Origin of the sequence: Mycobacterium bohemicum DSM 44277, from assembly GCF_001053185.1 — a bacterium.
Taxonomy (GTDB): Bacteria; Actinomycetota; Actinomycetes; order Mycobacteriales; family Mycobacteriaceae; genus Mycobacterium; species Mycobacterium bohemicum.
This window is the reverse complement of the sequence record NZ_CSTD01000001.1, coordinates 1,877,009-2,204,925: the sequence shown is the minus strand read 5'-3', so window position 1 is coordinate 2,204,925 and position 327,917 is coordinate 1,877,009. Positions and strand designations below refer to the sequence as shown.

Annotated in this window: 268 protein-coding genes, 6 tRNA genes, 15 pseudogenes and 1 riboswitch; of the genes and pseudogenes, 122 read left to right on the top strand and 167 right to left on the bottom strand. The window is 67.7% G+C overall.

Translation table 11 applies throughout. The features are described 5' to 3' along the window. On the bottom strand, positions 1–874 hold an 874-nt coding region (locus tag BN971_RS09940), incomplete at its 3' end, for a phosphopantetheine-binding protein (RefSeq protein ID WP_249262712.1). 93 nt (positions 875–967) lie between these two features. Here BN971_RS09940 and BN971_RS09935 point away from each other — a divergent pair. Next, complete coding sequence (locus BN971_RS09935) at positions 968–2,632, top strand: (2,3-dihydroxybenzoyl)adenylate synthase (protein WP_085182939.1); 1,665 nt, start codon at positions 968–970, stop codon at positions 2,630–2,632. On the opposite strand, the gene BN971_RS09930 is transcribed toward BN971_RS09935, so the two are convergent. After that, a complete protein-coding gene (locus BN971_RS09930) occupies positions 2,607–4,040 on the bottom strand; it encodes an FAD-dependent oxidoreductase (RefSeq protein WP_085182940.1) in 1,434 nt (477 codons plus the stop codon). The two genes, BN971_RS09935 and BN971_RS09930, sit on opposite strands and share 26 nt — an antisense overlap. Positions 4,041–4,251: 211 nt before the next feature. Here BN971_RS09930 and BN971_RS09925 point away from each other — a divergent pair, with 211 nt between their 5' ends. From BN971_RS09925 to BN971_RS24600, 3 genes and pseudogenes are all read left to right on the top strand, one after another. Continuing rightward, positions 4,252–5,445: a cytochrome P450 gene (locus tag BN971_RS09925; RefSeq protein WP_085183254.1), complete on the top strand. Its 1,194-nt coding sequence runs from the start codon at positions 4,252–4,254 to the stop codon at positions 5,443–5,445. Positions 5,446–5,541: 96 nt separating this feature from the next. After that, the gene (locus BN971_RS09920; protein WP_085182941.1) at positions 5,542–6,636 is read left to right on the top strand and encodes an NADH:flavin oxidoreductase; all 1,095 of its coding nucleotides are present in this window, start codon (positions 5,542–5,544) and stop codon (positions 6,634–6,636) included. 41 nt (positions 6,637–6,677) lie between these two features. Next, positions 6,678–6,851, top strand: a pseudogene (locus BN971_RS24600) (MerR family transcriptional regulator); the annotation flags it as partial. Positions 6,852–6,854: 3 nt separating this feature from the next. Here the strand turns inward: BN971_RS24600 and BN971_RS09915 are convergent. Together BN971_RS09915 and BN971_RS09910 are read right to left on the bottom strand one after the other, a co-directional pair. Continuing rightward, on the bottom strand, positions 6,855–7,859 hold the full coding sequence (locus BN971_RS09915; protein WP_085182942.1) for an acyl-ACP desaturase: 1,005 nt from the start codon (positions 7,857–7,859) through the stop codon (positions 6,855–6,857). Positions 7,860–8,032: 173 nt separating this feature from the next. After that, a complete protein-coding gene (locus BN971_RS09910; RefSeq protein WP_085182943.1) occupies positions 8,033–9,373 on the bottom strand; it encodes a salicylate synthase in 1,341 nt (446 codons plus the stop codon). Between the two features lie 343 nt (positions 9,374–9,716). On the opposite strand from BN971_RS09910, the gene BN971_RS09905 reads away from it, so the two are divergent. Further along, positions 9,717–10,955 (top strand): sodium-dependent bicarbonate transport family permease, encoded by a 1,239-nt coding sequence (locus BN971_RS09905; RefSeq protein WP_085182944.1) that lies wholly within the window; start codon positions 9,717–9,719, stop codon positions 10,953–10,955. A gap of 201 nt (positions 10,956–11,156) precedes the next feature. Continuing rightward, positions 11,157–12,395, top strand: a complete 1,239-nt coding sequence (locus BN971_RS09900; protein ID WP_085182945.1) for a sodium-dependent bicarbonate transport family permease — start codon at positions 11,157–11,159, stop codon at positions 12,393–12,395. 47 nt (positions 12,396–12,442) lie between these two features. Here the strand turns inward: BN971_RS09900 and hemW are convergent, their stop codons facing one another. Continuing rightward, positions 12,443–13,618: a radical SAM family heme chaperone HemW gene (gene hemW, locus BN971_RS09895; protein WP_085182946.1), complete on the bottom strand. Its 1,176-nt coding sequence runs from the start codon at positions 13,616–13,618 to the stop codon at positions 12,443–12,445. A gap of 141 nt (positions 13,619–13,759) precedes the next feature. Here hemW and BN971_RS26620 point away from each other — a divergent pair, with 141 nt between their 5' ends. The 4 genes from BN971_RS26620 (at position 13,760) to BN971_RS09880 (ending at position 17,086) form a co-directional block, all read left to right on the top strand. Further along, positions 13,760–13,861 carry an Ms4527A family Cys-rich leader peptide gene (locus BN971_RS26620; protein ID WP_372512105.1) on the top strand — a complete coding sequence of 34 codons (102 nt, stop codon included), beginning with the start codon at positions 13,760–13,762 and terminating at the stop codon, positions 13,859–13,861. A 110-nt stretch (positions 13,862–13,971) separates the two neighbouring features. Further along, the gene (locus BN971_RS09890; RefSeq protein WP_085182947.1) at positions 13,972–15,639 is read left to right on the top strand and encodes a nitrite/sulfite reductase; all 1,668 of its coding nucleotides are present in this window, start codon (positions 13,972–13,974) and stop codon (positions 15,637–15,639) included. Then, positions 15,636–16,379 (top strand): phosphoadenylyl-sulfate reductase, encoded by a 744-nt coding sequence (locus BN971_RS09885; RefSeq protein WP_085182948.1) that lies wholly within the window; start codon positions 15,636–15,638, stop codon positions 16,377–16,379. The genes BN971_RS09890 and BN971_RS09885 overlap by 4 nt, the downstream gene beginning before the upstream one ends. Further along, a complete protein-coding gene (locus BN971_RS09880; protein WP_245837055.1) occupies positions 16,358–17,086 on the top strand; it encodes a sirohydrochlorin chelatase in 729 nt (242 codons plus the stop codon). The genes BN971_RS09885 and BN971_RS09880 overlap by 22 nt, the downstream gene beginning before the upstream one ends. A 75-nt stretch (positions 17,087–17,161) precedes the next feature. Here the strand turns inward: BN971_RS09880 and BN971_RS09875 are convergent, their stop codons facing one another. The 8 genes from BN971_RS09875 to BN971_RS09840 all read right to left on the bottom strand — a co-directional run bounded on the left by BN971_RS09875 (position 17,162) and on the right by BN971_RS09840 (position 23,196). After that, positions 17,162–17,494 (bottom strand): DUF4189 domain-containing protein, encoded by a 333-nt coding sequence (locus BN971_RS09875; protein ID WP_245837057.1) that lies wholly within the window; start codon positions 17,492–17,494, stop codon positions 17,162–17,164. Between the two features lie 239 nt (positions 17,495–17,733). Further along, entirely contained in the window at positions 17,734–18,270 is a 537-nt protein-coding gene (locus BN971_RS09870) for a TetR/AcrR family transcriptional regulator (protein WP_249262711.1), read from the bottom strand. 38 nt (positions 18,271–18,308) lie between these two features. Next, positions 18,309–18,743, bottom strand: a complete 435-nt coding sequence (locus BN971_RS09865; RefSeq protein WP_085182950.1) for a nuclear transport factor 2 family protein — start codon at positions 18,741–18,743, stop codon at positions 18,309–18,311. A gap of 66 nt (positions 18,744–18,809) precedes the next feature. Then, the gene (locus tag BN971_RS09860; protein ID WP_085182951.1) at positions 18,810–19,889 is read right to left on the bottom strand and encodes a sulfate/molybdate ABC transporter ATP-binding protein; all 1,080 of its coding nucleotides are present in this window, start codon (positions 19,887–19,889) and stop codon (positions 18,810–18,812) included. Between the two features lie 23 nt (positions 19,890–19,912). Continuing rightward, positions 19,913–20,725: a sulfate ABC transporter permease subunit CysW gene (cysW, locus tag BN971_RS09855; RefSeq protein WP_085182952.1), complete on the bottom strand. Its 813-nt coding sequence runs from the start codon at positions 20,723–20,725 to the stop codon at positions 19,913–19,915. Next, complete coding sequence (cysT, locus tag BN971_RS09850) at positions 20,722–21,585, bottom strand: sulfate ABC transporter permease subunit CysT (RefSeq protein ID WP_085182953.1); 864 nt, start codon at positions 21,583–21,585, stop codon at positions 20,722–20,724. Before cysT ends, cysW begins: the two co-directional genes overlap by 4 nt. Next, positions 21,582–22,625: a sulfate ABC transporter substrate-binding protein gene (locus tag BN971_RS09845; protein ID WP_085182954.1), complete on the bottom strand. Its 1,044-nt coding sequence runs from the start codon at positions 22,623–22,625 to the stop codon at positions 21,582–21,584. The genes cysT and BN971_RS09845 overlap by 4 nt, the downstream gene beginning before the upstream one ends. Positions 22,626–23,001: 376 nt before the next feature. Continuing rightward, entirely contained in the window at positions 23,002–23,196 is a 195-nt protein-coding gene (locus BN971_RS09840; RefSeq protein ID WP_085182956.1) for a hypothetical protein, read from the bottom strand. 55 nt (positions 23,197–23,251) lie between these two features. On the opposite strand from BN971_RS09840, the gene BN971_RS09835 reads away from it, so the two are divergent. Further along, positions 23,252–24,502 carry an FAD-dependent oxidoreductase gene (locus tag BN971_RS09835; RefSeq protein WP_085182957.1) on the top strand — a complete coding sequence of 417 codons (1,251 nt, stop codon included), beginning with the start codon at positions 23,252–23,254 and terminating at the stop codon, positions 24,500–24,502. Between the two features lie 261 nt (positions 24,503–24,763). Beyond that, positions 24,764–26,674, top strand: a pseudogene (locus tag BN971_RS09830) (glycoside hydrolase family 15 protein); the annotation flags it as partial. Between the two features lie 16 nt (positions 26,675–26,690). Here the strand turns inward: BN971_RS09830 and BN971_RS09825 are convergent. From BN971_RS09825 to lepA, 3 genes and pseudogenes are all read right to left on the bottom strand, one after another. Next, on the bottom strand, positions 26,691–27,461 hold the full coding sequence (locus BN971_RS09825; RefSeq protein ID WP_169718658.1) for a sensor domain-containing protein: 771 nt from the start codon (positions 27,459–27,461) through the stop codon (positions 26,691–26,693). A gap of 157 nt (positions 27,462–27,618) precedes the next feature. Next, positions 27,619–28,377 (bottom strand): sensor domain-containing protein, encoded by a 759-nt coding sequence (locus tag BN971_RS09820; protein ID WP_085182960.1) that lies wholly within the window; start codon positions 28,375–28,377, stop codon positions 27,619–27,621. Between the two features lie 2 nt (positions 28,378–28,379). Next, positions 28,380–30,355 (bottom strand): annotated as a pseudogene (lepA, locus tag BN971_RS09815) (translation elongation factor 4). Between lepA and BN971_RS09810 the strand changes: the two are divergent. Beyond that, a complete protein-coding gene (locus BN971_RS09810) occupies positions 30,337–30,939 on the top strand; it encodes a type II toxin-antitoxin system PemK/MazF family toxin (RefSeq protein ID WP_211704190.1) in 603 nt (200 codons plus the stop codon). The pseudogene lepA and the gene BN971_RS09810 sit on opposite strands and share 19 nt — an antisense overlap. Here the strand turns inward: BN971_RS09810 and BN971_RS09805 are convergent, their stop codons facing one another. Then, a complete protein-coding gene (locus BN971_RS09805; protein WP_085182963.1) occupies positions 30,940–31,368 on the bottom strand; it encodes a CBS domain-containing protein in 429 nt (142 codons plus the stop codon). 192 nt (positions 31,369–31,560) lie between these two features. Here BN971_RS09805 and BN971_RS09800 point away from each other — a divergent pair, with 192 nt between their 5' ends. Further along, the gene (locus BN971_RS09800; RefSeq protein ID WP_085182964.1) at positions 31,561–32,403 is read left to right on the top strand and encodes a ribonuclease Z; all 843 of its coding nucleotides are present in this window, start codon (positions 31,561–31,563) and stop codon (positions 32,401–32,403) included. Positions 32,404–32,420: 17 nt separating this feature from the next. Here BN971_RS09800 and BN971_RS09795 read toward each other — a convergent pair. After that, positions 32,421–33,257, bottom strand: a pseudogene (locus BN971_RS09795) (transglutaminase family protein); the annotation flags it as partial. After that, positions 33,257–35,776, bottom strand: a complete 2,520-nt coding sequence (locus BN971_RS09790) for a circularly permuted type 2 ATP-grasp protein (RefSeq protein ID WP_090349954.1) — start codon at positions 35,774–35,776, stop codon at positions 33,257–33,259. The pseudogene BN971_RS09795 and the gene BN971_RS09790, both read right to left, overlap by 1 nt. A gap of 141 nt (positions 35,777–35,917) precedes the next feature. Between BN971_RS09790 and rpsT the strand changes: the two genes are divergently transcribed. Next, a complete protein-coding gene (gene rpsT / locus BN971_RS09785) occupies positions 35,918–36,178 on the top strand; it encodes a 30S ribosomal protein S20 (protein ID WP_085182968.1) in 261 nt (86 codons plus the stop codon). Between the two features lie 12 nt (positions 36,179–36,190). On the opposite strand, the gene holA is transcribed toward rpsT, so the two are convergent. The 4 genes and pseudogenes from holA to BN971_RS09770 all read right to left on the bottom strand — a co-directional run bounded on the left by holA (position 36,191) and on the right by BN971_RS09770 (position 38,733). Next, positions 36,191–37,168, bottom strand: coding sequence for a DNA polymerase III subunit delta (holA, locus tag BN971_RS09780; RefSeq protein WP_085182969.1), 978 nt, complete (start codon positions 37,166–37,168; stop codon positions 36,191–36,193). A 12-nt stretch (positions 37,169–37,180) separates the two neighbouring features. After that, positions 37,181–37,630, bottom strand: a pseudogene (locus BN971_RS25695) (ComEC/Rec2 family competence protein); the annotation flags it as partial. Further along, positions 37,600–37,875, bottom strand: a complete 276-nt coding sequence (locus BN971_RS25690) for a hypothetical protein (RefSeq protein ID WP_249262720.1) — start codon at positions 37,873–37,875, stop codon at positions 37,600–37,602. The gene BN971_RS25690 and the pseudogene BN971_RS25695, both read right to left, overlap by 31 nt. Before the next feature lie 6 nt (positions 37,876–37,881). Continuing rightward, positions 37,882–38,733, bottom strand: coding sequence for a ComEA family DNA-binding protein (locus BN971_RS09770; RefSeq protein ID WP_085182970.1), 852 nt, complete (start codon positions 38,731–38,733; stop codon positions 37,882–37,884). Between the two features lie 201 nt (positions 38,734–38,934). On the opposite strand from BN971_RS09770, the gene BN971_RS09765 reads away from it, so the two are divergent. Genes BN971_RS09765 through BN971_RS09755 form a run of 3 tightly spaced genes read left to right on the top strand, consistent with a single transcriptional unit; the run spans position 38,935 to position 41,671 of the window. Beyond that, on the top strand, positions 38,935–40,101 hold the full coding sequence (locus BN971_RS09765; protein WP_085182971.1) for an acyl-CoA dehydrogenase family protein: 1,167 nt from the start codon (positions 38,935–38,937) through the stop codon (positions 40,099–40,101). Positions 40,102–40,108: 7 nt separating this feature from the next. Next, entirely contained in the window at positions 40,109–41,233 is a 1,125-nt protein-coding gene (locus BN971_RS09760; protein ID WP_085182972.1) for an acyl-CoA dehydrogenase family protein, read from the top strand. A gap of 3 nt (positions 41,234–41,236) precedes the next feature. Further along, the gene (locus tag BN971_RS09755) at positions 41,237–41,671 is read left to right on the top strand and encodes a PPOX class F420-dependent oxidoreductase (protein WP_085182973.1); all 435 of its coding nucleotides are present in this window, start codon (positions 41,237–41,239) and stop codon (positions 41,669–41,671) included. Positions 41,672–41,681: 10 nt separating this feature from the next. Here the strand turns inward: BN971_RS09755 and BN971_RS09750 are convergent, their stop codons facing one another. Beyond that, a complete protein-coding gene (locus tag BN971_RS09750) occupies positions 41,682–49,241 on the bottom strand; it encodes an SDR family NAD(P)-dependent oxidoreductase (RefSeq protein WP_428978049.1) in 7,560 nt (2,519 codons plus the stop codon). Then, positions 49,238–52,792 (bottom strand): type I polyketide synthase, encoded by a 3,555-nt coding sequence (locus BN971_RS26615; protein ID WP_428978048.1) that lies wholly within the window; start codon positions 52,790–52,792, stop codon positions 49,238–49,240. Before BN971_RS26615 ends, BN971_RS09750 begins: the two co-directional genes overlap by 4 nt. 451 nt (positions 52,793–53,243) lie before the next feature. Between BN971_RS26615 and BN971_RS09745 the strand changes: the two genes are divergently transcribed. The 7 genes from BN971_RS09745 (at position 53,244) to BN971_RS09715 (ending at position 65,385) form a co-directional block, all read left to right on the top strand. Next, entirely contained in the window at positions 53,244–54,665 is a 1,422-nt protein-coding gene (locus tag BN971_RS09745) for a condensation domain-containing protein (protein ID WP_085183257.1), read from the top strand. Positions 54,666–54,774: 109 nt separating this feature from the next. Next, positions 54,775–57,807, top strand: coding sequence for an MMPL/RND family transporter (locus tag BN971_RS09740; RefSeq protein WP_090349951.1), 3,033 nt, complete (start codon positions 54,775–54,777; stop codon positions 57,805–57,807). Next, positions 57,804–58,934 carry an acyltransferase PE gene (pe, locus tag BN971_RS09735; protein ID WP_090349950.1) on the top strand — a complete coding sequence of 377 codons (1,131 nt, stop codon included), beginning with the start codon at positions 57,804–57,806 and terminating at the stop codon, positions 58,932–58,934. Before BN971_RS09740 ends, pe begins: the two co-directional genes overlap by 4 nt. A gap of 43 nt (positions 58,935–58,977) precedes the next feature. After that, positions 58,978–60,723 carry an AMP-binding protein gene (locus tag BN971_RS09730; protein WP_085182977.1) on the top strand — a complete coding sequence of 582 codons (1,746 nt, stop codon included), beginning with the start codon at positions 58,978–58,980 and terminating at the stop codon, positions 60,721–60,723. A gap of 100 nt (positions 60,724–60,823) precedes the next feature. Then, the gene (locus BN971_RS09725; protein ID WP_085182978.1) at positions 60,824–61,882 is read left to right on the top strand and encodes an NAD(P)H-dependent amine dehydrogenase family protein; all 1,059 of its coding nucleotides are present in this window, start codon (positions 60,824–60,826) and stop codon (positions 61,880–61,882) included. A 153-nt stretch (positions 61,883–62,035) separates the two neighbouring features. Continuing rightward, the gene (locus tag BN971_RS09720; protein WP_085182979.1) at positions 62,036–62,464 is read left to right on the top strand and encodes an MmpS family transport accessory protein; all 429 of its coding nucleotides are present in this window, start codon (positions 62,036–62,038) and stop codon (positions 62,462–62,464) included. Further along, complete coding sequence (locus BN971_RS09715) at positions 62,461–65,385, top strand: MMPL/RND family transporter (RefSeq protein ID WP_085182980.1); 2,925 nt, start codon at positions 62,461–62,463, stop codon at positions 65,383–65,385. Before BN971_RS09720 ends, BN971_RS09715 begins: the two co-directional genes overlap by 4 nt. Here the strand turns inward: BN971_RS09715 and BN971_RS09710 are convergent. The 10 genes from BN971_RS09710 to BN971_RS09665 form a co-directional block, all read right to left on the bottom strand. After that, entirely contained in the window at positions 65,382–66,215 is an 834-nt protein-coding gene (locus tag BN971_RS09710; RefSeq protein WP_085182981.1) for a DegV family protein, read from the bottom strand. The genes BN971_RS09715 and BN971_RS09710 overlap by 4 nt on opposite strands. Positions 66,216–66,217: 2 nt before the next feature. After that, positions 66,218–66,967: a diglucosylglycerate octanoyltransferase gene (gene octT / locus BN971_RS09705; RefSeq protein WP_085182982.1), complete on the bottom strand. Its 750-nt coding sequence runs from the start codon at positions 66,965–66,967 to the stop codon at positions 66,218–66,220. Beyond that, positions 66,957–67,634 carry a glucosyl-3-phosphoglycerate phosphatase gene (gene gpgP / locus BN971_RS09700; protein ID WP_085182983.1) on the bottom strand — a complete coding sequence of 226 codons (678 nt, stop codon included), beginning with the start codon at positions 67,632–67,634 and terminating at the stop codon, positions 66,957–66,959. Before gpgP ends, octT begins: the two co-directional genes overlap by 11 nt. Continuing rightward, positions 67,631–68,029: a ribosome silencing factor gene (gene rsfS, locus BN971_RS09695; protein ID WP_085182984.1), complete on the bottom strand. Its 399-nt coding sequence runs from the start codon at positions 68,027–68,029 to the stop codon at positions 67,631–67,633. The genes gpgP and rsfS overlap by 4 nt, the downstream gene beginning before the upstream one ends. Further along, complete coding sequence (gene nadD / locus BN971_RS09690; protein WP_085182985.1) at positions 68,026–68,670, bottom strand: nicotinate-nucleotide adenylyltransferase; 645 nt, start codon at positions 68,668–68,670, stop codon at positions 68,026–68,028. The genes rsfS and nadD overlap by 4 nt, the downstream gene beginning before the upstream one ends. Positions 68,671–68,874: 204 nt before the next feature. After that, on the bottom strand, positions 68,875–70,320 hold the full coding sequence (locus BN971_RS09685) for a vWA domain-containing protein (RefSeq protein WP_085182986.1): 1,446 nt from the start codon (positions 70,318–70,320) through the stop codon (positions 68,875–68,877). Between the two features lie 7 nt (positions 70,321–70,327). Further along, a complete protein-coding gene (locus BN971_RS09680; protein ID WP_085182987.1) occupies positions 70,328–71,203 on the bottom strand; it encodes an AAA family ATPase in 876 nt (291 codons plus the stop codon). Between the two features lie 34 nt (positions 71,204–71,237). Continuing rightward, entirely contained in the window at positions 71,238–72,509 is a 1,272-nt protein-coding gene (locus BN971_RS09675) for a glutamate-5-semialdehyde dehydrogenase (protein ID WP_085182988.1), read from the bottom strand. 80 nt (positions 72,510–72,589) lie between these two features. Further along, positions 72,590–73,993 carry a mechanosensitive ion channel family protein gene (locus tag BN971_RS09670; protein WP_085182989.1) on the bottom strand — a complete coding sequence of 468 codons (1,404 nt, stop codon included), beginning with the start codon at positions 73,991–73,993 and terminating at the stop codon, positions 72,590–72,592. Next, positions 73,993–76,053, bottom strand: coding sequence for an adenylate/guanylate cyclase domain-containing protein (locus tag BN971_RS09665; RefSeq protein WP_090350050.1), 2,061 nt, complete (start codon positions 76,051–76,053; stop codon positions 73,993–73,995). Before BN971_RS09665 ends, BN971_RS09670 begins: the two co-directional genes overlap by 1 nt. Before the next feature lie 352 nt (positions 76,054–76,405). Between BN971_RS09665 and BN971_RS09660 the strand changes: the two genes are divergently transcribed. Next, a complete protein-coding gene (locus tag BN971_RS09660) occupies positions 76,406–77,302 on the top strand; it encodes a ribokinase (RefSeq protein ID WP_085182991.1) in 897 nt (298 codons plus the stop codon). Positions 77,303–77,452: 150 nt separating this feature from the next. Here the strand turns inward: BN971_RS09660 and BN971_RS09650 are convergent, their stop codons facing one another. After that, a complete protein-coding gene (locus BN971_RS09650; protein ID WP_085182993.1) occupies positions 77,453–79,513 on the bottom strand; it encodes an NAD(+) synthase in 2,061 nt (686 codons plus the stop codon). 59 nt (positions 79,514–79,572) lie between these two features. On the opposite strand from BN971_RS09650, the gene BN971_RS09645 reads away from it, so the two are divergent. Next, positions 79,573–80,112 carry a cysteine hydrolase family protein gene (locus tag BN971_RS09645; RefSeq protein WP_085182994.1) on the top strand — a complete coding sequence of 180 codons (540 nt, stop codon included), beginning with the start codon at positions 79,573–79,575 and terminating at the stop codon, positions 80,110–80,112. A gap of 17 nt (positions 80,113–80,129) precedes the next feature. After that, positions 80,130–80,990, top strand: coding sequence for a Sir2 family NAD-dependent protein deacetylase (locus BN971_RS09640; protein WP_085182995.1), 861 nt, complete (start codon positions 80,130–80,132; stop codon positions 80,988–80,990). A 3-nt stretch (positions 80,991–80,993) separates the two neighbouring features. Here the strand turns inward: BN971_RS09640 and proB are convergent. The 22 genes and pseudogenes from proB to BN971_RS09530 all read right to left on the bottom strand — a co-directional run bounded on the left by proB (position 80,994) and on the right by BN971_RS09530 (position 106,301). Next, positions 80,994–82,077, bottom strand: a pseudogene (gene proB, locus BN971_RS09635) (glutamate 5-kinase). Positions 82,078–82,125: 48 nt separating this feature from the next. Next, on the bottom strand, positions 82,126–83,391 hold the full coding sequence (obgE, locus tag BN971_RS09630) for a GTPase ObgE (protein WP_090349948.1): 1,266 nt from the start codon (positions 83,389–83,391) through the stop codon (positions 82,126–82,128). Between the two features lie 80 nt (positions 83,392–83,471). Further along, a complete protein-coding gene (rpmA, locus tag BN971_RS09625) occupies positions 83,472–83,726 on the bottom strand; it encodes a 50S ribosomal protein L27 (RefSeq protein ID WP_085182998.1) in 255 nt (84 codons plus the stop codon). A gap of 15 nt (positions 83,727–83,741) precedes the next feature. Continuing rightward, the gene (gene rplU / locus BN971_RS09620) at positions 83,742–84,053 is read right to left on the bottom strand and encodes a 50S ribosomal protein L21 (protein ID WP_085182999.1); all 312 of its coding nucleotides are present in this window, start codon (positions 84,051–84,053) and stop codon (positions 83,742–83,744) included. Between the two features lie 216 nt (positions 84,054–84,269). Further along, entirely contained in the window at positions 84,270–86,693 is a 2,424-nt protein-coding gene (rne, locus tag BN971_RS09615; protein WP_487348992.1) for a ribonuclease E, read from the bottom strand. Positions 86,694–87,288: 595 nt separating this feature from the next. Beyond that, positions 87,289–87,699 (bottom strand): nucleoside-diphosphate kinase, encoded by a 411-nt coding sequence (gene ndk / locus BN971_RS09610; RefSeq protein WP_085183001.1) that lies wholly within the window; start codon positions 87,697–87,699, stop codon positions 87,289–87,291. Positions 87,700–87,804: 105 nt separating this feature from the next. Further along, a complete protein-coding gene (locus tag BN971_RS09605; RefSeq protein WP_085183258.1) occupies positions 87,805–88,116 on the bottom strand; it encodes a DUF4233 domain-containing protein in 312 nt (103 codons plus the stop codon). 50 nt (positions 88,117–88,166) lie between these two features. Beyond that, positions 88,167–89,593 (bottom strand): annotated as a pseudogene (folC, locus tag BN971_RS09600) (bifunctional tetrahydrofolate synthase/dihydrofolate synthase). Then, positions 89,590–92,244: a valine--tRNA ligase gene (locus BN971_RS09595; RefSeq protein WP_085183003.1), complete on the bottom strand. Its 2,655-nt coding sequence runs from the start codon at positions 92,242–92,244 to the stop codon at positions 89,590–89,592. The pseudogene folC and the gene BN971_RS09595 overlap by 4 nt, the downstream one beginning before the upstream one ends. Positions 92,245–92,365: 121 nt before the next feature. Next, positions 92,366–92,986 carry a LysM peptidoglycan-binding domain-containing protein gene (locus BN971_RS09590; RefSeq protein WP_085183004.1) on the bottom strand — a complete coding sequence of 207 codons (621 nt, stop codon included), beginning with the start codon at positions 92,984–92,986 and terminating at the stop codon, positions 92,366–92,368. A gap of 158 nt (positions 92,987–93,144) precedes the next feature. Beyond that, complete coding sequence (locus BN971_RS09585; RefSeq protein WP_085183005.1) at positions 93,145–93,726, bottom strand: DUF937 domain-containing protein; 582 nt, start codon at positions 93,724–93,726, stop codon at positions 93,145–93,147. Between the two features lie 93 nt (positions 93,727–93,819). After that, a complete protein-coding gene (locus BN971_RS09580) occupies positions 93,820–95,076 on the bottom strand; it encodes a saccharopine dehydrogenase family protein (RefSeq protein WP_085183006.1) in 1,257 nt (418 codons plus the stop codon). A gap of 80 nt (positions 95,077–95,156) precedes the next feature. Continuing rightward, positions 95,157–95,717 carry a transglycosylase family protein gene (locus tag BN971_RS09575; RefSeq protein ID WP_085183007.1) on the bottom strand — a complete coding sequence of 187 codons (561 nt, stop codon included), beginning with the start codon at positions 95,715–95,717 and terminating at the stop codon, positions 95,157–95,159. Positions 95,718–96,610: 893 nt separating this feature from the next. Continuing rightward, the gene (gene mobA, locus BN971_RS09570) at positions 96,611–97,237 is read right to left on the bottom strand and encodes a molybdenum cofactor guanylyltransferase (RefSeq protein WP_085183008.1); all 627 of its coding nucleotides are present in this window, start codon (positions 97,235–97,237) and stop codon (positions 96,611–96,613) included. Position 97,238: 1 nt separating this feature from the next. Beyond that, entirely contained in the window at positions 97,239–98,318 is a 1,080-nt protein-coding gene (locus BN971_RS09565) for a 2-oxoacid:ferredoxin oxidoreductase subunit beta (RefSeq protein ID WP_090349947.1), read from the bottom strand. 8 nt (positions 98,319–98,326) lie between these two features. After that, on the bottom strand, positions 98,327–100,291 hold the full coding sequence (locus BN971_RS09560; RefSeq protein WP_085183010.1) for a 2-oxoacid:acceptor oxidoreductase subunit alpha: 1,965 nt from the start codon (positions 100,289–100,291) through the stop codon (positions 98,327–98,329). Positions 100,292–100,520: 229 nt separating this feature from the next. Beyond that, positions 100,521–101,741, bottom strand: coding sequence for an MFS transporter (locus BN971_RS09555; protein ID WP_090350049.1), 1,221 nt, complete (start codon positions 101,739–101,741; stop codon positions 100,521–100,523). Positions 101,742–101,803: 62 nt separating this feature from the next. Beyond that, positions 101,804–103,084 carry an ATP-dependent Clp protease ATP-binding subunit ClpX gene (gene clpX / locus BN971_RS09550; protein ID WP_085183012.1) on the bottom strand — a complete coding sequence of 427 codons (1,281 nt, stop codon included), beginning with the start codon at positions 103,082–103,084 and terminating at the stop codon, positions 101,804–101,806. A gap of 300 nt (positions 103,085–103,384) precedes the next feature. Then, entirely contained in the window at positions 103,385–104,020 is a 636-nt protein-coding gene (clpP2, locus tag BN971_RS09545; protein ID WP_085183013.1) for an ATP-dependent CLP protease proteolytic subunit ClpP2, read from the bottom strand. Continuing rightward, positions 104,017–104,607 (bottom strand): ATP-dependent CLP protease proteolytic subunit ClpP1, encoded by a 591-nt coding sequence (gene clpP1, locus BN971_RS09540; RefSeq protein ID WP_085183014.1) that lies wholly within the window; start codon positions 104,605–104,607, stop codon positions 104,017–104,019. Before clpP1 ends, clpP2 begins: the two co-directional genes overlap by 4 nt. Positions 104,608–104,735: 128 nt before the next feature. Continuing rightward, positions 104,736–106,157, bottom strand: a complete 1,422-nt coding sequence (tig, locus tag BN971_RS09535; RefSeq protein WP_169718659.1) for a trigger factor — start codon at positions 106,155–106,157, stop codon at positions 104,736–104,738. Positions 106,158–106,227: 70 nt separating this feature from the next. Further along, positions 106,228–106,301: transfer RNA gene (locus BN971_RS09530), tRNA-Pro, on the bottom strand. Between the two features lie 134 nt (positions 106,302–106,435). On the opposite strand from BN971_RS09530, the gene BN971_RS09525 reads away from it, so the two are divergent. Together BN971_RS09525 and BN971_RS09520 are read left to right on the top strand one after the other, a co-directional pair. Beyond that, positions 106,436–106,506, top strand: a tRNA-Gly gene (locus BN971_RS09525). A 31-nt stretch (positions 106,507–106,537) separates the two neighbouring features. After that, positions 106,538–107,728 carry a serine hydrolase domain-containing protein gene (locus BN971_RS09520; protein WP_085183016.1) on the top strand — a complete coding sequence of 397 codons (1,191 nt, stop codon included), beginning with the start codon at positions 106,538–106,540 and terminating at the stop codon, positions 107,726–107,728. A gap of 67 nt (positions 107,729–107,795) precedes the next feature. On the opposite strand, the gene BN971_RS09515 is transcribed toward BN971_RS09520, so the two are convergent. The 4 genes from BN971_RS09515 to BN971_RS09500 form a co-directional block, all read right to left on the bottom strand. Continuing rightward, positions 107,796–108,038, bottom strand: coding sequence for an Mtp family mycobacterial-type pilin (locus tag BN971_RS09515; protein WP_090349945.1), 243 nt, complete (start codon positions 108,036–108,038; stop codon positions 107,796–107,798). Positions 108,039–108,123: 85 nt separating this feature from the next. Beyond that, a complete protein-coding gene (locus tag BN971_RS09510) occupies positions 108,124–108,933 on the bottom strand; it encodes an Fpg/Nei family DNA glycosylase (protein WP_085183018.1) in 810 nt (269 codons plus the stop codon). A 3-nt stretch (positions 108,934–108,936) separates the two neighbouring features. Then, positions 108,937–109,416, bottom strand: coding sequence for a ribose-5-phosphate isomerase (locus BN971_RS09505; protein WP_085183259.1), 480 nt, complete (start codon positions 109,414–109,416; stop codon positions 108,937–108,939). Positions 109,417–109,506: 90 nt separating this feature from the next. Continuing rightward, positions 109,507–110,130, bottom strand: coding sequence for a DsbA family oxidoreductase (locus BN971_RS09500; protein WP_085183019.1), 624 nt, complete (start codon positions 110,128–110,130; stop codon positions 109,507–109,509). Positions 110,131–110,222: 92 nt separating this feature from the next. Between BN971_RS09500 and pepN the strand changes: the two genes are divergently transcribed. Further along, a complete protein-coding gene (pepN, locus tag BN971_RS09495; protein WP_085183020.1) occupies positions 110,223–112,817 on the top strand; it encodes an aminopeptidase N in 2,595 nt (864 codons plus the stop codon). A gap of 99 nt (positions 112,818–112,916) precedes the next feature. Here the strand turns inward: pepN and BN971_RS09490 are convergent, their stop codons facing one another. The 3 genes from BN971_RS09490 to BN971_RS09480 all read right to left on the bottom strand — a co-directional run bounded on the left by BN971_RS09490 (position 112,917) and on the right by BN971_RS09480 (position 114,295). Then, positions 112,917–113,372, bottom strand: coding sequence for a DUF5130 family protein (locus tag BN971_RS09490; RefSeq protein WP_090349942.1), 456 nt, complete (start codon positions 113,370–113,372; stop codon positions 112,917–112,919). Next, positions 113,359–113,583, bottom strand: coding sequence for an aa3-type cytochrome oxidase subunit CtaJ (gene ctaJ / locus BN971_RS09485; protein WP_085183260.1), 225 nt, complete (start codon positions 113,581–113,583; stop codon positions 113,359–113,361). Before ctaJ ends, BN971_RS09490 begins: the two co-directional genes overlap by 14 nt. Before the next feature lie 64 nt (positions 113,584–113,647). Next, a complete protein-coding gene (locus BN971_RS09480; protein WP_090349940.1) occupies positions 113,648–114,295 on the bottom strand; it encodes an HNH endonuclease in 648 nt (215 codons plus the stop codon). Between the two features lie 166 nt (positions 114,296–114,461). Between BN971_RS09480 and BN971_RS09475 the strand changes: the two genes are divergently transcribed. The 3 genes from BN971_RS09475 to BN971_RS09465 are packed head-to-tail and all read left to right on the top strand — an operon-like array spanning position 114,462 to position 117,460. Beyond that, positions 114,462–114,851, top strand: coding sequence for a globin (locus tag BN971_RS09475; RefSeq protein WP_085183023.1), 390 nt, complete (start codon positions 114,462–114,464; stop codon positions 114,849–114,851). Next, positions 114,851–116,407, top strand: a complete 1,557-nt coding sequence (locus BN971_RS09470; RefSeq protein WP_085183024.1) for a glycoside hydrolase family 13 protein — start codon at positions 114,851–114,853, stop codon at positions 116,405–116,407. The genes BN971_RS09475 and BN971_RS09470 overlap by 1 nt, the downstream gene beginning before the upstream one ends. A gap of 15 nt (positions 116,408–116,422) precedes the next feature. Beyond that, entirely contained in the window at positions 116,423–117,460 is a 1,038-nt protein-coding gene (locus BN971_RS09465; RefSeq protein WP_085183025.1) for an NAD(P)/FAD-dependent oxidoreductase, read from the top strand. A 9-nt stretch (positions 117,461–117,469) separates the two neighbouring features. Here the strand turns inward: BN971_RS09465 and BN971_RS09460 are convergent, their stop codons facing one another. The 10 genes and pseudogenes from BN971_RS09460 to lipQ all read right to left on the bottom strand — a co-directional run bounded on the left by BN971_RS09460 (position 117,470) and on the right by lipQ (position 134,939). Then, positions 117,470–118,159: a DUF8010 domain-containing protein gene (locus BN971_RS09460; RefSeq protein WP_085183026.1), complete on the bottom strand. Its 690-nt coding sequence runs from the start codon at positions 118,157–118,159 to the stop codon at positions 117,470–117,472. Further along, entirely contained in the window at positions 118,144–118,560 is a 417-nt protein-coding gene (locus BN971_RS09455; RefSeq protein WP_085183027.1) for an acyl-CoA thioesterase, read from the bottom strand. Before BN971_RS09455 ends, BN971_RS09460 begins: the two co-directional genes overlap by 16 nt. Next, positions 118,557–123,437, bottom strand: coding sequence for an NAD-glutamate dehydrogenase (locus BN971_RS09450; protein WP_085183028.1), 4,881 nt, complete (start codon positions 123,435–123,437; stop codon positions 118,557–118,559). The genes BN971_RS09455 and BN971_RS09450 overlap by 4 nt, the downstream gene beginning before the upstream one ends. A 98-nt stretch (positions 123,438–123,535) precedes the next feature. Further along, the gene (ettA, locus tag BN971_RS09445; RefSeq protein WP_085183029.1) at positions 123,536–125,212 is read right to left on the bottom strand and encodes an energy-dependent translational throttle protein EttA; all 1,677 of its coding nucleotides are present in this window, start codon (positions 125,210–125,212) and stop codon (positions 123,536–123,538) included. A gap of 88 nt (positions 125,213–125,300) precedes the next feature. Then, positions 125,301–125,783, bottom strand: a complete 483-nt coding sequence (locus tag BN971_RS09440; protein ID WP_085183030.1) for a single-stranded DNA-binding protein — start codon at positions 125,781–125,783, stop codon at positions 125,301–125,303. A gap of 141 nt (positions 125,784–125,924) precedes the next feature. Further along, positions 125,925–127,998: pseudogene (locus tag BN971_RS09435) on the bottom strand (bifunctional copper resistance protein CopD/cytochrome c oxidase assembly protein). Between the two features lie 29 nt (positions 127,999–128,027). Next, positions 128,028–130,382: a glycerol-3-phosphate 1-O-acyltransferase gene (locus BN971_RS09430; RefSeq protein WP_085183032.1), complete on the bottom strand. Its 2,355-nt coding sequence runs from the start codon at positions 130,380–130,382 to the stop codon at positions 128,028–128,030. Then, positions 130,379–132,091 carry an HAD-IB family hydrolase/lysophospholipid acyltransferase family protein gene (locus BN971_RS09425; protein WP_085183033.1) on the bottom strand — a complete coding sequence of 571 codons (1,713 nt, stop codon included), beginning with the start codon at positions 132,089–132,091 and terminating at the stop codon, positions 130,379–130,381. Before BN971_RS09425 ends, BN971_RS09430 begins: the two co-directional genes overlap by 4 nt. Continuing rightward, positions 132,088–133,557 (bottom strand): WS/DGAT/MGAT family O-acyltransferase, encoded by a 1,470-nt coding sequence (locus BN971_RS09420; protein WP_090350048.1) that lies wholly within the window; start codon positions 133,555–133,557, stop codon positions 132,088–132,090. The genes BN971_RS09425 and BN971_RS09420 overlap by 4 nt, the downstream gene beginning before the upstream one ends. Before the next feature lie 131 nt (positions 133,558–133,688). After that, on the bottom strand, positions 133,689–134,939 hold the full coding sequence (lipQ, locus tag BN971_RS09415; RefSeq protein ID WP_085183035.1) for an esterase LipQ: 1,251 nt from the start codon (positions 134,937–134,939) through the stop codon (positions 133,689–133,691). Between the two features lie 185 nt (positions 134,940–135,124). Here lipQ and BN971_RS09410 point away from each other — a divergent pair. From BN971_RS09410 to BN971_RS09400, 3 genes are all read left to right on the top strand, one after another. After that, positions 135,125–135,198 (top strand) — tRNA-Arg (locus tag BN971_RS09410). Between the two features lie 164 nt (positions 135,199–135,362). Next, positions 135,363–137,096, top strand: a complete 1,734-nt coding sequence (locus tag BN971_RS25685; protein WP_428978047.1) for a C45 family autoproteolytic acyltransferase/hydrolase — start codon at positions 135,363–135,365, stop codon at positions 137,094–137,096. Next, entirely contained in the window at positions 137,021–137,506 is a 486-nt protein-coding gene (locus BN971_RS09400) for a GNAT family N-acetyltransferase (protein WP_372511935.1), read from the top strand. Before BN971_RS25685 ends, BN971_RS09400 begins: the two co-directional genes overlap by 76 nt. 11 nt (positions 137,507–137,517) lie before the next feature. On the opposite strand, the gene BN971_RS09395 is transcribed toward BN971_RS09400, so the two are convergent. Continuing rightward, entirely contained in the window at positions 137,518–137,976 is a 459-nt protein-coding gene (locus tag BN971_RS09395; RefSeq protein ID WP_085183037.1) for an SgcJ/EcaC family oxidoreductase, read from the bottom strand. A 392-nt stretch (positions 137,977–138,368) separates the two neighbouring features. Here BN971_RS09395 and BN971_RS09390 point away from each other — a divergent pair, with 392 nt between their 5' ends. Further along, the gene (locus BN971_RS09390; protein ID WP_245837059.1) at positions 138,369–139,553 is read left to right on the top strand and encodes an FAD-dependent oxidoreductase; all 1,185 of its coding nucleotides are present in this window, start codon (positions 138,369–138,371) and stop codon (positions 139,551–139,553) included. Beyond that, positions 139,546–140,268, top strand: coding sequence for a maleylpyruvate isomerase N-terminal domain-containing protein (locus BN971_RS09385; RefSeq protein ID WP_085183038.1), 723 nt, complete (start codon positions 139,546–139,548; stop codon positions 140,266–140,268). The genes BN971_RS09390 and BN971_RS09385 overlap by 8 nt, the downstream gene beginning before the upstream one ends. A gap of 24 nt (positions 140,269–140,292) precedes the next feature. On the opposite strand, the gene BN971_RS09380 is transcribed toward BN971_RS09385, so the two are convergent. Then, positions 140,293–140,859, bottom strand: a complete 567-nt coding sequence (locus tag BN971_RS09380) for a TetR/AcrR family transcriptional regulator (RefSeq protein ID WP_085183039.1) — start codon at positions 140,857–140,859, stop codon at positions 140,293–140,295. 100 nt (positions 140,860–140,959) lie between these two features. Between BN971_RS09380 and BN971_RS09375 the strand changes: the two genes are divergently transcribed. From BN971_RS09375 to BN971_RS24590, 11 genes are all read left to right on the top strand, one after another. Beyond that, on the top strand, positions 140,960–141,385 hold the full coding sequence (locus BN971_RS09375; protein WP_085183040.1) for a nitroreductase family deazaflavin-dependent oxidoreductase: 426 nt from the start codon (positions 140,960–140,962) through the stop codon (positions 141,383–141,385). A gap of 268 nt (positions 141,386–141,653) precedes the next feature. Then, positions 141,654–142,424 carry an enoyl-CoA hydratase gene (locus BN971_RS09370; RefSeq protein WP_085183041.1) on the top strand — a complete coding sequence of 257 codons (771 nt, stop codon included), beginning with the start codon at positions 141,654–141,656 and terminating at the stop codon, positions 142,422–142,424. A gap of 93 nt (positions 142,425–142,517) precedes the next feature. Continuing rightward, positions 142,518–143,900: an HNH endonuclease signature motif containing protein gene (locus BN971_RS09365; protein ID WP_085183042.1), complete on the top strand. Its 1,383-nt coding sequence runs from the start codon at positions 142,518–142,520 to the stop codon at positions 143,898–143,900. Continuing rightward, positions 143,854–145,239 (top strand): recombinase family protein, encoded by a 1,386-nt coding sequence (locus tag BN971_RS09360; protein WP_085183043.1) that lies wholly within the window; start codon positions 143,854–143,856, stop codon positions 145,237–145,239. Before BN971_RS09365 ends, BN971_RS09360 begins: the two co-directional genes overlap by 47 nt. After that, the gene (locus tag BN971_RS09355) at positions 145,236–145,889 is read left to right on the top strand and encodes a hypothetical protein (RefSeq protein WP_085183044.1); all 654 of its coding nucleotides are present in this window, start codon (positions 145,236–145,238) and stop codon (positions 145,887–145,889) included. The genes BN971_RS09360 and BN971_RS09355 overlap by 4 nt, the downstream gene beginning before the upstream one ends. 105 nt (positions 145,890–145,994) lie before the next feature. Next, positions 145,995–146,222 (top strand): hypothetical protein, encoded by a 228-nt coding sequence (locus BN971_RS09350; RefSeq protein ID WP_085183045.1) that lies wholly within the window; start codon positions 145,995–145,997, stop codon positions 146,220–146,222. 346 nt (positions 146,223–146,568) lie between these two features. Next, positions 146,569–146,733: a hypothetical protein gene (locus BN971_RS25015; protein ID WP_169718660.1), complete on the top strand. Its 165-nt coding sequence runs from the start codon at positions 146,569–146,571 to the stop codon at positions 146,731–146,733. After that, on the top strand, positions 146,730–148,055 hold the full coding sequence (locus tag BN971_RS09345; protein ID WP_085183046.1) for an AAA family ATPase: 1,326 nt from the start codon (positions 146,730–146,732) through the stop codon (positions 148,053–148,055). The genes BN971_RS25015 and BN971_RS09345 overlap by 4 nt, the downstream gene beginning before the upstream one ends. A 666-nt stretch (positions 148,056–148,721) precedes the next feature. Continuing rightward, a complete protein-coding gene (locus BN971_RS09340) occupies positions 148,722–149,438 on the top strand; it encodes a hypothetical protein (RefSeq protein WP_139027079.1) in 717 nt (238 codons plus the stop codon). Continuing rightward, positions 149,435–149,737, top strand: coding sequence for a hypothetical protein (locus BN971_RS24595; protein WP_139027078.1), 303 nt, complete (start codon positions 149,435–149,437; stop codon positions 149,735–149,737). Before BN971_RS09340 ends, BN971_RS24595 begins: the two co-directional genes overlap by 4 nt. Continuing rightward, a complete protein-coding gene (locus BN971_RS24590) occupies positions 149,706–150,200 on the top strand; it encodes a hypothetical protein (protein WP_139027077.1) in 495 nt (164 codons plus the stop codon). The genes BN971_RS24595 and BN971_RS24590 overlap by 32 nt, the downstream gene beginning before the upstream one ends. Before the next feature lie 811 nt (positions 150,201–151,011). Here the strand turns inward: BN971_RS24590 and BN971_RS09325 are convergent. Further along, positions 151,012–151,467, bottom strand: a complete 456-nt coding sequence (locus tag BN971_RS09325) for a pyridoxamine 5'-phosphate oxidase family protein (protein ID WP_245837060.1) — start codon at positions 151,465–151,467, stop codon at positions 151,012–151,014. Positions 151,468–152,205: 738 nt separating this feature from the next. Between BN971_RS09325 and dpdE the strand changes: the two genes are divergently transcribed. From dpdE to dpdD, 8 genes are read left to right on the top strand one after another with little or no spacing between them, the layout of a single operon-like run. Further along, complete coding sequence (gene dpdE / locus BN971_RS09320) at positions 152,206–155,406, top strand: protein DpdE (RefSeq protein ID WP_085183050.1); 3,201 nt, start codon at positions 152,206–152,208, stop codon at positions 155,404–155,406. A 59-nt stretch (positions 155,407–155,465) separates the two neighbouring features. Continuing rightward, positions 155,466–157,955: a protein DpdF gene (dpdF, locus tag BN971_RS09315; RefSeq protein ID WP_139027076.1), complete on the top strand. Its 2,490-nt coding sequence runs from the start codon at positions 155,466–155,468 to the stop codon at positions 157,953–157,955. Positions 157,956–157,970: 15 nt separating this feature from the next. Beyond that, positions 157,971–158,861 (top strand): protein DpdG, encoded by an 891-nt coding sequence (gene dpdG, locus BN971_RS24585; protein ID WP_139027075.1) that lies wholly within the window; start codon positions 157,971–157,973, stop codon positions 158,859–158,861. Further along, positions 158,858–161,878 carry a protein DpdH gene (dpdH, locus tag BN971_RS09310; protein WP_264027669.1) on the top strand — a complete coding sequence of 1,007 codons (3,021 nt, stop codon included), beginning with the start codon at positions 158,858–158,860 and terminating at the stop codon, positions 161,876–161,878. The genes dpdG and dpdH overlap by 4 nt, the downstream gene beginning before the upstream one ends. After that, positions 161,875–162,615, top strand: coding sequence for a hypothetical protein (locus tag BN971_RS09305; RefSeq protein WP_085183053.1), 741 nt, complete (start codon positions 161,875–161,877; stop codon positions 162,613–162,615). The genes dpdH and BN971_RS09305 overlap by 4 nt, the downstream gene beginning before the upstream one ends. Next, positions 162,612–166,952: a protein DpdJ gene (gene dpdJ, locus BN971_RS09300; protein ID WP_085183054.1), complete on the top strand. Its 4,341-nt coding sequence runs from the start codon at positions 162,612–162,614 to the stop codon at positions 166,950–166,952. The genes BN971_RS09305 and dpdJ overlap by 4 nt, the downstream gene beginning before the upstream one ends. Beyond that, complete coding sequence (gene dpdK, locus BN971_RS09295; RefSeq protein WP_085183055.1) at positions 166,949–167,479, top strand: phospholipase D-like domain-containing protein DpdK; 531 nt, start codon at positions 166,949–166,951, stop codon at positions 167,477–167,479. Before dpdJ ends, dpdK begins: the two co-directional genes overlap by 4 nt. Further along, the gene (gene dpdD / locus BN971_RS24580; RefSeq protein ID WP_264027666.1) at positions 167,476–169,611 is read left to right on the top strand and encodes a protein DpdD; all 2,136 of its coding nucleotides are present in this window, start codon (positions 167,476–167,478) and stop codon (positions 169,609–169,611) included. The genes dpdK and dpdD overlap by 4 nt, the downstream gene beginning before the upstream one ends. A 26-nt stretch (positions 169,612–169,637) precedes the next feature. Here dpdD and dbpB (BN971_RS09285) read toward each other — a convergent pair whose 3' ends face one another. Genes dbpB (BN971_RS09285) through BN971_RS09270 form a run of 4 tightly spaced genes read right to left on the bottom strand, consistent with a single transcriptional unit; the run spans position 169,638 to position 173,998 of the window. After that, positions 169,638–170,735 (bottom strand): DGQHR domain-containing protein DpdB, encoded by a 1,098-nt coding sequence (dbpB, locus tag BN971_RS09285; protein ID WP_085183057.1) that lies wholly within the window; start codon positions 170,733–170,735, stop codon positions 169,638–169,640. Then, complete coding sequence (dpdA, locus tag BN971_RS09280; RefSeq protein WP_085183058.1) at positions 170,728–171,972, bottom strand: tRNA-guanine transglycosylase DpdA; 1,245 nt, start codon at positions 171,970–171,972, stop codon at positions 170,728–170,730. Before dpdA ends, dbpB (BN971_RS09285) begins: the two co-directional genes overlap by 8 nt. Next, positions 171,969–173,114 (bottom strand): DGQHR domain-containing protein DpdB, encoded by a 1,146-nt coding sequence (gene dbpB, locus BN971_RS09275; RefSeq protein ID WP_245837061.1) that lies wholly within the window; start codon positions 173,112–173,114, stop codon positions 171,969–171,971. Before dbpB (BN971_RS09275) ends, dpdA begins: the two co-directional genes overlap by 4 nt. Then, positions 173,111–173,998 carry a hypothetical protein gene (locus BN971_RS09270; protein WP_139027072.1) on the bottom strand — a complete coding sequence of 296 codons (888 nt, stop codon included), beginning with the start codon at positions 173,996–173,998 and terminating at the stop codon, positions 173,111–173,113. The genes dbpB (BN971_RS09275) and BN971_RS09270 overlap by 4 nt, the downstream gene beginning before the upstream one ends. Before the next feature lie 107 nt (positions 173,999–174,105). On the opposite strand from BN971_RS09270, the gene queC reads away from it, so the two are divergent. The 6 genes from queC to BN971_RS09240 all read left to right on the top strand — a co-directional run bounded on the left by queC (position 174,106) and on the right by BN971_RS09240 (position 180,337). Continuing rightward, positions 174,106–174,798 (top strand): 7-cyano-7-deazaguanine synthase QueC, encoded by a 693-nt coding sequence (queC, locus tag BN971_RS09265; protein WP_085183061.1) that lies wholly within the window; start codon positions 174,106–174,108, stop codon positions 174,796–174,798. A 1-nt stretch (position 174,799) separates the two neighbouring features. Then, positions 174,800–175,435 carry a 7-carboxy-7-deazaguanine synthase gene (gene queE / locus BN971_RS09260; RefSeq protein ID WP_085183062.1) on the top strand — a complete coding sequence of 212 codons (636 nt, stop codon included), beginning with the start codon at positions 174,800–174,802 and terminating at the stop codon, positions 175,433–175,435. Beyond that, positions 175,432–175,815, top strand: a complete 384-nt coding sequence (gene queD / locus BN971_RS09255; RefSeq protein ID WP_085183063.1) for a 6-carboxytetrahydropterin synthase QueD — start codon at positions 175,432–175,434, stop codon at positions 175,813–175,815. The genes queE and queD overlap by 4 nt, the downstream gene beginning before the upstream one ends. Further along, entirely contained in the window at positions 175,812–176,597 is a 786-nt protein-coding gene (gene folE2 / locus BN971_RS09250; protein ID WP_085183064.1) for a GTP cyclohydrolase FolE2, read from the top strand. Before queD ends, folE2 begins: the two co-directional genes overlap by 4 nt. Positions 176,598–176,849: 252 nt before the next feature. Then, positions 176,850–179,315 (top strand): UvrD-helicase domain-containing protein, encoded by a 2,466-nt coding sequence (locus tag BN971_RS09245; RefSeq protein ID WP_169718662.1) that lies wholly within the window; start codon positions 176,850–176,852, stop codon positions 179,313–179,315. Further along, positions 179,297–180,337 carry a PD-(D/E)XK nuclease family protein gene (locus tag BN971_RS09240; protein WP_085183066.1) on the top strand — a complete coding sequence of 347 codons (1,041 nt, stop codon included), beginning with the start codon at positions 179,297–179,299 and terminating at the stop codon, positions 180,335–180,337. The genes BN971_RS09245 and BN971_RS09240 overlap by 19 nt, the downstream gene beginning before the upstream one ends. A 185-nt stretch (positions 180,338–180,522) precedes the next feature. Here BN971_RS09240 and BN971_RS25010 read toward each other — a convergent pair whose 3' ends face one another. From BN971_RS25010 to BN971_RS24575, 6 genes and pseudogenes are all read right to left on the bottom strand, one after another. After that, complete coding sequence (locus tag BN971_RS25010) at positions 180,523–180,693, bottom strand: hypothetical protein (protein WP_170322121.1); 171 nt, start codon at positions 180,691–180,693, stop codon at positions 180,523–180,525. Between the two features lie 98 nt (positions 180,694–180,791). Next, positions 180,792–181,586, bottom strand: coding sequence for an IS21-like element IS1612/ISMav1 family helper ATPase IstB (istB, locus tag BN971_RS09235; RefSeq protein ID WP_085183067.1), 795 nt, complete (start codon positions 181,584–181,586; stop codon positions 180,792–180,794). Then, positions 181,583–183,082 (bottom strand): annotated as a pseudogene (istA, locus tag BN971_RS09230) (IS21 family transposase). Before istA ends, istB (BN971_RS09235) begins: the two are co-directional and overlap by 4 nt. A gap of 157 nt (positions 183,083–183,239) precedes the next feature. Further along, entirely contained in the window at positions 183,240–184,373 is a 1,134-nt protein-coding gene (locus BN971_RS09225; protein ID WP_139027071.1) for a hypothetical protein, read from the bottom strand. 127 nt (positions 184,374–184,500) lie between these two features. Then, positions 184,501–184,656 (bottom strand): hypothetical protein, encoded by a 156-nt coding sequence (locus BN971_RS25005; RefSeq protein ID WP_169718664.1) that lies wholly within the window; start codon positions 184,654–184,656, stop codon positions 184,501–184,503. 1 nt (position 184,657) lies between these two features. Then, complete coding sequence (locus BN971_RS24575) at positions 184,658–184,954, bottom strand: hypothetical protein (RefSeq protein ID WP_139027070.1); 297 nt, start codon at positions 184,952–184,954, stop codon at positions 184,658–184,660. A 782-nt stretch (positions 184,955–185,736) separates the two neighbouring features. On the opposite strand from BN971_RS24575, the gene BN971_RS09220 reads away from it, so the two are divergent. Then, positions 185,737–186,000: a hypothetical protein gene (locus BN971_RS09220; RefSeq protein ID WP_085183070.1), complete on the top strand. Its 264-nt coding sequence runs from the start codon at positions 185,737–185,739 to the stop codon at positions 185,998–186,000. A gap of 95 nt (positions 186,001–186,095) precedes the next feature. Here the strand turns inward: BN971_RS09220 and BN971_RS09215 are convergent, their stop codons facing one another. The 6 genes and pseudogenes from BN971_RS09215 to BN971_RS09185 form a co-directional block, all read right to left on the bottom strand. Beyond that, on the bottom strand, positions 186,096–186,374 hold the full coding sequence (locus tag BN971_RS09215; RefSeq protein WP_139027069.1) for a hypothetical protein: 279 nt from the start codon (positions 186,372–186,374) through the stop codon (positions 186,096–186,098). An 805-nt stretch (positions 186,375–187,179) separates the two neighbouring features. Continuing rightward, entirely contained in the window at positions 187,180–187,488 is a 309-nt protein-coding gene (locus BN971_RS09205; RefSeq protein WP_085183073.1) for a hypothetical protein, read from the bottom strand. Positions 187,489–187,553: 65 nt separating this feature from the next. Continuing rightward, positions 187,554–187,937, bottom strand: coding sequence for a DUF732 domain-containing protein (locus tag BN971_RS26610; RefSeq protein ID WP_372511934.1), 384 nt, complete (start codon positions 187,935–187,937; stop codon positions 187,554–187,556). Between the two features lie 238 nt (positions 187,938–188,175). Next, on the bottom strand, positions 188,176–189,027 hold the full coding sequence (gene istB / locus BN971_RS09195; RefSeq protein WP_085183075.1) for an IS21-like element helper ATPase IstB: 852 nt from the start codon (positions 189,025–189,027) through the stop codon (positions 188,176–188,178). Further along, positions 189,024–190,364 (bottom strand): annotated as a pseudogene (locus tag BN971_RS25680) (Mu transposase domain-containing protein). The gene istB (BN971_RS09195) and the pseudogene BN971_RS25680 overlap by 4 nt, the downstream one beginning before the upstream one ends. Positions 190,365–190,529: 165 nt before the next feature. Beyond that, positions 190,530–193,307 carry a double-stranded RNA binding motif domain-containing protein gene (locus BN971_RS09185; RefSeq protein ID WP_139027068.1) on the bottom strand — a complete coding sequence of 926 codons (2,778 nt, stop codon included), beginning with the start codon at positions 193,305–193,307 and terminating at the stop codon, positions 190,530–190,532. 309 nt (positions 193,308–193,616) lie between these two features. Here BN971_RS09185 and BN971_RS09180 point away from each other — a divergent pair, with 309 nt between their 5' ends. The 3 genes from BN971_RS09180 (at position 193,617) to BN971_RS09170 (ending at position 196,663) form a co-directional block, all read left to right on the top strand. After that, positions 193,617–194,786: an IS30 family transposase gene (locus tag BN971_RS09180; RefSeq protein WP_085183261.1), complete on the top strand. Its 1,170-nt coding sequence runs from the start codon at positions 193,617–193,619 to the stop codon at positions 194,784–194,786. Positions 194,787–195,459: 673 nt separating this feature from the next. Continuing rightward, positions 195,460–195,570: riboswitch (SAM riboswitch) on the top strand. Between the two features lie 33 nt (positions 195,571–195,603). Then, positions 195,604–196,062, top strand: coding sequence for a hypothetical protein (locus BN971_RS09175; RefSeq protein WP_085183078.1), 459 nt, complete (start codon positions 195,604–195,606; stop codon positions 196,060–196,062). A 406-nt stretch (positions 196,063–196,468) separates the two neighbouring features. After that, positions 196,469–196,663 (top strand): hypothetical protein, encoded by a 195-nt coding sequence (locus BN971_RS09170; RefSeq protein ID WP_139027067.1) that lies wholly within the window; start codon positions 196,469–196,471, stop codon positions 196,661–196,663. Between the two features lie 82 nt (positions 196,664–196,745). Here the strand turns inward: BN971_RS09170 and BN971_RS09165 are convergent, their stop codons facing one another. Next, a complete protein-coding gene (locus tag BN971_RS09165) occupies positions 196,746–197,876 on the bottom strand; it encodes an XRE family transcriptional regulator (RefSeq protein ID WP_085183080.1) in 1,131 nt (376 codons plus the stop codon). Next, positions 197,842–198,516: a hypothetical protein gene (locus tag BN971_RS09160; RefSeq protein WP_085183081.1), complete on the bottom strand. Its 675-nt coding sequence runs from the start codon at positions 198,514–198,516 to the stop codon at positions 197,842–197,844. The genes BN971_RS09165 and BN971_RS09160 overlap by 35 nt, the downstream gene beginning before the upstream one ends. Positions 198,517–198,834: 318 nt before the next feature. Between BN971_RS09160 and BN971_RS09155 the strand changes: the two genes are divergently transcribed. From BN971_RS09155 to BN971_RS09150, 3 genes are all read left to right on the top strand, one after another. After that, positions 198,835–199,809 (top strand): queuosine salvage family protein, encoded by a 975-nt coding sequence (locus BN971_RS09155; protein ID WP_169718667.1) that lies wholly within the window; start codon positions 198,835–198,837, stop codon positions 199,807–199,809. Positions 199,810–199,884: 75 nt separating this feature from the next. Beyond that, entirely contained in the window at positions 199,885–200,775 is an 891-nt protein-coding gene (locus BN971_RS24570; RefSeq protein WP_139027066.1) for a hypothetical protein, read from the top strand. A gap of 331 nt (positions 200,776–201,106) precedes the next feature. Continuing rightward, positions 201,107–201,430 carry a hypothetical protein gene (locus BN971_RS09150; RefSeq protein WP_245837062.1) on the top strand — a complete coding sequence of 108 codons (324 nt, stop codon included), beginning with the start codon at positions 201,107–201,109 and terminating at the stop codon, positions 201,428–201,430. Positions 201,431–201,950: 520 nt separating this feature from the next. On the opposite strand, the gene BN971_RS09145 is transcribed toward BN971_RS09150, so the two are convergent. Genes BN971_RS09145 through BN971_RS09115 form a run of 7 tightly spaced genes read right to left on the bottom strand, consistent with a single transcriptional unit; the run spans position 201,951 to position 209,390 of the window. Beyond that, the gene (locus BN971_RS09145; RefSeq protein WP_085183083.1) at positions 201,951–202,778 is read right to left on the bottom strand and encodes an HpcH/HpaI aldolase/citrate lyase family protein; all 828 of its coding nucleotides are present in this window, start codon (positions 202,776–202,778) and stop codon (positions 201,951–201,953) included. Next, a complete protein-coding gene (locus BN971_RS09140; protein WP_372511933.1) occupies positions 202,775–203,293 on the bottom strand; it encodes a MaoC family dehydratase in 519 nt (172 codons plus the stop codon). The genes BN971_RS09145 and BN971_RS09140 overlap by 4 nt, the downstream gene beginning before the upstream one ends. Then, positions 203,275–204,441 (bottom strand): acyl-CoA dehydrogenase family protein, encoded by a 1,167-nt coding sequence (locus BN971_RS09135; RefSeq protein ID WP_085183085.1) that lies wholly within the window; start codon positions 204,439–204,441, stop codon positions 203,275–203,277. The genes BN971_RS09140 and BN971_RS09135 overlap by 19 nt, the downstream gene beginning before the upstream one ends. Continuing rightward, the gene (locus BN971_RS09130) at positions 204,438–206,426 is read right to left on the bottom strand and encodes an acetyl-CoA carboxylase biotin carboxylase subunit (RefSeq protein WP_085183086.1); all 1,989 of its coding nucleotides are present in this window, start codon (positions 206,424–206,426) and stop codon (positions 204,438–204,440) included. The genes BN971_RS09135 and BN971_RS09130 overlap by 4 nt, the downstream gene beginning before the upstream one ends. A 5-nt stretch (positions 206,427–206,431) precedes the next feature. Further along, the gene (locus BN971_RS09125) at positions 206,432–208,000 is read right to left on the bottom strand and encodes a carboxyl transferase domain-containing protein (RefSeq protein WP_085183087.1); all 1,569 of its coding nucleotides are present in this window, start codon (positions 207,998–208,000) and stop codon (positions 206,432–206,434) included. After that, positions 207,997–208,647, bottom strand: coding sequence for a CoA transferase subunit B (locus BN971_RS09120; protein WP_085183088.1), 651 nt, complete (start codon positions 208,645–208,647; stop codon positions 207,997–207,999). The genes BN971_RS09125 and BN971_RS09120 overlap by 4 nt, the downstream gene beginning before the upstream one ends. Continuing rightward, positions 208,644–209,390 (bottom strand): CoA transferase subunit A, encoded by a 747-nt coding sequence (locus BN971_RS09115; RefSeq protein ID WP_085183089.1) that lies wholly within the window; start codon positions 209,388–209,390, stop codon positions 208,644–208,646. Before BN971_RS09115 ends, BN971_RS09120 begins: the two co-directional genes overlap by 4 nt. 182 nt (positions 209,391–209,572) lie before the next feature. Here BN971_RS09115 and BN971_RS09110 point away from each other — a divergent pair, with 182 nt between their 5' ends. Both BN971_RS09110 and BN971_RS09105 read left to right on the top strand, forming a co-directional pair. After that, a complete protein-coding gene (locus BN971_RS09110) occupies positions 209,573–210,208 on the top strand; it encodes an SACE_7040 family transcriptional regulator (RefSeq protein ID WP_085183090.1) in 636 nt (211 codons plus the stop codon). A gap of 69 nt (positions 210,209–210,277) precedes the next feature. Next, positions 210,278–211,063 carry an MmpS family transport accessory protein gene (locus BN971_RS09105; protein WP_085183262.1) on the top strand — a complete coding sequence of 262 codons (786 nt, stop codon included), beginning with the start codon at positions 210,278–210,280 and terminating at the stop codon, positions 211,061–211,063. A gap of 5 nt (positions 211,064–211,068) precedes the next feature. Here BN971_RS09105 and BN971_RS09100 read toward each other — a convergent pair whose 3' ends face one another. Continuing rightward, positions 211,069–212,397, bottom strand: a complete 1,329-nt coding sequence (locus BN971_RS09100; RefSeq protein WP_085183091.1) for an MFS transporter — start codon at positions 212,395–212,397, stop codon at positions 211,069–211,071. A gap of 101 nt (positions 212,398–212,498) precedes the next feature. Here BN971_RS09100 and cmrA point away from each other — a divergent pair, with 101 nt between their 5' ends. Next, positions 212,499–213,305 carry a mycolate reductase gene (cmrA, locus tag BN971_RS09095; RefSeq protein ID WP_085183092.1) on the top strand — a complete coding sequence of 269 codons (807 nt, stop codon included), beginning with the start codon at positions 212,499–212,501 and terminating at the stop codon, positions 213,303–213,305. A gap of 82 nt (positions 213,306–213,387) precedes the next feature. Here the strand turns inward: cmrA and BN971_RS09090 are convergent, their stop codons facing one another. Next, entirely contained in the window at positions 213,388–214,965 is a 1,578-nt protein-coding gene (locus BN971_RS09090; protein WP_085183093.1) for a helicase HerA-like domain-containing protein, read from the bottom strand. Between the two features lie 108 nt (positions 214,966–215,073). On the opposite strand from BN971_RS09090, the gene orn reads away from it, so the two are divergent. Together orn and BN971_RS09080 are read left to right on the top strand one after the other, a co-directional pair. Then, a complete protein-coding gene (orn, locus tag BN971_RS09085) occupies positions 215,074–215,721 on the top strand; it encodes an oligoribonuclease (protein WP_085183094.1) in 648 nt (215 codons plus the stop codon). 50 nt (positions 215,722–215,771) lie between these two features. Beyond that, a tRNA-His gene (locus BN971_RS09080) sits at positions 215,772–215,847 on the top strand. Positions 215,848–215,904: 57 nt separating this feature from the next. Here BN971_RS09080 and BN971_RS09075 read toward each other — a convergent pair. Continuing rightward, positions 215,905–217,101: a L,D-transpeptidase gene (locus tag BN971_RS09075; RefSeq protein WP_085183095.1), complete on the bottom strand. Its 1,197-nt coding sequence runs from the start codon at positions 217,099–217,101 to the stop codon at positions 215,905–215,907. Between the two features lie 316 nt (positions 217,102–217,417). Between BN971_RS09075 and BN971_RS09070 the strand changes: the two genes are divergently transcribed. The 3 genes from BN971_RS09070 (at position 217,418) to BN971_RS09060 (ending at position 220,758) form a co-directional block, all read left to right on the top strand. After that, positions 217,418–217,493: transfer RNA gene (locus BN971_RS09070), tRNA-Lys, on the top strand. Positions 217,494–217,732: 239 nt separating this feature from the next. Continuing rightward, the gene (locus BN971_RS09065) at positions 217,733–218,833 is read left to right on the top strand and encodes a ferritin-like domain-containing protein (protein ID WP_085183096.1); all 1,101 of its coding nucleotides are present in this window, start codon (positions 217,733–217,735) and stop codon (positions 218,831–218,833) included. Positions 218,834–219,018: 185 nt separating this feature from the next. Further along, the gene (locus tag BN971_RS09060) at positions 219,019–220,758 is read left to right on the top strand and encodes a DUF3556 domain-containing protein (protein ID WP_085183097.1); all 1,740 of its coding nucleotides are present in this window, start codon (positions 219,019–219,021) and stop codon (positions 220,756–220,758) included. Here BN971_RS09060 and BN971_RS09055 read toward each other — a convergent pair. Further along, positions 220,745–220,972: a DUF3618 domain-containing protein gene (locus BN971_RS09055; protein ID WP_085183263.1), complete on the bottom strand. Its 228-nt coding sequence runs from the start codon at positions 220,970–220,972 to the stop codon at positions 220,745–220,747. The genes BN971_RS09060 and BN971_RS09055 overlap by 14 nt on opposite strands. Positions 220,973–221,069: 97 nt before the next feature. Between BN971_RS09055 and bcp the strand changes: the two genes are divergently transcribed. Continuing rightward, positions 221,070–221,546 carry a thioredoxin-dependent thiol peroxidase gene (bcp, locus tag BN971_RS09050; RefSeq protein ID WP_085183098.1) on the top strand — a complete coding sequence of 159 codons (477 nt, stop codon included), beginning with the start codon at positions 221,070–221,072 and terminating at the stop codon, positions 221,544–221,546. Here bcp and BN971_RS24990 read toward each other — a convergent pair. Continuing rightward, positions 221,530–221,697: a hypothetical protein gene (locus BN971_RS24990; RefSeq protein ID WP_169718668.1), complete on the bottom strand. Its 168-nt coding sequence runs from the start codon at positions 221,695–221,697 to the stop codon at positions 221,530–221,532. The genes bcp and BN971_RS24990 overlap by 17 nt on opposite strands. A gap of 22 nt (positions 221,698–221,719) precedes the next feature. Here BN971_RS24990 and BN971_RS09045 point away from each other — a divergent pair, with 22 nt between their 5' ends. Further along, the gene (locus tag BN971_RS09045) at positions 221,720–222,160 is read left to right on the top strand and encodes a nitroreductase family deazaflavin-dependent oxidoreductase (RefSeq protein ID WP_085183099.1); all 441 of its coding nucleotides are present in this window, start codon (positions 221,720–221,722) and stop codon (positions 222,158–222,160) included. Positions 222,161–222,167: 7 nt separating this feature from the next. On the opposite strand, the pseudogene BN971_RS09040 reads toward BN971_RS09045, so the two are convergent. The 5 genes and pseudogenes from BN971_RS09040 to glsA form a co-directional block, all read right to left on the bottom strand. Beyond that, a pseudogene (locus tag BN971_RS09040) lies at positions 222,168–223,576 on the bottom strand (M20/M25/M40 family metallo-hydrolase). Further along, positions 223,573–223,965, bottom strand: a complete 393-nt coding sequence (gene acpS / locus BN971_RS09035; RefSeq protein ID WP_085183101.1) for a holo-ACP synthase AcpS — start codon at positions 223,963–223,965, stop codon at positions 223,573–223,575. The pseudogene BN971_RS09040 and the gene acpS overlap by 4 nt, the downstream one beginning before the upstream one ends. Before the next feature lie 29 nt (positions 223,966–223,994). After that, positions 223,995–233,216, bottom strand: a complete 9,222-nt coding sequence (locus tag BN971_RS09030; protein WP_085183102.1) for a type I polyketide synthase — start codon at positions 233,214–233,216, stop codon at positions 223,995–223,997. Positions 233,217–233,758: 542 nt separating this feature from the next. After that, the gene (locus BN971_RS09020) at positions 233,759–234,478 is read right to left on the bottom strand and encodes a DUF1906 domain-containing protein (protein ID WP_090349931.1); all 720 of its coding nucleotides are present in this window, start codon (positions 234,476–234,478) and stop codon (positions 233,759–233,761) included. 80 nt (positions 234,479–234,558) lie between these two features. Further along, positions 234,559–235,515 (bottom strand): glutaminase A, encoded by a 957-nt coding sequence (gene glsA, locus BN971_RS09015; RefSeq protein ID WP_085183104.1) that lies wholly within the window; start codon positions 235,513–235,515, stop codon positions 234,559–234,561. A 229-nt stretch (positions 235,516–235,744) separates the two neighbouring features. Between glsA and BN971_RS09010 the strand changes: the two genes are divergently transcribed. Then, complete coding sequence (locus BN971_RS09010) at positions 235,745–236,896, top strand: aromatic ring-hydroxylating oxygenase subunit alpha (protein ID WP_085183105.1); 1,152 nt, start codon at positions 235,745–235,747, stop codon at positions 236,894–236,896. Between the two features lie 286 nt (positions 236,897–237,182). Here the strand turns inward: BN971_RS09010 and BN971_RS09000 are convergent, their stop codons facing one another. Beyond that, on the bottom strand, positions 237,183–238,433 hold the full coding sequence (locus BN971_RS09000; protein WP_139027065.1) for a lipocalin-like domain-containing protein: 1,251 nt from the start codon (positions 238,431–238,433) through the stop codon (positions 237,183–237,185). Between the two features lie 99 nt (positions 238,434–238,532). Between BN971_RS09000 and BN971_RS08995 the strand changes: the two genes are divergently transcribed. Beyond that, a complete protein-coding gene (locus BN971_RS08995; protein WP_085183107.1) occupies positions 238,533–240,005 on the top strand; it encodes an aldehyde dehydrogenase in 1,473 nt (490 codons plus the stop codon). 1 nt (position 240,006) lies between these two features. On the opposite strand, the gene BN971_RS08990 is transcribed toward BN971_RS08995, so the two are convergent. The 5 genes from BN971_RS08990 to BN971_RS08970 form a co-directional block, all read right to left on the bottom strand. After that, complete coding sequence (locus tag BN971_RS08990) at positions 240,007–240,456, bottom strand: MaoC family dehydratase (protein ID WP_085183108.1); 450 nt, start codon at positions 240,454–240,456, stop codon at positions 240,007–240,009. After that, positions 240,453–240,926 carry an FAS1-like dehydratase domain-containing protein gene (locus BN971_RS08985; RefSeq protein WP_085183264.1) on the bottom strand — a complete coding sequence of 158 codons (474 nt, stop codon included), beginning with the start codon at positions 240,924–240,926 and terminating at the stop codon, positions 240,453–240,455. The genes BN971_RS08990 and BN971_RS08985 overlap by 4 nt, the downstream gene beginning before the upstream one ends. Positions 240,927–241,008: 82 nt before the next feature. Then, positions 241,009–241,434 carry a nuclear transport factor 2 family protein gene (locus BN971_RS08980; protein WP_085183109.1) on the bottom strand — a complete coding sequence of 142 codons (426 nt, stop codon included), beginning with the start codon at positions 241,432–241,434 and terminating at the stop codon, positions 241,009–241,011. Between the two features lie 93 nt (positions 241,435–241,527). After that, positions 241,528–243,123, bottom strand: coding sequence for an AMP-binding protein (locus BN971_RS08975; RefSeq protein ID WP_085183110.1), 1,596 nt, complete (start codon positions 243,121–243,123; stop codon positions 241,528–241,530). An 11-nt stretch (positions 243,124–243,134) separates the two neighbouring features. Beyond that, the gene (locus BN971_RS08970; protein WP_170322120.1) at positions 243,135–244,262 is read right to left on the bottom strand and encodes a Rieske 2Fe-2S domain-containing protein; all 1,128 of its coding nucleotides are present in this window, start codon (positions 244,260–244,262) and stop codon (positions 243,135–243,137) included. A 94-nt stretch (positions 244,263–244,356) separates the two neighbouring features. On the opposite strand from BN971_RS08970, the gene BN971_RS08965 reads away from it, so the two are divergent. Then, the gene (locus tag BN971_RS08965; RefSeq protein ID WP_085183112.1) at positions 244,357–245,595 is read left to right on the top strand and encodes a cytochrome P450; all 1,239 of its coding nucleotides are present in this window, start codon (positions 244,357–244,359) and stop codon (positions 245,593–245,595) included. Between the two features lies 1 nt (position 245,596). On the opposite strand, the gene BN971_RS08960 is transcribed toward BN971_RS08965, so the two are convergent. Genes BN971_RS08960 through BN971_RS08950 form a run of 3 tightly spaced genes read right to left on the bottom strand, consistent with a single transcriptional unit; the run spans position 245,597 to position 248,518 of the window. Next, positions 245,597–246,022 carry a nuclear transport factor 2 family protein gene (locus BN971_RS08960; RefSeq protein ID WP_245837063.1) on the bottom strand — a complete coding sequence of 142 codons (426 nt, stop codon included), beginning with the start codon at positions 246,020–246,022 and terminating at the stop codon, positions 245,597–245,599. Positions 246,023–246,050: 28 nt separating this feature from the next. After that, on the bottom strand, positions 246,051–246,242 hold the full coding sequence (locus tag BN971_RS08955) for a ferredoxin (protein ID WP_085183114.1): 192 nt from the start codon (positions 246,240–246,242) through the stop codon (positions 246,051–246,053). Positions 246,243–246,271: 29 nt separating this feature from the next. Continuing rightward, entirely contained in the window at positions 246,272–248,518 is a 2,247-nt protein-coding gene (locus BN971_RS08950) for a CaiB/BaiF CoA-transferase family protein (RefSeq protein WP_428978055.1), read from the bottom strand. Between the two features lie 48 nt (positions 248,519–248,566). Here BN971_RS08950 and BN971_RS08945 point away from each other — a divergent pair, with 48 nt between their 5' ends. Both BN971_RS08945 and BN971_RS08940 read left to right on the top strand, forming a co-directional pair. After that, on the top strand, positions 248,567–249,388 hold the full coding sequence (locus BN971_RS08945; protein WP_085183116.1) for a FadR/GntR family transcriptional regulator: 822 nt from the start codon (positions 248,567–248,569) through the stop codon (positions 249,386–249,388). Next, positions 249,385–250,113 carry an SDR family oxidoreductase gene (locus tag BN971_RS08940; protein WP_085183117.1) on the top strand — a complete coding sequence of 243 codons (729 nt, stop codon included), beginning with the start codon at positions 249,385–249,387 and terminating at the stop codon, positions 250,111–250,113. The genes BN971_RS08945 and BN971_RS08940 overlap by 4 nt, the downstream gene beginning before the upstream one ends. Here BN971_RS08940 and BN971_RS08935 read toward each other — a convergent pair. Continuing rightward, on the bottom strand, positions 250,076–250,948 hold the full coding sequence (locus BN971_RS08935) for an LLM class flavin-dependent oxidoreductase (protein WP_085183118.1): 873 nt from the start codon (positions 250,946–250,948) through the stop codon (positions 250,076–250,078). The two genes, BN971_RS08940 and BN971_RS08935, sit on opposite strands and share 38 nt — an antisense overlap. Before the next feature lie 64 nt (positions 250,949–251,012). Between BN971_RS08935 and BN971_RS08930 the strand changes: the two genes are divergently transcribed. The 9 genes and pseudogenes from BN971_RS08930 (at position 251,013) to BN971_RS08895 (ending at position 259,947) form a co-directional block, all read left to right on the top strand. Further along, positions 251,013–252,014: an acyl-CoA dehydrogenase family protein gene (locus tag BN971_RS08930; RefSeq protein ID WP_090349927.1), complete on the top strand. Its 1,002-nt coding sequence runs from the start codon at positions 251,013–251,015 to the stop codon at positions 252,012–252,014. Next, positions 252,011–252,634, top strand: a pseudogene (locus tag BN971_RS26605) (acyl-CoA dehydrogenase family protein); the annotation flags it as partial. The gene BN971_RS08930 and the pseudogene BN971_RS26605, both read left to right, overlap by 4 nt. A gap of 15 nt (positions 252,635–252,649) precedes the next feature. Continuing rightward, positions 252,650–253,108 carry an acyl-CoA dehydrogenase family protein gene (locus BN971_RS26600; protein ID WP_428978054.1) on the top strand — a complete coding sequence of 153 codons (459 nt, stop codon included), beginning with the start codon at positions 252,650–252,652 and terminating at the stop codon, positions 253,106–253,108. Beyond that, positions 253,105–254,262: an acyl-CoA dehydrogenase family protein gene (locus BN971_RS08920; protein ID WP_170322119.1), complete on the top strand. Its 1,158-nt coding sequence runs from the start codon at positions 253,105–253,107 to the stop codon at positions 254,260–254,262. The genes BN971_RS26600 and BN971_RS08920 overlap by 4 nt, the downstream gene beginning before the upstream one ends. Further along, on the top strand, positions 254,259–255,194 hold the full coding sequence (locus BN971_RS08915; protein ID WP_085183122.1) for an acyl-CoA dehydrogenase family protein: 936 nt from the start codon (positions 254,259–254,261) through the stop codon (positions 255,192–255,194). Before BN971_RS08920 ends, BN971_RS08915 begins: the two co-directional genes overlap by 4 nt. Next, the gene (locus BN971_RS08910; RefSeq protein WP_085183123.1) at positions 255,191–256,690 is read left to right on the top strand and encodes a class I adenylate-forming enzyme family protein; all 1,500 of its coding nucleotides are present in this window, start codon (positions 255,191–255,193) and stop codon (positions 256,688–256,690) included. Before BN971_RS08915 ends, BN971_RS08910 begins: the two co-directional genes overlap by 4 nt. A gap of 93 nt (positions 256,691–256,783) precedes the next feature. After that, entirely contained in the window at positions 256,784–257,515 is a 732-nt protein-coding gene (locus BN971_RS08905) for a class I SAM-dependent methyltransferase (RefSeq protein WP_085183124.1), read from the top strand. A 119-nt stretch (positions 257,516–257,634) separates the two neighbouring features. After that, positions 257,635–258,663, top strand: a complete 1,029-nt coding sequence (locus BN971_RS08900; protein ID WP_085183125.1) for a hotdog fold thioesterase — start codon at positions 257,635–257,637, stop codon at positions 258,661–258,663. 78 nt (positions 258,664–258,741) lie between these two features. Continuing rightward, positions 258,742–259,947 carry an amidohydrolase family protein gene (locus BN971_RS08895; RefSeq protein WP_085183126.1) on the top strand — a complete coding sequence of 402 codons (1,206 nt, stop codon included), beginning with the start codon at positions 258,742–258,744 and terminating at the stop codon, positions 259,945–259,947. Between the two features lie 15 nt (positions 259,948–259,962). Here BN971_RS08895 and BN971_RS08890 read toward each other — a convergent pair whose 3' ends face one another. Beyond that, positions 259,963–260,469, bottom strand: coding sequence for a DUF421 domain-containing protein (locus tag BN971_RS08890; RefSeq protein ID WP_085183127.1), 507 nt, complete (start codon positions 260,467–260,469; stop codon positions 259,963–259,965). Positions 260,470–260,503: 34 nt separating this feature from the next. Continuing rightward, a complete protein-coding gene (locus BN971_RS08885; RefSeq protein WP_085183128.1) occupies positions 260,504–261,691 on the bottom strand; it encodes a phosphatidylserine decarboxylase in 1,188 nt (395 codons plus the stop codon). A 174-nt stretch (positions 261,692–261,865) separates the two neighbouring features. On the opposite strand from BN971_RS08885, the gene BN971_RS08880 reads away from it, so the two are divergent. Continuing rightward, positions 261,866–262,219, top strand: a complete 354-nt coding sequence (locus BN971_RS08880; protein ID WP_372511932.1) for a hypothetical protein — start codon at positions 261,866–261,868, stop codon at positions 262,217–262,219. A gap of 3 nt (positions 262,220–262,222) precedes the next feature. On the opposite strand, the gene BN971_RS08875 is transcribed toward BN971_RS08880, so the two are convergent. Genes BN971_RS08875 through BN971_RS08865 form a run of 3 tightly spaced genes read right to left on the bottom strand, consistent with a single transcriptional unit; the run spans position 262,223 to position 264,553 of the window. Next, a complete protein-coding gene (locus BN971_RS08875) occupies positions 262,223–262,546 on the bottom strand; it encodes a hypothetical protein (protein WP_085183130.1) in 324 nt (107 codons plus the stop codon). 1 nt (position 262,547) lies between these two features. Beyond that, positions 262,548–264,038, bottom strand: coding sequence for a molybdopterin-dependent oxidoreductase (locus tag BN971_RS08870; RefSeq protein ID WP_085183131.1), 1,491 nt, complete (start codon positions 264,036–264,038; stop codon positions 262,548–262,550). Positions 264,039–264,052: 14 nt separating this feature from the next. Then, positions 264,053–264,553, bottom strand: coding sequence for an oxidoreductase (locus tag BN971_RS08865; RefSeq protein ID WP_085183132.1), 501 nt, complete (start codon positions 264,551–264,553; stop codon positions 264,053–264,055). 202 nt (positions 264,554–264,755) lie between these two features. Between BN971_RS08865 and BN971_RS08860 the strand changes: the two genes are divergently transcribed. Beyond that, positions 264,756–266,768: a SpoIIE family protein phosphatase gene (locus tag BN971_RS08860; protein ID WP_085183133.1), complete on the top strand. Its 2,013-nt coding sequence runs from the start codon at positions 264,756–264,758 to the stop codon at positions 266,766–266,768. On the opposite strand, the gene BN971_RS08855 is transcribed toward BN971_RS08860, so the two are convergent. Further along, positions 266,756–267,985, bottom strand: a complete 1,230-nt coding sequence (locus BN971_RS08855; RefSeq protein WP_085183134.1) for an acyl-CoA dehydrogenase family protein — start codon at positions 267,983–267,985, stop codon at positions 266,756–266,758. The two genes, BN971_RS08860 and BN971_RS08855, sit on opposite strands and share 13 nt — an antisense overlap. Beyond that, entirely contained in the window at positions 267,982–269,133 is a 1,152-nt protein-coding gene (locus tag BN971_RS08850; protein ID WP_085183135.1) for an acyl-CoA dehydrogenase family protein, read from the bottom strand. Before BN971_RS08850 ends, BN971_RS08855 begins: the two co-directional genes overlap by 4 nt. Positions 269,134–269,326: 193 nt before the next feature. Between BN971_RS08850 and BN971_RS08845 the strand changes: the two are divergent. Both BN971_RS08845 and BN971_RS08840 read left to right on the top strand, forming a co-directional pair. Then, positions 269,327–270,146 (top strand): annotated as a pseudogene (locus tag BN971_RS08845) (hypothetical protein). Beyond that, positions 270,143–270,772, top strand: coding sequence for a hypothetical protein (locus BN971_RS08840; RefSeq protein ID WP_372511957.1), 630 nt, complete (start codon positions 270,143–270,145; stop codon positions 270,770–270,772). Before BN971_RS08845 ends, BN971_RS08840 begins: the two are co-directional and overlap by 4 nt. A gap of 139 nt (positions 270,773–270,911) precedes the next feature. On the opposite strand, the gene BN971_RS08835 is transcribed toward BN971_RS08840, so the two are convergent. The 3 genes from BN971_RS08835 to BN971_RS08825 are packed head-to-tail and all read right to left on the bottom strand — an operon-like array spanning position 270,912 to position 273,513. Next, positions 270,912–272,087, bottom strand: a complete 1,176-nt coding sequence (locus tag BN971_RS08835) for an amidohydrolase family protein (RefSeq protein ID WP_085183136.1) — start codon at positions 272,085–272,087, stop codon at positions 270,912–270,914. After that, complete coding sequence (locus tag BN971_RS08830; RefSeq protein WP_085183137.1) at positions 272,087–273,133, bottom strand: amidohydrolase family protein; 1,047 nt, start codon at positions 273,131–273,133, stop codon at positions 272,087–272,089. Before BN971_RS08830 ends, BN971_RS08835 begins: the two co-directional genes overlap by 1 nt. Next, positions 273,130–273,513: a Rieske (2Fe-2S) protein gene (locus tag BN971_RS08825; protein ID WP_085183138.1), complete on the bottom strand. Its 384-nt coding sequence runs from the start codon at positions 273,511–273,513 to the stop codon at positions 273,130–273,132. Before BN971_RS08825 ends, BN971_RS08830 begins: the two co-directional genes overlap by 4 nt. 131 nt (positions 273,514–273,644) lie before the next feature. Here BN971_RS08825 and BN971_RS08820 point away from each other — a divergent pair, with 131 nt between their 5' ends. After that, positions 273,645–274,880 (top strand): cytochrome P450, encoded by a 1,236-nt coding sequence (locus BN971_RS08820; RefSeq protein WP_085183139.1) that lies wholly within the window; start codon positions 273,645–273,647, stop codon positions 274,878–274,880. 11 nt (positions 274,881–274,891) lie between these two features. Then, a complete protein-coding gene (locus BN971_RS08815; RefSeq protein ID WP_085183140.1) occupies positions 274,892–276,049 on the top strand; it encodes a Zn-dependent alcohol dehydrogenase in 1,158 nt (385 codons plus the stop codon). Here BN971_RS08815 and BN971_RS08810 read toward each other — a convergent pair. The 6 genes from BN971_RS08810 to BN971_RS08785 form a co-directional block, all read right to left on the bottom strand. Further along, positions 276,046–276,828: an SDR family NAD(P)-dependent oxidoreductase gene (locus tag BN971_RS08810; RefSeq protein WP_085183141.1), complete on the bottom strand. Its 783-nt coding sequence runs from the start codon at positions 276,826–276,828 to the stop codon at positions 276,046–276,048. The genes BN971_RS08815 and BN971_RS08810 overlap by 4 nt on opposite strands. After that, positions 276,825–277,265 (bottom strand): VOC family protein, encoded by a 441-nt coding sequence (locus BN971_RS24985; protein ID WP_169718669.1) that lies wholly within the window; start codon positions 277,263–277,265, stop codon positions 276,825–276,827. The genes BN971_RS08810 and BN971_RS24985 overlap by 4 nt, the downstream gene beginning before the upstream one ends. Positions 277,266–277,402: 137 nt before the next feature. Next, on the bottom strand, positions 277,403–277,660 hold the full coding sequence (locus tag BN971_RS08800; protein WP_090349925.1) for a dsRBD fold-containing protein: 258 nt from the start codon (positions 277,658–277,660) through the stop codon (positions 277,403–277,405). A 115-nt stretch (positions 277,661–277,775) separates the two neighbouring features. Beyond that, the gene (locus BN971_RS08795) at positions 277,776–278,618 is read right to left on the bottom strand and encodes an SDR family NAD(P)-dependent oxidoreductase (protein WP_085183143.1); all 843 of its coding nucleotides are present in this window, start codon (positions 278,616–278,618) and stop codon (positions 277,776–277,778) included. 51 nt (positions 278,619–278,669) lie between these two features. Next, entirely contained in the window at positions 278,670–279,890 is a 1,221-nt protein-coding gene (locus BN971_RS08790) for a cytochrome P450 (protein WP_085183267.1), read from the bottom strand. Positions 279,891–279,901: 11 nt separating this feature from the next. Continuing rightward, positions 279,902–280,924, bottom strand: coding sequence for an LLM class F420-dependent oxidoreductase (locus BN971_RS08785; protein ID WP_085183144.1), 1,023 nt, complete (start codon positions 280,922–280,924; stop codon positions 279,902–279,904). A 76-nt stretch (positions 280,925–281,000) separates the two neighbouring features. On the opposite strand from BN971_RS08785, the gene BN971_RS08780 reads away from it, so the two are divergent. Beyond that, positions 281,001–282,500, top strand: a complete 1,500-nt coding sequence (locus tag BN971_RS08780; protein ID WP_085183145.1) for an acyl-CoA carboxylase subunit beta — start codon at positions 281,001–281,003, stop codon at positions 282,498–282,500. On the opposite strand, the gene BN971_RS08775 is transcribed toward BN971_RS08780, so the two are convergent. The 4 genes from BN971_RS08775 to BN971_RS08760 are packed head-to-tail and all read right to left on the bottom strand — an operon-like array spanning position 282,490 to position 286,748. Further along, a complete protein-coding gene (locus tag BN971_RS08775; protein WP_085183146.1) occupies positions 282,490–283,563 on the bottom strand; it encodes a TIGR03857 family LLM class F420-dependent oxidoreductase in 1,074 nt (357 codons plus the stop codon). The genes BN971_RS08780 and BN971_RS08775 overlap by 11 nt on opposite strands. Further along, positions 283,560–283,943, bottom strand: a complete 384-nt coding sequence (locus BN971_RS08770; protein WP_085183147.1) for a nuclear transport factor 2 family protein — start codon at positions 283,941–283,943, stop codon at positions 283,560–283,562. Before BN971_RS08770 ends, BN971_RS08775 begins: the two co-directional genes overlap by 4 nt. Next, the gene (locus BN971_RS08765; protein ID WP_085183148.1) at positions 283,940–285,070 is read right to left on the bottom strand and encodes a PHB depolymerase family esterase; all 1,131 of its coding nucleotides are present in this window, start codon (positions 285,068–285,070) and stop codon (positions 283,940–283,942) included. The genes BN971_RS08770 and BN971_RS08765 overlap by 4 nt, the downstream gene beginning before the upstream one ends. 25 nt (positions 285,071–285,095) lie before the next feature. After that, positions 285,096–286,748, bottom strand: coding sequence for a flavin-containing monooxygenase (locus BN971_RS08760; RefSeq protein WP_085183268.1), 1,653 nt, complete (start codon positions 286,746–286,748; stop codon positions 285,096–285,098). A 92-nt stretch (positions 286,749–286,840) separates the two neighbouring features. Here BN971_RS08760 and BN971_RS08755 point away from each other — a divergent pair, with 92 nt between their 5' ends. The 4 genes from BN971_RS08755 to BN971_RS08740 all read left to right on the top strand — a co-directional run bounded on the left by BN971_RS08755 (position 286,841) and on the right by BN971_RS08740 (position 290,833). Next, positions 286,841–287,833, top strand: a complete 993-nt coding sequence (locus BN971_RS08755) for a Rieske 2Fe-2S domain-containing protein (protein WP_085183149.1) — start codon at positions 286,841–286,843, stop codon at positions 287,831–287,833. Beyond that, complete coding sequence (locus tag BN971_RS08750; RefSeq protein WP_085183150.1) at positions 287,830–288,441, top strand: cysteine hydrolase family protein; 612 nt, start codon at positions 287,830–287,832, stop codon at positions 288,439–288,441. Before BN971_RS08755 ends, BN971_RS08750 begins: the two co-directional genes overlap by 4 nt. Then, positions 288,438–289,058 carry a PaaI family thioesterase gene (locus BN971_RS08745; RefSeq protein ID WP_085183269.1) on the top strand — a complete coding sequence of 207 codons (621 nt, stop codon included), beginning with the start codon at positions 288,438–288,440 and terminating at the stop codon, positions 289,056–289,058. The genes BN971_RS08750 and BN971_RS08745 overlap by 4 nt, the downstream gene beginning before the upstream one ends. A 107-nt stretch (positions 289,059–289,165) precedes the next feature. Continuing rightward, a complete protein-coding gene (locus BN971_RS08740; protein WP_085183151.1) occupies positions 289,166–290,833 on the top strand; it encodes an acyl-CoA synthetase in 1,668 nt (555 codons plus the stop codon). 17 nt (positions 290,834–290,850) lie between these two features. Here the strand turns inward: BN971_RS08740 and BN971_RS08735 are convergent, their stop codons facing one another. Beyond that, entirely contained in the window at positions 290,851–292,791 is a 1,941-nt protein-coding gene (locus BN971_RS08735) for a potassium transporter Kup (RefSeq protein WP_085183152.1), read from the bottom strand. Between the two features lie 183 nt (positions 292,792–292,974). On the opposite strand from BN971_RS08735, the gene BN971_RS08730 reads away from it, so the two are divergent. Then, the gene (locus BN971_RS08730; RefSeq protein ID WP_085183153.1) at positions 292,975–294,189 is read left to right on the top strand and encodes a cytochrome P450; all 1,215 of its coding nucleotides are present in this window, start codon (positions 292,975–292,977) and stop codon (positions 294,187–294,189) included. 27 nt (positions 294,190–294,216) lie between these two features. Further along, positions 294,217–295,428, top strand: coding sequence for a CaiB/BaiF CoA transferase family protein (locus BN971_RS08725; RefSeq protein WP_085183270.1), 1,212 nt, complete (start codon positions 294,217–294,219; stop codon positions 295,426–295,428). Positions 295,429–295,438: 10 nt separating this feature from the next. On the opposite strand, the gene BN971_RS08720 is transcribed toward BN971_RS08725, so the two are convergent. From BN971_RS08720 to BN971_RS08685, 8 genes are all read right to left on the bottom strand, one after another. Further along, the gene (locus BN971_RS08720) at positions 295,439–296,638 is read right to left on the bottom strand and encodes an acyl-CoA dehydrogenase family protein (protein ID WP_085183154.1); all 1,200 of its coding nucleotides are present in this window, start codon (positions 296,636–296,638) and stop codon (positions 295,439–295,441) included. After that, positions 296,639–297,685, bottom strand: a complete 1,047-nt coding sequence (locus tag BN971_RS08715) for an acyl-CoA dehydrogenase family protein (RefSeq protein WP_085183155.1) — start codon at positions 297,683–297,685, stop codon at positions 296,639–296,641. A 2-nt stretch (positions 297,686–297,687) separates the two neighbouring features. Further along, on the bottom strand, positions 297,688–298,518 hold the full coding sequence (locus tag BN971_RS08710) for an amidohydrolase family protein (RefSeq protein WP_085183156.1): 831 nt from the start codon (positions 298,516–298,518) through the stop codon (positions 297,688–297,690). After that, positions 298,515–300,146, bottom strand: coding sequence for an acyl-CoA synthetase (locus BN971_RS08705; protein ID WP_085183157.1), 1,632 nt, complete (start codon positions 300,144–300,146; stop codon positions 298,515–298,517). The genes BN971_RS08710 and BN971_RS08705 overlap by 4 nt, the downstream gene beginning before the upstream one ends. Before the next feature lie 8 nt (positions 300,147–300,154). Beyond that, on the bottom strand, positions 300,155–301,357 hold the full coding sequence (locus tag BN971_RS08700) for an amidohydrolase family protein (protein WP_085183271.1): 1,203 nt from the start codon (positions 301,355–301,357) through the stop codon (positions 300,155–300,157). Between the two features lie 2 nt (positions 301,358–301,359). After that, positions 301,360–302,229, bottom strand: a complete 870-nt coding sequence (locus BN971_RS08695) for an enoyl-CoA hydratase (RefSeq protein WP_085183272.1) — start codon at positions 302,227–302,229, stop codon at positions 301,360–301,362. A gap of 162 nt (positions 302,230–302,391) precedes the next feature. Then, positions 302,392–302,664, bottom strand: coding sequence for a GlsB/YeaQ/YmgE family stress response membrane protein (locus tag BN971_RS08690; protein WP_085183158.1), 273 nt, complete (start codon positions 302,662–302,664; stop codon positions 302,392–302,394). A 46-nt stretch (positions 302,665–302,710) separates the two neighbouring features. After that, entirely contained in the window at positions 302,711–303,724 is a 1,014-nt protein-coding gene (locus BN971_RS08685) for a dihydrodipicolinate synthase family protein (RefSeq protein WP_085183159.1), read from the bottom strand. 217 nt (positions 303,725–303,941) lie between these two features. Between BN971_RS08685 and BN971_RS08680 the strand changes: the two genes are divergently transcribed. After that, a complete protein-coding gene (locus tag BN971_RS08680; protein WP_085183273.1) occupies positions 303,942–304,721 on the top strand; it encodes a TetR/AcrR family transcriptional regulator in 780 nt (259 codons plus the stop codon). Between the two features lie 219 nt (positions 304,722–304,940). Here BN971_RS08680 and BN971_RS08675 read toward each other — a convergent pair whose 3' ends face one another. Continuing rightward, complete coding sequence (locus tag BN971_RS08675) at positions 304,941–305,813, bottom strand: enoyl-CoA hydratase/isomerase family protein (RefSeq protein ID WP_085183160.1); 873 nt, start codon at positions 305,811–305,813, stop codon at positions 304,941–304,943. Then, entirely contained in the window at positions 305,810–306,469 is a 660-nt protein-coding gene (locus BN971_RS08670) for a hotdog family protein (RefSeq protein WP_085183161.1), read from the bottom strand. Before BN971_RS08670 ends, BN971_RS08675 begins: the two co-directional genes overlap by 4 nt. Before the next feature lie 132 nt (positions 306,470–306,601). On the opposite strand from BN971_RS08670, the gene BN971_RS08665 reads away from it, so the two are divergent. From BN971_RS08665 to BN971_RS08640, 6 genes are read left to right on the top strand one after another with little or no spacing between them, the layout of a single operon-like run. Further along, complete coding sequence (locus BN971_RS08665) at positions 306,602–307,423, top strand: enoyl-CoA hydratase/isomerase family protein (RefSeq protein ID WP_085183162.1); 822 nt, start codon at positions 306,602–306,604, stop codon at positions 307,421–307,423. Between the two features lie 24 nt (positions 307,424–307,447). Continuing rightward, complete coding sequence (locus BN971_RS08660; RefSeq protein ID WP_085183163.1) at positions 307,448–308,257, top strand: enoyl-CoA hydratase/isomerase family protein; 810 nt, start codon at positions 307,448–307,450, stop codon at positions 308,255–308,257. Continuing rightward, positions 308,254–309,042 carry an enoyl-CoA hydratase/isomerase family protein gene (locus tag BN971_RS08655; protein ID WP_085183274.1) on the top strand — a complete coding sequence of 263 codons (789 nt, stop codon included), beginning with the start codon at positions 308,254–308,256 and terminating at the stop codon, positions 309,040–309,042. Before BN971_RS08660 ends, BN971_RS08655 begins: the two co-directional genes overlap by 4 nt. Then, positions 309,042–310,526, top strand: a complete 1,485-nt coding sequence (locus tag BN971_RS08650; protein WP_085183164.1) for a class I adenylate-forming enzyme family protein — start codon at positions 309,042–309,044, stop codon at positions 310,524–310,526. Before BN971_RS08655 ends, BN971_RS08650 begins: the two co-directional genes overlap by 1 nt. After that, positions 310,516–312,099 carry a class I adenylate-forming enzyme family protein gene (locus tag BN971_RS08645; RefSeq protein WP_085183165.1) on the top strand — a complete coding sequence of 528 codons (1,584 nt, stop codon included), beginning with the start codon at positions 310,516–310,518 and terminating at the stop codon, positions 312,097–312,099. Before BN971_RS08650 ends, BN971_RS08645 begins: the two co-directional genes overlap by 11 nt. Then, entirely contained in the window at positions 312,092–313,621 is a 1,530-nt protein-coding gene (locus BN971_RS08640) for a class I adenylate-forming enzyme family protein (protein ID WP_085183166.1), read from the top strand. The genes BN971_RS08645 and BN971_RS08640 overlap by 8 nt, the downstream gene beginning before the upstream one ends. Here the strand turns inward: BN971_RS08640 and BN971_RS08635 are convergent. The 6 genes from BN971_RS08635 to fabG are packed head-to-tail and all read right to left on the bottom strand — an operon-like array spanning position 313,618 to position 319,108. After that, a complete protein-coding gene (locus BN971_RS08635; protein ID WP_085183167.1) occupies positions 313,618–313,977 on the bottom strand; it encodes an Rv1352/Rv1906c domain-containing protein in 360 nt (119 codons plus the stop codon). The genes BN971_RS08640 and BN971_RS08635 overlap by 4 nt on opposite strands. 56 nt (positions 313,978–314,033) lie before the next feature. Continuing rightward, positions 314,034–314,717, bottom strand: coding sequence for a GntR family transcriptional regulator (locus tag BN971_RS08630; protein WP_085183168.1), 684 nt, complete (start codon positions 314,715–314,717; stop codon positions 314,034–314,036). Positions 314,718–314,721: 4 nt separating this feature from the next. Further along, positions 314,722–315,915 carry an acyl-CoA dehydrogenase family protein gene (locus tag BN971_RS08625; RefSeq protein WP_085183169.1) on the bottom strand — a complete coding sequence of 398 codons (1,194 nt, stop codon included), beginning with the start codon at positions 315,913–315,915 and terminating at the stop codon, positions 314,722–314,724. 24 nt (positions 315,916–315,939) lie between these two features. Further along, a complete protein-coding gene (locus BN971_RS08620) occupies positions 315,940–317,142 on the bottom strand; it encodes a CoA transferase (protein WP_085183170.1) in 1,203 nt (400 codons plus the stop codon). After that, positions 317,139–318,356 (bottom strand): acetyl-CoA C-acetyltransferase, encoded by a 1,218-nt coding sequence (locus BN971_RS08615; RefSeq protein WP_372511960.1) that lies wholly within the window; start codon positions 318,354–318,356, stop codon positions 317,139–317,141. Before BN971_RS08615 ends, BN971_RS08620 begins: the two co-directional genes overlap by 4 nt. Positions 318,357–318,367: 11 nt before the next feature. Beyond that, positions 318,368–319,108, bottom strand: a complete 741-nt coding sequence (fabG, locus tag BN971_RS08610) for a 3-oxoacyl-ACP reductase FabG (protein ID WP_085183172.1) — start codon at positions 319,106–319,108, stop codon at positions 318,368–318,370. Positions 319,109–319,229: 121 nt separating this feature from the next. Here fabG and BN971_RS08605 point away from each other — a divergent pair, with 121 nt between their 5' ends. From BN971_RS08605 to BN971_RS08595, 3 genes are read left to right on the top strand one after another with little or no spacing between them, the layout of a single operon-like run. Next, entirely contained in the window at positions 319,230–320,402 is a 1,173-nt protein-coding gene (locus BN971_RS08605) for an acyl-CoA dehydrogenase family protein (RefSeq protein WP_085183173.1), read from the top strand. A gap of 14 nt (positions 320,403–320,416) precedes the next feature. Further along, on the top strand, positions 320,417–321,238 hold the full coding sequence (locus BN971_RS08600) for a mycofactocin-coupled SDR family oxidoreductase (RefSeq protein WP_085183275.1): 822 nt from the start codon (positions 320,417–320,419) through the stop codon (positions 321,236–321,238). A gap of 49 nt (positions 321,239–321,287) precedes the next feature. Beyond that, the gene (locus tag BN971_RS08595) at positions 321,288–321,713 is read left to right on the top strand and encodes a pyridoxamine 5'-phosphate oxidase family protein (RefSeq protein ID WP_085183174.1); all 426 of its coding nucleotides are present in this window, start codon (positions 321,288–321,290) and stop codon (positions 321,711–321,713) included. Here BN971_RS08595 and BN971_RS08590 read toward each other — a convergent pair. Further along, positions 321,710–322,321 (bottom strand): annotated as a pseudogene (locus tag BN971_RS08590) (phosphotransferase family protein); the annotation flags it as partial. The gene BN971_RS08595 and the pseudogene BN971_RS08590 sit on opposite strands and share 4 nt — an antisense overlap. Positions 322,322–322,410: 89 nt before the next feature. Then, positions 322,411–322,986 (bottom strand): annotated as a pseudogene (locus BN971_RS08585) (siderophore-interacting protein); the annotation flags it as partial. Between the two features lie 89 nt (positions 322,987–323,075). Here BN971_RS08585 and BN971_RS08580 point away from each other — a divergent pair. Together BN971_RS08580 and BN971_RS24980 are read left to right on the top strand one after the other, a co-directional pair. Further along, entirely contained in the window at positions 323,076–323,492 is a 417-nt protein-coding gene (locus BN971_RS08580; RefSeq protein ID WP_085183176.1) for a thiol-disulfide oxidoreductase DCC family protein, read from the top strand. A 130-nt stretch (positions 323,493–323,622) separates the two neighbouring features. Further along, a complete protein-coding gene (locus BN971_RS24980) occupies positions 323,623–323,793 on the top strand; it encodes a hypothetical protein (RefSeq protein WP_169718670.1) in 171 nt (56 codons plus the stop codon). 8 nt (positions 323,794–323,801) lie between these two features. On the opposite strand, the gene BN971_RS08575 is transcribed toward BN971_RS24980, so the two are convergent. Continuing rightward, a tRNA-Leu gene (locus tag BN971_RS08575) sits at positions 323,802–323,884 on the bottom strand. 61 nt (positions 323,885–323,945) lie between these two features. Between BN971_RS08575 and BN971_RS08570 the strand changes: the two genes are divergently transcribed. Both BN971_RS08570 and BN971_RS08565 read left to right on the top strand, forming a co-directional pair. Continuing rightward, positions 323,946–324,326 carry a hypothetical protein gene (locus BN971_RS08570; protein WP_085183177.1) on the top strand — a complete coding sequence of 127 codons (381 nt, stop codon included), beginning with the start codon at positions 323,946–323,948 and terminating at the stop codon, positions 324,324–324,326. Then, positions 324,323–324,661, top strand: coding sequence for a DUF3817 domain-containing protein (locus BN971_RS08565; RefSeq protein WP_085183178.1), 339 nt, complete (start codon positions 324,323–324,325; stop codon positions 324,659–324,661). The genes BN971_RS08570 and BN971_RS08565 overlap by 4 nt, the downstream gene beginning before the upstream one ends. A gap of 147 nt (positions 324,662–324,808) precedes the next feature. On the opposite strand, the gene rdgB is transcribed toward BN971_RS08565, so the two are convergent. The 4 genes from rdgB to murI form a co-directional block, all read right to left on the bottom strand. Then, entirely contained in the window at positions 324,809–325,432 is a 624-nt protein-coding gene (rdgB, locus tag BN971_RS08560; protein WP_085183276.1) for an RdgB/HAM1 family non-canonical purine NTP pyrophosphatase, read from the bottom strand. Then, a complete protein-coding gene (rph, locus tag BN971_RS08555; RefSeq protein WP_085183179.1) occupies positions 325,429–326,208 on the bottom strand; it encodes a ribonuclease PH in 780 nt (259 codons plus the stop codon). Before rph ends, rdgB begins: the two co-directional genes overlap by 4 nt. A 23-nt stretch (positions 326,209–326,231) precedes the next feature. Then, entirely contained in the window at positions 326,232–327,014 is a 783-nt protein-coding gene (locus tag BN971_RS08550) for a cyclic nucleotide-degrading phosphodiesterase (protein ID WP_085183180.1), read from the bottom strand. Positions 327,015–327,084: 70 nt separating this feature from the next. Then, on the bottom strand, positions 327,085–327,909 hold the full coding sequence (gene murI / locus BN971_RS08545; RefSeq protein WP_085183181.1) for a glutamate racemase: 825 nt from the start codon (positions 327,907–327,909) through the stop codon (positions 327,085–327,087). Positions 327,910–327,917 lie beyond the last annotated feature (8 nt).

Sequence of the window (327,917 nt, the reverse complement as noted above, 5' to 3'; positions counted from 1 at the left end):
GCAGCTCGGGGAGGCGCTTCGCCCACCACTCCCGGTCCGCGTCGCGGGCCGGCTGTCCCCGGCGCTCCCCGGCCTCGACGGCCCGGCGGTATGCCGGGTAGCTGTAACCCAAGCGCGGCAGGTCCCGGCCGCGGTAGAGCGCGGCCAGATCCGCCATCAGCGTGCGGTAGCTCATCGCGTCGGCGGCCTGCATGTCCAGGTCGACGTGCAGGCGGGAGCGTTCGCCGGGCAGCAGCGTCACCGCCAGCTCGAACACCGTCCCGTCGAGCTGCTGGTGCGACTTGGCGTCGCGGATGGCGGCGAGTTGCCCTTCGACCTCCGGGTGCTCGCGCAGGTCGAGCACGCTGACGCCGAACTCGCCGCACTCGTCCGGCGTGGGGATCCGCTGCGTGCCGTCGGGCAGGAACTCGACGCGCAGCATGGGGTGCCGACTCGCCAGCGCCGTGGCCGCCGTCCGCAGGCGGTCGGGATCGATTGAGGCGCCGTCGAATTCGACGTAGAGGTGCCCGGCCACGCCGCCGCAGCGCTGATGGTCCTGGCGGCCGACCCACATCGCGTGCTGCATCGGGGCGAGGGGGAAGGGCTCGTCATCGCCGGACGAGGCGTCATCGATCACCGGGGCGTCGGCGCCCGCGACCGGCTCGCCGCCGGCCACCATCTCGGCCCAGGCCTCGATCGTCGGCGCGGCGGCCAGCGTGGCGAAATCGATGGCGAGCCCCCGTCGCCGCCAGCGACCGGCCAGCGTCATCATGCGGATGGAGTCCAGGCCCTGGCCGATCAGGTTGCCCGCCGGGTCGACGGCGTCGGCGTCGACGCCCAGCAGCTCGGCCACCTCGGCGCGGATATCCTCCGCGCACGCCGGGGCATGCACCACGACCCTCCTTGGATTAGCACAGGCTTCCCTAACTTGGGTTACCCTATCCTCGATCCCCGCCTCCCCGCTACCACACCCCGGCAAAGGAACCCGATGTCGCCCAACCCGCCCCGGCCACCACGGCACGGGATGGAGGGCTTCGTTCCGTTCCCCGCCGACCGGGCCGCCGCCTACCGGGCGGCGGGCTACTGGTCCGGACGGATGCTGGACTCGATCCTGGGCGACGCCGCCCAGTCCTGGCCCCGGCGAACCGCGGTGATCGACGCCCTCGCGGATCGCGGATTGAGCTACGCCGAACTCGACGCACGCGCCGACCGCGCGGCGGCCGGACTCCGCGATCTCGGCATCGAGCCGGGCGACCGCGTGCTGCTGCAGTTGCCGAACGGCTGCGGGTTCGCCGTGGCACTGTTCGGGCTGTTGCGGGCCGGGGCGATCCCGGTGCTGTGCCTCCCGGGCCACCGCTCCGCGGAGCTGGGGCACTTCGCCGCGGTCAGCGGGGCGGCCGCCCTGCTGATCCCGGACGCATCGAGCGGCTTCGACTACCCGGCGATGGCCCGCGACCTGCTCGCGCAGCACCCGTCGCTCCGGCACGTCATCGTCGACGGCGACCCCGGCGCGTTCACCTCGTGGGCGCAGCTGTGCGCCCGGGCCCCGGGCCAAGGACCGGCCCCCGCGGCCGACCCGGGATCGCCCGCGCTGCTGCTGGTTTCCGGCGGCACCACCGGCACCCCGAAGCTGATCCCCCGCACCCAAGACGACTACGTGTTCAACGCGAAGGCCAGCGCCGAGGTGTGCGGGCTGAGCGGCGATGACGTGTACCTGGCGATCCTGCCCGCCGGTCACAACTTCCCGCTCGCCTGTCCGGGGCTGCTCGGCGCGATGACGGTGGGCGCGACCACCGTGTTCGGCCGCGACCCCAGCCCCGAGGCCGCCTTCGCCGCCGTCGCGCGCCACGGCGTCACGGTCACCGCCCTGGTGCCGGCGCTGGCCACGCTGTGGGCGCACGCCTGCGAATGGGAGCCGGTGACACCAAAGTCGTTGCGGCTCTTGCAAGTCGGCGGGGCGCGGCTGGAGCCCCAGGACGCCCGGCTATTGCGCGCCGCGTTGACCCCGGGCGTGCAGCAGGTGTTCGGGATGGCCGAGGGCCTGCTGAACTTCACCCGGCTCGACGATCCGCCGGAAACCGTGGACCACACCCAGGGCCGGCCCCTGTGCGCGGGCGACGAGTTGCGCATCGTCGACGCCGCCGGCGACCCGGTGGCTCCGGGCGAAGAGGGCGAACTGCTGGTGCGCGGGCCCTACACCATCAACGGCTACTTTCGCGCCGGGCCGGACAACGAGCGCTGCTTCGACCCGGACGGCTTCTACCGCAGCGGCGACCTCGTCCGCCGCCGCGCCGACGGCTACCTGGTGGTCACCGGCCGCGTCAAAGACGTGATCTGCCGCGGTGGGGAAACCATCTCCGCGGCCGACCTCGAGGAACAGCTGGCCAGCCACCCGGCGATCGCATCGGCGGCCGCGGTCGCGCTGCCCGATCGGTATCTCGGCGAAAAGATCTGCGCCGCGGTCGTTTTCCGGGGCGAGCCGCTCAGCCTCGATCAGCTGAACGACTATCTCGACGGTCGGGGCGTGGCCGCACACACCCGTCCCGACATGCTGGTCGTCCTGCCCGCCCTGCCGGTCACCCCGATCGGCAAGGTCGACAAGAGGGCGATCGCCGGCGCGGTCTCCGCTAGTAACTCAGCCCGGAGAACATGACCCGGCCCGGGTCGTACTTCTGGCGCGCGGCGCTCAGTTGGGACAGGTTGGCGCCGAAGTACCGCGACGGCGGCTGGTTGGCCTCGATGTAGTTCACGTAGCCGCCGACCGAATACGGTTGCACCGCTTGGTGTGCCGTGCTGAGCCAGGCCGTTGCCGCCGACGGGGGCCCCGACGGTTCAGTGTACCACTGCACCAGGGCGGCGTGGCGCCGCCACGGGAAGGCCGTTGCCCCGGGCGCCACGGTCGCCAGCGCCCCGTCCAGCGCGTGCATGATCGTCAGCATGCGGCCGGCGCCGCGCGGAAAGGCGTCGACCGCCGACGCGATGCCCTGGGCGGCCGCCGGCGTGATGGTCGCGAAAACGTCTGAGCCGCCGACATATCCGAGCGGCGTGGGATTGAGGTTCCCGGCCAGATACCGGACCAGGTCCATGTAGTTGAAGGTGTGGTTCTCGGTTCCGGTCGGCTGGGTGCCGACCGCGGAGATGATGGCCGCGGCCGCCTTGCCGCCCGACCCGGCCGGGCATGTCGCCAGGATGCGGCAGTGCGTCCCCATCGGATCGACCGTGGCATCGGCCAGCGCCCAGCTGTTGCGGTCGGCGGTGCGCAGCCAGTTCTGCCAACCGACGAGGACCTGCGCGAACGACTGCGGCGGGAAGTTGAGGTTCACCACGTCGACGTCTGCTGTAGGGAACGTCGCGAACGTCAGCGAGGTCGTGACGCCGAAGTTGCCGCCCCCGCCGCCGCGCAGCGCCCAGAACAGGTCGGGGTTGTTGGCCGACGACGCGGTGACCGCCTGGCCGCCGGGCAGCACCACCGTCGCCGACGTCAACTGGTCGCACATCAGGCCGGCCTGCCGCGAGTGGGCACCCAACCCGCCGCCCAGGGCGTGGCCGGCGGCGCCGACCGTCGGACAGATCCCGGTCGGAATCCCGCGGCCGGCCGCGGCCAGCGCCTGGTGCAGCGGGTACAAACCGGTCGCCGGCGTCACCGTGACCTGACCGGTCGCCGCGTCGTACTTGATGTCCCCGGGCAGCTGGCGCAGATCGAGCACCATGGTGCCGTTCGCCGTGGACGCCCCCACGTAGGAGTGCCCGCCGCTGCGCGGCGCGACCTTGAGGTTGTTGGCGGAGGCGAAGGCCATCGCCTTCTGCACCTCTGCCGCCGATTTCGGCGCGACCACCGCCGCCGGCGTGGACCCGTTGTAAAGGGTGTTGAAAACCTGCTTGGCCGCGGCGAATTGGCCGTTGTCCGGCAGGATCACCGGACCGGTGATGGCGGTGGACAGGGCGCCCCATCCGGGGGTGTTGGGTACGGCGGCGGCCCGGGCGGGGCCGAACACCGCGCCGGCGGCCAGGGCCCCGGCGGCGCCCCGAAGGAACGTCTGCCGTGAGATTTCACGCGCCAACGGACGGCCCCGCCGATTGGGTCATGCCTGGGATTGTCGACCGTGAAACCGGCCGTTCCGCGCGACGCGGCGCGCGATAACCGAAACGTGCCCGAACCGTTACTCCGCGCCGGGCGCGGCCCGGGGGCGGCTTGACTGAGTGAACACTCGTGTGTGACGATTTCGTCAGTTAGTGTTCCTCGGCGCACCCGGCACGCACAAAGGAGTCGATTTGGTTCACCCGCGTCGCGGCCACGGCGCACCGACCTACGGCTCGAGCGTCTACACCACCGAAGCGATCATCGATCCCTACCCGCACTACCGGCGCCTTCGGGAACTGGGACCGGTGGTGTGGCTGTCACATCACCGGGTGTACGCGCTACCGCGATACCGCGAGTGCAAAGCCGTCCTGCGCGACGACGGCGCGTTCACGTCCACGGGCGGCGTGGCGCTCAATCCGATCAGCAACCGGCTGTCCCGGGGAACCACCCTGGCCAGCGACGGAGCCGAGCACGAGCGGCGCCGCAGACTCGTCGCCCACCGGATGCTCCCACGCGCGCTGCATGCGATCAGCGACCGAGTCGAGCGCCTGGCCGGGGAAGTCGTCGACGCGGCGCTCCGGCGCGGTGAGGTCGACGGTGCGCAACTGGCCGCCGCGCTTCCGCTGGGCGTGGTCCCCGACCTGGTGGGTTGGCCCGCCGATCGGCGTGAGCACCTATTGCATTGGGCCGGTGCGACATTCGACGTGCTGGGGCCGCTCAACGGCCGGACCGTCCACGCGGCGCCGCGCGGCCTGCACATGCTCCGCTTCGCCCGCCAGGTCGTACGGCGCCGCGACGTGATCCCCGGGAGCATGGCCGACGAACTCTTGGCCGCCGCCGACGAGGGAGCGCTCGCCGCGAAAGAATGCCCGAAGCTCATGGTCGACTACCTCGGGCCCGCGCTGGACACCACCATCGGCGCGATCAGCAACGCGCTCTACCTCTTCGCCACCCACCCCGACCAATGGGAGCTGCTCAAGGCCGACCCCGAGCGGATTTCCAACGCCATCAACGAAATCGTGCGGTACGAGTCCCCGCTGCGCGCCTTCGGCCGGCGCGTCGCGGCGGAAACCGAGATCGCCGGCATCACCCTGCCGAAGGGCTCCCAGGTACTGGTCGTCTACTCCTCGGCGAACCGGGACGAAAGCGAATGGGAAAGTCCCGAGGCCTTCGACATCGGCAGGGACGCGGGTCGCCACCTCGGCTTCGGCCAGGGCGCGCACGCGTGCGCCGGCCAGGGACTCGCGCGCCTGGAAACGGGCGCATTCCTGCGGGCCCTGATCGCCCGCGTCGACCGCCTGGAGATCACCGGGAGCCCAAAATGGGCACTCAACAACATCATTCGGCGCCATGAGCGGTTGCCGCTGCGGCTCGTCGCGGCGTAGCCGGGCCGGCTTGGACGCGGCGTAGCCGCTCACCCCGGCGGGACCGCAATCCCGCCGGCCGGAATAGGGGAGAGAAGCGGCGCGTTGGAGCCGTGCGTGGCAATCGACGACCTCTTCCGCCCGCTGACCGTCCGCTCGCTGACCGTGCCGAACCGGTTCGCCATGGCGCCGATGACCCGGCAGGCCTCCCCCGACGGAGTTCCCGGCCCCGACGTCGCCGAGTACTACCGGCGTCGCGCCGCGGGCGGCGTCGGGCTGATCATCACCGAGGGAATCCGGCTGCCCGACCCGGCCGCGGGATACCCCTACGCCATCCCGACCCTCGCCGGTGACGATGTCCTCGCGGGGTGGGCGCGTGTCCTCGACGCCGTCCACGGCGAGGGGGCCACGATCGCCGCGCAGCTGTGGCACCAGGGTGCCCAGCGCGACGATTCCGACGGCGTGGTGCCGGTCAGCCCATCGGGCGTCGACGGGCTCGGAGTCCCGAAAGGCAGAGCGCTCGGGCCCGACGAACTGCCCCGGGTCGCGGAGCTGTACGCACGCAGCGCGGCGACGGCGCGCGACATCGGCTTCGACGCCATCGAACTGCACGGCGCCCACGGCTACCTGTTGGACCAATTCCTTTGGGAGCGAACCAATCTGCGCACCGACGGCTACGGCGGATCACTGGCCGCGCGGACCCGGTTCCCGGCCGAGGTCGTCGCGGCCGTGCGCGCCGCCGTCGGCCCGGACTATCCCGTCATCTTCCGCTTCTCGCAGTGGAAGGGCACCGACTACTCGGCGTCGATCGCCGACGAACCGACTCAGCTGCAGGAAATTCTCGGAGCCTTGACAGAAGCGGGAGTCGACATGCTCCATCCCTCGACGCGTCGGCACTACGTGCCCGCCTTCCCTGACCACGACCGCGAGTTGAGCCTGGCCGGGTGGAGCAAGAAGGTCACCGGGTTGCCGGTCATCGCGGTCGGATCCGTCGGACTGGAGACGCAGTTCCGCAGCGAGAAGCGTGGCCAGGTGATTCAACCCGCACCCGTCGACCGCCTGGTCGAGCAGTTCGAGGCGGGGGAATTCGACATCGCGGCGATCGGGCGCGCTTTGCTCGCCGACCCGGCCTGGGTGAATCGACTGCGCAGCGGCGATCTGAGCGGATTCAGCGGTTACGACCCGGCGACCGCGCTGGCCGCACTCGCCTGACATCGCCCACCGGGACGCGGCGGGCACGCCGCGCCGGCGTAATCGCCGAACTGATCACCATGCTCGTGCGGTTCAGGACTCAGGCAGTGGCGACGGTCACGGCCACGCTCGCGGCGTCGATCGAATCCAACATCGAGTCGCTGGTCGGCCACATCCTCGCCGACTATCTCGAACAGTCGGCTGAACCCCAGGCGCGGCTGCGGCAGGTCACGTGAGCCTCAGCGCCCGCTGAGGGTCAGCGTCCCTTCGGTTTTGAGCACCTTGCGGGCGGTGATCTTCTCGGTTCGGCGAGCCTCGCGCTCGAGGTAGCGCTGCTTGGACTCCTCGAACTTGTCGCACGCCTCCTCGAGCTCCTTGATCAGCACGGCCAGGTCGTCGCGCATCCAGGCGGCCTCGCCGGTGAAGTCCTCGCGTTCGAAGATGCGCCACTTCCGCAGCACCGGCATCACCACCTCGTCGAGGTGGATCCGGGGGTCATAGACGCCGCCGACGGCGATGATCACGGCCTTCCGGCGGAACTCCGGCACGGTGAAGCCGGGCATCTTGAAGTTGCGCAGGATCCTGTGCACCGACTTCATGGCCTGGTTGGGCGCGATGTCCAAACCGGCGGCGCTGACGTCCCGGTAGAAAATCATGTGCAGGTTCTCGTCGTGCGAGACCCTGGCCATCAGCTGTTCGGCGATGCTGTCGTTGCTCAGCTTGCCGGTGTTGCGATGCGAGACGCGGGTGGCCAGCTCCTGGAACGAGACGTACATGACCGAGTCGAAGATGCTCTCAGCAAACATGTCGCCCTGCTGGTTCTGACCAGGGCTGAAGCCCCTCGTCATTTGCTCGAGACGAAACTTCTCCAGCTCGACGGGATCGACGGCGCGGGTGACCACCAGATAGTCCCGCAAGGCCGTGCTGTGCCGGGCCTCCTCGGCGGTCCACCGGTTCACCCACTGACCCCAGGCACCGTCCATGCTGAAGTTCATCGCGATCTCGCGGTGATACGACGGCAGGTTGTCCTCGGTCAGCAGGTTCTGCACCATCGCGACCTGCACCACATCCGGGAGCCGGCTCTGGTCGGGGTCCCAGTCCTGGCCGTCGAGCGCGTAGAAGTTCTTTCCGTCCGACCACGGAACGTAGTCGTGTGGGTTCCACTCCTTGAACATCGAGAGGTGGCGGTTGAGCAGTTGCTCGGCCACCGGCTCCAGTTCATGCAGTAGCTGCATGCTGGTCATATCCTTGGTCGCTGTCGACACGACGCCTCCCAGTTATTGTTCCTGTTAGTAACAGGCAATCTATCTGTGTCATACGGTTACATCAAGATGACACGCGGGCGAGTCACCGAAATAGGGCCGAAAGTCCCACGGCGGCCATCACCCGGAGAAGGGGCGTCTTGACGGGCTCGCGGTTATCCCCGCGCGATCAGGTACGGCGCCAGGGTGGAGAGCTTCTCGCAGGTCTCCTCGAATTCCCGCTCCGGTTGCGACCCCGCGATGATGCCGGCGCCGGCCCGCAGCCACGTCCTGCCGTCGCACTCGTAGGCCGCGCGCAACGTCAGCGCCGCGTCCAGCCCGCCGTCCGCGGAGAACATCGCGACCGCACCGGAGTACAGGCCGCGGGGCGCCTCGTCGAGGCGCAGGATGGCCTCGATGCCCGCCGCTTTCGGGATGCCGGACGCGGTGACGGCAGGGAAAAGCGCCTCCAGCGCGTCCATCCGGTCGCTCGACGCGGCCAGTCGGGCGGTGACCGTCGAGCCGAGGTGCTGCACGCTCCCCCGCTCCCGAACCGTCATGAAGTCGGTGACGGCCGCGCTGCCCGGTGCCGCGATCTCGGTGATCTCCTGCAGCGAGCTGCGCACCGAAATGGCGTGCTCGACAATCTCTTTCGAGTCGGAAAGCAGTTCGTCGCGGGCCCGGCGATCACTGGCGGCGCCGCGACCCAGCGCGCGGGTGCCCGCCAGCGGCTGGGTCACCACGGTACCGTCCGGACGCACGGCGACCACCAACTCGGGGCTGTAACCGACGGCGCGAATCCCGCCCAGCCGCAGCAGAAACGAACGCACCGGGGTGTTGTACCGGCGGCCCACCCGGTACGTGGACGGGAAGTCGAGCTCGAACGGCACGCGTACGCAGCGGGACAAGATCACCTTGTGATAGTCGCCGGCGCCGATCTCGCGGACGGCCGACGCCACCCGATCGCGGTAGCCGGACGGGTCGGCAACTACGTCGATCCCGGTGGCCTCGGGCGCGGGACGCAGGCCGTCGAGCAACGCGAGCAGCGCTTCGTGGTGGCCGCGGGGGGCGTCGATCAGCCGCACCGCCTCGCGGGTCACCACGATGCGGGTCCGCGGCCAGAACACGCGCGCCAGCGGGGTGCGCGGCGCCAACCTGTTCTTCAGCCCGTAACGGTAGAGACCGAATTCGAACGCGACCCATCCGAACACCTGCTCGGCTTCGAGCAGCAGGCGGTCGACGGCATCGCCCAATACCGGCCCCGGCCGGCCGGACCACCGTTGGCGCCGGGTGACGCCGTCGCGGGTCACGCGCAACTCGTCGCTGTCCAGCTCGACCATCGCCCGCACGCCGGTGGCCAGCACCCAATGGCCTCCGTGCTCGTAGAGCAAATACTGGTCCCCGACCCGCTCGGACAGCGCGGCGGCGAGCTCGGCCGCGAGGTCGGCCGGGGGGATACCGGCCGGGAGCGGGACCGACGGTGACGCGGAACTGGTCTCCACCCTGAGTTCGGTCACGGTTAGTAAATGTAGCCTAACCTATCTAATTGCGGTCAACCTTCCCTCCGGTGGGGAACGCCACACAGCGGGTCGCATACACCCAGTGGATTCACAGACAAGTCACAGTGCCTCTCAATCTCCGGCGCGGAGGCGGCGCGACCTGCGGCGCTTTGACCACGGCTTTCGTGAAACGAGTCCGCCGCGGCGGCCGCCCGCCGGATTACCGGGTTTGCGCGCGTTTTCCGAGTGGCGGCCCACGGACGGCGGCGTTAGGTTTCTCCACGATCATCGGGAGGTTCGTGGTAGCCCCGCTCGCGGACGGTGCTTCCCCTGATCACCGGGGTCAAAAGGGAGGCACCACATGCTGCAAGAGTTCTGGCACAACTTCACCCACAACCTCTTCAAACCGCTGCTGCTGTTCTTCTACTTCGGGTTCCTCATCCCGATCCTGAAGGTGCGCTTCGAGTTCCCGTACGTCATCTACCAGGGCCTGACCATGTACCTGCTGCTGGCGATCGGCTGGCACGGGGGTGAGGAACTCGCCAAGATCGGCGCCTCCAGCGTCGGGTCCATCGTCGGTTTCATGGTCTTGGGCTTCGTCCTGAACTTCATCATCGGCGGTATCGCCTACCTGCTGATGAGCGGGCTCACGTCGCTGCGGCGAGTCGATCGTGCGACCGTCGCCGGGTACTACGGGTCGGACTCGGCGGGAACCTTCGCCACCTGCGTGGCCGTCCTCGCCGCGACCAACATCGCGTTCAACGCCTACATGCCGGTGATGCTGGCCGTCATGGAGATCCCCGGATGCCTCGTGGCGCTGTACCTGGTCGCCCGGCTGCGGCACCGCGGGATGGACGCCGCGGGCAACATGGCCGACGAGCCCGGGTACATCGCACCGGTCAAGGCCGGCGTCGGGCCGGGCACGGCGGCGAAGCCACAACGTGGCCAGAGCCTGGAGTCCAACGAGACCGAGCGTGGCGTCGAACAAGAGCTCGAGATGTCGATGGAAAAGCTCGAGCATCCGGACTGGGAGCCGGGTCCCGGCCTGGCCCAAGCGAAGGGCAAGCGACCTCCGCTCTTCTCCCGCGAGCTGCTGCAGGAGGTTTTCCTCAACCCCGGGCTGGTGCTGCTCATCGGCGGCATCATCATCGGCCTGGTCAGCGGCCTGCAGGGGCAGAAGGTGGTCGCCGACGACGACAGATTCTTCGTGCTGGCGTTCCAGGGCGTGCTGTGCCTGTTCCTGCTCGAGATGGGCATGACGGCCTCGCGCAAGTTGAAGGACCTGCGGACCGCCGGGCCGGGATTCATCTTCTTCGGCCTGCTGGCACCCAACCTCTTCGCGCCCCTGGGGATCATCGTCGCCCACATGTACGCCTCGATCACCCACTCCGATTTCAAGCCGGGAACCTACGTGTTGTTCGCGGTCCTGTGTGGTGCGGCGTCCTACATCGCGGTGCCGGCGGTTCAGCGGCTGGCCATTCCCGAGGCGAGCCCCACGCTGCCGCTGGCCGCCTCGCTCGGCTTGACGTTCTCCTACAACGTCACCATCGGAATCCCGCTCTACATCGAGATCAACCGCCTGGTGGCGCACTGGTTCTAGCCGGTCCCCGGCACTGGGCCGGTCGATTTCCCGACCGGTTCGGCGTTGCCCGCGGCGTCATGTCGCGGGCAATCGTCGTTGTTAAGTGTTGGTAAAAGCGTTGACGGCGGCCGCCGGATCCTCAAGGTTTGGTGATGTTCGCGCACCCCGCGTGTCAATCACTCCTGCGCCGCCACCGGACGGAATGGCCGAGAAACGCCGATGATTCACGAGTTCCTGCAGAATTTCACCCACAATCTGTTCAAGCCGCTGCTGCTGTTCTTCTACTTCGGATTTCTGATCCCGATCCTCAAGGTGCGGTTCGAGTTCCCCTACGTGATCTATCAGGGGTTGACCATGTACCTGCTGGTGTCGATCGGTTGGCAGGGCGGTGAGGAGCTCGCCAAGATCAAGCCTGCCGACATCGACAACATCGCAGAGTTCGTCGTTCTCGGCATCGTCCTCAATTTTGTTTTCGGCGCGCTCACCTATGTCTTTCTGAGGTACCTCACCCCGCTGCGGCGAATCGATGGAGCCACGATCGCCGGTTACTACGGGTCTGACTCGGCGGGCACTTTTGCCACCTGTGTGGCGTTGCTGGCGAGCGTCAAGATCGCTTTCGACGCGTGGATGCCGGTCGGCCTGGCCTTCATGCAAATCCCCGGTTGCCTGGTGGCGCTGTACCTGGTCGCGCGCCTGCGGCGCAACGGGATGGACGAGGCGGGATTCATGCCGGACGAGCCCGGCTACACGGCCCCGGCGAGAGTCGGTCCGGGCGCGGCGGCCCGCCGGGCCGGGTCGGAAAGCCTCGACGACGAACACGAACGCGGGATCGAGGAGGAGACCGAGCTATCCCTGGAGAAACTGGAGCGCCCCGACTGGGAGCCCGGCCCGCGGCCGCGCCGCCAGCAGGGAAAGCGGGCATCCATCCTTTCCCGCGAGATCCTGCAGGAGGTGTTCCTCAATCCGGGCCTGGTCCTCCTCGTCGGCGGCATCGCCGTGGGTTTCATCGGCGCCGTGCAGGGACAGAAGGTCGTTCACGACCAGAACGAGCTGTTCGTCTCGGCGTTCCAGGGTGTGCTTTGCCTGTTTCTGCTGGAAATGGGCATGACCGCCTCGCGCAAATTGCGGGACGTGAGGTCCGCGGGCGCGGGGTTCATCCTCTTCGGCTTGCTGGCGCCAATCTTGTTCGGGGCCGTAGGGATTTTGGCCGCCTACTTCTTTGCCGACCTCACAGACACACACTTGCAGTCGGGCACCTACGTCTTGTTCGCCGTGCTGTGCGGGTCCGCGTCCTACATCACCGTGCCGGCCGTGCAGCGTCTGGGCATCCCCGAAGCAAGCCCGACCCTGCCGCTGGCCGCTGCGCTGGGCCTGACCTTCTCGATGATGGTCACCGTCGGGATCCCGATCTTCATCGAGTTCAACCGGGTGGTCTCGCACTGGTTCCCCGGCGTCTGACGGGTCGGTCACCCGAAGGCATCCGGTTCCACGGGTCGCGGACGCGGCTAACCCAGCAGCGTGCGCACCACCGCGTCGGCCAGCAACCGGCCGCGCGGGGTGAGCACCAACCTGTCGCCATCCGAAGCGAGTAAGCCGTCGGCGATCGCGGTCCGTGCCCGCTCGCGTTCGGCGGCATCCAGCACGTTGACCGGAAGCCCTTGGCGCAGCCTGATTTTCAGCAGCACCTCTTCGGTGTGCCGGGCGGCCGGGTCGAGCCCCTCGAAACCTTGCACCGGCAGCGCGTCGGCCGCCAGCGACTCGGCATAGGCGTTGGGGTGCTTGACATTCCACCACCGCGTCACCCCGACGTAGCCGTGCGCCCCGGGCCCGGCGCCCCACCATTGACCGCCGTTCCAGTAGCCCAGGTTGTGCCGGCACTCGCCACCGGGGCGCGACCAGTTGGACACTTCGTACCAGGTCATCCCCGCCTCGGACAGTCGGGCGTCGACCAGCTCGTAGCGGTGGGCGAGCACGTCGTCGTCGGGAGCGGCCAGCTCGCCGCGCCGGACCCGGCGCGCCAGCGCGGTCCCCTCCTCCACGACCAGGGCGTAGGCCGAGACGTGGTCGACCCCCGTCTCCACCGCCGTGTCCACCGAGCGCAGCAGGTCGTCGTCGGACTCGCCCGGCGTTCCGTAGATCAGGTCGAGGCTGACGTGCTCGAAGCCCGCCACCAGCGCCTCGCGGGCGCAGTCCGCGGACCGGTTGGGGGTGTGGATGCGGTCGAGGACGCCCAGCACCCGCGGTGACACCGATTGCATGCCGAGCGAGACTCGCGTGTATCCGGCCGCGCGCGTCGCGTCGAAGAAGTCCGGCCAGGCCGACTCGGGGTTTGCCTCGGTGGTGACCTCGGCGTCCGGCGCCAACACGAAGTGGTCGCGCACCATCTCGAGCAGCGTGACCATCCGCCTGCCGCCCAGCAGCGAGGGCGTTCCCCCGCCCACGAAAACGGTGCTCAGGGTCGGGGCCGGCAGCCGAGCGGCGGCCAGCTCCAACTCCTTCGCCAGCGCCTGCATCCAGGCATCCGGGTTGACCCCGCCCAGCTCAGCGGGGGTGTAGGTGTTGAAGTCGCAGTAGCCGCAGCGCGTGATGCAGAACGGGACGTGCAGGTACAGGCCGAACGGCTGGTCGGGGGTGGGATCGAGGGCCGGCAGCTCAACCGGGGTGGCCTCGCGGAGGGTCATGCCAAATCATCGCACGGTCGAGCAGGCTCTCAGGGCGTTGGCCCGGTTCGTCCACACATTCCGCCAGGCTCGCCGCCCGGTTTTGATCGTCATGAGGAGAACTTTGACCTGGTGGCACGGCCGCCGGCTATCCATGGCACAATGGGCGACGTGATCGCCTCCAACCGCAGTCTGCGTATCGCCCTCGTGGCGCGGCGACACATCGATCTCAAGCGCGTCTGCAGCTGTTGCTGTCTGCCTTGATCCCGTAGACCCGCCGACCTTCATTTCCAGCTGGCGCCGGATCTGCGCCGCCGAAAAAGTTATCGGTGAATTGCGCTTCCTGCCGCCCTTGACGAAAGAGAAATCCGGGAATGACCACAGCACGTCCCGCAAAGTCCCGAAGCGAGGGCCAATGGGCATTGGGGGATCGCGAGCCGCTCAACGCCAACGAAGAGATGAAGCAGGCCGGCGCCCCCCTCGACGTGCGGGAAAGAATCGAAAAGGTTTACGCCAGAGACGGATTCGACAGTATTGACAAGTCTGACCTGCGTGGCCGGTTCCGCTGGTGGGGCCTCTATACCCAGCGCGAACAAGGTTACGACGGCTCGTTCACCGGCGACGAGAACGCCGATCTGCTGGAAGCCAAGTACTTCATGATGCGGGTCCGTTGCGACGGCGGCGCGATGTCGGCCGCCGCGCTGCACGCCCTGGGGCAGATCTCCACGGAGTTCGCCCGTGACACCGCCGACATCTCCGACCGCGAGAACCTGCAGTACCACTGGATCGAGGTGGAGAACGTCCCCGAGATCTGGCGGCGGCTCGACGCGGTGGGATTGCAGACCACCGAGGCGTGTGGCGACTGCCCGCGCGTGATCCTCGGCTCCCCGCTGGCCGGAGAGTCGCTCGACGAGGTGCTGGACCCCACCTGGGCAATCGACGAGATCGTGCGCCGCTACATCGGCAAGCCCGACTTCGCCGACCTGCCCCGGAAATACAAGACCGCCATCTCCGGTTTGCAGGATGTGGTGCACGAGGTCAACGACATCGCCTTCATCGGCGTCAATCATCCCGACCACGGTCCGGGCCTGGACCTGTGGGTGGGCGGTGGTCTGTCGACCAACCCGATGCTGGCCCAGCGCCTGGGCGCCTGGGTTCCGCTGGACGAGGTGCCCGAGGTGTGGGCGGCGGTCACCTCGGTCTTCCGCGACTACGGCTACCGGCGGCTGCGGTCCAAGGCGCGCCTGAAGTTCCTGCTCAAGGACTGGGGCGTCGAGAAGTTCCGCGAGGTGGTCGAACGGGAGTACCTCAAGCGCCCGCTGATCGATGGGCCGGCACCGGAGCCCGTCAAGCACCCGATCGACCATGTCGGGGTGCAGCGGTTGAAGAACGGCCTCAATGCGGTGGGCGCCGCGCCAATCGCCGGGCGGGTGTCCGGCACCATCCTCTCGGCGGTGGCCGAGCTGGCCCAGCGGGCCGGTTCCGACCGGATCCGCTTCACCCCCTACCAGAAGCTGGTCATCCTCGACGTCCCCGATGAGAAGCTCGAGGACGTGGTCGCCGGGCTGGAAGCCGTGGGCCTGCACACCAAGCCGTCACGTTGGCGGCGTAACCTCATGGCGTGCAGCGGGATTGAGTACTGCAAGTTGTCGTTCGCCGAGACCCGGGTCAGGGCGCAGAGCCTGGTTCCCGAGCTGGAACGCCAGCTCGCCGACATCAACTCCGAGCTCGACGTGCCGATCACAGTCAATATCAACGGGTGTCCCAACTCCTGCGCACGAATTCAGATCGCGGACATCGGTTTCAAGGGTCAGATGGTCGACGACGGCCACGGTGGCTCGGTCGAGGGTTTCCAGGTACATCTTGGCGGCAGCCTGGGGCTGGACAGCGGCTTCGGCCGAAAACTGCGCCAGCACAAGGTGACCAGCGAGGAGCTGGGTGTCTACATCGAGCGGCTGGTCCGCAACTTCATCAAACACCGCAGCGAGGGCGAACGCTTCGCGCAGTGGGCTCTTCGGGCCGGGGAGGACGACTTGCGATGACTGACCATGCAACCAGGCCGACGGAGGCCGAACTGCGCGAACTCGCCGCCCGCGGCGCGGCGGAGCTGGAGGGCGCCGGCGCGTCCGACCTGCTGCGCTGGACCGACGAGAACTTCGGCGGATTCAACGGGCCGCGCGGCTGGGCGACGTGTAACTACGTGGTGGCGTCCAGCATGCAGGAGGCCGTGCTGATCGACTTGGCCGCCAAGGTGCGCCCAGGGGTGCCCGTCATGTTCCTGGACACCGGTTACCACTTCGTGGAAACCATCGGCACGCGGGACGCGGTCGAATCCGTCTACGACATCAGAGTGGTCAACATCACACCCGAGCATTCGGTGGCCGAGCAGGACCGGCTCATGGGTAAGGACCTCTTCGCGCGTAACCCGGGCGAGTGCTGCCGGTTGCGCAAGGTTGCCCCGCTGGGCAAGGCGCTGCGCGGCTACTCGGCCTGGGTGACCGGGCTACGCCGCGCCGACGCGCCGACCCGCGCCAACGCGCCTGCGATCAGCTTCGACGAGGGCTACAAGTTGGTGAAGGTCAATCCGCTTGCCTCATGGACCGACGAGGACATGCAGGCCTACATCGAAGAGAACGATGTGCTGGTCAATCCGCTTGTCTACGAAGGCTATCCGTCGATCGGCTGCGCCCCCTGCACGGCCAAGCCCGTCGACGGCGCCGATCCGCGCAGCGGACGCTGGCAGGGGCTGGCGAAAACGGAATGCGGCTTGCACGCGTCGTGACCACGCTGGTGCTGACCGCGCACGGAAGCGCGGACCCGCGATCGGCGGCCAACGCGCGTGCGGTCGCGGGTCGGGTCGCGCGAATGCGACCCGGGCTGGACGTTCGATTGGCCTTCTGCGAGTTGAACACTCCCGGATTGGGCGACGTGCTGTCTGAGGTCCGAACGGCCGTAGTAACCCCGTTGCTGCTGGCGAACGCCTACCACGCGCGCATCGACATCCCCCGCCAGATCGCCGTCGCAGGCGCCTGCCGATACGTCCGGCAGGCGCCGGTGCTCGGCGAAAGCGACCGGCTGGTGGCCGTGCTGCGACAGCGCGTGACGCAACTCGGCGTTTCGCGCGCCGACGATTCGCTCGGCGTGCTCGTGGCGGCGATCGGCTCGTCGGACGCCGCGGCGAATGCCCGCACCGCACGCGTGGCGGCGAAGCTGCTGTCGGGGACCCGATGGGCCGCCGCGACGACCGCGTTCGCCACCCGTCCCGAACCGTCGCTGGCCGAGGCCGTCGAGAATTTGCGGCGCCGAGGCGCACGACGCGTCGTGGTTGCGCCGTGGTTTCTGGCGCCGGGACTGCTGCCGGACCGCGTGCGCCGCTTCGCGGACTCCGCGGGCATCGAGATGGCCGCCCCGTTGGGCGCACACCGGCTCGTCGCCGAGACGGTGCTCAGCCGCTTTGATGAAGTGGCGGTTCAGCGCGTCGCGGCCTGAGCGGCTCACCACTTGTTGTCGTCACCGCGGCACCGAGGGTCCGTGAGGATCGTCGCACCGGGCGGTCTCGCGCCACTATTGAGTGGTCCAAAACGAACTCCCGGGAGGAGGAACCAGCTGCGGGTCGCCGACACAGTAAGCGTTGTCCGCGGATGCCCCCGTCATCCCCACCTTGGCCACCACTGCGGCAATGGCATCCTCGCGGGTGGCTCCCCACGCGCCGAGCAGCTTCGGGCCATCATCGGAGAGGGCCACACAGCCACCCTGCCCCTCGGCAAGGACCCGGCAGTCGGTGGCGCCGGGGCGCGCGGCGCAACGGTTCACCGCAGACGCCTCGACGCGGCTCAGGCTGGCGAGGCCGCCGCCCACGGTGGTTTCGAAGGTGTGGGTGGCGTCGGATCCCGCCATACGATGTAGCTGCCGTCGGCTTGCGCGGGTCCTGCCAGTGCGACGGCACAGGCAGCAGCGATCACCGGGAACGCGACGGCCTTTGAACACGGCACCAGCCTCACCCCAACGAGTCTAGCCCCGGAAGGGGGGCTGGGCTGCGGGCAATTGCACCACGTTGGCCCGCGGGGCTTGCAAAAGATTGTCGCCATCCCGAGCAGCTTCTCCGAGTAGCGACGAAAACCCTTGCTGCACAATCACTATCGACTGCGGGCGGCATTCTGCAAGAGCCATGCGCCCCACGCGGCGTCGGTCCGCTTGCCGGGCAGCGCCAGCGCGGTGGAAATCGTGACCAACAGGCCGGTGGCGAAGAACGTGCGCACCCCCAGCTCGTCGGCGTCAGTCAGGTCGACGACCGCGCGTTGCAGTGCGAGGTGACGGCGGGCGACCGCCTCGCGCACGGCATCGTCTCCCGCGGCGGCGTAACTCTGCAGCATCATCAGCGCGACGGTCCGGTCGCGTTGCAGGAGGCGCCGATAGGCGTCGCCGAGGCCGACGAGCGGTGTGGCGCCGTCGTCGCCGCCCAAGCGGGCGGCCGCCGCGGTGAACGCTGCCTCGATGCGATCGAAGGCCGCGTCGACGACCGCAAGAAAGAGCGCCTGCTTGGAGCCGAACATTTGCACGATGCGCGGGTGCGAGATGTCGGCGCGAGCGGCGATGGCTTCCAATCGCGTTCCGGCCAGCCCGGTTTCGGCGAACTCGATCGTCGCCGCCTGCACAATTTCGGCCCGCCGCACCGACGCCGGCTTCCGCTCACGCGCCGAAGCACCGGCGGTCACCGTGGACGCTTTTTCCCCAGCTGGCGCAGCACCAGGTCGTTGTCGTACAGGCAGCGATAGGCGCCGATCAGCCCGTCCTCGCCCAACTCCAGGCGGTCGTCGCCGTGAAATTCGAGCCTCCGACCGGTCGCCGCGTGCGTGCCACTGAACCTCCAGGCGACCAGCACCGCGGGGCGGGCCACGTCGGCGTAGAGACCTTCCAGGAAGAATCGATGGTCGGGGAAGTCCGCGTCCATGTTCACCACGAAGTCCCGGATCGCGTCGCGGCCGTGAACCGTGTCGCCGAGCGCCGGCTCGTCGTACACCAGATCCTCGGCGCACAACGCGGCGACGGCGTCGCCGTCATGGTCGTTCCACGCCTGCGCCCAGCGTTGACAGAATTCTCGTACCGCGGCGGGTTCGGCGATCGCGGCGCCGGATATCGACATCATGATTTCTAACTTACTAGTTTGTAAGGAAAGATGGCAAGTTGAATCGCGACAACGAAGCGATTTTCCTCAGGCCGGGGTAAGCGTTGTCTGGTCGGCGGCGGCGCCGCCGGATCCGGTGAGCGCGGCGCTGATCGGTGGCACCCGGGTGGCCCGCACGTAGACGGTGTCCCCCTCACGAAGGGCCAGCGCCTCCGCGTCGCCGCGGGTGATCTGCGCGGTGAACGCGCCTTTGGTTGCCGCGCTGGTCAATTCCACCCGCACCTCAAAGCCTAGGGCCACCACGCGATCGACCGTGGCGCGCACCACCCCGATGGACTCCGCGGTGCCATCACCGCCGGCGATCGCCATGTCCGGGTTGCGGCCGACCCGGATGTCGTGCGGGCGCACCAAGGCGCCGTTCAGCGAGGACACCGCACCGAGAAACGACATCACGAACGCGTTGGTCGGGGAATCGTAAACCTCTGCCGGCGAACCGACCTGCTCGATGCGGCCCTTGTTGAGCACCGCGATCCGGTCGGCCACGTCCAGCGCCTCGGCCTGATCGTGGGTGACCAGCACGGTGGTGACGTGAACCTCGTCGTGCAGGCGGCGCAGCCACGCCCGCAAATCCTCACGCACTTTGGCGTCCAGGGCGCCAAAGGGCTCGTCGAGCAATAAGACCTGCGGATCCACCGCAAGCGCGCGCGCCAGCGCCATGCGCTGGCGCTGGCCACCGGAAAGCTGATTGGGGTACCGGGTCTGAAACCCGCTCAGCCCCACCACCTCGAGCAGGTCGTCCACCTTGGCCTTGATCTCGGCCTTGGGGCGCTTGCGGATCTTCAAGCCGTACGCCACATTGTCGCGGACGGTCAGATGCTTGAAGGCCGCGTAATGCTGGAACACGAACCCGATGCCGCGCCGCTGGGGCGGCACCCGCGTGACGTCCTCACCGTTGATGGTGACCGTGCCGCTGTCCGGCTGGTCCAAACCGGCGATCGCCCGCAACAACGTCGACTTGCCCGACCCGCTCGGCCCCAGCAGCGCGGTGAGCGAACCCGTCGGCACCACGAAATCCACGTGATCGAGCGCCACGAAATCGCCATAGTGCTTGTAGGCGTCTCGCACCACGATCGCGGGGTCGGCGGGCCCGGTTCCGTTGTCGGTCATGCGGGATTCTCCTTGTCGGGGGGCTATCGGGCCGCTCGGGCGCGGCGGGCGTCCAGAGCCACTTGGAAGATCAGGACCAGCACGGCGACACCCATCAGCAGCGTGGATAGGGCGTAGGCGCCGTATTCGGCCCCGCGGTTGTAGCGGTCGGCGACGAGCAGTGTCAGCGTCTGCGACTTCCCGGGCAGGTTGGACGACACCATGATCACCGCACCGAATTCACCCAGGGTGCGCGCGATGGTGAGCACGATGCCGTAGGTCAGCCCCCAACGGATGGACGGCAGCGTGATCCGCCAAAACGTCTGCCACCAGCCGGAACCCAGCGTCGCCGCCGCCTCCTCCTGGTCCATACCCAGTTCGTGCAGCACCGGCTCGACCTCGCGGACCACGAACGGCAGGGTCACGAAGATGCTCGCCAGCACGATGCCGGGCAGCCCGAAGATGATCTTGAGGCCGAAGTCCTTTTCGACGAACCCCAACGCACCGGCCGACCCCCACAGCAGGATCAACGCCACGCCCACGATCACGGGAGACACCGCGAACGGCAGGTCGATGATCGCCTGCAGGACGCCCTTGCCCCGGAACCGGTTGCGCGCCAACACCAGCGCGGTCGGGATGCCGAAGATGACGTTGAGCGGCACCACGATCGCGACGACCAGCAACGTGAGGTTCAGCGCCGATATGGCCGCCGGCGTGCTGATCCAATCGACGAACTGGCCCAGCCCTGGTCGCAGGGCCCGCCATAGGATCAGCGTCACGGGAACCACGAGCAACACGAACACGTAGCCGAGCGCGACGATGCGGAGCAGGTAGCGAACGCGTGGCGACGACGTCATGCGGCCAGCTCCTGACGCTTGGCGGCCCGTCCTCCGACGATTCGCAGGACGAACAGCACCACGAACGAAATCGCCAGCAGTACAACGGAGATCGCGGCGGCACCCGTGCGGTCGTCGTTTTCGATCAGGGTCCTTATCCACTGCGACGACACCTCGGTCTTGCCCGGCACCGCACCGCCGATCAGCACCACCGAGCCGAACTCGCCGATGGCTCGCGAAAACGCGAGCCCCGCACCGGACAGCAACGAGGGCAACAGCGACGGCAGAACGACGGAGGTGAAGACCTTGGACGCGCTGGCGCCCAGTGACGCCGCCGCTTCCTCGACTTCCCGGTCGATTTCGAGCAGCACCGGTTGGACCGCGCGCACCACGAACGGGAGCGTGACGAAGGCCAGTGCGACGGCCACGCCCCATGCCGTGTGCTGCAGATGAAGGCCCACCGGACTGTTGTTGCCGTAGAGCGCCAGCATCACCAGGCTGGCGACGATGGTGGGCAACGCGAACGGCAGGTCGATGATGGCGTCGACGATTCGTTTCCCGACGAAGTCGTCGCGCACCAACACCCACGCGACGACCAGACCGAAACCGACGTTGACGATCGTGACGCCGGCGGAGATGGTCAGCGTCACCCGGAACGACTCGATCGCGGCGTTCGAGGTGACCGCCAGCCAGAAGGCGTGCCAGCCGCCGCCCGCGGCCTGCCAGGCGATGGCGGCCAGGGGCAGCAGCACGATCACCGAAAGCCACAGCGTCGCCGCACCGAGCCGAAGTGACGTGGTGGGCCGCCCGCGCCGAGGCGGGGCGGCCCGCCGGAGCTCGGGCCGGACCGCTTGGGGGTCGGGGGTTATTGCGGTGGTCATCCGGTGGCCTGCGTGTAGATCTTGGTGATGCTGCCTGTGCTCTTGTCGAAGAGCTGCGGGTCCACGGTCGCCCAGCCGCCCAGGTCGGCGATCGTCCACAGCTTCACCGGCGCCGGGAACTGGCCGCGGAAGTCGGCGGCCACGGCCGGATCGACCGGCCGGAAACCGGCCTGCGCCCAGACGTTTTGCGCCGCGGCGGTGTACTGGAAGTTCTTGAATGCGACGGCGGCCTGCAGGTGCGGGCTGGTGGTCACCACGGCCACCGGGTTCTCGATCTTGAAGGTCTCCGGCGGGTTGACGTGTTGGACCGGCTTGCCGGCGCGTTCGGTGGCGATGGCCTCGTTCTCGTAACTGATCAGGACGTCCCCGCTGCCCTGGACGAAAACGTCGGTGGCCTCCCGTCCCGAACCGGGCCGCAGCTTGACGTGCTCGCGCACCAGCTTCCCGATGAAGTCCACCCCGGCCTGGCCGTTGCTGCCGCCCTGGCTCTTGACCGCGTACGGGGCGAGCAGGTTCCATTTCGCCGAGCCGGAACTCAGGGGGCTCGGCGTGATGACCTCGACGCCGGGCCGCAGCAGGTCGTCCCAGTCCTTGATGTTCTTCGGGTTGCCCTTGCGCACCACGAAGGTCACCACGGACCCGAACGGGATTCCCTTGGTGGCGTCGGTGTTCCAGTCTTTCGACACCTTCCCGGCCTTGACCAGTCGGGTGATGTCGGGCTCGACGGAAAAGTTCACGACGTCGGCGGGCTTGCCGTCGACGACGCCGCGCGACTGGTCGCCGGAGGCGCCATAGGAGGTGATCACCTGCACGCTCTTGCCTTCGTCGGACGCGTTGAAAGCAGGAATGATCTTGCTCCAGCCCGGTTCTGGGACCGAGTAGGCGACGAGCGTGATGCTGGTGCGCGCGTTGGCCGGTCCGCCGCCGCCGACGACGTCGCTGGGCCCGCCCTGGCAGGCGGCGACGACACCGGTGACCAACGCCAGGGCGCCGGCGTACCGGACGGATCGCCGCGGTGCGCCGGCGATGTCGTTGTGCATGAGGGGCCTTCCAGTGCGGGACGGACGTCGGTCCCGTTGCTGCGGAAGGGCACTGAGAACGTGACGAGAATCGACCGACTCGCTACCAGACCGCGCACGGGTTCGGAAGTCAGCGACAACAGTGCACGACGACACCGCAATCCAGGTACCCGGATGCCACGCGCATGGGGCGAAGCGTAACAGGAGTCGACGGCCCGCGGCGATCGCAAGCGCGGCGCAGCCGGGCGCTGGGGGCACCTCCCGCTTGCGGGGGACGGGTCGCCGCCATTGAGCCCAGCGGCGATCGCAAGCGCGCTAGTGCGTTAGCCACCACGTGACGATCACCAACACCACGAGCGTGACGAGAACCAGCGTCACGTGTGATCGGGGCATCGCGTTACCCGGGCGTCCCGTCGGCGTGGCGGACGCGGCGCATCAAGGCGATGCTCTTGCCCAGCAAGCGGTCCAATACCACCGCCGCGACGTAGGCCACCCCCAGCACCACGGGCATCACGACCATGGCCTGCAGGATGAAGGCGAGCCCGGAGAGCCACAGCTCGTTGCCGTCCCACCAGTTCAGCAGCCCGTCCATTGCGATTGAGCCTATTCGCACCGGCGCGCGAAACAAATTGTGCCAGGATCAGCCCATGTCCCCGGGCAGTTCCGCACCTGAGGCGACCACATGCCTGATCGTCGGCGGCGGACCGGCCGGAGTCATGCTCGGCCTGCTGCTCGCCCGCGCCGGGGTAAAAGTCACGGTGATGGAAAAGCACGCCGACTTCCTGCGTGACTTCCGCGGCGACACCGTGCACGCCAGCACGCTGCGGCTGCTCGACGAGCTGGGCCTCGGAGCCCGCTTCGCCGATCTCCCGCACCGCCTGATCAGCACGATCCGCATGCAGATACAGGACGCGCCGGTGGGCGTCGACCTGAGTCGCCTCCCGGGAAACCACCAGCACATCGCCCTGGTCCCACAGTGGGACTTCCTCGAGATGCTGGCCGACGCCGCCAAGGCCGAGCCGACATTCCGGCTCATGCGCAGCACCGAGGTCGTCGGGGTGATTCGGGAAGGCGACCGCGTCGCCGGGGTCACCTACCGCGACGAGACGGGCGAGACCAAGCGGATGCGGGCCGCGTTGACGGTGGCCTGCGACGGCCGCTCGTCGACGGTGCGCTCGGCCCTCATTTCCACAACGCGCCTGCGGCTTCGCAGCTTCGGCGCCCCGATGGACGTCTGGTGGTTCCGGTTGCCCCGCCGGCCCGACGACCCCACCGGGCTGGCCGGGGTGCTGCGCGCCGGGCACGCGATCATCACGATCGACCGCGGCGACTACTACCAGATCGCTTACATCATCCCCAAGGGCTCCGACGCCCGGCTGCGGACCGAAGGGATCGGGGCGCTGCACCGGGCGCTGACCGGTATGGTCCCGTGGCTCGGCGATCGCGTCGACCAGCTCGCCTCGTTCGACGACGTGAAACTGCTTGACGTGCAACTCAATCGGCTGCGCCGCTGGTATTCCGACGGGGTGCTGTTCATCGGCGACGCGGCGCACGCGATGTCGCCCGTCGCCGGCGTCGGCATCAATCTGGCGGTCGCCGACGCGGTGGCCGCCGCCCGCATACTCGCGGGCCCCTTGCGCTCGGGCCGGGTGTCCACCCGGCAGCTGGCCAGGGTGCAGATACGCCGCTGGCTTCCGACGGTGCTCCTGCAGGCCGTGCAACGCACGATCCACGCCAACGTGATCGCGGCCACGATCACCGGAAGCGAGCTGCCAAGCGCGCCATCGGCGGTGCGGCTGGTGGCCCGCACGCCGGCACTGCGCCGATTCGCCGGCTACCTGGTCGCCATCGGCCCGCTTCCCGAGCACGCGCCCGGGTATGCCAGACGCCCCGGGTGACCCGCGACACCCGTTGCCCGTTGGGGGCGCTCCGAAGCCCGACTCCGCCGCGCCGGCGGTCGCCACACGGCGCGCCGCCGGGCGAAAGCATGGACGAGGGGCAGGTCGACAGTCGATGATGTCGGGATGGTGCTGCACGCCGAACAAGCCGACCAACCCGCCAACGGCGCAACCGAGGAATCGTCGATAACGGCTTCCGAGGTTCCCGAGGCGGTCCTGGCACCCATCGACTTCAGCGCCCCGGCGCCCTTCGCGTCCACCGGATCGTTGCGCAACCCCTTCCCGCCCATCGCGGACTACGCGTTCCTGTCCGACTGGGAGACCACCTGCCTGATCTCACCGGCCGGCTCGGTGGAATGGATGTGCGTCCCCCGCCCCGACTCCCCCAGCGTGTTCGGCTCGATCCTCGACCGCAGCGCCGGCCACTTCCGCCTCGGGCCCTACGGCGTCTCCGTCCCCTCCGCCCGCCGCTACCTGCCCGGCAGCCTCATCATGGAAACCACCTGGCAGACCCACACCGGCTGGCTGATCGTGCGCGACGCGCTGGTGATGGGGCCGTGGCACGACGTCGAGCGCCGGTCACGGACCCATCGCCGCACCCCGATGGACTGGGACGCCGAGCACATCCTGCTGCGCACGGTGCGCTGCGTCAGCGGCACCGTCGAGCTGATGATGAGCTGCGAGCCGGCCTTCGACTACCACCGGGTCGGGTCCACGTGGGAATACTCGGCGAACGCCTACGGCGAGGCCATCGCCCGGGCCTCCAAGAACCCCGACGCGCACCCGACGCTGCGCCTGACCACCAACCTGCGGATCGGGCTCGAGGGCCGCGAGGCGCGGGCGCGCACGCGGATGAAAGAGGGCGACGACGTGTTCGTCGCGCTTAGCTGGACCAAGCACCCGGCGCCGCAGACCTACGAAGAGGCCGCCGACAAGATGTGGCAGACCACCGAGTGCTGGCGGCAGTGGATCAACATCGGCAACTTCCCCGACCACCCGTGGCGGGCCTACCTGCAGCGCAGCGCGCTGACGCTGAAGGGGCTGACGTACTCGCCCACCGGCGCACTGCTGGCGGCCGCGACCACGTCGCTGCCGGAGACCCCCCGGGGGGAACGCAACTGGGACTACCGCTACGCGTGGGTCCGCGACTCCACGTTCGCGCTGTGGGGCCTGTACACGCTGGGGCTGGACCGCGAGGCCGACGACTTCTTTGCGTTCATCGCCGACGTCTCCGGTGCGAACAACAACGAACGCCACCCGCTGCAGGTGATGTACGGCGTCGGGGGCGAGCGCAGCCTGGTCGAGGAGGAGCTGCACCACCTGTCCGGTTACGACTACGCCCGCCCGGTGCGGATCGGCAACGGGGCCTACAACCAGGACCAGCACGACATCTGGGGCTCGATCCTCGACTCGTTCTACCTGCACTGCAAGTCGCGGGAGCAGATCCCGGAGAGCCTGTGGCCCGTGCTGAAGAAGCAGGTGGAAGAGGCGATCAAGCACTGGCGCGAGCCCGACCGGGGCATCTGGGAGGTCCGCGGCGAGCCGCAGCACTTCACCTCGTCGAAGGTGATGTGCTGGGTGGCGCTGGACCGCGGGGCCAAGCTGGCCGAGCGGCAGGGCGAGAAGAGTTACGCCCAGCAGTGGCGGGCCATCGCCGAGGAGATCAAGACCGACATCCTGACCCGCGGTGTGGACTCGCGGGGCGTGTTCACGCAGCGCTACGGCAGCGACGCGCTGGACGCCTCGCTGCTGCTGGTGGTGCTGACGAGGTTCCTGCCGTCGGACGACCCGCGGGTCCGCAACACGGTGCTGGCAATCGCCGACGAGCTCACCCAGGACGGCCTGGTGCTGCGCTACCGCGTCGAGGAAACCGACGACGGGTTGTCCGGGGAGGAAGGCACCTTCACGATCTGCTCCTTCTGGCTGGTGTCGGCGCTGGTCGAGATCGGCGAGGTGGCGCGGGCCAAGCGGCTCTGTGAGCGGCTGTTGTCCTACGCCAGCCCCCTGCACCTCTACGCCGAGGAGATCGAGCCGCGAACCGGCCGGCAGCTGGGCAACTTCCCGCAGGCGTTCACCCACCTGGCCCTGATCAACGCGGTGGTGCACGTGATCCGCGCCGAGGAGGAAGCCGACGGCTCGGGGATGTTCCAACCCGCCAACGCGCCCATGTAGCCGGACCGGCGCGGCGTCAGTTCAGGGCGCTGATCCTGTCCATCATCGCGTGCGCGATGTCCTGCGCGCTGTTGTCGATCGCGATCCGCCCCTGCGGCGACGACATGCCGAAGAAGTCGACCTCGACCTCGACCAGGCAGTTGCGGCTCACGCCGATCACCCGGACGGCCGGGACGAACTGCCCATCCGCGGCGGATGACGCCAGCGCGAACCGGACGGTCGCATCCAGCACGGGGCCGGCGATGTGGACCTTACCGATCGTCGCGTTGATCCGGAACACGCTGTCGGACAATGGCTGCGTCTTGCCGTCGCAGTGCTGCCACTGCCCGGTGAACTCCGCGAACAGCGCGTCGGCGTCTGCGGCCGTGGGCAGGCTGACCACGCCCTCCCTCACCTCGGTGACCGCGGCGGACATGCTCGCGTGCCGCCATCCCTCGACCGCGACGCCTTGGACGCGGCCGGACCGATAGACGGTGCGGTCCAGCATCCCGACGACGCCGAGGCACTCCGGGGATGTGGCCGACGCGCCGGCCTGCAGCGCTTCCGGTCCCCCGGACCGCTGCGGGAAGCGGTGATCAATAATCATGGGCTGCTTGAGGATTCGTGACAGCACGGTGCGGTCCAGCAGCACCGCCTCGACGGAGGGTCCCGCCAGCGGTCGTGGTCGGAGACCCGGCGCCGGCCGCGCGGTGCCGCCGACGGACACGGCGCAGGCCGACACCAGCGTCATGATCGCGAGCATGGTCACCGAAAGACCGCCCAGGCGGCCGAAAACGCTTGCCGCCATGGCCCGCCGATCAGCCGCCCGACGCCCCGCGCGTCGTGCCGAACGTCGAGAACGAGCCATCTCGGTCAGCTCCTCGCTACCTTTTGTTCACCGAGAGTTTACTTCACCGGTGAGGTAACGCCGCACACCAACCGAAAGGCCGCAGGTCACGGGCGTGTCAGCCCAGGGCGCTGACCCTGTCCATCATCGCCCGCGCGATGTCGATCGCGCTGCCGTCCACGGTGCCCGATCCGGGATCGGACGGCCGTCGCTCCCCGAAGAAGACAACGTCGACTTCGACGATGCAGTTCGATCGCACACCCACCGCCCGCGCCTGCGGGGTGGGCCGCAGCGCCGGCATGTTGGGCAGCACGGACGTCGCGGTATTCGTCGCGGCGACGATCGAATCGGTGACGCGGACGTCGCTGATGACGTTCGTGGTGCTGATCGGCCCCGATTGTTCCGTCGTCGTCACGCCCGTGCACTGCTGCCACTGCTGCGAAAATTGCCCGAACAGCGCCTCGGCCTGCGCGGTCGAGGGCAGGGAAACCACCCCTTCCATGACGCTGATCACCTGCGCCGGGTCCCCGTTGTTCCACCACGACTCCGCGCCGACATCTTTGATGTCGGCGGAGCCGTAGACGCTTTTCTGCAGCATCGACGTCACGCCCAGGCAATTCGGCGGAGGCGTCGCGTCGCCGCGCTGCAAGAGTTGGTCGGGACCGCCGAACACGGGCGGCCTCCGCATGACGAACGGCTGGTTGAGCATCCGCGACAGCGCGGAGCCGTCGAGAAGCACCTGCCCGACGGTCTGGCCGGCCAGTGGCCGGGGTTTGAGGTTCGGCGCCGGCTTGGCGGTGCCCTCGACCACTCCCCCACAGCCCGCGGCCACCGCCGCGGCCGCCGTCAGCGCCGCCACCAAACCGGCTGTCCGCATGGCTATTTCTTGTTTCCTTTGTCCCCGGCGGCGTCGGTCGACAGCGCGGCGACGAACGCCTCCTGTGGGACATCCACGCGGCCAATGGTTTTCATCCGCTTCTTGCCTTCCTTCTGCTTTTCCAGGAGTTTGCGTTTGCGGGTGATGTCGCCGCCGTAGCACTTGGAAAGCACGTCCTTGCGGATCGCGCGGATGTTCTCGCGCGCAATGATTTTCGAGCCGATGGCCGCCTGCACCGGCACCTCGAACTGCTGACGCGGGATCAGCTCCTTGAGCTTGGTGGTCATCTTGTTGCCGTAGGCGAACGCCGAATCCTTGTGCACGATGGCGCTGAACGCGTCGACCGCCTCGCCCTGCAGCAGGATGTCGACCTTGACCAGCTGGGCCTCCTGCTCGCCTGCCTCCTCGTAGTCGAGGCTGGCGTAACCGCGGGTGCGCGACTTCAGCGAGTCGAAGAAGTCGAAGATGATCTCCCCCAACGGCATCGTGTAGCGCAGCTCCACGCGTTCGGGTGACAGGTAATCCATCCCGCCGAGTTCGCCGCGCCGCGACTGGCACAACTCCATGATGGTGCCGATGAATTCGCTCGGCGCGATGATCGTGGTCTTCACCACCGGCTCGTAGACCGTGCCGATCTTGCCCTCCGGCCAGTCCGACGGATTCGTCACGACGATCTCGCTGCCGTCCTCCTTGATCACGCGGTAGACGACGTTGGGGGACGTCGAGATGAGGTCCAGGTCGAACTCGCGCTCCAGGCGCTCGCGGGTGATCTCCATGTGCAGCAGGCCCAGGAATCCGCACCGGAAACCGAAGCCCAGCGCCACCGAGGTTTCCGGCTCGTAGGTCAGCGCCGCGTCGTTGAGCTGCAGCTTGTCCAGCGCGTCGCGCAGGTCGGGGTAGTCCGAGCCGTCCACGGGGTACAGGCCCGAGTACACCATCGGCCTGGGCTCGCGGTAGCCGGTCAGCGCTTCGGTGGCGCCGTGGCGGGCCGTCGTCACCGTGTCCCCGACCTTGGATTGGCGGACATCCTTCACGCCGGTGATCAGGTAGCCCACCTCACCCACGCCAAGGCCGTCGCTGGGCTTGGGTTCGGGCGAGACGATGCCGACCTCGAGCAGCTCGTGGGTGGCGCCGGTGGACATCATCGCGATGCGCTCGCGCGGGCTGATCCGGCCGTCGACCACGCGGACGTAGGTGACCACCCCGCGGTAGATGTCGTAGACGGAGTCGAAGATCATCGCGCGCAGCGGCGCGTCGGCGTTGCCCTGCGGGGGCGGCACCTGGCGGACCACCTCGTCGAGCAGCCGGGCCACACCCTCGCCCGTCTTGCCGGAGACCCGCAGCACGTCGTCGGGCTCGCAGCCGATGATGTGGGCGATCTCGCCGGCGTAGCGGTCGGGGTCGGCGGCCGGCAGGTCGATCTTGTTGAGCACCGGGATGATCGTCAGGTCGCGGTCGAGTGCCAGGTAGAGGTTGGCCAGGGTCTGGGCTTCGATGCCCTGGGCGGCGTCGACCAGCAACACCGCGCCCTCGCAGGCCTCCAGGGCGCGCGACACCTCATAGGTGAAGTCCACGTGGCCCGGCGTGTCGATCAGGTGCAGGACGAAATCCTCGCCCGATACCTGCCACGGCAGCCGCACGTTCTGCGCCTTGATCGTGATGCCGCGCTCGCGTTCGATGTCCATGCGGTCCAGGTACTGGGCGCGCATGGACCGCTCGTCGACGACGCCGGTGAGCTGAAGCATCCGGTCGGCCAGCGTGGATTTCCCGTGATCGATGTGGGCGATGATGCAGAAATTCCGAATCTGGGCCGGCGCGGTGAAGGTCTTGTCGGCGAAACTGCTGATGGGAATCTCCTGGTCTCGTGCGCGGGGCGCGCGTGTCCAGGGTATCCAGGCGGCGGTCCGGAGGCCTACTTGGACGCAACCGCCCCCCGCCGCTCGCGTCTATGCTGCGAATATGGCGCCCGGCCGGAGATCGCAGTGGAAGACGTTGCGGCGGTTGGCGGGGAATCTGGTGGGCACCGGGGCTCCGCGGCTGGCCCGGCACCTGGAGACCTCACAGACGGTCCTGCGCGAGCTTCAGCAAGCCGTCAAGATCACCGCGAACGTCATCGCCGCGGCCGCTCCGCAACCGCCGGCCGCCGTCACCGCGGGCCGGCCGGTGACCAGCGTGAGCTTTCCCACCGCGCACCGAGCCCGCAAGGTCGTCTACGCGCCCGACCTCGACGGCCGCGCCGATCCCGGGGAGATCGTGTGGACGTGGGTGGTCTACGAGGACGATCCCACCCGCGGCAAGGACCGCCCCGTGCTCGTGGTGGGCCGCGAGCGCAGCGTCCTGCTCGGGCTGATGGTGTCCAGCCAGGAGCGCCACGCCGCCGACCGGAACTGGGTCGGCATCGGCTCCGGCGACTGGGATTACGAGGGCCGCGAAAGCTGGGTGCGGCTCGACCGCGTGCTCGACGTGCCCGAGGAGGGCATCCGACGCGAGGGCGCGATCCTGGAGCGCGAACTCTTCGACGTCGTGGCCGCCCGGCTGCGCGCCGAGTACGCCTGGCGCTAGCTAGCCCTGCGTGATGTAGGAGTGCAGCTGCCGCTGCTCGGCCTCGAGTTCTTCCATCCGTGTCTTCACGACGTCACCGATGCTGACGATGCCGATCAGCTGCTCCCCGTCGAGCACCGGCACGTGGCGCACCCGGTTCTTGGTCATCAGCACGCTGATGGTGTCGACGGTGTCCGACTTCGTGCAGGTGGCGAGCTCGGTGGTCATGATCTTCGACACCGGCCGCGACAACACGCTGGCGCCGTGGGTGTGCAGCTGACGCACGACGTCGCGCTCGGAGACGATGCCGACGACCCCCTCGGCGCCCATCACCACCATGGCGCCGATGTTCTGCTCGGCGAGTCCGGCGAGCAGCTCCCGGACCGTCGCGTCGGGGTTGATGGTGACCACCGCCGCGCCCTTGTTCCGCAAGACGTCCGCAATCCGCATCAAATGCCTCCGTTGTGATCCGCTTCACACCAGGCTACGGCTAACTCGCGCCGCGGGAAAGGCAACGCCGGAACAGGCGACCCTTCGTGTCCTCATCATCTGTTCTCACCGCAACTTCCCGCCGGCCGAGACACGCCCGGCCGATCCGGCGGATGGCCCGCCACACGCGGGGCCGGCTGCAAGGATGAACCCATGATCGAGATCACGCTGCTGGGCACCGGCAGTCCGGTCCCCGACCCCAACCGGGCCGGACCGTCGACCCTCGTGCGGGCGGGCGGGCAGACGTTCCTCATCGACTGCGGGCGGGGGGTGCTGCAGCGCGCGGCCGCGGTCGGCGTGGGCGCCGCCGGCTTGTCCGCGCTGCTGCTGACCCACCTACACAGCGACCACATCGGCGATCTCGGCGACCTGCTCATCACACGGTGGATCAGCACCTTCGCGCCCGATCCCACGCCCCTGCCGATCATCGGGCCGCCGGGCACCGCGGAAACCGTCGAGGCGACCCTGAAGGCGTTCCGCCACGACATCGGCTACCGGATCGCCCATCACGCGGACATCAATGAACCGCCGGCCGTCGAGGTGCACGAATGCACCGACGGACCGGTGTGGGACCGCGACGGCGTCACGATCCGGGTCGCGCCCACCGATCACCGGCCGGTCGCGCCCACCATCGGTTTTCGCATCGAGTCCGGGTCGGCGTCGGTGGTGCTGGCCGGCGACACGGTGCCCTGCGCCACCCTGGACGAACTCGCTCGCGGGGCAGATGCGTTGGTGCACACCGTGATCCGCAAGGACATCGTCGCCAACATCCCGCAGCAGCGGCTCCAGGACATCTGCGACTACCACTCGTCGGTGCAGGAGGCCGCGGCGACCGCGGCCCGCGCGGGCGTCGGCACCCTGGTCATGACGCACTACGTGCCGGCGCCGGTGCTCGGCCAGGAGGACCAGTGGCGGGCGCTGGCCGCCTCCGAGTTCGGCGGTCGCATCGAGCTCGGCGACGACCTGCACCGGGTCGAGGTCCAGCCGCGGGCCTGACCGGTGCCGGCGGGGCAAGCCAGCCGGGGGACTTCCACGACCACCTCGAGGTCGGTCGCGCCCTGCCCGGAGTAGATCCCTTTCAGCGGCGACACGTCGGTGTAGTCGCGCCCGGCGCCCACGCCGACGTACTGCTCGGTGATCTCGGTGTTGTTGGTCGGGTCGTAGTCCCACCAGCCACCGGTCCACACCTCGATCCACGCGTGGCTGCGCCCGTCGACGGTGTCCCCGACGACGGCGTCACGCTTGGGGTGGAAATAGCCCGACACGTAACGCGCCGGGATTCCCATGCTGCGCAACAACATCAGTGAAAGGTGGACGAAATCCTGGCAGACGCCCTTGCCCTCGTTCAGCGCGTCCAGCCCAGAGGAGTGCACGCTGGTGGTGCCCGGCAGGTAGTCCAATTCGCCGCGCACCCAGTCGGCCGCGGCGACGACGGGTTCGGCGGGCCGGTGCGTCCGGGCGATCCTCTTGCCGACGGCAGCGACCTGCTTGTTCGCCGGGGTGTGCTCGGTGGGGCGCAGCAGTTCGTCGAAGCGATCGATGACGGCCTCGGACCCGAGGTCGTCCCAGCCGGCGTCGGTCACGGCCGGCTCGGGCCGCTCGGTCTCCACCACCGACGACGACGTCACCGTCAGGTCCGTGTGCGGCGCGTGCAGGTCGAACGCGGTGACGGCGGTGCCCCAGTAGTCGATGTAGCGGTAGGAGCGGGTTGCCGGAATGGTCTCGACACGGTTGAGGACCACGTTCTGCCGGGTGTTCGACCGCGGGGTCAGCCGGGCCTCGTTGTAGGAGGCGGTCACCGGCGACTGGTAGGCGTACCCGGTGGAGTGCACGACCCGCAGCCGCCACATCAGTTGTCCCCCTGCCGGGTGACCAGCGCGCCGCGCTGACCGGCATCCGACCAGGCCACCCAGGGCGTGACGTGAAAGTACTGCAGCGACAACGCTTCTCCGACCCGCCGGCACGTCTGCTGCAGGTCGGCCAATCGGGTCTCCAACGACTCCAGCAGCACGCCGGGCTCGACGAACTCTAGCTCGCTGCGGGCCCGGCCCAGCAGCCGCTGCGCCTCGGCTGTCGCCCCGATCCGGCTCTGGGGGCTGTGCAGCAGCTCGTCGAGGTTGTGTTCGGCCAACCTCAGCGAGTAGAACACCGACCGCGGAAAAAGCCGGTCCAACATCATGAACTCGACCACCCGCCCCGCGTCCAGCACGCCCCGGTACGTCCGCAGGTAGGTGTCGTGCGCACCGGCCGAACGCAGCAGCGTCACCCACGCCGGGGAGGACGCGCTGTCGCCGACCCGCGACAGCAGCAGGCGCACCGTCATGTCCACCCGCTCGATCGCGCGGCCCAGCAACATGAATCGGTAACCGTCGTCCCGGGAGAGCGTGGAGTCGGCCAGCCCGGCGAACATCGCCGCCCGGCCCTCGACGAACGACAAAAACTCATGCGGGCCAAGGCGTTTGGCTGCGCGTTCACGTTCGGGCAACGCGTGGTAGGTGGTGTTGAGGCATTCCCAGATCTCGCTGGAGGTCACCTCCCGCGCGGATTTGGCGTTCTCCCTGGCCGCGGTGATCGCGTCGACGATGGAGCAACCGCCCTGGCTGTTGGTGCTGTAGGCCACGAGGTCGGTCACCGACCAGACGTCGAGGTCGTGGTCGGGGGGCTCGATGCCGAGCACCCGCAGCAACAGCCGCGACGCGTGGTCGGGGTCGACGCTGGAATCCTCGAGCAGTTGGTGCAGCGCGACGTCCAGGATCCGCGCGGTGTCGTCGGCCCGCTCGACGTAGCGGCCGATCCAGTACAGCGCCTCGGCGTTACGGGCGAGCATCAGCGATCCGCCTTCTGTTCTGGCGGCCGACGCGCGCGGCGCCAGCACCCAGGTGTCCTTCGAGCCGCCGCCCTGGCTGGAGTTGACCACTCGCGAACCCTCGACCAGCGCCACCCGGGTGAGCCCGCCCGGCAAAACCCAGACCTCGTCGCCGTCGTTGACCGCGAACGGCCGCAGGTCCACGTAGCGCGGCGCCAGCCTGCTGCCCACCCGCGTCGGCACGGTCGAAAGCTCCATCATCGGCTGGGCGATCCAGCTGCGCGGGTCGTCGCGGATCTTCTTGGCGACCGCGGCCAGCTCCTTGGCCGAGGCGTCCGGGCCGAACACGATGCCGTAGCCGCCGGACCCCTCGACGGGCTTGAGGACCAGTTCGTCGATGCGGTCCAGCACCTCTTCGCGTTCGTCGTCGAGCCAGCACCGGTAGGTCTCCACGTTGGCCAGCAGCGGCTTCTCGCCGAGGTAGTACTCGATCATGGTCGGCACGTAGGTGTAGACCAGCTTGTCGTCGCCGACGCCGTTGCCGATGGCGCTGGAGATCACGACGTTGCCGGCGCGGGCCGCGTTGACCAGCCCGGCCACGCCCAGCACGGAATCGGCGCGGAACTGCAGCGGATCCAGGAACGTGTCGTCGATGCGGCGGTAGATGACGTCGACCTGACGTTCGCCCTCGGTGGTGCGCATGTAGACCTGGTTGTCGCGGCAGAACATGTCGCGCCCCTCGACGAGTTCGACGCCCATCTGGCGGGCGAGCAGCGAATGCTCGAAGTACGCCGAGTTGTAGACCCCCGGGGTCAGGACCACCACGGTCGGGTCGGCCTCGTTGGTGGCCGCGGAGTTGCGCAGCGCCCGCAGCAGGTGCGACGAGTAGTCGTCGACCGCCCGCACCCGGTGGGTGGCGAACAGGTTCGGAAAGACCCGCGCCATGGTGCGCCGGTTTTCCATGACGTAGGACACCCCCGACGGCGAGCGCAGGTTGTCCTCCAGGACGCGGAAGTTCCCCTTCTCGTCGCGGATCAGGTCGATGCCGGCGACGTGGATGCGCACGCCGTTGGGCGGCACGATCCCGACGGCCTGGCGGTGGAAGTGCTCGCACGACGTGATCAGCCGGCGGGGAATGACGCCGTCGTTGAGGATCTCCTGGTCGCCGTAGATGTCGTCGAGGTACATCTCGAGGGCTTTGACCCGCTGGATGATGCCGCGCTCGAGCCGGCTCCATTCGGCGCCGGAGATCACGCGCGGGACCAGGTCGAGCGGGAACGGCCGCTCCTGGCCTGACAGCGAGAACGTGATCCCCTGGTCGATGAACGCGCGGGCCAGCGCCTCGGCGCGGGCCTTGAGGTCCGAGGCGTCCGAGGGCGCCAGCTCGGCGTAGATGCCCTTGTACGGTCCGCGCACGTTGCCCTGGCCGTCGAACATCTCGTCGAAGGCCGCCGAATAGACGTCGGCGTAGGAGCCCGACGTGTTGTAGCCGCCGAAAATGCGCTCCGGTCGGGGGGCGCGCGGCCCCGGCAGGGTGCCCTCGAGCTGGTTGGTAACGCTCACGTGTCAGATGCTGCCCCAACTTGATGTTGCGGCAGGCTGAAGGTCGCCATTTTGGGAGAAAACGTAACTCACTGATAACCTGGGCAGTCGCCGCCACTGGGCACCCAAGCAACCAATCGAGCCGAAGAAGGAACTCCGCGCGTGGCCAACATCAAGTCGCAGCAGAAGCGCATTCGCACCAATGAGCGCGCCCGCCTGCGCAACAAGTCGGTCAAGTCCTCGCTGCGCGCCTCGGTCCGCGCGTTCCGCGAGGCCGCTCACGCCGGCGAGAAGGACAAGGCCGCGGAATTGCTGGTGGCGACCAACCGCAAGCTGGACAAGGCGGCCAGCAAGGGCGTCATCCACAAGAACCAGGCGGCCAACAAGAAGTCGGCGCTGGCACGCGCCCTCAACAAGATCTGAGGCCCGCCGGGGCTATCGGCCCCGATGAGCGGCCAGTTCCGCGACCTGCCTGACCGCCGATTCCATGGCGTAGTCGGCATCCGCCACCGCACCCTTGACGTTCGCGTTCAGCGTTGCGACCACTTTCATCGCGGTCGCGACCGAATCGCGTGACCAGCGGCGCGCCTGTTTCTGCGCCTTTTGCACCCGCCAGGGCGGCATGCCCAGCTGCGCCGCCAGCCGGTAGGGGTCGCCCGACAGCGGTGCGACCCTTCCTATGGTGTGGATCGCCTCGGCCAGCGCGTCGGCCAACACCACCAGCGGCTCGCCCCGCATCATCGCCCACCTCAGCGCCTCCGCCGCGCCCTCGATGTCGCCGGCCACGGCCTTGTCGGCGATGTCGAAGCCTTTCACCTCCGCTCGGCCGCTGTGATAGCGGCGCACCGCCGCGGCGTCGACCGCACCGGCGGTGTCGGCGACCAATTGCGAGCACGCGGAGGCCAGCTCGCGCACGTCGGAGCCGACGGCGTCGAGCAGAGCCGTCACCGTATCCTCGTCGACCCTGGCGCCGGCGGCGCGGAACTCCTTGCGGATGAAGTCGATGCGTTCGCTCAGCTTGGCGATCTTCGCGCACGGATGGACGACGGCGCCCAGCGACTGCAGCTGGGTGGCCAGCGCCTTGGCCCGCCCGCCGCCCGAGTGGACCACGACCAGCACCGTGCCCGGCGGCAGGTCGGCGGCGGCCGACGCGATCATCGCGGCGGCCTCCTTGCCCGCCTCCGCGGCCGCTTCGAGCACGACGATGCGCTCGTCGGCGAACAGCGACGGGCTCAGCAGCTCGGCGAGCTCGTAGGTGTCGACGTCGCCGGCCCGCATCCGGTTGATCGGGACGTCGGCGTCGTTGGTGGAACCGGCGCGCTTGCGCGCGGCGCGCAACACGTCGGCCACGGCGCGCTCGACCAGCAGTTCCTCGTCACCCAGGACGAGGTGTAACGGCGAATCCTCGCTCACCCCACGATGGTGTCACGAGGGGCCGACGGCCCCGCGCGACGTACCGAACCGCTCGGCGATCGTCCACGCCAAGGCGCACATGCCGAGCACCGCCAGCACGGGCGTGACCGCGGCGCGAAACCAGCGCCACCGCCACAGCAGGACGACGCCCCCCGCGACCGCCGCCACCACCACCACGCCGCCCACCCCGGCCGGGACCGGCACCGTCGCCGCGGGCACGCCGGCGGCCGACCGCGCCACACGCAACACCCACCACAGCTCCGGCCCGGTGAATCGGATCAGCAATTGCGCGCAGGCCGGCCAGAGCAGGCAGAGCCCGGCCGCCGCGCTGCCCAGCACGGTGATCGGTGCGATCACCGGCGCGACCGCGAGGTTGGCGCCCACCGCGACGAGGCTCACCCGGCCGGATATGCCGGCCACCAGCGGAGCGGTCACCACGTGCGCGGCGCAGGCCACCGCGATGCCGACCAGCGCGGCGAGGGCACCAGCGAGACATCGAGATCGGGGTACACGCGCATGGCGTCGTGCGCCGCGCGCCAGGCGAGCAAACCGGCACCGGCGGCGAGCCCGACGCAGCACAACGCCAGCACCCGCCCGACCGGCCACCGAATTCCCGCCGCCGTCACCGCCCAGCAGGTGAGCGCGGCCGGCACCAGGCGCACGTCCACCGGCGCCGATGCCGCGTCGGCGCAGCCGGGTTGGTGCACCCGGGCTCAGACACGGACCAGCGGGCGCAGCTTGTCCAGCCGGGCCGGGCCGATGCCGTCGACGTCGCCCAGCTGGTCGACGCTGGTGAACCTGCCGTTGGCCTGCCGCCACGCCACGATCGCCGCGGCGGTGACGGGCCCGACCCCGGGCAGGGAGTCCAGCTGCTCCACGGTCGCGGTGTTGAGGTCGAGGGCACCACCGGCCTTGGGCGCCGCGCTCGAACCGGGTGCGGGCGCGGGTGCCTTCGACGGCGGCGCCGAGCCCGGGGCGACCGAACTCCCGAGCGCCGCCGGCCGGCCCGGGGCGGGCGCGAGCCCCACCACGATCTGCTCGCCGTCGCCGAGCGGGCGGGCCATGTTCAGCCCGATGGTGTCCGCGCCGTCGACCGGTCCGCCGGCGGCCTGTAGCGCATCGGCGATCCGCGCGCCGGGGGCCAGGGTGACCAGCCCGGGCGTGTGCACCAGGCCCACGACGCTGACCACCACCGGCCGCTCGGGCGCGCCCGGCTGTCCGGGACCCGGATGGGCCGACGACCTCGGCGAAGCCGTCGACGCCCGCTCCACCGGCGGCAGCTTGGCCGACACCACCGGCGCCGGTCGCTCGCGTAACAGGGTGAACACCGTGATGAGCACGGCCAGGGCGGCCACGATCGCCAGGGCGATCGCCCCGGCCCGGCCCGGGTCGGCGCGCACCCGGGCCACCCAGCCCCGGTCGTCGGGGGCGCCCGGGAGCCAGCGGGGCAGCAGCGAGTTCTGGTCCTCGTCCGGTGCGTCCTGCTCGCGTGCCGCGTCGGTTTCGGTGTCGGGATCGGCGCCGAGCCGCCGGTGCAGTCGCTCGGCGGGAAGTTCTGTTCGCATGCGCCGACGGTAGGCTTGCCGACCGCCACACCGGGGCCGTCCGACGCCGTCGCAGGACCGGCCTGTGCATCAACACCGGGGTGTGCACAAGCACTCCGGGCGATGGGCCAAGATGGAAGCCGGAGCGCGCATGACGTCCGAGCGCGACGCTCCAGGCAGAAGCGGGTCATCACGTGCGACCCGAGACGACAGGAGGCAGCGATGAAGCTGGCGCTCAGCCCGGAGGAAGCCGAATTCCGCGACGAGCTTCGCACGTTCTACACGACCAAGATCCCCCAGGAGCTGCGCGACGCGATGCGCGAGGGCGCGCCGGTGACCAAGGACCTCATCGTCACCAGCCACAAGATCCTGCACGAGCACGGCCTGGCGGTCCCGAACTGGCCGGTCGAGTGGGGCGGCAAGGACTGGACACCGGTGCAGCACCAGCTCTGGGCCGACGAGATGCAGTTGGCCTCCGTGCCCGAGCCACTGAACTTCAACACCAAGATGGTCGGCCCGGTGATCGCCGAGTTCGGCTCTCAGGAAATCAAGGAGCGCTTCCTGCCGCCGACCGCCAACATCGACATCTGGTGGTGCCAGGGATTCTCCGAGCCCGAAGCCGGCTCCGACCTCGCCTCGCTGCGCACCACCGCGGTGCGCGACGGCGAGAGCTACGTCGTCAACGGGCAGAAGACGTGGACGACGCTGGGCCAGTACGCCGACTGGATCTTCTGCCTGGTGCGCACCGATCCACAGGCGCCCAAGCGCCAAGCCGGCATCTCATTCCTGCTCATCGACCTGGACACCCCGGGCATCACCATGCGCCCGATCAGGCTGATCGACGGCAGCGTCGAGGTCAACGAGGTGTTCTTCGAAGACGTCCGCGTCCCCGCGGATCAGCTTGTCGGAGAAGAGAACCAGGGCTGGACGTACGCCAAGTTCCTGCTGGGCAACGAGCGCACCGGCATCGCCGGGGTGGGCCGGACCAAGGTGCGGCTGGCCGAGGTAAAGCGGCACGCCACCGAGACCGGGCTCCTGGACGACCCGCTCTTCGCCGCGCGCCTCGCCGAGGCCGAGAACGAGGTGCTGGCACTGGAACTGACCCAGTCGAGGGTGACGTCGAGTTCGGCGGGCGGTAAACCGAACCCCGCCTCGTCGGTGCTCAAACTGCGCGGGAGCCAACTGCAGCAGCTCGCCACCGAGCTGCTGGTCGAGGTGGCCGGGCCCGACGCGCTGCCGGTGGACGGCCCGGACGTCGGCGACATCGCGTCACCGGAGTGGGCGCAAAGCAGCGCGCCGCACTACCTCAACTACCGCAAGACCTCGATCTACGGCGGCAGCAACGAGGTGCAGCGCAACATCATCGCGTCGACCATTCTGGGATTGTGAGGCAGTCATGGACTTTCAGCTGACCGAAGAACAGGCACTGCTGCGCGACACCACTCGCGACCTGCTGGCGCGCAACTACGACCCGGAAAGCCGCAACAAGGTCCTCGACACCGATCTGGGCTGGAACCGCGACGTGTGGTCGCAGCTGGCCGACACCGGAATCCTCGGCCTGGGTTTCGAGCCGGAAGAGGCCGGCCAGATCGAGATCATGGTCGTCCTCACCGAGGTCGGCCGCCGGTTGGCGCCCGAGCCGATCATGCACGGCGCCTTGGCGCCCGGCGCGCTGATCGCCGAACTCGGCAACGAGGAACAGGTGCCGATGCTCGACGAGGTCGCCGCCGGCCAACGGCTCCTGGCCTTCGCCCACCTCGAACCGGGAAACCGCCGGATGGGCGCGGACATCACGACGGACGTCACGACAACCGCGGTGCCCCAGGGTGATTCGTGGGCGGTGAGCGGCCGGAAGAACCCGGTGCTGGCCGGCGATTGCGCCCAGACCCTGGTGGTCAGCGCGGCGTTGCCCGACGGCGGCACGGGCTTGTTCCTGGTCGACGCGTCGGACGCCGCCGTCACGCGGCACCCCTATCGAACCTTCGACGGGCAGCGCGGCGCGCAGATCGACTTCGAGCGGGCGCCCGCCGAGCCGCTCGGCGACGCGGTCGACGCGTCGGAGGCGATCCGCAAGGCCGTCATCAGGATTCAGTCGGCCATGTGCTCGGAGGCGGTCGGGGCGATGGAGGAGGCGCTGCGGCTGACGACCGATTACCTGAAGACCCGCAAGCAGTTTGGCGTCACGCTCAACAAGTTCCAGGCGTTGACTCAGCGCGCCGCCGACATGTACGTGTCGCTGGAATTGGCCCGCAGCATGAACTTCTACGCAGCGATGTCGATCGCCGACGGCATTTTCGACCCGGTGATCGCGTCGCGGGCCAAGCTGCAGATCGGCCGGTCCGGGCGGCATATCGGGCAGGAGGCCATTCAGCTGCACGGCGGCATCGGCATGACCGCGGAGTATCCCGTCGGCCATTACATGGCCCGCCTCACCGCGATCGAGCACACCCTGGGTTCCACCCAGGAACACCTGCGATTGCTTAGCGAGCGCCTCGGCGACCACGACCTCGCCAGGCTGTAGACGATGGCCGGGCTGTCGGAGCGGGTCGTCGAGTTCCTGTCGGCCGGCACCCGCACCGGAATGCTCGGTTACGTCGCCGCCGACGGGCGCCCCCTCGTCGCGCCGGTGTGGTTCATCGTGGAGACGGGGCGAGACGGCGGCGAGCTGGTGTTCAACACCGGCCGTTTGACGGCGAAAGGCCGTGCCCTGGCCAGGGATCCGCGTGTCGTCATCTGCGTCGACGATCCGCACCCGCCCTACTCGTTTGTCCAGGTGCAGGGGACGGCGTCCGTGCAGGAGGACGCCGAGGACCTGCTCGAGATCGCGACCCGGATCGGTGGGCGCTACATGGGCGCCGACCGGGCCGAGGAGTTCGGCCGGCGCAACGCCGCGCCCGGCGAGCTCGTTGTGCGGGTCCGGCCGACCAAGGTCGTCTCGGCGTTCGACCTCGCCGACTGACCGGCCGGGGTCAGCCCGGCTCCGGCCCCGCAACGGATTCCGGCTCCGGCTCCGGCTCCGCCGCCGACTCCGGCTCCGGCTCCGATTCCGGCTCCGGCTGTGGCTCCGGCTGTGGCTCTGGCTCCGATTCGGGCAGCTGGCCGGCGAGGTACTCCGCGAGCCCACCGATGGTCGGGTAGTCGAACACCGCGGTGGCGTTGATGGTGAACGCGCCACCGAACTGGCTGTGCAACCGGTTGCGGAGTTCGACCGCCATCAGTGAATCCGTGCCCAGGTCCAGGAATCGGCTGGTTGCGGCCGGCGGTTGCGCGAGCCGCAGGAACCCCTGCACCTCGCGTTGCAGGAACTCGGTGATGAAACCGGCCCGTTGGGCGGCGGGCACCTTCTGCAGCTGTCGCAGCAATTCGCTGTCCCCGGTCGCCTCCCCGGCGGCACTCGGCAGCACAAGGTCGAGGATCGGTGGCCGCGAGGCGCCCAGCAGCTTCGCGGCGCGCTGCCAGTTGGCCTTGATGACGGTCGCCTGTGCGGTTCCGTTGGCGACCACCTCGGCGAGCGCGGCGAGGGCGGCCGACGGCTCCAGCGGAACCAGGCCCTGGGCACCGATATTGGTGCGCGCGGCCTCCGAAGAGGCCATGCCGCCCCTGGCCCAGGGACCGAAGTTCACGCCGGTTGCCGGCAGGCCACGCGCCTTCCGCTGCGCGACCAGCCCGTCGAGCAGCGCGTTGGCCGTCGAGTAGTTGGCCTGGCCTGGTGAACCGAGCAAACTGGACACCGACGAGGACACGATGAAGAAGTCCAGACCGTCGTCCTTGGTCAGCCGGTCCAGGTAGCAGGCACCGAACGCCTTGGGCGCCAACGTCCTCCGGAAATGCTCCATGTTCTGCTTGGAAAGCAGCGCATCGTCGAGCACGCCCGCAAGATGCACGATCCCGGCCAGCGGCGGCAACTCCGTGCGGATCGAATTCAGCAGGTTTTCGACCTGTGCCTCGTCGCCGACGTCGGCCGAGAACGTGTGGACACGGCACCGGTAGCGCTCGGCGATGTCGTCGATGGTCCGCTGCGCCTCCGCGTCGGGCGCCCGACGGCTGGTCAAGACGATGTCGCCCGCGCCGAGTTGGGCCAGGTACGCCGCGGTGTGCAGGCCGATCGCGCCGAGCCCCCCGGTGATCAGATAGCTCCGATCGCCGCGCGGCTGCAGCGGGTTCGGCATCTGCAGCACGATCTTCCCGATGTGCCGCGCCTGCTGCATGCGGCGGAACGCCGCCTTGGCCTCCGCCAGCGGGTAGATCTCGGCGGGCAGCGGGGCCCACTCCCCGGCGGCCAACCCGGCGGCCACCTCACCGAGCAGGCCACGGATGCGCTCGGGTTCCTGGAGGGTGACGGTGTCCAGCGCGACGATCTCGTAGGCGATGTCGGGACGGGCCGCCGCCATCTGCTCGGGCGTCCAGATGTCACGCTTGGCGATCTCCGCGAAACGGCCGTTGCGGGCGGTCGCCCGCACGGTGGCCTCGACGAAGCCCTCGTTGGTCAGGCTGTTGAGCACCACGTCGACGCCGGCGCCGTCGGTGTCGGCGAGGATCTGGTCGGCGAAATCCGTTGTGCGCGAGTCGTAGACGTGTTGCACCCCCAGCTTGCGCAGAGTCGCGCGTTTGTAGGTGCTGGCCGTGGCGAAGACGATCGCGCCGTGTTGCTGCGCCATCTGGATGGCCGCGAGGCCCACGCCGCCGCTGGCCGCATGGATGAGCACCCGGTCACCGGGCTGAAGTTGCGCCCAGTCGAACGCGAGCCGGGCGGTCAGCGCCGCGGCGGGAATGGTCGCCGCGTCGACCGCGCCGAACCCGTCGGGAATCGGCGCCAGCAGCTGGGCCGGCACGTTGAACCGGCTGGCGAACGCGCCCTGCATGAAGCCGAAGACGCGCTGGCCCACCTCCAATCCCGTGACGCCGCCGCCCAATTGGGTGACGACGCCGCAGAAGTCACCGCCGATGGGGCCCGGGTCGCCCGGGTACAGGCCCAGCACGTTGAGCACGTCCCGGAAGTTCAACCCGGCGGCCTCGACGCGGACCTGCACGTAGCCGTCGTTGGGCGGCGGGACTTCCGCCTCGGTCAGACGCAGGTTGTCGATGGCGCCGCGTTCGGTGGGGGCTAGGACGTAATCGTTGGCCCGCGGCACCGCGAGATGGCCGCTGCGCGCCCAGGGCAGCAGCCGGGACGCCAAGAACTTGCCTTGGCGCAGCGCCAGTTCGGGTTCCTCGAGGGGTGCGCCGAGAAGGGCGGCCAGCGATTGCACGGCCTCGGGGGATCCGTCGTGGTCGACGAGCCGGCAGTGCAGGGCCGGTTCCTCGTTGGCGATGGTGCGGCCCAGTCCCCACAGCGCGGCCTGCACCGGGTCGACGGGCTCGCCGGATTCGGTCGCGACGGCGCGCTCGGTGATGATCCACAGGCCGCCGGGCAGTCTGACCGCCTCCTCGCCCTGCAGCGTGTGCACGGCACCGAGCAGCTGGGCGATCTCCGCCTCGAGCCGCGCGACGGATCCCGCGGTGGACTCCTGCGCGCTCGGCCCGCTGCTGCGCCAGACGATGCCGGAGAACGGCATCCCGCGCTCTCGCGCCTGTGTCAGCACCTGCCCCACGGGTTGCGCATCCACGGTCCGGTCGAATGGGATGCAGCCGGGCAGTTGGGCCGCGAGCTCGTCGAACCCGGCGATCAGCCAAGTACCGGCGGCCCCGGTATTCTCGCCGGAGTCCAACGGCGGCACCTCGTGCCAGCCCAGGGTGTACAGCAGCCGGCTGGCGTTTCCGCCGAGCCCGCGCAGCAACGCCTCGCGCGGCGCGCGCTTGACCGTGAACTCCCGAATCCCGCCCAGCTCGCGGCCGTCGCGACCGACGAAATCGAGGTCGAAGACCTGCGTTTCGCTGTCCAGCGCGCTGGTGTGCCAGGTCGCGCGGCAGTAGAACCGGCGCGGCATCTTCTCCCGCAGCGTCACCTGCCCATACCGCAACGGCAGGAACAGGTCGTGGACGCCCTGCTCGGCGGCGAGGAGCGCGGGGAACGCGGGGAAGGCGACGCCGGTGCACAGGTCGAGCAGCACCGGGTGCATGGGCTCGGCCCCGAGTTGCTCGGCCAGTTCTTCGCCGACGGTGATGTCGCCGATCGCCTCACCCTCGCCGAGCCACAGCGACGTCAAGGAGCCGGACCAGGTTGGCCCCCAGGCCAACTCCATGTCGGCGAAGGTCTCGAACAGCTGCTGCGGGCGCATGCGGGTCAGGCGCTCGATCACCGCGTCGATCGGCTCCGCGCCCTCGGGCGCCGGCCCGTCGGCGGCCGACCCGGACTCGCCGGCACCGGACAGGACGGTACCGTCGGCGTTCAGCGACCATTCGGCGTCTCGGGCGCCGTAGGGCCGGCTGTGCACCCGGAAGGTCCAGCCGTCCTCGCTCTGCGTGCCGTCCTCCAGTGGGTGCAAGGTCAGCTGCACCTCGCGAGAAGCCTTCTCCTGCAGGATGATCGGCTCGTAGAAGAAGACGTCCTTCACTCGCGCCGGCGCGCCGACGGCGGCCAGGGCCATGGTCGCATACGTCGCCCCGGGCACGACGACGGTGCCGTAGATGACGTGGTCGCAGAGCCATGGCTGAGACTTGACGGACAGCCGGCTGGTGTAGACGAGGTCGCCGGAGGCCAGATCCTTGCCGCTGCCCAGGATTCCGGACACGGCGGCGCCGTGACCGTCCATACCGGGGACACCGGAAGTCTTCGGCCAGAAGCGACGGTGCTGGAACGGATAGGTGGGCAGCTCGAGCCGGCGGCGCGCTGAACGATGCAGCGCGGCGAAGGTGGGCCGGTGGCCGCTGACGTACGCCGTGGCCAGCGCGTCGGCGATCTGGCGCCGGTCCCCCACGCCCTTGCGCATCGACACGATGGCGCGTGGCGCGGCCAGATGTTCCGGCCACACCTGCACCGCCGCCCCGGTCAGCACCGGTTGCGGGCCGATCTCCATGAGGACCGAGCAGCCCAGTGCCGCGACCGTGCGCACGCTCTCGGCGAATTGCACCGGCTGCCGGGAATGCCGCCGCCAATACTGGGCGTCCAGCGGGGTCGCCGCCGTCAGGACGGCTCCGGTGCGGTTGCAGACTAGCGGCAACGTCGGCACACCGAACTGCAGCCGGGCCGCATAGGACTCGAATTCGTCGAGCACCGGCTCCAGCAGCTCCGAGTGGAACGCGTGGCTGGTTTCCAGCCAGCTGCAACGGATCCCGTCACTGCCGCACCGGGCGAAGATCTGCTCCAGATCCTCGCCGGGACCCGACAGTACTGTGTTCGGGCCGTTGTACGCGGCGACCGATACGCGCGGGAATCCGGCCGCGATCTCCTTGACGTACTTGGCGTCGGCGAACACCGCGAACATGCGCCCGCCCTCGGGCAGGCTGCCGAACAGCCGGCCGCGCTCGGCGATCAGCCGGGCGCCGTCCTCGAGGCTGAACACCCCGGCAACGCAGGCAGCCGCGTACTGGCCCACGCTGTGGCCCAGCACCACGTCGGGCTCGACTCCCCACGAGCTCCACAGCCGGGCCAGGCCCATCTCGACGGCGAACAGCGCGGGCTGAGCATAAGACGTGTGTCGCAGCGCCCTTCCGGCTTCGGGGCCGGACTCCCTGTCGCACGCGAAGAGCACCTCGAGCAACGGGCGCGGCAGGATTGCGTCGACCGCTTCCGCGCACCGCGCCACCGTCTCGGCGAAAACCGGCTCGGCGTCGAACAACTCGCGTGCCATGCCCGGGTACTGGCTGCCCTGCCCGGTGAAGAGCCACGCGGTCGTCGGCCGGTCGGTGCACTCGCCGCGGACCACTCCCGGTCGCATCCGGTTCTCGGCCAACTCGGCCAGCGCCTCGCGGGCGCCCTGGACCGAATCCACGACGAGCGCGGCGCGGTGCTCGAAATGGGAACGCCCGACCCCGGCCGTGAAGCACACGTCGGCGATGTCGACCTTCGGGTGGGTGTTCAGCCATTCCTCGTACCGCTGAGCCAACGCCACCAGCGCCTGCGGCGACCGCGCGGACAGCGGCAGCACTTCCACCGGATCGCCCTGGGCTTCCGCCCCCGGGTCCGCGTCGGCGAGGGTGTCGCCCGTCGAGTATTCGTCGGCGGTCGCCGAGTACGCCGGCGCCTCCTCGATCAGCACGTGCGCGTTGGTTCCGGTGAACCCGAACGAACTGATGCCGGCGCGTCGCGTCCTGCCGTTGGCCTGCCACGGGGTGGCCCTGTCCACCACCTTCACCGGCAGCGAGTCCCACGGGATGTGCGGCGAAGGTGTCTCGAAATGCAGGCTCTGCGGCAGCATTTCGTGCTGCAGCGACAACACGACCTTGATCAAGCCGGCGACCCCCGACGCCGACTCCAGGTGGCCGATGTTGCTCTTCACGGATCCCATCAGCAATGGCCGGTCCGCCTCGCGGGCGGCACCGAAGACGGCCCCCGCCGCCTGCACCTCGATCGGATCGCCCAGCGCGGTGCCCGTCCCGTGCGCCTCGAGGTAGTCGACATCCCCGCCGACGAGACCGGCGCGCGCCAGCGCCGCGCCGATAAGGCGTTGCTGGGCACCACCGTTGGGCACCGTCAACCCGCTGGAGGCGCCGTCCTGGTTGACCGCGCTGCTCGGGATGACCGCGCACACCCGGTCGCCGTCGCGCACCGCGTCGCTGAGCCGCTTGAGCACCAGGACCCCGCAGCCCTCGCTGCGCACGTAGCCGTCGGCCGAGGCGTCGAAGGTCTTGCACCGCCCGACGGGCGACAGCATCCTGGCGCGCGAGGCGGCGATGATCGACACCGGGCTCAGCAGCACGTTCACCCCACCGGCGAGCGCCATGTCGCAGTCACCGGAGTGCAGCGCCTGGCAGGCCTGATGTACGGCCACCAGCGACGAGCTGCATGCGGTGTCGACCGCGACGGCCGGTCCTTCGAGCCCGAGCGCGAAGGCGACCCGGCCGGAGATGGCGTTGAGCGCGTTACCGGTGATGAAGTGGGGCTCGATCTTCTCGACCGAGTTGGCGGAGAGCAGGTGCGAATACTCGTTGGCGCCCACGCCCACGAAGATCCCGGTTCGGCTGCCGCGCAACGCGCCCGGGGAGTAGCCCGCGCGTTCCAGGCCCTCCCACGCGGTCTCCAGCATCAGCCGCTGCTGCGGATCGATCCACACGGCCTCGCGCGGCGAGATTCCGAAGAACTCCGGGTCGAACCCGTCGACGCTGTCCAGGAATCCGCCGAAGCGGCTGTAGATCTTGCCCGGAGTGTCCGGATCCGGGTCGTAGAACTCGTCGATGTCGAAGCGATCCTCCGGGACTTCCCGGATCGCGTCCACACCGCCGGACAACACCTCCCAGAAAGCTTCGGGGTCGGGTGCGCCCGGGAAATGGCACGCCACCGCGACGATCGCGATCGGCTCATCGGAGCGGAGGGTGACCCGCTCGGGTTCGGTTGCGGCGGAAGCCTGTTCGCTGAGGCCGAGCACGTCGCTCAGCAGGTAGTCCACCACGTCGGACAGCCGCGGGTGGTCCATCGCCAGGGTGGCGGGCACCTCGGCGCCGACCGCCTGCTCGATGCGGCGCCGCAACTCGATGGCCATCAGCGAATCCATTCCCAGATCGAAAAATCCGGCGTCCTCGCGGATCTCGGCGGCGTCCACCCGGGTCACCTCGGCGACCGCCTCGCGCAGGTGGTCGGTCAGCAGCTTCTTGCGTTGCTGCACGGGCGCGTTGGTGAGCTGCTCGACCAGCCGGGTCTTTCCCGCCAGCGCCGACGGCCCGGCCGCCGGTGCCGAGGCGGCCACCTCTCGCTCCAGCTCCGCCAGCAGTGACCGCCTGCCCGCTTGCTGGTAGAGCGGCAGGAACCGCGACCAGTCGATGCGGGCCACCACACCTTGCGCTGGGCCGTGGTCCCCGGTCGCTGCAGAAGCCGTCATGACGTCGGCCATGCCCGCCAGCGCGTCGGCGGGCGACAGGGTGCGGACGCCGCGCTGGGCCAGCCGGGCCCGCGATTCCTCGTCGGCCATGCCGGCCGACCAGGGACCGAAATTGACGCTGATCCCGCCTTGCCGGCGCAGCCGCCAGGCCAGCCCGTCCAAGAACGCGTTGGCCGCGCCGTAGGCGGTCTGCCCGAACCCGCCCCAGACGGACGCGATCGACGAGATGGTCAGGAAGAAGTCGAGCTGCAGGTCCGCCGCCGCCTCACTCAGATGCCAAGCGCCCCAGACTTTCCCGGCGAAGACCCGGTCAACCTCGGCGTCATCCAGGGTGGCGAGCGGGGTGGTGCCGATCTCCCCGGCGGCGTGGACGATGCCGGCCACCGCCGGCAGCTCCGCCCGGACCGTGGCCAACAGGCGCCCGACGTCGTGGGCGTCGGCGACGTCGGCCGCGACGACCCGGACATCGCAGCCGTGCAGTTCGCGCATCGTGTCGATGCGCCCCCGGGCGGCCTCGCCGGGCGCCCGTCGGCCGGTCAAGACCAGGTGCCGGGCACCGTGCGCGGCCAGGTATCCGGCGATCTCCAGTCCGACCGCGCCCAGGCCCCCGGTCACCAGGTAGGGCGCAGCGCCGGCGGCGCCCCGCTCGGCGGCGCGGTCCGCCGAACCAACCGGGGAACGTACGCGGCGTCATCGCGCAGGGCCAGTTGATCTTCCCGCAGGCCGGACTCGCGCGGTTCGGCCGCCACCTGGGCAAGCAACCGACCCCATTCGTCGGCCGTCCCTTCGGCCAGGTCCGCCAGCCCGCCCCAGACGTGCGGATGCTCGAGCGCGGCCGCCCGGCCGAAGCCCCACAGGCAGCTCTGATCCGGTGACACCGTGTCGGCGTCGGTGACGTGCTGCGCGCCGCGGGTCACCACCCAGATGGGCCTGCGCAGGTCGGCGGCGACGGCCGCGCGGAACAGCCGGCGGGTTCCGCCGAGAACATGGTGCTGCATCCGCAGCAGCGACCGCGTCGACGGTTCGGGGTCGGAACCCAGCGCCGCGACGTGCAGGATACGCAGCGCCGGTTCGTCTTCCACCGCCGCGCGCAGGGCGAGCGCGAGCCGTTCCTCGTCCGCGTCGGACACCGGCAACGCGAGGACCTGGTGCCGGTGGCCGCCCGCGCTCAGCGCGTCGACCAGCGGCGCGAGAGCGGTGGTGTCGTCGCCGACGAGAAGCCACATGGACGCCTCGGCGGCCGCGGGGGTCGTGGACTTCTGCCAGCGAACCTCGTAGCGGTCGTCGGCGATGGACTGGCTCTTGCGCTGCCCGTTGTGTTGGGCGGCAAGCTTCGTCAGCACGTGCAGGGTCTGCCGGTCCCCGCTGCCCCCGTCGAGGAGGGCCGCGAGTTCCTCGATCCGGCCGTCCTCGAGCAGACGCATGGCCTCGGTGCGCGAGGCGGTGTTCTGTTGCCGGTTGGGGGATTCCCGGTTGTCGCGATACCAGTACTGGCGATGCTGGAACGGATAGGTCGGCAGGTCGAGCTTGCCCGCCGGTCCGACGACGGCGGCGAAGTCGGGCAGGTGACCCGAGACGTACGCCTCGGCAAGGGCTTCGGTGATCTGGCGGTGATCGGCGGTGTTTCGGCGCAGCGACGCGATCGCCCGCGGCGAGGTGGCCGGATCGGGCCACGCCCGCAGGGCCGCGGCGGTGAGCACCGGTTGCGGCCCGGTCTCCAGCAACTCTTTGCACCCCAGATCGGCGAGGGTGCGCACGCTCTTGGCGAATTCCACCGGTTGGCGCGCATGGCGGCGCCAGTAGGCGCCGTCGATTCTGGCGTCCGCGTCGAGCGCGGCGCCGGTGCGGTTGCACACCAAAGTCAGTTGCGGCGGCCTGAATTCGAACCTGTTCGCGTACGACTCGAACTCGTCGAGGATCGGGTCCAGCAGCGCCGAGTGAAATGCGTGGCTGGTGTCCAGCCAGTCGCACCGGACACCGTCGGCCGTCAGCCGGGTCACTGCCGCCTCCAGATCCGTTGCCGGCCCTGACAATACGGTGTTGGCGCCGTTGTAGGCGGCCACCGACAGGGCCGGGAACTCGGCGGTCAGGCTCTCGGCTCGTTCGGCCGAGGTGAACACCGCCGCCATCCGGCCGCCCGCGGGCAAGCTGCCGAACAGGCGGCCGCGCTCGGCCATCAGCAGCGCGCCGTCCTCCAGGCTGAACACGCCCGCGACGCACGCCGCCGAGTACTGGCCGACGCTGTGGCCCAGCACCACATCGGGTTGTAAGCCCCACGACTGCCAGAGGCGGGCCAGGCCCATCTCCACCGCGAACAGCGCCGGCTGGGCGTAGGTGGTCTGGCGCAGCGCCGCTTCGGCTTCGGGGGCGTCGGCATCGAAAATGACGTCCAGCAAAGGTTTTTCGAGGACGTCGGCGACCACCGCCGCGCAGCGGTGCAGCGTCTCGGCGAACACCGGCTCGGCGTCGAACAGTTCCCGGGCCATACCGGCGTACTGGCTGCCCTGACCGGTGAACAGCCACGCCGTCTTCGGCCGGTCGTCCGAGACGCCGCGCACCAGGCCGGGGGCCGGGCGGTCGTCGGCGACCGCGCCGAGCAATTCGCGGGCCGATTGCATCGAATCCACCACCAACGCGGCGCGGTGCTCGAAATGTGCCCGTCCCGCCCCGGCGGTGAGGCACACGTCGGCCAGGGTGGCCTCCGGGTGCGCCTCCAACCAGCCGCGGTACTCCTCGGCCAGCCGCCCCAGGGCGGCGGGCGTACGCGCCGACAGCGGAAGCAGGCTGAACCGCCGTCCCCCGGTCCGGTCGACGCCGACGGGCGCCGGCGCGGGCCGGGCGGCCGCGGCGGGCGCCTCCTCGATGATGACGTGCGCATTGGTTCCGGCGAACCCGAACGAGCTCACCCCCGCTATGCGGCGGCCGCCGTCGCGTTCCCAGGCGGTGGCTTCCCTGACCACCTGCACCGGGAGCCGGTCCCAGGGGATGTGCGGCGACGGATTGCGAAAGTGCAGGTGCTGCGGCAACACCTCGTGCTCGAGGGCCAGGATGACCTTGATCACCCCGGCGATTCCCGCGGCCGCTTCCAGGTGCCCGATGTTGGTCTTCACCGAGCCGATCAGCAGCGGCCGGTCCGCCTCGCGCCCGGCGCCGAACGCCGCGCCGGCGGCCTGGACCTCGATGGGGTCGCCCAGCGACGTGCCCGTCCCGTGCGCCTCCAGGTATCCGACGTCGCCGGGCGCGACTCCGGCGCGCTTCAGCGCCGCGGCGATAACACGTTGCTGCGCAACGCCGTTCGGCACCGTCAAGCCGCCCGACGCGCCGTCCTGGTTGACCGCGCTGCCCCGGATCACGGCCCGGATCCGGTCGCCGTCCCGGACCGCGTCGGCGAGCCGCTTGACGACGATGACGCCGCAGCCCTCGCCGCGCACGTAGCCGTCCGCGGCCGCATCGAACGTCTTGCACCGCCCGTCGGGCGCGAGCATGTGCGCGTGGGAGAACGTGATCATGGTCGCCGGGGTGAGCAGCACGTTCGCGCCGCCGGCCAGCGCCAGGTCACACTCCCCCAGGCGCAGCGCCTGGCATGCCTGATGGATGGCCACCAACGACGAGCTGCACGCGGTGTCGACCGCGACCGCCGGCCCCTGCAGCCCCAACCGATAGCTGATCCGGCCCGCCGCCGCGGCGTTCGATGTCCCGATCGCCATGTAGGCCTCGATCTCGGGGTACGCGAGCTCGCCGGATGCCATTCCCAGGTAGTCGTGGGTGGCCAAGCCGACGAACACACCGGTATTGGTGTTCGCCAAAGCCGTTGGCGCGGTGCCCGAATGCTCCACCGCACGCCACGCCGTCTCCAGCAGGAGCCGGTGCTGCGGGTCCAGCAGCCGGACCTCACGCGTCGACATGCCGAAGAACGGCGCGTCGAAACCCGTGACGTCATCGACGAAACCCGCGCGGCGGGTCGCTACCTTGCCGGGCGTGTCGGGGTCCGGGTCGAAGAATTCGTCGACGTCCCAACGGTCGGCGGGCACCTCCGTGACCGCATCCCGGCCCTCCCGCAACACCCGCCAGAATTCCTCCGCGTCCGCCGCCCCCGGAAAACGTGCCGCGTAGCCGACGATCGCAAAACCCGATGCCGAATCCATCGGGTCTCCGGCGGATGTCATGCGGTTGTCCTCCCTGTTCGGATCGAAAGATTCGATGCCGGCGGGCCGTCGCAGCGCCGATACGGCGGTCTCCCCTGACCACCCCGTGAGCCGCTCACTTCACGCACCCAGGACCAGACCTGGCGGAATTCCCCCGGCGTACTGCCCCCAGCGACCGTCGTGGCGAATGTACACATGCCGGACGGTCGCCGCAGCCGAATCACCTCCGCCCGCAAGTATGACAAGGATGGGCGCTTCATCGCGGCGCAACGCGCAAGTATCGTCGGCCTCGCGGCCCGCCGGGTCCTCCGCGCCGGATGGCTCCGGGCCGCTTGCGCCGACCCGCCCCCAACCCGCTGATGTGCGGTTGCAGGCGTATCCGCGCATGTCGGCGCCGGTGACAGCCGGGAAGGTTATCTTGGTGTCGCCACCGGGGGGCCGAACTGCGGCCGCCCAGACCAAGGAGAACAGATTGCGCATCGGGAAGATTACGATCGGCTCACTCGGTGATTGGACACCGAAGCCGGGCGTGGTCATCTCCTGGCACCCGACGCCCGCGGCCGCCGAGAAGGCGCGGCACGCGCCGGTCAGTTCGGTGCCGGTCAGCTACATGCAGGGTCAGCATCTTCGAAATTATTACGAACGCACGGCCGCCGGACTGGACTTTTCGCGGCAAATCATCGCGACGTGTGAGGTGCCCGGCGAATGCGACATTTCGGCCATGGATCGCGCCCTCAACACGTACCTGCGCCGGCACGACACGTTCCGCAGCCGGTTCGAACACGTCGGTAATGGGGAATTCGCGCGGCATACCCTCACCGATCCCGCGGACATCGAATTCGCCCCGGTCGATCACGGCACCCTGACCGTCGACGAAATACGCGCCCACGTCGTGTCGATCCCGAACCCGCTGGAGTGGGGTTGCTTCACGTTCGGGATCGTCCAAAGCGAGGGCCACTTCACCTTTTTTGCCGCCATGGATCACGTCCACGGGGACGCGACGTTGATCGGCACGACGATGCTCGAAGCCAACGGAATGTACGCGGCGCTCAGTGGCGGCGGTGGGCAACTCGCGCTGCCCGATGCCGGCAGCTTCGAGGATTTCTGCACGCGCGAGCGCCAGTACACGTCGGCGCTGACCCTGGATTCGCCCCAGGTGCGCGCGTGGGTCGACTTCGCCGAGAACAACAACGGGGCCTTTCCCGAATTCCCTCTGCCGCTGGGGAATCCGCTGGAGCCGAGCGGCAGCGACCTGGTCTCCGAAATGCTCATGGATGCGGCGCAGACGGAGCGGTTCGAATCGGCCTGCACCGCCGTGGGCGCGCGCTTCATCGGCGGCCTGTTCGCGTGCATTGCCCTGGTGGAGCACGAGTTCACGGGCGCCCTCACCTACTACGGCCTCACCCCCCGGGACACCCGCAGGACCACGGACAATTTCATGACGCAGGGCTGGTTCACCGGCTTGGTCCCCATCACCGTGCCGATCGCTGCGGCCTCTTTCGCCGACGCGGCGTGGGCGGCGCAGTCGTCCTTCGACTCGGGCCTGAATTTGTCGAAGGTGCCGTATTACCGCGTCCTCGAATTGGCGCCGTGGCTGAGCTGGCCACAGCCGAACTTTCCGGTGTCGAATTTCCTGCACGGCGGCGCCGCCCCCCTCAACGCCGTCCTTGCGGCGGCCGACCTCGGTTATGCCAACAACCTCGGCATCTACTCCGACGGCCGGTATTCCTATCAACTGACCATTTATGTGTTCCGCTACGGGGAGGGCACCGCCATGGCGATCATGTATCCCGACAATCCGGTGGCGCAGAAATCCGTTGTCCGCTACATGGAGGCAATGAAGTCGGTGTGCGGGCGGGTCGCCGCCAGCGGGCATTGGGGACGCGTTGCTTGACGGGAAGTAGTTCGATGGCTAGGAACGCGAGACTGCGCCGAGTGATTCAGGCGTCGGCGAATGTCGCCGGCGAGCGCACTCGACTGCGCCGGCCGGGGGTGAGGGCGACATGCGACGACTAGCCGATTTCGTGGTGCGCTGGCCGTGGGCGGTCATCGGGATCTGGGTCGCCATCGCGGTCGCCCTGCCGCTGACGTTCCCGTCACTGAACCAGATGGCGCAAAAGCACCCGCTGTCGATCCTGCCCGGCGACGCACCGTCGAGCGTCACCACCCGGAAGATGACCGAGGCTTTTCACGAATCGGGCTCCGAAGACCTCCTGTTGGTGGTCCTGACCGACGACAAGGGCCTTGGCCCGGCCGACGAGGCCGCCTACCGCAAACTGGTCGACGCGCTGCGCGCCGACACCCACGACGTGGTGATGCTGCAGGACTTCGTCAGCACGCCGCCCCTGCGCTCGGCCGTGACCAGCCAGGACCACAAAGCCTGGGTGCTGCCGGTCGGCGTGGCGGGGGAGTTGGGCACCCCCCGGTCCTACGCCGCCTTCAACCAGATCGGCGACATCGTCAAACGCACCGTCGCCGGAACCCCCCTGACGGCGCAACTCACCGGGCCGGCGGCCACCGTCGCCGACCTGACGGTCGCGGGTGAGAAGGACCGGCTGCCGATCGAGCTGGCGATCGCCGTTCTGGTGCTCATCGTCCTGCTGGTCGTCTACCGCAGCCCGGTCACCATGCTGCTGCCGCTGATATCGATCGGCCTGTCGCTGGTGATCGCGCAGTCCGTGGTGGCGGCCTACTCGCAGCTGACCGGTTCGGGCGTCTCGAACCAGTCGATCGTGTTTCTCAGCGCGATCATGGCCGGCGCCGGGACCGACTACGCCGTCTTTCTGATCAGCCGCTACCACGACTACCTGCGGTCCGGCGACGGTTTCGACCAGGCGATCACGAAGGCGATGGTCTCGATCGGGAAAGTGATCACCGCGTCGGCCAGCACCGTGGGGATCACGTTCCTGCTGATCAGCTTCGCCCGGATGGGCGTGTTCAAGACCGTGGGTGTGTCCTCGGCCATCGGCGTCGGTGTGGCGTTCCTGGCCGCGCTGACGTTGCTCCCGGCGATCGTGGTGCTCGCCGGGCCGCGCGGCTGGGTCAAGCCGAGGCGCGAGCTGACCGCCGGGATGTGGCGGCGTTCCGGCATCCGCATCGTGCGCCGGCCCAAGGCCCACCTGGTTGCCAGCGTGCTCGTGCTCATCGCCTTGGCCAGCTGCGCCGGCCTGGTCCGCTACAACTACGACGACCGCAAGGCCCTGGCGCCGTCGGCCCCCAGCTCCATCGGCTACGCCGCGCTGGACCGCCACTTTCCGGTGAACCAGTCCATTCCGGAGTACATCCTCGTCCAGTCACCGCGTGACCTTCGCAGCCCGCAGGCCCTGGCCGACCTGGAGCAGATGGCCGACCGGGTCAGCCAGCTGCCCAACATCGCCGCGGTCAGCGGCATCACCCGTCCCACCGGGAACGTGCCCGAGCAGTTCCGGGCCACCTATCAGGCGGGCGCGATCGGCACCATGCTGGCCAGCGGGTCCACCCTGATCAACGACCACGCAGGCGACCTGAACCGGCTGGTCGACGGCGCCGGCACGCTGGCCGACAACCTCAACCACGTGCGGGGCCAGGTCACCCAGCTCGCCACCAGCGTGCAGGACCTGCAGAACGCCCTGTCGTCGACGAAGAACCAGTACAGCGGCGACACGCTGGTCAAAGAGGTCGACATCGCGGCCCAACTGGTCGACCACGTCAACTCGCTCACCAATTCCATGGGCTGGAACTTCACGGCCGCCAAGAACATGTTCGCGTGGATCGGCCCGGTGCTGACCGCGCTGCAGGGCAACCCGGTGTGCGACGCCGACCCGTCGTGCAGCGCCACCCGGGGGACGTTCGAGCAGCTCACCGGCGGGCGCGATCAGGCGGACCTCGACGCGATCAACGACCTGTCGCACCAGTTGCAGGAGTACCCGGACAAACGGGTCCTGAAGGCGTCGGCGGACCGCCTGCGGGCCGCGCTGGTGAAGCTCACCAACGTGATGCATTCCCTGGGAATGGACCAGCCCGGCGGCCTGCAGGCCAGCCTGAACAGTTTGCAAAACGGCTCGGACCGGTTCGCCGGTGGGAGCCGGCAGGTGGCCGACGCGGTGGCCCAGCTGGTCGAACAGGTCAAACAGCTGGGCGCCGGGCTCAGTGAGTCGGCGGCCTTCCTGTTGTCGATGAAACGCGACGCGGCGCAACCGGCCATGGCCGGGTTCAACATCCCGTCGCAGCTACTGCATCTCAAGGAGTTCCAGCAGGCCGCCAAGGCGTTCATCTCGCCGGACGGCCACTCGGTGCGCTACCTGGTTCAGACCAAGCTCAACCCCTTCGGGCCCGAGGCCATGGACCAGGTCAACGCGATCACGGCGACGGCGCGAGGCGCCCAGCCGAACACCACGCTGTCGGACGCCACGGTGTCGATGGCCGGTTACACCGTCGGCCTGAAGGACACCCGCGACTACTACCGGCACGACATCCGTTTCATCATCGCGGTGACCCTCCTCGTCGTGCTGCTCACCTTGATGGCTCTGCTGCGGGCGATCGTCGCGCCGCTGTATCTGGTCGCCTCCGTGGTCCTGTCGTATTCGTCGGCGGTGGGCATCGGCGCGCTGGTGTTCCAGTATCTTCTTGGCCAGCAACTGCATTGGAGCGTCCCACCGCTGGCGTTCGTGGTGTTGGTCGCGGTCGGCGCGGACTACAACATGCTGCTCGTCTCCCGGATGCGCGACGAGTCCCCACGCAGCGTGCGTTACGGCATCATCCGCACCCTGAGTTCCACGGGAGGCGTGATCACCGCGGCGGGCTTGATCTTCGCCGCCTCGATGTGTGGGCTGCTCTTCTCCAGCATCGGCACAGTGGTGCAGGGTGGTTTCGTGATCGGCGTGGGGATTTTGCTGGACACCTTCTTGGTGCGCACCATCACGGTTCCCGCCATCGCCGCGCTGGTCGGACGGGCGAACTGGTGGCCGTCGCGCGTGGCGCCGAGCCGCAACCGGGTTAGCGCGGCGCGCGTCAGGTATGTGAAACTAGGGAAGCCGAGGGGTCAGGGGCAGGCATGAAGACACTACTCGCGGGAGTCACCGCGCTGGTAACCGTCGGCGCCACAGTGTGTTTCGGGGTTCGCACTGCGACGGCCGACGACACGCCGATCGGCGGGCCCCCCACCCCCCGGGGGCCGGGCGACCAGACCGCGTTCGCCCTTGGCGGCGCCCACGTTCTGGGCATCCCCTACGACGAATACATCCGCCAGGAGGGCGCGCAGTGGTTCCCCGGCCAGAAGCGCGAAATCGTCCCTTACCCGGCCGGGCAGGTCCAGGGGCACGTGCTCGAGCGTCTCTTCCCGGGCATCGGCAAGGTCGGCGATGAGCTGTTCCCCGGGCTGGGCCTCAACGGCCCCAGCGTCGGCGAGTCGGTCGACGTGGGAGTGGACAACCTCGACGCGGCGGTGAAATCCGGTCGCCCCGGCACGGCGATCGGCCTGTCGGAAGGCGGGTTCGTGGTCGACGGCGAGCAGGCCCGGCTGGCAAACGACCCGGCCGCCCCGCCGCCGAACACGCTGAACTTTGCCTCATTCGGTGACCCGATCGGGCGGCACGCCTTCGGTCAGAGCTTCCTGAGCGCGATGTTCCCGCCCGGCAGCGTGGTCCCCGCGCTCGACTACACGATGCCCGCGCCGTATGTCAGTCAGTACGACACCGACAAGTTCGTCGCGGCCTACGACTCGATCGCGGACTTCCCCGACCACCCGGACAACCTGTTCGCGCTCGCCAACACGGTCATGGGCCTGGCGACGGGTCACACGGCGGTGGCGTTCACCAACGCGAGCATGGTGCCGCCGCAGAACATCCGAACCGTCGTCAACTCCCGCGGCGCCAAGGAGACCACGATCATGGTCCCCGAGAAGCACCTTCCGCTGGTCATGCCGCTGGCCTACATCGGGATCCCGGAGGACACGCTCAATAAGCTCGACGCCCTCCTGATCCCCCGGGTGAACACCGGCTATTCGCGGAACGACGACCCGTCGACCGCGCCTGTCCAGGTGGACCCGGTGCACGGCTTCGACCCGGCGGCCGTCACCGCGCCGGCCAACCAGGCGACCTTCGGCGGCGGTGCCGACCCGTTCTCGCAGATCCTGGCCGGCGCCATGTCCGTGTTGTCGCACGGCGCCGGGCAAGCCGACCACTGACGCGACGCATCGGACCGAGTCAGTACGGACGTGACGTGACGCGATGACACCTGCTCCCCAGTCATCCCTGCTGTCGATGCTGCACGGGCGAGCCAGCATGCGGGGAAACGACATAGCGTTCACCTTCACCGAGTACGGCGGTGACGGCGCCGCGGTGCCCGAGAGCCTCACGTGGTCGCAGCTGTCGCGGCGAACGCAAAGCGTCGCAAACGAGCTCGGCCGGCACGGATCGGCCGGCGACCGGGCGGTGATCCTGGCGCCCCAGTCCCTGGACTACATCGCGGCATTCCTGGGCTGCCTGCAGGCCGGGCTGATCGCGGTTCCGCTGCCGTTGCCGCACCGCGGCTCCAGTCACGAGCGGGTGACCGCGGTCCTGGCCGACACGTCGCCGTCGGTCGTGCTCACCACGTCGCCCGCGGCGGACGACATCAACGAATACATCGACCAGGCCCGCCTGCACGTCCTCCCGAAGGTCGTCGAAATTGATGCTCTGAATGCCGATCCCCAAAGCGAAACCGGTGCTGGCACAGCCGAATTGACGAACATCGCGTATCTGCAGTACAGCTCGGGCTCGACGCGGCAGCCGACCGGGGCGATGATCTCGCACCGCAACCTGCAGACGAACTTCGAGCAGCTGATGCGCGGCTACTTCGCCGACCCCGACGTCAAGGCCCCGCCGGACATGACCGTGGTCTCGTGGTTGCCTTTCCACCATGACATGGGCCTGGTGCTGGGAATCTGCGCACCGATCCTCAACGGGTGGCGCGGCGACCTGACGAGTCCGATCGCGTTCCTCGAACGGCCGGCGCGGTGGATGCAAGCTCTGGCCGGAAGCGCGCACACGTGGTCGGCGGCGCCCAACTTCGCCTTCGACCTGGCCGCACGCAAGACCACCGACGCCGACCTGGCCGGCCTCGACCTCTCGGGCGTCCTGGGCATCATCAGCGGTGCCGAACGCGTCGAGCCGGCGACCCTGCGGCGCTTCGTGGATCGGTTCGCGCACTTCAATTTCCAAGACCGCATGCTGCGCCCGTCGTACGGCATGGCCGAGGCGACCGTCTTCGTGACCGCCGGCACCTGGAGTGAATCGAGCGCGGTTCGCTTCGATGTCGGAGAGCTCTCGGCCGGCCGGGCCCGGCGGTGTGCGGCCGGCACCGGCACGTCGCTGGTCAAATACCAAGTGCCGCACTCACCCACGCTGCGGATCGTCGACCCCGACACGAGGCGCGAGTGTCCGCCCAACACGGTCGGCGAGATCTGGGTGCACGGCGACAACGTGGCCGAGGGCTACTGGGGCAAACCACCCGAGGAGCAGCGCTGCTTCGGCGCACTCCTGCAAGACCCGTCGCCGGGCGCACCGGAAGGGCCCTGGCTGAGGACCGGCGACCTCGGCTTCATCTTCGAGGGCGCGCTGTTCATCGTCGGGCGCATCAAGGACCTGCTGATCATCCGCGGCCGCAACCACTATCCCGAGGACATCGAGGCGACGGTCCAGGAGATCACCGGTGGCCGGGTCGCCGCGATCTCGGTCCCGGTGAGCAGCAGCGAGGAGCTGGTCACCGTCGTCGAGCTCAAGAAGCGCGGCGGTTCCGCCGAGGACGCCACGCACTGGCTCGCCTCGGTCAAGAGCAACGTGACCTCGGCAATCTCCAACGCGCACGGCCTGACCGTCACAGACCTCGTGCTGGTGGAGCCCGGGTCCATTCCCACCACCACGAGCGGCAAGATCCGGCGCGCGGCCTGCATCGAGCAGTACCGCCAGGACCGATTCGCCCGGTTGGACGCCTGACCCGGCCCGGTGGGCGCGCCCGGCTCTAACGCGCCCGCGGCGGGGCGAACATAATGGGTCCACTCACACCGGCAGTGCCGCCTTGAAAAGGAGCCCCCCGATGACCACCACCAGCGCAGATCGTCCGTTCCGAGTCATTCAGTGGACGACCGGCAACATCGGGCGGCGCTCGCTGCACGCCATCATCGGCCGGCCCGACATGGAGTTGGTGGGGGTGTACGCGCACGGGAAAGACAAAATCGGCGTCGACGCCGCCGACCTGGCCGGCTGGCCCGAGCCGACCGGTGTGCGGGCGACCGACGACATCGACGCGCTGCTCGCGCTGGGTGCCGACGCGTGCTGCTACAACCCGCTGTGGCCGAGCGTCGACGAACTGGTGCGGCTGCTGGAGTCGGGCGTCAACGTGTGCACCAGCGCGGCCTGGATCACCGGCGGCAAGCAGACCCCCGCGGACCGCAAGCGGATTCTGGACGCGTGCGAACGCGGCGGGTCGACGATCTTCGGCAGCGGGGCGCACCCCGGGATGACGAACATGGTCGGCATGGTGCTCAGCGGCGCGTGCGAACAGGTGGACGAGATTCGCATCACCGAGTCGGTGGACTGCTCGACCTACGAATCGGCGGAAACCCAGACCGCGATGGGGTTTTCGCAGGATCCCGACACGCCGGGGCTGGCCGAGAGCGTACGCCGGGAAAGCGAGGTGTTCGCCGAGTCGGCCGCGATGATGGCCGACGCCATCGGGGCGACGCTGGACAAGATGACCTTCGACGTGACATTCACCGCGGCCACCGCCGACTCCGATCTGGGGTTCATGAAGATCCCGGCGGGAACGGTCGGGGGCGTCTTGGGTTATCACCGCGGTTGGCAGGGGGACCGCAATGTGGTCAGCGTCGGCTTCAACTGGACAATGGGTTACCACGTCGTCCCGCCCAAGCCGCTCGAGCACGGCCACGTCATCCAGGTCTTCGGGCGGCCCAACATGCGAACGGTCCTGCACTGCCTGCCGCCCAAGGATTGGACCGAGCCCGGGTTCATGGGCCTGGGAATGATCTACACCGCGATGCCGGTTACCAATGCCGTCCCGGCCGTCGTCGCCGCCGCGCCGGGGATCGTGACGCTGGCCGACTTACCCCCGGTGACCGGTCGCGTCGCCTGGTGAAGCTATGGCCTTGCGCACAACGAACCGGCCGGAGGAACGCGGCCGTGCACTAAGGGCTAATATGCTTAGCCGAGCAAAGTAGGGGTTTTCGTCGCCACTCAGGGGCGGGTAGCGGAGGTCGGTCAGATGAGGGTCACTCCACATTCGGCGTCGATGTCCCGCGTGCTCAAGCGGGTGTGGATACCGCTGACCCTGGTGGTCGTGCTGGCCGTCTCGGCGTTGGTGGTGTCGCGGCTGCACAAGATCTTCGGATCGCAGGACCTCAACGCGAATGCCGGCAAGGGGATCGAGATCGTGCAGTTCAACCCGAAGGTGGTCGTCTACGAGATCTCCGGCCCGCCGGGTGCGACCGCGAACATCAACTACTGGGACGAGAATGCGAACACCCACCAGGTGAATGACGCCACGCTCCCGTGGTCGGCCACGATATCGACCACGCTCCCGTCGGTGAGCGCCAACATCATGGCGCAAAGCGACAGCTCGGCGATCAGCTGCCGGATCACCGTGGACGGCGTCGTCCGCGAACAGAACAACTCCGATGGCCACAACGCCCAGACCTTCTGTTTGGTGAAGTCCGCATGAGCGACCTGAACAGCAAGAGCCACGTGGGTCTCGACGACGCCGCCGACACGGGGCCGATCAGCACCCGGAAAGCCGGGAGGCCCGAACGCGGCCACCGGCCGTACCTTCCCCACGCGATTCGCATCTTCGCCGTGCCGATCATCCTGGCCTGGGTGTTCGTGACGGTCCTGGTGAACGTCGCCGTTCCCACCCTGGAGAAGGTCGGCGAGGCGCACTCGGCGCCCATGACCCCCCTGGACGCACCGTCCATGAAGGCGATGATGCGGCTGGGTCACAACTTCCACGAGTTCGATTCCAACAGCACCGTGATGATCGTGCTGGAGGGCCAGCAACCCCTCGGTGCCGACGCGCACCAGTACTACGACAACCTGATTCGGCAACTGCGCCAGGATCCCAAGCACGTCCAGCACATCCAGGACTTCTGGGGAGACCGGCTGACGGCGGCGGGCGCCCAGAGCGCCGACGCCAAGAGCGCCTACGTGCAGGTGAATCTCGCCGGTAACCAGGGCACCACGCTGGCGAACGAATCCGTCGACGCGGTCCGCAAGGTCATCGACGCCAACAGGCCGCCACCGGGGGTGAAGGCCTACGTCACCGGTCCCGCGGCGTTGTCCGACGACATGCACATCATCGGCAACGCCAGCCTGGCGAAGATCACGCTGTTCACCCTGGGTGCCATCGCGATCATGCTGCTGCTGGTCTACCGGTCGATCGTCACCACGCTGGTGCAGCTGTTTATGACCTTCGTCGCCTTGGCCTGCTCGCGGGGAGTCGTCGCGGTTCTGGCCTATAACAACGCATTTGGCCTCACCACGTTTGCCGCCAACATCCTCACCATGCTCGCGATCGCGGCCGGGACCGACTACGGCATCTTTCTCGTCGGTCGCTATCAAGAGGCCAGGCGCGCCGGCGAGGACCGAGAATCCGCGTACTACACCACGTTCAGGGGGGTCGCCCCCGTCGTCCTGGGGTCCGGCCTGACCATCGCGGGGGCGACCTACTGCCTGAGTTTCGCGCGGCTGCCCTGGTTCAACACCATGGGCGCACCCGTGGCGATCGGCATGCTGGTGGTGGTCGCGGCCGGACTCACGCTGGGACCGGCGGTCATCTTCGTGGGCAGTCGCTTCCACCTCTTCGAGACGAAGAGCGCCGCCCGGCAAGGGCGGCTCTGGCGCCGGGTGGGCACCGCCGTAGTCCGTTGGCCCGCAGCCGTTCTGGCGGTGAGCGCCGCGGTCGTGCTGGTCGGCATGATCGCCCTACCGAGCTACGTGACCAGCTACAACGACCGCCACTACCTGCCGGCCTGGGCGCCGTCCAACCTCGGGCAGGAGGCCGCGAACCGGCACTTCTCCGAGGCACGGATGAACCCCGACCTGCTGATGGTGGAGTCAGACCATGACATGCGCAATCCGGCCGACATGCTGGTGCTGGACCGGGTGGCCAAGAACGAGATGCGCACGATCGGCATCGCGATGGTCCAGGACATCACCCGGCCGCTGGGCATTCCGATCCAGCACAGCTCGATACCGTTCCAGAACAGCGTCCAGAGCCAAACGACCATGCAGAACATGAGCTTCCTCAAGGAGCGCATGAACGACATCCTGCGGATGGCCGACGATCTGCAGACCCAGATCGACACCACCGAGCGCCAGTACGCGGTGTCGCTGGATCTGTCGAAGGCCGCCGACGACAGCGCCAAGACCACGGCGGTGACGTCGGAGATCACCGATACCCTGCGCAACCACATCGCCGATTTCGATGACACCTTCCGGCCGGTGCGCTCGTACTTCTATTGGGAGAGGCACTGTTTCGACATCCCGTTGTGCTTCGGGTTGCGGTCCCTGTTCGACTCGCTGGACGGATTCGACCAACTCGCCGAGCAGTTTCACCTACTCACGGCGGACATCGCCCACACCGCGGCCGCCACGCATGATCTGACGGCGCTGTTTCCCACGCTGATCACGACGCTCAAGACGACCCGGGGCATCACGCTGACGCTGTACCAGACGTTCAAGGCGATGATCGACCAGATGGAGGCGATGAGCAACACCGCGATCGTCATGGGGCAAAGCTTCGACGCGTCGAAGAACGACGACTACTTCTATCTGCCGCCCGAGGCATTCGACAACCCGGACTTCCAGACGGGTCTGCGCATGTTCCTGTCGCCGGACGGCAAGTCGGCGCGGTTCTTCATCACCCACCAGGGCGATCCCATGACCCCCGAGGGCATTTCCCGGGTCGATGCGGAGCGCACCGCCGCGCAGGAGGGTTTGAAGCAGTCCTCGCTGTCGGACGCCAGGGTCTATCTCGGCGGCACCGCGGCGACGTTCCGCGACATGGCCGACGGCGAGAAGTACGACCTGATGATCGCGGTGGTATCGGCGCTGACGCTGATCTTCATGATCATGCTGCTGCTCACCCGCAGCGCCGTGGCCGCGCTGGTCATCGTCGGCACGGCGGCCAGCTCGATCGCGGCGTCGTTCGGGCTCTCGGTGCTCATCTGGCAGGACCTGTTCGGCATCAAGATCCACTGGATCGTCGCGGCGCTGTCAGTGATCATCCTGCTGGCGGTCGGTTCCGACTACAACCTGCTGCTGGTGTCGCGGTTCAAGGAGGAGATCCACGCCGGCCTCAAGACAGGCATCATCCGATCCATGGCGGGCACCGGTGGGGTGGTGACGGCCGCCGGCCTGGTGTTCGCCTTCACCATGGCGTCGATGCTCGGCAGCGAACTGCGGGTGCTCGGCCAGTTCGGGTCGACCGTCTGCATCGGTCTGCTGCTGGACACGCTGATCGTGCGCACGCTGCTGATGCCGTCGATCGCCACGCTGCTTGGGCGGTGGTTCTGGTGGCCACAGGTGGTCCACCCGCGCGGTGACAACGCACTCAAGGGTCGAGCGGCGCCGGCCGCATCGGGCTAGCCGGCGGCGAGCTGGAGGCACACCGCGACGGCGCCCGCGCCGACGTGCAGGGCGAGCACAGGTCCCAATTCGGTGATGAGCGCCGGCTCGCACGCCGGTAGCCGCTCCGCGAGCGCCGCGGCCACCTCCTCGGCGCCGTCGGGGTTGGCGACGTGGTGCACCGCGAGGGCCGCCGAGCCGTCGCCCACCACGGCGCAGACGCGGTCGATCATCGCCTCGGTCGCATGGGTGACGGTGCGGACCCGTTGCGCGAGAACGAGTTTGCCATCGTCGATGCGCAGCAGCGGCTTGAGCGACAGCGCCGTGCCCAGCCACGCCTTCGCGCCGCCGATGCGTCCGCTGCGGCGCAGGTTCTCCAGCCGGTGCACCACGATGAACGCATGGGTGCGGGGCACGGCGGACCGGGCGGCTTCGGCGACGTCGTCCAGTTCGGCGCCGGCGGCCGCGGCGCGTGCGGCGGCCAACGCGACGAAACCGGTGCCCATCGCCGCCGACCGGGAGTCGATGACGCGCACCTTCGGGTCCAGGTCGGCGGCCGTCCGTTCGGCGGCGCCGCAGGTCCCCGACAGCGCCGACGAAATGTGCACGGCCACAATCCCTTCCCCGTCGCTGTCGGTAAGGGCCTGCTGGTAGGCGTCGGCCAGCTCGGCCGGGGTGGCCGCCGCCGTGGTGGCGTGGCGCTGGTGGATGTCGGCGGGGATCTCGTCCACGCCGTCGCGCAGGTCCGTGCCGTCGAGCAGGAGGTGCAGCGGGACCACCCGGATCGCCCACTCGTCGCGCAAGTCGGCCGGCAGGCGCGCCGCCGCGTCGGTCACGACCACCACGCCCACGGTCAGCCGCGGGGCTTCTCGTTCGGCGCCTCGGACGCCGGCAACGCCTCGGCCAGCGCCTTGAGCATCAGCTCCGCCACCGCACGATGCGCCTCGAAATTCCAGTGAATGCCGTCGGGATTTCCGCGACCGCTCAGGACCTCTTCGGCCACAGCGGCTTTCAGGTCCACCAGCGGAACGTCATGCCGGCGTGCCCAGTCGGTGATCGCCGCGACCGTTCCGGCCCGGCCGGGATGCGCCCTGCCGTAGGTGGGCGCCACGTGCACCGACGGCAGGCAGGCCACGATCGGGATGCCGGGGCGGTTGAAATCGATTGCGCCGCGGGTCTGTTCGAGGTACTCGACGCTCAGGTGGGGCGGCAGGGCGGAGCGGGCGACGGGCGAGAGCCGCGGCTGCAGCCAGCCGTAGCCGTCGCGGGCCCACCGCCGCAGCCAGGGCGGCCGCACGTAGCGGATCAGCTCGCGCACTGCGGTCGGGAGCACCGACGGCAGCGAATCCATTCCGCTGGTGGCGAAGACCACCGCGCCCGCCCGCGGCAGCGCGGCCCAGGCGCGCGGGTCCTGCGTCGCCGCCCACCAGACGTCGCGGCAGGTCCAGCCGATGCGGCCGATCAATTCGAGGTCCCAACCGAGTTGGGCGGCAACCAGATTCGGCCAGATCCGGGGATCGTCGGCGGGCAGCCCGCCGGTCGGGCCGTAGTAGGACAGCGAGTCGGCGAACACCAGCAGTGTGCGCCGGATGTCAGAGGACATCGCCCGCGACCTGAGCCGAAGCGTTCCAGACATCGAGGCGCCACCGGATGCCGTCCAGGTCGCCCTGGTGATCGTCGTCGGAATGTCCGGACAGTTGCACCCAACTGGCGTTGCCCATGCCGCCCAGGACCGGCCAGTTGGCGACCGGCAGCCGCAGCAGCGCGGCCGACAGCGCGGCGATCAGCCCGCCGTGGGCCACCAGCACCACCGGCCGATCGGGATGGTCGGGGTCACCCCATTCCGGGTCGCCCACGACCAGTTCGGCGACCACCGGCACGCTGCGCGCGGCCACGTCGAGCCGGCTTTCGCCCCCGTGCGGGGCCCACGTGGCGTCCTCGCGCCAGGCCAGCCGGGCGCCGGGGGCCTCGGCGTCGATCTGCGCGTGGGTCATGCCCTGCCAGTCGCCGAGGTGTGTCTCGCGCAACCGGTCGTCCACCCGGACGTCCAGACCGGTCCGCTCCCCCAGCTTGACCGCCGTGTCGTAGGCGCGCCGCAGGTCGGAGGAGACGATCCGCAGCGGGCGCAGCTTGCCCAGCGACTCGGCGGCGGCGACCGCCTGCGCGTGGCCGAGATCGCTGAGTTCGGTGTCGAGCTGGCCCTGCATCCGGCTGCCGAGGTTGAAGTCGGTCTGCCCGTGCCGCAGCATCACCAGCTTGCGGACCCTCATCGGGCGCCCGCCGAATCGGCGCTGTCCTCGGGCTCCCCGTCGAGGTCCACCGGAATCACCGGGCAGTCACCCCACAGCCGGTCCAGGGCGTAGAAGTTGCGGTCGTCCTGGTGCTGGATGTGCACGACGATGTCGCGGTAGTCGAGCAGCGTCCAGCGGCCCTCCCGGGCGCCCTCGCGCCGCGCCGGCTTGTAGCCCGCCTTGCGCATCTTTTCCTCAACCTCGTCGACGATCGCATTGACCTGTCGCTCGTTGGAGGCCGAGGCGATGACGAAGCAGTCGGTGATGGTCAGTTGGTCGGAAACGTCGATGACGACGACGTCGTCGGCCAGCTTGGCGGCGGCGGCGCCGGCCGCCACCGTGGCCATGTCGATCGCTTCGGCCGTGGCGGTCACGTGTGGTTCCCCGCGGTCAGGCCGGCGGCCTGGTGGCCGGAGCGGTACAGCCCGCGCTTGGAGACGTACTGCACGACACCGTCGGGCATCAGGTACCACAGCGGGCGGTCCTCTTCGGCGCGCCGGCGGCAGTCGGTGGAGGAGATGGCCAGCGCCGGGATCTCGACCAGGGTCAGCACCTCGTCGGGCAACTCACCCAAGACCCCGGTGATGTGTTCGCGGCGCAGTTCGTATCCCGGACGGCTGACGCCGACGAAGCGCGCCATCTCGAACAGCCCCTCCCAGCCCTGCCACGACAGGATCGAGGCCAGCGCGTCGGCGCCGGTGATGAAGTACAGCTGCGAGTCGGGGTTGCGTGCGTGCAAGTCGCGCAGCGTGTCGCGGGTGTAGGTGGGGCCGGCGCGGTCGATGTCGACGCGGCTCACCGAAAACCGGGGATTGGACGCGGTGGCGATCACCGTCATCAGATAGCGGTCCTCGGCCGCCGAAACCGGCCGGTTCTTCTGCCACGGCTGGCCGCTGGGCACGAACACGACCTCGTCGAGGTCGAACCGGTCGGCGACCTCGCTGCCGGCGACCAGGTGGCCGTAATGGATGGGGTCGAACGTCCCACCCATCACCCCCAGCCTGCGCTTGTGCATGGTCAGCCAGCTTACTTGAGCGCGGGTTCGGCTCCGGCGGTGATCACATGCGTCACACCAGTCTCCGCTGGGGGCGGCACGCTCGGTGCCCGCCTTCGAGCGACAGCCGAACCACCGCCACGAGGTTGTCGCCGCGAGGCGGGCACAACGGACGATCCCTCCGCGGCGGAGACGGGTGTGGCGGATGTGACGAACGCCCGCCCGTCAGACCGGCAGCAGCTGGTCGATGACCGCGGCCAGCTGCTTGGCGGACCGGCATTCGTGCATGGTGATGACCTCTTGGTAGCGCGGCACCGCCGAGTCGCCGCTGCCCCACAGGTGCTTGGGCTCGGGATTCAGCCAGTGCGCGTGCCGGCTCGCGGTCACCATGTGGGTGAGCAGCTCGGTCTCCGGGTTGCGGTAGTTGGTGCGCCCGTCCCCGAGCACCAGCAGGGAGCTGCGCGGCGAGAGCACGTTCGGGAAGTTCTGCACGAACGAGGCGAACGCGTTGCCGTAGTCGGAGTGACCGTCGCGGCTGTAGACGCCGGCCTCGCGGGTGATCCGCTGGATCGCCACGGCCAGGTCGGCCTCGGGCCCGAACATGTGGGTGACCTCGTCGGTGGTGTCGATGAAAGCGAACACCCGCACGCGGGAAAACTGTTGCCGCAGCGCGTGCACCAACAGCAGGGTGAAGTGGCTGAAGCCGGCCACCGAACCCGACACGTCGCACAGCACCACCAGCTCCGGGCGCGCCGGGCGCGGCTTGGCCAGCACCACGTCGATTGGCACCCCGCCGGTGGACATCGACTTGCGCAGCGTCTTGCGCAGGTCGATCGACCCGGCGCGGGTGCGTCGCCGGCGCGCCGCCAGGCGGGTCGCCAGGGTGCGGGCCAGCGGCGCCACCACCCGGCGCATCTGGCGCAGCTGGTCGCCGGAGGCGCGCAGGAACTCGACATTCTCCGAAAGCTGTGGGATGCCGTACATCTGGACGTGGTCGCGCCCGAGCTGTTCGGCGGTGCGCCGCTTGGTCTCGGCGTCGACCATCTTGCGCAACTGCGAAATTCGCTGCGCGGCAAGCGCTTTGGCGATCTGCTCCTGGGTCGGGGTGGGCTCGTCGCCGTAGGGCGCGAGCAGCCCGGCCAGCAGCTTGCCCTCGAGTTCGTCCAGCGCCATCGCCTTGAGCGCCTGATACGAGGAGAACGACGGGCCCCGGCTGGAGTTGTACTTGCCGTAGGCCTCCACGATCCGGGCGATCATCGCGACCAGGCGTTCGTCCATCTCGGCGAGGTCGGGGTTCTCGGCGAGCAGGTCCAGCAGCATCTGGCGCATCGCCTCGACGTCGTCGGGCGGCAGGGCGCCGTCGGACGCCTCGTCGGCATTCTCGTCGAGCACCACCGCCCGCGCGCCAAGGGCCGCCGGGAACCACAGGTCGAACATGGCGTCGTAGGTTTCGCGGTGGTCGGCGCGGCGGAGCACCGCGCAGGCGATGCCCTCGCGCAGCACCTCCCGGTCGCCCAGCCCCAACGTCGCCATCACCCGTCCGGCGTCCACCGTCTCCGACGGTCCCACCGAGATCCCCTGCGCCCGAAGCGCTTCGACGAATCCCACCAGGTGACCCGGCAGCCCGTGCGGAGCCAGCGGCCGGGTGGGTCGAATGCGCCGGGGTGCCATGGGATGCCTAGTTCAGCCGAAGCTCGCCGATGGCGCGCTGCTGGTCGGACTGGTGTTTGAGGACCACACCGAGCGTGGCGGCGACCACCGCGTCGTCGATGGTGTCCATGCCCAGCGCCAGCAGCGTGCGGCCCCAGTCGATGGTCTCGGCGACCGAGGGCAGCTTCTTGAGTTGCATCCCGCGCAGCACGCCGATGATGCGGACCAGTTCCTCGGCCAGATGCGCGGGCAGCTCGGGCACCCGCGACAGCAGGATGCGACGCTCCAGGTCCGGGCTGGGAAAGTCGATGTGCAGGAACAGGCAGCGCCGCTTGAGCGCCTCGGACAGCTCGCGCGTGGCGTTGGAGGTCAGCACGACGAACGGCGGCCGCTCGGCGGTCAGTGTGCCGAGTTCGGGCACGGTCACCGCGAAGTCGGACAACACCTCCAGCAGCAGGCCCTCGATTTCGATGTCCGCCTTGTCGGTCTCGTCGATCAGCAGCACCGTCGGCTCGGTGCGCCGGATCGCGGTCAGCAACGGACGCTGCAGCAAGAACTCCTCGCTGAACACGTCGTCCTTGGTCTGATCCCAGTCCCCGGAGCCCGCCTGGATCCGCAGAATCTGCTTGGCGTGGTTCCACTCGTAGAGCGCGCGGGCCTCGTCGACGCCCTCGTAGCACTGCAGCCGCACCAGGCCGGAGTCGGTGGCCTGCGCGACGGCGCGGGCCAGCTCGGTCTTGCCCACACCCGCGGGACCCTCCACCAGCAGCGGCTTGCCCAGTCGGTCGGCCAGGAAGACCGCGGTCGCGGTGGCGGTGTCCGGCAGGTAGCCGGTTTCGGCCAACCGCCGCGACACGTCGTCGATGTCGGCGAACAACGGCCTTGGCTTGGCGGGCACGCTCACGATCTCAGTTCTCCTAAAGCTTTGGGTCGAGGCGTCAGGCCGGGCGGATCTGCCCGTCTCCCCATGCGATCCACTTGGTCGAGGTCAGCTCCGGCAGCCCCATCGGTCCGCGGGCGTGCAGCTTCTGGGTCGAGATGCCGATTTCGGCGCCGAACCCGAACTGCTCGCCGTCGGTGAACGAGGTCGAGGCGTTGATCATCACCGCAGCCGAGTCCACTCCGTCCGAAAAGCGTTGTGCCGCAGCCATATTCGTCGTGACAATGGCCTCGGTGTGCCCGGTGCCGTACTCGTTGATGTGGGCGATCGCCTCGTCGACGCCGTCGACGAGGGCCAGCGCGATGTCCATCGACAGGTACTCGCGGCGCAGGTCGTCCTCGGTCGGGTCCAGATGCACCGTCACGCCGGCGTTTTGCAGGGCGGCGACCAGACGGGGCACCGCCTCGCCGGCGATCGCCGAGTCGATGAGCAGCGTCTCGGCGGCGTTGCAGACGCTGGGCCGGCGGGTCTTGGAGTTCAGCACGATCCGCTCCGCGACGGCCAGGTCGGCGCCCTCGTGCACGTAGACGTGGCAGTTGCCGACCCCGGTCTCGATGGTCGGCACCTGCGCGTCGCGGACCACCGCGTCGATCAAACTGGCGCCCCCGCGCGGGATCACGACGTCGACCAGGCCGCGGGCCTGGATCAGGTGCGTCACGGTGGACCGGTCGGCGGCCGAGAGCAACTGCACCGAGTCGGCGGGCAGGTCCTCGCTGACCAGCGAGGCGCGCAGCACCTGAACCAGCGCCTGGTTGGACCGCGCCGCCGACGAACTGCCGCGCAACAGCACGGCGTTGCCGGACTTGAGCGCCAGCCCGAAGGCGTCGACGGTCACGTTGGGCCGGCCCTCGTAGATCATTCCGATGACGCCGAGCGGAACCCGCTGCTGGCGCAGGTGCAGGCCGTTGGGCAGGGTGTAGCCGCGCAGCACCTCCCCCACCGGGTCGGGCAGCCCGGCGACCTGGCGGAGGCCGGCGGCGATTCCCTCGACGCGATCGGGGTTCAGGGCCAGCCGGTCGAGCATCGCGACCGGGGTGCCGGCGTCGCGCGCGGCGTCGAGGTCTTCGGCGTTGGCCGCGAGGACCAACGCGGAGTTGCGGCGGACAGCCTCGGCGGCCGATCGCAGCGCCTGGTCCTTGGCGACCGTCGGCAGCAGGGCCAGTGCACGGGAGGCGACGCGGGCGCGGCGTGCGGCGTCGTGAACCTCGCGGCGCAAGTCAATGTCCCGCTGATGCGGCGCACCGGTCCGGGATGGTGCTTGCAGACTCATTTGGCCAGGGTAATCGGTGGGCAAATGACCGTGTGAGGCGGCCCGTCCGGGGTGCGGGGCGGACTCGGCCCCAGCCGGCCCTAGCCGACCCGCTCGCCGCGCCGAACCTGGCGCACCTTGCTTCGGCGCTCCTCGAGGATGTTGCCAAGGCTTTGCAACAGCAACGGTTCGTTCATCACCAGATCCTCGAGGTGTTCGCGACCGATCTCCAGGGCGGTCACCTCTTCCAGTGCGTAGGCGCTGGCCGAATTAGGTTGCCGGGTCAGCGCGGTCAGACCCAGAAAGGAGCCCTCCACCAGCGTGCTGATCGGCACGACGGAACCGTCGTCCGCCGTCGCGGTCATCTGCACGCGCCCGGCGACCACGAACGTCATTGCCCCCGGCACCTCGCCGGCCCTCTCCACGACTTCATCTGCCCCGTATCGGATGATCCGCGCGCACGACTGCAGCGACCGCTGTTCCTCGGCGCTCAGCCGCAGAGTCGGCGCCACCACTGTGCGCAACGCATGCTCGATCTGCGGCGGGGTCGAGAAGTCGTCGTCAGCCTCGTCGAGGTGAAGGTTCTCGCGTCGGGCCGCATACCAAACCCAGCGCAGGAAAGTCGCTTTCGCGGCGCCCGCGTCTTCGGGCGAGGACAACCCGATGGTCGTGCGGTACTCCGCTGCGCCCACCGGCACCGACTTCGGAACGCTGCCCAGCTGGACGTGTGGCAGCCCGCGGGCGATCCGCGTAAGCATCGCGCAGACCCGGTCGGGAGGGTCCGCGGTGGAAAAGGTCGTCGTGATCGCCACTTTGTGTGCGCCGGGCGGGCGGCTGACATTGGTGAACGCGGTGGTGGCCAGCATCGAGTTCGGCATGATCCGCATACCGCTGCCGGTGTCGATGTGCACAGCGCGCCAGTTCACCTCGACGACGCGTCCCTGCGCCGTCCCCGTGTCCAGCCATTCACCGATCCGGAACGGCTGCTCGAACAGCATGAACAGGCCCGAGACGATCTGGCCGACCGAGTTCTGCAGCATCAGGCCGATGACCACCGAGGTGACGCCCAGCGCGGCGAACAGGCCACCGACCCGCACGCCCCAGATGTAGGACAGCATCACCGCGAGGCCGGCGCCGATCACCGCGAAGCGGGCGACGTCGAGGAAGATGCCGGGCATCTTTCTGCGCCAGCTGTCTTCGGGCGCGCCCTGGAACACGGTCGCGTTCAATCCCGACAGCAGCAGGGTCAGCACCAGAACGCCGAACACGGTGGTGAGGACCCGCACCGGCACATCCCGGGCCGGGATCTGCGAGGCCTGGACGATCAGCAGCAACAACGCGCCCAGCGGCAGCACCCAATTGCGGAGCAGGCTCACCTGCCGGGTCAGGCGGCTGTTCCTGCGCAGGAGCAGGTCGTGTACCTCGGTGAGAACGATCAGCGCGATCGGTAGACCGATCGCGACGCCGATCGCCCAGTAGAACCACGGGTCGTCCCAGCCGCCCATCACCGCTCCATCAACCGGTAGATGGGCTGATCGGTACCGCCGACGGGAATCGTGCCGGCGGGAGCGAATTGCCGCACCTCCCGCATGGATTCGTAGACGCGCGAGCTGACGTAGACGCCCGGCTGTGGTGAGCCGCTGTGCATCCGGTAGGCCAAACTGACTGCGCCGCCCCACATGTCGTAGACGAGGCTGGAGCGGCCCACCAGCCCGCTCACGACGTTGCCGGTGTTGATGCCGACCCGAAGGCCCAGCTGGTGGCCGGTTTCGCCGTTGAACCGGTCGATGATCCGGCCGATCTCAAGTGCGAAGTCGACGCTGCGGTGGATGCTGTCCAGCCGCGGGGTGACGACGCCGCAGCTGGCGAGGTAGCCGTTGTGGAACGTGCGGATCCGTTCGACGCCAAGGGATTCCGCGGCCGAATCGAACTGCCGGAACAGGTCGTCGATGGTTCCGACCAGCTCGTGCTCCGATAGCTCGTTGGACATCTCGTCGAGGCCGACGATGTCGGCATAGATGATGGCGACGTCCTGATGTTTCTCGGCGATGTTCTCCTCGCCATCGCGATAGCGCTGCACCACCGACTCGGGCATCAGCGACAGCAGCAGGCGGTCGTTCTCGCGGCGCTGCTCGTTGAGCAGCTCTTCCTTGATCGCCAGGCTCCGGCCCATCTCGTTGAAAGCCGCGGTCAGGTCACCGATTTCGTCGCGCGCCGTCACCGGAATGTTGACGTCGTAGTCGCCGGTGCCGATCTTGCGGGTGCCCTCCTCGAGGCGGCGGACCGGCCGGACCGCCGCCTGCGCGATCAGCATCGAGACGATGCAGATCACGAAGACCATCCCCGTGACGGCGAGGACGAGGCCCTTGCTGAACCGGCCCAGCCGCGCAAAGGCGTCGGAGTTGTCCCGCGTCGCGAGCACGGACCAGTGCAGATCGGAGTTCGCGATGTTCAACGGGGCGTAGGCCTCCAGCTCCCGGTTGCCCATGTAGTCGGTGGCGCTGATCACCCCGCTCTCGCCGCGCTGCGCGGCGCGCAGGCCCGCCGTGGCAACGGGTTGCACCAGCACCGTGGTGCCCAAGCGGATCGCCCGGTCGACCACGTCCGGCGGCGTGCCGGCGTCGATGGCGTCGCGCCGGTAGGCCTTGGGGTCCTGGAGGAATTCCCGTGAATCGGAACGCATCAGGTTGTCGGGACCGGCCAGGTAGGTCTCGGTGGCAGCGCCCATTCCGGCGGCCTCCCAGTGCCCGTTGGCGGTCATGATCCTGTTGATCTTGGCGATCGGCACCGGCAGCGCCATGACGCCGTCGACCTTGCCGTTCATGCCGACCGGCGAGACCACCCACGCCGTGGGAAGGTCGCCCTGCGGCTGATACGGCTGAAAATCGGTGATCCAGACGAACTCGACGTCGTTGGAGGCCAGGGCCTTCTGGTACGCCTCGCGCAGCTTGGTTTCCCGGTAGGGCCCGGTGAGGATATTCGTTGCGAAGTCGGGACCCTTCATGACGCTGTAGACCACATTGCCCTGCATGTCCAGCAGCAGGGCGTCTTGATAGTCGAACCGGGTGACGATCCCCCGCATGTAGAAGTCGAAGCGGGAGTTGGCGGCCGACCAGGCGCTGCCGTCGCCGGCGTCCTCGATGGGCAGCCCGCCGGGTCCCGGCCTGGGCGTGGCGGTGTAGTGCGCCTGGAGATACTTCTGGGCGTTGGACGAGGGCAGCACCGCGTTGAGGTCGATGGAATCGCCGGTGGCCCGCTTGATCGGGGCGATCATGTCGCTCTCGTAGTAGGCGACCAGCGCCTGCTGTTGAGCGGGAGTGATCTGCGCATTGGACAACTCGTTGAACCCCGCGGTGAGCGCGACGGTCGCCTCGTCGATGCTGAAGCCGCCGCTGTAGACGACCAGCGAGTTCGTGACTTCCCGGAAGAGCGACTCCACCGCCCGTCGCTGCCCCTCGCGCAATTCGATCAACCGCTCGGACTCGACCTCCCGCAAGGCGGCGCGACCGGAGATGGCCCCGACCATGCCGATCACCGCGACCCCCATGATGCTCGACAGCACCATTGTGAGCAGGATCTTGGACTGGATCCCGAACCGGAAGCGCGTCCAGATCAAAAGACGGCGGGTCCGCTTTGCCGCCCGGTGATCCGGGCCGGACGCCGGGATGGTGTCGGCGGTGGTCCCCGCGGGGGTTTCCCGGGTGTCTCCCGGGGTCTTTCCAGAGGCCGGTTCGGCGCTTTTTTCCTCAGTCGCCGTCAATCGCTGTCCGCCTCTCTTCTGACGAAGAATTCAGCACCCTCAGAGCAGCACAGTAGCGCGCCGACCTCAAGAAATTGGTGATTGCGCCAAAGGGCGGAGCGGAAGTCGCGAGCGGCTTGCTTCCAACGTTCGGGCCGGCGCGACTAACGTCGGCCCAATGGGCCGGGTCTGCGTGGTCGGCAGCGTGAACATGGATTTGACCTTCGCCGTCGACGCGATTCCTCGCCCGGGCCAGACGGTCCTGGCGTCGTCGCTGACCTACGCGCCCGGCGGCAAGGGCGGAAATCAGGCGGTGGCCGCGGCGCGCGCCGGCGCACGGGTGCAATTCGCCGGTGCGGTGGGCGACGACCCCGCGGCGGACCGGCTGCGCGAGCACCTGCTGGCCAACGGCGTCGGGCTGGAGGGCACCGTCGCGGTGCCCGGCCCGAGTGGGACGGCGATCGTCGTCGTGGACGCGGGCGCCGAGAACGCCATCGTCGTTTCGCCGGGCGCCAACGGGAAGCTCTCGATGGCCGCCCCGGCCGCGCGCGGCGTGATCGCCGACTGCGATGTGCTGCTGACCCAGTTGGAGATTCCGGTCGGCGCGGCGGTGGTCGCCGCGCGGGAGGCCCGCGCTGTGGGCGCGGTCGTCATCGTCAACGCCTCGCCGCCCAACCGGGACCACCAGGGCCTGGCCGAACTGGCCGAGGCAACCGACGTGGTGATCGCCAACGAAGCCGAGGCGGGTGAATGGCGCTGGCCGGCCCGACACTTCGTTACCACGCTCGGTGCGCGCGGCGCCCGGTACGTCGGCGCCGACGGGGAATTCGCCGTGCCCGCCCCGGCGGTCGACGCGGTGGACACGGCCGGCGCCGGCGACGTGTTCGCCGGGGTGCTGGCGGCGAATTGGCCGGCCGGAGCGGGCGCGCCCGGCGAGCGGCTGCTGGCGTTGCGGCGGGCGTGCGCCGCCGGCGCGCTGGCGACGCTGGTGGCGGGCGCCGGGGACTGCGCGCCCGATGCCGAAGCGATCGACGCGGCGGCGGCGCGCAACTCGAGTGGCCGGGAGCAGCGCTAGAAGCTCCGCCTGTCCACGTCGTGAGCAATCGTCAGACCGTGGGCGGTCTCCATTTCCTCCGCCGTCTGGCTGAGCAGCACGCGGCTGCGGCCAGGTGACAGCAGTGCCGACAGGTAGTGGTGCGGCTCATCGGACGCAACCCCGGACGCCCTATTCCTCGGGGATCTCCCGCTCGATCTCGTCGAGCCAGATGCGCGCGGACATGTCCGACGGGGCCCGCCAGTCGCCCCGCGGCGAGAGAGCGCCACCGTGCGACACCTTGGGGCCATTCGGCATTGCCGAGCGCTTGAACTGGCTGAACGAATAGAACCGCTGCACGAAGACCCCAAGCCAGTGCCGAATCTCCTTGAGCGAGTAGGACGGTCTTTTGTCCTCCGGGAAACCCGGCGGCCAATTGCCCTGCTCGGAGTCGCTCCACGCATGCCAGGCCAAAAACGCGATCTTCGAAGGCCGGAACCCGAAGCGCAGCACGTGGAACAGCGAAAAATCTTGCAGCGCAAAGGGTCCGACCTTCGCCTCGCTGCTTTGCAGCTGTTCCTCCTCGCCGCTGGGCACGAGCTCCGGGGTGATCTCGGTGTCCAGGACGGACTGCAGAACGTCGGTCACCTGCGATTCGAATTGGCCCGAGGAGATGACCCAGCGGATCAGGTGCTGGATCAGCGTCTTGGGCACGCCGGCGTTGACGTTGTAGTGCGACATCTGGTCGCCCACCCCGTAGGTCGACCACCCCAGGCCGACTTCGGACAGGTCGCCGGTGCCCAGCACGATGCCCCCGCGCTGGTTGGCGAGCCGGAACAGATAGTCGGTGCGCAGGCCGGCCTGGACGTTTTCGAAGGTGACGTCGTAGACCTTCTCCCCCCGCGAGAACGGGTGGTCGATCTCCTTGAGCATCAGCTTCGCGGATTCGGTGATGTCGATCTCCTCGAACGTCACGCCCAGCGCGCGGCACAGCTCGATCGCGTTGCGCTTGGTGCGGTCCCCCGTCGCAAAGCCCGGCAGGGTGAACGCGAGGATGTCGGCGCGCGGCCGCTCCTCGCGGTCCATCGCGCGGGCCGCGACGATCAGGGCGTGCGTGGAGTCCAGTCCCCCGGAAATCCCGATGACGATCTTCGGGAAATCCAGTGCACGCAGCCGCTGCTCGAGCCCGGCGACCTGGATGTTGTAGGCCTCGTAGCAATCCTGTTCCAGCCGTTCGCGATTGGCCGGGACGAAGGGGAACCGCTCGATCTCGCGGCGCAGACCGATGTCGCCGCCGGGCGGGTCGAGCCGGAAGTCGATCCGCCGGAAGGACTCCGACGTCCGGTGGTGGCGCCGGTTGTCGTCGAACGTCCCCATCCGCAGGCGCTCCGACCGCAGCAGGTCGAGGTCGACGTCGGCGAGGCTGCGCCGCTCACCCTTGGGGAAGCGCTCGGATTGCGCGAGCATCACGCCGTTTTCGAAGACCATGGTCTGGCCGTCCCAGGCCAGGTCGGTGGTCGACTCGCCGGCGCCGGCCGCGGCGTAGACATAGGCGGCCAGGCAGCGCGCCGACGCCGAGCGCGCCAGCAGGCAGCGGTCCTCGGCCCGGCCGATGGTGATCGGGCTGCCCGACAGGTTCGCCAGCACCGTCGCGCCCGCCAGCGCCGCCTCGGCGCTCGGGGGTATCGGCACGAACATGTCTTCACAGATCTCGATGTGCAGCACCAGGCCGGGCAGGTCGGCCGAGGCGAACAGCAGATCCGGGCCGAAGGGGGCGTCGATGCCCGACGGGCCGCCGATGCGGATGACGCCGCGCTCGGCGTCCCCGGGGGCGATCTGGCGGCGCTCGTAGAACTCGCGGTAGGTGGGCAGGTACGACTTGGGCGCCACACCGAGCACGGCGCCGCGATGGATCACCACGGCGGTGTTGTAGATGCGGTGGCGGTGGCGCAGCGGGGCGCCCACGACCAGCACCGGCAGCAGGTCGGCCGAGGCGGCGACCAGGTCGGCGATCGCGCGTTCGACGTCATCCAGCAACGCGTCCTGCAGCAGGATGTCCTCGATGGAATACCCGGACAGGGTCAGCTCCGGGAAGACGGCCACGGCGACGGCGTCCTCGTGGCAGTCGCGCGCCATGCGCAGCACGGATTCCGCGTTGGCCGCCGGGTCGCCGATCGCGGTGCGGTGGGTGCAGGCGGCCACCCGGGCGAACCCCTGGCCGTATGCGTTGTAGAAGTCCTTGCGAGAAGCCATGACCCCCCTATTGTCGCCTGCCGGGTGTCAACGGATGGCCGCCGGGTATCCCGCCGGGCATGAGTGACACTGCTGTGCTGGTGGTCGACATGATGAACACGTATCAGCACCCCGACGCTGAAGACCTGATACCCAATGTGGGCAGGATCGTCGACCCCCTGGCCGATCTCGTCCGGCGGGCGCGGGCGTCCGACGACGTCGACCTGGTCTACGTCAACGACAACTACGGCGATTTCAGCGCCGAGTTCTCCGACCTCGTCCGCTCCGCGCTCGACGGCGCCCGGCCCGACCTGGTGAAGCCGATCGTGCCGCCGGAGGGCAGCCGGGTGCTGACCAAGGTGCGCCACAGCGCGTTCTATTCGACCGCGCTGGCCTACCTGCTGAACCGGCTGGAAACCCAGCGGTTGATCATCACCGGGCAGGTGACCGAGCAGTGCATCCTCTACAGCGCCCTGGACGCCTACGTGCGCCACTTCCCGGTCGTGGTCGCGACGGACGCGGTCGCCCACATCGACCCGGACCTCGGGGAGGCGGCGCTGAAGATGATGGAGCGCAACATGTCGGCCGAGCTCACGACCGCCGCGGACTGCCTGGGCTGATCAGTACCCTCGAGCAGGTGACCGCCCGCCGCCCCGAAGCGCCCGAACTCCTCGCGCTGCTCGCCGGCCGGCGGGTGGCCGTGCTGAGCGGCGCGGGCCTCTCGACCGACTCCGGCATCCCGGACTACCGCGGGCCCGATTCGCCGCCGAGCAATCCGATGACCATCCGCCAGTTCACCTCCGACCCGGTGTTCCGCCAGCGGTACTGGGCCCGCAACCACCTCGGGTGGCGGCACATGGACGACACGCTGCCCAACGCCGGTCACCGCGCGCTGGCGGCACTCGACCGCGCCGGGGTGGTCACCGGCGTCATCACCCAGAACGTCGACCTGCTGCACACCAAGGCGGGCAGCCGCAACGTCGTCAACCTGCACGGCACCTACGCGCAGGTGGTCTGCCTGCGCTGCGGCCTCACCATGACGCGCGCCGCCCTGGCCGAGCGGCTGGAGGCCCTCAACCCGGGTTTCGCCGAGCGCGCGGAAGCCGTCGGCGGGCTGGCGGTGGCCCCCGACGCCGACGCGGTCGTCGGTGACACCACCGCCTTCCGTTACCTGGACTGCGACCGGTGCGGGGGCATGCTCAAGCCCGACATCGTCTATTTCGGGGAAAGCGTTCCCAAAGAGATTGTCGCACAAGCCTTTTCACTGGTCGACCAGGCCGAGGCCCTGCTGGTCGCCGGCTCGTCGCTGACGGTGTTCTCCGGGTATCGGTTCGTGCGACACGCCGCGGCCAACGGCGTCCCGATCGGCATCATCAACCGCGGCCGCACCCGCGGTGACGACCTGGCCGCCGTCAAGGTCGACGGCGGCTGCTCCGAGCTGCTGGTGCTGCTGTCCGAGGAACTGGGGGGAGCACTGGCGCCGATCGCCCTGAGCTGACCGCTAATTCACCACGACGAGGTCGTCGGCGTGGACGGCGGGGCGGCGCAGCTCGCCGGGCAATTCGGAGGTGGACCGGCCCATCATCGTGGCGAGTTCGGCCGCGTCGTAGGCGACCACCCCGCGCGCCACCATAGCCGCGTCCGGTCCCCACAGTTCGACGACGTCGCCGCCGTAGAACCGGCCGGAGACCGCGGTGATGCCGGCGGGAAGCAGCGAGCGGCGCTGGTGGGTGACCGCGCGCACCGCGCCGGCGTCCAGGGTCAGCGTGCCGGCCGATTCCGCGGCGTACCGCACCCAGAAACGGCGTGCCGACATCCGGTCGGCACGGGCGGCGAACACCGTGCCCGACGAGGCGTCGGTGAGGGCGGTCGCGGCGTCGGCCGCCGGCGTCGGCGGCCAGCAGCGCCGACGACATCTTCGACGCCATGCCGCCGGTGCCCAGGGCACTGCCCGGTCCGGCCACCACCCCGTCGAGGTCGGCCGCGCCGGACACCTCCGGGATGAACCGGGCGCCCGGGGTCTTTCGGGGATCGGAGTCGTAGAGCCCGTCGATGTCGGAGAGCAGCACCAGCGCGTCCGCGCCGACCAGGTGAGCGACCAGCGCCGAGAGGCGATCGTTGTCGCCGAACCGGATCTCGTTGGTGGCCACCGTGTCGTTCTCGTTGACGATCGCCACGGCGTGCAGCGCCCGCAGCCGGTCCAGGGTGCGCTGGGCGTTGGTGTGCTGGGCGCGCATGGAGATGTCGTGCGCGGTGAGCAACACCTGCCCGACGGTGCGGCCGTAGCGGGCGAACGCCGCGCTCCACGCGTTGACCAGCGCGACCTGCCCGACGCTGGCGGCGGCCTGCTTGGTCGCCAAATCCTTGGGGCGACGGGTCAATCCGAGCGGCTCCAGGCCGGCGGCGATGGCGCCCGAGGAGACGATGACAACGTCGGTGCCCGCCTTCATGCGCGCCTCGATCGCATCGGCGAGCCCGGCCAGGCGGCCGGCGTCGAACAATCCCGACGGCGTGGTCAGCGCGTTCGTGCCGACCTTGACCACCAGGCTGCGGGCGGCGCGAATGGCGTCGCGGTGCTCAGTCAACTGCGCCGCTCCTCCTCATCGCTCCGCTCGGCATCGTCGCCGCCGCCCTCACGACTCGCCGCCGGGTTCGTCGGCGGCCCTGCGGCGCTGACGCCGCGCGGCCTTGCGCTCGGCGGCGCCGATGCGGTCGCTGCGCTCCAGCCGGGCGTCGGTCCCCCGGCCCGACATCGCGGCGTGTTGTCCCGCCGGGGTCTGCGGTTCCCAGTCGAACGTCATGTCGCCGATGGTCACCGCGCAGCCAGGCTCCGCCCCGAGGCGCAGCAGCTCGTCTTCGACGCCGAGCCGGGCCAGCCGGTCGGCGAGATACCCCACCGCTTCGTCGTTGTCGAAGTTGGTCTGGCGCACCCAGCGTTCGGGGCGCGCGCCGGCCACCAGGAACCCGCCCTCGCCGTCGGGCTCGACGGAAAAGCCGCTGTCGTCGACCGGTACCGGACGGATCACGGGCCGCCGCGGCACGCTGGGCGGCCGCGCGGCGTTGTACTCCGAGACCATCCGCCACAGCCCGAAGATCAACGGCTGCAACCCCTCTCGGGACACCGTCGACACCAGAAACACCGGCCAGCCCCGCTCGGCGATCTCGTCACGGACGAATTCGGCGAGCTCGCGGGCCTCCGGCACATCGATCTTGTTGAGCACCACCGCCCGCGGCCGCTCGGCCAGATCGCCCAGGGTGGCGTCCCCCTGCAACGTCGGTGTGTAGGCGGCGAGTTCGGCCTCCAGCGCCTCGATGTCGGAGATCGGGTCGCGGCCCGGTTCGGCGGTGGCGCAGTCGACCACGTGCACCAGCACCGCGCACCGCTCGATGTGCCGCAGGAACTCCAGCCCCAGGCCGCGGCCCTGCGACGCCCCGGGGATCAGGCCCGGCACGTCGGCGACGGTGAAGGTGTGCTCACCGGCCGATACGACGCCCAGGTTGGGGGCCAGCGTGGTGAACGGATAGTCGGCGATCTTGGGCTTGGCGGCCGCCTCGAAGCGCGTGCCCGCGCCGACCAGGTCGGCCAGCAACCGGCCGTTCTCGTCCAGGACGACGGTGCCGTCGGGGACCTTCACCTCGAGGTCGGCCCCGGCGGCCCCGTCCCGGTTGCCGCCCATCCCCTGCTTGCCCGAGGCGGCGGTGATGTGCGGGCGGAAATGGAAGTCCAGCAGGGTGTGCACCTGCGGATCGACGACGAGCACCACGCTGCCGCCGCGGCCACCGTTGCCGCCGTCGGGTCCGCCCAGCGGCTTGAACTTCTCCCGATGAACCGACGCACAGCCGTTGCCGCCGGAACCGGCCCGCGCGTGGATGACGACTCGATCGACGAACCGAGGCATCGGTTACCAGCCCTTCGAACGTGACGCCAGGGCGAGGCAAACGTCGCGAAGCCGCCCCAGCGTGACGGTCGCGAAGAGACCTAGACCTGCGGCGTGATGCTGACGGTCTTGCGTCCGCCCTTGACCCCGAACTCGACGGCACCGGACGCCTTGGCGAACAGTGTGTCGTCGCCGCCGCGGCCGACGTTGACGCCGGGGTGGAACTTCGTACCGCGCTGCCGCACCAGGATTTCGCCGGCCTTGACGACCTGGCCGCCGAACCGCTTGACGCCCAGCCGCTGAGCGGCGGAGTCGCGGCCGTTGCGCGAGCTGGACGCGCCCTTCTTGTGTGCCATTGTTTGCCGCCTCTGCTACTTGATCCCGGTCACCTTGAGCACCGTCAGCTGCTGACGGTGGCCCTGGCGCTTGTGGTAGCCGGTCTTGTTCCGGAACTTGTGGATACGGATCTTGGGTCCCTTGGTGTGCTCGAGCACCTCGCCGGTCACGGCCACCTTGGCCAGCGCGCCGGCATCGGAGGTGACGTTGGCGCCGTCCACCACCAGCGCGACCGGCAGCGACACGCTGGCGCCGGGCTCGGAGTCGAGCTTCTCGACCTTGACGACGTCCCCGACGGCAACTTTGTACTGCTTACCGCCGGTCTTGACGATTGCGTAGGTCGCCATCGTTGCTCCTGCCTTACTCTGCTTCGCCGCCTGCCCGCCGCGTGGCGCGCGAGCCACCGGCGGTGCTCGTGGTGGGTCTGGTACGGGCCGCGCGGTGATCGCCGGGGTCCCGCTGGTCGCCGGCCAGGGGTTTTGCTGCTTGCCCGGCCTGGCGACAACTGTCCAAGGGTACTTGACCAGCGGCTAGAGGGTCAAACCGGGTGCCCGGCCGATCGGTCAGTCGATGTGGATGGGTGGACCGGCCGGCCGGCCGGCCGCGCGCCGCCGACGGTGCCGCCCGAACGGCCCGCCGTCAGCCCCGGAATCGGCGTCAGTATCGCGATCGGCGTCGGTGTCGTCGGAGTCCTCGTCGTCGAGCTCCTCGTCGTCGAGCTCGAGGTCCTCGTCGTCGTCGCCGAGGTCTTCCTCGTCATCGAGGTCCTCGTCGTCGTCGAGCTCGTCGTCCTCGTCGTCCTCGTCTTCCTCGGAGTCGTCATCGGTCGGCTCGTCGGAACCCTCGAAGTCGTCCGGGCCGCTGCCCGCCAGGTCTTCGACGGCGCCTTCGTCGGTGCGCTCGTCGACTTCACCAACGGCTTCCTCACCGGACTCGCCGTTCTCGTCGTCCTTGGAGGCCCCGGCGGCCATCGCCTTGAACATCGGGTGCTCGCCGGGGGCGTGCGCGGGAACCTTGGCGACGGTGGGCTGGTCGGCGGACTCCTCGGAACGGCCCTTCTTCGACCGCCGGCCCCGGCGGCCGGCGGAGTCCGACTTCCGCCCGTTCGACGGGGTGGATTCGACGGGGTCGGCGTGCAGCAGCACGCCACGACCGCCGCAGTTCGGGCAGGAGGTCGAGAACGCCTCGATCAGGCCGGTGCCCAGCCGCTTGCGGGTCAGCTGCACCAGGCCCAGCGAGGTCACCTCGGAGACCTGATGGCGCGTGCGGTCGCGGGCCAGCGCCTCGGTCAGCCGGCGCAGCACCAGGTCGCGGTTGGACTCCAGCACCATGTCGATGAAGTCGATGACCACGATGCCGCCCACGTCGCGCAGCCGCAGCTGGCGGACGATCTCCTCGGCCGCCTCGAGGTTGTTCTTGGTGACAGTCTGCTCGAGGTTGCCGCCGGAGCCGGTGAACTTGCCGGTGTTGACGTCGATGACCGTCATGGCCTCGGTCCGGTCGATGACCAGGGTGCCGCCCGAGGGCAGCCACACCTTGCGGTCCATCGCCTTGACCAGTTGCTCGTCGATGCGGTGCACCGCGAACACGTCGGGCCCGTCGCCGTCGGGCGTCTCGTACTTGGTCAGCTTCGAAACCAGATCGGGCGCAACGGAATTGACGTACTCGTTGATCGTCGTCCAGGCCTCGTCTCCGGAGACGATGAGGCCCGCGAAGTCCTCGTTGAACAGGTCGCGGATGACCTTGACCAACACGTCGGGCTCTTCGTAGAGCGCCACCGCGGCCCCGGCGGCCTTCTGCTTGGTCTCGTTCGCCTTCGCCTCGATCTGCTGCCACCGCTCCTGCAGCCGGGTGACGTCGTTGCGGATGTCGTCCTCTTTGACGCCCTCGGACGCGGTGCGGATGATGACGCCGGCGTCCGACGGCACCACCTCGCGCAGGATCTCCTTGAGCCGCTGGCGTTCGGTGTCGGGCAGCTTGCGGCTGATCCCGGTCGACGACGCCCCGGGGACATACACCAGGTAGCGACCCGCCAGCGACACCTGCGTGGTGAGCCGCGCGCCCTTGTGACCGACCGGGTCCTTGCTGACCTGGACCACGACGTAGTCGCCGGGCTTGAGCGCCTGCTCGATCTTACGATCCGAACCGCCCAATCCCGCTGCGTCCCAATTGACTTCGCCGGCGTAGAGGACACCGTTGCGGCCACGGCCGATGTCGACGAACGCCGCCTCCATCGACGGCAGCACGTTTTGCACAATGCCCAGGTAGATGTTGCCCACCAGGGACGCCGACGCGGCCGAGGTGACGAAGTGCTCGACCACGATGCCGTCCTCGAGCACCGCGATCTGGGTATACCGCGAACCGGTGTGCGGCGGTTCGGTGCGGACCCGGTCGCGCACCACCATGATCCGTTCGACGGCCTCACGGCGCGCCAGGAACTCGGCCTCGGTGAGCACCGGCGGGCGGCGCCGCCCGGCGTCGCGCCCGTCCCGGCGCCGTTGGCGCTTGGCCTCCAGCCGGGTCGAGCCGTCGATGCCCTTGATCTCGTTGCTCGCCGCGCCGTTACCGTCGTCGCCGCCACCCTTGCCCGAACGCGACGGGCGTTCGTGCACAACGGTATTCGGCGGATCGTCGGGGGCGGGACCGTCTTCGTTGTCGTCGCCCGATCCGGATTTGCGGCGCCGGCGCCTGCGTCGGCGGCGGGTGGCGGCTTCCGACGAACCGCCGTCCTCGTCGCCGTCGTCGGAGTCCTGGTCGTCGTCCTCGTCCTCGGCCCGCTCGTCGTCGTCGCCGGCCGGCGGCCCCGGCGGCGCCGGCGGTTGGCCGGCCGGTCGCCCTGGTCTTCGTCCTCGTCGGTGTCGGACTCGTCGGAGTCGGCGCCGTCCTCCTCGCTGTACTCCTCGCGGCCGTCGGCCATCGGCTGCGGCGCGACGAACAGCGGGGTGTACTGCGCCGGCTCGGTGCCCGTCGCCGACGACGGCCGGGATGCGGCCGCCCTGACGACCGGAACCGCGGCGTGGCTGAAGCCCGGGACGTTCTCCAACGGCTTGGCGAAGATCATGTCGCGAACCCGCAGCGCCTCGTCGCGGTTCACGCCCGAATGCACGCTGCGCGTCTGCCCGTCGATCGAGACCAGCGCCTCGAGCACCTCGGCGTTGGTGCTGCCCAGCGCCCGCGCCAGCTGGTGGACTCTCAGGCGGTCCGGCAGGTCGCCGTGCTGAGCCGACTGTTGCGATGGTTCTGTAGGTGGTGCACCGTCTACCACGTATTCTCCTTTAGCCCCCGGGCGCGTCTTGTCGACGCGGCCACGCGAGGGCTTCGATATGGGCCCGGGTCGGTTCCCCCGGGCATGTGATGGTCTCGCCCCGAGCAACTCGGGTACAACTCGCTCGGCGCCGTGCTGAATGTCGGCCTGACATGCCGCGCAACATCACGGTTACGGCGATGGTCGCGCTTGTCTAAGTCTTCATTCGGGTGTCTGACGCCGGTCCGGCGACGTTCACCCGGTGCAAGTATCCCATATCACTTCTCGTGCTCACCCGCACCTTGGCGGGTTGCCGCCGAAACCGGGCGCCGCGGCCGCTAGCTGCCCGGGAACCAGAGCGCAATCTCGCGCGCCGCCGACTCGGCCGAGTCGGAGCCGTGCACCAGGTTGAACTGCGTCTGCAGCCCGAAATCGCCGCGGATCGTGCCGGGTGTGGCCTTCTCGACCGGGTCGGTGCCGCCCGCGAGCTGCCGAAACGCCGCGACCGCCCGCGGTCCCTCCACGATCGCGGCCACCACCGGCCCCGACGTGATGAACTCCAGCAGCGAACCGAAGAAGGGCTTCCCCTCGTGCTCGGCGTAGTGCCGGCCGGCCAGTTCCTCGCTGACGTGGCGTAGCTCGAGCGCCGCGATCGCGAGGCCCTTTCGCTCGATGCGGCCGATGATCTCCCCGACCAGGCGCCGCTGCACGCCGTCCGGCTTGATCAGTACCAGGGTCCGTTCGGTCACGGCGCACAGCGTACAGAAAGGCCCCGTGGCGATCGCGAGCGCGGCGGAGCCGGGCGAGGCGGGTCGCCACCATCGGGGTGCGGTCGCGAGCGCGGCGGAGCCGAGCTAAGGACCGCCCTGCTGACGGCGCCGGACCTCGGACCGGAAGTAAAAGAGCAGGGCCCACAGCGTGCTGAACAGCACCCCGATGAACCCGACGCCCGGGTACACCGCGAAGCCGGCCAGCACCAGGACCTGGACGCCCAGGTTCACCCAGATCGCCCACGGCCGCCGCTGCACCCCGACCAGCAGCACGAGCAGAACGGCCAGGCCGATCAGGTAGGCCAGCGACGCCGACGTGAGACCCCCGCCGACCGCGCCGACAACCGGTATCGCCAGCAGCACCACGATCGCCTCGAGAATCAGCGTCGCGGCCATCACCGCGCCGAAGCTCTTCCACGGGTCGGGCCGGCCGGTTTCGGGTTCGGTCACGCCGGATCACGTCCGAACAGCGTTCGCGCCGCGCCGGCGGTGACGACCGAGCCGGTGATCACGATTCCGGTGCCCGAGAAGGCTTCGGATTCGCCGTCGAGCGCGGCCCCCGCCGTCTCGGCGTCGATCAGTTCGGTCGCGGCATCGATCGCGTCGCGCAGGTTCTCGGCGGTGGACACCCGGTCCGGCCCGAACCGCTCCCGGGCGGCCAGCGCCAAGGCGTCGACGTCCAGCGCCCGGGGAGAACCATTGTGCGTCACGATGACGTGGTCGAAAGCCGGCTCCAGCGCGGCAAGGATGCCGTCGGCGTCCTTGTCGGCGAGCACGCTGAGCACGCCGACCAGGAAGCGGAAATCGAATTCGGCCGCCAGGGCCTGCGCGAGCGCCGCCGCGCCGGCCGGATTGTGCGCGGCGTCGATGAACACGGTCGGCGGTCCGGCCGCGCCTCGACCGAATATCGGTAGACGGCGTCGACGTCGAGCTGGCGCTGCGCCCCGGCACCGAAGAAGGCCTCGACGGCAGCGAGCGCCACGGCCGCGTTGTGCGCCTGATGCTCCCCGTGCAGGGGCAGGAAGACGTCCGAATACACCCCGCCGAGCCCCTGCAGGGTCAGCACCTGGCCGCCGATCGCGACTTGACGCCCCAGGACCGCGAATTCCGAATCCTCGCGGGCGACCGCGGCGTCGGCACGCACCGTCTGGGCCAGCAGCACCTCCATCGCCTCGGGCAGCTGGCGCCCGATGACCGCGACGGTGTCGGGTGCGCCGTCGGGCGATTTCTTGATGATGCCGGCCTTCTCCCCCGCGATGCCGGCGATGTCGTCACCGAGGTAGTCCATGTGGTCGAGGGCGATCGGGGTGATGACGGCGACCGGCGCGCTGACCACGTTGGTGGCATCCCAGCGCCCGCCCATGCCCACCTCGACGATCCCGACGTCCACGGGGGCGTCGGCGAACGCCGCGAAAGCCATGGCGGTGAGGACCTCGAACTTGCTCATGCGGGGGCCGCCGGCGGCTTGGGATTGCTCGTCGATCATCTGCACGAACGGCTCGATCTCGCGGTAGGTCGCCACGTACTGCGCGGGGGTGATCGGCCTTCCGTCGATCGCGATCCGCTCCACCGCCGACTGCAGGTGGGGGCTGGTGGTGCGCCCGGTGCGCCGGCCCAGCGCGGTCACCAGCGCGTCGATCAAACGCGTCACCGACGTCTTGCCGTTGGTGCCCGCGACATGGATGCACGGGTAGCCCAGCTGCGGTGAGCCCAGCAGGTCCATCAGCGCGCTGATCCGGGTCAGGCTCGGCTCGATGCGGGTCTCCGGCCAGCGCTGGTCCAGCAGGTGCTCGACCTGCAACAGGGACGCGATCTCGTCGGGCGTCGGCGCCGTGCTGGTCGCCTGGACCCACTCGGGTGGCTCGGCGGTCATTGCAGCGCAGCCAGCCTGGCCGCGATCCGGTCGGTCTCCTCTTGCGCGAGCCGCTGCCGGTCGCGGATCTTGGCGACGACCTGTTCCGGGGCCTTGGCCAGAAAGTCGGCGTTGGCCAGCTTGGCCGCCGTCGAGTCGAGTTCCTTGCGGGCCGCCGCCAGATCCTTTTCCAGTCGGCGCCGCTCGGCGGCGACGTCGATGGTGCCCGACGTGTCCAGTTCGACCACGACGGTGCTGTCCGCCGTGGGACCGAGCCGCACCTCCAACGAGACCGACGACCGGAAGTCGGCACCCGGCGCGGTGAGCCACGCCAGCGACGTGACGGCGCTGACCTGGCCGCCCAGGTCGGCCTGTTCGACGCCGGACAACCGCGCCGGCACCTTCTGCCGGTCGGCCAGGCCCTGGTCGCTGCGGAAGCGACGGACCTCGGTGACCAGCTTCTGCATGTCGGCGATCCGTTGCACCGCAACGGGATCCAGCGTCACGCCCGAGGGACTCGGCCAGTCGGCGATCACCAGCGACTCCCGGTCCGTCAGGGCCTGCCACAGCGACTCGCTGACGAACGGGATGACGGGGTGCAGCAGTCGCAGCAGGACGTCGAGCACCGCGGCCAGCACGGCGGTGGTGTGGTCGATCCCGTCGGCGAGCTGCGTCTTGGCCAATTCGACGTACCAGTCGCAGAATTCATCCCAGGCGAAGTGGTAGAGCGCCTCGCAGGCCCGGCCGAACTCGTAGCCGTCGAAGGCCGAATCGACTTCGGCGCGAACCTCTTCCAGCCGTCCCAGGATCCACCGGTCGGCGTCGGTCAGTTCGCCGGCCGGCGGAAGTGGTTGGGGCGCGGCGCCGTTGAGCAGCGCGAAGCGGGTCGCGTTGAACAGCTTGGTCACAAAGTTGCGCGACGCGCGGACGGCGTCCTCGCCGACGGACAGGTCGCCACCCGGGCTGGCGCCGCGGGCCAGCGTGAACCGCAGCGCGTCGGCCCCGAACGTCTCCACCCAGTCCAGGGGGTCGATGACGTTGCCCTTGGACTTGCTCATCTTGCGGCCATTTTCGTCACGGATCAGGCCGTGCAGGAAGACGTCGGTGAAGGGAACCTGCGGCCCGCGCCGGCCGCCGAGGGTGATGGCGTCGTCGCCGCCGACGAAGGTGCCGAACATCATCATCCGCGCGACCCAGAAGAACAGGATGTCGTAGCCGGTGACCAGAACGCTTGTGGGATAGAACTTTTCCAGTTCCACGGTCTGCGACGGCCAGCCCAGCGTGGAAAACGGCCACAGCGCCGAGGAGAACCAGGTGTCGAGCACGTCGGGATCCTGCTCCCAGCCCTCCGGCGGCGTCTCGTCCGGCCCGACACACACCTGTTCGCCGTCGGGTGAGTACCAGATCGGGATGCGGTGGCCCCACCACAGTTGGCGCGAGATGCACCAGTCGTGCATGTCGTCGACCCAGGCGAACCAGCGCGGTTCCAGGCTGGCCGGGTGAATCACCGTCTCGCCGTTGCGCACCGCGTCGCCGGCGGCCTTGGCCAGCGACTCCACCCGAACCCACCACTGCAGCGAGAGCCGCGGCTCGATCGGCTCGCCGCTGCGCTCGGAGTGCCCCACACTGTGCAGATAGGGGCGCTTCTCCTCGACGATCCGGCCCTGCGCGGCCAGGGCCTCGCGCACCGCGACCCGGGCCTCGAAGCGGTCCATGCCGTCGAATTGCGTTCCGGTGTCCACGATCCGGCCCTTGGTGTCCATGATCGAGATCATCGGCAGCCGGTGACGCAGACCGATCTCGAAGTCGTTGGGATCGTGCGCCGGCGTGACTTTGACTGCGCCGGTGCCGAATTCGGGATCGACATGCTCGTCGGCGACGATAACCATCTGGCGGTCGATGAAGGGGTGCGGCAAGGTGGTGCCCACCAGGTGGCGATAGCGCTCGTCGTCGGGGTGCACCGCGATGGCGGTGTCGCCCAGCATCGTTTCGACGCGGGTGGTGGCGACCACGATGTGGGGTTGCGAATCGTCCAGCGAGCCGTAGCGGAACGACACCAGCTCGCCCTCGACGTCGACGTAGTTGACCTCGAGGTCCGAGATCGCCGTCTGCAGGATCGGCGACCAGTTGACCAGCCGCTCGGCGCGATAGATCAGCCCGGCGTCGTAGAGCCGCTTGAAGATGGTGCGCACCGCACGCGACAGGCCCTCGTCCATGGTGAACCGGTCGCGGCTCCAGTCGACCCCGTCGCCGAGCCGGCGCATCTGGCCGCTGATGGCACCGCCGGACTCACGCTTCCAGTCCCAGACCTTGCCGACGAACAACTCCCGGCCGAAGTCCTCCTTGGTCTTTCCGTCGACCGCGAGCTGTTTTTCCACCACGCTCTGCGTAGCGATGCCCGCGTGGTCCATCCCCGGCTGCCACAGCACCTCGTAGCCCTGCATCCGCTTGCGGCGGGTCAGGGCGTCCATCATGGTGTGTTCGAGCGCGTGGCCCATGTGCAGGCTGCCGGTCACGTTCGGCGGCGGCAGGACGATCGAGTAGGCGGGCTTGGGACTGGTGGGATCGGCCGTGAAGTAGCCCGCGTCCACCCATCGCTGGTAGATCGCGTCCTCGATGGCGCCGGGATCCCAGGTCTTGGGCAGGTCGGCGGCAGAGCGGCTGGCGGTCACCGGTCAATTCTAGGGAGCCCAGACCGCGCCTCGTTAAGTGCCCGAACGCGCAGCCGGCGGCCCGCCGGCCGTCGTCAGCCGGGCAGCTTGCCGACGGCCGTGCCCAGGGGATGGGCCCCGGTCAGGGAATGGTGAGGACTTGTCCCGGCTGAATCAAGTCGGGGTTTAAAACACCGCTTGCGTCGGCGATCGCCTGGTACCTGCCGCCGTCGCCGTAGAAGCGCTCCGCGATGTCCCACAGCGTGTCACCCGCTTCGACGGTGTACGTCCTTGCGGCCGGCTCCTGCTCCGCGCCGGCCTCGGCCGCCGGTTCGGGGTCGGGTTCCGGATTGGTCTCCGAATTGGTCTCCGAAGCCGACTCCAGCTCGGGTTCCGGTTCGGCCTCGGCGGCCGGCGATGGCGGGGGCTCAGAGGTTTCGGTCTTCGTCGACCAGGCCGCGCCGCCGTCGGCGTACAGCACCAGGTTGCGATCGTCCTGGAGCACGAGCTTGGGGTTCTTCCTGCCCTCGGTGTTGCTGTGCCACACCGGTTTGTCCGCGGTGTAGACGACGAAGTTGCCGTCGGCCTGCAGTTCAGCGCGCACCACACCTTGGCCGTCGGTGCCGGTGGCCCAGATAGCCTGGCCACCAGACGCCAGCACCAGGTTGCCGTCGTCCTGCAGCGTCAGGGTGTAGGCCCCGTTCTTGGAGACGAGCGACTCTCCCCGCTCGAGCTTCTGGCCTTGGTTAAGCGTGTCTGACATCGAATTCCTCTCGTAACGTGGTCCGGCCGGATTGACCGGGGCGGGTGCCGGTGCCCGCAGCGGCGGTGCGGCCCGATGATCGTGGTTGAGCCTGAGCGTGCCCCTTCACGACTCAACCCATCAAGCGGCCGGCGAATGAACACTGGGCGCGAGCGGCACTACTTTTTGCCGCTGAGCAGGCCGCCGAGGATGTCGCCCAGCCCACCGCCCTTGCCGCCCAGCACGCTGCCGAGGATGCCGCCCAGTGACTTGTCGGTCGAGCCGCCGCCGAGGATTCCGCCCAGAATTTCGCCCAGGCTCCCGCCCGGCTTCTGCGCCGTCGTCGTCCGCGGCGCTCCGCCCCGGGACTCGAGCTGCTTACCCACATATGCCAACACGATCGGGAGCAGGATCGGCAGCAACTTCCTGAGCAGCTCGCCATTGCCCGCACCCCCTTCGGCCAGCGCCGCGGCCACCTGATCGGTGTCGTTTCCGCCGAACAGAGTCGCAACGGCCTGGTGCCCGTCACCCTCGGCCGCCTGACCGGGGCTCGCGTCGAGCAGGCCCCGCGCGGCGTGCGCGCTCGCGGCGGATTCGATCTGGCCGGCGTGCTCGGGGTCTTGGCTGTTGTGCTGCAGGCCGGTCAGGAGCACCGGCACGAGCGTGCGAATGGCATTGTCGACCTCGGCTTCGTCGGCGCCGAGCCGGCCGGCGATTTCGGAGGCGGGAATCTGTGCGTAGAGCTCATCCAGGGCGGCCATCGGAGGGTTCCTTCCCAGGAAGTCGAGTTGTGCGCGAAGCAACTAGACACTAGTGCAATAAGGCCCCGGCCGACAGAATTCTGGGAACGCCGGTCAGGTCAACCGTTCGGTCTTCAGGGTGACACCGGCGGCCCGGAATCGCTCCAGCAGCGCGTCCCCCATCGCGGCCGCGGGGGTCAGCACGCCGCGCAGGTCGGTTAGCTTGTCGCGGTCCAGCGCGAGCGCAAGGCCGGACTCGCCCAGCAGCACCGAGGTCGCCTTGTAGCCGGGGTCGCCCCGCTGTTCCATGCGGGCCACGTAGCGGGCACCGGTCGACGTGGTGGTGTAGGTCTCGATGCGGTAGTAGCCGCGCTCGCGGGTCCGCTCGCTGGGACCGGTGCCCGGCTTGGGGACGACCCGCTCCACCAGGCGGCGCGGCAGCACCCGGAAGTAGCGGCTGCCCAATCCGAACGTTGCGTTGCCGACCCCGCCGACGACGGCCGATGCCAGGGGCGCCAGCGGGGAGGATCCCAGGCTCATGCTTTCGGTGTAGCGGAACTGCCGGCCATAAGCCCAGTCAAGTAATGCGTTGCTGCGGCGCACAATTCGCGTGTTCACCGGCGCCATCATGAATCCGGCAGTCCAATCACCGGCCAGTTCCGGCGCGATCTGGCGACCACGGCGCAGCGGCAGATCGGGCTGGCGCCCGAGTTCCGGTTCGGCGGCGCGATCGGTACTCAACGTGTACGGGTCGGCAAGCTGGCGCCGGATCTCCGGATCGCCGGAGGCGGCGTCCAACACCTCGAGCATCGACGCGACGGTACCGCCGGATACCCCGCCCGAGAAGGAACGCACCACGAAGTCGGTCGCCAGCAACTCGCCGGCGCCGTCGTCGCGGGCCGCCCGGTAGAGCGCGTACACACTCAAATCCGAAGGCACGGAGTCAAACCCGCAAGAATGAACGATGCGCGCGCCGGTGTCGGCGGCCTGCTTGTGATAGGAGTCGATGCTCTCGCGGATGAACGGCGCCTCGCCGGTCAGGTCGGCGTAGTCGGTGCCGGCGGCGGCGCACGCGGCCACCAGCGGCAGCCCGTAGCGCGTGTACGGGCCGACCGTCGTGATGACAACCCGGGTGCGGGCGGCCATCTCGCCCAGCGTCGACGGCGAGGCGGCGTCGGCGGCGACGAGGGGCCAGGACCGCGCGGACTCGCCCAGGGCGTCGCGGACGGCGCCCAGGCGCTCGGTCGACCGGCCGGCCAGCGCGATCCGCGCGTCGCCCCCCGCATTCGCCAGGTACTCGGCGGTGAGCTTGCCGACGAAGCCGGTGGCCCCGTACAGCACAATGTCGAATTCGCGCGGCGTATCGGTCACGGGTTTCGACGCTACCCGACCCCGCTACACGTGGTGCCGGGCCAAAAGCCCGGCACCACGTGTAGCTGTACGGCGGTCGGTCAGCCGCGACGCCCGCAGACCGGCCAGGCGCCGATGCCCTGGCTGTGCAGGACGTTCTCGGCGACCCGGATCTGCTCCTCGCGGCTGGCGCTGGCCGGCGAGCCCGCGCCGCCGTTGGCGTGCCAGGTGCTCGACGTGAACTGCAGGCCGCCCGCGAAGCCGTTACCCGTGCTGATGCCCCAGTTGCCGCCCGACTCGCACTGCGCGATGGCGTCCCAGTTGACGCTGTACGCCTTATGGGCCGGCGGAGGCGGCGGGGCGTCCGGCGCCGGGGGCGGCGGCACGTTGGGGTCAAAGCCCGCCGGAGCCGGAGGCGGCGGCGGAGCGTCTACCGGCGCCAGCGCGTCCGGAACCGGGGGCGGCGGCGGCACGTTGGGGTCAAAGCCCACCGGGGCCGGCGCATCCGGTGCCGGGGGTGCCGGCGGCGCGTCCGGGCCCTGCCCGGCGGGAGCGGAGTTGGGGTCGATTCCCATCGGCTGAGCCGTGGCGGTCGCCGACGGCATGGTGACCAGCGTCCCGGTGATGGCGGCGAGCATGAGCGTCTTGCGGACGTTCTTCAATATCTTTCCTTTCGCGGTGCGCGCGCCGAAGCAAGCCCGCGGCGGCGGGCTGGAGTGGTTGCTTGGTGCGGAATGGTGCTTCGGGGCGTGCCGTTCTTTCGGGCACGACAGCGGCGGGCGTTGATGCGCCCGGCGGGGCCTGGCCCCGGGCCGCGGACCGGTCTGTCGGCGTCCGCGCCCCCGCTCACACGCGGATCCGTTCGGATTCAATTTTGATAACTTTTCGGTAACCCGTTTCGGGCTAACAGGGACCGTACGAGACGGCGTTCCATTCGTCATCTTCGGAAACAGGCATATCTCGGGCAGGTAACGAGGCGATCACGCCGCGTTCACGCAATCGCGGCGCAGGTCAGCGAGTGATTTGCGCGCGGTAACCGAGTCCCGCGAAAGGAATCCAATCGTGAGCCGAATCACGTACATTTTGTGAGCCGCGACACGGTTTCCTGCCGCAGATTCATCCGCCCCGCCGCACGCCTGCGGGGATGACGGTATGCCAGCGAAATACTCTCGCCTACAACGCTATTCGCGCGATTCGCGCCACCGCGGCGACCGTCTTCACCCGCAACCGAAACCCGTTGTTGCCCAATATTATTTGTTGACTCCAACGAAATATGCTTGCCCCCAAGGCAATTGGTTCCACGGCCAGCGCAGGCGAGAAACGGCGTCCGGCCGTGGCCTTCCGGTTCGCTCGGATCGAGTGGTCGGTCGCCAAAGAGGCTGCGCACTGCCATTCGGATCACACTTGCAAAATAATGTGTGGCAAATAACAGAAATTTGCGGCCAGCGATTATTTGAGCAACAAATAACGACAAGACGGGGAGCCCTGAACAGGCAAATTAAAGCGGGGAAACTTCAGCGCGCCCGCGGTCGGCGCGGCAAGAGACGGGTCGGCTTCAGGCCCCGACCAGCGCGCGCAGGTCCGCCTCGGTGTTGACGTTGGTCAGCCACCTCGAGGCCCCGGAGTCCAGCGTGACGATGCGTTGGGCGTCCGACCTGACGACCAGGGTGCGCATCTTGCGCTCTCCGGCGGCGACCAGCGCGTCGACGCGGTCGGCCAGGTCGGTGCGGTAGACCGCGGCCAGGTAGTGGTCCTGGCCGTCCCACGGCAGCACCACCTCCGCGCCGGTCTCGACCGCGCGGCGGGCGAGGTCGTCGATGAGCTCGACGGCCAGGAACGGCATGTCCACAGCGCACACGAACGCGTACCGCGCGCCCGCCTCGGCGGCCGCCCGCAGGGCCCGCCCGGTCGCCGGCAGGGGTCCCAGGCCGCGCAACTCGTCGCGGATGATCTTGGCCCGCAGGTCGGGGAGCGGCTGCCCCTGGGCGGCCATCACGAAAACGGGGTCGCAGCGCTGGCTGAGGATCTCGACCATGCGCTCGGCCATCGTCGTGGGACCCGAACCGTCCGACGACGATCCGGGGATCGGCATGCCGGCCTTGTCACGACCCATGCGCCGGGAGGCGCCGCCGGCGAGAATCGCCCCGGCCAGTGCAGCTGCGTCGGGCACCGAATCGGCCATCTCAGTCGACGGTCCAGGTGTCGCGGCCACGCAGCAGCGACTGCAGCGCGGCGGTGTCCGACGGGCGCGACGCCTGGGCGGCGTGGACCTGGGAGCGCGCCGCGTCGTCGTAGGTGGGCCGGTTGATGTTGCGGAAGATCCCCAGCACCGTGTGCTCGAGGTTCTGGTCCGACAGGCGCGAGAGCGCGAAGGCGTAGGCCGAGTCGTCCGCGTGGGCGTCGTGCACGACGATCTCGTCGACGGCGACGTCGGCCGTCTTGGCCACATCCAGGCCGAAGCCCGACCTGACCACGCAGTACTCACCGTTGGCGCCGAACACGATCGGCTCACCGTGGCGGACGTTGATCAACCGCTCCTCGGCGCCCTCCTTGCGCAGCGCGTCGAACGATCCGTCGTTGAAGATCGGGCAGTCCTGCAGGATTTCGACCAGCGCCGCACCGCGGTGCTCGGCCGCGGCACGCAGCACCTCGGACAGGCCGTTGCGGTCGGAGTCCAGCGCGCGGCCGACGAACGTCGCCTCGGCGCCCAGCGCCAGGGACACCGGGTTGAACGGGTGGTCCAGCGACCCCATCGGCGTCGACTTGGTCACCTTGCCGACCTCCGACGTCGGCGAGTACTGACCCTTGGTCAGGCCGTAGATGCGGTTGTTGAACAGCAGGATCGTGATGTTGACGTTGCGGCGCAGCGCGTGGATCAGGTGATTGCCGCCGATCGACAACGCGTCGCCGTCGCCGGTCACGACCCACACCGACAGGTCCTCGCGGGCGAGCGCCAGGCCGGTCGCGATCGCCGGGGCGCGGCCGTGGATCGAGTGGAACCCGTAGGTCTCCAGGTAATACGGGAACCGGCTGGAACAGCCGATGCCGCTGATGAACACGATGTTCTCGCGCCGTAACCCGAGCTCGGGCAGGAAGTTCCGGATCGTGTTGAGGATGACGTAGTCACCGCAGCCGGGGCACCAGCGGACCTCCTGGTCGCTGGTGAAGTCCTTGGCCTTCTGCGGCTGGTCGGTGGTGGGCACGCCGTCGTTTTTGGTCAGCCTCGCCTCCAGGCCGAGGTCCGTGCCCACCAAATTGCCCATCACGTCAGTCACGATTCGCTAGCTCCCGCTCCAACCGTTGCCGCCGACATCCGGGCGACCATTGTCTTGTCTTGTTCGATGTCGGCCAGCGACCCGGCCAGCGCGGCCCGGATGACCCGGCCGATTTCGTCGGCGAGGAAGGAGACACCCTGGACCTTCGTGACCGATTGCACGTCCACCAAGTACTTGCCGCGCAGCAAAAACGCCAGCTGACCGAGGTTCATTTCGGGGGCGACCACCTGCGGGTAATGCCGCAGCACGTCGCCCAGGTTCGCCGGGAAGGGGCTCAGATAGCGCAGGTGGGCGTGGGCCACCTTGACGCCCCGGCGCCGGGCGCGCCGGCAGGCCTCCCCGATCGGGCCGTAGGAGCTGCCCCAGCCGATCAGCAGCAGCTCGGCGTCCCCGGTCGGGTCGTCGACCTCCAGATCGGGCACGGAGATGCCGTCGATCTTGGCCTGGCGCAACCGCACCATCAGGTCGTGGTTGACCGGCTCGTAGGAGATGTTGCCCGAGCCGTTCGCGGCTTCCAGGCCGCCGATGCGGTGCTCCAGGCCGGGGGTGCCCGGGACGGCGAACTGGCGGGCCAGCGTCTCGGGGTCGCGGTTGTAGGGCTGGAAGGGCTCGTCCGGCTTGGCGAAGGTGTGCGTGATGGGCGCCAGCGAGCCGACGTCCGGGATCCGCCAGGGCTCCGAGCCGTTGGCGATCGCGCCGTCGGACAACAGGATCACCGGGGTGTGATAGGAGACCGCGATGCGGACCGCCTCCAGTGCGGTCTCGAAGCAGTCGGCCGGTGACCGCGGCGCCAGCACCGCCACCGGCGACTCGCCGTTGCGGCCGTAGAGCGCCTGAAGCAGGTCGGCCTGCTCGGTCTTGGTGGGCAGGCCGGTCGAGGGGCCGCCGCGCTGCACGTCGATGACCAGCAGCGGCAGTTCGGTCATCACCCCGAGGCCGAGCGCTTCGGATTTCAGCGACACACCCGGCCCGGACGTGCTGGTGACGCCCAGCGCCCCGCCGTAGGACGCCCCGAGCGCCGCGCAGATGCCGCCAATCTCGTCTTCGGCCTGGAAGGTGATCACGTCGAAGTTCTTGTGCTTGGACAGTTCGTGCAGGATGTCCGACGCGGGCGTGATCGGGTAGCTGCCCAGCACAACCGGAATACCGGCCAGCTGCCCCGCCGCGACGATCCCGTAGGCCAGTGCGGTGTTGCCCGAGATCTGGCGGTACTCCCCGGCGGGCAGCTTCGCCCGGCTGACCTCGTAGGTAGTGCCGAACGCCTCCGTCGTCTCGCCGTAGTTCCAGCCGGCCTTGAGTGCCAGCACGTTAGCCTCGGCGACGTCGGGTTTGCGGGCGAACTTCTCCCTGATGAACCGCTCGGAAGTCTGGATCGGCCGGCCATACATCCACGACAGCAGCCCGAGGGCGAACATGTTCTTGGCGCGCTGGCCGTCCTTCTTCGAGGCGCCGATCGCCTCGACCGCGCCGAGCGTCAGCGTGGTCATGGCTACGGAATGCACGACGTAGTCGGACAACTCATCGGACTCGAGCGGATTGGTGACGTAGCCGACCTTGGTCAGGTTGCGCTTGGTGAACTCGTCGGAGTTGGCGATCACCATCCCGCCGCGCGGCAGGTCGCCGAGGTTTGACTTGAGCGCGGCCGGGTTCATCGCGACCAGGACGTCGGGCCGGTCCCCGGCCGTCAGGATGTCGTGGTCGGCGATTTGGATCTGGAAGGACGAAACCCCGGGCAAAGTGCCTGCGGGGGCACGGATTTCGGCGGGGTAATTCGGCTGGGTCGCGAGGTCGTTGCCGAAAAGCGCCGCCTCCGAGGTGAATCGGTCGCCGGTGAGCTGCATGCCGTCCCCAGAGTCCCCCGCGAAGCGGATGACGACCTGTTCAAGGCGCTGACGGCCGGACCCGTTATTCGAATTCGACTCGTGGGACTTCGATCCGGCGCCGCTGCCGTTCGGATCCACGTTTCAGCCCTCCACTTGTTCACCGGACTGGCACTCCGCGTAGCTCCAGGTTACGCGCCGTTGAAGTGACTCCCCGGCCTCACGGTTGCATGTCACTGGCGGTACCGATTATGGCACTGTTTGTTAGCGTGCATAGCCAACTCCGGCGCAGCACACACGGTTAATTTGAACTCAAAAGCCGAAGTCAGGGACGTGTACTGATGGGTAAGTTGCAAAACTGTGGCGTTGGTCACGTCCGTGGGCCGGACGCGGCGGCCGTCTCCGGCATCGCGGTCAGATACAAGACGAAGCCCGCCGCCGCGATCGCACCGAGGCTGGCGAAGGCCGCGTCGTAGCCCGCCGCGACCACGATGGAGCCCGCAACGAGGTTGGAGACCGCGGCGCCGATGCCCGTCGCGGCGGTCACCGCGCCCAGGCTGACGTTGAACCGGCCGGTCCCGTGCGTCACGTCCTGGACGACCAGGGGAAACAGCGCCCCGAACACGCCGGCCCCGACGCCGTCCAGCAGCTGGACGCCGACCAGCCAATACGAGTTGTCGGACAGCGTGTAGAGGAAGCCGCGGGCGGCCAAGACCGCGAAGGCGAGCAGGAAGATGGGTTTGCGGCCCCACGCATCGGCTTTCGCTCCTGCCAGGTAGGCGGCCGGGACCATGACGATCTGCGCTGCCACGATGCAGCCCGCCATCAACGCGGTCCCGACGTCCTTGTTGTGCAGCGCCAAGAGCTGTCCGACCAGCGGCAGCATGGCCGCGTTGGCGAAGTGGAACGCGACGACGGTTGCCGCGAAGACCATCAGCCGCCGGTTGTGCAGCAGCACCGACAGCCTCGACGGTTGCCGGTGCGGCTCCCCCGCCGTGTGGTCCATCCCGCGGGCCACATCATGGTCGATCGCGTTGCGCGGGATCCACAGGGTGGCCGCGACACTGCTGGCCGCCATGACGGCGAGCACCCAGAACACCACGGCCGGGCCGAAGAAGTAGGCCAGGCCACCGGTGATGGCGGCGGCCGACGCATTGCCCGCGTGGTTGAACGACTCGTTCCTCCCGATTCGCCGGGAGAAGTGCCGACGGCCGACGATGCCCAAGGTGATCGCCGCCAGCGCAGGCGCGAAAACCGAACCGGCGATCCCGGTGAGCGCCTGCAACACCGAGATCGAGTAGAACCCGGGAAACAGCGGCATCGCCAGCGATCCCGCCGTGATCGTCAGTGCGCCAACGATGATCAGCGCGCGCTTGGCCCTCGTCCGGTCCACGATCGCCCCCGCCGGGGCCTGGGCGATGATCGCGCCGATACCGCCCACCGCCATGACGAAACCGATCGACGCCTGGTCCCAGTGGTGGGCCAGTAGCAGGTAGATCGAGAGATAGGGACCCAACCCGTCGCGCACGTCGGCGAGCAAAAAGTTGACGAGATCCAGGGCGTGCGCCACCCGGCGCGGCGCGGCGACGATGCGGTCAGGGGCGCTCGACACGCGGCTTCAGCGCAGAGTTCTACGCCGCAATCAGTGAGGCGCTAGGCGCTCTTGTCGCGGCGCTCGGCGCGCGACGGCTTGCGCGGCACGATCGTCGGCAGCACGTTGTCCTGCACGGTCTCCTTGGTCACCACGACCTTGGCGACGTCGTCGCGGCTCGGGATGTCGTACATGACGGGCAGCAGGACCTCTTCCATGATGGCCCGCAGGCCCCGGGCGCCCGTGCCGCGGTGGATCGCCTGGTCGGCGATCGCTTCCAGCGCGTCGTCGGAGAACTCCAGCTCCACGCCGTCCATCTCGAAAAGCCGGGTGTACTGCTTGACCAGGGCATTCTTTGGCTCGGACAGGATCTTCACGAGGGATTCCTTGTCCAGGTTGGTGACCGAGGCGACGACCGGCAGCCGGCCGATGAACTCGGGGATCAGCCCGAACTTGATCAGGTCCTCGGGCATGACGTCGGAGAAGTGGTCGGTGGTGTCGATCTCCGCCTTGGAGCGGACCTCGGCGCCGAAGCCCAGGCCGCGCTTGCCGACGCGCTCGTAAATGATCTTCTCCAGGCCGGCGAACGCCCCCGCGACGATGAACAGGACGTTGGTGGTGTCGATCTGGATGAACTCCTGGTGCGGGTGCTTGCGGCCGCCCTGCGGGGGCACCGACGCCTGGGTGCCCTCGAGGATCTTCAGCAGGGCCTGCTGGACGCCCTCGCCGGAGACGTCGCGGGTGATCGACGGGTTCTCGCTCTTGCGCGCGATCTTGTCGACCTCGTCGATGTAGATGATGCCGGTCTCGGCGCGTTTGACGTCGTAGTCGGCGGCCTGGATCAGCTTGAGCAGAATGTTCTCGACGTCCTCGCCGACGTACCCGGCCTCGGTGAGCGCGGTGGCGTCGGCGATGGCGAACGGCACGTTGAGCATCTTGGCGAGGGTCTGGGCCAGGTAGGTCTTTCCGCAGCCGGTCGGGCCGAGCATCAGGATGTTGGACTTGGTCAGCTCGACCGGCTCGTGCCGGGAGTCGCGACCCTTCTCGCCCGCCTGAATCCGCTTGTAGTGGTTGTAGACCGCGACCGCCAGCGTCCGCTTGGCGGTGTCCTGCCCGATGACGTATCCCTCGAGGAACTCCCGGATCTCGACCGGCTTGGGCAGTTCGTCGAGCTTGACGTCGTCGGCGTCGGCGAGCTCCTCTTCGATGATCTCGTTGCAGAGATCGATGCATTCATCACAGATGTACACACCGGGGCCAGCAATGAGTTTCTTGACTTGCTTCTGGCTCTTCCCGCAGAACGAGCACTTCAGCAGGTCACCGCCGTCTCCGATGCGCGCCATGGTGCTGAGGGCCTACTTCCTGATCGCCGTTGGTGTTGCTCTCCCCGCATGTATCCCCCGACGCTACCCGCTAGATCGGCCCCGACGCGACCAATAACGACGAATCGCGTCCCTGATATTTGCGGGAATTGGCGGGGCGTTCATGCCTCTTCCGTCTGAACATATAGCCACACGGCGCCCGCCACGGGCGTAAGGCGCGCTTTCGGTGTCTCTGGCGTGTCGTGGTCGTTATAGGACCGACGCCGTCTGGCCGGTGTCCCGCCGGCGCGACGAGCGCGCCGGCGTCAGGGCCGATGCGCCTCAGGCGGTTTGAGCCGACAGCTTGCGGTACTCCAGGACGGTGTCGATGATCCCGTAGTCCTTGGCCTCTTCCGCGGTGAGGATCTTGTCCCGGTCGGTGTCCTTGCGGATGGTCGCGGCGTCCCTGCCGGTGTGGTGGGCCAGCGTGGTCTCCATCAGGGTGCGCATCCGCTCGATCTCGGCGGCCTGGATCTCCAGGTCGGAGAACTGGCCCTGGATCACGCCCGACAGCGACGGCTGGTGGATGAGCACGCGCGCGTTGGGCAGGGCCATGCGCTTGCCGGGCGTCCCCGCGGCCAGCAACACCGCCGCGGCCGACGCCGCCTGGCCCAGGCACACCGTCTGGATGTCGGCCCGCACGTACTGCATGGTGTCGTAGATCGCCATCAACGAGGTGAAGCCGCCGCCGGGGGAGTTGATGTACATGGTGATGTCGCGGTCCGGGTCCAGCGACTCCAACACGAGCAGCTGGGCCATGATGTCGTTCGCCGACGCGTCGTCCACCTGCACGCCGAGGAAGATGATGCGCTCCTCGAACAGCTTGTTGTAGGGGTTGGATTCCTTGACGCCGAAGCTGGAGTGCTCGATGAACGACGGCAGGATGTAGCGCGCCTGAGGCTGGGTCTGAGGATTCACTGGGCTTCTCCGTTGGTGATGTGGGCGGCGCGGGTGATGATGTGGTCGACGAACCCGTATTCGAGCGCCTCGGGGGCCGTGAACCAGCGGTCGCGGTCGGAGTCGATCTCGATGCGTTCGATCGGCTGGCCGGTGAACTCGGCGTTCAGCCGGAACATCTCCTTCTTGATCACCGCGAACTGCTCGGCCTGGATGGCGATGTCGGCCGCGCTGCCCGTGACCCCGCCCAGCGGCTGGTGCATCAGGATGCGGGCGTGCGGCAGGGCGTAGCGCTTGCCCTTGGTGCCGGCCGCGAGCAGGAACTCGCCCATCGACGCGGCCATGCCCATCGCGTAGGTGGCGATGTCGCAGGGCGCCAGGACCATGGTGTCGTAGATCGCCATGCCGGCGCTGATCGACCCCCCGGGGGAGTTGATGTAGAGGTTGATGTCCTTGTCGGCGTCCTCGGCGGCGAGCAGCAAGATCTGCGCGCACAGCCGATTGGCGACCTCGTCGTTGACCTCCGAACCCAGGAAGATGATGCGCTCGGACAGCAAGCGCTCATAGACCGAGTCCGTGAGGGTGAGACCCTGCGAGGGCGAACGCATGTCAGTCACGACTGGGTTACCTGCTTTCTCGAGTTCTTCTATGCTCCGACCCTAACCAACGGCCGCTGGGTTTGGCGGCCCCGCCGCCCCTACGGACGCCCGCTTTCGCTCACAGCGTCACGGGGGCGTCACTCCGCCGCGTCCGCGGTCTCCTCCGGCCCGGCTTCGTCCTCCGCCTGGGCGTCTTCCCGGGCTTGGGGGGCTTCTTGGGCGGCTCCCCCGGCCGGACCCCGCCTCCCGAAGAACTCGCTGGTGTCGACGGTGTTGCCGTCGGTGTCGGTGACCGTCGCCGCCTCCACCGCCGCGGCGACGGCCAGGCCGCGGCGCACGTCGGCGTACATGGCCGCCAGCTGGTTGTTCTCCTGCAGGTAGCCGAACAGCTGCTGAGGCTCGATGCCGTACTGCCGGGACGTCATCAGGAGGCGCTCGGTCAGGTCCTCCTGGCCCACCTGGACGTCCAGCTCGTCGGCCAGCGCGTCGAGCAGCAGTTGTCGCTTGACGTCGGACTCGGCGGCCGTGCGCGCGTCGGCCTCGAACTGCTCGCGCGTGGTGCCCTGCTCGGCGAGCGCCTCGTCGAGCTTGGCGTCGTCGTGGTCGAGGCCATGCAGCGCGTTGTGCACCGCGCTGTCGACCTGGGCCGCCACGATCGCCTCGGGCAACGGCACGTCCACCTGCTCGAGCAGGGCTTCGAGCGTGGCGTCGCGGATCTGCTCGGCCTGCTGGGCCCGCTTGACGCGCGCCACCTGCTCGCGCAGGTTGGACCGCAGCTCCTCGATCGTGTCGAACTCGCTGGCCAACTGGGCGAATTCGTCGTCGGGCTCCGGCAGCTGCCGCTCCTTGATCGACTTGACGGTCACGGTGACCTGAGCGTCCTTGCCGGCGTGCTCACCCGTCGCGAGCTTCGCGGTGAACTCGCGGGATTCGTCGACGGACAGGCCGAGCAGCGCCTCGTCCAGGCCCGCGATGAGCCGGCCGGAGCCCACCTCGTGGGACAGTCCCTGGGCGGCCGCCCCCGGCACCTCCTCGCCGTCGACGGTGGCCGACAGGTCGATCGAGACGAAGTCACCGTCGGCGACCGGCCGGTCCACACCGGTCAGGGTGCCGAAGCGGGCGCGCAGCGACTCCAGCTCGGCCTCGACGTCCTCGTCGGTGACGGCCACCGGGTCGACGCTGACCTGCAGCGCGCTCAGGTCGGGCAGCGTCATCTTGGGGCGGACGTCGACCTCGGCGGTGAAGGCGAGGTCCTGGCCGTACTCCTTCTTGGTGACCTCGATGTCGGGCTGACCGAGCGGGTGGACCTCCGATTCGGCCACCGCCTGCCCGTAGCGGGCCGGCAGGGCCTCGTTGACGACCTGGTCGAGCATCGCCTCGCGGCCGACCCGGGCCTCCAGTAACTTCGCGGGTGCCTTGCCGGGGCGGAAGCCGGGCAGCCGCACCTGCTTGGCCAGCTCCTTATAGGCCCGCTGGAACTCGGGCTCGAGCTCGGTGAAGGGCACCTCCACGTTGATGCGCACGCGGGTGGGGCTCAACTGCTCGACGGTGCTCTTCACGACTGTGCTCCTCGATGGTCGTTTCCGGTTGTCGGTGGGCCGCGTCAGCGGCGCGGGCGGTCGGCACTTGTCGGGGTGACAGGATTTGAACCTGCGGCCTTCCGCTCCCAAAGCGGATGCGCTACCAAGCTGCGCTACACCCCGCGCTGACCTCGCGATCCTACGGCCCGACCTCGCCAGGTTCGTCACCGGCTGGGCGGCCTCACGGGGCGATCACAGGACCGCATCGATTAGATTTGATCTTCAGCGCCAGCTACAGTCACGCTCGACTAATGCATGCGGGCGTAGCTCAATGGTAGAGCCCTAGTCTTCCAAACTAGCTACGCGGGTTCGATTCCCGTCGCCCGCTCCGATCACGTTTCTGCTCGCAGAAAGGCACCATGAGCGACGTCGAGGGGAACGCCGCGATCCATGGCTCGTGCGTGTCCGACTTCATCGGGGTGCGCCACGCTTTCGAGCGCAACTTCGCGCAGGGCCGGGAGGTCGGTGCCGCGGTGGCCGTGTGGGTGGACGGCGCGCTGGCAGTCAACCTGTGGGGCGGCTGGGCCGACGCGGCCCGCACCCGCCCCTGGCGGCAGAGCACGCTGACGACGGTGCTGTCCGGGACCAAGGCGCTGACCGCCACCTGCATCCATCAGCTGGTCGACCGCGGCGAGCTGGACCTGCACGTGCCGATCGCCCGCTACTGGCCCGAATTCGGGCAGGCGGGCAAGGAATCGATCACGCTGGCCATGGTGCTGGGCCACCGGTCCGGCGTGATCGGGCCCCGCACCCGGCTGCGCTGGGAAGAGGTCGCCGACTGGGATTACGTCTGCGAACAGCTGGCCGCCGCCGAGCCCTGGTGGGAGCCCGGCACCGCGCAGGGCTACCACATGACCACGTTCGGCTTCATCCTGGGCGAGGTGTTTCGCCGGGTCACCGGCCGGAGCGTCGGTCATTACCTGCGGACGGAGATCGCCGAACCGGTGGGCGCCGACATCCACATCGGGCTGGCCCCCGCCGAGCAGCGCCGCTGCGCCGAGCGGGTGAACAAGCCCCACGCCCGCGACCTGCTGGCCGACGCGCAAGCCCCGGCTTATCCGACCAACCTGGCCGAGCACCCCAAGGCCGCGCTGTCGATCTCGATGGGCTTCGCTCCCGACGACGAGCTCGGTTCCCACGACCTGCAGCTGTGGCGCCAGCTGGAATTCCCCGGCACCAACGGCCAGGTGTCGGCGCTCGGGCTCGCGACGTTCTACAACGCGCTCGCCCAGGAGAAGTTGCTCAGCCGCGAGCATATGGACCTGGTGCGCGTGTGCCAGGGCGGATTCGACACGGACCTGGTCCTCGGGCCCCGGGTCGCCGACCACGGCTGGGGGCTGGGCTACATGCTCAATCAGCGCCGCGTCAACGGGCCCAACCCGGGGATCTTCGGCCACGGCGGCCTCGGCGGCTCGTTCGGATTCGTCGACCTCGAACACGGCATCGGCTACGCCTACGTGACCAATCGCTTCGACGCCACCAAGGCGAATGCGGACCCGCGCAGCGTCGCGCTCAGCAATGCTGTGTACGCGGCGCGGGGAGTCATCTGAACGATCGGCCCAGAAAGACGCGCCCTGCCGATGGACGGCAGGGCGCGCTTGGTTGTGCGTACCGGGATCAGGGGTGCCAGCCGGGCGGCGGCGGCGGGCCGCCGGGTCCACCGGGCCCCCAGCCGGGGGGAGGCGGCGGTCCCCCGCGCCAGTCATGGCAGTTGTTCCAGTCCCAGTTGTTGCCCCAGCCCGGGTCCCAGTAGTCACCGGGGCACCACTGCGGGAAGGGTCCGGGATGCGCCTGGGCCTCGGCGGCGACGCCCAGGCCCGCCAGCCCCATCCCGCCGATCGCGAGAGCCGTCGCGGCCAAACGTGGAAGAGTTTTCACAATCCAGACCGATACCCACGAAGGCGGTGCGCTCAAACAAGCGACTTCGCCGTCGCTACGGGCGACCTCACTCCTGGCAGGCCGGGCACCAGAACACATTGCGGCCCTCCAGCACCGCCGTCAGGATGGGCGTCCCGCACACCCGGCACGGCTCGCCGGCGCGCCTGTAGACGTACGTCCGGGGCCGCCCCGGCCGGTATGACGGCGGGCCGTGGTCGTGTTCGGGCCGGACCACCACGATCTGGCCGCGACGCAAGCCGATCTTCATCAGAGCCACCAGGTCGGTCCAGGCCGCCGCGAACTCGGCCTCACCGACCGCCCGGCCGGGCCGGTATGGGTCGATGCGGTGGCGGAAGAGCAACTCGCTGCGGTAGACGTTGCCCACCCCGGCGATGACGGCCTGGTCCATCAATAGCGCCCCGATCGGCCTGCGGGACTTGGCGATTCGCGCCCAGGCCGGCGCGGGGTCGGCGTCGGCGCGCAACGGGTCGGGGCCCAGCCGGGCCACGACGTCGCTGACCTGGCCCTCGTCGACGACTTCGCACACCGTCGGGCCGCGCAGGTCGGTGCCGTAGCCGGCGCCGACCATCCGCATCCGCACCTGCCCGACCGGTTCGGGCAACGCCGCGCCGTCGGGGCGCTTCCACTCGGTGAACGCGCCGTAGAGGCCGAGGTGCACGTGCACGATCGGCCCGCCTCCGAACGGCTCGTAGTGGTGAAACAGGTGCTTGCCCCAGGCGCTCGTGCGCAGCAGCACGCGGCCGTCGACCGCGTCGCCGGCGAACCGGCCCTGCGGGCTGGACACCGCGACCGGGGCGCCGGCGAATCGGCGTTGGTGCAGCCGGGCCAGCCGGTGCAGAGTGTGGCCTTCGGGCATCCGTCAGGCCGGGGCGCCGGGTACCGGCGGCGCCTCGTGCGTGCGTTCGTACTCGGCGAGGATGTCGATGCGCCGTTGGTGGCGTTCGGCTTTCGACCATTGCGCCGTGAGGAAGGCGTCGACGATGGCCAGCGCCTCGGGGACTGTGTGCATGCGGCCGCCGATGCCGATCAGCTGCGCGTTGTTGTGTTGGCGGGCGAGCGTGGCCGTTTCCACGCTCCAGCCGAGCGCGCAGCGGGCACCCGGGACCTTGTTGGCGGCGATCTGCTCACCGTTGCCCGACCCGCCGAGCACGATCCCGAGGCTCCCGGGATCGGCCACCGTGCGGGTGGCCGCGGCGATACAGAACGCCGGGTAGTCGTCCTCGGCGTCGTAGCTGAACGCGCCGCAGTCGATCGGCTCGTGCCCGGACTTCTCCAGGTGCTCGATGATCTGCTGCTTGAGCTCGAATCCGGCGTGGTCAGAGCCGAGGTAGACGCGCATGCCCGACATCCTCGCACAGCCGCCGCGGTGGGCCACCGGTCACGCTTCGCACGGAACGCCGTCGGTTCACCCCCGACGCCCGACGGCGTCCTAGTCGAACTGCGGCGGCTCCGTGCGGGTCCTCTTGAGCTCGAAGAAGTGCGGGTACGACGCGAAGGTCACCGACGCGTCCCACAGCTTGCCGGCCTCCTCGCCCCGCGGGATCTTCGAGATGACGGGCCCGAAGAACGCCACGCCGTTGACATGGATGGTCGGCGTGCCGACGTCGTCGCCGACCGCGTCCATCCCGGCGTGGTGGCTCTTGCGCAGCGCGTCGTCGTAGGCCTCGCTGGTGGCGGCCTCGGCCAGCTCCGCGGGCAGCCCGGCATCGGCGAGCGAGAGCTTGATGACCTCCTCGAGGTTCTTGTTGTCCTCGTTGTGGATGCGGGTCCCCATCGCGGTGTAGAGGCGGTCGAGGACCTCCGGGCCGTGCTTCTGCTCGGCGGCGATCGCGACCCGCACCGGCCCCCACGCGTGCTTCATCATCTCGCGGTACTTGTCCGACAGGCCCTCGCGGTTCTCGTTGAGGATGGCCAGGCTCATGACGTGGAAGTTGACCTCGATGTCGCGGACCTTCTCCACCTCGAGGATCCAGCGTGAGGTGATCCAGCACCACGGGCACAGCGGATCGAACCAGAAGTCGGCTTGGTTTTTCTCGGCGGTCTGCTCGGGCATGGCGCGATCCTCTCGTCGGTTGGGACACCGTCCAGCACAACCGTAGGCGTCTCGCCCGTGTTCCCGCCCGGCCCGGCACGTAAGTTGAACGTGTGGCCCTTCCTAACCTCACCCGCGATCAGGCCGTCGAACGCGCCGCGCTGATCACGGTCGACAACTACCGGATCGACCTCGACGTCACCGACGGGGGCGGCGCCCCCGGCGAGCGGACGTTCCGTTCCACGACGACGGTGACGTTCGACGCGCTGCCCGGCGCGGACACGGTGATCGACATCGCCGCTCACACCGTGCGCAGCGCGACGTGCAACGGCCGCGAGCTCGACGTGTCCGGCTACGACGAGTCGACCGGGATCCCCCTGATCGGGCTCGAGCAGCACAACGTCGTCGTCGTCGAGGCCGACTGCCTCTACTCCAACACCGGCGAGGGACTGCACCGCTTCGTCGACCCGGTGGACCACGAGACGTATCTGTACTCGCAGTTCGAAACCGCCGACGCCAAGCGGATGTTCGCCTGCTTCGACCAGCCGGACCTCAAGGCGACCTTCGATGTGCGGGTGACCGCGCCCAAGCACTGGAAGGTGGTGTCCAACGGCGCGACCGCGTCGGTGGAGGACTCGGGTGAGGGCGCCGTCCACACGTTCGCCACCACGCCGCGGATGAGCACGTACCTGGTGGCGCTGATCGCCGGCCCGTACGCCGAGTGGAAGGACAGCTACGTCGACGAGCACGGGGAGATCCCGCTCGGCCTGTACTGCCGGGAGTCCCTGGCCAAGCACATGGACGCCGACCGGTTGTTCACCCAGACCAAGCAGGGATTCGGGTTCTACCACAAGAACTTTGGGATGCCCTACGCGTTCGGCAAGTACGACCAGCTGTTCGTCCCCGAATTCAACGCCGGCGCAATGGAAAACGCCGGGGCCGTGACCTTCCTGGAGGACTACGTCTTCCGCAGCAAGGTCACCCGGGCGTCCTACGAGCGCCGCGCCGAGACCGTGCTGCACGAGATGGCGCACATGTGGTTCGGGGACCTGGTCACCATGCGGTGGTGGGACGACCTGTGGCTCAACGAGTCCTTCGCGACCTTCGCGTCGGTGCTGTGCCAGGCCGAGTCCACCGAGTTCACCGAGGCGTGGACGACCTTCGCGACGGTGGAGAAGTCTTGGGCCTACCGGCAGGACCAGTTGCCGTCGACGCACCCGATCGCCGCCGACATCCCGGACCTGGCCGCGGTCGAGGTGAACTTCGACGGCATCACCTACGCCAAGGGCGCGTCCGTGCTCAAGCAGCTGGTCGCCTACGTCGGGCTGGAGCACTTCCTGGCCGGGCTGCGCGACTACTTCCGCGCGCACGCGTTCGACAACGCCACCTTCGCCGACCTGGTCGCCGCGCTGGAGAAGGCGTCGGGACGCGACCTGTCGGACTGGGGGCGGCAGTGGCTGAAGACCACCGGGCTGAACACGCTGCGGCCCGAGTTCGACGTCGACGGCCCGGGCGCTGCGGGCCGGTTCACCCGGTTCGCGGTGACGCAGAGCGGCGCCGCGCCCGGCGCGGGCGAGACGCGGGTACACCGGCTGGCGGTCGGCATCTACGACGATGACGGTGCCGGGAAGCTGGTGCGGGTGCACCGCCAGGAACTCGACGTCGAGGGCCCGGTTACGGAAGTGCCTGCGCTGGTTGGGGTTTCGCGTGGACAGCTGGTCCTGGTCAACGACGACGACCTCACCTACTGCTCGCTGCGGCTGGACCCGCAGTCGCTGCGCACCGCGCTGGACCGCATCGGCGACATCGCCGAACCGCTGCCCCGCTCGCTGGTGTGGTCGGCGGCGTGGGAGATGACCCGCGAGGCCGAGCTGCGGGCCCGCGACTTCGTGGCGCTGGTGTCCGGCGGGGTGCACGCCGAATCCGAGGTGGGCGTGTTGCAGCGGCTGCTGATGCAGGCGCAGACGGCGCTGGGCGCCTACGCCGAGCCGGGCTGGGCGCGCGAGCACGGCTGGCCGCAATTCGCCGACCGGGTGCTGGAATTGGCGCGCGGCGCACAGGCCGGATCGGATCACCAGCTGGCGTTCGTCAACACGCTGTGCTCGTCGGTGCTCTCGACCCGGCACGTCGTGCTGCTGGCGGACCTGCTCGACCACGATCCCGCCGAGCTGGGGCTGGCCGGGCTGGAGATCGACACGGACCTGCGCTGGCGCATCGTCACGGCGCTGGCCGCCGCCGGCGACATCGACGCCGACGGGCCGGCGACGCCCTTCATCGACGCCGAGGTGCAGCGCGACCCGACCGCCGCCGGCAAGCGGTATGGCGCCCAGGCCGCCGCGGCGCGCCCGCAGCCGCAGGTGAAGGAGCAGGCCTGGACCACCGTCGTGGAAGACGACACCCTGCCCAACATCACCGCGCGCGCGATCATCGCGGGCATCGCGGCGCCGGGTCAGGCCGAATTGCTCAAACCCTTCACCGCCCGCTATTTCCGGGCGATAGCCGGCGTGTGGGCGAGGCGCTCCAGCGAGGTGGCCCAGACCGTGGTGATCGGGCTGTACCCGCACACGGACATCAGCGAGGAGGGCATCGCCGCGGCCGACGAATTCCTCTCCGACGCCGAGGTGCCGCCGGCGTTGCGCCGGCTGGTGCTGGAGGGCCAGGCCGGGGTCAAGCGGTCGCTGCGGGCCCGCGCGTTCGACGCCGGTTAGGCCGGCGCCCGATCGAGCCTGCGCGCACGGCGCGAAATCGCGAGGTGTCGGCGCCGTGGGCGCAGGATCGGCGCCGTGGGCGCAGGCTCGAACCCCGAATTAGGCCGGTGAGATCGCGGCGCTCATCACGCGGACCGCGCTGACCAGCCCGTCGACCAGGTCACCGCGCTCGAACGCCGACGAGGCCGCGGCCACGGCCGACTCGGCGCCGCGACCGCGGACCCCGGCGCCGTAGACCACCTCGATCGCACGCTGGTCGGGCGAGACGGCCAGCAACACCGCGTCGTCCGGCGTCGGCACCTTGGCCAGCAACGCGCGCGCCCGCGCGGCGGTGTCGGCGCCCAGGTCGCCGAGGTAGATGGCGAAGCGGGCACCGGAGGCCCGCGAGCCGTACTTCAGCGCGTCGTCGATGGCCACCAGTTCCTTGATCGAGAACGGGTAGTGCACCGACAATTCGCCGGGCTCGGTGACCCCGGAGACCCGGCCGCTGGTGGTGAACACCCAGCCCGTGGGGAGCTCGGCGTGTTCGATCGTCGCTACGTCACCACTTGCCACTTGCGCCACCTCCCACGGACTCGCCCGCGCCGTGCCCGCCGTGCGCGTGCCCGACGTCCTCGTCGGTGGCGGCCCACAGGATCGGCGGATGCGTCCACTTCTCCCCCAGCTTGTAGCTCGCGGGGTGCGGGCCCTTACGCGTCATGATCAGCCCGGACAGCACGACCACCAGCAACAACGGTATCCCGATGAAGTACAGATGGATCTCCAGCATGCTCACGACGCAAACCGTATCCCACCGGGCGGGCTACCGGCACACGTGGCACGGGATCGGGTTACGCCGCGCCCTCGCCGAGGTATCGGGCCCAGGCGGGATCCAGCTCCTTGACCGTCGACAGCAGCCGCCAGTGCTGCCCCGTCGGCGGTAGCGGCGCGCGGCGCAGCGTCCAGCCGAGCTCGGCGAGCGACTTGTCGCCCTTGCGGTGGTTGCAGGTCGAGCAGCAGGCGACGCAGTTCTCCCACGAGTGTTCGCCGCCGCGGCTGCGCGGCACCACGTGATCGACGGTGTCGGCCTTGGCCCCGCAGTAGGCGCAGCAGAACCGGTCGCGGTGCATCAGGGCGGCCCGCGTCATCGGAACGAGCGCCCGGTACGGGACCCGGACGTAGGTGCGCAGCTGGATGACCGACGGCACGACGATGGAGCGACTCGCCGAGTGGATGACCGGGCCCGCCGGGTCGTCGTGCACCACGTCGGCCTTACCGCAGATCACCATGACGATCGCCCGCCGCATCGGCAGCGCGGTCAGCGGCTCGTAGGTGGAATTCAGCAGCAGCCCCCGCCGGCGACTCCAGATCGATGCGGTGTCGTGGCGGGGAGGGGGGGGGGGTTTGACGCTATGCAGGCATGACGGGGGTGGGGGCCCGTGTGACCCTGCCGCTACACCGGACGTGCGGTGACCGCGGCGTCTCTTGCCCTGCGCCATAGATCCTCCGCGAAACAGTCCACCATGATTCGCCGCCAATCGCACGCCTATTGCAGGTGAACGCCGTGTCGGGCGGGTGAACACCGATGAACAGAGGGCGTGAATCTCCCCCGCCCGCGCCCGCCGCGGCGCCCGGCACCCCACCGATGCATCACAATGGGTGGCAATGGATCAGGTGAGCTTCTACGACGCCGTGGGCGGTGCCCCGACCTTCGATGCGATCGTCTCGCGGTTCTACGCGCAGGTCGCCGAGGACGAGATACTGCGCGCGCTGTACCCCGAGGAGGACCTTTCCGGCGCCGAGGAGCGATTGCGGATGTTCCTCGAGCAGTACTGGGGCGGCCCGCGGACGTACTCCGAGCGCCGCGGCCATCCCCGGCTGCGGATGCGCCACATCCCGTTCCGGATCACCCCGCTCGAGCGCGACGCCTGGCTGCGCTGCATGCACACGGCCGTCGCCTCGATCGACGCCGAGACGCTGGACGACGGGCATCGCCGCGAGTTGCTCGACTATCTGGAGATGGCCGCCAATTCCCTGGTGAATGCGCCGCTGTGATGTGGTGGTCGAACGCGGTCTTCTATCAGGTCTATCCCCGGTCGTTCGCCGACAGCGACGCCGACGGTGTCGGCGACCTCGACGGGTTGACCGGCAGGCTGGACCACCTGGTCGAGCTCGGCGTCGACGCGATCTGGCTCAACCCGGTCACCGTCTCCCCGATGGCCGATCACGGGTATGACGTCGCCGACCCACGGGACATCGACCCGGTGTTCGGTGGGATGGCCGCGATCGAGCGGCTGATCGAGCAGGCACACGGGCGCGGCATCAAGATCACCATGGACGTGGTGCCCAACCACACCAGCTCGCAGCACCCGTGGTTCCTGGCGGCGCTGGCCGCCGGACCGGGAAGCGACGCGAGGAACCGCTACATTTTCCGCGACGGACGCGGGACGAACGGGGCGCTGCCGCCGAACAATTGGACGTCGGTGTTCGGCGGGTCCGCCTGGACGCGTGTGGTCGAACCGGACGGCGAGCCCGGCCAGTGGTACCTGCATCTGTTCGACACCGAGCAGCCGGACCTGAACTGGGACCACCCCGACGTCTTCGACGACTTCGAGAAGACGCTGCGCTTCTGGCTCGAACGCGGCGTCGACGGCTTCCGCATCGACGTGGCCCACGGGATGGCCAAGCCGGCGGACCTGCCGGACGCGCCGGAGGGCGCCCTGAAGGTGTTGAGCCACACCGATGACGACCCGCGGTTCAACCACCCGAGCGTGCACGAGATCCACCGCGGCATCCGCACGGTGGTCGACGACTATCCCGGGGCCGTGACCATCGGCGAGGTGTGGGTCACCGACAACGCACGCTGGGCCGAGTATCTGCGGCCCGACGAGTTGCACCTCGGCTTCAACTTCCGGCTCACCAAGATCGACTTCGACGCGCGCCAGATCCGCGACGCGATCCAGAACTCGCTGGCGGCCACGGCCATCGAGGACGCGACCCCGACCTGGACCCTGTCCAACCACGACGTGGGGCGCGAGGTCACCCGTTACGGTGGCGGCGAGGTCGGCCTGCGCCGGGCCCGCGCCATGGCGATGCTGATGCTCGCGCTGCCGGGAGCCGTGTTCGTCTACAACGGTGAGGAGCTGGGGCTGCCCGACGTCGACCTGCCCGACGCGGTGCTGCAGGACCCGACGTGGGAACGCTCCGGGCACACCGAACGCGGGCGCGACGGGTGCCGCGTGCCGATCCCGTGGTCGGGCGACCGTGCGCCCTTCGGGTTTTCGGCGAACCCCGATACCTGGCTGCCGATGCCGGGCGGATGGGCGGCACTGACCGTCGAAAAACAGCGGGCCGACCCCGGCTCGACGCTGCACTTCTTCCGCCGCCTCATCGAATTGCGCAAAGCGCGAAGCGAATTCGCAGGCACCCAGATCGAATGGCTGCCCGCCCCCGGCGACGCGCTGATCTTCCGCCGGCGCGGCGGCGGCCTGGTGTGCGCGTTGAACGCGGGGAGCCGGCCGATCGCGCTACCACCGGGCGAGCTGATCATGTCCAGCGCGCCACTGCTCGACGGCCGGTTGCCGCCCGACGCCGCCGCCTGGCTGGCGTAGCCGGCGCGGACCCGCATGGCAGCGTACGCATGGACGGTCATCGGAGCCGGGCCCGCCGGAATCGCCTCGGTGGGGAAGCTTTTGGACCGCGGCATCGCGGCCGACGCGATCGCATGGATCGATCCGGCCTTCGCCGGGGGCGACATCGGCGGCAAGTGGCGGTCGGTGTCCAGCAACACGCAGGTCGAGCACTTCCTGGACTACCTGAACGGCTCCGCGGCGTTCCGGTTCGCCGAGGCACCCCCGATGCCGCTGCGGGAAATCGATCCCGGGGAAACCTGCGCGCTGGCCCTCGTCGCCGATCCCCTGGTGTGGATCACCGGGCAACTGCGGGCCCGGGTGCACGCCTTCGAGACGACGGCAGCCGCCCTGTCGCTGCGGAGCGGGCAGTGGACAATCGAGACCGGGCAATCCGAGATCACCTCGCACAATGTGGTATTGGCCGTCGGCGCCGTTCCCAAGAAGCTTTCGATCCCGCACCTAAACGAGATTCCGGTGGAGGTCGCGCTGGACCCCGAACGGCTCGCCGAGGTGCCGCTCGACGGTGCGACCGTCGCGGTCTTCGGCTCGTCGCACTCGTCGATGATCGTGCTGCCGCAGCTGCTGCGCCGGCCGGTCGCCAGGGTGATCAACTTCTACCGAAGCCCGCTGAAATACGCCGTCCACCTTGATGATTGGATACTTTTCGACGACACCGGCCTCAAAGGCCGGGCGGCCGCGTGGGCGCGGGAAAACATCGACGGGGTGTATCCGCCACGGCTGGAGCGGTGCCTGGTCTCCAGCCCGGCATACGACGAGAAGATCGCGCAATGCGACCGGGCGGTGTACACCGTCGGCTTCGAGCGCCGGAAGCTCCCCGCGACCCCGCAATGGGGCGAACTCGGGTACAACCACAGCAACGGAATACTCGCCCCCGGGCTGTTCGGGGTGGGGATCGCGTTCCCGGAGTACGCGACCGACCCGTACGGGTACGGGCAATACCGGGTGGGGCTGAAGAAGTTCATCGAATACCTCGATTCCGTGCTGCCGTTGTGGCTGAAGTACGGAACCTGACCGAGGCCGTCAGGGCATCAGCAGGGTCGGGCCGCCGCGTCGCCGGTACACCGAACCGAACCGAGCATCCACCCGCAGCCACGTGGGCAGCACCCGCACCCGGACCATCTCGTCGGCGGTGTGCAGCCCGTCGTCGGGGAGCGCGGGCAGGAAACCCATTGCCGTCAAAGCGAACACGCACCGCATCGGCAGGCCCACGCTGACCTCATCCGAGCTGACCTGGATGACCTCCTGGTCCAGCAGCGACACGGGCGGGCCGTGAGAACCGCCGTGTTCGCCGGCGACCCGGGCGCCGCGCTGCGCCAGGTCGAGCAGCACCCGCGCCGGCACGTCGTCGAGGTGGGCGAAGCCCGATTCCGGGGGCAGGGCACCCCGCCACGCCGAATCCATCGGGAACCCTGGATCGACGTACCCCGAGGCGTCCATCGCGGACAGGCCCCGCGCCAGCGCGTCCGCGGACACCGACATGTCGCCGGGTCGCACCGCGCCGGCCACCACACGGCTGGCGAGCACGTCGAAACCCGTTGCCAGCCAGGCGGTCAGCAGCCCGTCGGGGCGGGCGCGCAGGCGAATGACCGCGGCGTCGTCGAGGCGCAGCGCGCGATCGGCGAACGCGGCCAGGTCCGCCCGATGGGCTTCTTTCGATTCCGGACCCAGCCAGATGCCGCGCTCGGGTCCTCGTTCTAGGTTCGAAGCCACCGCTGCAAATACTCCCGGTGGTGCGGCGAAAGCCGTTGCAGCCGCTGCTCTTCGATGTGTACCGCGGCCAGTTGCGTCTGGGCGATCACGGCCGGTCTGGAGCCGGGGTCCGCGTTGACCGAGCGCACTTCGTAGCCGAGGGTGAAGTCGACCGTCCGCAACCGCTTGGTCCACACCGTCACCTGCAGCGGCGAGTCGGTCAGCCGCAGCTGGGCCTTGTAGGTCACCGTGACTTCGGCGATCAGCAATCCGATGGTTGTGATGTCGACCTCGAACGCCTCGCGCAGGAACTGGACGCGGGCCTCCTCGAGGATCGTGACCATGGTGGCGTGGTTGATGTGCTGGTACATGTCGATGTCCGACCAGCGCACCAGCACGGGTGCGACGTATCCGATGCTCAACTCGACGATCCCCGTCCGCTGGTGCGGGTCATCCGGCGAATCTGTCGCGCCGCCACGGACAGGGTCGCGAGGTCCTTTTCGCCGGTCTCCTGGATCTCCACCAGCGTTCGGCGGGCGCGCTCCACCCGGGACGCGCTGAGGTGCTCCCACTCGGCGATCTTCTCCTCGCCGCTTTCGTCAGGCTCCCCCACGGCCAGCACGTCGAAGCACAACGACCGCAGCGAGGCGTAGATGTCGTCGCGAATCGCCAAGCGCGCCAACGAGTGCCAGCGGTCGTTTCTCGGCAGCTCGGATACCGCCGTCAGCAGGCTGTCGGTGCCCAGCCGGTCCATCAGGGCGAAATAGGTGTCCGCGACCTCGGCGGCGTCGATCTCGGCGATGTCGCTGACGTCGATGATGTCGAGCAGGCTGAAGCGGTAGAGGCCGGCGGCCACCGTGTAGGCGAGGTCCTCGGGCGCCCCCTGGGACGCGAATTCGGCGGCCTCCTTTTCGACGATCGCCTTGTCGTCGCCGCGCAGCCACTCCGACATCCGCGGCGTCAGGTCCCTGACCTTGGCGGCGAACCGGTTGATCTCCGCGCCGACGGCCAACGGCTGCGGACGGTAGTTGAGCAGCCAGCGCCCGGCGCGGTCGATCAGCCGCCTGGTGTCCAGCGTCAGCCGGTCGGACAGCGCGACCGGAAGGTTCGCCGCGCGGATGCGCCGCCAGATGTCATCGATGCCCAGGATGGCGTCGGTCGCGACGTAGGTGCGCACCGCGTCCACCGGGCGCACGCCGACGTCCTCGGCGATCCGGAAGGCGTAGCTGATGCCGGCGGTGTCGACCAGGTCGTTGATCAGCATGGTGGTGACGATCTCGCGGCGCAGCTGGTGCGCGCGGATCTCGGGGGTGAACCGTTCCCGCAGCGGGGTCGGGAAGTACAGCGGCAGCCGGGAGGCGAACACGTCCTGCTCGGGCAGCTCGGTGCCCAGCATCTCCTCCTTGAGGCCGAGCTTGACGTGCGCCATCAAGGTGGACAACTCGGGTGAGGTGAGGCCGATGCCGGCCTCGGACCGGCGGTGAATCTCCTTCTCCGACGGCAGCGCCTCCAGTTCGCGGTTGAGGCCGCGCTCGTCCACCAGGTACTGAATCTGCCTGGCGTGCACGGGAAGCAGGCTGGCCGCGTTGGCGCGGCTGGTGCCGATCAGGTCGTTCTGGTCCTCGTTGTCGGTGAGCACCAGCCGCGCGACCTCGTCGGTCATCGACTCCAGGAGCTCTTTGCGCTCCTCGACCCTCACCTTGCCGGCGGTGACCAGGGCGTCGATCAGGATCTTGATGTTGACCTCGTGGTCGGAGCAGTCCACCCCGGCGGAGTTGTCCATCGCGTCGGTGTTGATCCGGCCGCCCGACAGGTCGAACTCGACGCGGCCCAGGGCCGTCACGCCGAGATTGCCGCCCTCGCCGATCACCTTGGCGCGCACCTGATGCGCGTTGACGCGCAGCGGGTCGTTGGTGCGGTCGCCGACGTCGGCGTTGGATTCCGACTCGGCCTTGATGTAGGTGCCGATGCCCCCGTTGAACAGCAGGTCCACCGGCGCCTGCAGGATCGCCTTGATCACGCTGGGCGGCGACATCTCGGCCACGCCGTCGTCCGAGCCGTCGATGCCCAGCGCGTCGCGCACCTGCGGGCTGACCGGGATCGCCTTGTGTTCGCGGCTGTAGACGCCGCCGCCCTCGCTGATCAGCGACGTGTCGTAGTCCTCCCAGCTCGACCGCGGCAGCTCGAACATCCGGCGGCGTTCCTCCCACGACGTCGCGGCGTCGGGGTTCGGGTCCAGGAAGATGTGGCGGTGATCGAACGCGGCGATCAGCCGGATGTGTTTGCTCAGCAGCATGCCGTTGCCGAACACGTCACCGCTCATGTCGCCGATGCCCACGACGGTGAAGTCCTCGGTCTGGGTGTCGACGCCCATCTCGCGGAAGTGCCGCTTGACGGCCTCCCACGCGCCCTTGGCGGTGATGCCCATGGCCTTGTGGTCGTATCCGACGGATCCGCCGGAGGCGAAGGCGTCACCCAGCCAGAAGCCGTAGGACTTGGCGACGTCGTTGGCGATGTCGGAGAAGGTGGCGGTGCCCTTGTCGGCGGCGACCACCAGATAGGCGTCGTCGCCGTCGCGCCGCACCACCTCCGGCGGCGGGCTGACCTTGCGGGTCGCGTGGTCGACGTTGTCGGTGACGTCGAGCAGCCCGGAGATGAAGAGCTGATAGCAGGCCACCCCCTCGTCGCGGGTGGCCTCACGGTCGGCGGCCTGCCCGCCGGTGGCCGCCGGCGGCCGCTTGACGACGAAACCGCCCTTGGCGCCCACCGGGACGATGACGGCGTTCTTCACCGCCTGCGCCTTCACCAATCCCAGGATCTCGGTGCGGAAGTCGTCGCGGCGGTCCGACCAGCGCAGGCCCCCGCGGGCCACCGGCCCGAACCGCAAATGCACGCCCTCCACGCGCGGGGAGTAGACGAAGATCTCGTACTTGGGGCGCGGCAGCGGAAGCTCGTCGATGAGCTGGGCGTCGAGCTTGAGGGCCAGCACGTTGCGGCGGCGCGCCGAACCCTCGCGCGTCACAAAGTAATTCGTCCGCAACGTGGCCTGCACCAGGGAGGCGAAGGCGCGCAGAATCCGGTCGGTGTCCAGGCCGACCAGCGCGTCGATGTCGGTGGCCACCGCGGTGGCCGCGGCTTGGGCTGCGCGGCTCGCCGACGACCGGTCGGGCCGGGGGTCGAAGAGGGCCTCGAACAGCGTGACGAGCGACCGGGCGGTGGAGGGGTGATCGCCCAGCACCGACTCGATGTAGGACTGGCTGTACGGAAATCCCGCCTGCCGTAGATATTTCGCGTAGGCCCGTAGCAGGACCACCTGCTGCCAGGTCAGGCCCGCGCGCATCACCAGCTCGTTGAACCGGTCGATCTCGACGCGGCCCTCCCAGATCGCGGTGACGGCGTCGGCGAATCGTTGTGCGGTCGCGTCCCGTTCGTCCACCGACGACGCCGGCGGGATGGTCGGGGTCTTGATGGTGAACTGATAGATCCAGACGGGCAGCCCGTCGGGGCGGTTGAGCTCGAACGGCCGCTCCTCGAGCACCTCGACGCCCATGCTCTGCAGCATCGGCAGCAGCTGGCTCAGCGAGGCGGTCCGGCCGCCCATGAACCAGGTCAGCTGGGCCGCGCCGTCGCGGCCGTCCTCGGCGAACACCAGCTTGACCGAACCGTGTTGCAGCCCTTCGACGATCGCGATGTGCGCGATGGCGTCCTCGGGGCTGACGGCCTGCTTGTAGACCTCGGGGAAGGCGGTGGCGTAGTGCTCGGCGTCGGCCAGCGAGACCGGGCCCTCGGAAAGGCTTGCGGCCGCGCCGATCAGGCGGTCGTTCCAGGTTCGGGCCGCTTCGCTCAGCAGCCCCTGGATGCGGATGCGGTTTTCTTCGGAGACGTCGACGGGCGCGGCCGACTGATCTTTTTGGGGCAGCCGGACCATGAAATGCATCAGGGCCCAAGGCGATTCACTGACCCGGGCGGTGAATTCGAGGCGGGTACCACCGAACTCGCGGACCAGGATGTCCTCGATCCGCAGCCGCACCTGGGTCGTGTAGCGGTCGCGGGGCAGGTACACCAAACAGGACACGAAATATTGCAGCCGATCGGCCCGCAGGAACAGCAACGCGCGCCGCTGCGAGCCCAGGTCGACCACGGCTTTGGCCATCGCCAGCAGCTGTTCGGCGCTGAGCGTGAACAGCTCAGAACGCGGAACGGTCTGGATGACGTCGAGCAGCAGTTGGCCGGGGTGGATGGGATCGCTGTCGGCCATGGTGAGCGCGTCGCGCACGCGGCGGGAAATCATCGGGATTTCCAGCACGTCGGCGTTCATGGCGGCGACGGTGAACAGCCCCACGAAGCGGTGCTCGAGGACTTCGCCGCCGGCGGTGTATTCGCGGAGCGCAATCGCATACGGGTAGGCGCCGTAGCGCAGGTAGCTGCCCACGACCGACTGGGCCAGCACCAGCAGTTTGTCGTCGTCGGTCAGCCGCGGCCGCGAGCCCGTGCGGGTGCGCAGGACGCCCAGACCGGGTGCGCCGTCGGGTGACACCAGCCCTTCGTGCACCCGGCACCGCTGGTAGCCCAGGAGGAGGAAGTTGCCGTCGGCCAGCCAGCGCAGCAGCCCGGCGACATCGTCCCGGTCGGGCGCCGAGAAGCCCCCACCGGGATTGGCCTCCACTTCGGCGGCCAGGTCGCAGAGGGTGGAGATCAACTCCGAGGCGTCGTGGCCGACCTGTTGCACGTCGGCGAGGACCTTGGGCAGCAGCCGTTCGACCTCGGCCAGGCCCTCGCTGTCGACGGACGTTGAGAGCTGGACGTGGATCCAGGCCTCACCCGCATAGGGCGAGGCGCCCGGCGGGACGGGTTCGACGTCGAGCAGCTCGCCCGTCGGGCCGCGCCGCACGTCGAACACCGGGGTCATGATGGCCGCATAGGGCACGCCGAGCCGGTGCAGCAGGACGGTGACGGAGTCCAGCAACATGCCGCCGTGGTCGGTGACCACCTGCAGCGCCGGCCCGAACCCGTCCGGATGGTCCGCGGGGTAGACGGCGACGCGGCTTTCGCCGTCGGGCCGGTGCTCGCCGAGCCGGTAGTGCGCGCCGAGCATGCCGGGAGTCACGATGTCCGCGGGGACGCTTCGGCCGGGGGCGTCGGTCGCCGACCCCGGCTCGTCGTCGGGTGCCGACTCGTCGCGCCGCGGGCCGCGATAGCTGTCGATGTAGGAAGTCAGGACCCAGTCAGGGATGTCCCGGTACTCGCCAAAGCTGGTCCACGGCTTGCGATCCTGTTTTGCCCCCGGATCGATCGTCATGCCGACTGCTCCCAACTTGCGACGGTGCCACGCTGCTCCATCTATTGCCCCGGCTACGGCTCCTCAGCCGCATCCTCGCCGGGGCGGCAGAGCTGACACTAGTCGCGCGTCAACTTGCGGTGGGTCACTCTGTGCGGACGGGCGGCTTCGGCCCCGAGCCGCTCGACCTTGTTCTCCTCGTATGCCCCGAAATTGCCCTCGAACCAGAACCATTTGGCCTCGTTGTCCTCGTCGCCCTCCCAGGCCAGGATGTGCGTGCACGTCCGGTCGAGGAACCAGCGGTCGTGCGAGATGACGACGGCGCAGCCCGGGAAATTGACCAGCGCGTTCTCCAGGGAGCTCAGGGTCTCGACGTCCAGGTCGTTGGTCGGCTCGTCGAGCAGGATCAGGTTGCCGCCCTGCTTGAGCGTCAGCGCCAGGTTGAGCCGGTTGCGCTCGCCGCCGGACAGGACGCCGGCCGGCTTCTGCTGGTCGGGTCCCTTGAACCCGAACGCCGACACGTAGGCGCGAGACGGCACCTCGGTGTGGCCGACCTCGATGTAGTCGAGGCCATCCGAGACGACTTCCCACACCGTTTTTTTCGGATCGATGCCCGCGCGCGCCTGGTCGACGTAGCTGAGCTTGACGGTCTCGCCGACCTTGACGGTGCCGCTGTCCGGCTCTTCGAGACCGACGATCGTCTTGAACAGGGTGGTCTTGCCGACGCCGTTGGGCCCGATGACGCCCACGATGCCGTTGCGCGGCAGGGTGAAGGACAGGTCCTTGATCAGCGTGCGGCCGCCGTAGCCCTTGTCGAGGTGTTCGACCTCGACCACCAGGTTGCCCAGCCGCGGCCCGACCGGAATCTGGATCTCCTCGAAGTCCAGCTTGCGGGTCTTCTCCGCCTCCGCGGCCATCTCCTCGTAGCGCTGCAGGCGCGCCCGGCTCTTGGCCTGGCGCGCCTTCGCGCCGGACCGCACCCAGGCCAGCTCCTCGGCCAGCCGCTTCTGCAGCTTGGCGTCCTTGCGGCCCTGCACCGACAACCGCTCGGCCTTCTTCTCCAGGTAGGTCGAGTAGTTGCCCTCGTAGGGGTAGGCACGGCCCCGGTCGAGCTCGAGGATCCACTGGGCGACGTTGTCCAGGAAGTACCGGTCGTGGGTGACCGCCAACACCGCCCCCGCGTAGGCGGCCAGGTGCTGCTCGAGCCACTGCACACTTTCGGCGTCGAGGTGGTTGGTGGGCTCGTCGAGCAGCAGCAGGTCCGGCTTGGACAGCAGCAGCTTGCACAGGGCCACGCGGCGGCGCTCACCGCCGGACAGGTTCTTCACGGGTTCGTCCGGCGGCGGGCACCGCAGCGCGTCCATCGCCTGTTCCAACTGCGAGTCGAGGTCCCAGGCGTCGGCGTGGTCGAGGTCTTCCTGAAGGCGGCCCATCTCCTCCATGAGTTCGTCGGAGTAGTCGGTGGCCATCAGTTCGGCGACCTCGTTGAAGCGGTCGAGTTTGACCTTGATCTCGCCCAGCCCCTCCTCCACGTTGCCGCGAACGGTCTTTTCCTCGTTCAGCGGCGGCTCCTGTTGCAGGATGCCGACGGTGGCGCCGGTCGCCAGGAAGGCCTCGCCGTTGTTCGGCTTGTCCAAACCGGCCATGATCCGCAAGACGCTCGACTTGCCGGCGCCGTTCGGGCCGACGACACCGATCTTGGCGCCCGGGTAGAAGCTCAACGTGACGTCGTCCAGAATCACCTTGTCGCCGTGCGCCTTGCGGACCTTCTTCATCGTGTAGATGAACTCAGCCATGCCGCGGGTGTGCCTTTCTGGTCTTAGTGATCTGGTCTGGTGATCTCGCGGACCACGCGGACCATCCTAGGCACGGCCGGGCGGCCCGCTACGCCGACAGTGGCAGCCGCGCCCCCTGAGCAGGCTCGGCCTCGCCGGCCTCGGACGCGTCGGCGTCGGCCTCGGGCGCTTCGGGGGCCGCCGGCGCGGAAGCCTCGTCCGGGCCGGGACCCGTGTAGCCGGGCCTCTCGATGCGCACGATCGCGCGCGACACGTCCGGGCCCACCGACGTGGCGCGCATCTCCAGCGACGAGCGGCGATTGCCGTCGCGGTCCTCGTACTCGCTGGTGTAGACGTGGCCCACGACGATCACCGGGGCGCCCTTGCCCAACGCGGCGCCCACGCCGGTGACCAGCTTCCCCCAGCAGTTCACGTTGATGAACAGCGAGTTGCCCGGCTCCCAGCCGCCGTCGGCGGTGCGTCGTCGGGAATTGCTGGCGACCCGGAACTTGATCACCTCCTGGGTGCCGACCTGCCGACGCTCGGGGTTGTTGACGATGTGACCGACCACGGTGAGCGGTGTTTCGAACATTGACTCATTCCTTTCGTGTTGCGCGTGTCTGGTGCCCATTGAGCGCCAGCTCACCGACGAACCGAACGAGTCATGGCCACGACGATCGAGAGCCTGTGCATCGACGCGCGACTGTGGATCAAACGCCGGGCGCCTCGGGCGTTACGACTCCGGATCGCCGTCGGCGGCCGCGGCGTCCCGCCGCCCCAGCTGCGACAGCATCGCGTTGTAGGCGGCCAGCTGGGCGTCGTCGTCGCGGTCGGCGGCGCGGTCCAGCCGCCGGGCGGTCCGCTCGTCGCTGCGCGCCCACTGCACCAGCAGCGCGAGCATCACGATGACGAGCGGTATCTCGCCTGCTGCCCATGCGATCCCGCCCCCCAACCGCTGGTCGCCGAGCAGGTCGGTATGCCAGCCGAACCCGAGCGAACGGTAGTAGGACGCGCCGAGGACGCGTCGGGTCTCCATCATCACCACCCCGAAGAACGCGTGCAGCGGCAGCGATGCGAAGACGACGCCCACCTTGGCGACCGGCGGGATGGGTCTCGGGGTCGGGTCCACCCCGATGACGATCCAATAGAACACATAGCCGCTGATCAGGAAGTGCATGTTCATCGCCAGATGACCGGCGTGACTGCTCACGGCGGTGTCGAAGAGGCTCGACAGGTACAGCCCGTAGAACCCGGCGACGAACAGCACCGTGGCCACCACGGGGTTGGTGACGAATCGCGAGTAGCGGCTGTGCAGGGCGGCCAGCAGCCATTCCCGCATCCCGGGCGGGTCGTCACGGCCCGCGGCCGGCAGCGCCCGCAGTGCGAGGCTGACCGGGGCGCCCAGCACCAGCAGGATCGGGACCAGCATGGACAGCGCCATGTGGGCGATCATGTGCATGCTGAACATCGCCGGCATGTAGCGACCGACGCCCGAGGACGTGACGAACAGCAAGGTCAGGCAGCCCAGCAGCCACGCCGTCGTCCGGCCCGGCGGCCAGCGGTCGCCGCGGCGGCGCAACCGCAGCACCGCCGCCGCGTACAGGGCGGCGAACACGATCGCCGCCGTCCCGAAGATCAGGTCGAAGCGCCAGTCGAACAGGATGCGCGCGACGGTGGGCGGCCCGTCGAAGTCGTAGCCGATCTCGGCTTCGGCGATCGAGGGCAGCGGGTTGGGCGGCGGGGGCGGCGCGGTGCGGCCCAGGCCGACGGCAATGCCGAAGGTGAGCCCGAAAATGGTGGCCTCGCTCAGCGCGAGCCGGGTCAGGGCGCGGCGGGCCGGGGTCGGCCTGCAGCCCGGCGACGGCCACCCGCCGCTGGCGCCAGCCGAGGATTCCCAGCAGGCACAGGGCAACGAACTTCGCCACCACCAGCCGGCCATAGGCGGTGCTCAGCAGTTCGGACGGCAGGATCCGCACCCAGGCGTTGACGACCCCGCTGAGCGCCATCGCGACCCAGCACCACAGCGCGACGCCCGAGAAGCGCCGCGCGGCCAGGCCGAGGTGATCACCGCCGCGCAGCGCGTGCGCGAGCAGCGCCAGCAGGCCTCCGGCCCACAGGCTGGCGGCGACGAGGTGGATGAGCAGGCCGTTGGTGGCCAGGTCGTGCGAGCCGCCGGCCGACGAGTGGCCGGTCAGGCCGAGCGGGATGAGCGTGACCACCGAGGCGAGGAGCAGCAGCGGAGTCCAGGACCAGCGCAGCACCGACAGGCTCGCCAGCGTCACGATCGCGGCCAGCACGGCGGTCCAGCGCCACGCGGAGGCCGTGTTGATCAGGCCGGCCACCGACCAGATCTGCACCGGGTTGAGGTGGTCGAGCAGGCGATGGCCGGACACATCGGACACGGTCAGCGGAACCAGCAGGGCGGCGCACACCGCCCACGCGCCCGACGCCACGGTGCCAAGCCTCAGCGCGCGGTATCCGCCGGCGTCGAGGACGCCGGTGGGCTGCGGCGGAACCATGAACGCCGCGAACAGGAACGACCCGACGGCCAGCACGGCGGCGATCTCCCCCGCGGCCCGGACGAACGGCAGCCCCAGCGTGGTGGCCGGCCCCGGATCGGGCAGACCCGTGGCGGTCAGCGCGTCGGCGAGCGAGAGGGCGCCGATGCCGGCCGCGGTGCAACCGGCCAGCACCCCGACACCGATCAGCACCGGCCATATCGGCGTGCGACGCTTGGGCGGGGCCACGCCGGGCGCCGCGGCGGTGGATTCGCCGGCAGCCTCACCGGCGGCCCGGGCAACGGTCATGTACCCAGGGTATGGGCGGGCGCCGTCGACTACAGGACCTGGTTGTCCGGGCCGGCCAGGCGCGCCCTGGCCTCGCGGGCGACGAACTGATTGCGGGCGATCCGGCCGATGTGATCGCAGTCGCGCAGGATGTCGCGCAGCTCCCGGCGAAACGCGGTGCGTCGTTCGGCGAGGTCCGCGGCGGGCGCGATGAGGTTCTGGTCGACGACGACCTGGCGCGCGGTGGCGAACAGCAGCGTCGACACCGACTGGCTGCTGCGGACCCGGGTCTGCGCCACGTATTGCCGGCCGACCCCCAGGGCCAGGTCGGTCAGCTCTTTCTCGCCGATGTCGGCCGGCGCGTCGCGCAACACGTCGGCGACGATCTCGTAAGCCTCGAAGAACACCCGCAACATCGCGTCGGACATCAGCGGGCGCTTGGCGAACAGCATCGCGTCGATATCGTCGGCGCCCGCGGCGACGTGGGACCGCCAGTCGTCGTGCCACGCCATCTCTTCGGCGATGTGGTCGCGGAACGCCGCCGAGTCGGCGAAGTAGAACTCGAACTTGAGCAGGTCGCGCAGCCGCATGGCCTGGGCCCAGAACGCCTCCATGCGGTCACCGTCGGCGCGGCCGGCGTGCGCCAGGGCCAGCTCGACGATCGAGGTCTCCAGGAAGGCGTGGATCACCGAGTTGCGGTAGAAGGCCGCCGCGTGCTGCTCGTTCGGGCCGATCAGCCACACCGGTTCCCGCCCGCCGTCGACCCGGGTGATCGGGTGGCCGTTGGACAACGCATCCACCGCCGCGCGGACCCCCTCGCGGGTGCGCAGCCGCAGCGCGCTGGTCGACATCGGGGTCTGCTTGCGCTCGAGGTAGTCCAGGGAGTCCTGCAGGGTGTGGTGCAGCTGAGACAGCGTCAACGCCGCGCCGTGGGTGGTGAGCAGCAACGCGCACACCAGTCCCGTCGCGGTGACCGGCGTCGACTGCAGGATGCGCCACGCGACCTCAAACGACATCTTCTGCAGCGCAAGGCGTTTGGCGTCTTGATCCTGGGCGATCGGGCCGTGCGGGGCACCCAGGTACTGGCGCATCGAGACGGCCTCGGGGAACCGCACGTAGATCTTGCCGTAGTTGCGCTCCCCCTGCGCCCTGATGAAGTTGTACAGCCAGCCCAGCCCCTCGGGCGTCTTCTCGCCGCCGCGCGCGTAGGCGGCGTACTCCGCGGTCTCGTGCAGCTGGTCGAAGCTGATCGAAACCGGTTGCAGCAGAATGTCTTCGCTGCGACCGTCCAGGTAGGCGTCGGCCACGTACGCCAGCAGTCCGAGCTTGGGCGGCAGCATCTTGCCGGTGCGTGAGCGGGTGCCCTCGATGGACCAGCTGAGGTTGAAGCGCTTTTCCACGATGTAGCCGACGTATTCGCGCAGGACGTACTTGTAGAGGGGATTGTCGGCGATGTTGCGCCGGATGAAGATGACGCCCGAGCGGCGCAGCAGCGGCCCCATCGCCCCGAACGACAGGTTGATGCCGGCGAACACGTGCACCGGCGGCAACCTGTTCTCCTGCATCGCCACCGGCACCACGGCGCCGTCGATGTAGGACCGGTGGGAGAACAGCAGGACGGCGGGGTGGGCATCCAGTCCGGCGCGCATCGCGGCGATCTGGTATTCGTCGTAGTCGATCTCGGGGTCGAAGCCACGGCTGATCGCCCGGCCGAGCACGCCGACGAGGTCGACCGACACCCTGCTCCACCCGGTGGCGAGCTCGTCGAGCATCTTGCCGGCTTCCTCGACCGTGGCGCCGGGAATCTTCTTCAGCCCGGCGCGAAACCGCGCGGAGGCGATGATCTCGGGCTTCACCAGTCGCGGAGACTTGTACTGCGGCCCCAGGATTCGGTACTCGACGCGTTCCATCGCCAGGATCGCGCGCCGGATGACGAACTGCGCGAAGTCCGTGTTGTCCTGCCCGACGGTGGTGTCGCGCCACTGCCGGCGGAGTTCGGACACCGTGGCCGGCTCGCCGGCGACCACCCGCGCCCGATGGGGCGCCGCGCGCAGGATCTCTCGTTGCCGGCGCTCGTTGGGGTGGTAGGGATCCCGGCCGGGCAGCAGCCCGGCGACCTTGGCGATCCGGCCGCGGTCCGCGGGCGGCAGCCAGAACACCCGCACCGGAACGATCGAACGGTCCTCACCGACTTCCAGCCGCGCCGCCAGGGCGGCCAGCTCGCTCGCCGGCGCGTCGGGCTGCGGCAGCTCGAGCACGTCGACTTCGGCGTCCGGGTTGGCGGCGCGCTGCCGCTCCAACCAGGCTGTGACCAAGTCCTTTTCGATCGCAGACTCCATGGACGCCAGCACCAGCGAGTCGTGCGCAGTCAGGACCGCGCTGGTGTCGGCGGCCGTTTGGGTCATGGCCGCTCGCCGGGGGTTTCGGCGGCGTTGTCCGGGGCCGCCTTGGTCGCCGCCTTATTCGCCACCGCTTTGCGGGCCGCCTTGGCCGGCGCCTTCTTGGCCGGAACCTTCTTGGCCGGAACCTTCTTGGCGACAGCCTTTTTGGGGGCCACCTTCTTAGCGGCAGTCTTTTTCGCGGCGGGCGACTGTTTCGTGGCCTTGCCCGCCTTCTTCGCGTACGGGCCGATCTTGGGCAACTCGCCAGCCGGCCAGTTCGCCAGCGTGTCCAGATATAGCTGACGCACCTCGGCGATGCGCTCCGGCAGGGTCTCGACCGTCCAGTCCCGGACCGAGATCGGCGGGAACACCGCGACGTCGACCGTGCCGGGGTTGATGGTCGTGGAGTTGCGGGCCGCGACGATCTCGGCGTTGCGGATGACGATCGGCACGATCGGGATGCCCACGGCCATCGCGATGCGGAACGCGCCCTTCTTGAACGGACCGACCTCGGTGGTGTCGATGCGGGTGCCCTCGGGGGCGATCACGATCGAAAGCCCCTTTCTGGCAAGCTCTTCCACCTGGTGCAGCGACTCCACCGCGGACGCCGGATCGTCGCGATCGATGAACGCGGCGTCCATCGCCCTGCCGATCGTGCCCATGATCGGGTCCTTGGCCAGTTCCTTCTTGCCCACGGCGGTCCAGTTGTCGCGCACCAGAGCGCCGGTGATCACCGGGTCGACCTGGTTGCGGTGGTTGAAGATGAACACCGCCGGGCGCTGCGCTGTCAGGTTCTCCCTGCCGATGACGTTGAGCTGCACTCCCGTTGTCGCCAGCAACATCTGGGAGAACGTGGAGGTGAAGAAGTTGACGCCGCGCCGGCGGCTGCGGGTCAGCATGCCGATGCCGACCGCCCCCGCCGCCACCGGGAAGACCGACCCGAACCCGGCCAGCGTCCGGATCTGGCGCCGCAGGCCCACCGGACCGCGGCTGTTGAACCGCAGGATCGGCCAGCCGCGGCGCTTGGCGACGGCGGCCATCTTCCCTTCGGGGTTGGTCGGCCGCGGGTTGCCGACCAGATACATCAGGGCGACATCCTCGTCGCCGTCGGCGTAGAAGTAGCTGTCCTTGAGGTCGATGCCGTGTTCGGTGGCGAACCGCTGCACCGCGGCGGCCTTCCCGGGGCCCCACAGGATCGGCTTCTCCACGCCACCGGTGAGCATCCCGTCCTCGGTGGTCTCGAACTTGTTGGTGAGCATGTTGGAGATGCCCAGGAAGCGCGCCACCGGATTGACCTGGATGGTCAGCGCCGACGAGCTCAGCACGACGGTGTGGCCGCGGGCGACGTGGGCCCGCACCAGCTCGCGCATCTCGGGGTAGATGCGCGACTCGATGCGTTGCACGAACAGCCGCTCGCCGATCTCCTCGAGGTCATCGATCAGCCGCCCGGCCAGCGCCGCGGCGGCCTTGCCGATCAGGTCCTCGAACTCGATGCGGCCCAGGGTGTGGCTCAGCCCCGCCTGGATCATGCCGAACAACTCGCCCACGCCCATGTCGCGGCGCAGCAGGCGCTCCTGGGTCAGGATGACCGCGGTGAACCCGGCGACCAGCGTGCCGTCCAGGTCGAAGAACGCGCCGATCCGGGGACCAGGGGGGCTGGCCATGATCTCGGCGACCGAACCCGGCAATCGCATGTCGGCGGCGGGCGGCTGCTTTTCGTCGGACGCGGTCATGATCCCGCCGCCGACCGCGACACGGCCGCCGGTTCGCTGAACGACGCGGGCACCGCCCGCGGGGCCGGGTCGCCGGCGAGCGCCAGGATCTCGTCGAATCCCTCCAGCAGGCACTGGGCGAACAGCGGTTCGTTGCGGACCGACGCCCGGTCGTAGCGGACGGTGATGGTGCACCACCCGCCGCGGGAGATGAGCACCACCATCATCGCGACGCCGGGCAGCGGCCCGATGCCGTACTGCCGCAAGATCTTTGCCCCGGCGATGTAGGTGTCGCCCGGGTAGACGGGGACGTTGCTGGCCTGCACGTCGGAGCCGATCACCGAGCCGGTGATGCCCTCGAGGATGGCGGAAGGCAGGACGCTGAGCACCGGCGCGATGGAACCGACGATGTTCATCGCGGGCTCGTCGCGGCGCTGGGTCATCTGCGCGCGGATCTTCTTCATCCGCGACACCGGGTCGGCTGTGCCCACCGGCGCCGCGAGGTTCACACCGGTGAACCGGTTGCCGCCGGCGGTGTCGGCGTCGGCCCGCAGGCTCACCGGAACGGCCATCGGCAGCGTGCTGATCGGCACGCCCCACGCCTCGTGGTAGCGCCGCAGGGCGCCGCAGAGGCCTGCCAGGTAGGCGTCGTTGATCGAGCCGCCGCCGGCCTTGGCCGCCCTGTGCAAGTCGGAGAGCGGGATGTCGATCGCCTCGGTGCGCGTGGCCAGGCTGCGCCGCCGCAGCAGGGGCGACGGCTCGGCGGCCCGGTTCATCACCCGCGCGCCCGAGAGCGCATAGTTCACCAACCCCGACACCGTCGACGCGGGTTCGAGCACCGCGCGTCCGGCCACGGACGCCGCCCCGGCCACCGCGCCCATGACGCCGTTGACGACGGCGATGGGCAGGCGGTTGATGCCCTGGCGCATCAGGTCGTTCGGCGTCAGGTCCTGCGGAATGGGCACCGGGGGCGTCGGCTTGGCCGGCGGGTCGCGCTCCAGGTCGTAGATCTCCGCGAACATCTCCACCCCGCCGAGGCCGTCGGTCACGGCGTGGCTGACGTGCAGCAGCGTCGCGGCCCTGCCGTCGGCGAGACCCTCGACCAGGGTGGCCGTCCAGAGCGGCCGCGAGATGTCCATCGGCGACTGCAGGATCAGCTCCGCCAGGTCGAACACCTCGCGCAGCGTGCCCGGCTCGGACACCCGGACGCGGCGGACGTGGAAGTCGAGGTTGAAATCGGGGTCGACCACCCACCGCGGCGAGGCCGTCGGCAGGGTCGGCACGACGACCTTCTGCCGCAGCCGCAGCACCTTGCGGGAGGCGTTCTCGAACCGGGTCCGGAATCGCGCCCAGTCCGGCGTGGTGTCCAAGAGCTCCAGCGCCATGATCCCCGACCGGGTCCGGGGGTTGGCTTCGCCCCGGTGGAGCAGATAGTCGACAGGCCCGAGCGTGTCGGACAACGCGTTCGTGTCGACGGAGTCAGCCATGGTCATCCACTCGATGCGCCAACCTTGTCACCGTCGATCAAGCCTCCTCGCCGTGCCATTCGCCAACACAACGCTAGTCGGGTTGCCGCGCCGGTGAAAGGAGTGGTCGGGGCCCGGTGCACGGGCCGGGGTCAGCAGGCGGGGCTGGCCGCCGCCACCGGGAACGAATCCATCAGCGAGAAGGTGCGCCGCCCGTATACGACGCCCAGGAAGTCGGCGACGGCGCCCGCGGCCAGGCGCGACCGGACCGTCGGGGTGATGTCGAACGCGTGATGCGCGTTGGCCAGCTCGGCGTAGGCCACCGAGGGGGCGCCGGCCGCGCGCAGCGCCGCGCAGAAGGCGCGGCCCTGAGCGCTGGGGATCAATTCGTCCTTCTCGCCGTGCAGGACGAAGAACGGCGGGGCGCCGGCGTGAACGTAGGAGATCGGGGACGCCGCCCGGAACCGCTCGGGGTCGTCGGCGTATCGGGCCTTGAGGACGAAGCGCTCGAGGAACGGCAGCATCAACTCGTGCATGTTGTCGTGGTCGGTGAAGTCGTACACGCCATAAAGGGGCGCGACCGCCTGCACCGTGGTGTCGGCGTGTTCGAACCCGGGCTGGAACGCCGGATCGTTGGGGGTCAGGCCGGCCAGCGACGCCAGGTGCCCGCCCGCCGAGCCGCCGGTGATGGCGATGAAGTCGGGGTCGCCGCCGTAGTCGGCGATGTTCTCGCGCACCCACGCGATCGCCCTCTTGACGTCGATGAGGTGGGTCGGGAACGCGCAGCGCGGGCTCTTGCTGTAGTTGATCGACACGCAGATCCAGCCGAGTTCGACCATGCGGCTCATCAGGGTGTAGGCCTGGGGGCGCTTGTCGTTGACGGCCCACGCGCCGCCCGGGACCTGGATCAGCACGGGCGCGCGGCGGCCGGGCGCGAGGTCGTCGCGGCGCCAGATGTCGAGCAGGTGCTCGCGCCCGCCCGGGCCGTAGGAGATGTCGGAGGTCTGCGCCGCGTAGCGGCGGTGCGGTCCGCGCCGGTCAAGCAGGCCGCCGCGGCTGTCGCACCTGTTGTCACCGCAGGCCGGGTGGCGCACCTGCTCGGCGAAGTCCTGGCCGAACAGCTCTTCGAGCGCGGCGGTCAGGGTTTGGTCGGCGCGCTGCGCGGCCCAGGTGGTGGCCACGCGCCCGATCGACGGGTGCGAGAGCCGCGACAGCGCATGCCCGGTCACGACGTGCGGGGGGAATTCGGTGAGCAGCCAGCCGGCCACCCAGCCGACCGCAAACGGCGACCCGCGAAGCAACAGCGCGCCGGCCCGGTAGGTGTCCCGGGCGTCCGACAGCACTCTCTGCGCCTGGTCACCGGCCCGCGAGCACCGGGCGGCCAGGTCCATGGCCACGCTCATAGCAACGCCACTCCTCGACCCTGATGCACACGCCTCGTTGCGTTAACGGCTGATGATCAACCGGTAATGTACGTGTGTCGAGGCTCACACCATAACCGATTCTCGCGGCGGCGGAATACTTTTCGCGCGCGGCGCGTTGCGCGAGTCGGTCCGCGGGCGCCGTTCGATAGACTGACCTGCGCATTGCCTCCGTAGCTCAGGTGGATAGAGCAAGGGCCTTCTAATCCCTAGGTCGCACGTTCGAGTCGTGCCGGGGGCACCGAGCGAGCTGGAATCGGCAGCGGCTGGACGCCATGCGGCCCCTTCGCCGGTAGATGATCCGCCCCGCACCGCCGCCATCCCGCGCCTTGAACACGATCCGAGCCCACCAGCGCACAGCGAACCGAGACGAATCAACGCCTGGTGCGTGGGTAGACCCAGGGGTTGGCCGCCGACGGACCGGGAGACCCGCTAGTGAGCACTGACCTGACCCATGCAAGCCCTGGACCGCCTCGACGTGGCGAGCCGCCGCGAGTGGCGGAACGGCCGGCGACAGCCGCCCGCGCCGAACTCACGCCCGAGCAGCGGGCGTGGCTCGACCAGGCGTCGCGGCGCGAGGTCAACGGGTGGCTTCACGTCGCGGTCAACGGGTCGCCGGCGGCGCGTGGATTCCAGCACGGGTACCTGCTGGCCGGCGAGTACGCGGACTCCGTCCGCGTTTACAAGGAGATGACCAACCAGCAAATCGGCATGGATTACGACTTCTTCGTCGACAGGGCCACCGAACTGCACGCCGACAAAATTCCCGGCGAGCTGCGCGCGGAAATGGAAGGCATTGCCGCCGGGCTGACCGCGGCGGGGGTTCCCGCGAGCTTTGAGGACGTGCTCGGAATCAACGACTGGATGGAACTCACCGGATATTGGTGGCCGAAAAACTCCGGACGGTATAGCGCCCTGTCGAAGGCGAATCTGCAGGGCGCCCAATGCAGCGCCTTCCTCGCCACCGGCGATGCGACCGAGGACGGGTCGATCGTGATGGGGCACACCAGCTTTACCGATTTTTGGCAAGGCCAATTCGAGAACGTCATCATGGACCTCACCCCCGACGACGGCAACCGACTGGTCATGCAGACCGCTCCCGGGTGGGTTGCCAGCATGACCGATTTCTGGCTGACCGGTGCCGGACTGGCCGTCAGCGAGACGACGATCTCCGGCTACGAGGGAGCCAAAGGGTACGACGAGACCCGCGTACCGGAGTTCGTCCGGGCGCGCGAGGCCGCGCAGTACGCCCACGACATCGACCAGTGGGTCGAGATAATCAACAGCGGAAACAACGGCGGGTACGCGTGTTCGTGGTTGATCGGCGACATCAAGACCGGTGAAATCGCCCGCTATGAGCAGGGATTGCTGTATCAGAGCCTCACGCGCAAGGCCGACGGATACTTCTTTGGCGACAACGCCCCGTGGGACCCGCGGATCCGCAACCTGGAGTGCCGCGCGACCGGATTCAATGACATTCGGTCGCCCAACGGCGCCCGCCGGGTCCGCTGGCAACAACTCCTCGCCGACCACGACGGTCACATCGGCACGGACGCCGCACGGCGGATGCTGGCTGACACGTTCGACGCGTACCTGGGTTACCGCAACCCGTCCGCCCGGACCATCTGCTCTCACTACGACGCAGACCCGTGCCAGTTCAATGACGTCATACCCTTCGCCCCGCACGGATCGGTGGATGCCAAGGTGGTCACGTCCTCCGACATCGAATCGATGCACTTGTGGGCCAGGTTCGGCCGGGCCGACGGCGCCCGAGTTCATCGCCGAAGAGTTTCTTCGTATGCACCCCCAGTGGAGCTGGCAGCGGGGGTATCTGATGGACCGGCCACAGCAGCCCTGGGTCTACATCCGGCCCGACGGCGTCTCGCACTAAGTTCACGCAGCGGGTGTCTCAAAGCGCCGATCGCCTTGGCCATGGCAGTCCGGGAACGGCGCGTTCTGAGGTGCCGAGAAGATGCGACCGGCGCCGCCGTTCTGAAAAGCTGGATGCCATGCCCGCAAGGAGCCACGTACGTCCGGCGTGCCCAGAGGACGCACCCGCCTGTATCGAGATCTACCGCCCGTACGTCGAGGGCACGGCTATCACGTTCGAAACCGAAGTCCCCGCGCCGGCGGAGATGACGAAACGCATCGCGGCAGCACGCGAAGACTACGAATGGCTTCTCTTGGAAAGCGATGGCGCTGTGATCGGATACGCGTACGCGCACGCGTTCAATCCCCGCGCCGCCTATCAATGGTCGACCGAAACGAGTATCTATCTTGACGCCAACCATCAACGCGCCGGCGGCGGCCGCGAACTCTATACCCGACTGCTGCAGCGGCTGACCGAGCGGGGGTATCGGCGGGCGTTTGCGGGCATCACCCAGCCCAACCCCGCGAGCACCGGCTTCCATCGATCCCTCGGCTTTGAGCCGGCCGGCCTCTACCGGCGCGTCGGGTGGAAACACGGCAGCTGGCACGACGTCGCATGGCTGCAACTCGATCTTCTCGGTAGCGCCGAAGACGGGTGCCCACCTGGCCCGATCGTCTGAGCGACGGCAATCTAGCCGTGGAAGGCTGCGCGCAGTAGCTTTTCGGCGAGCCGGCGATGCGTGGTGTTCTGTGACGCGGCGAGCAGCCAGCCATCTTTGGTCCGCACAGCGATGCTGGTGTTCACGCGCGCGTTACGGCGAGTGCGCCGCCGCCCGCTCCTGGTAACGACAGCTGTCGCCTGAATCAAGGCAACGTCGGACGTCAGAAATCGTAGTTGGCTGACCTCTGTTTCCAGACGCGATCCCCGTAAGAGCTGTTTGAACAGTGGCGCGTAGGACGCCGCGATCGCTTCGCGGCCTTTGTAGCGGCTGCCCAGGAAAGTGACATAGTCCGCGTCGACGGTAAAGACCTCGGCGTATGCCACGGGATCTCCCGAGTTCCACCCTCTCACCTGGCGATCAAGCAGCTCGCGGACGGCGGCTTCGTCGGCACGATTTTGCGATGGTGGTCTTGATAGGTCGTCGGCCATGACGCCCCCGTTCGCTAGGTTCTGCTGGAGACTAGTCTTATTACTACCTTATTTTCCTCTTATTTTCCTTATTTTTCCTGTATGGTCGTCCGCTGAGGGCCAACGAAGCCTGCGCCGAGTGGGCCGGCCCCCGTGGGTAAGCGGTCGCTTCACCCAACGGTGCGCGACCGCGACCATGCGCTGAGGAAGGGGGCCTGCCGTGAGTGCTGTTGGTGAGCGCGCCGTAGTTCTGGGCGCTGGCATGGCGGGTTTGCTTGCCGCGCGGGTGCTTTCGGACTTCTACGGCTCGGTGGCGATGGTCGAGCGCGACCGGCTGCCCGACCACCCGAGCGAGCGCAAGGGCGTGCCGCAGGACCGACATCTGCATAACTTTCTTGTCCCGCGGCGCCCAGGTGCTGGCGGAGCTCTTCCCCGGACTGCTCGACGAAATGGCCGCCGCCGGAGCGGTCGTCATCCGCGATGGGGACCTCTCACGGATCTATGCCCGGATGGGCCGCTGCGAATTGAAACGCACCGGCAGGTTGGCCGACCCGTCGGTGCTGACGATGTGTCTCGCCAGCCGGGCGTTCGTGGAGTTCCACGTGCGCCGACGCGTCTCGGACCTGCCCAATGTGACGATCATGGACGGCCACGAAGCCGGCGAGCCCATTACCGCCGCCGGAGCCGTAAGCGGAGTGCGAATCATCAACCGTAACAACGGGACAGCAACCACCCTGGGCGCCGATCTGGTGGTCGATGCAATGGGTCGCGGGGCGCGCACTCCGGCGTTCCTGGAAGGTCTGGGATTTGGCCGGCCACTCGAAAAGCGCTCCACCGCCTCGCTGGGCTATTCGAGCCAACGCCTGCGCATCCCCCACGGCAGCATCAACCAGCAGCTGGTCACCGTCATTCAAGAAGGCGGCCGACCCGGGGCTCTGCTGATGGTGTGCGAACACAACACCTGGATGCTGGCGGTCGGCCGGTCCATCGAACGCGGCGGTGCGCCAGCCGATTTCACGACCATGCTCGACGTCCCGGCCCAAGCCCTGCCCTCGTCAATCGCCGCAGCGTTGCGTCACGCCGAACCCGTCGGCGAGATCTCCATGCTCCGCAATCCCGCGGCGGTGTGGCGGCGCTACGACAAGATGCCGACGTTTCCGCCGGGATTGCTGGTGTTCGGCGATGCGCTGTGCAGCCTGAATCCCATTTACGGGCAGGGCATGACGATGGCCGCCCTCCAGGCTCTCACCCTGCGTGAATGCCTGCATGGCGGCGATCGCGAGTTGGCCCAGCGCTTCTTCCGTGGCACCGCCGCCCACACCGGCCCGACGTGGGCGCGCAACCAAGCCAACGACCGCGCCCCGCTCCCCGAGCGCAATCGGTCGATCCGCGACGAGGTGCAACGCAAGCTCGTCGGGGCCACGCTGATCGCCGCCGCCTACGACGTCACCGTGACCGTAAGCCTCATGCGAGTCGCACATCTCATCGATCCCCCCACCCGGCTGAACGAGCGTCCGCTGCTCCCCCGCATCCTCGCCGCCAACCTTCGGCATCTGTTGACGCGGACGCGTATCGGAAGAAGAAAAACTGATGCCTGAACTAGCGGCCGCGTCCGCCTACCGCCTCGTCCACGGACGTGTCGACGCCCTGGTCCGAGGCCGCGCCGGAGTCGCCGAACTGACAGTGCCCGCCTGTCCGGCCTGGACCGTCCGTCAGACGATTGCCCACCTGGCGGGCGTCGCACAGGACATCGTTTCGCTCAACATGGACAACAAGGCCGCCGACTCCTGGACGCAATCACAGGTCGATCGCCTCGACCGATACGGCGTCGACGAGTTACTCGACCTGTGGGCGCAGATGATCGAGCCGGTGACGGCAATGCTCGCCCTTGCCCCACAAACCTCTGCGTGCCAGCTTGTGTTCGACACTCTCACCCATGAGCACGACATCCGCGGGGCGCTGGGCGAACCAGGCTCCCGCACGGGTGATCTCGCGTTCGGGTCCGCGCTGAGATTCGTCGCCACGATGGGCGACCAATTCATTCGGCAGGCCGGGCTGCCGGCGCTTCGGTTGATCACCCCCACTCTCGGATCCGCGTACCTCGGCGACCCGCACGCGGCACCAGGTGAGGTCGCCCTCGACGTTTCCGATTTCGAGGCCCTACGCGCCTTCGGCGGACGACGCAGCGTCCGGCAGATCACGGCGCTGTCCTGGCATGGGAACCCAACACAGCTGCTGCCCGCCTTCACCCAGTTGCTGCCCGCCTTCACCAACGACGGAGTACGACCGCCAACCTACGACCTACTCGAATGATCGAGGCGTCGCATTTCGTTGTTGCTACGTGGCCGGCAGGTGCAGCCTGATGACTTCCATCAGATGACGCCCGACATCGTCGAGGGCGGCGGTCGACTGCGTAGCCAGCGCAACGATGACGGCGCCTTCGATGGCGGCGACGGTCAAGGTGGCCAACGAGCGCGCGTGGTCGCGATCGGCGCCCGCCGCGACCAGACGATCGGCGAGGGCCGCGTGCCACTCGGTGAAGGCCGCGCACGCCGCCTGGGCCGCGGCCGGCGCCTCGGAACGCCCGAGGATCGCCGCCACAATCGGGCAGCCCGCCTGCATCTCAGTCGCGCTCAGCTGCGCCTTCCATGCATCGATGAAAGTCTGGACGGCCTGCGCGGGATCGCCCGCGTCGTCGGCTGATCGGATCACCGAGGCCAACTCGTCACCCGCTAGACGGGTGGCTTCGGCGACGAGTTCCGCTTTGCCGCCGGGGAAATTGAGGTACAGGGTCCGGCGGGCGACCCCGCTGTCTTCCAACAGCGCGTTGAGGCCGGTCCCGGCGACGCCCCGCCGCCGCACCAAGTCCGTAACGCTTGCGATCAGAGAATCCCGCGCCGACATCGTTCCCACCTTCCCGCCATCGTATTGCACTATACCGATCGGTCTACTAGCCTTCCAAATGGGCACATCTAAGTGGGCTCACCTGACAACGGAGACAGCCATGAGCATTCACCAGGACAAGACACTGCGAAAGTTCCGCAGGGAACGCGCAATTGGGCGCTACCTACTCAACCCGGCGGTGAAAGGATTGAGTAGACTCGGCGTGCGCACAGCCATGGCCACCGAACTCGAGACCATCGGCCGCAAGACCGGTCAACCACGCCGCGTCCCCGTGTCGGCCCAATTCGACGACGGCGGAGCATGGGTGATCAGTCAACACGGCACCCGCTCCGGCTGGGGCAGCAATATCGCCGTCAACCCGAATGTCCGCGTGCGGCAGGGCAATCGATGGCGCGCCGGGGTGGCGACGTTCAGGCCCGACGACGACGTCGTCGCTCGCGGGCGCAAGTTCGGGCGGCTGGGAGCCAAGATGGTGAAGGCGCTGGAGACGACTCCCGTGTCGGTTCGGATCGACTTCACCGACTAAGTCGCCAGCCCGACGATCAGCGGCATGAACGGCCCCCGCCGATCGTGCACGCCGACGTAACCGGGGTGTGAGGCCCGGTGTGCGCCCTGGGCAGGATCTCGGCGCTTGCCAGATACATCGACAGGCCCGCGAAGAAGCCCAGGTAGACCTCGTGCACACGCTGGGGAACGCGACGGCCCCCCGCCGTCGGCGCCGCGCGCCGGAGCGCGCAAAGTAGCCTTGACTGCGGCTGCGCCGCAGCGCCAGCAATCCCGAGCGGAGGTGCCCGATGGCCGAGTCCGACCCCGTCCTGTACACCGTCGACAACCGGGTCGCGCTCATCACGGTCAACGATCCCGATCGACGCAACGCGCTCACCGACGAGATGTCGGCCCGGCTGCGTCAGGCCGTGGAGCGGGCCGAAGCCGACCCCGAGGTGCACGCCGTGGTGGTGACCGGGGCCGGCAAAGCCTTTTGCGCGGGTGCCGACCTGGCCGCCCTCAGCGAAGCGGGTGGCGGGGCGGCGGAGGCGGGTCTGCAGCGCCTGTATGACGGCTTCATGGCCGTCGGCGCCTGCCCGCTGCCGACCATCGCCGCGGTCAACGGCGCGGCCGTCGGTGCCGGGCTGAATTTGGCGCTGGCCGCCGACGTCCGGATCGCCGGCCCGGGCGCGTTGTTCGACGCCCGCTTCCAGAAGCTGGGCATCCACCCCGGCGGAGGCGCGACGTGGATGCTGCAGCGGGCGGCCGGCCCGCAGGTGGCCCGGGCGGCCCTGTTGTTCGGCATGCGCTTCGACGCGGAATCCGCTGTGCGGCATGGCCTTGCGCTGTCGGTCGCCGACGATCCCGTCGCCGCCGCTCTCGAGCTGGCCGCGGGACCGGCGGCCGCTCCCCGCGACGTGGTGATGGCGACGAAGGCCACCATGCGCGCGACGATCAGCCCGCGGTCGGTAGACAGCGAACACCACGAGTTTGCGATGCGCACGGAACTCGGCCCGCAGGTGTATTCGATCCAATCACCGGAGTTCGCAGAGCGATTGGCCGCGGCACGACGCAAGTAGCGCCACAACCTGGCGGCAAATAACTTGCGCCACTTGCGTTTCAGTTGTTTCTCGGCGGCCGTTTTTGTCGGTGGCCTTGGCTAGCTTCGGGTCATGGGCTCTACCGGCTTTGTCGATCTGAATGACGTCACGGCAGCATTCGATGCCGTCGACGCCGCGATCGATGCGTTGGTGGGCATGAACTTTGATGCGTTGAAAACCTATGAGCAGTTGGCGTTGTTGGAGCGTTGCGAGCGGATTCGCCGGCGCATCCCGGTGCCCGAGCACCGACTCATCAACAACCTGGCCCGCACTGCCACGGCCGAAGAGTTGGGCGGCAAGCTTGCCCACGTGATCGCCGACTGGACGCTGATCAGCCGCGCCGACGCGTCCCGACGGATCCACGAAGCCGCGGACCTGGGGCCACGGCGCGGACTCACGGGGGAGCCACTGGCGCCGGTCTTGGCGGGAACCGCCGAGCGCCAACAAGAAGGCAAGCTCGGCAGCGGACACATCGCGGTGATTCGCCGCTTCTCCCACCAGTTGCCGGGATTCGTCGATGCCGCCACCCGCGACCGCGCCGAAACTCAACTGGCCAAGCACGCCACACAGGTTCGCCCCGAACAACTCGCCGAACTCGCCGCCGGCCTGGCCGATCGGCTCAACCCCGATGGCACCTACCGCGACGAGGACCGCGCCCGACGACGCGGCCTGACCCTGGGGCCCCAGGGGTCCGACGGCATGTCCGTCCTGCGCGGCAATCTCACACCGGAGGCCCGCGCCACCATCGAGGCGGTCCTGGCCAAACTCGCCGCGCCCGGCATGTGCAATCCCTTCGACGACGAACCCTGCGTGGACGGCGTACCCACCCAAGGCGCGATCGACAACGACGCCCGCAGCGCCGCCCAACGCAACCACGACGCCCTGCTGACCGCGAATCGCGCGCTTTTGGCGTCAGGACAATTGGGGCAGCATCGCGGGTTGCCGGCCTCGATCGTCGTCACGACGACGCTCGAGGAACTCGAAGCCGCGGCCGGGCGCGGCCTGACCGGCGGGGGCACCGTCCTGCCCATGAGCGATGTCATCCGGCTGGCCCGTCACGCTCATCACTACCTCGCCATCTTCGACAAGTGCAAGGCCCTCGCGCTCTACCACACCAAGCGCCTGGCCTCCCCGGCGCAGCGAATCGTCCTGTACGCCAAGGATCGGGGATGTTCGGCACCGGGCTGCACGGTGCCCGGGTTCTACTCGGAAGTGCACCACGTGACCGGCTACGCCACGTGCGGCTGCACCGACGTCAACAACCTCACCTTCGCCTGCGGCACCCACCACCGCCTCCTGAAACCCGGCGGCTGGGATACCCGCAAGACCGTCGAGGGCGACACCGAATGGATACCGCCGCCCCTCCTGGAGCGCGGTCAACTGCGAACTTCTGAAGTACTCTTTAAGCATGGATGCGGCCGTCTATCTCCGGATCAGCGAAGACAGGTCGGGTGAACAGCTCGGCGTCACCCGGCAACGCGAGGACTGTCTTGCGTTGTGCCAGGACAGGGGCTGGCACCCCGTCGAATACCTGGACAACGACACCAGCGCGACTAACGGCAAGCCCAGGCGTGCCTATGAGCGGATGCTGGCCGATGTGCGTGAAGGTCGCATCGGCGCGGTGGTGGTGTGGGACTTGGACCGGCTGCACCGCCGCCCGATAGAACTGGAATCGTTCATGGCGCTGGCCGATGAGAAGCACCTGGCCTTGGCGACCGTGTCCGGGGACGTAGATCTCTCCAAACCCCAGGGCCGTCTGGTGGCGAGGTTGAAGGGTTCTGTAGCTGCCCATGAGGGTGAGCATCGCCGGGCGCGCCAGCTGCGGGCGACTCGCCAGCTGGCCGAACGCGGGGTGCCGAACTGGTCACAAGCGTTCGGCTACGACGACAACCGTCAACCCGACCCGGCCACCGCGCCGCTAGTCAAACAGGCGTATGCGGCGGTTCTGGCCGGGGCCAGCCTGGGGGACGTGTGCAGGTTGTTCAACGAGGCCGGCGCGCTGACCGTCAACGGTAAGCCGTGGACACCGACTGTGGTGTCCAAGTTTCTGCGTAAACCGCGCAACGCTGGATTGCGAACCTACGGGGTGTGCTACGGCGCGGTGACCCGTAACGACATTGTGGGTAAAGGCAATTGGCCGCCGCTGGTGGATGAGCAGATGTTCTGGGCGGCGCAGGCGGTGCTGGACGCGCCCGGTCGCGCACCGGGCCGCAAAAGCGTGCGCAAGCATCTACTGACCGGTGTGCTGGGCTGCGGCAAGTGCGGCGGCTATCTCTCCGGTGCGTACGTAGGGAAGACCACGAAACATCTCACCTACATTTGCAAGGGCTGCCACGGCATCAACGTCCGCGCCGAGTACGTGGAACCGCTGCTGTTGGACATCGTTGGTGGGCGCCTGGCCATGGACGATGCCGTGAACCTGTTGAAGGCTGAGATACAGGACCAGGAACAGGCCGAGGCTATCCGCGCTGAAATCAACGCCTTGTATGGGGAGTTGGACGCTCTGGCGGTTGAGCGTGCCGAGGGACTGTTGACGGCGCGACAGGTGAAGATCAGTAGCGACATTATCGGGGAGAAAATCGAGAAACTTGAACGCCGCCAACAGGATCAGGAACGTGTGCGCGTGTTCCGAGACCTACCGTTGGGCACCCCGGAGGTGGTGGACGCGGTGGGCGAGCTGTCCCCGGACCGCTTCCGCGCTGTGGTGGACGTGCTGATGACTGTGACTGTGGCACCTGTCGGTAAGAGTGGGCGCGTGTTTAATCCGGAACGGGTACAGGTGAATTGGCGATGAGCACGTACTACCGGATCGTCTGCGAGAGGCACCCCCAGCGTATCGTTCTCGTCGATGTCACCTGTGATCCGAGCCGGCAAGCGTCGGATCGCTACGAGCGCCAAATGCAACGCTGGGACCGCCACGTCATTGGTGAAGAACCAATACTGGACCGGTTAGGTAACCCGTATCCGCCCAACTTTCGCCCGTACCTACATCGCCACAGCTCCAAGAAGATCACCGTCGTTGAACACCCGTACGTGTTCTTTCCCGCACTGGTGGACAAATCCGCGCCGGACATCGTGTCCACCGAAGACATCCTCGCGTTGACGACGGAACGTGTCGAAGCGATACTCAGCGATCAGGCCCCACGCCATTACGACGGGTACGTCCGCACAACCGACTACGGCATGGGCGACAGTGAGCACGCCGACGGGCACACCATCCGGATCAGCTGCCAGCTGTGCATAACCGTCAACCAAAACGCTCAAACTGCTAAAGCATCCGCTGACACCCTGGCGATGGTGCTTGATCGCATCAGCGCCAGCCTGGACACCCTGTCATTGCCGGTGCTGGATGAGTACGAGAAGCCCACCGGGGAAACTGTCAAGGTTCGTGTGCTGCCGCTTACGACGCTGTGCAACCAACTAGGCGACAGCCCACGCGGCTAAGCGTGTCACACCCGCTGCAATAGCCGATCGCTAGTTATACTGCGATTTGGCATCTCCGGGTTCCGGAGCGCGGTGCCTCCGTCGATAGATGGAGCGAACCCGCCCATGCCCGCTTCCGATACCGTCCGCCATTTCGCTGGTCGCAAGGCGGCGCTCAGCAGATCACGTTGTGCTGATGACCCCGAGTTGGTCTCAGTTTCGCAAAGTCTGAAAGAGCAGCAGCTCGCTGACTACATCAACGAGACGCTAGCCAAGGCCCCGCCCCTGACGTCGGAGCAGCGAGCCAAGCTTGCCGAGCTGCTGCGGCCGGTCCGGCGCGAGGCGAGCGAATGACTGCGCGGGAGGGGCCGCCTGAATGGGAAAGACCCCGCGACCGGCAAGAAGCGGGGCCTCACCACAGGAATTCGACCTTCAAAGCAGCACCAGTTTATCGGTCCGCGGAAGGTTTGCGTAGGCGACGTGCCGTAGCGGACGACCTGCGACCGCTGGCCAGCGGTCGTCGCGATCCCTGGTGGTACGAGCCGCCCGGTAAGCGCGGCTACGAGGCCGCCGCGCTGCATCTTTTGGACCACGGGCTGATGCCTGCGGCCGACCGGGACGGCCTACACGCCATGTGGAAGCGCGGAGGCACATACCGCCAGGCCGCCGAGAGGATCGCCCAAGCGTGGGGACTCGCAGCATGAACGACGTCTACTACGACCCTGATCCGACTGTGCGGCTAGCTAACTGGCACGCATTGGCCCGGCAGCACATCAGCGCCGACCTGTGCCTACGCCTGGCGCGCAACGGATTCAGTGAACTCGCCGCCGAACTGATGCGGCAACGCGGAGACAACATCACATGAGCAACGACGACGCCACGCCGGAACAGATCGCCGAAGTCCTGGCCCTGGCCGAAGCCGAACGTGAACGCAAACGCAACAGTCGGGCCGAACCACCGGAACCACCGGAACCACCGGTCAGCAACGGGTTTGGCCGCCAACCGCCACCGGAGCCGGACAACCAGCCGTCCGATGACGTTCCACCGGACGACCTGAACGATTACGAGGGGGCTATCCAGGCACAGCTGCGGCTGTTGAGAATCCGAGCCGAAGCGCGACGACGCCTGGAAGATGAGCAGCGGCCACCAATACTGCTACCCGAGTTCAAAAACCTAGACACGCTACTCGCCGAACCCGACGCCCCGATCCCATACCGCATCGACCAGCTGGCGCCGGCCGAAGGCCGCATAATGCTTTCCGCGCAGTACAAGTCGGGCAAAACCATCCTGCGTGACAACCTGATACGCGCACTGGCCGATAGTGACGATTTCCTGGGCAGGTTCACGGTGTCCCAGCCAGCCCGCCGAATCGTGGTGATCGACGACGAGATGTCGGAGAACACGCTGCGGCGCTGGCTACGGGACCAGGGCATCGCCAACACGGCAGCCGTCGTAGCCGTGGTGTCGCTACGGGGCCGATTGGGCCTATTCAACCTGATGGACGAACCCTGCCGAAACGAGTGGGCCGCACGGCTGGCCCTCCTGGGGTGTGACTACCTGATCCTTGACTGCCTACGCCCGATCTTGGATGAGCTTGGCCTGGACGAAAACCGGGATGTCGGTAGGTTCCTGGTGCAATTCGACGCGCTACTGAACGACGCCGGAATCGCTGATGCCGCACTGGTGCACCACATGGGCCACGCCAACGAACGATCCCGTGGTGACTCCCGGCTACAGGACTGGCCGGACGCTATCTGGCGCATTGTGCGTGACAAGGCCGACGACCCCACCTCCCCACGGTTCTTCACAGCTGTGGGTCGTGACGTGAACGTGCCCGAGGGACGGCTGAGCTACGACCCCACCACGCGGCGCTTGACTTACGCTGCAGGGTCGCGCAGCGACGCCAAGGCCGAAGCTGCGCGGGTGGCCATCATCCGGCTGCTGGCCGGTGCCGATGGGCCGGTCAAGGCCGGTGACATCGAAGCCCTGAGCTACCCGCGTGAGGTTGTCCGTGAAGCGCTGCAATGGTTGGTCGGCAAGGGTGTGGTGGCCAGGGAAACCGGACTCCGCAACGCCCAGCTGCACCGTATTGCCTACGCGTGCGCGGAGTGTGGTCTGCCGGTCGTAGCCCGCCAGGAGCGGCACCTCTCGTGCGACCCGTCGCGGGTGGAGTTGCTTGTTGACTAGTCCAGTTCGCCGGTTCGCTCTAGTTCGCCGTAGTTCGCCGGGCGAACTGCGTGGGCCAGTTCGCCGTTCGCCAGTTCGCCTTAGTAGAGGCGAACTGCGTACTGCGAACACCACACCACAGGACAGCGGACCGAAACCGTGCCAGTTCGCCACGAACGAACTCATGGAACCGAACGGAGCCAACGGTGGCCGATAGCCCCAACGCCAACAACGTCGTCTACCAGCCTGGCATCGGAAAATGCCGCCTTCACTTACAACAGCAGCTGCCTGGAAGTGTCCCACGAACAGACCGGCCCGTTGGCGCCGCGATGGGCCGCGCGCGCCGCCCTGCCCGGTTCCGGTGTGGGCGAACCACGCTGTCCGGGTGTCCATGTCGCGTATACGTGTCCAGGCCTGGCGACACGTGCGGCTGCCGCAACACGCACGACATGAACTACATCGCCGAGGTGCTCGCCGACCTCCCCCGCCTTCAAAAGTGTCGAACGACCAGAGATATCACCCGGCGGCAGACGCCGGCCTGTCAAATCGGCAACCGAATACGAGGCACATGGAAAAGCCTCCAAATAGAAAGGGTAAGTAAATGAGGAATGTAGGAAGAAGGGCAGCAAAATGACCGCACGCGACATCGACATGCGCGTCAGGTTCACCGACGACGATCTGGCGCGGGTGCGCGTGCTGGCCGCCGCTCGTGCCGCTCGTGGTGCGCCGCTGACCGCCGAAGACTACCCCGCGGTGCGCGCCGCGAGCGACTACGTGGGGTTGACGTCCACCACGAACGAAAATCCCATGGCCTTGCAGATACACGGCTACCAGATCGGCGGCACCGGCGCATGGCCACCACCGGTGAAGATCACCGCCGACCTGGGCGCACCGATGACCGACGACGAATGGGCCGCGAAGGTGGCAAGCTTGGCGGCTGCCGGCCGGTCGGTATTCGCCATACCCGTGGTCGACGGTGCGGTCCGGCAGAACGTCTGTCTGCACGCGGCGAGTTCGGCATACTTCGACGATCTGCCCGACCTGCACGGCATCCCCAATCCAATCGACGCTGTCGAAGTCGGCGAGTGGAAAGAAGTCCAGATAGAGAACACCGGGACAAGGATGCGCCGCGAATTCCACGTCGGCCATCTCCGCATTCCGGATCTTGAGGACGACGAGACCTGCGGCGAGACCGTACTTCGCGTCGACGGCGTCCAAGATCAGGACGGCTCGACGTGGCGGCACATCAAAGTTTTGATGCGCTATGAGGGCGAGGAAACCATCGAGGTCACCCGCTACCCGGCCGTTCCGCGAACTGCTCGTGCGCTGGACGCGGCCCGCAAGGTCGCGGTCGGGCTGCTGACGATGGTCGAGCAGATCGAAGCCACGGAGATGAGTTCGTGATTGCGGAACAACTCGGCGATACCCACCGACAAGACTTCACCGCCGATGGCCGGCGGGACAGAAAGACATCAAAGATGAGTACAACCCGCGAGAGAAAACCGTTCATCGCGCCGGTGATCGACGTCGCCGCAGAGTTCATCAAGAAACGCGGTGCTGTCACGGTCAGCGAACTGGCTGTATACCTGTCTGCCGTCGGCGTCAACGTCCGTGGCGACGACGAATTTACCGGCAAAGAGTTGGCGTACCTTTCGCGATACGGAGAAGTTCTTGGAGTCGCCTGTAATTGCCTCTGGCAGTAGTGAATTCGTCCGGACTATTGCGGCGCTGCTCGTCAACCGGACGGTAGAACTGGATGCCACCAGCCCCGCCCTGCTCAAGCTCACCTGGGAAGGCCGGCGGGACACCAATCGCGAGGTGTCAACGCCGATGAAAGACAAGAGTCGCACGGGAGGCCACTATCACACCCTCACCGTCCGTGACCCAGGCGGATCGCAGCAGATCGCTGAATGCTGCGAGGCTGAACCCGATTTGGGCCATGCAGCGCAGTACCTTGACGAGGTATACCTTCGCGACTTCGTCGATGAGGGCTGGGATGCGATCTGGATCGTCGGATGCGGACCGGACCGTTGCCGGCGCAACGAGATCTGCAACCTACCGATAGAGGAATGGGGCCCACCGCACTGGGCTGACAAAACCGTATTCCCCCGCGTCGACGACCTCTTCAACGCACCCAACAGCGAACTGGCAGACCCCCCCTTCTGATCGCACCCCAAGGACATATCGTTGTTTCAACCGAGCCCTGTCGCCTCCCTGGACGGGCCTGTCTGCTCATGGGGGGGGTGGGGTGGCCGCGCGAACGCGAGCGGTCGACCACTCCCCACCAGCAGTGGTCATACCCCCCCGAGTTGAGTGGACAAAACACACCGCCCCGGATCCCGGCGTGGGCGGACGTGCGACATGCGGCAATGCCGTACACGCGGGCCGACGGTCCGATGGCGGAGACTGGACACATGGGAGCCACTGCGGAACGGACCCGGCGTGACGCGCGGGTGGTTGGGTTGTTCTTGGCCGGGTTGAGCTACCGGGACATCGCCGCGGTCGTGGGGTTGCGCTCTCCTACCAGCGTGGGCAATATTGTGCAGCGGGAGTTCGGGGCCCCAGATTCAGCTGCCCGTCGCGGGTTGCTCACCGATGAGGCCTTCGCTGTGTGGCAGGAGCGCACTGAGCGGCTGCTTCGCGCCCATTGGGGGCGCGCGTTGGACGGGAATCACCGCTCAGCGGAGTTGTGCCGCAAGCTATTAGGCCAGCAGGCCCAGGTTTATGGGTTGGCCCAGAAGGTGGCGTTAGCTGCTGGGACCCCGACTGGGATGGTGGAGGTCGAGCCGGCGGAGCCCGACATGGATGAGCTTGCCAGGCTGCGTGCAGTGCGTGCTGGGTCTTGAAGATAGGAATAGGCCAACATGAATCGGCCAGATCCCGTCCCGCAGCTTTGCGCGCTGCGGCGCCCTCACCCGGTCAATGACCGGTGACAACCGCCGCAGCGTGGGCAGAACTGTGCCAGGTCTTGCACGCGTCACATACGTCGTCCGACGGGCGCCGTCCGCGCGATCCTTACTAGCTTGTACTCCTCACCGAACCGCCGTCCAGTGACGGTGTGCGGCACAATCTGAAGCCATACCCTGTGGAGGCCGACTGCCCACGGCGTCGGGACCGCCCGCAGCGCAGGACGCCGTTGTGGGGAGACCTCGGCGCCGACGCCGCGCACCAGTACGCTCCATCCCGAGTGCTGTTCCTCGTTGATGTGGTCGACTTCGAAGGCGAGCATCGGCTGCTGCATGGCCGTTCGTTTCGCGCCACCCTCGACGCGGAAGATGATGTCGTGCCCCTGCATGGCGTAGTTGACGGGTACGGCGAGCGGTCCGAGGTCGTCTTGGTACACGAGTCGCCCGACGTTTGCGGTAGCGAGCAGTCGGAAGCACTCCCCGGGTGAGAGGTCTTCAAGCTCGCGTTGTGCGATGCGCTGTGTCATGGCGCGATTCTCGTCGGGGACCATGGCGGGCCGCCACGGCCGAAGGTCCCTTCTTGACACGGTGGAGCCTCTTGGAAATAAGCGCCAAACTTGACCGAGCGCTGCTTAACCGCAACTACCCCTGACAGCGAAGAAGAATCGCTATGCCGGCAGCACCGTGCACCCCAATAACCGGGCCATCCACCGGAGCTCCGATGGCGACCAGGACGCCCCACAGCCAAACACCTGCGCCCTATCTCGGACACCCGCAGCGCGGGCGCTGCGCACCGACTCGACGCTGCCGGTGCGATGGTAGGCATGCCAGCGGCGCAACGCGGGCAGGCCATCGGCAAGGGGCAAAAGCACGCGGGCGGGAAATCAGGCGCAAAACAATGGCAACCGGGTGGGTCCCATCACCTTGGCAAGCAATCCAAAAACCTAGCCGCGAACACCTGAGGGATGTTAGTTTGGCGTTGGTTCATGTGGACGGCGGGTTTGTCGGTGGGGAGGCCTACGCTCGCTGTACGTCCAAAAGAGGGCGCCGGTATTAGCTGAGTTCAGCACGGGAGGACCTCTCGTGAGAAAGGCAAATTTTCACTTTGCCGTTGGCAAGGCTCTATCAATATCGATACTGATCGATGGCCTCACCCGGTTCATCGAACCTGGTTTTGACCAAGTAGTGGCATCCAACGTGGCGCCGACCGAGCGGGTGCGGCGCCAAGATAGCACCTCAGCTCGGCATAAGCGTGCGGAACTTCGATGGTCCGCCGAGATGTGTCGTGGACACGACTTCTTTTACTCCTATGTAGATGGCCTCTCAAATCAGGTCAGGGCGGTCGCGGACGGAGTTTCCACGCGATGAGTCGAGCGTATGTAGGAGATCTTGTTCGGAACGCGGAGCTGGGCGTGGGACGATTGCTGGCGGTGAGGAACGGTGAAGCTCGCGTCAGGTACTTCACCGGCCCCAGCACCTCGGCATACACCGAACGCACACACGCCGCGAAGTCTCTGGCGCCGGCGATACTAAGCCCGCACACCAGGGTCTATCTTCGCGAGGGGCCTGGTTGGCGCATCGGTCGCATTGAGGGCGGCCCCGACGGCTTGAAGCGATACACCGTCGCATTTCCCAATCTTCAGGGCGGCCTCCTTGCGATTGACGCGTTCGAGGTGCGATGGAACGTACCCATCGAAGACCCGTTCGCGATCCTGGAAAGCTTCGGCGGTGATGCGCCGAAAGTGTATGAGTCCCGGTTGGAGTTTCTTCGGCATTGGGCGGGACAGCGCGCAGCAGCAATAGGTGTGGAAGGACTGTTGTTGGCATCAGTCGAGTTGCACCGCCATCAGCTGGCGGTTGTGCGCAGGGTGTCGAACGATCCCGTCAAGCGCTACCTATTGGCGGACGAGGTCGGACTCGGCAAGACGATCGAGGCCGCGGCGCTGATATGGCGGTTCTTGGATCGCAAACCCGCCGGCCGTGTCCTCGTCCTGGTGCCCGAGCATCTGCGATACCAATGGGCAGATGAACTCACCGAGCGGTTCCGCACTGGCAAAGCTTCGCTTTTGATCCGGTCACTGACTAACGAAGCGCGTTGGCCAGAAGACCCCGTTGACCTCCTTGTCATCGACGAAGCGCACCGGGTGACTCGTAACGGGGCGCTAGGCGTCGACACGAGGCGGCGGATCGCCCAGATGGCTCATGCCGCAGAGGAACTGTTATTGCTGTCTGCGACACCCGTCAGATCGAACGAGGCAGGATTTCTGGATCTTCTTTATCTCTTGGATCCGGCACATTATCGCCCGGATCAGGTGGAGGAGTTCACCAGGCGTGTGCACGACCGCGACAAGCTCGCGTTGATCTGCCAGGCATTAGTTCCCGACATCGATGAGTTCGATTTGACGTTGTACGCCGAACAGTTACAGGCGGACTATTCCGGGGACGCGCTCCTGGCCGGCCTTCTCGCATCCGCGACCTCGGCGGACGATGCGTCGCGTGCGGCTGCGGTCACGCGCGTGCGGCAGCATCTCTCGGAGGCCTATCGCCTTCACCAGCGCATGCTGCGCACGCGCCGAACGCCTGATATCACGGCAAGTTTCGGCGTGCGTGGTCGAAAACGGGCGAAAGGCTTTCTCGTATCAGTCGATGATGCCAACACAGGTCAGCGCACGGAACTTCTTGACCGGCTCCGCATGGACCTACTTGTGGCTTCGGAGAACAGCACACTCGAGATACAGGAGTGCGTTGACTTGTTCCGCGAGGCGGCCCAGCGCTGCGGGTCGCTTCCGTACGCGGTGTGGCCACTTCGCTCGGATCAAGCTGCCGACCCTTCCAAAGGGCTTGTATCCCGACTTCGAGAACTAGTCGACCGCGGAGTCGTGGCTAACCTCGATGCGTTGATCGACACGATCTGCGCGGAGCGCGAGGTTCGAACGAGTGCGCTGGTGGATGCTCTGGCGCAGTTCACCGGTTTCAAAACACAGTCACGAGTTGTTCTAGCTACAGCATTCGCCGAATGCGCGGCGGCGATTGCGGATGAGATGGTGCGACGCTGGGGCCGACAGCGCATAGCAACGCACGTCAAGACCAATGACGAAGATGAGAATCGTGCCGCGATCGAGCGTTGGACTAACGGCGGTCAGTGTTCCATTCTGATAGTCGACGACAGCGCGGAAGAGGGCGCCAACCTTCAGGTTGCCGATCTATTAATTCATCTCGATCTCCCTTGGGAAACTTTCCGCATCGAGCAACGGATCGGACGTTGCGATCGTCATGCGCCTCCGGGTGTGGGCGCGATCGACTCTAAGGTGGTGATTTTCGGCGACGAGCCTTATGCGATGAATTGGCTGGAGTTCGTCTCCGACGGATGCGAGGCGTTTACACGATCCCTCTCGTCGCTTCAATACGTCCTCGGCGACACCGAGCGTGCAGTGCTCGCCAACGTGCTCCGCGAAGGACCCGAGGCACTCGGAGAGGCGGCCACCGAACAACCCGAGAAACTGGCGGAGGAACTAGTACGGATCGTCGCCCATGACGCGCTCGACGAGATCGATGAACGTGGATGTGATCAGACGCTGAGCGTGGACCGGCACCTGATTAAGAGTGATCGCGACCCTGCGCTCACGCGCGCGCTCGTGACCTGGCTTGAGGGCGTCGGCACCCAACTGACTTGGGAGGATGGAGCTGTCATCAGGATCAGCCGACGTCCCCGGCCGCAGGTTCCGTTCGACGTGGAGACAAAAATCGCGGCGGTCGCACAGATCCCGATCGCCCTACGGCGAGGCCCGGCGGTTAGTCGCAGGATCCCGATCTTGCGCGCCGGCCATCCTACGGTCGACACGATCGCTAAGCATTTGTTGCAGAGCGACCGGGGTGTCGCGTTCGCGATGTTTCGGCCGTGGCCGGGCATGTCGCCCGCCGAAATTGTTTTTCGCGCTGACTATCTCGTGTCGGCGTCCTTCGCTCAGGACTTCATCGAGGCGGCGGTCACACTCGGTGTCTTGAGATGGGTTGATCAAGTACTGCAGGAGGTTTCGCCGCCCATTGTCGAGAAGGTCGTGATGACCCCGTCCGGTGACGAGGCGAAAGATGGCAGGCTTCTCCAGCCCTACACGCCACGTACCGGGGACATTAATTTGGGTTCACGGCCGCAACTTTTCGAAAAACTCATCGCGTCGGTGGATTGGACGGGTCTGTGTGTCATCGCCGCGGAACAAACCCGAGCGATTGCGAGTGCGCGTTCCTCCGTGGTGGATCGACCGCTGTTGGCCGCCAACGAGATTCGGCACAGGATCGCGCAGCGCGTGGATCGCGGTCGCGCGCGCAGGAATGCGGGAATGGTCGACACCGACAGCGAGATTGAGCAGTTGGAAACACTGCTGCCCGAACGGCTGGAGTTACAGATCCAGCCACTGGGATGTGGCGCCATCTTCGTGGGAGACCCCAGATTGGCCAGTGACCCGTGATTAGACCCGGGCCCGCGCAGACGTTGCTGGACGCGTGGGCAGCAGGTGCATCATTCGAGGTGACCAACCGGCTGGCTTCGGCGCTATCGAGCCACAGCTGCCGCACGTCGACAGGGGCTGCCGACGTCGCGGTGCTGCTGCGTCAGTGTCTCAGGGCCGATGATGTGCGCCGCGGTGCATCAACAACGAACTGCCACGAGTGGGTCCGGGCATGGCTCGAAGTGCCGATTTGTCAGTTGTTTCCGGAATCGTTCGACTGGCTCAGCTATGGGCTCCTGCCGCAACGCACGGCAGGGGGACGTTTCCGGATCTCTGCTGAACCGTGGCGCCCCGCTTGGCTCGATGTTCCCGACGGTATGAGCGTCGACGCGGATGCGGCAGCAGCCATCCCGCGCCGCATCGACGAGACCGTGGTGGGAGACCCGTTTCTCAACGCTATTGATGCCTCGTTTTCCGGCTACAAGACACCCGGACAGCGGGCCTCCGTCCGCAGTGCGATGGTGTTACCGGACGGGGCGACGCTGGTGGTGAATCTGCCCACTGGTGCCGGCAAAACTTTGGCGATGCTCGCCGCAGCAGAGACAGCACCGCCCGGGATGACTTCGGTGATCGTCGTGCCGACCGTTGCTCTAGCGCTGGATCAAGAGCGCCGCTACAGCAAGCAGAATCCGGATTCGCCCGCGACCGCCTATCACGGCAACTTGTCGGACGCAAAGAAAAAGGCATTCCGCGAACGGCTTTGGTCGGGGGAGCAGCGGGTTATCTTTACCAATCCGGAGGCCATCGTTGCGTCTTTGGCCAGGCCCCTTGCTGATGCCGCGGGCGGGGGACGGTTATCCCTGTTGGCGATTGACGAGGCTCACATTGTCGGGTCATGGGGGGATGCATTTCGACCGCACTTCCACAGCCTTGCCGGTCTACGCCGCTACATGCTGCGGGCTGCGGCGCAGAATGGCCACCCACCCTTTAAGACCATCTTGGCTAGCGCGACCCTCACCCAGGACGTATTGGGTCTGTTGAACGCGCTGTTCGGTGAACCGGGACCGTTTCTTCAGGTAGCAGCGCCCGTATTGCGACCGGAGCCGAGTTATTGGCAGTCAACGAACCTGGCACCTGAAGACAGAGAACGCCGCGTGCTCGAGGCGCTGCGCCACCTTCCACGTCCGGCAATCATCTATACGACCCTTCGTCAGGAGGACCGCCCGGGAACCTATACGCCGCAGAAGTTGGCGCGAGTCCTGCGGGCGGCGGGATATCAACGTCTGGAGACGGTTGACGGCGGCTCATCAACAGCGCACCGCGAGAAAGTCCTTCGGGGGATGCGTGACGACGGCGGTATCGAGTCGACGATCGACCTTGTCGTGGCCACCTCCGCGTTTGGGTTGGGTATCGATGTGCCTGACATCCGTTCCATCGTTCACGCGTGCGTACCAGAGGGTATCGATCGTTTCTATCAAGAAGTCGGGCGCAGCGGCCGCGACGGAAACGCCTCAACCTCAGTGCTGCTCGCCACTCGCGAAGACGACCGGGTCGCCAGCGACCTCGCGTCGCCGACCTACCTGACATCTGAGCGTGCCCGCGAGCGGTGGAGCGCCATGCTGCTCGCCCGTAGAGACGCTGGGGACGGGCTGTGTCGCCTTCCGTTAACGGCGACTTCGGGCAAGGTCCGAATACATGGTTCCTACAACGAGCGCTGGAACCTGTCTACCGTGATCCTGCTTGCCAGGACTGGCGCTGTTGGATGGGACTTTTTGTTTTCGGGTCGCGACGCCGAAGGAGAGTTGGAATCGGATGCTGGATGGTTGACGGTTCGGATCCTGCGGGGGGATCACCAGACGGACCAATTCTGGCAGGACGTGGCCGAACCCACGCGGGCCTCGATGGTTGAGAATTCGCGAGAAAGCCTTTTCCGATTGCGCAACGCAATCACCGGGACCGTCTGTATCGGAGTGGTCACCGCCGAGAGCTTCGCGATTGACGCACCACCGGAACTGCGTACGACGTGTTTGGTTGCGTGCGGCGGGTGCCGTTGGTGTCGAGCGCACGGAAAGATTCCCTGGGCGTCTCCCTCGCCTATCCCTGCAGCGATCGCCGTTCCGCCGACTGGGGATAAGCCATCGCTGGATCGCCTGGCGATCTGCGGCGCCTACGGGCGACGTGTGGTCGTCTACGTCGATCCGTCGGTGCTGTCAACACCGCGAAAACTGCGCCAACTCTTGCCAAGTTTGTCCGCAGCTGGCGGCATCCGCCAGATCGTTGCAGCGGAGAGTTTGGTAGCCGTGGTCCGTGACATTGTGGCCAAGTCACCGGTTTTGATGCGGTCGGTAATGGTGGATGCATCGGGCGATTACGACCCCGTCACTGCGGTGGGCGTTCCCACCTTATTCTTGCTGGCAGACGGCCAGGATCCCGAAGAGTTCCTCGAGGGAAATAGCCGCGCGCCGCTCACGGTAATTTGCGGGACCCCCGACTCGCCTGTTGGCCGTGATGGCCTGACTCTTCGTGACCAAGACGGGTCTTATGCGTACGCCGACATCGAAAAGCTTTGATAGAGGAGTAATCTCGTGGCATTGTTGAATCCGCCGGAAATCCGTCCCAGCGGCATTGTGTTGATCACCCGATACCTGGCTTGCCAGCGGGGACAGCAGGACACCGTCGAACGTTTGGGCGCGACGCTCGCGCCGGCCAGCCTGCCGGGAGATCCGCAGAGCGACGTGACGGCGAATCTGCGGGCCGGGACAGAACTGGGTCTTTTTTCCCGCGACGACGACAAAGTTAGACTGGCCGACGGTGTGCTGACAGCCGTGGAGGGCGAGGCCGGCGCACTGATCACCCTGCTACGCAGGCGGGTATTCGACGACTCCGTAAACAACGCCCCATGGCCAAGCCAGGTGGGTGCACGAGACCTAACGAGCGCACTGAGTTGGTTTTTGACCTTCGCTGCCGGAGAAGCGCCGATTCGGCAAGAAGCTGGCCCCCGTTCGGCCGAGACGCTTCAGTTGGCTGACTTCGGTCCGCGCCAACAGGAGGGCGAGTCGTCGAACTGGCCGATCGGCAACAGCACAAGGTGGAATGGCTTCCGCCGGTGGGCGTGCACGCTCGGCTTTGCCTGGGCTAATCCGAAGGGCCATCTCATCCCCGACCCAACCGTCGCCGTGCGTGACGCCCTGCCTGACGTTTTCGGAGGAGCGAACGAGCTTACGGCACAAGAATTCGTGAAGCATCTAGCACAACATCTGCCGATCCTCGACGGGGGGCGCTACCGCGAATTTGTTGCCGACAACTGGAAACGCCCACCTAGTGAGAATCGCGGACTCACCGCCCCACTGAGTGACGCCCTCGAAAGGCTCAGCAGCGAGAAATCGATTGTCCTCGATGACCGCGCCGACGCTGCCCGCGTCGCGAAGGCCGATGGATCGACGTTCTCCCACGCAAGGATTGGCGCAAGCGAATGACGACCACATTTCAGAATTACGTCTGCTGGCGCGAAGATGCTGTGCTGGCTATGACCCCTCGCGACGCGGCCAGTCTTCTCACCGATGCACGGTTCCAAGCGATTCATCATCCACTTCGGTTGCGGCGTAGACGACTCGACCAGCGGTCAGGTGGCACGTGGGTGACCGAAACAGATGTGCTCGAGGCGTTCAAAGGCCCGTTGCGGCCCGATGGCTATCTATTCATACCGATCGTCGGAGGTTCGGGCACCGGAAAGTCTCACCTCGTGCGGTGGGTGAAAGCTCAGACTCAGAACGAACCTGACTGGGAGATCCGGTACCTTCCCAAAAACCGCACCGGTCTGCGACGCGCCATTGAAATCGTTATCCGCGGCCTGACCGGTCCGAGGATCGAAGAGGCCCGCGAAGCGCTCGAGGCCGCACCGTCGCACACCGAATCCGACGATATCTTGGCCGAGCGATTGCTCGATGAGTTGGCGCTCTTGGTAAGTCAGGTCGGCCTGTACGAAACGGAGCCGTCAGAAAATCAACGGAGCGCACAGTTGCGAAAAAGGTTGGCCCGAGAGTTGCCTGACCTACTGCGCGATCCCGTCGTTCGCCGCAAGCTGACAGCCGCCGGCGCAGTCGTCCCGCGACTTGTAGGACTGGCGCTTCGAGGCCGCCACGAGGGCGACGGGCTTGACGATGACGCCACCAACTTCTTGGAGTCAGACTTTCCTCTGACCTTTGAGGAGATCGGTCACGCCAGCAAAGGGGCGAGAGAATTATTGGGCAAATTCGCGACACTACCTGAATACAAAAAGGCGGCCGTCGCGTTAATCAACGACGTTTTGCCCGCAGCAGAAAAACATGTGGCCGTGTCCAATCAGGTCGACCTGGTCGAAGTTTTCCGGGAGGTTCGCCGCGCGTTGCATAGCGACGGAAAGCAATTGGCGCTGTTCGTGGAAGACCTCACGGTCCTGCACGGGGTGGAACGGGAGTTCCTCGACGCCATCGTCGAACCCGTCCACTCCGTCGATGGCGACATGTGTGGCCTACGCATGATATTTGCCGTCACCGACGGCCATTTCCATGACCTCGACACCGTGCGGACCCGCTGCGACGACGCCTACTGGTTCGATGCAGCCTACGGCGAGGACGGGGTCGACGAGGACGAGGCGCTGTCGTTCGTCGCGCGCTACTTCAACGCCACCCGCCTGGACCCCCATGAGATTGACGCGGCGTGGACAAGCCGAGACAGCAACGGCGAGCGTTGGCTGCGCAATGCGTGCCGCGATTGTATCCACCAGGAGGGTTGCCACGACGCGTTCGGAACCAGTCGCGAGGGCTACGGCTTGTATCCGCTCGACGCGCCGGCAGTCGGACGGTTTGTGCGTGCCTTGTCGGCTGAGCGATTTGACCCCCGCGACATCGTGCGGGAAGTGATCAACCGGTTCTTGATTCAGGGCTCACTCGATCTGCGCAGCAACGATTTTCCTTCGGCCTCGACGCTGGCGGTCTTTGACCAAAACAGCGAGCCGTTAGCACCCCTGATCGCTGCGCGCGTTAAAGATCTGCGACCCGCCGATTACGAACGGGTCAGCAACATCCTTCGATACTGGGCCAACCCCGAGTCGCCGGCCGACATCAGCACCGCCATCCTGGAGGCCTTCGGTGTCCACGACTTCAATGAAGGCCTACAGTCCTTGCGGTCCCTGCACGACTCGGGCCCCAGTTATCAACGCCGACCTGAGGACACGACGCCGCGGCACCGCCCGACCCACCGCGGCATCGAGGACCGACTCAAGTCCGAACGGCGCAAGCCGTTCGTCGAACTCACCGCTTGGGCGAACGGCCAACGTGAGCTGTCGGCGACAGCGACCCGCTACCTTCGCCAGCTGGTTCAAAAGGTCGTGAAAAACAATCTCGAACTTGGCCCTCTGCCAGTCAATCTCGGCCCCGGTTTCGACGAGTCGCGATTTCGCGACATCGATATCGTCCTGAATGGCAGCGTTACCCAACAGCAGTCACCCGACACCGCCTTCGTGGTCATCGAACGCAACCAGGTCAACGCCGCAGCACTTCAAGCGCTGATCCTCGCCAGCGAGGTGGACACCGAGGACTGGCCGCAAGCCGCGGTCTACCGCCGGATGCTTGCATCGGCGGTCGAAGCGTGGACGAGGGCAGTCGTCGCAAAACTAGGCCGACCAGTCACCAACTCGACCAAGGCAACCGTGCAAGGCGCGATCGTCGCCTCAGCAGTCCTCGACGACCTCAACCGCGGATTGTCCTTGACTGACTACATGTCGGCCATGTTCGCACCAACACGAGCGCTCACCGCTGGGGCGGTCAGATCTGCAAAGTGGGCGGCCCTAGTCGCCCGGGCAGCGGACTTGAAACCGAGGCTTCAGAAGCTCATCGAGGCCGAATTCGGCGAAGCGCGCGGCACCGGTTCCGTCCGGATGGTCCAAGCCGACCGCCTTTTGCCCGTCGTGAAGGACTTCACGGCCAATTGGGAGTTGAATACCGACGATCCGACGATCGCAGCGTTTTTCCGCTTGGTGGGGCCCGCCGTCGGCGAGGAGTGGACAATCTTGGGGAAGCGTGTCGCCGTGACTCAGTCGCTGGTTGACCGCGACCGGATGTGGGAGGACCAAACCGCCAAAGTGTTGGCGACGCTGCGGACATCCCTTCAGGCGGGACGACTCATGGACAGCAATGCGATCGACGAACTGACAAAATTGGCCAGCTGTGAACCACAGCGAGCGCTTCGCGCATTCAACACCGCCGCTGAGGCATTGACCAAGGATCTGACGCTGCCGGAAAAACTCACACTCGTAGCCAGTGATATCCCGGATCTCGTCGCCGTGGTTCACGACTTCGCCACCAGAGCAGCCAAGGCGATCGAGAACGTAGAACGCGACCTGCTGGCCCGGCAAACAGACGCGGGGGGTGCGACCGACCTTGAAAAGGCGGCCACTCGCGTCCTTGAGGCGACCAACCGATTCGACGATGCCATCAAGCGGTTGACCCGATGAAACTCTATGACCAGGCCGTTGACCTGCAACTCAAACTAGAGGCTGCACAGTCAGCGGACTCCGGGATCGAGTTGGTCACCAAGGCCGATCATTTGGTTGAGGCGCTCGACAACGCAACCGGGTATCTCACGGGTCTGTTGCGACTGCGGTCCCGTTTGTCGCTGACAGAAGCTCTGACGATCGATGCCAAGGCGAGCGCCGCAGCGGTCAGCGCGTTCCGGGCGGGTCTATCGCGTTACGGCCCTAAAGCGTTCCAGCAGCAACCTGCAACCAAACTGATTGAAGTCGCCCGCGACCAGCGCACGCGGGCTGCCCGCTGGGCGGGTGCGCGCTGGCGCAGCATATTCGAGGGGTATCAACAGCTACTCGAGCAAACGCAGCCCGGCCGGCTCTTCGGCGGCACCCGTCAGCGCTTCGCCGCCGAGCGAATAGCCACGAAGTTGTTGATGCTTCAGCGCCAAGATCCAATTGCCGACGAAGACAAGATAATCGCCGAACTGTGTGATGGCGATTCCAGCGCATCATGGCTCGAGCGGGTCAAGTCGTTGGGCGACGATCTGGCTCGCGCACTGCAGTCCCTCGAGGACGAACGCGCGTCGCTCGCTTCAGAAGTACAGGAGGCCCTGGAGTTGGCGACATCTGAAGATGGGTTACCCCTCACTGAAGTCACGGCAAGCCTCCTCGATGCGCTGCACGCCGCCGGTGTCGATGGTGACCTCGTGGTACGGCGCCGGTGAACGAATCCACTCTGCGCGATGTGCTGAACGGCATTGAGCATCGGGAATTGCCGCTATTGAGCTGGGGCGTCAGCGACGGCTCGCTGAGCGAACTTGAACTCGAGCAGTTAATCGAACGACTTGCACCTGGCGACGACGTCGACGCGATGATTGACACTCTGCTTGAACGACGCCTTCTATTCGCGACGGGTGTCACTGAACTACGCTTCCGCAGCCGGATGGCCGAGACTGTGCGCCTCGCCGCGCGACTACGGCAATGGTTCCACGGCCGGCCCTGGGCGTCGGCACCCAATCTTGTGTCAGACTTCAGATTCCTCAGCCGCGCTCGAACGGTTCCTCGACGCGATATCGCTGCAGATCAACTGGATTCGACGGTGCGCTCCAGCAGTACCGTCTGGTCGGATCGCCACCAAGCGGTCATGACGTCGCTTCTCGCAGGACGCGACGTTTCAGCGTTTCAGGAGCGCGCGCTGACTCGCCTGTCGCAGCCTCGGTCGGGCTCACGCGGGACCGTCATCACCGCTGGAACGGGATCTGGCAAAACGTTGGCCTTCTACCTACCCGCCCTAATCCAGTTAGTGGCCGATCCCCGCCCAGGAGGCGTACCCCGGATCGTCGCTATCTATCCGCGCAACGAACTGTTGCGAGACCAGTTGCGTAACCTGCTAATAAGTTGCCGCGCCCTCGGGGAGTCGGCTCCGAACATCGGTGTGCTTTATGGCGACGTGCCCACAAACCGTGCCAGCGCCGAACGGTCACCATACTCGACGTGGAAGTCGCAACCGGATGGACTGGTATGCCCCATCGTCAGCTGCCTCGAAGACGGGTGCGGGGGCCGACTTATCTGGCCCAATTCGTCAGGAACGGCTGAACGGCTTGTCTGTGAAAGATGTGCATCGGTCGTTGATTCCGAGAGGCTGACATTCACCCGTGATCGCCTCCGGGCGTTCCCACCAGCAGTCCTGTTCACGAGCACCGAAATGGTGAACAGAGAATTGGGCTCGAGGGAATTCCGGCGGCTGCTGATCGGAGACGACTCTCGATCACCGGAGTTCGTGCTGCTCGATGAGATCCATACCTACGAGGGGACACATGGCGCGCAGGTGGCCAACCTGTTGCGAAGGTGGCGAGCCGAGATGGCGATCCCACCGCATATCGTGGGTCTGTCGGCGACGTTGGCGGATCCGACCGGGTTTTTTGCAGATCTGACCGGCCTGTCGACCTCGCGGCTTACCGTGGTGCAGCCGGAACCTTCCGAGCTGACTGACATCGGCCGGGAGTATTTCCTGGCTCTGCGTGGTGACCCGGCATCGCAGACGTCGTTGTTATCGACCACTATCCAGGCATCGATGCTGTTGCGGAGGGTGCTGGATCCCACGTCTGACGGCCCGAGTGAAGGCGCTTTCGGATCGAAGCTGTTCGTGTTCGTCGACGATCTGGATGTCACCAATAGGCTTCATGCCCAACTTCGGGATGCCGAAGGGTGGTGGCCCGGCGGTGTCAACCGCAAGCCGAACGGCAGCCTTGCGACGCTTCGCGTCTCAACGGGATCGGACGTGCGCATGCGCGATGAGGCCGGCCAAGTGTGGCGCATCGCGGAGGACCTCGGAACGCTGGATCGACCGGTCCCCGTCGCGCGGACGACATCTCGGGATAGCGGGGTCGACCCTGGCGCCGATGTGATCGTCGCGACAGCGTCCCTTGAAGTCGGCTTCGACGATCCCGCCGTCGGGGCGGTCATCCAGCACAAGGCACCTCGTGATCCGGCGTCGTTTATCCAGCGTCGAGGACGCGCCGGCCGAAACCCCATCATGCGGCCCTGGACGGTCGTGGTGATGTCGGACTTCGGGCGCGACCGTCTGGCATTTCAGTCCTACGAAACACTTTTCGATCCTTGCGTGCCACGCGTCGCGTTGCCGTTGCGCAATAGAAGCATTCTGAAGATGCAGGCAACCTGGTGGCTGCTGGACCGCCTTTCCCGGTCGGGTCCCGGCACCTCACTGGCCGACGTGATCCAGAAACCCTGGGGGCAGTCGCGGGACACGCAACGGGAGCACGCTAGGCGGCTCGTCAAGCACGTTCGTGAACAGCTGAATGCTAACGCGATTGAGCGCATGGGACAGCAACTGCAGCGAGCTCTGTCCCTATCCGACGAGGACCTGCGAGCTGTGCTATGGGACAGCCCCCGGGGACTCATTCCATCGGTGTTTCCCACGCTCATCCGCGGCCTGGAGGTGGCGGCATCAGATCTTCCGTTGAGGGATCGCGACTGGCCGCGGCCACTAGCGGATTTTCTTCCAGCCGCTTTGTTTTCGCCCCTCCAAACGCCCGAGATCGAAGTCATGACGCCAGTGGCGCGTCGCGAACCGGAGATGGAGCCGGTTTCTCAGGGATTGCGTCAGTTCGCTCCTGGCCGAGTCAGCTATCGATATGCCCAGCGGGGCAAGGCCGATCGGCTATGGGTTTCGCCGCCGTGTTCGGAGGCACCCAGTCTCGAGTTGCATGAGTTCTGCGAACAATACGCGGAGTTGGAGCCCCCACCGGAACAAGAGGCGGTGCGATGTGTCCAACCACGGGCGCTCAAGCTAACTATGCCTGCGCCTACGGTGCCGGATTCCTCTTATGGTCGCTGGATTTGGGGTGTGGGCTTTCGGCACGTCGGCGAGCCGGTAGTACTCGACATGCCCGCCGGAGGCCCGTGGGCATCAGTCGTGTCTGAGTTCCGGGCATTCACGCATAGGCATCGCTGTGCTCGGACAGTATGGCGCTACGCCGGTGAGTTCGCCGTCGAACGGAACTCCGACGGTGAGCCGCCGATCACTCAGCATTCGGTCACCCTTGATGGTCATGCCGTAAACGTCGGATTCATAATGGATGTCGATAGCCTTGCGCTTACCGTCGGGTCGCCGGACATCATTTCGCCCAACGCATCGCTGCTGCAGTCACTGCGGGTCGCACGCATGGAGTTCCTCATCCGAAGCGGCAGGCGACTCTGCGGACTCGTTCCTTCGCGATTCACCCGCGAATGGCTGCATCAAGTCCTACTGTCGGTTCTGATCGTGCAAAGTCAAACGTGTTCTATCGAAGAGACGTTGGGTCGGCTAAGCGATGACCAGCTGCGCACGTTAATGCTAGATGCGGCACGAGAAGTGTTCGGGGTGTTGGCACTGGGCGATTCCGACGATGGACGCGATCGCGGGGACGACGCAGGCCTGATCGTCGATATCTCCGCGGCCCTGGGGGTGACGGGTGTCTTTGCAGAATTGCGCTCGGCTGCGACAGCCCTGTGGGCTGATCCGGACGAGGACTGGCGGAGGTGGATCGATGAGCGGTATCTGACCACTCTTGCATCAGCAATAGTGGAAGCAGTTCAAAGTTTGTGTCCGGAAGTGGACGCTACCGATTTGCGCATCGATCTTTCCATGGGCTCAGGATCTGAGCAGCGTTTGGCCCAGGTTGACATCAGCGAGGACGAACCTGGCGGTCTGGGCGTCGTGGAAGCCCTGGTGGATCGATACGTTGAGGACCCACGGCGATTCTGGGCTCTCGTCGAAACGGCTTTGGGCCAGTGCGATGGCGAACGGGTCGACGAGAACATGCGCAGGTTCTTGACGCTAGCAGGCAGTCCGCCCATCGCTGATCACGTTGAGCAAATCCGGACCGCTGATAATCTCGCGGGCCTTACCGAAGCCTGGCAGCGGCTACGTATCGCGTTATTCGAGGCCGGACTTGCCTCCGATCACGCCATGGTTTCTGCTTTGTCGACACGACTTCTTCGTCCCGGAAGTAGTCGGGCGCTTGAAGTTCTGGTGGCTGAGTTAATACGCCGCTGGGACGACATGGAGTCACGACTGGGTATTGACATCGAGTTGCGGGTATTCGCTTACGTCGCCGCATCAGATCCTGATATCTGCAGAAGAATTCAGGCAGTTGCCCAAGGTCAAACCGGCCAACCAGGCTGGCAGATCGGCCAGATCATCGGTCTGTTGTGGTCGCGCGGATACCGTGTCAGATCTTATGCCCTGCAGGCGTACTCCCCTTTCCGGGACTACGAGCCCACAGACCGACTTTTGTTTGCACGTGTGATCCGTCCCCCCGAAATGACCGTGGATGGCACAGGCCCCCAATGGCGGCAAGAGGTGGACAACCGACTGCGGGAGGCTGCCACAGCGACCATTCGTGTTCCCACCACTGCGTACGGCGCGAACGTGATACGGCAGTTGCTGATCGAGCCGACGAGCGTGGATGTGCTGGAGTTTCACCCACGCGTCGTGGGGGTGTCGCGATCGGCAAACGGCGTTGATATCCGCGTTGAGTTACGCGAGGCGCAGCAGTGAAGTCGCGGAGCTTGCGAACCTCGGCACTGTCGTCTCACGAGGAACTCGCGGATGCGCTGCAGGGGCTGTTTGTGGCCGAGTTACTCGACCCCAGCAGTCCGATATGGATCGTGACGCCGTGGATTTCAGATGTCGTTGTGATAGACAATCGGAGCGGTTTGTTTACCGGCTTGCTTCCTGATCTGCCGCGGCACCCAATCAGGCTTATCGAGGTCTTGGCCAGCCTTCTTCAGCGGGGCGGCGCAGTGGTCATCGCTTGCAGGCCGGATGACCATAACCGGTCATTCGTGGACCAACTCCAGAATCGGGCGTCGGCCGACGGCGAATCCCATCATCGGCTTTCCTGCCGGTACGCAAGTGAATTGCACGAGAAGGGCATCCTTTCGGGCAACGTGTTGGTCAGTGGGTCGATGAATCTGACGTACAACGGTATTCGTCGACTTGAAGAGTCGATCGTGATTACGAATGACGCCGACTCAGTCGCTCGCACGCGCCACGCCTATGAAGATCGTTGGGGCGTAGCGTGATTGGGTCAACAGAGACTTTCTTCGCGCAGCCCAACGAGATCGCGCCATCACACCTTCAGGGGGAGCTCGCAAGTCTTCTTGACACGCTGCGCACAAGGTTTGACCGCCTCGGGGAGAGGACTCTGCTTCCCGCGAAGGTGTCAGGCACGACGCGCTGGTACGGCATCGCCCCATCACATCGGGACGGGCGATTGCTCCGCGATGAAATCCGCTGTTGGCTCAGTCGCCCGCTGACTAACGGTCAGGTTGATGTGTCGGGCACAACCTCAGACCCGATGGATCAGGCGGCGTTGCAACTTGTTCCGGCTGGGTCGGTGATCCGCGTCGATGTCGCGCCAGGATGGCTGGAAACGGTGCGGCGCAACGTCGATACGTTGACCGCCATCTGGGCGCTTGAACCCGACCGCGCTGTCGATCAACCGCGGCCCGTCGGGCGGATTCTTCGGCATTTCTACGAAAGTCTGGTGGGCAACGATCGCTCTGAGGCGCAAGTGGCTCTGGATGAACTGCGCGGACGCGCGCTGTTGAGCGCGACAAATCTGCGGTTTCTTCGAGTCGAGATGCTGAGCGCACTTGGCACACCTCAGGAATTGCGAGACGATCCTGCACTCAAAGACATTTCACTGCTGGCGCGTCCACGGGCGGTCACGGAAAGTCTCGCCGAAGCGGCCGACGCACTAGTGGTGACTCCGGCGATGGAATCCGCGACGGAAGCCAGCTTGCACCAAGCTGCCGAGCGGCTGGATGTCGCCTGGCCCGCTTTGGTAACCGACGCCTATCAAGTGACTAGCACCGCGACAGCTCACTGTTATGCGCTGGGGCAGTTGCTCTATGACAGTCCCCAAGAGCAGCATCTACGAGAGTTGTCGGTTCGCTACCCGAGCGACTCTGTCATCACAGGAGTGCTGGCGACGATTACCGCCGCGATACCGTCGCCACAGGCTCCGGTGACTGCGCTTAACCTTTACCATGAGGGCGACTATGCAGCGGCGCTCAATATGGCTAGCAAACAGGTGCCGAGCCGCTCAGATGCCTCCATTGCCCTTGCGGCGGCTGTCAATCTTCGCGACCCGGTTGCTGCGACGCGTGCGCTGGCCGTTATCGACCACTTGAGTGCTTCTGACCGTTCAGGCCTGCTCTCGAACGCCGTCGAACGTAGCTTCTTCGAAGTCCTTCAATCGTTGACCGCCGAACACCGGGTACCTACAGACTGGCTGGACTGGTTCAACGGTGATTGGCCCGATCGACCGGATCTGCTGGCCGAGTGGACACGCGGATGGTCTCGCAGACCCGACTACCTCGCCGCGGCAGACGAACTCGCCGAGACCCTCATTGATGCGCTCCATGACTCGCGTCGTCCGCGGGTGCGAAACGGCATCGCGTTGTTCGTTGAGTGGCTCACTGACGGCGGGATTCCACCGTCAGCGGTCGGGCTTGCAACGACTGTCTTCGACATCATGTTGTCAAGTGAGCCTGGAAAAACGGAGCGGCAGGCAGCACTCACGTTGCTTGAGGCCCTCCTCGCTGCTGGCTGTACATCGCTGGAATACGGCGAGATGCTCGACGCCGTCGCCAGCCAGCTTTCACTCCTCGGTCCCAGGGATGCACCTTGGTTAACGCAAGTAATAGACCTGCTCCTGTTGTACGCCTGCCCCGACCCCGAGCAGCGCGCGACGGTCATAGCCCAAGCAGCGGGGGTAGCACAGGCATGGACAGATCGAATCGATACTAGTGACGCCTCCGTGCTCCGCCTTCTCTTCCGCTCTGCGAGCGTTGAGTTCGCACTTCCCAATGAGCACAATGCATTTGGCCGGGTTGTTCGGCCTTTCAAGTCTGTCGGCATCTATTCGATGATGGAAAGCGCGATTCAAGTCGTTACCTCATGGATCCAGCAACGGTGGCCTGACGTCAAGGTTCGAGCATCATCCGAGGCGGACAACAGTAAACCCCTCACGTCCCTAGCGCGAGGCGTCGACGTCATGCTGGTACAGACCAGTCACGCCAAACACGCAGCGACTGGAGCGATCGAGGTGGCCGTCAATGATCCGAGTCGACTAGTGCTTGTTCACGGTCGCGGAGCTTCGTCGCTTATGCGGGCCCTGCTCGATTGGGCTGAAGCTGGATCCAGCTAAAGGCAGATGCGGAATGTCAGGCGGCGCTACCGCAAGGCCTGCAAGAAACAGTTCGTCAGTCGCTTGATGTCGTTCGGAGTGTTTTGCAAACTGTTCCAGCGCCTTTGATCATCGGGACCTAAATCCCATGTCCCACTTGTCCATGCTGTCACCCGGCATAGCATGTCAAGGCGTTGGTCGAGTCCAATGTTGGGTAGCGAGTCGGCGTCGTAGCCTTCCGTGAGCGCGTCCATCACATAACCAAGGGCTTGAATCCCTACACCGTGGGTGAGCCGCGACTTGCGGGGAATCAGTTTCCACTCAATGGGCCAGGTGCTTTCGACAAGACCCCAGAATATTTTGAGGTGAAGCATCATCTGTTCGATGTCGCCCGAGCCGTCCTCGGGATTGCGGTACTGGTACAGCGCGCCGTCGTAGAGACTGTTCTCGATCATCTTCAAGACGCTGTTGTCTTTGATGTAGCCGTCGGGCGAGGTGGGCGTCGCGATCGCGCCGCGGAAGGGACTGTCGTCGTCGAGATTTAGGCGGATCATAAGTTGCGCAGGGAGCTGACGGCGTGCGTACTTGGGCGGCAGGTAACCACTTGCCTCGGGCAACAACTCGTGAATCAGTCCCTTCGGCAAGGGCTTCGTGTTGTTGACCAGTATGAACTGAGAACGTTGCTCTTCAGCGTCGGAAGCGATGAAAGCAACCGCAGCGATGGGGAATTCCGCTACGTCCGCGTCCCGGATCGCGGCAACGCGTTGCTGTCCATCGACCACCAGCGCCGGCTTGTCGACGTCCTCGAGCGTTTCATCAACCGGTATGATTAGCTCGCCCGCTATTGAGTATTCGACTGCGCTGCGTCGCCGCTTGGTTTCGAATCTCACGCGTGAATCAAAAGCAAGCACAACAGCATTCGGCAGCAGCGCTTCGGGAGACTCAATGTAGCGGCGTATCGCCCGGATATGGTTAAGAACTTCCGGCCGCTGGTAGCCAGCTAGGCCGCCGTCGCCTGATCGTCGAACACGAGAGACGGCAGTGAAGTCAAGGAGTCTTTTGCCGTCGATGGCAAAGCAGTAGATCGTGCGTTCGCCCTGCCGCACTTCGAGTGCGGGCACCTTAATTTCATACCTGTCAGCCATGCTTGATCCTTCCCGAGAGTTTTGGCTTCGCTGATTTCAATCGCCTCATCTTCTCCGCAAGCACGGACAGGTTGTGGAAGCCCCGCCGCTTGTTTCGCTCGCTACCGCGAAAAATCGCGATCTCGATACCATGCTTGGCGCAAAGACCGCACTGGCACTCACGCCATGGCGCTCGCATGAGCGTCCGTCGGTACTGATCCTCGTAGTCGCCTTTCAGGCCGACGATCTCTCCGTAATCCACAACAGCCGCGATTGCGCCATCCATGTCGCAGGATCCTGCGTCGAATTCCCTCAGCCGTCTGAGGCTCAACCTTTCGGCTTCGATCGCGCTCCTTTGGGACACTGTTCCCGATAGGATCGCTTTCCTCAGCGTGATGTTTCCGTCAACTTGCGGGACGCGGATGGCCGAGTAGCGGTCATCGGCAGTGTGGTAGTTATCGCGGTCGTCCATGAACGATTGTCTGAATGATGATGTGCTATCGAAACTTGTCACGCCCAATCTCTTGAATTCAGAGATGGTTTCGACGCGGGTGATCCCCAGCAGGTGCAGTTCGGTGTCGGCGCTGCGGATCTTGGCAATCTCTTCTAGACACGCAAGTATGTCGGGTGTTTTCAGGGCAACCATGCCGCCCAGGGCGATTCGTCGGTATCCCATGCCCTGAAGTTCACGCACACTATCGGCAAAGCTAGCTGGATCCCAGCCCTGTGCCGCACCAATCGGTTCGAAGCTCGCGCGTTGATCCACGACTGCCGATAAGAACTTCTCGGCGTAAGTGAGCGAGATGCGGCGCCTCTCCACCCATTCGTTCGGAGGGTCGCCGGTGCCGGGACGGCGGTAGCCAAGGATGACGTGATCGATGCTTACGCCGGCATCGAAGCCGCATTGGCCGTAGAAGTCGAGGACCTCGTTGATTGAGTATGGCGGCTCAGGCTCATTAACGTAGGTGAATGCGCCGCAGTCTCCAAGTGTGTCGATCGAACGAGGCAGACGAAAAAACTCCCGAACACCAAGTCGATACAGGCGCTGGCGCTGCGGCATTGAGTATTTGCCAACCTCTCTGCCAGAACCGTCGACGATGGCCTTCGACACGAGAAGGCCATCGTAGGGACGCATGGTGAGGACCTCGTGTGCATAGCGGTCGTCGCGTTGGCGGACCCGGAGAGGCGAATGCTCGTCGTGGATGAAGTCATAGGTAGGGCTGACTTGGTCTTGGCTGTCGGGGAAGTAAAACTTCATGCCTGCTCCTTACGGGCAGTCACATATGCTCGGACGAGATAGTTCGACAGCGCGGATATGTGTTTAGAGACGTTTTGCAGTTCGTCCCAAGGCAACCCGAGTTCGGCCCAGGTGCCGCCGGTCCAGTGACATTTCGCGACGATTCGCGAGAGTTCTTTCTTGGTTTCAGCCGCGGCGTGTGGTGAGGCGACGTTGACTTGGACCATGACCCGGTCCATGAGCCGACTCATGGCCCTGATGCCGACGCCACCCATGAGTTTCGACTGGGTGGCCGGCTTGCCCCAGGCATCCGGGAACAGGTCTCGCACCGCGTTCCAGTAGAGCAGCAGAACGTGTCGTATCCCGTCGGTGTCGGTGGAACCCGTCGCCATGTTCCGGTAGGGAAATAGCACACCAGAGGGTGATTCAAGTGATTCTTTCAGCGCTTCAACAAGACTGGTGTCGGTGATGACACTTTGACGGCGGTCTTCACTGTCGGTCGATGCGCGCTTGATCAACCCAAAGAACGGGGACTCGGGGTCACGGTTGAGCATGTCGACCAGCGCGGAGGGCATTCGGCGTTGCGACAACCGCGGGGAGGGAGCGGATATCACCTCGGGGAGAAGTTCCGTGACAAGATTCGATGGCAGTGGCGCGACGGTATTCACCCGAAGGAACTGGTCACGTTGCATTTCTAGTGTTGGTGCGACGAAGCCGGCTACGGGGATGGGCAGTCGAGTGTTCTTGGTACGCGCCAACGCAAGGCTTCGTTGCTGACCGTCGACGATCCATGCGGGTCGGGGCTCGTCGTCGCCAGCAGGGAGTGGGATCTCGAGTGTCCCGGCCGTTGCGAGGCCATCGGTGGTGGCCGGACCGCGACTGGACCGGAACCGCACGGTGTCGGGGAGCGCGAGGATCAGACCGTTCGGAAACAGCACTTCCCCTGAGTTCAGGTAGTCGAGAATCTGCTTCACATGGCTTCGCCGCTCAGGCCGCTGGTAGCCGATCAACTTGCCCGCCTCGTCGCGGGAAATGCGGGCCACGTCAGCGACCAGAGCAACCTCATCGGCGGCGAGGGCGAAGAGGTACAACGGCATGCGCGAGTTCTGTTCAATCCGCAGTGCACGCCGCTCGAGCAGTCGTTCGGGTTCGTCGTCGTTCACCGCGTGTCCACCACTGAATGAAACAGCCGGCCAAACCGCTTCTGCTCGCACGCAATACCAGCATCGCGGACTCGACGCAACGCGCGGGTCGCCGACAGGTCAGGCTCGGCAGCGCACAACGTGTTGATCCACTCAACGATGTCTGCATCGGTCGCCGCCGCCCGGTGGTAGTTCTCCGAACGGGCCACCGATCGAGCCCAATCGGACCACGCCGACGCGTCCTTCGAGGTGTACAGGTGGTTGCCGGTGCTGCTGCGAAGCCACCGTCGGGCCATGCGAAGGCCAACGCTGGAGGTGGTACCGCCAAGTTCGGCACGCAGTGAGCGGTTGGCGGGGAGTCGGGCCAACCCGTCAATATCCCGGGCACCGCCTACTAGCAAGAGGTCGCCGCCGCGATTGGCTAGGGCGATCAGATCGTGCTCCATGCTGCGGGCGTACGTCTCGGATAACACCAGCAACACCCGGTCGCCGCAGGTGTCGGTCAACGACTGCGCGGATTCGAGGTCGCGAAGACGTCGCCACCAGTCGCGGTTCTCCTCGGCGCTAGATGCCACCGAATCGGGATGGCCACCCGCGAAGGTCGCGGCGTACGGGCTCGCCAGCGTCGAAACGTCGCGCAGGCCAAGGCCGGCCGAAGCGACCAAGGTCGTGACGAAGTACCCGGCGTGTCGCGCGTCGTTGGACAGCCCACGGACCTCTTGCCAGGCCTCCCCTTGATAGAGGTCGATTAGTCTGACCTGCGCCGGCGCCTGACCGACACGCCGACGCCACACCTCGAAACGTGCCTTGTTGTCGCCGCGGGGAAGGGAGCCGACACGGAGTTTCGCCGCAGGTTGCACCGACTTTCTGTCGGTGCAGTTGACTACGATCGTCAGTTTTGGCACGTCACCCTCCTCTCCCTAACGGCGAAACTGCGCCCTCAACGTGTCGGCTGTCTGATGTAGTTTCGGTTACTATAGCCGCACACACCGACGCGCCACGAGAGGACGCCATGGAAACACCGGCGGTAATACTGCTCAGCGGAGGGCTGGACTCGACGACGGTGTTAGCGATCGCCAAGCACCGGGGGTACGTGCCCTACGCCCTGTCCTTCAGGTACGGCCAACGTCACGCTGTGGAACTCGCCTCGGCACGGCGCGTCGCCGCGGCGCACGGCGTCGCCCGGCACGTGGTCGCCGACATCGACCTGCGTGTCTTCGGAGGCTCCTCGTTGACTACCGACATCGACGTACCGAAGCACGCCTCAGTTGCCGAGTTGAGCGATGACGACATACCGTCTACGTACGTGCCGGCGCGGAATACTATCTTCCTCTCGTTCGCGCTGGCCTACGCCGAAACCGTTGGTGCGCAGGACATCTTCATCGGCGTCAATGCACTGGACTACTCCGGCTATCCGGACTGCCGGCCCGAGTACATCGCCGCCTTCCAAGCGATGGCGAACCTCGCCACCAAGGCCGGCGTCGAAGGTTCCGCGATGACCATCCACACGCCACTCATCACTAAGACCAAGGCGGACATCGTTCGCTTGGGCCTGGACTTGGGTGTCGACTACAGCCTGACCTCGTCCTGCTATGACCCGGACGACGCAGGAAGGCCCTGCGGGCGCTGCGACTCGTGTCTCTTGCGGCTCAAAGGTTTCGCAGAGGCGGGTCACCCAGACCCACTGGTCTATCAGGCGGCTTGAGATGGCCTATACGGTCAAAGAGATCTTCTACACCCTTCAGGGCGAGGGGTTCCACACCGGGCGCCCGGCCGTGTTCTGCCGATTTGCTAGTTGCAACCTGTGGAATGGGCGGGAACGTGATCGCGCGCAGGCGATCTGCAAGTTCTGTGACACCGACTTCGTCGGGACCAATGGTCCTGGCGGCGGGCACTTTCAGGACGCCACCGACCTCGCGGCCGCGGTGGCACGCGCGTGGCCCGAATCTAGCCACGAGCACCGAATGGTGGTGTGCACCGGGGGAGAACCGCTGCTTCAACTCGACAATGCACTGGTCGATGCCCTGCATGTCCAGGGCTTCTACGTCGCGGTGGAGACCAACGGCACGCGTCACCCACCGCCCGGGATCGACTGGACGTGCGTGAGTCCCAAGATCGGCGCGCCGTTGGTACTCACGTCGGGCGACGAGTTGAAGCTGGTGTTTCCCCAAGACGGCGGAGACCCCGCGCAGTTTGAGAATCTGAACTTCGGTTCGTTTCGGCTCTCGCCGATGGACGGCCCCTCAGTAGATGAAAATACCGCTTCTGCAGTCGAGTACTGCCTCAAGCGGCCCAGGTGGCGGCTCAGTCTGCAAACCCACAAATACCTAGGAATCGCATGAACGAAACCGCAGAGATCTTCTGGGAGTTCACCTTCGAAGCCGCCCATCGGTTACCAAACGTGCCGCGTGATCACAAGTGCTCAAGGCTGCACGGGCACTCGTATCGGGCCCAGATATTCGTGACGGGCCCCGTCAACCCGCACACCGGTTGGGTCATCGATTTCGGCAATATCAAAGACGCCTGCAAGCCGGTCATCGCTCAACTCGATCACTACTACCTCAACGAGATCCCTGGTCTTGAGAACCCCACGAGCGAACATCTCGCGGCGTGGATCTGGCGCGAGCTGACCGCGTCGTTGCCGATGATGTCCGCGGTTAGGGTTTCCGAAACGTGCACCTCTGGTTGTGTGTATCGCGGACAGGGCGGCGGACGGCAATGACGCAACTTCTCGATATCCAGAACCAATCGGACGATCGGGGTATCCCGATCGACGAGGTCGGCATATCGGGTCTGCGTTATCCGGTCGTGTTTGACGACGGTGAACTATCCCAGGCAGTCGTGGCCGATCTTGAGATCACCGTCCGCCTGCCGGCGGACCGCCGTGGGACGCACATGAGTCGGATGGTCCAGGCCGCGGATGCGCACATGCAGGTGATTGATCCTCGTGAGTTCGCCTCGGTGTGGAAGATCCTGGCTGACATCCTGGATGCGTCGTCCGCGCGGGTGTCAGCTGTGTTGCCGGTTGCCATGAGGGTGGCGGCACCGACTTCGGGCGAAGAAGCTTGGCAGGTACACGATGTGCGCCTTCGGGGGGACCTGTCGGATGACTTGTTCACATTGGAGACCACCGTGTTGGCGGACGTCACGACGCTGTGCCCGTGCAGCAAGGCCATCAGCGATTATGGCGCACACAATCAGCGCAGCCGGGTGTCTCTCACCGTGCAGGGAAGGGGTGACGCCGCGTATCCGGTCGCCGTCTCGACGCTGATCGAGATGATTCGCGCCAATAGTTCGTGCCCGGTCTTTCCGGTGGTGAAGAGATCCGACGAGCGTGTCATCACGATGGCCGCCTATGACAAGCCTATGTTCGTCGAAGATTTGGTAAGACAGCTGTCGCTTGCCTGTCGTGCTCAGGTTGTGGGTCATAGCGTCGAAATACGAACTCTCGAGAGCATCCACAGTCATGACGCCGTCGCGCGATTGTCGTGGAGCCCTATGTGACGGACACGGCGGCTGCTTGACTAGGTTTGCACTCCCAACGACCGGTGCAAGAAAGCTTTCAGGTGAATAGCGAGGCCTGAGCAGACTGAGTTGGTGACCTCCCGCACCAGGCGAGAACTTTTCGTTATCTACGCCCCGACCGTGTAACCCCCATTCGACAGCTACTTCGTCGCACGAAGCAGCCCCGACAGAGCCAGCATGGCGGTTCCAAAATCATGTCGGACAGGCCAGAGTGCCGCTACCCTGCAGCCCATGGGGCCAGCGTCAACTGTCATAGCTAGGACCGGCACGGCGCCAGCCGTCGACGTCATACCTACGGATCTGTTCTTTGAACTGGTTGACGAGGTCCTCGCGCAAGTCGGGCGCGCCCCGCTTGCGCCGCGAGGGCCGCAGCGGCGCATCATCGCCGTCCGCCCCGACGACACGGTCCTGCAGATCCTTGCCGGAGCGGGATCGGGTAAGACCGAGATGCTTGTCTGGCGGGTGTTGTTCGAACTCATGGTGCGAGGAACGGCGGCCAACCGAGTCGTCGTCACCACGTTCACGCGCAAAGCGGCCACCGAGTTGGAGGTTCGCGTAGTTGAGCGCAGCGACGCCCTACTGGAGCAGGCGCGCAAGCGTGGCCTCAACCCCGCTGACCCACACGTCCACGATTTGCGGATCGGAACGCTGCACAGCCTTTGCGACGCGCTGCTAGCTGAGTTCGATGAGGCGTACATGTCGGCAGGCACACAGGTCATCGAGGAGACCGAGGCGCGAGTACGGATGACCAGGGTGCACCCCGTGGTGCTCAGCCAGCGTGGCGACACGCCGCAAAAACTCGTTGAACGACTGGTCGGTACCGACGCGCTGGTTTCGATCTTCCGGCCGCCTTGGGATGACGGTCGCTGGCCCAGCAACACCTTCGACCGGATCTCATTTCTTCAGTCGGTCCTGGCCCAGCACACCGAGACCTGGATGCCGCGGTGCGGTAATGCTGGCACGGACAACGGCATCGAAGCCGTGTCTCGCCCCGGGTTGACCGACGATCTGGTAACGCTTCAGCAGCGCTGGGAAGGCTACCTCGACAGTCAGCAGATCCTCGACTTCGCCACAATCCAGCGGCGCTTTCATGAACGCCAGAACGCCGTAGTACCGCAAATCGACCACGTCTTCGTCGACGAGTTCCAGGACACGAACCCGGTCCAGCTGGCTATCCACCTGCGGTGGCTGACTCGACCCCAGACCCGGCTCACGGTGGTCGGCGACGATGATCAGGCCCTTTACCGGTTCCGCGGGTCCGACATCGCCTGCTTCGTCGGGCTTGAAAACTCCTGCCGCGCTAACAGTTTCGGCTATCGGCAGGAGAAGCTTGAGGAAAACTGGCGCAGCACGAAACGCATCGTCGCCTTCAGCGCCGCGTTTCGCAAAGCCACTATTTTGTCTGCCGTGTCAATGCCGAAGACGATCCGCTCGCCCCGCACCGTGCAGGCGGGTGGAGCACCACGCTTGCTGGAGGGGCCGTGGGGGGCGGTCTGCGACCACGTGGCCGCTGAGATCGACGCACTTGGCGTGGGGCGCCGACCCAACAAGCCAGCCGTCGCGCCATCGGTCGCCGTGCTGCTGTTTTCTACTTCGGAGAAGGAAGGCAAGCGCGGCGGCACCGCAGGGCTGGAGCTGCGCCGCGCACTGGAGAACCTCGGGCTGCGCGTATACAACCCGCGCAACAAGACGGCGGCGCGCCGCGGTAGCCCTGTCCATTCTCTCGCCGCGCTGCTCTCCTATCTCATCGACCCGGTCGTCCTCGCGCCGGCCGGGTCGAACGGTCGGGAGATAATGGTGTGGGCATCGTGCAATGACGCCCAAAAGGCCAGTTTCGCGCCTGTGGCACCGCCCGCCTTCCCTGTCGGCCAGGCGCACGCCGGCATCCAGAAGGCCTTCCGCGGCAGTTCCGCGGGAGTGCGGGTACCGACCCCCGCGGTCGCCCCACTGCTCGCCTACCTCGACAAACTGCGGACCGACCTGGTCGCCGCCACAGAGGCACACCAGCGCGGCAGCCGTCGCGCGCCGCGGCTGACTCTCAGCGGTGTCGTCGCCCGACTGCTGGCCTTCCCGATGTTCCGGGCGGTCGGCTTTACCCCGACCCTGTTCCGGGAGGCGCTGTTCACGCAGTTGCTGGAAGCGCAAATCGCGCCAACCCGGCGTAGTCGCTCGTCCCTTGACCAGCCACTCACTCCGACGCGCAATACCGCCGGCAAGATCACTTGGCCCGATGAGATGTGGAGATTTCTCACGGTGTTCGGCGCCATCGTCGCCGAGAGCGCCCTCGATGACATCGAGGACGACGCGTTCGCCGAGCACGCCGTCGCATTGCTAACTTTTCATCAGGCGAAGGGTCTCGAATTCGACCACGTGTATGTCGGGTTGACCGGCCGCGACGCCGTGCCGCACTCCGTGCTTCAGACGATGCTCTTCAGCGGCAAGCGCGTGCCGTATCGCGTCGGAGTCGATGGGCAGCCTGTCTGTAACAGTCGTGCGGTAGCCAGGCTGGCACAGGCGGACCGTGATCGCGAACTCTACGTCGCAATGACCCGTGCCAAGCAGCGCCTCACCTTTTTGCACGACCCCACCGACACGCGGCCGATGACCGCGCTAAACCCCGGCATCGAGCGACTTTTCGCGACCGCGCGAGGGCGGACGCTGGCCGGTGGCGTCACCGAATGGAGCTGGAAGCCATGAGCGACGTCATCGAAGTGTCATACACAGGTGATCTGCTGGCGCACCGCCGGTGCCGCCGCGCGTGGGCCTACGAGAAGCGGGCCGGTTTTCACCCCTACGAGGTGGTGCAGGCAATGGAGGGACGACTCGTCCATCACGCCATGGAATGGCTCACCCGCCAGCACCAGGAGACTTTTGCCCGCCGCCGCCATGCCACCGAGGCCGAGTTGCGTGCCCAACTCGACCATTACTACCGCGTGCTCTGGGCGCGTGGCATTAGAACCGCGTTCGCCAACAAAGCGGACACGATCGACCGCGTCGTGGGTAACCTTTACCCCAACGGGCGCATCGACCCGGTAGTCAGGGTCGTCATCGAGGGCGCGCAGCACACCGAATACGAACTCCGTGCGGTAAAGAAGGTCCTTCCGGCCAAGTTCTCCGGCAAGTCGCGCATTCTGCTGACGGGCATCCTTGACCTCGTCATCCAGCAGCAGCACCCGCTCACGTACCAGCACACGTGGGCGTGGAAGTCTGTAGCTGACCTGTGCGGCCACGTCGCGGCTACGACGACGACCGCCGCCGCCGGCGACGTCGAGATCTGGGACTACAAGGGCACCCGCGCCGGCAACCCATTCAAAGACGACTACGTCCGTCAACTGCTCACTTATGCGGCGCTGTACCGAGATCGGACTGGCGCGCTGCCGGTGCGCTGCGTTCTGTTCTTCATCAACGAGCCACGCCGCGACCGACGGCTTCTCGCGATTGACGTCAACGAACAGATCGTCGACGCGGCCCTCGACTGGACCTACGAGCAGGTCCGCGCGTTGCGTGCGACCGCGGATACCTTTGAGACCGACCCGAGTGCTGTGCCGGCCGGGGAACTCGCCCGGGACGCCAAGCCGATCGGCCAGCGCCTGAGCCAGGAAACGACTGCTCAGTGCACAGCGTGCACATTTAGATTCGACTGCGCCGAGTACACGATGCACCTCCCAAGAGGAGCGGCAAACCCAGACGTCACGCTTGGAAATGTGTTCAAAAACTGACGGCAAGCAACATTATTCCGCAGGCATCGCGAGCCAGGTCCTAATTACTGATTGCGGCCGGCTATCGGTGGAAAACGTACCGACCGCAGCTTCGACACCGTCGGCCTCTGCGAAGGCGGGTTGGACATCCGACTGCTCGTTGCGGGGGGGCGCAATACATCGAGTGCGGGACGAGATATGCGTGACTAATCGGGGCGACTGTTGTGTGCGTCCGGATTGTCGCCGGGCACTTCTTCATTCCCGCGCGGCTTCTCGATGAGATAGTCGCCCAGCTTAACTAAGCCGGACCCTGCTGCTGTGAGTGCACGACCAGTCTTGTCGGCGGCCACATCAAACGCTGCGGACGCAGCCTTCATGACGGTAGGCGGTGGTGCTTCGTGCCAGTCTGTCAATGGCCAAGTAGAAGTCCCCGCTGGTGGCCAGCAGAAGTCCCCACTCCTGAGCGGGTGATTGGCTAATTCTTGGCGGCTCCTTTCTTGTGGTCGGCGTGGCGCATCCGGTAGGACTCGCCGGAGGTGAGGACGATGGTGGCGTGGTGCAGTAGCCGATCGAGGATGCTGGCCGCGGTGGTGTGCTCGGGTAGAAATCGTCCCCATTGTTCGAAGGGCCAGTGCGAGGCGATCGCCAGGGAGCGGCGTTCGTAGCCGGCGGCCACGAGCCGGAACAACAGTTGAGTCCCGGTGTCATCGAGCGGGGCGAAGCCGATCTCGTCCAAGATGACCAGATCCGCGCGGAGCAGGGTGTCGATGATTTTGCCGACGGTGTTGTCGGCCAGGCCGCGGTAGAGGACCTCGATCAGGTCGACGGCGGTGAAGTAGCGGACTTTGAATCCTGCGTGGACGGCAGTATGCCCGCAGCCGATGAGTAGGTGGCTTTTGCCCGTACCAGGTGGGCCAATGACAGCCAGATTCTGTTGTGCCCGAATCCATTCCATACTCGACAGGTAGTCGAACGTGGCTCCGGTGACCGACGATCCGGTGAGGTCGAACCCGTCGAGGGTCTTGGTGACCGGGAACGCTGCGGCCTTGAGGCGGTTGGCGGTGTTGGAGGCATCGCGGGCAGCGATCTCGGCCTCAACCAACGTCCGCAGAATCTCCTCCGGCGTCCAGCGTTGCGTCTTGGCGACTTGCAACACCTCGGCGGCGTTGCGGCGCACCGTGGCCAACTTCAACCGCCGCAGTGCCGCGTCAAGGTCAGCAGCCAGCGGTGCCGCCGAGGACGGTGCCACCGGCTTGGCAGCGGCGGTCATGAGGCCGTCCCGTCGGTGGTGCTGATCTTGTAGGCCTCCAGGGAGCGGGTCTCGACGGTGGGCAGATCCAGCACGAGCGCGTCGCCGGCGTGGCGGGGTTGGGGGGTGCCGGCGCCGGCGGCCAGGATCGAGCGCACGTCGGCAGCGCGGAACCGGCGAAACGCCACCGCCCGGCGCAGCGCGTCAACCAAAGTCTGTTCGCCGTGGGCGGCGCCAAGGCCGAGCAGAATGTCGAGTTCGGATTTCAGTCGGGTGTTGCCGATCGCAGCAGCACCGACGAGGAACTGCTCAGCTTCGGTTCCCAATGCGCAGAATCGTTTCTCTGCTTCGGTTTTCGGGCGTGGACCACGCGAGGGTGCGGGTCTGGGTCCGTCGTAGTGTTCATCGAGGATGGACACCTCACCTGGGCTGACGAGCTCGTGCTCGGCCACGATCACCCCGGTCGCAGGTTCCAACAGGATCAGGGCGCCATGATCGACCACCACCGCCACGGTGGCACCGACGAGCCGCTGAGGCACCGAGTACCGAGCTGAGCCGTAACGGATGCACGAGAGGCTGTCGACCTTACGGCGCACCGACCCGGAGCCGATCGTCGGCCGCAGCGAGGGCAGCGCCCTCAAGACGGTGCGCTCGTCAACCAAGCGATCGTTGGGCACGGCGCAGATCTCCGAATGGACCGTGGCGTTGACCTCGGCGCACCACAGTTGCGCCTGGGCGTTGAGGGCACGTAGGTCGACCTGCTCACCGGCTAGCGCAGCTTCGGTCAGCAGCGGGACCGCAAGGTCGTCCTGAGCGTAGCCACAGAGGTTCTCCACGATGCCCTTCGATTGCGGATCCGCACCGTGGCAGAAGTCCGGAATGAAGCCATAGTGGGACGCGAATCGCACATAATCCGGTGTTGGAACAACAACATTGGCGACGACACCACCTTTGAGGCAGCCCATCCGGTCGGCCAGGATCTTGGCCGGGACCCCACCGATCGCCTCGAGGGCTTCGGCGATCATCGCCAACGTGGTCGAGGCTTTCTCGTCGGCGGCGAACCGCACAAACCGCCACCGCGAATAGGCCAGCACCGCGCAGAACACCATCAACCCCGGTGCGGCTTCGGCCCAGTCCATCACCAGATAGTCCCCGGGTGACCACACCGCCGGACGGCGTTGATGCCGGTTAGCGTTGCGCCACAATACTTTCTGCTCTGCCACCAGGCGACGAAAGTTGCGGGCCGAACCCTCATACCCGGCAGCTCGGGCGATTGGCAGCATCCGCTTGGCCGACATCTTGCCGTGCGACTTCTCGACTCTGGTGGCGACTAGCTCGGTGAACGCGTCGAGGTTGCGTGGCCGTGGTTCCCTCGGGGGCGCGCCGCCGGCCTCGGCCCGCTCGATGACCCGCTTGACAGTCTTGTGGGTAGTACCGCACAACTCGGCCGCGCCGCGATACGACCCGACCTGGTGATAAGCCGAAATGATGTTCATACGCTCCCTTGCAGACTTCAATAGAGCTCCCTGGGCGGTGATCAGGTGACAGTTGGCGCTATCACCGTCACCGCCCAGGCCCTCAGCTCCCGGAAACAACACGCGAGCCCGCAAAGGAGTGGGGACTTCTACATGGCCACCAGTGGGGACTTTCTACTGGCCACAGATGGGGACTTTCTCATGGCCATGGACACCAGTCCGCGACCTGGTTGTGGCGCGACGTAGCGAAATCGTCTAGGACTTTGCGCATTTTCGTTCGATCTCGCGCAAGGCCGCGTACCGACCAATACCGGAACCCTTCGAGCGGATGAGTTCTGCTGAATCCGTCGAGTACGCGCTGAGCGTTGCGGTATACGGCGGTATCTTCCTCCAGTTGATCTAACAAGAATTCGCGAGTGTCTTGGATGACTTCCTGGACGTGGTCCGGCTCAGTGGCCTGGATCCTGGCGAGGCGCAAGCGCCGCCATCTGTACAGCGATACTTCAGCGACGACGAGCAGGTCAAGCGTTTCGCCGATGAGGTCTTGCTCGAGAGCGCGCCGGAGAAGCTCGGCTCTCTTCTGGACGGGAAGTTCGGCTTTAAAGTCTGTGAGCGAGAGTGTGACGTGGTGGCGAAGCTGCTGCACCAGAGCGTTCAGATCGGCACCGATCCAAGCAACTCCCTCCCAGTAAGCCGTTGGCAACTCTCCGTACTTCTCGAGATATCGAAGGTTTTCCTCAACCGTTTCGCTGTGACCAAGCACTTGGCCCGCGCGCGTTGCTTTTGCCAACTTCAGTACTGCATCGACCTTTCCCTCTACCCGCTTAATGGACTCAACGACTTCGCCGATCGCTGCCTTGAGTGCGATCTGGACAGCGAGCATTTGGATCGCCAGCATGTCTGTGGGCGCAAGCATTGCGGGCCGCCACTGTAGTTGTTGAAGAAACTTTCCGTCCAGATCGGTGACCGTCATGCGGAAAAATCCGTCCGTACCGGGAATAAGCTTGTGGTTTTTGATTGCTTCGACGCTGTCTGGGTGTAGTTGAACGAACTGCCGTGATCGACCGAGAACACCTGCCAAACCTGCGGCGATCCCGCCAGCACTTGCGATGGAACCCGCGTCGATCTCGGCGACGTCGATGGCACGCCCGGCGGCTTGCCGGATGCGGTTCAAGTACGACTGCACGGCATCTGGATTGCCACCGAGCAGGATTCCCTCCGGCTCCAGTGCAACGACCACCTCGCCGCTTGCTTCGCTGTCTGTCGAAGGCTCGATCGCGGACTTCGCAGTGTCTGGTTTGCCCGAGGCGTTGTCGGCTTGATCGTGGTTCACAGTAATAGACCTCCGGGTCGGTACTTCCGGTGTAAGTAGACCACCGCACATCCCGGCAAACCGGACTACGCGCCATCAGCTTGCTCAAGCCAGCAGCCCGACTCATGGCGGGCTGCTTGAGACTCCCCTAGTCCTCCTCCTGGTCCTCTTCGCTGTAGTACACGCCTGGTCCGTCACCCGCTGACGACAGATACGGGTCCTCCTGCCACTTGGCTTCGGTCTGGTTGCGCAGCAGCTCGCTCAGCTTTTCCGGCCTGCGCTGGTCTCGATCTCGCCGAGTCATTTCAGTTCGCCTCCGTGCCGCTCCTTGTCAATCTTTCCAATCCAGTCTCCGCCCACCATCGCTTGCCGCAGTCACAGTTCGCGAAAGCGTCGTCAAGCCGCTGGAACGGCGGCAGCCAGACGTAGGAATCGTCATCCGGGCAGGGCACATAGACCGTTCTGCGCACTTGGTGTCCCAACACCTTTTGTGTGCCACCAGTATTCGAATGGGGGCGGGACATACTTGGCCGCCTGAGCACCAGCACGACCGTGACCACGATGGCTATGCGGGCCAGCGCGCCTACGATGTGCTCGTCCATCAGCGCGCCTCACCGTCGTCGTCCTCCTCGTCACACCAGCCGGGTCCGGTCCACTGCCAGCTGAGGATGATCACGGGTCCTCGTGCTCGCGCGGCGGGGAGTGGTCGCGCTGGTTTAAGCTGCGCTCGCGTCGCTGCTTGCCGCGCTCTCGCCAGTCGGTCATACCAGTTCCTCCCCTGAGGCTCGTCGCCGTGGTACTCGGTTCCTGCGGTTACGTTCCATTCTCCCGGAAGAAGGCGATGCGGCGCTGGCGCTGGCGTGACCGGGTGCTCCGCAGCCAGAGGCGTCTGCGGGCGCATTTTCCGGTGCGCCAGGTCAACGAACACGCGGGCCTTGGCTGGGTCTAACACCACGTTTACGCCCATCTCCTCCACCACTCAATCGACCGCCTCGCCGTGCGCCAGCAGGCGGCACGCGTCGCCGCCATCTCGGCTGGTGCCGACCGGTTGATGCCCTGCGGCAGCGACCGCCTCAACGAAAGCCCCCTCGCACATCCGCTGTACGGCTCGGAGGGCGCGGCGGGGACAGCAGTGATTCGGTGCTCCGCGCCGTCAGGCTTGTCGGCAACTACGTAGCCAACTCGCAGCGCGGTCAACTTCTGAGGTCGCATATCTGCTCAAAGGCTTGACGCATTCCGCAGCTTCAACGCCCGCTCCTCGATGGCAGACTAGTCCAAACGGGGTACGCCTGAAGATGCCCGTCGACCTGCGGGAAGGAAGACGCGGATGGGCGCGACACACACACCATATGACGCGAGAATCAGCTGGAATGGTGGGAACCACATGAACGGTGGCAAGTCCCCGTTCGGGGAGTACTTCGTTGGTGAGGACAACAGCCTGTCATTCCGCGAATACCGCACCGGCAAATGGACCGACGTGGCCCCGCCGGGGAGCAGCGCAGGCGAGATTTACCATCGCGGCGTCAACCACAATAAAGAGTTGCTCGGCATCGAGGGCGCAAGCGGGTCCGTTCGCCGGCAACCGCGCCCGAAGCCCGCTGCCCTGTGCCCGCTGTGCCACATGGAGCACCGGGGCGAGTGCCCGTGAGATGCCCAGCAAGCCGTGTTTAACAACCTGTTCTCCATCTTAGGGGATCTAAAAGGCTCCAAAAACTTGCCCTACAAGCCAACCCGTAGGTAGATCTAACGTGGCATATCCACGATTAGGTCGGCGGCGGCGTTCAGATCGGCGGCCAGTCGGCGCGCTCCCGCCGCGTCCAGGCCGTGAACGGCTCCTAAGAGCTCGATCACCGGGGAGCTGCGGTACCACTCGCTGTCCTCATCAATGGTGTCCTCGCATCTGATCGCTAGGTCTTCGCCGACGCCGTGGTGCCAGAGCAGCGTGGGGCTCTTCCAGAATGGTTGGTCGTCGGGCGCCATCCACGGTGGTGGGGTTGGGCCGATGCCGGCGAGGTCGTCCATAACCGCCTATCCGATCACACTGGCCGGTGGTGTTCGCGGCTCTGGCAACGACTCCTGTAGAGAACAGTAGCGGCAGGCGCACCGTTCAAAACGGTGGGCGCCGCACCAGCAGTTGCCTTTCCATGAACGACGGAGGTATGCGGACGCCGCTCGGTCACCCTCATCACCACATCGACTGGTATTAAGGGCACTCGCCGGCGTGGACGCAAAAGCATTCTGGGCACATGGCGCTGCGTATATCAGCCTGCTCACGCTCCCGGCGGCCGTCATCGTCAGCCTCGATGGGCCAACTCGGTGGTGCCTGGCGTTCGTACCAGGCCAGGTCGGGGAATGTGTTGTACTCCTCCCCTAAGTGGCTGCCGGCGCGACACCGTGCAACTTCGACTCCCTTCGTTCTGACCACTCGCTCGACTGCGGCAGCGTCGCTGGGGTCGATGTCAGGCTCACCCACCGCCTCCTGGAGCAGCGCGTAATGCGCCCAGATCGCGCGGCGGGCAGCTCCGCGCTTGACGCCGCGGTCCTCGCTGACCACCCCGTCGGGGTACAGTGCCAGCACCCTCCCCAGCGTCCACCCTTTGACGTAGAGCAGCTGTGCAGCCTCAGCGCGGGTCTTTGCGTTGGGCCACAACGACAATCGGCGTTCAACTACTGGGTTCATTCTCGCTCCCTTCTGCGCTTACGGGCACACACGAGAGGCTTACCTCTCGGCCGCCAGGGCGACCGCGAGGCCGGGCGGCCCAAGCGTCGCGTGGCTTAATGGCTGGCCGCGTTCTATGGCAAGGCTGTATCGGTCGTACAGGTATACCTAGCCGCGGGCCATCGCAATGGCGTCCGAGGTTTGGGCCATCCCGTCGGGGTCCAACTCGAACGCCTCGATCAGCTTGCTAATCAAAACCGAAGGCTTTGTGTTCGGGGTGTTGGGGCACAGGCCCATATGGAACGCCACTACCCAGGCTTGTAGGTAGACGGCTTGTTTGGTTCGTGTGGGGATCAAACCCTCGTAGTGATCCTCTGGGTGCGGGGGAGCCAAACCGGTCCAGCGCAGTCCTCGGTGAACCACCACATCGTTGATCAGCGGAATCGCCTCATAAGCCGACCAGGCACGGTTGGTCATATTGTGTCTCCATTCAATCGTGGGTGAATGACGTCGACGAGCACAACCGGCCCCAGACCCGCTTTTCAGTGAGGTCTGGAGTCGTCAGCGCCGTTGGCGCCGATGTGTACGTCTGGGCAGATGTTCCCCATCGCCGCGTCCATTAGTTGGTCGGCTCTCTGGTTATTCATTGACAGGTGGCGGGCGATATCGGGAACGATGTAACCAGTGGAGGTGCCGGCACGAAGCATGTTGCATGTGCCCCGGCCGATCCTTAATAGTGTCGCGTCGTCGGCACTGGGAGCGTAGAAGCGCCCGGCACGCACGAACGCGGCTTCGGCCTTAGTTGGTGGCGGCGGCGCCGGGCCGTCATAGGGCACGCAGTCTAGGGCGTCTTGGCGGGCGCCGCAGTACCCAGGGTCGGTTGGATTTGGGCTCCCCGAAGCAACTCCGGCGCCCGAACTGATCATTGCCGTCGCGATGGTAGCCGCGGTGAAAACCGCACGAAACAACATGCCCCCCAAACCTCCCTGTTTGAATCGGCCTGGCGCGCACTGTTACTCATATGTCTCACAGTGCCACCGGAGCTATTCAGCGAGTACCCAGAAACCGACCCGGCCATACGATATTGCGCGCTGCGAAGTGTTGACGGCGCTCATCGAAAATCCCCGGCTGTGCTCGCCGAAATTCCTCACCTGTGAGCAGCGGTCAGTGTAGTTGTTGGCGGGTGCCGGTGGTGGTTCGGCGCAGGGTTTCCGCGGCGGCGTGGTGGTCGCGTAGCCGGTAAGAGTCGCCGTCGAGGTTGATGACTACGGAACGGTGCAGGAGGCGGTCGAGCATGGCGGCGGCCACGGTGGTGTCGCCGAGGATCTCGCCCCAGGCACCCACCCCGCGGTTGGTGGTGATGACGATGCTGGTCTTCAAATAGCGTTGGGAGACAACCTGAAACAACGCGGAGGCAGCTTCGGCGGGCAGCGGTAGGTACCCCAGTTCATCGATCACCGGCAGGGTCGGCCCGGCGTAGAACCGCATGGTGGTGGCCCACCGTCCCTCGATCGCAGCGCGGTGACATCGTGCCGCCAGGTCAGCGGCGGTGGTGAAGTAGGTTCGGTATCCGGCATGTGCTGCGGCCCGTGCCAATCCGACGGACAAGTGCGTTTTTCCCGTGCCCGGCGGCCCGATGAGCAGGATGTTGGTCTCCGATTCCAGGTAGCGGCAGGTGCCCAGCTCGTCGATGAGCTTGCGGTCGATCCCGGCGGCGGCGTCGACATCAAAGTCGGCCAGGGTGGCCGGGGTGGGCAGGCAGGCGAACCGCAACCGGCCAGCCAGCCGGCGGGCGGTGCTGGCCTCGACTCCCACGGCCAGTAGCCGCTCCATCGCGACGGTCAGCGACAGCCCCTCGGCGGTGGCCTGGTCGAGCACCGCCGGTAGGGCTTCGGCGGCCGCGGCCAGTTTGAGCTCGGCCAGATGCGAACGCAGCTGTTGATAACGGCTCGCCGCCGCCGATGCCGATTCCTCGTTCGTGATGGTGGTCTTGCCGGTGCTTGGAGTGGGGGTCATTGGATGGTCCTGTTCCGGGCGGCCCGCTCATAGACGGACAGATCGATGACGGTGGAATCGGTTGACGGACTTGGGGATTGGGCGCCATGGCTGTTGGCGTCCTTGGCTCGGAGCAGTTGTGCAGCAGCAGCTTTGGCCGCCGGGCCCGGTGGGATGCGTTCCTTGCGGCGGTGCGGGCGCCCGGTGGCCGCGGTGGCCATCGCCGCGGCGTCCAGGGCGATGACGTGCCCGCTGTCACGGACCATCACCCCGAGTCCATCGGCGGCCATCCGGGCCGGGCGATCACGATCCCGCTCATGGTGGCGATGTCGCAGAACTCGCCGCCGACCGGATGCGACACGACGACTTGGGCGGCGGCCAACTCTGGGGGCACTGAGTAGCGGTTGCCGCGATAGGACACCATCGCTTGGCGCAAGGCGGTGCGGGTCTCAGCCACGATCACCGGATACGGCACCGCCGGCACCGGGGCCAACGGTTCGGCCTTGGCGAGCACGGCGACCGAGGACCGGCCGTCGGCGGTGGCCCGCATTCGAGTGTCACCGCGCACCCGGGCGAAGCGATCCAGGCTGGCCTGGGCCGCCTCGACGGTCATGTCGTCGGCCAGGGCGCGCCACCAGCGTTGCGCGGCGGTGTAGTTGACCTTCTCGACCACGCCCTTGCGGTTGCCGCGCCGGGCCGGGCAGATCGCCACCGAGACGCCGTAGTGCTTGGCCACCCCGGCGAACGACGCGGTCACCCGTCCTGAGCCTGGATCGCAGACCGTGGCCATCCGATCGAACCGCCACACCCGGGTCAGCCCGCCCAGTCCACGAGTGACGCGGTCGAGGCCGGCGATCAGATGCGGTTGGTCCTCCGAGGGCGCCAGGAAGCCGCGCCACTTCCCGGAATGCGCCAGCGAGCCGACTAACGGATGCGCCGTCTTGCCCCAACCCCATGCTTCGGGAGGATTGGGCAATTCCAGCCATTCCCATTGGGTTTCGTCCCCGGGTTGCGTGTGGGATCACCGCATTGGGGCGCTCGGTGGCGGTCCGGCAGGCCTCACAGACCGGGCGTAGATCCCGGGCGCGGATGTTGCGGGTCAGGCTCTGATACGACAGACCAAACCCCAGGTCTCGAGCTCGTCGAACAGGGTGCGGGCCCACAGGTGCGGGTCCTCGGTCAGCCTCGCGGTGACGTAGTCAACGAACGGCTCGAACGGGTCCGGACCCGGGCGGGCCCGGACCCCAGGTTTGGCGTCACCGGCCAGATACTTGCGGACCGTCTTGCGGTCGAATCCGGTGTGGCGGGGCGATCGCCGCGATCGTCCAACCACGCTTGCGCAGGGCATGTACTTCCACACGCCGTCGAGGCGTTTCGCACTCGGCCGCTCGAGGTGGGGCTGCTCCTGCGCGATTGAGCGCCAACGCAACTGACTGTGCAATGGCTTCGTGCGGTCTGGCGCTCTGCGGCTGATTCGCACGCCGTCGGCACCAACGAACGGTGGCGCGGTGGGGGTGACCAGGTCATCCGCCTGTCCGTAGTTGTGTGACGAGTGCACGCTCTTGAGCGAGTACGTCGTCCAGTTGTACGGGCGTAGGGCCGGGGGTGTCGTCCAAAGCTCGTTCGGCGAGTGCCAGGAATTCGCGCAGTTCATGCTGTACGTCGTTTAGCCAAGGGTCCTTCCTCGCATGCTCGACAGCATCAAAGCCAGCGCGCGACAGGGCATCCGGCGCAGTCGGAGTATTCGGGATAGTCACAGACAGGCTCTGCGTGTCGCGTGTCCATGTCACTCCGCCAACAGCGGCGTCGACAACGTCGGCAATTGGGTCGAGAGCGTTCGCCAACTCAGCGCCCGAAAGGCGCAGCGTGAGCGTGTGTCCTTGCGGGTCGGATTCACGGATCGATTCCAGCTGTAACTGGGTCGCTTTGGCCACCGTCATCGCCTGTCGCTCAATGTAGTCGAGAACACCGTCGGTAAGGTCCGCGTCGTTCACGCTCGACAAGAGGTCTTCGAGCAGTGCCAGCCGGGCGCAGTCCTCGCCCTGCCACCAGGAGGTAACTCGCTGAGCATTGTCTGGCTGCTCGACCCCCCGCGTAGGTAGGTAGGCGACAACCCACTGTTGCAGTGCATCGCGGCGCTGTTGCGTGAGCACTGCCTCGTAATATTCAGTCAGACGGTCTGCAACTGCACAGCCGGAGGCGGGAAGCAGTTGCGTTCGTAATTGCGCCCATCCCAAATACTCGCTGAACTTCCCGGAGGCGAGAAGGTCGACAGCGAGTAGTCCCGATGCAATCTCCTTGGCAGAGTTGATGTTTTTGGGATCGCTTACGCGAAGCTCGGCCAGGAGCATTCCGCGCAGCAGTGCCTGTCCGTCCTCGTCGGGGCTGGCACTTTCGGTGCTCGGTGCGCCTAGGAGGAGATTGAGTGCGCTGTCAGCGGCAGACTGTTTCGCTGCATTGTGCGCGTTCCGCCACTCGCCGTGCCAGCGCAACTGTTGATCCATCTCGAAGGTGATCGTTGCGCGGAACTCTGCATGGTGCTGTGGTCCCCGGCGCTCGAAATCAACGGAATAGGTTGCCTTGGCGTGACGGGCGCAATACTCCTGAAGGAGAGTGGCGGGGTCCCTCGTAGGAGTGAAGGACTTGATCCACTTCGCCAGGGTCGCGGGTTGCCGTTTCATCAGGCGGTCTCCGTTGGCGCGCCAGGCTGCCCCCACGATCGCCTGGGCGACATCTTCTTTGATATCCGGGCTGATTGCCATTTTTTGCGAGCAGAGAATGCCGGACGCTACCGGCATCTGGTCGAATAACTCGACAACTACCTCACGGGGAAGCGCCGGTGAGGTCACTGCAGAGGCCGGCACGCGCACAGTTTGGTTAAGAGTGTTTAGCGCGTAGTGATGCCGGACCAGGTTGGTCAGCGCTTCGGAGCCTTCGGTGGCCAACACTCCATAGTCGCGTTGCTGTGCTTGTGCAACCAATCCTTGGTTCTCGTAGACCCAAGACCTGTGAGTCAACGCTTGACTCATCAAGCCGGCATCGGCCACTTCGAACGCTTGCTGTGCCCACTGAAACGCCCGATCGTGGTCCGGGTGTGTTTTCTGGAATGGCTTCGGCCGCATCGTCTGTCGCGGTTTTGTGCGCGTGGCGGGAATCGCGTTCGGCAGGAACCGGCGAACATACGAGCGCGTAGCCAGCCGCCGCGCCTCCTTGACCGAAGGGGCGGTGGCTGATGCCGATCGTCGATTGACCTCGACGGTGACCGTGAATTGCTTGTCGTGGTCGGGTCCTGTTTCTGTGCGCGTGAATGCTGGCTGTGCCTTCACGTGAGATTGCAGAAGCGTGAGCCAGTCAGGTTCCGGGTCCTGCATCTCGAAGGAGACCAGCTCCAGCAGGCCGTCCGCCGGAGCCTGCGAGACCGTGACCATTGATAAAGCACCCAGAATCTGCATCGCGACCCTTTCGGGAGCGGTGCTACGGGCCCCGGCGGCTAGGCTCTGGGCCTCGCCTCTACCGAAGTAGGCCACCTCATTGTCGGTAACCCATTGCCCAAGCCTGGACCGGATTTGTTTGTCCGCTGCGAGTACAGCGCTGACCTCGCTGTTCGATTCGTAGTCACCGCGTTGTGCGCGTACCCGGCTAAGCAGTGCCATCCGCATCCATCCCTGTCCAAGTGCCGCGAGAAGATCGAGGGCTTCCGCGGAGACCGGGCTTTCCGGTATTGACTCATAGAGATAACTGCGATGCAGGCAGGACCACCGCACCCAATGCAGCGCCTCATCGTCGAGGTCGACGTCGAGGGCCTTAAGATCGCGCGAGAGTGGATCGGGTAGCGCGGGCAGCAGTGCCGAGTGCGGAGCTTGCGGGCACCACTCTGCCCAGTCGGTCGCGACAACCTCGTCGGGCGGTGCCGCAGCGCGCTTCGAGGAATCGCGCGCCGCATTGTCAGCTCGCCTTCTCGATGAGGAACCGTCGAGCCGATCAGGTGCATGTAACGCCAAGAACTCGCGGCGCAACCACGGCCGCACCACGGGCTGTCTCCCCGACCTGATCATCCGCTCGACGATCAGGCATTCGTTCGCACGTGTGTACAGCCCGGCGATGGCCGCACGCTGTCGGATTCGGGTCAGAGAGGATAGGACCTCGTCGACCCGCAGTTTAAGGCCGCCGTCAATTCGAATTCTTCGGGAGCGCGACTCCTTTTGAAGACGTAGCGCCATCTTATGCAGTGGTTCGGGAGGCGGAGGGGTGCGCAGGCCAACGATTCCGACCCAGCGGTTGCCAAAGCTGAATGGCGCCACGGTGCTTCTCCTCGCGTTCGCCAGCGGGCGTCGTCGGCCCCATTCCCGACAAATCCGACTGTTCCAGCACGAAGCCTAGCGCTGCGGTATGACATCACCGCCGAGTTGCCCAATGATGCCCCGACGTCGCGGGGCACCCAGACGCTGTCCCCGAGTAGAAGATGAACCGTCCCGCGTTTGATGCGCACCACGATGTGTTCCGGGTTGTCCGGAGTTGGTTTTGTCCGCGGCACGTGAATTCTGACCCCGGCGCGGCAGGTGAGTTCTAAGGCTTGTCGCAACACTCCTGCTATGTGAAGGGGTGTGGAGATGACGCGACGTGGCCGCAAGCGCCGGCTGATTTTGGAGGATGAGTACTGGAAGCTGATCCTCGATGGGGTGCATACCGTCGAGGCGTGCCGGCAAATCGGCATCGGCCGCAAGACCGGCTATCGGTGGCGCGCCGAAGCGGGTGGGCTACCGCCGACGCGGGTGGCTGAGAAGGCACGCTCGTCGCGGTATCTGACGTTGTTGGAGCGCCAGCGCATCGCGACCTTGCGCGAGCGCGGCCATGGTGTCCGTGAGATCGCCCGACGGATCGGCCGGGCAGCCTCGACGGTGTCCCGGGAGCTGCGCCGTCACCTCAAGCCACACGACAAGGGTGTTTATGACGCCGATCTCGCGCACGCCCGCGCCCGCGACAACGCGCGCCGGCAGCGAGCAGGGGCCTTGGTCGTCGATCCCGAACTGCGCGAGCTGGTGAAGGGCAAGCTGGAGAACACGTGGAGCCCGCAGCAGATCAGTGCCTGGCTGCGCTCGGAGTACCCGGACCGGCCGGACTGGCATATCTGCCACGAAACGATCTATCAGGCTGTGTATCTCGGCCGCAAAGGCGGGTTGAGCAGGGCGTTGACGGCCAAGCTGCGTACCGGTCGACCGCTGCGCAAGCGGCGACGCAACGCGACTGAACGCACTCCCCGCTACGTCGCTCCGGCGGTGTTGATCCACCGCAGGCCGCCGATCGTCGAGACGCGTACCCGCATCGGCGACTGGGAGGGGGATTTGATCGTCGGTAAGCACAGCCGCTCGGCGATCGGCACTCTGGTCGACCGAACCAGTCGCGCGGTGCGACTGATCCATCTCCCGTGGGGCCACGGCGCCGACGCGTTCACTGACGCGTTCGGCGACGTGCTGGTGGCTCTGCCCGAGGCCGCCCGGCGCACGCTGACCTGGGACCAGGGATCGGAGATGGCCCGTCACGACCTTCTCGCTGAGCACTTCCAAGAGGGTGTGTTCTTCGCCGATCCAGGAAGCCCGTGGCAGCGCGGCACCAACGAGAACACCAACGGCCTTCTGCGCCAGTTCTTTCCGAAGGGCAAAGATCTATCCGTCTACACACCCCAGGATCTGGTCCGCGCGGAGAAGCTCCTTAATGGCCGCCCACGCAAGATCCTCAACTGGCGCACACCCGACCTGGTTTTCACGCACGGACTACTGTGATCGCGTCCGTGTGTTGCGAGGACCGGACGAATTCACCATCGCAGGAGTGTTGCGACAAGCCTTAGAACTCACCTGCCGCCAGGGGGTCAATTTTCAGTCGCCGCCGACAGGTTTGCTTGACTTTGGGTTACGACCTTCCGTCGAAGGAGCCAGGTGCGTGTGGCCTGACCCCGATCGGTTGATCACGCGGACCAGTTGACGGGGTCCGGTCAGGGTCGTCCAGCCACCACCGAACTACATTCCGTACGCACCGACACCGCCGTCGTGGCTGTCGCGTGACGCGAAAGCGGAGCGTCACGGCCTGGAACGCCTGGAAATCGTCAAGCCGCAGGACCCGGCCGCCTTGGCCGTGTAGTGCGAGACGTGGCCCTCGGTTCGTGCTCGGAAGTCGATCCAACGGGCCGACCTTTCAGCGGTGCTGTAAGTGGCGACCGTGCACTCGATGGTCACCGCAGTCGACTGCGTCGCGCCCTCGTACCGCGCTGCCTTGAAGCTCACGGAGGACTACTGGGCCGCGGCTCACTCGGGTGAATCGGGCGTTTCAGCGATGGCTGAGGTACCCCGGTGCCGAAGGGGCGATGGCGGGCAACCGACGCCGTCGTCGTCCTGGCGCGACTGACGACCGAGTCGATGGTCGCCCCGTTCTGTCGGGGTCCTCCCTTACCCTGGAATCGCTCACGAGCGGACGGCTGTTCGGGTACCTGGCCCGCCGTCCCGGCAACCGCGCCCCACCGCACGGTGCCCCAGGGGAAGAGCCGGCACGTGACACGTGCAAGTGGTGGACGCCCGAGGGTGGCGTCGCCGGGAATGGCGGAAAATGACCGAACTGAACCAGATTGAAAATGGGCACAACTCGGAGCGCCAGATCAATTGGGATAACTACGCCTACACCCGGCCCATCGCTGCCGCGTTAACGGCCACGTTCGCAGTGCCGTTCGGCAACCAAGACATGGGTGGGGGCCGTGTCTTCATCTCCCACGACAGCATCTTGGAGGGCGGCGTCTACCTGATGGTCGGGTCCGGTTTCGACGGCCCGTCGATGACCGTCTGCGAGACTGTCGAGCCAGACGATGGCTACGGCGTCGGCCTCTACAACCGCCAGGGCTACACCCAAGCGTTCGCCGAGGATCAAACCGCGACCACACCGGAAGCCGTTGTGGCGCTTGCCAAGAAGGCTCTTGCGCTGGCGTCGGAGTACGACGCCAGTGACGGCACCTACACCGTGTGGACCCGCCACCTGGACGGCAGCGAGACGAGGCACCGGTACCGGGGCTGACTGACTAACGCCCGCCGAGGACTGGGCGGCGCTCTATGTCGCGCTCCTTCGACGGACGCCGACATAACCGCCCGCTCATTTGCCCGCGGGAGCAAAGTCGTTAGCGGGCACGTCGTCGTGGCCCAGCTTGCTGGCCGCGCACCACCGCTGCCGGATGTGCGCGCTGCAAGACGGGCTCCATGGCTGCCTGTGACGCACTCGTGAGAGGAGTTCGAACGGGCGGGGCAGTGTTGTTGCGGTCCAAGAAGAAGCGCACCTGACTGCGCGCTTTCAGGCCTACCTCGAGTCGCACGGCCGGGAAGTGAGGCGATACCGCATCGTCCCGACAGGTTCCAAGGCGCTCTACAGCGACCTAGCCGACGTCACGGAGAACGTTTTGTACGAATCCAGGGGGACGGCAGAGAGGATGAGCGTTCGTCTCGCACTCGGGCAGGTGCTCGATTATGGGCGTTACGTTGATGATTCGCGATTAGCAATCCTGTTGCCGGGGCCGCCGGCGGCCGATCTAGTGGAACTCCTTGAAGGCTACGACGTGGGATGTGTCGTCGAGACCACTCCGGACGACTTCGTCGATATGACCAGCCTGAACCGTTGCCCATAGAGGGGGATAACCGGATCGGCAGCGGGCCGACTATGCAGACATACCGCCGCGCGCGCCGAGTGGCTGCCACTTTACGAGCTGGTTAGACGACGCGGAGGTGTCGTCGGGAGCTCGGACCGCGAGGCTGGACCGCGGACGAGTCGGCGGTCACTTCGGTTTCTTGCGCCAGGCGGAGTTCGGCGCCGAAGGTCAGCGCGTGTACATCGCTGACGGGGATCCCTAAATCGCGTGCGATTGCGCCAGCGCTTGCCGATGGGCTGCTGAACACCGATGGAAATACGCGGGACATCTCGTAGTTCGCCATCCCGCCCGGCTCACCCGCTCGGAAACCGTTCTGCGACAGCGTGATACAGGCTTGACGGTAGGTCCAATCACTCAGTCTGCTTGCTCGGTGCGCGGCGTATGCGAGAGCCATCGCCGACACCTTGAAGTATTCCCGGATCTCGAGCAGCTCTGGAACTGCTGCGTTGAAACGTACATACTCGGCGAGGGCCGCCTCGGGCATCAAGAACTCCGACGCGAACGCGTCGGCTTCCCGCTCCTGCTGCGTTGTCTCGCCAGGTTCATTCGAATGCAGAACCAAATGGCCGATCTCATGCGCGACGTCGAACCTGATGCGCTCCGGCGTCTTTCGGCGCGCAAGCAACAAGTACGGCACGTCGTCACGCCAAATCGAGTACGCGTCCACGACGTCTGCAAAAGGCGGCAGGGTGTACACGCGAACACCCCGCGACTCGGCGAGCTGCACCAGGTTCGGCAACGGCATGGTGCCGAGCCCCCACACCGCCCGAAGCGTCGATGCCGCAGTGCGCGGGCCCACCCCGTCGAACGTGGGGAGGTCGAGCAGTGGCCGCACGAACCGCTGCGAGATCCACCGGTCAATCTCAACTCCAGCGACGCCGGCCGCAGTGGCAGAATCGCGCTGCCTAGCGGTCGCACGCCGAGCCGCCCTGAACCTAACCTCGTTGGCGCACAGCATCGGCGCGGCGCCCCGCTGGAAGTACGACACAGGGAACTCAACCGCCGCGGCGATGTCCGCCGCCGCGCCAGCCGGAGCACCGTTCGTCTCGTACTTCGTCACCGTCCGTGGAGTGACGGCGAGCCGTTGCGCCAGTTCGACTTTCGTCAAACCTCGGCGCATCCGCGCGACCTGGATACGTTCGGGGTTGAGAAGGGATTCAGCTGGCGACTTCGGAGACTTGGAATTCGACATCCTGGCCTCCTACGTCGCGCGGCTTGCGGGCTGCGGCGCCGTCCGCCGGTCGCCACTCGGGAAGTATCACACGCACGACCCAGCCGGTGAACTGTCCACCCTCGAAGCCGCGCGGCAAGGAGATTTCTGCCCGCACTCCGTCGTCGTCGCGGTAGTACAGCAGGAACCAGTTGCCCCCAGGTGGCGCACCGGTGACGGCTGTCGGCGTTTGCCGGCGAAGCGTCTCGACCGTAATCAGTGGGATGGTCGAGTTAACCGCCTCGGCCGTTCCGATGCCCTTCCGCTGCGCCGCGCGCGGGCCACTCGGGTGGTCGGCGATGCCCGTCGGTTCTGTCGCGCCGACCGTCGACAGCCCGTAGGGCAGTTCGCGGTGCTCGGACACCGGTCGGTTGCGGGGATCGGAGCTTACCCACTGACCGCGCGCGAGGCGCCCTCGGAGCACACCTACAGTGTCGAGCCAGCGGCTCATGCCGGCCGCGATCACAGGGTGGTGCTGGGTCTTGTTGCCGGCGGCGATGTCGCCGGCCTCGATGGCCTGGCGCACGTCGGCGATGTCGATTTCCATGCGGCTGAGGTACTCGGCGGCATCGTCCGGGCCGATGACGATTGTGGCCGTATCGGCCTGTGGGCTGGTGGTCACAGATCCTTCTTCCCGTCGCCCTGTGCGACGTCCCTCATATTTTTGCATGAAACCAGAACTCATCGAGGTCAAAGGCTACGCGTGTCGCCTGATTTCGCCCGTCCGCGTGCGCGCGACTCTTGCCGTCGAGCGGCCACGCATACCTCGACGTCGTCGGCCACGGCGTACAGCCAGGTCACCGCCCGATGTCGGCGAGGTAATGCAGAGGGGCGGTCGTGTTGATTGCCACGGCCGCTCCCTCGGCTTGTCGGCTCCTTATGGCCAGCCATGCGGTCTATGGTTCTCAAGATGTCGTACCTCAGTCGTACGGTGACAGACATGATCAGCCCAAAGCTCATGCAGGACCGGGTTCAGGCTGTCGAGGTCGACGACGGTGCCGTCCATCGGATGGCGAACGAGATTCGCGCGATTGCTCGGCGGCAGGGGCGCTCTCTCTCGGAGGAGAGTTGGAGTGACCCGCTATTCTGGAACGTGAACGATTCACGTAGCGATCGCTGCCAGTACCTTGCCCTAGGCAACGCCATCAACTTCAGATTCTGGAGTCTTCGCGGACAGACTGTTGTGCCTGCGGTGGGCGAAATCGCCGGCGAGCAACTTCGCGGCGCGATGTACATGTGGCGCCGGCTTCGACTCGCCGTGCAACGGGAAGAGCTCACCCTCGTTGCTGACGATTTAGCCGGGATCGATGAAGTCACATTCCGTAAGGCGTTTCTAGACGATGCCGGACACCTTCCCCTATCGGAGGGCATCTCCGATCGAGTCGAAAACATCAAGAACCTGGGGCTTACGTTGGCGCGCGCCTGGGACGGTTCATGGGCGAATGTCGTCGACGCCGCCGGTGGTTCGTTGAATCGGTTCGCGGTCCTCTCGGCGACCTTCCGCGCGTTTGATGATCCCGTGCAGAAGTTGACGATGTTGAACGCAATCATGCTGCAGGGAAGCGGACTCACTAAGTTCGATCGCGCGCCCCTTCCGGCCATCGACTACCACTTGGTGAAGCAGGCGACGCGACAAGGTCTTGTCAACGTTCGTGGCCCGATTGCCGCCAAGCTGCGCGACGGACAGTTACTGTCCAGGGCTGAGTCCGACTTGCTCCGGATGGCGGTTCGCCAGGCATTGGTAGATACGGCGGCGAACGCCGAGGTCTCAACCGCCGTGCTCGATAACATCTACTGGCTGAATCGCCGGGTGTGTGCGGATACGACCCCTGACTGCGACGCATGCCCATTTCGAGCAGATTGTGCCAAGAAGGTTGAGTTCGGACTTCCGCTGGAAGTGACTCGCTACTACTAGAACTTTCCGAGTAGGGCAAGGTGGACTCCTGATACATTGCGACGTTCCGTCCCAACTGACATAGAGGCAGGAAGTATGTCCAACTTCACCGAGTGGGTCCTCGATGCCCCGCTGTTCATAGACGAGGTGCAGGTGCGTGCACTCTACGACGCGATCGTTAAGCCCGAGAACGAGGTTCAAGGGATCACGATCGCGGACAAAACTCTCACCAGCAATCTGAGCAAGGTGTCGAGCAGCATCGGGGCGGACATTAGCGCAGAAGGCGGCGTAAATTTCCTCGCCAAGTTGAAAGCCAGCATCACAGGAAAAATTGACGCCGGCACAGAGGACAAAACCGACGAATCCGACGAGACGGTATGGACGCTGAAGCCTGTTGACAATTCATACCGGCAACTGCTTCACCTAGTAGCGCACTACTTAGCGAATTCAGCCGAGCGTATCAGCGTGTGTTCGAACATTGGCAATTTTCCAAACGATGAATACATTACTGCGACACCGCGAGCGCTCGTTTTTATGGACCTGATTCCTACTCCAGAAAAAGGCGTGGTGTTAATTCCTACGGCTTTTGAAACCACGGAGGGGAAGGTGATAGTAGTTGCAGATAAACTCGATCAGGCCATATTGAAAGATTATCCAAATTCTCGTGACCACGCTGAACTTCTCGCATACTGGCAGGCCTACACTGACGCATTCAGCGCACAGAAGACGATGGTAAAGCTCGAGAATTTGATAACCGAAGCGAAAGGCAAGGTGCAATGGATCGATTATCGAATGCCAATTTGGGCCAAGCCCGATGCGTCAGACATCGTTGCCACAGGGCATCTCCATCTCGCTGCTCGCGGGTGCTACGACACGGGAACCTTCGGGTACAACTTTGTGAAGCGCGGCTATAGACATGGCCTGCGCATCGTCGGAACCCTTAAATCAGAGCCTGACATCAACGTGCTTGCGGTTTTTGAACGATAGGTAGGTTTGTAGCCAACCCACTGACAAGACACGCCAGGGCCGCCGACCTTCATGTGCGAATTGAGACCGACGCCCGTCGAATGACTCGAGACAACGAAGCGGCCAAGTACCAACACACTTCGCCGAACAGTTGACACGGCAGAGATCTCAGTACCCAAGTGATCTAGACACTAGAAAGCCTGCTTCCAGTTCTCCGAGCGCACCGCCCGTGCCAATTGGGTGCAGGCCGAGGCAGTGCCAGTGTTCGCCGTCAACCGCCATACACCGCCGATCAATTAGCCCCGACCGTCCAACCACAAGGAGACAAACCCGCTGGCACTCATGCTCACCGATGACCAGGCCGCCGATCTGCTCGGCGTGCTCGACCTACTGGCCCACACCACCACCCACCCACACCACCCGCGTCGGCGACACCACCAAGTACCTCGCCAATCAAGCGGCGGGTCTCCACCCGGGCAAGGCCTCCACGGTGGTCGCGGCCGGGAAGCGCAACGGCATGGAGATCCTCGACACGGCCACCGTCGACGCACTGCGCAGCGATGCGCAGGAAGGCCACCGAATCACCGCTGCCGCAGCTCAGGCCAGAGCGGAGGCCTCTGTCGACGACGCCACACCAACGGCAAGATCACGCCGGGCCGGCGGTGCCACCAGGTGACGCTGATCCAGGCCGACCCCGGATGGGCGAGGTACTCGCCTCGGTGCCCAACGAGACCGCGGCGCCGATGACCGAGTCGGACACTCGCTCCAACCGCAGCCAGCCGACAGCCCGACTGGACCCGCGTGGTTCGACGACTTCTGAGGGCACCGATGGCCGACGAGTTCGAGGTCTCTTCGACCTTTTTCGCCGCCCTTGTGGCACAACGCATCCTGACGACCGTGCCAACGGGTGCTTGCAGACCGCCACCCGGCGAGTCGCGACCACCGCTCCCCGCCCCTGACCGCCCCCCGGCGAGAACCCAAATTGTTCCGGACACGGCCACTGGGTCACTCGCCAGAACTCATCGACCGTGGATCCCACGCGCTGAAGGGAAAGTCAGCCATGGTGCAACTCTTCGGCCTCGAACAGGGACCGGCGTTAGCCCAAGTTTTTAGAAGGTACTTTGGTGATTCGTGGCCAGCCCCGCACCAACACCTTCCACTTCCCCGAACGACTCCTCGACGACGACGAGTGGTAGTCAGCTCGTCGCCGAACCGGCTCCGCCCGCGCGCCGGAGCAGCATCTCCGCGTGCTTGAGCACGGGCGAGTCGACCATCTGCCCTTCGAACGCGAAGACCCCGCGTTCGGTCTTGGCCGCCGTCAATACCCTTCGCGCCCAATCGACCTTCTCGCCGCTGGGGCGATACGCCTCGCGCACGACCGCGATCTGGGTGGGATGGATGCACACCGTCGCGCCGAAGCCCACCGCGACACCGTCGTCGGCTTCGGCGCGCAGGCCCTCGATGTCACGGATGTCCAGATGGACCGCGTCCAACGCGAGGCGGCCGAACGCGGACGCGGCGAGCAGCACCGTCGAGCGCACGTGGCGCGCGACGTCCCGATAGGTGCCGTCGGCGTGCCGGCTGGAGCTTCCGCCGAGGGTGGCCACCAGGTCCTCGGCGCCCCACATCATCGCGACGGTGCCCTCGGCGGCGGCGATTTCGGCGGCGAACACCGCGCCGCGCGGGGTCTCGATCAGCGCGACGACCTCGCGCGGCGCGAGCGCCCTCACCTGCTCGGCCGATTCGGTCTTGGACAGCATCACCGTCGAATAGGCGGTGCCGGCGAGGGCTTCCAGATCGAGGGCCCACTCCTCGGTGTCGGCCGCATTGATCCGCACGACGGTCCGCTCGGGGTCCAGCGGATTCTCCCGCAGCGCCTTGCGCGCCTCGGCCTTGTCGGCTTGCGCCACACCGTCTTCCAGGTCGAGGATCACCACGTCGGCCGCGGCCGCGGCCTTGGCGAACCGTTCCGGTCGGTCGGCGGGGCAGAACAACCACCCGGGACCGGCGGTGCGCACGTTCATGCAGAACCCTCCTCGGCGGGCCGCTTCTGCACCAGGGTGGTGCGGACGGCGCGGGCGACGACGTCGCCGTGCTGGTTGCGACCGGTGTGTTCGAGGGTGACGATGCCTTCCCCGGGCCGGCTCTTGGACTCGCGCTTGGCGGTGCACACGGTCTCGGCGTACAGCGTGTCGCCGTGGAAGACGGGCTTGGGGAACGACACCTCGGAGAAGCCGAGATTGGCGACGATGGTACCCAGCGTCAACTGGGACACGGAAAGTCCAACCAGCGTCGACAGGGTGAACATCGAATTGACAAGCCGCTCACCGCGAAATCCCGGCTGCTCCGCGGCCCACGCCGCGTCCAGGTGCAGCGACTGCGTGTTCATCGTCAGCGTGGTGAACAACACGTTGTCGGCCTCGGTGACCGTGCGGCCAGGGCGGTGCAGGTATCTGGTTCCGATCTCGAACTCTTCGAACCACAAGCCGCGCTGGACAATCGACCTGTCCTCTGGGCCGCTCACCGCAGCCCCAGCGATCGCGCGATCAACATCAGTTGCACCTCGGTGGTGCCCTCCCCGATCTCGAGGATCTTGCTGTCGCGGTAGTGACGCGCCACGGGATACTCGTTCATGAACCCGTACCCGCCGTGGATCTGGGTGGCGTCGCGGGCATTGTCCATTGCCGCTTCCGAAGAGATCATCTTCGCGATCGCCGCCTCCTTCTTGAAGGGCTTACCCGCCAACATCTTTGCGGCCGCATCGTAGTAGGCCGTGCGGGCCACGTGGGCCCGGGCTTCCATTCGCGCGATCTTGAAGCTGATCGCCTGGTAGGAGCCGATGGGCTGGCCGAACGACTGGCGCTCCTTGGAGTACTTGACGCTCTCGTCGACGCAGCCCTGCGCGGCCCCGGTCGCCAGCGCCGCGATCGCGATGCGGCCCTCGTCCAGGATCGACAGGAAGTTCGCGTACCCGGTCCCCCGCGCTCCCAGCAGGTTCTCCTCCGGCACGCGGGCGTCGTCGAAGCTCAACGGGTGGGTGTCCGACGCGTTCCAGCCCACCTTGTTGTAGACCGGCTCGACGGTGAATCCCGTTGTGCCGCTGGGCACGATAATCGTGGAGATCTCCTTTTTGCCGTCGGCCAGGCTCCCCGTGACCGCGGTGACCGTGACGAGCGACGTGATGTCGGTGCCCGAGTTGGTGATGAACTGCTTGCTGCCGTTGATCACCCACTCGCCGCCATCGAGGCGGGCGGTGGTGCGGGTGCTTCCGGCGTCCGACCCGGCACCCGGCTCGGTGAGCCCGAATCCGGCCAGCGCCCGCCCGGCCAGTAGGTCCGGCAGCCACTCCTGCTTCTGCTCCTCGGTGCCGAACCGGTAGATGGGCATCGCGCCGAGGCCGGCGGCGGCCTCCAGCGTGATCGCCACCGACTGGTCGACCTTGCCGAGTTCTTCGAGGGCGAGCGACAGCGCGAAGTAGTCACCGCCCATCCCGCCGTACTCCTCCGGGAACGGCAGGCCGAACAGACCCATTTCACCCATCTTGGCGACGATCTCGTACGGGAAGCTGTGCTCCTCATCGTGTTTGGCGGATACCGGCGCGACCACCGTGCGCGCGAACTCGGCCACCGTGTCCCGTAGGTCCTCGTACTCCTTCGGCAGCGTCCCCGCCGTGATCGATGTCGTCATGTCTCGTCCTTACTTTCCGGGTCCGGAATCACCCGGGCCAAAACCTGATCGACCGTCACCTGATCGCCGACGGACACCAGCACCTCCGCGCGGCCCGAAAGCGGCGCGGCCAGTGAGTGTTCCATCTTCATCGCCTCCACGACCACCACGACCTCGCCCTCGGCGACCTCGGCGCCCGAGTCGACCTGAACGGCGATCACGCTGCCGGGCATCGGGCTGAGGATCTCGGCCTGCCGCTCGCCGCCGGCGCGGTGAATCTTGTGCTCCTCGGCTTCGCGCAGGTGCCAGGTTCCGCGCTCGTCGGCGATCCACAGCTGCCGGCCGTCCTCGGCGCAGCGGTATTCGCGGCGCAGCCCGTCCAGCGTCACGCTCAGCCGTCCCGCCTCGAACTGCGCGCTTGCCAAACAAATCTCACCGTCCCCCACCCGGACCCGGGCGGCATCGGGAGTTCCCCACACCGATACCGTCTCGCTGCGCAGCGGCGTGCGCATCTCGGTGCGTACCGGCGCCGTCACGCCGCCGATACGCCATCCGGCCGGCGCGGCCCACGGGTCGCTCTCAGCGCGCCGCGTCAACGCCCACTGGCGGTACATCCCGGCGGCGGCGAGCACGTCATCGGGCGCCGCCAGCGGCGTGAAGTCCGCCAGCCTCTCGTCGAGCAGCGCGGTATCGAGATCACCGGCGCGAACGCGCTCGTCGGCCAGCAGGAAGCGCAGGAACTCGATGTTGGTCTGCACGCCCAAGACCGCCGTGTGGCCCAGCGCCGCATCGAGTTTGGCGAGCGCCTCGGCGCGGTCGCTGCCGTGGGCGATCACCTTGCTCAGCATCGGGTCGTAGTCGCTGCCGACGGTGGTGCCGGCCAGCAGCGACGAGTCCACCCGCACGCCTGCGCCGGACGGCTCGACCACCTGCAGCACCCGGCCGCCGGTGGGCAGGAAGCCCCGCGCCGGATCCTCGGCGTACACCCGGGCCTCGATGGCGTGCCCGCGCAGCTCGAGGCCGTCCTGGGCGAAGGCCAGTTTCTGGCCGGCGGCCACCCGGAGCTGCCACTCCACCAGGTCGAGGCCGGTGACCGCTTCGGTGACCGGATGTTCCACCTGCAGGCGGGTGTTCATCTCCATGAAGAAGAATTCGTCGGGGCGGTCGGCGGACACGATGAACTCGACCGTGCCGGCACCGACGTAGTCGACGCTGCGGGCGGTGTCGCAGGCCGCCGCCCCGATCCGCGCGCGGGTCGCGGCGTCGAGCAGCGGCGAGGGCGCCTCCTCGATGACCTTCTGGTGGCGGCGCTGGAGGCTGCACTCGCGCTCGCCCAGGTGCACCACGTTGCCGTGGGTGTCGGCGAGCACCTGGACCTCGATGTGCCTGGGGCGCAACACGAATCGCTCAAGGAAAAGCGTGTCGTCGCCGAACGCGGAACCGGCCTCCCGCCTGGCGCTGATCAGCGCGTCGCGCAGTCCGGCCGGGTCCTGGACCAGCCGCATGCCCTTGCCGCCGCCGCCGGCCGACGGCTTGATCAACACGGGATAGCCGACGTGGTCGGCGGCGGCGACCAGCTCGTCATCGCTCAGCCCAGGCTTCGCGACACCCGGCACCACCGGCACGTCGAAGGCGGCGACGGCGTTCTTGGCGGTGATCTTGTCGCCCATGACCTGGATCGCCCGCGGCGGCGGGCCGAGGAACACCACCCCGGCGTTCTCACAGGCCGCGGCGAAAGACGCGTTCTCCGAGAGGAATCCGTACCCGGGGTGAATCGCCTGCGCGCCGGTGCGCGCCGCCGCCTCGAGCACCTTGGCGATGTCGAGGTAGCTGTCCCGCGCCGGTGCCGGACCGAGCCGGACCGCTTCGTCGGCCTCGAGCACGTGCCGGGCGGCGGCGTCGGCATCGCTGTAGACCGCGACCGACCGGATGCCCAGCCGCCGGAGCGTGCGGATGACCCGCACCGCGATCTCGCCGCGGTTGGCCACCAGAACGGTGTCGAACATTCCCCTCACATCCGGAAGACGCCGTAGGAAACCGGTTCCAGCGGAGCGTGGGCGCACACCGAAAGCGCGAGGCCCACGGCCGTTCTGGTGTCGGCGGGATCGATGATGCCGTCGTCCCAGAGCCTGGCGGTGGAATAGTACGGGTTGCCCTGGTCCTCGTACTGCTCGCGGATGGGCGCCTTGAAGGCCTCCTCCTCGTCGGGCGACCAGGGTTTGCCCGACGCAGTGAGTTGTTCCCCGCGCACGGTGGCCAGCACCGACGCCGCCTGCTCGCCGCCCATCACCGAGATCCTGGCGTTGGGCCACATCCACAGAAAGCGAGGCGAATACGCCCGCCCGCACATCGAATAGTTGCCCGCGCCGTAGGATCCGCCGATCACCACGGTGAGCTTCGGGACCCGGGCGCAGGCGACGGCGGTCACCATCTTGGCGCCATGCTTGGCGATGCCGCCGGCCTCGTAGTCGCGGCCGACCATGAAGCCGGCGATGTTCTGCAGGAACAAGAGCGGGACTTTGCGTTTGTCGCACAGCTCGATGAAATGCGCGCCCTTCACGGCGGACTCGCTGAACAGCACGCCGTTGTTGGCGATGATCCCGACGGGATGGCCGTGGATGCGGGCGAACGCGGTCACCAGCGTCTTGCCGTAATTAGCCTTGAATTCGCTGAATTCGCCGCCGTCGACCAGCCGCACGATGACCTCGTGCACGTCGTAGGGCACGCGGGGGTCCGGCGGCACGACGTCGTACAGCGTGGTCTGCGCGTACTTCGGCTCGACCGCCGCACGTACCTCCCATTGGCGAGGCTCGCGCGGGCCGAAAGTGGCGGCGATCGAGCGCACGATCCGCAGCGCGTGCTCGTCGTCGTCGGCGAGGTGGTCGGTGACGCCGGAGACGCGGGAGTGCAGGTCGCCGCCGCCGAGGTCTTCGGCCGTCACGACCTCGCCGGTGGCGGCCTTCACCAGCGGCGGGCCGCCGAGGAAGATCGTGCCCTGCTCCCGGACGATGACGGCCTCGTCGCTCATGGCCGGCACGTAGGCGCCGCCGGCCGTACAGGACCCGAGCACCGCCGCAACTTGCGGAATTCCCTTGGCGCTCATGGTCGCCTGGTTGTAGAAGATGCGACCGAAATGCTCGCGGTCGGGAAAGACCTCGTCCTGGCGGGGCAGGAAGGCGCCACCGGAGTCGACGAGGTAGATGCACGGCAGACGATTCTGCAACGCGATCTCCTGCGCGCGCAGGTGCTTCTTGACCGTCATCGGGTAGTAGGTGCCGCCCTTGACCGTGGCGTCGTTGGCGACGATCACGCACTCGCGCTCCGACACCCGGCCCACGCCGGTGATGATCCCGGCCCCCGGGGACTCGTCGCCGTACATGCCGGTGGCCGCCAGCGCGGACAGCTCCAAGAACGGGCTGCCCGGATCCAGCAGGCGATCCACCCGTTCGCGCGGCAGCAGCTTGCCGCGGCTGACGTGGCGCTCCCGCGCGCGCTCGTTGCCGCCGAGCGCCGCGGCGGCCACCTTCGCGTTCAGGTCCTCGACGAGCCGGCGGTGCTCGTCGGCGAAGGACGCGGTCACGCGAGACCTCCTGTGGCCGTGGGCAGCAGGGGCGGCTCGGTCTTGGCGCGCACCTCGTCGGCGCCCACGCCCGGCGCGGTCTCGACCAGGTGCAGGCCGTCGTCGCACACGTCGATGACGGCGAGGTCGGTGATGATCCGGTTGACGCACCCCACACCGGTCAGCGGCAGCGTGCACCGCTCGACGACTTTGGGGCTGCCGTCCCTGGCGGTGTGGTCCATCATCACGATCAGCTTGCGGGCGCCGTGCACCAGGTCCATCGCTCCGCCCATCCCCTTGACCATCGTCCCCGGGATCATCCAATTGGCAAGGTCGCCACTGGCGGACACCTGCATGGCACCGAGCACCGCCACGTCGACGTGGCCGCCGCGGATCATGCCGAAGGAGTCCGAGGAGCCGAAGAACGCCGCGCCGGGCAACGTGGTAACCGTCTCCTTGCCGGCGTTGATCAGGTCGGCGTCGACCTCCTCGGGCCGGGGATATGGCCCCACGCCCAGGATTCCGTTCTCCGAATGCACGACGACGGTGACGCCCGGCGGGATGTGGTTGGGGACCAGGGTGGGCATCCCGATACCGAGATTCACGTACTGGCCGTCCTCGAACTCGGCGGCGACCCGCGCGGCCAAACCCTGCCTGCTCCAGCTCACGGCCGCACCGTCGCCTTCTCGATCGGTTTGGCGGGGTTGGGCACGTGCACGACGCGCTGAACGAAAATGCCCGGCGTGTGCACCGTCGCGGGGTCGATCTCTCCGGGCTCGACGAGGTGTTCGACCTCGGCGATCGTGATCGCGCCGGCCCGGGCACAGTCCGGGTTGAAGTTGGCGGCGGCCTCGCGATAGACCAGGTTGCCGTGCCGATCACCGGTGAACGCGTGCACCAGGGCGAAATCGGTCCGGATCGCCCGCTCGAGAACGTATGTGGCGCCGTCGAACTCGCGCGTCTCCTTGGGCGGTGACTGCACGACCACCGCGCCCGACGGATCGTAGCGCCACGGCAGGCCGCCGTCGACGACCGCGGTGCCCACCCCCGCTGGCGTGTAGAACGCGGGGATGCCCATCCCGCCGGCACGCAACCGCTCCGCCAGCGTGCCCTGCGGGGTGAGCTCCACTTCCAGCTCACCGGCGAGGAATTGGCGGGCGAACTCCTTGTTGTCGCCGACGTAGGACGCGATTGCGCGGCGAATCCGCTTGCGCTGCAACAAAGCAAACAGGCCGACGCCGTCGCCGCCGCAGTTGTTGGACACGGTTTCCAGGTCGCGGACGCCGGTGTCGACCAGCGCGCCGATCAACGCCTCGGGGATGCCGCAGAAGCCGAAGCCGCCGACCGCCAGGGAGGACCCGTCGGTGATGTCGTCGACCGCCTCGGCGGCTGTCGCCACGACCTTGTCCATCGCCGCAGCAGCCTCCTTGCCTCCGGGCGGTTGACGTCCGCCCGGTCGGGACGGATCGGCTCATTCAGTTAATCTTGATTAACTCGCGTGAGAATACCACCGTCCGCACGGCCGCGTCCAGAACGGATAGGCGAATCCAGTTAATGCCGACTAACTCATGCTAAGTTAGCTGCGATTAACCGATGACCACGCCCGCCCTTGACGGCCCCAACCGCCGCAGCCAGCTCAAATCCGACCGGCGCCTGCAATTGATGTCGGCCGCCGAGCGGCTGTTCGCCGAGCGCGGCTTCCTCGCCGTGCGCCTGGAGGACATCGGCGCCGCCGCGGGCGTCAGCGGACCGGCGATCTACCGGCACTTCCCGAACAAGGAGTCGCTGCTGGTCGAGCTGCTGGTCGGCATCAGCACCCGGCTGCTCGACGGGGCCCGGGCGGTGCGCCACAACAGCGCCGACGCGGCCGCGGCGCTCGACGGGCTCATCGACTTTCACCTCGACTTCGCGCTCGGGGAACCCGATCTCATCCGCATCCAGGACCGTGACCTCGCGTACCTGCCCGAGGCGGCCGAGAAGCAGGTCCGTGCGGCGCAGCGCCAATACGTCGAGATCTGGGTGGGGGTGCTGCGCGAGCTCGATCCCAAACTGCCCGAGGCCGACGCCCGGCTGAGCGCGCACGCGGTGTTCGGCCTGCTCAATTCGACACCACACAGCATGAAGCCCACCGACAACCCGCGCGGTAAGGCGGCCCGGCTCGCGCGATCGCGGGCCGTCATGCGGGCGATGACGGTCGCCGCGCTCACCGCCGCAAATCGGTGTCCCTGATGTTCGGGTCGCACCAAGGGGCATCGCCGGGGCAGTTTGCTTAGGTACCCTGCAAGCCATGAGGTGGACATGAACGATCCACGTCGGCCCGAGCAGTTCAGTCCCCCTCTTCCGGGGTCAGAACCCGTCGGGCCGCAGGGCCCCTGGTACCCGCCACCGGCCGATCCGGCATACGCCGACCAAGCGCCGTATGCGCCGACCTACAGCGCCTACACACCGCAGTGGTCACCCAAGGCCAACGACACCCAGCAATTGCCCGCGTACTGGCAGCAAGGCGCGCCGCCCCCCGGTGAACCGCCCGCTCCGGGCCCCGCGGAACCGCCGCCGGGCGGGCCGAAGTCGCCGCGCTGGTTGTGGATCGCCGCCGGCGCCGCGGTGTTTCTGGTCGTCGCCCTGGTGATCGCCCTGGCGCTGGCCAACGATGCGATCAGGAAACAGACCGCCGTCCCGCCGCTGCCCGCCATGCCCGAGTCCAGTTCGGAATTCCCGACGCCGCCGCCGTCGACGGTGACACCGCCGTCGCGCACCCGTATGCCGATGCCGCCGCCGGGCGGGTCCCAGACGCCCACCGAGACCCCCACGCCGGGCGCCATGCAGGACGTCGTCTACACCGTCACCGGCGACGGCCGCGCGCTCAGCATCATGTACATCGCCACCGGCGACGTCGTCCAGACCGAGTTCAACGTCGCGCTGCCGTGGACCAAGGAAGTCACCCTGGCGAAGTCGGCGGTCCACCCTGCGGCCGTGACCATCGTCAACTTCGGCTACAACGTCACCTGCTCGGTCACCGTGGGCGGGGTCCAGGTGAGCCAGCGGGTCGGGGTAGGTCTGACGATCTGCGACGCCAGAGGGTAAGCCCCCTACAGCGGCTCGGCCGCGGCGACTACCCGCGCCGGAGCGCGGACCAGCAGCATCCCGAGCAGCCCGGCGACCAGAACCAGCGAGATGCCGGCGAGGCCGGCACGCACGGCGCCGAAGGCGTCAACGAAGACGGAGAACAGCCACGGCGCCACGAAGGACACCGCCCGCCCGGTCATCGTGTAGAGCCCGAACGCGACCCCTTCCCCGCCGTCCTTGGCCAGCTGCAGCAGCAGGGCACGCGACGACGCCAGGGCCGGCCCGACGAACACTGCCAACAGCAGTCCGCACGCCCAGAACGAGTGCGCACCGGACGATGCCATCAATGTGGCCGAGATGGCGATGAGCGCAGCCAGTGAGCTGACGATGACCCGCTTGGATCCGATCCGATGGTCGACGAACCCACCGGTTACCGCCCCTATCGCGGCCACCACGCTCGCCGCCACGCCGAACACCAGAACGTCGCCCTGGGACAGGCCGTAAACGCTGACGCCGAGCACGGCGCCGAAACCGAATATGGCCGCCAGCCCGTCCCGGAACAGCGCACTGGCCCCGAGGAAATAGACCAGGTTGCGGTTGTGGCGCCATTCCGCACGCACCTCGGACCACAGCTTGCGATAACCGCCCAGCATGCTGGTCGGATGCGACGGTTCCCCGGAGTCGGGCAGCCGGTGGGAAACAAACAGCAGCGGTAGCGCCAGCACCGCAAACCACGCCGCGGTGAGCAGCATCGCCGACCGGACGTTCAGCCCGTCATCGACGGGCACGCGCAGCAGCCCGCGCACCGGGCCCGTGCCGGAGATGAAACCCACATAGACCAGGAGCAGCAGGACCACGCTGCCGGTAAATCCGGCAGCCGCGCCCAAGCCGGAGATGCGCCCCACCGTCTGCGGCGTCGAGACCTGACGCAGCATGGCGTTGTACGGCACGCCGGCCAGGTCGCCGCATGCGGCGGTGGCGCACAGCAGCACCAAGCCGGCCCAGAGATAGCTGGGATCGTCGCGGATGAAAAACATCGCGCTGGTCGTCGCGACCGCAACACCGCTCAACACCGTCAGCGTCACCCGCCGACGGTGCGGGGCTTCCACCCACACCCCGACGAGCGGCGCCAGCACCGCGATGGTCAACCCCGAGGCGGCGAGCGCGCGGCCCAGCCAACTCGCCGGGGACGTGCCGCCCGGCAGGCCCGCTCCCACGCTGCCGGTCAGATAAACCGAGAACACGAACGTCGCGACGATGGCGCTCATGCCGAGCGAGCCGCAGTCCCACAGCGCCCAGGCCAGCACCCGCGACACTGCGGGCGTGGCGACATCCGGCCTCGGCTGACTCATGCGGGGAACTTTATTGGTTCGGCAGGCGACCCGCCGCGCCCGGCCACGCCGCGCTCGCGATCGCCTGCGATTGGTTCGCGCGGCTGTCTACGATTGGCCGCATGCCGGTACCCGCTCCCAGCCCCGACGCGCGCGCCGTTGTCACCGGAGCTTCGCAGAACATCGGCGAAGCGCTGGCGACCGAACTCGCCGCCCGCGGCCACGGCCTGATCATCACCGCCCGACGCGAAGACCTGCTCAACGACCTGGCCTCCCGGCTGTCCGACACGTATCGGGTCGCCGTCGAGGTCAGGCCGGCCGATCTGGCCGACCCGGGCGAACGGGCGAAACTGTGCGACGAGCTGGCCGCCCGTCCGATCTCCATCCTGTGCGCGAACGCGGGCACCGCGACGTTCGGTCCGGTCTCGGGTCTCGACCCGGCGGGCGAGAAGGCGCAGGTGCAGCTCAATGTGCTTGGGGTGCATGACCTTGCGCTGGCGGTGCTGCCCGGGATGGTCGAGCGCAGGGCGGGCGGGATCCTGATTTCCGGTTCGGCGGCGGGCAATTCGCCGATCCCCTACAACGCCACCTACGCGGCCACCAAGGCTTTCGCGAACACCTTCAGCGAATCGCTGCGCGGCGAGGTGCGTGCCTCCGGCGTGCACGTGACGCTGCTGGCGCCCGGGCCGGTGCGCACCGACCTCCCCGATGAGAGCGAGGCCTCACTGGTCGAAAGACTGGTCCCCGACTTCTTGTGGATCTCCACCGAGCACACCGCCAAGGTCTCGCTGGATGCGTTGGAGCGCAACAAGATGCGCGTGGTCCCGGGGCTGACGTCCAAGGCGATGTCGGTGGCGAGCGGGTATGCTCCGCGCGCCATCGTCGCGCCGATCGTGGGCGCCTTCTACAGGAAGCTCGGCGGCGGCTAGCGAGTGTGATCAGAGGGCGAACGAAAGTGAAGCGGGGGCGGGACTTTTCGGCGTGTCGCCGCCCAGGCTGCACACCCGACGGCTACTTGCGGCGACGGCCGCTGCCCAAGAGGTTGCGCACCGCTTCGCGGATCACGGTATTGATGCCGCTTTTCACCGTCGGATTGTTCAGCACTTCCTCCCACACGGCCGGGCCCTTCGGCTCCACCGGCTGCGGCATCGGCGGAATCGGCTCATTCGGCGGGACCGGGGGGTAGTCGGAACGCGTTTGCGGCGGCTGCGGTGCGGGCTGGGACGGCGGAGCCTGCGGGCCGGCCTGCGGCTGCCGCTCGACCGTCTGCCCGTACCTGGCCTGCAGCGGGCTGTCTTTCACCGCAGCCTTGATCGCATCGTCGCCGATCGAGGCCATCAACGACCGCGGCACGCGCATCCGGGTCCACGCGACCGGCGTCGGCGCGCCCTTCTCGGACAACACGGTGACGACGGCCTCACCGATTCCGAGCGACGTCAGCGCCGACTCCAGGTCGTAGACATCGGTTTTCGGGTAGGTGCGAACCGTCTTACTCAGCGCCTTCTGGTCGTCGGGGGTGAAGGCCCGCAGCGCGTGCTGGATGCGGGCACCCAACTGGGACAGCACGTCATTGGGCACGTCGGTGGGCAATTGGGTGCAGAAGAACACGCCCACGCCCTTGGAGCGGATCAGCTTGACGGTCTGCTCGACCTGCTCGAGGAACGCCTTGGAGGCGTCGGTGAAAAGCAGATGCGCTTCGTCGAAGAAGAACACCATCTTTGGCTTGTCCAGGTCACCGACCTCGGGCAGCGCCTTGAACAGTTCGGCCAGCAGCCACATGAGGAACGTGGAGAAGATGACCGGACGCAGCGACTGGCCGCTGAACTCGAGCAGCGAGATGATGCCGTGGCCGCCGTCGTCGACGCGCTGCAGGTCCTGGGGGTCGAGCTTCGGCTCTCCGAAGAACGTGTCACCACCTTCGCCGGCGAGGTTCACCAGCGCACGCAGGATGACGCCCGCCGTCGTCGGCGACACCCCGCCCAGGTCTTTCAGGTCGGCCTTGCCCTCGTCGCCGGCGAGGTGGGTGATCACGCCGCGCAGATCGTCCAGGGTTACCAGCGATCGGCCGTTCTGCTTGGCCCAGTGAAAGATCAGGCCCAGGGTCGACTCCTGAGTTGCGTTCAGCCCCAGCACTTTTGACAACAGAACCGGGCCGAAACTGTCGACGGTCGCCCGCACCGGCACGCCGATTCCCCCGGTTCCCAGCGAGAAGAACTCGACCGGGAAGGCCGTCGCCGTCCAGTCGTCGCCCGTATCCGTTGCGCGCGCGGCGGTCTTGTCGTTGCTCTCCCCGGCCCGCGCCAGTCCGGACAAGTCGCCCTTCATGTCGGCCATCAGGACCGCCACCCCGGCCGCGCTGAGTTGCTCGGCGATCAGCTGCAGGGTCTTCGTCTTGCCGGTTCCGGTCGCTCCTGCTACCAGCCCGTGCCTGTTGACGGTGGCCAGTGGGATGCGCACCCGCGCGGTGGGATCGGCGACGCCGTCGACCACGACGGTGCCAAGCTCCAAGGCTTGGCCGCCGACGGCGTAGCCGCTCGCGATCCGCTGTGCGGCATCGCCGGTCCCGCCGGCCGCTGATTCGGTGGTCATCGTTGCGCGCTCCTCTTCCCGGGTCGGTTCCCCCGCGGTTCGGCACCGCTCACACTACTTGCCAGGGTGAGCGCCGGCGGCACCCGCGCGGGGGCTTAGTCTGGCCGTGTGGCTGACCAATTGGTGTGGATCGACTGCGAGATGACGGGGCTGAACCTCGCATCGGACAAGCTGATCGAGATCGCCGCGCTCGTCACCGACGCCGATTTGAACATCCTGGGCGACGGAGTCGACGTCGTGATTCACGCCGACGAGGCGGCGCTGTCGTCGATGGTCGAAGTGGTCACCGAAATGCACTCGCGATCGGGCCTGACCGACGAGGTGAGGGCGTCGACGGTCGACCTGGCGACGGCCGAGGCGATGGTGATGGACTACATCCACAAGCACGTCAAGCAGCCCAAGACGGCGCCGCTGGCGGGCAACTCGATCGCCACCGATCGTTCGTTCATCGCCCGCGACATGCCGGTCCTCGACGCCTTTCTGCATTACCGCATGATCGACGTCAGCTCCATCAAGGAACTGTGCCGGCGCTGGTACCCGCGGATCTATTTCGGCCAGCCGGTGAAGGGACTGTCCCACCGGGCCCTGGCCGACATCCATGAGTCCATTCAGGAGCTGAAGTACTACCGGCGGACGGCGTTCGTGCCGCCGCCCGGGCCTTCTACCAGCGAAATAGAGGCTGTGGTCGCCGACCTGCAGGCCGGCGACGACCCACCGGAATCAATCGATTCGGCTGCCGAGCCACCGACCGGCTAGTATCGACGTCGCTGCTCGTCGGCTCACTCCGAGGCCGGCCGGCGGCCATGGTGGCTGTAGTTCAGCTGGTAGAGCACCAGGTTGTGATCCTGGATGTCGCGGGTTCGAGCCCCGTCAGCCACCCCAACATAGCGCCGGCCGTTTCGCGCCCGGTTGGCCGCGCGATCGGGGACGAGGCGCCGATCAGGTATCGGCGTTGCCGGCCTTCCAGACCGGCCAGGGCACGTTCCAGTCACCGAGGCCCTCGGTGCCCGGCAGCGTCGGGCCGACGGTGTGGATCACCTCGACGATGTCACCGCTCTTGCTGTGGTCGTAGAACCACTCGGCGTTGCTCGGGCTCACGTTCAGGCACCCGTGGCTGGTGTTGGTGTGGCCCTGCGCGCCGACCGACCACGGAGCGGAATGCACGAAGACGCCGCTGTAGGACAGCTGGGTGGCCCACTCGACATCGGTGCGATATCCGTTGGGAGAGTTGACCGGTACGCCGTACGTGGAGGAGTCCATGATGATGTGCTTGAACCGCCCGCCGACGATGTAGAAACCGTTGGCCGTCGGCGTGCTGTCCTTGCCCATCGAGGTCGGCATCGTCTTGACCACTTCGCCGTTGACGCGCACGGTCACCATCTTGGTGGTGTCGTCGGCCGTCGAGATGACCTCGTCGCCGATGGTGAAGTGCGTCTTGACGTTGTCCTCACCGAACATCCCGTTGCCCAGGTCGACGCCGTAGGTGTTGACCGACACGTCGACAGCGGTTCCGGGCTTCCAGAATTGCTCTGGGCGCCAACGGACTTCCCGGTTGTTGAGCCAATAGAACGCGCCCTCGACCGGCGGGGTCGTGGTGATCACGATCGCGTTCTGGGCGGCCGCGCGGTTGGCGATGTTCTCGTCGAAGCGGATGGCCACCGGCTCGCCGACGCCCACCACCTCGCCGCCGGCGGGCGCGACGTACGGCATCGTCAGGTGCGCGGGCGAGCTGGTCTTGAAGGTCATCTGCCGGCTGGCCGCCCCGCCCAGGCCGAGCGCCTTCGCGTTCAGCGTGTAACGCCTGTTGTAGCCGAGTTGCTCGGTGGTCGACCACCGCAGCCCGTCGGGGCTGAGCTGCCCCGCGATCGACCTGCCGTTTTCGTTGACCAGGGTGACCGACGCGAGTACGCCGTACGCGACGTTCACCGTCACCGGTGAGTCCACGGTGACGCCAACGGCGCCGTCGGTCACCGACGCGGTGAGCTTGGGAACCAACAGGTCGGCAAACGGTGTGCCCTTGTCGAAGATCACCTTCGGCGGCGCGGCACTCGGGTGCCCGCCGCAGGAAACGCCGAACAGCGCGACCGTGGCCAGCACGACGGCCAGCCCCGATCGGCGTCTGCGCCACGGCGTCATCCACTAGACCTTTCATGTATTTGGCTTGACTACGGTCACCGCTGACCGAGAACGGTGGAAGCATTCTAAAGGCTTTCGGGCGGCTTCCCTCCGCAACCGCGGTAAGCCGGACGCGTGCCGCCCCACGCAGGTTGCCCGCCTCTTCCTGGACTTTTCCCGAAACTCTTCGGGTGGCTGCGGTTCCTCGCGCACACTTATGACGACCGCCACCGGCCACCGGTCCGATTGGCTGAGCAGCTATCCTGAAACGAATCCGGGATTTCACTCGGCGACGCAACGCCTGTTATTGTCGCTACCGCGGTCTCGGCCGACCCAAGCGCCGTTAGCTCAGTTGGTAGAGCAGCTGACTCTTAATCAGCGGGTCCGGGGTTCGAAACCCTGACGGCGCACCACGTTGGATTCCCTCGCACGCCGCGCCATGAGCGCGAGTGCTCCGGCGGTGGGGCCCACATACGTGCGATCTGCGACGTCGACGTGACGTCCGCCCGCGCTCCGCGGAGGCGCCGGAAATTGTCGGGAATCAGCCGGAATGAGCGCCGCCCGCCAGGCTTGACCGCACCGCCGAATATTGCAACCATTGTGATATGCGTCATATGACCAGTGGTCATATCGGTAACGAGAGGCGGCGGCCATGACAACCAGGGACAAGTACACGGACGTGCCCGAGCCGTACTCGTGGGAGGTCCCCAGCAACGGCGACGCCCGCTTCACGTGGGAGTACGACGAGGGGCGCGCCCGCCTTCTGTCCCTGTACCAGAAGGGCAAGGACAAGCAGTGGGACGCCCAAACGCGCATCGACTGGGGCCAAGACGTCGACCCGACGAACCCGGTCGGGCTGCCCGATGAGTTCCATCCCCTGTTCGGCAGCCCGATGTGGGACGCCGCGGACGAAGCGCGCCGCGCCGAGATGCGCCTGCACTCCCAGGCCTGGCAGTTCTCTCAGTTCCTGCACGGAGAGCAGGGCGCGATGGTGTGTTCGGCGAAGATCGTCGAGGTCGTTCCGGACCTGGACGCGAAGTTCTACGCGGCCACCCAGACCATGGACGAAGCCCGGCATGTGGAGGCGTTCTCGCGGTTCCTGCAGGAGAAAATCGGCCTCGTCTACCCGATCAACAAGAATCTGACGGCGCTGCTCGAGGACACCCTGCGCGACTCGCGCTGGGACATGCCCTACCTCGGCATGCAGGTACTCATCGAGGGGCTCGCGCTCGCCGCCTTCGGGGTGCTGCGGGACATCACGCCGCAGGACTCGCTGTCCAAGCAATTGCTGGCCTACGTCATGCAGGACGAGGCCCGGCACGTCGCCTTCGGTCGAATCTCGCTGAAGGACTACTACTCCGCGCTCACGACGGCCGAGCGCGACGAGCGTGAAGAGTTCGTCGTGGACGCCTGCTACCTGATGCGCGACCGGTTCCGCGGCGAGGAGGTGTTCGAGACTCTTGGCATGGACGTCCAGGAGTGCGCCGCGTGGGTTGACCACTCGCCGCTGATGATCCAGTTCCGCTCGCACCTGTTCAGCCGGATCGTGCCCATCGTCAAGGACATCGGGCTGTGGGGCGACAAAGTGCAGAAGGCCTTCGCGGACATGGGTGTCCTCGAGATGGCCGGCTTCGACATCGAGACGCTGATGAAGGCCGACGAAGATCAGGCCGACGCGCTGGACAAGGCACACGCCGAGATGGCCGGCCGGGCCCTCGAGGTGGACCAGGTGATCGCGGCGGGCGCGAATTAGTCTCCAATCGTGGAGCGGACGCCAAAACCCTTAGTAATCAACGCAATTGGCGGCGGCAGGCCGCCCGTCGGCTAGCTCATCGCGCACCGTCCGGCCCGGTGGTATGCAGATACGCCGTGGACCGGTAGTTTCTCCCTGTCACCGATCGGCGCCCCATGTGGCCGAGCCGCGTCGAAGGAGCTGCAATGGGATTCATCCAGCCCAACCTGCCCGTCGTCGACATGGCCGAGTGGAGCAAACGGCCACGCGCCGAACGGATCGTGCCCATGGCGCGGCACATCGCGCAAAACGGGTTCGGCACTCCGCTGGTGATGCATTTGATGTACGGCGTCAAGATCGCGCTGTACATCCTGGGCGCCTGGCTGTTCGCCTGGTCGACGAAGGGCATCGGCGATTTCGGGGCGGTGACCTCGTGGTGGTCCGAGCCGATCGTGTTCCAGAAGGCCGCCCTGTACACGATGCTGTTCGAAGTCGTCGGCCTGGGTTGTTGCTTCGGCCCGCTGGCCGGCCGTTACTTCCCGCCGATGGGCTCGATTCTGTATTGGCTGCGCCCCGGGACCATCCGGCTGCCCCCCTGGCCCGATCGGGTGCCGCTGACCAAGGGGAACGACCGGACTCCGCTCGACGTCGTGCTCTACGGCGCCCTGCTGGCATTGCTCATGACCGCGCTGCTGTCCGACGGCACGGGCCCAATTCCGGCGCTGGATACGACAATTGGCGTGCTGCCGCGGTGGCAGACCGTCGCCATCCTGGTGGTGCTGGCCGCAATCAGCCTGCGCGACAAGGTAATCTTCCTCGCCGCTCGCGGCGAGGTGTACGGCCCGCTGGCCCTGGTGTTCCTGTTCTCGGGCCCCGACATCATCGTCGGGGCCAAGGTGGTCTTCATGGTGATCTGGCTGGGCGCGGCGGCCTCGAAGCTGACCCGGCACTTCCCATTCGTGATCTCGACGATGCTGGCGAACAACCCGTTCATCCCCAGCGGGGTTCTCAAGCGATCGTTGTTCAAGCACCATCCGGATGACTTGCGGCCCAGCGCATTAGCGGGCTTTATCGCCCACTTTTCGACCGCGGTCGAAGGCTTGGTGCCACTGGTGCTGTTCTTCTCCCACGGCGGCTGGCCGACGGCGGTCGCCGCGTTCGTCATGATCGTGTTCCACCTGAACATCCTGCTCGCCTTCCCGATGGGCGTGCCGCTGGAGTGGAACGTGTTCATGATCTTCGGGGTGCTGTCGCTGTTCGTCGCCCATGCGCACCTGGGTCTGTCCAGCGTCACCCACCCAACCCCGATCGCCATCTTGTTCGCGGTCCTCGCCGGAGTCGTCGTGGCCGGAAACCTGTACCCGCGCAAGATCTCCTTCCTGCCCGGCATGCGGTACTACGCCGGCAACTGGGACACCACCCTGTGGTGCGTCAAGCCGTCGGCCGACGAGAAGATCCGCGTCGGTTCGCGCGCGCTCGGCCCGATGCAACATCTGCAGCTCGAGCGGTTGTACGGCAGCAAGGACGAGGCGCTGATCCCGCTGCACCTCGCCCTCGCGTTCCGCGGGATGAACACCCACGGGCGCGCGCTGCTCACGCTGGCGCACCGCGCGATGGCGGGCTACGACGAGGACGAGTTCAACCTGTGCGAGGGCGAGGTCCTGTGCTCCATGGTGCTGGGCTGGAACTTCGGTGACGGGCACATGCACAACGAGTGCCTGGTCGAGGCGCTACGGCGGCGGTGCGGGTTCGAGCCGGGCGAGGTCCGCGTCGTGATCCTCGACGCCCAGCCCATCCACAAACCGACGCAGGAGTACCGGCTGGTCGACGCGGCGACGGGCGAGTTCGAGCGCGGCTATTGCAACGTCGTGGACATGGCCACCACCCAGCCCTGGGCCGATGACATTCCGGTCTACGCCCAGAGTGATCGCGTCAGCGGTTCCTGACCCTGCGCACCACCACGACCACGACGATCGAGGAGATCCCCACCAGCGAGGCGATCACCACCGGCTTCTTCACGAACTCGACGGCGCGGGCTTTCAGGTCGTCGGCGAGGCGGCGGGGGTTCGCCCGCTCAGCAAGCGAATCGACCGTGGCCGCCAGTTGGTCGCGGGCTTGGTCGATGTCCTGCTTGATGGCCTCGGGATCGCGATCCGCCACGCCTCTGTCCTCCAACTCCACCTGATGCACCTGCTCGCACTACCCTAGATCAGCTAGCGTCGCACCCCGCGCTCCGGTCGAGAGAAGGGAAAACACGTTGACCGAAACCCCCCGTTTGGCCCCGGGCGACAAAGCGCCCGCCTTCAGCCTGCCCGACGCCGACGGCAACAAGGTCTCTCTGGCCGACTACAAGGGCCGGCGCCTGGTCGTCTACTTCTACCCGGCGGCCTCGACGCCGGGCTGCACCAAGCAGGCCTGCGCCTTCCGCGACAACCTGCGCGACCTCAACGACGCCGGCATCGACGTCGTCGGCATCTCCCCCGACAAGCCGGAGAAGCTCGCCAAATTCCGCGACGCCGAGAAGCTGACGTTCCCGCTGCTGTCCGACCCCGACCGCAAGGTTTTGACGGCCTGGGGCACCTACGGCGAAAAGCAGATGTACGGCAAGACGGTCCGGGGCGTCATTCGATCCACCTTCGTGGTCGACGAAAAGGGCAAGATCGCCGTCGCGCAGTACAACGTCAAGGCGGCAAACACCGCATCGAGCATCCAGAAGATCATCGCGGGTTCTTAGCGGGAGGCGCGGCGCCGATCGGGCTCTTCGTCGACGGCGCCGACACCTTCTTCGTTCTCGGCGATGGCAACTCGGTGGCCCACCACGCCGGATCGCCGACGATCACCCAGACGGCAAACCACAACATCACCGCGTCGGCCCGATCGGCCATGTGAACGGTGATACTCAGTGCCATGAATCCTGTGTTCGAGAAAGCGCTCTACGGATACATGCGGTTGCACGACAAGGTGTACCAGGGAACCCACGGTTGGATCGGGCACCGGATGATCTGGATTCCCAGCCTGCTACTGCACACGGTCGGCGCCAAGACCGGCCGGCCCCGCACGGCATCGCTGGCCTACGGCCGCGACGGTGAGAACTACCTGGTGACGGCGTCCAATGGCGGCGCTCCCCGCTCGCCCGGCTGGTACCACAACTTGATCGCTCACCCTGACGTCGAGATCAACGTCGGCCCAAGACGATTCAAGGCCACCGCGCGGCCCGTCCTGCCGGGCGATCCCGCGTACGACCGACTCTGGAAAATCGTCAACAAGGTCAACAGGGGCACCTACGCCGAGTACCAGAAGCGCACGTCACGGCCCATACCCGTCGTGGTGCTGACGCCCAGGCGTTAGCGCAGAGTCAGGCCAGGTTGGCCAGCAGCAGCGCCTCGGTGATCGCCGCGCGCTCGAGCACGCCGAGGTGCAGGCTCTCGTTGATGCTGTGCGCCTGGGTGCCGGGGTCCTCCACGCCGGTGACGAGGATCTTCGCCTGCGGGAAGGCGGTCGCGAACTCGGCGATGAACGGGATCGAGCCGCCCATACCCATGTCGATCGGCTCCACGCCCCACCCCTGCCGGAACGCCGCCCGCGCCGCGTCGTACACCGGGCCGCTGGCGTCGATGGCGTAGGGCTCACCCTTGTCGCCGGGCGTGACGACGACGTGCGCGCCCCACGGCGCGTGGCTGCGCAGGTGCTCGGTCAGCGCGTCCAGGTGCGCCGCGGCATCGCCCCCGGGCGCCACCCGCATGCTGACCTTGGCCCGGGCCCGCGGGATCAGCGTGTTCGACGCGGCGGCGACCGGTGTGGTGTCGATGCCGATCACCGTGATGGCCGGCTTGGCCCACAGCCGCTGCGGCACCGAGCCGGTGCCGATCTCGGACACCCCGTCGAGCAGACCGGAGTCGGCACGCACCCGCTCGGGCGGGTAATCGACTGCAGCCGCGGTACTTTCGTACAGGCCGGCCACCGCTACGTTGCCGTCGTCCTCGTGCAGGCTGGCCAGCAGTCGCACCAGGACGGTGAGCGCGTCGGGAACGACGCCGCCCCACAAACCCGAGTGCAGCCCGTGATCCAGCGTGGCGACCTCGACGACGCAATCGACCAGGCCGCGCAGCGAGACCGTCAGCGACGGAACGTCGGTGCTCCAGTTGTCGGAGTCCGCGATCACGATCACGTCGGCGGCCAGGGCGTCGCGGTGCGCGGCGAGCAACCGGCCCAGCGACGGCGAGCCGGACTCCTCCTCCCCCTCGACGAACACCGTCACGCCGACCGGCGGTCGGCCGCCGTGCGCCCGGAACGCCGCCAAATGCGTTGCGATGCCGGCCTTGTCGTCGGCGCTCCCGCGACCGTACAGCCGCCCGTCGCGTTCGGTCGGCTCGAACGGCGGCGAATGCCACTGCCCGCGGTCGCCTTCCGGCTGGACGTCGTGATGGGCGTACAGCAGGACCGTCGGCGCGCCGGGCGGCGCGGGGTGGTGGGCGATCACCGCCGGCGCACCGCCCTCGCTGACGATGCGAACATCGCCAAACCCGGCCTGCGACAACAACTCCGCGACCGCCTGCGCGCTGCGGTGTACCTGCGGGCGCCGGGCGGGGTCCGCCCACACCGATTCGATGCGCACCAGGTCCTCGAGGTCGCGCCGCACCGACGGCAACACCTCGCGGACCCGCTCCACCAGATCGCTCATGGCCTCCCTTTCCCTGCGCGAGCAGACGCAGAATCGCACCGAAACCGGCCTGTCTATGCGATTCTGCGTCTGCTCGCGGTTATGGCGTCTCCAGGATCGCGACCGCGGCGGCCGTGTCCCCCTCGTGGGTCAGCGACACGTGGATCGTCACGTCGGCCAGATGCTTGGCGATGTCGCCGGTCAACCGGACCCGCGGTCGTCCCCACATGTCGGTGACCACCTCGATGTCCCGGTGAATGGCCTCGGGCAGCACCGGCCGCTGGGCGAACCGCGACCCCGACCAGGCCTTGATCACCGCCTCCTTGGCGGCCCACCGCGCCGCCAGGTGCCGCGCGGCCGACGAACTCTTGTCCGAGGCGTCGCGCCGCTCGCCCGGTGTGAACGTCTCGGAGAACAGCGTTCCGGGCTGGTCGACCTGCTCGGCGAACTCCGTGATCGAGACCAGGTCGATCCCGACTCCGACGATGCCCATGGCTGGTCAGGCTAACGGATGGACCGGAGTCATCCCGGGTAGGCCTCGTAGGCGCCGTCCTCGCCCAGGCGGGCGTCGGGATTCAGCAGCATCGCCGCCTCCTGACGCTTCTCGGGCGCGTCGTGGTCGAAGCGACGGTCCGGCGGCCGCTGGTACATCGGCGCACCGCCGGCGATCGCCGAGACCAGCCGGCGCTGGCCCGCGAGCAGCCGCGCATCCGCCTTCCGCCGGTACTCCTCGCGCTGATCGGCATCCAGCGCCGCGATGAACGCCTGCGGGTGCACCAGCGCGACCAGCCCGGAGACGTGCCCGAACCCGAGGCTGGTCACCAGGCCGGCCTTGAGCGGGAACCTGTCGCCCAACCGCAGCGTCTCGCGCACCCAGACGAAGTGGGCCGAGCCGGCCAGCTCGTCGTCCACACAGTCCAGGCTGCGGTTGGGCGGGATGACGCCGTCGCGCAGCATCTGGCACAGGCCCATCGTCTGGAACACCGCGGCGCCGCCCTTGGCGTGGCCGGTCAGGCTCTTCTGCGAGACCACGAACAGCGGCGCGCCGGGCGAGCGGCCCAGCGAGTCCGCCAGCCGCTCGTGCAGCTCGGTCTCGTTGGGGTCGTTGGCCAGCGTCGAGGTGTCGTGCTTGGACACCACCGCGACGTCGTCGGCGGTCACGCCCAGCTTGGCCAGCGCCCGCGCCAGCGGCGAGTCTTTGCCGCCGCGGCCGGCGGCCAGCGCGCCGAGTCCGGGCGCCGGGATCGAGGTGTGCACACCGTCGCCGAACGACTGCGCGTACGCCACCACCGCGAGCACGGGCAGCCCCATCTTGAGGGCCAGGTCGCCGCGCGCCAGCAGGATCGTGCCCCCGCCCTGCGCTTCGACGAAGCCCAGGCGGCGCCGGTCGTTGGGCCGGGAGAACTTCGAGTCGTGAATGCCGCGGCCCCGCATCATCGAGGTGTCGGCGGTGGCCGCCATGTCGCCGAAGCCGATGATGGCCTCCAGCGTCAGGTCGTCCAGGCCGCCGGCCACCACCAGTTCGGCCTTGCCCAGGCGGATCTTGTCGAGACCCTCCTCCACCGACACCGCCGCTGTCGCGCAGGCGGCGACCGGGTGGATCATCGCGCCGTAGCTTCCGACGTAGGACTGAACCACGTGTGCGGCAACGACATTCGGCAGGACTTCCTGCAGGATGTCGTTGGGCTTGTTACGGCCCAACAGGTTTCCGTGGTACATGGTCTGCATCGAGGTCATGCCGCCCATCCCGGTGCCCTGGGTGCTGGCCACCATGCTGGGGTGCACGTAGCGCATGACCTCGGCGGGGCTGAACCCGGCGCTCAGGAACGCGTCGACGGTCGCGACGATGTTCCACAGCGCCACCCGGTCGATCGAACTGGCCATGTCCTGGCTGATGCCCCAGACCGTGGGATCGAACCCGGTGGGGATCTGGGCGCCGACGGTGCGCGTCAACTTGGTCTTGCGCGGCACCCGGATCTCGGTGCCCGCCTTGCGGATGACCTGCCAGTCGGTCGAGTCGGGTATCGGCCGGATGACCGTGTGCTCGGGGTCGAATTCGACGAAGGCGCGCGCGTCGGCCTCCGACGACACCACGAAGGCGAAGTCCTTGTCCAGGAACACCGAAACCAGCAGCGGGGAGGCGTGATCGGGGTCGATCGCCCCGTCATCGACGAATTCGCGGATGCCGCAGCGCTGGACGACCGCGTCGTGATAGCGCTCGACCAGCTCGGACTCGTCGACCAGGTCGCCGGATTCGGTGTCGTACCAACCGGGTTGGGGGTCGTCCTCCCAGCGGATCAGCCCGGTCGTCCAGGCCAGCTCGAGGACGCCGGCCGCCGAGAGCTCGCCCTCGACTTCCATCTCGAAGCGGGTGCGCGACGAGCCGTATGGGCCTATCTCGGCGCCGCCGACGATGACCACCAAGTCGGCCGGGTCGACGTCGAGGTCGTCGAAGGCCGGGGGTGGCGCCGGGGTGAACCCGCGCGGCGGCGACGGCAGCGCCGCGATCGTGCCGCGCGCCTCCGGCGTCCCGGGCTCCGCACCGGTGGTCTTCTGCTCGCGCGCCTTGGCGGCGAGTTCGGCCATGTCGAGGTCGGCATCGCCGAGGCCGCCGGTCAGGTCCGCGGTGATCGGCGCGCCGGCCGCGGCCACCTTGGATTCGGGGTCGCACAGCGACAGCAGCATGGCGGCCATGTCGTCGGTCGAGTAGGTGGTGACCCCCGCCTCCTCGACCGCGGTGACGATGGCGTCGTTGTGGCCCATCAGCCCGGTGCCCCGGGTCCAGCCGATCAGCGCGTGCGCCAGGCTGACCCGCGAGGCCCACGACGACTCGGCGCGCCAACGGCTCACCAGCGCGTCCAGCGCGGACTTGGCCTCGCCGTAAGCGCCGTCGCCGCCGAACATTCCGCGGTTGGGCGAGCCGGGCAGCACGACGTGCAGCCGCGAGGCGATGTCACGCTCGGCGCCGATCTTCGACAGCCCGCCGATCAACCGCTGCACCGCCCACAGCAGGACCTTCATCTCCACCTCGGAACGCGACCCGACCTCCGACAGGTCCCCGGCGACCCGCGGGGCCGCGAACGGGAACAGCAGCGTCGGTGTCTGGGCATCCTTGATGTGGATGGACTGCGGCCCAAGGCTTTCCGTCTGCTCGTTGCCGACCCAGTCGACGAGCGCGTCGATGTCGGAGTAGGACGCCATGTTGGCCGGGATCACCCACAGCGCGGCGCCGTAGCGGGCGTGGTCGCGGTAGAGCCCGCGGTAGAACGCCAGCCTTTCGTCGTCCAGTTTCGAGGTCGTCGCGACAACGGTCGCGCCTCCGTCGAGCAGCCGCGCGACGACCGCGGCGGCGATCGAACCCTTGGAAGCGCCCGTCACCACCGCGACTTCGTCGCTGTAGGGGCCGGGCTCGGGGTTCTCCGCGCCCGCGGCGATGCGGCCGTACAGGGACGCATGGATCTGCCGGCCGGACGCCAGCGCCTTGCCCTGCCACCAGGTGGCCTGGGTGGCGACGACGTGGCCGGCGCCCTCGAACCGTTCGGACAACGCCGGCCAGTCGGCGTCGATGTCGCCCTCGTCGGCCAGCCACAGTCGCACCAGGTCCTCGCGGGCGCTGGCCCACCGGTCGTCGAAGACGACGGCCTTTTTGGCGTCGAACACCGGCGCCACCAATCGTGGCCAGTCCGCGCCCAATTCGGCGGTCACCAGGTCGATGAGCTCGGCGTCGGTTGCCGCCGGCGAGGCGCTGACGGCGTCGTCCAGCCCCAGTTGGTTCAGCACCAGGCGGGCCGCGGACGCCAGCACGCCGTCGCGGCCGGTGATCTGGTCGGTGAATTCGCTCAGCGCGGCCGCGTCGATGGTCGCACCGCCGCCACCGCCCGACGACGGCAACGCCACCGAAATGCCATGGCGCGCAGCGACCGCCAGCACCGCGGCGTCGATGACCTTGTCGACGGACGCGGCATCGGCCAGCGCGCCCTCGTGCAGGTGGCCCATGGCGCCGCCCCGCACGCTGCTGCCCTCGCGGGTGCCCAGCGCCACCTCGACGCTGACGTGCTTGGCCCAGCCGTCACCGAGCTCCCACACCTTGTGCACCCGCTCGGCGACGGCGCCGGGCCGCTTGCCCGACGGTCCCAGCACGGTGCGCAGCTGGTCGTTGATGGCGTCGGAAAGCACTGGCCCGTAGGGCTTGTACGTGCGGGCGAGCTTGGTCACCTGGGACCGCAGGCCGGCCAGGTCGGCCTCGGCCGCCCCGTCGATGGCGCCCAGGTTGAGCTCCGAGCCGAGGTCGACCAGCAGCTGGTTGCGGCGCGACGACGCACCGTCGGTGATCGACTCGATGGAGTCCAGTTGCTCGATCTGGTCGATGCGCATCTTGGCCGACAGCGCGATCAGCGCCAGGGTGGCGTCGGCGGCGTCGAATGGGATGTCGTCGGGCCTGGCGGCACCACTGGGGGCGGACGGCACCGGCGCGGGTGCGGACTGCACCGCGCCGTCGGCCGGGGCCGCCTCGGCGACCGGCTCGGCGGACTCCTCCGGCTCCGGCTCGGGGTCGGTGTCGTTGGCGAACAGCACCGCGGCGTCGCGCTCGGCGTTGAGCACTTCGACCGTGCTGTGCGCGTATTCGGGCAACTTGAGGGTGTTGGTGGCCAGCCCGGCGACCGTCGGCGCCGACTTCACGCCGATCTCGACGAACCGTTCGACGCCAAGACCGCCCGCGGCCTCCTCGGTGAACAACAGGTCCTGGGTTTCGATCCAGCGCACCGGGCTGGCGAACTGCCACGCCAGCAGCTCGATCAGCACCTTGCGGGCCAGGTCGCGCGGCTTCTCGTTGAGCCAGGTGTCGTAGTCGGCGAGGATCTCGTCGAGGGGCTCGGCGGGCACCAGATCCCGGATCTCCTGGATGAAGTCGCGATCCAGCGAGAACGGGCGCGGCACCAGGTTCGGAATGTAGTGCCCGATGATGATCTCGGGATCCTTGTCGAACGGCACTATGCGCTCCAGCGCGCGGCGGAACTCGGCCACCCCCACCCGCAGCACCCGCGAGTGGAACGGCACGTCGATGCCGGGCACCAGGATGAACGACCGCCGCCCGCCGCTCAGTTCGCGGCGACGCTCCACCTCGGCCTCGAGCGCCTCCAGCCCGCGCACGGTGCCGGCGATCGCGTACTGCGATCCGCGCAGGTTGAAGTTCACGATCTCCAGAAATTCGCCGGTGCTCTCGGCGATCCCGGCGACGAAGCCGGGGACCTCCTCGTCGGGAAGGTCGATCTGCGAGGGCCGGATGGCGGCCAACCGGTAGTTGGAACGGCCCAGGTCGTCGCGGGGCACGATGTCGTGCATCTTGGAGCCGCGGTGAAACACGGCCTCCAGCAAGGCATCCAGCTCGAAGATGCCGCTCACGCAGGCCAGCGCGGTGTACTCGCCGACCGAGTGGCCGCAGGCGATGGCGCCTTCGACGAAGGCGCCCTGCTCGCGCATCTCGGCGACCTGCGCGGCGGCCACCGTCGCCATCGCGACCTGGGTGAACTGGGTCAGGTACAGCACGCCCTCGGGGTGGTTGTAGTGCACGCCGCTGGCGATGATGCTGGTCGGGTTGTCCCGCACGACGTGCAGCACCGAGAAGCCCAGCGTCTCGCGGGTGAACTTGTCGGCGGTGTCCCACACCTTGCGGGCGGCCTTGGACCGGGCCCGGACCTCCATGCCCATGCCCTTGTGCTGGATGCCCTGGCCCGGGAACGCATACACCGTCTTCGGGGAGTCCAGCCGCGCGGTCGCCGCCATCACCAGGTCCGTCCCGACTCGGGCGGCAACCTCCAAAACCTCGGCGCCCCGGTCGATTCCGACGCGGTCGACGCGGAAGGCCACCTCGTCGCCGGGTCGCACCATGCCCAGGAAGCGCGCGGTCCAGCCGATGAGCCGGGCCGGCGGGCGCGCCCGGCCGTCGGTGGCGGTCGCCGCGTGCTGAGCGGCGGCCGACAGCCACATGCCGTGCACGATCGGCGATTCCAGGCCGGCCAGCAGCGCGGCCGCGCGGTCGGTGTGGATCGGGTTGTGGTCGCCGGACACGACCGCGAACGGGCGCATGTCCACCGGCGCGGTGATCGTGACGTCGCGCCGGCGGCGGCGCGGGGTGTCCGTCGCGTTCTCCGACACCGCACCGCCGGCGCGCGCCGGGTCGGTGAGCTCGGCGCCGCCGGTGCGTCCCAGGATCGCGAAACGCTCACTGAGCGAGGCGATCACCGCGCCGTCGGCGTCGGCGATGGTCACCGAGACCGGCACGACGCGGCCCATGTCGGTGTCGACCGCGGCCGAAGCGGTTGCGCTGATGGTCAATTCGGCAGGCTGCGCGGGCAGCTTACCGACCACATGGGCGGCGTGGTCCAGGTGGACCAGGCTGAGCAGGCCCTCCACCACCGGGACGCCGGTGTCGGTGAGCGCCGAGCCGATGGCGGCGAAAACGGCGGGCCAGCACGGGCCGACCAGCGCGTCGGGCACGGTGCTGAGGCTGGGGGCCAGCGCCTCGGAGAAGACGGCCGTCACGCCGGTGTGGTCGGCCACCCGCTCGGGGTCCCAGTCCACGGTCACGGTGGCGCTCCCGTCGGTGACCGGCGGCAGGAACTCCGGTCCGTCGACGCCCGCGGCGATCGCCAGGACCGCGCGCATGGCGGTGGCGGCGTCCTCGGTGGAAACCACCGGGGCGCCGCCGTCGACGGTGTTGGGCGGCAAGGTGAATGGGATGTCGATCCAGGTTCCCGACACCGGCACGCTCAGGATGACCCGCTCGCCGTCGACGTGCAGCCGCGCGCCGGTGGACGAGTGGGTTGCCCGGCGGCTTTCGGGTCCGTCGTGCACCAGCCAGTCGGCGGGGTCGGCGATCCGGTGGACGGGGTTGATCGCGGTGCGCCCGGCCCACTCGACGTCGGGGGCGTCGAGGACGACGGCCAGCGGTCCGCTCACGTCGGCGCGGCCCAACCGGCGCGACGTGACGTCCTTGGGCGCGACGCCGGAAGCCAGCACATCCTCGATGGCGGCCTGCTCGAAACGGTCCAGCAATTCGCCGACGGGCTCGTCCAGCACGGTGATGCCGGCGACCGCGGCGGTGCCGGGGATGATGCACACCTGGTCGGCGTCGTAGCGGGCGTCGTGCGCCTGCCAGAGCGAGTCGCTGCGCCACCAGCGCCGCACGTCTTTGTCGATCACCGGTACGAAGTTGACCGGCTTGCCCGGCGTCTTGCACAGCGTGACGAAGAACGGGACGTCGGCCGGATGCAGGAGCACGGACTCGGCGTCGGGGTAGTGCGCCAGCAGGCCGGCGATGGCTTCGTCGGGGTTCTCCAGCAGCGCGGCGTCGGCGAACAGGGAGTCGATGGGGCCGAAATCCTGTGTGTGCAAACGCGCTTCGGCGCGCTGCAACATCTGCTGGAAGCGCTCGCGCCAGGTGTCGGCCAGCCACGGGCTGCCCGGTGACGCGGTGTCGGCGGTGGAGTCGCCGTCGCCGATGGCCAGCTCGACGTAGCGCCGCAACCACTGCAGGTAGGTCATCTCCCCGACGTCGCCGAAATACGGCTTGGCGGTGTTGGCCATCGCCGCGATGATCTCCTCGCGGCGCTCGGCCACCGCCTCCGCGTCGCCGGCGACCTCGTCGAGCAGCCGGCCGCACCGCGAGGCGCTGTTGTCGATCTCGTGGATGTCCGCGCCCAGCTGGCTTCGGCTGGAAGCCATGCCGCCCTGGGCTTTTCCGGCGCCGATCCACTGGTCGGTGCCCTGGGTCTCGACCAGCATCCGCTTGACCGACGGCGAGGTAGTGGCCTCCTTGGTGGCCATCGCCGCGGTGCCGACCAAAATGCCGTCGATCGGCATGAGCGGGAAGCCGTACGCCTGCGCCCACCGGCCGGACAGGTAGTCGGCCGCGCGCTCCGGGGTGCCGATGCCACCGCCCACGCAGACGGTGATGTTGGCACGGGAGCGCAGTTCGGAGTACGTCGCCAGCAGGAGGTCGTCGAGGTCTTCCCACGAGTGGTGGCCGCCGGCGCGGCCGCCCTCGACGTGCATGATCACCGGCTTGGTGGGGACCTCGGTCGCGATGCGGATGACCGAGCGGATCTGCTCGACGGTGCCGGGCTTGAACACCACGTGGGTGATGCCGACGTCGTTGAGCTCATGGATCAGCTCGACGGCTTCCTCGAGGTCGGGGATGCCGGCGCTGATGACCAGCCCGTCGATGGCGGCGCCGGACTGACGGGCCTTCTGCACGAGCCGCTTGCCGCCGACCTGAAGCTTCCACAGGTAGGGGTCGAGGAACAACGCGTTGAACTGATAGGTGCGTCCGCGCTCGAGCAGGCCCGACAGTTCCTCGATGCGGTTGGCGAAGACCTCCTCGGTGACCTGCCCGCCACCGGCCAGCTCGGCCCAGTGCCCGGCGTTGGCAGCCGCCGCGACGATCTTGGCGTCCACGGTGGTGGGGGTCATGCCCGCGAGCAGGATCGGTGAGCGTCCGGTCAGCCGGGTGAACTTCGTCGACAGCTTGACCCGGCCGTCCGGGAGGCGGACGACGGTCGGGGCGTAGCTCGACCACGCCCGGGCCACCTCGGGGACGGCGCCGACGGTGAAGAGGTTGCGCTGGCCGCCGCGGGTCGCGGCCGGGACGATGCCGACACCGAGGCCGCGGATCACGGGTGCGGTCAACCGGGTCAGGATGTCGCCGGGACCCAGGTCGAGGATCCAGCGGGCTCCGGACTCGTGAACGCGGGTGATCTCCTCCACCCAGTCGACGCGGCTCACCAGGATGGCTTCGGTCAGCTGCCGGGCCAGCGCGGCGTCCAGGCCGACCTTCTCGGCCCACCCGCCGACGATGTCGATGCCGTCGGCCAGCCGCGGCGTGTGGAAGCCCACCTCGACCTGTACCGGATCGAAGACCGGCGCGAAGACGTCGCCGCCGCGCAGCTTGTTCTTGCGGTCGGCCTCCTCCTTTGCGGAGATCTGCCGGCAGTACAGCTCGAACCGGGACAGTTGCTCGGGGGTGCCGGTGATGACGACCGAACGCCGCCCGTTGCGGATGGACAGCACCGGGGGCAGCACGGTGCGCACATCCTGCGCGAACTCGTCGAGCAGCCGGCCGATGCGCTCGGGATCGGCGTTGGTGACCGACACCATGGGCGACTTGTCGCCGAGGACGCAGATGCCGCGCCGGCGGGCCACCAGCGTGCCGGCCGCACCGATGAGCTGGGCCAACGCCAGCAGCTCGACATCGCGAGCGCCGGCCGCCTTCAGCGCCTCGACCGCGAGAACCCCCTGCGAGTGTCCGGCGACGGCCACCGGCGGCGTCGCCGCCCAGTCCATGCCCTGGCGCCCGAGGGCGCGCACGGCCGCGATCTGCGTCAGCAGCACGCCGGGGATGGACACGGCGGCGGACGTCAGGTGCTTGTCCGAGGGGATGGCATCCTCGGCGGCCAGCGCGCGCACCCAGGTCAGCGGCTCGAAACCGATCGGACGCACGACGACCAGCTCGCGCGCCACGGGTTCGAGCAGCAGTTGGGCCTCACCGACCAGGGTCGCCAGGTCGGATTCGATCCCGGCCGAGGACACCAGCTCTTCGAGGGTCTCCAGCCAGGCGCTGCCCTGGCCGCCGAAGGCCACCGCGTACGGCTCGCCCGCCGAGAGGCGGTCCACCAGAGCATGGGCGCTGTGCGGGCCCTTCCCGTCGCGGTCGGCGGACACACGGTCGTGCTCGTGGATGGTCACGTTGTCGATCTCCCTGTATGCGTCTTTTTGCGTCTCGCCCCGTGCTACCCGGTCCAGGAATTCGTCTGGACGTTCCCTTCCGGATTCAGCGTCGAATCTCCGTCGGTTACGGCTGACCGCTGCGTTATCGGGGAACTTTCCCGGCGTCCGTGGCATCGCCCGCGAACTGCATCGGCTGCACTAAGAGTGTCATAAGGATTCGTCGAGTTTTTCGACGTCGAACGGTTACTGGCGAGTTCTACGCATGGGTAACCGTGTCGTGGGTAACACCGCGTTCAATCGGGGGCGCAGGCCCCGGAAACAAACGCGCTGCATGCGGGTGGTTACGCCTGAGTAGCCATAACTGCGCAGATCAAGGCCGTATTGTTATGTAATCGTTATGTAAAAATTTTCGCGCCGTGAGAATCGCCCCGGCGCCTTCGTTCCCTCCGCGGCTCCGGCGGCGACGGCCGCCACGGCGGCGAGTCAGCGAACGAGTGTTTGCTGGCGGCCTCGCCGGTGGCGCGCTGCCGTGCCCGACGGGACCGGCGGTTGCGGCGGCCTCAGACCCACTGACCGAATTGGGGCTGCAGGATCTCGTTGACGTCGACCCCGACGCCACCGACACTGCGCTTGTCGATCTCGACCTGATGCAGGTGCGCGGCGGGGTGGGTGAACCCCTTGGGCGAGCCCCAGTTGTGCTGCCAGAAATAGGAGCCCAGGCCGTCGTGCAGCGCCCAGTCGATCGTCTTGGAATTCGCGTACACACCTGTGCGCTGGTGCCCGATGACCGACTCCCAGGACCGCAGATAGGGGACGATCAGTTGTTTGTATTGGTCGTAGGACGGGTCGTCGTCGATCGAGGCGTAGATGGGGGCGCTGGCGGGCCCGCCGGCGGCGGCGTGCAGCTGCATGCCGCGCTGCGCGTGCTGGATGCCCGCGGAGGCCCCGCCCAGCCAGTCGGCGGTGCTGCCCTTGCCGAACTGATAGCACGACACGATCTTCAGCCCGTTGGCGTTCAGGTCACGCGCCTCGGCGACCTGAATCGGCTTGCCCAGCATCCAGTTGCCGCCGGGTCGCCGGTCGGAAACGTAGCGGATCGAGCCGACGGCACCGGCGGCCCGGATCTGGCTGGCGGGGATCACCCCGGCCGCGTAGTCGAGCAGGGTGCCCAGTGATGCCGATGCCGGCGCGGCGTACAGCGACGCGCCCGCGGCACCCAGGCCTACCAAGGCGGGAGTCGCGGCCGCGAATTTGAGTACGGCTCGCCGGGACACGGACACATGCGACAGGGTAAGGCACTGCATCAAGGGTCACGCTGAACACACCAGTCACAGCTGTGTCACGTTGTCGCAACGCGGGTTTAGCGGCCGTTGGGGTTGCCGAACAGGCCCAAGTTGAGCTGGTTGACGACGTCGGACACGGCGTGCCACCCGCGCACGCTGTTGCCGGACGCATTCAATCTCGGCGAGAAGCCGGCCACGGCGAGGCGACCCGGCACCACGGCCAAAACGGCGCCCGCGACACCGCTCTTGGCGGGCACGCCGGCCGTATAGGCCCAGTCGCCGGATTGCGTGTACATCCCCTCCATCACCATCTCGGCCAGCAGGTAGGGGACGTGGGCGGCGGCGACGACCCGCGCGCCCGTGCGGGGGTTGACCCCGCCGGACGCCAGGGTGGCGCCCATGGTCGCCAGGTCGGCAATGTTCACGGTCGTCGAACACTGCTGGGTATAGACCGCGCAGGCTTCCATCGGATCGATGGAAAGCGTTCCCGCGCTGTACATCAGCCAGGCGATGGCCTTGTTGTGGGCGTTGGTGGCTTGCTCGGAGGCATTGATCTCCTCGCACAGCGAAAGCGGCCGGCCGGCGAATGCCGATTGCATGTCCAGGATCTTGCGCCACCGGTCGGACGCGTCGATTGCTCGCACCAAGCCGGTCGTCGCCATCGCGCCCGCGTTGACCAGCGGAGACCTGGGCTTGTCGTGATGCCGTTCCAGGGCCAGCACCGAGTCGAACGAGGCTCCGGTCGCATTGGCACCGACCTTGGCGCGCACCGCCTCGGGGCCCAGTTGTTCGATGACCAACGCCAGCGTGAACACCTTCGAAACCGACTCGATCGGGAACTCATGGTCAACGTCTCCGATCGAAAAGCTGTGGCCGTCGGGCGTCATCGCGCACAACGCGAAGAGGCCCGAGTCCACGTCGGCCAGCGCGGGGATGTAGTCCGCGTTGTGCCCCTCGGAGTTATGCCGATGCAGGGAGTAGGCGTGCGACACGGCGGCGTCGATCGCTGCCGGATCCAACGCGTCTGTGGGCATGACGTACCACTACCCGCTCGGCCTCCGGATAAGCAACTGAGCCCGGCTCAGGCCGGTCGCGGATGGGCCCCGCGCGACCGGAGGCCCGTACGTCGCGAGCCGATTCGGACCCGCCCCCCGTCGGCCGGCGTCCGCCGGGGCGCCATCATTGCTGTCAATGCTAAGTTAGCAAAGTAAGCTCGCCGGGGCGGGGCACGGCCTCGGACACATTCGACCGCAGGGACTTCGGATGGAACGCGATCAGCTCGTCGACCTCACCCGCCGCGCATGCAAGTTGGCGCGGGACAACACGACCGACCTCGCCCCCGCGACGCACCGGGTCGAGGCGCGCGAGTACACCTCCCTCGAGCGTCACCAACGCGACCGCGCCCTCGTGCTGGCCAGCCCCCAGCTGGTCGGCTACGCCTCGGAGCTGCCCGGGCCCGGCACCTACTGCACCAAGACGGTGATGGGGCGATCGGTCCTGCTGACCAGGGCGTCGGACGGATCGGTCCGGGCGTTCGACAACGTCTGCCTGCACCGCCAGTCGCAGGTGGCGAGCGGTTGCGGCACCGCCCGGCGGTTCACCTGCCCGTATCACGCGTGGACCTACGACAACACGGGAAGGCTGGTGGGGCTGCCGGGCCGCGAAGGCTTTCCCGGCACGGCGGTGAGGTCCGACGGCTTGGCCGCGCTCCCGGCCGCCGAGTTCGCCGGATTCCTCTGGATCGCAATGGATCCCGGCGCGACGCTGGACGTCGCGGCGCACCTGGGACCGCTGGCCGACGAGCTCGACTCGTGGGGCATCGGCCGGTGGTCTCCGCTGGGCGAGAAGGTGCTGGACTCCCCCATCAACTGGAAGCTGGCGATCGACACCTTCGCGGAGAACTACCATTTCGCGACCGTGCACCGACAGACGTTCGCGACCATCGCGCGCAGCAACTGCACGGTCTTCGACGCGTTCGGGCCGCATCACCGGCTGGTCTTCCCGCTGAACACGATCCTGGAGTTGGACACGGTGCCCGAAGAACAGTGGGACCCGTTTCACCACATGGTCGTCATCTACGCGCTGTTTCCCAACATCGTGTTGTCCGTGACGATCGCCAACGGCGAACTGTTCCGCGTCTATCCCGGCGATCGACCGGGTAGGTCGGTCACCGTCCACCAGAACTCGACCCCGCTGGACGTCTCCGACGAGTCGGTCGCGGCGGGCGCTGCGGCCGTCTTCGAGTACGCGCACGCCACCGTGCGCGACGAGGACTACCGGCTGGTCGAGGCGCTGCAGGCCAACCTCGAGTCCGGCGCCCGCGACCACCTGCTGTTCGGCCGCAACGAGCCCGGGCTGCAGCATCGCCACCTCACCTGGGAGCGGGCGCTGGCCGAGCGCTCATCGGCCGGCTGAGGATCCCGCCGACAGCGCCGCGATGAGGTCATCGAGAAGGGTTGCCAGAAGGTCGTTTTCAAGGGGCGCCAACGCGCTCAACAGCTCGGCCGCCTCGCCGCGGCGGCAACGGCGGCAACGGTGTCGCCGGCACCGCGACCAACCCCAATGGCGGCAACGGCGGCAACGGCGGCACCGAGACTCCCGGCGTCGGTGGCACCGGCGGCACCGGCTCCACACCGGGCACGGCCGGCACCAACGGGGCCGCCAGCACCGTGAATGGCAACGGCGGCAACGGCGGGAGCGGCTACACCTCCACCACCGCGGCCACCAGCGGCGGCAACCGGTCGGCCGCCGCCCGCAGCTCCGGACTCACCCGTCCGGCGTTCGCGACCGTGGTGGCCAGCACCTCCGCCAGCTCCCAGTCGCGGTAGAGCGCCAGCGAACGCTCGTTGAACGCGAAGCCGGTCACCGGTCTTCCCCACAGCGTTCCCTGGTAGCGGTAGGGACCCTCCATGTACTCGATCGGCAGCCCGTGCGCCGGGGCCGCCACCAGCGGCTCGCCGATGATGTCCAATTGCATTGTCGCGCAGGTTATCCGGTGGCGGTCGGGCATGTAGCGGGCCGAGGCGACCGGCCGCACCAGCGGCCGCACCGCTTCCGGCCACCGCACGTAGCTGCTGACCGTCACCTCCACGTCCTCGGCGCACTGCGGCGGCTGGGACGGATCGGGGTAGCTCGCCGTCATGCCCGTAAACGGCTGCAGCTCATTGCGGTTCGTGCGGTCGAACTGGCGCCAGATGCTCACGTCCACGCCGTTGTCGAAGCTGATCGTGCGCCATTCGTGGGACCTGGCCCGCGGGTCGCCGCCCGACCCGCCGCCGCCGGCGTAGCTGGGGAACCACTGCCGGTCGATGTGGCCGCCGCTGCCGGCGACCTGTTCGACCGTCGCGCCCCAGCGCAGCGTCCCGGTCATCGCCATTCCGGTCTGGAAGTACGAATAGGTGTCGGGTTGGCCGAAGCAGGCGATCTTGCCGTTGTACGTCGAGGCGCCCACGGGCGTCGGTGCACGGGTGGGGGTCACGGTCAGGTCCAACCGCATGGGTTGGCCGCCTTGGTCCCGGCCCACCAGACTGAGCCGGTAGGTGTAGGGCAGCAACTCGCCGTCGGCGTCGCGGCAGGTGGTCCACGACGCGGTGCCGGCCCCGCTCCGGTAACTGAGGTCGAGATAGCCGGAGGCCATCGAAAGCTTCTGCACCGCACCGGGTTCCATGTTGGCCGGCGGCATGTCGTAATCGGTGTAGGTGCCGTAGTCGCCGGTGTCCAGGTCGAACAGGGCCAGCGTGTAGAAGTCCGCGACCAAGCTCCCGCCCGGCCGGTTCTTGTTGAAGATGGTCAGGAAGGCAAGTGACCGGCCGGTCTGGACGGCGTCGAGCTGACCGGCGATGAACCACGTGTCCGACTCCTGGTCGGGGTGCTCGCCCTCGGCGGCCGGGAAATCGAGCCGGCGGTCGCCGGGCACCAATCGGTACGGATACCTGCGCCAGTCATTGCTCACTTGGCTCACCGCGTCGGCTTCCTGTCTTTTTTGCTATGTTAGCATCTATAGCGATGTTACCGTTCGCCGCTGCTCTCCCCTGCCTGAGGTAGGTACCCGATGTCCCAGGATCCCGGCCACCGCTCGTACGACGAGATCTTCATCGGCGGCGAGTGGCGCAAACCCGCCAATCCCCAACAGCTGGCGGTGATTTCGCCGCATTCCGAGGAGCCGGTCGGCTACGCGCAGGCGGCCGGGCCCGAGGACGTCGACGCGGCCGTCACGGCCGCCCGCCACGCGTTCGACCACGGCCCGTGGCCGCGAATGACCCACGCCGAGCGAATGGCCAAGGTCGAGCAGCTCGCGGCGATCTACGGCGCCCACATCGACGAGATGGCCGACCTCATCACTGCCGAGATGGGTTCGCCCCGCAGTTTCAGCCGGCTGGGTCAGGCGGCGGGCGCGGCGTCGATGATGCACCTGGCGCTGGCCGCCGCTCGTGAGTTTCCCTGGGTGGAACGCCGCCACGGCGTGCTCGGCGAGGTGCACCTGAACCGGGCACCGGTGGGAGTGGTCGGGGCGATCGTGCCGTGGAACGTGCCGCAGTTCCTCATCATGCCCAAGCTGATCCCGGCCCTGATCGCCGGCTGCACCGTGGTGGTCAAGCCCGCGCCCGAAACGCCTTTGGACGCCCTGTGGCTGGCCGAGATGGTCGAGCAGCTCGGCCTGCCCGAGGGCGTGGTGTCCGTCCTGCCCGGGGGCACCGACGTGGGTGAGGCACTGGTGCGCCACCCCGGCGTGGACAAGATCGCGTTCACCGGCTCCAGCGCCACGGGCCGACGGATCGCCGCCCTGTGCGGGGAGCAGCTCAAGCGGGTGAGCCTGGAGCTCGGGGGCAAGTCCGCCGCGATCATCCTCGACGACGCCGACCTCGAGAAGACGGTGGCGGGGCTCAAGAGCGCCGGCCTGATGAACAACGGGCAGGCCTGCGTCGCCCAGACCCGCATCCTGGCCAGCAAGCGCCGGCACGACGAGGTCGTCGACGCCCTGGCCGCCATGATGTCGGGCCTGCGGGTCGGCGACCCAGCCGACGAGGCCACCGACGTGGGACCCCTTGCCGCACAACGGCAACAACGCCGCGTGCAGGACTACATCCGCTCCGGGCAAGACGAGGGCGCCCGCATGGTCATCGGCGGCGGCGACAGCCCCGCCGAGCGCGGATGGTACGTGCGGCCGACGCTGTTCTCCCACGCGACCAACGACATGCGCATCGCCCGGGAAGAGATCTTCGGCCCGGTCCTGACCGTGCTGCCCTACGCCGACGAGGACGACGCGGTCCGCATCGCCAACGACAGCGACTACGGGCTGGCCGGTTCGGTGTGGACGGCCGACCCGGGCCACGGGATGGAGATCGCGGCCAGGGTCCGCACGGGCACCTACGGCGTCAACATGTACACGCTCGACATCGGCACTCCGTTCGGGGGTTTCAAGCAGTCGGGCCTCGGCCGCGAGTTCGGGCCCGAGGGCCTCGACGAGTACGTCGAGCTCCAGGCGGTGGTCTGCGGCGGCAAGATGCCGCCGCTGAACGGCTGACTCAGTCGGTATCCGGCCCCTCCGGCATCTGCAGGGTCAGTTCGACCGGGCAGCACAGCGCGCCGTGTTGGTTGGTCACCTGGATTTCGATGTCGACCAGGCAGCGGGGCGGTTCGACCGAGGTGTCCCGCCGCTTGGCCACCGCCCGGCCACGGCCGACCATCGTGTCCCCGGCGAACACCGAACCCGCCAGCCGCATGGAGCGGCGCACGACACGGCTGCTCGGACCCGCCCAGTCGGTCGCGACCCTGTCGGCGAACCCCGCAAGATGCATGGTGTTGACGTAGATCGTCGGATTGCCTTGGCTGCGAGCGTATTCCGGATCGAAATGGCCGGGGAAGTAGTCCCAGGTCGCCCCGGCGTTCTCCACCACCCGCTGGTAGCCGATGTGGTCGGTCACCTCCGGCAGCTCGACGGGTACGGCGACGTCGTTCCAGCACAGGTCGGTCACGAAGCCCCCTCGGGAGTGAACCGGAACAGCGTGTTGCGGGATGTGGCGACCACTGCCCCGTCCCGACGGCGATAGGTCTCCAGCGTCTCCACGAAATGACCGACACCCAGCCGGGTCCGTTTTTCCGGCGAGACCGACACCAGTTCCTCGACCACGGTCAGCACGTCGCCTTCGACAATGGGCTCGAAGAACTCGACGTCGTTGGCCGCGTTGATGAACGTGGTCCCGGGCAGCGGCACGCTCAGCACCATCGAGGCCACGGGCCGCCTGCCGCCCGGCTCCCACGGCGGGGGAATGAGCCACCCCATGAGCAGGGCCGGCGGGGCCAGCAGGCCGCCCCACCGCTGCCGGGCGAACTCGGCGTCCCAGTAGGAACGGTTGCCGTCCTGGATCATCGAGGCGAACAGCTGGATGCGCGCACCGCTGACCGGGGTGGCCGCGGTCCGCGGTTCGCCCGTCGCGCCGACCATCCTCAGCGCGTCCTCGTAGGTGCCGAAGGCGAGCCGGTAGCTCACCTGGCCGACAGGGCCCTGATTCACGTATCGGCGGCGCTCACATGACCAGCGGATGCCTGCTCGGCGTCGAATCCCAGGCGAGCTCGCGGGAGGTGAAGTACCAGTTGCCCCGCTCATAGATCAGGGTGTCGTGGAACAGCCCGGTGGCGCGCACCGTCGTGTCGCCGTAGATGGTCTCGAAAAGCACCGCCACACAGCGCTGTACCGCGTTGACACCGTCGATGCGGATCTCATGGTCGAGCGTGACCAAGCGCTGTCTCTCGCCGCCGTCGAAGGCGGAGCGCAGGTCTTTGAACACCTCGCCGTCGCGGGTGTAGGTCGCGCCCGAGTGGCGGAATGTGGCGAGCCAGCGGTTGCGGTCCCCGTCGGAATAGGCCCGATTGTGCCGGGCGCACAGGTCCAGGATGGCGGCGCGCCCCATGGCCTCCTGCAGCATTTGCTGTTCCTGATAGGTCATCGTCATCTGTGCTCCCAGCCTCTCCCGGGCGTAGCCGATAATTACGAGCCGACGTAACAATAACGTAACTTAAGACCATTTACGTAACATTGAAGTAACTTAACGGCGAACGTTGTATCCCTGTCCCTCCCGATCCCACGCGCCGTCGGTCAGGCCCCTGGCGCGCAGGATGTCCTTCCGCACGCGCCCAACGGCGTTCGTGGGGAGCTGATCGACGGTCTCGACGAAGCGCGGCACGCAGAAGTAGGGCATCCGGGCCGCGCAGAAGTCGAGCAGTTCCGCGCAGTCCACCGCCGCGCCGGGGCGCGGCGCCACGATCAACAGGATGTCGTCCTCACCGAGTTCGCTGGGCACGCCGACGACCGCGGCGTCCGCGACCGCCGGGTGGCGCCGTACGACGCTCTCCACCTCCACCGAGGAGACGTTCTCGCCGCGCCTGCGCAACGAATCCTTGAGGCGGTCGACGTAGGTCACGTTGTTGTCGGCATCGAGGCGCCCGAGGTCACCCGTGCGGAACCACTCCGGGTGGGCAACCACGCGCAGCGCGCCGTCGCCCTCGCCGACGTACCCCTCGCTCATCACGTGCGGGTGCCTGGGGCGGCAGGCGATCTCCCCGACGGCGCCCGCGGGTAGCTCATTGCCATCGGAATCGACGATGCGCACCTCGAGATTCGGGTTCGGCCGGCCCGAGGTTCCGGGGACGCCGTCGTCGGCAACCGACTTGACCGCAATGGGAAAGGCCTCGGTCATGCCGTACATCGTGACGATGCGGCAGCCGTAACGCTTTTCGATGGCGCGGTAGGAGCCGGCGTCGATGGGCGCCGCGGAGATGAAGCGCACCGGAACGTCCGCGTCGCGCGGGTCGGCGGGCAGGTTCTGCAGCATCGACACCATCGCGCCCGCGCCGGCGAACCCGATCGCGCCGTGGGCGCGTATGTCGTCCCAGACCGCGCCGGGGTGAAACTCCTTGGCCAGCACCGTCGTTCCACCGACCAGCATCGGCGCCAGGACGGTGGGCGCCGCGCTCAGATGGAACAGCGGCATCGCCGTCCACACCACCTCCCCGGCGCCGAACTGCCAGGCCGACGCGACGGTCGCCGCCACCGAGAACAGGTAGTGCCAACTCGTCGCCACCGCTTTGGACGGCCCGGTGGTGCCCGAGGTGTAGAACAGCGCGCCCACGTCGCCCTCCCCCGCGGCGCTGCCGGCCGCGGGCGGCTCGGGACCGGAGCACAGGGCCGCGGTCAGCGAATCATCTTGCACCACAACAGCACTCAGCGTGGCCACCGACGCGGCGACCTCGTCGACGCGGGGTCGCCGGTCGGCATCGGTCAGCACCACCTTGGCGCGCGCCAGCCGCAGCGTGTGCAGCAGGAACTCTCCCTTGCTGGCGGCGTTCACCGCCGCGCTGACGGCCCCGATGCGCGCCGCGCCCAGCCAGAAGTACACCCATTCCGGGCAGGTGGCGGTGAACAGGGCCACGCAGTCACCTCGGCCCACGCCCAGTCCGGCCAGCACGCCGGCGGCCGCGCGGGACCGCCGCCGCATTTCTTCGAACGTCACCGCGGTGCCCGCGATCGACATCATCACCCGGTCGGGGTGCTGCTCGGCGCGCCGGTCCAGTACCGCGGGAACCGTGAAACGGTCGACGCCGAAGTCGGGGGGGCCGAGCCGCTGCCCCCGCTGGGGATTCATCGGGCCGCTGGTCAGGCTCGCGCGGCCGCCGGGTCCGGCTCGCCGTCGGCGGTGTAGCCGAAGTCGTCGGGGGATGCCTGCGGCCCGGGGTAGAAGCGGTGCGCCCAGCGGCGAAGGGCGGCGTAGTCGTGCGCCTCTTCGGGCGCGAGGTTCGGCTTCTCCAGGTATTTCATGTTCTCCCAGGTGAAGAAGTCCTGCTTGATCACCTCCTGCTGGAGGGCAAGGAACTTGGCGGCGCGCCCGGTGGGCACGTCGCCGCCGTCGCCGGGCTCACGAATCGATGCCTGGGTGTAGAAGTAGTCGGTGTAGTCCTCGTCGACCGGCGTCTGACCGGTCACCTGGACGGTGGCCACCAGGTCGCCGGGGAAGCGCACCACGCCCAGTCCCAGCGAGTAGTTGTCGTAGATGATCTTGGCGTCGACAGGCCCGTTGGGCGTCAGCCAGGTCGACGCGCGGCCACCGCCGAAATGTGCGTTGACGGTGGCGTGCAGGTGATACCCGGACACCTCGAACGACGCGGTGGTGGCCGGATTGGCGGCCTTGTGGACGTACTGCACGTGGTAGGGGTCGGCCGCGTTCTCGATGATCATCTGCGGGTGCACCTTCACCCGGTTGAGCATCTGGCTGTGCGGGTGCAACGGGTAGTACTCGTCGGTTTCGAGTTCGGGCAGCACCGGCGGCCGCCAGTAGGGCTCGCGGCCGTGACGCTCGTGCCAGGCCAGAATGAAGCCGTACCACTCCATGCTCGGATACGTGCGGATCCGCACGTTGTTCTTGCAGCCGATCTTGCTGTACGGAATCAGCGCGTTCGTGCCGTCGCCACGCCACTGCCAGCCGTGCCAGGGACAGACGATGTTCTCGCCCTCGACGGTGCCCCCGACGCCCATGTTCGCGCCGAGGTGCTGGCAGTAGGCGTCCGTCACGTGCACCCGGCCGGACTCCGTGCGGAAGATGACGAGTTCCTCGCCGAAGTAGTGCGCGCGCCTGACCTGGCCGGGCGCCAGGTCCGAGGCGAAGCCGACGATGAACCAGCCCGTCGGGAACCGGTAGGTCGAGAGCGCGATGCCGGCCTGCCCGAATTCTCGTTCTGAAGGATCGCTTGCAGGATCCGACGCCGCGTCCGAAATTGTGTCCGTCACGAGCACTCCAATTCGACGACCAGGTCTATTTTTACTATCTTAAGCATAGAACGTCAACGCGACGCCAGGCAGATCCGAAGGAGCAGGGTTTCAGATGACGGCCGCAGCAGTGGATCTGTCCGATTTCTCCTTGTGGTCCAACGGTTTTCCCGACGAGCTGTTCGCCGAGTTGCGGCGCAGCCGGCCGCTGTTCCGCCACGATCTGACGCCGGGCGTGGCCGAAACCGTCCGGCGGGAGTTCTGGGTGGCGACCAAACACCGGCACGCCGTGCGGCTGCATCGCGATGCCGAGTCCTTCACCGCGGTGGACGGCCCGCTGATCCAGCCGGTCGGGATGTTCGCGTCGTACCCGACGATCATCAACATGGACCCGCCGGCGCTGAACAAGCGGCGCAAGCTCATCTCGGCCGCGTTCAACCCGCGCGCGATCGCCAAACTCGAGGACGGCATCCGGGCGCGCGCCGCGCGGATGATCGACCGGTTGCTCGACCACGGCGGCGGCGATTGGATCGAGGACGTCGCCGACGCCCTGCCGATGACGGTCATCGGCGACATCATCGGCATCCCGGACGAAGACCGGCCGCGTATCTTCGACTCCCTGGACCGCATTCTCAAGGCCAACTCTCCCGGCCCCCGCACGGCGCAGCAGGACTACACCGATCTCTACGCCACCATCTTCGGGTACGCGATGGAGCTCACCGCCGAAAAGCGGCGCAGCCCAACCGATGACATCTGGAGCACGCTGGCCACCGCGGTGATCACCGGCGAGGACGGCGAGGAATTCAGCCTGCCCGCCAGCGAACTCGAATTCTTCTTCTTCGTGCTGGCGTTCGCCGGCAGCGACACCACCAAGAACGCGCTGGCCATCGGGGTGCAGGCGTTCGCCGAGAACCCCGGGCAGATCGAGCGGTACCGGGAGCGGGAAGCGTTGCGGCCGAGCGCCGTCGAGGAGGTGTTGCGCTGGGCGTCGCCGGTCGCGTACTGGACGCGCACCGCCAAGGTCGACGTCGAGATGGACGGCCAGCACATCGCGAAGGGCGAGCGGGTGGTGTCGATGCTGCGTTCGGCGAACCGCGACGAGGACGTGTTCCCTGCACCGTTCACCTTCGACATCGGCCGGCAGCCCAACCCGCACGTGGCATTCGGCGGCGGCGGGCCGCATCACTGCCTCGGCGCCATGCTGGCGCGCGCGGAACTGCGGGCGGTGTTCGACGAGCTGCTGCTGCGGTGCGACGGCATCGAGGTGGGCCCGGCCAAGGTGGCTTACCCGAACCTGCTGACCAACATGTCGATCTACGACGAGATGGCAATCTCGCTCACCGGGCGGCGTTAGATCAATAGGGCGCCGGCGCGTCGCCGAACGCGGCGAACACCGCCAACGGGTCCAGATAGTCGCGCCAGTGCACGATCTTGCGGTCTTTGACCGCGATCACCGAGATGAATCGGTTGACGTACGGCGCGCCTGTGCGCACCACCGTCCCATGCATCGTGTACTCGAGAACCACCACCGACTTGTCGGGGTCGTAATAGCGGTGCACGTCGCTGCTGCCGCTCTGGACGATCGACTCGCCGTAATCGCGGTACAGCTCGGCCAAGGCTTCACGCCCGACGATGCGGCGGGGGTAATCCGGGACGGTGATGACGAACTCGACCACCACATCCTCGGCGTGCACATCGAAGAAATCGGCCCCGTCGACCAACCCCGTCAGCGCCTCGGCCACGACCTCGAAGTAGGGCCGCATCGCGGCATACTTCGCCATGTCTCGCATGCAAGCACTCCACTCCCCGTCAGTCGGTCAGCCGCAGCGCCGCTTTGGGGCATTGGTCCACCGCGGCGCGCACGTCGATCTCCAGTCGCGGCGGCACCGGGCCGTCGGCGATCTGGACGACGTCGGCGTCACCGAGTTCGAACACTTCCGGCGCGAGCGATTCGCAGAAGCCGTTGGCCTCACAGGAACTCGCGTCGACGGTCACGCGCATCGATAAACCTCCACTTCAACCCCCAGTTCTCACAGTCCCCTGGGCCGGGTCCCGATCACCCCGGCGTCGGCAAGCCGGCTCACATCGTCGCCGGTAAGACCGCACCGATCGCGCAGTACCTCTTCATTGTGCTCCCCGAGCCGCGGCGGCGGTCGCAGCAGCCACGCTTGCTGACCGGCGAGGGCCGCAAACGGCGGCGACGGGTAGAGATTGGTCCCGGTGCTGGCATGGTGCAACGCTTCGAAGAACCCGCGCGCACGCAGTTGCGGGTTGTCGGTGACCAGTGACGGCGACACCACGGGCGCGGCGGGGATGCCGGCGGCCGCCAGACGCTCGACCGCGGGGTCGCGCGGCTGCCCGGCGAACCAATCCGCCAGCCGGCGGTCGATGTCGTCGGCGCGCTCCCGCCGCCCCGCGACCGTCGCCAGTCCGTCGTCGCACCACCCCGGTTGACCCATCAGGTCGACCAGCGCGCGCCATTGCCGGTCGTCGCGCACGGTGACGGCGATCCAGTCGTCCTCGCCGGCGCAGCGATAAAGGTTCTGGATCACGTCGCAGTGGCCGCGGTTGCCGCGGCGGCCCAGCGTTTCGCCGAAGACCTCGGATTCGATCGCCTGGATCGCGGTGGCGTTCAGCACCGTCTCGAGCATCGGCAGCTCGACCAGCTGGCCCGTGCCGGTGCGCTCGGCAAAGCTCAGGGCGGCCAGCACGGCGAACGCGGCGTGCACCCCGGCCAGCGGATCGCAGGCCCCGCGGGGCGCCACGGGCGGCGCCTCGGGCACGCCGGTCACCCACGCCAGGCCGGCGATCTGCTCCATGGTGGGTGCGAAGCCCACGCGATCTCGCCACGGGCCATCGAGCCCGAACGCGGGCATGCGGGCAACGACGAGTTCGGGGTTGGCCCGCAGCAGCACGTCGGCGGTGAGCCCGAACTGGTCCATCACCCGCGGCGAGAAGTTCTCGATGACCGCGTCGGCGTCCGAGACCAGGCGGGTGAACAGGGCGCGGCCTTCATCGGAGCTCAAATCCAATGTGACCGAACGCTTGTTGGTGTTCATGGCGTGAAAGACCCAGCCGTACTCCCACCAGTCGTCGACGTCGGTGCGCATCCCGCCGGAGTACCGGATGCCGTCGGGCCGCTGTATCGATTCGACCTTGACGACGTCGGCGCCGAACGCGGCCAGCAGGTGCGTGGCAGCGGGCCCCGCCCAGAAGGCCGTCAGGTCGATGATGCGCACGCCCGAGAGCGGCAGCCCCCGCGGGAGCGGCTCGCCATCGAAAGTCCTTGACTCCCAACGCTCGTCATCGTTCGCGCCGGCGGGCACCGTCTCGCCCGGCGGAACCGGGGCGCACCGCGACATGAGCCAGGGCGCCCGCGGCTGGTGGAAGCCGGCGGGATTGCGGATGAACGCGCCGCGCTGCCTGGCGTACTCGGTGTCCCGGATGGTGGAGCCGTTGCCCAGCGCCGCGATCGGCAGCCTGAACAGCTGGCCGAGCTCGACGATCTCCTCGACGGTCCGCTCGGCCAGCCACGGGCGGATCTGTTCGCGGATCAGGTCGCGGTATTGCCAGCGGCCGATCTGGAAGCGCAGCTGTTCGATCTCCTCCAGCTGCGGGCAGCCGACCATCGCGCAGAAGTCCAGCCATTGCTGGCCGGTGACCATGCTGATTCCGACGTAGCCGTCCTTGGCCGGTTCGATCGAGGGCACCTCGAGCGTGCGGCGGACCGGCGGGACGCGCAGCAGCGCCGAATGCAGCCACTCGCTGCTCTGCATCGTGGTGATCGCCTCGAGCATGGACAGGTCGAGATGCTCCCCCGGGCCGCCGTTCTCGACGCGACGGCGCACCGCCAGCGCGCCGAAGGCGGCGTACACCCCGCCCATGTACTCCCCCAGATCGCCGCCGATCGCGATCGGCGGGCCCGCCGGATCTCCCCGGAAGCCCGCGGTGACCACCACGACGTCGGCGCCGGCCAGCGCGGCGCTCACACGCGTCGAGTCATCCGGAGCCAGCGTCATGCTGCGCTTGCCCGCGTTCAGATAGCGGTAGAACGGCGAACACGGACCGCCCGGACCGTCCGGCACCGGTGCGCACGTCGCCGAGTAGCGCCGCAGCCAATCCCCTTGCGGCGGTTCGAACTTGCACACGTGGGCCCCGGCGTCGACAAGCAGCTTCCCGCAATAGCTTCCCGCTATCCGGTCGCTGATCTCGACCACCCGCAGATCGGTAAGCGGTGTCGGCCGGCTCTCGGGCTCGCGACTCACCCGGCTATTTATATCATCACTGCTAAAATAGCTAAGCCAGCGGAGTAACTCGAGGATCGGATGACCGCAGTGGGAGTTGGGCCCGAAGCCCGCCGCCGATTGTCGGCGCCGCGGATCGCCGAGATCGTCGCCGACGAGTTACGCCGCCAGATCATTGAGGGCGAGCTGGCCGACGGCGACTTGTTGCCGCGCCAGGAAGTCCTCGTCGAGCAGTTCAACGTCAGCCTGGTCTCGCTGCGGGAAGCGTTGCGGATCCTGGAGACCGAGGGCCTGGTCTCGGTGCGCAGGGGTAACCGCGGCGGTGCGGTCGTGCACGCCCCGGCCAAGACCAGCGCCGCCTACATGCTCGGGCTGCTGTTGCAGAGCGAGTCCGTCGCCGTCGCCGACCTCGGCATGGCGCTGCAGGAGCTGGAGCCGGCCTGCGCCGCGCTGGCGGCCCAGCGGCCCGACCGGGCGGACACGTTGGTCCCGGAACTCAAGCGGGTCAACGATTCGATGGCCGAAAACCTCGACGACGGCCGGCTGTTCACCGAAATCGGCCGCGAATTCCACGATCTCATCGTCCGCGGCTGCGGCAATCACACCATCATCGCGGTCGTCGGCAGCCTGGAGACGCTGTGGACCGGCCACGAGAAGCAGTGGGCCGACGAGAGCGCGGCGCGCGGCACCTACCCGTCGCTCGCCCAGCGCCGCGCGGTGCTCAGCACGCACATCAAGCTGGCCGAGACCATCGCCGAGGGCGACGTCGACCGGGCCCGACGCATCGCCGGCCGTCATCTCGCCGACACCCAGACCTACGTGCTCTCCGGTCGGTCCGATCAACGGATTCACGCGTTTTCGCCGCAAGCGATGTCCCGCCCGCGGGAGTTCCGGCGCCCTTGAACACGACCCGGACCGCACTGGTCACCGGCGGCAGCGGCGGTATCGGCAAAGGATGCGGCCGCAAGCTCTGCGAACTCGGTTACGACGTCGTCCTCGTCGCGCGTCGTGAGGGGCCGCTGCGCGTGACGGCCGCGGAGATCGGCGCACGCCACCTCGTCGCCGACGCCTCCGATCCGGTTGGGTTCGCCACCGCCATAAGCACTTTGGAGACAATCGACCTCGTCGTGCACGCGGCCGGCACGCTGGGCGGGACGTACGCGCGCAAGCAGACGTTCGAGCAGTGGCAGGCGATCATCTCGGCCAACCTGGATTCCTGCTTCGTGGTGACCTCCGCCGCGCTCCCCCGCATGCGCGCGGGCTCCCGGTTCGTGTTCATCTCCTCGTCGGCGGCGCACGAGCCGATGATGGCCAGGACGGCCTACTCCGCATCGAAGGCGGGCATGAACGCGTTCGCGCGCGCGCTGGCGCTGGAGGTCGATCGCGACGGCATCGCCGTGCACATCGTCACGCCCGGGCCCGTGGAAACCGAGATGCTGGCCGACGTCCCCTTCGAGATGTTCGCGATCCAGGTGTCCGACGTCGCCGAGGCGGTCGCCTGGCTGGACACCGTCGACCCGTCCGTCGACCTGCCTGAGATCCGGCTGTCCGCCGTGCAGCGGGGCCCGTTCGCCCGGCCGCCGGTCGTGCCTACCGAAGCGCGGCGCCGGCGCGAGGGAAGGGCTTGATCACCGATTCCCCGAACTCCTGCAGGGATTCGGGGATCGCGAAATCGGCGAACCAGACGTAGAACCGCTCGACCCCCTGGTCGGCCAGGGCGGCGAAGCGCGCGGTGAGCCCGTCGGCGTCCCCGCAGATCAGCCCGGGTCCCAGGTGCCCGAACCGCCGGGTGCTGACCGCGCGCACTTCGTCCGGGTCATTGCCGGACCGGGCGAACCCGACCATGAGCTGCACCGACAGCCGCGCCGTTCCGGCCGCCGGCGCGAGCGTCGCCAACCTGTCCAGCTGGTTCACCGGCAGATTCCACCAATCCGCATATGCGCGAACCAGTCCCATCATCCGGCGCCCGGAGCCGCCGAGGACCAGCGGTATCGGATGAGACCGGCGCGGCACCTGGGGAGCCGCGCCGTCGCCCACCGCGTCACCCCAGTACTGCCGCATCAGCGCCAGGTCGCGCCCGAGCTGCTCGACGCGGGCGACCGGATCGTGCTGGCCCACATCGAATCTGGCGAACTCGGCCGGCCACGACCCCGCGCCCAGCCCGAGGTCGAACCTGCCCTCGGAGGCCTCGGACAGGGTGACGGCCTGCTTGGCCAGCACGGCCGGATGCCGGAAGGCGTCGCACAGCACCAGGTGGCCGATCCGCAGCCGTTCGGTCTTGGCCGCCACCCAGCTGGCAACACCCATTGCCTCCCAGATGCTTTCGTCGGGCTGCCCGGGCGCCTCGAGATGGTCGATGAAGGCGATGCCGTCGAAGCCGGCGGCCTCGGCGCGGCGCGCGCGCTCGGCGATGTCGGCCACCGAAAGCCGGACCTGCGGCAGGAACAGATACCACTCGACCATGCGCCACCTCGTTCCGATTGCCAGAGCGCCGCTAGTTTACTATCTTTGCTATGTTAGGAGTTTTATGGATGTCGGGCTGAGTTCGGACCAGTTGTCGCTGCGCGACACGGTACGCGACATCCTGCGCGCCGAATGTCCGCCCGACGCGGCGCGCCAGGCCCTGACCGACGGCGAGCGCTGGCGCAGTCTCTGGAAGACGGTGGTGGGGCTCGGCTGGACCGAGCTGGCGGCGCCCGGGTCGGGCGACTACGGGCCGCTGGAGACGGCCGCCGTGCTCGAGGAATGCGGGGCCGCCATCGCCCCGATTCCCCTGCTGAGCAGCGTGGCCGTGCATGCCCCCGGTGCCCGGCTGCCCGGCGCACCGATGACCGTGCACGGCGGGCGCCTGCGTGGACGGGCGGTTGCGGTGCCCAACCTCTGCCGCGCGGATCTCATTGTGACGCTGGCCCGCACCGAGGGCGGCGGGGTGTGCGCCGCGGTCGTGCGCCGCGGCGCCGACGGGGTCACGGTGGCGACGTCCGGTGAGTCCACCGATCCCACCCAACCGCTGGCCGATCTCGAACTCGACGCGGAGCCTTGGGCCGTCGCGCCGCTGGGGCCGGGAGGCCTGGAGTCGGCGTTGGCGGCGCCCTTGGCCGCCGCGGCCGCCGACCTGGTCGGGGTGGCCGGCGCGGCCCTGCTGCGCTCGGTCGAACACGCGAAGACGCGCCGCCAGTTCGGCAGCCCGATCGGCGCGTTCCAGGGCGTCAAGCACGCGCTGGCCGACAACTACGTCGCCGTGGAGCGGGCCCGCAGCCTCACCTACGCCGCGGCGGCGCAGCTGGGCGATCGCAAGGTGGCCCCGGCGAATGTCTGGACCGCCGCCGCGCTGGCCAAGGCGGCCGCGGGCGAGGCCGCGGCCGCCTGCGCGCGCACCACCGTCCAGGTGCACGGCGCACTGGGCCAGACCTGGGAGCACGACAGCCACCTGTTCGTCCGGTACGCGTGGCAGGGCGCGGCGATGCTGGGTGACAGCCGAGCGCTCTACCACGAAGTGGGCCGCCGTTTCACCGGAGGCGCGGCATGAGCGCGGTCGTCGCCGAATTCGCCGGTTGGCTCACGGATTTCCTGCCGAAGGACTACTACGACAAGTATTCGCACTATCGCTGGGACCTCGCCCTGCGGCGCGACTACCAGCGGGCCGCCTTCGAAGCCGGCTGGATACAGCCGACGTGGCCGCGCGAGCACGGCGGGCGGTCGCTGGGCCTGCGCGACTCGATGGAAATCCGGCTGCAGGCGGCCATGCGTTCCGCACCCAAGTTGCCCAACATCGCCGGCCCCAACGTCGCCGCGCCGGGCATCCGCCAGTTCGGCACCCCCGACCAGATCGACCGCCTGCTGCCGCCCCTGCTGCGGGGCGACGAATGGTGGGCGCTGGGCATGTCGGAGCCCGAGGCCGGATCGGACTTCGCCGGCCTGCGCACCCGCGCCGAGCTCGACGGCGACGTGTTCAGGGTCAACGGCCACAAGATCTGGACCACTCAGGCCCACGAGTCGCGCTGGTGCACCCTGTATGCCCGCACCGATCCCGAGGCGCCGAAACACCGTGGCATTTCTTGTCTCATCCTCGACCTGCAGTCGCCCGGGGTGCGGGTCGAACCGATCCGGATGGCCTCGATCTCCGACGAAACCTTCTGCGAGGTCTTCCTCGACGGCGTCGAGGTGCCGGCGGAAAACCTGCTGGGGCCGCTGCACGGCGGCTGGAACGTGGCCTTGTCGTCGCTGCAGCACGAGCGGCAGATGATCTGGATCATGAACTGGGTGGAGATCATGCGCGGGCTCGACTCGGTCCGCTCGGCCCGCCCCACCGACGACGCGTGCGCAGAACTCGGCTCGCTGCTCGCCGATGCCGAAGCGCTGCGCGCCACCGGGTACCGCGCGTTGGGCAACGAACTGGCGGGGCGCGCGAGCCCCGAAGCCGACATCATGAAACTGCTGGGATCGACCACGCTGCAACGCGTTTGGGAGCTGGGAGCCGCGGTGGCGGGTCCGCGGTCGGCCGCCGACCCGGACCTGCTCTTCGAACGCCAGGACGCGCTGGCCGCGACGATCTACGGCGGAACGTCGGAGGTGCAACGCAACATCATCGCCGAGCGGGTGCTCGGGCTGCCGAAGGGATGACGCCCATGGACTACGACCTCGGCGAGGACGCCGGACGACTGCGAAACCACTTGCGCGAGTTGGTGTCCAACCACATCCCGGCCGACTTCCTGGGCGCCTGCACCGAGAACCCGCAAGACCTGGCGACCACCGAGACGTTCTGCAAATTGCTGGCCGCCGAGGGGCTCTTGGCGCTCGCCTGGCCGAAAGAGCATGGCGGGGGCGGCGGATCCGTATGGCAGCAGACGGTGTTGCGCGAGGAGATGTGGGCCCAGCACGAACCCCGCGGTCCGCAGTACATGGGCATCAACTGGGTCGGCCCGGCCCTCATGCGCTACGGCACGGCCGAACAGAAGGCCAAGCACCTGGCCGCCATCGCATCCGGTGATGTGATCTGGTGCCAGGGATTCTCCGAACCGGAGGCCGGCACCGACCTCGCGTCGTTGCGCACCCGGGCGGTGCCCGACGGCGACGGCTGGCGCATCACCGGCCAGAAGGTATGGACGTCCTACGCGCTGATGGCGTCCTGGTGCGTGCTGGCCGCCTGCACCGACCCCGAGGCCCCGAAACCCAAGCGGCTCACGCTTTTTCTCATCCCGATGGACCGGCCCGGCTTCACCGTGCGCCCCATTCCGTCGATGCTGGGGCCGCATCACCTCAACGAGATGTTCCTCGACGACGTGGAGGCGTTCCCCGGGGACGTCCTCGGAGAGGTCGGCGACGGGTGGCGGGTGATGCGCGAAGCCCTGGCGTTCGAGCGGGTGGGCATCGCCCGGTACGCGCGCTGCGAATCGCTGATGGACCGGATCGTCACCCAGCTCGGCGACGACTGGGACCGGCTGCCCGAATCGCTTCGCGCCCGCTGGGTCAAGGCTCTGGTCGACCTGCGGGTCGCCAGGCTGCTGGCCTACCGGGCGGTGTCACTGCAGGACGATCCCTCCGCCGGCGCGGCTGCCAGCGCCGCCCGCATCGCCACCACCACGTGCGACCAGCAGGTCGCCGAGTTGTTGTTCGACGTGCTGGGCCCGACCGCACTGGACAGCGGGGCGTCGGCGTCGCTGCACGGGGCGGTCGAAGATCATTGGCGCTACGCGCAGGCGGCCACCGTGGCGTCGGGCACGATCGAGGTACAAAAGATGTTGGTCGCCCGCGACGTCTTGGGAGAGCACCGTTGAAAACCGAACTGCCACAAGATATCAGCGACTTCGCCGCCGTCGCCGCCAAGCGGCTCGGCCGGTTGGGCGGGCCGCCCGCCGCGCTGCGCGCCGAGGCCGACGACGGCATTCGGGACGCCGCGCGCACCGCGCTGGCCGACCTCGGCGCGTTCGAGCTCGACGCCCGGTCCGGCACCGACGACCTGCTGGCCGCCGCGGTGCTGTGCCGCGCCGCCGGGGCGACGGCGTTGCCGTATCCACTCGTCGACGAGCTGCTGGCGATCGACGGCGCGCGCCTGGCCCTGGTCAACGCCGACTCCCCCCGCATCGACCACGGCGATCTGCCCGGCGACTGGATCGCGGCCGACCTGGACGGCAACCGCTACCGCCCGCAGCCGGCCGCCCGGACCAACGCCAAACTGGGCCCCTTCCTCGTGCCGGCGACCCTGAGCGCGCCCGATGGGACCGTCCCCGCGGGCGACGTGAGCCTTCATCTCGTGCTCGGGTCGTGGCGGATTCTCGGGGCTATGGAGCAGTCGCTGCGGATCGTCACCGAACACGTGCGCGCGCGTGTTCAGTTCGGCAAACCGCTGGCGGACTTCCAGGCCGTCCGGTTCGCGGTCGCCGAGGCCGCGGTCGCGGTGCGCGGACTCCACGAACTGGCCAAGTTCACCGTCGCGCGACCGGAATCGACGCCGACACCGGTGCGCTCGGCCGACGCGCTGGCACTTCGGCTCAAGGCGGCCGACACCGCCCGGCAGGTGCTGCGCACCTCGCACCAGTTGCTGGGCGCCCTGGGCTTTTGCGACGAGTCCGACATCAGCGTCCTCGACCGGCACACCCAGCCGCTGATCCGGTTGCCGCTGGGCGCCGAGGCGCTGGCGCTGCGCCTCATACCGGACGTTCCGGCGGGGGCCCTGGAGACGCTGTTCAGCGACCCGGTGTCCGCGTGAGCACCGAACCGCTGGCCGCCGGGGTCAGCCCGGGCCCGGCGGTGGACGGCATTCCGTTCGGAACCAAACTCCAGCAGCTCGCCCGGCAGCGCCCCGACGACCCGGCTGTCACCGTCGTCGCGCTCGACGGCACCGCCCGCCCGCTGACCTTCGCCGAACTCGACGCCCGCGCCAACCAGTGGGGCCGGGCGCTGGGCGCCCGCGGCGCCAAGACGGGATCCCTTGTCGCGCTTGCCGTCCCGAATTCGGAGCATCTCGTGCTGGCCGCGCTGGGGTGCTGGAAGATCGGGGCCGTACCGGTTCCGATGCACTGGGACCTGCCCGAGTGGGAACACGACCGGGTACGGGCGGTCGTCGACCCCGCCGTAGTCGTCGACGAACAAACGCGGTGGGACTTGGAGGCCCGCGCCGCCGGCGAGTCCGCCGAAGCCATGCCGCCGGCCGTCTCCCCCAACGCCAACGGAATCTGCAGCAGCGGGTCGACCGGCGTGCCGAAGGTCATCCTCAGCCTGGCCCCGTCGGTCTGGACGCCGCAGCACGGCGAGCCGTTCCTGTCGAACTGGACGCCGGTGGCGCAGCCGCAGACCATCATGGTGCCCGCCCCGATGTACCACACCAACGGCTTTGCCACCTTCTTCTTCCTGCTCGCCGGTGACCATCTGGTCATCCTCGAAAAGTTTGACGCCGCACTGGCTTTGGACGTGATCGAACGCTTCCGGATCACCAACTTCACGGCCACGCCCACGATGCTCGCGCGCATCGCGGCCCGGCCCGATGTCCGTCGGCGCGACCTGTCCAGCATCGTGTTCATCCTGCAGGGCGCCGCCGTCATGCCACCGTCGCTGATGCACACCTGGTTCGAACTGCTGAGCCCGGAGCGGATCGTGTCCGCCTACGGCATGACCGAGAACCTCGGGCTCACCGCGCTGCGCGGCGACGAGTGGCTCGCTCATCCGGGCAGCGTCGGTCGCGGATTCCGGGAAACCGAGATCCGGATCCTCGGGAAAGGCAACGAACCGCTCGGGCCCGGCGAACACGGCGAGATCTACCTGCGCTCGCCGATGGCCGCCGGCTCCCGCTACGTCGGCGGCGCCGCGCCGCTTCCGGAGACCGAGGACGGTTTTCGCTCCGCCGGCGACATCGGGTACCTGGACGAGGACGGCTACCTCTACATCATCGATCGCCGCGTGGACATGATCATCACCGGCGGCGCCAATGTGTTTCCCGCCGAGGTCGAATCCGCGCTCGCCGGCCATCCCGACATCGCCGACGTCGTCGTCATCGGGCTATCCGACCCCCAGTGGGGGCGCCGGGTGCACGCGGTGGTTCAGCTCGTCGACGGGGCGGTGCTCACCGAAGACGAGGTGATCGCGCACGCGAAAAGCCGGCTCGCACACTACAAGGCGCCCAAGACCGTCGAGTTCGTCGACGCGATCCCCCGCACGGCGGCAACGAAGGTCAACCGCTCGGCGATGATCTCAGCACGGGGCGGGTAGGGACCGCTCTACCGTCGGCCGCGCATTTCGTTGCGCCGCACACGTCATGCGTCGCCCGGATATGCCAGGATCAACCCTGGCGAGAGGTTCACGATGGTCACACGGCGGTGGAACGATTCCGAGGAGGCCAAGAGCAGCTACGTCAAGGAGCTGTTTTCGGCGCTGGCCAAGCGTTACAACGTGATGACCGATGTCTGGACGCTGGGGCTTCATCGGCTGTGGAAACGGCAGGCCATCGGGCTGTGCGGGCTGCGGCCCGGCGATCGTGTGCTCGACGTCGCGACGGGGACGGGCGACCTGGCGATCGCCGAGGAGGCGGTGGTCGGGCCGCAGGGCCGGGTGGTGGGGGTCGACTCCTGCGTACCAATGCTCGAGGTCGCCCGACGGCGGCAGCCCGGAGCGGTCGACTTTCAGGAGGGCGACGCCATGGAGCTGGGGCTGCCGGATGAGTCCTTCGACGTCGTCACGATCGGCTTCGGGCTGCGCAACGTGGCTGACCGCGGGCGGGCGCTGCGGGAATTCCGGCGCGTCCTGCGACCGGGCGGCCGGTTGATGATCCTCGATTTCAGCACGCCGAGCTCGCCGACGCTCAAAGCCCTGCACGACCTGATGTACTTCCGCGTGATGCCGAGCATCGGCCGGGCCGTGGCGTGGCACCGCGACGCCCACCATTACACGGCCGATTCCATCCGCACCTGGCTGTCACGCGACGAGCTGCGGGAGCTGATGCGGGAGTCGGGCTTCGCCGACGCCCGATACGTCTCGTTGAGCACCGGTTTCGCCACCGTCCACTTCGGCGTGCGCCCGGCCCGCGACGGTGTATGACCTGCAGCTGAGCCCCGAAGCGACCTTTGCTCCTTTTCTGTGCGCGGCGGGCATATCGAGCACGGTAACCTCATTCTCAGAGCGCATCCTGCGCGCACCGGAAAGGGGACGCGGCGCCCATGACCCACTCCGACCACGAACCCGACGTCACGCGCGCCGACCGCTTCATCAAGACCGCCGTCGGGATCCTGGGCGAGACCGGGCGCACCGATTTCACCGTGCAGGAGGTGGTGGCGCGCTCGAAGACCTCGCTGCGCGCCTTCTATCAGCACTTCAGCAGCAAGGACGAATTGCTGCTGGCGCTGTTCGACAGGACCATCGCGCAATCGGCGAAAGCGTGGCGAACCGAGACCGCGGGATTGGACAGCACCGCCGCGCTGAAGCTGGTCCTCGACCGCATCAGCCAACAGCCGGAGTCCAGCACTCAGGGCAGCCTCAACCGCGCGTTGACGCTCTACAACCAGCACTTGGCCGAGACCCGGCCCCGCGACTACGCGCGGGTTCTCTCCCCGTTGCACCAACTGATGCGCGACATCGTCGGCCAGGGCATCACCGAGGGGGTTTTCAACCCGGGACTTGACGTGGGGGCCGCCGCCGCCATCGTGATGCAAACGGTGATGGGTGCGCAGCGATTGCATTGGCTGGGAGCCGAATTGAACGGAACCCCGGTGGACGCCGGCCAGCTCTTCGACTTCTGCACCCGCGCGCTCGGCATCCGCGACATCGAGGAGGAATCGGCTCCGCCCTCGCTGTCGGAGTTGTTCGCCTCGATCGGCATGAGACCGGGAACACACAATGGCGAGTTCGCGATGACCATGCCGGTCAGCCCGCAGGTCGTCAACACCTCGGGCGCGTTGCAGGGCGGCCTGATCGCCACGCTGGTGGATGTGGCGGGCGGCCAGTTCGGGCTGGAGCACCTGAGACCCGGCACCACGATGACCACCGCCGACCTGTTCATCCGTTACCTGCGGCCGATCCGGCAGGGCTCCGCTTTCGCCGTTCCCCGGATGCTGCGCTCGGGGCGGCGGGCGATGGTCATGCAGGTGGACATCTACGGCGACGGCGACGGCGAGCTGCTCGCGACCGCCACCGTGAACTTCGCGATCATCAGCGGGCCGACGCCGAGCGGCCTTCGCGCGGACGATTAGCCGCCGCTACACCTTGTTGCGCAATGGTGGTAACGTCATTACCACCACCTGAGATCAAGCCTCTGCAAGGAGATCGCCATGCCGTCCCGCGAACTTCCCTTCCCGGTGTTCGACGCCGACAACCACATGTACGAGCCGCAGGAAGCGCTGACCAAATTCCTCCCGGACAAGCGCAAGAACGTCATCGATTACGTGCAGGTGCGGGGCCGCACCAAGATCGTCGTGCGCGGGCACATCAGCGAATACATCCCCAACCCGACGTTCGAGGTGGTGGCCAGGCCGGGCGCCCAGGAGGACTACTTCCGCAACGGCGCACAGGGCAAGACCTACCGCGAGATCCTGGGCGAGCCGATGAAGGCCATTCCCGCGTTCCGGGAGCCCGGCGCCCGGCTGGAGGTCATGGACGAACTCGGAATCGACTACGCCCTGATGTTTCCGACCCTGGCCAGCCTGGTCGAGGAGCGCATGAAGGACGACCCGGAGATGACCCACGACGTCATCCACGCGCTCAACCAGTGGATGCACGAGCAGTGGTCGTTCAACTATCAAGACCGCATCTTCGCCACCCCGGTGATCACCCTGCCGATCGTTGAGCGCGCGCTCGAAGAGCTCGAATGGTGCCTGGAGCGCGGTGCCCGCACCGTGCTGGTCCGCCCGGCGCCGGTGCCCGGCTACAAGGGCAGCCGGTCGTTCGGCCTCGAGGAGTTCGACCCGTTCTGGCAGGCGTGCATCAAAGCCGGGATTCCGGTCTCGATGCACGCCTCCGACAGCGGCTACTCCGAGTTCGCGAACGTGTGGGAGCCCGGTGACGAGTTTCTGCCGTTCAAGCCGACCGCCTTCCGCAGTTTCGCGATGGGCCACCGGCCGATCCTCGACGCCATGGGTGCGCTGGTGTGCCACGGCGCGCTGTCCCGCAACCCCGAGCTGCGGATCCTGTCGATCGAGAACGGCGCCGACTGGGTGCCGGACTTGTTCAAGGGCCTCAAGGGCGTTTACAAGAAGATGCCGCAGTCGTTCAGCGAGGACCCGATCGAGGCGTTCAAGCGCTGCGTCTACATCACCCCGTTCTGGGAGGACCGGTTCACCGAGATCGTGAAGATGGTGGGCACCGACCGGGTGCTGTTCGGATCCGACTGGCCGCACCCCGAAGGCCTCAAGGACCCGATCTCCTTCGTCGACGAGCTCACCGACTTCGAGCAGGAAGACGTCGCCAAGATCATGGGCGGCAACCTGATGAAGCTGATGAAGGTGTCCGAGCCCTCGAAGAAGCCGGTCTCGGCCTGACGGCGACGCGTTGGACTAGGACTGCCGGTCCGACTTTGGTGTGCCCTCGCCGAAAACGGAGACCACACCTTTGGTTTCGAAGAGGGCGAGCCGGATCTCGTCCGGTGTCCGGTGCCCGTGCTGGCGCAGAATCGCGTCCAGGTCGGCCTGAGTAAGCCTGCATCGCTTGAGGTTTCGCCGGTCGATTTCGCCCTCGCGGATCAGCACCCGCACCGGCGGGTCGACCAGGCGGCTCACCCAGGGGATGAAGCGCAGCCGGGCCACCGTGTCATGCGCGGCGATCAACGCGATCAAGACCGCCGTCCCGGTGAACCACGACGTGTGAGGGGCCGTGGCGGTGCGGCCTACCACGGCTCCGACCGCGACGGCGGTCACCCAGTCAAAAGGCGTGAACTCGGCGATGGTTCGGCGCAGCGTCAGCCGGAACGCGGTCAACGCGGTGAGGAACAAGGCGAGAGCCTTGAGCGCCGCGAACGCCGCCGGCCGCCAGCCGTCGAAAAATTGAAGTAGCAGATCGCGCATCCACCTCACCTGCCCCTCGTCAGCAGCGCAACGCTCAGCGCCTCACGGGGCTGCAGCGGGCTATGGGCGTACCGACGAGTCGGTAGTCGGCGCCGGTGTCGATGTCCGGGTCGACGCCTTCCTGGAACAGCACGATGATGTCCGAGCCGCCGAACTGGAAATAGCCGAATTCTTCGCCCTTGGCCATGTGGCTGCCCTCGACGGCGCTCAGCACCACCGACGACACGTGCGCCATCCCCACCGGGATGACCGCGACGATGCCGATGTCACCCCCGTCGGACTCGGAGGTGTCGATGACGACCACGCCCCGGTTCTGGAAGAACTCGTAGCCGGTGGTTGCCGCGTCGCTGGAGTTGAAACCGTGGCCTTCGATCGACACCTGCATGAAGACCTGGCCGCTGATGGTGAAGGACTCCTTGACCGAACCCGCCACCGGCAGGTGGTAACGGTGGTACGACGACGCCTGCAACATGTAGTGCACAAACGTTCCGCGGCAGAAGCTCTCGCTGTAGGCACTGCCGTCGATCAGCTGCTTGATGTTGCCGAAGGTTTGAGCCTTGACCCTCGTCGGCGGCACGTTCGAATCGGCGTCGATATCGTAGGCGCGCTGGAACACACAGTCGGCCGGTGAGGTGGCCACCAGGTTGTTGACGGGTTCCGCGATCGGACGCAGCCCGCCGTTGAGTTGGCGGGCGAAGAACTGGTTGTAGGTCAACCAACCACTGGGCGAGTTCGGCTTGCCGTCGATCAACGATTCGTGGACGCGGTATTCGGGCGCCAGGTCGACGAATGACCGCAGGGTTTCTCGGCTGAACGACTCCGGCGTGTCCAGGAAGTCGCCCCAGCGCCGGGCGAAATCGGTCATCCAGCCGCGGAAGCTTGCCGAGTTTTGCGGTGCCCCGCCGTCGACCTCCTGGTCCACCAGAAAAAAGAAATGTGCGATCCGGTCGTTGACCTCCTCGGCGTACCTGTGCTCCGGTGTCGTCTTCTCCCACGCTTTTGCGTTCGACTGGCGGGGCACCCACCGGATGAACGACGTGAGGTAGTGCTCGTACTCGTCGATTGTCCGGGGCCACTCGAGCGCCGCGAACAGGTCGGCATCCAGGTCCGCCTCGGCCGCCTCCCGGGCCTTGACCAGCGACCGCTGAAGCTGATCGGCCAGCCCCACTTCCTTTCCGAGCAGATCCCTGAGGTCGTCAAGAATGGCATCGCCATGGCTCATGTGGGCCTCCCGGTCTGGACGTTTTCGGCGCAGGACCCGACAGACATACCCGCGTGCGGCCGGGGTAACCGGGCGAGGGCCGGTGTAGCCAGGGAACTCGTGGGTACTCACCGGCGCATCCGAAGGTATGCACGCACCGCGGCGGTGCGTCGGTCGTAGGGAGTCCGGATGAGCATGGCGCCGGAAAGCCGGGAACTGATCGCCATCGACGACGACGTCGAATTCCTCACCGAGCAGATCGCCGCGCTCAAGAGCCTCGGCGCGCGCGACGAGGTCGACGACGAGGACGCCTACGACCTGAGCATCCGATGGGGCGCCGCGCTCGCCGGCCGGCTCCCCCGCATGGCGCACTACAGCTCGCGCGGCCAGCTCGATGACGCCGACGAGCGGCGATTTCAGTCGCTGTGCGACGAGTTGCGCGCGATGTCGCCGCTGATCGAGAGGTTCAAACTGGCCCGGCCCGAGCTCGCTGATACGCCCGCCGGCGACCGGCGCGCAAGTCAGCGAAAGCGGCTGTTTCGCCGATGACGATCAGGCGATCGAGGAACGCAGCGACATCGCCAGCTCCTGCTGATCCTCCGAAAGGAAGTCGCTGCCGCACAAGGTGATTGCGGATCGCGGCTTGGGGCACTCGGGGTTGCGACAGGTCAGCGCCACCATGTAGGCGTCGGCCTGTTCGTCCAGAAACAAAAAGCCCATGATCAGCGCGTGACCGACGGCGAAATCCGTTGCGCCGCAGGCCTCGCAATGGCCGCCCTTCGCCGCGATCTGCTGGCGTACCCGCTCACACGCGGCGGAATCGAGGGCGATCAGCTCGGGCCGTAAGTCGGGGTGCCCGGTGGCGTCATCGGTCATGTCAGATCTCCACGTCCTTGTCGTAGTACACGCGGTCCTCGCGCCAGCCACCCGCGCCGTAGCCGATGCCGGCGAAGTCCTTGACGAATTCGATCTGGTTGATCCACTTGGTCATCTTGAAACCCACCTGGGTTTCCACCCGCAGTCTTAGTGGCGCGCCGTGCTTGATCGGCAGCGGCACCCCGTTCATCTCGTAGGCCAGCAGCGTCTGGGGCTTGTGGGCGAACTCGAGGTCGAGGACCTCATAGAACTGACCCCCGCCGTGCGAGGCCGGCTCGTCGGTGCTGTTGTCCTGCATGCTCAGGAAGCAGATGTATCGCGCCTCGGGCAACGGCCGCACCAATTCCACCAGCTCACGCAGGTGCACTCCGGTCCATTCGCCGATGCTGGTCCAGCCCTGCACACAGTTGTGCAGGACCCGCTGGGTCTGCGGCTCACCCAGCGACCGGATTCCGGCCAGATCGAGGATCACCGGGTTCTCGACAAGGCCGCCTACCCGCAACCGCCAATCGACGAAATTGTGGACCGCCATGACCTTGTACTGGGTGCTCGTGGGGGGCTTGCCGTTGACGCGGTGCTGCTCGGAGATCTTGCTTGCGGGGTAGTTCTGCCGGGAGTTCAGGGGCCGCAGCAGCAGGAGACGCACGGCGGTGACCACCGAACCGAGGACCCGCTGTACGGTGCGGGGGCTGCGGTGACTCCAGCTCGTCGCCGCCCAATGGATGGCGACGATCACCCCGATGATCGCCAACGACAGGGCCGTCGACCAATAGATGTTGCGGACGGAGCCGAAGATCATCAGCGCTGTGAGCCTGCCCCAGCCCCAGAAGAAGATCATCGACAGGTGGATCACGATGAACACCAGGAATGCGAGCAGACCCAGGAAATGCAGGCTGCGAGCCCACTGGCGTCCGCCCCACATCTGCACGTACCACGGGAACCGCGCCTCGATGGCCGGCGATTGGGCTGCCCCGGTGAGTATTAGGAAGGGTGCGAGGAGGAAGACGACGCCCGCATAGGTCAGCTTCTGGATGGCGTCGAGGGGCTCACCGGGTAACACCGACGGCAGGTTGAAGGTCAAGTAGGTGACGATGTCGTTCCAGGCGTCGGCGAAGATGGACCACGAGTCCGGCCAGTACCGGTGCCACTGGCCGGTTGCGAACAGCAGGATGTAATACGACAGCCCGGTGAGAATCCAGCCGAGCACGGCCACAAAGTGCCAGTGACGTCCGATTCCCAGCTGCGCATGGCCGGGCAGCGAGATGAGCGGGTGATAGTCCTCCTCTTCGTCGAGGGTGTCGTACAACCTGTCGCGCGGAAGCTTCTTGCGGGAGAACACGGCCCATTCGGTGCCGGGTTTGCTGTCGTCGTGCCAGTACAGCTTGGGATGGGTGGACAGAATTTCGATGCCGCTGCGGATGAGCAGGGTCAGGAAAAGCACGTTGAGCCAGTGGTCAACGCGTAGCCACACCGGATAGTCGAGCGTCGTCATGAGCGAGATCCCACTTAGTCGGGCCAGTTCCGTCGTTGCGGGTAAGCCACGTTGATGCCCGACAGCACGGTCGTGTGCACCGCGATGAAGCCGGCCGCCAGCGCCATCGCCAGCGTTCCCGGCGCGACGTCCCAACGGTCGGTCAACGCGCTCAGTCCCGGTAAAGCGACGAACCGGCTCACCAGGTAGACGGTGAGAAACGCCGTGCAGAGCAAGCTTCCGAGGACCCAGCCAACCTGCGGGACAAAGGCGTTGCGACCGACGACCATGGTGCCGGCGGCGGCCAGGCAACCGACCATCAGCAGCCCCGCGTAGACGGCGAAGTACCCGGGCACGGCCGGCATGGTGGCCAACAGGTAGACATGCACGGCGAGGACACCCGACAGGAGCGACACGCCCAACGCGGTCACCGTGCGGGGCAACTCGAAAGCGACCCAGCCGTTCAACGTGAGCACCGGTGACGACAGGACACTGCGCAAGATCGCGTTCGCCTGCTTTGGTCCGCCGCTGGCCATAGCTGCGAGGTACCCGGCCCTACAGGCCACAAACGGCCGATGACGGTCCCTTCGCGCGCCCGTCGGGGCCCCGGAATTTCGATGCTTCGAGCGCCCGGCACAACTTGATACTGTGAATATCGGCGTGTGCAGATATGGGGAATCCGACGTGATCGCGGGTGTCGGGTCGGGAATCGCACCATCCGTAGGAGGGGCGGCCAACATGCTGGCCGGCGAGGATTGGGACAGCACCGTGGGCGCGGCCGGCGACGTGCGGCGCGTCTTCGAGAACGTTCCGGCGATGCTGATCGGCCTGGACGGGCCCGACCACCGGTTCGTCGCCGCCAACGCGGCCTACCGCGCCCTGAGCCCGTCGTTGGCGCCGATCGGGAAGCTCGCGCGCGAGGTCTATCCCGAGCTGGAGAGCCAACAGATCTACCAGATGTTCGACCGCGTGTATCAGACCGGGGAGCCGCAATCCGGGCGGGAGTGGCGCCTGCAGGCGGACTTCGACGGCTCGGGATTCGAGGAACGGTTCTTCGACTTCATCGTCACCCCGCGCCGCCGGAGCGACGGGACGATCGAGGGGGTCCAGATCCTCTTCGGCGACGTGACGAACCGGGTCCGGGCCCGGTCGGACGCGCAGGCTCGCATGGACGAACTGGCCGAGCGGTACCGCAACGTCCGCGACTCGGCGACGGTGATGCAGCAGGCGTTGCTGGCGCCGACCGTGCCCGTTGTCCCCGGCGCCGACATCGCCGCGGAATATCTCGTCGCCGCGCAGGACACCGCGGCCGGCGGTGACTGGTTCGACGCGGTGGCGTTCGGCGACCGGCTCGTTCTCGTCGTCGGCGACGTCGTGGGGCACGGCGTCGAAGCCGCCGCGGTGATGTCGCAACTGCGCACCGCCCTGCGCATGCAGATCCTGGCGGGGCGCTCGATCGATGAGGCGCTCGAGGCGGTCGACCGCTTCCGTGAACACGTGCCGGGCTCGAAGTCGGCCACCGTGTGCGTCGGCTCGCTCGACTGGGCCACGGGCGAATTCCGCTACTGCACCGCCGGACACCCACCGCCGCTGCTGGTGAGCGCCGACACGAAGCCTCGCTACCTGGAGCCGTCCGGTGCCGGCCCGTTGGGCAGCGGCACCGGTTTCCCGCTGCGCTCGGAAACCCTCGAGGTAGGTGACACGGTCCTGCTCTACACCGACGGCCTGATCGAGCGGCCCGGTCGCCCGCTCGCCGCCAGCACCGCGGAATTCGCCGACCTGGCGGCACGCGTCGCCGCGGGGCAGGGCTTCGTCATCGACTCCCCCACCCGCAAGATCGACCGCATCTGTTCGGAGACCCTGGAACTGTTCCTGCGCTCGACCGGCTACAACGACGACGTCACACTGCTTGCGGCGCAACGTCGCACGCCTCCGCGGCCGCTGCGCCTGACGCTGGAGGCCACCGTCCGGACCGCAAGGGCGGTCCGGGTCCGACTTCGAGAATGGTTGTCCGACATCGGCGCCGACGCCGGCGACATTTCCGACGTCGTGCACGCCATCTCCGAGTTCATCGAGAACGCGGTGGAGCACGGGTACGCGAACACCGCTCCCGACGGCGTCGTCGTCGAGGCGTCCCTGTCGGGGGACGGCAACCTGCGTGCGTCGGTGAGCGACCGCGGCAGGTGGAAGGACCACCGCGAGGGCGCGAAGGGCCGCGGGCGCGGGCTTGCCATGGCCGAGGGCCTGGTGTCGCAGGTGACGATCAGCCACGGGGACGGTGGGACGACCGCCAGCCTGACGCACCGCCTCTCGCGTCCGGCGAAGTTCGTCACGGATGCCATGGTCGGCCGGGCAACCTCACCCCGGCCGGCGGACGCCGAATTCGCGTTCGTGGTAAGCAAAGCCGGGCACATCTTCGTCAGCGGCGAGGTCGACGCCGGCACGGCTCCCACCTTGGACCGCCAGATTGCAGTTGAAAGCCGTTCCGGCATAGCGTCTTTGACCATCGACCTGGGCGGGGTGACCCACCTCGGGTCTGCGGGTGTCAGCGCGCTGGCGGCCGCGGTCGAGCGCGCGCGTCAGCGCGGGGGCGAGTGCGTGCTGGTCGCGCCGCCCGGGAGCCCGGCACATCACGTCCTGTCGTTGGTCCAGCTGCCAGTGCGGGCGTCCGCGGCCGGCGATGATGCCGGAAGGCTCGTCACCCAGGAGCCCGAGGAGGAGGGCGGGGCGGGCAGCGGTCAGCGCGTCTGACCGTGCCGCACCTGGTTGAACGGCACGCCGCGGTCGGCCGCGTATTCCCGGGGGAATCCCAGCACGCGCTCGCCGATGACATTGCGGGCCATCTCGGTGGTGCCCCCGCCGATGGCGACCGTCTGCCGCGAGAGGTAACGCAGGCCGGCCTGCAGGCCCTCGCCGGGTTCGCCCACCACGCCGGCGCTTCCCGCTATCGCCATCGCCGTGTCGATCTCCAGCATCACGGTCTCTGCGTGGAACAGCCTGATGAGCGTCCCGGCGGCGGGCGGCAGGGTCCCGTCCCGGACGCTGCGGTACACATGGCCGATCAACTGATCGGCCACGGCACGGTGCGCCAGCGCCCTGCCGGCCATCTCGCCAACGCGGTCGTCGTCGGCCTGTCCGGTCTGCTCCGCGAGGCCGACGTAGTCGACGGGAATCGCGTTGCCGCCCTCGCTGCCGCTGCCGCTGGCGAACTCCGAGCCCTGCCCGACCGCCCGACGCTCGTGGTAGAGCTGCCGTGACGCCACCGCCCAGCCGCCGTTGACCTCGCCGACGACGGCGTCGTCGCCGACGTCGACCTCGTCGAGGAACTCCTCGCAGAACTCGGTGGAACCGCTGAGCATGGTGATGCGGCGCAACGTGATTCCCGGATGGTTGATCGGCACCAGGAACATGGTCAGGCCCTCGTGTTTGGGCACCTCCCAGTTCGTGCGGGCCAGACACAATCCATAGTCGGCGCCGAACGCGCTGGTGCTCCAGGTCTTTGCGCCGTTGAGCACCCACCGGTCGCCCCGGCGCTCGGCCCGCGTGATGACACCCGCCAGATCCGATCCGCCGCTGGGTTCGCTGAGCAGTTGCACCAGCACCTCGTCGCCGCGCAGGGCCGCCGCGATGTGCCGCCTCTTCTGTTCCTCACTGCCGGTGTCGAGAAGCGTGGCGCAGCAGATGGTGAACGTCGGGATGTTGAGGATCAGCGGCATCTCGTACCGCAGGGATTCGGCGTCGAAGGCCTGCTGGTACTCGTAGTCCAGCCCCAGCCCGCCGTACTCGCGGGGGAAGCAGATGCCCGCGAATCCCCCTTCATATAGCCGCTTTTGGAGCTCCCGTGCCCGTTGCCAGGACCGCTCGGCGTCGCGTGGGGCGGGCGGCGGGGAATCGGGGTCGATCGGCGGCAGGTTGTCGGCCAGCCACACTCTGGCCCGGGCGGTGAACTCTGCAACGGATTCGCTCATTTGGTCACCCGTCCCGCCTTCTCGGCCCGGTACACGAGCAGGTTGTGTTCTTCCGGCGTCCCGAAGGTGGAGCGATACAACGTGACCCGGCGCAGGTACAGGTGCAGGTCGTGTTCCCAGGTGACGCCGATCCCGCCGTGCATCTGCACGCAATCATGGACGATCCGGCCGGCCGTCTCGCCGACGTAGGACTTGGCGATGCTGGCCGTCAGGGCGGCGGTCGGAGAGCCGGCGGACACGTCGGCGACGGCCGCGGTGGTGGTGGCGCGGCAGGCCTCGAGCCAGAGCTTCATATCGGCGAACCTGTGTTTGAGTGCCTGGTAGGACGCCAGCGGGCGACCGAATGTGTGCCGGTCCAGCGCCCATTGGACGGTGAAGTCGAACACCGTCTGCAGGATGCCGACCACCTCGGAGCATTGCAGGACCGCGGCGATCTGGGCCTGCCGCTCGACGAGCGCGGGTGTTTCGGCGGCGCTGCCCACCGCGGCCGACGGCTCCACCACGACGCCGTCGAAATGTACCCGGGCGTATTTCTTGACCAGGTCGACCGATTGCTGGGGCTCGACGCGCACCCCGGGGGCGTCGGTGGGGACCAGGAACTGGCGGAGGTCTTCAGAATTCGGCCCGCAGCGGGTCACGACCAGCAGCACGTCGCTCTCGGCGGCGGCCTCGACCCGGTCTTTCGAGCCGTCGATGCGATAGCCGGCGTCGGTCTTCGTGGCCGACACGGACGGATCCGTCGGCGCCCAGCCCCGGCCCGGCTCGCAGACCGCCCATGAGGCAACCGTTTCCCCCGACATCAGCGATTCGATGGTCGCGGCGTGGGCTTCGCGGTCGGCGCAGCCCGCCAGCGCCGACAGCACGACGCTGACCGGGTAGAGCGGCCCGGGGGCCACCGTCTTGCCGAGTTGCTCGGCGACCGTGGCAAGGTCGGCCAATCCGTTGTCCGACACGCTGCCCCCGCCCAGCTCCTCGGGAACGAGCAGTCCCGTCCAGCCGAGCTCCGCGGCGCGCCGCCACCACGCCGGATCGAAGGACTCACCCTGCGAATGCAGCTCCCGGACGCGCCGCAGCGGCGCTTCTTTCTGCAGAAAGGCTTCCGTGGTGGAGGTGAAGAGTATCTTTTCGGGAGTGTCGACAGCGGTCATGATGCCGGCGGGATCGTTTGGGGCAGTCGATCGCTGCCGCGAAACACGCAAGGGAGAAGGTTGGGGTGGTTGATCATCCGCCTGATCGGTTCTGGTTGTCGCGATTCGCTGGCGACTCCGATGTTACCAACGCGCCATACGGTAAGAGATACCGGAGTGCGGTCGATAACGATGCCGACGAGCGGTGAACGCGATGGCTGAAGTGGACGACCAAGAGGAAGAGCCGGTCACGTCGAAGGCCGACGCCCTGGCACTCATCGAGGAGGCCGAAGCCGAAGCGGCGGAGGCCGAGCGAGGCCCTCGCCCTGGCGGACGCGGCCGAGGATTACGGCGACGCGGCCGCGGCGGCCGCCGACTCCGCCGATGATGAGGACGAGACGTACTACGAGGAACCCGCCGACCAGGATTACGCCGAGTATTACGACGAGACGCCCGGCGACGAGTTGCACGGCACCGGCGCCGCCGAGGACGACGAGGCCTTTGAAGACGAGGACGCCCCCCCGCCGACGGGCTGGCGGCGCTGGGTCCCCTCGCCGGCCGCGGCCGCAACGGTGGCCGCGGTCGTCCTCGTCATCGGCTTCGCGGCCGCCAGCACGTACATGGTGCTGCAACATCGCGACGCAACCCGCCAGCAGCGGCACGAAGCCGAGTACGTCGCGGGCGCCAAGCGGGGCGTCGTCAGCATGATCTCGCTCGACTTCACCAAGGCCAAGGCCGACGTGCAACGCGTCATCGACACCTCGACCGGCCCCTTCAGGGACGACTTCCAGCGTCGCGCAAACGATTTCATCGCGGTGGTCGAGCAGTCGAAAGCCATCACCGAGGGCACCGTGAACGCGGCCGCCGTCGAATCAGTGGGGGACGATTCGGCGGTGGTGCTGGTGGCGGCGACCTCGCGCGTCACGAATTCCCCGCCAGGCAAGGAAGAGCCGCCCAAAATATGGCGGCTGCGGGTGACCGTTGCCGACGAGGGCGGAAAGTACAAGATGTCGAAAGTTGAGTACGTACCGTGACCGACGAGGTACGCGACACCGCGGCCGAACCCGACGAAATGAGCGGGGCGGCAGACGAACCCGCGGACATCGACGACGCGGCCGAGCCGGAGGGCGACGACGCCGGACCCGCCAGGCGGCGCCGCCGGCGCCTGTCGCCCGCGGTGCGCAGAGTCGGATACGCGGTGCTGGCCGTGCTGCTGCTGAGCTCCGGAGGCGCGGCCACGTGGCTGTACTTCAAGCAGTACCGGCCCGATCAGCAGACCGACGCCAGCGTCAAGCTGGAGGTGGCCAACTCCGCCTCGGACGGCACCACCGCCTTGCTGTCGTACTCATCCGACTCGCTCGACCAGGACTTCGCGAACGCCAAATCGCACCTGGCCGGCGACTTCCTGACGTACTTCAACGACTTCACCCAACAGATCGTCGCCCCGACCGCCAAACAGAGGTCGCTGAAGACGACGGCACACGTGACCGGTGCCGCCGTCACGGAACTACATCCGGATTCGGCCGTCGTGCTGGTGTTCATCGATCAGACCACGACGACCAAGGACAATCCCCAGCCGCTGGTGGCCGCGACAAGCGTTCTGGTGCATATGAACCGGATCAACGGGAACTGGCTGATCACCAAGTTCAACCCGGTCTAGGCCCTCGCCGCTACATCGCGAACACGCGGCGCAGGGCCCGCGCGTGCAGGGCCCGGTTCTCCCGGGTGACCACCCAATCCGGGACCCGTCCAATCGATTCCGGTGGAAATCCCGTCGAGGTAGACCCGCGCCCGGCGGGTCAGTCGCCCGCGGGCCCCTCGGCGCCGCGGCGCTCCCCGGGCAGGGCCTTGACGGTCGCCGGGAGCCCGTACAGCGCGGTCGCGTTGCCGCGCATGATGCGTTCGCGCTGCGCGGCCGGGAACCGGTTGATCGCGTAGGTGGGCGAGTCGTAGCTCCAGTGCGGATAGTCCGTGGAGAACATGAGGTTGTCGCCCAGGTCCATCATTTCCAGGTACTCCCGGAACCCGACGGTGTCGGCGTCCTCCAGCGGTTGGGTGGTGAAGCGGACGTGTTCGCGCACGTACTCCGACGGGCGGCGACGGACGTGCGGCAGGTCGCCGCGGCGAGCCTCCCAGATCCGGTCCATCCGCGACATCACCGGCATGGCCCAGGTGAAGCCGCCCTCGATGAACACCACTCGCAGGTCGGGGTGGCGGTCGAACGCTCCGTCGAACACCAGGCTCATCAGGTGCGACACGTACAGCAGCGGCCAGGACGCGAAGAAGTCGTGCCAGTGGGCGGGGTTGCCGACCGGGTAGAGCGGGATCAACTCGAACGGCGTCTGACCCATCAGATGGGTGGCCACCGGCAACCCGTGTCGCGCCGCTGCCTCGTAGAGCGGGTCGAAATGCGGATTGCCGAAAGGGATTCCGCGGGTCTGCGGGGTCATCAGCACCTGCGCCATGTAGGGGTGGCCCGCCCAACGCTCCACTTCCCGGGCCGCCTGCTCGGGCGTCTGCGCGCTGACGCTGATCGATCCCCGCCAGCGGCCGTGCGCGTTGTGCTCGTCCAGCCACACATCGGCGAGCCAGTCGTTGTAGGTGGACTTGAGCACGTGCTCGGCCTGCGGCAGTTGCGCGTCGCACATCGGCTCCAGCGAGGCGATGCTGACGCCGGCGTCGACCAGCAATTGCTTGGCGGCGAAGTCCGGGTCGCTGCCGGCGACGCCGCCGCCCGGCGGGGCGGCGTCCAGGCGCAGCGACATCGTCTTGTACGACTCCGGGGTGTCGTAGAAATGCGGCACGGGCGTGACCGCGTTGCCGGTCGGCCAGATCTTGTCCACCCATTCGGCCGGCGCGTAGGACTTCAGCACGTCGGCGGAAACCGGCAAGGGATGGACGTCGGTGTCGACGATGCTGACCGCGATGTCGTCGTCGCGGCCGGTGGCCGATTCGACCCGCTCGATGGTGGTCATCAGACACGCTCCTTGAGTCCGTAGAGTTCGCCGGCGTTCGCCCACAAGACCTTGCGCCGCTGGGCGGCATCGAGCCCCTCGGTGACTGTCTCCGGCCCGGAGGTGGACCAGTGCGGGTAGCCCGACCCGTACATCAGCAGGTCGGACTTGCCGCTGAAGTCCATCCAGCGCGCCATCTTGTCCGCCTCCGTCGGCCCGTCGAAGGCCGATGAGCAGAACCGGACGTGGCCGGGCAGGTATTCGCTGGGGTAGCGGTCCACCCAGGGCGTCTGGTCGCGCATCGACAACCAGAACGTGTCCAGCCGCCACATCAGCGGCGTCAGGATGTCGTAGCCGCCGTCGGCGAAGACGAACTTGAGATTCGGATGCCGGCCGAACATGCCCTCGACGATGAGCGTGGCCAGGTGCACGAAGTAGTTCAGCGGCATGAACGCCGCGTAGCCCGGATAGGTGTGGGCGTGCCCGGCGAAGGTGGGCGGATGGTCGACGCCGTTGCCGCCGTTGATGTGCACCGCGACCGGCAGCCCGTGGGCGGCGGCGGCCTCCCAGATGGGTTCGAACATCGGCTTGCCGTAGGGCTCGCGGGACTGCATCGGGACGCCGACCTGAACCATCTTCGGGTGGGCGGCCAGGCGCTCGATCTCCGCGACCGCCCCGCGGGGGTCCTCGGGGTTGACGCGGATGGTGCCCAGAAACCGGTTGGTCGGGTCGGGCTCCAGCCAGCGTTCGAGCAGCCAGTCGTTGACCGCGGCGCAGATCCTGCTGTTGAGCAGGTAGTCGGCGATGTTGCCGCGGGTCATCGGGTTGAGGACCGCGTACTGCACGCCGTGGTCCTCGAAGAGGTGTCGGCCGACCGTCTCGGGATCGGATCCCGGGTAGTGCTCCCCGTAGAGGTCCGCGCGGTAGTCGCCGCCGGGCGCCTGGTACCACTGCTGCTCGACATCCGGGATGGACCGCAGCTTGTGCGGATCCGGGAGGTAGCGGCGGATCTCGGCGTTGTAGCGGAAGTGCGGTTGCACATTGGTGTCGATAATCGGTGCGCTCATGCGATCAGGTACACCTCACCGTCGGTGACATCGACGCGATAGGTGCGGACGCGGCGCCGCGGATCGGCCACGTTTTGCCCGGTCGTGATGTCGAATTCCCAGTTATGCCATGGGCATCGGACGATCTGCCCGTCGCGGACGCGGCGCATCCCGTCGGGCGCTTGCGGATCGAATTCGTTGGTGCCGCCGATCAGGCCCTGGCACAGCGGGGCGCCCTCGTGCGAGCAGTAATTGACGATCGCGTACAGCGCGCCCGCCACGTTGTAGACGCCGACGCCGAACTTTCCGACGTCGACCAACTTCATCTCGCCGGGCGGCAGCTCGTCGATCGCGCACACGAAACGCCGCTCCGCCACCTGAGATCTCACCGCCTTCGCCATCCCCGCGATCCCATCCTGTGCCCCTCGCCCACCCGCGACAAGCCCCGTTGGGCTTCCTTGCTATTTATATTATGATAGCGAAAATCCCGCTGTACCCAATCGGCCTGATCGGCCGCTCAGGAGGAGCGCTGATGACGCTCGGCACCGACCGATTCGACGGCGACAGCCCGGCCGTCACCCTCGACCTCACCGGCGAAACCAGCCCCTACCCGTTCTTCGAACACATGCGTCGCACCGACCCGGTGTGGCACGGCTCCCTCGGCGACCCCGAGCAGATGCCCGAGGAGCTGCGCCCGAGCGACGAATGGGTCTTCTTCGGCTACGACGCCGTGCATCGCGCCTTCCGCGACGACCGGATCTTCACCTCGGCCGCCTACGCCAAGACCATCGGGCTGGTGATGGGCCACACCATCCTGGCGATGGGCGGCAAGGAGCACCACGATCACCGCAGCCTGGTGGCCAAGGCTTTCCGCGCCACCGCGCTCGAACGCTGGGAGCCCTCGGTGATCGGACCGGTCTGCGACCGGCTGATCGACGAGTTCAAGAACGACGGCCGGGCCGACCTGGTGAAGGCGCTGACGTTCGAATTTCCCACCCGGATCATCATGACGTTGCTCGGGCTGCCCCCCGAGGACCTGGACCTGTTCCGCCGGCTCTCACTGGACCTCATCTCGATCCAGACCGACATCATGGCGGGGCTGAACGCGGCGGCCGAGCTGCACGGTTACTTCCTCGAGCAGGTCGAGCAGCGGCGCCACCAACGCACCGACGACATCATCGGCGACCTGGTCGCCGCCGAGATCGACGGTGAAAAGCTCAGCGACGAGGCCATCATCGCGTTCCTGCGACTGCTGCTGCCCGCCGGGCTCGAGACCACCTATCGTTCGTCGGGCAACCTGCTGTACCTGCTGCTCACCCACCCCGAGCAACTGGCGATGGTCACCGCGGACCGGTCGCTGATACCCGTGGCCATCGAAGAGGCCCTGCGCGTCGAGACCCCGCTGACCATGGTCATGCGGACCACCACCGAAGAGGTCGAGGTCGGCGGGAAAGTGATCCCGGCCGACGCGCAGATCGACCTCTGCATGGGCTCGGCCAACCGGGACGAGACCCGCTGGCCCGACCCCAACACCTTCGACATCACCCGCCCGCGCCAGGCCCACATCGCCTTCGCGGGCGGCATCCACATGTGCCTGGGCATGCACCTGGCCCGGCTGGAGACCCGGGTGATGCTCAACAGCCTGTTCGACCGGGTCGACGGTCTTGCCCTGCTCCCCGACGACGGCACCGGGGAGGAGTCCAGGATCGTCGGCCTCACGTTCCGGTCCCCCAACAAGCTTCCGGTCTCCTTCTCACCGGCGGCATGAGGAGCCACGCCATGAAAACCCGCGGAGCGATCCTGCACGACGTCGGCGGCCCGTGGTCGGTCGAGGAGTTCGAACTGGACCCGCCCCGCGCCGGGGAAGTCCTGGTTCAGATGGCCGCCGCCGGGTTGTGTCATTCCGACGACCACATCCTCAAGGGCGACATGTCGGCGCCCAACGAGGTGATGGAGTCCTTCGGGCTGCCGACCATGTTCCCCACCGTCGGTGGCCACGAGGGCGCCGGCGTCGTGCACCAAGTGGGCCCGGGTGTAACGGATTTCGCCGTCGGCGACCACGTGGTGATGTCCTTCGTCGCGGTGTGCGGCCAGTGCCGGTGGTGCGCGACGGGCATGGAATACCTGTGCGACGTCGGCATCGGCACGATGGTGCCGGGAATGCCGACCGACGGCACCTTCCGGCATCATACCGCCGATGGCCGTCCGCTGGGCCATCTGGCCAAGGTCGGCGCTTTCGCCGAATACACTGTGGTATCGGTGAATTCGCTCGTCAAGATCGACCCGGACCTTCCGCTGGTGCCGAGCGCGCTGCTATCGTGCGCGATTCCGACGGGCTACGGCTCGGCCGCGAACCGCGCCGGCGTGCGCGGCGGCGATGTCGTCGTCGTCGTCGGCGCGGGCGGGATCGGGACCGGCGCGATCCAGGGCGCCCGCATCAACGGCGCCGCGCAGATCGTCGCCGTCGATCCGGTCGAGTTCAAACAGAAGTCGGCGTTGCGGTTCGGCGCAACCCACAGCGCCGGGACGATCGCCGAGGCGAAGGACCTCCTGCGGGACCTGACGCGCGGGGTCATGGCGGACGCGGTGGTGGTGTCGCCCTCCCTGATCACCCCCGCCGACGTCGGCGAAGCGCTGACGCTCACCCGCAAGGGCGGCACCTGCGTGCTCACCGGGATGACATCGCAACTGACCCGCTCGGTCAAGATCGACCTGCAGGAATTCATCCTGATGAACAAGACGCTGGCGGGCACCATCTTCGGCTCGTGCAACCCGAAGGCGGACATCTCCCGGCTGGCCGGGCTGTACCGGACCGGCCAGCTCCAGCTCGACGAGATGATCACCAAGCGTTACCGCCTCGACGATATCAATAGGGCCTACGCCGACCTGCTGAACGGCGAAATCGTCCGCGGGGTCATCGATTTCGGGATCGGTTAGGCCTCTTTCGCCTTTTCCTTCTGGTCCCGTAGCTCTCTCATGCGCTTGAGGCGCAACAGCTTTTCCAGCTGACCGTAGGCGTCGATCGGACTGTGCAGGGCCAGGCCGCCGTCGGCGTGCACCACCTGCCCTGTCACCCACGGCAGTTCGAGCACACCGAGGATGGCGGCGGCCACGTCGGTGGCCTCACCGACCCGACCGAGCGCCGTCCGCCTGGCGATGCCATCCACCCACCCGGGCCACACCCCGGGGTCGGGCAACATCGGGGTCAGCGTGACGCCGGGCCCGACGGCGTTGACGCGGATGCCGTAGGTACCCCACTCGGCGGCGGCGACCTTGACCAGCATGTCCACGCCGGCCTTGGACACGCAGTAGGCGCCCATGTCGCGGTCCGCCACGGTGCCGCTGATGCTGGACACGGCGACGATCGACCCCTCCACCCCGGCGTCGACCATCGCCCCCGCCGCCGCGCGCAGGGTCAGCCAGGTGCCGGTGAGATTCACCGACAGCACGCGCTGCCAGTCGGCGGGCGCTTGTTTCAGCAACAGACCCGACGGTCCCGACGACCCGATACCGGCGGACGTCACCACCCGCGTGGGCACCCCGTGCTCGCGCACCGTCTGCTCCATCGCCGCCGCCACCGCGTCGGGGTCGCTGACGTCGCAGACGATGTCCGCATCGTCGAGGTCCCACACCACGACGTCGTCGCCGGCGTCGCGGAGCCGTTGCGCGACCTCGCGCCCGATGCCCGAGGCGCCACCGGTCACCAGGGCGGTCACTGCGCCGGCCCGATCAATTCGACCAGTACGCCGTCGGGTGCGGTGATGACCGCCATCGCGACCGCCTTTCCCCCGGGAGCGGCGACCGTGATGCGCCGGACACCCTCGATGAAGCCCAAAGCTCGCAGCGCCGACAGGGTTTCGTCCACATCGCGTTGCAGCGAGAGCAGGAAGAACCCGTGCCTCGGTGTTTCGGATGCGGCTTGCGCCGGGCCGGCGCCCGGCATTTCCACCAGCTCGACGATCCCGCTCTCGGGCGTCTTCGGGTCACCCAGAAAGATCGATCGCAACGAATCGCCCGCCGCGCCGAACAACTCGGGCCAATCACCGGTGAAGTGATGGTCGAACAGCTGGCTCAGGCCCAGGCCGTCGCGCCAGAATCGCAGCGATCGTTCGACGTCGCTCGTACAAATCGCCGAATGGTGAACACCTAGCACGAGCGGAATGCTAGTCCCCGCCCGCGGCGGCCGGACGGGTGGCCGCGTCGCCCATTGCCCGGCCGAGCGTGAAGCCGGCCGCACGCTCGGCCCCGAACGTGCGGCTTGCCGCGCTGCTCGAGCCGGGCCGCGCGCCGTCAGACCGTGACGCGCCGCGGCGCGCGGACTTGGCGCGCCAGGTCGGACAGCGCCCGCGCCGTCGCCAGTTCCCGGCCGGCCTCGCGCGTGAGATGGTCGCTGGGATGCCGATAGGCGACACCGTGGCCCGCGAGATACGAGCCATTCCAGCACAACTCGGCCGTGGCGCGGGTGCGGCCGCGGGCTTCGTCGATCGACACCGCGACCGCCGGGTGCAAGGCGGAGACCGGGCGAGCGTGGCGTGGGGTGCGGTACATGCCCGAATCATGCTGCGGGACAGTGTCACTGTCGAGCGTATGGGCGCGTGCCGCGCGTTTTGGTGACTTTAGTCCCCCCGGTTGACGCCAAAGGACACCTCGGCGCGTCATGCGCTCAGGCGCGCGACTCGCGCCCGGAACCGACCTTCGCCATCGTCCGGTCCCACAGCTCGCGGGCCAGGCCGGGATCGTAGGCGGCCCGGTTGGCCCTCGCGACCGTGCCCTTGGCGTAGTACTCCCCCGAGACCCAGTCGGCGCCGGGCGCGCTCGAGGCCAGCCAAACCAGCTGCTCGGCCCCCTCCTCGGCGCTCGCGATCAGGCGCCGGACCGGCGTGCGGCGCATGAGCGGTATCAGCCAGGAGCCGGATGCCTCGCCGAAATTGGTGTCGACGAACCCGGGGTCCACCACCGCGGCCGACAGGCCTTCGGCGTGATAGCGCCGGTGCAGCTCGCGGGTGAACAGGACGTTGGCCAGCTTGCACAGCGCGTAGGCGGTGCTGGGCCGTCGCCGGTCGGTGGTTTCGAAGTCGGCAAGGGTGACGTGGCGCAGGAATCTCTGCGACGAGCTGGAGGTGTTGACGACGGTGGCGTGGGAGGCGACCAACACGTCCAGCAGCCGGGTGGTGAGCAAAAACGGGGCCAGGTAGTTGACCTGAAAGGTGATCTCGTGGCCGTCGGGCGTCCTGCGCATCTTGGTGAACATGGCGCCGGCGTTGTTGGCCAGGACGTCGATGCGCGGGCATTGATCGCGCACCCGGTCGGCCAGGGTCCGCACCTGCGACAGATCGGCGAAGTCCGCCACCAGGTAGGCGGCGTCCAGCTCGGCGGCCACCGCCTTGGCCTTGGCCTCCGACCGGCCGATCAACAGCAGGTTCGCGCCGCTTCGGCTCAGCCGGCGGGCCGCCGCGGCGCCGATGCCGTCACTGGCACCGGTGATGACGATCGTTGCGCGCGCCATGGGTCCCCTCACGTCCAGGGATCGCTAACCCGTCCAGGGTAGATGGCGGGCTCAGAGCAGGGAATACCGAACCGGCAGGTGCTTGAGGCCGCCGACGAAGATGGTGGCGGTCAGTTCCGGATCACCATTCAGCTCAATCGATTTCAGCCTGGGCAGCAGCTCGGAGAAGAAGCTGTCGACCTCCATGCGGGCCAGGGCCGCGCCCATGCAGAAGTGCACGCCGTAGCCGAAGGCCACGTGTTTGTTGGGGTCGCGGCCGACGTCGAAGCGGAACGGCTCGTCGAAGACGTCCTCGTCGCGGTTGGCCGACACGTAGGACAGCAGCACGGATTCACCGGCGGTGATCGGCACGCCGCGGACGGTGGTGTCCTCTGCCGCGGTGCGCATGAATTCCTTGACCGGGGTGACCCAGCGGATCATCTCCTCGGTGGCCAACGGCATCAGGTGAAGGTCGCCGCGCAGGCGCGCCAGCTGGTCTTGGTTCTCGATGAGAGCCTGCATGCCGCCGGAGATGGTCGCGCTGGTGGTGTCGTGCCCCGCGGTTGCCACGATGAGGTAGTAGGACACGGTGTCGATGTCCGAGAGCGGCTCGCCGTCGATGCGGGCGTTCGCGATGGTCGACGCGAGATCGTCGGTCGGATGCTCGCGGCGCGACGCGGTCACCGCGTTGAAATACTCGAACATCTCCAGCAGCGCGGGCAGCTGTTCGGAGTTCGTGGTGCCGCGCCGGTATTCCGAGTCCTCGCTGCCGAACAGCTCCTGGGTCAGCTTGAGCATCAGCGGGAAGTCGGCCTCCGGCAGCCCCAGCAGCGACATGATCACGTACAGCGGGTAATTGACGGCGACCTGCTGAACGAAATCACATTCGGGACCGACGGCCACCATCTTGTCGACGTAGTTCCTGGCCAGCTCGTCGACGCGAACCTTCAACGCGCGCATCGCCTTCGGGCGAAACCAGTCCGAGCCGATCGCGCGCACCACCCGGTGCTGCGGGTCATCGAGGTGGATCAGCGTGCGCACACCCACCGCCGCGGCCTGCTCGTCGCCCTCGATCGTGGTCAGCACCGGGCGTGGCCAGTTGGTGAACAGCGCGTTGTCGCGCTCGATGTCCATGACGTCGGCGTGTTTCGTGATCGCCCAGAAGGGCCGGTAGCCGGGCACTTCCACCCGCGACACCGGGGCGTTGGCGCGCAGGTGCGCCAGCGCGGCGTGCAGCCGCGGCTCGTCCGTGTAGGCCAACGGGTCCGCCAGCAGCTTGGCGGCCTCGTCCATGATGGTCGTGCTCACTCGCGAAACTCCTTCAGTGCGGCTGAAACACAGGCGGGGGATGCTGTCATGAGGATCGGCAGCACGCGATCGACCGAGCCGTCGCAGCGACGTTTCAGGGCGGCGCCGATTCCGTCGACGGGCCCGACGACGGCGAACGCCGCCAGCATCTCGTCGTCGATCAGCGCGGCCATGGCGTCCCACTGCCCGTCCAGGGACAACCGGTGCAGTTCGGGCTGCAGATCGCCCCAGCCGTGCACCTCGAGGACCCTGCGGTACGCCGGTGTGGATCCGTAGAACGCGAGCTGCTTGCGCACGGCCGACATGGCGGCGGCCAGTTCGGCGTCGTTCTCGCCGGTGGCGACCAGCACCTCGGCCGCGACCTGGAAGTCCTGGCGTGCGCGGCCGCTGCGCTGCATGCCGCGCTGCAGCGCGGGCAGCGTCACTTCGTCGAGGTAGCGCCTGGAGACCATCGGATGGCCGAGATGACCGTCGGCGACCTCCCCGCACATCTCGGTCATGGCCTCGCCGACGGCCGCGATGAAAATCCTTGGCGGTGCATAGGGTTGGGGCTCTGGGGTGAACATCGGGGTCATGATCTTGTGCGTGTAGAACTCGCCCTCGAACCGCAGCTTGGTGCCGTCCGTCCAAGCCTGCCAGATCGCGCGCAGCGCGGAGACGAACTCGTGCATCCGGCGCGCGGGATGGCTCCACGGCATGCTGAATCGCTTCTCGATGTGCGGCCGGATCTGGGTGCCCAGGCCGAGATTGAACCGGCCCCGGGAATACGCCTGCAGGTCCCACGCGACGTTGGCGACGATCATCGGGTTGCGCGCGAACGCGACCGCGATGTTGGTGCCCAGCTCCAGCCGTGCGGTGTGCTCGGCGGCCAGCAGCAGCGGGAGGAACGGGTCGTGACTGGTTTCGGCCGTCCACCCGCCCGCGTAGCCGTCGCGTTCCAGACCGGCGGCCGCCGCGGCCGCGTCCGCGAGCCGATTGGGAATGCCCCCGTCCAGCTTGAGTCGGGGGGCGCCAGCCATGCGGGCTACTTTACAGTAAGCAATCCAGTATGTGACCCTGCTCGTCAAGAGGCGCTTCCAAGAGGTAGGACATGGCATGGCCAAGGCCCAGGACTGGGAGGAAACGCTCGGCGATCTCGAGCGGCGGCGGCACCACGCGTGGGGCATGGGCGGGCCCGACCGCCTGGCGAAGCACCGCGGTAAGGGCAAGCTCGACGCGCGCGCCCGAATCGAGCGACTCCTGGACCCCGGCACCTTCCACGAGTTCGGGACGCTGGTCGGTGGCGACATCGCCGCCGACGGGCTGGTGGTCGGTTCCGGTCGGATCAACGGCTCGCCGGTGATGCTGGGCGCCGAGGACTTCACCACGATGGCCGGAAGCATCGGCCCGGGAGGCAACTCCAAGCGTTACCGGATTGCCGAAATGGCGCTGCGGGACAAGATTCCGCTGGTAATGCTGCTCGAAGGGGCCGGCTTTCGTCCCACCGGGGGGCATTACGGGCGCGCCCCGACGGACCTGCTCGCCCAGACGCAGTGTTCGGGGCGCGTCCCGACCGTCGCGGCCGTGCTGGGCCCGTCGGCCGGGCATGGCGCGCTGGTGGCCCCGGTGTGCGACTTCCGGATCATGAGCGCCCAGGGCGCGATCTTCACCGCCGGCCCCCCGGTGGTCAAAGAGTCCACCGGGGAAGACATTTCGAAGGAAGACCTCGGCGGACCGGACGTCGCGCTGCCCAGCGGGGTGATCCACAACGTCGCCGAGGACGACGAGGCGGTGCTCGACGACATCCGTCGCTATCTGTCCTATTTTCCGCCGAGCGCGTGGTCCTACCCACCGTCACTGCCGCCGGAGGAGGCGGCGGCGGCCCCGCGGGCCACACCGGAATTGCTGGACATCGTCTCGCGGGACAACCGCCGCGTCTACGACATGCGCGCCGTGCTCGACGTGGTCTTCGACAGCGCCGACTGGTTCGAGGTGCAACCCAGGTACGGACGGGCGATCATCTGCGCGCTGGCCCATCTCGGCGGGCACCCGGTCGCGGTCGTCGCCAACCAGCCTCAGGTGCTGGCCGGGTCCATCGACGCCGACGCCGCCGACAAGGCTGCGCACTTCATCATGGTGGCCGACTCCTTTCACCTGCCGATCGTCTTCCTCGCCGACAACCCCGGCATGTTGCCGGGCAGCCGGTCCGAGCGCAGCGGCGTGCTGCGCGCCGGCGCGCGGATGTTCGCCGCGCAGACCGCGGCCACCACGCTCAAGCTGCACCTCACGCTGCGCAAGGCGTACGGGTTCGGCTCGATGGTCATGTCGCTGTTGGGGTTCGACCAGCAGGTCGCGACGTTCGCCTATCCCGGCGCGACGATGGGCGCGATGAGCGCGGCGGCCCTCAGTCGCGCCTCGCACGCCGGCGAAGACCTGTCGGCCAAGCTGCGCGACGCCGAGCTGGAGGCGTCGTACCGGTCGGCCGAACGCATGGGCTTCGATGAGTTGATCGATCCGCGCGAGACCCGGGACGCGCTGCTGGCTTCCCTGCTGCGTGGCCTGTCCAGCCGCCAGGCGGCAGCCGAGCCGGTGAGCCGTACGGTCATCATGCCGTGACGGCTCCCCCGCGGGCAGGTTGGGCGCTCGCCCGGTATTGTGCGACGACGGGCTCGAGTTCGTCGGGTGTCGCGCCGTGCATGATCACCGCATCGGCCCCGTAGTCGAACTCCTTGCGGATGCGGTCCACGCATTGGCGGGCCGACCCGGTGGCCGAGGGCTCCAGCCACTCCTCGGGTATCAGCGTCGCGATGTGCTCGATCTGTTCGGGCGTGGCCTTGTGATCGATGCCGCCCGCGATCGACGTCACCACCTTGTCCTCGCGGAACCGTTGCAGCACGGCGGGATCCCAGTCGTTGGTGCGCACCAGCAGGTCGCCGTAGCCCTGTAGGTAGGTGGCCAGGCGGGCGACGGTCTTCTTCAGCCGCAACTGTTCGCCGATGTGGTCGCCGACGGTCGCAAAGCACGACCACACGCGCACGTCGGCGGGGTCGCGGCCCGCCTTCTCGGCGGCGGTCTTGACCGTTGTGACGCAGCGCTGCAACGTCTCTGGGGTGAAGTAGGTGTGCAGGATGACGTCGTCGAAGACCCGGCCGCCCAGCTCGAGGGTGTTCGGGCCGAACGCCACCAGAGCCAGGCGGATGTCCTCGTCGAAGTCCGGGTCGAGAAACAGGACGGGGTACTTGCCCATCGGGCCGTCGTGGTTGAAGATCGCCTCGCCGTGCCAGAGCCGGCGCATCACCTGGGCCCAATCCTCCATCTGGGCCGTGGTGACCGCGGGTATGCCGAAAGCGCCGTAGATGGCGGCGATTCCGCGGCCGATGCCAAGCGTGAAGCGGCCTCCGGACAGCCGGTGCATCGTGGTGGCCCACGATGCGGTGATCAGTGGATGGCGGGTGTTGTGATTGGTTGCCGCGGTGGCGATTTGCATGCGCGTGGTGGCCGCGCAGGCGGCCCCGGACAGCGAGGACGCTTCCTTGACGTTCCAGCGCTCGGAGATGAAGGCGGTGCCAAAGCCCAACTCCTCGCCGCGGCGGGCCTCGTCCATCAAGGTCGCCGGTCCCTCACCGCCCGCCCCGGCCAGCAGGTAATAGCCCAATTCGTTCAGTGCGGATTCGCTCACGTCCAGACTCCTTGCCCGTAGCCACAGTTGTAGACCTCGGTGATCCTTCCGCCGACGACGCGGAACACCTCGATGCTGCCGATGTTCGTCTCGGTGCCGTCGGCGGTGGTCATGGTCGAGTTGTAGACGATCGCGACGTGCTCGCCGTCTTCACCCTCGACGACGACGTTGAGGTCGAAGCGCAACGATTCGAACAGGCGCCACACGTCGGCCACGCGGCGCACCGCCTCGGCCCGCGTCAGCGTGCGCGAGGCGCCCACCTCGTGACGGATCACGGTGTCCCCCAGTAACTCCTCGGCCAGATCGAGGTCGCACCGGTTCCACACCACGAGGTTGTAGAGTTCGACGACCTCACGCGCCGTGCGCACGGTGGGGGTCACCCGGTCGCGCCCTCGGCGACGCCACGCAGGAATCGCTCGGTCACCGATTGCACGCGCCGGGAGAAGATGTGGCCCACGTGGCTGCCGTCATACCAGTACAGCCGCCCGCCCCAGCGTTCCTGTAACAATGTCGCGGGCTCGCGCATCGCCATCCGGTCATGCCACGCGCCGACGATGAGCCGCCGGTCCGGCGGCGGAGCGGGATCGACGGCCAGTGGATCGATGACCGACGTCAGTTGCGACACTTCCGGGGAACTCAGCAGCTCCTGGAACGCGCCGCGGGAGGGGCCCCAGCGGGCCAGGTGCCGGGCAATCATCCCGTTGAGCCCCAGGATCGGGGTGTACAGCGCAACCGCGTCGACCTCGCGTTCCAGGTGGGAAACCAGCGCCGCAACCGGCGTCCCCATCGAAATCCCGGCCACCACAACGGCGCTCGCCTGCGGCTGCGCCCAGCGAACGACGGCCCGGACCTCCGACACCGCGCGCATCATGCCCGCGACGTTGCCCAGCGGATCCATGTCCGGATACGCCGGCCATTCCCGTCGCCGCGAACCGTGGCCGGGCTGCACGGGCATCGCGACGTTGAACCCCAACTGGTGATGGATGCGGCCGATCCGGGACAGCAACAGGTCCTCGGTGCCGCCCTGGCCGGCGCCGTGCACCCAGACCAACCAGGGCCGGGGACCGTCGTCGTGCCGGCACAGGTGCACCACCGCCCTCGCCGGGCCGCCGAAACCCCCGGCTTCCAACGTTGCGGGCAGCATCGGATCGTGTTCGAACGTGAGCCTCTCGTAGGCCAGGCCGGCGATCCGGCGCCGCCGTGTCGACGTCACGCGCAGCGGTGCCGGCTCGGCATGCGCACGGTCGATGCCCAGGGCCGACAGTTCCTCGGCCGCCGCCGCGCAGCTTTCCATGGGCCGCATCGCCGGCGGGTTGCCGCCCAACAGCGAAAAGACGCTCAGCGCAAGCTCGTCGAGCATGACCTCGCCGAATTGGCGGACGCCGCGCGGTGACGCGGGGGCCCAACCGCTGGATTCGTTCAGCCCGGCCACCGTGCGCGGCACCAGCAGGCCCAGTTCGCGAACCGCGTCCCGGCCCACGCCCAGCACGCGCGTCGCCCCTGACATGGCACTCACCCTAAACCAGACCCACTTACGCCAGCTTGAAGCCGGTGTAGCCCCCGGCCGCGATCTCGTCGCAGCGGCGCCGGTACTCGGGGATCCCGCCGGTGTAGCCCATGTACATCCGTTTCTTGCCGGGCACGTTGCCGCCGTTGTACCAGGAGTTGCAGGACGGGTGAACCAACACCGTCGGCGCGACCAACGCGGTGGTGTGGTCGACCCACTCCTGCTGCGCGGTGGGCAGCGCCTCGATGGTGCGGATTCCGTTGTCGCGCAGGTAGGTAAGGCAGTCGCCGATCCACTCCACGTGCTGCTCGAGGGCCGCCACGAAGTTCGTCGTCGCGCTGGGGCTGGCCGGCCCCTGGATGGTGAACAGGTTGGGGAAGCCGGCGACCGCCAGCCCCAGGTACGACAGCGGCCCTTCACGGGCCCAGAAGTCGCGCAGCGACATGCCGTCGCGCCCGCGGACGTCGATGCGGTTCAGCGCGCCGGTCATCGCGTCGAATCCGGTGGCGTAGATGATGACGTCGAGTTCGTAGGCGTTGCGGGCGGTGCGGATTCCGGTCGGTGTCACCGCGGTGATCGGCGCGGTGCGCAGGTCGACGAGCGTGACGTTATCCCGATTGAAGGTCTCGTAATAGCCGAAGTCGATGATCGGTCGCTTGCACGCAAAGGGATGATCCGGCACCAGGGCGGCCGCCGTATCCGGATCCTTGACGACGCGCGCGACGGCCTCCCCGTACAGCTTGGCGGCCATCCGGTTGGCCTCGATGTCGAAGAAGATGTCGCCCCAATTGAGGGCGCCCATGACACCGTTCTCGTCGATGGCGCGCAGTTGCTCTTCGCGCGTCGCCGACTTCAACGGCGGTCTGCCGAGCATCTCGAACAGCACCGAGAAGGCGCTCAGCCGCGCCGCCCCGATCGGGTGGGCCCGCTGGGCCGCACGGATCTCGCCGTAGCGCGCCTTCATCTCGTCGAGCTCGCCGGGCTCGAACCGCCGCACCCGCCACGGCAGGGTGTAGGCGGGTGAGCGTTGAAACACGTAGAGCTCCAACGCCTCTTGGGCCACCACCGGAATCAGCTGAACGCCCGTCGAGCCGGTGCCGATGACGGCCACCCGTTTGCCGACCAGGTCGACGCCCGCCCTTGGCCATCGGCTGGTGAACAACGACGTGCCGTCGAAGCTGGCCATGCCGGGAATGTCGGGCTCCAGCGGCACCGAGAGGATCCCCGAGGCCGCGACGACGAAGGCGGCGCGCAGCTCCGCACCCGCCCTGGTCCGCACCACCCATTCGCCGGCGTCCTCGTCGAACGCCATCGCGACGACCTCGGTGTCGAACTCGATGTCCCGGCGCAGGTCCAGCCGGTCGGCGACGAAGTTCAGGTATGCCTCGATCTCGGGCTGGGCCGGCAGCGTCTCGGTCCAGACCCACTCCTGCTGGATCTCCTCGCAGAAGCTGTAGGAGTACTCGATGCTTTCGATGTCGCACCGCGCGCCCGGGTACCGGTTGAATAGCCAGGTTCCCCCGACGTTTTCGGCCATCTCCAGCACGCGGGTCCGCAGCCCCAACTGACGCAGGCGATGCAGCATGTAGAGGCCGGAGAACCCGGCCCCGATCACCAGCGCATCCCAGCGCGCGGCGTCGCCGGGACGCTGCGCCGCCCGGAGATCATCTCCGCCCATCACGCTCCTTGCCGCCGCACCCTAGACGGGGTCCTGCCGACCTGCTGAAATCTATACTGTAACCGACTTAGTATCCTCCGGAGAGGCGCGCCGTGAAAGTACCGTTTACCTGGAAGGTCACCGGGTGGTTCATGATCGGGTGGTCTCCGGAATTCCCGGTCGGCGAGGTCAGGCCCCTGCGCTATTTCGGCGAGGACCTCGTCGCCTACCGCGACGCCACCGGCGCGCTGCACGTCCTGGAAGCCCACTGCAAGCACCTCGGCGCGCATCTGGGCCACGGCGGCACGGTGGTGGACGACTGCGTGCAATGCCCGTTCCACGGTTGGCGCTGGGGACCCGACGGCTCCAATCGCCACATTCCGTATCAACCCGACCGGCCCAACCGAGCGCTGCGGCTGCGAACGTTCCCCGTGCGCGAACAGTACGACTGCGTGTTCATCTGGCATCACCCGGAAGGCAAGGAGCCGCACTGGGAGATGCCGGACATCTTCGGGAAGTTCCCCCAGTTCGAGACGGACCCCTCGGCCTACTACCGGGCTTATCCGGAATTCTCCCGGCGCGCCGAGCGCGAACCGGTGCACCCGCAGACCGTTGCCGAAAACGCCCCTGACAGCGCTCATTTCGAGTACGTGCACCACGCGACCGTCACGCCGCTGGTGCTGGACTGGAAGACCGTCGGTCCCGAATGGCAATTCGTCGCGGGGTGGCCCGACGAGCGCAGCGACAACCCCGGGGATCTGGCGTTGCGTTTCCACAGCCACCTCTTCGGGCTCGGCGGGGCGATCAGCGTGTTCGAGGGCGCCCAGAATCATCGGCTGATCTTCACCTGCACGCCGGTCGACGACGAGTGTTCGGACCTCTTCTACTCGATCTGGTGGCCGCGCCTGCCCGGCGACACCAACGCGGTGCCCGAAGGCCGCCTGCGCGACCTCATCGAAAGGCAGTTCCTGTCCACGGTCTTCGACGATCTGCAGATCTGGCGCTACCAGAAATACGTGGAACACCCGCCGCTGTCCAAGGCCGACGCGAAGGGGTACATGGCACTGCGCGAATGGGCCACCCAGTTCTACGACGTGCCGGCATGACTGCCCTTCACGAACTGGTGGCGCCCGGGCATACGGCGCTCATCACCCAGGAGTGCCAGGGGGCGGTCGTCGGGCCGCGCGCGGGGCTGGCCGCGCTCGCCGAGGAGGCCCGGCGCGTCGCATTGCCCAACATCGTGCGGCTGGTGCCGGCGGCGCGGTCGGCGGGCGCACGCGTCGTGCACTGCCTGGTGCAGCGGCGGCCCGACGGACTGGGCTCCAACCACAACGCCAAGATCTTCGCCATCGGCGGGGTCGACATTGCGCCCGGTAGCGCGGGGGCGGCCCTGCTACCCGAATTGGGGCCCGAACCAACCGATCTCGTGCTGAGCCGCTGGCACGGCGTCGGGCCGATGGGCGGCACCGACCTCGATTCTGTGCTGCGGAACCTGGGCGTCTCCACGATCGTCGTCATCGGCGTCTCATTGAACATCGCGATCCCCAACATCGTCATGGACGCCGTCAACGCGTCCTACCGCGTCGTCGTCCCGCGAGACGCCGTCGCCGGCGTCCCCGCCGACTACGGGCAGGCAGTCATCGCCAACACCCTGTCGTTGCTCGCGACCATCACCACGACCGACGAGCTGCTTCGGGTATGGGAGCGGCCATGACCGACACCGCGCCCGAAGCCCAGGGCGGGTTTCCGATCATCGAGCCGGCCAACCACCCGCACCCCGGACTCGACCGGTTCGTTACCGAGCTGCGCCGCCTGCACGACCTCGCCGTTTGCACCGATCCCGAGGGCTCGGCGTGGGCGGCGGCGGCCGGGCACATCGCCGACGCCTGCGCCTTGCTGGACGGTAATCAGGTGCCGGAGGGCGTCGCGCCGGCCGGTCGAGCGATCGGGCTGCCCGGGTTGGGTCATCCCCTGCTGCCCCCCTGGGTGATGACCGGGTCCGACGCGGAGGGCGTGCGCATGCGGGGACACTTCACCCGGGCGCACGTGGGCGGCAACGATGCGGTGCACGGCGGCATGATCCCGCTGTTCTACGACTGGTTGTTCGGGATGGTGGTCTCCACGGCGGGAATTCGCCCGACCCGCACGGCCTACCTGCATGTCGACTACCGCAAGGTCACCCCGATCGACGAGCCGCTGACCGCCCACGGTCGCATCACCGGCGTCGAGGGCAGGAAGGTTTTCATCTCCGCTAGCATGACCTGCGCCGACGGGACGCTGCGCAGCGAAGCCAACGGGTTGATGGTCCGGTTGCTCCCCCACCAGCCATGAGAGGCAACTCTCGCTTGGCGAGCAGACGCAGAATCGCACGGCGCGAGCATTGCGGATGCGATTCTGCGTCTGCTCGGCATACATAATGAGAGGGCTACCAGAAGCAGATGTCCACGACCGCAACGCAATTCACTGTTCCCGCCGTCGCCCGCGCGGTCGCGGCGGCGATTCCCGATCGCGACTACCTGATCCACGGCGGGCGCCGGTTCACCTACCGGCAGGTGGTCGAGCGCGCCACCCGGCTCGCCGCGTATCTGCACTCCCGCGGGCTGGGCTGCCACACCGAGCGGTCCGCGATCGCCGGCCACGAGGTGGGCCAAGACCTGGTGGGCATCTACGCCTACAACGGAAACGAATATGTCGAGGCGTTGCTGGGCGCCTTCCTGGCGAGGGTCGCGCCCTTCAACGTCAACTTCCGCTACGTCAAGGCCGAGCTGCAGTACCTGCTGGCGGACTCGGGGGCGACCGCTTTGATCTACCACGCGGCGTTCGCCCCCCGCGTCGCCGAGATCCTGTCCGGACTCCCGCAGTTGCGGGTGCTGATCCAGATCGCTGATGATTCGGGCAACGAGTTGCTGGACGGCGCAGTGGATTACGAGGAAGCGATCGCCTCGAGCGCGCCGGAGCCGCCGCCGGTGCGGCACTCCCCCGACGACCTCTACGTGCTGTACACCGGCGGCACCACGGGGATGCCCAAGGGCGTCCTGTGGCGCCAGCACGACATCTTCATGACGTCGTTCGGCGGGCGGAACATGGTGACCGGCGAACCCGCCGACTCCCTCGACCAGATCGTCGCGACGGCGACCGCCGGGCCCGGCACCAAGCTGATGGTCCTGCCGCCGCTGATGCACGGCGCGGCGCAGTGGACCGTGATGACCGCGTTGACCACCGGCCAGTCGGTCGTTTTCCCTTCGGTCGTCGATCATCTGGACGCCGAGGATGTCGTCCGCACCATCGAGCGGGAACGCGTGTCGGTGGTGACGGTGGTCGGCGACGCGATGGCGCGACCGTTGGTGGCCGCGATCGAGAGGGGCGTTCAAGAGAGGGGGGCCGACGTGTCGTCGTTGGCCGTGGTCGCCAACGGCGGCGCCCTGCTCACCCCGTATGTGAAGCAGCGCTTGATCGAGGCCCTGCCCAATGCCGTCGTCGTCGACGGGGTCGGGTCCTCGGAGACCGGGGCGCAGATGCACCACATGTCCATGTCGGGGGCGGTGTCGACGGGCACCTTCAACGCCGGGCCCGACACGTTCGTGGCGGCCGAGGACCTGTCCACCATCCTGAAACCGGGCCACGGCGGGATCGGCTGGCTTGCGCAGCGCGGGCACGTCCCGCTGGGCTACAAGGGCGACGCGGCCAAGACCGCCGCGACGTTCCCGGTGATCGACGGGGTGCGCTACGCGGTTCCCGGTGACCGCGCGCGCCATCGCACCGACGGCACCATCGAACTGCTGGGCCGCGATTCGGTGACCATCAATTCCGGCGGCGAGAAGATATTCGCCGAGGAGGTGGAGACGGCCATCGCGTCACATCCCGCGGTGGCCGACGTGGTGGTCGCCGGGCGGCCGAGCGAGCGGTGGGGCCAGGAGGTGGTCGCCGTCGTTGCGCTCGCCGCCGGCGCCGACGTCGGTGCGGACGAATTGGTCTCGCACGCAGCGCAATCGCTGGCCCGCTACAAACTGCCGAAGGCCGTCGTGTTCCGTTCGGTGATCGAACGCAGCCCGTCCGGCAAGGCCGACTATCGCTGGGCCCGCGAGCAGGCCACGAACGGGCAGTGACCGGGTGCGTAGAACCGCTACACCTCGATCCGCGCACCCATGACGACCGTCCGGTCGATGGGTAAGCCGAAATACTCGGCGGCGTCCGCGGCGATGTAGGAGGTGGCCACGAAGAGACGCTTGCGCCACGCGGCCATCGTGGGCGCCGAGCCTGCCCGCAGTTCGAGCTTCGAGAGGAAATACGACGCGTCGTCGACCGCGATCGGGCCCTCGGTTTGTCGCGGATCGAGCAGGCGCAGCGCGCCCGGGATGTTGGGCCGTTCCATGTAGCCGAATCGCGCGGTGACGTGGATAACCCCGTCTTGTGCGTAGCCCAGGGTGTCGACTTCCGTGCGTTCCGCGTCGGGCACCCGCGGTACCGGCATGGTCTCGATCGACATGATCACCACATGTTCGTGCAGAACGTAGTTGTGTTCGACATTGGCCCGCATCGCCAGTGGCGCGGTTTCTTTGCCACGGTTGAGGAATATCGCCGTGCCGGCGACCCGCACCAGCGGCGGGCGGTGGCCGGCCAGGTGGGCGATGAATTCGCGCAGCGGTCCCTCCGCCCGAGCCCGGGCTTGCGTGACCAGATCGCTGCCGCGCTGCCACGTGGTCATGACCGTGAAAGCCGTTGCGCCGATCAGGAGCGGCACCCACGCCCCGTGAATCAGTTTGGTCAGGTTCGCCGCTACGAAGAGCAGATCGACCGACAGCAAAGAGCCTGCGCCGATCGCGATCAACCACCTGGGCGTTCCCCATCGTGTGCGCGCGGTGTAGAAGAAGAGCAACGTGGTGATGGTGATGGTCCCCGTCACCGCCATGCCGAAGGCAAAGGCCAGAGCCGCCGAGCTGCGGAACGCGAACACCAGGATGAGCACCGCGACCATCAGCAGACCATTGATCCACGGCACATAGATCTGCCCGATCGTCGACTCGGACGTGTGGACGACCCGCAGCCTGGGCAGGTAGCCGAGCTGAGCCGCTTGCGAAGCCACCGAGTAGGCGCCCGTGATCACCGCCTGGGAGGCGATGACCGTTGCCGCCGTGGCCAGCACCACCATCGCTAATCGCGCCCAGGCGGGCGGAAGCAGAAAGAAGGGGGCATTCACCAGTCTCGTGTTGCCCAGCAGCAACGCGGCCTGGCCGAAATAACTGAGCACGCACGCGGGCAGGACAACAAACAGCCACGCCCGAGTGATTGCCGGCCGACCGAAGTGGCCCATGTCCGCGTAGAGCGCCTCTGCGCCCGTCACCGCCAGCACGACCGCCGCCAGCGAAAAGAACGCCACGTCGAAGTGGCCGCCCATGAATGTCAGCGCGTAGACCGGCGACAGTGCCCTGAGGATCTGTGGATGCGCGGCGATCCCTTGGACGCCACACGCTCCGATCGCCACGAACCACCCGACCATGACAGGCCCGAACACCCGCCCGATTGCCGCGGTGCCGCGGCTCTGAATGGCGAATAGGAGAACGATGATCACCGCGGTGATCGGGACGACCCAGCCACCCAACCGCGGTTGTATCACCTTCAGACCCTCGACCGATGAGATCACCGAGATCGCCGGGGTGATCATGCTGTCCCCGAAGAACAGCGAAGCACCGAAAACCCCGAGCACCGCGAGCATCATCGCGGCGCGGCGACCCCCTCGGCCGACCAGGCCGCGCACCAGGGTGATGAGCGCCATGATGCCGCCTTCGCCGTGATTGTCGGCGTGCATCACCAGGGTGACATAGGTGAATGTGACGACGACCATCACCGACCAGAAGATCAGCGACACAACTCCATACAGGTTTGCCGTGGTGATCGGAATGGGATGCGGATCGCTCGGGTCGAAGATCGTCTGAATGGTGTAGATCGGGCTGGTCCCAAGGTCGCCGAACACCACACCGAGCGCGCCGATCACGAGTGAAGAGCGGGCCTTCTCGGTTCCGAACACGGTTCGAAGCGGCAACGCGGGCTTGGCATGCGTGGGCATGGTGGAGGTCCTTTACCGGTGCGTTCGGGGGGCGGCGACGCGGCGGGTCGATCGTAGAGCGCGAATCGGTGGCGCGCCATCCGGCAGGTATCGGGCTACCAGCAGGTGGTGTTGTCTACTGTAAGAATTACAGTAGGATGCTTAGCAAGGACCGCCGTTCATGCTGGAGATGCTGGAGACCCTGTGCCGAACGATGTTGAAGCCGCCGCCGGTCCCGGCGATCAGACCGTCAGCCTGAGGGACCCCTACCCGTTCTTCGCCCGCAAGCGTCGCGAATGCGGCGTGTTCCGCGGGACGGTCATGGACTACTCCAGAACCCCGGAGTCCCTGCTGCCCAAGAGCGAGTACTCGGCGATGTCGTTCGACGCGGTCAACACGGTCTTCCGCGACGGCCGGGTCTTCAGCTCGGCGCCGTACGACAAGACCATCGGCCTGTTCATGGGCCCGACCATTTTGGCGATGGAAGGAAAGAAGCATCGCGACCACCGCAACCTGGTGTCCGCGGCGTTCAAGTCCAAGGCGCTGGCTCGGTGGGAATCGACCATCGTGCGGCCGGTCTGCAACGAACTGATCGACGGCTTCGCCGACGCCGGTGCGGCAGATCTGGTGCGCCAGTTCACCTTCGAGTTCCCCACCCGCGTGATCGCCCGGCTGTTGGGGCTACCGGAATCCGACCTGCCGGCGTTCCGCAAGCGCGCGGTGCAGTTGATCAGCTACAACGTCGACTACCAAGGCGCATTCGAGGCGTCGGCCGCGCTCAAGGACTATTTCCTCGAGCAGATCGAGGGGCGCAGGTCCACGCCCACCGAGGACATCATCGGCGATCTGGTGAGCGCGGAAATCGACGGCGAAAAGCTCACCGACGAAGCCATTTACTCCTTCCTGCGGTTGCTGCTGCCCGCCGGCCTGGAGACCACCTACCGGTCTTCGGGCAACCTGCTGTACCTGTTGCTCACCCACCCCGAACAATTCGCCGCCGTGCAGGCCGACCACGGCCTGATCCCCCGGGCGATCGAGGAGGCGCTGCGCTTTGAGACCCCGCTGACCACGGTCCAACGGTTCACCACCGAAGACACCGAACTGGAAGGGGTGCAGATCCCGGCGCGCGCGGTGGTCGGCGTGTGCATCGGCTCGGCCAACCGCGACGAGCGGCGCTGGGAGCGTTCGGAGGAGTTCGACATCTTTCGAAAGCAGTCCCCGCACATCTCGTTCGCCGCCGGCGAGCACACGTGCATGGGCCTGCACCTCTCGCGTCTGGAAACCCGCGTCGCGCTGGAATGTCTGCTGAATCGGTTGACCAATTTCACCCTGTCCACCGACGGCGATCCGCACATTCACGGCCAGCCCTTCCGTTCGCCGACGGCGCTTCAAGTGACGTTCGACGCCAAGGAGAACTGACGATATGGTCGTCAAATGGTGAAGGTGATGGCGGGCTTTCGGGTCCTGGAGGTTGCGCAGTTCACGTTCGTACCGGCGGCGGGAGCCATCCTCGCCGACTGGGGCGCCGACGTCATCAAGGTCGAGCATCCCGTGCGCGGCGACACGCAGCGCGGCTTCCTCAACATGGGTGGCATTCAGGTCAACCCGGAACGCCACCCGCTGATGGAGCATCCCAACCGCGGCAAGCGCAGCGTCGGCATCGATGTCTCCACGCCGGGTGGCCAGGAGGTGCTCTACGAACTGGCCAAGACCTCGGACGTGTTCTTGACCAACTATATGCCGGCGCAGCGGCAGAAGAACGGGTTCGACGTCGAGCACATCCGCGCGGTGAACCCGAACATCGTCTACGCGCGCGGGACGGCATACGGCGACAAGGGGCCCGAACGGGGCGTCGGCGGCTACGACGGGACGGCGTTCTGGACCCGCAGCGGGATCGGCTACGCCCTGACCCCGGAGGAGTTGGGCGGCGCGCTGGGACAAGGCATTCCCGCGTTCGGCGACTCCATCGGCGGCATGAACATCGCGGGAGGTATCTCGGCGGCGCTGCTGCATCGCGAGCGGACCGGTGAGGCCCTCGAGGTCGATGTGTCGTTGCTGAGCACCGCCTGGTGGGCCGCCGGCGCGAGCGTGACGCAGGGCATGGAGACCGGCGAGGTCATGCGCTCGCCCATGCCGGGGTCGGGCGCGTCGGTCAATCCCTTCATGGGTAACTACCTGACGTCCGACGGGGGGACGATCAACCTGTGCATCATCAGCCCGACGGGTTGCATCCGCGACACCTTCGAGCACCTCGGCATTCCCGAGGCGGCGGACGACCCGCGCTTCGCCGAGGTCCTGCCGCTGATCCAGAACGCCGACGCGGCCGCGGAGCTCATCGCGAAGGCGTTCGCCGCCAAGCCGTTTGACTACTGGCGCCAGCACCTGAAGACGATGAAGGGCCAGTGGGCACCCTTCCAGAGCCTCATCGACCTCGCCGACGATGAGCAGGCCATCGCCAACGACATGATCGCCGAGGTCGAACTGGCCAGTGGCGGAACGCCGTTCAAGGTGGTGCGCGGGCCGGTCCAATTCAACCACGAGCCGTTGGAGACGACGAGGGCTCCGCAGGCTTCCGAACACACCGAGCTGGTTCTGCTGGAGCTGGGCATGGACTGGGACCGCATCGCCGAGCTCAAGGAGTCCGGCGCGATCGCGTAGACCGGCGCCGTCAGGACACTTTCTTGGCGACCGGCGCGTACGCGGGCTTGCCCAGGCCGAGCACGTATTGCGCGATCATGTTGCGGAAAACCTCCAGGGTGCCGCCGTAGATCCCGACCAGTGGGGCGAAGCGGTACGTGTACTCGGCGGCGCCGTCGTCCGCCGCGCCGTCGGTGCCGGCCGGCAGCGCGGACGCCGTGCCGAGGATGTCCATCAGGTCCGGTGAGATGTCGCGCATCGTCTGCGCGATGGCGACCCGGCCGAAGATGCCCGGGGCGCTCAGCGCCGCTTCCATCCGGGCGGCGCTGCGGCCCAGCCGGTAGGCGACGGAGGAGTCGTCGATGAGCCTGCGGCCGTTGGGATCCCGCGCCGCCGACCTGGCCGCGGCCTTGTCCACCGCGTCGGCCATGAAACCGGCCTGATGCATCATGATCGACACGTCCTGCAGCCCGTCGGGGGCGGCCGCCACCGCGCCGTGCTCGACGTTGAGCGGCTCGCGCAGCACCGTCCAGCCGGCGTTCGCGTCGCCCAGGCGGTACTTGTCGTCGACGCGCACGTCGCTGTAGTAGACGATGTTGGTGCGGTCGCCGTCGACGGTGCGGATGCCCTGGATCTCGATGCCCGGTGAGTTCAGCGGCACCAGGAACATCGTCAGGCTTTTGTGTTTGGGAGCATCGGGGTCGGTGTTGGTGATGAGGAAGACGTACTGGCAGTTGTGTGCTCCGGTGGTGAACATCTTGGAGCCGTTGATGATCCAGCTCGATCCATCCGCCTCCCGCACCGCGCGGGTCTTGCAGGTGGCCACGTCGGACCCGCCTTCGGGCTCGGTGTATCCCAGGCACAGCCGGACGTGGCCGGTGAAGACCCCGGGCAGCACCTCGTCCTGCAGCTCCTGCGAACCGAACCTGGCCACGGAGCGGGCCACCATGGCGGTGGTGCCCCACGTCACCCAGGGCACGTGCGCGCGCCGCTTCTCCAGTTCCCAGATGCGCCGACGCACCCGGGTGAAGCCGCCGTCGGCCTCGGCTTTCCACTCGCGCTCGAGGTAGCCGGCGGCGCCCAGCGCCAGGTGGACCCCCTCGTCGAAGTTGTCGCCGGTCTCGCGGTCGCGGCGCCTGACCTCGTCGGTCACGTGCGCGCGCAGAAAATCTCTTGCCTGTAGCTGGAATTCGCGGTCCTCGTCGGACAGCGCGACCCTTGAGAAATCCACTTACGCGTCCTTTCGGCTCTCGCGGGCGGCGACGAGCTCCCCGATGTATTTGGCGCTGGCGCCCGGGTCGCCGCCGGCCAGCGGCCAGCCGCGGGCCCGCACCAGATAGGCCGTCGCGGCCGCCTCCGCGGAGACTCCGAGGCCGCCCTGCACGTGCACCGCCATGGTCGCGGCCTTCGCCGCCTCCTCGGCCATGAAGACGAACGCCGAGGGCGCCAGCTCCGGGCGTTCGTCGGGCTCGTTGTCCAAAAACCATGCCGCGCGCCGCGCCAGGTTGCGGCCCCCCTGCACGGTGATCGCGATGTTGGCCAGCGGATGCGAGATGCCCTGCAGCGTGGAGATGGGCACGCCCAACGTATAGCGGGTCTTGGCGAACTCCGCGGCGATGGTCATGGTCTCCTCCACCAGGCCCACCAACGCCGCGGCGGTCAGAACCCGCCATTCGTCAAGGGCCCGTTGATAATGCGCCAGCGCGTCGGGTCCGCCGGCCAGCACGCTGCGACGGTCGGCGGCCGCCGGGTCCACCCATGCCATCGGCAGCCGGCCGATGTTGTCCACCTTGGCCGGGCGGGTGTCGAAGATCAGGCGCACCACCTCGGTGCCGTCGCGGACGATGATCTGATCGGCGATCGATCCGGTGGGAATGAGCCGGGCGCCCGAGACGGTGTCGTGCTGGGGATCCAGGCCCGCAAGCCGCGTGCCGTGCACGACGTCGGGGTCCGCGGCGCCGAGCCTGGCCAGCAGCCGGGCCGCGCAGACCTGGTCGATCCACGGGACCGGGGCCAGCGAGCGGCCGATCTCCTCGGCAACCAGTGTCAGGTCGACGAGCGTCGCGCCGTCCCCGCCGGCCGACTCCGGCAGCGCCATCGTCGTCGCGCCCATCGCGCACAACCGCTCCCACAGGTTCTTGTCGAACCCGGATTCCTCCGCGGCGCGGACCGTTTCGATGGAGCAGTGGGTTTTGAAGAAGTCGCGGTAGGCGGCCTGCACCGCCTCGTGATCCGGCGTCAGGCTGTAGTCGAGCCTGCGTAGTTCGTAACGGTCCATGCTCAGCGCTCCTCCTGGCCACCGAAAAAGAAATCCCGCGCGTTGTTGTAAAGGTAGTTTTCGAGCACGTCTGGGGGCAGGTCGAGTCCCGACGCCTCGGGAATGACGCGGCGCATCTTCAGCACCGGCCAGTCCGACGCGAAGATCACCCTGTCGGGCCCACGCGTGCGCATGTAGTGCAGCAGGCTCTCCGGCAGCCGCTTCGGCGACCAGGCCGACGTCATCAGGCGCAAGTTGGCGTATTTGAGCAGCAGCCTGATCGCGACGTCCCACCACGGGTCGGCTCCGTGGATCATGCACAGCTTCAGTTCCGGGAAGCGCACGCACACCCGGTCGAGGTGAATCGGGTTCTGCACCTCCCCCGGGATCGGAGGCCCGGGGATACCGGTGTTGATGCACAGCGGCAGCCCGAGCTCGGCGCACTTGGTGTAGAGGGGGTAGTAGACGGCGTCGCTGGGCGGATACTGGCCGTCGCCCCAAAAGCTGGGTCCCACAACGGCGTACGCGACGGGGAGATCGCCGACGACCGCGGTGAGCTCGCGCAGCGACGGCATCGGCCGCAGCAGGTTCATCCCGCCCATGGCCAATGCGAAACGGTCCGGCCTCGCGTCGACGAACTTGCGCGCCGTCACCGACGGCTTGGCGAGGTTGTCCATCAGGATGGCCGTGCGTACGTCGTGGGCGTCCATTTCGTCGAGCAGCGCCGACAGGTCGACCGGCTCGAACATCGAGTCGGGCCCCTTGAAGTAGTCGTCGCGCACCTTCAGCATCCACGTCGGTTGCTGCCCGATTTCGCCGAAGTGCACGTTGACCAGGCAATCAATGGCTTTCATGTCGGCATCGGCGCCTTCTCGGTGGCGTGTTGGACCGCTTGGGCTTTCGCCCAACGGTAATCGGCCTTCCCATTGCCCAGGCGGTGGACGTGGTCGACGAACAGAAATTCCTTGGGCACCTTGAACGCAGCCAGTCGGGCGGTGCAGTGGCCATGCAGCTCTTCGGGTGTTGCGGCAGCACGGAGTTCGACGAGGGCGGCAAGTTCTTCGCCCCATCGTTCGCTCGGTCGGCCGACGACGAGCGCGTCGGCAACGGCGGGGTGCGCGCGCAGCACCTCCTCGACCTCCTCGACGAAGACCTTCTCCCCGCCGGTGTTGACCACCAACGAGTCGCGGCCGAAGAGCCGCAGCGTCCCGTCCGGCTCGAGGGCGGCGCGGTCGCCCGATATCACCACCCGCTTGCCGGCGATCTCGGGGAAGGTCTTGCCGGTGGCCTCCGGATCGTTGAAGTATCCCAGCGGGATTCGCCCCTCGCGCGCCGCCCAGCCCACCCCCGGTTCGCCGGGCGTCAGGAAGTGGCTGTAGTCCTCGGAGGCGACCAGCCCGCCCTCGCGCAGCGTGAAGGTGTCGGTTCGGGTTCCCTGCCGGCTGTGGCCGAACCCCATGTTTCCGGTTTCCGATGAGCCGTAGCCGTTGATCAGGGTGATCTGGGGTAGCAGTTCCAGCAGGGCGCGTTGGTATTTCGGATTGGTCGCGGCGCCGCCGGTGCCGATCGCGTACAGCGAGGACAAGTCGTAGGAGCCGCGCCGCAACTCCGCGACCAGTGGCGCGGCGTAGGCGTCCCCGACCATGGTCATCATGCCGACCCGCTCGCGCTGCGCCGTCTCCCACACCGTGTGCGGCTCCAGTTTCCTGCTGGTGTCGTACAGCACGACGCTGGTGCCGGCCATGATCGCGGCGAACGCCGTCCACATGCCCGCCGCGTGCATGAGCGGCGAAACGGCGAACCACGGCGCGCCGGCGTTGCCGCGCACCTTGTCGTGGATTTCTCGGGCGGAGGCGTGATCGGCGCCCACCATCGACGACACATAGATGTCGGACTGTCGCCACAGCACGCCTTTGGGCCGGCCGGTGGTTCCGCCGGTGCAGATCATCAACAGGTCGTCCGGCGAGGGCGTGACGCTCTGGTCGCTATCCCCCTGAGCCAGCGCGTCATCCAGCGGCACCGCACCCACCGAGTCCGGCGCGGCGCTGGCGTCGTCGACCGACAACAACAGGTCGACGCCGTCACGGGCCAGCGCCTCGGCGAACTTCGCGCCCAGCGCGCGGTGGAAGATGATCGCCCGCGGCCGCACGTAGTCGAGCAGCTCGCCGACCTCGCGCGGCGTGTAGTGGTAGTTGATGTTCACCGGGACGGTTCTCGCCTTGAGGCACCCGATGACCATGTCGGGGTACAGGTCGTTGTGCATGATCAGGGCGACGCGGTCCTGGCCGCATTCCCAGTTCCGCAGGCCCGCCCGCTCCCGGTGCGCCCCGAACCCCTTGCCGGCCAGGAAGTTCGCCAGCCGGCGGGTGCGGTCGGCCGACTGGCCGAAGGTGCTGCGGCGGTCGCCGCACACGGTCATCGTCCGGTCGGGGATGACGTCGGCGATGGCGTCGAGAACCGCGCCTATGGTCCATTCGCTCATGGGGAGCGCTAAGCGGTCGATCCGACTTGGACCCCGAGCAGGTCCAGCGCGTTGTCGCGCATGATCTTTCGGATGTCGGACTCGCTGAAGGCCGTGAGCTCTTCGGTGAACGACACCGGCGACTCGAGGCCTTCGCCGTGCGGCCAGTCGGAGCCGAACAAGATCTTCTCGACGCCGATGAGCCGGGCCAGCTCGGGCAGATCGTCCTCGTAGTAGGGGGCGATCCACACGTTGTTGCGCAGCTGCTCCACCGGATCCTCGGGGAAATGCCGCGGGTAGTTGTTGGCCGCCTTCTTCAGCCGCTTGACCAGCCGGTGCACGAAGTAGGAGCCGTTCTCGATGCTGACCGCCCTGAGCTTGGGGTGCCGGGTGAACACGCCGTGCACGATCATCGAGGCCATGGTGTCGTGGATGGCACGGTCGTCGAGGAGCACCGTGTCCAACGGGTCCTTGTCGCCGAACCCCTCGAACGTCGCCTTGCCGCCCCACTGCGCCGCGATGTGCAGGTAGCCGCTGTCGGACAGGTGGAAGCCCACCGGCACCCCGGCCTCGGCCAGGCGCGCCCATACCGGGTCGTGGCTGGGGTCGCCCAGTGACCTCGGCTTGACGACGCCGGGCACCGGGGCCGGGCGCACCAGCACCAGCTTGGCGCCGCGCGCCAGCACGAACTCGACCTCGTCGACCGCACCGGCCGGGTCGGCCAGCGAAATGATCGGCGCGGCGATGATTCGGCGGTCGGGCCGGTCGAAGCCCCAGTCCTCGTCGAGCCACAGGTTGAACGCGTGCACCGACGCCATGGTCGCCTCGATGTCGTGCTTGAGCGCCTCCTCGACACCGCAGCCGAATGTCGGCAGCATGAACACCGTTTCGATGTCCTGGGTGTCCATGACGGAGATCCGCGCGTCGCGGTTCTGGTATTCGGGATGTTCGCCCAGCCGCTCGACCTTCATCAGCGACGCCGGGTCGACGCCTTCGGGGATCTCGCCGCGGAACAGCAGGTCCAGGCAGCCCGGGACGATGATCGGGTCGAACGTCGGGTTCGGGATGAAGTGGTTGACCCGGTCGCCGATGACGGCCCACGTGCGCTTGCCGTCGCGCAGCATCTGCACGCCGCGGCGCTTGAACCTCTTGTCCAGATGGCGGGTGAACGCATCCAGCGGCTCGTAGTAGTGGTTGTCGACGTCGATCGGCTGATAACCCAAGGTGGCCATGATCATCCTTTCCGGTGGACCGGCGAAGCCTGGGCGTCGGTCGAGCTGAGGGACGGAAACCGCGGCGGCCGCTTCTGAAGGAAGCTGGTGATGCCCTCGACGACGTCCGGTCTCGGCATCGCCTCGTGCAGCAGGACCTCGGCACGCGAAGTCGCTTCCACGACATCGCGACTGGCGTCGCCGTAGACCTGATGTTTGATCACCGCCATGGACGCCGGCGAGCAGTTCGCCGCGATGTCCTCGGCGTACGCCAGCGCCCGCGGCATCAGGTCTTGCGGCGCGACCACCTCCTTGACCAGGCCGAGTTCGGCGGCCTCCTCGGCGAGGAAGGTGCGCCCGCTCAACAGCAGGTCCAGAGCGGCGCCCCAGCCGGTCAGGCGTGGCAGTATCCAGGAGATGCCGAATTCGGCGATCAGCCCGCGGCGCGCGAAGACCGCCGCGAACTTGGCCCCCGCGGCGGCGAACCGGACGTCGCACATCAGCGCCTGGGTGAGGCCGATTCCGACACAGGATCCGTTGATGGCTGCGACGACGGGCTTGCGGAGCGTGGTGACGAAATGCGGTGGCCGCTCGCCGACCAGGTCGGCCAGGCCCGTCTTGGCGGCCCTCTCCATCGTCTCGCCGACCTTCGGCGCGGAACCCGGCGCGCCCAGATAAGCCCCGGCGCAGAACCCTCTACCCCGGCCGGTCAGCACGATCACGCGGATCGCCGGGTCGGCCTCCGCTCGGTCGATCGCGGCGTAGAACCCGGCGGCGATGTCGGGACCCCACGCGTTGAGCCGCTCCGGGCGATTGAACGTCAGGATCGCGACGCCGCTCGCCGTGGCCTCGTAGAGCACGGCGTCGCCGGAAGGGTCGTCGCTGCCTGGCATCTGCTGCGGCACCTCCTCGCCCCGGATCCCACCCGACTTTGTACGCATACTGTATACCTATCGGTAGCGCATTCCACAACCTCGTTCAGGGCCCCGCGAACCCAGCCTCCAGCAGGGGATTTGGGCCGCCGGGAACCCTCCGACGGCGCACTCACCCCGCCGCTAATCCGATATGCGCCCGCGCCTGATCAGTTTGACGATCGCCAGCAGGATCACGGCTCCCAGCAGGCAGGTGAGAAACGAGAACAGCAGGCCCTTACCGGCCACGTTGACCCCGAAGCCGCGCAGCAGGAATCCGCCGATCAAGCCCCCGACGACGCCGACCACCACGTTGAGGACGATGCCCATCTGGCCGTCGGTTCTCATGATCTTGCTGCCGATCCAGCCGGCCAGACCACCGATGATGATCCAGCCGAGGACACCCAGGGTGAGCATTTCGGCGATCCTTTCTTGAGTGTGATCAGTTTCGGCACAAGCGATCTCAGGGCGCGACTCCGAGGAGGCCGAGGCGGCGATAGGCCTTCTCGATCTGGGCCTTGGCCTCGGCGGGCAGTTCCGCTTGCGGCGGCCGGGAGTGTGGATAGTCGCCGATCGGCAGGCCGAGCAGCGACGCGGCGTACTTGAACGCGCCGCCCCAGTGGGTGAAGTAATCGGGCCGCCCCGGGTAGCACGTCCACCACGAGCCAAGGTCGACGTCGAACTGGTCCAGGCCGGATTCGCGTCCATAGTCCATGGCCTCGATGAGCTTGCCGGCCCACACCAGGTTCCAGTACTCGGACAACAACCGTCGCGTCGGCGTCTCGAACAGGTAGCCGGCGGTGCCGAGTTGCGCCGCGGACACGATCCCGTCGCGCAGCCAGCCCGCGCGGTAGACCGTCCTGTCGCATTCCCAGAGCACCAGGTCCGGCGCCAACTGGTGCAGCAGCCGGCTGCTGGCGGGGCGGAAGGCCCCTTCCTTGGTGGCGCAGACCGCGGGCACCTCCTGGTAGATGCGGGCGCTCTCGGCCGGGCTCAGCACGTAACCGGACGACGGGGAATTGAACATGCCCAGCGCGATGTCCGTGCGGGACGCGATGTAGGAGAAGAAGCGCAGCGCCCCTTCCCCGCCGTGCAGTTCCATCATCGGTGTCTGGATGTAGGCGATGTCCGCGCCCACCTGCTGGGCGTGCAAGGTCAGCTCCAGGCAGTCCTTGGCCGTCATCGACGCGGTGCACGCCTGCACGACGACGTCAGGATTTTCCTTGCGGCCTTCGTCGATTGCGATCTCCAGCAAGCGTTTACGTTCGTCGATGGTCAGCGACCAGAATTCGGAGATGCCACTGGTGCACCACAGCATCGGATGCCCGAGGTCGCGCACGCAGTAGCGCACCAGCGTCCGGTAGGCGTCCCAGTCGATGTCGTCGCCGTCGGGCCCGCGGAACGGGGTGTACAGCGAATCACCGATTCCGCGCAGAGCCGTGCGCGCCCACGAACGCGCCTCGCCCGCTGTGGCCATGGTGCACTCCTCCCGGTCGGCCCTGAATCCATGGCCCGATCCGCGGCGGCGCCGGTGACCTGTCAAACGGCTTGTGACCGGTCATGTTCGCCCGTTCAGCCAGTTGTACCAGAAAGCCTACGATAGGTATTACAGTAGCAGACGAAGAACCGCACAAAAGTGCCGATGTGAGGCGCCCGCGAGTGACGGCGCGCAGTCGGTGACCGGACAACCGTTGATGGAGGTGCCCGTAGTGGCAAAGCAGGCAACCGCCGACAAACGTCAGCGCCGCGAGCGCGGGTCCATCAACCCCGACGACATCATCAGCGGCGCATTCGATCTCGCGGAGCAGGTCTCCATCGACAACCTGAGCATGCCGCTGCTGGGCAAGCACCTCGGCGTCGGCGTCACCAGCATCTACTGGTACTTCCGCAAGAAGGACGATCTGCTCAACGCGATGACCGACCGCGCTCTGAGCAAGTACGTGTTCGCCACCCCCTATGTGGAAGCCAGCGACTGGCGCGAAACGTTGCGCAACCACGCCCGCCTGATGCGTAAGACGTTCATGGGCAACCCAATTCTGTGCGACCTGATTTTGATCCGCGCCGCGCTCAGTCCGAGGGCCGCGCGAGTGGGCGCTCAGGAGATGGAGCGCGCGATCGCCAACCTGGTGGAAGCGGGACTGTCACCCGAGGACGCCTTCGACACCTACTCCGCGGTCTCGTTGCACGTCCGGGGATCCGTTGTGCTGCACCGACTTTCCGAAAAGAATCAGTCGGCGGACAGCGGGCCGCGCGCCATCGACGACGCCGTGTCGATCGATCCGGCGACCACTCCCCTGATCTCCCAGGTGACCAGGCAGGGGCACCGCATCGGGGCGCCGGACGAAACCAATTTCGAATACGGCCTGGACTGCATCCTCGACCATGCGGCCGGCCTGATCGAGAAGGGCTCGCGGGCGGCGAAGTCGCCCTCCTCCCGGCAGCGCAAGACGGCCAAGGCGCCCGCGGCGCGTTGACGTCGGCGGCGTCTCCTGACGCGACCCGGGGACGCTGCGAATCACATGCGCCCCACGCGTCTCCGTCGGCGGGGACACGGGATGTGCCCGCCTCATAGCGACAAGCGCCGGCTCGACCGGCCGCCGCCGGGATTGTCGCTATGAGGCGGGCAGAGTGCCGATACCGGCGGCGCCGAAACTGCTGTGGCAGAAGTGGTTCGGCCGCCCCGCGGGCCGCCGCTACGCGTCCGGTTCCGGCACGTCGAAATGCTCGTCGCGCAGGCGGAACGCCTCCTTGGCCCCGTGCTCCGCGCGGGTCTTGACGAAGTTGAACTCGCCCGGCGCGAATTGCAGGTTGGTGCCGAAGGCGTGGAACAGGTAGCTCGCGACCTCCTCGCCCTGGTAGGCCTGGGTCTGCTCGACGAGGCGGAACGCCTCTTTGGCGATGACGACCCCGTCGGCGGGCATCCTGGCCGCCTTCTCCGCCCAATACCTGGCCCGTGCCGTCACGGCGCCGGGATCGCATGTCTCCGTGAAGATCCCGAGGCCCTCGACCTCGCCCGCCTCGATGATGTCGCCCGTCAGCAGCAGCCGCCTGGCCAGGACCGGCCCGAGCCGATGGAAGAACATGTGCAGGCTGCCGAGCGCAGGACCCAGGAACCGGGTGGCCGGCATGCCGATCTTGGTGTCGCGTGCGACGACGGAAATGTCGGTCATCAGGGCCATCTCGAAGCCGCCGCCCAGGGCGTACCCGGCGATCTCCCCGATCGTCACCTTCGGGAAACCCATCAAGTTGTGGTAGAAGCCAAATGACTTGCGATCAACGGTAAGCCGGCGGCGCTGGCTGGGACGCCGCTTGTCGTCGCCGCCGTACCAGCCGTAGGCGTTGTTCATGTCGGCCCCGGCACTGAAGACGCCGCCGGCGCCCCGCAGCAGCACCACGGTGATGTCGTCGTCTTCGGCCACGCGGTCGAGATGGCGCGCGATGCTGTCGCGCATCGACGCGTCATAGGAGTTGCGCCGCTTGGGATTGTTCAGGGTGATCGTCGCGATTCGCCGGTCGGAATCGACCTCGAAAAGCACGCGGTCGTCCGCCTCGCTCGGGGCAGTCATGTCCGGGACTCCTTCCGCCGCCCGCCGAACCTGGATCCGGCCAGCTGGTTCGGCGGCGAGGCCAGCGTGTTGACCTCGCCGGTACACAGCACGTCGCCGTCGAGCAAGAGCCGCGCCGTCGAGGTGACGCCCCGCTCGGTCTGTTCGCGCGCGATGTCGAAGTCGAGGTCGGTCAGCAACGGCGTCGGCCTGCGGAAGGTGACACCCAGCGACCGCGTCTTGCCGGAGCGTCCGGTCACGCAATTGTGGTGCTGGATAACGCAGTCGAAGAAGACGCCCAGGAACCCACCGTGCACGAGTCCGGGCGGTCCCTCGTAGACGAGGGGAAAGCAGACGCGTCCGGTGGCCCGCCCGGGATCGAGGTGGTCGAAGCGGTACTCCGGAAAGCACGGGTTGTACGAGCCGATGTCGGTGGCGTGGTTGAGGTACACCCGCCGTTGATCGCCGGCGAGTTCACCGATCCGCGGCGCCATGTCCGGCGGGGCCGCGGCCGCGAGCTCGGTTTCCCAGTCGGCGCACTTCGTCAGCATCGCGTCGACCGCCGGGTGCGGGTGCTCGAGGGACAGCAGCAGGGCGGCCAGCCGGCGGATGGCGCCGGCCGCGGCCACCGTCTGGGCAAGGGGCGCTTCGCCGAACCGGGCATCGCCAGTGCGCATCGTGCACCCTCTTTCCACCCGGCCTCGCGGGGCGTTTCCGTCGGCAGCGATTCCTTGCTAACTTATACACCGTAGCAATCGTATTGTTTACCGTATGGGTAACCGTATCGGCAGGAAAGGCCGGATTCGACGGTGAGTCACGAGGCCGACGCGGCCGGCGCCGATGGGTCGGTGACCGTTTTACGCGACGGTGCGGTTCTGCGAATCGCGCTGGATCGCCCAACCCGCCGTAATTCTTTGACTCCATTCATGATCCGGGCGCTCGTCGAGGCGCTGACCGACGCCGCCGCCGATGATTCGTTGCGGGCGGTTCACCTGCGCGGCGCCGGTGACGACTTCTGCGCCGGAGTGGACTGGGTGGGCACCAACAGCAGCGGCGGCCGGCGGCCCCGCGCCGGCGACTTGGTGCGACGGGTTCCGCACGCCGCGCACCGCGTCATCGAGCTCGTGCACGGCATTCAGCTGCCGGTGGTCTGCAGCGTGCGCGGATGGGCGGCCGGTTTCGGCTGCAACCTCGCGCTGGCGGCCGATTTCACCGTGGCGGCAACGGATGCGGTGTTCTGGGAGCCGTTCGTAGATCGGGGCTTCAGCCCGGATTCGGGGTCCACCTGGCTGCTGCCCCGGCTGGTCGGGCTGGCGCGAGCCAGGCGGATGCTCCTGCTCGGCGAGAAGGTGGCCGGAAGCGATGCCGCCGACTGGGGCCTGATCCACCGGGTGGTACAAGCGCCCGAACTCGACGACGCCGCGGAGCAACTGCTGGGCCGGCTGGCGAGCGGGCCGACGGTGGCGACCGGGCTGGCCAAGCAGGCGCTGGCCTTCGGCCTGCATTCGTCGCTGAGCGAGTCGCTGGCGCAGGAGCTGTTCAACCTAGAACTCGCATGCCGGACAGCAGATTTCAAGGAGGGCCTGGAGGCCTTTCGGCAACGGCGCGACCCGAAATTCCAGGGCCGATGATCGGCGACCGGGAAGGGAGCACGGATGGCTGACTCGTTCGACACCATCGACTACGACGTCGAGGGCCATACCGCCACCATCACCTTGAACCGCCCGGACGCCCTCAACGCGCTGAGCCCCCACATGATCGCCGAACTTCGTGCCGCCTACGACGAAGCGGAGAACGACGACGAGGTGTGGCTGCTCATCGTCACCGGCACGGGGCGCGCCTTCTGCACCGGGGCGGACGTCAAAGCCATCCCCGGGGACGGCAAGGTGATCTACGAACGGCCCTACCTGTCGACGTACGAACAGTGGGAGGCGCCGCAGGAGGGCACTCCGCCGTTTCGGCGAATGGCCAAGCCGGTGCTCACCGCGGTCAACGGCCTGTGCTGCGGCGCCGGACTCGACTGGGTCACCACGTCGGACATCGTCATTGCGTCCGACCGGGCGACGTTCTTCGATCCGCACGTCAGCATCGGACTGGTGGCCGGGCGTGAGATGGTGCGGCTGGCGCGGGTGCTCCCCCGATCGATCGCCGTGCGCATGGCGTTGATGGGCAAGCACGAGCGCATGAGCGTCGAGCGGGCTTTCGAGCTCGGGCTGATCAGTGAGATCGTCGAGCACGAGCGCCTCATGGAGCGGGCCCACGAGATCGCCGGCATCGTCAACTCCAATGCGCCGCTGGCGGTCCGGGGCACCCGGCTGGCGATGCTCAAGGGCCTCGACCTCCCGCTGCACGAGGCCGAGATGCTCGCCGAAACGTTCCGCGAACGGGTCCTGCGAACCGAGGACGCGCTGGAAGGCCCGAAGGCGTTCGCCGAGAAGCGGCAGCCGAATTGGCAGTGCCGATGACCGGAGGCTTTGAAACCCTGCTGCTCGACGTCGACGCGGCCGATCACGTCGCGACGATCACGCTGAATCGGCCCGAGCGGCTCAACGCGTTCGACCGCGCCATGTGCGGGGAGATGGCCCGCGCGTGGCGATTGGTCAAGCTTGATGAGTCGGTGCACGCGGTGGTGCTGCGGGCGGCGGGCGACCGGGCGTTCAGCGCCGGCCTGGACATCAAGACCCCCTACGGGCAGCCCGACAACGTCTGGAATCACGAGGATCCCGGTGAGTCGCTCAGCCCGAAGTGGCAAAAGATGTTCAAGCCCGTGGTCTGCGCCGTGCAAGGAATGTGCACGGCGGGCGCGTTCTATTTCATCAATGAGTCCGACGTGGTCATCTGTTCGGACGACGCAACGTTTTTCGACTCTCATGTGTCGGCCGGCCTGGTGTGCGCATTGGAGCCGATCGGCCTGATGCGGCGCATCGGCCTGGGTGAGACGCTGCGGATCGCGCTGATGGGCAACGACGAACGGGTGAGCGCCGACACCGCGCTGCGGATCGGATTGGTGTCCGAGGTCGTCGCGCCGGACCGGTTATGGGACCGGGCCCACGAGCTCGCGGCGGCCATCGCCGCCAAGCCGCCCTCGGCGACCCAGGGCACTGTCAAAGCGATCTGGGAGTCGCTCGACAAGCCCTATCGCGCGGCGCTGGACCAGGGGCTCATCTACACCCGGCTCGGGAACCCGCTCGGCACGGCGGAACTCGCCGCCCGGGGCAAGGTGGTGCCCCGCCAGCCCGAGATCCGCTGATGCCCGCGCATCGCCTCAGTCGGCGCATCGCCGATGTCCTGAATCTGGAACCGGATTCGCCGGCGATCGAGTACGACGGGCGGTGGGCGTCGTGGGCGGGGCTGGCCCACTCGGCGGGGCGGGTCGCATCGCTGGCCGCCGAACGCGGGCCGGAGGTGGGCATGCTGCTGCGCAACCGGCCCGGTCACGTGGCGGCCTTCCTGGGGGTGCTGCTGGCCGGCGCGACGGTCGTCGTCATCAATCCCGCCCGAGGCGACGAACGCACGCGGCGCGACATCGAGGCGCTGCGTCTACCGCTCATCGTCGGTGAGGGCGACGACCTGGCCCGTCTCGTGACCGGGCCGTCCGGGATCCCGACGGCGCCGATAACGGCCGCGCTGGAGGACCGACCGGGATCGCCCCGGCCCCAACTGCATCCCGCCGCAAGCCATTCCGATGCCGCGGTGCGCATGCTCACCAGCGGGACGACCGGCCCGCCCAAGCGGGTCGACCTCGGCTACGACATGCTGGCGCGCAGCGTGATGGGCTCCGATCCCGACGCCGCACCGCCCACCGAGTTGCGCCGCGGCGTCGCGATCGTCAACTCCCCGTTGGTGCACATCGGCGGGGTTTTCCGGGTGCTGCAGTGTGTCGCCGAGGCTCGTTCGTTCGTCCTCCTGGAACGGTTCGAACTCGCCGTGTGGGCGCGGGCGGTGCGCGCGCACCGGCCCGGCGCGGTCTCGCTGGTGCCCGCCGCCCTGCGGGAGGTCCTGCACTCCGACCTGACCCGGGACGACCTCGCCGGCATTCGCGCCGTCACCTGCGGGACCGCGCCGCTGTCGGCCGACGACGCCGACGCGTTCACCGGCAAGTTCGGCATCCCCGTCCTGACGTCTTATGCCGCAACCGAATTCGGCGGCGGCGTGGCGGGCTGGACTCTGGCCGATCACCGGCGTTACTGGCGGGCCAAGCGCGGCAGCGTAGGGCGGGCCAGCCCCGGTGCCCAGCTGCGCGTGGTCGACGACCACGGCGCGCCGCTCGGGCCCGACGAGGTCGGGCTGCTGGAGGTCAAGCCGGGTCAGCTTGGTCCGTCGGCGCGGTGGATGCGGACCACCGACCTCGCGCGAATCGACGCCGACGGATTCCTGTGGATCCTGGGCCGCGCCGATCAGGCCATCATCCGCGGCGGTTTCAAGGTGATGCCCGACGATGTGCGTACCGCGCTGGAGGCCCACCCGGCGGTGGCCGGCGCGGCGGTGGTCGGTCGAGCCGACCCGCGCCTGGGCGAGACGCCGGTCGCCATGGTGGAACTGCGTGCGTCCGCGTCCGCCGATGCCGGGCTGCTGGCCGACTACTTGCGAACCAGGCTGGCGCGCTACGAGATTCCCACCGACATCGCGATCGTCGACGCGATCCCCCGAACGCCCTCCGGCAAAGCCGATCTCGGCGCCGTCAAGCGGTTCTTCGAGGTCGGTCGGGAAGCCGCCGCCCAGCATGTCCACTGACGTCACCATCGGTGAGGTACTGCGCGAGCAGGCCGGCGCGCGGGGCGGCCACCCGCTTCTGGTCTGCGACACCGACCGCATCACGTACGCCGAGGCCGATCGCCGCTCCGCCCGGCTCGCCCGCGGCTTGATCGCCCTCGGCGCCGGCAAGGGCACGCACGTCGGGTTGCTCTACCCGAACGGGACCGAGTTCGTCACCGCGATGCTGGCCGCCGCGCGCATCGGCGCCGTCGTGATCCCGTTCTCCACCTTCATGACCGCCCGCGAGATGCGCGAGCAGCTCGTCGACAGCGACGTCGAAATCCTGCTGGCCGCCGCGTCGTTCCGCTCGCACGACTACGCGGCGCGGCTCGCGGAGGTGGTCGGTGATCCCGACTTTGACTCGAACGGCCGGTTGTTCGCCACCGCCGCACCGCAACTGCGTCAGGTGGGCATTAGCTACGGGCCGGGCGCGACCCGGCGCGTCCGGGATATCGGGCGCTTCTACCGCTTGGCCGACGACGTCGAACCGCCCCTGCTGGACGCGATGCAGGACGACGTGGCGGGATGCGATCCGCTGACCATCGTCTACACCTCGGGGTCGACCAGCACGCCCAAGGGGGTGGTGCACACGCACGGCGCACTGCTGGCACATCAGCGCAACCTCAACGAGATCCGCGGATTGACGGCCGAGGACAGGCTGTTCTGCAATTCGCCCTTCTTCTGGATCGGCGGGTTCGCCTTCGGGTTGCTTGCCACGCTGCTGGCCGGATCGACGCTGGTGTGCTCCAACGCCACCGACGCCGGTGAAACCCTCGACCTGCTCGAGGCCGAAAAGCCGACAAGCACCAACGGTTTCGCGGCGGCCGTCGCCCACCTCGCCGAGCATCCGAGCTTCGCGAGCCGCGACCTGTCCTCGATGCGGCGGGGCAACCTGTACCCCATCATGGCCCCGGCTGCCCGGCCGAAAGACCCGGAGCTGCGGCACAACATGTTGGGCCTGACCGAAGCCGGCAGCGTCGTGCTGATCAGCGCGGACGAGTCCGATCAGCCGGAAAGCCGGCGTGGGTCCTTCGGCAAACCGGCGCCCGGCTTCGACACCATGATCCTGAAGCCCGACGCCTCGGGGGTCGGCGAGCTGTGCATCCGCGGGCCGTACGTGATGCAGCGCTACCACCGGCGCAGCCGCGAGGAGTCCTTCGACGCCGACGGCTGGTTTCACACCGGAGATCTGGTGCGCACCGACGACGACGGCTTCTTCTATTTCGCCGGCCGGCGCGGCGCGATGATCAAGACCTCGGGCGCCAATGTCTCGGCGCCCGAGGTGGAGAACGCCATCGCCAAAGTAACGGGCGGCCTGACGGCCTACGTGGTCGGCATCCCCGACGCCGATCGGGGACAGCTGGTGGCTGCGGTCATCGCCCAGCCGGAGGGCTTGGCCTTCGACGAGGCCGCGCTGCGCGAGCGCCTCCGGACCGAGCTGTCCGCCTACAAGATCCCCAGGCGGTTCCTCGCCCTGCCCCGCGCTAAGGTCCCGCTGCTGTCCAGCGGAAAGGTGGACACCCAGCGACTGCGGAAGCTCTTCGATGCCTGACACCATCGGTCGGTTGGTGCGCGAGCAGGCGACGCGGCACGGCTCCAAGCCGATGGTGGTCGATCCGGCGTCCCGGTTGAGCTATCGCGAGTTGGACTCCAGCACAACGGAGTTGGCCGCGAGCTTTGTCGACGCCGGGGTCGGAAAGGGCACCCGGGTCGGGCTGATCATGCCGAACGGGGTCCGCTGGGTGCAGATGGCCATCGCGCTGGGCCGCCTCGGCGCCGTCCTGGTGCCGCTCAGCACCCTGCTCAAGGCCGGTGAGCTGGTCGCCCAGTTGCGGGCGGCGTCGGTCCAATTCCTGCTCAGCGTCGAGGAATTCCGCGGCCACCGCTATCTGGACGACGTTCGCGCGTTGCCGCGCACCGAACTGCCCGCCCTGCGAGAGACGTGGACGGCCGACCAGCTCGCCCGGGCCGCGGCCGGCGACACGGCGCGCCGGGTCGTCGACGCCGTGGCCGACACGGTGAGCCCGGCCGACCCGCTGGCCATCATGTTCACCTCGGGCAGCGGCGGCGCTCCCAAAGGGGTTCAGCACTCCCACCACAGCGCGCTGGGCGCCGTGCGGTCGGGCCTTGCGGCGCGGTGCATCACGGCCGAAACCCGGTTGTACCTGCCGATGCCCTTCTTCTGGGTGGGCGGCTTCGGCGGCGGGATCCTGTCCGCGCTGTGCGCCGGCGCCACCCTGGTGACCGAGGGTATCCCCCGACCCGAGGGGACGCTGCGATTGCTGGAAACCGAGCGCGTCACCCTGTTTCGCGGCTGGCCCGATCAGGCCGAGGCCCTGGCGCGACACGCCGCTGCGGTCGGCGCCGACCTCTCGTCGCTGCGACCCGGAAGCCTGCAGGCCCTGCTGCCACCCGAGCAGCGCGCCGCACGGGGCGCGCGGGCGACGCTCTTCGGGATGACCGAGGCGTTCGGGCCCTACTGTGGATTTCCCGCCGACACCGACATGCCGATGGAGGCCTGGGGCAGCTGCGGAAAGCCGTTTGTGGGCATGGAGGTTCGCATCGCCGGCCCCGAGGGCGGAGTGCCCGTCGCGCCGGGGAAGGCCGGTGAGATCCAGATCCGGGGGCCGCACACGCTGCGCGGCATCTGCGGCCGCAGCCGCGAGGACGTGTTCACCGTCGACGGCTTCTATCCGACCGGCGACGTCGGCCACCTGGACGAGAACGGGTTCCTGTTCTACCACGGCCGATCCGACGACATGTTCAAGGTCAGCGGGGCAACCGTCTATCCCGGCGAGGTCGAACGCGCGCTGCGCTCCATCGCCGGCGTCGAGAACGCCTTCGTCACCAACGTGCCGGGGGCGGCGGGGCAACGCGTGGGCGCGGCCGTCGTGTGCCGCGAGCCCCTCGACGTCGGGCAGTTGACCTCCTCGGCGCGAGAGCTGTTGAGCTCCTTCAAGATCCCGACGCTCTGGCTGCTGCTGGACTCCGACGACGACGTACCGCGCGGGGGCACCGGCAAGGTCGACGTCCTTCGCCTGCGGGAGATGCTGGTCGCGGCGGGCCGGTCCTAAGGAACCCGCGTCCAGGGCTGGCAGTTCTGCGACTCGAATGCCTTGACCGACGTGTTGATGTTGGCATACATCGGGCCGATGGACGTATTGGTCTGGAGCACATGGTCCTTGGCCGCATCGGGGGTGCTGTAGGTGAACCACGAGCACATCGAGCCCTGTGTCGGAACGTCGTTGATCCACACCCCGAAGGCGGACGCCGACCCGCCCGTGTGGTAGAGGCCCGGCGCGATGTCGGGTCCCACGACGAAAACGCCGTTGCCCGGAATCGGATCCATCGGATCGGCAACGGCCGGCGGCGCCAGCGCGATAGCCGTCACGGCCGCAACGAAGACGGCCGGTGCGCGCAGTGAGGGCATCCTCTCTCCCTACCGTCGCCCCCTACCCCGCAGCGTATGCCCGCCGGGGTCCACGCTCAAGGCCGGTCGGAGTCCCCCACCACCCCGCGCGCAACGAGGTGGTCGATCAGGGGAACCGCGCCGGCGGCGAGATGGTCCGACATCGCCGCGCGCGCGAGCCTGTCGTCGTGCTTCTTCAGCGCCGACAGGATCCGCCGATGATCCCGCATCGACTGCTCCGGCCACCCCCGGATGGTGGGGAACACCGATTCCGGTGCGTAGCGGGTGATCTGCGACATCAGCTGGGCGAGCTTGGGCGAGTCCGCGGCGACGTTGATGGCGCGGTGGAACTCGTGATTGAGACGGACGGTCCGCTCGTTGTCGTCGCCCGCGTAGGCCTCTTCCAACTCCGCCTGGATCTGTTTGAGTTCGCGCAACTGTTCGTCGGAGATGTTGATCGCCGCGCGCGCGGCCAGCTCGCCGCCGACGTGAGCCTGCACGTTCGCCACGTCGGTGACGTCGCGCCCGGTCACCGGCAAGACCACGAAGCCGCGCCGCGGCTGTTGATCGATGAGCCCTTCGGCGCGCAGCGCGAACAGCGCCTCGCGCACGGGCGTGACGCTGATCCCCAGCTCCGCCGCCAATTGGTCCAGGCGGATATAGGTTCCCGCGGCGTAGGTGCCGTCGAAGACCCGGGCACGGATCAGGCGCGCGACGTCGTCGGACAGCTGAGGTCGCACGGCGAAATCCGGGGCACTCATCGCGTCACACCTGGTACTCGGCGATCAGTCGCTTGCTGATGATGGACTTCTGGATTTCGCTGGTGCCCTCGCCGATGAGCAGGAACGGCGCATCCCGCATCAGCCGCTCGATCTCGTACTCCTTGGAATACCCGTAGCCGCCGTGGATCCGGAAGCTCTGCTGGGTGACCTCCGAACAGTATTCGCTGGCAAGGTACTTCGCCATTCCTGCCGCGACGTCGTTGCGCTCCCCGGAATCCTTCAGCCGCGCCGCGTTGACCATCATCAGGTGCGCCGCTTCCACCTTGGTGGCCATCTCGGCCAGCTGGAACGCGATGGCCTGGTGCTCGGCGATCGGCTTGCCGAACGTCTCACGCTGTTGGGCGTAGCGAACCGCAAGCTCGAACGCGCGCAGGGCGATACCGCAGGCCCGCGCCGACACGTTGACCCGGCCCACCTCGATGCCGTCCATCATCTGGAAGAAGCCGCGGCCGGGGGCGCCGCCGAGGACGTCGTCGGCGCCGGCCTGGTAGCCGTCGAAGATCAGCTCGGTGGTGTCGATGCCCTTGTAGCCCAGCTTGTCGATCTTGCCCGGGATCACCAGCCCCGGTAGCACCTCGCCGAAGCCGGTCGGCTTTTCCACCAGGAACGCCGTCAGGTTGCGGTGCGCCCGGTCCGCACCCTCGTCGGTGCGCACCAGCACCGCGATCAGCGTCGAGCTCGCGCCGTTGGTCAGCCACATCTTCTGGCCGTTGATGGTGTAGCCGCCGTCCGAATTCCGCTGCGCCCGGGTTCGTATCGCGGCGACATCGGATCCCAGCTCCGGCTCCGACATCGAAAACGCGCCGCGCGTCTCGCCGGTGGCCATGCGCGGCAGGAAGCGTTGCTTCTGCGCGTCGGTACCGTGCTGGCGCAACATATAGGCCACGATGAAGTGGGTGTTGAGCACACCGGACACGCTCATCCAGCCGCGGGCCAGCTCTTCGACGCACAGCGCGTAGGTCAGCAGCGACTCGCCCAGGCCGCCGTACTCCTGCGGAATCATCAGCCCGAACAGGCCCATGTCCCGCATCTGGTCGACCATGTGCTGCGGGTAGGTGTCACCGCGCTCGAGTTCGGCCGCGTTGGGGATGACCTCCTTCTCGACGAATTGCCTTACGGTGGCGATGATCTCGGTCTGCAACTCGGTCAGGCCGAGGGTTTGGGCGAGCTTGGTCATGCGCTGTCTTTCTCCTCTGGATCGCTACGAGGCGATCGTCTTGGCGTGCGTGAGGCGCTCGATGTCACCGGCGGACAGGCCGAGGCGCTGCGTGAGCACGTCCACGGTGTCCTGGCCGAGCGCGGGAGCGGGGGTGCTGGCGGGATGGGTGCCGTCGAACGCGGCCGGCAGGCCGGGGGCGAGATAGTCGCCGAGGCCCGGCTGGTGCAACCGGGAGAACAGCGGATTGCCCGAGACTTTCGGGCCGGCCGCGGCCTGCGCGAAGGTGCAGTACCTCTCGAACAGCACGGTGGTGGCCGCCAGGGCGGCGGTGATCTCGTCGGCCGTGTGTTCGGCGAACCAGGTGGCGAACAGGCCGGAGAGCACCTCGCGGTTGCGGTAGCGGTCCCCTTCGGAATCGAAGTCGGCCCCCAGGGCCTCGGCGAGCGCCGATATCGCGGCGCCGGTGCCCGTCACCGCGACGAGGTCGCGAAAGTGCCGTGAGGTGAGCGCCACGACCATGAACTCGGCACCGTCACGGCTGGTGAAGTTCTGGCCGTACTGGCCGTAGATGACGTTGCCCAGGCGCTCGCGTTGCGTCCCGTTGACCTGGGGCTCGGTCAGCAACCCGAGATTTCCCGCGGTGGCCAGTGCGACGTCCTCGAGGGCCAGGCTGATCCGGGCGCCCGCCCCGCACTGGTCGCGGCGCCGCACGGCCGCGACGACCGCGAGCGCGGCGTACAGGCCGCAGCACACGTCCCACGCGGGCAGCACGTGATTGATGGGTCCGCCGTGATCGGCGGGGCCCGTCACGAGCGGAAAGCCGATGCCGGCGTTCACGGTGTAGTCCACCCCGGTCGAACCGTCGCCGCGGCCCAGCAGTTGCACATGGATGACGTCGGATCGCCTGTCCGCCAGGCGGTCATGGCTCAGCCAGGATAGACCGGCGGCGTTGGTCACGACGATGCCGTCGCCCTCGACGATCAGCCGGGAAATCAGCTCCTGGCCCTCCTCGGAGCGCAGATCGATTGCGGCGGAACGCTTTCCCTTATTAAGGCCGGTCCAGTAGATCGAGGTGCCGTCGGCGGCCAGCGGCCAACGCCGGACGTCGGACGCGCCACCGATTGGGTCGACCCGGATCACCTGCGCGCCAAGCTGTCCCAGCGTCATCCCGCACAGTGGCGCGGCGACGAAGCTGGACACCTCGACCACCGTCAGGCCGCTCAGCGGCAGCGCCGGGTTGTTCACGTCGCCGCGACCCGCTCGAAAACCGCCGCCAGGCCCTGCCCTCCGCCGATGCACATGGTCATCAGGCCGTAGCGCGCCTGCCGCCGATGCAGTTCGCGCGCCAGGGTGGCGAGCATGCGGCCGCCGGTCGCGCCGACGGGATGCCCGAGCGAGATTCCCGAGCCGTGCACGTTCGTCCTGTCATGGTCGGCGGCGCCGAAGTTCCACTCCCGCATCACCGCGAGCGCTTGGGCGGCGAAGGCCTCGTTGAGCTCGATGAGGTCGATATCGCTCAAGCGCAGCCCGGCCCTGGCGAGCGCCGCCTCGGTGGCCGGCACCGGACCGATGCCCATGATGTGGGGCGCGACGCCGGCCAGTCCCCAGGACACCAGCCGCACCAGCGGTGTCAGCCCGTAGGCGTCCGCCTCCTCGGGCGTCGTCACCACGCATACCGACGCCGCGTCGTTCTGACCGCTCGCGTTGCCCGCAGTCACCGTCGCGTCCGGATCATCCTTGAGCAGAACGGGTTTCAGCTTGCCCAGGGATTCGACCGTGGTGTCTGCGCGCGGATGCTCGTCGGTGTCGAACGACTCCTCGCCGTGCCGGCCCCGCACGGTGACCGCGATGATCTCCTCGGCCAGGATGCCGTTCTTCTGCGCGGCCACCGCGCGCTCGTGCGACCGCACGGCGAGCTCGTCCTGCTCGAGACGCGAAATGCCGTACTGGCGTCGAAGATTCTCAGCGGTTTCCAGCATCCCGCCCGGGACCGGGTGGTGGCGGCCACCGGCGGTGGTGCGTCCCCGCGCCAGCCCGTCGTGCACCTTGATGCCGGACCGGGCGCCGCCCCACCGCATGTCGGTGGAGTAGAACGCGACGTTGCTCATGCTCTCGCAGCCACCGGCGATGACCAGATCCTGGTCGCCGTTACCCACCTGCAGGCAGGCCTGAATCACCGCCTGCAATCCCGACCCGCAGCGCCGGTCGACCTGCATGCCCGGAACGGTCACGGGCAGACCGGAATCCAAGGCGACCACGCGCCCGATCGCCGGCGCCTCGCTGCTGGGATAGCAGTGCCCGAGGATGACGTCGTGCACCGCGTCGGGCGCGATGCCGGTCCGCTCGAGCAGCCCCCGGAGCGCGGCGACACCCAGGTCGACCGCCGTGAGCGACTTGAACATTCCGCCGTAGCGGCCGATCGGGGTGCGGACCGGCTCGCAGACGACGGTTTCGCGCATGCCCGGCCCCATCAGATGTGCCGGCCGCCGGTGACTTCCATGACCGTGCCCGTCATGTACGACGAGAGATCGGAGGCCAAGAACAGGGCGACGCTCGCGACCTCGCTGGGTTCGCCGGCGCGGCCCATCGGAATCTCGGCCACCTTCTGGTCCCAGATGCGCTGCGGCATCGCCTCCGTCATGGCCGAGCGGATCAGTCCCGGTGCGATCGCATTCACCCGGACACCAAGGTAGGCAAGCTCTTTGGCCGCCGCCTTGGTCATCCCGACGATGCCGGCCTTGGCCGCCGAATAGTTGGTCTGGCCGACCATGCCGACCTTGCCCGACACCGACGACATGTTCACGATCGCCCCGCGCTTGTTCTCCCGCATGATCGCCGCCGCCAGGCGGATGCCGTTCCAGGTGCCTTTCAGATGCACGTCGATGACCTGATCGAACTGCTCCTCGGTCATCTTGCGCATGGTCGCGTCGCGGGTGATCCCGGCGTTGTTGACCATGATGTCCAGGCCGCCGAATCGATCGATGGCCCCCGCGATCAGGGCCTCGACCTCGGCCGCCCGCGTCACGTCGCAGCGCATCGCGGCCGCGACGTCGCTGCCGCCCAACTCTTTTGCCGCGAGCTCGGTCGCCTCCAGGTTCACATCTCCCAGCATCACCCGGGCGCCTTCGGCGACGAACCGCTGGGCGATGGCCAGCCCCAGCCCTTGCGCGCCGCCCGTGATCACCGCGGTCTGACCGCTCAGCAACGACACCGTCTTCCTGCCTCCTTGGTTCGGCTCGACGACGGGGGACCGCCGCGTCTCGAATATCGTATTTCATATAGGATCCGCCACGGAAGCCGGTGGGGCCCGGACATCAAGTCGAGGAGCGTCCATGACCACAACCGAAGCCCAGGAAGTCGGCGACGACGACTTCGCGCACATCCTTGCCCAGACCCGTGACTTCGTCCGTTCCGCGGTCGTCCCCCGCGAACAGGAGATCCTGAGCGGCGACCGGGTGCCGGACGACCTGCGGAAGCAAGCCAGGACGATGGGCCTGTTCGGCTATGCCATTCCCCAGCGCTGGGGCGGGCTGGGTCTGAACCTGATCCAAGACGTCGAGCTTGCGATGGAGCTGGGTTACACCTCGCTGGCCCTGCGGTCGATGTTCGGGACGAACAACGGCATCGCCGGGCAGGTGCTCGTCGGCTTCGGCACCGACGAACAGAAGCGGCGCTGGCTGGAACCGATAGCGTCCGGCGACGTCGTCGCCTCCTTCGCGCTGACCGAGCCCGGCGCCGGATCGAACCCGGCGGGCCTGCGCACCAAAGCCGTGCGGGACGGCGACCGCTGGGTGATCTCGGGACAGAAGCGCTTCATCACCAACGCGCCCACCGCCAATCTGTTCGTCGTGTTCGCGCGCACCCGGCCGGCCGACGACCAGGGCCCGGGGATCGCCGTCTTCCTGGTTCCCGCGGACACCGAGGGCGTGCAGGTGGGCACCAAGGACGCCAAGATGGGCCAGGAAGGCGCGTGGACGGCCGACGTCAGCTTCGCCGACGTCCGGGTGGGCAACGACGCGCTGATCGGCGGCGCCGAAGACATCGGCTACCGGGCGGCGATGACGTCGCTGGCCCGCGGGCGGGTCCACATCGCCGCGCTCGCGGTCGGCGCGGCCCAGCGCGCGCTCGACGAGTCGGTGTCGTACGCCGCCACCGCGACCCAGGGCGGGACGCCGATTGGAAACTTTCAGCTGGTGCAGGCGATGATCGCCGACCAGCAGACCGGGGTGCTGGCCGGCCGGGCGCTCGTCCGGGACGCGGCGCGGTCCTGGGTGACCAATCAGGACCGCAGGGTGGCGCCCTCGGCGGCCAAACTTTTCTGCACCGAAATGGCCGGCAAGGTAGCCGATCTCGCGGTGCAGATCCACGGAGGCAGCGGCTACATGCGCGGCGTGCCGGTCGAGCGCATCTACCGCGACGTGCGCCTGCTGCGGCTCTACGAGGGCACCAGCGAGATTCAGCGTCTGATCATCGGGGCGAATTTGGTGAAGGCGGCGCTGAAATGAACGACAAGACGACGATGAACGGGCGGCTGGAGGGGCGCGTCGCGTTCGTCACCGGAGCGGCGCGCGGCCAGGGCCGCGCGCACGCCGTCCGCATGGCCCGCGAGGGCGCCGACATCATCGCCGTCGACATCGCCGGCAAGTTGCCGTCGTGCGTGCCCTACCCGCCGGCGACCGAGGAAGACCTCGCCGAAACGGTTCGCCTCGTCGAGGCGGCGAATCGGCGGATCGTGGCCTCGGTCGTCGACACCCGCGACTTCGACGGCCTGCGCGACGCGGTCGACGCCGGTGTCGAACGGCTGGGACGGCTCGACGTCATCGTGGCGAACGCGGGCGTCTCGGCTCCCCAGGCCTGGGACGAGATCACGCCCGAATCGTTCCGCGACGTCATGGAGATCAACGTGACGGGGACGTGGAACACCGTGATGGCGGGCGCGCACCGGATCATCGACGGCGGCCGCGGCGGGTCGATCATCTTGATCAGTTCGGCCGCCGGCAAGAAGCTGCAGCCGTTCATGGTGCACTACACCGCCAGCAAGCACGCGGTCGCGGGGATGGCCCGTGCCTTTGCCGCCGAACTCGGCAAGCATTCGATCCGGGTCAACAGCGTGCACCCCGGCCCCGTGAACACCCCGATGGGATCGGGCGACATGGTCAACGCCATCAGCAGGGTGATGGAGACCAACCCGCAGCTCTCCCAGATGCTGACGCCGTTCCTGCCCACGTGGGTCGCCGAGCCCGAGGACGTCGCCGACGCGGTGTGCTGGCTGGCCAGCGACGAGTCGCGGTTGGTCACCGCCGCGGAGATCCCGGTGGACCAGGGATCCACGCAGTACTGAATTTTCGGGTGCGGGGAATAGGTCGTCGCGCCGCGGGTTTGAAGCCGACATGAAAGCCTTCACCGAAACCGAACGCCAGGAATTCCTCGCCGGCAAGCACATCGCCGTGCTGTCGGTCGCGGCCGATGGCCGCCCGCCGGCCAGCGTGCCGATCTGGTACGACTACTCCCCGGGCGGGAACATCCGCATCGGCACCGGGGCCTCGAGTCGCAAGGCCCGGCTGATCGAGCGGGCCGGCGCGGTGACCCTGGTGGTGCAGCGCGAAGAGGTGCCGTATCAATACGTGGTCGTCGAGGGCACCGTGGTGGAGACTTCCAAACCGGCCCCGGCGGATGTGCAGGAAGCCATCGCGATCCGCTACCTCGGCGAGGAGGCTGGTCGCGCGTTCGTCCGCAGCATGGAGGGCGTCGAGGAGGTGCTGTTCACCATCCGCCCCGATCGCTGGCTCAGCGCCGACTTCACCGGCGACTTTTAGCCGATCAACTCCGCCGTACCCAGTTCGCGGACTGCGCGGCAGCCGCGGCGCAGCATGGTCAGCACCATGTCGTCGCCGCGGTCGGTCGAGGCGGCGAAGGCAAAGCCCAGCGCCGAGATCAACAGCGCCTGCAGCACCCCGAGACGATAGTCGTTCCAACACGTTTCCCGGTCGTAGCCGATGATGCCGTGGCCCAGCAGGGCCCGGTGGTACTCCTCGACGAGGTCTCGCTCGACCGAGGCACGAAGGTCCGAATCCAGGCTGGTGGCCGTGAAGTATGCGAGGTCGCGTGCCGGGAGCCCGACGCCCAGGGTCTGCCAGTCCACCACGCTCACGCGCGTGCGATCGGGGTCGAAGAGCATGTTGTCGAGACGGTAGTCGCCGTGCAGCAGGGCGAATCGGTCGTATTCGGTGAGCAGCCACGGCGTCACCAAACCCATTGCCGTCGTGAACGTCTCGCGGTCCTGTTCGCTCATCCGGTCGCCGAGCTTCTCCAGCGTGATGTCGGCGCTCATCTTCGCCACGTCACCGAGCCCCTTGGCCGAGGCTTCATCCGGGCGTGCGAACGCGACGCCCGGAAAGTCCAGCCAGACCGGATCGCACCAACTCCGGCCACCCGATCGGGTCGGCCGAGTGGGAGGCGGCCCACGTCCGTGACGTGCTGACGTTCTACGCCGCGAGCCCGGAACGCTTCCGCGGCCAGCGGATTCTCGTCGCGGCGTGCGACCCAGTGCAGCGCGAGCCGGGGATGGCGAGCGAGGGGGATCAACGTGTCGTCGTCGCTGTGCTGCTCGAGGTACAACTCGATCGGCACGCCGTCGGGGACCACGCCGACGATGCCGTTGATCGCGGGAATCGACGCCGAGTCGCCGATCAACAAATAGCCGGCGGGCTGCGGGTCGGGCACGTCGAAACGCGCGGAGCCCATCAGCGACGTGACCGCGATGGTGGTGCCCGGCTGCACGGTGCGGGCCCACCGCGACGCCGGTCCCGCCGGCTCGTGCAACACCATGTCGACGGCGAAGCGGCCGGCGGGGACGTCCGCTTCGGAGATGGTGTAGGCGCGCTGGAACTCCGTGTTGGACCCGTCGGGATCGGGAAACCAGAACCGCAGCCATGCCGCAGGTTCGGCCTTCACGTCGTCGAACAACGTCGACGACTCCATCCGCACACGCACGAAATGTGGTCCCAGGAAAACGGTTTCGACGACCGTTGCCTTGTGGTCGCGAGCGCCGAGCCCGCGCAGCATCACGCCCTGCAATCCTCGTGCCATTCGGCTTCACCCTCCTCAGCTACGTATAAACTAAGGGTTGCCTAACCTTCGGTCAAACTGCGTGGCCGCCGGGTGGGTAGCCTGGGCGTATGAGCGTGGCACCGGTGTTGCTCTACGACGGGGTGTGCGGCGTCTGCAACGCCGCGGTGCAGACCGTGCTTCGGTTCGACCGCCGGGGCAGCCTCCGTTTCGCCGCGCTGGACAGCGACTTCGCGCGCTCGATCATCGACCGCCACCCGGCAATTCAGGGCATCGATTCCATGGTGTTCGTCGATCAGCCGGGCCAGCCCGGGGAGGCGGTCGCCGTGCGCTCGGAAGCCGCGCTGCGGGTGGTGGATTATCTCGGCGGCCCCTGGCGGGCTCTCAAGGCCGCCCGGATCCTGCCGGGTCCCGTCCGCGACCGGCTCTACGACCGGTTCGCCACCATCCGCTACCGCGTATTCGGCAGGCACGACAGCTGCCCGATACCTCCGCCCGAGGTCCGTGCCCGCTTCGTGGACGTCTAGCCCGACGGGTCCGCCTCGGACTCTATCCGCTTGAGCTCGGCCAACTTTCGGGCCCGCGTTTGGCCGGCCGTACCGGCGGGTAACTAGAGGGGCATTGGACATATGTCAACTACTCGCTAGGAGGTGGGAAATGGCCGTCGCCATCTGCCCCGCCTGTGGCTATCCGACGATCGGCCCGGAGATCTGCGCCTTCTGCCGACCCGTGGAAATGCTGAAGGCCGACGAATCGTTCGAGCCGGGCGCATACCGGGCCCCGGCCGCTTCGTGGCTCGGCGTGGGTGCGATGCGCTACGCCTCATAGCGAGTGTGTGCGGGCGGAGGGACTCGAACCCTCACGCTCTCACGAGCACCGGCACCTAAAGCCGGCGCGTCTGCCATTTCGCCACGCCCGCAGCGGTGCCGATCGTACCGCTGCGTTGGTCGGACCGAAATCGTGAGCGGTACCGTCAAGGGGTGTCCACCACCCGTCACCGCAGGCCCGCGCTGATCGCTTTGGTGATCCTCGCCGCGAGCGCCTGCCTGGCGTTGGGCTGGTGGCAGTGGACCCGGTTCCAGTCGGTGTCGGGCAGCTTCCAAAACCTCGGCTATGCGCTGCAGTGGCCGCTGTTCGCCTGGTTCTGTGTCTACGCGTACCGCAAATTCGTCCGTTACGAAGAGGAGCCGCCGCAGCCGAGCGCGGCCCGCGGACTCACCGAAATTCCCACCGGACTGCTGCCCGAGCGTCCCCCGCCCGCGCAGCAACCACCCGATGATCCCGCGCTGCGCGAGTACAACGCCTACCTGGCGGAGCTCGCGCAGCAGGACGCCGAACGGCAGAACAGGACTACCGCATGACGACTCCGGAAACGCCGGCCACAGTCCCCGCGAACAACCTCCGGGGCCCGCTGCTCGCCTACCGGATCATGGCGTGGACGACGGGTCTCTGGCTCATCGCGCTGTGCTATGAGATCGTCTCGCATCTGGTCTTTCACCACGAGATCCGGTGGATCGAAGTGGTGCACGGCTGGGTGTACTTCATCTACGTCCTCGCCGCCTTCAATCTGGCGGTCAAGGTCCGCTGGCCCATCGGCAAGACGATCGGCGTATTGCTCGCCGGCACGATCCCGCTGCTGGGCATCGTCGTCGAGCATTTCCAAACCAGGGACGTCAAGGCGCGTTTCGGGCTCTGAGTCACATCAGCCACACTGGTCTCTCTCGGGGGCGGCACTGTTTGTGCCCACCTCCTAGCGACAGAGCGCTCGCACCACAGGCTTGTCGCTATGAGGCGGGCACATCGCCTGTCCCCTCGGCGAGGGACTGGTGGGACCGGTGGGACTTCAGCAGCCGGCCTCGCGCGCGCTGAGGGCAAGCTTCCGCAGCGCCGGCACCAGCAGCGCCAGCGCGCGCCCGCGGTGCGACACCGCGTCCTTCTCCGCCGGGCTGAGCTGCGCCGCCGTGCGGTCTTCGTCCGCCGGGAGGAACACCGGGTCGTAACCGAAACCGCCGGACCCGCGGGCCTCCCTGGCGATGCTGCCCGGCCACTCGCCGCGAACGACCACCTCTCCGGACGCCGAGACCAGCGCGCAGGCCGACACGAAAGAAGCGCCGCGCCGTTCGTCGGGCACGTCCCGCAACTGCGCCAGCAGCAGCGCGGTGTTTGCGCCGTCGTCGCCGTGTCTGCCCGCCCAGCGCGCCGAGAGCACACCCGGCATCCCATTCAGAGCGGCCACCTCCAGGCCGGAGTCGTCGGCCACCGTCGCCAGGCCCGTCGCCGCAAAGGCATCCCGCGCCTTGGCCAGGGCGTTGTCCTCGAACGTCGCCCCGGTTTCCGGGGCCTCGTCGAACGGTGGCACGTCGTTCAGCGACACCAGCGTCAAGCCCGACAGACCGGCAGCGTCGAGCACCCGCCGCAGTTCGGCCAGCTTCTTGGGGTTCCGGCTGGCGACCAGCACCTGGGTCAGGTTCCGAACGCCTTCGGCGGCGGCGGGCCCTCGGGCAGCACACCGGGGTAGGGCAACTCCAGCGCCCGGCGCTGCTCGGCGAACAACGTGTCGCAGGCGGCCAGCGCCGCGTCGAGCAGCTTGTCGAGCGTCGACCGCGGGAACGTCGCACCCTCGCCGGTGCCCTGGACTTCCACGAGCGTCCCGGTGTCGGTGGCGACGACGTTCATGTCGACCTCGGCGCGGGAGTCCTCCTCGTAGGGCAGGTCCACCCTCACCCGGCCGTCGACGACGCCGACGCTGACCGCCGCGATCGCACACGACAACGGCCGGGGATCGGAGAGCTTGCCGGCCGCCGACAGGTAGGTCACCGCGTCGGCCAGCGCCACATAGGCGCCCGTGATGGCGGCGGTGCGGGTTCCGCCGTCGGCCTGCAGCACGTCGCAGTCGACGGCCACGGTGTTCTCACCGAGCGCCGCCAGATCGATGCACGCGCGCAGCGATCGGCCGATCAGCCGGCTGATCTCCTGGGTGCGGCCGCTGAGCCGGCCCTTCACCGCCTCGCGGTCGGAACGGGTGTGGGTGGCCGACGGGAGCATCGCGTACTCCGCGGTCAGCCAGCCCAGGCCCGACCCCTTGCGCCAACGCGGAACGCCTTCGGTGACGCTGGCCGTGCACATGACCTTGGTATGGCCGAACTCGATGAGCACCGAACCCGCCGGGTGATCGGTGAACCCCCGCGTGATGGCTACGGGGCGAAGCTCGTCGTCGAGGCGGCCGTCTTCTCGCTTGCTCACCCCGGCAACACTAATCGCTCGGCTCAGACCCTCTCGGAGTGGCGGACGTCGAACGTCTCCCCGCAGACGACCGCGTGCACGGGACCGTCGAACTCCGCCTTGGCCTCGGTGATCACGTCCTCGCGCGACGTCCACGGCGGGATGTGGGTGAGCATCAGCTCGCGAACTCCGGCCTCGGCTGCTATCCGCCCGGCATCCGTTCCCGACAGGTGCAGGGCCGGCGGGCGGTCGGCCGCGTGCGTCCAGGACGCCTCGCAGAGGAAGACATCGGCGTCGCGGGCCAGGTCGACGAGTTGGTCGCAGACGCCGGTGTCGCCGCTGTAGACGAACGAGGCCCCGCTGTCATCGGTGATCCGCATGCCGTAGGACTCGGTCGGGTGCGCCACGATCCGCGGCACCACCGTCAGCGGCCCGAACTGAACCGGCTCGTTGTCCACCCAGTGGCGGACGTCGAAGATGTCCGAGCAGTCGTCGATCTCGCCGCCGTACGGGGACGACGCCGCCCCCAACCGCGACCACGTGTCGCTGGGGCCGTACAGGAACGCCTTGCCGTCCGGCCTCGTCGGGTGATAGCGGCGCCACACGAACAGCCCCGGCAGATCAAGGCAGTGGTCGGCGTGCAGATGGGTCAGCAGCACGTGCACCGAGCTGGGGTCCGCGTAGCGCTGCAGCGCACCCAGCACTCCCCCGCCGAAGTCGAGGACGAGCGGGGGCGTGCCCGGCGCCCGGAGCAGGTACCCCGAGGCGGGCGAATCCGGACCCACGACACTGCCTGAGCAGCCGAGCACGGTGATTCGCACGGACACTACTGTGCCATGCCCGATACGACGATGACGAAAACATCGCCGCATTGGTGTGATCAGAATCTCGCGGCGGCTATCGGCCCGGCACGTCTCCGAAGTGGTGGACGGGCGCGACGCCCGTCACCGCGGGTCCCAGGAAGCGCGCGGCCAGGTTGGTGAAAGCCTCGGGATCGCCGGTGGCTTCGAACACCCGGGTGGCCGGCGGCGCGTCATGCGGGCGCAGCAGGTCGCGCTCGGTGAGCACCCGCAGCACTTCCTTGGCCGTCTCCTCGGCACTCGAGACCAGGGTGACGTTGTCGCCCATCGCCAGCTGGATGATCCCGGACAGCAGCGGATAGTGGGTGCACCCGAGGACCAGGGTGTCGACCTGCGCACGCTGCAGCGGTTCGAGATAACCCTCGGCCAGGCCCAGGACCTGCCGGCCGCTGGTCACGCCGCGTTCGACGAAATCGACGAACCGCGGGCAGGCCACCGCGGTGATCTCGGTGTCGCGGGCGGCGGCGAACGCGTCCTGGTAGGCGTGCGAGGCGATGGTTGCGCGCGTGCCGATGACGCCGATGCGACCGTTGCGGGTGGTGGCGACCGCGCGGCGCACCGCGGGCAGGATCACCTCGACGACGGGGACGTCGTAGCGCTCCCGGGCGTCGCGCAGGCATGCGGCCGACGCGGTGTTGCAGGCGATCACGAGCGCCTTCACACCACGGCCGACCAGGTCGTCGGCGATGGCGAGCGCGTGCGCACGGATGTCGGGGATGCTCAGCGGCCCGTAGGGGCCGTTACGGGTGTCGCCGACGTAGATCAGGTCCTCGTCAGGCAGCTGGTCGATGATGGCCCGCGCGACGGTCAGTCCCCCGACGCCGGAATCGAAGACCCCGACGGGCGCCAATGGCGAGTTCACGTGGCCGC

Excerpts from the sequence above, each read along its gene's own strand:
- BN971_RS09935 (WP_085182939.1), top strand. The coding sequence starts at position 968 with ATGTCGCCCAACCCGCCCCGGCCACCACGGCACGGGATGGAGGGCTTC.
- BN971_RS09915 (WP_085182942.1), bottom strand. The coding sequence starts at position 7,859 with ATGACCAGCATGCAGCTACTGCATGAACTGGAGCCGGTGGCCGAGCAA.
- BN971_RS09905 (WP_085182944.1), top strand. The coding sequence starts at position 9,717 with ATGCTGCAAGAGTTCTGGCACAACTTCACCCACAACCTCTTCAAACCG.
- BN971_RS09900 (WP_085182945.1), top strand. The coding sequence starts at position 11,157 with ATGATTCACGAGTTCCTGCAGAATTTCACCCACAATCTGTTCAAGCCG.
- hemW (WP_085182946.1), bottom strand. The coding sequence starts at position 13,618 with ATGACCCTCCGCGAGGCCACCCCGGTTGAGCTGCCGGCCCTCGATCCC.
- BN971_RS26620 (WP_372512105.1), top strand. The coding sequence starts at position 13,760 with ATGGGCGACGTGATCGCCTCCAACCGCAGTCTGCGTATCGCCCTCGTG.
- BN971_RS09890 (WP_085182947.1), top strand. The coding sequence starts at position 13,972 with ATGACCACAGCACGTCCCGCAAAGTCCCGAAGCGAGGGCCAATGGGCA.
- BN971_RS09885 (WP_085182948.1), top strand. The coding sequence starts at position 15,636 with ATGACTGACCATGCAACCAGGCCGACGGAGGCCGAACTGCGCGAACTC.
- BN971_RS09880 (WP_245837055.1), top strand. The coding sequence starts at position 16,358 with ATGCGGCTTGCACGCGTCGTGACCACGCTGGTGCTGACCGCGCACGGA.
- BN971_RS09875 (WP_245837057.1), bottom strand. The coding sequence starts at position 17,494 with ATGGCGGGATCCGACGCCACCCACACCTTCGAAACCACCGTGGGCGGC.
- BN971_RS09865 (WP_085182950.1), bottom strand. The coding sequence starts at position 18,743 with ATGATGTCGATATCCGGCGCCGCGATCGCCGAACCCGCCGCGGTACGA.
- BN971_RS09860 (WP_085182951.1), bottom strand. The coding sequence starts at position 19,889 with ATGACCGACAACGGAACCGGGCCCGCCGACCCCGCGATCGTGGTGCGA.
- cysW (WP_085182952.1), bottom strand. The coding sequence starts at position 20,725 with ATGACGTCGTCGCCACGCGTTCGCTACCTGCTCCGCATCGTCGCGCTC.
- cysT (WP_085182953.1), bottom strand. The coding sequence starts at position 21,585 with ATGACCACCGCAATAACCCCCGACCCCCAAGCGGTCCGGCCCGAGCTC.
- BN971_RS09845 (WP_085182954.1), bottom strand. The coding sequence starts at position 22,625 with ATGCACAACGACATCGCCGGCGCACCGCGGCGATCCGTCCGGTACGCC.
- BN971_RS09840 (WP_085182956.1), bottom strand. The coding sequence starts at position 23,196 with ATGGACGGGCTGCTGAACTGGTGGGACGGCAACGAGCTGTGGCTCTCC.
- BN971_RS09835 (WP_085182957.1), top strand. The coding sequence starts at position 23,252 with ATGTCCCCGGGCAGTTCCGCACCTGAGGCGACCACATGCCTGATCGTC.
- BN971_RS09825 (WP_169718658.1), bottom strand. The coding sequence starts at position 27,461 with ATGGCGGCAAGCGTTTTCGGCCGCCTGGGCGGTCTTTCGGTGACCATG.
- BN971_RS09820 (WP_085182960.1), bottom strand. The coding sequence starts at position 28,377 with ATGCGGACAGCCGGTTTGGTGGCGGCGCTGACGGCGGCCGCGGCGGTG.
- BN971_RS09810 (WP_211704190.1), top strand. The coding sequence starts at position 30,337 with ATGGCGCCCGGCCGGAGATCGCAGTGGAAGACGTTGCGGCGGTTGGCG.
- BN971_RS09805 (WP_085182963.1), bottom strand. The coding sequence starts at position 31,368 with ATGCGGATTGCGGACGTCTTGCGGAACAAGGGCGCGGCGGTGGTCACC.
- BN971_RS09800 (WP_085182964.1), top strand. The coding sequence starts at position 31,561 with ATGATCGAGATCACGCTGCTGGGCACCGGCAGTCCGGTCCCCGACCCC.
- BN971_RS09770 (WP_085182970.1), bottom strand. The coding sequence starts at position 38,733 with ATGCGAACAGAACTTCCCGCCGAGCGACTGCACCGGCGGCTCGGCGCC.
- BN971_RS09765 (WP_085182971.1), top strand. The coding sequence starts at position 38,935 with ATGAAGCTGGCGCTCAGCCCGGAGGAAGCCGAATTCCGCGACGAGCTT.
- BN971_RS09760 (WP_085182972.1), top strand. The coding sequence starts at position 40,109 with ATGGACTTTCAGCTGACCGAAGAACAGGCACTGCTGCGCGACACCACT.
- BN971_RS09755 (WP_085182973.1), top strand. The coding sequence starts at position 41,237 with ATGGCCGGGCTGTCGGAGCGGGTCGTCGAGTTCCTGTCGGCCGGCACC.
- BN971_RS26615 (WP_428978048.1), bottom strand. The coding sequence starts at position 52,792 with ATGACATCCGCCGGAGACCCGATGGATTCGGCATCGGGTTTTGCGATC.
- BN971_RS09740 (WP_090349951.1), top strand. The coding sequence starts at position 54,775 with ATGCGACGACTAGCCGATTTCGTGGTGCGCTGGCCGTGGGCGGTCATC.
- pe (WP_090349950.1), top strand. The coding sequence starts at position 57,804 with ATGAAGACACTACTCGCGGGAGTCACCGCGCTGGTAACCGTCGGCGCC.
- BN971_RS09730 (WP_085182977.1), top strand. The coding sequence starts at position 58,978 with ATGACACCTGCTCCCCAGTCATCCCTGCTGTCGATGCTGCACGGGCGA.
- BN971_RS09725 (WP_085182978.1), top strand. The coding sequence starts at position 60,824 with ATGACCACCACCAGCGCAGATCGTCCGTTCCGAGTCATTCAGTGGACG.
- BN971_RS09720 (WP_085182979.1), top strand. The coding sequence starts at position 62,036 with ATGTCCCGCGTGCTCAAGCGGGTGTGGATACCGCTGACCCTGGTGGTC.
- BN971_RS09715 (WP_085182980.1), top strand. The coding sequence starts at position 62,461 with ATGAGCGACCTGAACAGCAAGAGCCACGTGGGTCTCGACGACGCCGCC.
- octT (WP_085182982.1), bottom strand. The coding sequence starts at position 66,967 with ATGTCCTCTGACATCCGGCGCACACTGCTGGTGTTCGCCGACTCGCTG.
- gpgP (WP_085182983.1), bottom strand. The coding sequence starts at position 67,634 with ATGAGGGTCCGCAAGCTGGTGATGCTGCGGCACGGGCAGACCGACTTC.
- nadD (WP_085182985.1), bottom strand. The coding sequence starts at position 68,670 with ATGCACAAGCGCAGGCTGGGGGTGATGGGTGGGACGTTCGACCCCATC.
- BN971_RS09685 (WP_085182986.1), bottom strand. The coding sequence starts at position 70,320 with ATGGCACCCCGGCGCATTCGACCCACCCGGCCGCTGGCTCCGCACGGG.
- BN971_RS09675 (WP_085182988.1), bottom strand. The coding sequence starts at position 72,509 with ATGAGTCTGCAAGCACCATCCCGGACCGGTGCGCCGCATCAGCGGGAC.
- BN971_RS09670 (WP_085182989.1), bottom strand. The coding sequence starts at position 73,993 with ATGGGCGGCTGGGACGACCCGTGGTTCTACTGGGCGATCGGCGTCGCG.
- BN971_RS09665 (WP_090350050.1), bottom strand. The coding sequence starts at position 76,053 with ATGGTGCTGTCGAGCATCATGGGGGTCGCGGTGATCGGCATGGTCGGG.
- BN971_RS09660 (WP_085182991.1), top strand. The coding sequence starts at position 76,406 with ATGGGCCGGGTCTGCGTGGTCGGCAGCGTGAACATGGATTTGACCTTC.
- BN971_RS09650 (WP_085182993.1), bottom strand. The coding sequence starts at position 79,513 with ATGGCTTCTCGCAAGGACTTCTACAACGCATACGGCCAGGGGTTCGCC.
- BN971_RS09645 (WP_085182994.1), top strand. The coding sequence starts at position 79,573 with ATGAGTGACACTGCTGTGCTGGTGGTCGACATGATGAACACGTATCAG.
- obgE (WP_090349948.1), bottom strand. The coding sequence starts at position 83,391 with ATGCCTCGGTTCGTCGATCGAGTCGTCATCCACGCGCGGGCCGGTTCC.
- rpmA (WP_085182998.1), bottom strand. The coding sequence starts at position 83,726 with ATGGCACACAAGAAGGGCGCGTCCAGCTCGCGCAACGGCCGCGACTCC.
- rplU (WP_085182999.1), bottom strand. The coding sequence starts at position 84,053 with ATGGCGACCTACGCAATCGTCAAGACCGGCGGTAAGCAGTACAAAGTT.
- BN971_RS09605 (WP_085183258.1), bottom strand. The coding sequence starts at position 88,116 with ATGGCCGCGACGCTGATTCTCGAGGCGATCGTGGTGCTGCTGGCGATA.
- BN971_RS09590 (WP_085183004.1), bottom strand. The coding sequence starts at position 92,986 with ATGTCAGACACGCTTAACCAAGGCCAGAAGCTCGAGCGGGGAGAGTCG.
- BN971_RS09585 (WP_085183005.1), bottom strand. The coding sequence starts at position 93,726 with ATGGCCGCCCTGGATGAGCTCTACGCACAGATTCCCGCCTCCGAAATC.
- mobA (WP_085183008.1), bottom strand. The coding sequence starts at position 97,237 with ATGGCCGATTCGGTGCCCGACGCAGCTGCACTGGCCGGGGCGATTCTC.
- BN971_RS09565 (WP_090349947.1), bottom strand. The coding sequence starts at position 98,318 with ATGGGCAATTTGGTGGGCACGGACCTCGGCCTGGAGGCGAGGCTGACC.
- clpX (WP_085183012.1), bottom strand. The coding sequence starts at position 103,084 with ATGGCGCGCATCGGAGACGGCGGTGACCTGCTGAAGTGCTCGTTCTGC.
- clpP1 (WP_085183014.1), bottom strand. The coding sequence starts at position 104,607 with ATGCGTTCGCCCTCGCAGGGTCTCACCCTCACGGACTCGGTCTATGAG.
- BN971_RS09520 (WP_085183016.1), top strand. The coding sequence starts at position 106,538 with ATGAGCGACGTCGAGGGGAACGCCGCGATCCATGGCTCGTGCGTGTCC.
- BN971_RS09510 (WP_085183018.1), bottom strand. The coding sequence starts at position 108,933 with ATGCCCGAAGGCCACACTCTGCACCGGCTGGCCCGGCTGCACCAACGC.
- BN971_RS09505 (WP_085183259.1), bottom strand. The coding sequence starts at position 109,416 with ATGCGCGTCTACCTCGGCTCTGACCACGCCGGATTCGAGCTCAAGCAG.
- BN971_RS09500 (WP_085183019.1), bottom strand. The coding sequence starts at position 110,130 with ATGCCCGAGCAGACCGCCGAGAAAAACCAAGCCGACTTCTGGTTCGAT.
- BN971_RS09480 (WP_090349940.1), bottom strand. The coding sequence starts at position 114,295 with ATGGCGCAGGGCAAGAGACGCCGCGGTCACCGCACGTCCGGTGTAGCG.
- BN971_RS09475 (WP_085183023.1), top strand. The coding sequence starts at position 114,462 with ATGGATCAGGTGAGCTTCTACGACGCCGTGGGCGGTGCCCCGACCTTC.
- BN971_RS09470 (WP_085183024.1), top strand. The coding sequence starts at position 114,851 with ATGTGGTGGTCGAACGCGGTCTTCTATCAGGTCTATCCCCGGTCGTTC.
- BN971_RS09465 (WP_085183025.1), top strand. The coding sequence starts at position 116,423 with ATGGCAGCGTACGCATGGACGGTCATCGGAGCCGGGCCCGCCGGAATC.
- BN971_RS09450 (WP_085183028.1), bottom strand. The coding sequence starts at position 123,437 with ATGACGATCGATCCGGGGGCAAAACAGGATCGCAAGCCGTGGACCAGC.
- ettA (WP_085183029.1), bottom strand. The coding sequence starts at position 125,212 with ATGGCTGAGTTCATCTACACGATGAAGAAGGTCCGCAAGGCGCACGGC.
- BN971_RS09440 (WP_085183030.1), bottom strand. The coding sequence starts at position 125,783 with ATGTTCGAAACACCGCTCACCGTGGTCGGTCACATCGTCAACAACCCC.
- BN971_RS09430 (WP_085183032.1), bottom strand. The coding sequence starts at position 130,382 with ATGACCCAAACGGCCGCCGACACCAGCGCGGTCCTGACTGCGCACGAC.
- BN971_RS09425 (WP_085183033.1), bottom strand. The coding sequence starts at position 132,091 with ATGACCGCGTCCGACGAAAAGCAGCCGCCCGCCGCCGACATGCGATTG.
- BN971_RS09420 (WP_090350048.1), bottom strand. The coding sequence starts at position 133,557 with ATGGCTGACTCCGTCGACACGAACGCGTTGTCCGACACGCTCGGGCCT.
- lipQ (WP_085183035.1), bottom strand. The coding sequence starts at position 134,939 with ATGAGCGTGGCCATGGACCTGGCCGCCCGGTGCTCGCGGGCCGGTGAC.
- BN971_RS09395 (WP_085183037.1), bottom strand. The coding sequence starts at position 137,976 with ATGGCCGACGACCTATCAAGACCACCATCGCAAAATCGTGCCGACGAA.
- BN971_RS09385 (WP_085183038.1), top strand. The coding sequence starts at position 139,546 with ATGCCTGAACTAGCGGCCGCGTCCGCCTACCGCCTCGTCCACGGACGT.
- BN971_RS09380 (WP_085183039.1), bottom strand. The coding sequence starts at position 140,859 with ATGTCGGCGCGGGATTCTCTGATCGCAAGCGTTACGGACTTGGTGCGG.
- BN971_RS09375 (WP_085183040.1), top strand. The coding sequence starts at position 140,960 with ATGAGCATTCACCAGGACAAGACACTGCGAAAGTTCCGCAGGGAACGC.
- BN971_RS09370 (WP_085183041.1), top strand. The coding sequence starts at position 141,654 with ATGGCCGAGTCCGACCCCGTCCTGTACACCGTCGACAACCGGGTCGCG.
- BN971_RS09365 (WP_085183042.1), top strand. The coding sequence starts at position 142,518 with ATGGGCTCTACCGGCTTTGTCGATCTGAATGACGTCACGGCAGCATTC.
- BN971_RS09360 (WP_085183043.1), top strand. The coding sequence starts at position 143,854 with ATGGATGCGGCCGTCTATCTCCGGATCAGCGAAGACAGGTCGGGTGAA.
- BN971_RS09355 (WP_085183044.1), top strand. The coding sequence starts at position 145,236 with ATGAGCACGTACTACCGGATCGTCTGCGAGAGGCACCCCCAGCGTATC.
- BN971_RS09350 (WP_085183045.1), top strand. The coding sequence starts at position 145,995 with ATGCCCGCTTCCGATACCGTCCGCCATTTCGCTGGTCGCAAGGCGGCG.
- BN971_RS25015 (WP_169718660.1), top strand. The coding sequence starts at position 146,569 with ATGAACGACGTCTACTACGACCCTGATCCGACTGTGCGGCTAGCTAAC.
- BN971_RS09345 (WP_085183046.1), top strand. The coding sequence starts at position 146,730 with ATGAGCAACGACGACGCCACGCCGGAACAGATCGCCGAAGTCCTGGCC.
- BN971_RS09325 (WP_245837060.1), bottom strand. The coding sequence starts at position 151,467 with ATGACACAGCGCATCGCACAACGCGAGCTTGAAGACCTCTCACCCGGG.
- dpdE (WP_085183050.1), top strand. The coding sequence starts at position 152,206 with ATGGTCCGCCGAGATGTGTCGTGGACACGACTTCTTTTACTCCTATGT.
- dpdH (WP_264027669.1), top strand. The coding sequence starts at position 158,858 with ATGACGACCACATTTCAGAATTACGTCTGCTGGCGCGAAGATGCTGTG.
- BN971_RS09305 (WP_085183053.1), top strand. The coding sequence starts at position 161,875 with ATGAAACTCTATGACCAGGCCGTTGACCTGCAACTCAAACTAGAGGCT.
- dbpB (WP_085183057.1), bottom strand. The coding sequence starts at position 170,735 with ATGGCTGACAGGTATGAAATTAAGGTGCCCGCACTCGAAGTGCGGCAG.
- dpdA (WP_085183058.1), bottom strand. The coding sequence starts at position 171,972 with ATGAAGTTTTACTTCCCCGACAGCCAAGACCAAGTCAGCCCTACCTAT.
- queC (WP_085183061.1), top strand. The coding sequence starts at position 174,106 with ATGGAAACACCGGCGGTAATACTGCTCAGCGGAGGGCTGGACTCGACG.
- queE (WP_085183062.1), top strand. The coding sequence starts at position 174,800 with ATGGCCTATACGGTCAAAGAGATCTTCTACACCCTTCAGGGCGAGGGG.
- queD (WP_085183063.1), top strand. The coding sequence starts at position 175,432 with ATGAACGAAACCGCAGAGATCTTCTGGGAGTTCACCTTCGAAGCCGCC.
- folE2 (WP_085183064.1), top strand. The coding sequence starts at position 175,812 with ATGACGCAACTTCTCGATATCCAGAACCAATCGGACGATCGGGGTATC.
- BN971_RS09245 (WP_169718662.1), top strand. The coding sequence starts at position 176,850 with ATGGGGCCAGCGTCAACTGTCATAGCTAGGACCGGCACGGCGCCAGCC.
- BN971_RS09240 (WP_085183066.1), top strand. The coding sequence starts at position 179,297 with ATGGAGCTGGAAGCCATGAGCGACGTCATCGAAGTGTCATACACAGGT.
- BN971_RS25010 (WP_170322121.1), bottom strand. The coding sequence starts at position 180,693 with ATGAAGGCTGCGTCCGCAGCGTTTGATGTGGCCGCCGACAAGACTGGT.
- istB (WP_085183067.1), bottom strand. The coding sequence starts at position 181,586 with ATGACCGCCGCTGCCAAGCCGGTGGCACCGTCCTCGGCGGCACCGCTG.
- BN971_RS25005 (WP_169718664.1), bottom strand. The coding sequence starts at position 184,656 with ATGACTCGGCGAGATCGAGACCAGCGCAGGCCGGAAAAGCTGAGCGAG.
- BN971_RS24575 (WP_139027070.1), bottom strand. The coding sequence starts at position 184,954 with ATGGACGAGCACATCGTAGGCGCGCTGGCCCGCATAGCCATCGTGGTC.
- BN971_RS09220 (WP_085183070.1), top strand. The coding sequence starts at position 185,737 with ATGAACGGTGGCAAGTCCCCGTTCGGGGAGTACTTCGTTGGTGAGGAC.
- BN971_RS09215 (WP_139027069.1), bottom strand. The coding sequence starts at position 186,374 with ATGGACGACCTCGCCGGCATCGGCCCAACCCCACCACCGTGGATGGCG.
- BN971_RS09205 (WP_085183073.1), bottom strand. The coding sequence starts at position 187,488 with ATGACCAACCGTGCCTGGTCGGCTTATGAGGCGATTCCGCTGATCAAC.
- BN971_RS26610 (WP_372511934.1), bottom strand. The coding sequence starts at position 187,937 with ATGATCAGTTCGGGCGCCGGAGTTGCTTCGGGGAGCCCAAATCCAACC.
- istB (WP_085183075.1), bottom strand. The coding sequence starts at position 189,027 with ATGACCCCCACTCCAAGCACCGGCAAGACCACCATCACGAACGAGGAA.
- BN971_RS09180 (WP_085183261.1), top strand. The coding sequence starts at position 193,617 with ATGACGCGACGTGGCCGCAAGCGCCGGCTGATTTTGGAGGATGAGTAC.
- BN971_RS09175 (WP_085183078.1), top strand. The coding sequence starts at position 195,604 with ATGACCGAACTGAACCAGATTGAAAATGGGCACAACTCGGAGCGCCAG.
- BN971_RS09170 (WP_139027067.1), top strand. The coding sequence starts at position 196,469 with ATGAGCGTTCGTCTCGCACTCGGGCAGGTGCTCGATTATGGGCGTTAC.
- BN971_RS09165 (WP_085183080.1), bottom strand. The coding sequence starts at position 197,876 with ATGTCGAATTCCAAGTCTCCGAAGTCGCCAGCTGAATCCCTTCTCAAC.
- BN971_RS09155 (WP_169718667.1), top strand. The coding sequence starts at position 198,835 with ATGATCAGCCCAAAGCTCATGCAGGACCGGGTTCAGGCTGTCGAGGTC.
- BN971_RS24570 (WP_139027066.1), top strand. The coding sequence starts at position 199,885 with ATGTCCAACTTCACCGAGTGGGTCCTCGATGCCCCGCTGTTCATAGAC.
- BN971_RS09150 (WP_245837062.1), top strand. The coding sequence starts at position 201,107 with ATGACCAGGCCGCCGATCTGCTCGGCGTGCTCGACCTACTGGCCCACA.
- BN971_RS09145 (WP_085183083.1), bottom strand. The coding sequence starts at position 202,778 with ATGAACGTGCGCACCGCCGGTCCCGGGTGGTTGTTCTGCCCCGCCGAC.
- BN971_RS09135 (WP_085183085.1), bottom strand. The coding sequence starts at position 204,441 with ATGACGACATCGATCACGGCGGGGACGCTGCCGAAGGAGTACGAGGAC.
- BN971_RS09130 (WP_085183086.1), bottom strand. The coding sequence starts at position 206,426 with ATGTTCGACACCGTTCTGGTGGCCAACCGCGGCGAGATCGCGGTGCGG.
- BN971_RS09115 (WP_085183089.1), bottom strand. The coding sequence starts at position 209,390 with ATGGACAAGGTCGTGGCGACAGCCGCCGAGGCGGTCGACGACATCACC.
- BN971_RS09110 (WP_085183090.1), top strand. The coding sequence starts at position 209,573 with ATGACCACGCCCGCCCTTGACGGCCCCAACCGCCGCAGCCAGCTCAAA.
- BN971_RS09105 (WP_085183262.1), top strand. The coding sequence starts at position 210,278 with ATGAACGATCCACGTCGGCCCGAGCAGTTCAGTCCCCCTCTTCCGGGG.
- BN971_RS09100 (WP_085183091.1), bottom strand. The coding sequence starts at position 212,397 with ATGAGTCAGCCGAGGCCGGATGTCGCCACGCCCGCAGTGTCGCGGGTG.
- cmrA (WP_085183092.1), top strand. The coding sequence starts at position 212,499 with ATGCCGGTACCCGCTCCCAGCCCCGACGCGCGCGCCGTTGTCACCGGA.
- BN971_RS09090 (WP_085183093.1), bottom strand. The coding sequence starts at position 214,965 with ATGACCACCGAATCAGCGGCCGGCGGGACCGGCGATGCCGCACAGCGG.
- BN971_RS09075 (WP_085183095.1), bottom strand. The coding sequence starts at position 217,101 with ATGACGCCGTGGCGCAGACGCCGATCGGGGCTGGCCGTCGTGCTGGCC.
- BN971_RS09065 (WP_085183096.1), top strand. The coding sequence starts at position 217,733 with ATGACAACCAGGGACAAGTACACGGACGTGCCCGAGCCGTACTCGTGG.
- BN971_RS09060 (WP_085183097.1), top strand. The coding sequence starts at position 219,019 with ATGGGATTCATCCAGCCCAACCTGCCCGTCGTCGACATGGCCGAGTGG.
- BN971_RS24990 (WP_169718668.1), bottom strand. The coding sequence starts at position 221,697 with ATGGCCGATCGGGCCGACGCGGTGATGTTGTGGTTTGCCGTCTGGGTG.
- BN971_RS09045 (WP_085183099.1), top strand. The coding sequence starts at position 221,720 with ATGAATCCTGTGTTCGAGAAAGCGCTCTACGGATACATGCGGTTGCAC.
- acpS (WP_085183101.1), bottom strand. The coding sequence starts at position 223,965 with ATGGGCATCGTCGGAGTCGGGATCGACCTGGTCTCGATCACGGAGTTC.
- glsA (WP_085183104.1), bottom strand. The coding sequence starts at position 235,515 with ATGCCCACAGACGCGTTGGATCCGGCAGCGATCGACGCCGCCGTGTCG.
- BN971_RS09010 (WP_085183105.1), top strand. The coding sequence starts at position 235,745 with ATGGAACGCGATCAGCTCGTCGACCTCACCCGCCGCGCATGCAAGTTG.
- BN971_RS08995 (WP_085183107.1), top strand. The coding sequence starts at position 238,533 with ATGTCCCAGGATCCCGGCCACCGCTCGTACGACGAGATCTTCATCGGC.
- BN971_RS08985 (WP_085183264.1), bottom strand. The coding sequence starts at position 240,926 with ATGGTCGGCGCGACGGGCGAACCGCGGACCGCGGCCACCCCGGTCAGC.
- BN971_RS08980 (WP_085183109.1), bottom strand. The coding sequence starts at position 241,434 with ATGACGATGACCTATCAGGAACAGCAAATGCTGCAGGAGGCCATGGGG.
- BN971_RS08975 (WP_085183110.1), bottom strand. The coding sequence starts at position 243,123 with ATGAATCCCCAGCGGGGGCAGCGGCTCGGCCCCCCCGACTTCGGCGTC.
- BN971_RS08965 (WP_085183112.1), top strand. The coding sequence starts at position 244,357 with ATGACGGCCGCAGCAGTGGATCTGTCCGATTTCTCCTTGTGGTCCAAC.
- BN971_RS08960 (WP_245837063.1), bottom strand. The coding sequence starts at position 246,022 with ATGGCGAAGTATGCCGCGATGCGGCCCTACTTCGAGGTCGTGGCCGAG.
- BN971_RS08955 (WP_085183114.1), bottom strand. The coding sequence starts at position 246,242 with ATGCGCGTGACCGTCGACGCGAGTTCCTGTGAGGCCAACGGCTTCTGC.
- BN971_RS08945 (WP_085183116.1), top strand. The coding sequence starts at position 248,567 with ATGACCGCAGTGGGAGTTGGGCCCGAAGCCCGCCGCCGATTGTCGGCG.
- BN971_RS08935 (WP_085183118.1), bottom strand. The coding sequence starts at position 250,948 with ATGGTCGAGTGGTATCTGTTCCTGCCGCAGGTCCGGCTTTCGGTGGCC.
- BN971_RS08930 (WP_090349927.1), top strand. The coding sequence starts at position 251,013 with ATGGATGTCGGGCTGAGTTCGGACCAGTTGTCGCTGCGCGACACGGTA.
- BN971_RS08920 (WP_170322119.1), top strand. The coding sequence starts at position 253,105 with ATGACGCCCATGGACTACGACCTCGGCGAGGACGCCGGACGACTGCGA.
- BN971_RS08905 (WP_085183124.1), top strand. The coding sequence starts at position 256,784 with ATGGTCACACGGCGGTGGAACGATTCCGAGGAGGCCAAGAGCAGCTAC.
- BN971_RS08900 (WP_085183125.1), top strand. The coding sequence starts at position 257,635 with ATGACCCACTCCGACCACGAACCCGACGTCACGCGCGCCGACCGCTTC.
- BN971_RS08895 (WP_085183126.1), top strand. The coding sequence starts at position 258,742 with ATGCCGTCCCGCGAACTTCCCTTCCCGGTGTTCGACGCCGACAACCAC.
- BN971_RS08890 (WP_085183127.1), bottom strand. The coding sequence starts at position 260,469 with ATGCGCGATCTGCTACTTCAATTTTTCGACGGCTGGCGGCCGGCGGCG.
- BN971_RS08885 (WP_085183128.1), bottom strand. The coding sequence starts at position 261,691 with ATGAGCCATGGCGATGCCATTCTTGACGACCTCAGGGATCTGCTCGGA.
- BN971_RS08880 (WP_372511932.1), top strand. The coding sequence starts at position 261,866 with ATGGCGCCGGAAAGCCGGGAACTGATCGCCATCGACGACGACGTCGAA.
- BN971_RS08875 (WP_085183130.1), bottom strand. The coding sequence starts at position 262,546 with ATGACCGATGACGCCACCGGGCACCCCGACTTACGGCCCGAGCTGATC.
- BN971_RS08870 (WP_085183131.1), bottom strand. The coding sequence starts at position 264,038 with ATGACGACGCTCGACTATCCGGTGTGGCTACGCGTTGACCACTGGCTC.
- BN971_RS08865 (WP_085183132.1), bottom strand. The coding sequence starts at position 264,553 with ATGGCCAGCGGCGGACCAAAGCAGGCGAACGCGATCTTGCGCAGTGTC.
- BN971_RS08860 (WP_085183133.1), top strand. The coding sequence starts at position 264,756 with ATGCTGGCCGGCGAGGATTGGGACAGCACCGTGGGCGCGGCCGGCGAC.
- BN971_RS08855 (WP_085183134.1), bottom strand. The coding sequence starts at position 267,985 with ATGAGCGAATCCGTTGCAGAGTTCACCGCCCGGGCCAGAGTGTGGCTG.
- BN971_RS08850 (WP_085183135.1), bottom strand. The coding sequence starts at position 269,133 with ATGACCGCTGTCGACACTCCCGAAAAGATACTCTTCACCTCCACCACG.
- BN971_RS08835 (WP_085183136.1), bottom strand. The coding sequence starts at position 272,087 with ATGACCACCATCGAGCGGGTCGAATCGGCCACCGGCCGCGACGACGAC.
- BN971_RS08830 (WP_085183137.1), bottom strand. The coding sequence starts at position 273,133 with ATGAGCGCACCGATTATCGACACCAATGTGCAACCGCACTTCCGCTAC.
- BN971_RS08825 (WP_085183138.1), bottom strand. The coding sequence starts at position 273,513 with ATGGCGAAGGCGGTGAGATCTCAGGTGGCGGAGCGGCGTTTCGTGTGC.
- BN971_RS08820 (WP_085183139.1), top strand. The coding sequence starts at position 273,645 with ATGACGCTCGGCACCGACCGATTCGACGGCGACAGCCCGGCCGTCACC.
- BN971_RS08815 (WP_085183140.1), top strand. The coding sequence starts at position 274,892 with ATGAAAACCCGCGGAGCGATCCTGCACGACGTCGGCGGCCCGTGGTCG.
- BN971_RS08800 (WP_090349925.1), bottom strand. The coding sequence starts at position 277,660 with ATGTACCGCACCCCACGCCACGCTCGCCCGGTCTCCGCCTTGCACCCG.
- BN971_RS08795 (WP_085183143.1), bottom strand. The coding sequence starts at position 278,618 with ATGGCGCGCGCAACGATCGTCATCACCGGTGCCAGTGACGGCATCGGC.
- BN971_RS08790 (WP_085183267.1), bottom strand. The coding sequence starts at position 279,890 with ATGGACGAGGCCGCCAAGCTGCTGGCGGACCCGTTGGCCTACACGGAC.
- BN971_RS08785 (WP_085183144.1), bottom strand. The coding sequence starts at position 280,924 with ATGGCTGGCGCCCCCCGACTCAAGCTGGACGGGGGCATTCCCAATCGG.
- BN971_RS08780 (WP_085183145.1), top strand. The coding sequence starts at position 281,001 with ATGGCCAAGGCCCAGGACTGGGAGGAAACGCTCGGCGATCTCGAGCGG.
- BN971_RS08765 (WP_085183148.1), bottom strand. The coding sequence starts at position 285,070 with ATGTCAGGGGCGACGCGCGTGCTGGGCGTGGGCCGGGACGCGGTTCGC.
- BN971_RS08760 (WP_085183268.1), bottom strand. The coding sequence starts at position 286,748 with ATGGGCGGAGATGATCTCCGGGCGGCGCAGCGTCCCGGCGACGCCGCG.
- BN971_RS08750 (WP_085183150.1), top strand. The coding sequence starts at position 287,830 with ATGACTGCCCTTCACGAACTGGTGGCGCCCGGGCATACGGCGCTCATC.
- BN971_RS08745 (WP_085183269.1), top strand. The coding sequence starts at position 288,438 with ATGACCGACACCGCGCCCGAAGCCCAGGGCGGGTTTCCGATCATCGAG.
- BN971_RS08740 (WP_085183151.1), top strand. The coding sequence starts at position 289,166 with ATGTCCACGACCGCAACGCAATTCACTGTTCCCGCCGTCGCCCGCGCG.
- BN971_RS08735 (WP_085183152.1), bottom strand. The coding sequence starts at position 292,791 with ATGCCCACGCATGCCAAGCCCGCGTTGCCGCTTCGAACCGTGTTCGGA.
- BN971_RS08725 (WP_085183270.1), top strand. The coding sequence starts at position 294,217 with ATGGCGGGCTTTCGGGTCCTGGAGGTTGCGCAGTTCACGTTCGTACCG.
- BN971_RS08715 (WP_085183155.1), bottom strand. The coding sequence starts at position 297,685 with ATGGACCGTTACGAACTACGCAGGCTCGACTACAGCCTGACGCCGGAT.
- BN971_RS08710 (WP_085183156.1), bottom strand. The coding sequence starts at position 298,518 with ATGAAAGCCATTGATTGCCTGGTCAACGTGCACTTCGGCGAAATCGGG.
- BN971_RS08705 (WP_085183157.1), bottom strand. The coding sequence starts at position 300,146 with ATGAGCGAATGGACCATAGGCGCGGTTCTCGACGCCATCGCCGACGTC.
- BN971_RS08700 (WP_085183271.1), bottom strand. The coding sequence starts at position 301,357 with ATGGCCACCTTGGGTTATCAGCCGATCGACGTCGACAACCACTACTAC.
- BN971_RS08695 (WP_085183272.1), bottom strand. The coding sequence starts at position 302,229 with ATGCCAGGCAGCGACGACCCTTCCGGCGACGCCGTGCTCTACGAGGCC.
- BN971_RS08690 (WP_085183158.1), bottom strand. The coding sequence starts at position 302,664 with ATGCTCACCCTGGGTGTCCTCGGCTGGATCATCATCGGTGGTCTGGCC.
- BN971_RS08685 (WP_085183159.1), bottom strand. The coding sequence starts at position 303,724 with ATGGCCACAGCGGGCGAGGCGCGTTCGTGGGCGCGCACGGCTCTGCGC.
- BN971_RS08680 (WP_085183273.1), top strand. The coding sequence starts at position 303,942 with ATGGAGGTGCCCGTAGTGGCAAAGCAGGCAACCGCCGACAAACGTCAG.
- BN971_RS08675 (WP_085183160.1), bottom strand. The coding sequence starts at position 305,813 with ATGACTGCCCCGAGCGAGGCGGACGACCGCGTGCTTTTCGAGGTCGAT.
- BN971_RS08670 (WP_085183161.1), bottom strand. The coding sequence starts at position 306,469 with ATGCGCACTGGCGATGCCCGGTTCGGCGAAGCGCCCCTTGCCCAGACG.
- BN971_RS08660 (WP_085183163.1), top strand. The coding sequence starts at position 307,448 with ATGGCTGACTCGTTCGACACCATCGACTACGACGTCGAGGGCCATACC.
- BN971_RS08655 (WP_085183274.1), top strand. The coding sequence starts at position 308,254 with ATGACCGGAGGCTTTGAAACCCTGCTGCTCGACGTCGACGCGGCCGAT.
- BN971_RS08650 (WP_085183164.1), top strand. The coding sequence starts at position 309,042 with ATGCCCGCGCATCGCCTCAGTCGGCGCATCGCCGATGTCCTGAATCTG.
- BN971_RS08645 (WP_085183165.1), top strand. The coding sequence starts at position 310,516 with ATGTCCACTGACGTCACCATCGGTGAGGTACTGCGCGAGCAGGCCGGC.
- BN971_RS08640 (WP_085183166.1), top strand. The coding sequence starts at position 312,092 with ATGCCTGACACCATCGGTCGGTTGGTGCGCGAGCAGGCGACGCGGCAC.
- BN971_RS08635 (WP_085183167.1), bottom strand. The coding sequence starts at position 313,977 with ATGCCCTCACTGCGCGCACCGGCCGTCTTCGTTGCGGCCGTGACGGCT.
- BN971_RS08630 (WP_085183168.1), bottom strand. The coding sequence starts at position 314,717 with ATGAGTGCCCCGGATTTCGCCGTGCGACCTCAGCTGTCCGACGACGTC.
- BN971_RS08625 (WP_085183169.1), bottom strand. The coding sequence starts at position 315,915 with ATGACCAAGCTCGCCCAAACCCTCGGCCTGACCGAGTTGCAGACCGAG.
- BN971_RS08615 (WP_372511960.1), bottom strand. The coding sequence starts at position 318,356 with ATGCGCGAAACCGTCGTCTGCGAGCCGGTCCGCACCCCGATCGGCCGC.
- BN971_RS08605 (WP_085183173.1), top strand. The coding sequence starts at position 319,230 with ATGACCACAACCGAAGCCCAGGAAGTCGGCGACGACGACTTCGCGCAC.
- BN971_RS08600 (WP_085183275.1), top strand. The coding sequence starts at position 320,417 with ATGAACGGGCGGCTGGAGGGGCGCGTCGCGTTCGTCACCGGAGCGGCG.
- BN971_RS08595 (WP_085183174.1), top strand. The coding sequence starts at position 321,288 with ATGAAAGCCTTCACCGAAACCGAACGCCAGGAATTCCTCGCCGGCAAG.
- BN971_RS08580 (WP_085183176.1), top strand. The coding sequence starts at position 323,076 with ATGAGCGTGGCACCGGTGTTGCTCTACGACGGGGTGTGCGGCGTCTGC.
- BN971_RS24980 (WP_169718670.1), top strand. The coding sequence starts at position 323,623 with ATGGCCGTCGCCATCTGCCCCGCCTGTGGCTATCCGACGATCGGCCCG.
- BN971_RS08565 (WP_085183178.1), top strand. The coding sequence starts at position 324,323 with ATGACGACTCCGGAAACGCCGGCCACAGTCCCCGCGAACAACCTCCGG.